Raw genomic sequence first — 409,970 nt, forward strand, 5'->3', positions numbered from 1 at the left:
CCGCGATGCCCGGCGAGCACGGGGGAACGTAGTCCGGTTCACGGTGCACCCGCCGCCTGGGCTGCGTCTGCCGCCTCGATTGCAACCAGGCTGGTCGGTACCAGTGACGACTGCCAATACGGGTTGAAAAGGCTCGGGTATTCCCATTTGTTGTCGCCGCGATGCCAGGCGGCGACGCTGCTCAGCGCGCCGGCGACTCCCGACCTCGGGTCGTCCGGCCGAATGAAGTACGCGCTCGCGCTCGCGATGGCGCGCATCTGGTTCTGTGCGGTGCCGTCGCTGGCCTGCAGGTCGCCGGTGCCTACGCCAATGCGATCAGTCGTGCTCACTGAGGACGAACCGCGCTGCACCTCCACGGCAATCGCCGGAGCGCGGTTGAAGTCGGTACCGTCGGCGGGCGTGCTTTGGCGTGCGAGTTCGAGGTAAGGTTGCAGTCCGCCGCCGCGCGACATCGACCTGCCCGGGCCGACTCCGTACTGATAGCGAGCCGCGATCTCGGTCAGGCCGCTAGTCAGCGCACTGTCGTAGTTGCTGAATCCGCCGTACCCTTGCGTGCCGGAATAGCTGCCGCCCGGGCCGTTCGCCGCGCCGCCGTAACCGGCTTTGTCGATGATGGCCCAGCCCACCGCACCGATCTCGAAGTAGCAGATCCAGCCGCCGTCCACGTCGGTGGCATCGAGCCCTTCCCAACCGCTTTTGTCCGGGCGAAGCTGCGTGCCGCCCCGGTGCGAATGCGCCGCGGCAATGAAACTGAATCCAGGGCACTCTTCGATGGTGCTCGCGACAAACGGGTCACGCAGTCCCTCGCGCGCCTGAACGAAACCATCCAGCGTGGTCTTGTCGGTCACGACGTCGGCGAATCGATCCTCGCCCGATTTTCCGGCGGGCGTGACGCGCGAGGCGAATTTCAGCGACGACGCGAGCGCGAGTGCCCCACGTGTGGCGAAGTACGTCTTGGTCGCGTGCGTGTTCGGTTCGTTAGCGGTGGCGATTTCATCGGCCACCAGCGGGATCTGCACCACAATAGAATCGTGGTACACCTGTTGCTCGGCGCTGAGAATCTTGTTCAGCCCGTCAAGACCCTTGGTCACGAGGGGCGCTGTCGAGTCGATCACGCGTTTTGCCGCGAGCAGGATCGGATAGCCAAGCTTCTTTGGCGCCGTCCAGGGAAGCGAGACCGCAGCTGTGTCTTCAATAAACGTGTCGTACCAGTGATCGTTCTTGTAGGTCATGCTGGCCTCGTCGATCCACGATTTGAGGCTGATGAACTGCGCTGCGGCAACCTGGTTGGCGACCATTGCGCGGTTGGTATAAGCGGCGAAATTCAAATCGCGGGCCTGAAGGATGCCGACGCTGTACGCAGCAGCGTCGGCCGTGTCCTGCAGCTTCGTTTTGGCGTACGTCAATTGCGATGAATTGAACGCGAGATAAAGCGAAGCAGCCCCTACGACGAGGAAAACCAGCGCGAACGGGATCGCCTGGCCACGCTGCCGGCCAAGACGGATTCGACGCTCTTTCGCGAATGGTTTCATCGGCGCGATAATCCGGGTCAATTGCCCGTATTGCCGGCGTTGTAGTTCTTCAGGGTCTTGGCTGTATTGCCTTTCGAGCTGGCCGTCTGAGCCGACGTATCGGCGTTCGTGATGGCGTTCTTCGAATTCGAATCACCCGCCATTTCAAGTGCCAGACCAGCAGTTTGATTGCGGATTGTCTGGCCAAACGCCGCATAGACACCAATAGCCGATACCGCGATCAACGCGACAATAATGATGTATTCCGTCATCCCCTGGCCCCGTTGGCGACGAAGTTTTCTAGCCGATTTCATTGAGATCATGACTTCTCCTGGATAAAGGTTTTCCGCGAACAAAGGCTCTCCGCCGTTCGCCTGAGCAACGTCGATTTAATGTTTTCTTACAGAATTACTACAAGAATTGCTACAGAGTTGCCACACCAATCGTGAAGATATTAGTACATGTGCATCAAGCCGGCGATTAACTCGACGACGCCCGGATTATGCACATACGGAATTCGAATGAATGTGAACAGGGAATGTAAAGTTGTAACAAATTGAAATAAACAGACAGATGTATTTCGTCTGACTAGTCAAAATGTAGAATTTTATTCTCTTAAATCTGATGTTATAAAACTGTAATACCCTGCTATGATTCAATTACAGCCTATAAATACTTCGTCATTTTTTTGATATATATTACAAACCTTACGCAAAAGATCTTGTGTCAATTTAATATTACCTATTGACTGATTTGCGCCTATAGATCAATTTGAATATAGGCATTGATTAACCCGTCCCCAATTCAAAGCAAACTGGTTCCATCATCATCATGGTTGACATATATATGCCTCTCGGATGAATGAATCATCCTTACCTGCCACCGTTTGAATCGGAAATATTTTCGTTTTATATAGTGGGATATGGGAGTTCAAAAATCCGAACCCGCCCACCGATTCATCGATTGGAAATATTCGAATGGATATAGCGAGCCGCCCTGACGATGCTTATCTCAGAAGATCATATTGATATTCGATTCACGGGTAAGGCATCGCCTTTGATGCAGCGCCAATGTTGCCTGTAGTTCAACGATTCTCGTACTGGCGCCTGACAAAGGGTTTAGACAACTTGGGCGGACGGCCAGAAAAATCTGGGGAGTGGAAATGCTCGTACCGGGCCGTCGACACGGCATATTGGTTTTTTAAGGTGGAGAGAGGGTTCAACCGGACCTCTCGTCAGTTATTTCGCAGTAAGTGAGATTGCCAGCCAGCTATTTCCCCCTCCCCTCCCTCCTCTCTTTACTCCGCGTACTTCTTATCGAAATCCCACACTGCCGGGAATCCCATCAGGTCGCACATTTTTGCGAACGAATACATGTCCGCCTGCGAGGGGATGGTCCCTTTGAGCGCCTTGATCTCGTCGTAGACACGCTCGAGCGCCTTTGCGACCGCGAGAAAGCCGGACGCGGGATATATGGCGATTGAAAAGCCGAGTGCCTGGAGTTCCGCGGGTGTCAATTGCGGCGTGCGGCCACCTTCAACAATATTCACGAGCAACGGAACGTCAAACGACTTCCCGATTCGCTCCAGTTCCTCGACGCTTTCCGGTGACTCTATAAACAGCACATCGGCGCCCGCTTTCACATAGGCTTCCCCGCGACGCAAGGCTTCATCGAGTCCTAACGATGTACGCGCGTCGGTCCGGGCGACAATCTGGAAATCGGGATCCTGGCGCGCCTCTGTTGCCACCTGGATCTTCTTGACCATGTCTTCGGCGGCGATCACGCGTCTGCCGGGCGTATGGCCGCACTTTTTTGGAAACTCCTGATCCTCCAGCTGGATCCCGGCGGCGCCGGCATGTTCATACCCGCGGACGGTGGTGGCAACGTTTAGCAGTCCCCCATAACCGGTGTCGCCGTCGCAGATGACCGGTGTGTTGCTCGCGGCACAAAACGCGGTCACCCGGTTAAGCATGTCCGTGTAGGTTGCAATGCCCGCATCCGGTACGCCGAGATAAGAAGCAACCGTTCCAAAGCCCGTCATATACAGGCAATCGAAGTTCATCGTGTCGGCGAGCCGCACGGAGATCATGTCGAATACACCCGGCGCCACCACAATATCGTTGGCGGAGAGCTTGTCTTTCAGGGCACGTCTTTTCATGTTGCTTGTCATGATCGATCTTCCAGGGTTAGCGGTGTTGCTCGCGCGGGACTTCGTGCCCCGTCAGCGGAGCGGGAACAGCTTCGTCTTCCTGCTGTGAAATTTCTTCGAGCGAGCGCTGGTTCGTTTCAACGCCGAACAAGGCCAGCACGGCGGCCATGACCAGCAATGTGCCGATAATGACCCAGAGCACATCTTTGATTCCCCCGCTGGCGTACATCAGCACGACAATCTGCGGTGCCGCTATGCCGGCGAGACGTCCGGCCGAGCCCGCGATGCCCGTGGCGCGCATGCGGTTTTCCGTGGCGAACAATTCGGGTATGTAAGTGGCGATCCCAAGGGCGACCATCAGGTACGTCAGCGTGAAAAGCGCGAAGCCGAGGAGCGTGGCCATTTCGACGCTCGATGAGTGGCCGTAGAGCCATCCGACAATCGCGGCAATCAACGCAACGCCAATCAGCCCGTTCTTGCGCCCAACCTTGTCGGCAATCAGCACGCCCACCAGCGCACCGGCAGGTCCGCCCAGCGACATCAACGTCGTATAGCCCAGCGACGACGCCATGCCCAGTCCCTGTTTGATGAGAAACGTGGGCACCCAGACAATGAAACCGTAGATCACCACATTGACTCCCACCTGGACGCAAATCGACAGCAGTGTCCTGCGGATCAGGGAACGCCTGAACAGGCTGCCTAGACTGGTGACGCGCGCCACCACGGGCGGCGCATCGACAACCGGCGGTAACGCGCGGCCCTGTGCTGTCTCTCCCTCGATGCCCGCAAGAATCGCTTCAGCTTCCGCGAATCTGCCTTTCGATTCCAGCCAGCGCGGCGATTCGGGCATCTTTTTCCGCACGACCCAAATGACGAGCGCTCCCGCGCCGACAATGGCGAACATCGCCCGCCAGCCGATTGCCGGAATGATCAGGTATCCCAGGAAGGTCGAAAAGAACAGCGCGGAATTGGTGATCAGCGACAGATAGGCGGACCACTTTCCCCGCACGGCCGGCGGTATAAACTCACCGATCGACCCGTAGCCGACAACGATCTCGGCCCCCAGCCCAAGTCCCATGAAAAAGCGGCAGACGATCAGCCAGTTCATGCTGGGTGCGAGCGCACCGGCGATGGAAGCCAGCCCGAAGATGGCCAGGTTGAACTGATAGGTGAACTTACGACCTTTGGCGTCGCCAAGAATGCCGGCTGTGAATGCGCCGATCAGCATCCCGACAAAGGTGGACGACAGGAACGCGGCGTTGAGTTGCATCGTGGACCAGCCGCTGCGCGAGAGCGCTCCCAGCACGCCGCCGGCGAGATAGATATCGAAGGAGTCCAGGAACATGCCGCCACCGATCAGCCAGAGAATCCGCCGATGAAAACGGGAGGTGGGTAATCGGTCCAGCCGTGCGCCGGCATGTACGGTGCTCAACATGTTCTGTCTCCGATGGTCTTCTCTTTGCGGCTGATTTCCGGGTTATTCCCGAAACGGCTTCAGGGCTGGCTGGGCTCCTGCCTGAATTTCTCGACTACCGATTTCTGCGCGGCGCGAATGTGGCATGTCATGACGGCTTCGGCCCATACGGCGTCACGGCTTTCCAACGCCTCGACAATCTCGACGTGCTGGCGCGCGCTGCGCGCCCGGTCGTCGTCGCTGTAGATATTGAACGTCCACTTGATGAGCGGCACGTCCTTCATGGACCTGAGCGACTGATCGAGGCGCTGGTTTCCCGCTGCCCCGCTGATGATGTCGTGGAAGCGCCGGTTGGCTGCGAACCATCGATCCGCGCATTCAGGCGTGACCGGATTCTTCGCGATCTCGAGCATTTCGTCCGCCAACCCGCGAAGGGTCAGTAGCTCCGGAGCGGCGATTCCTGTCGCGGCACGCCCAGCCAGATAAGGCTCGATGAGCATCCGAGCCTCGAAGATCTCCTCGACATCGCGGATGGACCAGCTTCTGACGCGTACGCCGTGATTGGGTTTGACCTCGAGCCAGCCTTCCGCGCCGAGGCGGCGGAAGGCCTCACGCACGGGTGTGCGGCTCACGCCCAGCCCACGCGCGAGTTGTTCCTCTCGGAGGTACTCACCGGGCGCGTAACGCGTCTCGCCGATCGCTTGCTTGATCGCTGAATAGACGTCGTCCGCGGACTTGCCAACGGATGGGATCAGCTCGGTTGTATGCAAAATTAGTTCGTCAACAGGGATTACGCGACTTAAACGGCGGTTTGTTAATTTATTGTATGCAACTTGCGCCGTACCCTGTTACCCGGGATTTCCCTTGGCCCTCCGTCGCTCGCAGCCGGACGATCGCGCCAGGCGTTCGCTCATTGGGCTGCGGCTCAGGAGGTTTGGCCTTGAAATTTCAGGCAGCAAGGCGGTTCTTGAAAATCTGGCCCTGCTTCATGATGAGGTCCAGATGGCGCCCTTGCTCACCCAGGAGGCCCATGTTCTTCAACGGATCACCATCCACCACCAGCAGGTCGGCGATGGCACCAGCGGCCACTACGCCCAGTTCGCCCGTCTTGTTCAGGACTTCTGCCGCTACAGACGTCGCCTGGCAGATCACTTCGTAGGCGGAAAATGCGCGTGTACGCAGCATGAGCTCTTCGCTCTGGCGTTGATGCATCGAACCCAGCAGGTCGGAGCCGTACGCCATCCTGACCTTGTGGCGCTTATAGATTTCCAGCGAGTCCAGGCCCTTTTGCAGCACTGCGGCGTTCTTCACAAGAGAGTCCGGCGGAAAACCAGCTTCGGCGCCATCGGTTCTGCAGGCCTCGTAGGTAATCAAGGTCGGCACGACGAAGGCGCCTCGTTCCGCCATCACGCTGGCAGCATCGTCGTCGACGAGGTTGCCGTGCTCGATCGTGCGAACGCCGAGTTCGACAGCGCGCTTGATTGCCTGGGCCGTGTACGCATGCGCCATGACGTAGGTCTGGTGTTGACGAGCCTCCGCGACGGCGGCGCGAATCTCGTCCTCGGAGAATTGCAGATTGCCGATCGGGTCATTCGGAGACGAAACGCCGCCCGACGCCATGATTTTGATTTGCGTTGCGCCTTGACGGATTTCTTGCCGGATCGCCCGGCGGATGTCGTCTACCCCATCCACAATGCGACCGATCGCACCGTAGTACTGCGAACAGGGACAGTTGTCGGGGCCATGATCGAGCCTGACACGAAAGTCCGCGTGACCGCCGGTCTGGGAGAGCGCCTTTCCCGACGTGAAAAGACGCGGGCCTTCAGCAAGCCCGGTTTCCACCGCCTGGGCAAGCGCGTAATCCGCGCCGCCCGCATCGCGAACGCTTGTGAAGCCTCGCTCCAGCATTCCCCGCAGAATGGGTATGGCGCGGAACAACGCGAACGCGTTGGGAAGCTTCGCATTCGTTCCAAGATTGGCCATGCTCGCCATGACGTGGACATGGCAATCAATCAGTCCCGGCATCAAGGTCTTGCCCTTGATGTCCAGGACGGTCGCGTCCGAGTCGACCTTGATATTTGCCGCGACCTCCCGGATAACCCCGTCCTCGATCAGGACATCGTAAAGCTGGTCGTCTTCGTTATGGTTGACGTCGACAATCCGGCCGTTCTTCAAAAGTGTAAGCATCGTTTCCTCTTCTAAAAATGCGAAACGTCGAAGCCGAAAATTCCGGCCCCGACGGGTTTTCACGCTGCGAGAATCTGTGTGGCCGCGCGCGGCCCAAGTGGTGTCAGAAGTCGTCCACGGGTTTGGGGTAGACCACCGCGCCAAGGAAGCTCAGCAATGCCGCGAAGGCGACATATCCGGCCGGCGCCAACTTGCTGCCCGACCAGGCGATAAGAAGCGTGATGACAAACGTCGCAAAGCCGCCAAAGATTGTCACTGCGACGTTGTAAGCGAGCGAGAGTCCGGTAGAGCGCACGCGGCTTGGAAACATCTCGGCGAAGACAGCGAGAATCGGCGCCGTGTATGCCGAGATGAGCACGCCAAAAACGAGTTGGAAGAGAACGAGCGAGGTCAGCGACGGACTGCGGACAATGTAGGCGAACATCGGAAACGCGAGCACACCAATCAGCAGTGCCGAACTTGCAACAATAAACCGGCGTCCGATGCGATCCGACAGCCACCCGAACATGGGCGATGCAACCAGGATGACCGCCCCGCCAATGAGCCCTGCCCGGAAGCCGAGACCCTGTGGCAATCCCAGTGACTTCACGACGAAAGTCGGCATGTAATACAGCAGCACATAGGTGCACACGGTCCACAGGATGACGAGCGAGATGGTCGAGAATGTTTGCCGCGGATAATCGCGGATCACCTCACGCAGCGGCGTGTTCGACTTGGCCGTGTGCTTGAAGGTTGGCGTCTCGTCGAGCCCGCGACGGATGAACCAGCCGACCGGTCCGATCAGGAGACCCAGCGCGAAGGGGATGCGCCAGCCCCAGGATTCCAGCGCTTCCTGGCTCAGTTCGGAAGAAATGAAAACGCCGACGCCAGCCCCGGCAAGCACGGCAAAACCAATGCTCGACTGGATATAGCTGGCGTAGAGGCCGCGAGAGTTTGCGGGAGCATACTCGGAGAGAAACGTTGCGGCCGTGCCCATTTCGCCGCCATGCGCGAAGCCCTGGATAAGGCGCCCCACCACAAGCAGGACCGTGGCGCCGACGCCAATCTGCTGGTACGTAGGCGCGCATGCCACGATGGCAATTCCGAGTGCCATCAGCATGATCGAGAGGGACAGGGCTTGCTTGCGGCCAACCCGGTCGCCATAGATACCCAGGACAATGCCGCCAAGCGGCCGTATGAAGAAGCCGACGCCGAATGTAAGCGCCGCGAGCAACAGCGAGAGCACCGGGTCGTGAGTCGGGAAAAACAGCTTCCCGATAGTCACCGAGAAGAAGCTGTAGCTGGAGAAGTCAAAAACCTCCAGCGCTGTGCCGATTACCGTGGCGGCGACGGCTTTACCCTTGTCGGCCTTGCCGACGGCCATCGCCATGTTGGCGGTCGTTTTGGTGGTGTTCACGCAGAACTCTCCGGTTGGTCTACTCAGGCCGCGATCCGATTGGGTGCCGCAGCAACCAGGCTACCTGTTCGGTGGTTGATTTTCGGGCAGAAGATGCGATGGCGTGCCGCTTTAGCTGCGATTCTGCGCCTTTCACGAACCACAGCGTACCAAATCTCAAAATTATTGGATATATTTAAGAACCACTTCTTTGTCAGGGTATACCCCAGGACGAAAGCGTTTTTGATTGGATGCTGCAAACTACTCGCGGCCGCCCACACGCCCATCTGAGGCGAACCGCCCCAGATGCCCTCGATTGGTGTGCATTGAAGCCAATGAAGTACGCTGGAGGCCTGCTGCTCTTGCAATGGCGCCGTGCAACCCTAAAGAATTGGGTTTTATAATTACCAGTATGGACAGTTTTTCGTTCCAGTTGTACATTTGCGCCCAGATGCTTCGGCACGAAGTCCCATTGCGACTTATGAGGAACACCCGATGTTGCAGTTAAGCGAGCGCGATAAGGCGATGTTGAATGGCGAGCTTGGGCAGGGAGCGGCACGGGCGATGCGAATAGTTACCCGCACCGCTGACGTCATGTCCGCGCCGCATCTGATTGACATCACCTCGGCGCATATCGATGGCTGTCTTTACCACGGACAAACCAGCCTCGACTTCGTCGAACTGTTCGTCGCAGCGGGAGCCAGGGTGGCGGTGCCTACCACCCTGAACGTCGGCTCACTCGATTTGATTCATCCTGAGCTTTATCACGGTGACCGCTCGATTCAGCGAGATGCGCAGAGGCTGATGGATGCTCATATTGAGCTGGGCTGCGAGTCGAGCTTCACCTGCGCGCCGTACCAGTTGAAGAACAGGCCTGCAAAGGGAGAACAAATCGCCTGGGCCGAATCCAATGCGATTGTCTTCGCGAACTCGGTTCTCGGAGCACGAACCAGCCGCTATGGCGATTTTCTTGATCTGGCGGCAGCCATCACAGGACGCGCGCCCTATGCGGGGCTGCACGTTGAGGCAAACCGCGCGGGTCAGATTGTTTTCAACGTCGAGGACTTTGCAAGCTGGCCGTCACGCGACATCTACTTCGCGGCGCTCGGGCTTCTGGTGGGCAAGCTTGCCGGTGCGATCGTTCCTGTGCTGGTTGGCCTGCCGGGCGACACAAGCGAAGACGAACTCAAGGCGTTGGGCGCCGCGGCAGCGTCCAGCGGCGCGGTTGCGCTCTTTCACGCTGTGGGCATTACACCCGAAGCGCCGACGCTTGCAGCCGCGCTGCAGGGACATACCCCTTTGAAGACAGTCGACGTCTCCCTTTCCGAGCTCAACGAAATCAGGCGGAGTCTGAACAGCGGCCGCGAAGGCGACGAACTGGTCGCGGTCTCGCTGGGTACGCCTCACTTCTCGGTGTCAGAGTTTCAGCGGCTGGCGGACATCCTCGACCGGTTCGAGGGTCAGCCCAAGACAGATTTCTACGTGAATACAAGCCGCTTCATTCTCTGGCAACTGGATGAGCTGGGTCTTGCGCGCAAGTTCGAAGAGCGAGGCATTCAGATTGTTGTCGATACCTGCACCTACATCACGCCCGTCATGAAGAAACTGACCGGGCTCGTGATGACCAACTCAGGAAAATGGGCGTCGTACGCGCCGGCGAACATTGGCGTGACCGTGGCGTACGGCAGCATGAACGAATGCGTGCAATCGGCTTTTGACGGGAAGGTACGTTTCAATGACTAACAATTCCGAGGTCGTTTCGGGCTCCGCGAAAGCGGCAACGGCCGGCCGGGTTCTGACCGGCGACGTACTGGTGGCAGGCGCCGTGCAGGCTGAAAAGATTGTGCTCGGCAAACCCCTGAGTTTCTGGGGAGGCTACGACTCGCAAGCGGGCGAGATTATCGACCGCACTCATCCGCTGGTCGGCCATAGCCTCACGAGCAAGATCATGGTGATGGCCCACGCAAAAGGCTCGAGTTCGAGCAGCAGCGTGCTCGCTGAAGCCATTCGCAATGGCACGGGCCCAGTAGGCATTGTGCTCAGGGAACGGGACCTCATCATCTCGATTGGTGCAATTGTCGCGGCCGAACTCTACAACCTCGACGTACCGGTTGTCTGCCTGGAAGCAGCCGCTTTTGACGAAGTCGTTTCCGCGTCAGGCCCCTTGCGTATTGAGGCCGTCGGCGGAGAAGGCGGAGCGAGAGTCTATCTTGACTCTCGCCAGGCACTGCGCACGCGTTGAGTGACCTGGGTTGCCCTCCGGGTCTAGGATACCTATTCAAGTTGCAAGTCGATTTTCGCTGTAACCCGGTTGACGCTGTATCGCGTGGCAATGGGCAAATCTTGTTCGGTGACCCGCAGAACCGCCCTCATTGGCTGATTGCCTCATTGCCTCATGGCCTGGCAATTACGTTGGCGTGATGTCCCGCTTCACACGATGGATATGCTGTTCGACGTAAAACGCTGCCGCATCTGCATCGCCCGTAATGATTGCCTCATAAATAAGCCGATGTTCCGCGACGTAGAGACGGATGCGTTGCGGGTCGAATATCCCATCGTCCTTTATCCGCTTCCACAACGACTGGTCCATTGTCTCCGCAATTTCATCTGCGATTCTTGCCAACAACGCGTCGCCGGTCATCTGGGCAAGTTGCCGATGAAAAAGACGATCGCTGTTGTTCCACAGCGCGCGTTGTTCCGGGTCGGACACGTCCGTGAGCGTTTCCATCTGCGACAGATAGTGCTCTGCAAGCTTGTCGCGCTTTCTAATTGCAGCAGCGCGGCGCGCTATTGCGGGCTCCAGTATCAGACGAACGTCCAGTGTCGCTGAGGGGCTGTAGTCGGACTGCAGTTGACCATCCGGTGTTTGCGCGATCTCCACGCTCCTGGCGAGGACGTCGGGCGCATTGCTCACGACGTATGTGCCCGAGTTTCTGCGTGTGATGACGAGCCCTTCGTTCTGAAGGGCTCCGATTGCTTCTCGTACAGCCGGCCGCCCTACTCCGAAAAGTGATGCAAGTTCGCGCTCCGAGGGCAGGCGCGCGTCGGGCATAAACCGTCCCGCGCGGATTTCGGCCCGGATCTTTTCAGATACCTGCTCGTAAATCTGAAGCGGACGGAAGTTCCGAGAGAACTCGGCTAGTGCGGAAGCCATATTTGGTCGAAGCCGAAGGGAAAGGTGGTTCCAAATATACCACTTGAGCAAGTCATCAAGACCACTTGCCGAATGCCTCAGTCTTAGGGGTCTTCCCTCGGATCTCTCTGTTTATTGGTCTTAAAAATAATCCATATCTATCCTGTTATCGATTTATATGGATTGATTCAATACCAATATTGGTTTAAATTCAATCCACCAAATGTCCGGCTTGACGGTCTTTTCCGGTACGCCGCGGCGCCCCCTTCCTACCTCAGTGGAAACAGCATGAACGCTGACAAGACGACTTTCGATGCACTTGAGACTGCCTCATTGCTTGACTACACCGCACTCGTAGAGACGCTGCGGCGAACCGTCGTCGAGTACGGCGCCGGCAACATCGTCAGTCCGGAGCGACTCTCCATTCCTTTGCGAGGTGGCGTGATGCTATCCATGCCGTCGAGCGCGGAAGATATCGCGATTCATAAGCTGGTGAATGTCTGTCCGGGCAACACTGCTCGCAACTTGCCAACCATCAACGGACAGGTCATTGCGTGCGACCCGGTCACGGGCGAGATGTTGTTCGTGCTTGACGGCCCGACCGTCACCGGACGCCGCACGGCGGCCGTATCAGCCTTGGCCGCAATGACGCTTCTGAATGGTTCGCCCAAGGAAATCCTGGTCATCGGTACGGGAAAACAGGCGTCGAATCACGTCGAAGCTTTCGCCACACTTTTCCCCGACGCGCGAATCCTGGCCAAAGGCGTTTCGGACGACAGCACGCGAAGATTTGTTGAGCGGCAAAAGGAGGTCGCGCCAAGGCTCGAGGCGCTACAAGGTGATATTCCCAAGTCCGTCGACGTTGTCGTTACCGTGACTACGAGCAAGAAGCCTGTCTACAACGAAGCGGTTCGCGCCGGTAGGTTGGTCATCGGCGTAGGTGCATTCACTCCGGACGCGGTCGAAATCAGCAAAGAGGTTGTTGATGGCAGCTTCGTGGTTGTTGATGACCCGGTGGGTGCAAAGCACGAGGCGGGTGACTTGATTCAGGCCGGCTTTGACTGGAACCGCGCCGGTTCCTTGGCACAAGCGATTCAAGGTCAGCTCAGCCCCGATGTCCCGATTTTCTTCAAGAGCGTCGGATGCGCGGCTTGGGACCTGGCCGCATGTCGTGTAGCGCGCAACGCGCCAGGTTAATCAGGGGGAAGAAACCGCCAGGTGCTATCGCATTGGCGGTTGAGCAGTTCGCGTTCGGTCCGCATCGATCCGGCATTGTTGCGTTAAACCTGCTCTTCTGCTAACGGCACAGATACCACGGGACGCGCTTCGTTCTCCTTTGCATCATCTTTTGCAACTTCTCCGTGGTCGGAGCGAACCCGCCCGAGCAGCGCAAAGACCAGAACGGCTGCCACCAAGGTCAGGATGATCGCGACCCAGAGAAGCTTCTTGAACGCAAGGTCATAGGCGAGGAGAAGGTGCGCATGATCGAAGCCCGAAAGGATCGATCCGGCTTTCGCCAGCGTTCCGGCAGCAAGTTGCGCCGCGCCCGATGCCAGGGTATCCGGATTCTGATCGGGCCTGATGTCGGTCAGGGTTTGCTGGGCGAAAAACGCCAGCAATGAACCCACAATGGCCATGGCCGTGCTATCAATCGAGACCCGCAACGCGCCGAAGATACCGACAGCCATCCCGGCTTTGTCGCTAGGGACAACACTGACCGCGAGGTTATCCATCAAGCCCCATGGAATGGCGGCACCCAGGCCGATCAGAAGCAGGTCCACGCGCATCAGGATGCCATGATCTCCCAGTGGCACCTGGGTGAGCAGAAAGAGCCCTGCGACCGAGATGAGCATGCCCAGACCCGAGAGAATGCCAACCGGAATGAATCGGGTCAGCATGGCCGAAAGGAACGGGACAAAGAGCAGCGGCGCTGAAAAATAAAGCATCAGTATCCCGGCATCCAGCGCATTGAGCCCTTCAATCCCGATAAAACGCAGCGGCAGAATAACGAGCAGCGCAATATAGGAATACGCGGTCGCGAGCGGCAGGAGCTGCGCGCCCACGAAGCGCGGATAGCGAAACAGGCTGAGATCGAGCATCGGATTCAAGACTTTCATCTCGATCACGACAAAAAGGACCAGCACCAGCGCGCTCGCCACAAAGAGCCCCATGACAAGCGAGCTCGTCCATCCATGCACCGGCGCTTCAACCACGGCGAAGGTGAAGAGCGTCAGCATGAAGGTGAAGGTACCGGCCCCTGCCCAGTCGAGACCATGCGCCGCAGAATTCTTGCTGTCCCTCATGTAGAAAATGCACAGTATCAGTGCGATAAAACTGATCAGCGCACTGCTGAGAAAAACCGCATGCCAGTTGAAAAAAGCAATCAGAATGCCGGCCAGAGTCGGGCCGAAGGCCAGGCCTGCGCCAAACGCAATGCCGATAAGACTGAAAATCCTGACGCGCGCCGGGCCTTCGAATTCCTGGGCCAGCATTGACACGCCGCCGGCATAAGAACAAGCAGCCGCAAGGCCATGCGGAACGCGAAGGAAGTCGAGCCACAAAACGCTGGGTGCGAGCGGCATCAGGAGCGAAACAATCGTCATGACCAGCATGCCGATGAAGAAGATTTTCTTGCGGCCATAGTGATCGGCCAGCGCGCCCGCCACCATCAGCGTACTGCCGCAGGCGAGCATGAAGGCATTGGTGATCCAGGAAAGAGCAACGGTCCCTCCTGCAAGATCACGACTGATGAAGGTTTGCGCGGCGGGCCCTGCCGAAAGACTTAAAGGCAAGCTGATGCAGGCCAGAATGACCGCGATAAGAACGAGGGCTTTGCCACGTGCGGACCGCGGCGCTGTTTGGGAAACATTCGTGGAGCGCTGGCGCATCAATAAGATTCCCTAAGGTTCATGCAAGACAGGAGCGGCGCAATGGGCGTCTCCCTGTTCTGAGGCATGGGGTGAATGCTAGGGGCGTCAGCGGAAAGGATAAAGAAAGACGATCCGAATTCATCTGTCGGAAAACACGAATAATGGCCGACGTTAATTTTCGATGGAGCAACAACGCAAAGAGCACGGCCTTTGCCTGGAACGCGGAGGAATTTTGAGTGAGCTCAGTGAATATTGCTTCCGGCCTTTCGCAACGGATGAAGTGATGCCGAAGCATCACCTGTTACCAGATCCATCAAATTCAGCGCTACCAGAGACAAGCCATTGACGCGATATGCAAGTCCCGGGCTCACGAGCATGTCGGAACGCCCGGCCACACCTCGCTCGTCACAGCCGCTGTACGGCGAGGCTTTCCATGACATAAGGGGCGAACCGGAAGTCGCGGATCGCGGCAATACGATCGTCGGCCCAGTCCAGCAGGATGACATACGCGACGCCGGTGACGGTCACCATCGGGTCGGTGACCAGCAGGACAGGACGATGCTCAGCCCAGCCCAGCGCGAGTGAACAATCGGGCGCCGCTGCATAACGTGTGAAGTAGATCGAGACGTCCTTGCGCCCTGAAAGACGCGTTCGACTCACGAGATCGAGGCGGACTTCCTCGGAAAGCAGATCACGTAATGCGTCGAAGTCGCGGGCATTGAAGCGCTCGGCGTACGCGAGCAACCGTTCACGATCGGCATCGGCAAGACGCGGCAGCGCAGCGTCGGAAACGTTGACCAGTTCCTTGAGCCGGCCTCGCCCCCGGTGCAGCGCGGCCTTGACCGCGGGGACGCTGATGCAGAGAATCGCCGCCGTTTCCGTCAGCGAATAGCCGAGCACATCTGCGAGCACCACGCATGAGCGCTGGAGGATGGACAAATGCAGGAACATGGCGAGGCTCGCAGCAGCAGCCACTCTGACATCGGCCTGGGCCGCGTGGTCCGCCAGATTCGCCAGTGCTTCGTCCGACTCCACAAGGCCTTGCCGCTTGCGACGGCGCAGCGCATCCAGCGCCGCGTTATGAGCAATGCCCAGCAGCCAGCTTTCCGGACGCAGGATCTCGCCGGCGGCCGGAAATGCCGCGGCCGCATTGAACAGCGCCTCCTGGACGACATCTTCGCCGTCGAAAGCCGAACCCAGCATACGCGTGCAATACCGGTGCAGACGCGGACGCATTGCTGCCATCAATTGAGTCAGTCCATCCGAATCCAAAGCGCAATCCTCCGATTGATCCAACACGCCAATATCGGATAGACGTTCCGGCTGCCGAAAAGGATGCGGCTCTACAAAAATTCTTTTAGCTGCGCATCCTTTTGCTTGTCGCTGTCGTCTTTACGTTTATCGGCGCACACCGGCGCCGGAACCGTGAAAGGAAAATATCATGCAACGACTGACCTTGGTGCGCTACACCATCAAACCTGAACAGATCGCGGAAAACGAAGCGCTTTCGCGTGCTGTGTTCGACGAGCTTCGGGCAACAACGCCCGACCACGCGGCCTATGCGCTCTTTAGAAACGGCCGCGAGTTCGTCCATGTCTTCATGAATCTCGCCGCTGACGATTCGGCGGTCGTCACCGAGCTTCCAACCTTCAAGGCGTACCAGAAAGATTTCGCGGGACGCTGCGAAGCACCCGCCGAGGTCTTGCGATTGGGCCTCGACATGCTGGACTCGTACGGGTTGCCGGATGGTTCGGCAGCACGCTGAATCCTGCCTGGACGGCTGGACGCATGAAGAAGCAAGGTCATTCGCATCGGGCGAGTCCTCGCTACGTTGTACTTACGTCTGTCCTTGCACAATGGTTTGCCCAACCACGAACCTGTGGCCGTCGGGTCAGGTCGCGTCAGCTCAGGTCAATGCTCGGACCAGACCACGCGATCATCGACGGCGTAAAGCCTGCAGTCCGCAAGCCCGCGTCGATTGCACAGGGCGAGCGCCCGCGCGGCAGGGTCAGAAGGTAGGGATGCGTCTTTGGGTGTTGTACCAACAGCATATTGCCCGGCGCCTCCACTCGATATGACGAACGCACGCGGAGAGGGTTCAGACTGATATTTTCGATAAGCGTTTTTGCCGGCATCGCCGAGTAAGGAAAGCGGGGCCACAGGGGGCGCGTCATTGATTTCATTGCCCGGTTGAAACCAGTCTTTCAAAGGCCGCTCCGCCAGCCACCGCACCTTCAATCCGACCGACATCTGCGGCTCGGAGTTCGGAAACTTCAGTACGTGTTCCCGACGCGCGATTTCCACTTTGGCTTGCGCCATCAACTGCGACAGCGACTTGGACGCATCGAAGTCAGTCGCGAACAGTCCCTCGGTGAAAAAGGTATTGCGGCTGGCAGGCTGGCACCCGAAGGAGGCCCGTTCACCCGAAGCTGCCGTTATCACGATGCGCCTCTCGCCCTGGAGCTCGGGCAGGAACGACCCTGCAAAACAGGCCGAAAGTATCACGACCGTCGGCCGCTTGCCCAAGGGCGCGAGCGCGGCCGACAGTTCTCCGGCCGTCATGGGCTGGAACTCCTTGTGCGCGGCATTCACGCCGAGAATCTTCCTGTTGCCGTGTGTGGAAATGAAAACGACGACAATATCGTCGGGTCCGGCATGGCTGGAAATGTGCTGTACCGCTTCGGCAAGCGTGGCCGGAGTCGCGAACGGGTAACGAAGCCGGCCTGTCTGCTGTCCGTTGCTGTCTTCGTACTTGACCACTGGCCCACCCAGTTCCGAGAGCCGGCTCGAGACCAGCTCCATGTCATTCTGGAAGGCGGTGGAAGCTGAACTCATGGCGAAGCCGGCAAACCACACGCGGCGACCTGTTGCCGGGGTTGCGGTGTCCCGTACGGCCTGCGCGTCCTGCTGCCGCTCAAGCGTCATGCTTTGCTGCTGCGCCTCCGGGTTGGTCGGCGACAACTCGGCACATCCGAACAACACAGTGGTTATCAGCAATGCTGCAAGCACGCGCCAGCAATGTATTACTTGAGATGATTTCATTTATTCATCGCCCGCCCGGTTCGTCAAACGCACCTTGGCACGAGGGGCCAAAAACGGCCACCTCGCAGCCCTCCTACCGAACCCTACAAGTCACTCAACAGCGTACCCAGATCCCTTTCGATAGCCGCAGCCTCGGCCTTCAATCGTGCGACGACTTCAGTTCGTCTTGGCTCCTCCAGCCGGGAAGCGATCGCGGCCACGGATACCGAAGCGACCGGACGAGCCGCAGGATCCAGGATCGGGACCGCGACACCGGACATGCCCGGGATCAAGTGTCCGTCCATGCTTGCAAAGCCGGCGCCGCGAGCCTTCTTTACTTCTGCTCGCAGCATGTCGTCGCCAAACCGGAACTTCTCACGTTCACGCGACTGCTCCCGCACGAGCCGTTCGACTTCCTCATCCGCCAATCCCGCCGCAATGGCCAAGCTGGCGCTTCCCACGCCCAGGGGTCGCCGGTCGCCCACACTCAAGGTCAGGGTCTTGATCGGAAATGCCCCTTCCGCACGGCCATAGCAGACCGCGTAATCACCGCGGCGAATCACGAAATAAATCGTGTCTTCGAGCGCGGCCGCCAGACTCTCCAGATAGGGCCTGACGCGTCCGGAAAGCTCGAACCGGTCGGCCGCTTGCGAAGCCCAGGCGAATATCCGGTCACCCAGGAAGAAGCGGGAGTTCTCCTGATCGTAGCTCGCCAGTCCATGGGCAAGCAGTCCTGCGAGGCATCGATGCGCCACGGTCTTGTTCAATTCCGTAATACGAGCGACGTCCATCAGCCTTAGCCCTCCTTTGCCCGCCATAGCCAGGGCGTCAAGAACCAGTGCCGTCCTTGCGATGTTCTGATGCGCGCCGCTGTCGCCCGCCTCACTCGCCGGTCCTTTGGAAATTGAAGCCTCCATTGCCCTCCTCCCGTTTATTGTTTGATGCCGAACCGTGCCCCGCGCTGGCGCCGCGCCCGCCGGCTGAGATTCTACGCCGTGCTCCCAAGGGATCGCCTGGCTGTCGCAACCCATCACAACCGATCCCCCAGGCGGGAAAACCCTGCTGCCGCCCCCTCTTGAAAACAGACCCAAGGTAACATAGAGTTTCGATTAAAGGAACTTTAGTTCCGATTAACGGAACTTTGCGAATGCCTTTCCCGAATCGTGAGGGGATCTTCCTGCGACATCTTTCACTGATTTTTCACTTACCAGCGGATTCACTATGAACGCCAGCAGCACGCCCGCTCAAGCCCCGGCAGAGCGGCAAACCCTCAACATGTCTGCGGGAGAAGCCATCGCGCGAATCATCAAGGCTTTCAACGGCGGCCCCATGTTCGGCATGGGAGGATTCCAGGTCCTGCCGTTCTATGACGCTACGCGGCGCCTGGAAATGCCACACCACCTGATTCACGACGAACGCAATGCGGTGTTCGTCGCCGATGCCTATGCAAAAGTCAGCGGCCGGGTCGGACTCGCCGACGCAACGGTGGGGCCAGGCGCGACCAATCTGGCTACCGGTCTCGCGGAAGCCCTCAACGCAGGCACGCCGATGGTTTGCGTGATCGGCAACACGCACCGGGATCATTCATGGAAGAACATGACCCAGGAGATCCGCCAGGTCGATGCGCTGCGCCCGCTCTGCAAGGAACTGATCCGCATTGAATCCATCAGGCGCGTCCCGGAGTTGATGCGCCGGGCTTTTGCTGTCGCGACAACAGGACGTCCCGGCCCGGTCGTCGTGGACGTTCCTGAAGACCTGATGCACGACACCTACGACTTCCCTCTGTCGGATTTCGAGGTCAACCCGGCCTACGAGATGGCGCCTGCATTGCGGTCCCGTCCGGACGCCGAATCGGTCCTGCGCGCAGCCGGGCTGCTGGCGCGTGCCCGGCGTCCCATCATCCTCGCGGGCGGCGGTGTCCATCTCTCCCGTGCCGCCGAAACGCTGAGCGCATTTGCCCGGTCGACGAATGTGCCCGTGGCCCATACGCTCACCGGCAAAGGCGCCATCCCGTGTATTGATCCACTGAGCGCCGGACTCTTTGGTCGTTACGACAGGATCGCCAACAAGCTGATCGATGAATCCGATGTCATCCTCGTCGTCGGATGCAAGCTCGGCGAAATCGCCACGAAACGCTATACGGTCCCGGCGCCCGGGAAGACGGTCATTCATCTGGACATCGTCGCGGAGGAGTTCGGCCGCACCCTTGAGCCCGACGTCATGCTCTGGGGCGACGCGAAGCTGGGTCTCGATGACCTGCTCGCCGCACTCGGTGAGCGCGCTGAATCCATGCGGCAACGACACGCCGGTTATGCCGCCGAGATTCCGCAACGCATGGAAAAGTGGCGCGAGGAGGTGGCTGACAAGCTGTATTCCAACGACAAGCCCATCAGCGTCGCGCGCATCCTGACCGAAATCAACAAGGTGCTGCCGGGCGATGGCTATCTGGTGGCGGATGGTGGTTTTGCCGCGCATTGGGCCGGCCTGCTGTTCGACACCAAGGAGGCCGGAAGACGTTTCGTCCCGGATCGCGGTTTTGCATCGATTGGCTACGGCTTGCCGGGAGCGATCGGCGTCGCACTCGCCGCCCCGGGCCGCCCCGTTCTCAGCCTGACCGGCGACAGCGGCTTCTGCATGGTTCTCGGCGACCTCGAAACTGCCAAGCGTCTGAACCTGGATTTCACCGTGATCGTCATCAATAACGCCGCATCGGGCTACGTCAAAGCGCTTCAGCACCTTGTGTATGGCGCCGGCTCCTACACCTCGTCCGACCTGAACGAAGTCAACTTCGCCAAGGTCGCTCAGTCGATGGGATGCACGGGCATCCGGGTTGAAAACCCGGACGAAATAGAAAGCGTCTTGCGGCAGGCGCTGTCGACGCGGGGTCCCGTGGTTCTCGACATGGTTGTCACGCGGGATCCCGCCAAGATGCTGCCTGGCGTCGACAGCCGCGCCGCGGTCATCAAAAAAGGCGACCGCATCGCCTGACATCGCTTACCGCGCTCCGAAAGTTGTGCCCCGGCCTGGCCTCCGGGGCGTTGCTTATCGCGAGCCACGGTGAGTCACACACATTGCGAGCAGCCCGGCAAGACTTGCGCGGCAACACGGGTCGAACCCGGCACGCGGATGCGGGCAAACAAGTATTCAAAATTCCAATCAGGAGACAAAACCGAATGTCCGGCCCCCTGTTTCATCAGATACTCGCGCCAATCGCGGGCAATCTCCCGCTCTCGTTCCTGGTCGGTATCCTGCCCGTCGGCACGGTGCTGGTGCTGCTTGGCGTCCTGCGGCGTCCCGCGTGGCAAGCTTCGCTGGCGGGCCTGATCGTCGGCCTTCTGGTCGCCATCATCGGGTGGAGGTTTCCGGTCAAGCTTGCGTTCAGCAGTGCTTTGGAAGGCACCGCCTTCGCGCTCTGGCCGATCATGTGGATACCGTTCAACGCCCTTTTGCTCTACAACGTAACCGTGTCGTCCGGCCGTTTTGACGGACTGCGAAAGTGGCTGCTGTCGAGCCTGCCTGACGACAGACGCGTGGTGCTGGTTGTCATCGGCTTTTGCTTCGGGGCTCTGCTCGAAGGCGTCGCAGGATCGGGGACGCCCGTCGCCATCTGCAGCGCACTGCTGATTTCCGTCGGCTGGAAACCGCTCGACGCGGTCGTGATCACCCTGATATTCGACACCGCTCCGGTCGCGTTTGGCGCACTCGGACTGCCGGTGACCGTGCTCGGCATGGTGACGCATCTGCCTACCAATGCACTGGCCGCGATGATGGGACGCCAGCTCCCGATCCTTGCGTTCCTGCTGCCCTTGTACGTCATGTTCATCTACGGAGGCCGCCGTTCCGTCCGCGCACTTTGGCCCCTTCTGCTGGTAGCGGGCGGCAGTTTTTCAATCACGCAATTTCTCGCGGCCAACTACATCAACTACGGGGTCGTCGACGTCCTGTCCTCCGTCGTCTCGCTCATCGTCACCGTCATGTTCCTGCGCGTCTGGCGACCGGAATACGATCAGGAATTCGCGATCGTGTCGAAGGAACCGAGGCGCCCTGCAGACGCGCCATCGGCCTTTAATGTCTGGCTGCCCTGGCTGCTGCTCTCAGTGATCGTGACCGTCTGGACCTTGTCGGATCTGTCCAGGATCGGGGAAATCAACGTTCTCTGGCCGGCCCTCCATAACGCTGTCTTCATCACGATCTACGAGCGGATCTATACGGCGGTCTGGTCGTTCCAACCGCTGTCGACAGGGACCGCCGTGCTGGCGACGGCCATCGCAACGGCCGTATGTACCGGCGTATCTCCCCGCGAATTCATTCGGGCGATCGGAAGAACCTGGGTGCAGATACGCTATACGTTCCCGACCGTGATATTCATCCTGTCACTCGCATACCTGATGAATTATTCCGGCATTGCGTATTCGTTGGGGCTCGGCGTCGCGTCTATCGGCATGGCGTTCCCGGTTGGCTCGGCGTTCCTCGGCTGGATGGCAGTGTTTCTCACAGGCAGCGACACATCAGGCAATGCACTGTTCGGTAACCTGCAGGTGGTCGCCGCGCGTCAGTTGGGACTCGATCCCATCCTGTTCGCGGCAACCAACTCGTCCGGTGGGGTGATGGGAAAAATGATCTCGCCGCAGAACCTGTCGATCGGTGTGTCAACAACCGAACTGCGCGGCAAGGAAGGGCTTGTCTTCGCTCGCACCTTTCCTCATAGCCTGTTGCTTACGCTGGTGCTGGCAGGCATTACCCTCGTTTTCCAGTTCGTTACGCCTTGGGTGATACCGCACTGACCGAGCCACGTGCCTGGTTTGCCCAGCCGCTCCGCTAACGTGACAGCGCAGCCGATGACCTAAATGCGTCGCCTTATTGTCGACAGGCGTGTATTCTTTACTCCGGCAAAGGGCCGCTTTGGAGTGCTCCTGCAGTGCTCCTGCAGTGCTCGGCGGCAGAAGAACGCTTTGCAGGTCCCCTGCCGGGACCGGTCGCATTTGTTTATGGCGAGCGCCCACAAAAGCTATAACGGCAGCGCGCTATCATATTGGTCTGGGGACGCTGTGAGCACCCCGAAGGACACCCGAGACATGGCAAACTATTCATCACTGGTTCGAGAACGGCGTCCGCGCGTGCGTGAAACCATCGCCCCAAAACGGGCGGGCATTACAGTCAACGACCTCTACGAGCAATTGAAGGAGATGGCGGTTCTGTACACCATCCGCCCGGGCGAACGCGTCAATGAACTCGAGCTTGCAGCGAAGTTCGACGTCAGCCGTACGCCCCTGCGCGAGGCGCTGAATCGCCTGGTCGCTGAAAACCTGCTCCACTTCGTTCCCAATCGCGGTTTCTTCGTAAGGGAACTGCATCGTCAGGACATCTTTGATCTTTTCGAACTACGGCGCAGCATTGAGTCTTCGGCTGTTCTGCTTGCGGTCGAGCGAGCCGATCTGAAGGACATTCGTGCACTCCGGAAATTCTGGAAGGATGTCATGAAGAGCAAGGTCCAGGCGCCGGCGGCGGAACTCACCAGCAGGGATGAGGAGTTCCACGTCCGGCTGGTCGCCCTGTCCGGGAACAACGAAATGGTCCGCGCGTTATACGGCATTAATGCCCGGATCCACTTCGTACGATGGGTCGACCTGGAGCAACGCGGTCACGATGCATTCTCCGAGCATCTGGACATTCTTGACGCGATTGAGGCGCGCGACGTGGAGCGTTGCCGCGAACTGACGGAAACGCACATCACCTGGCGAATGGAAGAAATCGCGAAGGTGGTCGACGCAGGCGTCGTCAAGCTGTTTTCCCGATAAGCGTCATAAACCAGGCTGCGTGCCTGCAAGGGCCCCGCCCGATCCGATGCGCCGGCCGCACATTGCTCGGCAGCCTTCTGCGGCGAGCGCTCTGGAAAAATGAAGTCCCAGCCCGCTGAATGCGCAAGTCACCAGAACAAGCTTGTCGGCGAGTTCAAATCGAAATGTCATGATGAACGGGATCCGATAGTGAATGACCGCACTCAGGCCACCTGCTTCAATTCGATGACGGCATGGCCGGACAGTTGGGCAACCGCACTGCGCCACTCTTCATCCAGCGCCCGGAAGTTTCGCTCCTTGACGTGCCCGTAGCCGCGTATTTTCCCGGCGATCGAAGCGGCGCGCAAAGCGGTCTGGTGATTGCGGACGGTGCCGTGCGTGACGATCTGATCGACGGTCTCTTCATATCGGGTGATCAAACCGCGCTCCATCCTGCGCTCTGCGGTATAGCCGAAAATATCGAACGGCGTTGCGCGGAGGACTTTCAGTTTTGCGAGCACCCTGAATGCGGGCAACATCCACGCGCCGAACTCCCGCTTGACGGGTTCGCCAGTCTGTCCGTCCCTGCGTGCCAACAACGGCGGCGCCAGATTGAAGGCGATCTTGAAGTCACCTTCAAACTGCGCCTTCATGCTCTCGATAAATTCTTTCGATGAGTGCAGCCGGGCAACTTCGTACTCGTCCTTGTACGCCATCAGTTTGAAATAGACCTCGGCCACAGCGCGGGTCACCGTCTCGTTTCGTCGCGAGACAATGTGCTCCCACTCGCGAACCTTGCCAACCAGCGAACGATACCGCTCCCCGTAAGCTGCATTCTGGTAGTCGCTCAGGAACTTCACGCGACGCTCGATGATCTCGTCAAGCGCCATCGAGATCCTTAAGGACTCCCTCGGCTGTTTCGCCGCCTCAATGACTTTCTCTGCCGCGTGGGGAGAAAGAGCGGTACGGCGCCCCCACAGGAATGCATCCTTGTTCGAAGCCACGGCTGCGCCATTGAGTTCGATCGCGGCGTAAATGGCGTCCGCGCCAATCGGAATCAAGCCTCGCTGATAAGCGTAACCGAGCATGAACATGTTGCCGGCCAGGGTGTCGCCAAAGAGGCCCAATGCATACCTGGTCGCGTCGACGAACTCGACTTGATCGCTGCCGACCGCAACGGTAAGGCTCGTGCGCAAATCCGCGGCGGGAAACTTCAAATCCGGGTGCCGCGTAAATTCGCCCGTCATGACTTCGTGCGTGTTGACCAGCATCCGCGTGACGCCGTGGCGAGTCGTCGCCAACGTCTTGCGGCTAGCGGCGACCACCATGTCAAAGCCAAGCACTACATCTGCGCCTCCCGTGGCAATCCGGATCGATTTGATCGCGGCAGGGTCTTTCCCAAAGCGAAGATGGGACCACACGGAGCCGCCCTTCTGCGCAAGCCCTGCCATGTCGAGAATGCCGCAGCCCTTGCCTTCGAAATGCGCAGCCATTCCGAGGATCGCCCCGATAGTCACTACGCCTGTTCCGCCAACCCCTGTCACGATGATCGAGAAGATCCCGTTTTCAAGCGATGGAAGCCCGGGTTCGCCAAGCGCGGGGAAAAGGCCCGCGTCCGGTTTCACCGCTCCAGCCTTACGAAGCTTCCCGCCGTGAATGGTCACGAAGCTTGGACAGAAACCGTTATTGCACGAGTAGTCCTTGTTGCAGGAAGACTGGTCGATCTCGCGCTTGCGGCCGAACTCGGTCTCGAGCGGGACAAGCGATACGCAGTTCGATTTCACCCCGCAGTCGCCGCATCCTTCGCAAACGAGATCGTTGATCACCAGCCGTTTTGCGGGATCCGGAAACTGTTGGCGCTTGCGCCGCCGGCGCTTTTCCGCAGCGCACGTCTGGTCGTAGACCAGCACGGTCACACCGGCAATGTCCCGCAGTTCCCGCTGCACCTTCTCAAGTCCGGAGCGGTGATGGATCGTCACGCCGGTCGCCCAGCCGGCATTGGCCGGATATTTCGACGGGTCATCGGACACGACCGCAATACGCCTGACACCTTCAGCGTGAACCTGCGTGGTGATCGTCACGGGACTGAGCTGACCATCGTGGCGTTGGCCACCGGTCATCGCAACCGCGTCGTTATACAGGACCTTGAACGTGATGTTCGTGTTCGCTGCGAGCGCGGCGCGAATGGACAGTAGACCGGAATGGAAATAGGTCCCGTCGCCCATATTCTGGAACATGTGAGGGCGTTTCGAGAACGGCGCCTCTCCCACCCAGGCCATCCCTTCCGCACCCATCTGCGTGTAGCCAAGCGTTCCGCGCTCCATTGTCTGCGCCATCCAGCTGCACCCGATCCCCGCGTACGCCTTGCTGCCCTCCGGAATAACCGTCGAAGAATTGTGCGGGCATCCGCTGCAGAAGTAGAAGCTGCGAAGCATCGGTTCCGGTGCGAATTCCTTGCTGATCAAATCACTAAGGATAGCTACTCGATTGGCAATCGTCTCGTCGGAGGAAAAACTCGCAAGCCGTTCTCCCAATGCGACGGCGATCTGCACCGAGTTCAGCGACATCTCGACCGGAAACAGTTTCTTGCCCTTTTCATCGTGCTTGCCGATGACTACCGGCGCGTTGGGCGCGCGGTAGAGAATGTCCTTGATCTGGAATTCGAGAAGGCTGCGCTTTTCCTCCACCACCATCAAAAGATCGAGTCCATCCGCAAACTCGCGCAAGCCTTCGGGCTCAAGCGGCCACGTACACGCAACCTTATAGATCGCCACGCCCATTGCGGCAAGTTCCGTCTCGCCGAGATCGAGATCGTCAACCGCCTGCAGGACGTCGAGGTAGCTCTTGCCATGCGTGACAATGCCAATCCGGGCACTGCGATTTCCCAGCGTGACTTTATCCAGCCGGTTTGCACGCAGGAATGCGCGCACTGCGTCCAGCTTGAAGTTGTGCAACCGGAACTCCTGCTCCTGAGGCGTGTCCGGTTGCCGGAGGTTGAGGCCTCCGGGCGGCATGTCGAAACGCTCCGGAAGCACGGGCGCGACACGCTCAACATTCACATCGATAACAGCCGATGCATCCGCCGTGTCCTTGACGCATTTCAAGCCGACCCAGCAACCGGAGTATCGCGACAATGCCCATCCGAACAGTCCATAGTCAAGGATCTCCTGTACGCCGCTTGGACTCAGGATAGGGATGGACGCGTCGAGCAGCGCAAATTCGGATTGGTGACAGGTGGTGGACGACTCGCATGTGTGATCGTCGCCCATCAGGACCAGGACGCCGCCGTTTTTCGAACTGCCCGCCAGGTTCGCATGTCTGAACGCATCACCGCTTCGATCGACACCCGGACCCTTGCCATACCAGATCGAAAATACCCCGTCGTACTTGCCTTCTCCGTCGGTCTCGGCCTGTTGCGTGCCCCACACCGCAGTAGCCGCAAGGTCTTCGTTGATACCAGGCACGAACACAACATGGGCATCGGAGAGAAATTTCTTCGCCTTGGCCAGTTCCGCATCGTATGTGCCGAGCGGAGAGCCGCGGTATCCGGAAATGTAGCCGGCGGTGTGAAGCCCGTTGGTCTCGTCGCGGCGGCGCTGCATCAAAGGCAGCCGCACCAGCGCCTGGACGCCGGTCAGGAAGATGCGTCCCGTACCGAGCGCGTATTTGTCATCGAGGGTAACTTTGCGCAGTGCCACGTTTACTCCCTGGCTGCGGATTTCACCACCGCGGATTGCTCTTTCCAGTCCCACGCGTCGTCGCCGCGCGCGATGACCATTTTGTGGACGTCCGATGCGCCGTCAACGAGGCGCGCCTGACGCGCATACCGATACATCCACTCAAGCTGCGTGTCCTTCGAATATGCGCTTGATCGAACCGCTATGCAGCGTGAAAATCCGCTCAATCTAAACGGTGAAAAGTTTTCCGAACTGTGGAAGCCGGTCGTTCACGCCAGCCAGACGCAGGGCGTGCCAGGCCATGGCGTGATTGCTCGAAATGACGGGTTTTCCAAGCACCTTCTCAATGTTTTCGACATCATCAACCAGCCTCAAGGAAGTACACGACACAAAAACTGCGTCCACTTCCTTGTGTCGGCCGAGCGCGAACACCGCCTCTCGAACTGACGCAGCGTCAATACGTGCTACCTCGTTGTCATTCGGATGCTCGAAGGAGCCCATTTGCACTACGTCGACACCGCGCGCGCCAAGATAGTCGCGCATCGATTCATTGATCTTTTGCACGTACGGCGTAAGCAGGGCAATGCGCCGTGCGCCCAGCGCATTCAGTCCAATGCGGGCGGCTGTAATAGGCGTCGTGCAGGCGACGTTGGGGCGGGCTTCCCTGATGCGTTCGAAGATCTTCTCTTCCCCGAGAACCATCGAGGCCGACGTGCAGCCGAACGCCACTACATCAAGGCGTTCGCCTGGCCGGATCACCGTGACACCCGGTGCAATGAGACCGTCCATTTGCGCGAGCGTTTCCGGCCTTATGTCGGGGGAATTCACGATCCTGCTTTCGTAGAATCCGACGCCATCGAGGGTGAGCATCTTGCGCCACTCGTATTCGATCGTATGGTCCGTTGCCAGCACGACCAGGCCGATTGCCGCCCGATGCGAGATCCCTTTGTCGAAGGAAAACCCGAACCGATGGTAATTGCCGTTACTGTCCAAAGTGTCCATTTGAAGAATGTCCTGATGTGAAAAACACCCCCGACGATCCAGCCCGAGAGATCCGCTCAGACAGCAACGATCACGCCAATTTCGACCGTATATTGAGGGAAAGCAAGCCTGGACTCGACGCATGCGCGCGCCGGTTCGTCGCCTTCGGGCACCCATGCGTCCCAGATCTGGTTCATCTCGCCGAAACTCGTGTAGTCGGCAAGCCAGATATTCGCCGTCAGAATCCGCGCTTTGTCCGAGCCGATCTGCTCCAGCAACCGGTCGATCTTCGCCAGAATCTGCGTCGTCTGACCCTTTACGTCCTGACTCGGATCGTCCGCGACCTGCCCTGAAATAAAACCGAAACCGCCATGAACGACGGCCTGGCTCATCCGCTTTCCGCTTCCATAACGCTTGATCTGCATGGCACCTCCTTAGGATTGACGACACGAGACAACACGTGCAGCGTAGTTTTGTAACGCAGTTATATCTACACTTTCGAATGCATATGTACGACATCAGTGTCGACACTATCAGATCAAAATTGGATGTTGCAAATGGTGGTTTCACCTGAGCCTCTGCACGTCCGCCCGAGCAGGATTTGCTGCGTTGCAGCCAAACGGTGCCGTTGCATTTGTTTTTTTGTTTATATACATTGGTGTCGACACTTTATTGCGTCAAACTCGTTCCACGGGCAAGATCAGCCAGGGAAATGCCCTGCGCCCTGGCAGCAATGAGAATAAGGACATCATGAAAGTTATCGTGCTCGGCGGCGGCGTGGTCGGTGTGACAACGGCGTACCAGCTACAGAAGGACGGCCATGAGGTCGTGATCATCGAACGGCAGCCCGTGGTCGCTGGTGAAACCAGCTGGGGCAACGCCGGAATGGTTGCACCCGGACACTCTTTTGTCTGGTCTTCGCCCAAAGCGCCAATGACCTTGCTCAAGTCCTTGGTACTGAAAGATCAGGCGCTTCGGTTCAGGTTCTCCGCCGACCCCCGGCTGTATAGCTGGTCGTGGCTGTTCCTGATGGAGTGCACTGCGGAAAAGGCGCGCCGTAACACCCTGCTCAAGCATCGTCTGGCTGCTTACTCGCAGAAGATCTTGCAGGACGTGATCGCTGAAGACCCCGTTGATTACGATCGGAACGTCCGCGGCATTCTATATTTCCACCGGAGTCAGGAAGCGCTGGACCGTGGCGTCGCGCACATGAAGCTGCTCGAATCCGACGGGCAGCTCATTACGGTCCTTGACCGCAACCAGGTCGTCGAGCTCGATCCGTCGCTTGCCGCCGCGAAAGACAAGATAGCGGGCGCTATCCACTGTCCGACCGATGAGACCGGAGACTCCGCGAAGTTCACTCGCGCCCTTGCGGAAAAAATTCTCGCGCGGGGCGGCACGATTCTGACCGATACCACCATCAATGGCTTTGAAACCTCGGGGCAGGACGTGACGGGCATCGCAACGAGCAAAGGCTTGATCAAAGGCGACGCGTACGTGCTGGCCCTCGGCAGCTACAGCCCGGTTCTGAGCCGTCAGATTGGCGTTAATCTTCCAATTTATCCAATCAAGGGATACTCGCTCACCATCCCGATAGAGGGACAGCCGTCGCCCCCGAATGTTGCTGCGGTCGATGAGCATAATCTGGTCGCAGTCTCGCGATTCGGCGACCGGATCCGGGTCACCGCGACGGCCGAATTCGCCGGTTTCGACACCAGTCACAAGCCGTCGGATTTCGCCTTCATGAAGCGCGTGACGCAGGAGCTCTATCCTGCTGGCGGGAATTACGATCGTGCAGAGATGTGGGCCGGGCTGAGGCCGATGACGCCAACCAACTTGCCGTTTTTCGGCCGCAAGAAGTATCGGAATCTCTATCTGAATACAGGTCACGGTCATATCGGCTGGACCATGTCGCACGGTTCGGCACGTATCACGGCCGACTTGATTGCAGGACGAACACCCGCCATTCCAATGGATGGACTGTTGGTGGATTAATTGTCGGCGATGACGACCTCGAATGCCGCTGTGGTCCAGATGCTCAAGCTCACGGCGGCAGCCATGAGTCAGGCACTTTTGTTGGACGGAACAGGCGCTGCCTGTGCCGCTGCGCGGTCGTTAATCCGAATGAGGAGCGTCATCAGGAAAGACACCGCCAGCAACCCGGACAGGAACAGAAGTCCCGTGGTCGCGCTGCCTCCCTGCCCCTTGATATAGCCGATCGCGAACGGTCCTGCGAAACCACCCAGGTTGCCGATTGAATTGATCACGGCGATGGACACCGCAGCGCTCGAACGCGACAGAAACAAGGTAGGCAACGCCCAGAAGGGTGACTTGAATGCATACAAGCCCGCGAGGCTCAGGCTGATCATTAAAACCGAAACATAGGGATTCAGCGCGATTCCTGCGCCGCACAAAGACGCGGCCGCAACCGCCAGCGGGATGGCCGAGTGCAAGCGCCGTTCACTTCGCCGGTCGGAACTGCGTGACCAGAACACCATGACGACCGTCGCGAACAGGTACGGCACCATCGCGATCAATCCAATCTGCGTGTGGCTGAGTTCCGTGGAAAAGCCTTTGATGATCTGCGGCATCCAGTACCCGACGCCAAGACTGCCGCATTGATAGACAAAATAAATGAACGACAGGTAGAGGACTTTCGGACTGGCGAGTGCCTTGAATGTCCCCATGTGCTTCACGTCGGGACGTGCCCGTTTGTCGTTTTCCAGCTCGGCGAGCAGCCAGTCGCGCTCCTCGGGTTTCAACCATTTTGCCTTGTTCATCTGCAACGCCGCGTATCCGATGTTGGCGCGGTCAAGGTACGAGACAACGTAGAGAACGAACACGAACGGGATGATTCGCCACGAGATCTTCCTGACGAGTGCGGTCTCATTGATTGCTGATCGTGCGTGCATATCGGTCGCATCGGCGTGGCGCCGCTCGATGTCCTTGTAGGGTCGAAGGAGCTGCCTTACGCCTGATGTTGCGAGAACACCATGCAAACGGGGCTGCCGGTTTGTACGGAGAACCCCGTCGGCTTGATCCGCCCGGACGTTTGGTCGACCGCGAACGCAACAATGCTGTCGCTGTCCTCATTCAGCACGAACATGAAGCGTCCATCCGGCGTCGATGTCATGAACCGCGGCGTACGGCCACGGCTTTGCCCGGCTTCAACGAGACTCAGGAAGCCTGTGTCCGGAGCGATCCTGAACACGGCAACGCTGTCGTAACCTCGATTCGACGCATACACATATCGCCCACTGCGATCGACTTCAATTTCCGATGCACGGCTGTTGCCCGTGAACGTGTCAGGAAGCGTGGATACGGTTTGAAGCGGTTGCAGTGACCCGTTGGCCGATGAATACCGGTACGTCGTGACAGTCGAGTCAAGCTCGTTGATGCAATAGGCGAAGCCCGACCTGGGGTGGAATGCTATATGGCGCGGGCCTGATGTCTCTCTCGCGGTCACGAACGCCGGTGTGCCGGGAGACAACTGACCGTCTTTGAACCGATAGGTCAGGACCCGGTCCAGACCTTTGGCGGGAACAATGACAAATTCACCGGACGGGTCGAAGGGGTTGAAGTGAGGCTTCGGCACCGTCTGCTCAACCCTGTGCGGTCCAAGCGGACCCTCAAGTTTCACCAACTGTGTCAGTGCGTTGAGAGAACCATCCTCGGCGATCGGCAGCACGGCAAGACTCGACCCGATGTGATTGGAAACCACGACGTAACGCCCTGTGGGGTCGATCGCCAGGTGAACGGGATTCTGTCCCTGGGTGCTTTGCTTGTTCAGGAATGTGATCTTGCCGCTTGCCTTGTCGACGGCAAACGAACTGATGTCGCTCAGGTCGCCATGGACGGTGTAGAGCCGCTCGCCGTTGGCGCTCAGTGCCAGGAAAGACGGGTTGACCAGATCTTTCAGGAGTTGCACCAGTTCGAGCCTTCCCGCCTCCTGGTCGACCGAATAGACGCTGATGCCGTCGCCCCTGGCATTACGTTCACGCGTCGTCCGGCAACCAACATAAGCAAACATACCTTGTCCTTTTGAATTCGTTGGGCGAGACGCCCGGTCCGTTGCCGCGAATGCCGAGGGAACCACCATGGTCGCGGCCGCGAGTGCGCTGACCGACACGGCACCTTGAAGAAGAGAGCGCCGGCTTGCGCTTGCTTTCATCCCCTGCACGGGCGCCGATGGTTTTCCAGGTTCCACGGGGTTGTCTCCATTTTTTTGGTCTGGGGTTTTTACTAGATTGCATTTTTACGTTTACAAATGCAAAAATACAGTTATGGAAAACACTTACTTCCCCGCTGACGCTCGCCTGACGCTTGACGACGACGTTTTTCGCTTCATCGATTTGCCGGGCATGTTCGGCGCGCAGCTCGCCCGGCTGCCGGTCGTCTTGCGTTTGATGCTGGAGAATGTGATTCGGAACACGCACGCAGAGGAACGCCGCCTTGCTGTAGACGGGATCCTTGAGTGGCTCAATAGGGGCACGAGCGAAGTCGAGATCGCCTTCCAGCCGAACCGGGTGCTGATGCACGACACGACGAGCACACCCGCGCTGGTGGATATCGCGGCCATGCGAGACATGTTGGCCGAGGCCGGGGCGGACCCGACCGCGCTCAATCCGGTGCTGCCGGTCGACTCATCAGTCGATCACTCGCTTGCCGTCGAGTATTTCGCCCGCCCCGACGCGGCCCCGATGAATCTGCAGCTTGAACTGCGGCGCAATAACGAGCGTTACCGCTTCTTGCGGTGGGCGTCGAAAGCACTGACCGGCGTGCGGATCCATCCTCCCGGCACGGGGATCATGCACACGATCAATCTCGAACAGCTCGCGACGGTCGTATCGGTCGTGGAGCGCGACGGCGAACGGTGGGCTGTACCTGACACCCTCATCGGCACCGACAGCCACACGCCGATGATTAACGGCATTGGCGTGCTCGGATGGGGTGTAGGCGGACTCGAAGCGCAGACCGTCATGTTTGGCATGCCCGTGATGCAGCGAATCCCCGACGTGATCGGTGTTCGGCTCACGGGCGCGTTCCGGCCCGGAACGCTTGCGACCGATCTGGCGCTGACCGTGACACAACGTCTTCGCCAGATCGGCGTGTCCGGGGAGTTTGTCGAATTTTTTGGTCCCGGAGTGGCGACGCTGACCGCGGGAGACCGTTCGGTTGTCGCCAATATGGCTCCTGAGTACGGTGCGTCGACCGGTTTTTTTCCGGTGGACGGTCACACTCTGGATTACCTTCGCGGCACAAACCGCAAGACCAGTGCGATAGCGCTGGTCGAACAATTTACGAAGAAATCCGGCTTATGGTTTGATCCTTCTGCAACGCCGACCTATACGCGAACGGTCGACATCGATCTGAGCGAGATCGGCATGCATGTCGCCGGTCCACGGCGCCCGCAAGATTTGCTGGACTACTCCGATACGTCGAAGGCGCTGGAGAAGTTTGCTTTCAAGGCGGCGAGCGACGCCTCCGGGATGCCGAAACACCCTGTCGCGATTGCCGCCATCACCAGTTGCACCAACACATCCGATCCCGCCCTCCTGGTTGCGGCGGGTCTGCTCGCCCGCAAGGCGCGCAAGCTCGGACTGATGGTGCCCGCCTGGGTCAAGACATCACTTGGTCCCGGCTCGCCGGCGGCTGCCGCGTATCTTGAGCGGGCCGGCCTGATTGATGACCTTTCGTCCCTTGGCTTCGATATCGTGGGTTACGGCTGCACGACCTGCATCGGCAATTCCGGGCAGCTTACCGAGCCGGTCAAAGAGGCCATGGCGGTCAAGTCGATCTACCCGGTTGCAATGCTGTCGGGCAACCGGAATTTTCCAGGGCGGATCCATCCCGACCTGGACCTTGGCTTTATCATGTCGCCGCCTTTGGTCATCGCTTTCGCGCTCGCCGGCAATGCGGAAATTGATTTGAGCCGGGATCCGATCCAGGTCGCACCCAATGGCGCTCCCGTGTTCCTGAAAGATTTGTGGCCAAACCGCGAAGAGGTCGCCGCCCTGGTCCAGCAAGCCGCGGAGTCGACGGACTACCCCCGCGCGTTCGCTATTGCCAGCCGCAATCCGCTTTGGCACGACATGGAGGTTCCGGACAGCGCGCGGTTTCCATGGGACGCTGCTTCGACAGCGCTCAGGCGTCCCCCGTTCGCAGCGCTCTCAGAGGGCTCGCAACTTGGAACCTACCGTGCTTACCCCTTGCTTGTAGTGGGCGACGACATAACGACCGACCATATCTCGCCGGCGAGCGCCATTCCAGCGGACAGCTACGTTGCGGATTTCCTTGTCGGGCGCGGCGATGATCGAAGCGACCTGAACGTCTTCGCGTCGCGTCGCGGGAACTGGGAGGTCATGGTGCGGGCAGCGTTTTACAACAGGACACTGGTCAATTTGCTGAAGCCGGACGCGCCTGTTGCGAACACGCTGCATGTCCCGAGCGGCGACGTGATTCCCATTTTCGAGGCGGCGAATCGATATCGCGCGGACGGTGACCCGGTCGTCCTGATTGCGGGTGAACGATACGGCACGGGTTCGTCGCGTGATTGGGCAGCGAAAGGCCAGCGCTTGCTCGGGATTCGCGCGGTGCTTGCCGTGAGTTTCGAGCGAATTCACCGGTCCAATTTGATCGGCATGGGTATCCTCCCTCTGCGCTTGCCCAAGGGTGTCAACCCTTCCACACTGAACATCCGGCCCGGTGATAAGGTGGAAGTGAACGCAGCGCCGGAGACACTTGGCCCCCGTTGTAAAGTGGCTACCAGGATTGTCAGGGCGGATGGAAGCATCGAGCAATTTGAAGCCGTGGCAGGCGTGGAAACGCAGCTGGAAATCGCTTTGCTGCGTGCAGGCGGCGTCATTCCGCTGATCCTGCAAAAAACCCTGGCGGCCCATTCGCCAACTAGTTGACATACGGTCGCGGTGAGCCAGAACCTCAGCCGGAAATGCAAGAATCACTATGAACGACAGATCAATCGCCGCGCAAATCGTCGCCTTTATTCAAGCAGAAGACATGGCAGCTGGCAGCCACTTGCCGGCGCAGCTGATTGCCGACCGCCTGCGCGTTTCACGCTCGCCCGTGAACGATGCCCTCGCCTTCCTGCACGAAAAGGGCGTGCTGATCCGCGAACGCAATCGCGGATTCTTTCTCGCGAAACCCGTGGTGGCGCCGCTGGATGAGATCGTCGAGCAACTTGGATTAGGCGAGTCGGACGTTGTAACGAGCGTCTACTTCCGCATTGCCGACGACCGGCTCAAGGGCCTGCTGCCTGAGGAAGTCTCCGAGCAGTTGCTCCGGGCACGCTACGGGCTGACAACAACGCAGCTCAACGCGGTACTGGGGCGTATTGCGCAAGAGGGTTGGGCCGAGCGCAAACCCGGTTACGGCTGGCAGTTTTCCGCCATGCTGACGACCCCGGACAGCCTGTTGAAGTCTTATCGGCTGCGGCTTGCGCTCGAGCCTGCCGCGCTGCTCGAACCGGGCTATCGGCTCGACCCTAAAGTGCTTGAGCGTTGCCGCGCAGCGGAGATCCACTTGCTGGCCGGCGGCATTGCGACAGACACGGCGGATCAGCTACATGACCGTGGCGTGCGTTTTCACGAGTCCTTGGTTGAAGCGTCCGGCAACTCGTTCTTCATTGACACGATCAAGCGGGTGAACCGGGTTCGGCGGCTGCTCTCTTACCGCTCGATGCAGCATCGGGAGCGCTACGCCGTGCACTGCAAGCAGCACCTCCATATTCTCGATCTCCTCGAAAAAGAGCGCAACGAGGAAGCGTCGGAAGCACTTCGAGCCCACCTGCGCCATACGCTCGACGCACTATCCAATATCAGCAACATTCTCAAACCCTAGACGCGGCCGTTTTCAGGCCCGCTTGACCTGGATTTTTTCTGGTAGCGGGGCAATCAACTTATTTCGGATTACTGATAAATTTGTCTTTCCAGCATTTCCTAAAACCAAGTTCGACCTCTAAAAGCCCATGTCATATCCCCGGCGCAATACCTTTCAAAATACCTACACTTTTTTGATCGACTTTGCCAATCAACGAATAAAGCATAGAGTCAGCGGGACAAAAACGTGTCCGACACGCAAGACACACAGCTCTGGGGGTTATTCGTCATGCTTTTTCGAATCATGGCCGCGCTACCGTTCATTGGTATTCTCATCGGTGTCCCGTTCGTCAATCAGGTTGAACCTCTAGTCCTCGGCATGCCGTTCGTGCTGGCGTGGATCGTGATCTGGATCGTGTTGAGCGCGATCATCATGGGCATCATCTATCGGCTGGATCCGACCAATCGCCAGGCGGTCAACGAGGCCGCGGAGTCCCGATCATGAGCAGCGCCCTGGTTATCATCATTGCCGTGACGGTATTGGCGCTCTATCTGGGCGTGCGTGCGCGGCGCGGTCACGACATGAACCTTGAGCAATGGACTGTCGGCGGCCGCAGCTTCGGCACCGCATTCGTGTTTCTCCTGATGGCCGGAGAAATCTACACGACGTTCACTTTTCTCGGCGGCAGCGGCTTCGCTTATGGCAAGGGCGCGCCCGTCTACTACATTCTCGCGTACGGAACCCTCGCCTACATCCTCTCGTACTGGATGCTGCCGCCAATCTGGCGCTATGCGAAGAAACACCGGCTTGTCTCGCAGCCCCATTACTTCGCTCGCAAGTACGATAGCCCCGCGCTCGGCGTCCTGGTCGCCGTGGTCGGCGTGGTCGCGCTGATTCCCTATCTCGTACTGCAACTCAAGGGGCTCGGCATCATTGTGGCGACGGCTTCGTATGGCGTGATATCGCCAACGGTCGCTGTCTGGATCGGCGCGCTGGTGGTCACGGCCTACGTGATTCTGTCGGGCGTACGAGGCTCGGCATGGAATTCCGTGGTGAAGGACATTCTGATCCTGAGCGTGGTACTGGCGCTGGGCATCTACCTGCCTTATCACCTTTACGGCGGCATTGGCCCGATGTTCCATGCGATCGATGCCGCCAAGCCCGGCTTCCTCACCTTCCCGGCGAAGGGGTCGAGCGTGTCGTGGTTCCAGTCCACGGTGCTGCTGACGGCCCTCGGTTTCTTCATGTGGCCGCATACTTTCGGTTCGGTTTATACGGCTCGCGACGAACGGATCTTCCGGCGCAATGCAATCATCCTGCCCATCTATCAACTGATCCTGCTGTTCGTGTTCTTCGTGGGATTTGCGGCAACGCTCAAGGTGCCGGGCCTGAAAGGCGGTGACATTGACCTGTCGTTGTTCCGGCTGTCCATCCAGAGTTTCGATCCCTGGATCGTCGGTGTGATCGGCGCTGCCGGCGTGCTGACGGCGCTCGTCCCGGGCTCGATGATCCTGACCTCCGCCTCCACCCTGCTCGCGAACGACGTTTATCGAGGGGCGATGAACCGTCAGGCCTCCGATGCGTTTGTCGGCAGGCTTGCGCGCTGGCTCGTGCCTGTCGTCGCACTCGTCGCCATCTGGTTCACGCTGCAGGGCGGCAACACGATCGTCGCGCTGCTGCTGATGGGCTATAGCTTCGTGACACAGCTCTTTCCTGCGTTGATAGCGAGCCTGATGCACAAGAGCCGCGCGACAAAACAGGGCGCCATGGGCGGGATCATTGCGGGCGTGGCGGTTGTCGTGGTGACCACAACCCTGCACCTGAGCATCGGACAGATGTTTCCCTTTCTCCCCGATTCGGCGAAGGACGTCAATATCGGCTTCCTCGCGCTGGCTTTGAATATCATTGTGTTCGTCCTCGTCAGTGCGCTCACGCAGCCCCGCGCGGAACACGGCGCCGCTCATGGAACCGACGGCGCGTTGCGTTGAGTGAGGATAGACACGCATAGCTGACGAAGAGGATGCCGGCGTCCCATCCGTGCAAGCCACCCGCTGCATCCGCGGAATGACAAGCCGGCACAAAGCCGATGAGACGACAACGAACATGGCCAGCAATACGGTGAATGCCCCTCCGCCGCTATGGGATGAGCAGCGCGTTCGAGGACCGGCACATGGATGCTGATCGACCCGTTACAGCACAGACGCAATCCGGTGGCCGCCCGGTGCTCGTCTGGGACATGCCAACGAGGCTGTTCCACTGGCTGGTGGTCGTGCTGGTGGCAGCAGCCTATGTGACGTCGAGGCTGAACTGGATGGACTGGCACGTGCGGATTGGCGAGGCGCTGCTGGCGCTGGTGCTGTTCCGCTTGCTGTGGGGTTTCTTCGGCAGCGAGACCGCTCGATTCCGTGGCTTTTTGCGCGCCCCCGCCGCTGCATGGCAGCATCTGCGCCATGTGTTTCGCCGCGAAGCCGACCTGCAGGTGGGCCACAATGCGGCGGGAGGATGGATGGTACTGCTGCTCCTCGCTTTGCTGCTGGGCGAAACGCTGAGCGGGCTTTACGTCAACAACGACGTGGCGGACGACGGGCCGTTGACCCAATGGGTTCCCGCGTCGATCGCCAACGCCATCACAGCGCTGCACACGATCCTGTGGGACGCATTGCTCGCGGCCGTGGCGCTGCACGTGCTGGCGATCGCGTTATACGCGATCGCCAAGGGTCACAACCTGCTGCGCCCCATGCTCACCGGACGCAAGCTCCTGCCGGAGCAGATCGGCGCGCCACGGCTGGCATCTGCACTGCTGGTGCTGCTTTTGCTGGTCGTCAGCGTCGCGGCAACAACGCTTCTCGCGATGTATCTCTGAGCGCGGTTTCAGTCCGTGTCAGTTGCTCTTGGGCGGCACGACCTGACCGCGGATTTCACCGGCGGGATGATCCTTCGTGTGCACGTTGACATACATCTGACCCGCGACAAACTCCTGCGCGTCCGCCGGTGACAGCGTCGCGGTGCCGTTGAGCGGGCTGGTGGCGGCGGCGCCTTTCTCAGACAGCCAGACTTTCACCGGTGCGTTCTTGCCGGCCGCGGCGGGACCATGGAAATGCGCCATGGTGGCGTCGCTGGACAGTCCGCTGAAGGTGATTGCCCAGGTGACGACCCGCGTGTCGGGATCGTACGTGATGTTGGCGCTGCCGGTACCCGAGGTCTCGACAGGCGGCACCTGCTGCGCACCGGTGAGCGGCACCGTGAACGTAACTGGCGCTGCCTGTGCAAAGCTGATTGCCCCTGCGCACATGGCACCGGCGAGAACAATGAGAGCCCGTCGCGAGATTGACACATTCATTTGATTATCTCCTGTCGATATGGTCCGGCTGCGCAAGGGCCGCTTGCGCTCGCTTTGTCAAGGCAAGAGCTCGATCTGGCTCATTGCTGCAAGCAGTCAATAGCGCCAGTCTGGAGCCAACCGCCCTGCTGCCGCCCGGTCCGGGAACTGGATAAATTCAGGCTAGATGATGCTCGCACAGGCATGATCTGACAAGCGCGGAACTCCTGAAGCAAGCGCGCGAAATCTGCGTGAGATCTTTGCGCCAACCGCCTTCCTGGGAGAAGCAACGCTTGTTGATACCGGCCCGCGGATACCTCCTTGCTGCTAGCGGGAACCTGCGCGTTCACATCGATCGCTAAAGGAGCCGCTAAAGGAGCCGCTAAAGGATTCACTTGCGCATTCACTTGAGCGCAGCCGTCTTAAAGCATTGAATCGATGTGACTGAGAAATTCGACGCTGGGCATCTCACGTCAACCACAAACGATGCGTTGGTATTCGCCCGCATTGCTGAATATCGTGGTGATGTGCGAGATTGCGGAGGGTCCCGCGACGGCCGCATTTCCTTCGCGTGGATCGAGGCGATTCAAAGGCAGGCAATAGCCGGGAAACACGGGCGTCGTTCGCATCCTTTGGATTTTGCAATGCCGTCTTTATTACCGGCTTGCTGTTACTGAACTTCCGCGACAAGAAGCAACGGGCGTCGCGATCGACTTTACAGTTCTTTCAAAAATAAGAGGCTTACATGTCCAGCGAGAAAGCAGCGGAAATTGCAGCACGGCTTGATCGGCTGCCCCCCTCGCGCACCGTCTGGACCATGGTGATCCTGATCTCGCTGGGCGGTGTGTTCGAGTTCTATGACCTCTTCTTCACGGGCTACGTCGCGCCCGGCATGATCCAGTCCGGGTTGTTCAAACCGGAATCGCTCGGTTTCTTTGCTGCCCTTCAGCCGCTCGCGGTCGCGGGTTTCGGCACGTTCGTTTTTGCCACCTTCGCAGGACTCTGGGTCGGTACGCTGGTACTGGGTTATGTAGCGGACCGTTTTGGACGGCGCCTGATCTTCACGTACTCACTGCTCTGGTACATGGTCTGTACGGTGATCATGGCGTTCCAGCAATCCGGATTCGCGCTCGATATCTGGCGCTTTGTCGCGGGCATTGGTATTGGCGTCGAGCTGGTCACGATCGACACATACATCTCCGAACTGATCCCCAGCCAGGAGCGCGGCCGCGCGTACGCGATGAACCAGTTCATCACCTTTGCCGTCGTGCCGGTGGTCGCGTTTCTTGCGTATGCATTGAACGGGACGCAGCCGCTCGGCCTTGATTATTGGCGGGTGGTCATCCTGATCGGATCGGTCGGCGCCGTGGTCGTCTGGATCTTGCGCCGTCATATTCCGGAGAGCCCGCGCTGGCTCGCGCGTCATGGCCGGATAGAAGAAGCCGAAGCTATCGTTGCAGACATTGAACGGCGGGTTGTCGCAGAGAAAGGCATCAGCTTGCCGCCGCCCAAGACGGTCGCACCCGAGAGAGAAGGCCGTGGCTCGCTCAGTGAAATCTTCGCGCCGGGTTACCGGCGCCGGACGATCATTCTGTCGATCTTCAACATGGCGCAAGTGATCGGTTTCTATGGCTTCGCGGCCTGGGTGCCAACACTGTTGATCCACCGCGGCATCCATGTCACGGCGAGCCTGGGATATGCATTCGTCATTGCGATTGCCAATCCCTTTGGTCCGCTGCTGGGTACGCTGTTCGCCGACAGGCTCGAACGGAAGACCCAGATCTGCGGCGGCCTCATCACGATGGGCGTCGTCATTGCCATATTTTCCCAGGTCTCCGCGCCATGGCTTCTGATCGTGCTCGGCGTATTGTTCACGCTGGCGGCGAACATCATGTCCTATGCCTACCACGGCTATCAGGCCGAGCTCTATCCGACCCGCGTGCGTGCCCGTGCGATCGGCTTTGTCTATTCATGGAGCCGGATTTCCGCGGCCTTTGCCGGACTCGCGATCGGCATTCTGTTGCACGGCTATGGCGTGACCGGCGTCGCTGTATTTATCGGCATGTCCATGCTTGTGGCGATCTGCATGATCCTGCTCGGACCTTCCACCAAGGGGCTGGCGCTCGAGACCATCAACCATTGAATCGTGCACGGCCGGTGTTCGTCAGCGCTTCGTGCGACGGTGATGCATCATGTCCCGACGTGATCGGGTTCCTGAGCGCCTTCGCGTATGAACCCGATGCCCCCAACTCTTGCCCAGGGCATTCAGGACAAAATCGGCGCGTTCATTCACACCGGCCTTCGGAACAATGGAGATCTCGTATCCAAGCGACGGGTAGGCCTCAACAGGCCTGAGGTACTCCGCAGTGGCACTCTCCGGCGTGTGACGCCGCTGTGTCCTGACCGGCTACAACAAGGATAGCGACGTTTTTCTGGCCGGCATCGGCTACCGTTTCTAACCATGCGCCGATCGTGCGAATCATGCTGTGCAGTACTATGTTACTGCGCATGATCCTCGTTGCTGATTGATGCGGTCGCGCATGTCTCGCCGGCTGCCAACGCCCTCAGAACTTATGACGCATGCCCAGGATGAACATTTCCTGGCTGGCGGTGCCGTTGAAACCATACGAGCCGATCGAAGCCTGCGCCGCCGACGTCGTGCCGTCCGGATTGAGCTGCGTACCGCTGGCATGCTGATACGCGCCGACCGCATAAAGATCGGTACGCTTGGACAATGAATAGTCCGCACCAAGGCTGGCCTGGTTATACGTGGCCGACGTATTCCCGCTCGCCTTCTCATACGAGTAGCCTACGGCAAACAGCATGGCCGGGGTCGCCTGGTAATTGACGAACGCATTGCCAACGTTGTACTTCTCGGTGCTCGTGAAGGTTGAATCGCCGTCGTTTTTATACTGCGCATTGCTGTAAGAGCCGCCGACCGTTACAGGACCCAGCGCATACTGAATTCCCGCCCGTGCAATCCCCAGCGATTTGGCGGTTGCATAACCACTGTTGATCGCGCCGTCGAAGATTGCGTCTGACGATGAAGTCGGGTCCCAGGCGTCGCGAAATGCGCCCGCAGTCGGGCTGGGGTTCGTCGCGAGGAAATAGCCCGCCGCAATACCGAGCGGACCGTTGTTGTAGGTGACTGCACCGCTGTAGGTGTACCCCTGCCCCGTGCGGCCAGCCAGACCGCTGAACGCGTATAGTCCCTCGAACTGCAAGCCGGCATAGTTTGGCGAGACGTATTTCACGGCATTGGATACACGCAGGCTATTGTCGTAGTTGTCCACGTCGCCCGGTGTCGCGAAAATACTTCCGAAATAATTGTCAGCGGTCAGCGGCTGAACCATATCAACGAGCGGATCGTATTGCCGCCCGAGGGTCAACGTGCCCCAGCTGTTACCCGACAAACCGACAAATGCCTGACGCCCGAATTCGCGGTTGCCCTGGCCTAACTGCCCCGTGCCAATATCGAAGCCATTTTCCAAATCAAAGATGGCTTTCATACCGCCGCCGAGATCTTCCGAACCCTTCAAGCCCCAGCGATCACCCGACAAAGTCCCATCGATAAAACCCCATCGCGCGCCTTGACTGGTTTTCACATAACCCACGCCCGCGTCGATTGTTCCATACAGGGTAACGCTCGACTGAGCCCGCACTCCGCCTGCCACACCAAGGAGCGCCAACGAGATTACGCTTAGTGCACTCTTCTTCATCTCTTTCTCCACGCTCAGACACGGGAAAGGTTTTTCGTTTTCAGGTATTAGAAGATATCCGGACCTTTGGTTCGTTAAAGTATTTTATTTGTATGCCTAAATAGATTGGCAATAAACAAAATGAAAAACTATCGTCAAAACACTGTAATGGGGTGAGACCGCAAGCAAGCTCGCGGTCTCAAGCTCGCACTGAAAATGTTTGGCAACAACTTTCGTGGAGAACGCGAGCCGAAGTTAATCTATTCCAAAAAAACAACTAGTTCAATACCGCGAATATCACGAAATGTTGTTTTCTGGTCCCATTGGCCGCACGTTGATATCAAGGAACAAGGCTTGCTCGGGGCGCGCCTGTCAAGCAAACCGCTTTGCTTTTTAAACCATACGGTCCGGCCAGGTTATCAACTGCCTGAATTGCACCATTCTGGCGCGTGTCCAGATGATCCAGTCAGGCCAGCGCGGGCTTGAATATATTCCGGCGGGTCACGGGTCACGGGCCACGCAGGCCCGCCCGCCACCTCAAACCAGTAAATCCTCGATCATCACCGGCAGCCGCCGGACCCGTACCCCTGTCGCGTGATGAACTGCACTGGTAATCGCCGGCGCTATCCCCGCCAGACCAATCTCGGCGATACCCCGTGCACCCAGCTCGTTGAAGATCGTATCGGGATGGTCCAGGAACGTAACGTCCAGCGCGGGCGTATCCGCATTCGACGCGATGATGTAATCGGCGAGATTGCTGTTGATTGGCGCGCCGGTCCGTTCGTCATAACTCGTATGCTCGAACAGCGCCATGCCCACCCCCATGACGATCGCCCCTTCAATCTGGTTGCGCCCGGCCTTCAGGTTGAGGATGCGCCCCGCGTCGATCACAGTGGCCACGCGGCTCACGCGCAGTTGCGCGATCTCCGGTTGCCACGTGACCTCGGCGAAATGCACGCCGTACGAATGGATGGAGAACTTCTTCTTCAACGGGTCATCGAAGCCGCCCGCCGCACGGCCGCTTCCCGACGCCGCATGCATCTTTGCCGCCGCCAGTATGTCGCTGAACGGCACGCCGCTCGCCGGCGTTTCACCCTTGCGATGCACCCGGCCCTCACTGAACGCCAGCGTGTCCGCGCCGGTGCCTTCGAACGGCGATCCGGACACCGCCGCAGCGCGTGCGAGCACGGTGCCGATTGCCGCGCGAGCGGCGTCGAAAACGGCTGGAATCACCGAAGCGGTCGCCGCCGATCCGCCGGATATCGGTCCTGGCGGCAGAGCGGTATCGCCGAGACCAACCTCTATCTTGTCCAGCGGCAGCCCCGTTTGCGCAGCGACAAGTTGCGCGAGGATGGTGTAAGTGCCGGTGCCGATATCCTGTGTGCCGCATACCACCCTCGCCGTTCCATCCGCGCGCAGGTCGACCGTGGCTTCGGCCGAGAACCTGAGCCCCAGCCAGCTGCAAGCTCCCACGCCCCAGCCCAACGTCAGGCCGTCGCGCTTCATGGAACCAATACCGGGTGTGCGCTGCGCCCAGCCGAACTTGTCCGCGCCCGTGCTCAAGCACTCCACCAGGTGACGCGATGAGAACGGCAGGCCGCTGCTTTCATCAACGCGCGGTTCGTTCCTGATACGCAGCTCCACGGGATCGATACCCAGCTTGAATGCAAGCTCATCCATCGCCGATTCAAGCGCAAAGAGTCCCGGCACCGCGCCCGGTCCGCGCATGGCCGTAGGCGAGCCGACGTTGCGCGGCACGGTGCCCGAGCTCACGCGCAGGTTCGGCGTGCTGTACAACAGCGGCGTGGCTTCGCCGCAGTTTTCGGAATACGCGTCGAGGATCGACCTGTGGTTCAGGTAGTCATGGCGAATGGATGTGAGCGTGCCGTCGGCGTTCGCGCCAAGACGCACGCGTTGCTGCGTCAGCGGGCGATGCCCGACGTTCTGGAACATCATCTTGCGGCTCAACACGAGTTTTACCGGGTGACCTGTGTGGCGCGACGCAGCGGCAGCCAGCAGCGAATGCGGCCACATCCACAGCTTGCCCCCAAAACCCGAGCCCAGATAGCGCGAGATGACCCGCACCTTTTCTTTCGGCAGGCCGAGCATCTGCATCAGCGTGCCCTGATGATTCGAGATTGCCTGAGATGTTTCGTAGAACGTATAACTATCACCATCCCAGTGTGCGACCGTCGCATGAAGTTCGATCGGGTTATGCGTCTCGACCGGCGTCACGTAGCTTTCGTCGATCTTGACGGGCGCGCTGTCGAAAGCGCTCGCGGCGTCGCCACGCTCGCTTTCAACCTTCAGTTCCGCATCGCTTGACAGCGTGGTGCTCACGTCATGCGGGGCGGTTTCATAACCGACCTTGACGGCGGCGGCCGCCGCCGTCGCCGCTTCGAACGTATCCGCTATCACGAGCGCAACGTACTGGCCGTAATAGCGAATGATGTCGTCCTCGAACGGTGGACGTGCCTCGTCAACGTAGCCGGTATCCATTGAATTGCCGGAGATCCGGTAGAACCGGCCAATGTTGCCGCGATGCAATACCGCGTGCACGCCAGGCATGGATTCCGCCGCGGCGAATTCGAGGGAGACCAGCTTGCCGCTGGCAATGGTGCTGCTCACCGGGACCGCATGCAGCAGGCCCGGCAGGTCGACGTCCGACGTATAGGTTGCCTCGCCGCTGACCTTCAGCGGTCCGTCAATGCGCGAGTGCGGCCGGCCGATAACCGCATGCAGGGAATCTTGCACAGTAGACATGGGGTGAGTTCCTTTCGACGGATCAGGCGGCGCTCGTCGCGAGCGTCAGTGCATGGACCAGGCAGCGTTGGGCCAGTTCGACCTTGAAGCCGTTGCCGCTTTGCGGCCGGGCGCCGGCAAGTGCGTCCACCGCGGCGCGCCGGAAGCTCGCCGTATCCGGCGGCGCGCCAACGAGCGCGGCCTCGGCCTCGCGCGAGCGCCACGGCTTCGTGCCCACGCCGCCTAACGCAATACGTGCGTGGCTGACGCGGCCGCCGGTCACCGTGACGACCACCGCCGCCGAGGCCAGCGCGAACTCGTACGAGGCCCGGTCGCGCAGCTTCGAATAGAGAGACCGGCTGCCTTCCGCCGGCGGCGGCAGCGTAACGTGAGTGATGAGATCGCCGGGTTCGAGCACTGTTTCGCGCTCCGGCGTAGTGCCGGGCAATAGGAAAAAGTCGTCGATGGCGACACTGCGGGCGCCCCGCGTTCCCTGGATATGAACCACCGCTTCGAGCGCCGTGAGCGCCACGTTCATGTCTGACGGATTACTGGCAATGCATGCATCGCTTACGCCGAGGATCGCCTGCGTCCGGTTGAAACCGCTGATTGCCGCGCACCCCGAGCCGGGTTCACGCTTGTTGCAAGCCATGGCGTTATCGCGGAAATACACGCACCTGGTGCGTTGCAACAGGTTGCCGCCCGTTGTCGCCATGTTGCGCAGTTGTGCGGACGCTCCGGCAAGCAACGCCTGCGACAGCACCGGGTACGCGTCGCGAATCAGCGCATGATGCGCGAGATCGGCATTGCGCGCCGTCGCGCCAATCTTCACGCCGCCGTCCGGCAGCGCGTCGACGCCATTCAGCGGCAGGCGGCTGATATCGACCACGCGGCCCGGCCGCTCGACGTTCAGTTTCATCAGGTCGAGCAGCGTCGTGCCGCCAGCCAGGAAACGCACGTCGGCGCCCTGCTGCGCGGTATGTGACGCAGCGCCTGCCTTGATCGCGTCCTGCACGTCGTTCGCGCGGGAAAGCTGGAACAGTTCCATGTCGGCGCTCCTCAGGCTTTGCCGCGCACGACCTGAATCGCGGCAACGATGTTCTGATAGGCGCCGCAGCGGCAGAGGTTACCGCTCATGGCTTCGCGAACGTCGGCATCGGCGGGGCCGACCGGCTCGTCTAGCAAGGCGAGCGCGGACATGATCTGCCCGGACGTACAGTAGCCGCATTGATACCCGTCACACTCGACGAACGAGGCCTGCATGGGATGCATCGCACTGGAGGTGCCGATGCCTTCAATGGTCGTGATCTCATCGCCCGCATGGTTAGCGGCGAGACACAGGCATGCATTCACGCGGCGTCCGTTCACATGGACGGTGCAAGCGCCGCACTGGCCGTGATCGCAGCCTTTCTTCGTACCGGTCAAGTGCAGGTGCTCGCGCAACGCATCCAGCAGCGTGGTGCGAGGATCCAGCATCAGCGCGTAATTTCTGCCGTTGATAGAAAGCTCTACGGCAATAGTGACGGATTCGATCGAGTGCGTGGGTGCGCGCCGGGCGGGCACAGCGGTTTTAGGGCCGACGGTTTCGTCGATGAAACGGGTTGGAGATGATTGATCGTGCACGGCGGGAATCTCCTGACTGCGGGAACAGGGAGAAGTCGGTCACGTCGCAGATACGCTCATCAGGATGCCGATGCGGTCCGGCTATAAATGCCGGCACCGGAGGGATGCGGATGCGATCAAGCGGGGTGTCGCGTCGCTGACCAACAACGTGGCTCGTAACAACGCGAATAGTATAGGCAGTCGTTCCGGAGTTTGCTGAACCGGCTTTGAGCACGCGTGCGGTCCGGCATGTCCCCAGACCTCGCCTCGCCTTGCCTTTGCCTCGCCTACCGGCCGACGACCGCTCGTGCGATTTTTCGATCCGTCTCGCATCCGCTGAGCGCGTAGACCGACCGGGATTGTCAGGTTGCCAAGCCGGTTACGTCAGATGGCGAGTTGAAGCAACCGACATCGCTTGATCACGGCCGCCGTTTTCCAACCGAGGTGATCGCTTACCCCGCACAGCACTTCAGCTAGGTATCGAGCTCATGTCAAACGAATGGGGCACCTGGGCCGAAAGCACATCGTTCAGCTTGGCGAGGCTGGGTTTAGGAAAGGCATACGCAATCCATCCCACGCCGCCATGCCGAAGAACAACAACGGCGCCGTCGAAAAGAGGGTTTTTGTCAACATGCCAGCTAGGATCCACTTCAAGTGGATAGTTATGCGAAGGAAGTGGTTCACGTGGATGTTCTGGCTGCATGCGTGCGCGGATCTGGATAAGTGTGTCCATGAGCGCTTCGATGTCGTTGAGGGTCAACAGCGCTGATTGATTTTCGATTCGGAACCGGACCCCATTGGCGCCGGGTTCCTGTACAGCTTCTACTGACATCTGGTGGTACATGTTGAGACCTCTACAAAGTCAAAGTGGCTAACGCCGAATTCAGCTGCACGACAACCGTTCTGGAACTCCCGGCTTCAAGGCGTTTTCCGATTTCTCGCGTGTCTTCCGGGAACGCCATACGCTTCTATCCTGCAGGCGTTTCGCGCAACAAACGCCGAGCCGGACAATCGCAACATCATGCACAGGATAAATCGGTTCGAAATTAAAAAGAACTGCGGAATGCTTACCCTGGGTTAAGCGGGTTACCGGCTTTATATTTCCATTGATAGCTAAATATTTCGTCAATTAATCTTTTGACACGCCATTTCTTTATTCGGGTAGTTTCCCGATTTTCTCAGCGGCTTTCTCAACATCAACGGCGCCATGCGTACGCGCAAGCTCAGATGCGCACGTGCCGGTCAACGATGAATTGGCCAGATATCGTGGGCATCGTCTTTCATCCACGATCGTCAGTTATGCTTTGTAATAATATATGCCCGACCATCACTTAAAACGCTGCATCAAGCCCCGCCATGTCGACGACACCCTGGGGAAAATTCGGGGTTCGCTCGCCGTCCGCGCGTCCCAATGCGTAAATGCCAGCGCTCGTAGCCGGCAGATCTCCTTTCGCAAAGTATCCGCGAGCGCATCCGAGGTGGGCGGCATGGCAGCCCTTCCAGCGCCAAGGGCTGTCATGACTTCCGAGCGCGCATAACCACATTCACAGAACAGCTGCGCGACTTCGTTTTCGATACTTTCGTAAAATGACACCTCTGTTTCGGCAAATATTGTGTTTGCCAGCTTCGCATCGCTGAATTCCAGTCCGTCAACGCCCGCAAGCGACAATGCATGCTCGACTCGCGTACGGTAATCAGCGTTGTTGAGCTTGTTGATGCAAATTGTTTCAGACGCGTGCCGCTCGCACTCAATGAACGAATAAAGCCACATGCCAAAGAACGCGAGATAGCTGTCCCGAGAACCTACTGGATGGCTCCGGTAAAAGGCGATCTCCCTGTTGACGGAACGTCCCCGGAAACTGTTGATGCTGGCGAGCATCCGGATTCTCACGAGGACTTCAGGTAACTGGAACGCGTTATAGGTCGCCTGGGTAGTGGCATCGAAATAGTCGGAAATTTTATAGGACCACCACTGGCCACGCGGCTCTCTCCAGAGATGGATGTGAACACCGCCGAATTCCTGCTTGAGCGCTTCCATGCGTCCCGCACTGCGGCAGAACTGCAGCAACGGTCGTTTTGGCGCTGCTTCAATCAAGGTAGAAAAATACTTTCTTTGCGCACCTGGAAGCCTTGGTCCCGTGAAATATTCCTCGTAGCTGAACGATTTTCTGAACAGACCTTTCAGACGGTCCCGGATGCAGTAGTACTCGTAAAAATAGGGGGCCGCAAGCGTTGGATGCCTCAGCATGTGGCTGTCATAGTGCGGGGGTTTTAGAAACCCGTCGGGGTGGGTATCCAGATCGATAAGCGCTTCATTGCAGGGTTCCTGATAACAATAAAATTTATCTGTAGAACGAAATTTATTGAATAGGTACGTGCTACCCGACCGAAACAATGAGTGAATGAATATTGGGGATGTTGCTGGCGCTGTCTTTGGCATAAGTAATCTCGAGCCGGGCAATGGCGTGCGTTTGGCACATGCCGTTTAGGGCCGGCATCGCTTGATGACAATGGTCGAGATGCTAAAGGATGAACAGATCCCGCGGTCTTTTTTTAGTTTCCCCCCGCAACACACCGTAATACTTCGGCGGCGCCGGGCAGAACCAAGCGAAGAAGAGCCGGTATCCAGCAGGGCCGTGTCCGTAAACGGCGGTAACACGGCATCGGATTTTTATGACTATCCGGTTCCCGAATCGGGACAAATTGAGTATGAAGCCGTACAGTTTTTCAAGCAATTGGCTTGTCGCAGCTGAGCGCGGGACTATGCCTTCATGGTTAAAGCTCTCAACCCGTTTTCAGCAAACTGCTTCCAGTAAAGAGGCGTAACGGTTGTGGCTTTTGCTGTAACACGCTTGGCCGGCCATCCAACTAGACTATCCGCCAATTCAGCCCGGCGTTTATCCATGTTCGTCCGGCCACATATTTGGGCACGTCAATTTAGTGCCAGGCGTTATTGGTGCGAGGTTCCACAGGAAAGCGGACCAGCGCCGACGGCACCATGCAATGGAAACTCTCGCTTGCCACCGAACTATCAGAACCGTAACGCTATTGAAGCCATCTTATGCGTAACGGCGCGGAGGTTAAATGGATCTGCCAATCGATAACAAATCCCACATTTATCCCCATGCCTTTTCAGTGAGCACGAGGGACCGGGCTGAGTTGCTTCGACAAACTCCCGGCATCGTCTGGTTCACGGGACTCTCCGCGGCTGGAAAATCGACCATCGCGAGCGCGGTGGAACTGAGGCTCCATAGAAGCGGCAAACACACGTTTCTATTGGATGGGGACACTCTGCGCACCGGGCTATGCAGAGATCTCAGTTTTTCCAACGAACATCGACATGAAAATATCAGGCGCGCCGGCGAAGTCAGCCGACTGATGGCCGACGCCGGTCTGCTGGTGCTGGTCTGTGCCATCTCCCCCTTTGCCGCCGACCGGGAACTGGCACGAGCGCTTGCCGGACCTCACCGGTTCATGGAAGTACATGTGCATGTACCCCTCGCTGTTGCGGAAAGGCGCGATCCCAAGGGGCTTTATAAGCTTGCAAGACTGGGAGCGATCAAGAATTTCACGGGTATCGATTCCCCCTATGAAGAGCCGGCCGCCCCCGACATTCGCATCAATACCACCCAATGTTCCGTGGCCGACGCGGCGGCCCTGATTACTCAACAGTTGTGCGGCACCTGAGCGGCTCTTTCAACCGCCAGCCGATCGGCAACGTGGATGGTCACCACGCTGACCGCGGGCACCAGCCACGCATGCAGCCTGTAACCATCACTCCCGGATGCCCGTGTCGTACCTCGCTTACCGGCCAGCGACCGCTCGCGCGATTTTCCGGTCGGTCTTGTATTCGCTGAGTGCGTAGACCGACCAGATTGCCGCGGGAATCCAGCCGATAAGCGTGATTTGCAGCACAAGGCAAATGATGCCGGCGAACGGCCGGCCAATCGTGAGGAACTGGAGCCAGGGCAGGAAAATGGCGAGCAGGAGGCGCATGGAACTTTCCATCAGGTTAGAAGAAGGCCATCCAAAAACGGCGACCCCGTTATGACGTCGTGCAAGGACATCATAACGACCTGCCGATCTAAAACTTTAGGCCTTTCTTCGCGACACCGACAAGACTTCTTCTGCTGCCCTTCCCATCCCCGCGCCACACGCAGCCGAACCCGCTTCACTCAGAACTTATGCCGCATCCCGATCCGGATCAACGACTGGCGATTGCTGTTCGACGCCGCCGTCACGTAGTTGATTTGCGCAGTCGTGCCGCTGCTGCCGCTCAGGCAGGCGGCCTGCGCATAGACATCGGTGCGCTTGGAGAGCAGGTAGTCGAGCATCAGGTTCACTTGCTGGTAGCGCGGCGTGGCACCGGTTGCGTGGATATCGACGTCGGTCAGCGTGTACCCGGCGCCCGCCTGCAGCGCGGGCGTGATGTTGTAGCCGAGCCATCCTTCGTAGTTGTCGAAGTCGACGTTCGCCCCGTTCAGGCCCGAGCGAAAGCCCACGCGCGTGGCATTCAGGCCGCCCTTGAAGGAACCGATCGCGTAACTGGCGCCCAGCCCGTAGATGGATTCACTCGTGGCGGACGGCAGGTATCGTGTATAGAGCACATTCTTGGGCAGCGAATCATAGGCCGCCGCGTACGGACTGTTCACGTGCGTGTAGGCCGCGGCTACGTAAAGAGGCCCGTTTGAATAGTTGGCGCCTGCACTGACTACGCTGTTGGTCGGAAACGCGCCGGCCTGGCCACCGAATGAATACAACGCGCCGAGCTTCACGCCGCCCAGGCTCGGGCTCGTGTACTTCACCGCGTTGTTGACGCGGAACGTGCCGTTCAGGTTATCAACGTCGCCTGCGTGCGAGAAATAGGTGCCCCATTGCCCTTGCGCCGTGACGGGCGCCACGTAGTCCGCCATGAACTCGTACTGGCGGCCGAGCGTCAGCGTCCCCACGTCCGAGCGCAGTCCCACATAAGCCTGCCGTCCGAACAGGCGGCTGTTTTGCCCCAGGATCCCGGTCGATGGATCGAAGCCGTTCTCCAATGAGAAGATCGCGCTCAAGCCGCCGCCAAGATCCTCTTTCCCGAGCATGCCCCAGCGCGATCCCTGCGTGACGCCGCTTTGCAACTGGTAGTTGTGGCCGCCGTTCTGGTTGGTCGCGTAGGTCAGGCCTTCGTCGATCACGCCATACAAGGTCACACTGCTTTGTGCAAAACAAGCGGTCATGGCGCTCATTCCCATGACTCCGGCCATCCCCACCATTCCTGTCATGAGCGTCGTTCTGGTTTTCATCTGCGTTCCTATCGGTCTGCTCGGGTGAGCACGGTCAACTAAGAAATGCACGGGTGCTCCGGAATGGTCTGGTAGTCCGAGTAGTCCGGTCACACCGCACACTGAAGAAAGCAGACGTAATTTAGAAGGCCACCTCTGGAAAAAATAATGAAAAATCCCGGCGCGACTAGTCCTAACGGTAATACCCGCGTATCGGTACATCGTGGGCGAAACGGCAGTCGCTCGAATGCGCATCGATTGCCCTAATGTTCGTGGCTGCGCTACCCTCCCGGTCGAAGACCACACAAAAACACTGCTAATGCACAGGGGTATGAACGCACGATGCCCTTGCCCATATCAATGAACCGACGAGACCAACATGGCCCAAGACCCCACCAGAGCTTCGCTGCACGCCAGTCCGGTTTCGCAGGTATCGCTGTCTCGCAAGCTCAAGCTGCAGCAGTTGATTGTCGTAGCCAAGGTGATCGACAGCGGCTCGCTGCTGCGCGCGGCGAACGAAATGGGCATGACCCAGCCGGCCATTACCAAGGCGGTCCAGGAACTCGAAGCGTTCCTCGACGCTCCGCTCTTCGAGCGTTCCAACCGCGGTGTCGTGCCGACCGAACTCGGCCGGCTGCTCGGGCAGCGGGCGAAGTCGATGATCACGGAATTGCGTTACCTGACCGACGAGATCAACGCATTGCAGAGCGGCACTGCTGGGCATGTAATTGTGGGCACCTTGATTGCCGCGTCCGCGCGCTTGTTGCCTGTGACCATTGCGAAGCTCAAGGCGCAGGCGCCCGACATGCTGATCACCGTGCGCGAAGCCTCGACCGCTCAACTTTTTCCAGCGCTCGCAACGGGCGATCTGGACATCGCCGTCGGCCGTTTGCCCGAGCGTGAACTGCCGCTGGCAAGCGCCTTCCCGCTGCATCACGAGGTGCTGTTCCAGGAGTCGATGTGCATTGTGGTGGGAGCGAAACATCACTTCAACCTGCCCGCGCGGCCGCATCTGGCTGACCTGCGCGACTTGCCGTGGATCGTGCCGCTGGCCGACTCGCCCGCGCGCATGAGAGCGGAGCGGCTGTTTCAGGACGCGGGCCTGGCGCTGCCCGGCAACCGCGTCGAGTCGCTCTCCATGCTGACCAATATCGGCCTGTTGCTGGAGACCGCCTGCATCGGCCTGATGCCGCGTGCGGCGGCCCAGCAGTTCGTGGCCCCTGGCCTGCTGACTATCCTCGATGTAGCCGAGTCGGGCGACTTCGGAGCGGTCGGGTTCTCGATTCGCGCCGACAAGAGGATCAGCCCGGCGTGCCAGCGCTTTATTGCCTGCCTGCGCGAGAGTGCACAAGAGATTTCAGGCTGATCCTGACCGGTCGGCGCATGGGCCCAGCTATTAACAAATGGAATAGCTGATATCCAATTTGTTATTATTTTTTATGAACGATCCTTTCTAGACTCAGTGCATTCCGTCACAGCAGGAACCCAGCATGAGCACGATCGTTTCTTCATCTTCAAGCAGCGCGCATGCCCCTTCCGCGCGTCCCGTCCCGCCCCTGCTAAAGCTTTACGTCGACGGTGAATTCGTCGCCACCGAGAGCCGTTTCGAGAACCGGAGTCCCGTCACGGGCGAGGTCATTTCGCTGGTTTGCGAGGCCGGTTCCGCCGAAGTTGAACGTGCCGTCGCGGCAGCCAGGCGTGCGTTGCAAGGCCCTTGGGGCAAGACCGTCGCGGAGGAGCGAGCGGCCGTTCTCAATCGCATTGCAGCCGGCATTGAAGCGCGTTTCGACGAGTTTGTCGCGGCTGAAGTCGCCGACACCGGCCGTCCCGTGAAGCAGGCAAGGACGCTCGACATCGCTCGCGGCATCGCCAACTTCCGCACCTTTGCCGAGCTCATCAAGACCGCATCGAGCGATCTGTTCGAAAGCCGCGCGGCCGACGGCGCCGACCTGATCAACTACGTCAGCCGCAAGCCGCTGGGCGTGATCGGCATCATCTCGCCCTGGAACCTGCCGCTACTGCTGCTCACGTGGAAGGTCGCGCCGGCGCTTGCGATGGGCAACTGCGTGGTGGTGAAACCTTCGGAGGAGACGCCTTCGTCGGCGACGTTGCTGGCCGAAGTCATGCACGACGCAGGCGTTCCCCCCGGTGTGTTCAATCTCGTGCACGGCTTCGGCCCGGGGTCCGCGGGTGAAGCACTGACACGCCAGAAAGACGTGGCCGCGATCACGTTCACCGGTGAATCACGTACCGGCAGCACGATCATGAAGGCGGTGGCCGACGGCGTAAAGGAGGTGTCGTTCGAACTGGGCGGCAAGAACGCGGCGGTCGTGTTCGCCGATGCCGACTTCGACGCCGCCGTGGAAGGCGTGCGCCGGTCGAGCTTCACGAATGCCGGACAGGTCTGCCTGTGCTCCGAGCGAGTATACGTGGAGCGGCCAATTTTCGAGCGTTTCGTGGCCGCGCTCAAGCAGAAGACGGAAGCCATGCGGCTGGATTACCCCGATGCCGAAGGCGTCGATATGGGTCCGGTCATCTCGCGCGGGCATCGCGACAAGGTGCTCTCGTATTACCGGCTTGCGGTGGAGGAAGGCGCGACGGTGGTGACCGGCGGCGGCGTGCCGCATTTCGGCGATGTGCGCGACGCGGGGGCGTACGTCCAGCCGACCATCCTGACCGGCCTGCCTGACACCGCCCGCTGCGTAACCGAAGAAATCTTCGGGCCGGTCTGCCACATTGCGCCATTTGATATGGAAGACGAAGTAATTGGCCGCGTCAACGACAGCGCCTACGGCCTGGCTGCGTGCGTCTGGACGACGAACCTGTCGCGCGCTCACCGTGTATCACGCCAATTCCACACCGGGCTGGTGTGGGTCAACACGTGGTTTACACGCGACCTGCGCACGCCGTTCGGCGGCGCAAAGCTCTCGGGGATCGGGCGTGAAGGTGGCCGCCATTCGCTCGACTTCTACTCCGAGATCACCACCATCTGCATCAAGCTGTGAGCCCATCATGACGACCCACGCACATCTACTCAGCGACAAGGCAAAACCGCGCGGTGCTTATCCGCACCTGAAGCGCGCGGGCGACTTCCTGTTCGTCTCCGGTACCAGTTCACGCCGTCCGGACAACGCCATTGAAGGCGCCCTGGCCGACGCCATGGGCACCATGCAGCTCGATATCCGCGTTCAGACGCGTGCGGTGATCGAGAACATCCGCGACATCCTGGCGAGCGAAGGTGCAACGCTCGCAGACGTGGTGGAGATCTGCACGTACCTGGTCAACATGAACGACTTCGGCGGTTATAACGCCGTGTATGGCGAGTTCTTCGACAGCGAAGGACCGGCACGCACGACGGTTGCGGTCCATCAGCTACCGCACCCGCATCTCGCGATCGAGATCAAGGCGATCGCCTACAAGCCACGCTAAGCCACGCTTTTTGGAGAGCCGGAACCATGTCCGCATTCTTGCCCCCGTTCAATCTTGCTCGCTGGATCGACGAGCATGCGCATTTGCTGAAGCCTCCCGTGGGCAATCAGCAGGTCTGGGAAGACCGGGATTTCATCGTCACGATTGTTGGCGGGCCCAATCACCGGACCGACTATCACGACGACCCGAGCGAGGAGTTTTTCTATCAGCTTCGCGGCAACGCGTATCTGAACCTGTGGATCGATGGCGGCGTGCAGCGCGTCGACCTGCGCGAAGGCGACGTGATGCTGCTGCCCCCGCATGTGCGCCATTCACCGCAACGGCCGGAGACGGACAGCGCGTGCCTCGTCATCGAACGCAAACGCCCCGAAGGTGAGGTGGACGGGTTCGAGTGGTACTGCGACGCGGCCGATGGCTGCGGACACCTCGTTCATCGCACGGAGGTCCAGTTGAAGAACATCGTGACGGACTTGCCGCCGCTCTTCGATGCGTTCTACAGCGACGAAAACCTGCGGCGCTGCCCCAACTGCGGCCACGTGCATCGCGGCAAGGCCGCATGACGCTCGCGCTCTCGGAACCCACCAGAACATCATGAAGAAAATAGATATTCACGCTCACTTCTTTCCCCGCATCACGCAGGCAGAAGCCGGCCGGCTCGATCCGGCGCGCGCACCCTGGCTCCAGGTCGACGCGGGCGGCGAGCGCGGCAACATCATGGCGGGCGACAGCGCATTTCGCCCGGTGAACCGGCCGCTGTGGGACCCGGCGGCGCGTATCGAGGATCTCGATGCAACCGGCGTCCAGACCCAGATCATCAGCGCTACGCCGATCATGTTTGCGTACCGCTACGAGGCCCGCGCAACCGCGCAATGGGCGGCCCGGATGAACGACCTCGCGCTCGAGCATTGCGCTTATCGTCCGGCACGCCTGAAGGCGCTGGCGCAAGTGCCTTTGCAGGATATCGAGCTTGCCTGCCTGGAAGCCTCGCGTGCGAAAGCGGCGGGCCATGTGGGCGTCCAGATCGGCAATCACCTTGGACCGCGCGATCTCGACGACGACCATCTCGTGCAGTTCCTCACCCATTGCGCGAACGAAGCGATTCCGGTGCTCGTGCATCCGTGGGACATGATGACCGACGGACGCATGAAAAAGTGGATGCTGCCGTGGCTCGTGGCCATGCCCGCCGAGACGCAGCTCAGTATCCTGTCGCTGGTTTTATCGGGTGCGTTCGAGCGTATTCCCGCTTCGCTCAAGCTGTGCTTCGCGCATGGCGGCGGCAGTTTCGCGTTCCTGCTCGGCCGCGCTGAAAACGCGTGGCATTGCCGGGACATCGTGCGCGAGGATTGCCCGCAGCCCCCCTCGGCCTATCTGGAGCGGTTCCACGTGGACAGCGCCGTGTTCGATCCGCGTGCGCTGCGCCTGCTGGTGGACGTCATGGGCGTCGAGCGCGTGATGCTGGGCTCCGACCATCCGTTCCCGCTCGGCGAGCAGCAGATCGGCGCGCTTGTCGAGACCAGCGAATGGCTCGACGACGCTCAACGGGCCCGCATCTGCGCAGGCAACGCAAGCGCCTTCTTCGGCATCGACGCCTGAGCGTTTCTTACCCCTCTATCACCCGTCCCACACTGCGAGGACCTGTCATGGTCGCATCACTGAACTTTCGCGCACGGCATCGCCGTATCGGCTGCGCGCGGATGCTTGCCGCCGCTCTCATCGCCGGCGCGGCGTTCGCTCCCCTTGCATCGCAGGCGGCCGATGCCACGCCGCTGAAGATCGGCTTCATCGGTACGCTGTCGGGCCCCGCCGGCGCGCTCGGGCAGGATCAATACGATGCGTTCATGCTCGCGATCGAACAAAAGGGCGGCAAGCTCGGTGGCGTCCCGGTCCAGGTCGTGCGCGAGGATGACCAGTTGAAACCGGATATAGGGGTGCAGGCGGCGCAGAAACTGATCGAGCGCGACAAGGTCCGGATCATCACCGGGGTGACCTTCTCCAACGTGATGATGGCGATCCATAAGCCGATCACAAACGCCGGCGTGCTGTTGATCGGTTCGAACGCGGGGCCTGCGCCGCTCGCGGGGGCCGGTTGCTCCCCCTGGTTCTTTTCGACCTCATGGAACAACGACGAACTGCATGAAGCAGGCGGCCAGCTCGCCACTGACCTGGGCTACAAGCGCATGGTGGTGATGGCCCCGAACTATCAGGCAGGCCGCGACGCAGTGGCGGGGTTCAAGCGCGATTATCGCGGCACGCTGGTCGACGAGGTCTATACGCAGGTGAACCAGCCCGACTACTCCGCCGAGATCACGCAACTGCAGGCGGCGCAGCCTGACGCGGTGTATGTCTTTTATCCGGGGGGCATGGGCGTGAATTTCGTGAAGCAATACAGGCAAGCGGGTTTGCTCGGGAAGATTCCGTTGATCTCGGTGTCGACTATCGACGGCACGACGCTTCCGGCCCTGAAGGAAATCGCCGTCGGTGCAATTACGAGTTCTCCGTATTCTCCCGATCTGAAGAATGCGGAGAACGCGCAATTCGTAGCCGCGTTCTCGCAGAAGTACAAGCGTTTGCCGTCGCTCTACGCGGCCCAGTCCTACGACGCCGCCAACCTGATCGACGCCGCGCTGACCACCGTCAAAGGCAACACCACCGATCGTCAGGTGTTGCGCCAGGCGATCAGGACGGCGAAGTTCCAGTCGGTGCGCGGCGACTTCAGTTTCGATACCAACCAGTTTCCGCGCGCAGGGTTTTATCGGGTGGATGTAGTCAAGGCGGCCACCGGCGCCGCCTTTGAAACGAAGGGCCCGATTGTCGCGAAGATCCGCAATCCGCTTGCGCAGCAATGCAAGATGAACTGAGGAAGGAACGGCCATGAACGTCACGCTTTTCGTCATGCAGTGTCTTAACGGAATGCAGCTCGGCGTGCTGCTGTTCCTGATGGCGGCCGGCCTGACACTCGTGTTCGGCATCATGAATTTCGTCAACCTCGCGCACGGGTCGCTCTACATGATGGGTGCATTTGCAGGCGCGCTGGTCTACAACACGACGGGCTCGTTCCTGCTAGGTCTGCTGGCTGTGATCCCGGCCATGCTCGCGCTGGCTTTCGTGCTGGAGGTACTTGTTTTCAAGCGCCTTTACCAGCGCGATCACCTGGATCAGGTCCTCGCCACGTTTGGTCTGATCCTGTTCTTCAACGAACTCGCCCGCATGATCTGGGGGGCGTCGCCGTACTACATGGAAGTGCCGTCCGCGTTATCCGGGACCGTCGACCTGTTCGGCATTCCGTATCCCGCTTACCGGCTCCTGATTGTTGCCGCCGGACTCGCGGTCGCACTTGGGTGTTATCTGCTGATCCACCGGACGCGCGTCGGCATGCTGATTCGTGCAGGCGCAACTCATCGGGCAATGGTTGGTGCGCTCGGCATCAATATCAAGCTGCTGAACACACACGTCTTCGGCCTTGGCGCGGTGCTCGCAGGGCTGGCCGGAATGCTCGCCGGCCCGATCCTCTCGGTGCAGCCGGGCATGGGCGAGCCGGTCCTGATCCTAACGATGGTGGTCATCGTGATTGGCGGCATTGGATCGATTCGCGGCGCGTTTCTCGGTGCGCTGATTGTCGGCGTGATCGATACCGTCGGCCGTACGCTGTTGCCCGCTGTACTGCGCAGCTTGTTCGAGCGCGGCACGGCTGACACCGCCGGCCCCGCGCTCGCGTCAATGCTCATCTATATCCTGATGGCCGTGGTGCTGGCGCTGCGGCCGCAAGGCTTGTTCCCCGTCAAACACGGATGATTTCGCCATGCTGACTCCCTCCCCCTCCCCGGGTATCGTTCATGCCGCGGCGCGCGTGCCGGCCGCGTCACGGCGTCCCACGCTCTACGCACTATTCCTGTTCCTGCTGCTTGCCGGTCTCGCACTCGTGCCGCCCTATGCTGCGCTGAGTGGGCAGACGTTCTATGTCACGTTGTTCGCGCGCATCGTGATCTTTGCGATCGCTGCAGTGTCGCTCGACCTGATCCTGGGTATTGGCGGCCTGGTGAGTTTCGGGCATGCGCTCTATCTCGGCCTGGGCGCTTATGCGGCAGGCATGCTCGCACAGCATGGCGTTGATAACGGTTGGGTTCATCTCGGTGTCGCCGTCGTGGTCTGTGCCGCAGTCGGATTCGTCACGGGCTTCATCTCGCTGAGAACGACGGGCATCGCCTTCATCATGATCACGCTGGCGTTCGCGCAGATGGTCTACTTCCTGGCCGTCAGCCTCAAGCAATACGGTGGTGACGACGGCCTGCCGCTCGCGGCCTCAAGCCGCTTCGGCAGTCTCTCGCTGGCTGATTCGACCACGCTCTATTACGTCGCTTTCGGCTTCCTGTGTCTTTTGCTCCTGTTCGGCACACGCTTCGTGAAGGCACGCTTCGGCATGACGCTCGCAGGCATTCGTATGAACGAGCGACGCATGAAAGCGCTCGGCGTACCGACGCTGCAATACAAGCTCGGCGCCTATGTAATCGCGGCGATCATCTGCGGCATGGCGGGCGTGCTGTACGCGAATCTCACGCAATTCGTCTCACCCTCGTACATGTCATGGACCACATCGGGAGAGCTGATCGTGATGGTGGTGATCGGCGGGATCGGGACGTTCGTGGGCCCGGTGGTCGGCGCGCTCGCCATGGTGCTGGTGGAAGAAGGACTCAAGAGCGCAACCGAACACTGGATGTTCATCATGGGCCCGTTGATCGTGGTGATCGTGCTGCTGACGCGGCGTGGGCTGGTCGGTGTCCTGCATTCAGCCGATGCGCGACGCGCGGCAAAAGCCGCCGCAAGAGACAAGGGAATGGAGGCGCGGTCATGAGCCTGCTCAAGGTAGAGGCGCTCGTCAAACGCTATGGCGGTCTCATGGCAACGGATCACTTCAGCATCACTATTGCGCCCGGCGAGATTCACGCAATCATCGGTCCGAACGGCGCGGGCAAAAGCACGTTGATCGGTCAGCTCTCGGGTGAACTGCAACCGGATGAAGGCCGCATCCTCTTCAACGGCCGCGACATCACCCGGCTCACCGTGGACCAACGCGCCCGGCTCGGCCTCGCGCGCTCTTATCAGATCACGTCGGTGCTGCCTGAGTTCACGGCGCTCGAGAACGTCAAGCTGGCTGTGAACGCGCTGCGTGGTTCACGCTTCGGCTGCTGGCAGCCCATGGCAGCCGCACGCGCCATTGCAGCACCGGCGCAAGCGCTGCTCGACCAGGTGGGACTCGGTGAGCGCGCGCAAGTCGCGGTGGCGGACATGGCGCACGGTGAACATCGCCAGCTTGAACTCGCCATGGCGCTGGCAGGCCGTCCCACGCTGCTGCTTCTGGATGAACCAATGGCCGGCATGAGCCAGTCCGAGTCTGCGCAAATGACCGCACAACTCCGGGCCCTGAAGGGAGACCATGCCATGCTGCTTGTCGAGCACGACATGGACGCCGTGTTCGCGCTGGCGGACCGCATTACCGTGCTGGTCTACGGGCGGGCGATTGCGTGCGGCACGCCCGCCGAGATTCGTGCCGACGCCGCCGTACGTGCAGCGTACCTGGGGGATGACGAAACCGCTGACGAAACGGCGCTCGCTGCGCCAGGGGAACAAGCATGACGCAGTTGCTGCAAGTAGACGCGCTCGAGGTCTCCTACGGGTCGAGCCAGGCGTTGTTCGGCGTCAGCTTCGGCGTGGACGAGGGACAGTTCGTGACCTTGCTCGGGCGCAACGGCATGGGTAAGTCGACCACGGTCAAATCCATTACAGGACTCCTGCGGCCCGGGCGCGGGACTATTCGCTTCAACCGGGAGCCGATCCATGCACGCGCATCGCATCTGATCGCGCGCGCGGGCGTGGGTCTTGTGCCGGAGGGACGGCATATCTTCCCGACGCTGACTGTGCGAGAAAACCTGATCGCCACCGCGCATAACCGGCAGCGTTCAACCGAGCCGTGGACGCTTGCGCGCATCTACCGGTTCTTTCCGCGGCTGCAGGAACGCGAGCGTAACCTGGGTGCGAATCTCTCCGGCGGTGAACAGCAAATGCTCGCGATTGGCCGGGCCCTGATGACCAACCCGCGCCTGCTGATCCTCGACGAGGCGACCGAGGGCCTTGCCCCGCTGATCCGCGAAGAGATCTGGAAATGCCTCGCCGAGCTCAAGAAGACAGGATTGGCTATTATCTGCATCGACAAGAATCTCTCCGCGCAACTGGCGCTTGCCGACCGGCATTATCTGCTGGCCAAGGGCAAGGTTGCCTGGAACGGTTCGTCAACAGAACTGCGCGCGCAAGCCGATACGCTTCGCAGCGAGCTGAGCATCTAGCCACCCTGTTCCCGCGTTACGAGGCCCCTATCTGATCATGGCATCCACGGCATTCGACCTGACTTTCTCCAACCTGACCGAGCGTGCAGTCCAGTACAACGCGCGCGCTTCCGTCGCGGATTTCGACGCCGAGATGCGTCTGTATGCGGCGCTTGCCGCCGAGTCGAAGGCCGCGTGCCCGGCGGTGCTGGACCTGCAATACGGCATGGGTCAGGCGGAGCGCCTCGACATTTTCCCCGCAGCGGCAGCGCGCCAGCCCGCGCCGCTCTTTGTCTATATTCATGGAGGGTACTGGCGCTCGCAACGCAAGGAGGAGGCGTGCTCGATGGCGCATGCACTGACGCAGGCGGGCGTTGCCGTGGCGGTCCTCGAATACACGCTGCTTCCCGAGGCCACGCTTGCCGAGGTGGTGCGTGAAGTACGCAGCGCGGTCGCGTGGCTGTACCGGCATGCTGGCGCTTACGGCATTGATCGCGATCGCATTCATGTGGGCGGCAGTTCGGCCGGCGGCCATCTCGCCGCCATGCTGCTGGGTGACGCATGGCAGAGCCGCTTCAACGTGCCGCAAGATGTTATCAAGGGCATCCTTGGGCTGAGCGGCCTTTACGATATCCGCCCGCTATGCGACATAGGCGTCAACGAGTGGCTGCGGCTTCATGACGAGCAAGCGGCGTTGCTAAGCCCCGCGCTGGATTTACCATTGCAGGGTCCGCCAGTCGTACTGTGCGCGGGAGGTCTTGAAACCACCGGGTTCAAGCATCAGACACTGTATTTCCATGCACTGCTTGAAGAGCACGGCTTGCCCGTGCGGCTGGTCGAGAACACCCATAACAACCACTTCAACCTGGTGAACGAACTGGCGAACCCGCAATCCGCATTGTTCCAGGCAACGATGGACATGATCGGGTAAGCGATGTTGCATGTCCCTCCCGGGGCATGTTCGCGGGTGATGTTCAATGCGTACTCGATGCCGCGGACGGATCGAATCCGGCCGCTACAAGCGCCTGATGCAACGTTTCGAAGATGTGCGATTCTCCCAGCACCGCGGTGATTCCATGGCGGTCCATATCCGATCGCAGGTATTGATTGACGCGCGCAAACAGGACGTTGATACCGCGCTGCTTCAAGCCCTCGCAGAATTCACCGAGCGTTCGGGCCGCCGAATAATCAAGGTCCGTGATAGCGCCTGCATCGACAATGAACCAATGGACAGGCGTGGGCGCGTGGTCGATCACGTGGCGCACATCGTCGACAAAAAAATGATCGTTCGCGAAAAACAGGTCGGCGCCAAATCGATAAACAATCAGCCCGGGAGCCGTTTCGGTGCCTGGCGTGGCAGGCACGGGCGCCCAGCGTCCGCCGAGCGCCGAGTTGGGCGCAAGCATCATGGTGTGCGGATGATAGCTATGACGCACATGGCGCAGCAACGACAACGCGACCGCCAGCAGGATCCCGTCCTCAACGCCAATCACCACCACCGCCAGCGCGGTGACAAGTGCCAGCGTAAGTTCCCCCGGGCTCTCACGGCGGATGGCGTAAAGGCTCTTGAAGTCGATCAACCCGATTGCGATCGTGAACACAATGCCCGCCAGCACGCAGTGCGGAAGATACTGCAGCCACTTGCTGAAGAACAGCAACACCACACCGACCACCACCGCAAACACGACTTGCGCGAACTGGCTGCGTGCACCCGCGCGATCCGCCATGGCGGTCTGGGTCGGACTGCCGTTCACCACGAACGCCCCGCTCACGGCTGCCACCGCGTTAGCCGCCGCTATTCCCAGGATGTCCGCATCGGCGTCGACGGGTTCGTGATAACGCTCTGCAAACACGCGGCCCGCCGCGACGCTTTGCGCAATGATCATCACGAAGCAGGATGCGGCCACGGGTACGAGGTCCAGCGTCTGCTCCCAGGTGGCAAGCGGAAAACGCAGCGCAGGCAGGCCACCGGCAACCGGGCCCACGACCGCAATGCCGTGCCCTGCGAAGTCGTAGGCATAACTTGCCGCAATACCCCCGATCACGGCGAACATGGCGACCGGAAGACGCGGCAACAGGCGCTTGAAAATGAGAATGCAGGCCACCACGGCAACCGATATACCCAGCGTTGGAAGCGATACGCGAGCAAGCTGAAGGGTAATTGATTCGATCTGCGCGAGAGTTCGCGACGACCCCGTGGATACGCCCAGCATGTCGCCCAGCATCGCGACGCCGACCTGAATGCCGACACCGGCAAGGAAACCGAGCAAGACGGTGCGGGACAGGAAATCAGCCAGGAACCCGAGTTTGAAGATCCGTGCGATCAGCAGCAGCGCGGCAGTCAACAGCGCAACGACCCCGGCAAGCGCCATGTATTGCGGACTCCCGGCCGTCGCCATGGCCGAGAGTCGGCTTGCGAAAATAGTGGCCGTTGCGGAATCCGCGGCCACGACCAGATGACGGGATGCACCGAACAGTGCGAAGGCGAGCAGCGGTAAAAATGCGGTGTAAAGACCGGTCACGGCCGGCATTCCTGCTATGCGCGCATAACCCAGCACTTGCGGGATGTCCATTGACGCGAGGGTCACGCCGGCCAGGAGGTCGCGGAGCGCGGCACCACGGCCAAGCGGCAACACGCCCCCTAATAACTTAAAGCGCATTGTGCGTCCCCGAACGATGTTCCATCCAATAGTGCGATAAAAGTAAACATGCCATTGGCGCATCGTGCCGCAAGTTGATTTGGAAGAGCAAGGTTTCTTGTTGATGGTGTTGCAAGGCCGGACCCCATCACCCTCCAATTCCGGGTATTGGAAAAGCGCCGTGTTATAAAACGGGCTCGTGTTGGAGGTGGGTCGCGACGAGGGCGACATGCGAATGAGCTTTCTGAAACGAGGCCAGCTTTACGTTGATTACATGACACTGCGTACAGCCCCAACCGCCCGGACCGCGCCGGCGCCGCTGCAAGCCAGGGTTAATGCTTCACCGCGCCTGTGGTCTCCAGTCAGACCGTCTGCCGCATACCTGCTCTTCCTCTTGCGTTGGTTGCGCTACGTGTTGCCGGCATGCTGCGGCCTCCCGCTTGCTGCCCTTCCGGTTCCGGCCCAGGCTCATCCGCATGTCTGGATCAATTATTCGATGGTCGCCCAAACCCAGGGCACGCTGCTGGTTGCCATGCAGCAGACGTGGATCTTTTCAAAAGGCTTTCCGTTTTCGCTGGTCGGGGACTTTTCCAACATGCCCAAGTCCGGTCCGCTCAACGCGGACTACACGGCTACGTTCAAGGCCCAGGCATTCTCATTGCTCAAGAGCTCGGATTATTTCAATCACGTATTTGTCGATGGCAAGGCAGTTGCGGTCGCCGACGCGCGTAACTTCAGTGTCAGCATCGAGCAAGGCCATGTCGTTTACCGGTTCCTTTTGCCGCTCGTGAAACCAGTGGACTTCAAGCGCGAACGAGTCACGCTCGGCGTCTGGGACGATACCTTCTTTGTCGACTTTGAAAGTGCGGCGCAGCCCGCGTTGACGCTCAGCGCGGGCTCTCCGCGCAACTGCAAGGCGACGGCGTTCGAGGATCACGATCACCCTATTTTTGGCGGCTCCATCCTTCCTCAAGCGAGCAGGCTATCGTGCTGACCTTTATCGGTAACCGGCGCGGTGGTGGACATCGCAGGATGATTGCCGTGTGCTTCGCCGCTGCGCTGACGCTCGCGTCACATGGCGTTTTTGCTCAAGTCGCTGCGCAAACCACGGACGTCTTCGGTCGTACGTCGACCGGTGCACCGAGCGCGGCGAACACTGCCGATACGCCTCAGCCCACGCAGACTCCCATGCCCTCGATCGTTCGCGACGCGGTCACGGCGAGCATCCATTTGCAAAGCAGGCTGAACGAAAAGTTGCAGGAGGCAATCGCGAACGAGCGCAATGGATCCGATCTGTCCGGCACCTGGATCATCGTGCTGTGTTCGTTCGCGTATGGGGTGTTGCATGCGCTTGGACCCGGGCACGGCAAGGTCGTGGTCAGTGCGTATCTGGCGTCGCGCCGGACACGTTTCATTGATGCCGCGCTGCTGAGCGGATGGAGCGCGCTGGTCCAGTCCTTGTCCGCGATTGTTCTTGTCGGAGGTGCGGCATGGCTTTCCCGCGAGGGACTGCCCGGCATATTGACGCGGGCGTCGAGTCTCGAACTGGCAAGTTACGTTGCGTTGCTCTGCGTGGGCGCATGGTCGTTATGGGCCGTTGCGACGCGGCGCGATTGTTGCGACACGGATCGCGTGGCGCTCATTCCGAAGAAGCGCGCGAGCCTGATGCAAGATGCGGACGCCTCCGGCAACCAGGACGAAACCGCGTATCTCGGCACGACTCTCGCTCAACGACGCTCTGGCGTGCGCTGGGCCAGGACTGACAGTGAGCGCGGAACGACGGTGGCTCGCAGCCGGATATTCCTGACGGGTTTAGCGGTCGGTGTACGTCCATGCGCGGGCGCGATCTTCGTGTTGATCGCGGCACTCGCCAACCACCTGTTTTTTGTCGGAGTACTCGCATCGCTGGCGATGGGCGCAGGGGTCGCTTGCACCGTGCTCGCGATCGGGATGACGAGTTCATCCCTGAACCGGATGATGTCGGGCACGGCTGTTTTCAGGCGGCAGAAAGTCGAACGGGTCCGGTTCGGCCTGGCGCTTGCCGGGGCCATTTTCATTACCGTGTTTGCGGCATGGCAAGTCTTTGCGCTAGTGTCCGGGACGCAGGTTGCATCGCTCGCGTGAACGCCGATCAGGTGGCGACTTCACGCGCGACAGGAAAATTTTCATACGGGGTTGTCATGCGAACATGCCGTCGCATACGGGCATCGGCTGCTGCGCTGCTGCTGTTATTCATCGGGATGGGCTCATTGCTTGCGCCGGTCAGCGCACGCGCAGCCGATTGCCATGCCGGCACGCTCGTCACTGTCGTTGCCCACCTTGACGACGACCTGCTCTTCGTCAATCCGGGCATCAGCGACAAGCTCGAGGCAGGCTGGTGCGTCACCACCGTGCACCTGATCGGCGGTGCCAATGGCGCGAATTTCGACTACGTGAAACTGCGCGAGAAAGGCACCCGCCTCGCTTACGCACGCATGGCAGGCGTAGCGGATGACTGGATCGAATCGACCGTCATGTTCGCCGGCAAACCCGTGCACCAGATGGTGCTCAAACAGCAGCCGAGGGTGACCTTGCTGGAACTGCGGATGCCGGGTGGCGCTGTGCGCGGCGGCAAGGTGCCGCTGGGCCTGATGTGGGACCAGGGCGAGACCATCAACACGTATCCCATCAACAACGACGGCTCCAATGCCACGCACTATGACCGCGCCGAGACAGTCGCCACGCTCAAGCAGATCCTCGCCCCGGCGACCTTGATCTACACGCTGAACCCGGACACGGTGCCGTTCATCGAACATCCGGACCATATCTATTCTGCACGCATCACGCGCGTGGTTGCCCAGAGCCTGAACCGGAACATCCCGATTGGTTACCACGTCACGTATCCCACCGGCGGCATGCCGAAGAACCTGAGCGCCGGCGATACCCAGATGAAGCGCGATGATGTGGCGTCCTACTTCGCTATTGATGGCGACGACAATGGCGAGCACGTCTTCGGCGAGTATCAATGGGACGGCAACTGGGTCGCGCGCCGTTACTGGACCGAGTCGAGTTCGAGCGCAGCCGGACTGGAATTCCGGCCGCGCTCGAGCAACCTCGTCAACGAGTACTCGAGCCAGTGCCTGACCTCGGCGGGCGCGAACGGCAAGCCGATACTCTCCGGCTGCTCGGGCGCGAAGACCCAGGACTGGCACTGGCAACCGGTGCCGGCCATGCCCGGAACCAGGAACAACTCCCAGCTCGTCGATGAATCCACGCAGCAGTGCGTTGCCGAACGCGGCGGCGAACTGATCGAAGAAGCCTGCAATAAGGAGGAAGCAGCTCAGAAATGGACACCCTGGGACTTTGGCCTGGTGTACACGCCGCTCGGGCACTGCCTCGCCGCGCATGACGGTGTGTTGTCGGCGGGGCATTGCTCGTCGCTGACCGCGGAGTCGAGATGGGCGCCCACCCCGCATTCGCAATGGACCGACCTGCGCCAGGAAGCGGCAATGTACGGCAACGTTCGGGGGACCGTGGACGGCGAGAAGCCGATCAGTACGGTTTATGTTCAGCGTCGCCGGGACGGACCGGGCTTCAACGTCTGGGTGGCCGGCATGTCGCGGTTGCCCACTGCTGCGCCGTGGTATCTGAACGCGGTGCAGTTCAACCCGCACGCAGGCACCCCCACGTGCGCCGGTGACACGCTCTGCTTCGACAGCGTGCGTTTCCTGCTTGGCGACTTCGAAGGCACGGGGCGCGACGATCTGATGGTGATTGCGCCGAGGAACGGAGGCACGGCCTTCTGGCTGCTGCGCAGCACCGGCACGCGCTTCGAGGCGCCGCGTCTTTGGTACCAGACCTCCTCCGCGCAGACGCCTGCCAGCGCGCAGCAATACGTGGCGGGAGACTTCGACGGCAGCGGCCGCGCCGGGGTGGTGATCGCGCAAAAACGCAGCGACGCCACGCTTGACCTTTGGGTTATCGCCGGCAAGGGTTTGACCGGGGACACACCGGCACTCTGGATGAAAGCGAGCGGACTGAGCGCGAACGCGCGCTTCCTGCCCGCTCACGTGGCCGGGTCACAGCACACAGGTTTGATTGCGATAGAAACCGTGAATTCAGCCATGGCCGTGACGCAACTCGCGAGCTCGGGCAGCGCGTTTTCCGGCCGCTTACGCGGCAATACCTACGCGGAGTTCGCGCCGGCGTTCGCCAAGGTGGTCGCGGGAGATGTGGATGGTGACGGCATCGACGACCTGGTTGTGCTACAGCCGCGCGGCGATGGGCCCGATATCAATGTATGGCGGATAAACGGCGGTCCGCTGTTTGGTGATCCGGTCAAGGTCGGGACCATTCATGAATCGTCTTATGCCGACGCTGTTCCCGCGCTTGTGCGGCGCAGTCGTGGTGAAACGCTCATGCTGTTCAAGCGTGCGAATGCGAAGCTCGGTGGTTTCTATTTCACGGGAGGTGCGCCAAGTCTTATTGGGTATGACCTGGATACTTCATTCAAGATCGGCCCGGCGCATATCTGGGGTGATTTGCCCGGGCTGTTTTCGGAAGCGCTGTGGCTCAACACCCTGGCCCAGTAGTGTGGGTAAGCGCAGAGGCTTAAGACGGTGCGTCGAGGAAAGCGCCCGGTGCCGCACCCTGTTGCTTACTTGCCGCCGGTGACATCGAGGAACGTGCCGGTGATGAAGGAAGCCTCGGCGCTTGCCAGCCATAAGATCGCCCGCGCAACCTCTTCGGGTTGACCGCCTCTTCCCATTGGGATCGAGTCTTTGACTCGATCCACGCGTCCCGGCTCTCCGCCGCTGGCATGCATCTCAGTGTAGATGTGCCCCGGGCGAACGCAGTTGACGCGGATCCCATCCCGCGCGACTTCCTTGGCGAAACCGGTCGTGAATGTCTCGAGGGCACCCTTCGACGCAGCGTAGTCGACATATTCATTAGGACTCCCAAGCGTGGCCGATGCCGATGAGATGTTGATCACGGAGCCGCCCCGCCCGTTGTGACGATAGGACATCCGCTTGACCGCCTGCTGTGCACAGAGGATAGGGCCTATCGCGTTGACCGCGAAGATACGCTGCATCCGCTCGAATCCGAGATCCTCCAGCCGGGACTGCTGCGCAATCATTGCGGCGTTGTTCACCAGCACATCGATCCGGCCGAACTTCCGGTCGATCGCGGCGAATAGCTGGGCGACCTGCTCTGGATCTGCGCTGTCCGAACGCATGGCCAGAGCCCTGCGCCCGGCAGCTTCCACATCGGCCGCCACCTCGAGGGCGGCAGCCTCGTTGGAGACGAAGCTTATTGCTACGTCGTGACCTTGTGCGGCAGCAAGACGCGCAGTCGCCGCGCCTACACCACGGCCTCCACCCGTTATCAGAATCAACGGAGCCTGCGGAACAGTATTCATTTAGAGAACCTCCACGTGATGGTAAGACAATGATTCATGCTGGTCGCGAACACCGAGCGCGCGGACGATGACGCAGTCATTGCATTCAAAAGGTGGATCATGGCGGCGGCGCAAAATCCGGTAGAGCCGGCTCGAAGCGAACCTCCACAAAAAGTTCGTCGAACTACACTACGTACGGAACGAACGCGGCGCGAGTTGCGATGGTTGCGATAGTGATGTGGATGACCCATTGCACCAAGACTGTCAGAGCGTCAACAGCAACACCTGTCCGACACCGGTGCGAGCAACGAAACCAACCGATTTCCTAAGCCAGCTTGATAGCGATAACACCCAGCAAGATAACTGCCGCGGCCGCCGGCCGCCCCCATCCAAACCGCTCCTTGAGCACGATCACCGACAAGCCTGTCGCAAAGACGATAGCCGTCTCGCGCAGCGCCGCGACCATGGCGATCGGCGCCTGCGTCATGGCCCAGAGCACCAGGATATAAGCGCCCAGCGTGCAGGCCCCACCGATCAGCGCCAGGTGCCATCGCGCGCGAACATGCACAACGACCCCGGCTCGCCGCCGCAACAACGCCCAAGCGAGAATGGGTGGCGCGGTCAGCAAAAAAATCCACATGGTGTAGGCAACAGGATATGCAGACAACCGGACGCCAGTCCCATCCACCAACGTATAACCCGCTATCGCGACCGCATTGACCAGCGCAAACCCGGTGGATGCCCGGCTCATGCCACCACTGCGCCCTTCTACCAGCAGGAGGCCAAGGATGCCTCCGCAGATAAGCAGGATGCCGCCCCATTCGCCGGCGGAAAGTTGTTCCCCGATCAGCGGGCCGCTCAGAAGTGCGACGAGCAACGGCGGCAGGCCGCGCATCAGCGGATAGGCATGGCTCATGTCACCGCTGCGATAGGCGGCTCCAATCAGCACAAGATAAACGATGTGAATCACCACCGACGCCGCCACATACGGCCAGCTTGCCGGCATGGGCAACGCGATGAATGGAAGTGCCACCACACAAAACACGGCAGACCCGCTAGTCACCAGGACGATATCCAGGAACTTGTCCGGGCTCGACTTCACGAGCGCATTCCAGCTGGCATGCAGCAGCGCTGCGAAGAGGACAAGTACCACCACACCGATAGACAAAGCGATTGCTCCAGAAAGCTTTTCCGGCGACTATATCTCTCGTGACAACGGACGACAAACCATTAAATCTGCCACTTCGCGTTAGCAAAATTGATCTGAATGCCGCATCCCTTACCTCCTCTCAATGCGCTGCGTGCCTTCGAAGCCGCTGCCCGCTTAGGCAGCTTCAAGGCAGCCGCGATCGAATTACATGTGACGCACGGCGCGGTCAGCCAGCATATCCGTCTGCTGGAAGAGTGGCTGGGCGCACCCTTGTTTGAGCGGCACAACCGGCGTGTAGCCCTGACGCCGGCAGCCCGCGCCTATCTCGCCGAAATCGGGCCCGCCTTCGAACAGGTCGCTTCCGCAACCGCAAGATATGGTTGTATTGATGGCGTCTCGCCGCGCGTGCTGCGAGTGAACGGACCTGCCACGTTTGCCCTGCGCTGGCTCATTCCAAGGCTCGCGGGTTTTCAGAAGCAGCACCCCGGCGTTGAGGTGAGACTGGACACGTCGAATGAGCCGGTAGAGGCGCTGCAAGACACCTACGACATTATTATTCGCGGCGGTCCCGATACGTTCTACGGCTACTCGATGCGCCCTTTCCTGTCAGAGGAACGTCTGCCTGTCTGCAGTCCCGCGCTGCTTGATCAACTGCCACTTGGAACGCCGCGTGACCTGATCCATCACACGCTCCTGCACACATCCAGTCTGCCGAGGTTATGGAGCGACTGGCTCGCCAAAGCGGATGTTGCCGATCTCAAACCAGCTACGACGCTGACGCTCGATCATTTTTATCTCACGCTGCAAGCCGCTCTCGACGGCGTAGGCGTAGCAATGGGACCTACCGCGCTGATAGCGGATGACCTGGCATGCGGCCGCCTTGTCGCCCCATTCGCGGGTCCCCTTCTTCCTGCGCGCAGTTACTGCACCTATGTGCCCGAGGCCAAGGAAACGGACGCGCTCGTGCTTGCCTTCTGCTCGTGGCTGGAGCGAGAGGCAGGTTCATAGGCGGTATTACACTATAAGCATTCCTATCCATATGGAATCCAGCCGCCCCACGATCCATTTCCCGCACCACCCTTCGCCTTGAAAATTAAGCCTGGTCCTGCGCGTGCTCAGCTGCTTGTTCAATCAGCGCCGCGACTTCCTTGGGGTGTGACTCATATACGGAATGACTTGCACCGGCAATTTCAACGGTATGGCTGTGGGCACGGGCTGCATACATCCGTTCCAGATCGGGATTGATGATCTTGTCCGATTTCGCAACCATGTACCAGCTGGGTTTCACCTTCCATGCGGGATCGGTCATGGCGGTTGAGAAAACCGCGGCCGAGGTCGGCATCTGTGCACGCGCTTCAAACTCGGCTTGCTTCAGCGGCAGGTCCGCGGCGAAGTCACCAGGGTAGTTGGCCGGATCAAGGAACAGGAAACCGTCCGGGGTCTTCACGAGCGGATGTGCAGAATTCGGAAACTTCTTGCCGTTGCCGACCTCGGTCTCGCCGGTGTCCAGTGCATGAGCCGCGATGTAGACCAGACCCGCGACATGGGGATCGTTCCCGGCCGACGTGATGATCGCGCCGCCGTAGCTATGGCCGACCAGAATGGCCGGGCCGTCCTGACGGTCGAGAATACGTTTTGTGGCGGTCACATCTTCCGCAAACGACGTCAACGGTTCCTGGACCAGCGTCACGTTATAGCCGTCCTTGGTGAGGATATTGTAGACAGGTCTCCAGCCTGAACCGCCAACAAACGCGCCGTGGACCAGCACGATGTTCTTGACGGGACCTTTGGCGGGTTGAGTCTGTTGAGCCATGGCGCCAGCTGAAATGAAAGCACTGGCGATGAGCGACAAAAGTAATGTAGCGCGACGGATTTTCATTTTCCATTCCTGGGAAGTTTGCGGTTTGCAATGGGACGAACACACCTATCCGCCCCGCTATTCCCGTCGCAATGAAATATTTTTTGATTCCCCCTTCGCACGCGCCACGTTTTCTCCAATGTCCGCAAGCGGCCGTTCTGGCGTCGCGAGATCATATAATCGATGGGTAATGTCGGCGAAAGCCAATGCCGGAACCTTACATCCCTGAGACGCAATCCGCTCGCCAACGTCGGGTGCGAACAAGACAGCCCCATGAACCGGAAAACCCTCTCCGACCGTGGACACACGGACCATCAGCTTGCCGAGTCAGCATGGCAGGCCTGGCAACGAGGCGACCTTGCGGAGGCAGAACACAGGTACCGTACGCTGCTTGAAAGGGATGATCGCAATGGCCTGGCTCACAACAACCTGGCGAATCTATTGCGGCAGGGCGGGCGGTTCAGCGAAGCCGAAGCGCACTATTGCCGCGCGCTCGAACGGATGCCGGACTCCGCTGAAATCAGGAATAACCGCGCGGGCACGCTTGAAAGACTTCATCGGTATGAGCAAGCGGAGATCGATTATCGCCGTGCGCTCGAACTGAAACCGGAGTTTGCCGAAGCCCGTTTCAACCTGGGGATGCTTCTTCTGTCCGACGGGCGCTATTCGGAAGGGTGGGGCTACTACGAAGCGCGATCGGAAGTGTTTGGAGAACACGGGCAGTTGCCCCTCCCTCAATGGGACGGTCAGGACCTGAACGGCAAAACCCTGTTGCTGCTGCCGGAGCAAGGATACGGCGACACTATTCAATTTATCCGTTACGCGCCGCTGCTTAAGGAACGAGGTGCGGCGAAGATATCGGTGATCTGCAAACCCGTACTGGCGCCTCTTCTTCGTACGGTAGAAGGTGTGGACGCAGTGGTAACGGATCCTCAGGCGCTTCATGCCCACGATTACTGGGCTTCGCTAATGAGCCTGCCCTTGCGCCTGCTTACAACGGTCGAGTCGATCCCGGCCAGGATTCCGTATGTCGGCGTATTCGCCAATCGCATGGAGATGTGGCAAGCGCGCTTACCCAGCGACGGCCTGCGCGTAGGGCTCGTCTGGAAGGGTAACCCCAGTCACGACAATGACGCGCAACGTTCGCTGAACCACTTTTCCGAGTTGGCGCCACTGTGGTCCATCAATGGGATCCGCTTCATCAGCTTGCAAACGGGCGACGCCGAAACGCAGGCCGACGAATGCCAGGCACTGCAACCCGCCCTTTGCCTGGGAGGGGAGATTCGCGATTTCGGCGATACCGCGGCCATCGTCGCGCAACTCAATCTTGTCATCTGCGTCGATACAGCGCTCGCCCATGTTGCCGGGGCATTGGGCGTGGCGTGCTGGCTGATGTTGCCGCAAACGGGAACCGACTGGCGCTGGCATCGAACGGGAACCGGGTCACCCTGGTACCCCGGCAACATGTATTTATTTCGCCACCACCAGACGGGGTGGCCGGCCTTGATCGACGATGTGAGAGAGGCTTTGGCGGACATCATGCGGGGCGTCCGGTAGACGGACACCGGCCGCTTTCTATTGATAGGAAGCTTTGCCGGCTTCCTTCGCCGCCCGGGCAGCAAGATGTTTTCCTTCCCAGCTTGACGCGTCGATTGTCATCGCCTGGGCCGCATTGTCGGCAACGCACTGCCAGTCTCCGATCGCACGGCAATGCCACGCGTGATGCAGCAATGCGTCGCGCGTGTGTTCGCGGCCGACGAGTTCGGTGCGCATCTGCTCTAGCTGGGCACTCTCCACGTCGCTTGCTGATATCCCGGCGAGATACCGGCGCGCCGCCGCCAGGTTCCCGCCTTGCAGCGCGTGTTCAAACGCGCTGACATCGGGCTGCTGGGTTCGCCCGTTCTTGTCGATGGCATTCTGGCCGCCGTTCGATGGCGATGACTGTGCCTGAGAGACGCTGTCGCCGGAAGCGGACACCACCGGTCCGCTCTGGACCGTCTGCCCTGTTGCCGGCGCGGATATTTCATCAGCTCGCGGGCGAAAGCCCATTCCCGCAAGATAGGGTTGGGTAAGCGCATACGCCAGCAGCACGCCGGCACCCACCGCGCACGCAAGCGCAATTCGCGTCGTGCGCCGCTTGCTCGCCTGATCGGCAAGAAGTGCGGTTTCCGCCAGTCCCGGATACGCGCCTCGCGATCGCGTACGACGCAACACGCCGCGTGCGCCCCCTCTTTTGGCGTTAGGGAGATAAGAAAAATTTGCCAGCCGCTGCATGATGGTCGGCGTATTTCCGCAGCGGCTGCATTGCTGGTCGCCAGTCGAATAGGTATTCCCGCATCGCTCGCAGGTGGTCCATGCGGTACGCTCGAGCGACTCAAGCAAAGCCATAGAATTCTCCATCAATTGGATTCAGGGTTCGTTCGCCGCATCGGGAAGCTTCACGTTTCACTCGGCATTGCCGGGGTCGATCGAATCGTGTGCATCATCAACGGCTGCTCGCGTGGGTATGCCCAACTCCTGCATCAGCCGATGCAGATGCACGCGCGAAATGCCAAGGCTGCGGGCGGCGTCGACAACCCGGCCTTTATGCACGAATAGCGCCACCTCTATCGCCCTTCTGTCCGCCGCCGTCCGTGCTTCCCGAAGCGAATCCGGCGGCAGCGCCACATAGTCCGCCAGTTCAAGGTCATGAGCGCTGATGAGCTTGCCTTCGGACAAGACTATTGCGCGGCGTACACGATTGATCAGCTCCCTGACGTTCCCGGGCCAGCCGTAGTTATGCAACGCGGCAATGGCATCCGGAGCGAAGCCATGAATCCTGCGTTCACGCTCGTCTTTAAATCGCTCGAGTGTGTGCATTGCAAGCTCGGTGATGTCCTTTCCTCTTACGCGCAGAGGCGGCTCCCTGACCTCGAGCACGCAAAGCCGAAAGAAAAGATCGGCCCTGAACCGGCCCTCCTCCACGGCAGCCGGCATGTCCTGATGCGTTGCCGTGATCACCCGCACGTCCACGTCGATGGACTCAAGGCTACCCAGGCGCTCGATCTTGCGCTCCTGGATAAAGCGCAGCAACGCGGCCTGACTCTCGTGCGGAAGGTCGCCAATTTCGTCCAGGAAAAGCGTTCCGCCATGCGCCTGCTCGACTCGGCCAATCTTGCGCTGCGTGGCACCGGTGAAGGCACCGCGTTCATAGCCGAACAGTTCCGAATGCAGGAGATCATGCGGAATGGCGCCGCAATTGACTGCCACGAAGGGCATGTCGCGGCGCTCCGACCGCGCGTGGATCATCTGCGCGGTCAACTCCTTGCCGGTTCCTGACTCGCCTGAAATGAAAACCGTTGCATCGGTCGGCGCTACCTTTCGAATCGCCCGATGAAGTTCCAGCATGGCTCCGGATGAACCTATCATGCCGCTGCTTAACGCCTCCTTAAGATCCGGCGGTTCCGCCTCGGAACGCAGAACCTCCATACCAATGGCTCGCCCAACCACACTCACGATCCGCTCGTGCGATGTCGGCAGCGTTACAAAGTCGAAGCAGTGTGTGGCTATGACGTCTCGAACGGCCGTCCACTTTCGCGTTTCTTGCGATACGAGCGCCACCCACGACACCAGCACGGAACGCGAGAGTTGTTCAACCCTTGCAATCCGGCCTTCGTGGAGACCGTCTGTCAAATCAAGCAGCCCTGCCATGGGCGCCCGCGCGAGCTTCGTCACCGTGTTAGCGCCCATGGCCGGTACAACAAGCCATGCGCGGTCACCGAGGCGCCTTAGAAGCGACTCGCTTGGCTTACCTCCAAGGTATAGAAGCGTGCGATGAGCGCTGTCCATGGTTGCAAGCAATTCTCTGGTGGATCCTGCTTCACATCTTTAGTTTCGGCAGCTTTCTACGCTAGTCATTGTCTGGCGGCTATTCATGGCTCCAATCGGCTCGCAGAGTGCAGGCAAGACGGTATGGATGGACGCATGAAGAGCCGATATAGCCCAAGGAAAACGCGTGGCAAGCAGGCAACGAACGGATTTCTCGTGTTATCGCAATCCTAGCGGCGCGAATTTATGACAGGTGAAACCAAAAGTTAAGTTGCGTTTCCATCGATGAGAAAAGGTCGCCATATGTAACCGTGATGTGTAAGTGTTGCTGACGCATTAAACGGACCTTAGATGAGCCTTAGGGCCACCTTACGGTTATGTCACGAGCGTCACGGGAAGGCGGGAGTGGTGCGTATCGCACGGGGCGGGTCAATTGGGGATCAGACCCGATCGAATGCCTTCGCTCACCTGTCGCACATCTTGCTTGCTGCTACCGAGTGACCTAGTGCGCGCGGAACGTATTCACCAGCAGGTCAACAAACGCCTTGACTCGCGCGGTCATCTGCAAGTGCTGGGGATACACGGCGTAGATATCGGCACCGGGTGTTCGATGCTCCGGCAACACCTGGATCAGGCGCCCGTCGGCAAGATAGTCGGCCACATCCCATTCCGCCCGCATCAGGATTCCGTGGCCGTCGAGCGCCCATTTCACGGCAATTTCACCGTCATTCGTGGTCAGGTTGCCGCGCACGCGCACCGTCTCTGTTTTCTCCGTTGCACCACGTCCGCTTATCAGACGCCACACGCCATAGCCGTCATCGCCTTGTCGAATGCCGATGCAATTGTGCTGGGACAATTCGGTCGGGCTTCTGGGTACCCGCCGTTGCACAAAGTAGGAAGGCGCTGCACACAGCAGCCGCCTGTTAGGTGCGATCCGCCGTGCGATGACCCGCGCATCCGGCGGTTCACCAAAGCGCACGCAGACATCGAAGGTGTCGTCGCTCAAGGGCGGCGGATCAACTGAAAGTTGAAGCTGTACATCCACTTCCGGGAACTGGCGAACGAACTTCGAGATGAGCGGCGCAACGTGACCTCGCCCAAAACCAAGTGTGGCATTGACTCTTAGCAAACCCTTGGGAGCCGCTTGCGACCCGCCAAGCAATTGCGAAAGATCGTCCATCTCGCCAAGGATGCGCCGCGCACGGATCAGGTAAAGCTCGCCCTCTGGCGTAAGACTCATTCGACGCGTAGTACGGATGACAAGCGGCACGCCCGCGCGAGACTCCATCTGCGATAAATGCTTGCTGACCGCAGCCGTGCTCAGGCCCAATTCTCGCGCAGCGGCAGTCAGGCTGCCGCTAGCCGCCAAAACCGAGAAAAACTGCAAGTCTTCCGGCTGTATTAACGAACGCATCACGTCACCCGATTGTTAACTTCAGGTTAAGAGCGGTTTGAGTTTAGCAGCATTTATGCGGCCGGCTAAGGCGCTAGCATTGGGATGCAAGCCATCGGTTACATGGCATGGGTTGCATGCATCAATTAGCTCGGGAGACGAACCGTGAAGACATATCGCATCGCAGCCATTCCGGGTGATGGAATCGGCAAGGAGGTCGTACCGGCCGGAAAGCGTGTGCTGGAAGCCATCGGGGCGCTAAGCGGCGACTTCACCTTTGAGTTCGAGGACTTCGCCTGGGGCGGCGACTATTACCGCCGGCATGGCGTGATGATGCCGGCCGACGGACTCAACGAGATTCGCAACAAGGATGCAATCCTCTTTGGCTCCGCGGGCGACCCGCACATTCCCGATCACATAACGCTTTGGGGTTTGCGTCTCAAGATTTGCCAGGGCTTTGACCAGTACGCGAATGTGCGCCCGACGCGCATCCTGCCCGGCATCGACGGCCCGCTCAAGCGCTGTGCGCCGAAAGACCTCGACTGGGTGATCGTGCGTGAGAATTCGGAAGGTGAATACGCAGGCGTCGGTGGCCGCGCGCATCAAGGGCATCCGATCGAGGTTGCCACCGATGTGTCCATGATGACCCGCGCGGGTGTCGAACGCATTCTCCGATTCGCTTTTCGCATCGCGCAATCACGCCCCCGGAAACTGCTGACGGTGATCACGAAAAGTAACGCACAGCGGCACGCAATGGTGATGTGGGATGAAATTGCTCTGGAGGTATCGAAGGAGTTTCCCGATGTCACGTGGGACAAGGAACTCGTCGATGCCGCGACCGCTCGCATGGTGAACCGCCCGGCCACGTTAGATACCCTCGTGGCCACGAACCTTCACGCGGACATCCTGAGCGACCTTGCCGCGGCGCTGGCCGGCAGCCTTGGCATTGCGCCGACCGCCAACCTTGACCCCGAGCGCCGCTACCCTTCAATGTTCGAGCCCATCCACGGCTCGGCGTTCGACATCATGGGCAAAGGCCTTGCCAATCCCATCGGTACATTCTGGTCTGTCGTGATGATGCTCGAGCACTTGGGCGAGATGAGCGCGGCGCGTACGTTGATGAACGCAATTGAATCCGTGACGGCAGACCCGGCGCTGCATACCGCTGACCTGGGTGGCAAGGCAAGCACCGTGCAGGTGACCGAAGCGGTATGTGCTTTCGTTGCGCAGGCTCCGGCGGTTGTGACCAAAGCGGTCTGAACAGCACCCATCAATCGCATAAGGAGGATGACGCAATGACGAAACGCGTAATAGTGACTGGCGGCAGCGGACTGGCCGGAAAATGGGTTGTCGAGGACCTGGTGGCCCATGGCTACGAAGTGCTGAATCTCGACCGCGTTCCCATGGCCAAACCCGTGGCTCGTACCTTGATCACCGATCTTACCGACGCGGGGCAGGTGTTCAACGCAATCGCATCGAGTACGGCACCGAAGGAATTTTCCGACGATCTCGAGCCCCAACCCATTGATGCCATCGTTCACTTTGCCGCCATTCCCCGGATCATGATCACCACGGACAACGAGGTATTCCGGATCAACGTGATGGCGACTTATAACGTCCTTGACGTTGCGTCGAAGCTTGGCATCAGGAAGGTCATCATTGCCTCGAGCGAGACCACGTACGGAATTGTGTTCGCCCACCGGCACCGGGATCCCGAATACTTTCCGCTGGACGAGCAGTACCCTGTGGACCCCATGGACAGTTACGCCATGTCCAAGGTGATCAACGAAGTCACGGCCAAGGCGTTTCATGCACGCACCGGCGCGGATATTTATTGCTTTCGCATTGGCAACGTTCTTGACCCGGTTGATTATCAGAAATTCCCGGCATGGTTGACGGATCCCGGATTGCGCAAGCGCATTGCGTGGAGCTATATCGACGGACGCGATCTGGCGACCGCTTGCCGGCTGGGTATTGAAAAGGACGGGCTTGGCTTCCAGGTGATGAACGTGGCGGCAGACGATGTTTCGTCGGATCTGCCCACGGCGGAATTGTTGAAGCGGTTCTATCCGGGTGTGCCGGTCAGGAAGCCGATTGGCGAATTCGAGACCTTGCTAAGCAACGAGAAACTGAAACGGCTACTCGGCTGGCAACAGCAGTACCGGTGGAGAGACCAGGTACCGCGATAACTCGTATTGGCTGAGGTCTGGCTGCAACCGGGCTAGCCAGGCCTCAGCTTGAGGACCGCGCGAACCCGGACCGTTACCGCTGACTCCAGATGCCCGTTGCCGCGGTTTCCCGCACGTAGTCGCCGAAATCACGCGGCGGCCGTCCGAGCGCGCGGAAAACACCGTCTTTGACGGAGGTGTTGCGGCCGTCGAGCACTTCCGTGAAGAGGTAACGAATCAGGTCAACAGCTTGCGTCGGCAGCCGGGCTTCGTCGAGTGCAGCGGCGTAGTCCGTCATGGAAACCTGCGTGTAGCGGATCGGCCGTCCGCACGCCTGCGCGATTTGCGCGACCGCTTCTGCGAAGCTCCACAAGCGTGGACCGGTCAGTTCATAAAACTTGCCGGCATGGCCGTCTTGCGTGAGCGCGGCTACCGCGACATCCGCTATATCGTCGGCATCCACGAACGGCTCGCCGATGTTCGCGACCGGCAGCGCAAGCTCGCCTTCGCGCAGGGGGTCCAGGAAATGGGCCTCGCTGAAGTTTTGCGCGAACCAGCTTGCGCGCAGCAGCGTCCACTCGACGCCGGACTTGCTCACGATCTCCTCGCAGCGTTGCGCTTCGGGCTCGCCCCGCCCCGAGAGCAGCACAAGGCGGCGCACACCGCTTTTTACCGCCAGGTCCGTGAAAGACTGGATCGCCTCCGCCGCGCCCGCGCCGGACAGATCCGGGTAGTAGCTAACGTAGACGGCCCTGACGCCCTCCAGCACGGGCGCCCACGTAGATGGGCTCTCCCAGTCGAACGGCGGCGTGGCGGACCGGGAACCGTGCCGTACGGGCAAACCGAGAGCCGTAAGACGCTCTGCTACCCGGCGACCTGTCTTGCCCGTGCTTCCGAGCACCAGGATGGTTTCTGTATTCATGGACCTCTCCTCCAGATGAACGCCGCATCGTGCGGTGACCGTGAATCCAGAGTAATGCCACAGTTATGGACAGACAATGACGATCAGTCTCAGTTTAATGCTCTTTCGTCCATGCCAATAGACGTATGCGCAGCCTTTCGCATTACACTGAGCGCATGACCGAACTACCCGCCCCCGAAGATCCGCTCGGCGAAGCGCTCCACTTCCTGCGCATGAGCGGCACCTTTTATTGCCGGTCGGAATTTACGGCGCCGTGGGCTCTGGAACTGCCCGCGTTCAAGCATTGCCTGATGTTTCATGTCGTGATGACCGGCCAGTGCCTGCTGGAAGTCGACGGCGTGGAACCTCGTCTGTTGCGCCCGGGTGATCTCGCCCTCGTCCCGCACGGTGCGGGTCACCGCCTGATGAGCGAGGCGGGCGTCCGGCCAGGAAAACTCTTCGATCTGCCGCGCGATTCGCTCAGCAACCGCTACGAAGTCCTCCGCCACGGGGAAGGCGGCGCGGCCACGACAATGATCTGTGCCCTCGTCCGTTTCGATCACCCGGCCGCGCATCAACTGATTCGCCTGTTGCCGAAGCTGATTTGCGTCGACACATGGAAATCGCCCGAAATGGAGTGGATCCAGAGCACGCTGCGATTCGTCGCCGCGGAGGCGCAGCACCTGAATGCCGGAGGGGAAACGGTCATCACGCGCCTCGCCGACATCCTGGTGATCCTCGCAATCCGGGCCTGGATCGCGCAAGCCTCCCAGGCGCAGACAGGGTGGCTCGGCGCGTTGCGCGACAAGCAGATCGGGCGAGCCATCGGCATGATTCACCGTGATTCCGCAAGCGCCTGGACGGTGGCTTCGCTCGCCGGCGCGGTCGGCATGTCTCGCTCGGCGTTCTCCGCGCGCTTCACGAAACTTGTCGGCGAACCGGCTATGCACTACGCCGTGCGCTGGAAAATGCAGGCGGCGCTCACGCGGCTGCGAGAAACGGATTCATCGCTGGCGGAATTGGCAAACTCCCTTGGATACGACTCCGAAGCCGCTTTCAGCCGGGCATTCAAGCGAATCATGGGTGTTTCCCCCGGCGCGGCGCGACGCACTGCGCGAGCCAATGCAGCCGAACTCCCGCTTGGGCGACCTGACGCTATTGACGCTTACTGACGATATCGACCTTGAGATTGGCTAAAACCGTGCCGAACAGCGCCTGCCGCTCGATCCTTTCTGATAGTCAGCCGGGCGCGGCACCTTGGTTCTGTGCGCGTTTTCCCTTGGATTCAGTAAAGATCGTTAGCCTGTACTATCCGAAAAGCGTTGGGCGCCACCTTCACGCCTGGGGTGCGTCGACGTTTCCGCGAACGTGAACATATCTTAGGGAGAGGCACATGACGAAGCCCGAGTACAGCGACCCGTTCAGTCAGTTTTCCGCGATGTTCCAGCAATACAAACTTCCCGGATTCGACGTACAGGCCATTCTGGATGCGCGCAGAAAAGACGTCGAAGCCTTGGCGGCCGCGAACCGCGTCGCATTCGGCGGCATGGAAGCGCTTCGAGATAAGCAGATCGAGATCCTGCGCCGGGCCCTCAGCGACTTCCAGGGCATTGCGCAGCAGTTTGCCACCTCCCCGGCCAAAGCTTCGTCCAATCCGACCGAAGTCGTTCAAAACGCGCTGCATCAGGCACTTGCCGATATGCAGGAAATCGCTCAGAAAACGCAGCAGGCTCAAACCGAAGCGTATGCGATTGTGACTAAGCGAATAGAAGAGGCGGCTAAGGAATTGAAGTCCTCGCTGGAGCAGCCAAAGCCGTAGCAAACCGGGGCAGCCCTGCCCCGGAGCCTTGCTGGGAACGTGACATGCGTTCCCGGTTTCCCCCTCAGCTTTCATTTCCCTTCTCCTCCTTGTGACAAGACTTGTGCGCCGCTGGCTAACCGCGATCGCCGGCCGGTCTTTTATTACATCCGAGGTAATTGAACGTATTCGTGCAATCGCTAAGATGGCATTCATCTGCTTGCGGTATCAGCGTTGAAAAACCAGCGTCGCATGGAGATACACGCAGTTTCGTTCAATCAATGAAAGGAGTTTAGGAATGCATAGTTTTCCCCTTCACACAGCCGAATCAGCGCCGGAAAAATCCAGGCCGACCCTGCAGGCGCTGCAACAGAAGTTTGGCTTTTTGCCAAACGTAATGGCAACCATGGCGGGAAACCCTGTTCTTCTCAACGGGTTCGCCGGCGCCTTCGGGAGCTTTCATGGTGGAAGTCTGGACGAGTGCGAAAAACAGGTGCTGTTGCTCACGAACGCAGTCACCATCAAGTGCCCCTGGACCGTTGCCGCTCACTCCACATTTGCCCTTGAGGACGGCATGAGGGAGTTCGACGTCAAGGCGATCCGCGAGGGAAGATTGCCGGACGACCGCAAGTACGCGGCGCTTTCGGCCATGTCAAAAGCCCTGATCGAAAAACGAGGCAATGTGGCCGAGGCGGATATCGAGGAGTTCACGGCCGCCGGGTATTCACCGCTTCAGATTTTCGAGGTGATCGCGAGCATTGGCGTGTCCACCATGGCCGCCACTACGACCAACATGACGGGAACGCCTGTTGAAGAGCGCTTCAAGGCTCAGGCCTGGACGCCTGCCTGACGGGAAGAACGGATAGGAGGAGGAAGTGCGCGCACGGTTCGGTTCGCGCCGAACCGTGCGCGATCGCTGCAACCGCCGATACCTGATGCCTGATACAACTCCGCGGCCTGTTGACTCCGGGAGTTAAGAGTATTCTCCTCTGCTGTAGGGAGAGTATCGAGAGATTGCGAACGTTGGCGACAGTCGTATGCGTCGCGCGGTCGATCATGGACAATCACCCCATTCTTGTTGCAAATGAGAGACCGATGAATTCTGCGCGCCTCAACACGAAGCCGCCGGCTAATGAGCTCGGTTTGCTGCTGCGCCAATGGCGGGATATGCGCGGCAAAAGTCAGTTTGAGTTGTCGCTCGATGCGGGCGTGTCGCAACGGCACATCAGCTTCATAGAAAGCGGGCGCAGCGTGCCGAGCCGTCAGATGTTAATGGATGTTGCTCAAGCGCTCGATGTGCCTCTTCGCGAACGCAATACCCTGTTGCTGGCAGCGGGCTACGCGCCCCTCTATCAGGAGAGCGCGTGGGACGCACTCGAAATGCAAAGTGTCAGCAACGCGCTGGGACGCATTTTGCGTCAGCATGAACCCTTTCCCGCGGTGGTGATGGACCGTTACTGGAACGTGCTCATGACCAATGAATCCACGCCACGGCTGTTCAATTGCTTCATCGACATGGCTGCTCGCAAGGGGCCACGGAACATGCTGCATCTCATGTTCGACCCGGCGGGAATGCGCCCGTTTATTGCGAATTGGGAAGAGGTGGCGAAAAGCCTGATCCAACGTGTTTATCGCGAATCCGCCGGACGCGTTATCGACGAAAAAACCCAGGAATTACTGACCGCACTGCTGGCCTACCCCGACGTTCAAACCGACTGGAAATCGCCACGTGCGCTGAGCACCGTGTCCGCCACGCGCACCCTGCCCGTCATCCCCATCAGTTTCGTCAAAGATGACCAGGTGCTGAGTTATTTTTCCATGGTCACCACGGTCGGAACCCCGCAAACCGTCGCCGCCCAGGAGTTGCGCATTGAATGCATGTTTCCGGCAGACGATGAAACAGAAACCCGCCATATCGCCATGCTTGGCAACGTTCCGGTGGAGTAACGCCTTCTGATCCATCCCCCGGTCGAGCAATTGCAGGGCGCCAAGCGCACATAAGTTACCAGCCCGATAAGAAAATTCGATAGCCCCGGACGGCAGATTCGGTGCCCTCGTCCCGCTCGTGAAGTCGATAATCATCAATAACAACGACGCAAGGACGGTGAGCTGAAAATGGCAGAGAAATCGATGCTGGTGGTGAGCGCGCACAGCGCAGACTTCGTGTGGCGCGCGGGTGGTGCGATCGCATTGCACAAACAGAACGGATACCGGGCGAAGGTGGTTTGCCTGTCCTTCGGCGAACGCGGAGAATCCGCCAAGCTTTGGCGCAAGGGGGAAATGACCCTTGAAAAGGTCAAGGCGGCGCGGCGGGAAGAGGCCGAGCGGTCCGCGGAGATTCTTGGCGCGGAAGTGGAATTCTTCGATCTCGGCGACTATCCTCTGCGCGTGCCGGACGAAGCGCTGATGCGCCTTGTCGATGTTTATCGGGAATTGCAACCGGCATTCGTGCTCAGTCATTCGCAAAAGGATCCCTACAACTTCGATCATCCGCTTGCGATGCACGTCGCACAGGAAGCGCGGATCATCGCGCAGGCCGAAGGGCACAATCCGGGCCAGAAGGTCGTGGGTGCGCCCCCGGTGTACGCGTTCGAACCCCATCAAACCGAGCAATGCGACTGGGTGCCCAACACGTTCCTCGACATCACCGAGGTATGGGAGACCAAGCGGCGCGCGATCGAATGCATGGCCGGTCAGGAACACCTGTGGGACTACTACACGCGCGTCGCACTGCAGCGCGGCGTCCAGGCCAAGCGCAACATCGGCATTACAGCCGCTCGCGATATCAAATACGCCGAAGGTTATATGCGTGTCACGCCGTCGGTAACCGGGGACCTGGCATGAAGCGCGGCGTGGTAATGACGGGAATTTCTCGCGCCGATGCGCGTGCCGTGGCCGCACTGCAACTGGCCGGCACGGCCACGGTCCACGAAGCGCAAAGCCGGCTCGGCCTGCTGGCCTCCTATATGCGCCCGATATACTCCGGCGCCGCCATCGCCGGCTCGGCCGTCACTGTGCTTGTGCCTCCGTCAGACAACTGGATGTTGCATGTTGCCGTCGAGCAATGCCGTGAAGGCGACGTGCTGGTTGTCGCGCCCACCTCGCCCTGCGAGGACGGTTATTTCGGCGAGCTGCTGGCGACATCGCTTGCGGCCCGCGGTGTGCGCGGCCTCATCATCGACGCCGGGTGTCGCGACGTGCGCGCTCTGAAAGAGATGAACTTTCCCGTATGGTCGAAGGCCATCTCTGCGCAAGGCACAGTCAAGGAAACGCTGGGCTCGGTCAACATTCCGCTGGTCTGTGCACAGCAGATCGTCCACCCGGGTGATGTGATCGTGGCTGACGACGACGGGGTTGTGGTCGTCCCGTTCGACACGGTGCAGCACGTAGCTGAAGCAGCGCAGGCGCGTTTGGCGAAGGAAGAAAAGACGCGTTCGGTGCTGGCAGGCGGCACGCTCGGGCTTGACTACTACGCAATGCGGGAACGGCTCGCCGAGAGGGGCTTGCGTTACATCGATCCGGCGTCGGACCTGTGAGGGGCCGCTGATGTCCGCAAAAAGCAGTCAGACCCGCATTCCTTGCATGATGATGCGCGGCGGCACCTCGAAAGGCGCCTATTTCCTCGCATCGGATTTGCCCGCCGATCCCGCTACGCGCGATCGCGTGCTGCTCGCGGTGATGGGTTCGCCAGACCCGCGCCAGATCGACGGTCTTGGCGGTGCCGATCCATTGACAAGCAAGGTCGCGATCGTCTCACGCTCCACGCGCGACGACGCCGATGTCGACTACCTGTTTGCCCAGGTCGTGGTGAACGAAGCGCGCGTCGACTATGGACAGAACTGCGGCAACATCCTGGCCGGCGTGGGTCCTTTTGCTATCGAGCGCGGCCTGGTCGACGCCCGTCCGGACAGCACACGGGTCGCCATTTACATGGCCAATACAGGACAGATTGCGGTCGCAACCGTGTCCACGCCTGGCGGCCAGGTCATGTACGAGGGCGACGCGAGGATAGACGGCGTGCCCGGCACGGCCGCCGCCATCCCGCTCGAGTTCCGCGATACCGCGGGATCGACCTGTGGCGTGCTGCTGCCTACAGGCCACCTTAAAGACACCATCAATGGCATTGAAGTCACGTGCATCGATAACGGCATGCCGCTGGTGCTGATACGCGCGCATGATCTGGAACGCACAGGTTATGAAAGCCGCGAACAATTCGACGCCGATGAAGAATTGAAGGCTCGAATAGAAGCAATCCGCCTCGTAGCCGGACCGCTGATGAACCTCGGTGACGTCAGCGAACGCACAGTGCCGAAGATGTGCCTGGTTGCCGCACCCCGCCATGCGGGCACCATTTCCACACGCAGTTTTATCCCTCACCGATGCCATGCATCAATTGGCGTATTGGGCGCCGTTAGCGTGGCGACGGCGGCGGTGCTCCCCGGCACCGTGTGCGACGGCCTTTCGACCCTGCGAGATTCCGAAAGCCGGCAGCGTGTGTCCGTAGAACACCCAACCGGTGAATTCACCGTTGAGCTTGTAATGAGTGACGATGCAGGCAAGCGCGAGGTGCTCAGTGCAGCCCTGCTTCGCACGGCGAGATGGCTGATGGACGGCGTTGCCGGTATTCCCGCGACCCTGTTCAGCCGCTAGTTCGCTCACCCAACCTGATGCCGTTCCTTGTCTCGGGATAAGTGACTGGCAGCCCGGGTTGCGCGCGCGACGTCGGCTACAGCCAATCGAATTGCATCAATCAACGCGCGCGCCGCGGGGGAAGGCGTGCCCTCCGCGCGAAGGGTTAAACCAATATCGCGCTGCGTGTTATGCAACGCAATGTCGAGGACAGTCAGTTGTCCCGACTCGCACTCGTAATACAGCTGCTGCGCGGACAGTGCTGCCAGCATGTCCGTGCGCGACAGCAACCCGCGAATGACCGCCAGGTCGGCCGTTTCCACGGTTGGCATGGGCGGCTTCAGCTTGACTCGCCGGAACTGGGATTCGAAGAGACTCCGGGCGGGAGCGTGACTGCGCGGCAGAATCCATTGAGAAGCGCGCAACTCCGCAATCTTTAGCCCGCGCTTGTTCGCAAGCGGATGGTCGTGGCGAGCCAGCACCACCATATCGTCCGAGATCAGGCGCTCGTTCCGCAGGCCGCTTGCTGCGTCGTTCACGCGTAGTGCACCCAGGATGAAATCGACGTCGCCCGCGCGTACTCCCGCGACCAGCGTCTCATAGGCACTCTCGTCAGTGATCACGCGCACACCCGGATACCGCGCGGTCATTCGCGCAATCGCGTCGGGAAGGATCAAGGTTCGACCGAGCGGCAGCGCGCCGACGGTCACCGCGCCCTGGATATTGCCATGCAACGCGGCGATATCGTCCCGGATATGGCGCAATTCATTTAACGCGCGCCGCACATGCAGCAGGAAGGTTTCACCCTCTGCTGTCAACAGGATCCCACGCGGGCTGCGATGAAAAAGGCTCAGGCCCGACCCGCTCTCGAGTACGCGTATGGCGCTGCTCACGGCCGGTTGACTGATGCCAAAGGCGTTCGCAGCAGTCGGCATGTGTCGATGCCGCGCAAGCGCGACGAAAATCTGGAGGCGCCGGGTATTGAGGAGGTAGGCTCGCAACGCCTCCGAGGGGGCACGCCGGCGCGACTGTTGCGCCGCACGGAACGAAGCCAACTCCTCGAGTTCGGCCATGATCCGCTCGCAACGCTCGAGCACCGCGCGGCCAGTGGGTGTTGGCAACATGCCCGACGGCTTGCGCTCAAAGAGAGGCTCCCCCAGCGCTGATTCAAGCTCCTGCACGGAGCGCGTCACTGCGGACTGCGCCCGAAAAAGCGCGGCAGCGGCACGCGTCGCACTGCCAGTCTCCGCGACAAGCCTGAACGCGCGCAGATGGGCCAGGTTGAGAAGTTCGGGGTTGCTCACAAATGGCACCGGAGTAAATAAGGCTGCAAATCAAGCGCTAAACGCAGGACCGGAATCATGCCGCCCCGGAAATCAGATGAAATCTGGACGAGGATAAATTCAGGCTTTCCTTCGATATATAGGTGTGCTCCTTCATGAGCGCCTCCACACGCGCACCTTCTCCATTGAGCAGTGCTCCCACAATAGCGTGATGTTGGCGGTGCGCATACATCAGCATCAGGAACTGGTGTTCCCTTGCGGTTTCATCGAACACGACCGTGGACGGCGACACGAACGGAATCTTGTCGTTCAGGCTGAGCGCCGCGCTGATCGCAGTGTTCTGAGCGGCATCGACTATCAGTTCGTGAAACCGGCCATTCATGGCTGCATAGCGTGTTTCGTCGCCCTCGCCCAGGCGACCCGCGCTAAAGATGGCGTCACCCTCGCGCAGACATTCCTGGAGCGATTTCTCGAGGCCGGCATCGACCCGCCGTTCGGCGACAGTACGGGCGGCGAGCCCTTCGAGCGTCCCGCGCACATCGATTGCATTCAGGACATCCTGCACGCTGAAGCGCCGCACGACATAGCCGCGCGCGCCGGAACGTTCGAGCAGCGCCTGCGACGACAACACGCTCAATGCATAGCGCAACGGCGTTCGCGACACGCCAAGCCATTGCGCAATCTGTGCTTCGACAAGGCGTTGGCCGGGCGCCAGCTCACCGGAAAGGATCTTTTCGCGCAGCGTCTGGACGATAGCCTGCTGAGTGGTTTCGTTCATGTCTACCTGCTTCGTTTGCAAGAAGTATAGCGGCGCGCAAGCCGTTTCAACCACGTTGGGAAGGCAGCTTGCGAGATTGATTGCGACCTCGTTTTTTTGCCATCTGTTTTGTTTATGAGGTATTCATCCGCAGTTTCATTAAATGCATCCGCGCGTTGGACTTAGGATACCAAAAGCGCTTTATGTGACGGGCTTCTGACAGCTTACAGTTTCATTTTCAAGCGCAACGGAACCCCTTAGAACCCTGTAAACAGGCTTTATTCTGGTTAACCCGCCACTTCGTCCAATGACCCACCATTGATATCTTTGTATCCCAATATGTCCCGAAGCAGAAATAGGGACCAGGACCAACTATTCAATCTGCGCTTAAAAATGTGTGGATTGAAGCAACAGAAGGCATTGACATGGCAAGGATCATTGGTGGCATCGGTACATCGCATGTACCCACGATCGGCATGGCGTACGACAAGGGCAAACAAAATGATCCCGCGTGGGCGCCACTCTTCGAAGGCTACGAACCGGTCGCAAAATGGCTGGCGGAACGCAAGCCCGATGTGATGGTGATGTTCTATAACGACCACGCCAACAGCTTTTTCTTCGACTGCTACCCAACCTTTGCGCTGGGCGTGTCCGGAAATCACGAATTCGCCGATGAGGGTGCCGGCAAACGTCCACTGCCGGATATTGCCGGCCACTCCGATCTCGCAATCCACATTGCGGAGCAACTGGTCTCGGACGAGTTCGACCTCACCATCTTTCAAGACCGGCCGCTGGATCACGGCTGCAACTCCCCGCTGTCGCTGATGTTGCCGCATGCGGGCGGATGGCCATTGGCGCTGGTACCGCTTGAAGTCAACGTCTTGCAATATCCGCTGCCGACTGCGAACCGCTGCTATCGGCTGGGTCAGGCGCTGCGCCGTGCAATCGAATCGTTCGAGCAGGACCTCGACGTGGTGGTGGTCGGCACCGGCGGCCTGTCGCATCAGGTCCACGGTGAGCGAAGCGGCTTCAACAACACCAACTGGGACATGGAATTCCTCGACCTGATTGTCCATGACCCGCAGCGGCTCGCCGCGATGAAACACGTCGACTATGTCCGCCTGGGCGGCGCTGAAAGCGTGGAAACCATCATGTGGCTCGCCATGCGCGGCGCACTTGGACCTGCCATTCGCGAGATTCACCGCAGCTACTACCTCGCGACCAGCACCGCGATGGCCGTCACGGTGTACGAAGACGAGGTGGCGCAATGAACCCGCAACTGATTGGCATTGAAGAGCTGACCGGCACGTACCCGTTCGACATTCGGCAAAGCATCAAGGCCATGCGCCTGAATCGTTTCTTCTGGCAAATGCGCGAGCAGCAGGCGCGAAACCGCTGGCTCGAGGACCGCACGTCTGCTTATGACCTGGCGGGCCTGACCGAGGAAGAGCGGACGCTTGTCGACAACACGGACTGGCTTGGACTGATTCGTTATGGCGTGTGTTTCTTCGTACTTGAGAAGTTTGCGCGGGTAGTGAAAATCACGAACCTGGGCATGTACGCGAGCATGCGGGGGGAAACACTCGAAGCGTTCCTCAAGACGCGCCAGGTGCCCGATGCAGTTTGACTTTCTCAAATTTTGCCAGGCGGTTAGCCGCCTTGCGCTTGCGTAGAGATAGAACTCCGGGTCGATGGAACCCGGAGAGATAACCCTGTTATCCGGAGACATGCATGAAACCTGTGGACTCAGTCGACATCAAGGCGTTTATCGACGCGCGCAAGATGGCCCCCTACCAGTGGCTGGTACTGGGCTTATGTTTTCTGATCGTCACGATGGACGGACTCGACACCGCCGTCATGGGCTTCGTGGCGCCGGTCATCATGCATGACTGGAACGTCAGCCGTACCGCATTCGGTCCGGTCATGAGCGCCGCGATGGTCGGGTTGGCGATTGGTGCGCTGGTCGCCGGGCCCGCGTCAGACCGGGTAGGACGAAAAAAAGTCCTGATTGGCTCGGTGTTCTGCTTTGGCCTGTTCAGCCTGATGTGCGCGTTCGCGGAGTCGTCGACGCAACTCATGGTGCTGCGCTTCCTGACCGGGCTTGGGCTCGGCGCTGCAATGCCCAATTCGACGACGTTGCTCGCCGAATACGTACCCTCGCGCAGCCGGTCGCTGCTCCTCACCATCATGTTCACCGGTTTCAATTTCGGCTCGGGAGCCGGTGGATTCGTTGCCGCCTCCCTGATTCCTCATTTCGGCTGGCGCGCCGTCTTCATGTTCGGCGGCATCCTCCCCATCCTGAGCGTGCCGTTGCTGCTTTGGCTCCTGCCTGAATCCGCCCGCCTGATGCTGGTGCGAAATCTCGGCGCCGCGCGCATTGCAACCACGCTGGGACGCGTGTGCGGACACGTATTCGATCGCGACGTGAGGTTTACCGCACCCGAACCTGCGGTGTCCGTCAAAGCACCCGTCCGGATGTTGTTCGCCGATGGCTACGCACTCAGCACGCTCATGCTTTGGGTCACCTACTTCATGGGATTGCTGATCATCTATTTGCTGACGGGGTGGCTGCCGACGCTGATCAAGGACGCCGGTCTTCCCGTGGAGCGGGCGGCGGCGATTACCGGGATGTTCCAGCTTGGCGGGACGGTGGGGGCGATTGTCGTCGGGTTTGCGATGGACCGCATGGATCGTAATGCGGTGATCGGCGCTTCATATCTGCTTGGCGGAGTCTTCATCTTCGCGCTGGGAATGGGAACGCTCAAGTCGGCGTTGCTCCCGATCCTTGTGACCTGTGCCGGCTTCTTCATGAGCGGGGCGCAGACGGGTCTCAATGCACTCGCACCCACCTGCTATCCAACCCGTGCTCGCGCGACCGGCGTGAGCTGGATGCTCGGCTTCGGCCGCCTTGGCGGGATCCTGGGGTCTCTGATCGGCGGAGCATTGCTGTCCCTCGGATTCACCTTCGCGACCGTGTTCTCGGTACTGGCCATTCCAGCAATCATTGCTGCTATCGCCATTGTCATGAACCGCCTCGCACTCCGGTTCATCACCAACCCCGTGGCCGACGCCTGACCTTGACAGAAGGAGTCAGACCCCACGTGTGCCTGTTCCTGGCGGTCACGCGTTTTTTAACAACGAGCTTTGAGGAGAGAGACATGGGCAACAACATTAGCGTAAGCGGCAAGGATCTTGACGATGGTTTGACGTCCCGCATTACGGACAAACCGGGCCTGGCCGCAACGATCCGCGCGGGCATCATTGGCGGCGTAACCGGTGCGTTGATCATCTGGATTTACGAGGCTGTTGTCTGGGTCGGTGTGCAACACCTGATGCCCCTGGCCGGCATTCCCCGCAATGCTACGGGTCTGGTTTTCGGCAAGGAGGTGCAGGACTCCCTTGGTATATGGGCGTACATCGTGGGTACGGGCATTCATTTCGTTTTCTCGATGGCGTGGGGCATTCTCTTCGCCGCTATCTGGCCTTACTTCCGTCAGCGCGGGTACGAAGCGACTTTCGTGGCCTTGTTTTATGCCATTGTTGCCTGGATCGTCATGCATGTGGCAATCATGATTGCCTCCACCAACCACCCGAATTACTACGATCCAGCGGTCATCATTGGCGGATTCATGTCTCACTTCTGCTTTACCGTTCCGCTCGCCCTGGTCGTGAAAAGGCTGCTGGCGCCCCAGCCGGCTCGTTGATGCAATCGAACCAAATCTGAACTAACGCAACGACAGGAGACGAAGTGAAAAACGCCAACTATAAAAATATAGCATTACTAACCATGGCCGCAGCAGGACTGGCCGGCGTGGGGCAGGTTCATGCGCAGTCGTCCTTGACCCTGTACGGCATCCTTGACGAGTTTGCCGGCTATCAATCCGCGAAGGTCGGCGGAAAGAGCACGTCGCTTTATGTGCTCGGCAACAACGGCGAACTCACAAGCCGTTGGGGCTTGCGGGGAACGGAGGATCTCGGCGACGGTTACAAGACCACGTTTGCGCTGGAAAGCGGTTTCGATCCCGGAACTGGAAAGCAGCAGAATAGCTACCGTCTGTTTGACCGGCAGGCATGGGTCGGCATTTCAGCGCCCTACGGCGAGGTGAGGTTTGGCCGCCAAAATACGCCTATGTTCGGGTGGAGCGGGAATATGGATGCCTTTGGTGCGGCAACCTATGGCTCCGGCTATAACAATTTTGCCAACTGGCTGGCGAGAGTCGATAACGACATCAGCTACATCTCTCCCAAACTCGCCAACACGCAGGTCGAACTGCATTATTCGGTCGGTGGGCAACCCGGGACGCTGGCGGGCAACGCCGTGTACCAGGCGGGCGTGCAAACAACGCAAGGCCCGGTTTATTTCGCGGCGGCTTACCTGAACGCGGCCAATGCAACCAACACCAACCGGGTTCAGGAAATCATGGCCGGCGGCAATTACGACTATGGACACGGAAGAGTCTATATCGCGTTTTTCCGGGCGAACGAAGTGATATCTGCAACTACCGGCAATGCGCTAAGCAATCCAGCCGGCAAGTACGATCCAACAGTCGGTCCGGTAAGCAATGCGGCTGGCAATTACCACAATACCTGGTCGTTCTCCGCCGACTACAGATTCAGTCCCGCTCTCAGCGTTGGCGCCGGATATGCGTTTATCACGGACAGTTCCTCTCTCGACAACAACGCACGCCAGATGAGCGCCATCCTGAACTACGACGTATCAAAGAGGACGCGCCTGTATGCTGTTGTGTCACGGTTGAACAACAGCAACTCGGCCCAGTTCAAGATGGCTGGAGCCAGCATCACAACGGGCTCGCTGCTCACACCCGACGGTGGCCAAAGCGAGACCGGCGTGCAATTCGGCATTCGCCACCTTTTCTGACGGCCCCATCCACTTAGCGCGCAGGCATGGACCCCGGGCGGGACGCTGGCAAGCGTCCCGCACTTGCCATCCGCACTTGCCATTGTTTATTGCGGATAAACGCTGACGAGAAACTCTCCGAATGTATCGAATAGAGGCCTGTTTTCGAGCACGGCGTCAACCGTGGGCAGTTCAGTATTTTCCTCTTCCACGACCATAAAGCAGAACTCGGGCGCCGACGACAAAAGCGCTGCGCGGGCGTCTGCCAGGTTCCGCTCCGCATCGAGGAGCAAACTTGCCTGTTCTACAACCGAAGGCCGTCCGGACGAAGGCGGACCCTTGCGAATCATATGCACGGTCTGCCTGGCTTCGTTGAGCAACGCAGGGGGCACAAGGTGGAACTCGCTAAGCGAGAGCGCCCCCCGGGTCTCTGCAATTTCCAGAATGAATTGCATGCCCTCATAAGTCGCGGTGTATCGCTTTGCTTCGCCTGCTACCGTGAAGCCGCCTTTCATAAAGTGGTTCTTGAATTCGGCGACTGCCGTGCTTTTGGCCTGGACGACGGCTGCGTTCAACCGCTCGGCGAATTGCCTTTGCAACGGCCCGACCTGAGCCTTCAATTTTGCGATTTCTTTAACGGTTCGAAGATCCATCATTTTTCTCTGTGGGTTGCCAGGCAGGCCAGGCCGTCCTGGCGAAAGACCATTGGCACGGGTTTCGGCCGTACCCGTTCGTTGCCTCAGCAGTTCAGTCCGGACAAACCAGTTGCTCCAGGCGCAATGCGCCGCGCCGGGCCCTGAGTGAACGGCAGAGCCGATGAAGCGTGATGGCTCTTTAGTCGAATGGACGGACAAATACGTCACGTCTGGTCGGGTCGGAGACAAACTGAAACAACGACATCCCGGCAGGTTTGGCTCGCAGATCGCCATTTATGGCGGTATGGACGGCTTTGAAGGTCTGCGCAACCGCATCGCCCAGTCCGCTTGTACCGGCGAGGATAGGCGCCCGGGCGCAATAATCCCGGACGTACGTATTTCCCGACGCTTGCAACAGTGAAACCATGACTTCAAAGTCAGTGCCGCGTATGCGATGGCTCAAGACCAACTTCCCTTCTCCGTGCCCGGCTAGCAACTCTTCTACGATCTGGCGATTCATTTCTAATGACTTCTCCATTGGCCGTCATACAGCAGCGCTGCAGGACTGGCACCCGCGCCTGATGCCGGCGCAGTGGGTGCCGCCCTTAGGGGAACACAAATCGGGCGCGCAAAGGCAATTCTTTTTAAGGACCTTATCCTTGCGGTGGTCACGCTGCTGTCACGCATGAGTCACCGAAGTGGCAAAACGCATCGGTTCGCGCATTTCAGAGGCACTTTACGGTCGAAAACACGTAAAACGACGTGAAGCAGCCAACTAGACGGCGCGTTTGACGATCGTCTGCAAACGCCAGTTTTTCGCCAAACGCGCTCAGACACGCAAGGCCTTTATCAAACTTGACCGCCGCCGCTAACTCTTCCGGTTGGAATTCGACATTTCACCTGACCCGTCCTCGCGCCCGCTTATTGCCGGCTCTTGATAGAATTGATGCCATCAATGGTTGCTAAACGATTGATCACACCATTGGAGTTTAATTTGGCAACGTACGAAGTCGATTTTTTCCATAGCTCGGCAGAAGCGCCGGAAACTTACAAGCACCACGTTACTCACCATACGGTCACCGGCGTGCCGGACTATCTTCTCGGTGAAGCTGCCGTGGCGCATATCACCGCCCGCCTGCTGCATGACAACCCCAGCTTCAGGCGGATCCGAAATCTGAAAATCCTTAACACGGGGGTTTCGCCAAATCCAGGCAAGCCGGCCGGCGAATGAATGCGTTTTAGGCCGAGTTCGAGCCTGCTGTAAGCAAGGGGGCAATCCTATTTTGGGTCGTTCCTGGAACGGGTGAATGAGCGCACCGCCGCCGTCTGACAGGTCGGGCAAGCGCGCTCCCGTCAAACACCAACGCACGCTCCCCAACCTGCACACTGATCAAGCCGCACATTTCCATCGCTTGCATGCGGCTGTCGTAGCATGATGGCTTACGAAGCGAGACGTGTGCCCATGTCCGAACACCTGTCGAATCAAAAGCTGCGCCGGTTCGCCTCGATCATGGCGCTCGCGGTCGCCCTCATCCTGGTCGGCGTCAAGGCCTGGGCATGGCTTGCGACTGGCTCGATCTCGCTGCTCACCTCTGCGGTCGACGGCCTGGTCGATGTCGTCGCATCCCTCGTCACCTTCGTGGGCGTCCGCTATGCAGGGCGCCCTGCCGACCGGGGTCATCGTTATGGACATGGCAAAGCGGAAGCCGTGGCCGCACTGGTGCAGGCGTTGTTGCTAGCGGGCGCGGCCGTGGGCCTCGGGATTGAATCAGTCCAGCGCCTGTTCGTGCCCCAACCGCTCACCGACATGGGCTTCGGCCTGTGGGTGATCATTGGCAGCATGCTTGCGGCAAGCGGCCTCGTCGCATTACAAACCTATGTCGTCAAGCGAACGGGATCGACAGCCATTGCTGCCGACCGTGCTCACTACGTCACCGACGTTGCGGTGAACATCGCTGTGCTGGTCGCGCTGGTCCTCGACCGGTTCCTTGCGTGGAAGCGAGCCGACGCAACAGGCGCGCTGGCCATCTCCGGCTACATGCTATGGAATGCGCGGGGCATGGCCCTGCATGCGTTGATTCAGCTACTCGACCGGGAACTCGATACATCTGACCGGGAGCGGATCCGGTCCGCCGTGCTCGGTTGCGAAGGAGTCGAAGGCGTTCACGACATCCGCACGCGCAATGGCGGAGATCGTGTCTTCGTGGAGTTTCACGTTGAGGTGGACGGCGCAATGTCGGTTGAACAGGGCCACAGCATTGGAGACCACGCAGAAGAGGCCGTGCGATCGATTTTCGAGGCGGCCGATGTGGTTGCGCATCTGGAGCCCGCCGGCATTGATGACCGGCGCCTTGACGATCTGGTCAAGTGATCGCGCCGCTTGCGTCCTGAAGGGGACGTCAGACCGTCGCGACCGGGCTGACCGGCGAGCCGACTGCACGCGGCAATCTCAAGGGCGGCGCGGTCAGCAGAAAACGGTTCCGCCCGTTTGCCGCCAGCCAATCCGCTAACGGACTCAATAGCCACAACTCTCCAAGATAGACGCCCAAACGGAACAGGCAGAGATCATGCAAAGGATGCGACGCGTGGAAATGCGTGGCGGCAGGACGTGCCGGCAACATTTCCACGGCGGCGTTGTCCGCAATCAAGGCGACAACACCTGAATCGACAATCCATTGCTGCAGTTCCGGGTCCCGGCCGTCCAGCGCCGCGAAGTGCGCGTTCAGCCAATCCATGTCCGGTTGCCCCGCCATCGCAAGCAATGCCTCGTCGGTGCCGGTGCGCAGGCAGACCATATCGCCCTTCTCGACCACGACACCCTGTGCCGCCATTGCCGCTTGCAACTCACGATAGCCAATCGCGATCTTTTGCGTACCGAACTGACGCTTCAGGTCGATCATGACACCGCGGCCCTGCACGCCGGACGCCGCCATGTTCTCGATGCCCAGGCGATACGCACCCGGCGCGCGGGTGACGAGGTGCTCTTCGCCATGCCGGAAATCGATCGGGCCGATCACGTCCTCGCCGGCGCGATAGCCGTTGTAAAAGGCCATCTCCGGCTTGCCTGTTCCAGACAGGTCGAACCACTGCCCCATATGCGCAAGGCTGTCCCACTGCGTGGAATATTGGAGCGCCATGTGCACCGTGTCGTCGCAAATCACATCGAGCAGACCCGGTTTGTCGCGCGAGAGCGGATAGGTCATGTTGGGTTTGTCCCCGCGCATTGTCGGGCTCACCTGCGGAGGATGGCGTCGAACATTCAGGGCGACGCCGCCGGGACAGTCCAGCGGCAGGCTCAGGCAAAAATTGCGGCCCGTCCTGACTTCGCTGACACCCTCCAGCACCTTCGCGGGCGTCAGCAGGTTCAAACGGCCCAACTGGTCGTCCGGGCCAAAGTCGCCCCAGTTCGAATGCTCGGGGCGCTGTATCCAGCGGCGGGCTGTCTCTGTCATGAATGTCCTCCTGTGATCAATGCGCAGCGTTGCCTGCCGTCAATTCCTCGCTCCCCGCCGCTGCGCCAAAGGCTGCCCCTCGCGTGTCATCGGCGAGGTCCTTGGGCATCCACCGTGCAGTGTTGAAGATACTGATTGCGATGACGATCAACGCACCGCCGGCAATGAAGGAGGCCATGCCGAACTTGAGCCCCATCGACGGTGTGACCAACGCGATCACATACGGAGCGATCACACTGATGGAGGTCATTGCATAGCTGATTCCAATCCCGGTCGCGCGCCCTTTCACAGGGAAACGGCGTGCCTGGTACAAAGGCAGGATACCGAACAATCCGTTCGCGAACATGCCCATGCAGAATGCGCCGACGCCCATCAGGAGGTGATTCGAGACCAGCGTGTAGAGCGCTGTGGTGGGCACGACGATTGTCAGGAAAGCGACGATCGTGCTGCGCTCTCCGATCCTGCTCGCGGCATAGCCCGATAAAGGCTTGCCAATCACGGAGCCGACCGAGTAGGCAATGATGAACGGAAAGATCGTGCCCGAGTCCAGGTGATGCACGGTGAGCAGGAATGTGGGGTACAGCACCTGCACGGCCCATAACATGAAGTTCAGGCCAGCCGAGAAAGCCCAGGCTTGCGCAACTGCGGGATTAAAGACGAAGGTTCTAAAGCCATCCCCCGCCTGTTTGCTCCGCTGCTGTTCCTTCCAGTCCGGAGACTCCTTGACGTTGCGCCGCAGGAACAGGGTCAGCAAGGCCGGTGCAATGCCCAGGAAGAACATCCAGCGCCAGCCGAGCACCGGGAACAGGAAGTGAAAGGCGAGCGCGGCCAGCATATAGCCGAATTCGTAGCCCGCCACCATGATGCCGGACGCGAGCGGCCGGATCTTTTCCGGCACGGTTTCCATCAGGAGCGAGACGGACGCCGTCCACTCGCCGCCGAAACCCATACCGAACAGGATGCGCATTGCCATGAACGATGCATAGCTCCACGCGAGGCCGCTCAGTCCTGACGCACAGGAAAACCACAACACGGCCGCCATGAAGGCCAGCTTGCGGCCGTACCGGTCGGCAGCCAATCCCCAGCCGATCGTCCCGGCGATCTTCGCGAACCCCGTGGCTGTCACCACCAGCGCCATCTGCGGCAAGCCGACATTGAACACCTTGCCGAGATGCGGGATCAGGAACAGCAGGATAGTGAAATCGAACGCATCGAGTGCCCATCCCGCGGTCGCCGCGAAGATGATATGCCAATGCTTCCTGAGCAAGCTGACGTGACTGTTCATGGTCTGTCTCCTTCAACGGTAGCGCGCAACATGGCATGGCGATCGTCTTTCCGCATGGTGGCGTCCCTGCTTTTCTTGTTGCGAGCGTTCAAATCACATCGAACGAAAAATCGAAACACAATCGATCGATGCCGCTTGCCGGCTAAGTACCCAGGCCAAAGTCCGCGGCAAGCTTGCGTGCACCGTTGGCAAGAATCAGGATGTCGATACCCGTTGCAACAAACGTACAACCCAGCTCGAGGTAATGCCGCGCCAGCGCCGGATCCGACGTGAGTGTCCCGGCCGCTTTACCCGATGCGATGATTGTCCTGATCGCACCGTCTATGGCAGCCTGCACCTCGGGGTGACCAGCCTTCCCGCGGTACCCCATTGAAGCGGCCAGGTCAGCCGGCCCGATGAACACGCCATCAATGCCGTCCACCCCGCAGATCGCATCCAGGTTCGACAACGCGGTAGCAGTTTCCGCCTGCACCAGCAGGCAGATTTCGTCATCGGCGACATCGAGATAATCCTTACGGCTGCTCCAGCGCGATGCTCGGCCTACGGCGCTGCCCACCCCGCGAATCCCGTGTGGCGGATAACGGACTGCGGACACCATCAGTCGAGCCTGCTCCTCGGTGTCGATCATCGGCACGAGCAGGTTACGCACGCCGATATCAAGCAAGCGCTTGATCAATGCCACATCGCCATTGACCGGCCGCACCACGGCTTCTCCACGATAAGGCGCGACGGCCTGCAGTTGAGACAAGGTCGAGCGCACGTCATTGGGCGCATGCTCGTTGTCGATCAGCAGCCAGTCGAAACCAGCGGTCGCGCTGACTTCAGCGAGGTAGGGATCGGCCATCGACAACCAGAAACCGATTTGTGCTTCCTTGTTCGCCAGCGCCGCCTTGAAACGGTTAGGCGCTGGCGTTTGCGTTGTTTCGCTCATGATTCTCCAACTCCACGGGAGGGGTTTCAAATTCGATGGGTTCGACCTTACCCAGCAGGAAAAGATAATTGATGATGGCGATAACGATCAGGGCCGAGGAGAAGACCAGGGCTGCGACGAAGGAGCCCGTCGCGCCGACGATCGCACCGGTCACGATCGGGCCAACGACACCCCCCATGTTCGACACCGAGTTCTGCACCCCGGCTACCATTGACACCATGTTCTTCGGGGCGACATCGGCAGGCAACGCCCAGACCTGGGACGCCGCTACAGTCATGCCCGATTTGGCGATGCACAACAGCACGACAGCCATGACGGCCGATTGCGCGAAGGCCGCAAGGCCGATACTCGATGCCATCACGAGCCCGACGATCAGGAACAGCTTGCGGGTCGCGGTCAACGACAGGCGGCCCGAACTGTAGACGCGGTCCGAGGCCCAGCCTGCGAAGACCTCGGTGAACATCGAGAGCAGCAACGGCAACGACGCCATGATGCCCATCTCCATCAGGCCCATGCCCCGCTCCTTGACCAGGTAGGTGGGCAGCCAGGTGATGAAGAAATACGAGTTGTAGTTGATCATGAAGAAGCCGATGCACATGGCCCATATGTTTCGATGTGCGAACAACTTTCTCCAGGATACGGTACTGCGTTTGTCGTCAGCCGCATTGGCGGCGAGGCCCTCGCGGATATGCGCCAGTTCGGCGGCGTTGACACGCGGGTGTTCGCCTGGGGAATCCCTGAACACGAACTGCCAGACAACGCACCAGGCGATGCCCACCACACCCGTGATTGCGAATGTCACTTTCCAGTCGAATGTGACCAGCATGACGGCGATCAGAGGCAGTGCGACCGCGCCGCCGAGTTTCGAACCACTGTCGAAAATACCGGCCACGGTCGCGCGTTCATTGCGGGGAAACCAGCGCGAGGCAATCCCGGCGTTGCTCGGATAAGCGCCCGCTTCGCCAACGCCCAGCATCACCCGCAGCGCGACCAGCGATTTGAAGCCGGTCGCGAAGCCGGTGACCGCGGTTGCGAGCGACCACCAGAAGACCGCGAGGCCCAGTACCTTCTTTTGTCCGAAGCGGTCCGCCAGCATGCCGGCCGGCAGTTGCAGCAGCGCGTACGACCAGAAGAAAGCGGACATCACGACGCCCATCTGCACGGCGCTCAGGTGAAAGTCCGACTGGATCCGGGGTGCGGCGGCAGATAGCACGGTCCGATCGATATAGTTGATTGCGATCGCCGCCCACATCATGCCGGCCACCATCCAGCGCACCCGTGTGCGGGCTTGCGCGTGCGGCGCGAGAGTCATCTGTTGTCTCCGTTCTTGTTGTCGGGCCGTCTAGCTGACAATGCCCATATGCCAGGGCACGAACTCGTGGTCGCCCAGACCTAGCAGTTCGCTTTTCGTACGCTGCCCGGAAGCGGCTTGCAGGATATGCTCGAAAATGTCCTGCCCCATCTCCTGCACCGAGCGCTCGCCATCGATCACCAGGCCGCAATTGATATCCATATCCTCCCGCAGCCGCGTGAACATGGGTGTATTGCTCGCAAGCTTGATCGTCGGGGCGGGTTTGGAACCGAACATGGAACCACGCCCGGTCGTAAAGCAGATCATGTTGGCGCCGCTGGCGATCTGGCCGGTGACGGCGACCGGATCGTAGCCCGGTGAATCCATGAAAACGAAGCCGGACTCGTCGATCGGTTCCGCGTATTCATAGACAGCTTGCAAGGGCGTGGTGCCGCCTTTCATCGCCGAACCCAAGGACTTCTCGAAGATATTCGCCAGTCCACCCTGCTGGTTGCCGGGACCGACCACGCCATTGAACTGGCCATTGTGCCCGCGCGTGTAGCGCTCCCACCACGCGAGCCGGTCGAGCAATTTCTGACCGACTTCCGGCGTCACCGCGCGGCGCGTCAGCATATATTCGACACCGTGGATTTCCGGCGTCTCGGACAGGATCGCCGTGCCGCCATGGCGCACCAGGATATCCATCGCCGCGCCCAACGCGGGATTCGCGGTGATGCCTGAAAACCCGTCTGACCCGCCGCACTCCAGGCCAATCTTCAGATGACTGGCGCTCACCTTCCGGCGTTCGATAGCGTTCGCCACCGGCAGCATGCTCTGGATAGCAGCAATTCCCGCCTCGATCGTCGCCCGCGTACCGCCGCTGTCCTGCATCACCAGGGTGCGCATCGACGCATCCGTCTCGAGCCCCTGCGAACTCATCAGGTCGGACACCTGGTTGCGTTCACAGCCCAGGCCCACGATCAGCACACCCGCGAGATTGGGGTGGCGCGCATAACCGGCGATGGTCCGGCGCAGCACATCGAAATGCTCGCTGGGCGAGGACATTCCGCACCCGCTGGTCTGCGCAAACGCGACCACGCCATCCACGTTCGGATAGTCGGCGAGCCGCTCCGGCGTAAACCACCCGGCGATATTCTTGATGACCGTAGACGAGCAGTTGACCGACGCAAGGATGCCGATGAAATTGCGGGTAGCGACCCGTCCGTCAGGACGCACAATGCCCATGAAGCTCGCACGTTCAGCTTGCGGCACATAGTCGACCGGACGCACGTCGAGGCCAAAACCCGGGTCGCGTTCGAAGTCGATCAGTTCAATGTTATGCGTATGCACGTGGTCGCCAGCCTCGATGTCCCGGGCGGCGCGGCCAATCACGGTGTCGTACTTGCGGATCGCTTCGCCGCGTGGAATAGCCCTCGCTGCTATCTTGTGCCCGGCCGGAACCTGAGCGCGAATGCGCACGACGGTGTCGCCCAGTTGCACCTGGCGGCCGAGCGACAAAGCCTCTCGGGCGATCAGCACGTTGTCCGCACCGTTCAGGCGAATCAAGGGGGTCATGGCGGCGTCTATGACCAGCGGCATGAGCAATTCTCCTGCAGTCACATGTTGTCTCGTGGGGTAAGGCGGTAACGACCGGCAATGGCGCACCGAAACAGCAAGGGGCGTGGCTCCGGATCCGTCTCATTTGCTATGTTACCGCTTCATGTTACCGGTTTATGTAACCGGTAACATTGGACGCATAGTAATATGCTTCCAGCTATGTGAATGCTCGCGTTTTCCCTAATCAACGTTTGTTCAACTCTCATATCGTTGTCGATGACCAAGCCGAAAACGGATAGCACCGCGGGAATAGCCGGAATTTTCGAAGACGTTGCCCTTCCCGCCGCGGCGGACCGCACGACCTCTCGTCGCGCACGGAAAAATACGGGGCGCGTGACGCTAAGCGATCTGGCGGCCCTGACCGGTGTCACCAAAGTGACCGTGTCGCGTGCGTTGAACACCCCTGAACTCGTGTCGGTGAGCACGCTGGAACGTGTGCGCGCGGCCGTGCAACAGACCGGCTATACGCCCGACCTGGTCGCCGGGTCGCTGGCGTCGAACCGCAGCCGCCTGATCGTCGCGTTGATCCCGGCCATGGCGGGCAGTGTTTTCCAGGAAACGGTCGAGGCGCTGACCACGGAACTGGCCGCGAACGGCTATCAGTTGCTGATCGGTCAAAGCGGCTACGACGAGTCCCGCGAAGACGCGTTGATCGATGCCATTCTCGGAAGGCGCCCGGCCGGGATTGTACTGACCGGTGTGGTGCACTCTCGGGACGCACGGCAGAAACTGCGCGAGTCGGGCATTCCGGTGGTGGAGACCTGGGATATCACCCGCGAACCAATTGACATGCTGGTGGGGTTCTCCCACGAAAAGGTGGGCAAGGCCGCAGCACTTCACTTGCTCGCGCAAGGTGTCACGCGAGCCGCGGTCATCACGCCGGGCGACCGCCGGGCTCAGGTGCGAACGCAGGCCTTCGTCAAGGCGTTTGCCAAGGGCTCGAGCATCGAGATCCCGGTGATCACCATCCCCTCGCCTGCCAATCTGGGCGATGGACGGCGTGGGCTGGCCCGTCTGCTGGACGAATATGCCGCCATGGAAGCAGTATTCTGCGGCGCGGATATCCTGGCGCTCGGTGCGTTGATCGAAGCGCGCGCGCGCGGCCTGGATATTCCCGGGCGGTTGCGGGTCATCGGTTATGGCGACATGAATTTCGCGAAAGACACCGACCCGCCGTTGACCACGATCCGCATTGACGGAACGCGTATCGGCAAACTGGCTGCCTCGCTGCTGGTCGAGCGGATCAGGGATGGCGAAGTCGACCGGCGCGTGGTCGACGTGGGTTTCAAACTGATCGAGCGCGAAACCAGTTGAGGCGAGGGTGATACGTTGACAGAAGTAGATTGTTCGTCAGGAATGGTTCCCGGAAAACAACGTCTCGAGCGGGTAGGCATTCCTCATGATCGGTGACTTGATCATCACGTAACTGGAGTACTTTTCAATGCCGATATTCCGCGCAAGCAGGTCTTCAATCAGGCTCTGATAGTGACCAACGCTGCGCGTGACGAACTTGAGCAGGTAGTCATACCCTCCACTCGCCAGATGGCATTCGACGATCTCGTCAACCTCGCGAATGGCTGCGACAAATCTTGCGGAATCCTCTTGCCGGTGGTCGGCGAGCGTGACCTGTGTGAATACGCTCTGGACGTCGCCCATTTTTTCCAGAAGGATCTGCGCGGCATAGCCCGCGATATACCCGGCCTTCTCAAGGCGCTTGACGCGAATCAGGCAAGGACTGGGCGAGAGGCCGACAGCGTCGGCCAGTTCCACGTTGGAGATGCGGCCCTGGGTCTGCAACCGGGAAAGTATCCGCAGGTCGATCCGGTCCAGCTTGGTGGTTTTTATCATCAAAACGTCTCCCAAATTGATTGGCAAGGCGAAGCGGGATAGCTTCGGCAAATGACCGATCGACTTGCTTGAATCTTCCTAAGCTTGCCTAAGGCTGGCGTTGTGGTCACAGCCAGTATAATTCGGTATCCAAATCATTTTCAGAACGATCGGCCTGAAAAACTACACAGCGTGCTACAGGGTTCGCACCAACCGGAAAGCATCGAAGATCGCCGCATGAATGTTTCGCGACGATTCCGCGTCGCCTATCCGGTAGAGCTCATAGTCGGCAACCCTTGTTTTCGTCCACGGTTGGGCTTTGCCGGGCAAAAGGCAATCCAGGTCGGCTTTCCCGTCGTTGACTGACTCGCTGCGCAGCTCATGGAACAGGTCGTCGACGGGCATCATGCCTCGTTCGACTACCACGTGATCTGCATCCAGGCAAACCACTTCTGAAGTCAGTTCGTGCATGAACCAGGCGCGGCGTTTGCTGTCCTGCAGGCGCTCGACGCGCTGGAGCCGCAAATCGTGCCGCAAGGAAACCTTCAATTGATCCAAGCGTCGCTGCCAGCCGATCTCATCGCCCTTCCCGTCCAGTTCATTACCAAAGCAGCGGTCGAGCGTGACCAGGTCCACTTCAATGCCAGCCTGGGCATAACGCTCAGCGCATGTCGCCGCCACATGCCGGCCGGTACCGTCGTAGACCAGCGCGTTTCCAGACAGGGGGACACGCATCGTCAGTGCATCGAAAGCCGAAATGCAGTGTTCGTTTCCCGGCAGGTCATCAAGATCGGGCATCCCGCCGGTCGCAATAATCACAACATCGGGATGTTCGGCTCGCACCGAAGAAGCGTCCGCATAGGTGCCCGTCCTGACATCCACACGCAGACGGCTTAGCTCGTTCGCGCGCCAGTCCACAATCCCGATCAAGTCGTGGCGCCAGCTACCCATGTGCGCAAGCAGCACCTGACCGCCCAGCTTGGGAGACGCTTCGAACAGCACCACTTCATGCCCTCGGAGCGCGGCCACGCGCGCGGCTTCGAGACCGCCCACCCCTCCTCCTATGACCACTACCTTGCGGCCGGTCCGGGGCGCCGGATCGACCTCATGTGCTATCCAGGTCTCGCGTCCAGTCGACGGGTTGTGAATACACGCGGATTGGTGAGACCGGCAAAAGGATGCGCCGACACAAGGCCGGACACGATCCTCGTCCCCCTGCATCAGCTTCCTGACGATATGCGGATCGGCAATATGCGCACGCGTCATACCCACCAGGTCGAGGATGTTTTCCGATACCGCATAACGTGCAGTGGCAAGGTCGGCAATCTTCGCTGCGTGGAACACAGGCAATGACACTTCGCGTTTGAACGAAGCCACTGCGGCCAGCCACGGAGCTGATTTGGCGTACATCGTCGGCATGTTGTCGTCAGCCAGCGCCGCCGCGGTGTCCATGCGCCCGTAGACCACGTTAAAGAAGTCGATGACGCCCGACGCTTCCAGCATCCTGGCCGCCGTCAGCGCGTCGGCGCAAGTCAGCCCTCCCTCCTGGGCTTCGTTGATGACGTAGCGAATACCAACAATGAAGTCATTCCCCACCTGCCGGCGGATCTCTTCATGAACCTCCAGCGCAAAGCGACAACGATTTTCGATTGAGCCGCCATACTCGTCGGTCCTCCGGTTAGTCACCGGACTCAGGAACTGCCCGATCAAGTGTCCGCCTGCCAGGGTTTCAATACCGTCGAGCCCCCCTTCCTTGCAACGGCGGGCAGCGTGGCCGAAGTCCCGGATGGTCCGGGTGATATCGCTGCGATCCATCTCGCGCGGAATACTCCGATGCAGCGTCTCGCGGACCCGTGACGGTGCGATTGTCGACAACCAATCCGACGCATATGGACTTCCTCGCCGGCCCATGTGGGTAAGCTGGCACATCAACGCTGCGCCATGCCGATGCATCCGTTCCGAGAATGCCTGGAAACACGGAATGATCCGGTCGTCAGTCAGGTCGATCTGCGCGAATACGTTGGAACTGTCGCGACTCACCACCGAGGAGCCGCCAAACATGCTCAGCCCGATACCGCCAATGGCCTTCTCTTCGTGATAGCGCTGGTAGCGTTCAAGCGGCAAGCCATCTTCCGTCAAACCGCTCGCGTGGCTCGTGCTCATGATCCGGTTCTTCAATACCAGGTGTCGGATCCGCAGCGGCTGCAGCAGCGGGTCATGGCTCCGTGGAGGAAGGTTCATCGAACGTACCTTTACCTTTAGGTCGGGAAATTCATGCGTTGGCAGGCATTCAGCGATGTGGCCGCGCCATCTGCCTGGAAACTGACACCGCTGAACGGCCGTTTTCGGTTGCTTCCATGCGCCAAACTCAGACAGAATGTTATGGTGATCAACGCTGCCCAACACCCGTGTTTTGATAGCCAGAACATAAGCAGCGCATTAAATTCCGTCAAATGACATTTGCTCTTTCCAACCCAACATAATGTTATGGATACCCTGCGCAACTTCGGTTCTTCAATGAATTCGCTGGTGGTGTTCGAGGTCGTCGCCAGGGAGAAAAGCATTACGCGGGCGGCGAATGAGCTGAACGTGACACAGGTTGCCGTCAGTCGAATGATCGTGAGGCTTGAGAAAGCACTGGGCACGCAGCTGTTCGTGCGTTCGCGCACCGGGCTTGTGCTGACTGACGACGGGCTATTGCTCGAACGCGGCGTGAATGAGGGTTTCGGGTATATCAAACGCTCCGTGTCCGATATCAAACAGCGGCAGCAGCGCACGCAGACAGTCACCCTGTCGCTCTCGAGCGCTTTCATTGCGTATTGGCTGATGCCCAGATACCAACGCTTCCAAAACGCATTCCCCGAGATCAGCCTGCGCTTTCATGTCATCAGCGGCGTGCTGCAAGGGAACGCGGATGAAGCCGATCTTGCTTTGCGCCCGACTGAGCAGCGGCGCAAATCCCAGCAAGGCTGGACCTTCACCCCGGAGGTCATCATCCCGGTCTGTAGTGCTACCTATCTCGAAAGTCATGGACCTATCGACCACGCGCGTGACCTGCCGAAGCACACCCTTATCGAGTTGGTGCCGACCACGATCAACTGGGAGGACTTCCTCAACCGCGTCGACGTTGTTGGCACGGCGCCCGGCGACCCGCTCAGTTTCTCCGACTATGCGCTGGTGCTCCAGACCGCAATGATCGGCCGTGGCGTTGCGCTGGGCTGGGTATCCGGCGTGTCCTATGCATTACGAACCGGCCAGTTGGTTCCGGCTTCCCGGCACGTTGTCACCACGGGCCGTCAATATGAACTGATCAGCAATCAACGGCCCTCACGGCCGCAGGTGGAACAGGTCAAGGAGTGGCTGATCGCCGAGATGGAGGCTGACCTTCAGGAGGTCGCTCGAATGTATCCGGTGTTGGCGAAACCGGAACCGCTTCATCATTCCGGCACGCCATAGACGAGGGAGGGAGCCGTCCATCGCGTCAGGACATACATGGCTACTCGCTAAAAACCGCAGGCAGTGCCCCCCCTCCAACAATGCCGCTAAATTACCGCAATGGCTATTCCGATAAAAGCAAAGGCAGGAACGTAAGCTCAGGTAACCTGGAAAGCAGCAACACTCTCCACCAGCCCATGGGCTTGCTCGCGCATTGACACCGCTGCTGCTGCCGCCTGCTCGACCAGCGCCGCATTTCGCTGCGTTACTTCGTCCATCTGCGTAACGGCCCGATTGACCTGTTCGATCCCGTCGCTTTGCTCCTCGGAGGCCGACGCGATCTCCTTCATGATCGCGGTCACCCGTTGAACCGAAACCAGGATCTCCTTCATGCACTGGCCGGCGCTGTCAACGAGCGTGGCGCCGCTCTGAACGCGGCCATTCGAATGCTCGATCAGTCTCTTGATGTCTTTCGACGCCGTCGAGGAACGCTGCGCCAGATTCCGGACTTCAGATGCAACAACGGCGAATCCTCTCCCGTGCTCGCCGGCCCGCGCGGCCTCGACAGCCGCATTGAGCGCAAGGATATTGGTCTGGAAAGCGATCCCTTCGATCATCCCGAGGATCTCTCCAATCTGCTTCGTGCTGTCGGTGATCTCGTCCATTGTCGCGACGACTTCCGAAACAACGTCGTTGCCGCGATTGGCGATAGAGAAAGCATCGCCGGCGAGTTGCGAAGCTTGCCGCGCATTGTCGGCATTCTGTCTAACCGCTGACGTCAGTTGCTCCATGCTTGCCGCGGTCTCTTCCAACGAGGCGGCCTGCTCCTCGGTTCTCCTTGAGAGATCCGCGTTGCCGGACGATATCTCATCGGTCGACGTTCCAATCGATTTCGCCGCACCTATGATTGCGACCACTGCCTGGCGCAGTTGCGCCTGCATCTCCTGAAGCTTGAACAGAAGGCTGCCTCGATCCCCCGCTTGCAGGTCAATGTGTTGCGCGAGGTTACCCCCCGCTGTCGCTCGCACGACTTCGGCTGCGTACTCTGGTGAACCGCCCAGCGAACGATTAAGCCTGCGGTTCACGAGATACACGACAGCAGACAGCATGGCCGCGATGACTGCGACAAGTACGACCAACTGACGCAGCGACGCGTTGAACGCCTCGTCAATGTCGTCCAGGTAGGCGCCCGTCACGAACGACCAATCCCATGGTTTGTAAGTAGCAATATGACTGCGTTTTCGCACGGGCTCCTTCGAACCAAGCCGGGGCGTCGCATAGTCGACAAACCCATCGCCGGAACCCTTCGCGATCGCCGCCATCGCGCGATACACGTACTTCCCGTTCGAGTCCTGATAGTCACCGAAGTACTTGCCTTCCGTTTCCGGCTTCGAAGGGTTCATGACCGCATGGCAGTCTGAATCGACGATGGATACGTATCCGTCAGTGCCATAACGGATCGCCCGCAATTGCGCGAGCGCCTGCTTCTTCGCATCAGGCGTCGACAACGTTCCGTCAGCGGCCAGTGCCGCATAGCGGCGCGTGATGCTCATCGCAATGTCTCCAGCATCCTTCAATGAATGCTGCCTTTCTTCGAGACGGACCTCGCGAGTCTGGTATGCCCCGAAGCCCGCCACAGAGATCAGGCAAACCAGGGAGAGTGCCAAAGGAATCCACAACTGTTGCTGAAATGTAAGGCGCTTCATGAGATCTTTATAGAGTTATGTATTAAACGGTGTACGGCACAAAATTCGGATACTTGATAGTTCTCGCCGCGTGCCTGGTGTTCGGCAGATACCTGCCCCGCTGCAGAGCGCGCTTCCCCGCCATGTCCGGCGCCCGCCAACAGTCGCTGACCTGACCGGTCAAAATGAGATCAAATTCAATGTACACATTGAATTTTCCTCGGCCGAGGTCATTGGCACGCGCGTGATTTTATATGGGGTATTCCCTTAAATGAGGCACTTAATAGGGGTTTTCACCAAATCAAAGCATGCGTGCACCAACAAAAATATTCTTAGATATCTTGCCAAATTATAATGTGAACACTAGACTTTTGGAAATCAACCGCAACCTGACGCCGCGCTGCGGAGGAGTCGAGGAGATGACCAAGGTCTTGCGTATCGGGCAGATTCCGCCGCCGTTGCCACGACCCGCCCATGCTGTGGGAACGGGATCTCGAACGAACGGCGCCAGGTGTGTTGCCCGCAAATATTTACCAGTAGCTTCCGACGAAAACGCGAGGTACCGACCGGAGCGAGCCTTGACCTCGTTACGGCCGCCGCGATCTTTTCAACCTGCCCCGCGTCCGGGCCCGGCTTAGCTTTTGAGCGTGGACGCTGTAGTCGCAGGCGAGAACCGGGACTGCATGGACAGCTTCATCAATTCCAGTAAGACGCCCTCGTCTGCTTTCATTATTGCGTTTCAGATCTCATCTATTTCGTAGTCCGATATTTTGTGAACATTCGACTTTCGAGGGCATTTTTTGATCCCCTTGCCGATAAAGAAGACTGACCGTGCGTCCTGACGTCAGGACCCAACCAGCAGAAACAGCCGTTTTTTTACACCTTTGGAGATTGACATGTACGACGTATTTCAAACAGATCGCCTGATTGAGATGTGGCTGACCGAGGACATTGGATACTGTGACCTCACCGCGCAGGTCATGATTGAAGCGAACGAGACTGGAGCTTTTTTCATGAACGCACGCGAGGACCTGATCGTGGCGGGTATCGACGTCGCAGCCCGTGTGTTCAAGCGCTACGATTCAACGCTCGACGTGGTGGTGCGCGTCAAGGACGGCGACCACGTAAAGAAGGGCGCCGTGCTCCTTGATGTACGGGGAAACGCCCGGAGCGTACTGACCGCCGAGCGAACCGCGCTCAACATCGTGCAGCGCATGTCCGGTATTGCCAACCTCACCGCGGAGTTTGTCAAGGCAGTCGCCGGAACGCGTGCACGATTGATTGACACACGCAAGACCACGCCGGGTCTGCGGATGCTCGAGAAGCATGCTGTGACCTGCGGCGGGGGCTTGAACCACCGCCTCGGGCTCGATAACGGTGTGATGATCAAGGACAACCACATTGCAGTGTGCGGCGGGATCACGAAGGCTGTGCAGCGTGCGCGCCGCCAATTGCCGGTGTTGACGAAGCTCGAAGTGGAATGCGATCGCATCGAGCAGGTCGAAGAGGCGCTGGAAGCCGGCGTTGACGTCATCATGCTCGACAACATGTCCGTGGAAGAAATGACGAAGGCCGTGGAGCTGGTCAATGGCCGCACGAAGCTTGAGGCGTCCGGCGGTATCAACCTCGAAACGATCGGGGCAATATCCAGAACGGGCGTCGACTACATCTCCACGAGCAAGATCAACCAGGCTTCCGTGTGCGTTGATATCGGTCTGGACGAGGCGGAGTAATAAGCTCATGTCCGACGGAATCTTCTTTTTTGTGGTCGGCCCGAGCGGCGCCGGCAAAGACTCGCTTATTGACGGAGCGCGTGATGTTCTCGGTGATTTCGTCTTTGCACGCCGGGTGGTTACCCGGCCTCATGGTTCGCCGGGCGAAGATCACGAAGCGCTTGATGAAACCGGCTTCGCCCGGCTGGAGGAGCAAGGAGGATTCCTGATTACCTGGTCGGCCCATGGATTGAGGTACGGTTTGCGCCATGACCTCCTCGATGCCCTTTCGCAGGGGCGTCACGTGGTCGCGAATGGGTCGCGGGCAATGGTCGATATGCTTTCCACTCGCGTACCGCGATTGGTCGTAGTCGAGGTGAGCGCGCCCGCCTCTGTGCTCGCCGCAAGAATTCTCGCACGAGGCCGCGAAACCCCGGACGAGGTGGCAAAACGCGTGATGCGTCAGGTTGAACCGACCTCGGCTGACGTTGAGGTCTTGACGGTACTGAACGACGGAACGCTTGAGCAGGGGATAGAACGTTTCGTCGCAGCGCTTCAGCGCGCCGCGCAGCCGGCTCCGCCGAGCATGCGTGCCCTGAAGGCAAAGATCGCCGGCGACGCCCTGAACGAAGCTCAATATGGCGCGGTGCTGGACGACATTCTTGCACTGCGTTATTCGGACCGGGATATCAACGCGTTCCTTTTGCACGCGTCGCAGAACCTGTCAGACGCCGAAGTGCTGGCGCTGGCAAAGGTGCGATGCAAGCTGACGCCACGCATCGAATGGGACGAGCCGATACTCGTTGACAAGCATTCGATGGGAGGTGTCCCCGGCAGCCGGATCACGTTGATCGTGGTGCCCATTGTGGCGGCGTTCGGGCTTGCAATGCCCAAGACGTCATCAAGGGCAATTACCTCTGCCGCAGGCACCGCCGATGCGATGGAAACAGTCGCACGCGTTGATCTCACAAGTGCAGAGGTCCGTCATTGCGTCGGCCAGGCACGTGCGTGTATTGCGTGGAACGGCCGGTTGAATCACTCGTTGATTGACGACCGGATCAATGCTTTTACCAGACCGCTGGGTCTCGATTCAAACCGCTGGTCCGTTGCATCGATCTTGTCCAAGAAGTGGTCGGCAGGATCCACCCACGTCATCATCGATCTTCCTTACGGCCCGCACGCCAAGCTGAAGGACGAGCTCGAAGCGCGTACCTTGGGTAATCTTTTCGAGTATGTCGCGGCGGGCCTGGGGTTGCACGTCAAGCCGATGGTCACCGACGGCAGCAACCCTATCGGACGTGGCATCGGGCCTGCACTCGAGGTACGGGACATTAAGCGGGTCCTGGATAACGACCCGGATGCGCCCGCCGACCTGCGGGAAAAAGCGCTCCGTTTCGCGGCAGAGATTCTTGCGTGGGCGCCGGAAGTGGGTACGGTTTCCAAGGGCCGGCAGATCGCGGAGTCCTTGCTTTCTTCCGGCCTCGCCCGAACTGCATTCGAACGTATTGTCGATAGTCAGGGCCGGCGAGAACCGCCTGTTTCCCAAGGCCGGTTTGTACGAACGGTAGTGGCACAGGGGGGAGGCATCGTCGCCGGCATTGATGGTTGGGCCATCGCGGGAATCGCGCGAAAAGCAGGTGCTCCAACGGACCTGAGTGCCGGCGTGGACCTTCTCGCGACGCCAGGCCAGCACGTCGCGCCCGGCGACGCACTGTTCCATATCTACGGGGCAGACGAAGAGCTCGTCTGCGCAGCGGCTTTGCTGGCGCAAACAACAAGCACGCATGACATCTGCGTTGAAAGCATGAATGGCGCGCCTCTCCCCTCGTCTTAGGCATGACGAATGACTCAGGCATGACGAATGACGATTGAGCAGCGATTGGCAAGACCGCACCGGCAGCAGTGATTCTAAAAAGAGCGCGTGGTTAATTGTCCTTGGAGTAGTGAGAATGCCCAAAAGAAGCGGCAATTTACGGTGGTGGATTGTTTCGTTGCTGATCGCTCCCATCACCTTCGTCATGACGCTGGACCGCGCGGCGATGACGATCGCGGCACCCACGATCCAGAAGGAGCTGGGTCTGTCGCTGGTCGAGATGTCGGTGATCCTGACCGTCTATTTCTGGACGTACGCGTTGGGACAGGTCCCCGCCGGCAGACTGGCAGAGCGTCATGGGTCACGGAAAGTCCTTTTTGGAACGAGCGCTCTGTGGTCCCTGATGATGATAGCGACGCCGTTCGGCGTGGGGTTTAACTGGCTCGTTGGCTGCCGCGCCCTGCTCGGGGGTGCGCAATCTGCCGACTGGTCAAGCGGCGTGCTTGCGGTGAAACGCTGGTTCCCAAAGAGTGAACGCGCGAAGGGAAACTCCTTTCTCCTGGGCGGGCTTTATCTCGGCCCCATCATTTCCGCGCCTCTTACCGCGTGGATGATTTTGCAGTTCGGCTGGCACTCCGTCTTCTATGTGTTCGGCGCAATAGGTCTCGTATTGGGGATCGCGTGGTGGTTCGGTTATCGCGATGTACCCGCGCAACATCCTCTGATCACGGCTGAAGAGGCGACGTATATTGCCGCGGGACAGCCGGAACCAGAGGCGGTCGCCAAAGGGGTATTTTTGAAGTGCCTCCGGCATCCGCGGTTCTGGCTTTTCGGCATCCAGTACTTCCTGTTGGTCCTGATCCAGAGTTTCTACACGACCTGGTTGCCGACCTACCTCATGCGCGCACGTGGGCTTTCTCTCAAGTCCATGGGCTTTGCGGCATCGCTACCATGGATCGCCGTGTTCGTGGCGGTATTCGTGGCGGGGATCGTGTGCGACAAGATATTGAAGCGCACTCAATCCGTCTGGGCCGCTCGCGCTCCGGTCGCCATGGTGGGATTTCTTGTCAGCGCCCTCGCCCTCTGCCTGGCTTCATGGGCCGTCAATATTGCGGCCGTCGTCGGTTTCCTGTGCCTGTCTTTCGCTGCGGTGGGTTTTGTGCAAGTCGTCGTCTGGTCGGCTGCTCAAGACCTGGCGCGGGATTTTACCGGCGTGATGTCTGGCTGGACAAACTTGTGGGGAGCGGCATCGAATGTCGCGGGACCCGTTACCGTCGCTTTCATGGTGAAGCTCACCGGGAACTGGGGCAGTGCTCTGGTGGTCATCGCACTGGCAGCGGCGGTAGGAACGGTGCTCTGGTTCTTCGTGCATCCCGAGAAACCGCTCTTTGCTCCCCAGCAAGCCAGCGTAGCTGGTCTGTCAAACGAGCGCTTCCAGCAAGTGGCAAGCACCAGGGATCTGACTTCAGACGAAGTGAGTCCTTGATCTTCCGTTACCCCGGGTTGCTTGCCATCCGATGGCAGGCAACCCGGGTTGACCGGCGCCGACGATCTCCGCTATCTACGCGCCTGAGCTGCCTCACGCATGCCATGCGAGGATGCAGACAAGCTCAATGTCGCAAAGCCATGTGGACCAGCGGAAACGGCCTCCCTGCAGAGTCAGTTTCCGAGCGGCCAACGTCCTCAAAACCGTAACGTCGATAGAACTCGTGTGCACGCGGATTCTGTTCATTGACGTCTACGGTGAGCTTCGCGTGTTGCTCTCTCGCATGATCGACGAGTGCCGTGCCAATCCCTTGCCCGAATCTCGCCGGATCGACGAACAGCATTTCGATCTGTGCTTCGTGCATGCCAATGGACGTATCGGGATTGCGACCATGCTCGACGGCTGCCTTCACCGCTGGAACCTGATTCCGGACGGTGCCCCCATCAAGACCCGCAGCAGCCGGCTTTTGCCGGTCGCCTGGGCCACCCTGTCCGCCGCGTGGCATCTGGAAGATGGAGCCCCAACGAAAACCGCGGCGTGTGGCGGAGATGGCGGCGGCCGAATGGCATCTCCTTCGGGCACCATAGGCCGGCGTCACCGAGTTGCGAATGTCTACTATGTCATGTGGAAATGATTCGACGTATTTTCATAACTCAAAGTGCTAAGACAGGAAATTGGGTTCACCGCGTTGGCTGCCTTACACTGATACGTGAACCAATAGCTGGAATCGGAGGCTCTGATCTGGCGCTGTTTGCACCGGCGGTCTATGTTCTACGGATGGGTACTTCCGCAACAGTGCCAGGCAGCGACCATCACGAACCTGAACGTCGCCGCAGGGTCTTTAGCCGGTGACACCCGCCGCTTGTCGACGAACGGTCAGGAGCAGAAGATCAACCTGGGAACCAGTATCACCAAGCTATGGAAAGGAGGGTTGCCGTGTCGTCAGAAAGCCGTGAGCCCGGTAAAACGTTTCGCAAAAGCCTGTTATGGTTCGTTGCATTGTGGCTGCTCGGATTCGTCGGGACGGCGCTACTCGCATTGCCGTTCCATCTCATGGTCGTCGCAGCAATGCATCACTAGCATGGGCACTTCTTTCGTACCTGAACCGCGCACGAAATCGGTCAAGACTTAACCCTTTCAGGAAACTCAATGCCTCGTAAAACTTAATTCGGAATACACATTATTTTGAATAGCCATTGATGCCCCTATATATCAGCTCAAAGCGTTCTTGTGCCTACCGGGTGGCATAAGCCGCCAAGTAAATCGACCCGCGAAAAAACCGTGAGAAAGGAAACCCACGGTAAAAACAATCTGCTTGAATTTTCTCCCTCGACGATCAATCAGGAGCGCGCGCCGGCTAAAGCGATGGTAACAATGTGACAGCAGAATAAAAAACCGCTAAACCCAATATGAAGTATCGAACGGAAAACCAACGCGTGCGCGGCACTACAAAAAACCTTTGTACACTTTCCATAAGGTGACTGCCCGGTATAACATCCGTGGACGCAGTGAACGCAGGCTGTCAAGCACGTGTTCTCGGAGGCGGAAAGACGCTGGTTCCGCTGTTATCGGAATCCGTAACGGTTCATCAATATCCAAGCCGATGCCTAAAGACATTCCAGAATCGCAAAGCGTTTGTAATACCGTCACCCGCAGTGCCATCTTCATCGTCGCGACGTTCGCGGGTGGCAGCGATCCGGCAGACACAGTGCGCTCATGGTGCGGGGATATCGCCGCCCTCGTGCGCTCGGTCGGCAAGCGTGTCCCCTCCGGCAACCTCTCCTGCGTGTGCGGCTTCGGCTCCGATGCATGGGACACGCTGTTCGGCGCCCCGCGCCCGGCAGCGCTGCATCCGTTTCGCGAATTCGGCGAGGGCGAACGCCGCGCCGCGGCTACGCCGGGAGACATCCTGCTGCACATCCGCGCAGAACACATGGATCTCTGCTTCGAACTCGCCACGCAGTTGCTGGGGCGGCTTGGCGACGCGGTCTCGGTCGTGGATGAAGTGCACGGTTTTCGCAACTTCGATATGCGCAGCATGGTGGGTTTCGTCGACGGCACCGAGAATCCCACGGGCAGCGAGGCTGTTGATTTCACGCTGATCGGCGACGAGGACCCGGAGTTCGTGGGCGGCAGTTATGTCATGGTGCAGAAGTACCTGCACGACATGACGGGCTGGAACGGGCTTTCTGTCGAGACCCAGGAGCGCATTATCGGGCGCACGAAGCTGGCCGATATCGAGCTCGACGCGGCGGTCAAACCGTCGTCGTCGCACAGCTCGCTGACGACGATCGAAGAGAACGGCGAGGAGGTGAAAATCCTGCGCGACAACATGCCCTTCGGCCGGCCCGGCGCGGGCGAGTTTGGCACCTACTTCATCGGTTATGCCCGTTCGCCCCAGCCGATTGAGCAGATGCTCGAAAACATGTTCGTCGGACGGCCGCCGGGCAACTACGACCGGCTGCTCGACTATAGCCACGCGGTCACGGGCGGCCTCTTCTTCGTGCCGTCGGCTAGCCTGCTCGAAGCGCTCGCGGACCGCGATCCGGAGACCGCCGCCAACGCCGCCGAACAGCTGCCTGATACCGCTTCCTCCGCCGGGCCGCACCAGGACGGCTCGCTGAATATTGGCTCTCTCAAGGGAATCCCCCACCATGAATAACCTGCATCGCGAGCTTGCCCCCATCTCCCGTGCCGCCTGGACGCAGATCGAAGAGGAAGTGGCGCGCACTTTCAAACGCAGCGTGGCCGGCCGTCGCGTGGTCGACGTCAAGGGTCCCGGGGGTACCGGACTGTCCGGCGTCGGCACAGGGCATCAGATCGCGATCAGCGCGCCGCAGCAAGGCGTCGTGGCGAAACTGTCCGAGGTGAAGGCGCTCGTCCAGCTGACCGTGCCGTTCGAGCTGCAGCGCGATGCGATCGACAGCGTGGAGCGTGGCGCGAAAGATGCCGACTGGCAGCCTGCGAAGGAGGCAGCAAAGGAGCTCGCTTATGCCGAGGATCGTGCGATCTTCGACGGGTATAAGGCTGCGGGGATTGGCGGGATTCGCGAAGGTTCGTCGAATCCACCGCTCGCACTGCCGGCCGACGTCAGCGACTATCCGAACACGATCAGCAACGCGCTCGAGCAGTTGCGGCTTGCCGGCGTGGACGGCCCCTATTCCGTGCTGCTCGGCGCCGATGCATATACAGCGCTCGGCGAGGCACGCGATCAGGGTTATCCGGTTCTCGAACACATCAAGCGGATCGTGAACGGCGACATCATCTGGGCGCCCGCGCTCGCAGGCGGCAGCGTGCTATCCATGCGCGGCGGCGACTTCGAGTTGCATCTTGGCGAAGACCTGTCAATAGGCTACGCGAGCCATACCGACACGGTTGTGCGCCTCTATCTGTGCGAGACACTGACGTTCTTGATGCTGACGAGCGAGGCGTCGGTGTCAGTCACCCAAGCGGAATAAGCAGGCAGTTTCTAGGCAGCCGGCACATCGGGAAGACAAAAACACGCTCCCCGCCGGCGCGTGCTTCATCGTGTTGTAACCATCAGTGGTAACCGGCGTCTCCTTCGCGCACCTTGCCGCGGAATACGCGGTACTGCATGGCGTTATAGACAAGGATGACCGGCAGCACGATCACCGTGCCGACCAGCGTAAACAGCTGGCTCGAGTGGCTCGACGATGCTTCCCAGATCGTCAGGGACGGCGGAACAATGTTCGGCCAGATGCTGATGAGCAAACCGCTGAAGCCGAGAAAACACAGCGCGAGGGTGAGAAGGAACGGGGTCGCTTGGTGCTGCAACCGAAGTGAGCGGAAGATACCCCACACGCAGGCGATCACGAGGATTGGCACCGGCAGGAACCACCCGAGATTACCGCTTCCAAACCAGCGAAGCGCGACCGCGGGCAATCCGATCACCGTCCAGAGACTCACGATCGCAATCACCCCGAGCAGCACGCTCACAAGCGGCTTCATGACCTGGCGCATCTTGCTCTGCAGCTCGCCATCCGTCTTCAGGATGAGCCAGCCGCAGCCGAGCGTTGCGTATGTGAAGAGCACGCCGATTCCGCAGAACAGGCTGAACGGCGAGAGCCAGTCGAACGGGCCACCGGCGAAACGGCCATTGACGATCTTGATGCCTTGCAGCAGCGACCCCAGCACAATGCCCTGGCAAAGCCCCGCGAGCGCGGAGCCGCCAATGAAAGCGAGGTCCCACGCGTGCCGGGTCCTGACGGCCTTTGCACGCAGTTCGAAGGCCGCGCCGCGGAAGATCAGGCCCACGACCATCAGGATCAACGGGAGATAGTTCGCCGGCAGGAGCGTTGAATAGACCCCGGGGAACGCCCCGTAGAGCCCGGCGCCGCCAAGCACGAGGAACGTCTCGTTGCCGTCCCAGACCGGTGCGATGGTATTGACCATCACTTGCCGGTCAGCTTTCTCCTCGAAGAACGGAAACAGCAGGCCGACGCCGAGATCGAATCCGTCCAGCATCACGTAGATGAAAACGCCCAGTCCGATGATCGCGGCCCACACGACGGGAAGATCGATTTGCATGGCCTCACTCCCCTTCCAGTGCGTCGAGCGCGCTATTGCGCAATATCGGATGTTTGCGCGACTCGCGGCGCTCGACATGTTCCTCCGGGCCGCGCTTCATCATCTTCATCATGTAGTAGAAGCCCATGCCGAACACCAGGAAATACACCAGCACAAAGATCAGCAATGAAACGCCCGCCTGCTGGGAACTGATCGGCGAGAGGGAGTCCACGGTACGCAGGACGCCATAGACCGTCCACGGTTGGCGGCCGACCTCCGTCGTTACCCACCCGGCCAATAGCGCCACGATTCCGGAAGGCCCCATGCACAGCACGAAACGCTGATACCACCGCGTCTCGTAGAGACGGCCGCGCAGCCTGAGCACCAGTCCAAGCAACGCAGTCAACAGCATCAACATACCGAGACCGGCCATGATGCGGAAGGTCCAGAATATGATCGGTGAATAGGGACGATCCTCAGGAGGAAACTCCTTCAGGCCGCGAATCTCGCCATCCCAGCTATGGGTCAGGATCAGGCTGCCCAGACGCGGTATCTGGATCGTGTATCGCGTGACTTCCGCATTCATGTCGGGCAGGCCAACCAGGTTGAGCGCGGTGCCGCCGTGCTCGGTTTCCCACAGGCCTTCGATTGCCGCGATCTTTGCCGGCTGATATTTACGTGTGTTGAGCCCGTGCGCATCGCCAACAAAAATCTGTATGGGCGTGAGCAGAAGCAGGATCCACAGTGCCATCGAAAAGCTGCGCTTGACCGGTTTGTCGCGGCGGCCATGCAACAGATGCCACGCGCCACAAGCGGCCACAATGAAAGCCGCGACGATGAACGCGGCGATCGTCATATGCGCGAGGCGGTACGGAAACGACGGGTTGAAAATCACTTTCAGCCAGTCGACCGGCACGATGCGGCCGTTTTCGATCGCATAACCCTGCGGCGTTTGCATGAAGCTATTCGACGCGAGAATCCAGAACGTGGAAATCAGCGTGCCCGTCGCCACCATCAGCGTGGCGAAGAAATGCGCCCGGGGACTGACGCGTTCCCAGCCGAACAGCATGACGCCGAGAAACCCGGCCTCGAGAAAGAACGCCGTCAACACTTCATAGGTCAGGAGCGGTCCCGTGACGTTGCCGGCCACGCTGGCAAATCCACTCCAGTTGGTGCCGAACTCATAGGCCATCACCACGCCGGAGACAACCCCCATTCCAAAACCGACCGCGAAGATCTTCGACCAGAACAGGAACATGTCTTTGTAGGCGGTGTCTCCGGTCAGTAACCAGCGCCATTCCAGCACGGCGAGGAAACTGGCCAGGCCGATGCTGATTGCGGGAAAAATAATATGAAATGAAACCGTGAATGCAAACTGCAACCTGGCAAGGTGGAATGCATCGAAGATTTCCATGATGGATCACTGGCTCCAGGTGATGACGTCAGTTGCGTAAAAACGGGTGGCATTCGAACTGATGTGCGACTCATCGACCGCGATAACACAAGCATCGCACGCAGGTGAGGCAATGCAGATTTCACGCGCGGTATCCTGCCGGTCGATCAACCGAAGTCAGCTCACGGCCGAGCGCAAGACATGAACAGGAACAGACTTGTACGAAGGCGTGCCGCTGTCCTTGTCAATGAAGTCGAGCGGCACCAGCACGTTCGCTTCCGGGTAGTACGCCCCGACCGACCCCTTCGCAATGTTGTAGGCGATCGCGGTGATGTTCTTCAGGCGCATCTGCCTGCCCGACGAGGTGATTGTCTCTATGTCGACCAGATCACCGTGTTCAAGTCCTTGCTCGGCCAGATCGTCTTCGTTCATGAACAGCACGTCACGCCGGCCGAACACCCCCCGGTAACGGTCGTCGAGCGCATAGATTGTCGTGTTGTACTGGTCGTGGCTGCGTAGCGTGATGAGACGAAGCACGTTTTCCGCGCCGAGGACGTCCGCGTCTTCCCTCACTCCCCCGTACACCGAGAACATCGCTTTCCCTGATGGTGTGGGCCACACGCGTTCCGTCGGAGGAAGCGGCATACGGAATCCTCCCGGCGTTCTGATTCGTGCGTTGAAGGCTTCAAATCCCGGCACGGTTTGCTCGATCAGGTCGCGAATCTTGTCGTAGTCCGCAATCAGCTCCTTCCATGCCACCTTGCTGTCCGGCAACGTTGCGGTGGCGATGCCGGCAATGATCGCCGGTTCGGAACGCAGGTGTTCGGACGCAGGCGTCAGCTTCCCCGAAGACGCGTGGACCATCGACATGGAATCTTCAACCGTAATGGATTGCCGGCCGGTCGCCTGCAGATCGAGTTCCGTGCGGCCCAGAACAGGCAGCACGTACGTCTCTTTTGCCACCAGCAGGTGCGAACGATTGAGCTTGGTGCCAAGGTGGACGCTTAGATCGAGTTTGCCCATTGCGGGAAAGGACTGCTCGGAATCGGGCAACGCAACAGCGAAGTTTCCGCCGAGGCAAATCAGTACCTTGGCCGTGCCGGCAATCATTGCCTGCATCGCCTGGACGGCATCGTGCCCATGCGCCGCGGGCGGCTTGAATCCGAGTACATCTTCGATCTGCTTGAGGAAGGTGGCGGACGGCTTTTCAGTGATGCCGACCGTGCGGTTTCCCTGCACGTTGGAATGCCCGCGCAAGGGACAGATGCCGGCGCCGGGTTTGCCGATGTTGCCGCGCAATAGCAACAGATCCGCAATCAGACGGACATTGGCGGTGCCCTTGTTATGCTGGGTAATGCCCATTCCGTAAGTGACGATCGTCGCATTCGACTTTGCATAGGCAATCGCAACTTCCTCCAGGTCTTCACGGTCAAGTCCGCTTGCCGTTTCAATATCGTCCCATGTCGTTGCCTCGAGGTCAGCCGCAAATGGCTCGAAACCCTGGGTATGCTTGGCAATGAACTCGTGGTCCAGAACAGTGTTGCCCTGTTCCGCGTCCATAGTCAGAAGTGCTTTCATGATGCCCTTGAGGGCGGCCGCGTCTCCCCCTGCGTCGACCTGAAAATAGGTCGACGCGATTCGGGTCGATCCGAAGGTCGCCATTTCAATGACGCTCTGCGGATCGGCGAAGCGCTCGAGCGCGCGCTCGCGCAGCGGATTGAACACGATGATCGGGACATCGCGCCGCGAGCATTCATGGAGCGTCCCCATCATGCGCGGATGATTCGTCCCGGGATTGTGGCCGATCGAGATGATGAGTTCGGTGGCATCGAAGTCATCGAGCGATACCGTGCCTTTGCCGATACCAATCGACCGGGGCAACCCGACGCTGGTCGGCTCGTGGCACATGTTCGAACAATCAGGGAAGTTGTTGGTCCCGTATTCGCGCGCCAGCAATTGAAAGAGGTAAGCGGCCTCGTTCGACGCCCTGCCTGACGTATAGAACTCGGCCTCGTCGGGAGAGGACAACCCTCGCAGCACTTCACCTATACGGGCGAACGCATCCTCCCATTCAACAGCCCGGAACTTGTCCGTGGCGCGGTCGTAGACAAGAGGATGCGTCAGCCGGCCAAGATCCTCCAGTTCGAAATCGGATCGCTGCAGCAACGACGACACAGTATTGTTCTCGAAGAACGCCGGCGTCACTCGCTTGGTCGTTGCTTCCCATGTGACCGCCTTGGCGCCATTTTCGCAAAACTGGAACGTGGACTTGTGCTCCTTGTCCGGCCAGGCACAACCCGGACAATCGAAGCCGTCAGGCTGATTGGTCCGTAGCAGCGTAATGGGCGCCTTGACGCTTTCCATTTGTGTGCGGACGGCTTGTGCGGTCGCCCGGAGCGCCCCCCAGCCGCCGGCGGGATCGTCATACGGTCGGATTCCGGGAACTGCGCGTCGTTCAGTCATATGAGACTCCATCAGTTGCCCCGGGAGACCCGGGGACTGGCTCGCTGTTGGGGCTACGCCGCATCACGGCATAAGGCCTGGAAACCGCTTCAGCCTGGAGAGCCAATCTTCATCGCGCCGTCACGGCGCGATGAAGGCGACTGAACCAGCTATAAAATTTGTGCATAACCCGCTCCCCTGCAGCGCAATCCCGAGCATGATTAGCATAACGAAACCCCAGCTACGTCCTTGAATTCCATGGATGTGCTTGGATAAAGGAATATTGATCTTTCCGATGACAGGCATGGGTGAAATGCCATCAAAGGCATCCCGCGATGACATAACATTCCCGGACTGGGGATTCATCGCAGGATTGGCGTGGGCGACGGCCTCATTCCGGCCAGCCGTCATGCGCCGGTCTCGCGCTTACTCTGCTCCTCGAGAGTGAAGATCGCCTCGGGAGTCGCTTCAAGCCTTGCTTTCGGTATTGGGTCACCGCTGGCATCGGAGAAACCATAGGTACCCTCCGCGATCTTCTGCAGCGCGCGCTCAATATCACTGATGCGCTGGTCGTTCACATCATGCAGCGCCTGGTTGACCTCCTGCTGCGCCGCTCCCTGCGCCTCGTCCTCGAGCTCCTCGGCCTCGTCGCCATGCTGCTCCTGGGCCGTCCGCTCGTTTGCGAACGTATCTTCCTCGCCGCCCAGCAGTTGCCGGCGCAGCGCTTCAAGGCGCGTGCGCTGCTGCGTGATGAAGGCCTCACCCAATCCACCCTGGGTCCCGGACATTGTTCTCTCCTGCGCCATGGCTGACGTACGGTTTAACAAGTCAGCGAAACACAGGTGTCATGGACCAGGCTTGCGGACTGTCTGTTCACGGTTTCGACGATCAAGCGGCATAGGCCATTGTGCTGTCGCAAGTCTTCTATCGTGTGACAGCACGTTTGCTTCCGGCTTGAGCTTAGGATAGTAGAAATTTGTAGAAATCGAAATGCGATCTCGACCGATACAAGGAATCAGCGCAAGCGATCAATGCCCCAGCGGCACCCGGCGCCAGCACGAGTCACCCACCCAGCTCCTGAAATGCATGGCCATTGGCCTCGAGTCCTTTCAAGACGTCGGGTGGCAGTTCGTCTTGCCACACATTGCCCTCGAATTCCCACTGGTCCGGGTCAGCGAGGTCTGGGAGGCCAGCCCCCTTATGCACGTAGAGTCCAAGTGTCGGCCTCTTCAGGTTCATGTAGAAATCGAATTCCTGCATTTGCGACACCTCACGCAAGCTACGCTTTCAATCATAATTCCCGAGATCCTGCCAGCTCCCTCCGCGCACCATGCAGGAAGAGCACAGACTCCCACAGTAAGATCAGGAGGCAACATCGTCAAGGTGACTGACGTGCACACCGTGTCGTTTACAAGGCACTTGCAAAACCGATATGCAGCGATTGAGCAGTGGCCCGTAGAAACTGCTATAGCGGCGTCTTTCGTCGGCTCCGGCCTAAACCCGAAGCATCAATTGCACTCGAAGAATGTCCAAAAACAAGCCTGCAATATCCTCTGATCTTCTTTCCGGCGCCGCTAGTGCACTGGTCTCCGCGGCGGACAAGTCGGTTGAGAGCGGGGCTCTTTCACGCGGCATGGCGGTATTGTCGGCGGTTATAGCGGCGGCAAGACCGCTTGGTCTTGTCGAGATCGAGGAAGCCGTTGGGCTGTCCTCGAGCACCTGCCACCGCTTGCTGCAGACGCTCATACACGCCGGTTATATATATCGCGACACAAGCAATCGTTATTATCCGACGCCTCGCGCCGTATTTCCGCTTGTCATCGATCACCCGTTGAACCTGCTGCGCCGTGACGCCTCCGACTCGCTCAAGAGCTTGCAGCGCAAATATGGGCCGTCGGTCGGACTCATTGTGTTCATGGGAACAGCGCGCCTTTTCGTCGATGTCGTATTAGGTCAGGACAACGTGGCGCCCTATTACGAAACCCAGGTTTCGTTGCCGCTGAACAGCACGGTTTCGGGAAAGTTGCTGCTAAGCGAACTCAGTCAAACAGCTCGTGACGAGGCGCTCGGACCGGAACCCTATCCCATGCGCACCCCCAAGACGATTACAACGCGTAAGGCGCTGACGAAGCAGCTCGACCAGATTGCGAAGGAAGGGATTGCGACGAATCTCGGCGAGAACATCCCAGGCATATCAGCGGTTGGCGCAAGACTCGGAGTACCGGGAGAGCGCGCAATTGGCGTTATCGTCATTACGGGCCCAAGCAAATACTTCACTGCAAGCAGCATCGAAAGCATGGGCGCCGACTTGCGCGAGTGCACCGGCATCCTGTCCGGCACGTCGCTATCAGTCCGGGCCGTCGCCCGTTTTCTGAACCTCGGCTAGCGCTCAAGCCGTCCGGGCGGCCGCCATTTTCTGCAAGCGAAATCACGGCCCGCAACTATTTTTCCCAAACCCGCTTTTACCAGAAGCTCAGGCGATTTTCTTCGTTTGAGCGGTCTTTCCCCGTCCATATACTTTGAAGCTGACCTTGGGAAAATAGAAGATTCTTCCCATTTTTCAATTTCTGTGAATGTCGCAGGGCTTCTCTGCGACATCGCACAGGCACGCTTGCCGCATTTGAAATCCGCACCTGGAGAATCCGCCGCATGTCTATTGAAAGCGTTCGAAGGATCACGCCTGAACAACTAAAAAACACCCTTGCAGCAAGGCATGAACTCGCCATTCTCGATGTGCGGGAAGAAGGCATTTTCTCGCGGCGCAGGCTGTTTTATTCTTCAAGCGCTCCGGTTGCGCGGATTGGATTGCTGATTGACCGGCTCGTGCCTCGGCGCAAGACGCCGATCGTGCTGGTCGATGAAGCTGGTGAATATTCCACCCGCGCTGCGCTTGCGCTGCGTGCTTTCGGGTACCTCGACATTGCCATTCTCGAAGGCGGTGTGTCGGGTTGGGAACGTGCCGGCCATGAGGTGTTCAGCGGTACGAATGTGCCCGGCAAGGCGTTTGGCGAACTCATCGAACACAGGCTGCATACGCCGAATATCGACGCGCTCACGCTCAAGCAGCGGCAGGACGCCGGGGAAGACCTCGCCGTTCTGGACAGCCGCCCGTTCGGCGAATACCAGACCATGAACATTCCCGGCGGCGTGGACTGCGCGGGCGCGGAGCTGGTCTATCGTGCGCTCGCCGCGGCACCTTCCCCCGACACGCTGATCGTGGTGAATTGCGCAGGCCGCACGCGTTCCATTCTCGGCGCTCAGTCCCTGATCAACGCGGGCATTCCGAATCCGGTTGCAGCATTGACCGGCGGATCGATGGCATGGCTGCTGTCCGGCCTCGAACTCGAGCATGGGCAAACCAGGACCGCTCCGCGCCCGGACGCCGCGAGTCTTGCATCCGCCCGCGCGCTCGCGCAGCGCGCCGCCGTCAAGGCGGGAGTGAGCGTCATCGACCGGGTGCAGCTTGCACAGTTCGAAGACGAAGCGCTGGAGCACACGCTATACCGGTTCGACGTGCGTGACCCCCTCGAATACGAAGCGGGACATTTGCCGGGCTGGCGTTCGGCGACCGGCGGGCAGCTTGTCCAGGCAACCGATGAATACGTGGACACGCTCGCCTCGCGCGTGGTGCTCACCGACGACGACGGCGTGCGCGCGCGGATGACCGCGACATGGCTGAACCAGCTTGGTTACCTTGATGTCCATGTGCTTGACGACGAGCCGGCCGTCATACTCGAATCCGGTCCTGAACCGCTTCGTGTACTTGGCTCGGGTGCACGCGTGAACTGGATCGAAGCGGATCAGCTCGCGCTTGCATTGAGCGGGAAAGCCGCGCAGGTCATCGATATAGACAGCAGCCTCGCCTTCCGGCGTACGCATGTTCAAGGCGCGCGTTTCATTGCGGTGAGCGCGCTTCCGGATCTTCTGGATCAACACGTGGACCCCGCCACACCGCTCGTGCTGACATCGGAAGATGGTGTGCTGGCCGGGCTTGTCGCGAACCAGATCCGGTCGCGCGTGCCCGGCGTTGCAGCGCTGCTCGGCGGCACGCGGCGCTGGCTTGCGCTCGGATTACCCTCCGGCAGCGGCGACGCGGGCAACCTCACCGGCAGCGACGATGCCTGGTACAGCCCCTATCACGCGGCGCCCGATCAGGTGGCGGCACAAATGAACGCCTACCTTGCGTGGGAACTGTAACTGGTCGAGCAAGTGGAGCGCGACGGCACGGGGTCGATCAAGGTCATTGATTTCGATACCCACACGGCGCGTCGCAGCCACGAACGACTGGCTTCGTTCAACAGCGCGACGGCAACCGAGGCCGCGTCGGGAAACTGAAGAGGCCAACACGTCGTGAGATCCTGCTCTCCTGCCCAGCACTGACATCGCCTGCGACTCGACCGCCACTGGCGCAACATCCGCACCATTGCGGCGATTACCTGCCTAACGAAACACCGCTGCCGCACGCGGCATTTTTCTGAAAGCGCGCCATCGGCAAGAGATGACTGGACACACCGGTATGTGGACGGTCGCCGCCCGGCCAGTCCCTGAACTTTTCCCGGACCCTTCATGAGTTCCCAACGTCAGCTGCACCTGAACACCAATGTCACCGGCGTGGGCCGTCATCCTGCCGGCTGGCGCACGCTCGACAATCCCCGTTCGAGCGTCGACCTGAATTTCTTCAAGCGAATTGCGGAGGTTGCCGAACGAGGCAAGCTCGATGCGGTCTTCCTTTCCGACGCGCTCGCGCTGAAAGGCCATGCCGACGGTCCCGCGCAAGCGCTGGAACCGACAGTTCTGCTGACGGCGCTCGCGGGCGCGACGACGCACATTGGACTGATAGGCACGGCGTCGACCACGTTCAATGATCCCTTCAACCTGGCGCGCCGCTTCGCGTCCCTGGATCACATCAGTGGCGGCCGGGTTGCGTTCAACGCGGTCACGACCTGGGACGCGTCGGCGGCTGCGAATTTCAGCTTCGACCGCCCGCTCGACACGCACGAGCGTTACGCCCGCGCGCAAGAGTTCGTCGATGTCGTGGTCAAGTTGTGGGACAGCTGGGAAGATGACGCGCTGGTCGCGGATCAATCAAGCGGCCGGTATGCCGACGTCGACCGGGTTCATGCGATAGATCACCACGGCGAACACTTCTCGGTGTGCGGACCGCTCAATGTGCCACGCAGTCCGCAAGGCAGGCCCGTTCTGGTGCAGGCCGGTTCGTCGGAAGGCGGACGTGAGCTTGCCGCGCGCAGTGCCGACGCGGTCTTCACAGCCCAGACAACCCTGCCGACAGCGCAAGCGTTCTACACTGAGATCAAGGAGCGCGCGCGGCGTCATGGCCGCAATCCTGACCATCTGCTGATCCTGCCGGGCTTATATCCGGTAGTCGGAGGGACCGAAGCGGAAGCCCGCGAGCACAAGGCCAAGATGGACGCGATGCTCGGCCCGGCCCGCGAGATCGCGAAGCTCGCCGGACAGCTCGGCGTGCGGCCAGACGATCTTCATATCGACCGCGCGCTGCCTTATGCGCTTATCGAAAAGGTCACCCGAAGCGACCTGTCGCGCGGTTTCGTGGACTCGACCTTGCATCTTGCCCGCAGCGAAAACCTGACCGTGCGCGACCTGCTCGATCGCAACCCTGGCGCGCACCGGATGATCGTAGGCGCACCCGAGCAGATTGCAGACGATATCGAACGCTGGTTCAATGCGCGCGGCGCTGATGGATTTAACCTGAACGCGGATGTATTTCCCTCCGGGCTCGAGGCATTTGTCGACCACGTCGTGCCGATTCTTCAGCGGCGGGGTTTGTTCAGGCGTGACTATACGGGCTCAACACTGCGCGAGCACTACGGTTTGCCGCGTCCCGACAGCCAGTTTGCACAGGCTCGTTCGGCGGCTTGAGGGCTGCGCTTGAGGCCTACGCTTGAGACCCGCGCCCGGCGCAACACGTACTCAGCGCGCGGCCAGATCGACCGCGCGCTGCACCACGCGTTTCCAGCCCCTTGCCTACCGCCGCGACGAAAGCCGGCGCACGACGGACACGAGCCTGTCGACTTCATCGCACGTGTTGTAGAAAGCCAGCGACGGCCGTACCGTTGCCTCAACGCCAAAGCGCCGGAGAATCGGTTGCGCGCAGTGATGACCCGAACGCACGGCAATCCCTTCTTCGTTCAACGCCTGCCCGACCTCTTCCGTCTCATAGCCTTTCAGCACGAACGACAATACGCTGGCTTTATCCTTCGCGGTGCCAATCAACCGTACGCCCGGCACGGGCTGTAACACGCTCGTCGCATAGGCCAGCAGATCGTGCTCGTAGCGCCCGATATTCTCGATACCCACACGCGTCACGTAATCTATCGCAGCGCCAAGACCTACCGCGTCTGCAATGTTCCCCGTGCCCGCTTCGAAGCGATTGGGTGGCGCCTGGAACACGGTCCGCTCGAACGTCACGTCCGCGATCATGTTGCCGCCGCCCTGCCATGGCGGCATGTCCTCGAGCAGATCGCGTTTGCCATAGACCACGCCAATACCGGTCGGACCAAACAGCTTGTGGCCCGAGAACACAAAGAAATCAGCATCGATTTCCTGCACGTTCACACGCATGTGCGAGACCGATTGCGCGCCGTCGACCAGCGCCCTGGCGCCTGCACGATGCGCCATCGCGACAATCTCCTGCACCGGCACAACGGTACCCAATGCGTTCGACACCTGCGTCACCGAGACAATCTTCGTGCGGCCGTTGAGCAGTTTCTGATACTCATCCAGACGGACCTGCCCCGTGTCGTCGACGGGAATCACGCGCAGCGTCGCCCCCTTTTGTGCGGCGAGTTGCTGCCAGGGCACGATGTTGGCGTGATGCTCGAGATGCGACACGATGATCTCGTCGCCCTCGCCCACGTTTTGCACGCCCCAGGTCTTCGCGATCAGGTTGATGCCTTCCGTCGTGCCGCGCACGAAGATGATTTCTTCCGGCGAGGCAGCGCCAATGAAGCGCCGCACCGTATCGCGTGCACCTTCGTACGCGTCGGTCGCGCGTCCTGCCAATGCATGCGCGGCACGATGAATGTTTGAGTTCTCATGCTCGTAGAAGTACGACAGGCGATCGATCACCGACTGCGGTTTCTGCGTGGTCGCGGCGTTGTCGAACCACACGAGCTGACGCCCATTCACACGCTCTTGCAGAATCGGGAAGTCGCGCCGGATGGCATTGACATCGAATGGCGGATGCGCGGAACCGGTCTGCGACAAGTGCTCGTTCGAATGCGGTGCACGGGCGTTGTCGAGAAAATAGAACGACCCTGTACGGCCCGGCTCACCACCGTAAGACTCGCGGCCATTCAGCGAACGCAAGTCATCGATAGACGGAAGCCCTAGCGATTCCGCCGTTGGCACATCATGACCGGGCAGCGGCAACTCGCGGTTCGCACCTGATGCCACGTTCGTGTCCCGAAGGAAATAGAACGGCGACGCCGCCGGTTGGTCTCGCGGCGCCACATCCCGTTGCGCCACATCGGGCACGCCGACGCCCAGCGCAGCGCCGCCGAAGCGCGGTTCCAGCGCCGGTGCGGCGCTCGTCACGGAGTCAGGCACGTTGTTTTGCGAAACCGCATGCGGCGCCAGCGCCGGCACGCGATTGCCCAGTGACAAAACGTGCGTGGGCGCCGACGGAAGCAGGTTAGCGCCCGCCACCTTGCCCTGCGGAAGGCTCAGGCCTGGCACCCCCGTCCCAGCACCGCCCGGCCCCGCCAACGGCGATCCAGGGGGCGCCGGATTGCTCGCGGAAGCAAGCACGGGCGCGGCCACCGGCAGCCCTGCCGACAGCGACTCGCCGCCACCGCTGCCAAGACTGGCAAGCGCGGGCGTGGCACTGCCCGGCAACGACGAAAAGAACGCATTCGCCAGACGTGACAGCGCGGCGACGTCAGGCAAGCCCGCAGGCGCTGCACCGTGCGGAACATCGGGCATTGAAGCGCTGCTCACCGGCTTACTTGTAGGTGTCTGGATAGTCATGGTACTTGGCGATCTCCACGTCATCCAGAACCGCCAGCGCATCCGGCGAGTGCACTGCGAGCGAGCAATACAGCGAAATCAGGTACGAGGCGATCGCATGATTGTTGATGCCCATGAAACGCACCGACAGCCCCGGCCCTTGCTCACCCGCCACGCCCGGCTGGAACAAACCGACCACGCCTTGCCGCTTGTCGCCCACGCGCAGCAGCAGGATCTTGGTCTTGCCGTCGGCAACAGGCACCTTGTCCGACGGAATCAACGGAATGCCACGCCACGTGAGGAACTGGGAACCGAACATGCTCACTGTCGGCGGCGGCACACCGCGACGCGTGCATTCGCGCCCGAAAGCCGCAATGGCGAGCGGATGGGTCAGGAAAAACGCGGGCTCTTTCCAGACGCGTGTCAGCAGTTCATCGAGATCGTCGGGGGTCGGCGCGCCAGTCAGCGGGAACACGCGCTGTTCTTCGGCGACATTTGCCAGCAGGCCGTAATCGGGGTTATTGATCAGCTGGCTTTCCTGCAACTCCTTGATCGTTTCGATCGTCAGGCGCAGTTGTTCCTTGATCTGATCGTGCGGACTGCTATAGAGATCCGATACCCGGGTCTGCACGTCGAGGACGGTGCTGACGGCGTTGAGAAAATACTCACGCGGGTTTTCGTCGTAGGGAACAAAGGTCCGCGGCAATTCGCTTTCATCTTCACGCTGCGTGCACGCCGCTTTTACTTCCTCGGGATTCTTGACCTGGTTCAACCGGTAGATACCGGCTTCCACAGGCACCCACTGCAACAAGTGCGTGAGCCATCGCGGGCTGATGGTCGATAGCTGGGGAACGGTCTTGGTGGCATTGGCTAGTTGCCGTGCTGCGTTATCGCCGAGCGCCGTCTGGCCGCCCACAGTTGCCGTCATGTGTAGCTCCGAAGTCTATAGATGAAAAACGGGAATGCTTATCAGGAAGCGTGATTATGAAGACCGCAACCGCGGTCATTCAACATGCTATAGACGGCATTTCGGGAAAAATGATCACCCTGGCCCGGTCACCGGCTCGGGTTGCAGTAACTCCGCCATGGGAACGTCGAGCGCGCGGGCGAGTTTATGCACCGTGATGATGGACGCCGTCACGCGGCCGCGTTCGATCTCGCCAATATAGGAACGGTTCAGGCCGGCGTGCTCGGCGAGCTGTTCCTGCGACCACGCCTGCGCCTCGCGTAATTGCCTGACCGCTGCGCCGAAGTTGCGGACGACTTCGGTCATGACACGCTCGCCTCCACGCGCGGTTGCACGCCGTCATTACGCGAGATGGCCTGCGTGACGTTCGCGCCCGGTTCAACGTCGTGGGTGAGCCACACGTTGCCGCCAATCACCGCACCACGGCCGAGCGTGACACGGCCGAGAATCGTGGCGCCCGCATAGATCACCACTTCATCCTCCACAATCGGATGCCGCGCGAGGCCTTTCTCCAGATGGCCCTGCGCATCGCGGGGGAAACGTTTCGCGCCCAGCGTGACAGCCTGATACACACGGACGCGATCGCCAATGACCGTGGTCTCGCCAATCACCACGCCCGTTCCGTGATCGATGAAAAACCCCTTGCCTATGCGGGCGCCCGGATGAATGTCGATGCCGGTTGCACCGTGCGCCAGCTCAGCCACAATGCGCGCCAGCAGGCGTAAGTCGAGCTTGTAAAGCTCGTGCGCGAGCCGGTGATGGATCATGGCCAGAACGCCGGGGTAGCACAGCAACACCTCGTCCACGCTGCCGGCAGCCGGATCGCCGTGATAGGCCGCAAGCACGTCGCTATCAAGGAGCGTGCGGATTTCAGGAAGCCTGGCCGCGAACGAGCGGACTGAGACGCCCGCCCGCGCGGCGATGTTTTCGTCGTCGCGCGCGAGATGACGGTCGCGGTACTGCAATTCGAGTTGCGCCTGGGCAAAAAGACCATGCAAGGCTGAATCCAGTGCATGACCCACGTAGAAGTTTTCGCTCTCCTGGCGCAGGTCGTGCGGTCCGAGCCGCATCGGGAACAGCACGCCCTTCAAGGTCTCCACGATATTGGCCAGCGCCTCTCGTGCCGGTAGTTCGCGCCCGCCGGGTTCGAGCGAGCGCTTCTGCACTTCGCGCCATTGCTGGCGTACCGTCTGGAGCGATTGGACGATGTCGTCGATGTCAAATGCGGCCACAGTCGGAGATCCTTCGGCATCAAGCCATTAGAGTTTGATCAGTCCTGAATCCACGGCAAACCCTGAAAGCGCCAGCCATCCTGCGCGCCTCGCCGCTGCTGCGAATCCAGCCGTCCTTCGAACCCTTCAAGGACGTTGAACACCTGGGTAAAGCCTGCTTTCGCTGCAGCTTCCGCGGCAAGCGCGGAACGATTGCCGCTGCGGCAGAGCAGTAAAACGACCGCGTCCTTGCCGGTCTTTGCTTCCAGCTCCCGGACAAAGCGCGGGTTGCGTGTGAGCGACGTACCCGTTGCCCAGGCCACATGGACGCTACCGGGCACGTAACCCACGAACTTGCGCTCTTCGGCCGTTCTGACATCCACAAGCACCGCCGAGCCCGACTCGAGCAGCGCGAATGCGTCGCTGGGTGAAACCCCGCCCGCGTAAGGCAACTGGTTAGCCGCCGCCGCGGCGCGCGCCGCTTCCAGTACCGCCTGAGATTCGTGAGTTACGCGTTCTTCCAATTCAACTGCCATGACGTCTCCTTGTACTGTCACTTGAAAACCCATCGAGGCAAGACGGTTGTCAGAGGAAATGCAACCGTCTATAGCCATCAATTGACACTATGAAAGAGCGCGCCCGGAAGCTGAACCAATAAAAACGTATTTCTAAAGCAGGCTTTGCCACATCGATAATCGTTTGATGGAAATCGCCCTTGGCTAAGCGCATGCAACCTTCGCGTAATGATTGAAAGCTTAAGGATGCCGAGCGAATGCCGCGGTCTTGCTTTAATCCGGCGACGGGACGACCGCCACGCGAGTTGCCGTGGCCCTTGGCTCAACGCTGCGCGCGCGGCCCAGCAGCAGGCGCGTCGCCAGCGCATCGAGCGGTGTGCACAGGATCAGATAAACGAGCCCCACGAACAGGAAGATCCGCACCGGATAGACCATGAGCCGGCTATTCACCTGGTTGGCAAGAAATGCGAGTTCCGGCACGCCGACTATGTAGGCCAGCGACGTGTCCTTGACGAGCCACACCCACTGGTTGATGAACGACGGAGCCATGATGCGGATGGCCTGCGGCAGCAGTACGTGACGGAACGCTTGTATCGCGATGGTCGCGCCGGCGCGTTTCATCCGCCGAATGCCGACGCCTCGTATGAGGTCATTGGCCAGGCGTATCTCGGCGTGCTCGGCGAGGTGTGATGAAGCGGCCCCTTGGCCGCGCCTGTCAGATTGCCGAGCGCTCGAGCATGAAAGTCTGGAACTGAATCAGTGTGGGATCGGATGAGCGCTCGGGATGCAGGCGAATGACAAACTGCCACGACCCGGGCAGCTCATGCTCGGGGAACAGACGAACCAGCCGCCCGTGAGCAAGATCGAAATCGATCAGCGGTGAGCGGCCCAGTGCAATTCCCTTCCCCGCAATCGCCGCGCCGATGATCGGGTTGAAGCTGCTCAACCGGACCAGGTTCTGGTCCGGCAGTGCGGCGACGCCGAGCAGCGCAAACCACGTTTGCCAGTCTATTTCAGGGCTCGACGTGTGCTCCTCTTGCAGCAGCCGATGTTCCGCCAGTATCTGCGGAGTAGCGATCCGTGGGTCCATCAACAACGGGCTGCACACAGGAAAGACCGTCTCCCGGACCAGCGCCCGGTCGCTCGGATGCGAGTCCGGCATATCGCCTGTCGAGCTTGTCAACGGCACCCGCAGAATCGCGATATCGATTGTGTCATTCTGCCAGTCGGGCTCGTCGTCAAACACCCTCAGGTTCACCGCAATCTCCGGATGGCGCGTCGAAAATTCCACCACGTGAGGCGCAAGCCACAGCGATGAAAATGGCGCATTGGCGGAAACCGTCAGCATGCGGCGACGCTTGCGCCGCCGCATGGTCAGCCGCTCGCAGGCTTCGCCCAACGGAATCAGGCTGGCTTCTATGGCAAGCAGCAATTCCTGCCCCGCGGGCGTGGGTTGCGCGCGGGAAGTGGTACCGCCACGGTGGAGCAACGTTGTACCCAAGGTCGATTCCAGCGCACGCAATTGATGGCTGATGGCGCTCTTGGTCACGTTGAGCTCGTCCGCCGCGCGGCTCAGGCTGCCCAGCCTGGCCACGGCTTCGAACGCCTTCAGGGCGGATAACGGCGGGATGTGCGCAGAGAGTCTTGGCATGATGGGTAAAGTTTATCTCAACCCTGGTTGAGAAAGCATCGCTCGCGCGCAGCACGGGTCCGTGCCACGATGACCCCCTACCTTGAGGAGCCGCCCCGATGTATTTCGATCTTCGCCTTTGGCAACTGACCAAAGGACTACGCGGGCACATGGTGCTTGGCATCATTGTCGGACTGCTGGCCCTGCTGGCCGGGATCGCCCGCTTTGTGTTTCTCGCCCAGTTGCTCGCACAGGTCCTGCGAGGCAACCCGTGGCAATCATGGGTAGCGCCCTCGGTCGCCGTGGCGGCCGCGATCGTGGTGCGCGCGTTGCTGGATCAATGGCGCGCGAGCATCGCCTGCCGCCCCGCGGCGCGTGCCCAGGAAACGCTGCGTGGCGAGCTGTACGACCGTATCGTGGCGCTCGGGCCGGCCTGGTTCGCCGAACAACGCACGGGCGGCGTGATGTTGTCGGTGATCGATGGCGTCGAACAGTTGCAGACCTTCTTTGGACAGTATCTGCCGCAACTGGCCGTGGCCCTCTGCGCGCCGTTCGCCATCTTCGGTTTCATCGCATTCTGGGACCTGCCGGTCGCCGCCGTGCTCCTCGCAGCCGCCCTGGTGGCGCTGTTCGGACCGATCGCCGTACATATGCATGAACGCCGCACCAGCCTTGCGCGCGCCCAGGCATTCAAGGAGTTCGGAGAAACGTTTCTCGACGCGGTCCAGGGACTGCCGACGCTCAAAGCGTTCGGGCAAAGCAGCGTCTGGGGCGAACGCCTCGCCAGGCAGGCACGCGCTGTTTCCGACAACACCTTCTGGGTGCTCGCCGCAGGCCTGCTGACACGCGGTATCGTCGATCTTGGCGCAGCTCTGGGGGCCGCGCTGGCGCTCGTTCTCGGCGCGTGGCGCGTGACCCACGGGGAGATGGGCCTGACCACGCTGCTGATCGTATTGATGGCGGGCACGGAGATTTTCCGGCCGTTGCGCGACCTGCGCAGCGTCTTGCACCAGGGCATGCTCGGGCAGGCCGCGACAGCAGGCATCCGCTCGCTGCTGGAGGCCGACCCGCCCATGCCGGAGGCCGGCACGGACCCGTTGCACGGCTCGGAGGTCTCGCTGGATTTCGACGGCGTGCGGTTTGCCTATGCCGGCGGCCGAGGACTCGCGCACCGTGGGCTGACGTTCTCGGTGGCGGCGGGCGAGCGCGTCGGCATTGTTGGACCGAGCGGTGCAGGCAAGTCGTCTATCGTTCGCCTGCTGCTGCGCCAGTACGATCCTCAGGGCGGGAGTATCCGCATTGCCGGACACGACGTACGTACGCTGGACCCGGACGCGTTGCGCGCGAAAATTGCGGTGGTCGCACAAGACACCATGTTATTCGCGGGGACGGTGGAAGAAAACCTCCGGCTCGGGCGTCCGGACGCGACCCCTGATGAAGTGGAAGCCGCCGCCCGCGCAGCCTACGCTCACGACTTCATCTCGAGCCTGCCTGACGGTTACCAGACCTCTATCGGCGAACGCGGTTTCCAGCTCTCGGGCGGCCAGCGCCAACGGCTCGCCATTGCCCGGGCGCTGCTGCGCGATGCCCCGATCCTGATCCTGGATGAAGCGCTCTCGGCCGTCGATGCGGAAAACGAAGCGCTGATTCAACGGGCGCTGGATCGTCTGATGCAAGGCCGCACCACGCTGATCCTTGCGCACCGTCTTTCGAGCGTGATCTGCGCCGATCGCATCCTGGTGCTGGACGATGGCCTTGTCGCGGAAAATGGTACGCATGACGAACTGATGAAAAGAAACGGGCTCTATCACCGGTTGATGGCGGCGCAAGCAACCCCTCGCAGCGTCTCGGCGCTGCGCTCCGATACGGCGAGCCGTCCGGCCGGTGAGTCCGCCACGGCGCCCCCGACAAAGACCGGGCAAACCGGCGAGACGGAAGAAGAAGCCGTGCAAGGTCTGCGCGAACTCGATGCCGATGCACGAACCCTGGGCTGGAAGGCTACGCTGGGGTCCCTGGTCGCGGCCATTCACCCATGGCGGGTGCGCCTGGCGCTGACCATCCTGTTGGGCGTTGGCCGGGTAACGGCTTTCATCGGCGTAGGGGTGCTGGGTGCATGGCTCGTCTCCGCGCTGCGTGCCGGTAATTCGCATCAGGCGATCGCGGTGTATCTGCTGCTCGTTGCCCCGCTCGCCGCAGTGCTGCACTGGCTTGAATCCTGGCTCGCGCACGACATGGCGTACCGGCTGCTGGCGGATCTCCGAATCCGCTTGTTCGGACAGCTTGATCGTCTCGCGCCGGGCTACCTGCTGCGTCGCCGCTCCGGCGACCTTGTGACGCTGGCGACGCAAGACGTTGAGACCATCGAATATTTCTACGCGCATACGGTCGCCCCGGCGATCGTCGCGGTGCTGGTGCCGGTCGCGGTAATAGCCACTCTCGCCACAGCGGCCTGGCCGCTGGCACTCGGACTGCTGCCCTTCCTGGCGTATGCCATGCTCTCGCCGGTGCGTGGGCGCAACCGTATCGACGTGCTGGGCAGCAAGGCGCGCGAATCGCTCGGCCTGCTCGGCGCGCATATGACAGAGACCATCCAGGGTTTATCCGATCTGCTCGCGTTCCAGGCAACCGGGCGCCGGCGGGATGCGTTCATGGCGCTGGCGCGCGACTACAGCGTGACCCGGCTCGCACTGCTCGCGGATCTCGCCCGGCAAACCGCGCTGCTGGATGTCGCGACCGGCCTCGGTGGATTGACTGTCGCCGTAGTGGGCGCATGTCTGGTGTCGGCCGGGCAGCTTTCCGCGGCCTGGCTGCCTATGCTGATTCTGCTCGCCGTGGCCGCCTTCATGCCGGTGGCCGAGATCGCGCAGGTGGGCAGGCAACTTGCGGATACGATTGCGTCCGCACGGCGGTTAAGGGTCGTGCATGACGAGCCGGTTCGGGTGATCGATGGAGAACGCGACCTGCAACCTTCGCCGGGGGGATCGGAAGTTCGCTTTGAAGACGCTCGCTTCGCTTATGCCGAGCGCGCGCAGCCCGTGTTGAACGGCGTGTCGTTTTGCGTGCGTGCCGGCTCTACCGCGGCGCTTGTGGGGGCGTCAGGCGCCGGCAAGAGCACCATTGCAAATCTGCTGCTGCGCTTCTGGGACCCGGATACAGGTTCGGTGCAGCTGGACGGCGTCGACTTGCGGCGCTTGCGGCTCGACTCGCTGCGCTCACACGTTGCCCTAGTGTCCCAGGACACGTATCTGTTCAACGAAACGCTCGAGGCCAACATTCGCCTCGCGCGGCCCGATGCCAGCGCTGAGGCGCTGCAACTTGCGCTTCAGCAGGCGTCGCTTGCCGACTTCGTGGCCACGCTGCCGGAAGGGCTCGCCACGCGGGTGGGTGAACGTGGTGTGCAGTTGTCGGGCGGCCAGCGTCAGCGGGTTGCCATCGCGCGGGCTTTTCTGAAGGATGCACCGGTACTGGTGCTGGATGAAGCAACGTCGCATCTGGACGCCATCAGCGAAGCGCAGGTACACGCCGCGCTCAAAACCCTCATGGCCAACCGCACGACCCTGATCATCGCGCACCGTCTGGCGACCGTACGCGAGGCCGATCTGATCATCGTGCTGGACCACGGTTCGGTGATTGAAGCCGGACCCCATGCGCAACTGCTCGCGAACAATTCGGTCTATGCCCAACTGGTGAACCGGCAACAGGTCGGCAGCGGCCTGCAACAGTCCGCGTGAGGCGGTACGCGTATATAGCCCCAAGCGCCGCTGATGGGCGCGTGGGGCTATACCGTGCGATGGACGAACGCTGGCGGCCGGACCCCGTTCGTCAATGGACCTTCGGAAAACCGTGGCGTTCGGCGAGCAGATCCAGGATGCGGCGCGTGTCGGTCACGAAGTGCTTGTCGCCGAGCGTCTGTGTGTCCGCTGGCACCGGATGCTCGTCTCCTAGAATCAGCACGGGCAGGCTCTGGTGATTCTCGTCGAGCGCAGCGACAACCGCCTCGCGCGGACGCGCAAACGGCAGACGATGAATGTCGAGGCCCGCGGCCTTCGACGGGTCGCTGGCCAGCAGGCCCTCGATAGGCGCGCCATCCGGGCAGATGAAACGTTCACCAGGATATTTCGGATCGGTGAAGCCCGGTTCCAGCAGCAGTAAAAGGTCTTGGCTCACGATTGAAATCCTCGAAAAGGAGAGATGAATCGAACGATCCGCGGTGCATCGGCGGGTCTTTAGAACACGCGGCCCTCGGTCAGATGCGTGGTATCGCCGTTCAACTGATAACCACCGATTACTCGTGCCTTGTGAAGCAACGGGTTGTGGCTGAAGATCGTGCGCAAGTTGCGCCAGTGCCGATCGAAATTGTGCACACGTGACGTGGCCGATGCGCCGCCCGCTTCGAACAACCGCTCGCCCGCATGCAACGCCAGCTTGCTCACGACCAGCTGTGTCTTGGCTGTGGCCAGTGCGCCCTGCAACACCAGGTCTTCGGCGTTGGCTGCCTGAGCGCGAATGGCGTTGGCCGACCGGTCCAGTACGCGCGCATTCTGGTCGATCAACGCATCGACCGCATGACTGTGAGCCGCGAGGTCCCCCACCACCTGCTGGATGAAATGATCCTCGCGCGCTGATGCCGCCGGGCTGTGAAGCACCGGCCTTCCATGCTTGAGCACGTAGTTTTCGGCATCGGCAAGAATGTTGCGGACAATGCCCGCTGCAACCGCCACGAGGTGCAATTGCCGCAACGCCCCGCCATGCCGCCCGGCCAGGGTCGTATTGCCACGCGACGCGACTTCGCTCGCAAGGACTTGCACGTTGTCGAGAACCAGGCTGCCGCTGGCAGTCATCCGTTGGCCCATGCCGTCCCAGTCATCCAGTATCTGGACACCTTCGCGCGCCACAGGAATGACAGCAACCACGTTGGTGTTGTTTTCGTCCTGCACGTTGATGCGGGCGTAGTCGGAAAACGCCGTCCCGGTCGAATAGTATTTCTTGCCCGTGACGCGGTAGTTGTCGCCATCGCGTCGCAATATCGTGCCGATTTCACCCGGCCGCGATGTACCACGTTCGGTCGACGCGCCGCCGAATATCGCTCCTTCCAGCAAGCGCTGAACCTGCGTGTCGTTGAACGTTGAACGCGGTGACAGCAGCAGCGACTCGGTCAGGTCAAAGTGGATGCGCAATGCATGAGCAACATTCGATTCCTCGGCAGCGAGGGTTGCGATCACATGAAACAAGTCTTGCAGCGAACCGCCCAGGCCGCCCCATTCCACGGGGATTCGCAGCAAGCCAAGGCCCGACTTGCGAAACAGCGCAAATCCATCGAACGGCAATTCGCGCCGCGCCTCGCGCTGCGCGGCATCCTCGCCTATCTCATGAGCCAACGCCGGCAGCGCGGCCAACGCGGCATGCAGTCGCGACGTTGCGGGAAGTTCAGAAGGTGCGTTCATGATTTTTTTAACCCTGCTATTAGCGTCACTGTGACAGCGCAATAATGTAGTCGCGGGCTCTGCACGTCGCTCTATCGATTTCAGCTTTGCATATGCGTCGTTCTGTGAAGACCGGCGTGATGGCCACGCGACCGATGCAAAGACGGGCGATTCGTCGCGGCTCCACCCGCATCTCCACCTGACGTAACGACCTTGAAATAAAATCGGCTACTTCCACCACCATCCTCGATGTCCGGGTGAAACGCTCGATCGGCCGACGCCAAGTCAATAAAAAGGAAAGCTATCTGATGTCCACTGCCAATCTCAGACGACTGTTCATGCTGGCCATTGCGACTGCCATCGGCACATCGGCGGTAGTCGCCGCGCCACTGCCTGTCATAGGCGACGGCGGTGTCCCCGCGTTCTACACCTGGACGGAGAACGTGCCGGCAACGCCCGGACAGATGCTGCGCACCGAGCCGTTGACGCCACAGCAAAGCCTCGCGGAAGCCGGCCAGGATATCCGGATCCTGTACACGTCCACCGACGGTATCGACAACCACACGCCGATCGTCGTGTCCGGTGCACTGTATGTGCCGAAGGGGACGCCACCGCAAGGCGGCTGGCCGTTGATGGCGTGGGCGCACGGCACGGTCGGCAGCGCGGACATCTGCGCGCCATCGTTCGCAGGCCGCAGTCCCCGCGACACGCGCTACCTGAACCACTGGCTCGCGCAGGGCTACGCAATCGTCGCGACTGACTATCAGGGTCTTGGGACACCCGGCCTGCATCCGTACGGACTCACGCGCCCTCTCGCGTACGGCGTTCTCGACAGCATCCGCGCGGTGATGCGTGGCGGCTTCGACCTGTCGGCGCGGGTGGTCATATTCGGGCAGTCGCAAGGAGGTCGCGCGGCGTTCGCGACGGCCGTTTATGCGAAACCGTATGCGCCCGAGCTAAACATTGCCGGCGTGGTCACGACCGGCACGCCGTACGCGGCCGTCCATGAAAGTGCGGATGACGAGGAACGTGCGAACGCACACAAGTCGGTCGTCCCGACCTTCGCGTACGACATGCTGCGGCTCAGCACCGCAACCATGCTCGACCCGTCGTTCGTACCCGCCGACTACCTGAACGACCGCGCCATGCCGGCGTTCGAAACGAGTCAGCGCGAATGTCTGCACGCGATCGAGCAGAAGATTGTTGCGGATGGACTCACGTTCGACGGCAGCTTCAAGCGTTCGCCGATGCCCGCGCTCAATGTAATCAACCGCCAGGCAGCGTATCCCACGCTGAAGTCGGACATCCCGATCTTCGTCGGAACGGGTGGCAAGGATCGCGACGTGTTTGTGCCTGGCCAGGTCGCGCTCGTCACCCATGCATGCAAGGCCGGCGACCGGATCGAATGGCATTTCTATCCGGCGCTTGACCATTCCGGAACCGTCAACGGCTCGCTTCCCGATTCCACCCAGTTTGTCGCAAGGGCATTTGCGGGCGAGCGCATTGACGGCAATTGCGACTCTTTGCCCAAGCCTTAGCGGGACTCCTTCCTCGAAGGACAACCTGTCGCTGACGCGTGATGGCCTCGATTCGCAACAAGGGGTTGCGCATCACGCCGGGCCCGTATCGGCATGCCTGATGCGGGTGAGGAAGAACGTACGCTGCAACTCGAATCCAAGACTCTCGTACAGCCCGATCGCGGATTGGTTGTCACTGAACACGTGCAGGAATGGCGTCTCCCCGCGTTGCTCGATTTCCTTGCGCAAATCATTCACGAGCCGGCCGGCAAGCCCCTTGCCGCGCCAGTCGGGATCCACGCAAACTGCGCTTATCTCAACGTAGCCGTCAAGGCGCATCCGTTCCCCTGCCATCGCAATGAGACGCCCCCGCTCGCGTATTCCGATGTAGTTGCCCATCTCGTGGGTTCGCTTACCGAAAGGACCCGGCTTGGTCTTCTGGACCAGATCCTGCATGTCTCGCGCATCGGCGTTGCTCAGCGAGATCACTTCCCGATCGTCGTCGGGATGGTCCGTGCCTCTGGCTTCGCGGCGGGTAGCAACCATCTGATGAACCACGCCTATGCGCTCCGCTTGCAGAGCTTCGCTTGGAGCGACAGGGTCGCGGCACAGCAACGCTACCTGCTCGTGAGGCAGCAGGAGCCGGTGGAGCGCCTGATAGGCGTCGGGGGTGTCGTGCTCCACGGCCGCAAACGGAGCCACGTCGGGGTGATAGCGGCAGGCAAGCGCATCACCCTGGCCCAGATGCGCCTGCCGGGTTGTCAGGGCCGCCCAGATCGGGCGGTCGAGGCTGGATTGGCTTGAATGGTTCATACGGTTCCCTTTGGACGGCTCCGGTTCCTGCCGCAATCACGCGGCGTTCACCAGCAACCGGAGCGGCATGAGCGGTCCGATTTGCATCAAGTCGAACGTCAGGAGGTTGTCCCGGCCGAGCGGCAACGCCTTCAGAAGCGTGTTGGCCTCATCGACCGAATCCACGTTCATCAAGAAAATAACGCCCTTCGCCTGGTCCCGTAACCAGAATTGCTCCATCTTCCCGTCAAGGTAAAGCTGCAGGGTTGCCGGGACTTCCTTCGGCATATAAGCCCGCTGTTGCTCGGGGGTAAGCGGCTTGAGAGTGCCAATCGCCATTACTTTCATCATGTGCTCCAGTTACAAAGGTTGATCAGGAGATCGTCCGGGCAACGCGGACAGGCTGCGTTCGGCTTGAGCACCACTGTAGACAGGAGCACGCATCCGTACTATTGTCGTAAATGACATTTTTGAGGTCATTTACGACATGCGACTGACAGTTCTCGCCCTCGACGGGGTATTCGACACGGGGCTTTGTGCGGTACTCGACGCCCTCAACACCGCAAAGGAATTGGCCGCCGCCCAGCAGTCCGGCGCCGGCCCGCATTTTGAAATCGATGTAATAGGCATGCGGCGCGACGTGCGCACTGCGCTGGGGCTGCGTGTGCCGGTCAAGCCGGTGAGCGCAATGGAGAGGCCGGACTGGCTGGTCATGCCGGCACTCGGCATCAAGATACCGGAGCAACTGGCGTCGACGTTCGCGCGGCGCGACGTGATCGACGCAATGGCATTGCTCCGTCAAAGTCACGCAGACGGAGTGAAGATCGCGGCCGCCTGCAAGGCGACTTTCGTGCTGGCGGAATCGGGTCTGCTCAATGGTCAGGAAGCCACCACGACGTGGTGGCTGGCGCCGCTGTTTCGTCAGCGTTACCCGGAGGTGCAACTGGACAGCGCCCGCATGCTGGTGCCGTCGGGCGACTTCACCACCGCGGGCGCCGCAATGGGGCACCTCGATCTCGCTCTTTGGCTGCTGAATCAGGCGAGCCCGGATCTGGCGTCGGTTGTTGCAAGCTATCTGCTGGTGGACGCGCGGCCTTCGCAAGCGCCCTACATGATTCCGGATCATCTCGCGCGTGCAGATCCGCTTGTCGAGCGCTTCGAGCGCTGGGCAAGAGGCCGGCTCGCCGAGGGTTTTTCGCTTGACGCGGCTGCGGACGCCCTCGCAACCGGTACCCGAACACTGCAGCGCCGCATTGAAGCCGTGCTTGGAAAATCCCCGTTGTCTTACTTCCAGGATCTGCGCGTCGAGCGAGCCGTTCATCTGCTTCGCACGAGCCGCCTCGATATCGAAGCGATTGCCACAGAGGTCGGCTATGCCGACGGAGCGACGTTGCGCGCACTGTTGCGCCGACGCCTTGGACGCGGAGTGCGCGAGTTACGCGGAGAAAAGGCAAACCACATTTGAAAGCCTGCTGTCCGGGGAATGTCGGCATCTGGCAGACCACGCCGGCGCAATTGCAATCGAGAAAGTCGGGCGTACCCGACCGCCGAAGCAAACCGCCGTCCTTCGGTTTGCAGCGCGCTAGCGGACCTTGCTTGCCGCCGCAACCCACTGCTCAAATTGCGGCTTGTTGCCCGCAAGCCAATCATCGGCCAGCTTCGTGATCTGCGTGGTCGAACCGCCGTTCTTGCTGATTGCATATTCCCACTGCGACCACGTTGCGACAGGGAATTTGACCTCTTCGATCAGCGTCTTGATCGCTGGATTGGCGGCGATAAACTCCTTGTTCGCTACAGTATTGAAGTTCCATGACGACATCGCCATGCGGCACGGATCAGCACCGCCGGCACAGCCCTCCACGCCTTTCACCAGCGCCGTGCCCTTGTTGGGCACGTTGGGCGGCAGGGCATCCGCGGGCGTAGGCAGCCATACCACGTCCTTCCCCGGAACCAGTGCGTTGGTTGCCCAGGACGGGCTCCAGGCGTAGAAAAGCGCGGGTTTGCCGTTCTTCACGCGCGTCACCGCATCGACCATCAATGCCTCGTATTTACCGCGCACGGCATGAACGGTTTGCTTGAGTCCAAACTTGTCCAACTGGTAATCCACCACGTCGCCGCAACTCCAGCCCGGATCGCAACTGATCAGCTCCGCCTTGCCGTCGCTGCCGAAAAGCCCCGCTATCCTGGGGTCTTTCAGTTGCTCCAGACTGGTGATGTTGTATGCAAGCGCCGTCTTCCTGTCGATGACATAGCCGTTGATGCCACCACCCACGATCATGCCGTTGCCAACCACTTCCGTCTGTTTTTCAACGGCTCTAAAACCTGGTTCGCGCTGAGGGAAATTCACATCGGTCGCCAGATCCGAGTCACCCTGCGCCGCAGCCTGAAAGAACAGCGTGGTGTTGATCGTGCTCACCTTCACGTCATAGCCCAGCGCCTTCATTGCTTTCATCACGATCTGTGCCGCGACATAGTTCCCGCCGAGACTGTCACCCTGCGCGTAGCGAATCGTCTTGCCGTCGCCGGGTAGTGCCGGCGCAGCGGCAACCACGCTCGCCGATGCCAGCCCGGCAATGGCGACGGCGAGCGCAACGAGTGCGCTTGCTGCCCGAACAAATGCTCTCATCAATGCTCCTCTTTCATGGTTTAAAAACCAGCTCATTCTTTCGTGCGCCCTTTTCGACCATCCTCACAGCGCCTTTTCAGCATCGTGGGCTGTGTCTGCCGTCACGCTCCTGGAAATCCGTCCACCCCGGATGAACCTCGCCAGCACCGGCAGAAGCGCGCTCCGGGTTCCACCCTTCGACTGGGCCAGCTTCTGCGTGATGCGATCGAGCATCATTGCGAGCAGGACGATGGCGATACCGCCTATGGCCGCCTGACCGACATCAAGACGTCCCAGCCCTTGAAGCACGACCAGCCCGAGACCCTCCGCACCGATCATCGCGATCACGACCGACATGACCATGGCGGTAAGCACGGTCTGGTTGAGACCGCCAAGGATCGTCGGGATGGCCAACGGCAACTGAACCTCCCAGAGAAGCTGGCGCTTGTCCGCTCCGAAAGCGAGACCCGCCTCCACGATCTCGTGGTCGACCATGCGAATTCCGAGGTGGGTGAAGCGGATGAGCGGCGGCATGGCCGTGATGACGACCGCGACCTCGCCCGGCACCGTGCCCACGCCGAAGAGCATCACCACGGGCACGAGATACACGAACGTCGGCGTAGTCTGCATGATGTCCAGCACCGGACGCACGATCCGCCAGACCCGTTCACTGCGTGCACACCAGACTCCGATCGGAATGCCGATCACCGCGCAGAACACGATCGCCGTAGCGATCAGCGAAAGCGTTGTGATGGCTTGATCCCAGACGCCCAGCATCGCGATAACGATCAGTCCAACCAGGGTAAACGCAGCGACCCCGAGACTCGCCAACCGCCACGCGAGCAGGAACATCAACAACAGCATGAGCGGGAACGGGATGGCGTGAAGCACGCTGTCGTTGAAATTCAACAGCCGTTCAACGGGCCATTTGATGAGCAGAAAGAACGGCCGCAAGTTGAGCGCGATCCATTGCACACCGTGCTGGATCCAGTCGCCGACCGGCAGGCCCGCGAGATCATCGGCTTTAATTAACATGATGTGCTCCCGCGGCGCCCGGAGCGCCAATGCCGGCAAGAATCTGCCCGGCTTCCAGACGGCCTATCAGCCGGCCGGCGTCGTCTGTCACGCCGATTGGTCCGCCCGCGCGGTAACGGCTGGCGACATCGACGAGCTTGGTGTGGGCGGGCACGCAGGTGAAGCGCGTGTCCGGCTGCGGCATCGCGCCGCCGCGCGCCAGTTCGATCCCGGACGCCGTCACGGTGCCGAGGATGCGCTCATCGGCGTCGAGCATGAAACCCGGTCCCGGTTCGCCGGAAGCGTCGCCGAGGACAATCCCGTTCGGGCTGCGCAGGATGGTCACGAGCGAGGTCATCACCGACCCTGCATCGAACAGCCTTCCCCGATCGACTTCGCGGGTGAAGGCAGCGACGTAATCGCTGCCGGGTTCAAGCACGATGGACTGCGGCGTGCCTTCGCGCACGAGCCGCCCCTCCGACATGATGGCGATGCGCGAGCCAAGCTTGAGCGCCTCCTGGAAATCGTGCGTGATGAACAGGATGGTTTTGCTTAACGTGCGCTGCAGGCGCAGCAACTCGTCCTGCATCTCGGTGCGGATAAGCGGGTCCAGCGCGCTGAACGCTTCGTCCATGATGAGGATGTCGGCGTCGGTCGCGAGCGCACGCGCCAGACCCACGCGTTGACGCATCCCCCCGCTCAGTTCATGCGGCAGGTTGTAGGCCCAGCGAGCGAGGCCGACAACGCTCAGTACCTCTTCGGCGCGCTTGCGCCGTTCACCGGCCGACATGCCGCGCAGCTTCAATCCGAACTCGACGTTTTCAATCACACGTCGGTTAGGCAGCAACGCGAAATGCTGGAAGACCATGGAGATGCGATTGCGCCGCACGTCGCGCAAACCGGCTTCGTCGAGCGTGCAGATGTCTTCGTTATCAAGCAGGATCTTTCCGGCGCTCGGTTCGTTGAGGCGGTTGATGCAGCGTGCAAGCGTGGACTTGCCCGAACCCGACAGTCCCATGATCATGTACATCGAACCCGACGGCACGCTCAAGGAAACCTCGTCGAGCCCGACGACCTGGCCCAGCGTCTCCAGCACCTCCGACTTGTTTTTCCCGGCCTTCAGCATCGCCAGTGCTCTCTCCGGCTTGTCCGTGAACACCTTGTACAAGTGCTCGATCTTCAAGCGCTCGGTCATAGCCTCTTCTCCTCTTGAGAGCCTGCGGAACGGGACAGATGCAGCAACGGTGAAAAGTCCGTCGGCACGAGAATCCTGTTTTCCGCCTGCTCGATGTTCTCTGACAGCTTGGGCAGGAAAGCCTGCCATCTGGGATCGTCCGCCAGTTGCTGACGGCGGCGCGCCCGGTCCTGAAGGTCTGCGTAAGCCCACAGATGCGTCACCTGGCTCAATGGACCAATATCCGTTGTGAAATATCCCACGAGGCCACCCAGGATCGGCTGCTGGATCGCCAGCCCCTCTTCCCGCACAAGTTGAAGATATCGGCCCATGCGGCCGTTCCTGATCCGGTAGATCCGTTCTTCGACAATCATCTGCCCGCCTCCTCACGCATCTCATCATCCTCCGCCAGAAAGCGCCGCAAAAGCGTCGCGACGAGATCCGGTGCCTCGATCAGGATCGAGTGCCGCAGGCCGGGCAGGATCTCGAGTTGCGAGCCGGGAATGCGCTGGTGCATGAAGTGCGCCATGCGCGGATTGGAGCCCTGGTCCTCCTCTCCGGTGGCGATCAGGGTCGGTACGTTGATCTGGTCGATGAGTCCGCCGAAGTCCGTTTGCGCCAGCACGCGGTAAGCCGACGCGTAGCAATCCGGATCGTTCTCGGCATTGCGCTGCCGCATGCGCGCGACCAGCTCGGGATGACGCTGCTGAAACCCTTCGGTAAGCCAGCGCGACACCGACGCATCGTAGTGCGAGCCCCGGTCGCCGGCTTGCAGTGCAGCAAGCCGCGCTGCGACCAGCTCACGCTCCTCGGGCGTACGGCCCGCGACAGTCGCCAGTAACACGAGCTTCCTCAGGCGCGGCGCATGCGTGAGCGCCAGCCGCTGCGCAATCAGGCCACCGAGCGAGAAGCCGGCGAGGTCGAATTTGTCAAAGCCTGCATGGTCAGCGAGAGCCAGCACGTCCCCGACGAAATCATCGATCTCATAGCGGCCCTTGACCATCGATGAGCGTCCGTGACCCCGCAGATCCAGTGTCAGGATGCGGAAGGTGCCGTCGAGTTTTGCTGCGACGCCCTCCCACGCCTCGAGGCTCGAACCCACGCCGTGAATACAGACCAGCGAGCGCGAACCCTCACCCTGGAGCCGATAATTCAGCACCACGCCACGGCCGCTGAACGTCCGGTCACCGGGCGTTTGCGTCGTTGAAGTCCTGGCGGCGTCCATGGCTCAGTACCCCGCGGCCGCGACGCTTGGCTCGCCGCGCGAAGCCCTTTCATGGGCGGTATCGCGGGCAGCAAAATGCGGCATCACTTCGTCAATGAAGAGGCGCAGCGTCTTGACCTGCAGTTCGAACGGCAGATTGAACGAGAGGCCCAGGCAGTATTGATCGACACCCTGATCTTCGTAAATCTGCAGCTTCCGGATCACTTCGTCCGGCGTGCCGAACATCAGGTTGTCGCGAATATTGGCGGGGTCGTAGTTGGCACGATTGGCCACCGTCTCGTAAGGCACGGGCTCGGGGAAACCGTCCTTCACCGTGCCGATGTTCTGCATCAGGTTTTCAAAGGTGCGGCCATAATCCACGCTGTGGCGCACAGCGGTTTCCCAGTCATCAGGGCGGTCGTAGACACAGGTGCGCCGCTGCATCATGAAACGCGGGCGCGGGTGTTCAGGATGATCGGCCACCGCCTTGCGGAACTTCTCGCCCAGCACCGCGACTTCGGCAGGCGGCGCGGACAGCGGGGTAGACAAGATGTTCGCGCCAATACCCACCGCCCAGTCGAAACTGCCCGGGTCGCGCGTGGCGACCCAGATGGGCGGATGAGGTTGCTGCAATGGCTTGGGCACGGAGGTCGCAAGCGGAAACTTCCAGTAGTGGCCGTCATGAGCATAGTCGCCTGCCCAGAGTTTCTGCACGGCCGGTACAAGCTCCTTCATATACCCTACGCCCTCCTGCTGAGGAATGCCGCCGGCCATGCGATCGAATTCGTACTGGTACGCGCCGCGCGCAATCCCGAATTCGAGGCGTCCGCCGGTCAGGTGGTCGCACATGGCCGCTTCGCCTGCGAGCCGGATCGGCGACCAGTACGGGGCAACCAGCGTCGCCGTTCCGAGCCGGATCCGCTGCGTGTGCTGGGACAACCACGTGAGGATAGTGAACGGATTAGGCGAAACGGTGCATTCGATGGTGTGATGCTCGGCAGTCCAGAGCGTCTCGAAACCGCCTTCATCGGCGATGCGAGCCAGCGCCAGCATATTGGACATGGCGTCCGACATCAAATCGGCCGGCGAAAACCGCTCCATGCTGATTGAGATGGCAAATTTCATAATGAGTCTCTCTATTGGATTTTTTGCAAGCGGTTGGCTTAGCGCAGACGAATGACGAACGGATCCTGCATGGCGCCCGAGTAGTCGATCACGACGTTCTTCAGGCGCGAGAACTCACGCATCACTTCGAAGCCGCCGCGACGGCCGTAACCGCTTCGCTTGGTACCGCCGTTAGCGGACATGTAAGCCGCCGAGCGATAGGTGTTGACCCAGACCGTGCCCGCCTCCATGTCGCGCGCAAAGCGCAGCGCGCGGTCGATGTTCTGCGTCCAGATGCCCGCGGCCAGACCATATTCGGTATCGTTGGCGAGCGCGATGAGTTCCTCTTCCGTGTTGAACGGAACCACGCCCACGACCGGCCCGAAAATCTCCTCCTGCATGAAGCGCATCTCGTTGCGAGCCTGCGTCATCACGGTGGGTTCGAAGTACCAGCCACGCGCCAAGGCCGAATCTTTTGGCTGGCCCCCGCCGACCGCGATCTTCGCGCCTTCATGTACACCGGAGGCTACGTAGCCCACTACTTTGTCGAGCTGGCTCGCAAGGGCGAGCGGGCCTATGTCCGTGTCGTCGGCCATCGGGTGTCCGACCTTCACTCGCTTCGTACGCTCCACCAGCGCCTCCACAAACCGCTCATACACACTTGCTTCCACAAAGCATCTCGACCCCGCCACACAGGTTTGTCCAGCCGCCGCGAAGATGCCCGATACAACACCATTCACCGCGCGTTCCACGTCGACATCCGAGAACACCACATGCGGCGACTTGCCGCCGAGTTCCATCTGGCAGGGGACAAGATTTTCGGCCGCATTGCCGGCAATCTTGCGGCCGGTCACCGTGCTGCCGGTGAAAACAAATTTGGCGATGCCGGGATGGCGCGTGAGTGCGTCGCCCGTGGTTGCACCGTCACCGGTGACCACGTTGAACACGCCCGGCGGAAAGCCCGCCTCAATCGCCAGCTCAGCGAGCGCGAGCGTCGAAGCCGTTGCATGCTCGGAGGGTTTCACGACGACCGTATTGCCTATCGCGAGACACGGCGCGAGCGTACCCGTGAGCATCATCAGCGGCGAATTCCACGGGATGATCATGCCCACCACGCCTATCGGTTCACGCAAATTGAAGTTCAGCGTGTCGAGCTTGTTGACCGGAATCGTGTCGCCCTGAAGCTTGTCGGCCATTCCGGCAAAGTAGAGATACGAGTCGGGGATAGCCCGCATCTGCGCACGCATTTCCTTGATGAGCTTGCCGTTGTCGCGGCATTCGATCAGCGCCAGTTCATCCGCGTTGGCGAGGACAAGATCGGCAAGACGGCGCACCAGTTTGCCGCGATCGGTCTGCGTGATCCGGCGCCACGCCGGGTTCTTCAATGCGGCTTGCGCGGAACGCACGGCCGCGTCCACGTCCTCGGCATTCGCCTGCGCAAACTCATACCAGGCCTGCGCTGTCGTGGGGTCATAACTGGATACATACTGGCCGCTGCGTGGAGGCGTGAACTCTCCATGGATGAACAGATTCTGTCTCGATCCCTGCAAGCTTTCGACTGTCGTTTTCATCATGTCCTTTCCAGATTCAAGGTTGCGAATGCTGCAAATGCTGCATGTGCGGCTGCGCTGCGCTCACCATCGCGACGCGGCCGCCATCGTGTGAATCCATGTAAATGCCGAACCGTCCGCCCGCGCTCTCGGTCACATAACGCCGCAGCATTCCGCGTATTTCCGTCGTCGGAATGTCGTCGTACGGAAGCTGATCGAGCGGGAAGAAGCGGAAGTTTTCGGGGATTTCGCAAGCCGCGCGCGGCAGCGCCAGCCGCGCGCGATAGATCAGGTAGCCGGAGTCGCTGCCGGCTGCGTCGAAGACGGAATAGAGGAAGGTGTCGTCCGGCAGCAATTCCAGGTCGTCTCCTCCCGCAATAGGAAGCCGGCCATTGACGAGCCGGTGGGGTGCGCTGGGCAGCGTCCAGCCGTTCTTGCCGTCGCTTGCCAGCAGCAGCGATCCTTCGGCCTCGATGAGATAACCGACGATCATGTTGTGCGATGAGAGCCAGCCCGGCGGCAACGGATTCTTGACTTGCGCGTAGCGGCCACGGCAAAAACCCAGCGGCGCGGAGGGACTGGTTCCAAAGGCCTGGACCCGGCCGATGAGGATCGTGTGGTCCCCTGCATCGACCCGGTCATGGACCGTGCAGTCGAACCAGGTCAGGCATTCCGTCAGCACCGGAGCGCCGGTATGGACGCCGTCATGGCTGACGGCAGCGAATTTGTCGGCGGATTTGGAAGCGAACAGATTGGAGACGTCGGTCTGCGCTTCGTGCAGCAGATTGACAGCGAAGTGATCGGTATCCTGAAAGACAGGAAAACTCGAAGCGCCCTTTCCTACGCATACGAGGAGAAGCGGCGGATCGAGCGACACCGACGTGAACGAGTTTGCCGTCATGCCGCGCGGACGGCCTTCCGAGTCGCGGGTGGTAATGACCGTCACCCCCGTCACGAAGGTGCCGAACGCTCGGCGCAAGGCCACCGGATCAACGGCGACAGGTTTGTCTGAAACTTCGGCTTGCATGGTCTTCACCTCGAACGTCGTTACGTTGAGGCCTAAGTTAAGCCATGCAAAAAAAGGTTTCTTCCGCTGGACCGAAGGACGTTCGAGCCTAATTAACCTCTCATTCGGGGGATCGGCTTCGAGTGCTTCGCGGACGGTATGCTGCTCTCGACCAGGCTGTGCAGTTGCAATGCAAGCTCGATCGCGAAACGCTGCTCCGGTGTTTCAACCTGGATGCCAAACAGGTCCGAGATCCGCGACAGGCGATACCGCAAGGTCGTCACGTGAAGGTCCATCGCATCGGCGCAATGCTGACTGCGGCAACCTGAGCGAACATAGGCAGCCAGGGTTTCGAGGTAAGCCGACTTGTGCTTCTTGTCGTGCTCCACGACGCGTCCTATGGCGCCGTCGATGAAGCTGCGTACATCGGCCGAGTCGGCGGCGCCTATCAGCATTGGCAACGGCCCGAAGTCGGGGACGGTCATCGCGCCCCGCCTGCCGAATGTGCGGGCGACCCGGATCATGCGCCAGCAGCGCTCCCATTCCTTCGCGATCGATTCGAGCCCTTCACAGGTATCGCCAACGACTACGATGGGTTCACTGCCGAACGAACGGAACAAGGTCTCGGACACGCGCTGTGCCAATCGCGCGACCCGGTCCAGTTCAACGCCCTCTTCCTGCGGCACGAGACACACCAGCGCCCCGCCAACCGTCACGATGTGCACCGCGATATGCTGCTGCGCAGCAAGCAACGCGACCGCGCGATGACCATCGACGGAAAGATCCGCGGACGCGTTCGTGCGATCCGGGAAATCCGTCACGAGCATGCGCATGGGAGCCGCAAGCGACAGCCCGAGACGCCGTGCGCGGCGCAGCATGTCCTGCTCGTCGCGCCAGCGCCGCTCGACGATTTCGAAGAACAATTCAGTGAGCGTTCGCGTCTCGAAGCGAAAGCGTATGACGCTGCGCATCAATTGCACGCTCAGCGCAAACTTCGCACTTTCGACAAGCAGTTTCTGAAGATCATTCGCGTCGGACTTGTCGAAGGTCAGCAGCGCGCCGACGGCTTCGTCGTCGACCATGAGGGACTCCATGCGCGCGTCGAGCGAGAACTTGTCGGAGAGGTGCAGGGTGATCGTCTCGGCGCGCCGCGTGGTCACGGCGTCCCGGACCTCGCCGAGAATCTGACGGCCGGTCGCACCCTCGAGCATGAGGCGCCACGCGTCGTTGTCATGGACACCCGGCACCGGCGACGCGGACCCAAGCAGGCTGCTTGCGAAGAAATCCACAATCAGCACCGGCGCATTGAGAAGATCGCCCAGCATCGCGGTGAGGGTTTCCAGGGAACCGCCGGCAAGCACTTCCTGCAGCAGCGAACCCTGGGCGCCCAACACGCGGCGCAATTGCTCGGCCGCGGCAAGCTGCGCACGATGCCGATGCGCACGTTCGATCGCAATCGCCCCCAGATGCACGATGATCGCCATGAACGCGAGATCGTCCGGGGACACGTCCACCACCTTGCGCGACGTAACGGACATCACCATGGGCCGCCCTTGCACGTCGACGCACGCCATGGGATAGATCAGCACGGTGCAATACCCGCGCTCATGAGCTTCAAGCCGATAGCCGGGAAATTCAACGGACTCACGTGCATCGCGGATATACACAGGCTCGAAACGCTGCAAAGCGACCAACGCGGGACTGGTCGCCAGTTCCCAGCGGTCTCCCAGCGGGCGGCGCAGCATGGCGTTGGTCTCATGGCGCGCGGTGACCAGCGCATAACCGTGCGCGAGGTCCACGGTCATGATCGCGCCCAGGTCCCACGAGCCATGCCTGCATGCTGCCTGGATGAGGTCCCGCAGCAGTGTGTCGAGGTCGCCGTCCGAGTTGATTTGGCTCGCGACATCACGAAGCGACATGATTCGCGACAGTTGATCTGGCATGTCAAAACGTCCAAAAGTCTTTTTTCAATATACGACATAACGTAGCAAAAAATAAAAGATTCATCCCCCGAAGACGCGGAGGACGCACCCGTTTCGCCTCGTTAGCATTCGTACAGGACGATGCAATAACCAACCGCTAACCAATGGAGTGCGCAAATGGAAACTGGGATTCGCAAGATCGCGACGTTTATTGAAGAGACCGTCATCGAGGGCGGCCGGGCAGCGGAGCGGCCGATTACGACCGTGGTCGTTGCGGCAATCGTCCGCAATCCGTGGGCAGGTCAGGGCTTCGTGGAAGACCTCCGGCCGGAGATCCTGCGTCTTGCTCCCGTGCTGGGTGCCGAGATGACCCGCCGGCTCGTGGCCATCATGCCCGCCGATCGTGTCGAGGCGTATGGCAAGGCAGCGACCGTAGGCGTGAACGGCGAGATCGAGCATGGCTCGGCACTGATCCACACGCTTCGCTTTGGCAACATGTTCCGCGAAGCGGTCAACGGCACCGCATTTCTCAGCTTCACGAACACGCGCTCCGCTCCCGGCGCGCTCCTGTCCGTCCCGATGATCCACAAGTCGGAAACGGGCAAGCGCTCGCACTTCATCACGGCGACGTTCCAGGTGGCGGATGCGCCCGGCCCGGACGAAATCCTGATCGCGATCGGTGCGGCGGATGGCGGGCGCGCTCATCCGCGTATTGCCGACCGGTTTCAGGACATGGCGGAGATGGAAGCCGAAAAAGCGGGTGCCTGACCAGCACGACGTGCTGGCGGCGAGGACCCCATGCCCGGTTACCGGTTATCAACGTTGTTCGTGAAGGGGTAGTCATGCGTGCATCACCCGTTGCGCCGGCCATGCCGTTCATCGGCCATGACGATGAACACGCATTTCCGATCGTCTTATCGAAACACGCCTCGACACTCGACACGCATAACGACGAGAACGCGGTCGAGCGCGATAGCCCGGTGGCCGGCCGACAGTGATCAAGCTCGACCGCTACGACATCGCCATCCTGCGTGTTCTCGCGAGCGATGGCCGCATCACTAAATCAAAGCTTGCCGAAGAGGTGAACCTGTCGATTTCACCTACTTGGGAAAGGGTGCGCAAGCTCGAGGAGAGCGGTGTCATCAAGGGTTATCGTGCGGAGCTCGACTGGGTCGGGACCCTCAACGCGAGCCGGATCGTGGTGGAAGTGACGCTGGCGCGGCATACGGAGCGGGACATGCGCCGCTTCGAGGAGGCCATGCAGGCCGCACCGGAAGTCGTGCAGTGCTATGCAACGGGCGGCGGCGTGGACTATGTACTGCATGTAGTGTCACGCGATATCTATCACTACCAGCGCTTCATCGACTCCCTGCTGATAGGTGAAATCGGAATCGAACGCTACTTTACTTATATCGTTACGAAGGTCGTGAAGAGCATGCCTGACAGCGTGCCCGAGTGGGAGTGAGGAATACTTCGGGATGGTGCCGGGAAGAAGCATGACCCTCTGGCGCAATCTGGCGCATCGCGATCCTCACGGTGCCGATCACGACCGCTAGCCTCGCAGCAAGCGACCCGATCACTGCCCACTACGAAGCCCGCACCCTACGTTGAACGGTAGGCCATCTTCCCGCCGCCGTCCTTCCTTTCGGCGGAAGACGCCATTTTTTGCGTCACGTAACTTAGATCGCATCTGCACGACGGCAAAACCGGTCACCACTTCGATAAGCCTCGGCAGCGGTAGGGCACCCAACCTCAATACGACATCAGGAGAAGACGTTCATGAAAGCAATGATGCGAGCGGCAGCAGTCGCGGCGTGCGTGGCACTGGCAATGCCTGCCATGGCGGCATCCCCCCAAGTGCTGCCAGGCGCGGGCAAGACCATTCACTATGCGCAGACCGACAGCCTGGGCGCGAATTACGTCGCGGTACAAATCGTGAAGAAGGCACTGACGTCGCTAGGCTACGAGGTCAATTTGAGCACGATGGGAACAGTGCTGTTCTTTCAGGCGGTCGCACAGGGTGACGTCGACATGGAGACGGACGTCAATTTTCCGCAAAGCGAGCCTGATTTCCGCGTAGTCCAGAACCAGGCGGAAATGGTCGGCGGTGGTGAGATCATTGGTGGTGGTATCAACGGCTATCTGATCGACAAGAAAACCGCGTTGGCGCACAACATCACCAGCCTGGAACAGATGAAGGACCCGAAGATTGCGGGTCTGTTCGGCGACGATAACAAAGCACAACTGATCAGCTGCGATCCCGGCTGGAGTTGTGGCGACGTCGTCAACTATCAGCTGGACAAGTTCGGACTCCGGCAGACCGTGCATCCCGTGAGCGGCAAATACGAGGCGCTGATGGCGGACGTCGTGACTCGCGTCAAGGAAGGCAAGCCGGCGTTCTTTTATGCGTGGAGTCCGTCATGGACGACCAATGTGCTGGTTCCCGGCAAAGACGTCGTGTGGCTGCCAACGCCCACCGACGCGTTACCGCCGAACGTGCCGAACCGGGGCTCCGCGCTCGTGAATGGTGTCGAAGGGTGTGCCGGTGGCGCGAATCCATGCCGCATGGCCATGGCATCCTGGAACTATGGCGCCGTCGCAAACAAGGCATTCATCGCAGCCAATCCGGCCGTCAGGAAGCTCGTCGAGCAGATCCGTTTTCCATCGGCGACATGGTCGGCGTGGGAACTTGCGATCAGCAAGGGCAACGGCGCGACAACGGTCGTCTCGACACTTGCGGATCAGTGGTTGGCCGCGAACAAGACGCAGTTCGACGGCTGGGTTGATACTGCCCGCAAGGCAAACTGAAGGCGCACTGAAGCAATTCCGCGCTGAAAATTGAACGACAGTGCAACGCAAGGAGCTCGTCGTGCGCTAGTCCAGACCCATGCTGCGCGACGGCTCGTCATTTCGCATGCTGTAGGCGGACAGGATCCGGTACAAGGTGACGCGGGACACGCCAAGGTCCCGCGCCGCTTCTCCCACGCGCCCGCGATTCCTCAGCAGCGTCATTTCGATCGCCTGCCTTTCTCCCACTTCCCGCGCCTGCGCAAGCGACATGGGGACATGGTCCGCAAACTCGCCAAGTTCCAGGTCGCGTGCGCCGATCAACCGCCCTTCGGCCATCACGATCGCCCGCCGCACGCGGTTGATCAGCTCACGCACGTTGCCCGGCCAGCGATAGTTGTGAATTGCAGCAATCGCGTCGGGTGCAAACCCGCGCAGGCGCCGGTTTGCATCCTTTTCGAAGCGATCGAGCATATGCCTGGCCAGCACTTCAATATCCTTGCCACGCTCACGCAACGGTGGTTCGTCGATTTGCAGTACGCACAAGCGGTGATACAGGTCGGCACGAAACCGGCCTTCGGTCATTGCAGCCTGCATGTCGACGTGGGTCGCCGAGACAATGCGCACGTCCACCGGCGTAGAACCGTGACCACCCAGCCTCTCGACCTTCCGTTCCTGCAGGAAACGCAACAGGCTTGCCTGGCTCTCGAGCGGCAAGTCGCCAATTTCATCGAGGAACAACGTGCCGCCATTCGCCGCTTCCACGCGGCCAATCTTGCGCTGGTTCGCTCCGGTGAAGGCGCCGCGTTCGTACCCGAACAACTCGGACTGCAAGAGATGCGGGGGGATTGCCCCGCAATTGATCGCGACAAACGGTTCGTCACGCCGTGCCGAACGCGCGTGAATGGCCGTGGCCGTCAGTTCCTTGCCCGTTCCAGATTCACCGGAGATAAACACCGGGGCGTCGGTCGCCGCCACCTTGCGGATTGCACGGAACAGCGAAAGCATCGAGTCGCATGAGCCGATCATTTCGCCCTCCGTGACGCCATCGTCTTTCCCATGACGGACATCGCGTGCGGCGCTGTCATGCAGCGCCACCATTCCGTAAGCATGACCGAGCGCATTCAGAATGCGCTCGCCCGCTGCCGGGACCGTGACATAGTCAAAACAGAAATCGCGGACGAGCCGTCTGATGGTCGGATCTTCAAGCTGCTCAGGCGACACGAGCGCCACCCATCCCATGGTCTTTACCGACAACCATGTTTCGACCAGACGCAGATTAGTCAGCACACTTCGCGCTGTGAAATCAAGCAATCCGCCGCTGGGCTGCGATGAAAAATCACCCGGTTCACGATCCAGTTCCAGCGCTTTGACGGTCCAGCCGCGCGTGTCCAGGAGCGAACGAAGTTCAAGCGTCAGAGGATTGCCAACGCTAAACAGATGCCTGGGAAGTCGGGAAGAAGGAGCCATGAAAGTCATACCGGTTAGTTAAAGCGAACACCGCCATCAAACGCCGCTGAAATGACCAAGCAGGCGTTGAGGCGAACACGGCGTCGATGTCATCGTCACTCGCATCCACGAACGGCGAGTGCCTTACCAAACCGCCGGCGTTGTTGATCAGCACATCAATCTGGCCGAAGGCTGCACGCACCTCCGACATGGGCCTGTCGACTTCGATGATCTCGCCTGCGCCTGCGTGAAACGGTCCGGCAGGCTTGCCGGCCTTGCAGATCATCTGGACTACTTATCGGCCTCTTGCGCGTTGCTGCCATCTCGCACAGCCACGCACGCTGCTGCTTGCCGGACCCCGGGGCGGTCGCAGCGCCGATGCCGGCGCCGGCTCCCGTCCCCATGATCACGACACTCTTTTCTCTCAGGCTCTGTACCGCGCCCTGGTGTAGTTAATGACCGCTTTGCGCCATGGTCTCGAATTGCTTGAAAAAACGAATGAGGCAGTTCAAATATTCCTCGACAATTGGCGACAGTTCCTTCGGACTGGGAACCAGGATTGCCACAGGCGGCGTGTTGTCCGACACCCCTGCAATGGGTCGCCAGACAACCTCTCCCCGATCAATTTCGTCGATGAAACCCAGCTTCGTAAAAAACCCGACTCCACGTCCCCGAACCACCATTGACTTGATCACACGGATAGAGTTGGACTGCATATGGACCTTAGTTTCCGCCCAGTGGCGGGAGTACTCGGCCGACAACGGGCTCGGTAATTCATCGCCGACGCCTGTCTGAAAAATAGGATATTCACGACATTCCTCGAACGTCACCTGATCTTTCTTTGCCAGCGGATGAGAAGCCGACAACACAGCGCCGCTGGGGAAACTCGCGGTCGCCGCGATCCGGGTTCCGGCAGGCGCTTTCTGGCAAAAGCTGATGCCTATGTCGAATTGCCCCGACGCCACTCGCTCGGCCACCTTGGACAACGATGCGTACTGGATTGCGTAGGTCACGGCGGGAAAGGACTCGCCAAAATCATCGATAGCCGCCGGCAACAATTTCTCCATGGCCGAGTCCATTGCAATAACGGAAATATGGCCGGTTCGCTCGCCTTTCATGGCGTCGAACTCCGCACGCATCGCATGAAAACCATCCAGCGTTTCGCGGATATGCTTGAGCAGCCGTTCGCCGGCGGGCGTCAGTTTCAGCCCGCTCGGCAGGCGGTCGAACAGTTCAACAGCCAGTTCATCCTCGAGGTTCCGTATCTGCCGGTTGATAGCACTCGGAGCAACGAACAAATGTTGCGCCGCCTTGCGCATCGAACCGCACCTGGCAACTTCAGTAAAATATTTCAAAACGCTGGCATGCATGGGAATCTCAACCTCGTTACCCGTATTACTGTCTCGTATAGCTGCGGATTTCCGGATGATCGATGCCGGCCGAGCCGGTATCGCACGTTCCGCGGGCACTGCCAAGCGCTGTTACCGCAAGCCCGAAGAACTCGGAATTGATCCGCTCATATTTTTCAAACCCCGGTAATGACATGTGCCATCAGAGCCCCCTCCACACGGGCTTCCGATGCTCCTTGAATGCCAGGACACCTTCCAGCGCATCTTCCGATTCCAGCGCGGTGACCAGCGTGGGCAAGCGCATGCCTTGCGCAGCGGATGGAGACAGTCCCTGCGTCGAGCGCACGAAAGCCTTTATCGCGCGCAACGACAACGGCGCACAGGACAAGATCTCGCAGACCCAGCGCTCGACCGCCACATCGAGATCCGCGCGCGGCACGACCTCGTTGACGAGTCCCATCTCGAACGCTTCGGTCGCCTTGACGTGTCGTCCGGTCAGCAGCATGCCCATCGCATGACGGTAGGGAATCTGGCGCGCGAGCAGCGTCATGCCGCCGTCGAGCGGCATCCTGCCCACCTTCGGCTCCGGCAACGCGAATGTGGCTTCATAGCACGCAACGGCAATATCGCAACCGAGCATCAGTTCCAGTCCGCCGCCAAGCGCATACCCATTGACGCGCGCGATGACCGGCACGTTCAACGTATCGCGTAGCGGCAATCCGCCGAAACCTTTTGGCAGCGGATGCGCCCAGTAATCGAGCCCGGTGGAACCAGCCGCTTTTATATCCGCACCGCTGCAGAACGAGCGCTCACCGGCGCCTGTCAGCACAACCACGCGCACGTCCGGGTCGCGTTCGATCCGTTGCCAGATATCTTCCAGTTCCTGCTGCGCGACGGAGTCGAGTGCGTTAAGCACTTCAGGCCGGGAAATCGTGACCCGTGCAACACCGCCGTTCACTTCCAGAGTTACGCCCATTGAATGTCACCTGTCATTTGACGAAGTCGTCGCCAAATACCTCGGCGGTGTGCTGTCCGAGAGAAGGCGGTGGCCGGCGCAGTTCAACCGGTGACGCCGACATCCGGATCGGGCTGCCGATCAGCTTCAACTCCCGCCCTATTCCCTGCCCCTGCAAAATCATCTGGTTGTGATGCGTCTGTTCGTCGTCCAGCACCTCGCGCAAATGCTTCACGGGTGCGCACAGCAGGTCCTTTTCTTCCAGCAGGCGAAGCCAGTGATCGCGTGTCTCACGGCGAAATCCTTCGGCCAGGATGCTGCGAAGTTCAGCCTTGTGCAGCAATTGCTGCCCGAGATTGCAGTAGCGCGGATCAGTCGACAGGTCGTCGATTCCGAGCACATCGCAGATATCGCGCAACGGGTTCGACTTGAACGCGCCCACGAGCACGAACGCTGCGTCCTTCGCGTGAAATACCGACGACAGCGGCATCGCGGCCCAATTCAGCTCCGACCCCTCCATCATCAGCATTGCCGCCTCCTGCATCTGGATGGCAAGCATTGAGTCATACAGCGACACGGATATTTTCTGGCCGGTCCCGGTCCTGTCACGATGCAACAGCGCGAGCAAGATGCCCTGCACCATGTGCATACCGGCCGAGTAGTCCGCAAGCGTGGTCGGATAGATGTTCAGCGGCACCGACTCGTCCGATCGCCGGGCCATGACACCCGACATTGCCTGCGCCAGCACATCCTGCCCCCCCTTCGCGCTATAGGGCCCCGTTTCGCCAAAGCCGGTTCCGACGGCAAAGATGATCCCTTCGTTAAGCTTTCTGCACGCCTCATAGCCAAGGCCCATACGCTCCATTACCCCGGCGCGAAAATTACTGGTCACGACGTCAGCCCCGGCAATGAGTTTCTTGACGGCTTCCAGCTGTGCCGGGTCGCGCAGATTAAGCGCCACGCTCCGCTTGTTGCGGTTCAGGCTGCAGAAGACCGGGTTATCCGCACCCGCTACCGGCCGGAACGTCGAGCGGCTCAGATCTCCTTCAGCTTGCCGCTCGATCTTGATCACGTCCGCACCGTAATCCGCCAGCATTTGGGTGCACACGGGGCCCATCATCACTTGCGTGAAATCCACAACCTTGATTCCCGACAGCGGGAGTTCAGACACAGACGACTTGAACGAAACCGAACTCATGCGGCCACCCCTATCATGGCGCCTTCGGCCAGTGCGGGAATGTCGGCGTTGGGACTCATCTGATCTCCCGGGTCCGCGCCCTGTGCCCGCAAGGTTCGTTGAAGCAGGCCGACATCGATATCGCGAACCTTCTTGCCCGAGTTGAGCGCCTGCACCGCGGCGACCCCTGCGGCTTCGCCCATTGCCATGCAGGGCGGAATTTCACGTGACATTTTTTGCGCCTGGGAGGTCGAGGAGTAATGGCGGCCCGCGATCAGCAGGTTGTCGACTTTCTTCGGCAGCAGCGAGCGATACGGATAGTAGTAGTCACGTCCGCGCGCGATTGCGTCCGGAAAACGGACCCGCTTCATGATGTCTTCCTTTGTCATCACATACTCGCCCTGCAACAGCCGCGTTTGCCGGACACCGGTCTGAGAGGCGAAGTCCACCACATAGCTCGACTGAAAACCCGGGAAGTTCTTCTTCGCGAATTCATGCACTTCGTGAACGATCTCGCGCCCCAGCATTTCCACCTTGGTCAGGTCTTCGACCTCGATCCCGTTATAGCCGGGCAGATGCGGGCAGTTGCACCAGACGATGCCCTTCAGTGGTGTCTTGAGCCACCAGTAGGCCCACGCGCCGCCCAACATCTGCTTGATCATCCGGTCCAGCGCGGCGTAGGCCACCGGGTCCTCGAATTCGAACCGCTCGGCAGTGTCGGTATCCACGCCGCCGATCCTGAACACGGTCGTCATGATGTAGCTGCCGCCAATGTAGGGCGCGCCTGCCGACGCGGCGACATCGAGGTCGCCCGTGGCGTCGATTACGACGTCGCCGAGAATGGCTTCACGTCCGTTCTTGGTCTCGCACACCACGCCTTTGACGACACCGTCTTCGACGATCGTGCTCGAGAACCACGAATGCAGGCGCAGTTGCACCCCGGTCTCCTTGACGAGCTCGAGCGACACCCGTTTCCAGCCATCGGGATCGAACGCCACCGCGAAACAAACCGGACGCGGCTTCTGGTGGCTATGAAAGTCGAACGTGCCCCAGCGAGCCCACTTCCGGTACGCCTCTTCGCTCTGCCGCCACTCGGCCGATTTCGGATAGACGGCCAGGCCCCGATGCGACAACCGCTCAATGAATTGCAGGCACGTGCCCCGCACTGAAATTTCGTGTTGGCTCGCGTCCCACATGTCGTCCAGTATCAGCACCATGCCGCCGGATGCCAGGCCGCCAAGATGGTTATAACGCTCAAGGAGAATCGTCTGTGCACCATTGCGCGCCGCCGCCAAAGCCGCGGCCACGCCGGCGGGGCCACCGCCGACGACCACCACGTCGGCTTTGGCAACGATCTTCGTATCGCGAGCCGGTTCATGCAGAAAATTATTAGAAGTCATTTTTTTCCTTGCTGCCTGTATCAACGAATTAGCCGCTTCAGTGCGACGCGGACCACTTCACGATCCGCTTTTCCAGCAGCGCGATCACCACATAGAAGAGACCCGATAAAAATGCGCTCATGACAATGGCCGCATATAACAACGGGGAGTCATAGTTGTAGGTAGCCTGGATGATCTGCGCGCCGATACCCTGGGTCGACCCGATCCACTCGCCCACGATGGCGCCGATCACGCACATCGAAGCAGCTATCCGCAACGCGGAAAAAAGATACGGCAGCGCGCTGAACAAACGGAGTTTGAAATAGACCTGCGTACGCGTTGCCGACAGGATGCGCATCAGATCCATGATCTGCGGATTCACCGCCTCCAGCCCGCGCACCGTGTTGATCAGCGTCGGGAAGAAGCACACCATCGCGGCGATCGTGATTTTCGGCGCCATGCCGTTACCCATGATCAACACAAGAATAGGTGCCTTGGCTACGACAGGAATCGCATTGATCGCGACCGCGATCGGCAGGAAGATCCACTGGAGAATCTTGCTGTGCACGAACACGGACGCCACCAGGATCGCCGCGAGATTTCCGAGGATGAACCCGAACAGTGCTTCCAGTGCAGTCACGCCGAGGTTCTGCAGCAGCAGGTCTCTCTTCTGGATGATGGTTTGCATCACCAGCAAGGGTGACGGCGCAATAAAAGGCTTGATGTTGAAGCCGGCAATAACGGCCCACCACGCAATCAGCAAGCCCACGATGCCAAGCACAGGCAGCATGCGCCGCTGAAGCGCGAGCCGGCGCTGCTCCGCAAGGTAGCGCGCTTCGTCGATCGCAAGCGAGGCCGCCGGCGCATTCATGGGAGTCGAGCAGGCGTCCATCAGCAGGTCTCCAGCGTTCTGCGCAACCTGGCGGCAAGCGACACGAACTCGGGCGTTTCCCGCGCTTCGAGCGTGCGTTCATAGGGCAGCGGAACGGGGACAATGTCACGCACGCGTCCGGGATTGGCGCTCAGGACGAGCACCCGTTCGCCGAGATAAGCCGCCTCATAAATACTGTGGGTCACGAACAGGATCGTCAGCTTTGTTTCCTTCCATATCCTGCGGATCTCGTCGTTCAGACGATCTCGCACGATCTCGTCGAGCGCGCCGAAAGGCTCGTCCATCAGCAAGACCCTGGGATTGCCTATCAACGCGCGCGCAATGGAAACCCGCTGCCGCATCCCGCCGGACAGCTCGTTCGGGTAGGCGTTTTCCGATCCGCTCAGCCCGACGAGATCCAGCAGCTCCATGGTTCTGACGCGATGCTTGCGCGGGCTTTTGCCGGCGATCTCGAGCGGCAGCTCGATGTTCTGCAGCACGGTCCGCCACGGCATCAAGGCCGCATCCTGGAAGACGAATGCAACGTCGCCGTTGGCGCGGGCGCGCGAAGGCTTGTCGCCGAGGACCGTGACCGAACCGCTGCTGGGCGCCAGGAGGTCGGCTACAACCCGAAGGAAGGTCGACTTGCCGCACCCGGATGGACCGAGCAGTGTCAGGAATTCGCCCTCCGGTACATCCAGCGACAGCCCGGAAATGGCCGTCACGCTGCGGCGTTCGGAAAAAAAACGAACGACGATGTCGCGGCAACTGATCGCATGTCCGGCGACCGCGTCGCCGGCGCCGCGCAATTCGCGCGCCGGAGAGTGGGCTGCGGTCATGTCGGTATCCGCGTTCATACGGCCATCCGGACCGCCCGGGTCTTGTCGAGGATGGCCGTTGTCATGACTTCGTTCACCGTGGGCACGTGGCCGGAAAACTGACCCAGCTGGTCAAATTGCGTGATCTGCTGCTGCCAGCGGTCGGCGTTCATCGTGCCCCAGCCGTTCGCCACCGTTTCGTCGTCCAGCGCGCATTGCAGCTTGATGGCGAGCGCTGCCCGTTCGTCCTCACGGTTCAGTTGCGGATAATCTTTCATCAAGTAGTCAACGGCGCGATCCGGCTGCGTCCTGCAGACATGCCAGCCGCGCGCAGTTGCCCGCAGGAAGCGCACGAGAAGGTCCGGACGGGTCTGGAGCGTGGATTGGGTCGCGTAGTACGGCCACGCATACAGATGCACGCCTGCGTCCCATAACGTCAGGCCGACTCGCTCGTCGCCCAGCGCCCTCAGCGAGGACGTGTTCGAGAGCCAGCCTGTCACAACATCCACTCGCCCGATCAGCAACGGCGACATGTCGCCGCCGATCGGGACGATCGTCACCTGGCTTTCCGGAATCTTGTTCTTGGCCAGCAGCAGGCGTAGCAGGATCACCCCGGTCGGCGCCACACCCACGCGCTTGCCGATGAAATCCTGCGGTGTATGCACGGGGTTCTTCTTGAGGGAGAAATAACCGTACGGGTGCCGCTGAAGACCCGCCGCGAAAGACTGGATCGGAATGCCTTGAGACGTTGCCAGCATGATCGACGGGCTGGACGAAATCTCCCCTACTTCAAACCGGCCCGACGCCACGACGGCGAGGCCGTCAACACTCGGGCCGCCCGGCTGGATCGCCAGCGTCAGTCCTTCATCCTTGAAATACCCCAACGCCCTCGCCGTTACCTCGGCAATTTGATCGGCGCCAGCTATATAGCCGAGTTGCAAATTAATGAGTCCGTCTTCCGCACCCAAAGCCTCGACTGTCGCAAGAGAACCGGTCGCCGCAACGCCGAGTGTCGCTAGCGACCCCAGTACAAGCTTTCGTCTTGGCAAGCTGAATCGGCAATGCATCAGGTCATCATCCCCAAATGTAAGAAAAACAGGTCGCCGAACCGCGACATGTTCTATTCGCTGCAATGAAAACATCTAAACTCGCCCACCACAAGATCAAATTTTGCCTGCCTATGTTGCTAAAATTAGTCCGCCCTACCCGATTCCCTTGAGAGCCTTTTGCCTATTGGGGTGTTCTGATTTTGTGGGCACATACACATAAATTTTGTACTTGCAACACCAATTTTTTTATCAAAAGATCTGGCATCGACCCATTGGCCCGGACGCCAGGCAGCCCGAATTGCCATAAGATCAATTAGTTTTTTAAAACTGGGAAGATATGTATAATAAAAGAGCGGTTCACTTGCTTGGCGCCATAGCCGCATCGCTGGTCCCACTCTTCGTACAGGCTCAAAGCAGCGTAACATTGTACGGCCGGCTCGACGCCGGAATAACCTATGTATCGAATTATGCCGGAAGCAGTGCCTATCGGTTTGAAGACGGCATCTGGTACGGTAACCGGTGGGGATTCAAAGGGGTCGAAGATTTGGGCGGCGGCTTGAGTGCCATATTCACTCTTGAAAATGGCTTCTCATTGGGAACCGGAAAAGCCTTTCAAAATGGCGCACTGTTCGGGCGACAGGCTTTTGTTGGATTGAACAGCAAATGGGGTTCATTTACTTTAGGTAATCAATACGATTTCGTATGGGATTATCTGAATCTGGGCGGATTCAATCTCGCATCCGAAGGGACGGGATATAGCAGCCACCAGGGGGACTTCGACGGGTACTCAGGGGCGGACAGGCTTAGTAATGCAGTCAAGTTTTCGAGTGCCGATTTTGGTGGCGCCCGATTTGGCGGCATGTATGAATTTGGTAATGTCGCGGGTAATTTTCATCAAGGTAGCGCCTGGAGTGCCGGCGGCATCTTTAAAGGCAGCGTATTCCGCACTGCAATTGTCTATACAAAAATCAACAACCCGGGAGGCAGACAGGGGTTCGATCCCTATGCCCAGTTGGGTGTAACCACGTTCTTGGGCCAGACAGTCGCCACTATCAATCCTGCAACAGGCGTTGCCACCGACCTTTTCCCGAACGGCATGCAGGTCGACAGCAAAGGTGTCTTCGGTGCCGGCGCCCTTTACATAATCGGCAACCTCCAGTTGAATGTTCTTTATAACAATATCAACGTCAAGGGATACGGAACCAGTTCGACCATGCAAGTCTACCAGGGCGGCACGCAATACTATTTCGCACCTGATCTATTCGGCATTTTCGATTACCAACGCACGCGATTTGAAGAATCAAGATGGAGCCGGTTTTCGACTGGCATTAATTATTTGTTTTCCAAACGCACCTCGGTTTACGCCGGTGCGGATTATTTGCTTGCGAATTCGGGTACGCGTGCCGCTATTGGCTACGCATTTTCCCCATCCACAACAAACAAGCAGGTCGATGTCCGGATCGGTATGACTCAAAGCTTCTGAACACAAGGGCGTGTTGCGGGCCTCAACGCATAGCCGGTTTTTCTCCGGTTGAATTTATAAATCAGATGCCGAAAATAAGCGGCACTACCATGAAGAGGGCTTAAAAATAAACCTGTGGAAGGCTGCATATGAGTGGTGAAACGCAATACGTCAATCGTGTTGACTTCTTCCTGAACGGAGAGCCTGTCAGCATCGAAAATCCCAGTCCGGATTTTCTGTTGATCGACTTTCTGCGGTCCTCCGATATCGGTCTCGCCGGACCCAAGAAGGCGTGCGGACAAGGCGGATGTGGCTCGTGTACGGTGATCCTGTCCAGCTGGAAGGACAACCGCGAGGAACACCGCGCCATCAACGCCTGCCTTCGGCCAGTGTGCGCACTGAGCGGACTCGTCGTTACGACAGTGGAAGGAACCGGAACACCCGGCGTGTTGCCCGCACGCTACCCCATGCACGCGCCGACTTCGGGCTTCGCCCCGCTCAACTGGACGCCACCGCCGGCGGTGCGGCAAGCCGCAACGCGATCGCGCATGACGAGGATCGCATCCGGTACAACGAAGCCAGCGGATTTTTCGTCCACGGCCGGCCTGCCCGACCATGACGATGCGAATCCGCACGCCGCCGGCAACCTGCCCGGCATCAATCCTGTCGCGCAGCGGCTGGCGGCAAACAATGGCAGTCAGTGCGGCTACTGTACGGTCGGGTTCGTGATGAACATGTCCGAGTTCATTGTCAATAACCCGCATCCGACCAAGCAGCAGATCGAGGATATCTTCGATGGAAATATCTGCCGGTGCACGGGCTATCGTCCGATCCTGACCGGCATGAAGACCTTCGCACGCGACTACACCCGCGAGGACGAGAAGGAGCGGATGAAGTGCCTGCTGGAGCGCGGCCAGACCGGGCAAGTGCCGGCGGCCAGCGTCGCGATTCCGTTTCCGGAGGCGGCCCGGGCCGTGCCGCGGCCGGTGCTCATCGGTGGGCCTCATCACGCGGGCAAGCACTGGTACACGGCAACCTCATGGAACGAAGCGTTCGAGTATGCGTTCCAGTGCCAGGCCCAGGCGATTCCCTACCAGTTTGTCAACGGCCACACCTCATTCGGCATCTACAAGGACGAATGTCTTGAGTCGCGTGCATCTATTGATGTGCACCGGGTACCGGAATTAAACCGGCCCCACAGCGTGGATGCCGAGTGGCTGACGGTCAGCGCAGGCATTACCTTCAGCGACCTGATCGCTCTTCTCGACACGGTGATGGCGGAATATGACCAGTCCGCGGTCAGTCCGTTGGCGGCATTGCATGGCATGGCCCGCAGGACCGGAGGACGCGTAGTCCGGAATGCCGCAACCCTGGGCGGCAATACGATGCTGGTGATGAAACACCTCTTCCCGCGGGACGAGGCACATCCGGGATACGGTGGTGAGCCGTTCCCCTCCGACACGCTGACGGTGCTGGCCGCGATCGGTGCGGAAATTACCTTCGTCATGCTACGGCCGTCTCCTGTCGACCCGCCGTCCACCACCACCACCTATGTGATGTCCGTGAAAGAGGCGATCACATTCTTTCAGGACCTCGGCGGGAAGGCTGGCGAAGCCACGCTGATCGTGTCGTACCGGATTCCCCTTGAACGGGCCAATCAGGTTGTCCTTTCCCAGAAGACCGCACTGAGGGAGGTGAACGCGCACGCTATCGTCAACATGACCAGCGATACGGTCTGGGCAACGGCAGGCGCAGAACCTTCCGATAGCTATATCCAGACGGCAAACCTCGTATTCGGCGGGATTTCGGATGCACCGTGGGCGGCCGGGCGGACAGAAGCATTCCTCAATGGCCTGGGCCGGCCGCTGACGACGGAAGACCTCACGGAAAGCCTGGCCATACTGGAGCGGGAGGTCAGGCAAGAGCTCGAGAAATGGGCGTCGTTTCGGGCAGAGCTGCCTGACGACGGCTTCTCCGACGACTACCGGGTGACCCTGGCTTTGTCCCTGTTCTACAAGGCGTTGATCAACGCGCTGGTGCACCGGGGCGTGCCGGTTGACCCGGCTGTTGCCTCGGCAGGCGATATCCCATGGGGTCGCTGGGGCGTCAGTTCGGGACGCCAGTCATACGCCGTTCCACCGGTCGACCGCCATCCGGTGGGCCAGCCGTATATCAAGAATACGGCTATCTACCAGGCCCTCGGCGAAATGCACTATACGCACGAGCTGGCGATCCCTCCTCGGACCCTGCATGGCGCCTTCGTTCAAAGCCTCCGTGCATTGGCGGGGTTCTATTTTTGCCTGCCGGGTTCTTCCGATACGGAAATCACGCGCGAACAGCTCAAGGGCCATCTCGCGGCAACGTTTCCCAATCAGTTCAACGATCTCCTGACAAGTGACAGTGTTCCGCCCCACGGCCTCAATTTTCAGGGAAAAGCGCTGGACCAGCCGCTGTTTGCTAAGCGCAGTGTTCATTACCCGGGCCAGACGATTGCGATGGTACTGGCCCGCGACGAACAGGCGGCCAATGACATAGCCGAGTATGCGACCCGGTTCTGCATTGGCTATAGAACGATCACATGGGACGGAAGCTGGCCCGCGCAGTGGAACGAACCGGTGCTGGGCATTGAGGATGCCATCGCGAGAAACAGCATTTTTCCGGATGCCCCGAGCACGGCGAACTACGTGACGCATATCTGGAAGATCACGCGGCCGGACAGCACGTTCGACTGGACGGATTCGAGCCGTGAACCGCTGGATCGAAGCATCGAGGTAACCGACCTGTCCGGTGTACCGGATCAGCTCTTTGCCAACTGTATCCGGCTGGCGAACAGCCAGCGCAACGGCGGCCAGATCCATTTTTATATGGAAACCCAGGCTTGCCTGGTCGTACCGCAGGATGAAGGCCGGTTTGTCGTCCACCCGTCCTCGCAGAGCCCGATGGAAATGCATCAAACGTCGGCGATGGCGATCGGGGTTCCCTACAATCGGCTGGATATCCGCGTCGCCCCGCTTGGCGGCGGTTTTGGCGGGAAAACAGAGCAGGCGCGATTCGTCACCGGACCCGCTGTCGTGGCCGCATACCGGCTGAACCGACCGGTACGGGTCGTACTGCCAAGAGATGTGGACACCCGGATGATCGGCAAGCGGCACGCATTTTTTGGCCAGTGCCAGATCGCCGTCGACCGCACGACTTTGCAGATCAAGGGCTTCTGGACCCAGATGTGGGGAGACGGCGGCGCTTACTACGACTGTTCGTTTATCGTTTCAAACTGCATCCAGCTACGGGCCGACAACGTCTATAACGTGCCGAATTACCAGAGCCAGATCGACGTGTGCCGGACGAACACCGCACCCAGCACGGCCATGCGCGCATTCGGCGACCTGCAGGGAAAGAACATCATCGAGAATGCGCTCGACGATGCGGCTGTCGCACTCGGCATACCGTCCGAGCAACTCAGGGAAGCCAACTTTTATAACCCTGGCGACCTGACTCCGTTTGGACAGGTGCTGGACGGCTGCTATATCAGGCAGGTGTGGAACTGGCTCAAGACTACCTGCTCTTTCGAAGACAAGTCCCGTGCGGTGGAGCAATTCAACCGCGACAACACCTGGCGCAAACGCGGTATTGCGATGATCCCGGTGAAGTACGGCTCCGGATATAACCTCCTGCAATTGGAGCAGGCGGCAGGGATCGCGGTGGTCAATCAAGCGGACGGAACGGTGACGATTCATCAAAGCGGCGTGGAGATGGGACAAGGCCTGATCACCCAGGTCCTGCAAGTCGCCGCTTATGTGCTCAACATCCCAATGGAGATGATCCATATTGAAAGCCCGAAGACCAGTGTTACGCCAAACCCGACCAGCACCGGAGCCTCGACCGGAACGCAATACAACTGCGAAGTGGCCAAGGCTATCTGCACGGACCTCGCTAAACGTCTCAGGGAATTTGGGGCGCAGTTGAGAGTCGAGAAAGGCGAACAATGGTGCAAGGACAATGGCGTCAACTACTGGGATTACAAAGAAACCGGCTGGGCGCAAGAAGTCTTCGCACACGGGCAAACCGCGTTGATCTGGCAGAACCTGATTCACTACGCCTATGTAGCAAGAGTGAACCTGGTAGCGAGTTTCACGGTACAGGTGGCCGGTGGTGAGGAATCCGTACCATGGAAGACCTTCAAGCCGTTGGACCAGCAACCCCGGATTCCGGGTATCGACGTTGACGAAAGTGCGCAGCCCGGCGGTACCGTCGACTGTTTCGTCGGCTTCACCTACTCCGCGGCATGCTCGGTCGTGGAAGTGGATATCCTGACCGGCGAAGTCAAGATCATCAGTTCGGATATTGCCTACGACATGGGATGGAGCATGAATCCGGCCATCGATATCGGCCAGGTCGAAGGAGCGTTTGTGCAGGGCATCGGCTATCTGATTTCTGAAGACCTTGTGTTCGAGCCGGAAGGCGATGAAAAGGGCCGCCTGAACAGCGCCAATACCTGGCGCTATAAAGTCCCCGCACACGTATCCATTCCTCTGGAAATGAACGTGCACCTGTTCCCCCGAAACGACCCGTCAGTCGCGGGTGTGCCGACCACCGACGAGCACGGGATCTACTCGTCGAAGGAGGCCGGTGAACCGCCCATGGTGCTCGCCAACAGCGTGTTTTTTGCCATCAAGGCGGCGATCCGTGCGTCGCGCGTCGAGCGCAACCTCACGCCGCTGTTTTTCCTGGATGCGCCGGCGACAGTAGAGGAGGTACGGCGCGCGTGCGAGGTGGGAAGAGAAGCACTCGTCCTTCATGCCTGAAAGAGAACCACGGGGTTCCGGTTGGGAAACGCCCGTGGCTCATGTACGGCTCAAGTACGGATCAGCCGATCCCTTCTATCAACCCCTGGTTCGTCACCTGAATCGGGTTGACCTTGATCTCACTGCTATACAACGGCGGCATCTTCGTGCAGAAGGCCGCCAGTGTGTCGGCGTTCATCCGCGAGCGGACGTATTGATAGGGCGACGGGTTGTTGACGGTATCGAGCGCGCCTTCCATTGTCGAACCGTAAGCGCCGAGTTCCATGAAGCTCTGCGTCTGGCTAAGCGGGCCGATGTCGGGGCGCACCCGGGGCTCGTCGTCCAGCATCGGTCCCAACGCGAAAACAAAGGTGCAGTACTTCGGATGGGGCAAGTATTTACGCGTGTCCTTGATTCCATCCATCTGAAGTTGCCGGCGCAATCCGGCATAGGTGCGGGTCACTTCCATGAACGCGGTCCGGATGGACGACATGGACTCCGATCCTGACTTGCAAAGCAGCAAATTGCCGTGGTGGTCGAGCAGCGCGACCGCCTGTCCCTTGCCGCCCAGGGTGATGTCGTACTGCATCATGGCCTTCAGGTACGGCACCAGCCCCTCGTCCGGTGTGAACGGCGCCTGCGAGCGATACTGCAGGGCCTGGGCATACTTGCTGGACAGCGCAACGCGGATCGGATCCGTCGAAGTCAGCGACAGGATATCCCCGAGTTGATCGAACGGCAGATCATTGTTGATCTGCTGACGCACGGATGCGAGCGTCGCCTGGAAAATGTTTTCGCACAAGGCGACAGTACGGCCCTGGATGGTCTTCGCGGTGAATGCGGGGACGTTATTCTCCGGTCCTTTCGCCAGGCGGTTGTAGCAAACGCCGTCAACAACTTCGGGGTAACCGAATCGCGTCTCCGCTCTTTTCGCCATGCCGGGCGTCAACGAAGGAAAGTCGGACTTCGTGTCGTAGTTGATGCCGGAATACGTGTCGTAGGCAGCGGTCAAGACCTTGAACCCCGCTGTCAGGATCGCACCCGTGCACATGCAGCACGGATCGAGAGACGTGACGACGGTGATCTGGCTCGGCTCAGGAAGGTTTTTGCTATTTGCGTAATACCAGTCGGTAAGCTGCCGCTCTCCATGTGCTGTCGGGTCGGAGGTATAGCCGTCCTTGATCACCTGGTTCGGCATCGCGTGCAGGACATTACCCGCGTCGTCGACCAGCAGGCCACCGACCGAGAAGGTATTCGCACAGCTGGCGATGAGCGTTTGATCCGCGGCGATTTCCATCGCCTGCTCCACGGTTGTTACTTTTGCCATTTCGACCATCCCTATGGAAATTGTGAATCTGGATACGCAAATCTCTCAATCGACACGACTGCTGATGTAAATCCGACCTGCATCCGGCAGTCACGAAAATTGAAAGTCACCTCCCTGCTCCATCAAACCCTCGTCAGAATATGGTCCACGGTCATTGACGTGACCGCGAGCATGGTCAGCGTCGGATTCTGCGAACTGATACTGGGCATTGATCCGCAGCCCACGATATACAGGTTCGAGTGGTCCCAGCTTTGCTGGTGATAGTTGACCACCGAGGCCTGGGGGCTGGAACCCATCACATGAGTCCCGCACACATGTCCCGCGCCGTAATAGTTGAATGACTCTTTCCCGTAGGTAAATTGCTTGGCGTTGCCGGCATCGAATTGCGTGCATTCCAGCGCGCCTACCCGGCGCATGAATTCGGTGGTGGCGAGCCTGGCCGAGATAAAACCCTTGCGCGTGTAGTCGGACAGGTTGTACGTGATGAGCGGCCTGGGAATGCCCAGGTTATCGGTCTCGGTCGGCGACAACTGCACGCGATTGCTCTGCTCGGCGTCCTGTTCGACCAGGAAGGCAATCCTGAATTGCCGTGTCAGATAACCGTTCAGTGCCTTCAGGAGGCTCTTGTTGCCGAGTACCTGCGGGCTCTTGTTCGGGCCGCCGTTGTTCAGCCCGCCAATGTTCTTGCCGTACAGGAAATCCGGGCCGATCGCGTACGGCTCGCCCTTCGCCCAGTTCCATCCTTCATTGCCGAGCTCCAGCCGCCAGGACGCGCGCGTGCTCCTGAACGGACCGTCACGCAGCGATTCGATCCCGCTGGTGGCGAGCGGGCCGCGATAGCTGTACGCCGGCGCGTTGACGGGCATCAGCCCCCAGGCCAGATACGTGGCATGGTCCATCAGGTTCCTGCCGACCTGATCGCTGCTGTTCGCGACCGTCATGCCCGTTTTCCACGGCGAGTTGAGCAATATCCTGGCGTTTTCGATCGCGCTGGCTGCCAGCACGAACAAGGTGCCAACCGCTGTGCCTTCCCCGGTCTTTCCCGACTTGGCCGGCACTGAAATATCGTCGTAGGTCAGGTAATGCAGGCCACTGATTTCTCCGTCTTCGCCGACGGTGATCCTGTCCACCACGGTTTGATACTTGACGCTGACGAACCCGGTAGCCAGCGCCTTTCCCAACGCATACGCGGCGTCGTATTTCGCCTGGATCGGGCAAATAGGCACGCAGTTGGTGTTGCCATGACATACCCTGCGATTGTCATAAGGCACGGAGTTTCGTGCTTGCGGCGTTTTCGTGACAACCGTCTTCTGGCCTGTGAAGTAATCCTCACTAGTCAATGGCTCGCCATCTACACGAGCCTTTATGTACTTGTCGCTCAGTGACAGCGGGATCGGCGGCATGGGGAACCGGTAGTCCGGCGGAATGTCGTCGCGGGCCGCGATCTGTTCCGCTGTGCTGCCGGCAACGCCCATGAACGCTTCGACTTTTGCGTAGTGGTTATCCAGTTCCTCCTGGGCGATAGGCCAGTCGAGTCCATGCTGGTATTTCCGCCGCAGCATGAAATCATTCTTGGTCATCCGCAGCGTCGTGCCTTGCCAGTGATTGCCGGTACCGCCCGCAAGCTTCAGGTAGGTACTGCCGAACGGCAGGGAACCCGGCGTGTAGGTCAGGTAGGAAATCTCCGGATTGTCCCAGCCAAAGACCAGTTGCTGGATCGTCGGATGCGGCGCATTTGTCTTTCGCGGCTGATTGTTATTGGCGTCCGGCGGATACGGCGATTCCGGCGACTTGAATCCGGCAAGATAGAAAGACTCCATATAGTCTTCCCGATGCCGCGGCGTAGCCGGGCCCGCCTCCAGCATCAGCACCTTCTTTCCCTTGCTTCCCAGCTCGTAAGCCATGAAGGCACCCGCGTGACCGGTCCCGACAATTATCACGTCATACTCAGGCATCTTCGATTCCCCATGTTTAAAGACGGCGCCGCGTTTTACGCGAGACTGATTCCGTAATCGGCGAGCGACGGCGGGGCACTTGCCCAGCTACCGAAGCTGAACTGGCTGAAACCCATTGGATGTGTCTGGGCGATGCGCCAGATCCAGGCGTTCTTGTAGGCGCGGCTGGAAATGACGAAATTCTTTTGGTAGTCAGCGGCGATCCCGCTTGCCGACGTGGAGATATTTTCTATTTCAGTGCCGCCGTACCAGGAACCGTAGAGCCACATCAGTGTGATCAGGCGGGAAAAAGCACCATTCAAGCTGGTATTGGGGCCGTCCCCGGAGGCCAGCAAAACTTGCGCGATCTGATCGGGCCTGCGGTGCTGTTTCTCCATCACGTCATAAGCGGCGAGCAGGTTTTTAATGCTGTCCTTTCCGGCCAGTACGGTGAGGCCATAGAACACGTCTGCCATCGATACATCATCTGGCCGGATCGCCGGATTCAGAACACCCGCGTCAATACCGAGCAGTGCCGATGACAAATTGACGAAGCCGGCGGGCGCCCGCTCGCGCGGCGCCGCCTCGGCCAGACTCCAGAGCGGCAGCCCCGGCGCCAGCAGCGCACCACCAATCGTACCCGCGGTTTTCAATACGTCTCTGCGACTGATTTTTATCATGCCTGGTCCCTTGACCTTCTTGCTGTTATTCAACATTCGCCCGCAATTTCCACCCAACTATTTCCCCGCCGGCTCCTACTACCTGCTGGTCCCCATCACGTAGTCGACGACTGAGGACGCTTCATGTCCTGTGAGTACTCCAGCGTCGGCAGCACCACCCGATTTCGCGCCGGATGTGCTCGGGTTGAGCTTGCCTTTGCTTTGCGCCCGGCTCAGCGAAAACACGAAATCGCTGGACGAGCCGGTGGTCATGGAAGCATCCGAGTGGCAACTGACGCAACTCGACGTCGTGCGATCGGCGCCGCCCGACACCGTGTGCGGCCCTGTCGAAGAGAAGGGCATCACCGCCCCCGTTGGCGGTATGGTCCGCATCTGGTCGCCCGGTGGAATCGGGTTGCCGCTTGGCGTGATCTCACCGTGGAAGAACCCCGGGATATACGTCTCCATGGTCGAGTTCGACAGGAATGACGTGGCCGGCATTCCGTCCGGGTAGGCGGGATTCGGGACAGCGGCACCCTGCACGCCGCCCACGGTCTTTACGTTGGTCGGGAACTGGACATCGACCAGGAAGTAGTTAGCCCAGACGCTATCCGGATAGGTCCTCTTGACCCGGTTGTTGTATTGCTCGTTGACGGCCAGCGCAAGCTTGCCCGGGGCAGCCAGGCGTACGAGCTGCGTCGGCGTCTGGCCGGGCCGCTGCGGATTCCATGGCTCAGCCGGTACGGTATCGAACACGCAGCTCGGCACTCCGCCCGACGCCGGACCCGATGCCGGACATTTGGATGCATCAAAAAAACTGTAGTCACGCTTGAGCGTGGAGGTGAAATCGTTGAGCCAGGGTCCGTTGTCGACATGTTCGAATGTGGCCCATACCCATTGCGGCGCCGACCTCGTCAGATGGACGATATGAAAGCCAACGAGTCCGATCGGCTTCAGCGAGCACTGCTCCCTGACCGTGGGTTCATCAGCGAATGCACCGCCGGCTTCATCGTAGACATAGGCCTGGGTCCGGTAAAAACTCGACTTGTTGTCCGAAGCGTCCAGTATCTTCCAGGACGATTTGACAAAAATGGATCCTGTCATTGCAGGATCGTCGTTGCCGGAATATTGGCCGGCCGGGAACCGGACCGTCTGCTTGTCACGGTCCGGGTTGTTCACATCCATCGCGGCCTGGCCTTCGGTGGAATAGAGCTGGTGAGCCGTGATGTAGTCGAATATCGGTTTGTTGAAGCTCAAGCCATACCTGACATATTGCCCCTGCTTGTCGATCACCGGTCCCATCCGGTTGGCCTGTACATACTCGTCGAGCACGATCCTGTCAGTCAGTTCAAGCCGCCCCGACGCATCCGGCCTGAGACAGGTTGCCGGGGTCTGGTGACCTGCGCCGAACGCGGCCGGCGCGGCAGCCCCCGGCAGGAAGATGTCCCGTGCCTCCGGCCAGGTTTGCCAGACGGCGGTGTAGTCCCCGCCGTGATAGTCCAGTCCGTGCTCCCTGCTTGGCGCCGGTTCCGGCTTTCCCTGCGGGCTCGTTGCCACCGGGAAGTTCAACGCGATGAAGTCCCGCCAGGCCAGCTCGGCATAGGCCATGTACCTGGCCTCGTAAGTGGCGGCGGTAGCCGGGTTGATGTCGCCGCCAGGATGACAGCTATACGGTGCACTCCAGCAACCTGCGGCGTTCGCATCATCCGGTTTGAAAATGGAAAGCAGGCCAAAGGCCAGCAGCAAGATGACGTGACGCCTCGCAATCGCAACCATTTATTTTTCTCTCTACATCAATGACCCGCCCGGACTGGTCCCCGGATCCGGTCTGGACCGGATGTTCCCGAGCGAGAGACTTCAACCAGAGTCAACCATGCGCAGTCACATCTGGAATCGCCTTGCCAGATGCTATTACCACATCAATCGTTGCGGTTGCCACCGTGGTCGACAAGTGTGCCGGACCGGCATCCGCCAGAGAGCACGATGCCGGCACGTGCGTGTGCCGACTTGTTGAGTAGCGGGTGAATCGAAATGCCCTCGTAAGGGGCCGACCTCCTTCTTGCGCATACCGTCCGGTATTCAGCGAAGGCGGTCAGATCAATCGGCGGCCTTACGTTCAAGCCAGCTCGTTGATCCCCTCATATTTCCATAACAAAAAACGGCGCCGCAAGAACAATTATTGTCCGGGGGCGCTCTAAAAAAGAGATCACGAATGAAGACGGTGGATTCAACAGGAGCACGCGTACTTGAACGGCTGCACCTTCCGCCAAGGATGGGTTGGCGACCTTGCGGACGGGTATGCCCCTTTCATTGCCAACTCCAAAACGGGGGCTTCATGCAATCGAATGACTTTCAGCGTGGCCGCAGCACCAGCTCAGTAGCCTTGCCCCCGGTCGATCTGGCCGATCATCGGCCGGCCTTCACGATGACGGCGCAGGTTCTCCAGCACCACCTCGACTGCCGTATCCGGCCGTGTGGCGCTGGCGATGTGCGGCGTGATGCGCACACACGGATGCGTCCAGAGCGGATGCGTGGGCGGTAACGGCTCGGGGTCGGTCACATCGAGGATCGCCTGCGAAAGATGCCCGCTGTGAAGCAGGTCCAGCAGGTCCTCCTGGTTCAGGTGCCCGCCACGCCCGACATTGATCAGCGCTGCACCGCGCGGCAACCCCGACAGCAGGCGTTTGTCCAGGATGCCGCGCGTGGCGGACGTTAGCGGCAACAGGCAGATCAGCACATCGGTGCGCGCAAGGAAAGGCGCCAGCGCCTCGTGACCGGCAAAGCATTCCACCCCGTCGATGTCGCGCGGCGTCCGGCTCCACCCGGCGCAGCGAAAGTTGAACAGCTTGAGCCGCTCGAGCACGGCCTGCCCCAGCATGCCCAGCCCCAACACGCCTACACGCCGCTCGCTCGCGGACAGCACCGGCAGCGGCCCCCACTCGTGCGCGGCCTGCTGGCGGCCATAGGTAAAGATATCGCGGTGCAGACTCAGTACCGCCTGCGTGACATATTCGACCATGCCTTCGACAATGCCCGGCTCCACCATGCGGACCACGGGAATATGCGGCGGCACCAGCGAAAGATCGAACTGGTCAATGCCTGCACCGGTCGAGAAGACGACTTCGACGTTGGGCAGGAGCGTATGGAGGTCCTCAGGTGGCGCCCATGCAGCGAGATACCGCACCTCGCGGGCGTCGCCCAGATCGGGCCACACGCGGAACCCGACCTCCGGTGCGCGCTCGGCGAAGAGCTTTGCCCATTGCTGGCCGCGTGAGGGATCGGCCTTGTAGAGAAATGTCATGAAGTCCTCTTTTGATCCGTGCCGCCCTGCCCCAATGGAGCGGCCGGGGAGAGCCCGGCATTACCCGGTAGCCTGGTTGATGGTGGAAAATACGGTGGCAAATTAATGGTGGCAAATCGCCGGAAATCCTCACGATGACTTTACTGTGGCGAGATCCGCGGTTACTGCATAGGACGATCTTTCTATTCTCGCCACGAATGCTGCTTGTGGCGAAAAATTTGACAGTCTGTATATTTTTGGACAAACTGTATTTGCTCTATTTTCTAGCGTCGCCGGCATTGTTTTCCCCACAGTGCCAAGGATCATCTCTCGTATCGAAAGGCCATGGACAACTTGCTACCCCTCCCCACTTTCAACGACATCACGGCAGCGAACGGACGCATCAACGGCTATGCCCATAGAACTCCGGTGCTGACTTCCCGAACGATCAGTGAAGAGCTTGGAGCAGAAGTGTTCTTCAAGTGCGAGAACCTGCAGCGCATGGGCGCCTTCAAATTTCGCGGGGCTTTCAACGCGCTTTCCCGCTTTAGCGAGACCCAGCGCAAAGCGGGAGTGGTGGCCTTTTCTTCCGGGAATCACGCACAAGCGATCGCACTGGCAGCAGGACTCCTTAACATGCCGGCAACTATCGTGATGCCGCATGACGCTCCCGCAGCAAAAGTTGCCGCGACCAAGGGCTATGGCGGCAACGTGGTTATCTACGACCGGTACAAGGAAGACAGGGAACAGATCGGGCGGGAACTTGCAGCAAAACATGGCCTGACTCTTATCCCGCCTTACGACCATCCTGACGTGATCGCGGGGCAAGGTACGGCCGCGTATGAGCTTTTTGAGGAAGTGGGTCAGCTTGATGCGCTGTTTGTCCCATTGGGAGGCGGCGGACTGCTCGCGGGCACGTCTCTATCCAAAGGGGCCATGTCGCCGGATACCGCGTTGTATGGAGTCGAGCCCGAGTCCGGCAATGACGGCCAACAGTCCTTCCGAACCGGCAGCATCGTCCACATCGACACGCCGGTGACGATTGCCGATGGCGCCCAGACCCAGCATCTGGGGAATTACACCTTTCCGCTCATTCAAAAGGGCGTGCGTGACATTCTCACCGCCGGTGATCAGGAACTCATCAATTGCATGAAGTTCTTTGCCGCAAGAATGAAAATTATCGTGGAACCCACGGGTTGCCTGGGCCTGGCGGCAGCGAGGCAAATGAAGGATCAACTCGCCGGAAAACGTGTGGGCGTCATCGTCAGCGGAGGCAACATCGATCTCGCGAAATTCTCTGAGTTGACGTCCCGTTGACGAACTCATGAGGAATCGCAATCATTTTTTTGCGCGCCAAAAAAGCCAAACCATAAAGCGCCATCTGCGCGCTTTGTCGAGGGTGCGTCGACGTTGTGGTTTGTGATGTGGGCGATGCCAGTCGAGCTTAGAATTCGGCGACCTTCCCTCTGACCGATTTGGCGAGACGATCGGGATGATACGGTTTCGGGTCGACAATTGGCGTTGCGTTGGTGACAAGATCGGCCACCAGATGCCCGGCCCCAGGGCCAATGCCGAAGCCGTGTCCACTGAATCCGGCGGCAAGAAACAAACCGGGATGCGTGTGAATTTCACCAATAGCAGGTACGCCATCCGGCGTGCTGTCGATATAGCCGGCCCACGCGTGTGCTATTCCCACTGCGCCCAAGGCAGGCAGAAGTCTCCTCGCCCGGCGCAGCGTTTCGTCAACCACGCCACGGTCGGGCGCCGGGTCCAGGATGCGATTCCTTTCCATGGGAGTCGGCGCGTCGAGGCGCCATTTTGCGAGCGTCTCATGTCCGGACCGCCAGCCGGTCAGGTCGCCCAGCGCGAGACTCGCTCGCCGCTTGGCGAACATGGGCATGAAGTCCTTCGAAAAGCGCAATTGCTGAAGCGTCGGGTCCACTTTGGCAAGACCGCTGATGGCAAGAGTATGGCTGCCGTCCAGGCGACGGGTCACCGAAACATCCGCCGTATGCAGTGCACCTGGAAGATCATGGCCGCCGGGAGCGACCGAAAGGATTGACGATCTTACCGATGCCTGCGGAAATCGAATGCCAAGTTGCCGGCAGAACGACGATGCCCACGCGCCACCCGCCAATACAACGGCCCTTGTGCGAATGGTGCCCTTTTCAGTAATGACACCGCTTACCCGGCCGGCTTCCATTTCGAGCCCGCGTGCCGCGCACATCTGATGTACCGTCCCGCCGGCTTTGATGACCCCTTTCGCAATAACGGGTACGGCGATGCCCGGGTCTGCCGTGCCATCCGAGGGTGAAAACACGCCGCCCTTCCATGTCTGGCCCGTTGCGCGTCCATAGTCTTTTGCGTCCGAGGTGCTGAGCATGTTCGTGATGACGCCCACCGTCCGCGCAAAGTCACGCCAGTTGGCCCACTGCTCAATTTCCGCTTCGTTGTTGCTTAGGTACAGGAGCCCGCATCTCTTGAAGCCGGTGCTTTCGCCAATCTCTTCTGCAAAGCTTTCCCACAACGAAAGACTGCGCGTGGCGATTGGCAATTCGCGGCCATCACGGTTCTGCTGACGGCACCAGCCCCAGTTCCGGCTTGATTGCTCGGCCCCTACCAGCCCCTTCTCGACAAGCGCGACACGTATGCCGCGTCGCGCCAGATAGTACGCTGAGCAAACACCGACGATTCCTCCACCGATGACAACGACATCCGCCTGGTCAGGCAAGGACGATGTCGCTTCAATCTTCATTAAGGGGGCAGGCATCAAACTACTCCAGTTTCATATTCGGATAGTACGGGGGCGCCGTGCTCCAATTCGGCGCCAGTTCATTTAAGCATGACGTGATTCCGGGTCATTATCAAAAATGGGGCGTTTGTAACAACGGCATGCCGATTGCCCCTGCCGATCAGCATATTGTTCCAAACCTGATATCCGGCAGCTTCCCAGGGTCCGGCCCGGCCAGTTGAACACTGGAAAGCGGCCAACCGGGTCAATAGCGGAGAAGTCGATAGTTCTGCTCGCAAAAACCACTGACTAATGCCGACACGGGAATTTATTCCGCGACATCTGCTGTGCGCTCGGACTTAGCATAGGACGCATCGTCTTTACCTCCTCTGGGGAAATCTACATGGAAAGCTTTGACCCTGATGCACTGGTGATTCCCAACGGCCATTTCATCGACGGCGAAATCGTAAACGGCGGCCCCGGAAGTGATTATCTGCCGGTCTCTCGCCCGTCCGACCATGTTCGCTACGCCCAGATGCCCGTAGCAAATTCGGAGCTGGTTGACCGCGCCGTGCAGAGCGCATGGCGCTCGCAACGTCAAAGCGGCTGGGGGAAATTACCGCCGCGCGACCGTGCGCGCGTTCTGCGCCGGTTTGCCGACCTGGTGGAACAGGACGTTGCCACCCTGGCCCCCCTCGAAGCCGTGGGATCCACGCGCCCTGTACGCGATGCAACCGCGTGGGATGTGCCCTATACCGCCGAGTGCATCCGCTTCTTTGCGGAACTTGCAGACAAGTACGGTGGCGAAGTTGCCGCGACCTCCCCGTCGCTGCTGGGCATGACGCTTACCGAGCCGATCGGCGTCGTGGCAGGTATCGTCCCCTGGAATTTCCCGCTGGTGCTTGCAACCTGGAAAATTGCACCGGCGCTGGCCGCGGGTAACGCGGTCGTTATCAAGCCGTCCGAGATGACGCCTTTCTCGGTACTGCGTCTGGCGCAACTGGCCGTCCAGGCTGGCGTGCCGGCCGGCATCTTTAACGTAGTCCAGGGGGATGGCCGCATCACCGGTGACGCGCTTGTGAGACACCCGCGCATCGGTAAGGTGTCGTTCACCGGCTCGACCCGCTCCGGCGCTTCGATCATGGCCGCGTGTGCGGAAACGGGCATCAAGCCGGTGACGCTTGAGCTTGGCGGGAAAAGCCCTCAAGTGGTTTTCTCCGACGTTCCCGACCTCGATGCCGTGGCGCGTCGTATCGTCATGGGCATCACCGGCAACGCGGGCCAGGTGTGCAACGCAGGCTCTCGCTTGCTGATCCAGCGCCCCCTCGCCGAAGCAATACTGGGTCGGCTGATCCCCATTTTCAATGGCTTGCGAGCCGGGGCCACCTGGTCCGCGAGCACCACCTTATCGCCCATCATCAGTGAAGCTCAAGCGACCCGTATCGACGGTATCCTGCAGCGAGCCGTGTCCGCCGGCGCTCAGCTCCATTGCGGGGGTGGGCGGGCAGACGCCCCAATCGGCGGTGCCTTCGTTGCGCCGAGCATTCTGAGCAGTGTGGCTCGCGACTCGGAAATCGTCCGTGAAGAAGTATTCGGTCCGGTCCTGACAGTGGAGACGTTCGAAGACGAAGAGGAGGCATTGGAACTCGCTCAGCACGAAGACTATGGTCTCGCCGCCGGTGTGCACACAGCCGATCTCGGCCGCGCTTTGAGACTGGTGCGAGGGATAGAAGCAGGCAACGTCTGGGTCAATCGCTACGGCCGCTCATCCGACTTCATCATTCCCACTGGCGGCTACAAGCGCTCAGGCTTGGGCAAGGATCTTGGGCGGCAAGCATTCGAAGCCAACCTTCGCTCCAAGAGCGTACTGATTGATCTGAACGGTTAGCGCGAACCTGCGCCGCCGGAAAAGAGCGCGTTCGATCTGGAAATACGGGCTGAATTCCGTAATCCACTTCGGAGGCGCTCTGGAAGAGCCCGTTGATGGAGCGGCCCAGTAGTTGTACTGGCGCAGGCGTTACGGGACTCTCGGCCGCTCTCGCGTCTGGGAAACGCGCGGCCTCTGTCACGGCCCTGGAGGCGTCGGCGGTTGACAAGCGTCTCTGGCTGAAAGGCGGGCGCCGCAATGTCAGTGCGGCGAAAGACTATGAAGAAGTCCTTATCATCTTTGGCGTCGACAAGAAGTAGCTAAACGTTATTTAGCGTCGTTATATACCGTCGCCCTAGATACCCCCAGGTGTTGCGCAACGATCTCCATTGAACGGCGCACTTCCAGGAAACCCTCATCTCTCAGCTCTTGCAATAACGCTCGGCGATGTTCTGTCTTGAGTGAGCGCGAGGTGGTCGCCAGATTCATCGCAAAGCGGTCGATGCGCGCGCGAATGGCATCTGCGTTCGTCGGGTCAAGTGACTCTTTGACCGGTGCCGCCGACGTGCTGCAGAACTGCTCCAGCATTCCTTGCATCCCGCGAAAAAGCGTCACGTCCACGTTCATGCAGAGCGCCGCAATATAGCGGCCCGACGAATCCCTGATGCCGATCGAAGTACTCTTCGCCGATCTGCCATCGGCGAATCGATTCGGATAGTTGGCAAGGAGCTGAGGAAAATCCTGATCCTGAATTCGGGCGAGGCCGAGTTCGGTGGCAGGCTCACCCACGCGCCGCCCGGACAGATTGTTGTGGATCGCGAGAATGGCATGCTCGGGCGAGCGCAGGTCGTGCACCACTACCTCTGTGAAAGGCGCAAACATCTCGCCCAAGCCTTCAGCAATGCACTGCACTTGCTCGAGTAAAGACTCCTGCTCGGACTTCTGTTTGTTTCTTGGCATGCCGGACGATGTGTCTTAATTCGGAGCGTTATGTACCGGGTTGCAGTTGTGTCGTTGGAGGCAAAAAAGATTTCACGGGGCAACTCGATTTTGCCGAATTATACCGAAATTCTAAATTTGGACTATGTGTTTTAAATCGCGATCGAAGTTCACGATGTCCGTTGCAGCCGCCCCCGGCGCAACATTATGGTCAGGTTCAGGGGTTCTTGTACACTTCGAGTCGGCGTCGGGTGAGCGGGATTTCACAGCGATGTCTCAGGTAAAGCGCTGAGCCGGTCGACCGGAATCATGGGCCGTTGACTCATACCACTCACAAACACTATTCAGTTTAAGTGAAGAACGACGTCACCTCCGATCTCGAGTTTTTCGTCCAGCTTGCGCGCCTGGGCAGCTTGTCGGCTGCCGCGCGTGCGCTTGATCTCACCCCACCGGCCGCCACCCGGCGGCTCGCGCTGATGGAGCAACGGTTGGGCGTGAGGCTAGTGAACCGCACTACGCGCAGCGCGAGCCTCACTGACGAGGGCGACACGTATCTGCGGCACGCTACGCGTATTCTTGCCGCTGTGAGCGAGATGGAAGACGCCGTGTCACGCAGCCGCGAAGCACCCCGCGGCATATTGCGCGTGAACGCCTCTCTCGGCTTTGGCCGCACCACCATCGCGCCGCTCGTCTCTGCGTTCGTGCAGCGTTATCCGCAGGTCGAGGTTCAACTGGATGTGACGGACCGGCCAGTGGATATTGTCGAGCAGGGTTTCGATCTCGCCATCCGCTTCGGGGCGCTACCCGACACGCGCCTCAACGCGCGACGCATCATGTCGAACCGGCGCTTCCTGTGTGCATCGCCGGCGTATCTGCAGCGGCACGGCAACCCTGCCGCGCTTGCAGATCTTGCGCGCCACCGGACGATCCTTCACCGCCAGAACGACGACGCCTACGGCGTCTGGCGCTTCACGCGCGACGGCGAGACGGTGTCGGTCAAGGTGAACGGCGGACTCTCGAGTAACGACGGCGACATCGTGCTCGGATGGGCGCTCGACGGACACGGCATCTCGATCCGCTCGGAGTGGGACCTCGCGAAATACCTGGAAAGCGGCCGGCTGAAAGTTGTGCTGCCCGACTTCCTGCTGCCTCCGGCGGACTTGTTTGTCTACTATCCAAGCCGCCGCAATCAACCCGCGCGTATGCGTGCGTTCATCGACTTCCTCGTCGAGCACTTTCGCGCGTCCCGGTAACCCTGCCTGGATCACATCGACCGCTTCGTCATGACAACTGCCCGCATTGCGTATGTACAGTGGCCCGAGGGATTGCAACCGGCCGGACCGGCATGGGATGCCATTCACCGTTCCATGGAAAGTGCCCGTCCCGACATTCTGGTGACCAACGAAATGCCGTTCGGCCCGTGGCTTGCAGAGCGTGCGAACTTCGACGCGCAAGCCGCGCAGCGCAGCATCGCGCTGCATGAGCACGCGCTCGATGCATTGCGCGGTCTGGGCGCGGCGGCGGTGATTTCATCGCGTCCGGTTGCGTTCGACGGCCGTCTTGCCAACGAGGCATTTGTGCTGGAATCGAATGCGTATCGCACGATCCACCATAAGAAGTACTTCCCGCAGGAGCCAGGCTTCTTTGAGGAAGCATGGTACGACCGCGGTGCCGGTGGATTCGACTGCGTGCAAGTCGGGCAGGTCAAGGTGGGGGTTCTGCTCTGCACCGAGTTGTTCTTCAACGACCGCGCGCGAGCTTATGGTCGCGACGGCGCCGACCTCATCGTGACGCCACGCGCGAGCGGAACGTCACTGGCGCGATGGAAAACGGCGGGCACCATGGCAGCCATTGTGTCAGGTGCGTGGTTCGTCAGTTCGAACCGGCATGGTCAGGGCGCGCTCGGCCAACAGTTTGGAGGAGCCGGATTCGTGGTCTCGCCTGACGGTGTTTTGCTTGAGGAAACAAACGAAGCAACGCCGCTACGCGTTGTCACGATCGATCTTCATGCAGCCCGCACGCAGAAAGCGCAATACCCCTGTTATGTGAAAGAGGTGCCCTGACTCGCGCGGGTCGGGTCGCGGCAAACGCATGATTGCCGGCATTTATTGCTGGTTCGTTTGGCGACCGTTTAACTCACCGATTTATTACCGAAATAGGCTGACACATATGCACCACCCCAGGGAAACGGGCTTATTGTTGCCGCAACGGAAAATATCTTTCGCCGAAACTATCGTTTAAAACGGTCGATAGGCGGCCTAGACTTGTTTTCATCAGAAGCGCATGCAGACACGGGTACTCAGTCTCAACGTCTTCCGAGATCGAAAACAAACTCTGGAGGTTCATCATGACCAAGTCGCTTCTTTCCGCCCTGCTGATTGCCTCTGCGCTCGCCGCTCCTTCATTTGCGTTTGCCCAGGATAACGACGCGCCCGTGACGCGCGCGGAAGTTCGCGCTCAGTTGACCCAGCTCGAACAAGCCGGCTATAACCCGGCTGCCAACGACAATTACTATCCCGAAGCGCTGCAAGCCGCGCAGCAACGTGTTGATGCGTCTAACGGAGTAACGGCACAAGCGTATGGTCCATCGAACAGCGGTACATCGGCGTCAGGTGTTCGGACCAGCATCGCACCGGCTTCCAGTAGCGACCAGCATTCAATCTATTTTGGTCACTAGGATTTGATCGGCAGCGCCGTCGACTGATTGCTTGACGCAGGGACTCAAGAAATCGCTCATCGCTTAAATGCGCCGGGCGATTTTTTATACTGGAATATAACTAAGCTATGCCAAGTATTCTCCATCTTAAAGCTCGCAGCAACGGATAGCACTTTACAGCGCGCTCAAGCGTGCAGTGGTTTCTGCAACATCGCGAGAACAGCGCCTGCCGCAAGCAGGATAGATGAATACACGAGCCCGCGAGCGAGCCCTGCGCCATCCGATATCCATCCAATGATTATCGGCCCGACGATCTGTCCCACAGCGAATACGATCGTGAACACGCCGATCCCGCGGGTCCATTGCACGGCCGGAAGATTGTGCCGGACGAACGCCGTAGTCGACGCCACCGCCGACAAAAACGTCGCGCCAAATAAGGCACCCGATACGAACGCCACCGCCGGTTGCGTGAACAATGCAGGCATCAAGGTCGCAAACGCGAGGACCGCGTTAAACACCGCCAGCGCCTGGCCTCCGCTCATGCGGTTGAGCAGCCCGGACCAAAGGCGGGCCGAGACGATAGTCGCCAGACCGAGCAGCACGTAGAACGCGGTTACCACGGCCGCGCTCATGCCGGCCGCACGAAGCAACGCAATCAGGAAGGTCATGTAGCCGATATAACCCACGCCAAACAGCGCGTAACCGGCCAGCATGAAACCGAAACGTCGCCAGGGCAAAGCGCCTAGACGCAACGGCGATGTGGTATGTGCAGCAGGAACCGCCGGCGCAGGTTCACCATGGTCGATCCTGCGAGCGACGGCAATCGCGGCAATGGAAGCCAGCGCACAAGCTGCCGCCAAGGCGAACCAGGCCCATTGCCAGCCATGCGGACCGCTGAACGTGGTCATGGGCACCAGCAGCGCTGCGACGACTATCCCGCTGCCCGCGCCACCGTAGTAGAGCCCGAGCACCAGACCCGCATCGCGTGGATCGGCCGATGCAAGACGTGCTGCCAACACCCCGCCGCCGACAAAGATCAACGCACTGCTGATCCCGGTGACAACACGTTGTGCAAGCAATGCATGGGTGTCGGAAACCAGACCGCCGAGGGTCATCAATGCAGCCGTCAGGATGCATCCCGCGATGAAACACGGGCCCACGGGCCATCGACGCGATACCCATGGAAATGCGAGCGCGCCAAGCAGGTAACCCAGCGCATTGGCGGTGTTCATCGCACCGGCTTGCGCGAAGTTCCAGCCAAGATCGGCTTTCATTGCCGGCAACAGCAGTGCGTAGGAGAAACGTGTAAGGCCAAGTGCGATAGCGCTGCCGAATGACAAACCCGCGGCCAGCACAAGCGTGTGCCGGCGAGAGCGCGATGCATGAGCAGGTGCTGCCTGTGCCGCGTTGCTGCGTGTGTCGTCGATCATCGGCTAAGGCGGCTTGTGGGCTGACGGGCTAAACGAACTTGAAGGACATGAACCTTACCGGACGCGGCCTCGTTATCTGGCGGCGCGCCGCTATGGTATCGCGCCTGCCTCATACCGGCACGCTCGTACCCCTCCTTGCATGCCCGATGCCTTCCGCTCAACAAAACTCAGCCTCGAAACGCAGATAGCGTGCCGAAGCACGCTATCCAGTCACCCCATGGCACAAGCCTGCCGCCCTATTTCTCGCTGCGCGCACCCGACGGCCTGACACTCGTGCCCGTCACCACGCATCCCAGCACGAGCGCCACGCCGGTCACCACCAGCGCGCCGTTTGCCAGCCCGACCCCGGCCGCAACAACAGAACACGCGGCATACCCGTTCAATGCAGCGATAAAAACCGGATACGCGCGATCGGCCATCGCCATTGCGAGGTAAGCGCCGATCAACGCGACCATCGCGCCGATGATCACGACCGCCACCGCGCCGCCTTCGAACCCTGCCGTATATGCAATCACTGTGCACAACGCGGCGCAGGCGAAGTGCATCGTGCTCATCAGTTTTGCATTCGATACCCCGAAGCGTACGCGACCCAGCACGAGCGCAAACGCAATCGCCGCGATGCCACCCAGCGCGTTCCACTCGAGTGACGCGCCCGGGTCGAAGCCGAGCACGCGATCTGCCGATGCCGACGCAAGCGCGGCCAGCGCCAGCGCACTTTGCAGCGACGCGGGCGTGGTCCTGCCCAACCGGGGCGTCAGCATCGCGAACGCCGCGATGGCGAGCGCGACGAGCGTCGAGTCGAAGCCCGTCGCCATGCCGTAAGCCACGATCACCGCCGCCCCGACGCCCGTCGCATCGCGTAGAGCTTGCCGCCGGGTGGGCGAGACTGCGCCCGGCGCCTTCAGGCTTTGCATCGACGCCATCACGGCGAACGCACACAACGCACCGTCGAGCATTGATGTCTCCGCATCAGAGCAAGCGATTGACCAGGGTCCCGATACCTTCGATCGAGACGCACACCTCGGCGCCGTCCCTGATCGATCCGATCCCGAGCGATGTACCGCACGCGATCACATCGCCGGGTTCGAGCGTCATGTCGTGCGAGATCAGGCTGACCTGTTCGGCGGGCGTGAAGATCATGTCGTCGAGCGGATAGTTCTGCCGCTCGACGCCGTCGAGCGTGGTGATCACGCGCGCCGCACGCCAGTCGAATCCGGTTGCGATCGTGGGTCCGAGGCATCCGAATGTATCGAATCCCTTCGCGCGGCACCATTGCGGAAAGTTCGGATCTTCCTGCAGGAGTTCACCTGCCGTGACGTCGTTGACGCACGTGTAGCCGAAGATCGCGGCCTCGGCTTCTTCCACCGATACCGACGAGCAGCGCCTGCCGATCACGATGCCGAGCTCGCCTTCGTAAGCGATCTTGCCGTCGTAGCTGACCGGCCGGCGTATCGCCTCCTGGGTGCCTATCACCGACCGTGCGGGTTTGATCAGGAACAGCGGATGTTTGGGCGGCGCTTTATCGAGCTTCTTCGACAGCGCGTAGAAATTGTTCCAGAGCGCAACGATCTTGCCCGGCTGGCAAGGCGCCAGCAGCGTGACTTCGTCGATGCCCAGTTCCTTGCCCGTCGGCTCTATGCGATCAAAGGGAGAACACTCGCATTGCATCACGCTCCTGCCGTCTTCCGACAGCGTGCCGAAGCCCTCCACGCCATCGGCGCGGGAAAAACGTATCCAGTTAGCCACGTTGAAAGCCCTGAAGAAGTAGCGCTGCCGTCTTTGAAAAACGGCAGCCGGAGCCAGCAGTCATGCGCGCCTTCAAGGGGCGCCAAGCACGGCCGTGGCCTAGATCGCGCCGAGGCTTCGCAACGTCGCGATCTGGTCGGGCGAGTACCCAAGTTCCGCCATCACTTCGTCGGTATGCTCGCCCAGCAGGGGTGAACGCACGACGTCGGTTGGGCTATCGGAGAGCTTGATCGGGTTGCCTACGGTCAGGTATTTGCCGCGCACCGGATGGTCCACTTCGACGATCGTGCCGGTTTTGCGCAGCGACGGGTCTTCGGCAATTTCCTTCATTGAAAGGATCGGGCCGCACGGAATATCGTGTTGGTTCAGGATCTCCATGGCTTCGAACTTGGTCTTGGTCATGGTCCATTGTTCGATCTCGGCGAAGATGCCCTTGAGATGCGGAAGCCTTGCGGCCGGTGTGCGGAAGTCGGGATGGTCGATCCATTCTTCCTTGCCGATCACCTTGCAGATCTCGCCCCAGACTGGCGCTTGCGTGATGAAGTAGATGTAGGCGTTCGGGTCGGTTTCCCAGCCTTTGCACTTCAGGATCCAGCCCGGCTGCCCGCCGCCCGATGCGTTGCCGGCGCGCGGCACGGCCTCGCCAAACGTGCCGTTGGGGTACTGCGGATATTCCTTCATGGTGCCGGTGCGCTCGAGGCGTTGCTGGTCGCGCAGCTTCACGCGGCAGAGGTTGAGCACGCCGTCCTGCATGGCGGCGAGCACCTTCTGGCCGCGGCCGGTGGCGTTGCGTTGATAGAGGGCGGTGACAATGCCGAGCGCGAGGTGCAGGCCTGTGCCTGAGTCGCCGATTTGCGCGCCGCTGACGACTGGCGGGCCGTCGTCGAAACCTGTGGTGGATGCTGCGCCGCCTGCGCACTGCGCGACGTTTTCGTAGACCTTGCAGTCTTCGTAGGGGCCGGGTCCGAAGCCTTTCACCGATGCCACGATCATCCTGGGGTTCAGTTCCTGGATGCGTTCCCACGTGAAGCCCATGCGGTCGAGTGCGCCGGGGGCGAAGTTCTCGACCAGCACGTCGCATTTTTTCACGAGTGACTCGAGGACTTTCTTGCCGTCCGGGTTTTTCGTATCGATGGTGATCGAACGTTTGTTGTGGTTGAGCATGGTGAAGTAGAGGCTGTCGGCGTCGGGGATATCGCGCAGTTGCTCCCGCGTGATATCCCCGGCGCCGGCGCGCTCGACCTTGATGACATCGGCGCCGAACCATGCAAGCAGTTGCGTGCAGGTCGGGCCTGATTGAACGTGCGTGAAATCGAGGATACGCACCCCGTCGAGGGCTTTGCTCATGCCTGTCTCCTAACCTTTAGCAGGTTTTTGTGATGCTTGTGATGCCCTTCGGCATTGCCCTGCGGGGCGTGCCGGGTTTTAGTGCTGCGGAGTTGCCTGGTTTCATCTTGCTCTGGACATGATGGGCTGTTTTCCTCCTTTTCTGTAGATGGGGAGGCCCCTCGCGGCACCGGTTAAAGTGCGAGCACTGTGATATACAATATTCTATACACAGTATTAGTCAAGAGATTTTGCGTGATACACGGTGGGTTTTGCGTGATACGCGATGGGTTTTGCGTGATACGCGATGGGTTGTGCGATGCAGTAGGCCGGAAATGCTCGCGCAATGGCGAATGTCGTCGGGTTTTGCTGCAGTGCGAGGGACAGCGGATTTTGTGGTGGTGGAGGTCGGGGTCCAGGCCGGGTTGCTGCTTTCTAGGACTTTGCGCGTTTAGTGTTGGCTGATTTCTTTATCACTATTAGCCACTGCGCGTGGCGGCGCGTCATTTCTTTGTCCAAAGCGACAAAGAAACGAAGCAAAGAAAACGCTTTCAAACCACGCTACCCTAAGTGTCCACAGCGTGCGATTCCAATTCATGGGTGCCCCAAAAGCACGGTGCTCGCCAGAGCGAAGGATGTGTGAACCCCTCCTTCTCGCGAATCCTGACATGAACACGCTTCGCCCCGCACGCTCTCGGGCAAGCACTATTGCTCAGAATCCGTACGGCCTCATGCATATTTTAGGATTGAGGTTCTTGGTGGCAGACGGTGCGGTTAGAAGTGCATATTAATTCGGAGACTGGTTTTCCGCGGATAGCGCGGGGTGCCCCTTGGGCAGGTTCAGTCACTGGTGGCGAAGCGTGTGGGTATCCGTGTTCGGAGAAGGAGGGCTTCACACACACATCCTTCGCTCTGGCGAGCACCGTGCTTTTGGGGCACCCATGAATGGGAACTGCACGCTGTGGACACTTAGGGTAGTGCGGTTAAAGCGTTTTCTTTGCTTCGTTTCTTTGTCGCTTTGGACAAAGAAATGACGTGCCGCCACGCACAGTGGCTAATAGTGATAAAGAGAAAATCCGACTCTTGCAGACCGCTAACCCTGAAAGCAGCAACCCGGCACTGACTCAGACCGCTAACGCTAGAACCCGGCACCCCGGCACCAACCCCGACCGCCAACGCAAGAACCTGGCAACCCAAGCCCAACCCCGCCCCCCAGCGCCAGCGCCCCTCCCATTCAATCCAGAAAATCGCAATTAGCCTCGACAAACGCCGCGAGATCCAGCGAATGCTGACGCACCAGCCTCTCGACCAACTCGGTATCCCGAGCTTCAAGCGCCTCGATGATCTTCATATGGTCTTGAATCGACCGCGCCGCCCGATCGCTTTGCGAAATCGTCATCTTCCGGATCGCACGCACGTGCACGAAAATATTCTTGATCGTATCGAAGATGATCTGCGACTTGCTCAACTGCACAATCGCCTGATGGAAGGCAATATTCGCCTCCGAATACTCTTCGATATGCTCAGCCGGCGCCTGATTCTGAAAATGGTCAAACATGTGCCGCAACGAAGCAATCTCTTCGTCCGTCGCGCGCTGCGTCGCGAGCCTCGCCGCCATGCTTTCCAGCGCGGCCCACATATTGATCATCTCGACAATCTCGTGCTTGGTCTTGCGCACGATATAAATCCCACGACGCGGCACCGTGCGCAGAAACCCTTCCTGCTCGAGCAGCGTCATGGCTTCGCGAATAGGTGTGCGACTCACGCCCAACGCTTCCGTCAAATCCTTCTCGTCCAGCCGGATCTCTTCGCGCGAACGATAAATGTCCGCCTCCGAAATGGCCTGGCGCAGCCGCGCATACGCCTGATCGCGCAACGAAACCGTCGCGTTGATCGGCGCCAGCGAAAGCGTCACGCCAGCAGGCTTACCTTCCGCACGCGGCTCAAGAAGATTGGCCGGGGTTGCTGCAACTTCTGTATCAGATGGCATTGATGGTTTGATGTCCCAGGTTCCGCACGCCCGTCGTCGCCCGTGTACCCGTGCTGCCGCCCTGGTCATCCGCCGTCAGCCCGGCGTACCGACCGTTGTCCTGCGCGCGCTGCAACACGTCTTGCGGGACCGCCGATGCCAGTGCAAACGTCACACCCACACCGCCCGCCAACAAGGCAATTCCGATCACGACTAATAAAGCGATGCTCATTTCCGGCTCCTAGTGGTTTACTCCAAGAGCCTTCAGTATATGTTGCGTCGCAATGCAACGCAACATATTTCGTATGTGATATATCAGAAACAACAGCCCTTCTGTGTTCGCAGTTTAAGCGGCTTTTTGTGAACGTGTGAAGGATTCAATCGTTTTGATACCGGGCTTGGCCGTGCCCTGGTTGACACCTTCGCGCAGCTTGATCAGCGCGAGCACGGCGTCGATCATCGGCGTGTCGACGGCAAGCTTGCGGCCAATTTCCTGCACGACGGTCACGATCGGATCGATCTCCATGGGCCGGCGGGCTTCGCAATCCATCAGCATCGAGGTCTTGTGGGCGCCGACCGCCGCGGCACCGTTGATGCGCTTTTCCACATCGACACGGAAATGAACGCCGAGCTGCTCGGCAATGCCCTGCGCCTCCTCCATCATGCGGCGTGACAGCGCGCGCACGGCAGGATCGTTGGTGAGCACATCGAGCGTGGCGCCCGTCAGCGCACTGATCGGGTTGAAACAGAGGTTGCCCCACAGCTTCAGCCAGATCTCGTCACGGATGTTGTCGCGCATCGGCGCTTCCATGTCGGCGGCACCCATGATGTCGTGGAACGCCTGCAGCCGCGGCGTGACCAGCCCGCTCGGCTCGCCGATAGGAAATTTCTTGCCGTACACATGACGGATCACGCCCGGCTCCGCAATTTCGGCTGCGGGAATCAGCACGCAGCCTATTGCGCGCTCCGGCCCGAGGACCTGCCATTGGCGGCCGCCCGGATCGACGCTCTCCAGCGTGGTGCCGGCAAGCGCGCCGCCGTGCTCGTGGAAATACCAGTACGGCAAACCATTCACCGCCGTGACCACGGCAGTATCCGGCCCAAGCAGCGGTTGCATCAGGTCGACCACGCCAGGCACCGAATGCGCCTTGAGCGCAATCACCACGTAATCCTGTGCCCCAAGCTCCGCGGGATTGTTCGTGCAGCGGACCTTGACGGTGTGCTCCTCACCATCGATCTGCAAGCGTACACCGTTCGCCTGCATGGCAGCCAGATGCGGCCCCCGTGCGACGAAACTGACATCCGCCCCAGCCCGGGCCAGTTGCGCACCCATATAACCGCCGATCGCGCCGGCACCGTAAATGCAAATTTTCATTGTCGTCTCCTGGATTATCGGCTCTTCTGATATACAACATATTAGATTCAGTATTGGATAACAACGAAGAAAGCGCAAGAAAAAAGCGCGACTCTTTTCAGGGAGCCGCGCTTCGAATACTCAGTGGATCGGGGTCAGGCGTGGGCGATTTGCAGCGGCTTATGTTGCTCATCATAGGACGAAATGACGTGCGTCCAGATACGCGCCGCCTGGGCTTGCAACGTACGGCCGCGCCGCTTGACGAGCACGACGGGACGCGTCACAGGCGGCCATAACGGCACCGGTTGAACCAGCGCTTGCGCCGAGGCTGCGCCTGCGTGCATGGGCTGGATGCCAAGCCCAAGTCCCGCCGCGACCATATGCTCGACGCTCGCGGCCTGGGTCAGCCGCTGCAGCCTGACATTCGATGCACCGTGTTCATCGAGCGCACGCGCGATGACATCGAAACTGCCGGCGTCGTCGTCGAGAAGAAACAGGCTCGCGCCGTCCAGGTCGCGCCATCGCACCGTGGCATGCGATGCCAACGCATGCCGCGCGGGAACGATCGCGCAGAGGGAATCGGAGAAAAGGATTTCCGTCGATAAATCGCTGAGATCGTGAGGATTACTATCTTCCAGGGGACCGGTCAGCACACCCATGTCGGCATCGCCGGCTCGCACGAGCTCGAGCACCTTGCGTGCAGGCGCATCGTGCAACGTCAGCGCAATATTGGGGTAGCTCGCCCGGCACGATGAGAGCAGCGCCGGCAGCACCGAAGCGACCAGGCTTGAACTGCTCGCTATCGACACCGCGCCACTCTCCGCCGTGGCCACCTGCCGCCCGAAACGCAGCGCGGCTTCGAGTTCATCGACCAGTAGCGCAATGCGCGGAAGCAGCGCGCGGCCGGTATCGGTGAGCGCGACCTGACGCGTCGTGCGGTCGAACAACCTCAGTTCCAGCAGGTCCTCCAGTTCCCTGATGCCGCGGCTCGCCGCCGACTGCGTGACGCCGAGCGCGTTGCCCGCCTGCGTGAAACTCCGATGCTGCGCAAGGATCACGAACAGGCGCAATTGCTGCAGCGACACGCCGGACGTCTTCAATCCCTGCACCGCATCAATCGGACTCCGGTTCATTGCGCCGACGAGTTACGCGGCGCGTCTGGCCAGGCAGCCCGAAACGCAGCGGAATCGAGCCGGCTCGACTCGGCGACCGTGTTGTCGATCCAGCGCTTTCTCATGGGGGCCAGCACAAACTTCGCGCACAGCCCGGCGGCAATCGAGATGGTGGCCGTCACGATGAACACGGCATCCCATGAGCCGATGGCCGACAGCACCGAGGCAAGCGGCACGAGCATGGAAGCCGTGCCCTTCGCCGTATAGAGCGTACCGGCGTTGGCGGCGGCGTATTTACTGCCGAAGGTATCGGCGCAGGTGGCCGGGAAGATCGAGAAGATTTCACCCCAGCACAGGAACGTCACGGCCGCGAAGAACATGAACAGGTACGGGTTGTGACCGAACTCCATCAGGCCGAGCAATGCAACGCCTTCGCCGATGAAGATGAAGAACATGGTGTTCTCGCGGCCGATCTTGTCGGAGACCCAGCCGCAGAGCGGACGCGTAAAACCGTTGCACAGGTTGTCGATCGACAGCGCCATGGTCAGGAGCGGCAAGGTCACGCCGAGCAGGCTGACCGGCATCTTGGCAAAGCCATATTCCTTCGCGATCGGACCGAGTTGCGCCGTGGCGATCACGCCGCCCGCCGCCACGAACACGAACATCATGTACAGCACCCAGAAAAGCGGCGAGCGCACCATCTGGCCCGTCGTGTAGTCGATCTTCGACGCCACCACGCGCTTGGCCGGGACGGCATGGGCCGGCGGCCTCGGACGGACCAGCAGCATGCCGAGCAACAGGATGCAGACGCCCTGGAAGATGCCGAAGAACACGAAGGTGTGCTCGTAGCCGGAGCGCTGGATCATGTTCGAGATGGGGATCACCGTGACCGCCGCGCCCGCGCCGAAACCTGCCGCCGTCAAACCGGCTGCGAGGCCGCGCTTGTCCGGGAACCACTTGAGCGCGGTGCCCACGCAGGTGCCGTACACGCAACCCGCGCCCACGCCGGCAATCACCGCCGCAATGTAGAGATGGACCAGGCTGGTCGCATTTGCATCGATGATCCAGCCTAGCGCCGCGCAGATCGAACCGCCGATCACGACGGGCCGCGGGCCGAATTTATCGACGAGCCAGCCTTCGAGCGGCACCAGCCACGTTTCCGTGACAATGAAAATGGTGAACGCGGTTTGAATCGCCGCCTGACCCCAATGATGTTTTGCATCCATCGGGACTACGAACAAAGTCCATGCGTACTGCAGATTGGCGACCAAGCCCATGCAGATGATGCCGATGGCGAGTTGAGCCCACCGATTGTTGTGCCACCCCGTCTTGGGCTGACCAGCGGCCGGTGCCGTCGCTGCGTTTGCCATGTCTGTCTCCGTTATGTTTGTATCAGCGCTCGTGCGGCGCGTAATCAACTGCTGCATCGACTGCTTCGTCGATTGCTTAATCGACTGCGGCACACCGTGTCTTGAATCAAGGCAAGGTGCGAGGGGACTTGGTCGGTCAGGGAACGTGTTCGTGGCGCCGCTGCGCCGGATACGGCCACGCCCATCCTGCGGGCCGCAAAAGTAAGGAAGCTGATCGAAGAATCATGGTTAAGCGATTCCCAATGTTCTGATGGTTATAGGGGAAGACCCTGCCGCTGCCTTCTCCCCCGTGCACCTTACGGAACTAGCGCACGTTGAAAGCATCCTGCGGCAGAAAAATGATTAGGGAAAGTTAGAAAAATTTATTGTATAAATTCAGGATCGTTTATAGGTGGAGATCCGCCATGATGCGTAATGCGACGCTCAGGCAACTGAAAATATTTGAAACCGTCGCACGGAGGCTCAGCTTTTCGCGCGCCGCCGAAGAGCTCTACCTCACCCAGCCGGCCGTCTCCACGCAGGTCAAGCAGCTCGAGGAGCATGCGGGACTGCCGCTTTTCGAGCAGCTCGGCAAGAAGATCTACCTGACGTCGGCCGGCCACGAGATGCTTCACCACAGCCGCGCGATCCTCGAACAGTTCCGCGAAGCCGACGACGCCATGGCGCGACTCAAGGGTATTTCCGGAGGCACGCTGAACGTGGCCGTGATCAGCGCCGGGGATTATTTCTTCCCCCGCCTGCTGGCCGAGTTCACCAAACGCAATGCCGACGTCAAGCTGAACCTGGCCGTCCATAACCGCGAAGAACTGCTGCACCAGCTCACCGACAACCTCACGGACCTCGCGATCATGGTTCGCCCGCCGAAGGACATGGACACCGAGAACGTGTCGTTTGCCCCGCACCCGTACGTGATCGTGGCGCCTCCTGATCATCCGCTGGTGGGCAGGAAGAACATTCCGCTGGAGTCGCTGGTCGACGAACCGTTCATCGTCAGGGAGCGCGGTTCCGACACCCGGAATTCGATGGAAGAAGGTTTCGCGGGACGGTTCAAGCCCCGCAATATCGCCATGGAAATCACCAGCATGGAGACCATCAAGCAGGCGGTGATCGCCGGCATGGGGATCAGCTTCCTGTCGGCGCACACGGTCAGCATGGAGTTGCAGATCGGACGGCTGGCCGTGCTCGACATAGAGGGTTTCCCCGTGATGCTCAACTGGTATCTCGTGCATCGTCATAACAAGCGGCTGCCGGCGGTGGCAATGGCGTTCAAGCAATTCCTCATTGAGGAAGGAGCGGCGCAAATCTCGGCCATCACGCATATCGGGTAAACCATCTATTAGGTATCTTTAATAGTTAAGCAAAAAACAAGTGACTATCGTATATGGATGGTTCTTTCTATCCTGTAGTTAAGCCACGCAGCAAACAGCACGCTGTCATTCCACGGCTAACTATGTATGGAGACGACCATGAACCGTTCACAAGCCACGATCGCCGATGCGCGCGAACTCCAGACGCAGCTTTGCGCCTACAACAGCGCCTTCGAAGAACTTGACCTGATGTTCCGCTGGGACGTCGAAACCCTTCAGTCGCTGGCGCACACAGCAAGCGATCAGGCACGCATCGCGCAGTACATCGAAATGCATTGCCCTCACCTGCTCAAGGCGTACAGCACGGAGTTCCTGTGCCAGGCCATCGTGGACAGGAAAAACGCGTATTACGAGGCGTGCCGCGCCACCAGCATCGCCCGCGCCGACGATACCCGCGGCGCGCGGATGTGGCGGCCCGACTGCGATACGCCGCATGCGGAAGCCGCCTGACGCGCGAATGTTCCAGCCTGAGGTCACGCCTCAGGCACTGCAACTCAGGCTGCAACTCAGGCACTGCAATTTCAAAGGGGGGCGGGTTAGTCAAACCCTCCCCCTTCCTTCATTGCGCCAGCGACACCCACACGCTCTTGGGCTCTGTAAAGTTCTCGATGGCCACGTCCCCATGCTCCCGGCCAAAGCCTGAATCACCCGAGCCGCCCCACGGCAATCGCACGTCCGTATAACCGTAGGTATTCACCCAGACCGTGCCTGCCTTGAGCGCTGACGCCATCCGGTGCACCCGGCCGATGTCCGCACTCCACACACCCGCAGCAAGGCTGTATAGCGTCCCGTTGGCGATGCGCACGGCATCGGCTTCGTCGTCGAAGGGAATCACGCTGACCACCGGGCCGAAGATCTCTTCCTGCGAGATGCGCATCTCGTGCTCGACATTGGCAAACACCGTGGGCTCGACAAAATAGCCGCGCTCGCCCCATCGTCTTCCACCCGACACCACCGACGCCCCTTCACGCTTGCCTATGTCCACGTAGTCGAGCACCGACTGCATCTGCTTCGCGGAAATGAGCGGTCCCATCGACGTCTCTTTCTGCGCTGGATCACCCAGCGTGACTGCCTTCGCGCGCTGCGCAAGACGTTCGACGACCTCGTCGTACACGGCTCGCTGGACCAAAACCCGCGAGCCCCCCGAACACACCTGCCCCGCGTTGAAAAAGATCCCCGAGGCGGCTGCGCGTGCAGCCTGATCGAGATTGGCATCGGCGAAAATCACGTTGGCCGACTTGCCGCCCAGTTCAAGCGTGACTCGCTTGAAGTTGACCGCCGCGCCCTGCAGGATTCCCCGGCCGACCGATGGCGAACCGGTGAACGTGACCTTGTCCACACCCGGATGCGCCACGAGCGCGTCGCCGACCACCGAGCCCTTGCCGGTAACAATATTGAGTACGCCCGGCGGTACGCCTGCTTCCAGCGCGAGACGGCCGAGCATCAACGCCGACAGCGGGGTCAACTCCGCGGGCTTGACGACCAGCGTGCAGCCGCAGGCAAGCGCGGGCGCAATCTTCCACATGCCGATCATCAACGGGAAATTCCACGGCACGATAGCCGCGACCACGCCGACCGGTTCACGCACGGTGTAGGTCAGCGCGTCCGGGCGCGCGGGCACCACTTGTCCATTGATCTTGTCGCACCAGCCCGCGTAATACGCGAGCGTGTCGATGGCAGCCGGTACATCCTGGCGCCGCACGCCGGAGATCGGCTTGCCGGCGTCCAAGCTTTCCACCGCGGCAATTTCATCCTGATGCGTGCGCATCAATTCTGCAAAGCGCATCAGGATCCGGCCTCGCTCGGATGCGCGGATCGCGTTCCATGGTTTCAACGCGGCGCGCGCAGCTTGCACCGCACGGTCGACATCAGCAGCGGTGCCTTGGGCAACGCTCGCTATCGGTGTCTCGGTCGATGGATCGATGATGCTGGAATACGCGCCGCCACCGGGTGGTACTGCTTCGCCACCAATCAGCAGCTCGTAACGTTTCACGTCCGCTTGGGCGGTCATTGTTGTCTCCTTTTACTGTAGTGCAGTCCCGCGCGCGGTCTTTGTATCCGGATCACGCGCCGGATTTTGCTTCAAGTTCGGCGAGGCGCTTGCGGAGGTTTCGCTCTTCAGTGAAGCGGCTGGTTTCATCGCGTATGACAGCCACGATGCCGCTGACACTGTGTTCCGGTCCCGCTGAATGCAGCAGCGCGACGGTGAATGCAATCGATAAGGACCGGCCGTCCTTGTGCACGGCCGGCACGCGCAGCACGTCGTGTCCGTAACGCGTCTCGCCGGTCGCCATGGTCTTTTCGTAGCCGCTCCAGTGACGTCCTCGCAAGCGCTCGGGAATGATGAGGTCCAGCGAATTTCCCAGCGCTTCTTCGGGCGTGAACCCGAACATGCGTTCGGCAGCGGGATTCCATAAGGTGATTGCGCCACTTGCGTCGGAGATGACGACCGCGTCGCCGATCACGTCGACCAGTTGCTTGAAATCGATGGGGGATTTTGGTTGCATGGCGCTATTCATGGTTGAAATGGCCCGGGTCTTTTTCTGGCCGCGCCGCGGATTCCCGTCAGGGCATCCGCGGCGCGGCGGTCTTGCGTCGGTGCTGCGTTTAAACGGCCTGTTTCTGATGCAGGTCGGCGATCTGCGCGCTGCTATAACCCAGGCTCTCGAGCACTTCGTCCGTATGCTCGCCCAGCAACGGCGACCCCGTGATCTCCGGCTTCATGTCCGAGAACTTGATCGGGCTGCCCACCGTGAGATATGTGCCGCGTTCCTTGTGCGGAACTTCAGCAATCGTGCCGCTTTCGCGCAACGAAGGATCGTTGGCCAGCTCTTTCATCGTCAGCACGGGCGCGCACGGAATATCGAACTTGCGCAGGATGTCCACGGCTTCGAACTTGGTCTTGTCGGCGAGCCATTCTTCGATTGTCTTGAAGATGTCGAAGATATGCGGCTGACGCGCGATCGCCGTGTTGTAGTTCGCATCTTCTATCCACTCGGGTTTGCCGATCGCACGGCAAATCGGCGCCCAGGCATGACCCTGGATCGTGAAGTAGATATACGCGTTCGGATCGGTTTCCCAGCCTTTGCACTTCAGGACCCATCCCGGCTGTCCGCCGCCGCCGGCATTGCCACCGCGCGGAACGACATCGCTGAATTCGCCGTGCGGGTATTGCGGATACTCCTCGAGGTAACCCAGCCGGTCCAGGCGTTGCTGGTCGCGCAGCTTCACGCGGCACAGGTTGAGCACGCTGTCCTGCATGGATACCGCGACCTTCTGCCCCTTGCCAGTCTTGTCGCGCCCGATCAGCGCCGTCAGGATGCCGATGGCCAGGTGCATGCCGGTGTTGCTGTCGCCCAGCGCCGCTGCGCTGATGGTCGGTGGGCCATCCCAGAACCCCGTGGTCGATGCCGCCCCTCCCGCGCATTGCGCGACGTTTTCATAGACTTTCAGGTCGTCGTAATGGTGGCCGTCGCTGAAGCCCTTCACGGAAGCCAGGATCATCTTCGGATTCAGTTCGCTGATGACGTGCCACGGGAAACCCATCCGGTCGAGCGCGCCCGGGCCGAAGTTTTCCACCATCACATCGGATTCCTTAATAAGCTTCTCCAGCACTTCCTTGCCTTCCGGCTTCTTGGTGTCGAGCGTCAGCGACTTCTTGTTGCTGTTGAGCATGGTGAAATACAGCGCGTCGACATCCGGGATATCGCGCAGTTGCGTGCGGGTGACGTCGCCCGAACCCGGACGTTCCACCTTGATCACGTCGGCGCCGAACCACGCTAGCAACTGCGTGCAGGCGGGGCCTGCCTGCACGTGCGTGAAGTCGATAATCTTGATTCCCTCGAGTGGCTTGCTCATGATTCCTGTCTCCTGACTCACTGGCTAAAGGTGGGTTTTCACTGATGTTCTGGCGGCGGCATCGGCGGCGTGTGTCTGCATTGCCGCCGATACCTTCCAAGCGGATTACTTTTTCATCGCCGTGCTTTGCGGATTCAGATTCGTCAGGCGGCCGCTCTCTGTGCCGGCGGCTTCATCGATAACCGCGTTGATGAGGGTCGGCTTGCCGGACGCAATGGCTTCCTGCAGCGCCTTCGTCAGCTCTTCAGGCGTGGTGGCGTGGTGGCCTACGCCGCCGAATGCCTCGATCATCTTGTCGTAGCGAGCGCCCTTGACGAACACGGTCGGGGCGACGTCCTTGCCGCCGGTCGGGTTCACGTCGGTGCCGCGATACACGCCGTTGTTGTTGAAGACGATGGTGCAAACCGGCAGGTCGTAGCGGCAGATGGTTTCGAGTTCCATGCCGCTGAAACCGAACGCGCTGTCGCCTTCAATGGCAACGACCGGCTTGCCGCTCGTGACCGCCGCGCCAATGGCAAAGCCCATGCCGATACCCATGATTCCCCAGGTACCCGAATCGAAACGCTTGCGCGGCTCATACATGTCGATAATGCTGCGGGCGTAGTCGAGCGTGTTCGCCCCTTCGTTGACCACGTTGATGTCCGGGCGCGTCTTCAACACGTCGCGGATCGCGCGCAGTGCGCTGTGGAAATTCATTGGCGACGGGTTCTTGGCAAGCGTCGCGGCCATCTTCTCCAAGTTCTTGTTCTTGCGCTCGGCAATTGCACCCGTCCACCCGGCAGAAGGCTTCGGGAAGCTGGCATCCATGCCGCCGAGCAGGGCCGACACACAGGAGCCGATATCACCGATCACCGGCGCCGCGATCGCGACGTTGCTGTCAATTTCCGTCGGCGAGATGTCGACCTGGATGAATTGCTTCGGTGCGCCGCCCCACGTCTTGCCCTTGCCGTGCGACAGCAGCCAGTTCAGGCGTGCGCCGATCAGCAGCACGACGTCGGCTTCCTGCAGCACGAACGAACGCGCGGCCGATGCCGATTGCTCGTGGGTATCGGGCAGCAGCCCTTTTGCCATCGACATCGGCAGGTACGGAATGCCGCTCTTTTCCACGAGTTCGCGAATCTGCGCGTCGGCCTGGGCGTAAGCCGCGCCCTTGCCGAGCAGGATCAGCGGACGCTTCGCGCCCTTCAGCACGTCGAGCGCACGCTTGACCGAGTCAGGCGCCGGAAGCTGGCGCGGCGCGGCGTCGACCACGCGTACCAGGGATTGCTTGCCCTTCACGGCGTCGATGGTCTGCGACAGCAGTTTCGCCGGCAAGTCCAGATAGACGCCACCGGGACGGCCCGACACCGCCGCACGGATCGCACGCGCAATGCCAATGCCGATGTCTTCCGCGTGCAGCACGCGGTACGCGGCCTTCGCGTAGGGCTTGGCAGCGTTGAGCTGATCCATTTCCTCGTAATCGCCTTGCTGCAAGTCGACGATCTCGCGCTCGCTGGATCCGCTGATCAGGATCATGGGGAAACAGTTGGTGGTCGCGTTGGCCAGCGCCGTCAGGCCATTCAGGAAGCCCGGTGCAGAAACCGTCATGCAGATGCCCGGCTTTTGCGTCATGTACCCGGCGATAGCCGCCGCATTACCCGCGTGCTGTTCATGACGAAAGCCGATGAAGCGCATGCCTTCGGCTTGCGCCAGGCGCGCCAGGTCGGTAATGGGAATGCCGACCAGCCCGAAGATCGTGTTGAGGTCGTTCAGCTTCAGGGCGTCGATGACCAGATGAAAACCGTCGGTCGTCGCGGGTGTTTCTTGCTTCGCTGTCTCGGCTGCAGTGGCGGTCTGCGGGTGGTTCAGTACTTCTGCCATAACGTCTCTCCTCCTTGGCGGGTGTTGTTTGATTTGTGATATACAATATTCCACACACAGTATTAGTCAAGCGGATTTGTTTGATGCATCGAATGTGGTGCGGTGCGATTGACACGGAAATGCTGGCGCACCGGCAGGTTTGACGTTTTTTTTGCTGCGATGCGATGAGGGGTGTTTGAGCGATGCCGCGAGTTTTCGCGGCAGAAGGCCGGGCAAACGGGGACCGTGGTGGAGGCGTGCGGCGCAACCGTTTGTCGCGCCTGCCGAGAGGGTGGGTTTACCCGCGCTTAGTGGCGGATGGCTGCGTTTGAATCGTCAATCCGCGCTGGATTGACGAGGTGATTATCTGCCTGAAATATTGATGTTCCCTGCGATCACACGCTCTATGACGTCCATTGAAAAACCAGATCGGCGCGCCCGCGGGTTGACTCGATCAGCGCCGCGTTGACCTCGTCGGTTCGCTGGACCCATTCTCTGGCGGCGTCTTCATCGCGGCCAAACTGCACGTGGCGCGCAATGAGCCGCTGCACACGCAATTGCGGATCGACATCGACATACCAGGCTTCGTCGAGCAGAGGCCGAACCGCCTTCCAGTGGCCTTGCTGCAGCAGCAGATAGTTACCTTCGGTGATCACAAGCGGCACGTCCGGCATGACCGGAATGGCCCCGGCAATGGGCTCCTCGATCTCCCGGCGAAACGTGGGAGCGTAGATCAGCTCGTTGTCACGTTGCGCGCGCAGGCGCTCAAGCAATGCGGCGTAACCGGCGCTGTCGAATGTATCCTCGGCGCCCTTGCGGGACGCGCGGCCCAGACGTGCGAGTTCGACGTTCGCAAGATGAAACCCGTCCATTGGCACGACCACCGCGCGGCCCGGCAGTGCCTCGAGAATGGCCTGCGCCAGCGTTGATTTGCCGGCGCCCGGTGCACCCACCAGCCCAAGGATACGGCGCTGGCCATCCGCCACCAGCTGATGCAGTCTCGCGAGAAAACGGTCTTCGATCATCGGCACAATCCGGTTTGGGTTTGTTTATTGCGGCGCACTTCGCCGGTCTTCAAGCAGTTGGGGGTTCGCCGCGAAACGAAGCAAGGACGTGGACGCTGCAAGCGCATGACCGCAGAGGTGCCATGCCTCGCGTCCTTCCAAGCCCCAGCCGGAATCCTGCTAATGGTGCACCCTGGCTTTAGCCGCAGCATTGATGCCGCCGGCCATGAACGTCCGCGCATGAGTGGCGAGATCCATGCTGTCGTCCCACAGGTTCCGCCAGATCGCCAGCGCGTTTGACAGTTGTTCGTTCACGACAGTGGATGAGAAGCTCTCGAAGGTGACCACGCCCTCATAGCCGATCATCGATAGTGCGTGAAAGAATTGGGCAAAATCAATAGTGCCTGAGCCCAGATAACCCCGGTTACTTTCGCCAATGTGGACATAACCCAAACGCTTGCCGCATGCCAGCACCGGCTGCATAAAGTCGGATTCCTCAATATTCATGTGATAGGTGTCGAGGTGTACCACCACGTTGGGCGCATTGACTTCATCCAGCATGCCGAGCGCTTGTGATGCCGTGTTGAGCAGGTTGCTTTCGTAGCGATTCACGACTTCGAGGCCGAGAGTGACATCCTTCTTCAACGCGAAATCGGCAATCCGCTTGAGCGAGTCAACCGCGTTGCGCCTTCCTTGAGCGGTGAGCGGTGCGTGGTACTTCGCCATTGCACCGTAGAGAATGCCGCCGAAGTACTTGCCGCCAAGTTCCGCCGTAATGCTGACGCCCTCTTCCAGTAATGCCAGGCCACGGGCAACCGACTCCGGGTTATCGCTGGATACGTCCGCATCCAGCGTAAGCCCACGCGAACACCCGATCTCCAGGCCGTGCTCCTGGAGCAGGTCACGCGTAAGCGCCAGGTCCATGACCTTGGGCCCGTGGAGCGAGAGCTCGACCAGATCAAAACCCGCTGCCTTGGTCTGGATGATGACCTTGCGGGTCGACTCCGGCGTCAGGTCGCCGGCCCATACCAATGCATGAACACCGAGCTTATTCATTGAGTCACTCCTCCGGTAGCGGTCCCGCATCTGCGGACCAAAAACTGAAAATAACCGCGTGCCTATGTTCAACGCAGGGACATCGCGGCAAATAAAATGCGCTTCGCAAAGCGTTGGCAAGGTGCTGGTTGGCCCCCGCGCACCCAAAACCGCTGGTCACACCGCTAAACTTTAGCGACTTGCTAAATCCATTCAGCTAATAATTAAACCGATGCTGAATCCATTTAGCACCATGATCAATTATCGAATACCCTAGTATGGTTTCCGGCCGAAGCAGGTCAGCCTCCGGGTGACGGCGCAACCCAATTGACAGGGAAAAACTCAGATGGTCCGCAGCAGTAAGGGGCGTAAATCCACGATCTACGATATTTCGGAAGCAACCGGCACATCGGTCACGGCGGTGAGCATGGTGCTGAACGGAAGTTGGGCGAGATATCGCATCAAGGAGGAAACCGCCAACCGCATTCTGGAGAGCGCGCAGCAGCTCGGGTACAACGTCAACATGCGCGCCCGGGGCTTGAGGCTTTCCCGCTCCGGGCTCGCCGGCATGATTCTTCCGCACTATCGCAATCGTTTTTTTGCGGGCCTCGCGGAGACCTTCGAAGAACAGGCGAGAAGCCGCGGTTTGTGTCCGATCGTCGTCAGTACCCAGAGGGATCCGGCGGTCGAGGCAAGCGTCACCGAGACGTTGCTGTCGCAACGGGTCGAAGTGCTGTTTATCGCCGGCGTGCTCAACCCAACGCCGCTTAACGCACTGTGTGCGGCAGCGGGCGTGACTTGCATCAATGTCGACCTGCCCGGTGCCGGCGCGCCGTCGGTGGTGTCGGACAACCGCGGCGGTGCTCGCGCCCTGACCGAGGTGTTGATCGATAAAATGAAAGCGCGCGGTGGTGCGCCCGAAGAGCTGGTTTTCCTTGGCGGGGTGGCCGGCGAATACGCAACGGAGGAGCGCATTCTCGGCTTCCGCGACGCGTTCGAGGCAAGGGGAATCACCCCCGCGGCCAATGCAGTGGACTGCTGCGGATACAACGCGTCCGTTGCCCGGCAAGCGCTTGCTCGTGGCTACGAGAGCCTGGGCAAGCTGCCCTCGGGTTTGTTCATCAACTCGATCACCGCGTTCGAAGGGCTGGTGCAGTTCACGTCGCAACTGTCCCGGGACGCGTTGCAATCGACGGTTGTCGGATGCTTCGACTGGGATCCCTTTGCCGCCCATCTACCGTTTGAAGTGACGATGATGCGGCAGGACGTGGATAAAATTATTTCGGAGGCCTTCGCACTTGCCGATAACCATGAGACCGCGGCGAATCACCCGCTGATTGTCGTGCCGACGGGCTTCGGCGACGTGATGGACGAGGACGATCCGGCGATCAGACACAAACATGACCGGTGAACGTTGCGCCGGGTTTTTTGCACAGCGCATGCCCGGCGCGAGCGATCAGCCCGCCCAGTCCGCCACCATCCGCGCATCGACGCTGACTCCGCCGCACACCACGATCACCACGTCGTGGGCGCCGGCAATCGCCGGATGATCGAGGTAAGCGACAGCAAGCGACACCCCGCACGCCGGTTCCACGAGCTGCCTGTGATCATCGGCGAAACGGGTCACGCCCATGATTGCGTCGGCATCCGGCAGCACAACCGACTCGTGCGGAAACTGCTTGATGGCGTCGACCGGCCAGCTCGCCACTTGAAGCGCAGCAAGCGACTTTGCGATGCTGTCGATGCGATCCAGTTTCACCGGATGCCCCGCATCGAGCGCCGCGCGAAATGATGCCGCGCCCGTCGTCTCGCACGCGATCACACGACAATCCGTGCGGCCATTGCGCAGCAAACCGGTCAGGATGCCCGCAAGCAAACCGCCCCCACCCACGCTGGCCACAACCGCATCCACTTGCGGCAGGACAGTGACAATCTCGTCGATCATCGTGCTATGGCCTTCCCACAATACGGGGTGATCGAACGCGGGCACGTACTCGACTTCATCGGACGCCGAGAGTGCCAGCGCATGTTCGTTCGCTTCGTCCCAGACATCGCCATGCACGATCACCGTCGCGCCGAGCGCGGCAATCCGCTTGCGGGTGCTTTCGGGCGTTGTGGAAGGAACCACGATCTCCGCCTGCATGTCGAGCAAGCGCGCCACGAACGCCGTCGCAAATCCAGCGTTGCCGCCCGACGCACAAACCACGCGGCGCTTGCCGGCTGCTTTCGCCTGCGAACACAGCAAGCCCATGCCGCGCATCTTGAATGAGCCGCTGGGCTGCAGGTTTTCGAGCTTGAGCCAGATGCGGCGCGTGGACGTAGACAGTCCGGGATGCAGGATCAACGGGGTTTCGATGTGAAGCAAGATCGGTCCTTTCAAACGGGAATTCTGGGACCAGCGCGCCGGCATGACGACCGTGGCTGGATTTGAATGTCATAGTTTATTGCAGGCCGGGGGGTTTCTCCGGTTCACGTATCGGTTGAACACGGAACGCCGGCGCCGTTGAATCCCGACTCAGCGTAGTGGCTCCGTCAGCGCCGGAGCGCCGGCCAGGATCTCCACCAGGAAGTCGATGAACACCCGGACCTTGGTGGGCAAGCGGCGGCCTGCGGGGTGCACGGCGCTGATGGCCAGCGGGCCGGGGGCGTAGTCGGCCAGCACGACGCGGACCGCGCCCGAGGCGATCTCGGGCGCGAACCCCCAGGCCGGGCTGTGAGCAAGGCCCAGGCCTGCGAGTACCGCGGCGCGGACCTGTTCGGCGTCGGCGGTACGGAAGTTCGCCCTCGGGTGATGCAGGATGGTCCTCGCCCCATCCCGGAACTCCCACGGCAGCGGCTCGTGGAGCGGAGCGAAAATCAGGCAGGCGTGGTCATCGAGGTCGGCAGGGGTCAGCGGCACGCCACGCAACGCCAGGTAGGCCGGCGTGGCGACAGTCGCAAAAGGCGCCATGGCGATACGGCGTCCGATCATGCTCGAGTCGGTGAGCTCGCCGTTGCGGATCGCCAGGTCGACACCTTCCTCGATCAGGTTGATGTTGCGCCCGGAGCCGGTGAGCTCGATGGAGATGTCCGGATAGCGAGCGAAAAACTCGGGGAGGCGCGGCACTATGTAGAGCCGCCCGAACACCGGGGCGACAGTCACCCGGACCAGGCCGGACGGCGCGGACTGGCCGTGCCCAACCAGGGACTCCGCCGCGTCGAATTCATCGACCACCCGCAAGGCGGATTCGTAGAAGACCTGGCCGGCGTCGGTGAGAGTCATGCTCCGCGAGGTGCGGCGCAGCAGTTGCGCACCCAGGTGGGCTTCGAGGGCGGCAATCTGTTTGCTGACCGCCGACTGGCCTACCCCGGCCTCCCGCGCAACCGCCGAAAAGCTGCCGCGTTCGACCACGCGGACAAAGAGACGCATTGCGTCGAGCCGATCCATAGAAGGTTCCCAATACTTCCTGTCAGGAATGGATTCTATTCCGGAAACCGGACTTCCGTGCCAGACGGAAATGGATGATCCTTTCGCCAGACGCGGCCGGAAGTGTCCGGCCCCAAGACCAGAGGGAAGCGCCATGACCACCGCCACCAAGACCACCTCCATTGAGACCCGGCACGTTCTGTCTGAAGACGAGCGCCAGATCGAGCAGGCCGTGCTCGCCGGGATCCACCAACTGTTCTCGAACCCCACCGGCAATCAGCGCGAGACCTATGACACGATGATCGCCGGTACGCCGATCGCCGATGGCGCCACCCTGGAAGCCGTCGACCGCGACGGCGTCAGCGGCTGGTGGGTGCGCCCGGCCGGCGCTCCGGCCGACCGCGCGATCCTCTTCCTTCACGGCGGCGGCTACATGCTCGGCTCGGCCAAGGCGTATCGCGGCCTGGCCAGCCAGGTTGCGGTCCGCGCGGGCGTGGCGGCGTTCGTGGCTGACTATCCACTCGCGCCGGAGCAGGTGTTCCCGGCCGCATCCGAAGCCGCCGCCGCGGTTCGCCGCTGGTTGGGCAGCCAAGGCCAAGGTATTTCGCAGGTCGCGCTGGTCGGTGACTCTGCGGGCGGCGGCCTGGCCCTCAGCGTGTTGGGCGATACGGCGACAAACTCACCGGCGATAGCGTCCATCGCAGTCTTTTCGCCCTGGCTCGATCTGGCGATGACCGGCGCCTCGGTCACCAGTCCTGACGTCCACGACCCCATCTTCATTCAGCCGGAAATGCTTGGAGGGCCCGCCGCGGCTTATCTCGCAGGCGCCGATCCGAAGGACGGCCGGGCGTCGCCGCTCTACGCCGTGCCCGAGGTCCTGCCGCCGTTGCTGATCCAGGTGGGCAGCGACGAGATCCTGCTCGACGACGCGCGGCGCTACGCGCACGCGGCGGCGGACAAGGGTGGCGAGGTGCAGCTCGATATCTTCGAAGGGCTGCACCACGTGTTCCAGGGCGCAACGAGAGATTTGCCGGCTGCGCGCCGCGCGCTCGATGCGGTCGCGGCATTCCTGAACCGTCACTGGGCGTAGCGCGACGCGTCCAGGAGCGCAGCCTCAAGATTCCCCTAATCGGCGATGAAGCTTCATGGCCGATTAGGGGCCAGCATCACCTGATCAGCATTCCGAATCAAACGACGGGTTCCGAAAACAGCCGGTGACGGCCCCCGCCTTCATTGCCTCGCCATCGCTGAGGCGTCATCCCTTCCCACTGGTTAAACGCCCGGGAAAACGAGTTGACCTCTTCAAAGCCCAGGAACCACGCGATCTCGCCGGCTGCGAGATCCGTACTGCCCAGCAAGCGCCGAGCTATCCGGCTACGCACGCGGTCCAGTTGTTCCTGATAACTCGTTCCATCGAGCGCAAGCTTGCGTTGCAGCGTTCGCGTGCTGATCCCCAGTTCACGCGCCAGCGCCTCAACGCTCGGCCGCTGGCCGCGCATGCTCCGTGCGAGAACGGTATCGACGTGATCGGCGAACGTTTGCTCGCGGGCAAGCGCAGCCAGTCCGGCATCGAGTTGCGGCACCACGGCGGCAAGCAAATCGACGTTATGCGTCACGAAAGGCAGTGTAAGACTTGCCGCATCGAACACCAGCACGTCGTTCGGGGCATCGAACACGATCTCGCAACCATAATGGCGCGCAAACATCGCCCGGTTGGCCGCCCGCCGTGTCAGCTCCACGCGACGCGGTTTAACCGCCACGCCCGATCCGCGCCGCGCCATTGCCAGCGCTGACGAGAACATGGCGTCCGCCAGCAGGTCGGGGACAAAACCCTCGGCCAGCAACCAGCGGAATGTCACGGCCGCCTCGTCACGCTGCACGGTGACCACCACCTCCTCCGGACAACTCAGCCGCTTGTAGCGCGCAAGCTTCTCCAGCGCCTCGCCGAAGTTGGCCGAATGCAGCGCGACGAGCGACATGGCGTCGAGTTGTCCGTGCGAAGTTTCAGCACCAATGCGCAAGCCGATGGCCGGATCGCCGCTCACCTGCGCGATAGCGTCCCACAGCGCGAAGTATTTCTGCGTCGTCAGCCGCAGCCTGCCCGGCTCGCCATTCACCGCCGCCGGCACGGGCAAGCCTGCCGCGCGGAACGTGCGCGGCACATCCACGCCCAGCGCCCGCAGCCGTGCGAACAGCGTGTGACTGACCGGAACGCCATCGGTTTTCATACGCTTTTCAGTCCTTGACAGGTTCCTTCACGATCCCGAGTTTATCGGCCAGCCCGCGCCATTCGGGGGCGTCGTCAGCGTCAGTCGACAGGCTCACGTTACGCCACCTGGCATCCGCCGCGCCGCGCGCTTCATGCACTTGCCCCGCGATATGCACCGCGTCGCTGCCGAGCAGCAATCGCAGCGGCGCTTCGTCCAGTCCCGCAATGCCAAGGATGGCCTGCGCGGCTTTCGCGGGATCGCCTACTGGCCGATGTGACGCGCGGTATTCGAGCAAGGGCGCAATGCTCGCCACGTAGTCCGGCCCGGGCGTGTGGATGGTCATCGACGAGCCGGCCCAATCCGTGCGGAAGCCGCCCGGCTCCACGATCGTCACCTTGATCCCGAGCGGCGCGACTTCCTTCGACAGCACCTCGGAGAACCCTTCCACTGCCCATTTCGCAGATTGATACGCGGCGAGGCCGGGCGAACCGACGCGCCCGCCTATCGATGAAACCTGGATGATATGGCCGCTGCGCTGCGCGCGCAGGATCGGCAACGCGGCGCGCGTCACGTTGAACACGCCGTAGAAATTGGTTTCCATCTGCGCGCGGAAATCGGCGTCGTCGCCTTCCTCGATCGATGCGATGTTGCCATAACCCGCATTGTTGACAACGACATCCAGACGGCCGAAAGCCGCCACGGCCTGCTGCACGGCCGACTGTGCCGACCTAGGGTCGGTCACGTCGAGTGCGACGGCGCGCACGCGCTCGCCATACTGCTCCACGAGCGCGGCGAGATCCTCGGGACGGCGCGCGGTCGCGATCACTCGATGACCCGCGGCCAGGACGGCCTTGGCCAATTCCTGGCCGATGCCGCGGGAACTGCCCGTAATAAACCAGACTGAAGACATTGAGGTGCTTCCTTTAATGGTGAACGAAAGGTGCTGCGTTCACCAGATTCTAGGAGCGACCTCCTTGCGGCACTAATCCGATCGCGCCAACTTGCAATCGGATCGCGCCAACGCCGCGAGTCTGACGGAAGCCGTTAGCCGTGGCGTGTCTCGCTGTCGAGATGGGCCATTTGCGCGGCCGCATAACGGTCGCCGGCTGCAGCGCCCTTCGGCACGGCGTATTCGATGGCACTCAGTTCGTCCGGCGTCAACACGACATCCAGCGCCCCCAGCGCTTCGGCCAACCGGTCGCGCCGCCGTGCGCCAACCAGCGGCACGATATCCGCGCCCTGCGCCGCGACCCATGCAATCGCAATCTGCGCGACCGACACGCCCTTCGCTTCCGCAATCCGCCGCAACGCTTCGACCAGTTGCAGGTTGCGCTCGGCATTTTCGCCCTGGAACCGCGGGCTATGCGCGCGGAAATCGTTGCCGGCCAGATTTTGCGTCGTCTGCCAATGGCCGCTGATCAGCCCGCGCGACAACACGCCGTAAGCCGTCACGCCAATGCCGAGTTCACGGCACGTCGAGAGAATATCGCCTTCGATGCCCCGGGAAATCAACGAGTACTCGATCTGCAGATCCGCTATGGAATGCACGGCTGCCGCGCGCCGGATCGTCTCGGCGCCGACCTCGGACAGCCCGACGTGACGCACGTAACCCGCCTTCACCATGTCCGCTATCGCGCCCACGGTGTCCTCGACCGGCACATTCGGATCGAGCCGCGCGGGACGATAGATATCGATGTAATCCACCCCGAGGCGCTGCATTGAATACGTCAGGAAGTTCTTCACCGCAGCCGGCCTCGCGTCATAACCGACCCAGCCGCCGGCCGGATCGCGCAGCGCACCGAATTTCACACTGATGACGGTGGAATCGCGCTTCGTGCCCTTCAGCGCTTCGCCGATCAACGCTTCATTGTGGCCGCTGCCGTAGAAATCACCGGTATCCAGGAGCGTGATGCCGGCGTCGAGCGCGGCGTGGATCGTGGCAATGCCTTCGTTCCGGTCGGCCGGTCCGTACATGCCGGACATGCCCATGCAGCCAAGTCCAAGCTCCGATACGCGCGGTCCGGTCGCGCCGAGTTGCCGATAGTTCATCTCAAGTCTCCTGGGTCGGGCGTCGCGTCATTGCGAGCGTTCGAGAGAGTATGCGAGGCGTTTTGCCGTGCGACAATCCGGCCTTCACAGCACGGGCTGTACGAAAAAACGCACAATGAACGATCCCGATCTCTCCGATCTCAGCGCCTTCGTTGCCGTCACCAAGGTCCGTAGCTTCAGGGCTGCGGCGCGCTTGCGCGGTGTGTCGGCCTCCGCCTTGAGCGAGGCGATTCGCCGGCTTGAAGCCCGGCTCGGCGTGCGTTTGCTGAATCGCACCACTCGCAGCGTCACGGTCACGGAAGCCGGCCAGCGCCTGCTGGAACGGCTGGGACCGGCGCTCGGCGAGATTGCCGGCGCGCTCGACGCAATCAACAGTTTCCGCGACAGCCCGACCGGCACCTTGCGCCTGAATGTCCCGAGCATCGTGGCCATGCACGTGTTGCCGCCCATCGTCGCGCGCTTTCTCGCGGCGCATCCGGGCATCACGCTCGAGGTGGTATCGAACGATACGTTTATCGACGTGCTGGCAGCAGGTTTCGATGCCGGCATTCGCTACGACGAACGTATCGAACGCGACATGATCGCCGTGCCAATCGGCCCGCGCAGGCAGCATTTCATGGCGGCGGCCGCGCCGGCTTATTTTGCGGCGCACGGATGGCCTGAACATCCTCGCGATTTGCTGGAGCACGCATGCATCGGACATCGATTTGCAAGCGGCGTGCTGGCGGCCTGGCGTTTCGAGCGCGCTGGCGAACAGGTTCGGTTCACGCCGAACGGACCGTTGGTGGCGTCGGTGATCGAGCTTGAAGTAGGCGCCGCCACAGCCGGCCTGGGCATGATCTATACGTTCGAGGAGTTCTTGCGGCCAGCCATACAAAGCGGCGCACTCGTGCCCGTGCTGCACGAGTGGTGGGAGAATTTTTCAGGGCCGTTTCTGTACTACCAGAGCCGCACGCATATGCCCGCACCGCTGCGCGCGTTCATCGATTTTATTAAACAGGATTGAACCCGCGAGGATTGAACCCGCGCGTGGCAGTTACCGTCCGGAGAAAAACGCCCGAACCGCCGCCAGTGCGTTTTCAACCGCCGCGCGGTCCACATCCAGATGCGTGACCCAGCGCTGTTTGGTCGCGCTATACGTCGACGTGATTCCAATCCCACGCGCCGCCAGATGCGTCTTGAAGTCATCGGCAATCGTGCTGTCCACTTCCACGAACACGATGTTCGTGTCCGGCGTCGTGACTTTCAATTGCTCGAAGGCTGCCAGACCTTTAGCCAGCGTTGCTGCATTGGCGTGGTCGTCGGCGAGACGCGCCACGTTGTGCTCCAGCGCGTAAAGTCCGGCCGCGGCGAGAATGCCGACCTGCCGCAAACCGCCGCCCACCATCTTGCGCGTGCGTCGCGCCTTCGCGATCAGCGGCGCGCCGCCGACCAGCACCGAGCCAACCGGCGCACCCAAGCCCTTCGATAAACACACGGACACCGTATCGAAAGAGCGGGTCAGGGTCGCCACCGGCGTATCAAGCGCGGTTGCCGCATTGAAGATACGCGCGCCGTCGAGATGCGTGGCAAGGCCATGCCGACGAGCCAGCGCCGTCGCGGCTTCCATGTACTCCAGCGACAAAACCTTGCCGCCGATCGTGTTCTCCAGCGCCAGCAGCCGAGTGCGTGCGTAATGCGAGTCGTCCGGTTTGATCGAGTCTTCGATCTCGGTCAACAGCAGCGAGCCGTCCGCCTGATTGTTCAGCGGTTGCGGCTGGATGCTCCCCAGCACCGCCGCGCCGCCCGCTTCCCAGCGGTAGGCATGCGCCTGCTGCCCGACGATGTACTCGTCGCCACGCCCGCAATGCGCCATCAGCGCGACCAGATTCGATTGCGTGCCCGACGTCAGGAACACAGCCGCTTCCTTGCCAAAACGCTCGGCCATCACGGCTTCCAGTTGCGTGACAGTGGGATCGTCGCGGAAAACGTCGTCACCGACTTCCGCGGATGCCATCGCGGCACGCATGGCCTGACTGGGTCGCGTGACGGTATCGCTGCGGAAGTCGTGCTGGATCGGGGTGCTCATTGCAGCTCCTGGTAGGTGGAGCGGGTATTTTGCCATCGCGGGCTGGAAGGTGGCGTGCGAGCGAGTTGGCAGATCAGGCTTCCACCGAGGATATGTGATCTGGTTTCGAGCCTGAAGGTGGCGCAAATCTTATCTAAATTTCATTAAATTCTTTAAAATTCAATAACATATCGAATTTATTTAATCCAGAACAACATGTTTTATAGTTTTTATGCATAAAATCAATTACTTATGAACTATTTCTTCAGTTAATCATTAACAAGAAGTAGCTCGTGAATCCTGATCTGCGGCATCGCCATGGGGCCGCCCACCCGCAGCGGCGTGCGCCCTGAAGCTCATCGAATTTCCGGACGCCGCGCTCCAGCCAACCTCTCGATCACGCTCAGCTATTGGTTGCCGGCAGACTAGTCGCAGCCTGCTTCGGCTTGCAGTCCGTATTGTATTTATCGATAAGCCGCTCGCGAGCTTGCGTGATATCGAGCGAATAATTGTCGATCGCCGGCCGGTAGCCCACCGACTCAAGCTCCGTCAGTTCGCGCATCAGCGCACGATGCGTGACCTCGCCGTGCGCGGGTTTAAACGGATAGGCGTTGCATTCGCGCGGAGTAAGCGGGTTCGAGGCCATTGCGCACGCGCTGGCCAGCATCAGTCCAAGGGGGAATGCGAGTCTGAAAGGGGTATTCATGAGTGTCTCCTTGAGTTTGTCATATCGCCTTGAGAGGCAACGAGTACCGGGCTGTTGCCGAGACTGCGCTTTCAGAATAGGCAGGCGGATTGTCGTTTCCGCCTCGCTTGCGTGAAGGTTTTGTCATACGGGGGAGATTGAGGGGCGCCGGATAGACGATTTTCTTTTGAAAACTGATACTTATAGCGTTTTTATGAACAAATTTCGAGATCACCTGGATTGACGAATTTTCTCAAAAAAATTTATTAAATATCCGTTATTTACCATGTTTTATTAAACTAGTTTATAGCTATCGAAGACATCAATATTTACTCTTGACCACCCATCGTTCCAACCCCAAAAAATCCCCCGACACCGCCTCAGTCGCACTGAGTCATAGCCCTCGACCGTGTAAAGTTTCGAACATTCAGCCTCACTCATTCACCCAGCCCATGCCCGCAAGCCAATGAACGCGCCCGAACCGAAGTTGCAAGACGATCCTCACATTGGCCGCTACGAGCGCTCGACGGGACAGGCCGCAGAGTGGTGGCAGGTGACGCTCTCCGACCGGCCGCAGATGTATCGGATTGAACATGGCTACGGCGACGGGCCGGCCAATATCGATACGGTCGTCGACCTCGAAAATCTCAAGTCGAAATTGCAAAAGTGGCACCGGGAGGGGTTCTTCCGTCCGGGCGATCCCGCGCTTGCGCCGCTGCCGGCTGCGGGAAGAACGGGATTTCTGAAAGAGCTCCGGCACGCCGCGAGGCAAGCGCCGCAAGGCGCGACGCCGGATTCAAACGAAACCACCACGGTAGTCGGCCCGGTAAACATGCCTGTCGGCCAGCCGGGTCCGCTCGTGCCGCGCCTGAACCCCGCGTATCTCTTTCCCGAGCGTTTCGGCGACATCCTTCAGGACATCGTGGAGAACCGGCGCGTACTGCTGATCGGCCATACCGGCGCGGGCAAGACGAGCCTGATCGAGCAGGTCGCGGCGCGTACGCAGCACGGCGTGCTGCGGGCGAACATGAACGGCCAGACGACCATCGGCGATTTCGTGGGTTTCTGGACCGTGAAAGGCGGTGAAACGCTCTGGGTCGACGGCGTCCTGCCAACCGCCATGCGCGAAGGCCTGTGGCTCGTAGTCGATGAAATCGATTTCGCCGAACCCTCGATACTCGCCGTTCTCACTGCCGTGCTCGAACCCCACGGCCGTTTGCTGCTGAAGGAAAAGGGCAACGAACTGGTACCGCCTCATCCGTCGTTCCGGCTGTTCGCAACCGCAAACGCGGTCGGTGCGATGAGTGTGTACCGGCATCTGTATCAGGGCGCCAACCTGATGAACGAGGCGTTTCTGGATCGCTGGCGCGTGTATCTGATGAACTACCTGTCGCCCGAGGAAGAGGCCGAAGTGTTGATGCACACGCTAGGGAGCCGCTTCACGCGGTCGATGGCGCAAACGCTCGCGGCAATTGCTGCCGATTGCCGCGCGGCGTTCGCCCGCGAGGATCTGGCGAGCGCGTTCTCGACCCGGCGCCTGCTCGACTGGGCCGACCTGATGCTGCGTTCCGGCGACCCGGAACGCGCCGCCGGCCCGGCGATCTACGCGAAAGTGAGCGCCGAGGACGCCGCGCTGATCCGCAGCATCATCCGGCATCACATTGCGTTCGACGAATGAACAACGTGCTCATGCGCAATCCCGCCAACGTTGCGCGATCTTGCCCGAGCGCAAGCGCGGCTTTCACGCCAGCCGATGTGGAAAACGGCGTGAAGCGCGAGACCATCGTGTCTTACAGGTAACCGACGTGTCCTTCTCCGTTCTCGCCTATTCAGACGCGACGCACGCCATGCTCGGCAAGATGGCGCGCGTGCTGACGGGCCGATACGGCGTGACAGTGTCATTCGATGCAACCGGACCACGCGTGGAACGCGACCGCATTGTGCTGCCGGAAATCCCGCCGGACGCTCCCGGCGCAATCAATCTGGACGCGCTCACGGGTCAGCTCGACTTGCTGGTGGCGCGCTCGAAATACTCCGCAATCAGTGAAATCAGCGCGCTCAATGCCGGCCCGACCCGGCAGATTGCACAAGCGATTGAAGACCGGCGCGTCTGCGATCGCTTGTTCAACGACTATCCGGGCGCACGCGGGTATGTTGAGAAACTACATGAACAAACGGCCCGAAACACCCATGCACGCTGGCCGACGCTGGCCTGGCGCGACAAGCTGATCTGGTTCATCGAACGCGCGCTCTGGGACGAGGCGCCCGACGTGACCGAACGAACTCCGTCCCTGATCGCGACACTCGGCGCCGTGAGCGAACTGCTGCAGGCCACCCGTACCAGCCGTTCGACTGCTGAAAGCGTGGCGGGCGCGCGAGCTCTCGTGGCACGGATCAGGTCGCTCGCAGCCGGCGACGTGAACACAATGATGTTTTCCGCCGATGCCGACGAAGCCCTGGACGCCGAGCAGGTATCGGCCGATCCGGATGCGCTGGATGCCGCGGCGTCGCAGGAAATGTCCGACGCAGCGTCTTCTGACGCCGCCAGCCTCGCCCAAGCGCCGTCCGATGCCGCCTCGGAAGCTTCCGAAGCAGAGGCGCCGGCCGCGCCGATGACCTTCGATATCGACATGATCGATGGCCGCCCTCGTCTGTCCATTCCGCTCACGACCGAATTCGATCTCATCACCGACCTCACCGGCCTGGGTGACGCCGGCGCGTGGCGCAACCTGCGCGCGCTCGCACGCGCGGAAACCGCGCCGCTGACCGCACGCCTTGAACGTGCACTGAAAGCCGATGAGCAGACGCACTGGAAGCGCGAACAGGAGCGCGGGGAAATCGACCGGCCGGCGCTGGCCAAGCTGGTGATATCGCCGGGATACAGGACGCCGTTTCGCGTCAAGCGCACGACTGAAGGGCGCGATGCCGCCGTCACGCTGCTGATCGACCGAAGCGGCTCCATGGCCGGCGGAAAGATCGCCCTCGCGAGGCTCTGCGCCGCCGCACTCTGCGACGCGTTGATGCAGCTTTCGTTCAAGTGCGAAGTGCTCGGCTACAGCTCGGTCGAATCCCCGGAAATGCGCGCACTTTATGAGCAGAAGCTGGCCGAAGGCGTGGATTTGAACCGTTTCAACCGGCGCGTCGAACGGCTCGACCTGCAGGTCTACAAGCGTTTCGGCTCGAATAACCCGGTGGGGTTGAGCGCGATCGATTGCGGTCACGAGAATCCGGACGGCGAAGCGCTGGCGTGGGCCGCCGGGCGCCTTGCCGCACAACGCGCCGGCAGGCGCATCCTGATGGTCCTCTCCGACGGGTATCCCGCCACCGGTGACGGCCATCCGGTGATATTGCGCACCGACTTGCGGGCACGTATAGACGAGATCGCGAACTCGGGAATAGAACTGATTGGTATCGGATTGCTCGACGACGCCGTAGAAAAGTTTTATGCGCATAACATCGTCGTGCGAAAACTCGATGAACTCCCCACGATGGCGTTCACGGTCCTCAGCAAGCTCCTGCTCCAGCGCGGCCGCACGCATTAGCCGCGCTGTTCGCCGCCCTCGCCTCGCTTGATGCGCCTCGCTTCATTCGCATCCCGCCCCAAAAATTAATTCAATAGCTTGCTAACGAATTGTTGGCGAAATACAATGCGCGCCATGCCAGAAATCGATGTCCTTCGCCAATCCGTCAGCAGTGCGCTCGTCATTGCGGCGCGCCAGTGGCGGCGCACGAGCCAAGGGGTTATCGCCGCCTATAACGTCTCCGAGGCCTGCGCGACGCCGCTCTTGATCGCGGCGCGGCTCGACGCGCCCGTCCGGCAGGTTGCGCTCGCGGAGTTGACCGGAATCGAGGGACCATCGCTGGTGCGTCTGCTCGACCAGCTGTGCGCGGCCAACCTCGTGCGTCGCGACGAAGATCCCGACGACCGGCGCGCGAAGATCATCTCGCTCACCGACGAAGGCCGCTCGGTGACCGCCAAGATCGAGAAAGAACTGATCGGACTGCGCGCCGGTGTGTTGAACGATGTGACCCGCGAGGACCTGGAAGCGACCCTGCGGGTATTCGCCGCGTTTAAACTGGGCGCGTTCAGTCAAACGCAACCGGCTTCAGCACCCGCGTCACACCAGGGCCCTGGCATCGGCCCGACCGACACCGATACGGAAGAAGGCGTCTAGCGCACCATGACGTACCCCACTTCGCGCGACTGGATATTTTCGGTCAAGACCTTCGCGGCTTCCATGCTGGCGCTGTATATCGGCCTCAAGCTGGAACTGCCTCGTCCTTATTGGGCGATGGCGACGGTTTATATCGTGTCGAATCCGTTCGTGGGGGCGACGCGTTCCAAGGCGCTGTATCGCGCGCTCGGCACCATGATCGGCGCATCGGCCGCCGTGCTGTTCGTGCCGCCGTTCGTGGAGTCGCCCTACTGGTTCAGCGCGATAGTCGCCTTGTGGACGGGCACGCTGCTGCTGCTCGCCATCTCGGACCGCACCGCACGCAGCTACGTGTTCATGCTGGCCGCGTACACCATGCCGCTGATCGCACTGCCCTCCGTGATGAACCCGGCGGGCATCTTCGACCTGGCTGTCACACGGACCGAGGAGATCCTGCTCGGCATCGTGTGTGCGAGCGTGGTCGGCAGCGCCATACTGCCAAACCGCCTTGCGCCAACGCTGATCGAGCGGACCGACGCCTGGTTCCGCGACGCCGCTTTCTATGCCAAGGAAACGCTCTCCGGGCGGATGGGCGGCAAGACCATTTCAGCGTGCAGGCAGCGGCTCGCGGTCACCGTCAACGCGCTCGAATTCCTGCTGAGCCAGCTTGCCTACGACCACACCCGGCCCGACATACTCGCGCGGGCGCAGGCGCTGCGTGGCAGGATGCAACTGCTGATGCCGATCATGTCGGCAATCAGCGATCCGCTGGCCGCGTTGTTCAACGGTCAAAACCCGCCGCCACCGGGCCTCGAACCGCTACTCGCCGATATCGTCACATGGTTCGATGAACCGCTCTCCGCGCGCACTGATGCAGCGTCATCCAGCAACGCCAATAACGACCCCAAGGCCGACGCCCTGCGCAACCGGATCGCGAGCCTGCAACCGGACCCGGACCGGCTGCGGACCTGGGAAGGCGCGCTGCTTTCGAACACCCTATGGCGCCTGAAACAACTCGTCGATGTCTGGCAGGATTGCCGCGCGCTGCGCGTGATCATCACGCACGAACACGGTAGCTGGCGGCCCCGTTACCGGCATTGGCGGCTCGGCGGCACGCAGCAGTACTTCGATCGCGGCATGCTGCTGTTTTCGGCGGGTTCCGCCGTACTGGCCATTTTCATCGCGTCGAGCCTCTGGATTGCATCCGGCTGGAACGACGGCGCGGGCGCGGTCACGCTGGCCGCGGTGGCGTGCTGTTTCTTCGCCGCCCTCGATGAACCCGCACCCCAGGTATTCGCGTTCTTCACCTACACCTGTCTTGCCGTGGTGCTCGCCGGGCTGTATCTGTTCGTCATCCTGCCGACGGTGCACGACTTCCCCATGCTCGTGATCATGTTCGCGGTCCCCTTCATCCTGATCGGCACGCTGATCCCGCGCCCGCAATTCAATCTCGCGACCATGCTGACAGCCGTGAATACCGCCACGTTCATCAGCATCCAGGGAACCTACGACGCGAACTTCCTGACCTTCATGAACAGCAATCTGGCGGGACCGGCAGGGTTGTTATTCGCCTTCGTCTGGACCCGCGTGACACGGCCGTTCGGTTCCGAACTGGCAGCGGCCCGGCTGATCCGCTCGGGCTGGCGCGACGTGGCGCTGAGTGCATCGACCCGGCCCGTCGACGATCAGAAAAATCACACCGCGCGCATGATCGACCGTCTCATGCAGGTCATCCCGCGTCTGGCCGCCAGCGACGACCAGCGGCATCCGTCCATCGAAAGTTTTCGCGACCTGCGCATTGCCTTCAACTCGCTCGATCTGCGGCGCTTGCGGCGGCGACTGCACGACGCCGATCTTGCGTCGGTCGATCGCGTGCTGGAAGGCGTGCGCGCGTATTTCCAGCAGTGCGTGGAGCGCGGCGTGCGTCAGCCGGTACCGGCGAGCCTGGAAACGGATATCGATATAGCGCTGGAACGCATGACCCGGCGCGGCGGCGCGGTGCAGGCGGAGGCGGCGGTGGAAGCCGCGCAGCCGGACCAGACGGCGCCCGGCCGCCAGATCCGCGATGCATTGCATGCGCTGGTAGGCATGCGTCTGTCGCTGTTCCCGGACACGCTCGCGGCCGCGTTGCCGCCCCAACCGGGACCTGCCGCATGACGCGCTGCTCCTTCCATTCCTTTTCCGACGGCACCCCGCGATGATCGGTGAAATCGATATCTACGGCGTGTACCTGCCCGCCGTGCTGGTACTGATGCTGGTCTCGTACCTTTTCTGCCTGATCGTCACGCGGGTGTTCGCCCGTGTCGGGCTGTACCGCTTCATCTGGCATCGCTCCATTTTCGATCTCGCGATCTACGTGATCGTGCTCGGCGTCGTGGTCATTGTTTCGCATCGGCTATTACCGTGAATTTACCGTGAAAAAAACCTGGTTCTCCGTTGGACAGATCCTCTTTACGCTCGTCGTCGTGGCGATCGCCGCATTCGTGTTGTGGCGGCTGGTCGACTACTACATGTTCGCGCCCTGGACCCGCGACGGCCACGTGCGCGCCGACGTCGTGCAGGTGGCGCCCGACGTGGGCGGCCTGATCGTGAGCGTGAACGTGGTCGACAGCCAGCCGGTGAACGCGGGCCAGGTGCTGTTCGTCATCGACCAGGCGCGCTACGAACTCGCGCTGCGCCAGGCGCAGGCAACGGCCCTGCAGCGCCGCGCGACGCTCGATCAGGCGCGAAGGGAAGACGCCCGCAACCGTGCGCTCGGCGACCTCGTGGCGCGTGAAGTGACCGAGGAAACCCACTCGCGCGTGCAAACGGCGGAAGCGGCGCTGGCGGATGCAGATGTCGCTATCGACACCGCGAAGCTCAACCTGCAGCGCACGACGGTGGTGAGTCCCGTCGATGGTTATCTCAACGATCGCGCGCCGCGCACGGGCGAATACGTGACGGCGGGACGCTCGGTGCTGTCGGTGGTGGACCTGCACTCGTTCCGTGTCGATGGTTATTTCGAAGAGACCAAGCTTCACGGGATCGATATCGGGCAACCGGTAGACATCAAGGTGATGGGCGAGACAAAAATACTGCGGGGGCACGTGCAGAGCATCGTGGCGGGGATCGAGGATCGCGACCGCACGCAAGGATCGAATCTCCTGCCGAACGTGAATCCGGCGTTTAGCTGGGTGCGGCTGGCGCAGCGCATTCCGGTGCGCATCGCGCTGGATGAAGTGCCGGCAGACTTTCGCATGATCGCGGGGCGCACGGCGACGGTGTCGGTGCGCGATATCGCGCCGCTCGCCAAATCGAACCCGCCGGCGGGTGCGGCGGGTGCCGGTGGCGCGAGCGGGATCGTGGCCGCTTCAGGCGCTTCTGCCATGGCTCCCGTGAGCGCTGCAAGCGGTGTATTACCGGTTAGCGGCACTGCCACCGCCACCGCCTCTGCGCCGGGTGCGAGTCAATGAAGATGCCGCACGCTCTTGTCCTGACGCCGTTCGTGCTCGCGCTTGCCGCGTGTTTTACCGTTGGTCCCGACTACTCGGTACCGAAAGACGCCGTCGTCAATGCGCCGTTCGCCAACGCCCCGCTCGACGGCGCGGACGGCCAGTCGACAATCTCGAGCGGGCCCGTGCCGGCGCACTGGTGGCGTCTCTACGACGACCCCGTCCTCGACGATCTGGTCCAGCAAGCCATGGCGTCGAATACGGACTTGCGCGTTGCCGCGGCCAATCTCGGCCGCTCGCGCGCCGCGCTCGGCGTGGCGCAGGCGCAAGGCGGCTTTTCAGGCGGGACATCGGCTGCGTTCAAACGCGCGCAGGAATCGGCGGAGCAATACCTGCTGACGGAAAAGATCCCGGTCGCGAATGAAGGCGATATCGGCATCAACATTTCTTATGAGCTTGATCTGTTCGGCACGCTTCGCCGAGGCGTGGAAGCGGCGCGTGCCGATAGCGATGCAACCCAGGCCGCCGCCGATCTTGCGCGCATTACGGTAGTAGCGGACGTGGTGCGGGCTTACGTGCAGAATTGTTCGGCGGCGGAGGAACTCGGCATTGCGCAACGCTCGCTAGACCTGCAGCGCCAGCGGGTGTCCGTATCGCGGCGCTTGCAGCAGGCGGGCCGCGGCAATCTACCCGATGTCACGAGCGGCCAGACGCAGGTGGAAACACTCTCGGCAAATATTCCGGTCTTCACGGCACGCCGGCGGATTGCGCAATACCAGCTCGCCACGCTGCTGGCGCGTGCGCCCGCCGATCTGCCCAAGGGCGTGTTTGCCTGCAACAAGACACCGGTGATCGCGCAGCCGCTGCCCGTAGGCGATGGCGCCGCGCTGCTGCGCCGCCGTCCCGACGTACGCGAGGCGGAACGAAAACTGGCTGGATCGACGGCGAGGATCGGCGTGGCCACGGGTGCGCTGTTTCCAACGGTGACCCTGGGGGCATCGGCGGGGCTGACCGGCGTGCTCGAGGATCTCGGCACGCAACCCACCGCACGTTGGGGCTTTGGTCCCCTGATTAGCTGGACCTTCCCGGTGAACGGTCAGCGCGGGCGAATCCGCGAAGCGCAATACGGCGCCGATGCCGCGCTTGCCCAGTTCGATGGCGTCGTGTTGAAGGCGCTGCGGGAAACGCAGTCGAGCCTCGCCACGTATGCCGCCGATTACACCCGCGCCGATGCGTTGACGGCCGCGCAGAAATCAGCGGCTGAATCCGCCGACCAGACTCATCGCTTCTTTCTCGCCGGACGGGAGTCGTTTATCGCCGATCTGGATGCGACGCGAACGCTGACATCGACGAATGCGCAGTTGGCGGCGGCAAGAGGACAGGTCGCGCTGGATCAGGTCAACCTGTTCCTCGCATTGGGCGGCGGCTGGGAAATGGACCCGGCCACGGCAGCAGCCGCGCCGCTGGGCGCAAGCGCCAGCGCGCCGAGTCAGTGAAGCATCATGACTTCGCAGCTTCCCTGGCTGGTGAATTAAATCGTCATCCTGATTAATTATTCAGCCAAATCGCATTGCGGTGATTTATGCGGATGCACGTTTGAAACCTGCGCCCTTCGCTCTCTTATAATCCGGGCATCTCCCCACATCGCCCACTTGCCCGTGCGACGCATCCGCCAGCAGAAACGCCATCTGCTCGCCTATGAATATAAAACTGTTGTGACAGCGAATCTGACAGAACGCGTAAGCTAGGCCCGAGGCTGCCCGACGGCATGCAGGTTGCTTCGAAGAACTTCCAGCGCGCATGCCCATACTAGGGGAACATGCACCATGTACTTCGATACCCCCGGCCTATGAAAACGTTCCATTGCAATCATTGCAATCAACTGGTGTTCTTCGAGAATTTTCGCTGCGAACGCTGCGAGTCGCTGCTTGGTTTCATCCCGGAAATCGCTGAAATCAGCGCTTTCGAAGACGCTGGCCACGGCCTCTGGCGCAGCCGGCACCCTGAACGCCCAGGCGCGCTTTACAAACGCTGTCATAACTACGAAGTCGAAAAAGTCTGCAACTGGATGGTTCCGGCCGAGTCCACCGACCCGCTGTGCCACGCCTGCCGGCTGACGCACACCATTCCCAACCTTCGCATAGCCAACCGCCGCTACTACTGGTTTCGCCTGGAAGCAGCCAAACGCCGCCTGCTCTATACGCTGGGCGCGCTGGGGTTGCGGGTGGAATCACGTCAGGTCAACCCGAAAACGGGGCTGCAGTTCAAATTCCTGGAAGATAAGCGCGGCAAAAGAGTGCTGACCGGTCACGATAACGGCCTGATCACCATGAACATTGCCGAAGCCGACGACGCGCAACGCGAACGCGTGCGGCTCTCGATGGGTGAGCCGTACCGGACGCTGCTGGGCCATTTCCGGCACGAGATAGGTCACTATTATTTCGATCGCCTGATTGCGAATACCCCGTGGATTGCGGATTTTCGCGCACTATTCGGCGACGAGCGGGCGAATTACCGCGAAGCGCTGGCCGCGCACTATAAAGACGGGCCACCGCCGGACTGGGGCAAATCGTTCGTCAGCGCGTACGCGACCACGCATCCGTGGGAGGACTGGGCGGAAACCTGGGCGCATTACCTGCACATCGTGGACACCGTCGATACCGCCATGGCCTGCGGTGTCGCGCTCATGCCGGGAAACTCGCTGGACCCTACGCTTTCGGCCAAGGCGCCGCCGGGCGAAGCCACCTTCGATCATCTGATGAAACAGTGGTTTCCGCTCACCTACGCGTTGAACAGCCTGAATCGCAGTCTCGGCATGCCGGACGCTTACCCGTTCGCGCTCGCGCCGCCCGTCGTCGAAAAACTGCGCTTCGTGGATCGCGTGATCGCAGCCTCGCGGCCAGCCCAGCCGCCGCCGGGCGTAGCCGTTTCAGCGGTCATCAAATCGCCGGCGACCAGCAGCAAATAGCAACCGCTAAGCGGCTGACCCCGGTACGCTTTTCAATGCGGCGGCGGTCGCATCGGAATGAACAGCACCCGCGCCGTGCAGCGAGACCTTCGACGTTTCCGGCAGCATCAATCCACCGATCAATCCCATCACCGAGATCACGATCAGGTACAACGCCGGCGACATGTTGTTGCCCGTCGTCGTGATCAGCCACGTGGCGACGAGCGGCGCCGTGCCGCCAAACACCGTATAGGCCAGGTTGTAGGTGATGGCGGAAGCCGTATAGCGCGTGCGCGTCGGAAACACCTCCGACAACAACGGCGCCGTGACCACGTTCGCCAACACCCCGCCAAGCGCCAGCAGGCCCACGCCAATCACCGACGGCAAGAAGTGCCCCGACCCCGCCAGCGAGAACGACGGATAGACGGTCGCGATCAGGATGACGCACGCCGTCAACACAGTTTTCCGGCGGCCGACCCAGTCCGAATACAGTCCGGCCAGCGGACACAGCGCCGCCGCGAAAAACAACGCAATCACCGTGATCAGCAGCGACGTCGCGCGATTCAACCCGCCCGCCACTTGCAGATAGGTCGCGAAATAAGTGGTGAACATGTAGAACGACAACGCCGTCACCGAGATGAACGCCCCCAGTTTAAGAATGCCCGACGCCTGCGTGCGCAGCGTGTCGCGCAGCGGCGCGTGCGCCACGTCGTGCTCGCCTTCAAGCGCGCGGAAAGCGGGAGTTTCGTTGAGACTCATCCGCAGGTACAGCCCGATCAGGCCGATAGGCGCTGCAGCCAGGAACGGTACGCGCCAGCCCCAGGTGCTCATGGCATCGGCGGAAAGGGAGGCATCGAGTGCATACGCAACGACCGCCGCCACTGCGAAGGACGAGAACGTCGATACCGGTATAAAGCTGCCGTAACGCGCGCGCTTGTGTTGCGGCGCGTGTTCCATCACGTAGGCGCATGCACCGGCATATTCGCCACCGGCGGAAAACCCCTGCACGCAGCGGATGACTGTCAGCAGGAACGGCGCGAGCGCGCCGACGGCGGCATACGTCGGCAGCAAGCCGATCAGCGTGGTGGCGCCGGCCATCATCAGGATGGTCAACGCAAGCGTGCGCTTGCGGCCAATCCGGTCGCCAATCACGCCAAACACAATGCCGCCCAGCGGCCGGAATGCAAACGCCACGGCGAAAACGGCGAAGGTCTTGAGCAGCCCGATCGCTGGGTCGCCGCTCGGGAAGAACTCGCGCGTGAGAATGGTTGCGAGAAAACCATACGCGGCAAAGTCGAACCATTCGACGAAGTTGCCGATCGAGGCCGCGAAAATCACCTTGCGCAGCGTTTTCAGATCGACTTCAGGGGGCGATGCTTCCAACGTTCTCGACATTCGATGACTCCCGGGAAAAGGAACGGCGTTGCAGGATGGTTTTCTAGCGAGCCGGCACACCGGAAACGCGCTGGATGGGTCCCTTTGAGTAGATGCGACCATAAACCCCGCTCCTAGAACGATCACGTCAAGGTGATAGGACCGAAGCGACATCGATCCGGCCGGCTACGGGTGCGGCCCGGGCGAACGCGGCGCTCCCGAGGAACGGGGACACGGTCCGGTATTTGCAGAATCTGCGCGCAGCCGAACTCCGCACGTCGTTGTTACCGGCTCGAACTGGCTGGAAAGGCAGGTGCGTTTCGCCGTTGACGACCGCGACGGTTCATCGGTCGAACAGGTCATGGAGATGACCGGACCCCGCTGCGAATGCGTCGGGTGTCACTGCAGTTGCACAGGCCCTGAAGTGCCGAACCGGACGATGCACAACCGGCTCAGGCCAATGCGCGCGATGACGGCTGGTCCGAGGCCGTGCTCAAGCAGGCGCTTTTTAACGGCATGCCGCTAGAAGAGAATCACTTCTTGCCATGCGTGCCGGCATATTTGAACGTCCCTTGCGCACTCGCAATCAGGAGCTTGTCATCGACCCACGCTTCGCCGCGCGAGAAGAAGATGCTGCGCCCCTGCCGCTCGATGAAACCCTTCGCCGTCACGCTTTCACCCAGACCGGTATCGAGATAATTCACCGTCAGCGAAAGCGTGAAACCGTGAATGGCCGGCTCGCCCTCCTCGGCATAAAGGCCCGCATAACCGCACGCGGCGTCGAGCAAGGTCGCTACCGCGCCGCCTTGCAACACGCCTTGCCGGTTCAGGTTGCGCGCCTGGATCGGCATGCGAAACTCGGCATAACCGCTCTTCCACGCAACCAGGCGGGCATCGAGGAATTCGAGAAACGGATTGTCGAGAATGAAATCGGACATCGAAAAGGCTCCTGCCGGGTAAGTAGGGTTTAACCAAAGCGTTCAGCCAAGACTGTGCCATGGCGAAGCGTTTGGCGTGCGAAGACGCCCGGCCGGCGACGCGGGTTCATCATGTCTGTAAGCACGCTACACGCAGTTACCACGCGGCAAGCGCTTCCTCACCCCGGTAGCCGAATCCCCGACAAGCGCTCACACGCTTCAATCAGCCGATCCTGCAAATCCGCGTCGCGGGCGGCCACGCTCGGCTCGCGCCGTTTCATATGGAAGAAATATTCGCCGGTCACCCTTGCGGCTGGATCATTGCTGACGGCGAGCCAGGCCTGTGTCTGCGGGGCAGCCTTCAGGTCATCGGGCGCGCCGGCGCCGCCCATCCTGGTCGGCACCCAGCCCGGATGCACGGCGTTGGAAAACACGCCGGGCCAGCGGCGCGCCACGCCGAACGCGAGCAGGACGTCATGCAATTTTGAATCGGAATAGGCGCTTGCGCCTTGCCACGACCGCTGCTTCCACAGAAGATCGTCGAGACTGGCGTCGCCACTTTCATGCAGGCCCGAGCTGAGATAGACCAGGCGCTGGGGCTTATCGATCAACGCGGTCAGGATGTAAGGCGCGAGCGTGTTGACGGCGAAGACATGCGGCAAGCCATCAACAGTCTCAATGCGTCGCGGCTCGCGATACCCCACGGCCGCGTTATGGATCACAGCATCGAAATGTCCGAGCCGGTTCACTTGCAGAGCCACTCGGGTAGTCTCTTCGATACTGGACAAATCGCCGGATGCAGCGGCTTGTGCACCCGATACCGCTTGCATCGCTTCATGCGCGCGTTCTTCATGGCGGGCGTGCAACACCACCTGATGCCCTTGCGCCACCAGCAGACGGGCAGCCATTTGACCGAGTCCATCGGCCGAGCCGGTAATGAAAATGCGTGACATGGCAGCACCTTTCAATGATCAGATGAATCAGCACCCAATGAATATTGATTCGGTCAACTTGAAGGTGAGCGTAACGTGAGAGCTTGTCCTTAGCGAGCGCGCCGTTCATCAAGCCCATGACATGCAGTCATGGACGGTAAGCACTTGGGATACTTTGTAAAAAACGATGTTTGCTTCAGGCCCGTGGTCAGCTAAAGTAATCGATCACGCCCTTTTTCGAGTGAGCGAATCATGGACGTCCCGAAGCATGTTGCCGACCTTGCCGCGCCCAAGCCGTCGCGGCTCTTTTCCTCGTCCGCGCGCGACGCGGGGTTAAGTCTCGTCCGCAATCTCTCGATTCCCAAGCCTTTCCCCGAAGCCGCCTTCGAAGCGCAGTTCCTTGAAGACCACAGCCGTCGTTTCTGCGCGTTCCGCCGCGCGTCAGCGCTTCTCGCGCTGAGCGTATGGGTCTGCTTTCTCTGGTACGACTTCAACTTCGGCCGCGAAAGCACCGTGCTTGCACCCGTATTCATGCAGATCATGGCGCTGCGGCTGGCCGGCATCGTGTTGCTGATGTTCGTCGGCAGCCTGACCTTGAGGGCCTCGTTCGCGACGCATGCCACATCACAGCGCGTGATCCTCACCGGCGTCTACGGCTGCAATTTGCTGCTGCTTCTGCTCGTGGCCCTGGCGCCCGGGCCGTTCAATTACACCTGGTATTTCGTTGGCCTCTACCTCGTATTTTTCTTCCAGTTCGGCTTTTTCTACCTGAAGTCCAGGGTCGCGCTGACGGCCGCCGTGGTCACGTTTTCAGCAGTCATCCTGTTGCAGCTCACCATCAGGATTCTCTCGCCCGAAGACTTCTACATGGGGCTGTTCTATCTCTTCAACGTGGTCGTGATCGGCCATGGGGTGTGCGTGCATGCGGAGCGGGTATCGCGTGAGCGCTTCGCGGCAGAGCGTGCACTCGGTGTGCTCAATAACGAGCTCCTCACCGCAAACGTTCAACTGGAACGAAAGAACCTGGACCTGCTGGCGTCGAAGAAGGATCAGGACACCAAGACCAACGCGTTGCTTGCGCTCAAGGAGCAGCAGATGCTCGCCGCGGAAACCGCGAGCAAGGAGAAGTCGAATTTCCTGGCAGCCGCCACGCATGATTTGCGGCAGCCCATGCACGCGCTAAATCTCTTCCTGCAAGCCGCCGCCGAAGCGCTGCATCACGACGACGTGGCCGAAGCCGGCCGGCTGATCGATGAATCCGGCCGTTCCTCGGTGATCCTCGCGCGCTTCCTGAACGCGGTGCTCGATCTGTCGCGGCTCGAGTCAGGCCGGGTCGTGCCGCGCTATCACGTGTTTGACCTCAAGATCGCCGTGCTGGAAGCGGCTGAACAACTGCGCCCGCTTGCAGCCATGCACGGTGTCGAGTTGCGGCTGCGCATGCCTGAGGCGCCCGTATACGTGCGCAGCGACGCGCATTGGCTTGGGCGGGCCATCGTGAACCTGGTGTCGAACGGCATTCGTTACGCCGATGCCAGCAACAAAGCCACGCCCGTGGTTATTGTGGGCGTGGTGCGCTCGGCCACGCGAACGCGTATTGATGTGGTGGACAACGGCATTGGCATTGCATCGGAACATTGGGACTCGATCTTCCAGCCGTTCTTCCAGGTGGGCAATACCGAGCGGGACAGCGACCGGGGCCTGGGCCTCGGCCTGTCGATCGTGAACGCCGTGGTGTCGATCCTGGAGGAGCATCGGATCGAGTTGAAATCGACCGAAGGACGCGGTTCACGCTTCTCGCTCGAAATGCCCATTTGCGGTTCCCCTCTGGGCGAAACCGCGCCGCGTACGCGAGGCGAGACCGCCGATCTGCAGACCGTGCCGCTGGATGGGCTCTACGTATTGCTGGTGGAGGACGACAGCCTCGTGCGGGCATCGACGGAAGCGTTGCTCGTGCAGTGGGGCATGCTGTTCGACTCCGCCAGCAGCTTCAAGGAGTTCGAAGAGATGCTGGACACCATTGAGCGCTATCCGGATCTCATCATCACGGACTTCCGCTTGCGCGATTCAAAAACCGCGCGCGAAGTGGCCATGCTGGGCGCGCAGAAAATCGGGCGCCGCTGCCCGTGCCTGGTCGTCACCGGCGAACCGGCTGCGACCATCGTGCCGCTTGCCTGCGATCACGACGTATTGAGCAAGCCTGTCAGCCCCGCTGAGTTGCGCCGGCAGATTGCATCGCTGATATCGGGGCGCGCGGAGGGTGAAACCGCAAGACCTTGCTGAAGGGAAGGAGATGGGAGGCGGATGCAACCGCCGGGCTGGGGCGTAAGCCCGCTGGCAGGTTAGGGCCTGATTTTGGGAAACCCGATGAGGGCGCCAATTTTCGCTCTTACGTCAGCGAGTTCACTTGAAGAAACCTGGCCCTTGCGGGTTGCCTTGCGCGCCCCCCAATCCAGACTCTGGACCTGATCGGCCAGGACCGCCTGCTGCCGGTCGCCACCAATGACCACCTCGAACGGATAACCCTTGATCTGCGTTGTCATAGGGCAACAAAGCATCAACCCAGTCTTGTTGTTGTATGTCGATGGACTGAGCACGAGCGCGGGTCGGTGCCCGGCTTGTTCGTGACCTGCCTGCGGGTCGACATGCAGCGACACCATATCGCCGGCTTCCGGCACGTAACGACGTACCATCAGAAGGTTTCCTCGCCGAGTGCCGGGCCAAAACTGACTTCGGCGTGCAAGTTTTCCCGCGTTATACCGGCCAGCAGCTGATCAAGGTCGTATTCTTTGGAACGCACCGGCTCGATAACGATCCGTCCGCCTTCCTCATGCACGTCTACAATCTCGTCCAGATTCAGGCCGATCGCATCCATCACCGCGGCGGGAATGCGCACTGCTGCGCTATTACCCCATTTCTTCACCGTTACGCGCATTTCAATCCCCTGTATCGTCAATGTAGATGCTATGCCATGACACCAAGGCAGTAGCAACATTGTAGATACATGAGAACGCATGCATTGTGAAAGGGCGGCCCGCTGTTCTCAGCGCGCCGGCCCGTCCATACTTGTTTTTATAAATCTCTCAGATCCAGCCAACCCTACCGTGCCGCGGTCGCGGCCACGGTATTGCCCATCGGCATCTCGATTCCCCGGCGCGCCATCTCCACGATCAGGAACGTGCGCCGCGTCACGTGAAACCGCGCGAGGAGATCGCTTGAATACTCCTTGGCGGTGTTCTCGCTGATATTCATTTTTCTCGCGATCGCCTTGTTCGACAAACCCTGCAACAAATAGCGCAACGTTTCAGTCAGGCGCGGCGGCAGGTTCAGCGACTCCACCGTCACGCCGGAATGCGTCGACACCGGCTTGGGGCTGTGACCGCCCTTTCCCAGCACACTGTTGGGCAGATACACGCGGCCGCTCAGAATCGTCTTGAGGGCCTCGCGGAAAACGCCTGCCCCTTGCTCACTCGCCTTCGAAATAAAGCCGCATGCGCCGCTCCTGATGCATTCCAGCACCGTATCGCGGTCGTCTTGTGCGGACAGCATGATGGTCTGTACCTCGCGCTCCTGCTCCCCGATCCAGTTCAGCAGATCGAGTCCCGTGGAATTCCCCCGCAATTGATAGTCGAGGAAGACGAGATCGTACGAGCGCGCGGAGAGCTTCTCCGTGGCCTGTTCGAAGCCGTCAGCCTCGTCGATGTCGAGTAACGGTTCGTTGGCGAGGATCAGGCTTTTCATGGCGCTTCTCGTGAGCCCCTCATCCTCGACCAGCAGCACCGTTTTGAAATTGCCGTTTTCCATTGCCATTCCCGTAAATCACACCCTGATGGTAACGGCATGTCGGGGCGTCGCCACCCCCCCTTTCGCAGGGATACGAAGGGGGGTCTGCGACCCCCCCGAAAAATCAGGCCCTGCCCCCTCCTCGACCGGGTTTTGCGGCAAAAGTTTAACCGCGACACTGCGTCATCGGTTCCGCAGCACTCCCGACGCCGGATTCGAAACAGCCGTTCATGGAGGTAATACGGCCCCGGCGCCTCGCCCAGTCACATAAAACCAAAAGGAGGACACCATGAGCAATCGCTCAGGCACGGATGATGAAAGACACTTTGCATTGTGGAGCAACAAGCAAGCACGCATGCCGATTGGATCACCGCGGGTACTCATTGCCCACCAGGACAAACTGATCGGGGAGTCGCTGGCCGCGCTGCTACGGCTGACCGGGCTGCAGGTCATGCATACGCAGAGCCTGAAATCCGCCCGGTCACTACTGCAGAACTGGAAACCCCAGGCATTGATACTGGACACGCGGCTCGACAGCGAATCCGGTTACGCCTTCATCAACGCACTGCGCCCTGACGCCGACCTCACCGGCCGCCTGCTGGTCGCAATCAGTAACATCTGGCCGGCCGATCCGGTCGAAACGCTGAAAGACGCAGGCTTCGACGCTCACTGCCGGCGGCCCTGCGCCACCTGGCGCCTGGCAGAGATGCTGGCCACCTACTTCTCGATACCGAAACGGTGCCAGTACTGACGCTGCGCTGAATTCACGCCGACGCCGACGTCGACGCCGCCAACACCGGCTGTACTGAACTGAAAGACAAGCTCAAGTGAACATGATGACGATCAACACCGCGCCGCCCACTGACATTCCGTCTTCTATCAGTGCCGCCGGCAAATCACGGCCCATTGCGTGAGGCCGCGCACCGCGAACACCCGCGCCACAGGGCGCGCCGATGACAGCGCCTATCCGCCCTGCCACTGCACCGCCAATCATCGGAGCCCGCCGCCGCACCCAGCGCGGCGCGGCTCACCGCACCGCGACGCCGGCGCTTAAAAACCGGCGTATCAATGTCCGTAATACAGCGCGACGAGACCAATCAAAAACAATCGTTCGGATGACGAATCATTGTTCGAACGTAAATATATAACATAACGGGCGTATATAAAACGCATCAGCAAGGCATTCAAGGAGCGCGACCCCGGTCGCGCTGCTTTGCTTCATTCACCTGCCGGGAGATGGCAGGGCGTCAGAACGCGCTCCAACTCTCCTCGCCGGCGCTGGCCGTTTTCAGCGGTGCGACCAGTAAGGTGGGCGAACGTTTAACGGTACGTTTGGCGACCGGGGAAGCAGCCACGCGAACCACCGGTTTTACGACGGGATGTGACGCACCCGTCGCGCCCTCCATCTGGAAGAACGCCACCGCCTCCGTCAACTGCCGGCCCTGATCCTGCAGCGACTGGGACGCCGCCGCCGCTTCTTCCACCAGTGCAGCGTTCTGCTGCGTGACTTCGTCCATCTGCGTGATGGCCTGATTCACTTGCTCTATGCCTCGACCTTGCTCGATCGATGCCGCCGCTATTTCCTCCATGATGTCGGTCACTCGCGCCACCGCCTGAGTCACCTCCGACATCGTCTCGCCGGCCTGACTGGCAAGCGCTGAACCATTCTGGATCTGCTGCACCGAGCTCGCGATCAGGTCCTTGATTTCCTTCGCCGCATTCGACGACCGCTGCGCGAGACTGCGCACTTCGCTCGCAACCACGGCGAAACCGCGGCCCTGTTCACCGGCACGCGCCGCTTCGACCGCCGCATTCAACGCCAGGATATTGGTCTGGAACGCAATCCCTTCGATAATCCCTGTGATCTCGGCAATCTTCGCCGAGCTTTCGCTGATGCCGTGCATGGTGTCGACCACTTGCCCGACCACCTTGTTGCCACGCTGGGCAACATCCGAAGCGCTTGTCGCCAGCACGCTTGCCTGCTGCGCGTTTTCGGTGTTCTGCCTGACCGTCGACGTCAGCTCTTCCATGCTCGCCGCCGTTTCCTCCAGCGACGCGGCCTGCTCTTCGGTGCGCTGGCTGAGGTCGGTATTGCCCGTCGCAATCTCCATCGACGCACTCGCTATGCTGCCGCTGCTTTCACGCACGCGGCTCACGGTTTCGATCAGCCGCGCGTTCATGTCGGCGAGGGCACCGAGCAACTGGCCGGTCTCATCGTTCTGAGTCACCACAATACGGCTGCGAAGGTCGCCCCGCGCCACCGTGCTCGCGACATCGACGGCGCGCCGGATCGGCAGCGTGATCGAGCGCGTGATGAGCACGCCCGCCGCCACCGCCATGCCAATAGCAGCAACGCAAAGGGCGATCAGCAGGTTGCGCTGCGTTTGATACTGGTCTTCGGAGTCGCGCACCAGCTGGTCCTGGCGGTTCCGCGTGAAATCGCCGTAGGCGTCCGTCGCTTTAACGAGCGCGGCCAGCAGCGGCCGGCATTCGTTGTCCATCTTCACGATGGCCTCGTCGTGTTTGCCGGCAAGCGCGAGCGCCACGATATCGTTGGCAACCGGCCCGTACAGCGTCTCCACCCTATCAATTTCGCCGACCAGACTGCGCGCGGTATCACTGCTGTCGGGTCCGCTCGCGACCATGGCTTTCAATAGCTTCAGCTTCGCCTGCACGTCTTCCGAAGCACGGATGACATCGGCTTTCTCGATTTCAAGATCTACGGGTTTTGTGACCAGGACAAGATTGCGAGCAGCAATAGCGCGGCGATCCACTGCCGTACGTACTTGTGCCGCCATGTCCGCGCGGGCGCTGGGTCCATGCACATAGTTCGAAAATCCATCGGTCGAACTGCTCAGCGCGTGCAGCGACATCGCCGACACACCTAGCACAATGGCTGAAAGCACACCGAATCCAGCAACGAGCTTGCTCTTGATGGTCATGTGTTTGAAGTTCACGTGGTGACTCCTGCCCGAACGGGCTCTTGACGGCTGAATAGCCGCTGCCGTCCTTGGCCCCCCAAGCGCCGGCAGCGGTATGAGTGCAGCGCGGACACCTCGATCCGTGTGTCCGCACGCCGTGCCTGTCGTAAAGTGTTTGTTGACGGCGAGGCTCTCACCCCTCGAACGCGTTAATTTTGCTGTTGCTCCGTCGCACATTTACCGATGCAGGCAAATGGTTTATCGACCGCACCGGAAGATTGCTTGAGGGTAAAGATGCAGATTCTTTACAGGTATTTCTGCGATCCCATTTACGGACCCATGCAGGACGGGCTTAACGCCATTTTTATAGGGTAAATACTCATTCGATCAGCTGAAATGAAAACGGCGCACCTTAGGGCGCGCCGGCTGGACACATGCGCTTGCTGCGCGTGTCAGGAAACTATGAAAGCAAGCCGGACAGACCGGACTTGTGAATACGTTATCTGGAGAGTGCTTTAAACAGCAAGCCCTTTCGATGCGGCGAATAACGGCCCGCTACGGGAATCAGCCGCGGGTGTCGACCCAGTGCCGTGCCCACTTGCGTGAATGACCGAGTGCTTGCGCTTCGTTCTTGAAATAATCGAGAACGTGGAACTGATAGCAGCTGCCCTTTTCGCTGCCGCTGTTACGCTCGAGCAAAAGGTTCGACGCGAAGGATCCATCAGGCAGACGATGGGCGGAGGGAACGACTTTATAGCCGTTGTACAAATAAATATTAGAGTTATGCATAAGTTGAAACACACGAACAAACGCGGGTCCGACACATTGTTTGTCAGGACGCGTTGATAACAGGCACCAGGCCTTAAAAATTCGCAGAGGAAACAGCAGAAAAACAGCAGAAAGCAGCCGAAATCACAAGCGCGCCAACGAAATATTAACGTTCCGTTTGAATCGCGACGTGTGGCAGCGAAGTTGCAGGAGATTGCAGAGGGACTAAAGCGGACTAAAGTGGATGTGCAAACAAATGCAAGCAGAGGCAGACAGGTGCAATGCTGGTGGTAGCGGTGTCGTTCAATAAAGGCAACTGCCGCAACCGGGAACCGAAGCTCCGCGAAAACATTTACTACTCGCGTAAATTAGCGTGAGCTAATTTACGCGATAAATCACTTACACCACCAATTACAGCGGGGTAATGTTCGAAGCTTGCAGACCCTTCGGGCCTTGCTTGGTTTCGAAGCTAACCTTTTGGTTTTCGGCGAGCGTCTTGAAGCCGTCGCTACGAATTTCCGAAAAGTGGGCGAAGAGGTCGTCGCCGCCTGCGTCAGGCGTAATGAAGCCGAAGCCCTTGCTGTCGTTGAACCACTTAACGATACCGGTATCCATATTAAATCCTTGAAAATATAAAGATGATGCAACCCCGTATTGAGGCGAGAGAAGCTTCAAGGAAGTGAGAGGACAACAAATACCGCGGAGATAACGAGGCAGAATGATGAACAGCAATCGAGCTTCTTGAATACTTCGACCTTTAGGTTACGTGCCGCGACGTAAGGTGTCAAGCTATTTCGGACTGCGCTGAGTCACAGTGTAACGATCACTTCCGGCTTTTAGCCGGTTTCTAGCCGATGTGCAGCCGCTCGCCGCGCGGGCAAAGCGCCCGGACGGTCACTCAGGCACCGCGATGTCGCCGTCCACGAGGCTGGCACCGTACTGCTCCGCGTAATCGCGAGCGCTTTGCGCGTCCGGGAAAAGCGGCATGTCTGCGCAACCGACAAACGGATAAATCACGCGCTTGTCGCTCAGGCGCGTGATACGCAGCGTGGGCATGGTTCCGCCCGTTGCGCGCCTTGACGAGGCCGCCACGTTGTAATTGGCCCACCCGGCCGGCTTGTCGCCCGCCCGGTTATCGAGCGAAGCGGTCGAAGGTGAATGATCGAGCGAATAACTCATAGGTCGGCGATCGATTCGCCGGCGACGTTGCCGTCGATCAGCCGTTCTGCATAGCGCGTGGACGCCAGCCGCGCTTCGCCCGAGCCGCTGAACGGACCCTCGCCCGGCACCCGGTACACGCGGCTGGTGGTCGTGCTGTCGTCAACGCCGCGCCGGGAAATCTTCACGGCGGCGTCGAAACCCGCGTCGTAGTGGCGCGAACCGTCCGCGCCACGCGGCTTGTGCGGGTAGATCAGCGGATAAATTTCGAGGCCGCGGTAGCTTCTTACAGTGTCGTTCATGATGTTCTTCAGTTATTGCGCGACGTCCCGAGGTCTTGTCGCGCGTGGGTGCTGCGAGCGTTGCCGCTCATGTGGCGTTGTCTGCGCCACCTGGCTGTAAGGGTGCGGGCGCAGCCGTCACGGATGGCTGGAACCGCCTTACGGAGCGGGAAAAGCGCCCGCTGCGAGCGTTATACAAAGCACCTGCCTGGACCTTGCCGTCAATGATGTCACGACCGTATTGCATGGCCAGCTCGATTGCATCTTCGGCGTTAGCCGGCTCGGCGCCCTTGATTGCCGGTGAATAGCGCTTGGACGTTGCGCTGTCGGACGGTACGGCGTCTATCTGAACAATCGCGGAAAAACGCTTGGGACCTTTTGCAAACGGATCGCCATGCGGCGGGAAAATCTGCTGCGAATAAGCGCGCAATGCATAGCCGCGATATTCGATGGTATGGATGGTCATAACGCACTCGCTGGACACACTGCGCTGACCGTCGGGAAAATCTGCTGAAGACCGATATGCAAACTGGCGGTCATCGGCATCGGAACGATTAAGAATGCGCTCAATCGTTGCGTGAGGCAAGGCAAATCGACGTTTGACCGAGATTGCACGGATGCCGGAGGTGCTTGACCAGCGGAGGCGCCACGACCATTTTTAAAGCACTGGTCGAAGTACGCCGGTCGCTTTTTCCTGCGTCAGCACGAATTTCGTCACCGGCAGCACTTTTGGCCGAATCCAGACCGGGACAACGAATTCAAGCCGTTTTAGCGCATCAGAACGCTGGACGAAAATGGCTTACCGCACCAATAAAGATCTGTAGTTTCGTGGCGCGCCATCCGCTGAATAAAATACGCTGGCGTATTCCCCGCCCGCGCTGCAATTTTTATATTGACCCAGCGCGGCAAACTCTTGCCGATATTCCACAACGCACTCGGTTACACCGGGATTTTTGTCGACACCGCGACGAAAACCGCTGGATTCATCTCATAAAACTTCAGCTAGTGCCCATAAATAGAACGCCGTTTCAACTTGCGTCGAAACGGCGGTTTCAAGCTTGCTTGAACCCTGGATTCGTTGCAGGGGGTGATCGGCCCGTGGATGTCGATCTTCAATGCGAAGACCGCGCAGGGTGACGGCATTCGCCGCCAGCATGAGTCACTGAACACAAAGGATGCCCGATGTTACGTGCGCCTCGTACCGGCCCTTTGCGTGCATCACTCCTCCTTCGTCTCGCTCCAGCCGCCGCCGAGCGAGCGGTACAGCGCGACCGCTGCCAGCGCGTGTTCGCGCCTCGCCTGGTTCAGCGCATCCGAGTCCTGCAGATACGCTTCCTGCGCCGCGAGCACATCGAGGAAACCGCTCGCACCGCCCTTATAAAGTTGCGTAGAGAGGCGCAGCGACTGGTCGGACGATTGCAAGGCGTCCTTCAGGCGGTCCGCCTGTTCCGACGTGCTGACGAGATCAGTGCGCGTGTCCTCCACGTCTTTCAGCGCCTGCAGCATGGTCTGCCGGAGATGCAGATCGGACTCGCGCATGCGGCTTTCGCTCTGCTCGATGCTTGCCGTGATGCGCCCGGCGTTGAAAATCGGGCTCGTCGCATTGAGCGCGGCGCTGAAGAGATTATCGCTGAGCGTGGGCAAACCAAGATAAGACGACGCCAGCAACCCGTCAGTCAGTTGCAGCGAAAACTTAGGATAACGATCCGCCTGCGCAACGCCCACTTCCGCTGCGCGTTGCGTGAGCTCGGCGTAGGCGCTGCGGACATCCGGACGGCGCAGTAAAGCCTCCGAAGGCAGCATCCGGGGCACGGCGCCCGATGGCGTCGGAATGGTTCCGGGCGTCGCGAGCACAAGAGCATCCACGGATTCGGGCGTGCGTCCCGAGTACACCGCGATCAGACTTAGCTGATGCTGGATGGTGGCGGCGGCACGCGGCAAACGCGCCTGCAGTTCACTCAACTGGTTCTGCGCACGGGTGACGTCGAGACGCGGCGAGAGCCCGTATTGCATGCGTTCCTGGGTCAGGCGCAGCGCACGCTCCCGGATCGCGACATTGTCCTGCAGGATCTTCTGTTCGCTTTGCGCCCAGCGCAGGTCCACATACGCCGACGCCGTGTTTGCCGCGAGCGCAAGACGAAGTGCATCGACATCATGTTGACGGCCCGTCAATTGCGCCTGTGCCGCCAGCAGTTCAAGACGCTCCCCGCCGAATATATCGGGTGTCCATCCAAGCGCCAGACCGGCGCCCGCCTGGCGAACATAGCCGAGCGGCGGTGGCGTGTTCTGGCGCGCATCGGCGGCGGTGGCCGTGGCGTCGAGTTCCGGCAGGAGCGCCGCGCGGCGCTGGGTCGTCACGGCCTGGGCCTGTTTCATCCGCTCAAGTGCGGCTTGAACATCCAGGTTCTGGCTCAGCACCGAACTCACCAGTTCATGCAGCACCGGGTCGCCGAACTGCTGCCACCACGCGTCGGCATTCGCACTGTCCTGCGGCGCGTCGGCGCTCCAGTTCGCGGGCGCTATCGAGTGAACCGTCGACGGTAAATCCGCATGGCTTGCGGGCTGCACGGCGCACGCCGCGAGCGTCATGCTCGCTGCCAGTGCCAATAGAATCTTATGCATGGTCGGTCTCAATGAGCGTCAGGGGAAGGCGGCGCGGCGCCGATGGGCCGCACGAAAATCACGCTGACTATGCCGATGGCGAAGCACATCGCGAGTACGAAGAAGGTGTCGGAGAAGGTCATCACCAGCGCTTCGCGAAACACCAGCGCATGCAGGTTCGCAAGACCCGCATTGGTTGCGTTCAGCGCGTCCCCCGCCACCGATCCCCAGTGCGAGAACTGCCGCGACAGGAACGCTTCCGTCTCAGGACTGCCCGCCGTGACACTTTCACTGATGCGCAGATAGTGAAAATTCAGCCGGTCGTTGAGCATGGTCGCGCTGACCGCAATGCCGATCGCGCCGCCAAGATTGCGCATCAGGTTGAACAGGCCGCTTGCCGACTTCAGGCGCGATTGCGGCAGCGAACCGAGCGCCATCGTCACGATGGGCGGCACCGCGAACTGCTGGCCAATACCGCGCAGCGCCTGCGGCAACAGCAGTTGCTGCCAGCCCCAGTCGTTCGTGAGCGGCACGTAGAAATAACAGCCGAGGCCGAAACACACGAGGCCAAAGAGCAGACACCAGCGCATGTCGACGAGACGTGAGGTGAACGCATAAGCGGCAAGCGCAAGCAACTGGAACACACCCACCGAGAGCAATGCAATGCCGATCTGCAGCGAATCCAGTTCCCGCACGCGGCTGAGGAACAGCGGCGTGAGAAACACCGCGACGAAGATGCCGATACCCGTCACGAACGACAGCAAACAGCCGATTGCGAAATTCCTGACCGCGAGCGCGCGCAGATCGACAATGGGGTCTTTCGCAGTGAACGCATGCACGAGAAACAGGAAACCGCAAATGGCGGAGATCCAGGTGCAGGTGATGATCACGTCGTCGCCGAACCAGTTCTTGCGCGGGCCCTCTTCGAGCACGTATTCAAGGCAGCCGAGAAAACCCGACATCAACGCAATGCCCAGGTAGTCGCCCTTCTTCAGCAACGCAAGGTCGGGTTCGTCGATATGCACGAACCTCGGCACCAGGATCGCAACGACGAGCCCCGGCGCAAGATTCAGATAGAACAACCAGTGCCACGACCATTGCGACGTGATCCATCCACCGATCACGGGACCGATCGCAGGGGCGAGCGAAGCGAGCGCACCGATCGTGGTCGACGCAATCAGCCGCTGCTTGCCGGGGAACAGGACGAATGCCGTGGTGAAGACGGTCGGGATCATTGCCGCGCCGAGCGCGCCTTGCAAGCCACGGAAAATGATCATCGAATTGATGTCCCACGCGAGGCCGCACAGCATGCTCGTGATGGTGAAGCCGACCGCGGAAGCCACGAACAGCCATCGTGTGGAGAACACTTTGGAGAGCCAGCCGGACATCGGGATCACCAGGATTTCCGCAATCAGATACGAGGTCTGCACCCACGAGAGTTCATCCTGGCTCGCGGACAGACCGCCGCCGATTTCCTTCAGCGACGACGCCACGATCTGGATGTCCAGCGTCGCCATGAAGAAGCCCAGGCACATCAGCGCAAACGCGAAAACACGCTGTTTCGTGGGCTGATTGGCGGGGTTCAGTGCAACGGCCGGGCTCATGAGCGGCTCGCGCTGTCGAGGTGCACGGTCACCGTTGCCGAAAGGCCGGGGCGCAGCACGTTCTGCATGTCCTCCGGTACGTCGAGGCGGATCCGCACCGGCACGCGCTGCACGATCTTCGTGAAGTTGCCGGTCGCGTTCTCGGGTGGCAGTACGCTGAAAGTAGCGCCGGTCGCGGGCGCCAGGCTTTCCACATGACCCTGGAAGGTCCCGCTGGAGGCATCAAGCGAACCGTCCACGCGGTCGCCCACATGCATCTTCTTGAGCTGGTCTTCCTTGAAGTTCGCATCGATCCACAAACCATCGGCGGGCACGATGGTCAGCAGCGACGCTCCCGTGTTCGCGAGCATGCCCACGCGCGCCGTGCGGTTACCAACGTACCCGTCCACGGGCGCCCGGATGGTCGTGTACTCCACGTTCAGTTCGGCTACGCGCCGCAACGCTTCAGCAGTCGCAACCCGCGCGCGGGCGTCGTCTATCTGTGCGGCAAGCACGGCGAGCTGGCGTTGCGAGGCAAGCGCCGCTGCGTTGCTGTTATCGAGCGTGGCGCGGGCCTTCAGGTAGTCCGCATCCGCACGTTCGACCACCTGGTTCGATACCGCTTCGTCCTTGACGAGTTGCCGGTAACGCACCTGATCGGACGCGCTGCGCGTGACTTCCGCCGCCGACGCCCGCACTTGCGCCTGGCTCTGGTTGATCACGGCGGCCTGCAGTTGCTGCCTCGCTTCAAGCTCGGCAACCGCGGCGTGTGCGCCCTGCACATCGGCGTCGGCCTGCGCAAGCCTTGCGTCGTAGTCTCGCGAATCCAGCCGGATCAGCACCTGATTGGCCTTCACACGCTGGTTGTCGGAAACCAGCAGCTCGGTAACGAAACCGTTCACCTTCGGCGCCATCACCGTCACGTTGCCGCCGACGTATGCGTCGTCCGTGCTTTGAATGAAACGCAGCACGGTGAACCAGTACGTCGCAGCGGCAGCGAGCACGATCACCACGACGATGATCGCCAGCGGCATCCAGCCGAGTCGGAAAGGCCGCCGCGCTCCGCGCTCAGCCGTGGGCGCGGCGGTGGAGGCAAGCGGCGTGGAAGGAGTGGTCATCGGTGGGTCCTGTTGGTTGCATCGAATGGTTTGTTGCCGGCATCGGCATGGTGAGCGGGCCGCATGATCTACTCGCTGGTCAGGCGGAACAGTTCGCGCCGCAGAAGTGCTGCCTGTCGCCGCCCGAACTTCGCCTCGAATTCTTCTTGTGCCGCCTGCCAGTGCCGCAGCGCATCGGCAAGCTTGGCCCGGCCGCCTTCGGTCAGCGTCAACTGCAAACGCCGCTGACAAGGCCCGCCCAGCTTCGCCAGGACCAGTCCGGCGCGCAGCAGCGGCTGCAGCACCCTGACTAGCGTGGTGCGTTCCATCACCATTGCCTGCGCGAGTTCCGCCATGGTCATCTCCGGCGTACGCTCGAGCGCGGAAACAATGCTGAATTGCGTCGGTGTGATCTGTACCGCCGACAAATGCCGCTCATACAACTGCGAGATGTGCCGCGCAGCCTGGCGAACCGCAAAACAGTCGTCGTGTCTGGGAGGGCGTGTGTGCATGTGCACAGATTATGTGTGCATATGCACGCGGTCAACCGTCATTGCGCGCATTAATTAATGACGAATCTGTTAACAATCGAAAAGAAATCGATGCGAAATGAAGATGAAAGCCTGCGCTGCTTGCGCTCTATGCTCAGGCTTCGAAGAATTCCGCCGCGTGTTCGATGAACGCGCGCACCTTGGCCGGCAGTAGCGTGCGGCTGCTGTAGGCCAGCCGGATTTCGATCGCACCGTCGACGATCTCGAACTCGTCCAGCAGCGACACCAGCCTGCCGGACGCCAGCTCGTCGCGTACCAGCGCCGCCGGCAGCACGCCCAGGCCGAAGCCCTCCAGCACCAGTTCGCGGTTCAGCACCGCGTTGTTCGAGGTCACGTCCGCCTTCAGCGGCACCGTGATCTGTTCGCCGCCGTCCAGCCGGAACGTCAGCATGGGTTTGCGGATCGATGCGTGCATGGCGACGAATTCAAGCCCGGCGAGCGCGGACGGATGCGTCGGCCGCTCCTTGCCCTTCAGATACCCCGGCGTCACCACAATGACAAGCGGAATGCGTTCGAGCAGGCGCGTGACCGTGGTGTCGCTGGTCAACATGAAGGGCAGCACGACACCGAGGTCGTAACCGTCCGCGACCAGGTCCACGGGACGCTCGGTCAGGGTGACGTCGAGTCCGATCAGCGGGTATCGGCGGCGGAAAGTAGCGATCAGCGGGACCAGCCGGTTGACCGTTGCCGTCGTATGCGCGACCAGGCGCAGCATGCCCGTCGGATCACTGGTGCGATCAGACGCCTGCGCCTCCAGCGCGTCGAGCTCATCCAGCACGCGTGAACAGCCCGCGAAGAATTGTTCGGCAGTCTCGGTCAGCGAGATATGGCGCGTGGTGCGATGAAAGAGCCGGTTGCCGAGGCGCTGCTCGAGCGTGGCGATGGCCCGCGACACGACCGGCGGCGACACGCCCAGCAGATCCGCTGCCCGCGTGAAGCTTTTCGCTTCCACGACCGCGCGGAACACTTTGAGGCTTGTCAGGTAGTCCATGTCTCGGTCCTTGGATGATGTTGCACTGGTGGTCGCACGCACCCGGTCGATTCAGTCGCGCAACGCCCGGATTCTGCTGCAAGCCGGATTTTTCTGCCGATGATCGTGTAGCACCAGGATAAAACCAGCCTCATCAAGTCATTTTCCCATCCAGTAAGAAATGATTTCCTTTTTTGAGAATTGGCGAGGGAGACTTTCGCCATGAGACAGCCGGCCGAAACTTCCTCCGCCATCGATCGCGTGCTCCACGCGCTGACCAGCGTCGCGCGTGCGGGACGCCCGATCGGCGCCAAGCAGATCGCAGCGGACATGGGCGCGCCCTTGTCCACCGTATACCGGCTGCTGGGCTCGCTCAAACAGTGGGGCCTCTTGCAGGAGCACGCGAATTCGGGACTGTTCGAGCCGGGTCCGTCCAGCGTGCAACTCGCCTGGGGATTCGACCAGAACGCGCAGCTCGTGACACAGAGCCGCGACGAAATCAGGGCGCTCGTGCAGCGGACAGGCGAGAGTGTCGGCCTGCTCGTGCCGATCAATGACGCGGTCGTGTGCCTCTCGATGGTCGAAAGCGACCAGCCGCTGCGCTGCTCGTTCTCCCGAGGCCGGACGCATCCGCTGACGCGCGGCGCCTCTGCAAAAGCGCTGCTCGCGTTCCTGCCCGAATCGCAGGCTGACGCCCTGATCGCCGCCAGCGCGCCCGACGATCCAGCAAGTGCCGCCGCGCTGCGCGCGCAACTGGAGGAGATTCGCCGGCGGCGCTTCGCGACCAGCGAGAGCGAAGTCGATATAGGCGTGTGGGGCGTGAGCGCCCCGCTTATATCCGATGCGGGGCGGCTGGAAGGCACCATCACATTGATGGCGCCGGTTGTGCGCATTGCAGGACGTGAAGCCGAACTGGCGCAACTCACGCGCGCAGCGGCAGACCGCATCAGCTACAAACTTTGAGCCCCTTATTTTCAACTTTGATTGCCCACGCATCCAAGGAAACCAGCATGAAACTGATCCCGGCACTTTCCGCCCTCGCGCTCGCCGTTGTAGTGAGCGTAGCCGCCGCGCCCACCGCCCGCGCCGCCGATGACACCATCCGCGTGGCGACCGACGCGACCTTTCCTCCGCTCGAATTCGTCAAGGACGGCAAGCGCACGGGCTTTGACATCGAGTTGATCGACGCCATGGCCAAGGTCATGGGCAAGAAAGTGCAGTGGGTGGACATCGATTTCAAGGGGCTGATTCCGGGGCTGATCGCGAATCGCTTCGATGTCGCCGCGTCGGGCATCTACATGACGGACGAGCGCCGCAAGGTCGTCGATTTCACCGATCCGTACTACAAGGGCGGCCTCGTCGTGCTGGTGCGCAAGAACGATACGTCGATCAAGACGCCCGCCGATCTCGACGGCAAGAAAGTGACTGTGCAGGTGGGCACGAAATCGGTTGGCTTCCTTAAAGACAACTACCCGAAGGTGCAGCGTGTGGAAGTTGAAAAGAACCAGGAGATGTTCGATCTGGTCAACATAGGCCGCGCCGATGCCGCGGTCACCGGACGCCCTGCCGCCGTGGAATACGCAAAGGTGCAACCCAACGTGCGGGTGCTCGACAAGGGGCTCACCACCGAGCTGTACGGCTTCGCTTTGCGCAAGGACGAAACCGCGTTGACCGCCGAGATGAACAAGGCGCTGCAGACCTTGCGCGCCAATGGTGCCTACGACGCCCTCGCGACGAAGTGGTTCGGCAAGCAGTGACGCGGCAGTCCCGATTGGAGTAACCGATGACGCTCGATTTTTCGCCCGTATGGGCAAGCTGGGAAGCGCTCGCGACTGGAGCCGCGACGACTGTCGAAGTCACGGCTTGTTCACTCGTGCTCGGCTGTGTCCTGGGCCTGCTGGTGGGCATCGGCAGGCTCGCGCCGCAGCGCCGCGTGGTCTACGGCATCTGCACCGCCTATCTCACGTTCATACGCGGCACGCCCCTGCTCGTGCAGCTTTTTATCTTGTTCTTCGGCTTGCCCCAGTTCGGCATCATGCTGCCCGCGTTTGCGTGCGGCGTGCTGGGGCTCGGCGTTTACAGCGGCGCGTATGTGTCGGAGATCGTGCGAGGGTCGATTCAATCCGTGGATCGTGGGCAGATGGAAGCCGCCAGATCACTTGGCATGCCTTATCGAATGGCCATGCGCAAGGTGATCTTGCCGCAAGCGTTCGTACGCATGATTCCGCCGCTCGGCAACGAGTTCATTGCGCTGATCAAGAACTCGGCGCTGGTCTCGCTACTGACAATCAATGACCTGATGCACGAAGGCGAGAAGATCATCAGCGTGTCGTACCGGTCGCTGGAGGTGTATATCGCGATCGCGTTCATCTACCTGGTCCTGACGAGCGCGACGTCGCTGGTATTACGCAAGACCGAGCGATCGCTGCGTGCAGACGGGAGAGTCTGAGCATGAACACACCCGTGAATGAACCCATTGTTTCAGTCAGGCAACTGGCGAAGTCGTTCGGCTCCAACCGCGTGTTGAACGGGATCGACATCGACGTCCAGCCGTCCCAGGTGATCGTGGTGATCGGACCAAGCGGTTCGGGCAAGAGCACCTTCCTGCGCTGCCTGAACGGGCTGGAAACGGCTGAAGAAGGCACGGTCCGCATCTGCGGACATGCGCTGGTGGACAACGGCCGGATGATCGATGAGAACGGCCTGAACCGCATCCGCCGGGACGTGGGCATGGTGTTTCAATCGTTCAACCTGTTTCCGCACCTGACCGTGCTGCAGAACGTCACGCTCGCCCCGCGCTCGCTGGCGCGCGTGAGCGCGGCAGACGCCGAACAACAGGCGCGCGCCCTCCTGGCGAAGGTCGGGCTCGAGCACAAGGCGGAGGTATATCCGGGCACTTTGTCCGGCGGCCAGAAGCAACGCGTGGCAATAGCGCGGGCGCTTGCAATGCGCCCGCAGGTCATGCTCTTCGACGAACCCACGTCCGCGCTCGACCCCGAACTCGTAGGCGAAGTGCTGCAGGTCATGCAGACGCTCGCGAGCGAAGGCATGACCATGCTGATCGTCACGCACGAAATGAACTTTGCGCGCGACGTGGCGGATACGGTCGTGGTGATGGACCACGGCAGCGTGATCGAGGCGGGACCGCCCGCGCAGATTTTCGCGGCACCCCGTGAAGCGCGCACGCGCAGCTTCCTGCAAGCGGTCTTGTCGCGCGAACCGGCGGCATGACGGCGCCCACACGCGCCGGTGGTGGTCGGTTCAGGAAGCCCCGGTTTCCGCAGGCCAGGGCCAGCGGCTAAACCGTGATTCCGGCTTGCCATTGTCTGAGGGTATTGGCTGCAAACCTTCCGCAAACCACGCCACGTCGTTTCTGCGTTCCTTGACATAACGCTCCCAGCCCGCAGCGTTGCCGGCGAAGAGATCGTGCTGCACCGTCGAGGCCAGCAATGACCGGTTCAGGTCTTCATCGAGCAGGGTTTTCGGCCAAAGGAAAAACGCGGCGGTGGCGCGTTCGCTCACCTGTTGCGGGGTCATGGCGGGATCGAGATATCCGAGCCATGTTAAGCTGGCAAGCGAGTCCTCACGGGCAATTGCATCGCCGAGCGTGGTGTACCGCTGACCGTTACGCGACAAGCACGACAGCGCCTCCAGCACATCGCCCAGATGCAGCAACAGCGCACGTCGTTCATAAGCATCTTTCATTCAAATCTCCAGATTCATTGGACCGGGTCCGATCGATTCGTCCGCGGTCATTCCCTCACGGTGCGACTTTGCCCGAGGGTGTCGAAAAAGTTGGCGGCTCACTCGTGGATGCTCGTGTCATGCGAGAGCATGAAGTGATCCAGCCTGCGGTCAAGCGGCTACGCGAGCTCGCGAGCACACTTCAACCGTTCGTTCCGAGCTCCTGAAAGCTCATACGATAATCATTCGGCGACACGCCCAGGCGTTGCCGGAACACAATTCTCATGCGGTCCGCCGTGCCGAATCCACACTCGTACGCAATGGTTTTCAACGGCGTCGCGCTGCTTTCCAATGCGTTGCGCGCGGCATCAATGCGCGCTCGTTCCACGAAATCATGCGGCGTCACGCCCGTCTCCTCGACGAATGCCCGCGCGAAATTTCGCTCGCTCATGCCCGCGATCTGCGCGAGCTTTCCAACCGTCATCCGTTCGTCAATATGCTCCATCACATACGCCTGCACCTTCGCTGCGGGCGACGTCTCGTCGGCAGGCGCGCTCAGGTACGGGCTGAATTGCGACTGCCCGCCGCGGCGCTGCGCAAATACCACGAGCCGCTTGGCAACCGCGAGCGCAATACGCGGGCCATGATCTTCAGCAACAAGCGAGAGCGCGACATCAATCCCCGCCGTCACGCCCGCCGATGTCACCAGGTTGGCGTCGCGAATATGAATGCGGTCGAGCTCGACCCGGGCCAGCGGAAATTGCCGCGCGAGTTGCGGCGCATTCTGCCAGTGCGTTGTGACATGACGGCCATCGATCAGACCGGCATGACCCAGCGCGAACGCACCCGTGCAGATGGAACCGTAGCGCTCGCAATGCGAAGCAACTTCGCGCAGCCACGTGCCCAGGCGCGGATCGGGAGGATCGGAAGGCAGCCCCGGACCACCCGCTACGAGGGCGACGTCGTAATGCTGATGCGGCGCGTCATAGGTCACGTCCGCGAGCATCCGCGTGCCGTTCGACGCACGCACCGGCGTGTTGTCGAGGCTGACCAGGGTGATCGTGTACCCCTCGCCCGGCGCGACGAAACCGTTCGCTTCGGCGAATACGTCGAGTGGACCCGCGACATCGAGCGCCTGCACTTGCGGAAAAATCGCGATGGCGACGCTACGCATGACGTCTTGCTCCAATTAGGAAAAAGGTCTGTTTTTTCACGCGTCTTACACGCGTTTTGCACGCTTGGCAGGAGACGCCGTGCGGTTGGCAGACTTCGACGGACCGATTGCATTGCCGCCATGACCGCTCGCGGCGACACTGGATTCGTCGTCCACCCCCTTTCGCTTCTCCCGATGACCCACCCGGAACTGCGCATTTTAGCAAGGTGCTCGCGGCATCGAGCGCAGCATCGAGAACAAGCCCACCATTCAAGGAGCATTGAACATGACCACGACCATCGCCGGCATCCGCATTCCCGACAGCGCCATGGCGCGCGCCGCGACCGAACTCGTTCGCGATACCGAGCCGGACCTCCTGTATAACCACTCGCGCCGCGTATTCCTGTTTGGCGCGTTGACTGGCGAGCGTCGCAAGCTTGCCTACGACGCAGAGCTGCTTTACATCGGCGCGATGTTCCATGACATGGGCCTGATCGATGCGTACAGCAGCCCGAATGACCGCTTCGAAGTGGATGGTGCGAATGCCGCGCGCGACTTCCTCAAGGGTTATGGCATTAACGAATACGACATGGAACAAGTCTGGGATTCGATCGCGCTGCACACCACCCCGGGGATTCCGCAGCACAAGAAGCCGGTGGTCGCGCTGGTTACAGCGGGCGTGGAGATGGACGTGCTCGGCCTCGCTTACGACGAATTCACCGAGTCCCAGCGCAAGCAGGTCATTGCCGTGCATCCGCGCGAGGTGAACTTCAAGGAAGGGATCATCGATGCGTTCGCGCACGGCACGATCAAGAAGCCGGAGACCACGTTCGGCAACGTCAAGGCCGATGTCCTCGCGCTCAAGGACCCTACCTACAAGCGCCTCAATTTCTGCAGCCTGATCCTGGGGTCGTCGTGGAATGACAGCGCGGCGGGATGCGCGCATTGCAGCGATCCGGCGCATAACCATCATTGACCCAGCGCGTCTGAATGGCCGCCCCTCTACCAGAGCGGCCCGTTTATCGCTAAAACAGATAAGCGTATGGGATTTGGTTCGTTGACCTGGTTCGCGCGGCATTTTAGATTCGACGTCTAACTTGGGCTCTTGCGGCGTATTCTCTTAAGTGAATCACCGCCGCTCCGCCCAAAGCGTTCCCGCCCCGAATTGAATTGACGAGTCCCGCGTGACAACCTTATCCCCGCACCAGACCCTCGAGATCACGCCATTTGAAGGCTCGCCGCTGGGCGCTGAAGTGAGAGGTCTTGACCTGAGCCGGCCGCTTGCCGACGAAGACTTCAAGCGCATCCATCGCGCTCATCTCGATCATCACGTGGTCGTGTTCCGCGACCAGCGCATCACGCCCGAGCAGCACATCAGCTTCAGCCGCCGTTTCGGTCCGCTGCAAATCCACGTGCTGCACCAGTTCCAGTTGACCGGCCACCCGGAAATCCTGATCGTCTCCAACATCATGGAAGACGGCAAGCCGATCGGTCTCGGCGATGCCGGGCATTTCTGGCACTCGGACCTGTCGTACAAGGAAACACCCAGTCTCGGCTCCTTGCTGCACGCGCAGGAATTGCCCGCGGAAGGCGGCGACACGCTGTTCGCCAACATGCATCTGGCGTGGGATACGCTGCCGCAAGCGCTCCGGGAAGCCGTCGAGGGACGCTCTGCCGAGCACACCTATCTGGCGAAATACGCCGAGTTGCAAAAGCGCAGCCCGTGGCGCCCCAACCTCTCCGCCGAACAGATCGCGCAGGTAAAGCCGGTTGTGCATCCGATCGTGCGCACGCATCCGGAAACCGGCCGCAAGGCGCTGTTCGTGAGCGAGCATTTCACTACGCGCGTGATCGGCTTGCCGGAAGACGAGAGCCGCGACCTGCTGCAAGCCCTCTTCGAGCACAGCGTTCGCGACGAGCATCTCTACCGGCATGCATGGCGCGAGCACGACCTTGTCTTCTGGGACAACCGCTCCCTCATGCACCTCGCAGCGGGCACGCCCGATCATCAGCGCAGAAAGATGTATCGAACCACGATCGAAGGCGATACGCCGTTCTGAGCGTCCACACGCCCTGCTTCTGCTTCAATTCTAAAAACACTTCTTCGGACTTTCGATGCCGTTTCCGTTCTCGCTTCCGTCCCTCTCCCGGCGGGGACGTCGGGGTTCCCGTTCGTCGCTGCGCTCCTTCACTGCGACCGTTGTCTCGTTCTCCGTTGCCATCTCGTCCCTCGGTACGCCCACGCTCGCGCACGCCGAGGGCACCCTCCGTATTGCAGAGCAGTTCGGCGTGGTGTATCTCCTGCTGAACGTCGCGCGCGACCAGAAGCTGATCGAACAGGAAGGCAAGAAAGCCGGCGTCGACATCAAGGTGGACTGGCTGAAGTTGTCGGGGGGAGCGGCGGTCAACGATGCGCTGTTGTCCGGTTCCATCGACATCGCTGCAGCCGGCGTCGGTCCACTGATGACGATCTGGGACCGCACGCACGGCAAGCAGAATGTGAAGGCCGTGGCCTCGCTCGGCAACCTGCCGTACTACCTCGTATCGAATAATCCGAACGTGAAAACCATTGCGGATTTTACGGAGAAGGACCGGATTGCGGTGCCGGCGGTATCGGTGTCCGTGCAATCACGCGTGCTGCAGTTCGCCGCCGCGAAGCGCTGGGGTGACAAGGACTACGATCGCCTGGACAAGCTGACTCAAGCCGTTCCGCATCCTGATGCCGCCGCGGCAATCATTGCGGGCGGGACGGAGATCACCGGACACTTCGGCAATCCGCCGTTCCAGGAACAGGAACTCGCGGGTAATCCGAAAGCGCACATCGTGCTGAGTTCCTACGATGTCCTCGGCGGTCCCAGCTCGGCCACCGTGCTTTACGCGACCGAAAAATTCCGCGACAACAATCCGAAGACGTATCGCGCATTCATCGCTGCGCTCGCGGATGCCGCGCGCTTTGTCTCGGCGAATCCGGAAGCGGCCGCGGACACCTATATCCGCGTGAACAATGCCAGGATCGATCGCAAGCTGCTGATCGGGATCATCAGGAATCCGGACACGCAGTTCAAGATCACACCGCAAAATACGCTCGGGCTGGCCCAGTTCATGTACCGGGTCGGCGCGATCAAGAACGAGCCCAGGTCATGGCAAGACTATTTCTTCGCCGATCCGGCGCTAGGTAACGGAAGCTGAACCTGTCCGATGCATGGCCAGGCTTTGACAACGCCCGCGGCGCAGTTCATGCCCGCGGGCGTTTTTACGACTATCGCTCGAACATACGATCACGGCATTGGAGCGGCAAAATCGTTGCTTATGCGTCGGCGTGTTTTGAATATGCTCAATGATTGGTTCACGCGCGCGAGGCACCCCGCTAAGGTCGTGTTTTATGCATGAATGCACAGCCATGGCCGCCAATCCTACCGTTCTTTATCCGCCGCCCGGGCCCAACGATGCTCCCGCGACGAGCGCGAAGCTTCTCACCGTCGATAACGTCAGCCTCGAGTACCGTACCCGCGAGCGCATCGTACGCGCGACGCATGAGGTCAGCTTCGACGTGTATGGCGGCGACCGTTTCGTGCTGCTCGGACCCTCGGGTTGCGGCAAGTCCACGCTGCTGAAAGCGGTAGCCGGCTTTATTGAACCCACCGCAGGCACCATCCGGATCGACGACAAGCCGGTGCGAGGTCCCGGCACCGATCGCATTGTCGTGTTCCAGGAATTCGACCAATTGCCGCCATGGAAAACCGTGCTGCAAAACGTGGCCTTTCCGTTGCGTGTCGCCAAGAAACTGAGCCGCTCTGAAGCCCGCGAGCGGGCGCTGCATTTCCTCGACAAGGTCGGCCTCGCTGCATTCGCCGACGCCTACCCGCACACCCTTTCCGGCGGCATGAAACAGCGCGTCGCAATCGCTCGCGCATTGGCGATGCAACCCCGCGTGCTGCTGATGGATGAACCGTTCGCCGCGCTCGACGCCCTCACGCGCCGCAAGATGCAGGAGGAACTGCTGCGCTTGTGGGACGAGGCGAGTTTCACACTGCTGTTCGTCACGCACTCGATCGAGGAAGCGCTGATTGTCGGCAACCGCATCTTGCTGCTGACACCGCATCCCGGCCGGGTTCGCGCCGAGTTGAACAGCCACCAGTTCACCAAGGACAGCTCGGGACGCAACGACTTTCAGCAGAGTGTTGCGCGCATTCATCGGCTGCTGTTTGAAGACACGGAGGCGGTTCAATGAGCACGCCGACTATCCCATCGTTCGAATCCGTCGCACCCGTGCCGCCGGTTCGCGAAGAATACGAACGTGTTCCCGAACCGCTGCAGGATGTCGCCGTGGAAGTGCCTCTGCCCTTTGGAAAGCGGCTTTCGAATCAGACGTGGTTACGCAAGGCGTTGATCGCCCTGGTCCTGATCGGGATCTGGGAAGCGGCCGCGCGTGCGGTTGGCAACGACTTGCTGCTGCCTACCTTCACCGATACATTCACCGCCTTCGTGCAGGGCATCTGGTCGGGCGAGCTGATCGCTAAAACGGCGATCTCCTTGTCCGTGCTGTTGAGGGGTTATCTGCTCGGCGTAGTGCTTGCGTTCGTGCTGACATCGCTTGCGGTGTCCACGCGTTTTGGCCGGGACCTGCTGTCCATGCTGACCGCCATGTTCAATCCCCTGCCATCCATCGCGCTGCTGCCGCTTGCATTGTTATGGTTCGGCCTGGGGACCGGGAGCCTGCTGTTCGTGCTCGTGCATTCGGTGCTGTGGCCGCTCGCGTTGAACACCTACTCCGGCTTTCAATCCGTACCGGAAACGCTGCGCATGACCGGCCGCAACTATGGGCTCAAAGGACTTCGGCATGTGCTGCTGATCCTGGTCCCTGCAGCCTTGCCTTCGATCCTCGCCGGGCTTCGCGTGGGCTGGGCCTTTGCATGGCGAACGCTGATTGCGGCGGAGCTGGTGTTCGGCGCCAGTTCAGGGAATGGTGGGCTCGGCTGGTATATCTTTCAGAACCGTAACGAGCTGTACACCGATAAAGTATTCGCGGGGTTGGCGGCAGTGATCGTGATCGGCCTGATCGTCGAACATCTCGTCTTCGATACCTTCGAACGGCTTACCGTGCGTCGTTGGGGCGTACAGCGTTAGCAGTCAGATCTGCGTGCATCGAAAAAAAGCCCCCGGGGCGAACCCGGCGGGCTGAACGCGTGGTTGAAGATCCACGCCCGGTCGACTGGGTTGCATGTCGGTGAGCGGCGCCCATCACGCCGCTTACCGTACCCTTTCGGCCATCCAGCGGCCGTCGACTTTTTAAAAACCCCTCAAGACACGCGTTAAAACACGTTCACCGGAACATTCACCATCAAGCGATAAACATCGCTGGTTGAATCCGAATAGTATTTGCTGCCGTGGTGATGCATGTAATAGAACTTGGCAGTCGTTCCCTTCAGTTTTCCCGAGCCAAACGTATAGGACGGGATGAAACCGAACTCGTAATGGGTGCCGTGAACCGGCTCACCATTCTTCCAATAGAGATCATGCAGTGCGCTCGACGAATCGGCGTATCGGTTCGCCATGTCGGATGCATCCGCGCCCCATCCATACGCGGACCACACCGTCATTTTCAGACCTGGAACACCGTACCCGCTCATGTTGACCGTGTAGCTGAGTGACAAGGATTTTTCGTGCGGCGCGTTGTAGTCGACATCCAGCGAATTCGCCAGATAATCGCCCGCCGACTGACCGACATAATCGAAGAACTGATTGCTCGCGATCTGCTGGAATCCCAAGGCTACCGTATGCGCGTTGTGCGTTCCCGAGAGCTGCAAACTATACGCGTGGTTATTGATGGAGCCCTCGCGACTCTGCCCCACGTCGTGGGTGTAGTAATACGTCAGGCCGCCCGTCCAGCGAATCTGCGACGGGTCACCAATACTGCGCGAGAGCGACAGATAATATTGGTCCCACACGTTCTCAGCGCGGCTTCCGTATAACGACACGGCGGTATCGTCATTGGGCGTGTAGTCGCCGCCCGCGAACGTGAAGCGGCTGAAGTGCGTCCCGCCGTACTCGGTCGACAACGACGAGACACTGGTCTGACCGCGCGCCAGCACCGCGTCCACACTACCCGCCTTGAGCGTCAGGTTCTTGATCTCCTCACTCGCGAGTGAAACGCCGCGGTAAGTTGGCGGCAGTGCGCGGTTATCGTGGGGAACGAGAAAGGGGTTATCGAATAACTGTTGACCATATTTAACCACCGTATTCGATACCCGCGCTTTCACGCCCCACACGCCCGGATACGTCCAGGCAAGCTGGTTTTGTCCGGTTTGCCCGTCGTGATTCAAATGCACGCGGTTGCCCGCGCCTTGTCCGCCGTTCAGCTTGAACGCGCTGAACAACGACGCATCAAAACCGACACCGAATAATCCCCGCGTATACCCCGATTCAAAGACCGCCTGATTTCCAAGGACAGAAGCATCCTTCTTCTTGATACCGTCCGCTTCGAAGTGTTCGGTATAACTGCGAAACAGAAGGTTTAAATGTGAATCTTCGATAAACCCCTGGGACTTCGCCTGATTACTGATCGGCGCATCCGCTTCGGAATTCGGCGGAGAGCTGGGAGGCGCCTCGGTATGTCGTGTTGCAACATCGTCATCGTCCGCAAATGCGTACATGGCGGGGCTCATCAAACCACTGAAAACAATTAGAGATAGAGCGAGTGAACGCTTTTGTTGTTTCATGTGCTTGTCTCTTAATTCTTATGGACAGCGAGTAAAGAGGCCGATGGCCGTTCTCATATAATTCCAGCGCGAGCGAAAACGCTCACGCCGGGCTCGGAACGACGCACCGGGGGGTTGTGACTGCAGGAACTACGGGAACGACAGGGACTACGAAAGCGTCACGATTGGCCGAACGACTCCCCGGCCCCGTCAGGAACGAGGACCATCGGCTTTCGCAGGGGTGTCGAAACGGCGGCTAAGTCAGGTGTTAGGTCAAGCAATAAGTCAGGCGAGTAATCAGGCTAATAGGCAGGCTGCCGCGACTCCATGTTCAAGCGTGCGCAGCGGCGGCGCTTCAACCGAACAACGCGCCTCGGCTTTGGGGCAACGGGTATGAAAGACACAACCTGTTGGAGGATTGATCGGACTGGGAATGTCGCTGGACAGGATCTGCACGACCTTGTTCCGTTCGATAGCCGGATTCGGCACCGGTACCGCGGAGAGCAACGCACGCGTGTACGGATGCCGGGGACTTGCATAGAGAGAATGCTTGTCGGCAAGCTCCATGACGTGACCCAGATACATGACCATCACGCGGTCCGAGATATGCTTGACCACGGCCAGATCGTGCGCAATAAAAATCAGCGCAAGCTTCATTTCCTGCTGCAAGGACTTGAGCAGGTTGACGATCTGCGCCTGGATCGACACGTCGAGCGCGGACACGGGTTCGTCGCAGACAATCAGCTTCGGCTCCACGATCAACGCGCGCGCAATCCCGATACGCTGGCATTGGCCACCTGAAAATTCGTGCGCATAGCGGTTGATCATCTGCTCGCGCAAACCGACCTTCGCCATCATTGCGCGCACCCGCTGGTTCATTTCGTCCTTCGACATGTCCGGACGATGTTCACGCAAGGGTTCCGCAATGATCTGCCCCACCGTCATGCGTGGATCGAGAGACGCCAGCGGGTCCTGGAAAACCATCTGGATGTCGCGCCGCACACCGTGCCACTGCTTCGCCGTGGCGCCGCTGAGATCCTTGCCCATCCACACGATCTTGCCATGCGTGGCGGGAATGAGGTTGAGGATGGCGCGCGACAAGGTGGACTTGCCACAGCCCGATTCACCCACTACGCCGAGTGTCTCGCCGGCCTTCAGGTCGAAACTCACGCCGTCCACGGCCTTGAGCGTACGCGACGGCGCCCATGGCAACTTGCTCTTCGCCTTGACGTTGAAATGAACCTGGACGTCGCGTACGGACAGGATGGTCTGCTCAGACATGGGCCACCTCGTGCAACGACTTCATCTGCTCGACCGGGCGATTGCAGGCTCGCAACCAGGTGGTGTCGCCGCCAAACGATTCGAGCGGCGGGACGGAATCAGCGCAGCGCTCGCTGGCGTCTATGCAGCGCTCCTGGAACGGGCAGCCCGACGGCGGATGTGCCATGTTCGGCGGATTGCCGGGAATGCCGACGAGCGGTGCGTCGCTCTGATCCAGCCGCGGCAGTGCGCGCAGCAAGCCGATCGTATAGGGATGCGAAGGACGGGCAAACAGGTTGTCCGCGTTGCACTGCTCCATGACACGGCCGCCGTACATCACCATCACTTGCTCGCACAGACCGGCGACCACGCCGAGGTCGTGCGTGATCAGCACGATCGCCGTGCCGAAGTCGTGTTGCAGGTTGCGCAGGAGCTGAAGTATCTGCGCCTGGACCGTCACGTCGAGCGCCGTGGTGGGTTCGTCGGCGAACAGCACTTGCGGTTCGCACAGCAACGCCATTGCGATCATCACGCGCTGGCGCATGCCGCCCGACAGTTCATGCGGATATTGATCGATACGATGCGCGGCTTCGGGAATCCGCACCGCTTCCAGCATCTCGATAGAACGTTTTTTCGCGGCGCGCCGCGTCATGTTCTTGTGCAGTTCGAGCACTTCCGTCATCTGGCGTTCAATCGTCAGATACGGATTCAGCGACGTCATGGGGTCCTGGAAGATCATGGAAAGGCGGTTGCCGCGAATACGGTTCAGCTTTTTCGCCGGCATGGTCAGCAGGTTCTCACCCTGATAGATCGCGCTGCCTTTTGCGCGCCCATTAGTCGCGAGCAGTCCGAGCATGGCGAGCACGCTCTGGCTCTTGCCCGACCCGGATTCGCCGACAATGCCCAGCGTGCTGCCTTCTTCCAGGTCAAAACTCACCCCGTTGACCGCGCGGACCACGGCGTCGGGCGAGTCGAATGCGACTTCCAGATTATTTACCTTGAGCAGTGACATGGTGCTTACCGATCCTTCGGGTCGAGCGCGTCGCGCAAACCGTCGCCAACAAAGTTGATGCAATACAGCGTCACCGACAACAACGCCGCCGGGAACAGGAGAATCCAGGGCGCTGTTTCCATCACGCCAACGCCGTCCTGAATCAGGACGCCCCAACTGGTCATGGGCTCCTGCACGCCGAGTCCAAGAAACGATAGCACGGACTCCGTAAGAATAACGCCAGGAACCGTAACCGTTGTGTAAATAGCGACAATGCCGAGCAGGTTCGGAACGATGTGACGCAGGATGATGCCGCTGGTGGAAACGCCAATGGCGCGTGCAGCTTCAATGTATTCCTTGGAGCGGATTGCCAGCGTCTGACCACGTACGACGCGTGCCATGTCCATCCACGAGAACACCGTAATGGTAAGCACCACGAGGTAGAACTCGCGGCCGAGCAGCGTGACCATCAGGATGGCGATAAGCAGGTACGGGATAGCGTACATCATGTCGACAATACGCATCATTGCGTTGTCCACGCGCCCGCCTACGAAGCCCGCGATCGCGCCCCACACTATGCCGAGCGTGACCGACGTCAGTGTGGCGAGGCCACCGATCATCAGCGAGACACGGCCGCCGACCAGACAGCGCACAAGCAGGTCGCGACCGGTTTCGTCCGTGCCGAACAGGTGCCAGTTCGCAAACGTTGGCGTGGAACTCATCATGTTCCAGTCGGTGGAGTCGAAGGCGTTCGGCAGCAGCATGGGGCCGAACGCACAGGCCAGCGTAATCAGCAGCAGGATGACGAGACTGGCCACGGCGGCCTTGTTGCGCGCGAAGCGCATACGGGCGTCCTGCCATGGGCTGCGGCCTTCCACCGGCACGGCCAGCACGCTCTCGAGCGTGGGGACCAGGGAACCTTGTTTCATTGCGGACCTCATGCTGGTTGACTCATTATTTCAGTAACGGATTTTCGGATCGAGCCACGCGTACGCGAGATCGACCAGCAGATTGAGTAGCACCGCGACCACCGTTACCAGCACGACCAGTCCCAGCACGAGCGTGTAATCGCGATTGGCCGCGCCGTTCACGATCAGCTTGCCGATTCCCGGCAACGAGAACACGGACTCCGTAACAACCGCGGCCGTGATCGAGCCGATGGCGAGCGGACCGATCACCGACACGACCGGAATCATGGTCGGCCGCAGCGCATGGCGCAGCACGACCGTCCAGCGCGACAAGCCCTTGGCATAGGCTGTTCGGATGTAGTTGGTGTTCAGCACTTCGATCAGGCTGCCGCGTGTCACGCGTCCCACGGTCGCCACGTTGATGATGGTGAGCAGCAGCACCGGCAGCACCATGTAGCGCACATGAAAGCCGTTCCAGCCGCCGGCCGGAAGCCATTTCAGCAGGATCGCGAACACGAGGATCAGCACAGGTCCGATCACGAACGAAGGGAAAGCGCTGCCCGCGTTGCCGATGATCATCAGCAGATAATCTGCCGGACTGTTGCGATAAAGCGCCGCAAAGATGCCGAGCACGACACCCAACACGATGGCGAGCAGCATGGATACACCGCCGATAGTCAACGACACCGGCAACGCACGCAGCACGAGGTCGTTGACGCTCCAATCAGCGTACCGGAAGGATGCCCCCAGGTCGCCGTGCAGCAGACTGTTGAGATACAGCAGATACTGCTTCCAGAGCGGTTCGCCGAGATGGTATTTCGCTTGCAGGTTGGCCAGCACCTCCGCGGACACCTTGCGCTCACCGTCGAACGGACCGCCCGGCGTGGCGTGCAGCAGCAAATAACATACCGTGACGACAATCAGCAGCGTAGGCACCGTCAACAGCACGCGCCTCAACGTATAAGACCACATGGGACATCTCTCCTGGCGGCGCCTTGACAAACCGCGTCACGGCAACCGCCTCTTGCTGTTTGCTGGATAGTATTGCGGGTTATTGCAGGGTATTACGGGTCGTTGCGTCGCGCTCAATGCGCCACGATATACATGTCCTTGCTGCGGTAACGGTCCATCGGGTTCTTCACCGAATACCCGCCCACGTAGCTTTTCACCAGCCTGACGGTGGTGTATTGCAATAGCGGCAGGATCGGATAGTCGTCCATTACGAGCTTCGCGGCCTGGGTTTGCAACTGCGTGCGCTTGACCTGATCCGTGCTTGCGTTCGCTTCCTTAATGAGCGCGTCGGCCTTGGGATTGCAATTACCGCTGTCGTTCTGGTCCGAACCGCATTGCACCAGCTGCAGGAACGTAGTCGCGTCGTTATAGTCTGCGACCCAGCCATTGCGTGCAATCTGATAGTCGCCGGCATGACGCTTCTTCAATAGAACCTTGAACTCCATGGCGTCGATCTCCGTGTCCAGGCCGAGTTTTGTTTTCCACTCGGAGGCCGCAAAAATAGCCATTTTCTTGTGATAGTCGCTGGTGTTCGTCGCGAAGCGCAGTGTCGTACCCGGCTTCACGCCGGCTTGCGCGAGCAGCTTTTTCGCTTCGTCCACGCGCTTCGCCATGGGCCACGTCGACCAGTCGTAGGCCGTCACGTCCGCACCCTTCACGCCCTTCACAATGACGCCGTACGCCGGAATCTGACCGTCCGCGGTAACACGTTGTGCGAGGATGTCACGGTCGATCACCATGGAGAGCGCCTCGCGCACGCGCACGTCCTTGAGCAACGGGTCTTTGTTATTGAACGAGTAATAGCGCAGTCCAAGCATGGGCGCAATCCTCATGTCGGCGGGGAATTCCTGCTTGTATTTCGGATACATGCCGGATGGCAACTGATACACCCAGTCGTTGTCACCCGACTGAAACAGCTTGATGTCCGTGGTCTCGCTCTCGACCGGCAGATACGTCACCTGCGACAACTGCACGTGCGCCGCGTCCCAGTACTGCGGGTTGCGTGCCAGCACGAGCTTGCTGTTCACCTGCCAGTCCTTCAGCATGAACGCACCGTTGCTCACCAGCTTGCCCGGTTTGGTCCAGTCCTTGCCATACTTTTCAATAGAGGCTTTGTTCAGCGGACCGAGATTCGTGTTGGACACCAGTTCGGGAATGAACGACACCGGATACGGCGTCTTGATCTCGACTGTGTAGGGGTCGATTGCACGAATGCCCAGCGTGTCGGGTGACTTCTTGCCCGCCACAATGTCGGCACCGTTCAGCAGGAAGACGCCGAACGTACTCGCGTAGGGCGAGGCGATCTTCGGGTCGACAAGGCGCTGGCAGCCGTACACGAAATCGCTCGCGACCACAGGCTCTCCGTTCGACCACTTCGCATTCTTTCGCAGATGAAAGATCCACGTGGTCGCATCCTTCTGCTCCCATTTTTCCGCCACGCCTGGCACGACGGTTCCATCGGCATCGGTGGCGGTCAGCCCTTCGAACAGATCGCGCGCCACGTTGTTGGCCGGCACGCTCTCAGCCAGATTCGGATCGAGCGTCTCGACCTCGGACGCGTTGTTGCGCACCAGCTCTTGCTTGGCCGCAAGCTGCACACCGGACGGCACGAGAGCCGCATGAGCCAGGTGAACATTGCTTGCGGCTGCAACGCAGACACTCGCGGCAAGGACGGTAAGCCACTTGCCTGAAACGCGGCGATGAACAGCATCGCCCGGACGAAAAAACGCGTCAACGCGTGTGCTACGAGCAACAAGAACTGCAAACAACGTCATGGGAATCCTTATTATTTATGTGTTCATCAAGCACTGAACGCTGGATTACAAGAGCTTTTGACCCTGTGCAACATGTCAATGCGTGGCTATCCGCCGCTACGCACCGCAGTTCGCATGCCGAAGCAGACAGACGGCGGCCAGCATCTTAGACCACCTAACATTTTGCTTTCGCGCTTACTGCTTGAGGGCCGGCATTGTGTGCTTGCCCTCGCCTCGCATTCGTCTTCTTCTCTGACACGTCGCTTTAAGAATCTTTACACTGACCCTACGAACCGACGACAGAACCGAGTTCGCCGGGAGTATTTCAGAGCAATAAAGCGGAATCCACTCACATGTGCTTATAGGGCATGTGTTTTGGGTATAGGTAGACGAAGGCGGGTTCCACTCGTGCTTTATCTACACGCGCGCGGCCGTAAATTAGCGGGCACGCGTGGTTCGCGCTACCATCGGCGTCCTTGAGGTTCGTGGACGTAGGTTCAACACAATGATCCGTTTTCGCCAGATAGAAGCTTTCCGCTCGTTGATCATGACGGGCACCAGTGTCGGGGCGGCGCGCGCGCTGCATGTCACTCAGCCCGCCATTAGCCGCCTGATCGCGGATCTAGAGGCCGACCTCGGTTTCAGCCTGTTCAGCCGCGTGGGCGGCCGCTTGAATCCGACCAACGCCGGGTTGCGCTTTTATAAGTCGGTCGAGGAGAACTTCCTGGGGCTGGAACGCCTGAAACAGGTCGCCGAAATCATTCGCGACGAGGCGTCCGAAGGGCTGACCGTCGCGTGCCAGCCGGTGATCGCCAGTACCCTGCTGCCGCCCATCCTGGCCGACTTTGTCGAGCGTCATCCGGGCGTGCCTATTCGTGTTGACTCGGTAAAAGTCCCCGAAGTGCTCACGATCCTGCAAAACCACAAGGCGGACGTCGCCATCAGCCAGGCATTTGCGGCGGTTGCGGGGATCGAGGTGGAGAAGTTGCTGCACGCGCGGGCGCAATGCGCGATGCCGGCATCGCATCGGCTGGCAAAGAAAAAAACCGTGCGGACACAAGATCTGCGAGGCGAACGCATTATCGGCTGGGTACCGAATTCACGGCAGCCCTACGCGGCCGAGCAATCGTTGTTCGCCGCCGGCGAAGACCGGGCGAACTACACCGTGCTGACCGACACCGCGCACACCCGCTATGCGATGGTCGCGGGCGGTTTGGGTGTATCGATCGTCGAACCGTTTGCAGCCAAGGTGTGGCGCGCGCACGGCGTGGTCGTGCGCCCGTTCGACGCCGCGATCGAATATGAATACGTGCTGTCATATCCGAGCAGCGGCATACGCTCGGACCTGGTCGCTTCGTTCCGCGAGTCCGTGTTGCGTGTCGTGGCAACGTACTCCCTCGACGAAGCACCGACATCCGCCGGCGCCGAGGCCTGAGGTACGCATCTGCCCCGCGTTCATCTCGTCCGGCGCACCCCCTTCAATAGGGTCGCAATCCATCCCGGTGGCAAAACCGATCGCGTAACTGCTCCCTGCAATCTCGACCATCATGCTGCCGCTCCAGGTCAAGGACGGGGCTTCCCACCATTTCGGAATCAATTACGCCCGTGGTATAAGCCCCGGAGCGTTCCCGCCTGAGCGCTGCGCCGGAAAAGGCGACGGGGCAAGACGATTACCCCCGGGGCGGGCACCCATTTTCAGGAGGAGCAAAGATGTCCATGAAGAAGTCCGTGAGTTCGCTGTATCGCACACGTCCGTTCGCCCTTGGAACGCTCGCCGCGACGGCGCTTTCGCTCTCGCTCGGGTTTGTCGAAACCACCCCCGCCTATGCAAAAGTCCCGGCACAACCCGTTGTCCTGATGGCGTCGGCGGTGGCAGTCGCCGACAAGTTCGCAGCCGACGCCGCCGAGCAGGTCCTCAAGGAAGGCGGCAATGCCGTTGATGCGGCCGTCGCGATCGCCTTCACGCTGGCAGTGACGTACCCGGAAGCGGGCAACCTGGGCGGCGGCGGCTTCATGACGCTCTATGTGGATCATCGTCCCTACTTCCTTGACTATCGCGAGCGCGCCCCCATTGCGGCCACGAAGAACATGTATCTCGATGACAAGGGCGAAGTCATCAAGGGCATGAGCCTGTTCGGTTACCGCGCGGTCGGCGTGCCTGGCACGGTGTCGGGTATGTGGGAAGCGCAGAAGCGCTTCGGCAAGCTGAAATGGAAACAGGTCGTCGCACCCGCGATCAAGTATGCGCAGGACGGTTTTGAAGTCAGCGACCAGTTGCAGGAGCGCAAGGACGCCGCATCGAAGGACTTCGCAGGCAAGACCAACTTCGACAGTTACTTCGGAGGCCTCAATAAAGGCGTGAACTTCAAGCAGCCGGAACTGGCGGCGACGCTTCAACGCATCTCGGACAAGGGTGCAAAGGGCTTCTATGAAGGCCAGACGGCGGACCTGATCGCAACCGCCATGACCGGGCATGGCCTGATCACGGCACAAGACCTGAAGGAGTACAAGGCGGTCTGGCGGCAACCGGTGCTCGCGAGCTGGAACGGCTATCGCATCATCACCGCGCCGCCGCCGAGTTCCGGCGGTATCGGCCTGGTTCAGTTGCTGAAGATGAAGGCCGATCTCAAGGACAAATATGCCAACGTGCCGCTCAACTCGGCGCAATACATTCACCTGACCGCGGAAATTGAAAAGCGCGTGTTCGCGGATCGCGCCCAGTATCTCGGTGACCCCGATTTCTACAAGGTGCCGGTCGCGCAACTCATTAACGACGACTACATCCTGAAGCGTGCGTCCGAGGTGAATTCCGACACGCCGTCGGACACCAAGAGCGTCCTCCCGGGCCTGGGCACCACGATGCCGGAAAAGGCTGAAACCACGCACTTCTCGGTGATCGACAAGTGGGGCAACGCGGTATCGAATACGTACACCATCAACGGCTATTTCGGCTCCGGCGTGGTGGTGGACGGCACCGGTGTCGTGCTGAACGACGAGATGGACGACTTCTCCTCGAAGCCGGGCGTGGCGAACATGTTCGGCGTGGTGGGCAGCGACGCGAACGCGATCGAGCCGCGCAAGCGCCCGCTTTCTTCCATGTCACCGACCATCCTCACGAAGGACGATCAGGTCGCGATGGTGATCGGGACGCCGGGCGGCTCGCGCATCTTTACCTCGATCTTCCAGGTGATCACCAACGTCTACGACTTCTCCATGCCCTTGCCCGAAGCAGTCGCGGCCATGCGCTTCCATCATCAGTTGCTGCCGCCGAACACGATTTTCTGGGAGCCGTACAAGCCCATTGACGGCGATCTCGCGAAGGAACTGGAAGCGAAGGGATATAAGCTCGCGGGGCAGGATTTCAACGGCGATATCCAGGTCATCAAGATCAATGGAACAACGCCAGAACCCGCCGCCGATCCGCGTGGCCGGGGCGTCACGCGTGTGATTCAGTAAGCGGTCGCGTTCGTTCCAGGTTGTTCGTATCAGACAAAAGGGCCAGGTCCCATAAGACCTGGCCCTTTTTATTTTCCGCCGCACCATGCGCCTTCGAAGCCGTATTGAAACGGACCTTATAAGGATCGCGGCATGACTGGAATCCCATTTTTGAGATTGGAGGCGGGTTAATGTTGCCCTAGTCTCTGTGCTGGCCCAGTCCAGTGCGTTGGCTCCCGCCAACACCATAAATAAACCTATCGAGACGACCCTGAAGACGGTGTGCCCGGTCTGCAAAAGACCGTCCCGGCCCGCTTGTTTCAGCCTGCTGATAAAGGAGAACAGCTCATGATGGAACCCCACGCCCAGCCGCTTGGCGGCATCGACATCCAGGATGACGCAACCGCGTCCCAACCAGGCGGATTGATCGACCGATACTTTCAAATCAGTGCGCGCGGCAGTACCCAGCGGCGCGAGGTGATTGCCGGGATCACCACCTTCCTGGCGATGGTTTATTCCGTGTTCGTCGTCCCGGCCATGCTCGGCAAGGCCGGATTCGACACCCGCGCGGTCTTCGTGGCAGTCTGCCTGACAACGGCATTCGGCTCGCTCCTGATGGGCATATGGGCTCGCTTGCCGATCGCGATCGGCTGCGCAATCTCGCTCACCGCGTTCACTGCGTTCGGGCTGGTGCTGGGCAAAGGGCTCTCGCCTGCAGTTGCACTTGGCGCCGTCTTCCTGATGGGCGTCACCTTCACCGCTATCTCCGTCACCGGCGTGCGCTCCTGGATCCTGCGCAATCTGCCGACAGGCGTGGCGCATGGCACGGGGATCGGCATCGGTTTGTTCCTGCTGCTGATCGCGTCTAACGATGTCGGCCTGATCGTCAAGAATGCGGGTGCCGGTTTGCCAGTTTCGCTTGGTCACATCACGGCGTTCCCGGTGCTGATGTCGATCTTCGGACTCGCTGCGATCATCGGGCTGGAGCGCCGGCGTGTGCCGGGCGGGATCTTGCTGGTGGTGGTCGCTTTGTCGGCGCTGGGACTGGCCTTCGATCCCGCCGTCCGTTTTACCGGCGTGTTCGCGTTGCCCTCGCTGAGCGCGCCCGGACATGCTTCACTGATCGGCGCGATGGACATTCGCGGCGCGCTCTCGCTGGCGGTGCTGCCTAGCGTGTTCGCGCTGGTGATGACGGCGGTGTTCGACGCCACCGGCACGATTCGCGCCGTTGCGGGACAGGCCGGTCAGATCGATGAGAAAGGCCGGATTGTGAACGGCGGACGGGCGTTGACGGCGGACTCGGTCAGCTCGATCGTGGCCGCGTGCCTGGGCGGTGCGCCAGCGGCGGCTTATATTGAATCGACGGTGGGCGTAGCGGCAGGTGCGAAGTCGGGCCTGGCGGCCGCTACCGTTGGCGTGATGTTCCTGCTGGTGATGTTCTTCTCGCCGCTCGCCGGACTCGTGCCCTCGTACGCAACGGCTCCGGCCTTGATGTACGTCGGCCTGCTGATGCTCGCAAGCGTGAGCAAGCTTCACATGGACGATCTTGTCGACACCATGTCAGGTCTTGTCTGCGCCGTGTTCATTGTGCTGTCGGCGAATATTGTGACCGGCATCATGCTCGGCTTTTGTACGCTCGTGATCGGGCGCGTAGTAGCCGGCGAATACAAGAAGCTCAACGTTGGCACGGTGGTGATCGCCGCAGTGCTCGCCGCGTTTTATCTGGGCGGATGGGCAATCTGACCTGACGGGCGGTGAGCACCGGTCGCAATCCGCCTATGCGGGATTGCGACCGGTTACCGGCAATTTTCCCGGCAACCGTCCTGACTCGGACAATGCAACGACGTTCAAGAGCGATGAAACGGCTCGATTGGTGCGTCGATTCAACGGTTGGTCAATGGTCAAACTACAGCGATTTACTTCCGGCGATACGCTTCAGCCAGCACTGCGCAGTTTTGCAGATGCAGGTTCAACGCGCGAACAGCTTCGCGGCGAACGACAGCCTTCGTCTTGCGGAACCATGAACCGAACGAAACGAGAAGCGAACCTTGAGCGGTGGTTTTCATGAGAGCACCTCAGCGCGAATTAGGGATTACCCGTTAGGGAATACCCTTATTATACGCATTCGATGCTGCGTTGCAAAAAAGATTTGAGTTCAGCGGGCTAAATGAAGCGTGTCCGCAACAGCGCAGCTCAAGCCGGGCTTGGGTTCATGTTGGGTCCGGCCCTTTTTAAAAGCCGGCGCCCGGAAGACGTCACCTGCCCGCGGAAAGCCCTTAGGGCACAACGGAAAGAAACAGGAAGGTCGCGAAAATAACCAGGTGGACCACGCCCTGAAGCACGGTCGAGCGTCCGGTGCCAAGTGTGAGGACGCTCACTAGCAGGGTCAACGCGAGCAATACGATTTCCTTTGGACCAAGACCGAGTGCGATCGGCTGGCTGATCGCGAGCGACACGACGGCCACGGCCGGAATCGTCAACCCGATGCTCGCGAGCGCCGAGCCCAGCGCCAGGTTCAAACTCGTCTGCAAGCGGTTCAGCCGGGCCGCGCGCAAGGCGGCCACGCCTTCCGGCAGCAGCACCAGTGCGGCAATGACCACGCCGACCACCGCTTCCGGTGCGCCGGCGCTCGCAACACCCGCCTCGACCGCCGGCGACAGCAGCTTCGCCAGCCCGACGACCGCAATCAGCGAGAGCAGCAGCAAACCGCCCGAGGCCCACGCGTAACCGTTGGTCGGCAGCGGCGCGTGAACGTCGTCGGATTCGGCTTGATTCGGATCAATTGCGGGCACTGGCGGCAGGAAATAATCGCGATGCCGCACGGTCTGCACAAATACGAACACGACATAAAGCACGAGCGACGTCACGCCGACAAACACTAGTTGCGACGTCGACAACCCCGGCCCCATCACCGTGCTGGTGAAGTTGGGCAAGACCATTGTCAGTACCGACAGCGCACACAGGATGGCGAGTGTCGCGCTTGCGCCTTGCAACTGGAAATTCTGCTCGTGATGGCGCATGCCGCCCACGAGGAGGCAAATCCCGACGATACCGTTGCACACGATCATGATCGCGGCGAACACCGTGTCGCGCGGCAGCGCCGCTTTTTCCGGACCGCCCGAGACCATGACGGAGACAATCAGCGCCACTTCGATCACCGTGACCGCGATCGCGAGCACCAGCGTGCCGAATGGCTCGCCAACGCGATGCGCCACCACTTCAGCGTGATGGACCGCGGCAAACACGGCCGCCGCAAGTGCGATGGCAGCGAGCACGAACAGGAAGCCGTTCGGCATCGCGAACGTCACTCCCAGGATGACAAGTGCGGCAAATGGCGCGATGCACGTCCAGTCCAGCTTGAATTTCATCGATGCTCCAGGGCGGTGCTGCGTGTGGATGGAAGTGTCACGAAGGCTAACCGGCCTCAGGGTTTAGTCCGGCCCGATTACTTGAAAGTGCCGTCAGATTACAGGTTCTTGGCGCAGACGGGCCGTTGCAGGGCTTGCAACAAGGGCCCGAAGATGCATGAGCGGCTATGGGCAGCGTTCCTGCCTGCGAAACGTTAGGGAGCTGTAAACCGTTACGCGTCAGTGAGTTGGAGGCGGCTCACGCATGTTGTCCACATGGCTATCCACAAAAAATGTGGATAAGTCACGGCATTGATTCTAATCGGTGGCCTGTGTCAGTTGAGTATCCGTGGGCGGGTCCGCGCGATGACCACGGGCGATTGACCCTGCACGAAAGAAAGGGCGCCGCCCGTTTCCCGGCCGCGCCCCTTCGCACTTCGTTCAGACGAAACTCAGGAAACGAATTCCGTCTTCAGCGTGATCTTCGTGTTGCCGGCGAACAACTTGGACACCGGGCAACCCTCTTTCGCCGCGTTGGCGAGTTTCTCGAACGTGGCTTTGTCCGTGCCGGGCACCTTCGCCGTCACATCCAGATGGCAGGCGGTGATCGAGAACCCGTCGCCGTCCTTATCCAGCGTCACAGTAGACTTCGTTTCGATGCTTTCCGCCGTGAGGCCCGCCTGCGTCAGTTGCAGGGACAGCGCCATCGTGAAACAGCCTGAATGCGCAGCGCCGATCAGCTCCTCGGGATTCGTTCCGGGACCACCCTCGAAACGGGCTGAAAACCCATAAGGCGCGTCTTTCAACACGCCGGTTTGCGTCGAAATGTAACCTTTACCGTCCTTGATGCCACCACTCCATTTGGCCGATGCTGTCTTTTGCACGAGTATTCTCCAGAAAGTCAGGGGGGAAATGCCGCGCAATACCGCCGCAGCATGGATCGACCGCCAAGCCGGTTGAAACGCGCGCGCCGGCTTTGACGCGCCATCGGGTTGAGCAAGCACTTAGGATGCCCGAAGCAAAGCGGATAGGTTGCCGACCCCTTTTCCGGCGCCGGCCCGTTCAAGGAGGATCGATCAGCCAACCGTATTCGAAATCATGCGCACGCTCGATCCGGCGCCCACCCAAAAATTCAACGATGTCGCCATCGATATGGTCGCGAACGAAAAGCCGCTGGTGGACCCGCAGGCGTTCCGGCTGAGCAGCTTCAGCGACGGCACGAAGATTGAACTGGACGGGGTGTCTTAAGCGAGAAAAACGGAGGAATGCAGAATTTTACAGAGGATGTTTGTGGCTTTTATCACGGCCAGGTCCCTCGCAGCAGGGGTGCCGGGAAGGTATCAACAAGCTTGCCGCCAGCCAGCTCCGAGCAGTCGCTCAGAGCTGCTTTACAAAATTACTTGCCCGAGATGACTCGGCGTGCTTCGATCTCTGCGAGTTCAAGCGCAGCCTGCTCGGTTTTCACCGGACGTCCGCATCCACGTCCAAATGTCTGCCCAATGGACTCGTTACCGTTCTGAGTCACGACTCGGATATAACCCTTGAACATTGCGCCCGGTGCTGACTTTACCAACGCCTCGACGGTCTTGTTGCCCTTCGTTTCTTTGAATGCCATGGAGGCCCCCTGTTTAATAGTGGGCGGATCCTATCACGAACGGGCGTCCGATCCTTTTCGGCCGCGCCCGGTTGCGCGCGCTGCTGCTCGACGAAATCGTCGAAGAACGCAGCGTGCGGCCATGCAGTCCACCGGGATGACATCGCTCTGCGGGTAACGCGTGGACGGAGATAATGCCCGATGTCGGGTAGAATTTTGGACTAACTTTGGACCAATTCCGGACCGCCCTTATATGACAAGCTCCAAGCTGTACCTCGACGTGTGGTCCGACTTCGTCTGCCCTTTCTGCTATCTGGAAGTGCCGGTCATCGACCAGTTCAAGAATACTTATGGCGACGCGGTCGAAGTCCGCTGGCACGCGTTTGAACTGCGCCCCGAACCCGCTTCCCCGATCGATCCGGATAGCGACTCCCTGCAAGAAACCTGGGAAAACTCGGTCTACCCCATAGCCAACGAACGCGGTTTGTTGCTGCGCCTGCCGCCGGTTCAACCGCATAGCCGCAAGGCATTCGAGACCGCATTTTTCGCGCGCGAATCGGGTCGTTTCGACGTTGTGCATCGTGCGATCTTCAAGGCGTATTTCGAGGACGGCATCGATATCGGCGACACCGATGCGCTCCTGGATATCGCTGCTACCTGCGGCATCGATCCTGAATCGTTGGAAGAAGTGTTGCTAGGCGATGAGCTGACTGACGCGGTGATCGAAGATGAAGAGTTTGCGAAGAAGCTCGGCGTGACCGGGGTGCCGTTCGTCGTGCTCTCGCGTGACGGCGTGGGCGGACAGGAACCGCCGCCGCCCATCGCGTTGCGCGGCGCGGCGCCAATCGAGCATTTCGAAGCAGCGCTCGGACGTTTGTTCCCGGAAGGATTTTCGGCTGCTTGAGCGTTCCATAGCGTGCTTCGGCACGCTATGGAAGCTCGCGTCACGACACGGTTCCCGTCGCGACATCACGCGCTGCAGGCACCACCGATCCCGTCAGCACGCCTTCTATTGCGTCCAGCACCGCTGCCACATCGGGCGGAGCACTCTGGTCGCCGACCGAGACCGAACGCTCTGACGAAGCAATGCCGAAATGCTCGCGCGATGTTGCCGTAAAGATCATCACCGTGGGCCTGCCCAGCGCATACGCCAGGTGGACCAGCCCCGTATCCATGCCAACGACCAGCGCCGATGCATGGATGCAGTGCGCGCACTCGGTTACGGTCAGCTTCGGCAACACGATCGCGCCCGGCACGAGCGCCGCAATCTGCTCGCCCTCCCGGCGCTCGCCTTCCGTACCCCAGGGCAGCGCAATCCGATAACCTCGCGCCGTCAACGAACGCCCCGTCTCGGCCCACCGGTCGATCGGCCATTTCTTTTCATCGGCTGATGTGGCGTGGAACAGCATGGCGATAGGCGCGTCCTCGGGAAGCTGGAGCGGCGTAGCCAGCGGCGGCAGCCGAAGATTGAAGTCGGGAGTTTCGTCGAAGGTATAGCCCAGCGCGTCGGCCACGCTTACACGCATGCCACGCCACGCATCCGTTTTCGGCCGCGGCCCGAAGCGCTTGTTGTACGCAAACGCCGCGCCGAGTTCGCCCAGGTCCCTGTTCTTGTAACCGTAACGCCGCCGCCCGCGCGCCAGGAACGCGATGATCGCGCTCTTGTACACGCCATGGATATCCAGGATCACATCGTACTTCTCGGCCCGCAAGTCGCCGATGGACGCGGCGATATCTTTCAAATCCGCCCAGCCTCGTGCTTTCTTGAATTTGCGCAGCGGTGCGCTCAGCACGCGGTCTACGGCCGGATTCCAGCGAATGATGTCGGCAAAAGCCGCGTCCGCTGCCCAGTCGATCTTGGCGGACGGAAATGCACGGCGAAGATCGGAGACGACAGGCTGCGTCTCTACGATATCGCCCAACGATGTCACCTTGACAATCAGGATTCGCTTCATGGGGATGCTATGGGACCTTTATTTCGCCGGCGCATGCGTTCATGCCGCGACGCATGAACCATTACCGCCTGGCGGCTGGATCGCGTGACCGGTAGCGCTCTCGGCAAATCGAAAGGCGTTCGGATCATGATCGATCTGAAAACCGGGATTCTATAAATTGGCGTAATGCCGCGCTGTCAGCATTTGTAAGTTTTGCGCTGCGTGTTCTGCCCGAATTATCCGTCGAATTAACGGTTTTAACTACTATTTCACGGTCTTTCATGAACAAAGCGCCGAACGTACAGGCGCTTTGACATTGAAAATTGCGTTGCCTGATTACCTTGAAAGAACCACGCTCAGAGCGTTTTAGCGCCGAAGGTATCGCACTGTCCGATATCGCCCGTCGCCAATCCGCGATTCAACCAGCGCTGGCGTTGCGCGCTCGTGCCATGCGTGAAGGCTTCCGGAACCACGCGTCCTTGCGTTTGCTTCTGCAGCCGGTCGTCGCCTATCGCACCCGCCGCGTTCAGCCCTTCCTGGAAGTCACCCGGCTCGATCAGCTTCGCGTTGTTCTTCTGGGCGACGTTCGCCCAGACACCCGCGAAACAATCCGCCTGCAATTCGACGCGCACCGACAACTGGTTGGCCTGTTCCCGCGACATCCGCTGCCGCGCGGCATCGACCTTGTTCATGATGCCCAGGACGTTCTGCACATGGTGGCCGACTTCGTGCGCAATCACATACGCCTGCGCAAAATCTCCCCCTGCACCGAAGCGATCGCGCAATTCCCGATAGAACGATAAATCGATATAGACCGTGCGATCGTTCGGGCAGTAGAACGGTCCCATGGCTGACTGACCGGTGCCGCACGCCGTGGCGGTCCCGCCGGTGAACAGGACCAGCTTCGGGGCCGGGTAATCCTGGTTGTAGCGGGTGCGGAAAATCTGCTGCCATGTGCGTTCGGTATTGCCGAGTACACGGCGCACAAACACGGCATCCTGATCGCTCGCGCTTGCCTGCGGCTGAGCGCGCGGGTCCATCTGCCGTTGCTGCGACTGCGGCTAGCTGTATGAACCACTCTGCCCGGTCGAGCCGCCGCCCAGGATCAGCATGGGATCGATGCCGAAGAAATAGGCGGCGGCCAGCGCGATGACAAGCGTGCCGATACCAATCGAGCGCCCTCCGCCAATGCGAAATCCTCCACCTCCGCCTCCCCCGGCGCCGCGCCGGTCCTCCACATTGCGGCTCTCTGCTTCGTCATCAAGACGCATGGTTTTTCTCCCGTCGCGATGTCTGGTTTGCATCGCCGCAGGTCCATTCCTCGGACCACGAAAACGCCGGCGATGCTGTCTCGTCATGGTACCCGCCGTACGCCGGTACATCACCGCAGAATCGCACCAGGAAGGTCACTGCTCGCTGCGAGCCCCAGGCGTTCCGGCTCGCCCGCATGCGGTGGATCAGATTTGACGCAGTGCGGTTGATTGTCGCGGAATTAGCGAACCCACGATTTCGGGCATTAACTCAGTCTCTCAAGAAAACATCGATTAAACAGTCAGTTACAGATCAACTATCGAAAAAATTGCGACATTTCCGCACATTCCCGCCTCCTGCCGCGTCGCACCAATCATCTCGAAAACTGGCTTAGAGTCACTCACGTCGTACTTGATCCAACCAATAGTTCAACCAACCAGCGCCCGCCCGCGAGCTCGTTTCGAGTGCGCCCGCGACGGCTGCACAACCTGCCATGCATGCCACTCAGCAAGCGCTCGATCTAGCGCGTATCCAGTTCGCTTTTACGGTTTCTTTCCACATCGTTTTCCCTGCGCTCAGCATTGGCCTGGCGAGTTTTATCGCTGTGCTCGAAGGCATGTGGCTCAAAACCGGCAAGCCGGTCTACAAGGAGTTATGCCTCTTCTGGTCGAAGGTGTTCGCCGTCGCGTTCGGCATGGGTGTGGTGTCCGGTGTCGTGATGAGCTACGAATTCGGCACCAACTGGGGCGGCTTTTCAAGCTTCGCCGGCCCGATCACCGGTCCGCTGCTCGCCTACGAGGTGATGACCGCGTTTTTCCTGGAAGCAGGATTCCTCGGCATCATGCTGTTCGGCTGGAACAAGGTTGGTCCGAAGGGGCACTTCGGCGCCACGCTGATGGTCGCCATCGGCACGCTGATCTCGACCTTCTGGATCCTTGCCTCGAATAGCTGGATGCAGACGCCGCAGGGGTTTCGTATTGAAGGCGATCACGTGGTGCCGGTCAGCTGGTTCAAGATCATTTTCAACCCGTCGTTTCCGTACCGGCTTTCGCATATGGCGATCGCGGCGTTCATTGTCGCGGCGCTCGTGGTGGCGGCGTCGGCGGCTTATCACTTGCTTAAGGGCCGCAAGGATCCGGCCATCAGGAAGATGTTTTCGATGTCGCTCTGGCTGCTGCTGGTGCTCACGCCGCTTCAAGCCGTAGTCGGCGACCAGCACGGCCTGAACACCCGCGAATATCAACCGGCGAAGATCGCGGCTATTGAAGGCCTGTGGGATACGGAGAAAGGCGGCACCGCGCTGAATCTCTTCGGTATCCCGGACATGGAAGCCGAAACCACGAAATACGCGGTCTCCATCCCGCACCTGGGCAGCCTGATCCTGACGCATAGCTGGGACGGGGAAATCCGTGGTCTCAAATCGTTTCCGAAAGAGGACCGGCCGAATTCGACCATTGTGTTCTGGAGCTTCCGGATCATGGCCGGGCTCGGTGTGCTGATGATCCTGATGAGTGTCGCCGGCTTCGTGCTGCGGCGGAAAAACAAGCTGTTCGAGTCGAAGATGTTCCAGCGCTTCGTGCTCGTGATGGGACCGTCCGGCTTCATCTCGCTGCTGGCCGGCTGGGTGACGACGGAAGCGGGTCGCCAGCCATGGGTGGTGTACGGCGTGATGCGCACGGCGCAGGCCGTGTCGCCGGTGACCGCGCAGCAGGTCGGCGTGACGCTGCTGATCTTCGTGATTGTTTATACGATCGTGTTCGGTACCGGCATCTACTACCTGCTCAAACTGCTCAGAGCAGGTCCCGTATTGCCCGGCACCATCACGCACACACCGCGCATGGATGACGACAACCACACCGCTCGCCGGCCGCTGTCCGCCGCGACGCATTCAATAGAAGGAGCCTGAGATGGACTTGTCCCTGACGTGGGCCGCGATCATCGCGCTGGGCGTGCTGATGTATGTCGTGCTGGACGGCTTCGATCTTGGCATCGGCATCCTGTTTCCATTCTTCCCCGAGGAGCGTGATCGCGACGTCATGATGAACACCGTTGCGCCTGTGTGGGACGGCAACGAGACCTGGCTCGTGCTGGGCGGCGCCGGCCTGTTCGCGGCGTTCCCCATGATCTATTCAACCGTGCTGTCGGGGCTCTACCTGCCGCTGATGTTCATGCTGGTCTGCCTGATCTTTCGCGGTGTCACGTTCGAGATCCGCTCGAAGGCAACCCGCACGAAGCACATGTGGGATCTTGCGTTTATCGGCGGATCGGCGGGGGCGACGTTCTTCCAGGGCGTGACGCTTGGCGCGTTCCTCAACGGCATTCCGGTCGCGGACGGCCGTTTTTCCGGCGATGCCTTCACCTGGTTCACACCCTTCAGCGTGTTCACCGGACTCGCGCTGGTGGTCACCTATGCGCTGCTCGGCTGCTGCTGGCTGATTGCGAAAACGGAAGGCGATCTGCAACGCCGCTTTTATCGCATGGTGTGGCCGCTGACGCTGCTTCAACTCGGGACCATCGTGGTCGTCAGTATCTGGACGCCGCTGCAGGACGCCGGCATTGCAACGCGCTGGTTCGATACCCCCTGGTTCTATCGATTCCTGCCGGTGCCTGTGCTGGTGGTCGCGTGTGCATGGCTGATGCGCCGGTCCATCCGCTCAAGGCATGAAACGCGGCCCTTCATGATGGCGCTGGCGTTCGTCCTGCTCGGTTATAGCGGCCTGGTGGCGAGCATTTCGCCCCATGCCATCTTCCCCGGGGTGTCGCTCTGGGAGCTCGCGGCTCCCCACTCGAGCCAGAAATTCACGCTCATAGGCGCCGCGGTGATCTTGCCCGTGATCATCGCGTACACGACGCTCGGCTACTGGGTTTTTCGCGGCAAGGTGCGCCATGGCGAACATCACTATCACTGAGAACGATATCAAACGCCGCAAGAACACGCGGCTCAAGAGCACGCTGTGGTTCGTCGCGCTATGGTGCGCCGGCGTGGGCGGCGCGATGCTGCTGGCGCTGCCCTTCAAGCTGCTGATTCAGGCAGCCGCGCATTAGCGGTATGGCAAGGGCATCCGGTACGCGTTCCGGCACAGCGAGAAGCAACTGATTTTTATAAAAGAGTTTCAGATAATTCGGCGGTTGCGGAGAAGATTCGGTAATTACCTCGTCGTGACTGACGCGCTTTGAGGTCGGGTGCGTCAGCCACAGATACGGCCGGACCTGGGTGCAACGTTCATTGGATGTGACCTTGTATATCGTAAGGATGACGAATTTTTCACGAACGACCCCGACACTGGCTACCCCAACCGACCCTTCAGATGCCCGCTGATTTTTGAACCGCAACACCTGCCTCGCTATTCCCAATCGAGCGACCTTACAAGCTGTAGCGCAACGCCGGCTATAGCCACCCCGCTCCATACTTCTTTCATGGAAGTAAGCGATCCCTGAGTAAGTGAGCAGTAAGTGCCCTGGTCATACAGTACGCCCTCACGACCACACCCATGAAAGGCACTACTGTGAAAAAACACCTTCGCCGCGAGCATCAACTGCTATTTGCCGTCGCATCCGCTCTGATGTATTCGGGCGCGGTTTGGGCAGAGGGTCCTAGCGCGAATCTCCCTTATGCCGACACGAGCGGCTTCACCGTTCTGAGCAACGCCACGAACGTTACGCATTGGGGACTTGGTGGCGGTGCAGCTTTCGAGCAATCACCTTACAAAGGGTATGGCACGCACATAACGCCTGTTCCGTTCTTTTTCTTCGACGACAAATGGATACACGCAATTGGCACAACCATTGATCTGAAGGTCGGAAAATGGAGCGGTGTTGCGTTCACCCTGCGGGGGAATTATGCAATCGCAGATGGCTACAAAGGCTCCGACGCCCCCATACTCAATGGAATGCAAAACCGGAGCGCCGCATTCTGGCTGGGCTCTGCCCTCAAGTGGCAGACGCAATACGGCGACCTTTCGGGTGAATACCTGACTAGCGGAAACAAAGGGCAGAAGGCCGATATCGAGTTCGGAAAGACCCTGGACTATGGTAACTTCTCCGTAGAACCCCATGCTGGAGTCAGTTGGTTCAGCGGCAAGTATGTCGATTACTACTATGGCGTGAGGACGTCCGAGGCGCAGGCCGGCCTGCCTACACCGGGACATCCGCTTACAAGGAGTCGGTCGGCGCCAAGTTCGACTATCGCATAACACCTCACCAGCTCGTCACCCTCGACCTGGGTATAGCGCACCTGGGCAGCGGAATAACCGACAGCCCTATCGTCGGCAAGCGATTCATTCCGGAAGCCAAGGTAGCGTATCTCTACCAATTCAAGTGAACCGGCCCTATGTCGCGAATCGCACTGATCGAAGATCATGCCCGCCTGGCGGGCATGATCCGGCAATCGTTGTCCGGTGCCGGAATTGAAACCGATCTCTTCAGCAATCTTGCTGAAGCGGCCTACGGCCTGAGCCATGGCGGCTACTCCGTCATCGTCCTCGACCGCGGATTACCCGACGGCGACGGGCTACTTTTCCTGCGAACGTTGCGTGCCGGCGGAACCATGACTCCCTGCCTGATGCTGACCGCGCGCGATGCCTTGCACGACCGCATAGAAGGGCTCGAGACTGGAGCGGACGACTATGTCACCAAGCCATTTGAAATGAGTGAGCTGGTAGCACGCGTACGAACGCTGATGCGCAGGCCCGCCGAAATGACGGCACTGATTCAAAGCTTCGCTGATATTGCAATCGATCCACAGCAACACGCAATGCGTTGCGGCAACCAGTCCATCCCCCTTGCACCCGCTGAATTGCAGATCATGTCTGTACTTCTGAAGGCTGCAGGCCGGACTGTGCGTCATTCGGCACTTGAGCATGCCGGCTGGGGCCTGGGCGACGCTGTCACCCCCAACGCGCTCGAAGTGACCATTCACCGGTTGCGAAAGAAGCTGCTTACGGTTGGGGCGACCACCCGGCTTGCGAACATCAGAGGAGCGGGTTTCGCGGTCCAGCGGCCGGACTCGGTGCCGGCCCCGGTGCAAGCTGACCAGCGGTCACAATGACCGCCACGGCCAATCGCTTTGGCACAGGTCGTATTGACGTCACTTGGCAATTGACTGGGCCCGGACGGGCAACGAGCAGTTCGCCTTCAGGCCCGTGCCCGCATCACGCAATGTCATTCTCAAGCACATTCGCTTGAGTTACCCGGACAGCATCATCATGCTCAGCTACTGGATCAAAAGCCTCTCGGTGCGCTTATGGCTTACAAGTGTGGCGGCGTTGGCCGTGAGTCTTACCGCCATTGCCGCAATTGTGCTTTACGCCTTCAATCACTTGCCGGCCGACAGATTCCGGGTGAGCGAGAGCATAAGAAGCGCCCACCAGTTAGCTTCCGATTTGCGCTTTGATGAATCAGGGCGACCGGTGTCGATAAAGCTTGACGAGCGGGCAACATGGCTCTTCGATTTCGCGTCGACCGAATTGCTGTACCGCGCGCTCGATGCCTCAGGTCATGTGCTTCTCGCATCCCGTGGCGCGCTTGACAATGCCTCCTGGGATACCGGTGATTTGACGAGCTCGCTCGGCGTCATGAAACACGTGACCATCAACGGCAAGCCGTTTGACGTCGTGACGCTGGAGATCATGCATGGGCAAACGCCGTTTTTTATACAGAGCGCGGCGAGCGTCGCGTTCAATAAAGCCGTTCTTGGCGAGAAGATCGAGCCGATTCCGGAGATCGTGGCCTATACCCTGCTGATTGCGACAATCATCTTCGGCCTGACCCTGACGTTCACTGTTCGCCGCGTACTGCTGCCGCTGCGCGTGGCGTCGGATTCCGCCGCTTCCATCACTCCGCAGAACCTTCGCACGCGGCTCTCCGTCAAAGGCGTTCCCAGCGAGATCAAGCCTATTATTACCGCCTTCAATGATGCGCTGGCACGCCTCGAAAATGGCTTCGCGGTACAGCAGCAATTTCTCGCCTCCGCCGCTCATGAACTGCAGACACCCCTGACCTTGATAAGAGGGCAAATCGAATTGCAGCCCGAAGTCGAGAACAAGGATTTGCTATTCCGGGAAATCGACTTGATGGCGCGACAGGTCCGGCAACTCCTGCACCTCGCCGAAGTCAGCGAATCGCAAAACTTCGAATTTGGCGAAGTCGACAAGGTCGATGTTGTCGAGGACGTCGTGGACTATCTGGCGCGCAAGGCGGATAAAAAACAGGTGAAACTGCATGTCGACGCCCCGGCCATTCCCGCGACAATGCAAGCTGACAGGAGCGCGCTTTTCATCTTGCTGAAGAACATTGTGGAAAACGCGATCAACGCGACGCCAACGCGCGGCTCCGTCATTGTTTCCGTCGACCAGACAACGATCTGCGTCCAGGACGAGGGGCCCGGCGTCAACCCTGAAGATCTGCCATTTCTGTTTGAGCGTTTTTGGCGCGCACCCGATGCTCAATACGACGGGGCTGGCCTGGGCCTGTCGATCTGCAAGGAAATAGCGCTGGCGCACAATTGGAAACTGACCGTCAAAACATTGGCGACCGGAACGCAGTTTATTGTTTCCTTCTAGCTGGATCGCTACCCGGTATTCAGAACCCCAGCGCCACCGCAAGCAGCCCCGCGACAATCCCGAAGCCGACGACCGCAACGGCTACGAACGTCAGCACGCGGGGCGGAAATGAGCGGCCAAGCATGGCGACCGACGGCAGGCTGACGGGCGGCAGGGTCATCAGCAGCGCGCCTGCAGGACCGACGGACATGCCGAGCGACAGCATTGCCTGGATGATCGGCACTTCACCGGCTGTCGGGATCACGAACAGCGTGCCCGCAATAGCGAGACCCACGATGCACAACACGCTGTTGTCGATATTCGGACCAATATGCGGAAACAGCCACGCCCGTGCCGCGCCGAGCACCAGCACGAGCACGATGTACTCGGGAACGAGCCGGATCGTCATGCGCCCGAGAATACGAACCCAGCGCGTGAATGCCGTGCCCGGATCTTCCTCGGTGACCAGCGCCGCCATCGCGCCGCGTGACGCTTCCGCTTCCTTCGGCGTCACCATCCGGTTCACTACGTAACCAAGACCGAACACCATCACGATTCCTAGCGCGAGCCGCAACCCCATCCATTGCCAGCCCAGCACGAAACCCATGAAAATCAGCGTGGCCGGATTCAGCACGGTGTTGCCGAGCCAGAACGCAATAGCCGCACCCGGCGCCGCCTGGCGCGCCCGCAAGCCGGCGACGACCGGCGCTGCGCAGCAGGTGCACATCATGCCCGGCAGCGACATCAGGCCGCCGTTCACGACGCTGCCGAAGCCGCTCTTGCCCAGCGCCCGCGCGACCCATTGCGGCGGAATCAGCGCCTGTACAGCCGAGCCGAGCAACAGGCCGAGCACCATGGCCTGCCAGATCGCCTTGCCGTAGGCGAAGGCATAGTCAATAGCGGCCTGCCACGACGGCGCAGGCGCGCTCGCCGCGGTGCCCATCAGGATCGATTTGCCGATGGAATGCTGACTGGCCGCCACGAACGCACGGTTGTAGTACGGAAACCATTTGACGTAGAACAGGCCGACGACTGCGATCAACAGGAATGTGATCCAGCCGAGCGCGACGCGCGGTTGTCGAAGAGTGGATTGCATGGTCTTGGTTAGTTTGTATTGGAATGAAACAGCTTCAGGCTGGCGTGATGGGCGGTGTGATGGGTGGCCTGACGGGCAGCCTTTCCGCGGAACGCGCGGCGTCGAGCCGTGCCAGGAGCGCCCTTGCCTGTTCGACCGCATCGGCGCCGTTCGGGCGGAACAGCATGTGCGTGGCGCGGGACAACTCGCTGAAATTTTGGCGACTGCTGCGCGCGTAGGCCGGATCGTAATGCAGGTCGATCAGTTCGCGGGCAAGCTCAGCCTGCCGCCCCGCGTCGATCAGTGTGTGCCAGCCGCTCACCCGCTCGCGGCTATGCAGCCCGATCAGCCGCGCTAACTGCTCCTTGAACGACTCCGGATGCTGGAAAAGATGCGCATAGTCGTGCAGCAGGAACGTGGCGCGGTCCTCGCGGCTTGCCTCGACCTCCACACATGCGCCGCGATGAAACGACTCCAGCAGCGCCAGCGGCAACGAAATCGCGCCGATCCGCCGACTCTCCGCCTCGACGAACACCGGCCGCGCCGGGTCGAAGCTGCGCAGCGCGCCGACCAGCAGCGTGTCGAACCATTTCTGCGATGGCTGCGGCTCACCCGGCAGCGCGCCGAGCAGTGAGCCGCGGTGCGCCGCCAGTTGCTCCAGGTCCAGCGTCTGCGCGCCGGCCTCGCGCAACGCGTGCAGCAAACGCGTCTTGCCGCTGCCGGTAGGCCCGGTCAGCACGATGTACCGGAACGTGGCGGGCAGATGGTCGAGCGTATCGAGCGTCGCGCGCCGGTAGGTTTTGTAACCGCCTTCCAGTTGCCGCGCCGGCCAGCCGATCATGCTGAACACTGTAGTGACGGAACCGGACCGGGTGCCGCCGCGCCAGCAATAGATCAGCGGGCGCCAGTTGCGCGGCCGGTCGGCAAAGGTCGTATCGAGGTGCTGCGCAATATTGCGTGCGACAAGCGCCGCGCCCACGCGGGACGCTTCGAACGGCGACACCTGCTTGTACATCGTGCCGACCAGCACCCGCTCCTCATTGCTCAGCACAGGCGCGTTGATCGCGCCGGGGATATGGTCATCGGCGAATTCGAGCGGCGTGCGGACGTCGATTATCTCGTCGAAATCAGCTATGCGATCGAGGGAAACAAGCAGGTTTTTCAAGGTGCGGCGCGCAAAAGTACCCGGACGGGCAGACCGGGATTATCGCACGCGGAAAATCGGGTCGCCGCGTGGGCGGCACGCCATGCGGACCGCTGAACAGGCGTGGGCAGCCGCCTGCGTCATCCAAATTACCGTTCCGGCATTTTTGGCCTCTTGGTGTTTTCCCGCATACTTCGAGATAGAGGCCTGAATCGACGGCCAATCGACCTGCGGCATGACGTTCACACGATGCGCCGCGCGGCCAGCCGGGGCAAGGCAAGTGCCTGGAGAAGCCTTGGAACGAGGATTACACGATGAGCTATAACGAGACCATCGGTCTGCGGACCTACCGTTTCGACGACCTGAAGACGCTGCTGGCGAAAGCCAGCCCGCAGCGTTCCGGCGACCAGCTTGCGGGCGTCATGGCCGACACCGAAGAAGAACGCGTGGCGGCGAAGATCGCGCTGGCCCAACTCCCCCTGCGCACGTTCCTCAACGAAGCCGTGATCCCGTACGAGAGCGACGAGGTCACGCGGCTGATCATCGACGATCATTCGGCGCAGGCTTTCGCCGAGATTTCGCACCTCACAGTAGGCGATTTCCGCAACTGGCTGCTGGCGGACACCACCGATTCCGCCGCGCTGATCCGCGTGAGCGCAGGACTGACACCCGAGATGGTCGCGGCGGTGTCGAAGCTGATGCGCAACCAGGACCTGATTCTCGCCGCGAAAAAACGGCCGGTGGTCACGCGCTTTCGCAACACGATCGGCTTGCCTGGACATCTGTCGGTGCGCCTGCAGCCGAACCATCCCACCGACGACGTCAAGGGCATCGCGGCATCCATGCTCGACGGCCTCATGTACGGCTGCGGCGACGCGATGATTGGCATCAATCCGGCGTCCGACTCCTTGAGCGCAATCACAACATTGCTCGTGATGATCGACGACTTCCGGCAACGCTATGAAGTCCCTACGCAGTCGTGCGTACTCACGCATGTGACCAACACCATTGCCGCGATCGAGAAAGGTGCGCCCGTCGATCTCGTGTTCCAGTCGATTGCGGGCACCGAGAAAGCGAACAGCAGTTTCGGTGTCTCGCTGGCGCTGCTCAAGGAGGCGCACGAGGCGGGGTTGTCGCTGAAACGCGGCACCGTTGGCGACGATCTGATGTATTTCGAAACCGGCCAGGGCAGCGAGTTGTCCGCCGACGCGCATCACGGCGTCGATCAACAGACCTGCGAAGTGCGCGCATACGCAGTCGCGCGCAAGTTCAAGCCGCTGCTGGTGAACACGGTGGTGGGTTTCATCGGGCCCGAGTATTTGTACGATGGCCGGCAGATCATTCGCGCCGGGCTCGAAGATCATTTCTGCGGCAAGCTGCTCGGGGTCCCGATGGGATGCGACATCTGCTACACGAATCACGCCGAAGCCGATCAGGACGACATGGACACCCTGCTCACGCTGCTCGGTGTTGCCAACGTCAACTTCATCATGGGCATTCCCGGCGCCGATGACGTCATGCTCAACTATCAGAGCACGTCTTTCCACGACGCGCTTTATGTGCGCAACGTGCTCGGCTTGCGTCGTGCACCGGAGTTCGAAGCATGGCTTGAATCAATGCGGATTGTCGATGCACGCGGCCTGTTGCTGAACCAGTCCGCACCGCAACCGCTGCTTGAATGGATGGGCACGTAATGACCGATTCCAACGATCCCCCTTCGTCTGTGAACGCAAACCCGTGGGACGCGTTGCGTCGTTTCACGAACGCGCGCATTGCGCTGGGCCGCGCCGGCAGCAGCCTGCCGACGGCACCACTGCTTGCGTTCAATCTCTCGCATGCGCAAGCGCGTGACGCCGTGCATCAACCGCTTGATGTGGCTGCGCTGCATGCGTCGTTGCGCGAGTCCGGCTTCGATACCCTCGACGTAGAAAGTGCCGCACCGGATCGCGAGCATTATCTGCGTCGTCCTGATCTCGGCCGCAAACTCAGCGATGAAAGCACGATGCGGCTGCGCGACTACGCGGCTGCGGCGCCGGCTGCGTTCGATGTGGTGTTTGTTGTCGCCGATGGTTTGTCGGCCTACGCCGCGACACGTCATGCAGTGCCGTTGCTCGAACGGATGCGGTCGATGCTGGCGGGCGTGAGCATGGGTCCGATCGTCGTCGCGCGACAGGCGCGAGTTGCGCTGGGTGATGGTATTGGTGAGCTTTTACGGGGCCGGATCGTGGTGATGCTGATTGGCGAACGGCCCGGTTTGAGCTCACCCGACAGCCTTGGCATCTACCTGACGTATGAACCGCGCATTGGCAAAAGCGATGCCGAACGCAACTGCATTTCAAACGTGCGGCCTGAAGGACTTGGCTACGACGCGGCCGCTTTCAAGCTGCATTACCTGCTGACCGAAGCGGCCAGGTTGAAGCTCACAGGCGTCAAGCTCAAGGACGATAGCGATGCGTTGTTACCGGCAGCGATGACGGGTTCGGTACTTGCGCCCTAGAAACCGTTCAGATCCAACGATATCCTCCGCAGCAAGCGGAGGCGGCGGACGCAGACCGTTAGTCGCGTTCTGCTTGACGAACGACGAGGCCGTCGGCCTTTCATCGAACCACGCGGCGCTAACCTTCCCTCTTCGCCACGGCCGCGACTGACCTTGAACGCATTGCCTCGAAAACACGCTGGCGATGTGGAATCGCGAGCAGCAGGCCCACCGCGAGAGCGTCGGCGGCAAAACCCAGAGGAACGTCGATCAGCCCATTGGTAAGCGTGAACAACACGGAATCGACCGTCAGCGAGATCACCGCGCCCGCCACGAAACACACGAGGCCATCACGGCCGACTGCACCCACCCACGGCAAGCGGCGGGCAATCTGCTTCACCACTCCGCGTCGCGCCAGATCGCTTGCGAGCCACGCAATGCACAGGAAATTGACGATGCGCGCACCAGCCAGGTTGCGCTTCAGATCACCATCGACAGAAACGGGAAGCACGAGCAACTTGTAATAGGCCATGCCCACGACAATTGCGAGCGCCGCAATGCTGACAACCCAGCTGAACCGATACGAACTCACGCGCTGATAAACAGGCTCGCAGCACGCGAGCACGCCGAGAACAAACATCAACTGCCACGCGGCGGGATTGAAGTCCCACAGCAAGTCGTTCACCGACGGCAAATACTCGGCAACGGGCGCCGCCACCGCCCACAGCGCGACACTTGCGCCAAGCAGAAGCCACGGCTTGCTACGCGCGAGCGGCAAGACAAGCGGCACGGCCAGCGCGAAGAACGCATACATGGGCAGCACGGACGATAAATACGGCTGACGGCGCAGGAGCAGCACGTCGGCGAGCGCGGTGAACGGCGCGGCGAGGAAGCTGTCCAGGTCGGCGGTAGCCAGATTCGGCGCGCTGCCGAAAAAGGGCCGCAGCAAGAAACTCGTCAATAGCATCAGGACCGCGGTCACTACAAACGCGCGGTAGATTTCAAACGCACGGCGGAAAAACCGCACCCGGGCAGCGGATTCCGAGCGTCGAGCGGCCATGGACACATAGGCCGTGGCAGTCGCGAAGCCGCCGAGAAAGACAAACACCTCCGCGGCGTCGTTGAGCGCGAACGCGTGAAGCGTTACGCGGGAGATCATGCTGCCGCCAATGTGATCGACCAGGATCACCAGCAGGACGAGGCCGCGAAAAAAATCCAGCTCAACCAGGCGTTGCGATTTTCCCTGCATTCGAAACCTGAAAAGGACTGCCGAAAACGGGCAGCGAAGATTGAAGACACCAGTTCCAGTGCGGTTCCGGCTAAAGTAATGCGCACTGACGAGTCAGCGATCCGCACGGGAGTTTACCCGTATTTGGTGACGCACCATTTTGGGGATAGGCCGACACCACGCTTTCGCCCGGCGAACTTTCTGGCTCCGCGCCGCTCTCAATTATTTCATTAAGCTTTCATTTTTGCCTGGCGCGTCACGTATCATCGCGATCGGCCGCCGCGCAGGCCGCCACCGTTTCTTCCTACTTCCCCAAGACCCTCGGATCTCATGGACTATTTAGTTGCATTGGCAAGCGACCCCGGCGCGTGGGCCGCACTGGCGACGCTGCTTGTCATGGAAGTCGTGCTGGGTATCGACAACCTGATCTTCATCTCCATTCTTACGAACAAATTGCCTGAGGCGCATCGTGCACGCACCCAGCGGCTCGGCATCGGCCTGGCGCTGGTGATGCGGCTTGGCCTGCTCGGCACGGTCGCGCTGATCGTGCGCCTGACCGCGCCAATCTTTACCGCGTTCGGCCATGACTTTTCGTGGCGCGACCTGATCCTTATTGCCGGCGGTGCGTTCCTCGTGTGGAAGGCGACCACCGAGATCCATCATCATGTCTCCGGTGAAGGCGAAAATGGCGGCGGCGCGGTGAAGACGTCCACGCTCACACCGTGGACGGCGATCGGCCAGATACTGGTGCTGGATCTCGTGTTTTCCATCGACAGCATCGTGACCGCGGTCGGCATGACGGAACACATTCCCATCATGTTCGTGGCGGTGGTCGGGGCCGTTTCAGTGATGATGTTCGCAGCCGGACCGCTGTCGCGTTTCATCGAAAGGAACCCGACCGTTGTGATGCTCGCGCTCGGCTTCCTGCTCGTGATCGGGATGACGCTGGTCGCCGAAGGCTTCGGATCACACGTGCCCAAGGGCTACATCTACGCGGCGATGGCGTTCTCGGCGTTGGTCGAGGGGCTGAACATGCTGTCGCGAAGGGCAAAAAAGAAGCGTGCTTTGGAATGATCGCGCGATAACCCGCCATAACCTGCAATAACCCGATCACGCCGCGCGGCCTCAAACCGCGCGGCTTTTTTTCAGAACGGCAGGTCGGGTTGACGCGGCGGTTTATCGGCGCCGGCCACTTTCTGCGCCTTCAGCCAGCGCTCGATTGCCTGCACCACATGCTCTCGTTCTTCATCGTCCAGTCGTTTCCCCGCGCTTATGCCATGCCACTTGGCGAGGCAACTTCGGCAGCAAGTCGCGGTGGCATGCTGAGCGATAAATACCGGATGGCCGCGAAACGGCGTCTGCTTGCCATCATTCGGCGGTTGCTCAGGTGCAAGCCGCCGCGTGATCAGCTCGCGCGCATGGCCGATCACCTCGGTCATGCCATGCTCGCGCAGATACGCTTCCTCGCGTGCACCAAGCCGGAAACGCGTCCGAAAATTCGAATGCGACAAGGCGTCGAAAACGGTGTCGAGATCGCGCATGGGAGACGGCTCAGACTGGCTTGCGATACAGCGAGGAATCCGTAAAACCCTCTGCATTCAGCACGTAGCCAACAACGATCAGCGCTGTCCTTTCGATGCCTTTTTCAAGCACTTTTCCAGCGATATCGGCAAGGGTGCCCAGCACCTTTTCTTCGTCAGGCCAGCTTGCGCGGAAGATCACGGCCACGGGGCACTGCTCGCCGTAATGCGGAATCAGGTCAGCGGCTATCCGCTCGATATGGCGCACCCCGAGGTGGATAGCCATGGTCGCGCGATGGCGCGCCAGATCGGCAAGTTGCTCGCCTTCGGGCATCGATGTCTTAGTAGCGAAGCGCGTGAGAATCACGGTCTGCGAGATGCCGGGCAACGTGAATTCACAGCCAAGCGACGCAGCGCATGCCGCGGCCGCCGTGACGCCAGGCACGATTTCGTACGGTATCGCGAGCGCATTCAGACGCCTGATCTGTTCGCCGATCGCTCCATACAAGGACGGATCACCGGAATGCACGCGCGCGACATCCTGCCCTCTGGCGTGCGCGGCTTCGAGCAACGCGATGATTTCATCGAGGTGAAGATCTGCCGTATTTACCACGCTTGCCGCGCTGTGCCCGCTCAACACGGCATCCGGCACGAGCGACCCGGCATACAGGATGACCGGGCACGTGCGAATAAGGCGCTGCCCCTTCACCGTGATGAGTTCGGGATCTCCGGGTCCTGCGCCAATGAAATAGACCGTCATTTAAGGGGTTTTATCGAAAAGTGGATACGGATCGAGCCATGCAGCGAGCGCGTCCAGAAGCGAGCTTGTATCGGAAAACTCGCGCTCGACCGGCGGCAAGCGTGGACGCTGCAGCATGACCACGGGCAAGTCCCGTTCCCGCGCAACCCTCAGCTTCGCCTCGGTTGCCGCACCGCCGCTGTTCTTGCTGATGAGCACATCGGTTTGCTGCGTCGTGAAGAGCGCACGTTCGCCATCCAGCGAGAATGGGCCGCGTGCACCAATGATGGTCGCCCGCGCGTTCCCGGGATACGCATCGAGGCAGCGGATGGTCCAGTGTTGTGAAGGAGGAATCTCGTCAAGATACGCAAGCGGTTCGCGGCCAAGCGTCCAGAGCGGATGGTGGTAAGGCGCAATGGAGTCGAGAATGGACGGGAAGTCGGTGGCCTCGCACCATGCGTCTCCGCTTTGCGGTTGCCACGGCGCACGCCGAAGCGCCCAGCACGGCACGCTGGTCAATGCACTGACCGCGCTCGCGTGACGGCTCATTTGCGCGGCGTAAGGATGCGTTGCATCGACGATCAAGCCGATGGATTGCGCTTCAATGAAGGCCTGCAACCCCTCTACCCCGCCAAAGCCGCCCACGCGCACACTGCAGGCCAGATCGCCCGGCAGGCGGCCCAGTCCGGCAAGGCTGTAAACGTGATCGTGACCAAGCCGTCGCGCGATGGTCAACGCGTCGCCGGTGCCGCCCAATAGCAGGATCCGTTTCATTGCGCCGGGTATCGGATAAGGGGGGACGTCATGGCTTAACCACATGCAGCAGCGTAATGGGGAGCGCCTGGCGCCAGGTATCGAAGGCGCCTAAAGGCTGTGCGTGCGCAACGCCAATACGCGTCAATTCGCCGCCATGAAGCGCGCGCCACGCGACCAGTGTTGCCTCGCTCTGAATGGTGACGGCGTTGACGATCATCCGGCCGCCTTTCTTCAGATGAGACCAGCAGGTGTCGAGCATATCCGGCGCGGTTACGCCACCGCCGATAAAAATCGCATCGGGCTCCGGAAGTCCGGTCAATGCACCGGGCGCTTCACCTTCGACCAGTTGCAGTCCGGACACCCCAAGCGCGTCGCGATTGTGTTCGATCAGGCGTTGACGCTCACTGTCCGTTTCGATCGCAATCGCACGGCAACTCGGGTGCGAACGCATCCATTCAATACCGATCGACCCGCATCCCGCGCCCACATCCCACAGTAATTCTCCCGGCTCGGGCGCGAGCCGCGACAGCGTGATCGCGCGGACATCGCGTTTCGTAAGCTGGCCGTCGTGCCGATATGCGTTGTCGGGAAGACCGGGCGTCAGCGGCAGACGCAGCGCATGGCTCTCCGCGATACATTCGATAGCGACAAGATTCAGTGCGGCCACCTCACTTGCCTGCCAGTCACTCGCCACTTGATCGATACGGCGCTCCCGCTCGCCGCCCAGATGCTCGAACACACTCAGGCAGCTCGCACCGAAACCGCGCCTGGTCAGCAACTCGGCAACTGCAGCGGGACTCGACGCACCGCTGCTGAGAACGAACAGACGCGCACCCGGATGAAGCTGCATTTCAAGCGCAGCGACCGGGCGCCCGACCAGCGACACCACCGCCACGTCCTGCAGCGGCCAGTGCAAACGCGCTGCGGCAAGTGACAACGAAGACGGCGCAGGCAGCACGCGGAATTCATCGGTTGGCAATTCGCGGGCGAACGTGTTGCCAACGCCGAACAGCATCGGGTCGCCGCTTGCAAGCACGCACACCCGTTGGTTTTCGTGGCGCCGTTCAAGCACGGGCGCGATCGTGAACGGCGTGGGCCATGCGCGACGCTCGCCACCCAGGCGGGCCGGCAACAACGCGAGATGACGCGCTCCGCCGAAAATCGTATTGGCAGAAAGGAGCGCCTGGCGCGCAGGCCGATTCAGTCCACGCCAGCCATCCTCCCCGATCCCCACCACGGTCAGCCACGGTGACATGCGCCGATCCTCGCTTGATTCATTCACTGGCCCATTCGCTGGTTACGTCGCGTCTATAACGCGGCAAAGCAAGCCCGGCCTGACGCCGGTGCGCTTTAACCGCGGCAAAAACGGGCATAATACCGCGTTAGTCGGTGCCCTTACGGGCCTAACAGGGAACACAGCAAAACTGTGGCTGCCCCCGCAATTGTACGCAGCGAATCCGCGCTCCTCTGCCACTGGTTTCGACTGGGAAGGCCGGTACGGACGGCGACCTGCGAGCCAAGAGACCTGCCGACCGGAATTCTTCGTGCAAGCCAGCATCGGGCGGGGTGTACCGATGCCATGAACCTGCCGCTCCACCCCAAGGGTCCGGCATGCTCGCGGCGCCGCGCAAGACCGGACGGGTCACGCTTTGAACGAATCACTCACTACCATGCAGGCATCAACGCAAGCATCACGGCCATCGGCTTGTCCAGGCCTGATGCGGATCGTGCCTGCGCGCGACGGCGGCCTGTGCCGCGTTCGCCTTGCATGGGGTGAACTGAGTGCGGCGCAGGCGCGCGCGGTCGCGGAGGTTTCGCAGGCATTTGGTTCGGGTGTCATCGACGTGACCAATCGCGCGAATCTGCAGATCCGCGGCGTACAGGAACACTCGCAGGATGCATTGATCTCGCGCGTAGTCAGTGCAGGCCTCGGACCGGCCACGCCGGGCGCCGATGACCTGCGCAACGTGATGCTGAGTCCGCTCGCGGGCCTGGACCCGGACGCTGTTCTCGATGTGACGCCGCTCGCTTCCGTTCTGCTCGATCAGTTACAGAGCGACGCGCGTTTGCATCAGCTTTCGCCGAAATTTGCGTTGATGGTGGACGGCGGCGAGCGGCTTTCAATGCTCGATCATCCCCACGATGTATGGATTTCGGCCGTGTCAGCGCAACGGTTCGCATTCGGGCTCGCGGGTTGTCCACCGAGATTTGAACATGATGCGCCTGCGCTGGCCGTGCTTGAAACCGCTCACATCCCCGCCCTGGTCGATGCGCTGTTGCATACCTTCCTCGATCTCGCGCTGCCCTCGCAGACCAGGATGCGTGACCTGCTGACGACATGTTCCATCGAAGAAATTCTTGGCCGCGTTCAGGACAAGCTTGGTTTTCCTTTGGATCACGATGTTGAAAACTGGCGTCGTCCCGCTTCCGATGCACGGCTGCGTTTCGGTGTGCATCGTCAAGGAACCGGCGACAGCGTGTGCGTTGGTGCGCAGGCTCCGCTTGGACGGTTGAGCGCAGCGACGTTATCCGCACTCGCCGATCTCGCACCCCGATTGCGCATGACGCCCTGGCAAAGCGTCATGCTGCTCGACGTGCAGCCGGCCGCTGCGCAAGCGGTGGTTGAACAACTCGCTGCACTCGGCCTTGCGACCACGCCCGACGAACCGTTCGCACGCCTGATCGCGTGTACGGGTTCACAGGGCTGCGCCAAAAGTTTCGCCGATACCAAAGCCGACGCACACCTTCTCGCGCGGTCCATGCCCCCCATGGGCGATGTCCACCTGAGCGGCTGCGCGCGTTCATGCGCGGCGGCGCACCCTGTCAGGACCACCTTGATGGCCGTCGCACCCGGCCGTTACGATCTTTACGGCGAGGCGCCTGAAGCACTCGCCCGCCATCTCACCATTGAACAGGCAGCCTGCTGGCTAGCCCGGAGCCCCCTCGATGCTTGACTACATTCGCGACGGCCAGGCGATCTATCGCGCGTCGTTTGCGACCATTCGCGCCGAGGCCGACCTCTCGGCCATCCCCGCCGATCTCGAGAAGCTTGCCGTGCGCGTGATCCATGCATGCGGCATGACGGACGTGATCGACGACCTCGTGTTCTCGCGCGGCGCGGGCACGGCAGGCCGTCTGGCGCTCAGCGGAGGCGCCCCCATTCTCTGCGATGCACGCATGGTCGCCGAGGGCATCACTCGTGCAAGGCTGCCGGCGGACAATCGCGTGATCTGCACGCTCAACGATCCCTCCGTGCCTGAACGCGCCCGCGCACTCGGCAACACGCGCTCCGCGGCTGCGCTCGAGTTATGGGAACCGGATCTCGAAGGCAGCGTGGTGGTGATCGGCAACGCGCCCACCGCGCTGTTCCATCTGCTCGACATGCTCGACGCGGGCGCGCCCAAACCTGCGCTGATCCTGGGCTTTCCGGTCGGATTTATCGGTGCGGCGGAATCGAAGGCGCTGCTTGCTGCCAATAGCCGCGGCGTGCCGTTCGTCGCCTTGCGCGGCAGACGCGGCGGCAGCGCCATGGCGGCGGCCGCCGTGAACGCACTGGCAACGGAGACCGAATAGATGAGCGGACGCCTCTATGGCCTTGGTGTCGGTCCTGGCGACCCCGAGCTGATCACAGTGAAGGCACTGCGTTTGCTGACCTCCGCGCACGTGGTCGCCTACTTCGTGGCGAAGGGCAAGAAGGGCAATGCGTTCGGGATCATTGAAGCGCATCTCAAGGAGAACCAGACGCGTCTGCCGCTGGTTTATCCCGTCACGACCGAATCGCTTGAACCACCGCTTTGCTATGAAACGATCATCGCCGGCTTCTACGATGAATCCGCCCTCTGCATCGCGGATCATCTCGAAGCGGGCCGCGATGTCGCCGTGATCTGCGAAGGTGATCCGTTCTTCTACGGCTCGTACATGTATCTGCATGACCGGCTGGCCGAGCGCTTCGAAGCGCACGTCGTGCCCGGTGTGTGTTCCATGCTGGGAGGTGTTGCCGTGCTGGGCGTGCCGCTCGTGTACCGCAACCAGAGTTTGTCGGTGTTATCGGGCGTGCTGCCGGAAGCGGATCTCAGGGAACGCCTCGGCACCGCGGATGCCGCCGTGATCATGAAACTCGGCCGCAACTTCGATAAAGTGCGCCGCGTACTGACCGACCTCGGGCTGGACAAACGCGCGTTGTATGTCGAGCGCGCGACCATGGCGAACCAGCGCATCGTGCCACTGGAAGAAGTCGATCCCATGGCGTCGCCCTACTTCTCGCTGCTCGTCGTGCCGGGGGAAAAATGGCAGGCGTGAGCATGTTGAACGATCGGATTCCTGCCGCAATCGTGGTACTGGGGACGGGGGCAATCGATACCGCTCGCCGTATTCAGGCGCGGTATCCGGGTTCGCTCATTCACGGCCTTGCGAGCCGCGTGCAGGGGGATGTCGCGTTCACCGAATTGGGTTCGCACATGCGCGAACTCTATGCACGCAACACGCCGATCATCGCGCTGTGCGCAGCGGGTATCGTGATTCGTTGCCTCGCGTCTGCGCTGGCGCACCAACTCGCGGACAAGACCGTTGAACCGCCTGTGCTGGCTGTCGCCGAGGACGGCAGTGCGGTCGTGCCTTTACTTGGCGGCCTGGGCGGCGTCAATGTGATCGCGCGCGAAATCGCGGCGGCGCTCTCCGTCGCACCGGCGATCACCACGAGCGGAGAACTGCGCTTCGGCACGTGCCTGCTGAACCCGCCAGCGGGTTATGTGCTCGCCGATATCGAGCACGGCAAGCGTTTTGTGTCCGACCTGCTGGCCGGCGCCCCGATCCGCGTGGATGGCGATGCGCCATGGCTCGATACAGCGGACCTGCCGCGAGCCGAGCACGCCAACCTCGCGATCCGCATCACACCGTATGCAAGCGAGGTTGCCGGTGAGTTGATGATTCATCCGCGCTGCGTGGTTGCATGCTTGACGGCGTTGTCCTCGGAGGACTCGATCGTCGAACGCGTGGGTGAAACGTTGCGTGAACATCGCCTTGCGCCGATGTCGCTGGCGGCCGTGCTTGCACCTTTGAGCATGATGGCCTCTGCATCGCTGGCTGCAGCAGCGCAGGCGCTGGATGTGCCGCTGCGCTTCGGAACGCTTCCTGCGGGCTTCGAAACGCTTGGGGCTCGTGATGACGGCATCATGATTGCCCTCTCTCCCCGACCGGTCGATCCGTCGACGCTCGGGCAAGCACGCGGCACACTGACCGTGATTGGTCTCGGCCCCGGCAGCGCCGACCTGATGGTGCCTGCAGCGAGACACGCCCTGACGCAAGCCGACGATATCCTCGGTTACGAGACCTATGTGCGCATGGCCGGTCCGTTCGCGCCGCATCAGGTGCTTCATTGCACCGACAACCGCGAAGAGATGCAGCGCGCACGTCACGCTTTCGAACTGGCGAGTGAAGGTCGCAACGTAGTGGTCGTTTCGTCGGGAGACCCCGGGGTCTTTGCAATGGCCGCGGCCGTGCTCGAAGCGCTCGACCAGGCCCGCGATAACAAGCAGTGGACCGCCGTCGGATTGTCGATCGTGCCGGGTGTATCCGCAGCGCTCGCGACGGCTGCTCGCGCCGGTGCGCCGCTTGGCCATGACTTCTGCATGCTGTCTCTTTCGGACAATCTCAAACCGTGGGCCGTGATAGAAACGCGCTTGCGTCACGCGGCTCAAGCCGATCTCGTGATGGCGTTCTATAACCCTGTATCGCGTGCACGGCCATGGCAACTCGATCGTGCGCTGGATATCTTGCGTGAACAGCGGAGTGGCTCGACCCTGGTCGTGCTGGGCCGAAACATCGGCAGGCCGGGCGAAACGCTGTCCACCACAACGCTGGATAAATTGCATTCCAGTCAGGTCGATATGCGCACGATGGTGATTATCGGCTCGTCCACTACGCGCAGTTTTCCGCGGACCGACCGTGATGGCGATTGGGTATACACACCGCGCTGGTACGAGTGAACTAGGTGGAGGTCATGGAAGCGGCCGTCCGATACTCGGCCTGCCATGACTCGGCGAGTGTCACGCAACGCCCCAAACGCACCGCCTCGCTCTCGAAATCGACGATGACGATCTGATCCGCGGCATCGGGACGAGACGGGGCTTCCGGACTGCGGCCATCTGTCAGCAACCACAGGAAACGCCGCTGGGAGGGTTGGCGGCGAGCCGCTTTGGCAAGCACATTAGCGCCGGTGCGCACACCCAGGGCGAGCGGCGTGCCCCCGCCGCCGCCTATGGGTGCAAGCCATCGATCGTTCCACCAATGCGCCGCGCCCGGTTCGCGACGCACTTGCGCCGTCGCGCCGCCGAAGCAGACCAGCGCCACTTCCGCGCGCTCGCGATACGCCTCGTCGAACAACGCTACCACCAGGCCTTTAGCCAATGCGAGCCGCTTGCCGCTCAGCATCGATCCGGAGCAATCGAGCACGAAGCAATGCAACGCGCTGATGTCGCCTTGCTCACGACGAAACCTCAGATGCGCTTTGGCCAAAGGCTGATTGCGTTTCGCCAGCAGCGTTTGCAACCAGTCGATACGCGTGCCGGGTTCACCCTCGCGTGATCGCGTTTTTCCCGAGGCCGACGTGTCTAGCCATCGAAGGCGGCCGGGTTCGGCCTGTGCATCCAGCCTTCGATGGCTCAGGATTTTTTTGTGGCAAGCGGCCTTACGTTCTTGACTGCTGTGACGTCGACAGGCTCCGGCGGCATGTAGCCGTGGCTGGCTTCGTCCGTGCTTTTCTTTTGCTGTGCGCGAGGCTCGGCAGCACCTTGATCGTTGGGTGCACGGCCTTCCTTGCGCCGATGCAACAACACCGATTCCGCCACGCGCTCGACATGCTCCACGTTCACCGCCGAAGCTTCTTCAAATGCGGCCAGCGCTCGCGCTGCGCGCAGCATGACGAGATCGGCACGCAAGCCGTCCACCTGTGCTTCGATACATAACTCGCTGACGCGTGCATGAACCGTATCGTCGAATTCGAGGGCCCGAAGCATCACTCTCGCTTGGCGAATCCTGAGAGCCAAAGCGTCCTGTTGCCCCGCGAATCGTGAACGGAAACCGTCCGGATCCGTATCGAATGCGAGACGCGCCTTGACGATTTCCCGGCGTGTTTCCGCATCAAAACAGTTCTGTAGCGAGACCGCCAGACCGAAGCGATCCAGCAATTGCGGCCTGAGCTCACCTTCCTCAGGATTCATGGTCCCGATCAACACAAACCGCGCTTCATGCCGATGCGAAATCCCGTCGCGTTCGATCAGGTTCACACCGCTCGCGGCTACATCGAGTAACTGGTCCACGAGTGGATTGGGCAACAGATTGACTTCATCGACGTACAGCACACCCTGATGCACCTTCGCGAGCAAACCCGGCGAAAAACGCACACCGCCGTCGCGCACCACAGCTTCAATATCCAGCGAACCGATCAACTGTTCTTCGCTCGCTCCAAGCGGCAAGGTCACGAACTGGCCTTCGGGCAGCAGTGCGGCGAGTGCACGCGCGGCTGTCGATTTCGCGGTGCCACGCGGGCCGCTGACCAGCACACCGCCCAATTCGGGATCGACCGCAGCGAGTAAAAGTGCTTGCTGCAAGGGCTCTTGTGCGACCAATGCGGCAAACGGGAAGATGAATTCGTTCACGTTCGTTGCCCCTCGAGTTGCTGTTCGGCGTCCAGCAGATGGCGTTCGATCTGCTCCTGATACGCGCCCGGACTTTGCCATAAGCCGCGTTGCATCGCTTCGGTCAAACGCTCGCAGATCGAATGCAGCGCGTGCGGATTATGCTCTTGCATGAATTCGCGCGTGGCGGTGTCATTGACGTAAGCGTCGGCAACAAGCGCGTACTGATGATCCGATACGACCCGCGCGGTGGCGTCGTAACCGAACAGATAATCCACTGTCGCCGCGAGTTCCGACGCGCCCTTGTAACCATGCCGCTTCACACCGTCGATCCATTTTGGATTGACCACGCGCGAGCGGATCACGCGTGAGATTTCTTCCTGCAACGTACGAATACGCGGCGCGGCGGGGTTGCTGTGATCGGGGTTATACGCTTGCGGCTGGGTGCCGGAAAGATGCCGCACAGCCGCCACCATGCCGCCCTGGAACTGGTGATAGTCGTTCGAATCCAGCAGGTCGTGTTCGCGATTGTCCTGGTTCTGCACCACCACATCGATAGTCGAGAGGCGCGTGCCAAAGGAGTCGTGAGCCTCCACACCATCGCCCTTTTGTGAATACGCATAACCGCCCGAGCTTTGAAAACCGCGCGCCAGATCAGCGTCGGATTGCCATTGCTTCGCGTCGATCATCTCCTGCAAACCCGCGCCGTATGCACCGGGCTTCGTGCTGAACACACGCCACCCGGCACGCAAGCGAGCTTCCTTCTCATCCAGTCCGCGCGCCATGTGCTGGTCGCGTTCGCGGATGATGCGTGCACGGATCGGGTTGATGTCCTCAGCTTCGTCGTCGAGTTCGGCCACGGCTTGCACGGCGGCATCGAAGAGATGCATCAGGTTCGCGAACGCATCGCGGAAAAATCCCGAAACACGCAACGTCACGTCAATGCGCGGACGATTGAAAATGGTGATGGGCAAGACTTCAAAGTCGGTCACGCGGTTGCTGCCCGCCGCCCACTTCGGCCGCACGCCGATCAGCGCCATCGCCTGGGCGATATCGTCGCCGCCGGTGCGCATCGTGGCCGTGCCCCACACCGACAAACCAATCGCGCGCGGGTAATCGCCGTGCTCCTGGAGGTGGCGTTCGATCAGGAGGTTGGCTGATTTCAGGCCAAGCGTCCATGCTGCGCGCGTTGGCACGGCGCGGGTATCGACGGAGTAGAAATTGCGCCCGGTGGGCAGGACGTCGGGTCTTCCTCGCGAGGGCGATCCGCTGGGACCCGGCGGCACGAAACGTCCGTCGAGACCGCGTTGAAGCTGCCTTAGCTCCTGGGGACCGCACGCGTCGAGCCGTGCGAGCAGGTCGCCGTTCAGGCGTGTCAGTACCTGCGATGTGTTCGGCCCCGCCGTGCCGGATGGCCGGTCCAGCAACGACGTGGCAAGCAACTCAAGGCGCTCGCGGGTGTCGCCATGGTGTCGCCACGGCGCGTCGATCACACTTTCGAGTTCAGCAGGACGGGGGCCGGTCCATGGCGCGGTCCAGTCGGCATCGAGCGGATCGAATGTCTCGCCCAGGTTCAGGTCACGCGCGAGTGCGGTCAGTACACTCGCGTTCGCGCCCTGTGCATCGCCGGTCGGATAACGGCCAAGGGCAAGCAGGGTATCTTGGCGTTGCACGCCTTGCGGTGACGCGCCGAACACGTGCAGGCCATCGCGGATCTGCGCCTCCTTGAGCTCGCATAAATACGCGTCGGCGCGGGTCAGCAGCGCGTCCTCGGTATCGGAATCTCGCGGTTTATCGAGTCCGAGTTCTTCATGCAGCCTGTGCTCCACAATGCTGGCGAGAATTGTCTTGCGCAGAAGTTTTGCGCGGCGCGGATCGACCATCAATGCTTCGTAGTACTCGTCGACCTGACGCTCCAGGTCCTGCAGCGGACCGTAGTTTTCAGCGCGCGTGAGCGGCGGCATCAAATGGTCGATGATGACCGCCTGCGCCCGCCGCTTCGCCTGGCTGCCCTCGCCTGGATCATTGACAATGAACGGGTACAGATGCGGCATGGCGCCAAGCGTCAGGTCCGGCCAGCACGATGCGCTCAATGCAATGCTCTTGCCCGGCAGCCATTCGAGGTTGCCATGCTTGCCGACATGAACGATCGCATCCACGTTGAACCGTAGCCGCAGCCAGAAGTAGAACGCGAGATACGCGTGCGGCGGCACAAGCTCCGCATCGTGATAACTGGCATAGTCGCCACGCTCACGCGAGCGCGCCGGCTGGATGCCGATGAACACATGCCCGCAGCGCCAACCCGCGATCATGAAGCGGCCGCGCCGGATCGTGGGATCGCTTTCGGGCGGACCCCAGCGTGTATTCAACTCCTGCCGGACGTTATCCGGCAGCTTGGTGAAAGCATCGAGGTAATCATCAAGCGCCAGGCTTTGCAACGCGGGACGCAGGTCGCGAACCACCGGATCATTCGTCACGCCCGAGGTCAGCGCCTGCATCAGCGCGTCTCCACCGGCGGGAATTTCATCTACCCGATACCCCTCTTTTGCAAGCATCGAAAGAATGTTGACGACGGACGCGGGCGTATCGAGACCCACGCCGTTGCCAATGCGGCCTTCACTCAACGGATAGTTCGCGAGGATCAGCGCGACACGCTTTTCGGCGTTAGCGAGTTGCCGCAAGCGACACCAGCGTTTGCTCAACTCGGCCACGAAACGCACGCGTTCCAGGTCGGGCTGATATCGCACGACGTCGACCTGCGTGATCTTGCACCGATACGCAAGTCCCTTGAAGCTGATCGCGCGGGTGATGATGCGGCCATCGACTTCCGGCAAGGCGACATGCATGGCGACATCGCGCGAGTTCAGCCCATGGTTGTCCTTCAACCAGTCCTCGCGATTTCCCCCGCTCAGGATGACCTGCAGTACCGGCGCGTCGCCCGCCAGTTCGAACGGTGCAGGGTCGTCTATGACACCCGCGGCGAACGAGGTCGTGTTCAGCACCAGTGACACGGCGTGATCGGCGCAAAGCTGCTGCACGACTTCCCGGCTCAACGGGTCCTTGAGGGACGCCATCGCTATCGGCAACGGGTTGAGGCCCTGCGCTTCCAGTGCCTCGATCAAGGCATCGAACACATCCGTATTGCCGGACTGCAAATGGGCGCGGTAGAACAGCACGGCGACGACCGGTGCGCCCTGAACCCAGCGTCTTTGCCAGTCCTCAACCATCGCAACCTGCCGCGCAGGATGATAGATCGCCACCGCAGGCAGCGGACTCGGCGCATTCGCCTCACGTCCGTATCCCAGCGCGCGAAACGCAATGCAGCGCAGAAACGCTTCGGCATTTTGCGCGCCGCCTTCACGCAGATAACGCCAGAGCTGATCGCATAACGCGGGCTCGGCCGTACTCTTCGCAACGAGGTTCGGATCTTCCTGCAGGTCGCCGGAAAACATCACGAGCATCTGGCCATTACGGCGCGCAAGCGTGGTGATGGTCTCGATTCCGTAAGGCCAGTACGCTTCGCCGCCGAGGTGATCAATGACGATCACGCGCGCATGTTTCAGCACGTCGTCGACGTAAAAATCCACCGATGCCGGTTGCCGCAAGAACGCCTGGTTCGCCAGCCGCACCGCCGGAAAGTCCGCTTCCAGATTCGGCACCACGCTCGCGAGGAGCGAGAGCGTGGTGTCGGCGGAACTCAGCACAACGATCGGCGCGGGCGTCTGATCGATACGCATGACGCCGGCTGCATCGTCGACAAAACCGCCGGGTGTCGTGCGCAGCAGATGCATCGATCAGGCCTGTACGGGTGCGTTGACGAGCGCTGCAGTCAGCGCCTGTTGCAGACGCGGCTGATCGAGATCTTCGCCAATCAGCACGAACCGGCTGATTCGGTGGCTGGCCTCCTCCGCGGTCCAGCGGCGATCGAAGTAGGTATCAAACCGCTGGCCCACGCCCTGCACGACGAGCCGCATGGGCGTACCCGGCAACGCCGCGAAACCCTTTACACGATAGATCGTGTTGGCATCAACCAGCGAGCGCAACGCGGCTACCGCGGCCTCGCGCGACTCGACCCTTGCTTCGACCACGACGGAATCGAAGTCGTCGTGATGGTGATCGGCGTGGCCTTCGTCGTCGGCGGAGCCGTGATGATCGACACGCAGATGAATAGTCGTTTCCGATGCCGCCTCGAGCCCGAGAAGCGCATGCAGATCAAGCTGCCCCATCTGCGCCGGCACGATCTTCACGCCTGCCGGAATCTCGCCGCGAATCAGCGTTTCCACCGCGCGCTGCTGCGTTTCGTCGATCAGATCGGTCTTGTTGAGGATCACCAGATCCGCTGAAGCGAGTTGATCTTCGAACAACTCATGCAGCGGCGATTCGTGATCGAGGTTCGGATCGGCGCGGCGTTGGGCATCCACCGCTTGCGGGTTCGCCGCAAACTGGCCGCTGGCCGCAGCGGGGCCGTCGACAACCGTCACGACGGCATCCACAGTGAACGCATTCTTGATGGACGGCCAGTTGAACGCCTGCACAAGCGGCTTGGGCAACGCGAGGCCGGAGGTCTCGATCAGTACGTGATCGATTTGCTCGCGCCGCTCGACGAGCTGTTCCATCACCGGATAAAACTCTTCCTGCACGGTGCAGCAAAGACAGCCGTTCGACAGCTCATACAGATTCGGTTGATCCGTGACGCTTTCGTCCTCGCAACCGATGTTGCAGCCCTTCAGGATTTCGCCGTCAATGCCCAGTTCGCCGAACTCGTTCACGATCACCGCGATCCGCAGCCCTTTCGCGTTTTGCAGGATGTGCCGCATCAGCGTGGTCTTGCCGCTGCCGAGGAAACCGGTTACGACCGTGACCGGGATTTTGCGCATTTGCATCCGTTGCTCCGTTTTATCGATTGGCTGCTTGCTGCCGGAATGCGTCGCCCTTTGCTGACTCACGCGAGCAATAAAATGCGCGCGCGGGTGTCGCGGAGGGTGCGCGATGCGGGACGGCAATCCGGAAAAGCATGGTGAAAAGTGTCGAGCGTATGCCGCATCCCCGCGACATCGTCCGCTTCAGGCGTTGACTCGTTCCGGCCGGTATCCGGGCTCGCGAAAGTGCCGCTTCACCTTCCCACATGATGTAGCCATGCAGTGGTTTTTCGAAGCCGGCTTTACCGTGCGAAGTGGCGTGAGCCCGGCGTGAACCGGGATAAAACCACGTCGTACGATTTTCGTTTACCGTTGCGGGGGCAGCGCAGGTTGGCACAGCCGGGGTTGCGGCAATGCTCCCTGCTTCCCGTTTAACTGCGCGCAGCAGAGACCGCGCGCGAGCACCAGAAAACTATCGCGAAGTCTAGGCTGATGGGAGGTTAGCGTCAAGGTTTGGGCAGGGCGCGGGAGGGGTTTCAAGCTGCGTCTGCTGACGAGAGATCTTGTCGGTGCGAGACCACCAAACCCGCGCTGCCGACCGGCTCCAGCCTGTAAAAGCCCAGCGCAACCCCTACCCGCTGTGCTATCTTTGGCCCGCGTCTGGTGCTCACGCGCGCTTTTCGCTCGCGCGTAGTTAAACGGGAAACAGGATGCATACGCGCGTATTTTCAAGGCTCGAAGCTTTAGGCCGCACGCACCGTGTCTGCAAAAACCTGTGCTGTCCCCGCAACGGTACGCGACCCGCGCCTCGTTCGACTGACTCTGATTCCTGATTTTCATTCGAACCGGGCGCTCATTGCCTCCAAAGCCACTGCGCAAGCGCGCGGGAAGGCGAGCGGAATGCGGTCGCCAAGCCCGGATACCGGCCAGTCGCCAAGTGACGCGCTATCGCTACAACAGCGCGCCGGACGCCACATCCGCGAGGGACGGATGAAAGACGTAGTGCTTATACCCGTCTTACATGAATCCAATTTTTCAGCGCCTGCGCTCAATGTCGGGGTCCCCCCGGCGCTCGCCTGTCCAACCGCCCTTCCCCAGGTTCGCTGGCGTGTGTCCGGGCTTCGCAAGCAGAGGACAATCGTGAGTACATGGGTCATCGGCATAGGCTGCCGGCGCGGTGTAAGCGTCGAACAGATTCATGCCGCCGTGCTAGCGGCGCTGGGAACGCGGCCGCTCGCAAGCACCCGCGCGCTGGCATCGATCGATAGCAAGAAGGACGAAACCGCACTCCTTGAATTCGCCGCTCGCCACGGTTTACCGCTGCAATTTTTTTCGAAGCAAAACATCGCGCAGGTTGAGACCAGCGCGTCGGAACGGGTTCAGGCGCTGCTTGGCATTGACGGCGTTTGCGAACCCTGTGCATTGCTGGCGTCCCGCAACGGGCGGATCATCGTGCCGAAAACAGTGGCCGGTGGCGTGACCGTCGCTATCGCTGAAGACGATCCAAAGCAACAGGCTGACAACGAGAGAACATGATGAAAACGGATGAAGAAGCGCATCTGCGCATGACCCAGCGGCGCAAGGAAGGCCACGAAAAAAAGCAGGCCGCCGCCGCACGCGAGAAGGGCCTCCTGATCGTCAATACGGGCACCGGCAAGGGTAAAACCACGGCGGCGTTCGGCATGGCCGTACGCGTGCTCGGACACGGCATGCGGCTCGGCGTGGTGCAGTTCATCAAGGGAGCGCTGCACACGTCCGAGCGCGATTTCCTCGGGGCAATCGCCAACTGCGATTTCATCACCATGGGCGACGGTTACACATGGGACACGCAGAATCGCGATGCCGATATCGCGACGGCTCGCAAGGGCTGGGATGCGGCGCGCAAGATGATTGAAAGCGGGGAGTATCAGATGGTCGTGCTCGACGAACTGTGCACGGTGCTCAAATACGAGTACCTGCCGCTCGACGAAGTGCTCGCGGTGTTCAACGCGCGGCCCGAGATGCTGCATGTTGTCGTGACTGGCCGCCATGCGCCGGAAGCGCTCATCGAGGCGGCAGATCTCGTGACGGAGATGCGTCCGATCAAGCATCCGTATCGTGAGCAAGGCGTGAAAGCGCAGCGCGGCGTCGAGTTCTGACGTGCACGCCTGCCCCGCTTTATTCATCAGCGCGCCCGCGTCGAACCAGGGCAAGACCACCGTTACCGCCGGGCTCGCGCGCTATCACACGCGGCAAGGCCGGCGAGTACGGGTCTTCAAGACCGGCCCCGACTTCCTCGACCCGATGATCCTGGAACGCGCGTCCGGCGCGCCCGTCTATTCACTGCATTTGTGGATGGTCGGCGAAAGCGGCTGCCGCGCGCTGCTCGCGCAAGCGGCGCAGGACGCCGATTTGATCCTGATCGAAGGCGTGATGGGACTTTTCGACGGCACGCCCAGCAGCGCCGATCTCGCGGCCGCGTTCGGCGTGCCGGTGCTCGCCGTGATCGGCGCGCACGGCATGGCGCAGACCTTCGGCGCAATGGCGTTCGGGCTCGCGCGCTACCAGGCGGATCTGCCCTTCCATGGCGTGCTCGCCAATCGCGTAGCGTCGGCACGGCATGCGCAAATGCTGAGCGAAGCCATTCCTGAAGGCATTCGATATTGCGGTCATCTGTCGAGCACCGAGGACATCGCGCTGCCCGGAAGGCACCTCGGTCTCACGCAGGCCGCAGAGGTGGCGGACATCGATGCACGGCTGGATCGCGCGGCGGACGAGATCGGCGAGACGGCGCTGCGCGAGTTGCCGCCCGTGGTCGTGTTCAATCACGACACCCAGGAACCGCCGCCGCGTTTGCTGGAGGGCATGCGCATCGCCATTGCCCGCGATGCCGCGTTTTCGTTCATCTACCCCGCGAATCTCGACCTGCTGAAGGCGATGGGCGCAACGCTAGCCCCCTTCTCGCCGCTCGCCGATGAGCCCGTTCCCACCCATGCCGATGCGCTTTATCTGCCGGGGGGCTATCCAGAACTGCACGCCGCCCGCCTTGCCGCGAACGCAGCGAGTGCGGACTCGATTCGCGCGCACGTTGAGGCGGGTAAAGCGGTGGTCGCGGAATGCGGCGGCATGCTGTATCTGCTGGATTCACTGACGGATATCGAAGGTGCGCAGCATGCCATGCTGGCCCTTCTGCCCGGCCACGCGAAGATGCAGAAACGCCTGGCCCGGCTCGCCATGCAGCGTGTTGAAAGCCGCCACGGCATTCACACCGGCCACACCTTCCACTACTCGTCCATGACAACAAGCATGTCGCCGGTCCTCACCGCGACGCACGCCACCACGGGCGTGGAAGGCGAAGCGATCTATCGTCATGGCCCGATCACCGCTACCTACATGCACACTTACTGGCCGACAAATCCGGCGGCGGCCGCCGCCCTCTTTCGCGGCGAAACACTGTGATAACTCCGATGGACATGCAGACAGAAATGGAAGTACCGCTCGAACTCACGTTCACCATTGAGCGGGCCATACAGCTTCAGCCCGTGGGCTCGCCGTGCACGGATGTATGCCGGCTCGACAAGACCACGGGGCATTGCGAAGGCTGCTTCAGAAGCCGCGAAGAGATCAAGGCATGGAAAACCATGGCCGATGCCGACAAGCTCGCACTGTTCAATACGCTGCTCGCACGCAAGGCAGCAGCATGAAAAAGGGGCGGCCCGCGAGCCGCCCCTCATTGGACCCGTACTAACGAAACGCTCAGGCCGAAGCGATCCGGCGCACCGGCGCCCCTTCCATTTCTCGTTGCGCGAGCACGCCGAACAGCAAACCGAGCGTGGTCCAGATCACCGCCTGGATGCCGATTGCCGCCACGCGGAAATTCCACAGCAGCGTCGCTGAAAACAGCTTCGGCACTTCGTCGACCGGCGGCAGCGCAAAGTGCGCCAGCGCCATCAGCACGATATACACGGCGACCGAAATCAGCGTTGCGTTCCAGTTGCCGTGGCGCACCTGCAAACGCCGCTGCAGCCGCACGGCAAACACAGCCACAATCAGCGAGATCGCGACCATGCCGAAAAACAGCGCGGTCCGTGCGCCGATCGTGTCAGGATTGCCCACGGACGGCGGATTCGGCGGGTACTTGAGGAACGGCACGATCGCAATGGTCACGAAGCCGAACAGGCCGAGCAACGCCGACGTTCCCCGTGCGCGCAAAGCGCCAAGCCGCGCATACGAAAACGCGAACACGAGGGAGAACAGGCCGCCCAACGCTGTCCCGAACACGCAGACACCTGTCAGCAAACCGAGCCCCGCTTGCGTGCCGCGACTGACGAGTTCGACGTCATCGGCAGGATCGTGCTGATGCCCAGCTGCGGCTTCCGCTTGTTCGTGCAGCTTTTCCTGCTGCGCTTCAAAGGCAATCGCGCGATCGACCGAAGGCTCACCCAAGGTTTTGGCAACACAAAAGCCGAGCAGGCCCGCGACGAGTCCCGCGATCATGCCGCGTATCAAAAGGTTTCGGATCATGGTCGGTCTCAGTGGCAGGGAAAGCCGAGCAGATGGCGACCATCGTGGACAAACTCGTGAATGACCATACCCTGGAAGATCGAGGTCGCGCCCTGTTCGGCGCCAACAAAATAAATCGCGATCAGCAAAAGCAGGCCAATGAAGACTGCCCAGGGCAACACTTCACGCACCGGAATGGGGTTGGGTGCATCAAATGCGGGATTATTGCCGGTCAAACTGGCGGATGCGGCAGGATGGCTCATGAGCAACTCCAGGGGATTACGCGTCCCGTAAGAAAAAAGAAAGGTTGCAGCGAGGGTCTGACTTGCAGATGCAGAAGGCTGAAGCGCTGGCAGCCCTTCAAGAGCCTTGTTTGACATCCGCTCACAGTGGCGCGACCGTGCCGGACTTTCACCGGTTTCCTCGCAATGCAAGTCGCCATTCTAGAATGAGTCGGCCGAATGTAAAGCACTCCCTTGATCGAGCCTTATGAAAACCGAACTTATCCTGCTCTGCCACGCGACCACGGCTTCAATGAAACGCGGCTCATTTCCGAGTAGCGGCGACGCTATTGATGAGCCTGAATTGCCCCGTCTCACACGGCTTCCTTCGGCGTTTCAACCCGATCGGGTCATCACGAGCCCGGCACACGCCGCCATTCAAACCGCGCGCGCCTTCGAAACCGCCGCGAGCATTGACATGTCATGGAACGACCTGGATTACGGTCTTTGGCAAGGCCGTCCCATCCGCGAGATTCACGATGAAGATGCGGCCGGACTGGGTGCATGGCTTTCCGAACCGGAAAGCGCGGCGCATGGTGGTGAGAGTCTGGGAGCCCTGCAAACAAGGGTTCGCGGTGCACTGGAGAGCTGGCGAGAGGCTGGAGTCACGCTGGTCGTGACGCATGCAATCGTGGTCAAGACCGCGCTGGCGACCGTGCTGGATGCACCCCTTGCAGCAGTCTATTGCATGGACCTGGAGCCGCTTTCGGCAATCACGCTGACTCGATCAGGCGACGCCTGGCGTCTTCGACACAGGTCTTCCGTATGACAAAAAGACGTCATTCTTACCAGCGACTGAAAAAATGAGCAGCGCTGCGAGCGTCGGCGGTTCGTGCGGAGTTCAGGCTTTCGCGCCGCGCGCCATGCGCTGGAGCGTCGAAGAATCGATCGCGCCCGCGCAGATCCTGATCGCTTCCTTCAGCGTGCGGGGACGTCCCGCTGCGAAATGCGCTTCAAGAATCGCGATCGCGCGAAGCCGTTCGTTGTTGCCCAGCTTCTCGCCAGTCGCCAGTTCGAGCACCGATATGAAGTACGTCGCCGGTGGCGTAACGCGGGAAGGCGCCGTTGGCGTGGCAGCGGGAATTGCATCTGACCACGCCTGTTTTGCAATGGTCGCTATATCGGATTGGGCGCGCCAATCAGCTTTTTCCGCTTCTCTCAGTTCAAATTCGTTTCGACTAGTCATCAATCAAGCCCTGAAATAATCCTCGGATCACCAAGGATTAAATAGCAAGGATTATTCCAGCTCGATAGGCAAGCACTTTTCTTAACCTGCTCCGAGCATCGCCCGGACAACCCTGCATGCGGCCAGATCCCACGCTGCGCAGCCAACGCTCTTGAACATGACCGGCCGCTTGATCCCTGATTCAGCGGCTTGGACACCCAACGCACTCGCAAGCGGCCGTACCTCGTCCCAGTCAATACCTGCCTGGATTAGGTCCCCGGCCTCGTGCCGGGCACCGGCCAGGTCGTCCACGAACACATCGCTCGCCAGCACCGTCGATGCCGCAATCTCAGCGGCGTCAGGCGTGAACGCGCCCACGCCGATCACGAGCCGGCCCTCGATGGGCGGCAACGTATAGACGGGCGTTTTACTCGTGGTGGTCGCGATAACCACGTCGATCGATGCGGGAATCCCGGCATCCTTCAACGCGCTCAATCTCTCCGATAACCCCGCATGGTCCGCACAAAATGCTTCCGCGCGTTCGGTCCGCGAGCCCTGCACAATAATCTCAGCGGCCGGATAAAGCACACTCAGCGCCTCGACATGATGCGCAGCCTGCTTGCCCGTGCCGATGATCAACACGGTCTTGGGCTCGCGCCCGAGCAGCGCCTGGATGCCGATCATCGTGACCGCGGCGGTGCGTCGGCCGGTTACCGTGGGCCCGTCCAGCATGAAGAGCGGTACGCCGGTCGCGGCATCGAATGCGGTGACCTGGCCGTGAATGGTCGGCAACCCGAGCGCGCCGTTCTTCGGGCATACGTTGACGAGCTTGTGCATGGCAAGGTCGGCCGCGGCGGCCGGCATCGAGAGCATCACAGCGCCGTCGCGAAGCGGCACCACCATGCGCTCGGGGCTCGTGATGAGGCCGCTCGCATAGTCGAGCATGGTGCATTTCAAGGTATCGACGAGGCGGTCGAAGGGCAGCAGGCGCGCGGTATCCGCGTGGTCGAAGTGAGGCAACGAAAGCGAAACGGTGTCGGTCATGGGAGTCGCAAGGAGAATGCCGTTGGCAACGGCGATGCGGCATTCTAAAGGCAAACAATTACGCTCCGGCCCGACCAACCCCCGGCCGGTAATCAATGCACCCCATCCCACCACCGCGAGAACAGGATCAACGCCGGCATCAGGATGGTCCAGCCGATCGCCAGCGCGAGTGTCGCCGGCAGCGGTTGCACGAAGCGCACCGCGCCCAGCGCTGCGCCGGCGTGGAACGACATCGGCCCAACTATGGCGCCAAGCACCGAAGCAAGCGGCATGCGTTGCTTGAGCCAGCCGAACGTCGTGTTGAACTGGGCGGCGAAAAGCGCCCACAGCGCAAGGATCCAGTAAGGTGCCGCGCCGGACAACACGGTGCCGTTGGGGTACGCGAGCAATCCGGTCGCCACCGGCACGCTCTCCCAGATCGCGCCCATCACCACCACGCTGACCAGCAGCTTGAACTCCTGCAATGGCCGATCGACCCGCGCAAGATGCACCGCGACGAGCACAATGGCTGTTGCCACGCCGATCCATGGCACGTCGTGCGCGGCGCTCTGCACGCAGGCAAACCAGCCGAGCTGCCCGATCACGAAATAGACGCACGGCGCCCAGCGTTCGACCGCCGATGGGCGCCGTGGGCCACTGGATGCGTCGTGCATGCGGTCTCCGGTTCCCGGGCAAAGTGCCCAATCCTGGCGTATGACGCGAAAACCGTTCCTCCACGCTCAGCACCCGCGCGCGGGCGGATCATGAGTTGGTTGCCCCGCTCCGGGCGCGCCTGCCGTAACATTCCTGAAATTATCGGACCGGATAATCGATAATTTGCAGGATTGCAGGGTTTTGCATTGCCTGCCGGGACGAGTCAACGCGGTCAACACGCCCAACCAAACGGAGCTTCCCATGATTTCGCAGGATAAACAGCGCCGCTTCGAAGAAGACCTGATCGACAGCTACGACGAAGAACTCGAGATGGAAGTCGACGACCGCATCCTCGACGGCGACAGTGCGTTGTCCGCCGAAGCGCGCGAGCAACGCAAGATCTACTTTCGCGAGCTGTTCCGCCTGCAAGGTGAACTCGTCAAGCTGCAAGACTGGGTTGTCGCCAGTGGTCACCGGCTGGTGGTGATCTTTGAAGGACGCGACGCCGCCGGCAAGGGCGGCGCGATCAAGCGCATCACGCAGCGGCTGAATCCGCGCGTGTGCCGGGTCGCCGCATTGCCCGCACCGAACAATCGCGAACGCACCCAGTGGTATTTCCAGCGCTACGTGTCGCATCTGCCGGCAGGCGGGGAGATCGTGCTGTTCGACCGCAGCTGGTACAACCGGGCGGGCGTCGAGCGTGTGATGAATTTCTGTACCGACGCCGAGTACGAAGAGTTCTTTCGCTCAGTGCCGGAATTCGAAAAGATGCTGGTGCGCAGCGGCGTGCAGATCCTGAAGTACTGGTTCTCGATCACCGACGACGAGCAGGAAGTTCGTTTCCAGGCGCGTATTCAAGATCCGTTGAAGCAGTGGAAGCTGAGCCCGATGGACCTGGAAAGCCGCCGTCGCTGGGAAGCCTATACGCATGCGAAGGAAGTGATGCTCGCGCGTTCGCATATTCCCGAAGCGCCGTGGTGGGTCGTGCAGGCCGTGGACAAGAAACGCGCGCGGCTAAACTGCATTCACCATCTGCTGAGCCAGGTGCCGTATCACGAGATCGAGCACCCTACGATCGAATTGCCTGACCGCGTTTATAACGACGATTATCTGCGGCAACCGGTGCCCGAAAGCATCATCGTGCCGGAAGTGTATTGATTGCTGATGGCTTAGCAGTGGCAGGTCTTGTCATGCATGGCATGGACCTGCGGTGTAAGGGCGTCGCTTTGATCGGCTTGATCGTGGCGATGCCTGAATACCGCTTGAAACATGTACTGCGAACCCTTCATGACCACGACGAACGTCACTTGCATCAGGTTGAAATCGAGCGTCACCATCAGGCGCATCAAGACCAACAGCGGTAGTACGACGGCGGGTCGGTAGAGTTGTCGTTCGATTAAGGCTTTCATGACGGCTCCCGTATCCATAGTTTTATTCTACGGACCGGGAGCCCCCGGATAAACCCGCTGTAATCGAAGACACTTGTCGCGCGTTTTGAACAATCACGCTTCCAGTGCCACGTTCAATGCTCAGCGCGACGCAACGCTCGCATCTGCCGCGGGTGCAGCCGGTGTTGCCGGTGTTACAGATGCAGCCGGCATATCTCCCCAACCACCGCCGAGCGCACGGACCAGGTTCACCGTCGACGTAGCCTGTACGCCCGCCAGTTGAACCGCTGCGCGCTGCGACTGCAGCACGGTACGCTCGGCATCGATCACGTCGAGATAATTGACCGCGCCCTCGGTGTACTGCGCACGGGAAAGCTGCGCTGCCCGGTTCGATGCGCTCACCGCTTCGGCCTGCGTGCGCGTCTGGTCCTGGAGGATACGCAGGTCGGAGAGGTTGTCCTCCACTTCCTGGAACGCCACCAGCACCTGCTGCCTATAGTTCGCGACATCCTCTTCGTAGATCGCGCGTGCGTTCGCAAGATTGCCCTTGCGACGCCCGCCATCGAAGATCGGCAAATTGAGCGCCGTGCCTGCAAATGGTCCGAGCAGGAACGTGCGGCTCGACCAGTTGAAGAGATCGCCAAGCGTCGCCGATTCGAATCCGCCCGAGCCCGTTATGCTGAGCGACGGGAAAAACGCCGACTTCGCCACGCCAATGCGCGAGTTCGCCGCCGCCATCGCACGTTCGGCCGCCGCGATATCCGGCCGGCGTTCGAGCAGCGATGAAGGCAAGCCCGGCGGAATCTTGATATCGACAGGCTGCAGCGGATTGGCCGCCATCGAGAACTGCGACGCCGACTTGCCGAGCAGCACCGCGAGGCTGTGCTCGGACGCGGCGCGCAAGCGCTGCACCGTCATGGCGTCGGACTTGGCGGTGGCAAGTTCGGACCTGGCCTGCGCCACGTCCAGCTCGCTGATCTCGCCTTCGTTAAAGCGGTTCTGCACCAGCTTCAGGGCCTGTTCGCGCAGCGTGACGGTGCGCGCATAGACATCGCTTTCCGAATCGAGCTCACGCAGGTTGAAGTAGTTCTGCGCCACGTCCGCCTGCAACGCAAGCTGCACGGACCGGAACAGCGCTTCGCTTTGCTCGGTGTCGGCGTTCGCGGCCTTCACCGAGTCCGACACGCGGCCGAACAGGTCCACTTCATACGACGCACTCGCCTCTGCACGCCACAGGGTCTGTGACGGTACGTTGGCGTTGGCGGGGAGGAACTGCGAGGCCGGCGAGACCTTCTCTCGCGTCGGACCGAAACCTGCATCCAGCGTCGGGAACAAGCCTGCCCGGGCGGTCTGGTTGATCGCGCGCGATTCCTTCACGCGCGCGGCCGCGGCCTTCAGGTTCTGGTTCGCCTCCAGCGCCTGATGTTCCAGGTCGTTGAGCGTCGGGTCGTTGAAAACCGTCCACCATTCGCCGCGCAACGCCTGTTCCGACGGTTGCGCGGTCTTCCACGTACCCTGCTCCGAAGGCGCCAGAGCCGTTTCCTGCGGTGTTTCCTTGAAGGCCGCCGGCGCGCTCACGTCGGGCTTCGTGTAGGTCGGCGCGAGCGAACAGCCCGCGACAACCAGCATGGACCCGAGTAGCGCCGGCAATCCCAGCCATCGCTTGATATTCAACGTTTTCATTTCAACCTCTCTCATACTTCAAGCGAAGCATTGACACCGCGCATGTGCGGATTGTGGCCATGCTTGTCGACGAGATGTTCGCCGCCGGCCAGCTTTCTCAACAGTACATAAAAGACTGGCGTAAGCATCAGGCCGAACAGCGTCACACCGAGCATGCCGAAGAACACCGCTACGCCCATTGCATGGCGCATTTCCGAACCCGCGCCCGACGACAGCACGAGCGGCACCACGCCCATGATGAAAGCAATGGAGGTCATCAGGATCGGCCGCAGACGCAGGCGGCTGGCTTCAATCGCCGCCTCCACGATCGAGCGTCCCTGCATTTCAAGCTCCCGCGCAAACTCCACGATCAGGATGGCGTTCTTCGCCGACAAGCCCACCAGCACCATCAAGCCGATTTGCGTAAAGATGTTGTTGTCACCCTTCGTGAGCCAGACACCGACCAGTGCCGAGAAAATGCTCATGGGCACGATCAGGATCACGGCGAGCGGCAGCGTCAGGCTTTCATACAGAGCTGCCAGCACGAGGAACACGAGCAGCACGCTGATCGGGAACACCCACATGGCCGCATTGCCGGCAAGAATCTGCTGATACGTCAGGTCGGTCCATTCGAACTTGATGCCGCGCGGCAGCGTTTCAGCCGCAATGCGTTCCACCGCAGCCTGCGCCTGGCCCGACGAATAACCCGGTGCCGGACCGCCGTTGATGTCGGCAGCGGTGTAGCCGTTGTAGCGCACCACCATCTCCGGACCAAAGGTCGGCGTCACCTTGACGAGCGACGAGAGCGGCACCATCTCGCCGTTCGCGTTACGCGTCTTGAGCAGACCGATGTCATCCGAGCTCGAGCGGAACGGCGCATCCGCCTGCACCCGGACTTGATACACCCGGCCGAATCGGTTGAAGTCGTTCACATACAGCGAGCCGAGGTAGACCTGCATGGTGCTGAATACATCGGTGACGGATACGCCCAGCTGCTTCGCTTTCACCCGGTCCAGATCCACGTTCAGTTGCGGCACGTTGATCTGGTAGCTGGAGAAGGTCGGGCCCAGTTCAGGCGCCTGCGATGCACGCTTGATGAACGCCTGCGTAGCGTCGCTCAGCGCGGAGTAACCCAATGCGCCACGGTCTTCCAGTTGCAGCTTGAAGCCGCCCAGCGTCCCCAGCCCAAGCACCGGCGGCGGCGGGAACACGGCAATGAACGAACCCTTGATCGCCGCGTATTTCTGGTTCAGCGAGCCTGCAATTGCTCCCGCCGAGAGCGCTGCACCCTTGCGCTCGCTAAACGGCTTGAGCGTCACGAACACAATGCCCGCGCTCGACGAATTCGTGAAGCCGTTCACCGACAAGCCCGGGAATTCCACCGCGCTTTGCACGCCCGGCGTTTTCCTCGCGATGTCCGTCATCTGGCGAATCACCGCTTCGGTACGGTCGAGCGACGCGCCGTTGGGCAACTGCGCAAAGCTGATCAGGTACTCCTTGTCCTGCGCCGGCACGAAACCGCCGGGTACGACCTTGCTCATCAGGACAGCGCCGCACAGCAGCACCACATACACGCCCATCATCAGCGCCTTGCGGTTGATGACGCCCGTCACACCCTTGCCGTAGTTCTCCGAACCACGCTTGAAAACCTTGTTGAACTGGCGGAAGAAGCCGCCGAACACACGGTCCATGCCACGCGTCAGCCAGTCCTTCGGTTCGTCATGGCCCTTCAGCAGCAATGCCGCGAGCGCCGGCGACAAGGTCAGCGAGTTGAAGGCCGAGATCACCGTGGAGATGGCGATGGTCATGGCGAACTGCTTGTAGAACTGACCCGTCAGGCCCGACATGAACGCGAGCGGCACGAACACAGCCGTCAGTGTCAGCGCAATGGCGATAATCGGCCCGCTCACTTCGCGCATGGCCTGATAGGTCGCCTCTCGCGCCGATAACCCCGCCTCGATATTGCGTTCGACGTTTTCTACCACCACGATCGCGTCGTCCACCACGATCCCGATTGCCAGCACCATGCCGAACAATGACAACGCGTTGATCGAGAAGCCGAACGCGAGCAGCAGCGAGAACGTACCGATGATCGACACCGGCACCGCCAGCAACGGAATGATCGACGCGCGCCAGGTTTGCAGGAACACGATCACCACCAGCACGACCAGCGCAATGGCTTCAATCAGCGTATGGATAACCGCTTCAATACTGGAGCGCACGAACTGCGTCGGGTCATAGACGATTTCATAGTCGACGCCCGCCGGCATGTCCGCCTTCAGTTCCTTCATGGTCTGGCGGACCTGGTCGGAGATCTGCAGCGAGTTCGCACCCGGTTGCTGGTTGATCGCCATGGCAACCGCGGACTTGTTGTCGAGCAGCGAGCGCAAGCCATACTCGGATGCAGCCAGCTCGACACGCGCTACGTCACGCAGATACGTGACAGCGCCGTCAGGCGAAGTCTTGAGCACGATGTCGCGGAATTCAGCTTCAGTCTGCAAGCGGCCTTGCGCATTCACGTTGAGTTGCAGCGGCACGTTCGACGAAGTCGGCGATGCCCCGATCACCCCGGCGGCCACCTGCACGTTTTGCTCACGGATGGCGTTGACCACGTCAGTCGCCGTCATGCCACGCTGCGCGACCTTTTGCGGATCGAGCCAGATGCGCATGGAGTAGTCGCCCGAACCCCACAACTGAACCTCGCCCACGCCCTGGATCCGCTCGAGCCGGTCCTTCACGTTGATCAGCGCATAGTTGCGCAGATACGTCATGTCGTAGCGGTCATTCGGCGAGTTCAGGTGAACCACCATGGTGAGCGTCGGCGACGACTTGATGGTCGTCACACCGAGCCGCGTCACGTCTTCCGGCAGGCGCGGCAGCGCTTGCGACACGCGGTTCTGCACCAGTTCCTGCGCCTTGTCCGGGTCCGTGCCGAGCTTGAACGTCACCGTGATGGTCAGGTTGCCGTCGCTGTTGGCCTGCGACTGCATGTACAGCATGTCTTCCACGCCGTTGATCTGCTCTTCCAGTGGCGAGGCCACCGTCTCGGCGATCACCTTCGGATTCGCGCCCGGATACTGCGCATGCACGACCACGGATGGCGGCACGACTTCCGGATATTCGGAGATCGGCAGCTTGAACATGGCGATGATGCCGGCCAGCAGGATGAGCACCGACAGCACACCCGCAAAGATCGGGCGGTCGATGAAAAACTTGGAAATGTTCATGACGTTTTCTTTATCTGCATGAGAGGCTGCACGTGCGTAGCCGCCGACCGGTCCGTCCCGTCAGGAACGCACCCGTCACGTACCACGCACATGAGGAGCCGCTGTTAAGCGCTTATAAAACCCGTCTGTTAAAGCGCGTCTTATGAAGCGTCTTTGGCCGGCGATGCACTCGCCATTGCTACGGAATTCGGCTTCACCACATCGTTCGGACGCACGCGCTGCAGGCCGTTCACCACGATCCGCTCACCCGGCTGCAAGCCCTTCACGATGACGCGCAGCCCTTCGCTAAGCGTGCCGAGGGTGACCTCGCGGTACTGCGCGCGGTTGTCCGCGTCGACCACCATCACGTACTTCTTGTCCTGGTCGGTCCCGATCGCAGCGTCGTCGATCAGCACGGCCGGATGCGGCGTGCCGCCACCGACCTTGATGCGTGCGTAGAGACCCGGCACCAGCGAACCGTCGGCGTTATCGAAACGTGCTCGCACGCGAATCGTGCCCGACCCCGTATTGAGCTGGTTATCGACGGATGCGACCTTGCCTTCGCGCGAGAAACCGTCTTCATTCGCGAGACCGAGCGAGACCGGCACGCTTGCACGCGAGTCGCGGCTCAGATAACGCAAGTAGGTTTGCTCATCGACGTCGAACGATGCATAGATGGGCGACACCGACACCAGCGTGGTCAGCAGTGGCGCACTGGCGCCGGTCGACACGATGTTGCCGACCGTCATTTCCGCACGCGACACCCGGCCCGACACCGGCGCCACGATCTGCGTGTACGTCAGGTTGATCTTCGCCGTCTCGAGCGCCGCTTGCGCCGCCTTCAGGTTCGCCGCCGCTTCGTGCGAGGCGTTCTGCTTCTCGTCGTAGTCGCGCTTGGCGATGGCGTTATCCGCCAGCAGGCGTTCCGCCCGTGCCGCATCGGTCGATGTATAACCGTTGCGCGCCTGGGCCGCCGCGAGTTGCGCCGCGGCCTGATCGACTGCCGCCACGTACGGCCGCGGGTCGATGGTGAAGAGCGGATCGCCCTTCTTCACCAGCGCGCCATCGGCGAAATGCACCGCGACAATGGTCCCCGGCACGAGCGGACGGACCTCGACCTTGTCGACCGCTTCCAGGCGGCCCGAATAGTTCTGGTAGTCGGTGATGGTCTTCGAGACCACCGTGGCGACATCCACTTCCATGGCGGGCACCGACGGCTTGATGGCCGCTTCAGCACCGTTCACCGGGAGATCGCCGCGGCCGAAACCATGCATCGCAGTGAATGTTCCGATGCCTGCGACGACCAGCGCTGCGCCTAGCGCGACGGTAAGACGTTTGCGAGTGATGGACATGCGTAGCTCCGATTAAGTCGTTGAGATTGTTTGAATTTTTTGGTGTGCCGCGAGCGGCGCAAGCGGCCGCGCGCGAAGCCGTTTCTTGAAGAACGTGACGACATCGGCGAGTGCGGCCGGATCCGCTGCAAGCGCGTTATGCGATGCATTGACATGCCGCGTGACTTCCGTCGGCACGCCGGCGGCGATCAGTTCGCCCGCATATTTCTCAGCTTCGATATGCAGCAGGTCGTGTTGCGCGCTTGCGATCAGCGCGGGCGGCAGACCGGCCAGGCGCCGCGATTCCAGCGGCGCCGCATATGGGTGAAGCCGTTGTGAAGCGTTCGGTAGATACGCGCGATAACACTGCGCGCACTCCGTCACGCCGATGTCCGGCGAGCGCACCTTGTTCTCGTCGGCCATGCGCGTCATGCTCGGGTCCAGCAACGGCGCGAGCAGCGCTTGCGCCAGGATCACGATGTCGCCCCGATCCCGCGCGATAGCCGCGAGGCACGTGGCCAGGTTCCCGCCTGCATCGTGCCCGGCGACCCCGATGCGGTTCGCATCCGCTCGTTGCGCACGAGCGTTCGCAACCGCCCATTGCGCCGCCCTATATGCGTCCTCGGGCGCCGCGGGAAACGGGAAAGCCGGCGCCAGCGAGTAGCCCACCGAAATGACCCACGCCGCCGTGTCCCGGGCGATGGTGCTGGCGGTAATGTCGGCGTCATCCAGCGTGCCACGCACGAAACCGCCGCCATGAAAATAGAGCACGACCGGCAGGACGCTGCCGTCCGAGGCGGGGCGATAACTGCGCAAGGTTATGGGTTGCGCATGTCCCGCGATTCGAACATCCTCTATGCAGAGGCCCAGATCCAGCGTCGATGCCATGGTTATTTTCAGCGCGTCCGCGCCATCCCACCCGAGTTGCGATGGAACGAATTCTGGGGGCAACGACATTTGAAATAAATGCCTATAATCCGGCAACACAATTCGGTCGCACCGAACAATCGCGATCGAAACTGCCCATTCCTGTCTGAGCGGCATCCTTATTCCGGACGCTGCAAAGCATTGACGGTGAGAGAAAAATGGACCGGCTACAAGCTATGCAGGTGTTTACAAGAGTGGTCGACACCAATAGTTTTTCGCGCGCAGCAGACACGCTGGACATGCCGCGCGCCTCGGTGACAACGATCATTCAGAACCTCGAAGCGTTCCTCAACGTGCGTCTCCTGCAACGCACGACACGACGCCTGAACCTCACGCCGGATGGCGCCGCGTATTACGAACGCTGCGTGCGGATCCTTGCGGACATAGAAGAAACCGAGAGTTCCTTCGCCCATAGCAGCAAAGGTCCGCGTGGCAAATTGCGAATCGATATGCCGGGGTCGATCGGGCGCATGATCGTCATGCCACAGCTTTGCGAATTCCACACGCGTTACCCGGACATCGAGTTGATGATCGGTTTCGGCGACAAACCGGTCGACCTGATTCAGGAAGGCGTGGATTGTGTCATTCGCGTGGGAACCTTGCAGGATTCGAGTTTGGTGGCACGGCGGATCGGCGTGTTTCAGGGCCTGACCGCGGCGAGTCCGGAATATCTCGAACTTCATGGCGTGCCGCATACCATCGAGGATTTGCAGCAGCACACGGCCGTGAATTATTTCTCCAGCCGCACCGGCCGCGTGATGGATATGGATTTTGTCGTCGATGGAAAATCCGTCGAGGTGAAAATGCGCGGGCCCATTGCCGTGAATGATGCGGAGGCCTATATAGCGTGCGGCGTCAAAGGAGTGGGAATCGTCCAGATAGCGCGATTCATGGCCCTTCCGCATTTGCGCTCCGGCGAACTGGTCGAGGTGCTGCCGCAATGGAAACCGCTGCCCATGCCCATTTCGGTGGTCTATCCGCATAACCGGCATTTGTCGCCCAAGGTGCGGGTTTTCGTCGACTGGGCGGCCGAGTTGTTCGAGCGGTGTCCGCTGCTTTCCGGGCAGGAAGACGCCGAGCAACGCTGCCTGCCGACGGCTACGCCGGCCAAGTCGATCGTCAGGCATGGCACGCCCGATGTTGCCGGCACCGCTGAGATCGTGGTGTAGTCATGCTTGGGAACACGGTTCGGGCTGGGTCGCTCCTGGGCCCTTTAAGCCCCATTCGACCCTCTCGCGGGTAAGGGCTTAAGTCCCTTTGGTTAATACTGGTTTCGTCGCAAAAGCCCTTTCCATAAGGGCTTTTTCGATTATTCGCCTGATGCGATTAATCTTTTCGCTTAACGAGCATTTATCCGCCGCGCTCGCTTGACTACATTTCATCCTGTCGCAGCGCGGCTCGTCGATTAGTCGATGTCATTGTGTTTCATTGGTTAGACTGATTAATTAGCCCGACGCCCGCTGCCCCGCTATCTGTTCGATTGCATCGACTCCGTTGAATGCTTATCGAATGAACCGACAGGAGCAGCACGCATGAAAACCGCCATTGCAACACTCTCGCTTTCCGCTATCTCGGCGATTGTCTCCACCACCGCATTCGCTGACGGCGGCATTGGGCACGCAGGCACTTATCAAACCGCGGTGACCAGCCAAAGCACCATGACACGCGCACAAGTCCGCGCGGAGCTGGCCGTATCTTATGCAAACGGCACGTTGCCCGCGCTGAACCGCAACACGTACCCTGAGCGCAGCATGGCGGGGATTGCCATTGCCGAGCAGCACGAACAACGTGCACGCGAAGCGGCGGCTGCGGAACAACGTAATCGTGAAATCGTGGAATTCGCGAACGGCTCAGTGACACAAAGCGGCAACGCGCACGTTCAATAAATAAAGGAGTCCATCATGAATGAATTAGTCCCCCTTGAAGACTTCTCCACGCTCGATGACTGGCTTCCGGCCGCACCGCAGTGGCAACCGTTCCGGCCGCAAGCAATGCGCGAGCGTCAGGCTACGGAGTGGACGGATTCGGCGGCAGGTTAAACAGTTCAGCGTTTCGCTGGTGCGGACTATCGGGTCCGCACCAACCACCGTCATCAAGCTGGATGCAAGCGTGTTAATGAGGTTAAGTGTTTCAACCGCACGCACCTATTTCGCCGCACGCTGTACAGAAGTCACAACCGTCCTTGCGGATCATTGCATTGGCGCCGCATGTAGGACACTTGCGGCCGGGAATGGGTAGCAAGGCATGCGGATTGGCCGCATCCGCGTGGTCCTCGACGACCGCAGTGATGTCGTCATCAGCGGAATCAGGTAAAGCCGATGCAAGCCCGGCCTGTGCATTCTCATGCCGGCGCTGCGCAAGCGTGCGCGAGGGGATCTGACCGCCCTCGATATCGAGGAAGCCCCGTCGATACAAAATCTGCTGGATCGCATAAGCAAGCGCCGCGACTTCCGAATCGTGCCAGCGCGGCGCCTTATGGCCACCGGGGCGCTCGACGTCGCCAAGACGCACTTGCCCGCGATCCCACGACACCTTGCGCATATCCTGCAGATTGCGTGCAACAAAACCACCCCGCGCCGCCAGCGACAATGACCGCATGGTCGCCGTGATCCACTGCTGCGATTCGTCGCGCTGCCCGGTCGGGATGAAGAACTCGATAGGCCGCTCGATGGTGACATCTTCACCGCTCAGCCGGCCGGTAATCTCCATGAACGACACCGCCACATAAAGCGACTTCTTGCCGGCCTGCGTGAGGTACTCCACCTTCTCGATGATCGCCGGCAACTCGCCACGCGGGCGGTGATCGACGGCTATGCGCAACGGGTCCAGTTCGACCTCGGCGTCCGCCGCGTCCGAGGGATCGGATACGGCGGCGGGTGCTTCGGGCGTCACGGACAACACCGCGCCCAGCGTGTCGTTAGGACGGTAGGTGGCAAGACCCTTCAGCCCCCGGCGCCATGCATCGAAGTAGAGATCCTTGAACTTGTCGAACGGATAATCGGCCGGCACGTTCACCGTCTTCGAAATGGAGGTATCGACGAAAGGCTGCACCGCCGCCATCATTTCCAGATGATCGTTCGCGGACATGTCGAGCGCGCTGACAAAGTACTCCGGCAACGCCTTCACGTCGCCGCCCAGCTCGCGGTACAAGCGATACGCATGATCTTCCACCGCGAACGATTGCCGGCTGCCGTCGGCCATGCGTTTGGTCCGCTGGTAGGTCCACGAGAACGCCGGCTCGATACCGTTCGACGCATTGTCGGCGAATGCCAGGCTCACCGTGCCGGTAGGCGCAATGGAGAGCAGGTGGCTGTTGCGGATACCGTCGCGATGAATCTCCGCCTTGATGTCGTCCGGCAAACGCGACGCAAACGTCCCTGTTTCAAGGTACTTTTTCGCATCGAAGAGAGGGAACGCCCCCCGCTCCCGAGCCAGCTCAACCGATGCTCGATACGCTTCGTCGCGCATGGTCCGCGCCACGCGGGCCGCGAAGTCGCGCCCTTCCTGCGAGTTGTAGCGCACGCCGAGCATGACAAGCGTGTCACCGAGCCCGGTAAAACCCACGCCTATGCGCCGTTTCGCTTGCGCCTCCTGATCTTGTTCGGACAACGGCCAGAGCGTTACGTCGAGCACATCATCGAGAAAACGGACCTGCGTGCGGGTACTTTTCGCCAAGCCATCCCAGTCGAATACCGGCATTCCTCCATGGCGCTGCGCGAACGGTTCACGCACGAAACGCGTCAGGTTCAACGGTCCGAGATTGCAGCAGCCATACGCGGGCAACGGCTGCTCGCCGCAAGGATTCGTCGCGCGAATGGTCTCCACGGCACGCAGGTTGTTGTCGTCGTTCATGCGCGATACGAACACCACGCCCGGCTCCGCGACGTCATAGGTCGAACGCATGATCGTGTCCCACACCTCGCGCGCCCGCACTTCGCGATAAACCCACAGTCCGTCGTCACGCTGCCGTGCGCCGGCCGACGCCTTGAACGAAGGTGACGGCTCGGCGGGATGCACGAGTTGCCAAAGGGCGTCGTCAGCAACGGCCTGCATGAACTCGTCGGTTACCGCCACCGACACGTTGAAGTTGTTCCAGCGCCCTTTCTCATGCTTTGCCGCTATGAATTCAAGCAGGTCGGGATGAGAGCAATCCAGAATGCCCATCTGCGCACCGCGCCGCGACCCGGCGCTTTCAACCGTCCTGCAGGACGCGTCGAACACGTCCATATAACTGCACGGACCCGACGCGGACGATCCAGTGGAATGCACACGTGCGCCCTTCGGACGGATCGCGGAAAAGTTGTAACCCACGCCGCCGCCGCGCCGCATGGTTTCGGCCGCCTGCAGCAGCGCGACGTAGATGCCCGGCAAACCGTTCTCGTCCACGCCCTGGATCGCGTCGCCCACAGGCTGCACGAAGCAGTTGATGAGGGTTGCCTGGATGCCCGTGCCGGCCGCGCTCATGATGCGTCCGGCGCCCAGCGCACCACGCTGGAAATTCTCGAAGAATTCGGTCTCGACCTGCTTGCGCCGCGCCTCGGGTTCGGCCAGCGCCACGCCGCGCGCAACCCGCCGGTAAATGTCGTCGATGCGCGTTTCGTCGCCCTTCGCATACTTTTCCAGCATGACGTCGGTGGAAAACTGCTGCGGCGAAACGGTGATCTTCAAGTCGTCTTCAGCCATGTTCTGTCCTCATGTCCAGCGGTTTGTTGCGTTGCACCGGGTTCGCGGAGCGTGCGTGGCCAACTGCATCCCATTCCAAATTACACCTTTCGGAGTAGTCCCGCCGGAGGAGCGGCATGGAGTCGCGTCCTTCCATTGGCGAATGGGCGGCACGTCGCGCAGTTCCTAATCTTGCAGTGAATTCCCAACTCAACGCAAATCTAATCGACAGGCAAGCAATATGACTGCCGCAGGCAAGTTCCAAGCCACTCACGATGTATCGACCGCCGATCCGCGCGCCTGGCGCGTGCTGTGGTCGAGCACCTTCGCCTTCACCATCTGCTTCGCGATCTGGATGATGTTCGCGATTCTGGGCATTCCGCTGAAAACGCAGCTCGGTCTCTCCGACACCGAATTCGGCCTGATCGCGGCAACGCCCGTCTTGTCCGGCTCGCTCGCCCGCGTCCCGCTCGGGATCTGCACGGACCGCTTCGGCGGACGCATTGTCTTTTTCCTGACGATGCTCGCAACCGTCATACCTGTCTGGATGCTCACGTACGCCACCCAGTTCTGGCAATTCATCGCACTGGGGCTGCTTGTGGGCCTCTCCGGCGCCAGCTTTTCGGTCGGCACGCCGTATGTGGCGCGCTGGTTTCCGAAGGACCGCCAGGGGCTCGCCATGGGGATCTTCGGCGCCGGCAATGCCGGTTCGGCGTTGACCAAGTTCGTGGCGCCGATCCTGATCGTGACTGCCGGTACCTGGATGATCGTGCCGAAGGTGTACGCCATTGCCATGCTGGTCACGGCCATCCTCTTCTGGATGACCTCGGCCAGCAATCCGGCGCATCGCGTGGCGAATCCGCCCAGTTTCGCCAGCCAGCTGGCCGTGATGAAAGACCGCCGCGCATGGCGCTATTCACAGTACTACTCGGTCGTGTTCGGAGGTTACGTCGGGCTGGCGTTATGGCTGCCGCATTACTACGTCAATCACTACGGCTTTCATATTGAACAGGCCGCGTTGCTGGCCGCGTGTTTCTCGCTGCCGGGCGGCGTGCTGCGCGCAATCGGCGTCTGGCTGTCTGATCGTTTCGGCGCGCAGAAAACGACCTGGATCGTGATGTGGACCGTGCTCACGTGCTTCTCTTTCTCAGCTATCCGGACTCGGGCTTCATCGTTCAGTCGACCCACGGTCCGCTCGCGTTTCACATTGCGCTCTCGCCCACGGTGTTCGCGATCCTGATGTTCACCGTCGGCATCGCGATGGCGATCGGCAAGGCCTCCGTATTCAAGTTCGTCGCTGACGAATACAGCGGCAACATCGGCGCGGTCTCCGGCGTGGTCGGTCTCGCCGGCGGTCTTGCGGGGTTCGCGCTACCCATTCTGTTCGGGGTGCTGGCCGACCTGACGGGCGTGAGCAGCACCTGTTTCATGCTGCTTTTTGGCGCAACCGCAGTCAGCCTCATCTGGATGCACTTCTCCTTCCGTCCGCATGGCGCCGAAGTCTCGCCGCGCGCATCCCTCCAATCCCACTCATAAGAACATGTCCGACTATCTCCTCAAAAAATGGGAGCCGGAAGATCCGGCGTTCTGGAAAACACGCGGCTCGGCCATTGCCAACCGCAACCTGTGGATCTCCATACCGGCACTGATGCTTGCTTTCGCCGTGTGGTCGCTCATGACCTGGGCGCAGCACGTCGTGACCTTCCGCGGCGACGCAGCGCAGTACGTGGCGGCCGCACCATTCGTATTCCGGATGCATCTGTTCATGGGCATGTCGCTGTTCGTGATCTTCCCTTTCACCCGGCTCGTGCATGTCTGGAGCGGCTTCGCTTCCGTTACGTACCTGAGCCGCGCATGGCAGTTCGTGCGGCCGCGCTAACCCGTTCGGAGGAGAACATCGTGGCAATAGTTGTCAACGGCGTGAAACTCGCCGATACGGACCTGGAGCGCGAAATGCCGGCTTATGCAGACACGCCGGATGCGCAACAAGCTGCCCTGACCGCGGCTGTACTGCGCCGCGTCCTGCTCGATGAAGCGGCTCAGTTGTACATCGTCGCTGCGGCTCAGGGCGACGAGGCCATGATCGAAGCGTTGCTCGATCATCAGCTCGCTGAAGCGGCGGCGCCCACGCATGAAGAGTGCGAGCGTCACTATCTGGCGGACCTGGAGCGCTGGCGGGTAAACGAGCGCGCGAGGGTGAGCCACATTCTGTTCCAGGTGACGGAGAAAGTGGACCTGGCGGCGCTGCGCCAACGAGCTCAACAGACACTCGATGAACTGTTGCAGAGCGGCGACCTCGAACTGCGCTTCGTCCACTTTGCGCGTACGGTGTCGAATTGCCCCTCGGGCGTGGATGGCGGCGCGCTCGGCGAGATTGGACGCGGTGACACGGTGGTGGCATTCGAACACGCGGTGTTTGCCGCGCCCGCGGGTACCCTCTGCCCTGTGCTCGTGGAAACGGAGTTCGGCTTCCATATCATCCGGGTTCACGAGAAGTCGCCGGGCCTGGTGCTGCCGTTCGATCAGGTCGAGGTGCGTATTCGCGTCGCCATGTCGCAGGCACTGCGCGATCTCGCCGAGCGGCGTTATGTGATGGAAGCCGTGTCACGCGCTAATATTCAAGGATGGAAAAACGGGGTAGCGACATGACGGAAGCAGCGGCGAAGCTGCGCATCTTCGGCATTTGCGGGCGTTCGGGACAGGGCAAGACAACGTTGATCGAAGCGCTGCTGCCGTGGTTCCGCGCGCGCGGACTGGTCGTGAACGTGGTGAAGCACAGCCATCACTCAATCGAGCTCGAGCCGCCGGGCAAGGACAGCGCACGCTTCCGCACGGCCGGCGCGGGCGAGGTGCTGATCGCCTCGCCCTACCGGTACGCCATCGTGCAGGAACTGCATGACGCGCCCGAGCCGCCGTTAGCGGATCTGGTTGCGCGGCTTGCGCCGGCAGACCTGACGCTGGTGGAAGGTTTCACGCGCGAGGCCCTGCCGCGTCTCGAAGTCGTGCGTCCCGAGGCTGGCCGCGACCCCCTGTATCTGATCGACACCGCAATCCTCGCGATCGCCACCAACGACGCCCCGCGGCTTCATGACGCACCCGCAATCCCGCTTCTGCCACTGGCGGACGTTGGCGGTATTGGTGAGTTCATATGTAAAACAGTCGGGCTCTCGCTATTGGACGCCAGCAAGCCGGATAATTAGCGCCCTTTGCATTCCGGCCGCGCAAGCACGCAGTTCCATGTCCGATCTCCCGCTTCATCCGGCCTCATCTGGTGCCCTACCTGCAGCCGCGCTCACCACACCGCTCCAATATCGGCTATCCACGCGCATTGTGACGTTGTCCGGCGTTGCGCTGGCATTGGTCCTTTCCATGATCGCGGGGACGCTCTGGCTCTCGTGGCAACTTGAGGGTGCGGGCGCGGCAATCAATGACGCCGGCAGCCTGCGTATGCGAGCCGGCAATGTCGCCATCCAGCTCAACGAAGCCAGGGCCGGCCGCAAAGCGGACGTGAGTTCGCAAACCGCCCTGCTCGATCTCACGCTGGCTCATCTGAAAGGCGGCGACCCCGCGCGCCCATTGTTCCTTCCTGCCACGCCCGCGATCCACGCTCAACTGGATGCCGTATCGCAAACCTGGTACGGCTCGTTGAAGCAGGCGGTCACGCACGACTCGTCAAGTTCAACCGATACCCCCTCGCTCTATCTCGCCCGGCTGCCCGCATTCGTTGCCGAAGCCGATGCGCTGGTCCGCATGATCGAACGCGAAAATGCGCGCAAGACAGCTTGGCTACGACGCTGGCAAATGGCCCTTGCGGCGCTGGCGTGCGTAGGCACGATCGCGATCGTGTATCTGCTATACGCGTGGTTCGTGATGCCTGTACGACGTCTGGAGCGTGGTCTGTCCCGTATCGAACAACGCGAATTCAGCGCTCGCTTGCCGGTCGAGTCGCGTGACGAGTTCGGTCATCTTGCGCACGGCTTCAACCGGATGGCGAGCGAACTTCAGAGTTTGTACGGCGACCTGGCGCTGCGCGTGACCAACAAAACCGCGCAACTTGCCACACGCAACGGCGAGCCGGTCGCACTCTACGAAATGACCGCATTCCTGCATGGCGCGTTTGACGTCGAAGTGCTGTGCCGCGGTTTTCTTGCACGCGTCATGCGTCAGTTCAACGCCGACGCAGGCACCGTCCGCGTCCTTGCTCAAGACGGGGACAACCTGCATGTAGTCGTCTCCGAAGGTTTGCCCGAACCGCTGCTGAGCGCGGAGCGCTGCATGCCGGCAAGCACCTGCGTATGCGGCGCGGCGGCCACCAGCGGCCTCGCGGTCGTGCGCGACTTGCGCACGCCGCAAGCGCTCGACACGGGCCCTGCGACCCGTTGCGGCAAAGCGGGTTTCAACGCCGTCGCGGCCTTCGGCATCGTCTCGCATGACGTAACGCTGGGTTCATTCTCACTGCACTTTCGCGACGGCCGCGCGGTGCTGCCATCGGAAACGCGCTTGCTCGACACCCTCGGCAAGCATCTGGGCACGGCTTTGCAGAATCATCGTCTCGCTACGGCCGCCCGTCAGCTAGCGGTCGCGCAGGAGCGTCATCTGGTCGCGCAGGGACTGCATGACAGCATCGCGCAGAGCCTGAATTTCCTGAAGCTGCAACTGCATTTACTCGATGACGCCGCGAGCCGCAACGACATGAACGAAGTGCGCGAAATCGCCCCGTTGTTACGCGGAGGTCTTGAGGAAAGTTACGAGGACGTGCGTGAACTGCTCGTCAATTTCCGCACGAAGTTCGCTACCGGCAATCTTCGCGACGCCGTGGACGAGACGGTAACGCGCTTCGAACGGCAAACGGAGGCGCTGGTCAGGCTCGACTACGACGAAGCCGGTGGACTGCCCTTGCCGCCCGATCAGCAGCTACAGGTGCTGTTCATTCTTCAGGAAGCGTTGTCGAGCGTTCGCAAACATGCGTCGGCAACACAGGTCCATATCGCGATCAGGAACGCCGTCGATTTCGACCTGACCATAGAAGACGACGGCGACGGTTATGATCCCGCCGAGATCGCGAGCCGCGGCGACGCCCATATCGGTTTTCACATCATGCGTGAACGCGCGGCCCGGCTCGGTGCGCAATTGCGGCTGGACAGCGAACCGGGTAACGGCGCGCGCGTTCGCCTTCTGCTGCCCGGCAGCGAACGGCAGGCAGCATGACCATCCGCATTCTCCTGATCGACGACCACACCCTGTTTCGCTCCGGCGTGCGGGCGTTGTTGCAGCGGCAATCCGACTTCGAAGTCGTGGACGACGCCGCCGACGGCATTGAAGGGTTCAAGCGCGCCAAGCAGCATCGCCCGGACGTGGTCCTGCTCGACCTGAACATGCCCGGGTTATCGGGTATCGAAACCTTGCAGCTGTTGCAGCAGGATTTGCCGGACACCGCGGTGATCATGCTGACCGTGTCGGAAGACGTGGATGAACTGACCTGCGCGTTGCGTGAAGGCGCGTGCGGCTATCTGTTGAAAAACATGGAAGCCGACGCACTCGCCACCATGATCCGCCGCGCCGCCGAGGGTGAATCAGTGATTGCGGAGAGCAAGACGCAGCGGCTGATCGCGCAAATGAGAACGCCGGTGCGGGCAGAAGCAACACCCGCACCGCCGCCATCCGGACCACGCGAGGCGCCTGCGTTGACGCCGCGAGAACACGACATTGTGCGGATCCTGTCGCGCGGCGCGAGCAACAAGGACATCGCACGCGAACTCGATCTGGCCGAAAGCATGGTGAAAATCCACGTGCGCAACGCGCTTCGCAAGCTCAATCTGTCCAGCCGTGTGCAGATCGCGATCCACGCAATCTCCCGGGACCTGAACGGTTGATCGTGATTGATTTCAGCTGATCGCCGGCTAGCGCGCACGCGTCCCGATCAGCTCGCGATACACATCGATATATCGCAACGCGGACGCTTCCCAGCCGAAATCCTGCTCCATCGCGCGGCGCACCACGGCCTTCCATTCCAGCCGCCGCTGCTTTAATGCAAACGCGCGGCGAATGGCGGCCACAATCGACTGCCGGTCGAACTTCTCGAATACAAACCCGGTAGCCAGATCATCGGCGAGGTTTTCCAGCGACGCATCCACCACCGTGTCAGCCAGACCGCCTACGCAATGAACCAGCGGCAGCGACCCATACGCCAACGCGTACAACTGCGTCAGCCCGCACGGTTCGAAGCGCGACGGGACCATCACGATGTCACTGCCCGCAATAATTGAATGAGAGAGCGTTTCGTCGAATCCAAGCTCCACGGCAACCGCTTGCGGATGCGCCAGCGCGGCTTTCTTCAGGCCGTTTTCAAGCGCCGGGTCCCCAGTGCCCAGCACGACCAGTTGCCCGCCACGCTGGACAATATCCGGAATGACCGACAGCAACAGGTCGATGCCTTTCTGCTCGGTCAGCCGGCTCACCACGCCGAACAGCAACGCATCCGGTTCGCGCGCGAGGCCGACCCGTTCCTGCAACGCGGCTTTGCACTTCGCCTTGCCGGTGAACTTTGCGATCGAGTACTGGGTGTCGATGGTGGTATCGGTCGCCGGATTCCACACCGTCTGGTCAACGCCATTGAGAATGCCGCTGATGTCGTGCGTGCGGGTGCGCAGCAAACCATCGAGCCCCGCGCCCTGCGCATGCGTCTGGATCTCGCGCGCATACGTCGGGCTCACGGTCGTGATGCGATCCGCGTAGAACAGCCCGGCCTTCAGAAAGGACAGATGACCGTAGAACTCGACGCCATCGACGGAGAAAAAATCCGCCGGCAGTTGAAGCACGCCGAATTCCCTGGCGGGAAACACGCCCTGGTAGGCGAGGTTATGGACCGTCATGACCGACGGCACGCGCGCCACGCCCGTCTCGCGCTCGCGCGCCCGCAGATACGCCGGTGCGAGGCCGGCATGCCAGTCGTGCGCGTGCACCACATCGGGTTTCCAGGCCGGATCGGCGCCGCCCGCAAGCCGCGCCGCCGCCCAGCCGAGCAGCGCAAAACGCCGGTCGCTGTCGGCATACTGGGTGTGCGACGGATCGAGATACGGATTGCCCGGCCGGTCGTAGAACGCATCTGCACGCACTACGTAGACCACAATTCCGTGCGGCTCCAGCAGGCCCCGTTCGAGCCGCACATGATCTATGCCAAACGCCCAGCCAAGGTCGGCCACTGGCTCGATCTGTGTCAGGCCCGCCACCACCGAAGGGAACGCCGGCAGGATCACGCGGGCATTCGTGCCCAGTTGCGTCTGGGCCGGCGGCAATGCGCCCACGACATCGGCGAGGCCGCCGGTTTTCAAAAGCGGATACATCTCCGCTGCAACATGCAGCACGCATACGGTCATCGGCTCCCCATTGGCTTGTTTCCGGTCGCCCGAATTATGACTGCTTGGCTTGTCCGAGACGTGTCAATGCATCCTGTGTCACGAGTACCACACCATTTTCAGTGCGGAAAAACCGCTCGGCATCGTAATCGGGATCTTCGCCTATGACGAGTCCCTCGGGCAGCGTGCAACCCCGGTCGATCACCACGCGCTTCAGGCGGCAACTTGGGCCCACCGTGACCTGCGGCAACAACACGGCTTCGTTGATGTGACAGAACGAATGCACCCGCACCGCCGATGAAAACACCGACCGCGCGACTTGCGAACCCGATATCACGCAGCCGCCGCACACCAGCAGATTGTTGATCGCGCCCTGCTGCCCGTGCAGGTCGCGCACGAACTTGCCCGGCGGCAACTGCTCCTGGTTGGTCCAGATGGGCCATTTGCGGTCGTACAGGTCGAGCGCGGGAATGGTCGACGCGAGATCCAGGTTCGCCGACCAGTACGCGTCCACCGTGCCCACGTCGCGCCAGTACGGCGGCGCATTCGGATCGGTTTCGGAGGTCACGCACGACATGCCGAACGGATGCGCGATCGCTTTGCCGCTGGTCACCACGCGCGGCAGGATGTCCTTGCCGAAGTCGTGGTCCGTATCCGACGTCAGGATGTTTTCTTCAAGCAGCGCGTACAGGTACTTCGCGCTGAACACGTAAATGCCCATGCTCGCGAGCGCGACGTCGGGTTTGCCCGGCATGCAGGGCGGGTCTTCCGGCTTTTCCAGGAAGTCCGTTATGCGGCGCTGCGCGTCGACGTGCATCACGCCGAACGCGGTCGCTTCCATGCGTGGCACTTCAATACAGCCGACCGTGCAATCCGCGCCGCTCTCGACGTGGTCGAGAATCATGCGCGTGTAGTCCTGCTTGTAGATGTGATCGCCCGCCAGCACGATGATGTACTCGGGCCCGATCGACCGGATGATGTCGAGATTCTGGAAGACCGCGTCCGCCGTGCCCCTGTACCAGCTTGAATCAACCCGTTGCTGGGCCGGCCAGATATCGATGAACTCGTTGAACTCGCCGCGCAGGAAACCCCAGCCGCGCTGCAGGTGGCGCAAGAGCGAATGCGCCTTGTATTGCGTGACGACCGCGATGCGCCGGATGCCTGAATTCAGGCAATTCGACAACGCGAAGTCCACGATCCGGTACTTGCCGCCAAAATGCACTGCTGGTTTGACGCGTTTATTCGTGAGCGGTCCGAGCCGGGTACCCCGGCCGCCCGCAAGGACGATTGCCAGCGTGTTCTTCTGCAGATCCGTACGATTTCCTGTCAGCGTCTCCATACCGACCTCCTGTTTTTGCGGCCTGTCTCTGGCCCGTTTCTAGCTGGGTTCAGCTGTTTTACCGGTGCTTGCTGGCGAATGACTCGAATTGGGTTGGGGTGGTTTTTCTCCAGAGGATTTGAACGGCAAATAATTGGGCGCGTCAGGATGATTTTGCTGCAAAGGTGAATAGTTCGCACCTGCTTTTCGGAAATTGACGCGCGGTACCGTCAAAATCGCTTTGCAATCCGATGGAATTGCTCTGCGGATTGCTTCCAGGCCGTTTCTCGTTCGCGGGCATTGCAAAAAGCTATAAGGCTGAGCAATCCTCATGCCAAGCGAATCTCGCGCTCATTGGCGTTCCGCGAGCAGGTTCTTCCGATCCAGGCCAAAACCACGGCACAATGATGTCCGGCATGCCGAACATGCATGCGGTTTTCGTGCGCGGCCCTGGCCGCTGTCCTGCACCTCGCTAAAAACCATCATGCAAAATGTCCTCAGTATCCAGTCGCACGTGGTCTTCGGCCACGCAGGCAACAGCGCGGCCGTCTTCCCGATGCGCCGCATGGGTGTCAACGTCTGGCCGCTCAACACCGTGCAATTCTCGAATCACACGCAATATGGCCGCTGGACCGGCAGTGTTGTCGACGCCGACGAACTGACGCGCGTGATCGAGGGGATCGGCGCTATCGGTGTGCTGTCGCGCTGCAACGCGATCCTGTCGGGTTACCTCGGCTCGCCCGAGCAAGGCGCCGCGGTCGTGGAAATTGTCAGGATGGTGAAAGCCGTCAACCCGAAAGCACGCTATTTCTGCGACCCCGTGATGGGCACCACGAGCGGTTGCATCGTCGAACCCGGCATCCAGGAATTCCTGGTGAATACCATGCCGGAAGTCTCCGACGCCATGACACCGAATCACATCGAATTGCAGAAACTCACGGGGCGCACCATCGAGACGGTAGATGAAGCAGTCGCTGCCTGCCGCGAGGTAATCGCCCGCGGTCCGAAAGTGGTGCTCGTCAAACACCTGATCGACCGAAACAGCCGTGCGGATACCTTCAACATGCTCGTCGTGACCGAGACCGAAGCGTGGTTCGCGCAGCGGCCGCTCTACCCGTTCGCGCGGCAACCAGTGGGTGTAGGCGACCTGACAAGCGCCGTATTTCTCGCGCGCACGCTGCTGGGCGACTCGGTGCGTGACGCGCTGGAGCACACGCTGGCCGCGGTCAACGCGGTGGTCAGGACTACCTTCCAGGCGGGGCGATATGAACTTGAGATCGTCGCCTCGCAGGACGAGATCGCCTACCCGACGGAACGGTTCCCCGCGCTTGGGGTGGATTCCGAGTAGGACTGCCGGCCCGGACCGCTGCATCATTCCCGGACGGGACCGGCACTTGCTTGGGTCCTCACGCTTCCAGCCCAGGCCTGCCCGGCAGGCGCTGCGCTCGCTTTGACAAGCCGCGCGCAGAGCGCGGTTCGCATCCAACCAGGAACGTTATGAACCCAGCACTCGAAGGTCAGGTCGCGCTCGTCACCGGCGGCAGTTCTGGCATTGGTTACGGTGTGGCGCAAGCGCTCGCCAATGCCGGCGCCAGTGTCGCCATCAACTACCACTCCCACGGCGAGGCCGCTGAAGCGCTCGCCGCATCGATAGAAAAAGCCGGCGGCCAGGCTGTCGCGATCCAGGCCGACGTCTCCGACGAAGCCGATATCGACGCCATGTTCGACACGCTGATCAAGCGTTTCGGCACGGTGGATATCGTGGTCGCCAATTCCGGCTTGCAGAAGGACGCGAAGTTCGTCGAGATGACACTCGCCGACTGGAACGCCGTGATGAACGTAAATCTGACGGGCCAGTTCCTCACCGCGCAACGCGCCGTCCGTGAATTCCTCCGGCGCGGCCCGCGTCCTGTGTCCAGGGCGCTCGGCAAGATCATCTGCATGAGTTCTGTGCATGAAGTCATTCCATGGGCGGGACATGTCAACTACGCGTCGTCGAAAGGCGGTATCCAGATGATGATGAAATCGCTCGCCCAGGAAGTCGCGCCCCACAGGATTCGCGTCAATTCAATCGCGCCGGGCGCGATCCGCACACCGATCAACAAGGCCGCGTGGGACAACCCCGAGGCGTTGAAGACGCTACTTGAACTCGTGCCTTACGGCCGGATTGGCGAAAGCGAGGACATTGGCCGGGCAGCGGTCTGGCTGGCCTCCGACGACAGCGACTATGTGGTTGGCACAACCTTGTTCGTGGACGGCGGCATGACCCTGTATCCGGGCTTTGCGGACAACGGCTAGCTACAGCGAAGCCGGGCCCATCTGCGTTCATCGGCGCCGCGTTCCAGCCTGACCGAAGCCCGGACGGAGCGCATCCGCGGTGGTCGTGAAACAGATTCGAGTACATCCAAGCCAAAGGTACCAATGAAGCAGATCAAGGTGGACGTCGCCGTCATTGGCGCAGGGACGGCCGGCATGGCCGCATATCGTGCGGCACGGCACGCGGGCAAGCAGGTCGTGCTGATAGAAGGCGCCGAGTTTGGCACGACCTGCGCACGCGTGGGCTGCATGCCGTCCAAGCTGCTGCTTGCAGCGGCCAATGGCCTGCACGACGCAAAAGCGCAAGCGCCGCGGGGCATTGAAGGCACGCATGCGCTCGAGGCCAATAGTGAACATGTGCTCGCTTATGTCCGCAGCGAACGGGATCATTTCGTCAAAGGCGTGCTGAAGGAAACGGATTCATTTCCTCAGGACACGATCATCCGCGGCTTTGCCCGCTTCGAATCGCGTAACGTTCTTCTTATCGATGACTTCGCCCGCGTGGAAGCCGCAAGCGTAGTGATCGCGTCGGGTTCGGCATCCGTCATTCCAGATGACTTCAAGGTATTCGAAGACCATCTCGTGACAAGCGACGACGTCTTCGACCTCAAGACCGTGCCCAGGCGTTGCGCCGTTTTCGGCGCCGGCCCTATCGCTCTCGAGCTCGGCCAGGCATTCGCGCGGCTCGGGGTCGAGGTATTCATGTTCGGCCGGAAGAATCACGTTGGCGGATTGTCGGACACCCCGGTGCGCGACGCATTGATTGAAGCGCTGCGGCAGGAGTTTTACCTCGACCCCGACGCGACCATCCTCGAAAAATCAATGCAGGACGGCGAACCCACGATCCGCTTCAAGTCGCTGGATGGAACCGAGCGCACCGAGCGCTTCGACCGGGTACTCATTGCGGCCGGCAGGAAACCGGCACTGGCGTCGCTGCAGCTTGAAAAGACCGGTATAGAACTCAACGACAAGGGCGTTCCTGTCTTCGACGAATCTTCCATGCAGTGTGGCGACAGCAGCATCTTCATAGCGGGCGATTGCGACGGCACGCGTCCCTTTCTCCTCGATGCCGCCGACGAAGGCAAGCTTGCCGGCGACAATGCCGCGCGTTTCTCCGAGGTTCAGTCCGTCAAACGCAAGGTGCCGTTTTCCATCGTGTTCTGCGAGCCGCAGGTCATCGCCGTAGGCACGTCCTACGATGAGCTCGACAAGCAGATGACAGTGACCGGAAGCGTGTCGTTCGAAACCCAGGGGCGCAGTCGCGTGCTACGGCAAAACCGGGGTTTGCTCCATGTCTATGCTCACGCCAGGACCGGCAAGTTTCTGGGCGCCCAGGGATGCGGGCCGGCCCTTGAACATCTCGGCCACCTGATGGCTTGGGCGCTGCAACTGGATCTTTCCGTGGAAGACATGCTGAAGCTGCCGTTCTATCACCCCGTGATCGAGGAAGGATTGCGCACGGCGCTGAAGGAAGCGAACAAGAAATGTTTTGAAGCACGCGCGCAGACAGCACCCGAATTACCCAACGCGGCAGGTTGCTAGCCCGTTAGCCGTGCCCGAAACGACCATAGAAAAAGCCCGCTCTGGCAAAAGTGCTGGAACGGGCTTTTTATTGCTGCGAGAACCTGAATAACGCTACCGCTTACGGCGCGTGCTTACATTCGTGCTTACATTGCATATTGGAGCGCGAGGTCGAATCCCAGCACGACCACCGAGCAGAACACGCCAAGCAGCAAGTTAGCCGCACGATGTGCAACGTCATGGTGTTTCGTCAACATGGCTGCAGCCATGAATGCGATTTCGACCACAATCTGCATCGCGAACACAGCCAGCATCAACGCGAATTCATACCCCATCGAACTGAAGTCCGAGAAGTTGAAACCACGCACAGCCACCCATGAACCTACGCGCCATAACTCATACACCAGCAGCACCAACGGGAACAGGTAGCTGAACACGTAGGTCGGCAGCGTTGCGTGCCGCAATTCCATGTGAAAGTGACGAGTTGTTTGCATCTGGCTCTCCTTGATCCTGGCTATTTGCCGCCAGCATTTCGCTGGCCTTAATTAACCTAATAAAACACCTCAAAGCGGCTTCGCTGACTTCATCATTTACTTACTAATACAGACGAAGACATGAACGTCGTGCTTTGAGAATAGGCCAAAATCAGAAGAAGCGAATCATCGTATTCCCCATGTCCTTGCTTAGCATGGCAGAGCGACCGCCATGCTGCAATGCAGCTTAATAGCCTACATAAAATGCATTGCAGCAATTCAGGATTATCGGGTTTTAATCAGGCCTCCTCGCTACCGTACAGCTTGATAATCGCGGAGAAGTCCAACCCGCCCAAGCCCTGCATGCTCATGGTCTGGTAAAGCTGCTGCGCGAGCGCCCCAAGCAAGATGGGTTGCTCGACTTGACGCGCTGCATCAACGGCCAGTCCCAGGTCCTTCAACATTAGATCGGCGCCGAACCCCCCGGTATACCCGCGTGACGAAGGCGCATTCGGTAAAACGCCAGGGTAGGGATTACACGTATCGGCACTCCAGCAACGTCCCGTCGATGTGTTGATGATTCCGGCGAGCTTGTTCGGTTCGATCCCGAGTGACGCGCCGAGTTTCATGGCTTCCGCCACGCCGATCATCGAAATGCCGAGCAGCAGGTTGTTGCAGATCTTCGCGATCTGACCGGTCCCCGTTGCGCCGCACTGAACCATGTTCTTGCCCATGCCGGCGAGCACGGGCTTGAGCGTGTCGAACAATGCGGTGTCGGCGCCGACCATGAACGTGAGCGTGCCCGCCTGCGCGCCGCCTGTGCCGCCGGACACGGGGGCGTCGGCGAACGGATTGCCCTGCTTCAACGCGGCTTCACCGACCAGGCGCGCGGTCGCCGGATCGATCGTACTGCTGTCGATCAGCGGCACGCCCGGACGAACCCCCGCCAGTACGCCATCCGGTTCCAGATACACCGCCCTGACGTGCGCGGCCGCAGGCAGCATGGTGATCACCACCTCGCTCTCCCGCGCCGCCTCGCGCGGCGAAGCGGCGGTCCGCGCACCCGCGTCGACCGCCGCCTGCAACGCCGTCTTCGATAAATCAAAAACCGTCAGCGAATGCCCTGCTTTCAGCAGATTGGCGGCCATGGGTCCGCCCATGTTGCCCAGTCCGATAAAGCCGATTTCCATTGCATTTCCCCTTGTTTATTTCGCCGGGCTATTTCACCCGGCAACCGGCTTAGCGCAGCGAAATAGTCGTGTTGACACCGTCGTTGACGGTAGCGTCGTCGAACCAGCGCGACGTGACGGTTTTGGTTTGCGTATAGAACTGCACGACCTGTTTTCCGTACGGGCCGAGGTCCCCCAGTTTCGAACCGCGCGAGCCGGTGAAGCTGAAATACGGCACCGGCACGGGGATGGGAATGTTGATCCCCACCTGGCCCACATCGATCTCGCTCTGGAACTTGCGTGCGGCCGCGCCGCTCTGCGTAAAGAGGCCAACGCCGTTGCCCATCGGATTGCGGTTGACCAGCGCGATGGCATCGTCGAGCGTTGCGGCTTCCAGCACGCAGATCACCGGACCGAAGATCTCTTGCTTGTAGATGGTCATGTCGGTGGTGACGCCTGAGAACACCGTCGGGCCGATGAAATTGCCCTGCTCGTATCCCTTCACCTTCACATCGCGGCCATCCAGCGACAGCGTTGCCCCTTCCTTCACACCTGCCTCGATCAGACCGAGGATGCGTTCCTTGGCTGCCCGCGAAACAACCGGGCCAACGTCGGTATTCGCTTCCGTCCCACCGTTCACCGTCAGGCCACGCGCCCGTTCGACCAGTTCCGGCAACCAGTCCTTCGACGCCCCCACGAACACCACGACTGAAGTCGCCATGCAACGTTGCCCCGCTGCGCCAAAACCCGCTCCGGCGAGCGCATTCAGCGTCTGCTCGCGGTTTGCATCGGGCAGCACGACCGCGTGATTCTTCGCGCCCATCATGGCCTGCACGCGTTTGCCGTGCTGGCTGCCGAGGTTATAGATGTGCGTGCCCACATGGGTCGACCCGACGAACGAAATCGCCTTGATGTCGGGGTGCGTACAGATGGCGTCCACCACCTCCTTGCCGCCGTGCACCACGTTCAGCACGCCCGCCGGAATGCCGGCCTCCAGCGCCAGTTCGACCAGTTCCATGGTGGACAACGGATCCTGTTCCGACGGCTTCAGTACGAACGTATTGCCGCAGACAATCGCCATGGGGAACATCCATAGCGGGATCATCGCGGGGAAATTGAACGGCGTGATGCCGGCGCACACGCCTATCGGCTGGCGCAGCGTGTAGGTGTCCACGCCGCCCGCGACGTTCTCCGAGAATTCGCCCTGCTGCAGCGTGCCGATCGAACATGCGTGTTCGATCACTTCAAGGCCGCGGAAAATATCGCCTTCGGCGTCGGGCAGCGTCTTGCCCTGCTCGGCCGTCAGCGTCTCTGCGATCCGCTTCATGTTCTGGCGCACCAGGTCCTGGAATCGGAGCATCAGGCGCATGCGTGTGCCGAGCGGCGTCAGGCGCCACGTCTGGAACGCTTTTGCCGCTGCCGCCACGGCGGCGTCGACTTCCTGTTTTGTCGCAAACGGCACCCGGCCCACCACCTCCTGGGTCGCGGGGTTGACGATGTCGCGCCACTCCTGCGTCGTCGATTCCACAAACTTGCCGTCGATCAGCAATTTGGCCGTGCGCACACCGGCGTTGGATTGTTCGGCTAGCGCCGGACGGTCAGCAGCGGTATTCATGAGAGAGGCTCCTTGAAAACGAGAACGTTCCTGGCTGGAACGCAATGAGAGAGACGCGGACGCGCGCGGATGCCGCACAGGTCGCCATAGGGAAATGTCGTCTCCGGAATATTTGAATGTTGTCGGCCCGGTCATTACACAACGTGCAAAGCGAGTCCACAAGGTTCAGTATAGTTATGCAAATCTCCACGATGTATCGATACATATACCCATCCAATATGCAAAAAAGCACGGTGCCTGGCGTCAACAACCTGAACTGGGACGATCTCCGATACTTCCTGGAAGTCGCGCGAACCCAGCGTGCGAGCGGCGCGGCGAAGCGCCTGGGGGTCGACTACACGACCGTCGCCCGTCGCGTGCGGGCGCTGGAAGATGCGCTGGGCACCCTGCTCTTCGATAAATCCCGCAGTGGCGGTTTCATCCTGACCGCCGAAGGGCAGCGCCTGCTGGCCTACGTCGACGCGATGGAAACCACGGTTCAGTCGGCGACCGAGCGGATTGCGAACTCGGGTCACGCGCTGTCCGGACACGTGCGGGTAGGCTCGACCGAAGGTTTCGGCTGCTTCTTTCTTGCGCCGCAACTCGCGCGTTTCCAGGATGCACACAGGCAGATTTCCATCGACCTGTTGCCGGTGCCGCACTTCGTCAGCTTGTCCAAGCGCGAGGCTGACATAGCCGTCACGCTGGAGCGCCCGGAACACGGCCAGACCGTCTACACCAAACTTTGCGACTACCGCTTGCGCCTCTACGCCACGCGCGGCTATCTCGATCAGCACGAACCGGTACGCAAGGTGGAAGACCTCACGACGCATCGCTTTGCGAGCTATATCGATGACCTCGCTTTCAGCTACGAACTGCTGTATCTCGAACGCGCGGTTCCGGGCGCTGTGTCGCACTGGCGCAGCACCAGCGTGATCGCGCAATATCACGCCGCGCTGCAAGGGCGCTCGCTCGCGATCCTGCCGTGTTTCATGGCCGCACAGGACCCGCGCCTCGTAGCCGTGCTCGCCGATGAGATCGTCGTCACGCGTGCGTTCTACCTGTCCTGCCGCGAAGATTTGCGCAAATTGAAACGCATCACGGCGGTGTGGGACTTCCTGCGCACAGTGGCTGAAATCAATCGTCCGCTGCTGATGGGCGAGGCGCGCGAGATGCTATGGAGTAAAACGGTGAAGCCGTGAATTTCGCGTTTATTCAGCTCCACTTATATATGAGATACGCATTCGCGTAACAGGTGCATGATCGTCCGCCCAATAAGGCTTTCCGCCGTAGCCCTGCTGCGGCGTTTTCACATGGACGTGACCTTTATCCATCTCATTATCAGCATTCGCAGACAGGCCGGCAATCCATCGCCCGCGCGTCTTCTCTTGCCTGCGCGTTTGCCGCGCCCGGTGCACTGATGGCGTTCGTCATCTGGTCCCGCCGGAACGTGTCGCATCAGCGCGTGCGTTTCGTCGAAGCGCGCACTGTCCGCACCATGGTGATCGTTGCCGTCATTGCGATGATCCTGGCCGCGGTCGCGCTCGGCATTGCCATTGGCGCGGCAATGGGCAACACTCACGCGGCCGAAGAAAAGTCGCAAACGGAGCGGCGCTCCTATGAAATCGATGAACTCGGCAAGATCAGCGCGACCCTCACGCATATCGAACCGCGTGTGGTCGAACTCGTGGAGCAAGTGAATGAACTTCAGGACTTCGAAGCACAATTGAAGGCGGCGCGGCGCGCGGCCGACCGGCCGGACATCCACGTGGTTCCACCGCTTCCAGAGAACGACGACGAATCGCCGCTCGACAGCAGCGCGTCGGGTGGTCCGTCCATGCCGCCCCGGCTCTGCAACGCCCAGCGTGCGGCGCTGACCGGTACCGCGCCGCAGCGGCTGAAACACACGCAAAGCGCGCTGGATTGCCTCGATGCAACCATCGGCGCGCTCGACGACGCCGTGCTCGCTCACTACGCGTCATACATGGCGTTTCCGGGCCGCCAGCCCGCACCCGGCGCGCGCTTCGGCTCGCCGTTCGGCAACCGCAGCGACCCGTTCACGGGGCACCTGAACTTTCATCCGGGCGTCGACCTGGTCGCGCCCACCGGCACGGCCATCTTCGCCAGCGCGGGCGGCCGCGTGATCCAGGCGGGACCACACGGCGGTTACGGCAACTCCCTGGATATCCAGCACAGCAGCGGCGTGATCACCCGCTACGGGCATACATCGAAGCTATTCGTGAAGGTCGGCGATCTTGTCATGCCCGGCCAGAAGGTTGCCGAAATCGGCTCGACCGGACGCTCGACCGGGCCGCACTTGCACTTCGAGGTGATCATCGACGGAACGCAGGTCAATCCCACGCCTTATCTCGCGCTCTTCAAGCTGAAATCCAATGCCGCAAGCTGATCGAAACAGGCCGACGCACAAGCTCACGCGCCGCACCTATTCCGTGACGTCGCGGCGCGGCCCGACCTGGCCCATGCTGCTGCTCGGCACGATAGCCGCGGCCTGCGCGGCGGCGGCGCTGGCCGCGGCCGGCTTCGCACTCGTCACGTCGCGCGACAACAGCAAGAAGGCCGACGCGCTGTGCGCACCGCCCATGTCTGAACGCGAGATTCGCGAGCAACTTTCGAAGGCGCGTATTGCGCTCGACCACGAGGTGGCGACACGGCTCGTCATGGAGCAACAAGCGTCCGAAAGTCTGGCGGAGATCCACAGGTTGCGGACCGACCTGACCTTCCTCAAGCGTCAACACGATAAGTCTAACTAACCATGCCCAACTGACCGTTCCCGGAACCTGCCTGCGCGGGTTCCATTACCGGCACCTACTTTGCAATTCATACCAGAAGGGGTCTTCCCATGTTCAAGAAAAAATCTCCCGGCGTCAGTCAGGCCAAGCTGGCAACACTGATCGCACACGACGTCCAGATAGCCGGCAACCTCGAGTTCAGCGACGGCCTGCGCATGGACGGCCACGTGAAGGGTAACGTGACGGGCCGCCCGGGCGAACAAACGCTGCTGGTCGTGAGCGACCAGGGCTCGATCACCGGCAACGTCAACGCCTATGACATCGTGATCAACGGAACCATCACCGGCGACGTCACGGTGGAACATTTTGTCGAACTGCAATCGAATGCGCATGTGAACGGCAACGTCTATTACCAGCAATTGCGCATGGACGCGGGTGCATCCGTGGAAGGGAAACTCACCAAACGCGACAACACCCTGGCGCCGCAGGCGGCACAAACGGCGCAAGCGCGCCTCAGTTCCGACCTCACCTCGGACTACTCGCACAGCGAGACGTGACCTGCGCAGCGGCTGCATGGCAGGACGGCGCAAGACGGCTACGCGCGGTAGGCGCCTGACAAATCCGCTAACATTCACAGCAACTCCGGCCATGCCTCCCAGATGCGCTGCCTAGCCTGGCGAAAAGCGTTCGCGAAAGGCGGCATGCGCCGGCTCCACCATCGTGCGAGAGGGGCAAGAATCCATGCTGGTCAATTGCGCGGCTTACCAGAAAGGCCGCAAGCTCGCCGACGTCGCCATCGACGACATTTCAGCGTACCGGGACGTTCCCGACTGCTTCATCTGGGTCGCGCTGAAAGACCCCGGCTCGGGCGAACTCGCGCATATGTCGCATCAGTTCGGGCTGCACGAACTCGCCGTGGAGGACGCGCAGAACGGCCACCAGCGTCCGAAGATCGACGAATACGCGGACTCGCTGTTTTGCGTGCTCCACACCGTGGAACTCGATACCGACAACGAGCTGGTGGTCGGCGAAATCAACGTGTTCGTGGGCAGAAACTATGTGCTGTCCGTACGCAACCGGACGAGCCAGGGGTTCCAGGACGTGCGTTTGCGCTGCGAGCGCGAGCCGCATTTGCTGGAAAACGGTCCGGCATTCGTGATGTACGCGCTGATCGACAACGTGGTGGACCGTTATTTCCCCATTCTGGAGACGCTGGGCGCGGAACTCGACGAGCTCGAGGAACGCATTTTCACGCGCAACGGATCGGCGGCGTCGCGGGTGATCATTGAAGACCTGTATTCCCTGAAGCGCCGGCTCGTGCTGCTGCAGCATCACACCGCGCCGCTGCTGGAAGCGGTCAGCAAGCTCTACGGCGGCCGCGCGCCGGGCATTTGTACCGGCATGCAGGACTATTTCCGCGATGTGTACGACCATCTGCTGCGTATCGTGAAAACGATCGAGGGACGCCGGGAAATGATCGTGACCGCCATCCAGGTCAACCTGGGCCTGATTTCGCTGGCGGAAAGCGAGGTGACCAAGCGGCTGGGCTCGTTTGCGGCGCTGTTCGCCGTGCCCACCATGATCGCGGGGATCTACGGCATGAATTTCCACCGCATCCCGGAACTCGACTGGGTCTATGGCTATCCGGCGGTTATCTGCGTGATGCTCGCGGTGGACATTTGCCTTTACTGGCGGTTCCGCAAGGCCGGATGGCTATGATGGTTATAATGGAGGCTTCGGTGCCGCTGGAAGGCGGTTGGATGACGGAAAACGGCTCGACGGAAACCCCGGTTACCGTTGACGGGCACGTCAGCATTGCAGCATCGAGAGGCGGGGCCTCCGGCGACAGCGGAACTTTTTTCTGATTTGCTGTCTAATAATACATAGTGCGCTTCTGGCGCAGCGTGTTCGCCACGGCAACAGCGATCCACCCAACATTTCAGCGCAACACCCTGGCTGAATGTCATCGCCCCGGCAGTGTGGGCTCCGCAACCGGTCGCGGCCCTGCATTCGTCTTCAAAGTTTAAACAGCAGCGACGTCGACGGTTGCTTGTTTCCAGGCGTTATACCGCGCATGGTTGCATGGGTAATACGTGAGCAGCGCACGTGTTACCTCGACGTTCTTCAACACCTACAGCCCGGCGAGCGGCTGCGCCCTGTGTGCGCCGCGCGCCATTTTTTGCTCGTAATCGCCTATCGACCGCACGTGCCAAGGGGCGCTGAACGGTCGGCGGTGTGGTTTTCAAGGCATCGACCGCATCATGTCGACGCCCGGGCGGGCGCAATTCAGGAATTCAGGAAATATGAAAGAACTGGTCAAGCCGCTTAAGACGTACAAGGGTTACGAAATTCATCCGCTGATCTACCCCCGCGGCGCCCGGGACGGCGGTGCGGCAGTCCGTGCAGCGGACACCGGTTACGAAGCGTCGGTGCGCATCCGTCGCGCGCCGCCGGCAGGCGAGGAAGCTACGGGCGAAAGCCGCGTGTTCCGCATCGAGCAGGCCGGATCGTTCGAAAACGGTGGCCAGGCTCGCCGGGCGTGCTTGTTGCATGCGGAAAAGCTGATCGATGGCCAGATCGACGGCCAGACTGTTGCGGATCTGTGACTAGGCGCGACCGCTAGGCGTTAAAAGGCATCGCGAGGTCGGGCCGGTCTCGCATACAATCGCAACGAATAGATGATTTAAGGAGCTTTATATGGCGAAAGAAGAGTTACTCGAGCTGGACGGCATTGTTGACGAAGTGCTTCCCGACAGCCGCTACCGCGTGACGCTGGACAACGGCGTAGTCGTGGGCGCGTATGCATCGGGCCGCATGCGCAAGAACCACATCCGGATTCTCGCGGGCGACCGTGTGACGCTGGAATTGTCGGTGTATGACCTGACGAAAGGCCGGATCAACTTCCGGCACAAGGACGAACGTGCGACCGGCGGCGGTGGCCCGCGTCCGCAAATGCGTCGCCGCTAAGCAGGAAGCTGTCGTGACGCGCTGTTAAAGCGAGTCCTGCACAGTCCTGCTTGCCGGAATCGAGAGCAAAGCTTCGTCGGCGCCGCCGCTGGATGCTGCCAGTCAGCATCGCATGGCGCCGATGCCGCTCATGCGTCTTCACGCGTGCCCAACCAGAAACATCATTTTCCCTTCCGGGCCGCCAGCAATCCGTTGAGGCCTGCGGCAAAACCGTCTTTGTCGTTCGTAGCCGACACAAACGTCGCGTGCGATTGAACCTCTGCCGACGCCTGCCCCATCACGATCGACACGCCCGCCACATCAAACATGGCGACGTCGTTGCCCATATCGCCCAGCACCGCCACATTTTCCAGCGCAACGCCCGCCAGCCGCGCCAGTTCGCGCACGCCCCCGCCTTTGTTCGCGAGCGGGTGCGTTATGTCCAGGTAGTAGGTTTGTGAACGCATGGCCATGGCGCGGCCCTTCAGCGTGTCCTGGAACTCGGCTTCCTTGCGCTGAAGCAGCGCAGCGTCTTTCGTCGACGCCACGATCTTTTCAACCGAATCCAGGTCGATATCCTCGAAACGCTTGACCACCACCGCGTCGTATCCCACTGTGCGGCGCTCCAGCGGCACATATTCGCCGCCGGGATTCGTGATGTACCACTGGTCGTCGATAAACACCCATGCATCGATCCCGTCGCGCTCCAGGCTTTCCAGCGCCGTTTGCGCGGCGGCCCGCGGCAGCCAGTGGGCGTTCAGGGTTTTCCAGCCGTCGGGATCCACCAGCTTGCCGCCGTTGAACGCGGCAAACGGCGCCTTGATCCCGAGCGTCTCCACGATCGAATGCATGCCCTTGCCCGGCCGGCTGCTAGCCACCGTGAAGCGCACCCCCGCCGCGGTGAGATTGCGCACCGCCTCCTGCGCGGGCTCGCCGAGCGATTTATCCGTGTAGAGCAAGGTGCCGTCGCAATCGGAGATCACGAGTTCGACCTTTGCCAGCGCGGCCAGCGCCTGGTCCGGGTCGTTACGGCCGGGACCGAGTGCCAAACCGGTAGCGCCGATGGAAGTCATTCAAACGCTCCAGGGGGCAATTGCCGTGTCTCGCGCACTGAACGCGGGTGCCAGAGCCGCGCACCGCCTTCAATGCCGGCCTCGTTCGAGACCACCTTCACGTTATCCGGCAACTCGAAATTCAGATTGGCTGCATTGCCGCCGCCAATCCACAAACGGTCGTAGTTCACCAGCGAACTCAGGATGCCGATGATCTTCTCCACCCGGCGATTCCAGCGTTTGTTGCCCGCCTTGTCGCGCGCCGCATTGCCGAGATATTCATCGTACGTCTTGTTTTTATTCACCGGATGATGCGCCAGCTCGAGATGCGGCATGAGTTCGCCATCGCGGAAAAGTGCGGTGCCGGCGCCCGTGCCAAGCGTCAGCACGAACTCGATGCCTTTCCCTTCGATAGCCGCAAGCCCCTGCATCTCGGCGTCGTTGATGATGCGCACCGGCAGGTTCCCCAGGTGCTCGGCCAGCATCTGGGCGAGCGGCACGTTGCGCCAGAATTCGTTGCCGAGGTTCGGCGCGGTCAGCACGTGGTTGTCCCGCACGACGCCCGGAAAGCCAATCGATATCTGCGTGGCCGGCAGCGGCGTCAACAGCGGCTGGACCAGTTCCACGAGCTTCTGCACCAGCACGTCCGGCGGACACGGATGCGGCGTGGCCACTTTTAGCCGCTCGGTTTCCATCTTCCCGTGCGCATCGATAATCGCGGCCTTCAGGCCTGTGCCGCCCACATCGATGGCAAGAATCCGTTCTTTCCCGCGCGGACGTTTGGCCGTGTTAACCGCGGCTGCCTTGACCGCGGCCGCCTTTTTCACCGCTGTCTTGCCTGCCGCGGTCTTTTTCACTGCTGCCTTGCGTGCTGCTGTCCCCATACGGTTCTCCTCAGTTCTTGTCGTCGTGATCGGGTTTTTGCGTGTGCTCGTCTGCCAGCGAGCGCCAGGCGCGGCCGTCCGCCTTCAACAGATCGTCAGCTTCCTTGGGTCCCGCGCTGCCCGCCGTGTAGCCATGTACCGGCAACGGGCCGCCTTCGGGATGCAACACGGCGTCAACAGCCGCCCAGCTGGTTTCAATGCTGTCGGCACGCTGGAACAGCGTTTCGTCGCCGAGCATGCAGTCATACAGCAGCGTTTCATAACCCACGTTCGGCTTCTCGTCGAAAAAGTCGCCGTATTTGAACGACGACTTGACGGCCCCGACCTGCATCACGGGCCCCGGCACCTTCACGTTGAAATCGAAGGTCGTGCCGTGTTCCGGGTCAATGCGCAAGGTCAGCACGTTCGGCACGAGGGTGTCCACGGGCGTATCACGGAACAGCAGGAACGGCACCGCCTTCAGTTGCACCGATATCTCCGTGCGCCGCGCCGTCATCCGCTTGCCGGTACGCAGATAAAACGGCACGCCGGCCCAGCGCCAGTTCTCGACAAACACGCGCGCCGCCGCATAGGTCTCAGTCTGGCTATCCGGCGCGACATCCGCTTCCTCTCGATACCCCGCCATGGTCGCGGATTTTTCGTACTGCCCGAGCACGACGTCGCTGGGTTTCAGCGGCTGGATTGCGTCGAAAATTTCCGCCTTCTTGTCGCGCACGGCTTCTGCATCGAATGAATTCGGCGGTTCCATGGCCACCATGCCGAGCAACTGGAACAGGTGGTTCGGCACCATGTCGCGGAACGCGCCCGTCTGCTCGTAAAACCCGCCGCGCGCTTCCACACCAATGGTTTCCGCCGCCGTGATCTGCACATGATCGATGTATTCGCGCCGAAAAATAGGCTCGAACAACGCGTTCGCGAAGCGCACCGCGAGGATGCTCTGCACCGTGTCCTTGCCAAGAAAATGATCGATACGATAAATCTGGTTCTCGCCGGCGAACTTGAGGATGCTCTCGTTGAGATCCTTCGCTGACGCATAGTCGTGCCCGAACGGCTTTTCGATCACCACGCGACGGAAACCCTGGTCGCTTTCCTTCAGCAATCCCGCTCGGCCAAGCCGCTCGACGATCGGCTTGAAGAAGCGCGAACTGACGGCGAGATAAAAAATGACATTTCCGTTGTCACCCAAGGTCTGCTTCAGCTTGTTAAATACGTCGTCGGTTTCGAATTCGCCAGCCACGTATTGCAGGCGGTCCGCGACCCAGCTCCATGCTTTGTCGTCGAAATGCGACGTGTGGAAGGCACCGGCTTTGTCTGCGGCGAATTTTTTCAGCGAGTCGGTCAGCTGGTCACGCCAGGCGCTCGTCTCGAGCTCCCCGTGATTCACGCCAATGATCTTCATCTTGTCGTCGAGCAGGCGATCCGACGACAGGTTGTATAGCGCCGGCATTAGCAGCCGTTTGGTCAGGTCCCCGGCTGCACCGAAGATCACCAGGGTGCACGGCGGGGCGGGATGCTTGCCTGCGGGCGGCGGGGACGAAGTTGCGGTAGCGAGTGAGGTCGACATAGGGTTCTTTAAAAGAAGAGTTGAACGCACTGCCTATTAAAGACCATGTTGGGCGCGTCACAGTTCAAAATCCCGCCCAAACGGCCTGCTTCCTGGCCTGCTTTTTGGCCTGCTTCCTGGCCTGCTTTTTGGCCTGTTTCCAGGCCTGCTTCTGCTTTTTCGACTTGTGCGGACCGATGCGCAGCGTATGCAATATGTAATCGGCACGTGGGCTGTGCCGTAGAATGTCGGCACCTCGCGGCGGCTCGCCCGGCTTCGTTTCCATTATCCGTGCAGGAGTTCCACATGAATCAGACACTCTCCCCGGCGCAACTCGCCGCCTATTTCGACCGCATCGGCTATGTCGCGCCTGATCGCAAGTCCCAGCAGGCTACATCAGAGACGCTGCACGCGCTGCACAGGCTGCATCCGCAAACGATCCCGTTCGAAAATCTCGACTCGCTGCTCGGGCGCACGCCAAGCCTGGACCTCGCGTCCGTGTTCGCGAAGCTCGTGAGCGCCCGGCGCGGCGGGTATTGCTATGAACACAACCTGCTTTTTCGCGCCGTGCTCGACACGCTCGGCTTCGAAACCACGGGCCTCGCCGCCCGCGTGCTGTGGAACGACCCGGCCGCCATGGCGCCGCGCACCCACATGATGCTGCTGGTCGAAACGCCCGACGACACCTGGCTTGCGGACGTCGGCTTCGGCAGCATGACGCTCAGCGCCCCGCTGCAATTCGACGCAGGCCGCCAACAGGCAACGCCGCACGAGCCGTTCCGTCTCGACCTGATCGAGCGCGGCGATTTCATGCTGCAAGTAAAACTCGGCGATACCTGGAGGCCGATCTACCGTTTCGACCTCGAACCGCAATTTCCCTCCGACTACGCGATCGCGAACCACTATGTATCGACGTATCCCGACTCGATTTTCGTGAACCACCTGGTCGTGGCGCGGGTTGTGCCAGGTGAGCGGCAGACCTTGTACGACATGACCCTGACCCAGCGCGGCGAGACGGAATCCAGGCGCGAACTGGCGAACCCGGCGGAACTGCGCAGCGTGTTGCAAGACGTGTTTGGGCTCACCTTGGCCGGCAACAAGGCCGACGCCTTGGTCGAGCGTATCGCGCGGGTGTCCACGTCCATCACGTCCTGAATCGTCCCGATGCGTAAAACCGCCAAGCGAGCCCATGAATCTTATCGGACGCCCGTGAAAAACGCCGTGCTCGAAAGCCGGCTGCCACGGTGGCGCTCCACGCTGGTCGTGCTGCTGATGTTCAGCGCCTTCGCAGCGCTCGCCGCGCGTGCGCTGTGGGTGCAGGTCGTGAACCAGGACTTTTATATCAGCGAGGGGCAAAAGCGCTATCAACGCACGCTGGAGCTCAGCGCAACGCGCGGACGCATCGTGGACCGCAACGGCGCAATGCTGGCCGTGAGTCTCGCGACCTATGCGATCTGGGCCACGCCCTCGCGCTTTGATCGCGAGACCTTGCCGGCAATTTCTCGCCTGATCGATATGCCCGAAAAGGAGCTCGCGCGCCGCCTAGATGGTGCACGCTCGTTCGTGCTGCTGAAACGGCAAGTCGATGCAGACACGGCCACGCGTATTGCCGAAACGGGGCTGGCGGGCGTGACGCTCGTGGCCGATACGAAACGCTTCTATCCCGAGGGGGAGTCGGCGGCCCACATCGTCGGTTTCACGGACAACGAGGACAAAGGCCAGGAAGGTATTGAACTGGCCGCAAATGACCGGCTGACCGGCGAGCACGGTCAACGCGAAGTGATCCGTGACCGGCTGGGACGGGTGGTGTCCGAGATTGGCGAGGTGGAGTTGCCCGAGAATGGCGAGACTATTCATCTGACCATCGACCGCCGGATCCAGCAGCTCGCGCACACGCAACTGGCGGCGGCGATCACGAAGCACCGCGCACGTGCGGGCAGCGTGGTCGTGCTGGATGCGAAGAACGGCGAGATCCTCGCGCTCGCGAACTATCCCACCTTCGACCCGAACGACCGCGCGCGGCTGACCGGCGAGCAGTTGCGCAACCGCGCGCTGACCGACACCTTCGAGCCGGGCTCGACGATCAAGCCGCTGGTGGCGGCGCTCGCTATTGATCTCGGCTACGTGCGGCCGGACACGCGCATCGATACATCGCCGGGGACGTTCAAACTCGGGCCGAACGTGATTCACGATACGTCTAACCATGGCGTCATCACGGTCTCCGAAGCCGTGCAGATGTCGAGCAATATCGCGTTGACGAAGCTCTCGCTGAAGCTTCGCCCGCAAACGGTGTGGGACAAGTATCGCGAATACGGCATTGGCCAGGCGCCGGACCTGACGTTCCCGGGCGCCGCGACCGGACGCTTGCGGGCATATGAACGCTGGCGTCCGATTGAACAGGCGACCATGGCGTACGGCTATGGCCTGTCTTTGTCGCTGTTGCAGATTGCACAGGTTTATACGGCTTACGCGGGGAACGGCGAATTCCGGCACTCCACCCTGATCCGCGGCCAGGCCACGCCGGAACCGGTGCAAGTCACGAAACCCGCGACGGCGGCGGCTGTGCGCGGCATGCTCGAACTCGCGATGGGACCCCGTGGCACGGGACGTGCGGCAGCAGTGGATGGGTATCGCGTGGGCGGGAAAACCGGCACCGCGCGCAAGCAGGTCGGACGCACGTATGCGGCGAACAAGTATCGCGCGTCGTTCGTCGGCATGGCGCCGATGAGCGACCCGCAAGTCATAGTCGCCGTCATGATCGATGAACCGTCGGCCGGCTCCTACTATGGCGGCACCGTCGCCGGGCCGGTGTTTTCGGGCGTGGTCGGCGGCACCATGCAGCTTCTGGGCGTGCCGCCGGATGCTTGATGCGCGTCAGCGTCCACGGGATTTCGTCCTCTCCGTCGTCATCCCCGGTCGGGGCCGGCGCGGGCGGAAAACGTAAGGCCGCTGTGCTGTAATGTTGGATTGCCCAGTCGAATACTATGGCGAACACTGCATCGAAGGGCCGGTCGCAAACCTTTAAGGACACCATGAAAAAGATTGTCGGCGCGCTCGCGCTTCCGTTGTTTTTATTGCAAGCCTGTGCTCAGTTCCATAACGCCGACGCCGGTCAGCCGGAAGTCGAAACGGCGCCTAACGCGTCGGTGGCGAGTATCGTCCAGTGCCTGACGGACGAGGCGAAAAAACATAACGCCACGTTCAAGCAAACACCGATTCCCCAAGGCACAATGCTCGAATTCGGCGATTCCAACGTGATCAAGGTTCGCTTCGATAACGGCGAAACGTCGTACCGGTTTTACCCGGGCGAACGGCATTTGTCGAACCTGTGGCTAGAAGGCGCGAGCAAGAAATGCGCTCCATGAGGGGGTTTCGCAGCGTGTTTCATGACGCCTGTTTCCTGACACCTTCGCGCGGGCTTTTTTACCGGGCTGATCGTGCGCTCGACTAAAGCCATCAACGCGGTGGAGCGTCTCAAGACGCGCTCCGGCAATCCGCACTATGCCGCCGTGAGCCTGAGCGGTGGCTTGTTTTATCTCGTCGACCGGGCGGCAAGCGGCGAACAGAAGCTGTCCCCTCCGCAGACCATGGACGATTTCGTGGCCTTCGTGAACGGAATCAAGCCCGAGAAACCGCGACGCGTCAGCAAGCTCGACCTGGCCATGGACGAGCAGATCAAACGCAGCGGCAAGCTGAAAACGCCCACCGACAAGTGACCCGCTCTTCACCGCGCAGCTCGATGTCTTGCGCGTGGTGCATGTCTTCGTGTCTTCGCATTGTTGAAACCTGCGTTGTTGGAAGCCGCCTCCCTCGAAGCTGCAATCGCGCCACCTTGGCCCCCATCTCAAGCATCGTTCCGCCGGATATTAGCGTTGTTCGGCGCGCTTACTTCGTATCCCAGCACACAGAAAACGTTTGCATCGCCCGATTAGCCGCGCACCCGGTGCCTTCAATGTGCGATTTCAGACGGTGCGTGTGTCCCGCCCTTGCGACTATGCATCAACGGTCGAATCAAACCGGGGACGCCGGACGCATACATAAACGCGCAGGCGATGGGGAATAGCCAGATGCAGCAATGGACGCAGCAGTCATCGACAGAATCGACATGCGTCCAGAAGCTTGCCGGCAAGAATGGGGGCGCAGATGAAAGCCAAAAGATGTCCGACGTCAGAAGGTCCACGAACGTCGACACAGGCCGATGCAGAGCTTCAACACATCGAACGGGCAATAGGCCAGTTGCGGGCGATGAGTCAGAAGCCGGCCGGCACGCTTAACGTCGAATACTGGCATGAACGCCTGACCGCAGTCTGCTCCGGCTACGTGCTGGTGCCCGCGCAACGGCGGCGCGTGGATGCATTGCGCAAAGTGCTGGACTCCCTCTCTCAACCTCAGGGCGACCCCAGCTCAGGGCGCAAAAGAACGACCAACAGGCTTTGGGCGAAAGCGGCGTAACTACGGCGCTTTCGCCATCGCGCATCACGCGCGTAATCACCCGCGGCTTTCACGCCGCCGGATGTCGTGTTTTAACCATGTCTGTCAGTTGTGCGTTCGCAGATTCAGGCGGTCAGGCGTGATTCGGTCAACCAGCACGATTGCGCGGAACGCCATGCTCCCGCCGCCCTCTGTTTCATCCCATTCAATGAGCGTCATTCAATCTCCGGCCCGCTTTGCGGCGCTGATTCCCGTTGCGCAACCACTCAAGCCGATTCTTCACACGGGAACAAGCTTAGCGGGAATGCTTGGTTTGGGCGAAGGCGAAGCGCCGCTAAGATCGTGGCTCGTTCCGTCACTGAATTGCCATGAGCCTTTACATAGACGATGCTCAACGCCATCGGATTCAACAGCTACGCGCGTCCTGGCGCTGGCACAGCGAGTGGCCCACCTGGCTTCTGATCGTGGCCGTGCATGGCGGCTGGTTCACAACGGCAATTAACGCGCGAACGATAGGAATGCCGCTCGCGATCAGCATCCTCGCCGTGTTGTCCTGCCTGTATTTATCGTTGCAGCATGAACTCCTGCATGGTCATCCGACACGCTTTCCCTTGTTGAACGCGCTGTTCGGCGTCGCTCCGCTCGCGGTCTGGTTCCCTTACGCGGTCTATCGCGAGTCGCATCTGCGTCACCATAACGACGCTCATCTCACCGATCCCGATCTCGATCCGGAAAGCTATTTCGTCTCCGCAGAACGCTGGCGCGGCGCCGGTCCGGCCCTGCGCTTCCTGCTGGTCATCCGCAACACGTTCTTCGGGCGCATTGTGCTCGGCCCGTGGTTTTCCATCGCGAAAGCGATCGTGTCGGCACTCACCCCGATTGCGCGGGGCAATGGCCGTATTGCAGGCGCGTGGGCCCTGCATCTCTCCCTGCTCGGACTGCTTGCGACGTGGCTTGCGCACCGATGCGGCATCAGTCCTGCACTGTTCGTATTCGGCGTTGGGTACCCCGCGCTTGCACTGAGCGCGGTCCGTTCGTTTCAGGAACATCGCGCCGCCGATAACATCCCCGAACGCACGGTCATCAACGAAGCATCGTGGGTCTGGCGTCTCCTGTTCCTCAACAACAACTTCCACGCGGTTCACCATGATCTGCCGAGCGTGCCGTGGTTTGCGCTGCCGGGCGTTTATCATGGGCATCGCGACGCGTATCTGCGGCGCAATGGCGGTTTTCTCGTGCGCGGTTATTCGGAATGGCTCGTGCGGCATGGCGTGCAACCGGTTGCGCCCGCATTGCATCCGCTTCATGCACGCGCCGCCAATCAGATTGCGCAGGCTCAGTCCGGCGCCAAGGGGTCCGCTGGCTCAGCAACGCTTGGCAGCGACACGGCGCAACCCGTCTGAAATGTAAATGTCGTTCCGGCCGCATACCCGGGTATCGGTATCGGCTGGCGATTGGCCGGCGTAACGGGAAAGAACAGGAAAGAACGGGAAAGAACGGGAAAGAATGTGCATGAACTGGGTCGCTGCCTTACCGATGTATAACGTCACGCCTGCACTTGCCGCCGACTGGCGTGTTTTGCTCGACCATGTTCACCGCCGCTTGCGCCCGTGGCTCGATGCGCGCGGCGACACACTCGCCCTGGTCGATCCCGAAACCTCCCTGCACGATTTCTGGCTGCGTGACGACCTGCTGCTGTCGCAGACATGCGGATATCCGCTGGTAAAAGCGCTAGCAGGGCGTGTGCAGCTTGTCACCACGCCCGTTTTCACCGTCGATGGCGGCGCGAGCGGCAACTATCACAGCGTGCTGGTCGCCAGAGCCGCCGCCAACGTCACGTCGCTCGCGCAATGCCGCGGACACCGCGCGGCGTACAACACCCCCGATTCGAACAGCGGCATGAACCTGCTGCGCAGCGCGGTTGCGCCGCTTGCCGGCGGGCGACCGTTCTTCGCGTCGATGATCGAAACGGGCGGACACCTGGCTTCGCTGCAAGCCCTTCAGGACAATCGGGCCGATGTTGCCGCCATCGACTGCGTGAGCTTCGCGTTCGTACTCGGCCACCTTCCGCATCTCGCCAGCGGTCTGGTCCAGATCGGCACGACGCAAAGTGCGCCGGGCTTGCCGCTGATTGCATCGAAACGGGTGCCCGCTGAGGGTATCGAGGCACTGGTGGGCGCACTCGCCGACGCCGTCGCGCACGATCGTCCTCTCGCAAAACGGCTCAAGCTCGACGGTTTTGCGAGGCGCCCGCTCGCCGACTACACCGGCATTCTCGACATCGAAACGGACGCCGTCGAACGCGGTTATCCCCGCCTCGCCTGAGGGCGGTCACGGCAGACTTTCCTGACTTTCGGCACAATCGGTTTTTACCCACGTGCACGGTGCGCCCTGGAATTGCATCCAGGAGTGTGCGCCTGGCGGGAGCCGGATCGCCGGCGCCCGCGCGTCGCCGATGCACGAAGCCATGGAAGCCGCAATGATCCCGTTTTCAGTCCTCGATTTATCCCCCATTCCCGCCGGATCCACCGCCGCCGACGCGTTCCGCCACTCGCGCGAGCTGGCCCAGCATGCCGAAAAACTCGGCTACCTGCGATTCTGGCTGGCCGAACATCACAACATGACCGGAATCGCCAGCGCGGCGACATCGGTGGTGATCGGGCATGTCGCCGCGGGAACGACCACGATCCGCGTTGGCTCGGGCGGCGTGATGCTGCCGAACCACGCGCCGCTCGTGATCGCCGAGCAGTTCGGCACGCTGGCGTCGCTGTTTCCCGGGCGTATCGATCTGGGCCTCGGCCGCGCGCCCGGCACCGACCAGACGACCGCCCGCGCATTGCGCCGCGATCTGCAGGGCAGCGCGGATAATTTCCCCGATGACGTCGTGGAATTACAGCGCTATTTCGCCGATCCGGTGGAAGGCCAGCGCGTACGCGCCGTACCGGGCGCCGGGCTGAACGTGCCGATCTGGCTGCTCGGTTCGTCCACCTTCAGCGCCCAGCTCGCCGCCGCGCTCGGCCTGCCGTTCGCTTTCGCCTCGCATTTCGCGCCCGACTACCTGTTGACCGCGCTGCAGGTGTACCGGACGCAATTCCGCCCGTCGAAGCAACTCGACCGGCCTTACGCGATGGTCGGTGTGAATGTTTTTGCCGCCGACACCACGGCGGAAGCGGAGTTTCTCTTCACATCGTTGCAACAGCAATTCATCAATCTGCGACGCGGCACGCCAGGCCAGCTGCCGCCACCCGTCAAGCAGATTCCGTGGAACGAGGCCGAACGCGCCGGCGTGGAACACTCGCTCGCATGCTCGGTGATTGGCGACCAGCAGCAGGTGGAGGCCGGACTGGCGTCGCTGATCGAACAAACCCAACCGGACGAGCTGATGGTGACCGCGCAAATCTACGATCACGCGGCCCGGTTGCGCTCGTTCGAGATCACGGCGCAGGCCCGCGCGGCGGTGGCGGCGTAGGGGTGGCATAGCGCCGGCTGCGGCGCAGCGGATGTCACGGCGATGTCAACCTGATGTCAATGGTTTAGCGGCGCAGCGAACACGCATTCTGGCGCTGGACGGGTATCGTTTTGACAAGCAATAATGAGGTCGGCGGCTTTGAGATCCGCCGTCCTGCGCCCGCTTTTAGTGCCTTTCCATGCACAGCAGTGGCGGGTAAGCCGTTCGAAGGGTCTCGACAAGAGAGATGTTGGATATCGGAAGGGAGAAAATGAATGACCAGAAGTCCCGCCACAGGATCCATGACCTTGCTGACGGAGCGCGATGAAGCCACCGGTCAGGAAGTGCGGACGTTGCGCCTCGAACCTGCACCCGACGGCAAGGCCGTCCTGCTGATAGAGATTGATGAAAGGAAGGCCGGCATCCATCGTGAGGTGCGCTATGAAATCACGCCGGCAGAGCTGATTGCGGCAATTCGCGCGCATGGCGCTGAATTACCTGGCGAGCAACATAATCGCTAAAATGATTTAGGCATACAATAGCGGCATTCGGCGCTATCATTTCCTTGTGGCGCCCGCGGTTGTGTGGACAAATTGTTGAAATTAGCGGCTGTATGCATGGTGCTTTTGAAACATGAACAGCCGCCAGCCGTGCATCGATCTGGTCGTGAGCCTCAGCCGCTGACTCGGCGGCTTGCGCATCTCGCACCGATCTCAAACACAGTAACCAGTTTGTCGAGCCGCGCGCTCGCATAAGTCCGATTATCGGGCGCTGCGGGTTAAAGCGGTAATTTGCGGTATTACACTAATTGACGCGCGTCACTCGGCGCGCCACGATTTTAGTCAACCCATTTATTCCTCGAGCCGCCCCGGTCCGCGCGGGCAGATGGCTCGCCTTCAAGAAAGTAAAAGCTGAATCAGGACAGCCGTGGACGAAAGAAAGCGAGACAGCATCATTGCCTATTTGCGCAGCCGAATGGCTGAGTTTGGCATTACCGAAACAGCGCTGGCCGAAGCATTGGCCGACGTACCGGTTTCCGTTACCCCTCCCCCTTTGACGAACGGTTCCAGCGCGGCTTCGAAGCGCGCGTTGCCGTCAATGCCCTCGTTGCCCGAGAACGCCAACGGCACCACGCCGGTATTCAGAAGCGCAAACGGCGACACATGGGACGGGCTGGGCGACATGCCGGAGTGGTTGAAACGCGCCGTGCATGCCGGGCAGGATATCGAGTTTTACCGGGTTTAAAGCCGCTGGCCCGGTGGTAAACCACCGATGCAAATAGGAACACCCGGCATGCGTTGGGGCATGGGGTGGGCGTGTCTGCGTGGCACTTGCGCAGCAGCTCCAAAAAGACTGCGTCATCACCTGCCTCCTGACTGGCCCGGGAATGGCGGTTATGAAGGCTCAAGCTTCCCTGGCGCTTGCTGGAACAAGGAACGCCCCGCAGGGCGTTCCTTGTTCATGTCACTGACGTGAGCGATCGATCACGTTGCAGCGAATGTTGGCGACCCTCAGAAATTGAAGTTGTCGATATTCGAAGAATCAAACGTGGTCGGCGGTCCAAGCACGACTTCGCCGCTCTTGCCCACCGTACGCTTGCCCAGCTTGCCTGCATCGAAGCTGTCGCCTTCCTTGCCCGTGATCGTGCCTGAAGCAAGATTAGCCGCCGCGTACGCCGCGAGATAGCCGAGTTGACCCGGATCCCACAACTGGAACGCCTTCACCGTGCCGTTCTTGATGAACGCGCGCATCTGGTTAGGCGTACCGAGTCCAGTCACCATAACCTTGCCCTTGGCCTGGGAAGTCGAGACATAACGGGCCGCCGCCGATATGCCCACGGTCGTGGGGGAAATAATGCCCTTCAGGTTCGGATACGCCTGCAACAGGCCCTGCGTTTCGACAAACGATTTCTGGTCGTCGTCGTTGCCGTAGGCAATTTTCACCAGCTTCATCTTCGAATATTCCGGCTTCTTCAGCTCCTCCTCCATCCACTTGATCCAGGTGTTCTGGTTCGTGGCGTTCGGTGTAGCGGAGAGGATCGCGAACTCGCCCTCGCCGCCTATCAGCTTCGACATCAGCTGCACCTGCCCCCGTCCGATCGCTTCCGAGTTCGCCTGATTGACGAAGATCTGGCGGCCGTCAGGTGCGGTATCCGAGTCGAAAGTAACGACCTTGATGCCCTGGGCCATCGCTTTCTTCAGGTAAGGCACGACCGCGTTGGCGTCATTGGCGGCAATCACGATAGCGTCCTGGCGCTGCGTGATCAGCGTGTTGATGTATTGGACCTGCGACGACGCGCCCGCGTCGGATGGGCCTACAACCTTGCCCTGGCCGCCCATCTCCTTGATCGCCGCCAGACCGCCATCGTCGGCGATCACTTCGTACGGGTTGTTGATCTGCTTGGGCAGAAACGCTATTTTCAGGTCTTTTTTCAGGTCCGCGGCGTGTGCGCCGAGCGGAATCACCGCCGCGACGGACACCGCGATCAGCGCGGCGCATAGCGCCGGGCCGCGAATGGACTGGAAGGGTTTGAACATGCTTGTGTCTCCTGATGTCGCGCGCTGCTCCGGTTCCACGAATGGCCGGAGTCTTCACGCTGGTTTTAAAAAGCCAAGCTTCAAATAAGCGTCTGCGTCATCAGGCGCTTTTCGCGCATGACACGCCAACGTGCAACAAGGTTCGGAATCAGTACCGACGACAACAACAAACCACCCGTCACAATGGTCAGCGTCTCGCTCGATACATCCGAGAGCGTCAACGCATTGCGCAACACGCCAATGATCAGCAACGAAAGAAGCACGCCGATCATGGACCCGCGTCCACCGAAGATGCTCACGCCGCCGAACAGCACGGCCGCGATCACCGACAGTTCGAACCCCTCGCCGTTGTCGCCGCGAGCGCTCGTGAAGCGCAACGTATAGACCACGCCCGCGAGCGCGCTCATCGCGCCGGACAACATGAAAAGCTTGAGCTTCGTGCGCGCTACATCGATGCCGGAAAATTGCGCGGCAACCGGATTCGCGCCGATTGCATAAAGGCTGCGTCCAAACGGCGTAGCCTGCAGCAGCACCGTGAAAAGGACCGCGCCAATGATGACGAGGACGAACGGCATGGGCAGGAACGCGGCGACGGTATCCATTCCGAACGCGGTATAAGACGCGGGAAAATCAGCGACAGCCTGATCGCCGAGCAGGACATACGCCAAGCCGCGAAACAGCGCGAGGGTGCCGATGGTGACGGCCAGCGAGGGAAGATTGAAGCGCACGATCACCAGCCCGTTGAACAGGCCGGCAAGCGTTCCCGCGACCAGTACAATGGCGATCACGAGCGGCATGGGCAGGCCCATGTGCCAGAGCACGCCCATCAGCGCACTCGACGCACCCAGCACCGACGCCACCGACAAATCGATTTCGGCCGCGACAATGATCAACGTCATCGGTAACGCGATCAGGGCGATCTCCGTGAAGTCGGCAAGCATGTTCGAGAGGTTGGCGCTCGAGAGGAACATGGGCGACAACACGCGCCCGAGGATCAGTCCCAGCACGAGCACCACCACCAGCATGGACTCCCACGAGAGATGCCGGCGACGTGTCAAGGCGAGTGCGGAATCGGGTTTAGCCATGATCGCGTTTCCTCATCATGCGGCGCGCGACAGAGCGCGCGAGCAGTGTGTCGAGCGTGATCGCCGCAACGATCAGCGCTCCCTGAATAGCCTGCTGCCAGAATGGCGATACGCGCAACACCACCAGCGCAATGTTGATCACGCCGAGCACGAGCGCACCGAGTGTCGCGCCGAGGATGGTGCCCACACCGCCCGTGATCGCCACGCTGCCCACCACCGCCGCGGCCACCACCTGCAACTCGATGCCCTTCGCCGTGCTCGCTTCCACCGTGCCGAAGCGAGCCAGCCACAAGACCCCTGCGAGCCCCGCAATCGCGCCGGACAACAGGAAGCCGATCATGACGCGACGCTCCACGCGAATACCTGCCAGCCGCGCGGCCTCGGGATTCGACCCGATCGCATAATGCTCGCGCCCGCCGCGATATTGCTTGAGATAGACGCCAATCGCCAACAGAACAACCACCGCTATTAACACGAGGTTCGGCAAGCCGAGCAGAGAACCCGTCGCGATGCGCGAGAACGCATCGGGAAGGCTGGTCGCGTTGATCTGGCCGCCGTGGACCCAGGCGTAATCGGCGCCACGCACTATATATAACGTCGATAACGTCGCCACCAGCGAAGGCACGCGCCCGAACGTGATGAGCGTGCCGTTCACCGCGCCGATCGCGAGACCGATGGCGATGCCCGCGAGCATCGCGACCGCAATCGGCATGTGCGGAAACATCACGAAGAGACTGCCGACCGAATACGCGCTGACACCAACAACGGACGCCACCGACAAATCGATATGCCGCATCAGCATCACGACCGTCATGCCCGCCGTGAGCAAGCCGATGATCGATACATTGAGCAGTACGTCACGCAGGTTCTGCAGGTTCAGGAACTCGGCTTTCACCGCGGCGGTGGCCGCGACCAGCGCAATCAGCACGACAAACAGGGTTGCCTCGCGGCTGCGAACGAGTTCCGCCAGCAAATTGCGGCGCTTCGGTTTGGGCGCGTGCACGGCGGGCATGGCGGGAGAATGTCGTGTCATCATGCCGCCTGCCCCAACATGGACGGCGAGGCACCGAGCGCCGCGCTCATCACGCGTTCTTCGTTTGCGTCGGCACGCGCAATGTCAGCGCTGATGCGTCCTTCATGCATCACAAGAATGCGATCGGCCATGCCAAGCACCTCGGGCAACTCGCTTGAAATCATCAGGACTGCCATGCCTTCGCTCACCAGTTCGGCAAGCGTGCGGTACACCTCCGCCTTCGCGCCCACATCAATGCCGCGAGTCGGTTCGTCGATGATCAGCACTTTAGGCCCTGTGGCAAGCCACTTTCCGAGCACAACCTTCTGCTGATTGCCGCCCGACAGCGTGCCAACAGGGGCATCCAGATCGCTCGCCTTGAGCCGCAGTCGACGGCCCCAGTCGGCGGCAAGCGTGTTCTCGCTGCGTGACGAGATCAACCCGTGCCGCACAAGGCGTCCGAGCACCGTCAGCGACGCATTGCGCGCAATGCTTAGCTCCAGCGCGAGACCTTGCGCGCGCCGGTCCTCCGGCACCAGCGCCAGACCCGCGCGGACTGCCGCCTGCGGCCGGCCGAGCTGCAACGGCTTGCCGGCGATATGAACCTCGCCCGCATCCACCTGATCGATGCCGAAGATTGCGCGCGCCACCTCGCTGCGCCCTGCTCCAACCAGCCCCGCCAACGCCACGATCTCGCCCGCGCGGACCTCGAACGAGACGTTCTTGAACACACCGTCGCGCGTCAGGTTACGCACCGAAAGACACACCTCGCCGGGCGTGACATCCGCTTTCGGATAGAAGGTGTCGAGATCGCGGCCGACCATCTTGCTGACGATCGAATCGATGGTCATGTCGGCGGTCATGGCGTCGAAGACCTTCAAGCCGTCGCGCATGATGGTCAGGCGCTGCGTCAGCGCGAACACTTCGTCCAGCCGGTGCGTGATGAAAAGAATGGCGGCGTCGCGTTCACGCAATGCCCGCACAATTGAGAACAGGCGCTCCACTTCAGTGAGAGACAACGCGGCTGTCGGCTCGTCCATGATCAGCACATTCGCGTTCAGGGAGAGCGCCTTGGCGATCTCGACCACTTGCTGATCCGCGATGGACAAACCGCGCACCAGACGTTCCGCGCGCAGACTGACACCAAGAGATTGCAACAGCGCGTCCACCTCGCGATTCATTTCGTCATAGCGAATCCGGCCGATCCGATCGCGCGGCTGACGTCCCATGTAGATGTTTTCCGCAATGGACAGGTCCGCGAACAACGTCGGTTCCTGATAGATCACGGCAAGACCGGCGTCGCGTGCTTCAGCGGGATTCGCAAACGTACGGGGCTGTCCGTCGACCAGCAATTCGCCTGAATCCGGCTGGTAGACACCCGCAAGCAGCTTGACCAGAGTCGACTTGCCCGCGCCGTTCTCGCCGAGCAATGCATGCACTTCACCCGGCCACATCGCGAGGCTGCCGTCGCCAAGCGCACGCACGCGGCCAAACGACTTGCTCGCGTGCCTTAGCTCAAGCCGCGGCGGATTGGTATTGCCCATACTGTCTCCTTCAGATGCGATAGATACGTTCTGCGTTGCTTTTGACAAGGGCATCTTTTTCCATATCGCTCAGGTCTTTCACGATCGACACATACGCGTTCCACAATCCTTCATACGTCGCGAACAAACGGTCTACCGGAAAATTCGACGCGAACATCGCGCGCTCACATCCGAACGTATCGATCGTCTCCAGCACATACGGCCGAAAACTTTCGACGCTCCATTGATGATCGAACATGGCAAGACCGCTGATCTTCACCGCCACATTCGGACAGGCGGCGAGTGCGCGCAGCCCGTCACGCCATGCGCGAAAACCCTCCACCGACGACCGGTCCACGAACATGCCGGCATGATTCACGATGAACTGCGTGTCGGGATGTTCCTGTGCCAACTCGGCCGCCTCTTTCATCTGCGACGGGTAGAGCTGCAAATCGAATGACAGCGAATAGCGCTTCAGCAAAGCGAAATTCTTGCGCCATTGCGGTTCACGCATGTAGTGCCGGCCCACGTAGTCATAAAGCGGATTCGCATGCACGTTGAGAATCTGACGAATGCCGCGCATGTTGGCGAACGCGGCGTGCCCTTCGAGCACTTCCTGAGCGTTATCCGCCGATAAATCCGCACCCGCGACAATCGCATCCGGCAACCCGTTGCCTTCGTGATCGGCGACCTGTTGCAGCCAGCGCGTTTCTTCCACCGGATCGGCGGGATCGTGATTGGCATCCACATGCACGAGCTTGAGCACCTGGACCGGCGCGGCATCGCGTAACAGATCGGCGATCAGGTAATCGTGCTTCAGGTCACGTGCATCGCCGACGAACGACGTACCCGGGTTCGCCAGCCACGGATAGTGATGCGTCTTTAAATCCCAAAGGTGAATGTGCGGATCGACAACCTGCATGGATATGTCCTCGTGCCGCTAAAACTCGCTGAAAGCGCGTCAGGGTAGATGGAAAACCGGCACGAGCGCGTGCTGCACCGGCGAGCGGTCAGGGTTTGTATCCATCAGGTCGGCCATGTTGTCCCACCATTTGCGCATGATGGGAAGGTCCGGCAACGCGTCCATAGTGTGGCCCGGCTCACGCTTGAGCGTGGCAAACAGGTGCCCGCTGGGCTCGTCGAGGAAAATCCAGTAATCGCGGACCCCGGCGTTGCGTAACGCCTCGGCCAGCTCGGGCCACAGGTCGCGATGACGCCGCTCGTATTCATCGCGCTGGCCCGGTTTGAGGGTCATCCTGAACGCAATCGTCTCCATTGCGGCTTGCCTTTTATAGGTGTTGAAACCAGTGAATCCCGGCTTTTCTGTTACGACTATAAGTCGTCGACTGATAACATGACAATCCGAAGTAAGGATCAGCCGATCGCAAAACCGAATCGCATAATGGACCCGCGAGGACGCCCGATGAACCAGAACGTCTCCCAGATCGCCCTCGTCAACCGCCTGAAATTCAAGCATCTGGCGCTGCTCGTCGCCCTGGACGACGCCCGCAACCTGCATCAGGCGGCCGAAGCCATCAATGTCGCCCAGCCAAGCGCGAGCCGGATGCTGAGCGACATAGAAGAAGCGTTCGGCTTCCTTCTTTTCGAGCGCAACGCACGCGGCATGCAGCCCACGCCGCTCGGTGTCGCCACGCTCGCTTATGCACGCCGGTCGCTGGCCGACCTCACGCGCTTCGCCGCCGACCTCGAAAGCAAGCGGCGCGGCGGTCACGGCCAACTGACAGTAGGCGCGATCATGGGCGCCGCGCCCGACGTGCTCGCCATGGCTATCGCCGAACTCAAAAGCGAACGGCCCCTGCTCAACGTGCGCATTCTCGGCGAGACCAGCGACCAGGTGGTGCAACTGCTGCACCGCCGGGAAGTGGATCTCGCACTCGGCCGTCTCACCACGCCGCTCCAGCACAACGACTTCGACTTCGAACCGCTCTCACGCGAGGCCATGCGGCTGGTCGTGCGGGCCGCGCACCCGCTCGCTCAGCAAGCCTCGCTTTCACTGGACGCGCTCATCTCATGGCCGTGGATCCTGCAACCCATCACCAGCCCGGCGCGCGCGTTGTTCGAGGAAGAGCTTGCACGGGCGGGCCTCGCTTCGCCGTCGAACGTGGTCGAGTGCGCTTCAATCTTCGCCACGCTTCAGCTGCTTCAAAACAGCGACGCCGTCGCCATGCTGCCGGAATCCGTCGTGCGCGATTACCTGCGTGCGCAGTTGCTGATTGAACTGCCGATCGAGATCGGCAAAAGCCTCTCGGGCTTCGGTTTGTTGCGGCGCAAACATGAAACGCTAAGTGAACCCGCCGAATACTGCATCGCGCTGCTGCGCAAATATTCGGCCGGCTCGTTCACTGAAGGTTGACGAACAAGCCGCCATCCACCAGGAGCGATGCACCCGTCACATAGCGCGCGCGGTCCGATGCGAGAAACGTCACGCACTGCGCAACGTCGTCAGGTTCGCCCAGGCGTCCGAGCGGAATACGTTTTTCGAAGTACGCGCGCTTCTCGGTGTCGGCGAGATCTTCTGCATTCAGGTCGGTCGCGATCGTGCCGGGCATGACCGAATTGCAGCGGATGCCGTAAGGCCCCAACGCGATCGCGCACGACTGCATCAACGAGTGAACGCCTGCTTTCGTTGGCGTGTAATGCGTTTGCATGCCCCCGCCAACGAGCGCGCTGATCGAACTGGTCGCCACAATTGCGCCGCCGGTTCCTTGCAGTTTCATCTGGTTGGCAACGGCCTGGGTCACATAGAACGCACCGTTCAGGTTGACGCCGACGGTCGCTTCATACACCGACGCCGGCATGTCGAGGAAGGTGTGGAATGGACAGATACCCGCGTTGCTCGCGAGGACGTCGACATGTCCGAACGCATCGACGGCCTGCTTCACGAGTTCCAGCCCCGTCTCGCGCACCGCCACATTTCCTTCGACTGCGATCACCCTGCGGCTCAGTGCTTCTATCTCGGCGACCACCTCTTGCACGGCCGACAGCCGTCCATATGAGCGGTCGTTGTCGCCCCAATAGTTCAGCACGACGTCCGCGCCTTCTTTCGCGCACGCCACGGCGATCGCGCGGCCTATGCCTCGCGACCCGCCCGTGACAATCACCACTTTGTTTTCGAGCAGCACGGTTGGACCTCAGTGTTTCAATGGGTATAAGGACGCACGAGCGTGCATTCGGGATTGAGCCGCACACCAAAACCCGGTGTCTCCGGCACCTTCATCCGGCCATTCACGGGCACGGGTTCGTCGAGCAGAAGCGGGTTGAACATGGGCACGACTTCGTCGGCTTTCGGCGCCATCATCAGGAACTCCGCGAACGGAGAATTGTGGCGGGTCACCACGAAATGATAGCTATAGACGGAAGAACCATGCGGCACGACCAGCACGTTGTGGGCGTCTGCGAGTGCGGAGATCTTGATCAGTTCCGTGATGCCGCCGCACCATCCCACATCCGGCTGAACCAGGTCGGCACAGCCCATTTCAAACAACATGCGAAAACCCCAGCGCGTAGCTTCGTGCTCACCGGTCGTCACCATCATGCCGCGCGGCACCGAGCGCCGCAGTTCGGCGTAACCCCAATAATCATCGGGCGGCAACGCTTCTTCAAGCCACTTCAGGCCATATTCGTGAGCCGCGTGCGCAAGCCGCGTTGCATAGTTCAGGTCGAGGCTCATCCAGCAGTCGAACATCAGCCAGAAATCGTCGCCTACTTTCGCGCGCATATCGGCCAGCTTCGCGATGTTCTTCGCGAGTCCTTCCGCACCTTCCGCGGGTCCATGCTGCAACGGCATCTTGCCGCCGATAAACCCCATCTCCTTCGCCAGGTCCGGACGTGCGCCGGTTGCATAGAACTGCAGTTCGTCGCGTACCGGTCCACCTAAAAGATGAAACACCGGCTCCTTGCGAACCTTCGCGAGCAGATCCCACAACGCAAGATCGACACCCGAAATCGCATTCAGCACAATGCCTTTGCGCCCATAATAGAGCGTGGCGAAATACATCTGGTCCCACATCTTTTCTATATCGGTCACCCGCTGACCTTCAAGAAAACGCGCCAGGTGTTTCTCCACGATAAACGCCCCGATCTCCCCGCCGGTAGTCACCGCGAAACCGACCGTGCCGTCGCTCGCTTCAATTTCAACGACCAGCGAACCGAGCACGTTGATGCCGAAGGACTGGCGGCTTTGCCGATACTCGGGGTAACGCGCCATGGGCGTGGAGATATGGTCGTCGATCCAGTGATCGGCGCCCTGGTCGTGATAGTCGGCGCCGCCGCCGCGAACGGTGAACGCGCGAACGTGGCGGATGGTAGGCATGGACATGATCGGACTCCGTTGAGGGTTCTAATGTTCAGGACGCTTTGGCGCGCTCGCCATGCGACGGGTCTTGCGTATGAGCGGATACCCGTGCGGGCCGCACGAGCACGATGATCGCAATGGCGGCAAGCACCGCGACGAGTCCCAGCAGGACGAGACCCGCACTCGTCGATGCATAAGCTCGCTCTGCGGCCGTGCGCAGCATGGGCGCCACGAACCCGCCGAGGCTGCCGAGGGAGTTGATCAGCGCGATGGCCCCGGCCGCCGCGGCGCCGGTCAGGTAATGCGTGGGGAAGGTCCAGAACAGCGGTTGCGCTGCAATCAGGCCGCTGGCCGCGAAACACAATGCGATCAGCGAGATCAGGGGTTGACCCGCGAGTCCCGATACCGCAATACCCGCACCGGCTACGACGAGCATCAGCACCGCGAGCCATCGATGCCGACCATGGCGATCCGCGTAACGCGGCACCGTCCACGTAACGAGCACCGCACATAGCCAGGGAATCGCCGTGACAAAACCAACCTTCGCCCCCACGTTGGCCCCGAGCAAGGCAGCCACCTGTTGCGGCAGATAAAAGATCACGCCGTACACGGACATCTGAATCAGGAAATACACTGCCGACAGGATCAGCACTCGCGGATCGATCAATGCGGCAAGCACGCTGCGCGGTCCGTGCGCGGACGCTGCCTGTGCGTCCTGCGAGAGCCGCGCAAGCAGTAACTCGCGTTGAGCGGCATTGAGCCAGCGCGCTTTGGAAGGATCATTGTCGAGATACCAGAACGCCCACACGCCGACTATGGACGCGAGGACACCCTCCACCAGGAAGAGCCACTGCCAGCCCGCGAAACCGAGCGCGCCATGCAGGTCGAGCAACGCACCGGACAGCGGGCTGCCAAAAATGAACGCGAGCGGCGCGCCGAAATAGAACACGCCCAGTGCCCTCGCTCGCGCCGATTGCGGAAACCAGCGCGTGAGGTAATACACAATGCCCGGAAAGAAACCCGCTTCGGCCACACCGAGCGCGAAGCGCAGCACATAGAACGCCGTGGCCGTGTGCGCGAACGCCATGGCGGCGGAAACAAGCCCCCATGTCACCATGATCCGGCACATCCAGAGCTTCGCGCCCACGCGATGCAGCAGCAAATTGCTCGGCACTTCAAAGAGCGCATAGCCCACGAAGAACACGCCTGCCCCGAACGCGAAGGCCGCATTCGACAGACCCGTATCGTGCTGCAGTGCTTTCTGGGCGAAGCCAATATTCGCCCGATCGAGAAACGCCAGCATGTACATCAGCAGCAGGAACGGCAGCAGACGACGCATCACTCGGGCCGTGACGGCATCTTCCGCAGTAGCGGTATCGCTCATGCGTGTCTCCAGATATTTTTATGTAGCGAGCGTGCCTAGCTGGCCCCGGCAGGGACACGCAAAGCGGCTTCAGTAGGTCGCGCGGCCGCCGGACAGATCGAATACCGACGCCGTGCTGAACGCGCAATCTTCCGAGCTGAGCCACAGGATCAGTGACGCCGCTTCTTCGGGCAACAGGAAGCGGTTCATCGGGATCTTGGAGAGCATGTAGTCAATATGCTGCTGCAACATGGAATCGAAAATCTCGGTCTTCGCAGCCGCCGGCGTCACCGCGTTGACCAGGATGCCGCGCGTGGCGAGTTCCTTGCCGAGCGACTTCGTGAGCCCGATCAGGCCCGCCTTCGAGGCGCTATAGTGCGACGCATTCGGGTTGCCTTCCTTGCCCGCCACCGAAGCAATATTCACGATCCGTCCATAACCTTCCTTCAGCATATGCGGCACCACGGCACGGCACGTGAGATACGGTCCGATCAGGTTCACATCGATCACGCGGCGCCATACGTCCGGCGCCAGTTCCCAGGTCGTGCCATTGCCGCCGGTGATGCCCGCGCAGTTGATCAGCACATCAATCTTCCGGTGCGCTTCCAGCGTCTGCTGCACTGCCTGCCCGACCGATGTTTCCTCCGTCAGTTCGACCACGGCGACGCTGACCTTGCCGGACTTCGCGAGTTCGCCGCGTGCCCGTTCAAGGCGCTCGGCGTCGATGTCCCAGAGCGCCACCTCAGCACCCGAGGCGAGCGCGCGTTGCGCCACCGCATAGCCAATACCGCGCGCGCCGCCGGTGATCACCACAGTCCGTCCGGCCAGATCGATCTGGTTCATCGTGTCTCCTGTTGTCTTTAGGGTGGCATTTGATGCGGCGCCTGCTGATTCGGTGCCTGCTTAAAGCCGCTGATGAATGAACTATAGGGGCGCTCTCATAGCAAAACAATCCGACTATTCGATGGTCCGATAGCAAAAGTGGATCAGAAGCCGTTAGAGGGACTATTCGGGTTCGGGTTTAGCCGGATGACGGCTGGCAACGTTAAGCGCAAGCTTGGTTAATCGGTCGTTCTTGCCACATTGCCCCTTTCGGGCACGCCGCTTGCTCTAACCGAGAGGCTCATTGATCCAGGGGGACCATGAAAATCACCTAACCCGAGGTGCCTCCCTTAAGTATTGTTATCACCATGCCGGTAGCGCTGCTACGCGCATTTCACCTGACGGAGAACGCTATGGAACCTGTTTCGCACGGAATCATCTTCTGGCTGATCATTGGCGGAATTGCCGGCGCACTCGCCGGCCGGATCGTTGATGGAGGCGGCTTCGGCATCATTGTGGACATCATCGTCGGCATTGTCGGCGCGTTCATTGGCGGGTGGCTGGGCGGCGTGCTCGGCCTGCACCTCGGCGGCGGCATCATAGGGTCGCTGATTACCGCGTTGATCGGCGCCGTGATCCTGCTGGCCATCCTGAGGCTCTTCAGCCGAGGGCGAACCGTTTAGCCGCCCACACGCCTGCCGATAATTTAATTACACCCCGCGGCAAGAACCACAGTTCGTTTGATTGAAACCCCGCTCAGGCGCTTCGCCTGAGCGGGGTTTTTCTTTAAGTTCTGAAATTTTTCAATATTTAAAGGAATCCTGATTAGCTTGAGCCCAGGAACTGATTGAAAACCCTTCTCCATCCAGACCGCCTGTTTCTTTCACCAAGGTTCTCAGCGCGAACACCAATAGTTCCGAAATGGGCCTTCTGTCATCCTCGGCACGTCTTCACTACTATTCTTCATAGCTCCGCCAAGCCCCGTTCCGGTCCCTGGATTACCCTTTTTTACGGCCGGCACGCCGAGGAAAATACAATGGTCGCATTAAGACGTTCATCCGGGTCTTTACACCCTTCATTCATTGCGCAAAATTTCATTCGACATGGTTAAGTACAAAAGTAAAGAACAGCATCATGCTTCGCTGAAAGCTCATGGAGCGTTCAGGAGACGAGTGCTGGCCTTGCTCACCGTGCTACTCACCAGCGCCGCGCTCTGCGCGCCGGCGGCGGCCGACGTGCCGTCGCTGAAGGGCAAACGGATTGGCATCTCCGTCGCCGGTACCGAACATTACTGGGACATGAAGGCCTTCAAGGGACAAATAGACGAAGTGACGCGGCTTGGGGGAATCCCCATTGCAATGGACGGCGGCCGCAAGGATGGCCAGCAGATCGCGCAACTCCAGACACTGATCGCGCAAAAGCCCGATGCCATCATCGAACAGCTTGGCACTGCGGCCGTGCTTGAACCGTGGCTCAAGAAGATCCGTGAAGCGGGCATCCCGCTCTTTACCGTCGACACCGCCAGCCCGTCGAGCATCAACGTGACGACATCGGATAATTTTTACATTGGCGAGCAGCTTGCATTGAAGCTCGTCAGCGACCTGCATGGCGAAGGCAATATTCTCGTCTTCAACGGCTTCTACGGCGTGCCGGTCATGGCAATGCGCTATGACGAGTTACGCGAGGTGCTGAAGTGGTATCCGAAGATCAGGATCATTCAGCCCGAACTGGGCGACGTGATTCCGAATACGGTGCAAGACGCCTACTCGCAGGTCGGCCAGTTACTCAACAAGTATCCGAAGGGTACGGTCCAGGCTATCTGGGCAGGGTGGGATATACCGCAGATCGGCGCGACGCAGGCTATTGACGCAGCGCATCGCCAGGAGATCAAAACCTATGCCGTCGACGGCAGTCCCGACTTCATCGCGCTCGTCAAGGACCCGGAATCCTGCGCCGCGGCCGTGGTCGCACAACAGCCCTATCTCATCGGCAAGACGGCTGTGGACAACGTAGCGCGGTATCTGGCGGGCGATCGCACGTTGCCTCCCGCCACCTATGTACCGTCGATTCTCGTCAGCAAGGACAACGCCGCGGAGGCGCAGAAGACGCTGGGCCAGGCCAGCGCCAAGTGAGAAGATCCGCATTGCACTATAGATGGTTTTATTCATCAGGATAGCGAATCAACTATCCATTACCTTTAATCACGAACCTCGGGAATCCAGTCGGCCCTGGCTACATCGGCCCGCCTGAAGTCCACGAACCGGGACTCAAGATCTGCAATTGTGCGGATATCGTTCTTGACCAGATCGTCGCGCGTGATCAACGCGGGTTTTATTTCAATCCTGTGCCCCGGGTCCTGGCCCGCCACAAGCAGCGCTGCGGCTCGCACCGAGACCGCACCCACCACGGCCGGATTAGTCGCGGCAGTGGCGACCCACGGACTCCCGGGCGCCCGGATCGCCTCTATATCAGCCGTCGATATATCGGCGCTATAAATGCGAACCTTCGAAGCAATGCCTGCCTCGTCCGCAGCCAGCTTCGCGCCGCGAGCGAACTCGTCATACGGCGCGAACACCACACGCACATCGGGATGCGCCCTATACGCGGCCGCTGCCTGGTTGGCCACCGACTGCGCAATCGGATTGTCCACCGTACCGAACCGCGCCTCCTCCCTGACCTTTGGATGCTCGGTCTTGAACGCCTTCCAGACCGCGTCGCGCCGGTCAAGCGGCGCAAAACCCGGCACATAGACATACGCGGCGGCAAATGCATCGCCGTTATCTTTTACCGCCTGATTGAGCAGCAATGTCGCGAGATCGTGGTCGCTCTGCTCGATCTGCGGCACTTTCGGATTCCCCAGGTCAACGTCGAACGCCACCACCTTGATGCCTTTATCAAGCGCCACCTGCACCACGTCCTTCAAGGACTCCGGCAGGCCATGATTGACGATGATCGCTGAAACGCCCAGATTGATTGCTTGCTGGATCTGGTCACGTTGCTGAGCGGCGTCCTGACGGCCCTCGTAAATACGCAAGTCGACGCCAAGTGCTTTGGCCTGCTTTTGCGCACCCGCTTCATAAGCCTGAAAGAAATCGCCGGTCGAGAGATAGTTGACCAACGCGATCCTGACACCGCCTTTATTGAAGGGCGCGGGAGCATTGGATAAGCCGCCTGCTGCATAGGCGGTGATGCTTCCGGCAAGCAATGCGGCGGCGAACAAACGGCCGATAGGTTTAAGCATGAAGGATAGTTTCCGTTTCCGTGATTGAAAGCGTAGGAACAAGCGTGCGGCGACAAGGCGCCGTCGTATGGTTTTGCTGACTACGCGCCACCGCCCTTTTTATCGGCGACCCGTTTTAATTCCACGGGTGGCGCGCCGGTTTGATGCCATTCAGGTAGTAGTTGCCCACAAGGTGATATTTCCAGCGCACCGGGTCGTGCAGCGTATGCGTACGCGCATTGCGCCAGTGACGATCCAGGTTGTGCGCAGCAAGGGTCGACTGCGTGCCCGCCAGTTCGAACAGCTTTTCACTCGCAAGCAAGGCGATCTCGGTGGTCAATACTTTCGCCTCACCGACCGCCACCGATGCACGCGCGATATCGTCCTCACTTGGCGCCCGCGCCTGGCTTGCAATTGCGTCGAGCGTACGCGCGGCGCGTTCGAGCAACGCCTCGGCGGCGTGCAATTGAATGTGAAGATGACCTACCTCACGCACTACAAGCGGATCGTCGCTTGCGCGCTCCACACCGCTATCTATCCACGGACGCGAGCGCTCGCGTACGAACTTCAGGGTGTCGTCTACCGCTGCACGTCCGATACCCGCATCGATAGCCGCCTGGATGATCTGGGAAATCGGGCCATTGAGCGTCGGTTGGTCCGAGACGCGAAACGCCGGAAATACGTGCGATGCCGGAACCCGCACCTGGTCTGCGATAACCGTGCCGCTCGCCGTCGTGCGTTGACCGAAACCGGACCAGTCATCGATAACCTGCAAACCCTCCGTACCCGCTGGAATGTAGGCAAGCCAGCCACGGCGTTCGTCGTCGAGACCCAGGACAGGCACGTAATGCGCGAACAGCGCGCCGGTCGAATAGAACTTCGTGCCGTGGACAACATACTCGTCACCCTGAGCCGTGACGCGTGTCTTCAGGTCCAGGACGTGTTTCGTGCCCTTCTCCGAAAAGCCGTTGCCGAAACGCTTCCCCCGCAATATCTCGCCGAAGAAAAACTGCTTCTGCTCGTGAGTTCCGGTGAGCGCAATGACATCGACGAGACCCAGATGGTTCTGGGGCAACTGTCCGAGCGAGGGATCGGCCGCGGCGATGATCTTGATGACTTCCGTCAGCGTTACATAGGACACACCCGCACCGCCATACTCTTTGGGCACGGTGATTGCCCATAGGCCGGCTTGCGAAAACCAGTCGATTTCCTCGTGGGGCAAGCGCCGCTCGCGATCACGCTCACTAGCGTGTTCTGCAAGACGAGCGGCCACTTCGTGGGCGCGCGCAATGGCTTCAGCGTCATCGCGGATGATATGCGCGGGGGCTTTCCCTGTAGATCCGTCTGGATGGAGTGATGCGGGACGTGCCGCTGTATTTTGCGGAATGGCTGACATGCTTACCCTTTTTTGTGTCGGATCGACATCAATCTAGCAGCGCCATGACCGGGTTCAAACCGAACGATAACGCTAAGGACATCAAGCGAATCCTTCTACGCTTAGCTCCATTGCTTCTTAGACGCTGTTGCCGAACTGGATTCACCGCCCCCCTTGCTTGCCGATGCTAAACGTGAAGGCGAGCGCGCCGACCAGCAACGCACCCTTGATGAAATCCTGCATGTAGTACGGCGCATTGAGCATGGTCAGTCCGTTGAGCAACACGCCGACAAACACCGCGCCAACGGCGGATCCCAGGACGTTGGGACGCTTCGCACCCCATACCGCATAACCGATCAGCGCGGCGGCGACCGCATCCAGAAGCAGTGAATTTCCGGCGCCAACGTCGCCACGCCCGACGCGTGCGGCAATCAACGCGCCGCCGAGTGAAGCGATCACGCCCGATGCGACATACGCCGCCACGCGATAACGGGCCGTAGGCGCACCGGCGAGCCGCGCGGCCGTCTCGTTGCCGCCGGTTGCGTAGAGCACACGACCCCATCGTGTGAATTCCATGACGAGCACCGCGACCAGCGTCACCACGGCGAGCACAATGACCGGCACCGGCACGACATCAAACCAGCGAGCCCGGCCCAACGCCAGGAAGGCCGCAGGAAACGTCCCGGTGGTCTCCGTGCCGTCCGGCAGGATCGTGCCGGTTGCGAGCGAACGCCCGCCCGTTGGAATCAGTTGCAGCCCCGCCAGCAGGAACAAGGTTCCGAGGGTGGCAAGCTGGTCCGGGACACGAAGACGCGTGATCAGCAAGCCATTAAAAAGGCCCGCACTGACACCTAACGCCAGGCACGCCGCAACAGCGGCAAGCGCGTTGCCATGCCACACAACAAGCACGTAGCTCGCGGCCATCTGCGCCGTTGCGGCCGTGCTCCCGACCGACAAATCGAAGCCGCCTACCGCCAGCGTAATGCTGACGCCCACGGCCAGAAGCGCGACAATCGACGCGGCCTGCAAGATGCTGAACAGATTGTCCACGCTCAGGAATGCCGGCTCACGCCAGGTGAATACCGCACCCATCGCCACGAGCAACAGCAAGATGCCGCTACGCTCCAGATGCGTCCTGACGCTGGTGCGTCTGAACTCCGCTCGGGTAACGGAGCTTGCTTCAGTAGAAGCGCCAAGTTTCATGCGTCAGGCTCCGGCAAGATCTTCAATGTTTGTTTCAATGATCGAACGGTCGAAGTGCAGCACGCGGTCCGCGACTTCAAACGCCTCTTCGATAGCGTTGACGAACACCAGCGTCACCCTATCCGCCGCATTCGCTCGCAGCACATCGGCAATGTCCGCGCGAGCGCCGGCGTCAACACCCTGGAACGGTTCGTCAAGCAACAACAGGCGGGCGGGTTCTGCATGCGAGCGGGCAAGCACGACCTTTTGCTGGTTGCCGCCCGAGAGGTTGACCACGCGGTCCTCCGGACCGTTGCATCGAATGGAGAAGCGCCCGATAGCGGACGCGGCCTCGCGGCGTTCGCGCGACCTGTTCACCCACCCGCCCCTGAACCAGTTTGAGAGGAACGGGAAACTCAACGTGCCTTCTATAGACGCGAATGGCACGCTGTCCGGAAAGAGCGACGAGCTCCAGCGGTCCTCGCCTACAAGAAAGACGCCCGCGCGGATTGCCTCGGCAGCGGAGCGCGGCTGCCACGGCTGGCCATCGAGTGTCATCGTGCCCGCGACCACGCGTTCGATACCAAACAGCGTCCGCGCCAGCCGCGACTTGCCGCCGCCCAGAGGTCCCGCAAACGCGACGATCTCGCCGCGAGCGGCGTCGAAGTCGAGCGCGGGGCTATCCGCACCGGGGAACAATTTCAGGCCTCGGACCTGAAGCCCCTCATCCGCCGTCGAACGCACCGTTCTTCGTTGGCGCGTCCTCGGCAACGCACGGCCGATCATGGTTTCAGTGGCGTCGTCGAAATCAATCGGCGTCTTCAGATTGGCTACCAGCCGGCCATCACGGACGATGACCACCCTGTCCGCCATTCGCTTGAGATCACCTAACCGATGCGAGACCAGCAGCATGGCGACACCACGCTTGCGCAGCATGTCGAGTGCGGTAAAGAGACGCTCGGCTTCCGCAGCCGAGAGGCTTGCCGTTGGTTCATCGAGTATGAGGAAGGACGGCCTGGCCGCCAGCGCCCGGGCCAACGTGACGAGCTGCCTTGTCGCAAGCGACAGCGTGAACAACGGCGCGCGCAGGTCGACGTCGAGGCCAACCAGCGCAGCCATGGAGTGCGCCTCCTCGAGCCGCGCCGCGGGCCTGACAAACCATGGCGTGGCCGCGTTGTTGAAACGATCGAGCAGGAGGTTGTCCGCGACCGACAGCGTGGGCACGACCGTGTCGGCGATCGACTGATGCATTGTCGCTACGCCGAGCGCCTTCGCTTCCTGCGGAGAGGCCGGCGCGTACGGCTTGCCGTGCAGTTCAAGCGACCCTCCGTCGCCGGGATAGACGCCGCTCAGTATCTTGACGATCGTGGACTTTCCCGCCCCGTTCGCGCCCATCAACGCCACGACCTCGCCCGCCGCAACAGAGAGGTCGAATCGATCGAGCGCGACAGTCGGGCCGAAGCGTTTCGATACCGAGCGCGCGACCAGCATAGGCAGGTCGGCGCTCACGCTGTTGCCGGCGTTGGCGCGTCTTCGTCGTCGATATCGTGTGCGGTCGGCTCATAGCGGATCAGCACCAGGAACACGATAGGAATCACGGCGGCCAACGCAACGATCCAGAACATGTCGGTGCCAAAACGAGCCTTGAGGATGGGCAGCACGAACAACGCGAGCGCACTTCCAATGCCAGCCAGCGACCGGCCAAAACCTACACCGGTACCACGAATGGAAGTCGGGTAAGACAAGGCCGGATAGATCATCATCTGCGCGCCCGGGCCGAAACCTTCAGCGAACAACCATGTACCCAACATCAGTACGGCAAGGCCAATACCGAGCGCCGCCTGCGGATGTCCTATCAGCGCGAGCGCAATCAACGAAACAAACTGCAATGCGAAGCCCGCGATTGCAACGTGACGCGAAGGAAATTTATAAGCCAGCCGCATGCCGAGCAGACCGCCTGCCAGCGCGAACAACACGTTCAGCCCAAGCGATGCCGCGATTGTTTCGAACACACCGGCTCCCAGGAATTGGGACAGTATGGACGGCAGGAAAAAGGCGATCGCCGTGTATTCGAACGGGATGCAAAGATTCATCACGCTGGCAACGAGCGTCCGCTGCAGATAGGGCCGCTGGAACAGCACGCGGAATTTGACCGGCGGCTGCTTCGATGCTTTCTGCTCTTGCGTATCGTCCACGGCATGCGCGTGAATGCCATACGACTCACGCAAGATACGCACCGCTTCTTTAAGATTGCCCTGGTTCGCCGCCCACAACGGCGACTCATTCATGAACTTGCTGCGAACCATGATGATGATCAGTGCCGGCACGGCCCCAAAGATCAGCGACGCCCGCCAGAGCCAGTCGGCGTGCTGAGCCGGCAGAAAGAAGTACAACGCAAACACGATCAGGAAACACACCGATGACGCCGCATACCACATCGGGCACCACGCCGCGAGCCGTGACGCCTTGTTGCCACGCCCATTGAATTTCGAAAACTCCGAGAGGAACGCCATGGCAACGGGCAGGTCGATACCCACGCCCAACCCCATCACGAACCTTGCCGCGATCAGCACCCAGACATTCGGCGCGAGCCCGGCGGCAATGGCCGCAACAACGAAGAACAGCATGTCGGCCATGAAGACCTGGTAGCGGCCGATCTTGTCCGTCAGCCATCCACCGGCAAGGCTGCCGAGAATCGTCCCGATCATGATGGATGAACTGACGAAGCCGCTTAGCGCCGGGGTCAGGTTGAATTCACGCGTGACGTCCTGAATGCCATACGAGAGCGTCGTCAGATCGTATGCGTCGAGAAACACGCCGCCCAGTGCGAGCAAGACAATCACGCGCGCGTGATTATTCTTCGAGAGGCTTGTGTTGATCAGGCGCGACACATCGCTGGCCGATCCGATCGGCAGTGACGCAGGCAGGGCGGTTTCAATGTCGACAGTGCTCAAGATTCGCCTCCTCGGGCTTGCGGGTTGCATGGCAAAGAAGCTTTATACGGACAGCCATCTCGTCACGCAAAGAAGGAGTTTTTCTTTCGATATGAACCCCAAGGGGCAAGCCATCATGATCTGCCGCACGCACTGAACGGAAGCACGAGCCTTTGCAGCCACGCACCTATGCAAAGCTGAAATTGTTGGAGCACACAGTCCATTCGAAGACTAGATTGTCCGGTTGTTAGCGTGAATATCGGGAAGCCGGCAGCCATGAGCAAAACCATCCATTTCAATGCGTTCGAGATGAACTGCGTCGGTCATCAGTCGCCGGGCCTGTGGTCTCATCCACGCGACCGGTCATCGCAATACAAGGATCTCGAGTACTGGACGGATCTTGCAAAAATCCTCGAGAAGGGTTTCTTCGACGGCATTTTCATAGCCGATGTGATCGGTTACTACGACGTCTACAAGGGCAGCAACTATCACGCGATCCATCAAGCGGCGCAGATCCCCGTCAACGATCCCCTGCAGCTCGCAGCGCCTATCGCGATGGTGACCGAGCACCTGGGAATCGGCATCACGGCGTCGACGACCTTCGAGCATCCCTACACATTCGCCCGGCGGCTTTCGACAGCTGACCATCACACGAAAGGCCGGGTGGGATGGAATATCGTGACGTCGTATCTGGAAAGCGGTGCGAAGAATATCAGCGAAGGCGGCTTGCGCAAGCACGCCAACCGCTATGAAGTGGCGGCGGAATATATCGAGGTGCTGTACAAGCTGTTCGAGGGAAGCTGGGAAGACGATGCCGTGGTCCGCGACCGGCACAACCGGGTGTTTACGCACCCCGAGAAGGTGCATGAGATAGGTCACCACGGCAAATACTTCGACGTGCCCGGCTACCATCTTTGCGAACCCTCGCCCCAGCGCACTCCCGTGCTCTATCAGGCCGGTGCGTCGGGTGCAGGGAAGGCGTTCGCCGCCCGGCACGCCGAGTGCGTGTTCGTCGCAGCCCCGACGAAGGAAGTGCTGAAGGCCTATGTTGCCGACGTCCGCGAACAGGCAGCGCTTGGCGGACGTGATCCGGGCGCCTTGCTGATCTACAACCTGGTCACGGTCATCGTGGACGAGACGGATGCCAAGGCGCAAGCAAAGTTCGAGGAGTACCGCCGCTACACGTCATACGACGGCTCGCTTGTGTTCATGTCGGGTTGGACGGGCGTCGACTTCGGTCAGTACGCGCCAACCGATCTGGTGAAGAAGGTGGAAACCAACGCCATTGTCTCCGCCATCGAACATCTGGCAGGCGGTGCAAAATCCTGGACCATCGACGAACTCGCGGCATGGGGGGGTATTGGCGGCATGGGACCGGTGTTCGTGGGTTCGGCGGCAACCGTTGCCGATATCCTGCAAACCTGGGTGGAAGAAACCGGCGTGGACGGCTTCAATCTTGCGTATGCGGTCGCGCACGAGACCTTCGAGGACATCGTCAATTACCTGGTGCCGGAGTTGCAACGGCGCGGCGTTTATCGCCAGGAATATACGCCCGGTACGCTGCGCGAAAAACTGTTTGGCAAGGGGCGCTTGCTGCCGGCCGGGCATCCCGGTGCGAGGTATAGGGACATTGAGGCGTTCAAGCGCGGCGAAGCGGCCGGTTCACTGGTTGCCTTGCAGGAATAGCGGTTTCCGCGCCTATTCATCGGCAAATATTCTCCTGCCCTCAGTGCGGATGGGCACGGGGGTCAGGCGTGCCCCAAGGCATGGACCATCAACGCACACGCCGTCCTCGAACCGGAACATCGCGCTGTGATGGGCACACATGAGAAGCTCCCCGCCATAGGCCCAAAACGTGTTCGGCTCATAGTTCAGCGGTATGGAGAAGTGCGGGCATACATTGCGGTAAGCCCACGCGCTGTCTCCTCGGCGCAGCACCACGACCTCTGCCCGTGCCTCGAGACCGCCACCGTCCGGCACGTCGTCGAGAATGCAGAGGGGCACGCCATTGCTATTGCTCGCTGCATCGTTCATGCCGCCTTACTCCTGCTATCGTCAGTGCGCCGCATGCCGGCGGTCTGCCGATTCCGTGCGCGCAGGTTGAATCATCGCCCCCGGCTCAAGAAACACGACACGCCGGCCGACGGGGAAAAGTTGCAGTCCGAACCGTCGCGATACGTAACCCCACAATCCCTGAGGGAAAAACATCGTGACGACAATGGCAAGCGTGCCCAGTCCGATCAGATACCAGGTCCCGAAGTCCGACAGGAACTTGTTCAGCAGGAAAAATATCAACGTGCCGATGATCGGTCCTTCAAGCGTTCCCAAGCCGCCTATCATCACGATGAAAATCGCAAAAGCGGTCCAGTTCACGGAGAACGCGGCGTCGGGGGAGATCCGCAGGTTGCTCACGAAATAGAGTCCGCCCGCGAGCGCGGCGCCCCCTGACGAAACGAGATACACGACGAACCGGGCGCGCTTCACATCGACACCCTGACTGTTCGCCGCCACCGCGTTGTCGCGCATGGCAGTGAGCGCGAGACCCTGTTTCGAGCGCAGGAAGACATATAGCAAGCCGATAGCGGCCACCACGATTGCCAGTGCCAGCCACAGCGTCAGCGACTCGCGCAAGGACCTGGGAATGTCTTGTAGACCGGTCAAGCTCGTGCCCGACCCTCCGCCTAGCCAGGACACGTTCGCCACTGTCAGGCGGAAGACCTCGGCGATCCCCCATGTGCCTATGGCGAAGTACCCGCCCGCAAGCCGGAACGCGACCAGGGAGACCGGCACCGCGATCAGCGCGGCAATCATAGCCGCAACCGGCACGGCGACAAAGGGCGACAGGTCACCGTAGTTTGCGAGTATCAGCATGGCGTATCCGCCAATACCGAAATACGCCTGTTGTCCGATCGACACCATTCCGCCGTAACCGCCAAGCAGGTTCCACATCATGGCAAAGACCAGGTACGCGGCGATCTGCGTGAAGTCGCGCAACGTGTCGCGGCCGGCCCAATACGGGAAACTGGCGACCAGTACCGCGACAATCAACAGCACGAACACGGCCACCCTGCTCGCACGCGTTGCCCGCCGGATTTCGAAATGTCGTTCATTGACGTTCATGTGCGTAACCTCCCGGCGCTCATCACGCGGTCTTGGGCAACAGGCCTTGCGGCCGGATCGTCAGCAGCGCCAGAAACAGCACATGTCCCAGCCAGATGCCCCAGCCCGGGTCGATATGGAAACCGATCTGCTGCGCCACGCCGAGTGCGATTCCGCCGAGGAACGTTCCCCAGAACGAGCCCATCCCCCCAATGATTACCGCCTCGAACGCATAGAGCAGGAGCGCGGGACCATCGGACGGAGAAACGGCGGTACGCAAGGCATAAAGCGTCGCGGCAAGCGCGATCAGCACGAACGCAATGCCCATTGCAAGAGCGAACGTCCTGCGTGGCGAGACGCCCATCAGCTGGACGATCTCGCGGTCGTCGGACGTGGCGCGAAAGACGCGGCCGAGCGGCGTGCGGGCAAAGAGCCACTGCAGGAGAAGCGTGGCCACGACTGCGACGACAAGCGTAAGCAGCGGCAAAAGTCCGAGCGCTATACCGCCGGGCAACGCCATGCTCATCGATTCGAAACCACCGGTCGCAAGCGAGCGTGGGTCCGCGGAAAACACTTCCTGCAGCACGTTCTGGATCACGATCGAGAGACCGAAGGTGACCACGAGCGACGGCAGGGGATCCCGGCTGCTGACGCGATTGAGCACGGTGTATTGCACCGCATATCCCCCGCAGAATGCGATCCCGATCAACACCGGCACAGCAGCCCACAACGGCATATGAGCCAGGTTTGTCAGGACGAACAGGACAAAGACCAGCAGCACGATGAAGTCGCCATGCGCGGTATTGGTCAGGCGCATGACGCCGAACACCAGCGACTGGCCCATTGCGAAGAGCGCATAAAGGGCGCCGAGCAACACGCCCTGCAAGAGGATATTGATGAGTGAACTCATGAGACCGCTCCGAAATAGGCTCGCGTGATAGCTTCGTCGGACACCTCGGCCGAGGCGCCCGCCAGCGACACGCGGCCTTCCTGAAAGCAATAGAAGCGCTTCGACACGCGTCGCGCCAGTTGCACGTCCTGCTCGACGACGATCGCACTCATACCTTCTCCGACAATCGACGGCAGCGCGGCATAGATTTCCCTGACCACGACCGGTGCAAGACCGAGAGAAAGTTCGTCGCACATGAGAAGGTCCGGATTACTCATCAATGCGCGGCCGAGTGCAACCATCTGCTGCTGACCGCCGGACAACGCGGTTGCCGGATGATGGCGGCGCTCCTTCAGGATGGGAAAAAGCGTATAGACGGTGTCCAGGGTCCAGCGCCCGAGCCGCGAAGAATAAGCGCCAAGCCGCAGGTTTTCTTCAACGGACAGGCTGGCGAAGAGCCGCCGCCCTTCAGGGACGAGTGCGATCCCCTTTCCGACAACGCGTGCAGCCGGCATGCCGCCGATCGCCTCGCCCTTGTAGGAAATCTGCTGCTCAGGCGCAGGCAGGAGTCCGGCCAGCGCCTTCAGGAAGGTGGATTTTCCCGCACCGTTCGAGCCGATCAACGCGATCACTTCGCCGCGCTCGACCCTCACGTCGATACCGAAAAGCGCCTGGAAATCGCCATAAAAGGCGGTCAGTCCGCGAGTTTCAAGAATGGCCTCCACGATCAAGCCTCCAGGCCGAGATAGACACGCCTGACTTCGGGGTCGTCCATCACGGCGGCGGGGATGCCTTGGGCAAGACGTTTGCCGAAGTGAATGACCAGCAACCGGTCGGCGACGGCGAGCAACGCATGCACCACATGCTCGATCCAAACAATCGTCACCCCTTGTTCCTTGACACCGCGGATTTCATCGACGAGTTCGTGTGTCTCCGGCTCCGTCAGGCCGCCTGCTATTTCATCTAGCAGCAAAAGTTTGGGCCGGGTCGCCAGTGCACGAGCAAGCTCAAGACGCTTGCGGTCCAGCAGCGTAAGCGTGCCGGCCAACTGGTCCGCGCGGCGCTTGAGGCCGGTACGTTCAAGTACATCGATACACAGGTCGGCTGCTTCACGTTCTTTCAACCCGCCGCCAAAGGTGGCTCCTACCAGCAGGTTCTCGAACACCGTCATCCCGCCGAAGGGTCGCGGCACCTGATACGAGCGGCCGATACCCGCCATGCACCGGCGATACGGTGCCAGCTTGCCGATATTGCTTCCGTCAAATTCGATCGTGCCTGCGTCCGGCCGTACGTCGCCGCTGATGAGGTTGAAAAGGGTCGTCTTTCCCGCGCCGTTCGGTCCGAGAATCCCGTAAGTCTCTCCTTGCTCGATCGCGAAGCTGATGTTGTCAGTGACCTTCAGCGCGCCGTAGCTCTTCGAGACGTCCGTCAATCTGAGAACGCAGTTCATGCTCGCCTCTCCCTCTATCCGATCAACTTGAGCGGGCCTGACAGCGGCACATTCGGCGCGAGCTGGTTGTTCACGATCGCCAGGTCGAAGCGATGCGTCTGCCCCTTGACCCACTGACCACCAACCAGCGGCGTCTTCGCGACGTTCTTCACCGGCCCGCTCCCCCATGCAACGTGACCGACGACCGTATCGAGCTTCGTCGATGCCACCGCGTCGCGAATCGCTTCGTTCGAGTCCACGTCCTTGCTGCGCTTAAGAGCGTCCACCGCGATCTCGAACAGCGCGTGCGCAAAGCCGATGGGTTGCGTCCATTGTTTCGACGTGGCCTTCTCGTATGCGTCGGCTAACTGGCGGGCCGACTGTCCCGTCAGCGACGACTTGAACGGGTGCGAGGGAGACCACCACACTTCCGTTGAGAGGCCCTCGCCAAGATCGCCCAGCGCTTCAATCGATGTCGGAAAAAGTAACGCCTTCCCAATAGAAATGACCTTTGGCTTGAACCCCTGCTGGCGCGCCTGCACCAGGAAATTCTTCGCGTCGGGTGGAATCACGACACCCGTCACGATCTGCGCACCGCCTTGCTTGAACGCTGCGATTTGTGCCGAGAAGTCCTGCGTCATGGACTGAAAGCGGCCGGGGTCCTTCAGCGTAAAGCCCTTTTGCGCGAGCACGGGAGGAAAGCCGAGCTTGTTGTCACCCCATGCGTTGCCGTCGCCGTCGTTGGGGAAAAGTCCACCGACCGACTTGTTGGTCTGCACCGATTGCCACATGCCGGTGTACACGGCGATCACATCTTCAAGGCCCCAGAAGAAGTGATACGTAAAACGAAAGCCCTTCTTGGGATCGCCCTTCCGGCCGAAGAACCAGGGTTGCCACGGGACGACCGTGGAGACGCACGGCATCTCGTTGATCTCGCACGCGTCGCTCACGGGATTGGCGGTCTCCGGCGTGCCCGAGACCAGCATGATGTCGACCTTGTCCTTCAGGATCAGGTCATTCGCCACCTCGCCGGCGCGGTTCGGATTCGACTGACTGTCCTTGACCAGAATCGCCACCGGATACTGCTTGCCATTGATTGCGATGCCGTCTTTAAGCGCCGCCTGCATCTGCGCGATCACAAAGCGGTCCGCTTCTCCGAACGGCGCGAGCGGACCGGTTTGTGGCGACACGTAACCAATCTTCAGTGTGCGCGAACTGGCAGCGTTCGCGATGCGCGCAAACAGCGGCGAGGCTGCGATAAGCGTACCGCCCGCCGCCAGCTTTACGAAATGACGGCGAGTGCCGTCGATGGAATGATCATCCATGTTTGTCTCCTTCAATCTTTTATCGTTCTGTGCCGGCCTTCTTGCGTGCCTGACACAGGGTAGTCAGTCGGGGCGGCGGCCTTCGTAAGCGGCTTCGAGCAACGTCCGCAATGCGGCACGCTCGAGTGGCCTCGGATTCCAGTAAGGGGTCTTCAACGCAATATCCAGCGCGACGCCAATATCCGATTCCTTCATGCCGATATCCTTCAACGCCGTCGGCGCGCCGTTGTCACGGGCAAGATCGAACACGCCTTGCGCAGCATCCGAGGCCCCAAGTGCTCGCGCGATCCGCTGCATCGCGAGCGGTGCGGCTTCGCGGTTGTATGCAAGGGCATGCGGCAACACAATGGTGTGTGTCTCGGCATGCGGCAAGTTGAAGGTGCCCCCGAGCGTGTGGCATAGCTTGTGGTGCAACGCCATGCCAACGCTGCCGAGCACAGCGCCGCACAGCCACGCGCCATAGAGGCAATCGGCGCGGGCATCGAGATCGTCGAGGCGTGATACGACGCGGCCTATACCCGCTCCCAGCGCGCGAATACCCTCCTCCGCCATCAATGCGGTAATCGGATTCGCATCCTGCGCGTAGAGTCCTTCCGCGGCGTGCGCGATTGCGTTGATGCCGCTCGTGACAGAAATCGAGGCGGGCAGCGACAGCGTCAACTCGGGATCGTAGATCACCGTCTTCGGCAACACCCGCAGATCACGGCCGGTCTTCTTCAACCCGCCTTCGGTAAGCCCGTAGACAGGCGTCATTTCCGAGCCGGCGTACGTGGTTGGAACCGCAAGGATCGGCAGCGATGAGGTGAGCGCAATTGCCTTGCCGAGGCCCGTCGTGGAGCCGCCGCCTATTGCCACGGCACAGTCGGCGCCCAGCTTCGCGGCGTAGTCGCGTGCCGCCTGCGCGGTCTCGACAGGCACATGCATGACTGCCTTCGAAAACACCCCGACCGCCCGCGAGCCGAGTCGCGCGGCGAACACTTCGGCCTGTTCGCGCTGCTCCGGCGTGGACAGCACGATGGCCCGCCTGGCCCCCAGCAAATCGATCTCGCGCTCGAGGTGGCTGATACTGCCCGCGCCGAACACCACGCGTGAAGGCAACCCCTGATAGGTGAACGGGTCCATGATCAGCGCGGGTAGTAAGGCGGAATGTCGGCGTCGACGTTCACCCAGACCGACTTCGGCTGCGTGTATTCGCGCATGACTTCAAAGCCCATCTCGCGGCCATAGCCACTCGATCCCACGCCGCCGAATGGTGACGCCGCGCTCACGCGCTTATAGCAATTGATCCAGACCATGCCGCTTTTCAACTGCCGCGCAAAGAGATGCGCGCGTTGCAGGTCGCGTGTCCACATGCCGGCGCCAAGGCCGTATTCGGTGCCGTTTGCAATGGCCAGGGCCTCTTCGTCGCTCCCGAATGTGCTCACCGTAACGAACGGTCCGAACACCTCTTCCTGCGACACGCGATCCCCTGGCTTCGCCGCGACAATAGTCGGTTCGACGTAACAACCATTGGCAAGCGCGGTGTTATCCGGCGCCTTGCCGCCTGAGAGAATGCGGCCACCCTGCTCGCGCGCGACATCGACATAAGACAGCACCCGGTCACGATGATGACGCGACGTCAGCGGCCCCATCTCGGTCGCCGGATCGAGCGGATCGCCGATCCTGATCGAGCGCGCCAACGCGATAAAACGCTCAAGCAGTTCGTCCGCAACCGAGTCATGCACGATCAGCCGCGATGCCGCAATACACGCCTGCCCCTGGTTATGAAAGATCCCGAACGCCGATCCTTGCACCACCGCGTCAAGGTTCGCATCGGCGAATACGACGTTCGCACCCTTGCCGCCCAGTTCAAGTTGCACCTTCTTGAGATTGCCTGCGGAAGCCTGCACGACCTTGCGCCCGACTGCGGTCGAGCCGGTGAACGCCACCTTGCTGATCTCCGGATGCTCGGCGATATATTGCCCCGCCACCTGACCGAGACCGGGAACGATATTGACCACGCCCGGCGGGAAACCCACCTCGGCCATCAGTTCAGCAATCGCGAGACTGGAAAGCGGCGTGAGTTCGGCCGGTTTCATGATCACGCAATTGCCGGCGGCGAGCGCGGGCGCCATTTTCCAGCTAGTGAACATCAGCGGGAAATTCCATGGCACCACCTGCCCGACCACGCCGACCGGTTCGCGTGTCACATAGTTCAGGAAGCCCGCTTCGACCGGCACAACCGACCCTTCGAACTTGTCCGCCATGCCGCCGAAATAGCGGAACGTGACGGCCGTGCGCGGGACGTCAAGGTTGCGGGTATCGCGAATCGGATGACCCGTATCCAGGGATTCGAGCCGGGCCAGTTCATCGGCATTCGCTTCAATGGCGTCGGCCAGCTTGAGCAGCAGGCGGCCTCGATCCATCGCCGCCATGTTGCTCCACTTCGGGAAAGCGGCCTTCGCCGCGGCAACGGCGCGGTCTATATCCGCTGGCCCGGCCATCGACACCTGGGCGATCACGGAGTTGTCGTGCGGGTTGAGTGATGCCAGCGTTTCACCGCTCTCGGCGGGAACGAAACGGCCATTGATGAACAGTTGCGTTTGCATGGTGGTCCTGCCTGATAAAGGCTGAAGACAAAGCCCTGCCCGCGACGCCGGCGGGGCCTGCGTCGTTCGGGACCTGGATAGACGAAAAAGGGGTTTAAAGCGGCACGGGATACGGCGGGAGTTCGCCGCTCTCGTAACGCCTGGGCAGATCAGGCGTTGCGTTCTCCCACACAAGCAACATAGAACGCTTTTGCGAATAACCCTTGTGGCGAATATCGGCCGGCATGGCGGCGATGTCGCCGGCGTTCATCGTGATGCGGGCGCGGGGTTCGCCCGTATCCTTGTCGCCGACGTCCCAGATGATCTGGTCGGAGAGTTGCAGGAACCACTCCACGCGGTCGTTGCCGTGAAAAACCGGCAGCATGAATTCCTCGGTGGTCGGGCAAAAGAGACTCTGCTTGCACACCGATGTCACCGATGGATTCCAGGTCACGTCCGAACGCGAGAGGTACTTGAAAAGACTGAACGCATGCAGCTCATGTTCGAAGCCCGGTGCGGCGTGGATCTCCGGCTCGTCCTGGCCAACGTCTGCGAACTGCCGGTTGACCGGGAGGTCGTCGCGCAACGGCGAATCACCCACGATTCCCGGCATGCGTTTCGTCGCAATGCGCGTGCGCTCGATTGCGCCAATATTGTCGCCGTGCTTGATACCGAATGCCGAACCCGTTTCCTCGGGAGCCGCGAACGGATCGAACCCTTCGTTGACCCAGTCCTTCAGGATCGCCTTGAACGTCGCCATGATCAGCGGCGTTTCGAACTGCTGCGTGTAGTCGACGCCCGCTTCCTTGAAGCTCGCGTTATACGAACCGGCATACATGTCCACGCGGCCGTAGTGATTGCGCGTACCGATCACTTCGTCAAAATTGACCCAGCCGTAGAAAAATCCCCACGCCACGTCGCGCATCATTGCGCGCAGGAAGTCGTCGGCATGCATCTGGTGCGACCGGGTTTCCCCCTTGGACGGCCATTTGACCGTGACGAAATAAGCATCGCGGCTGAATTCGAAATCGCCTAGCGTGAAGGTGCGGTAACCGCTCGTCGCGTCCGGGTCGGTCGCGGTGACACTTTGAAAACCTGTTGACTGGTCCATGACTTGTTCCTCGAAAATTGATCAGGTCGATAAGGGCGGTTTGCGCCTCGATCACCGGCTTGCTTACTGAATGCAGATCTCGGCCCACTTCTCGACCGAACTGGACCCAAGAATGGTCTGGACGAGCAGGACGCCTGTCTGGCGGGCTTCGAACCGGTAAGCAGCGCCCGCCGGCAGCAGCGCCTGATGGCCGCGGCGCAGGCGCACATAACCCATCGGCTGGCCTGCAGGTTCGGCGTCCAGACGCACGCTGCCTTCCGTATCGGCGTTGACGAGCGGACCGTTGGAGGGCTTGATGAAATGCACGTCGATCTCGCCGTCGAGCACCACCGCGAACTCGTCGTGCGACGCGCTGAACCACGGCGAGATGCCTTCGGCGCGAACCGTCTCGATCACGTATTTGAGGTTCTTGCCGACCACGACTTTCTCGTAGGGTGCGGCGTGGCTGGCGACCTCGAATACGTTGGACATGGCGTAATGTCCGGGTTTGCCCTTGATGATTTCGATGGAGCCCTTGCGGTAATTGCCGAGGCTGCCGAGATAGGTCTCTTGCATGTCTGTCTCCATTGCTCCGTAAAAGACGGTGATGAACGCGTTGCCTTGGAACGAAGATTAGGGCGGCGCGCGCCACGGGGCAATGGATTGAGGTTCGCGTTTGGCGAACCTTGCGTGCTCGTAAAAGACGCTAGGGAAAGTACTGAGGAAATTACTGAAAAGCGCACCAAGAAGCGCGCCGCGCGGCGGTTATCGCGCTCACGCGTCGCCGAGTTCGTCGTCGACGCTCCTGGTTTCGTCATCGGGCGGCGAAATGCCGAGCGCCCGGTCCCACTGCGGTTCGCGCAGGTAGCGCGCACGCAGGAACTCGACGAACGCCTTCACTTTTGTGGTCGACCTGTGGGACGCAGGATAGACCGCCGAGAGCCATAGCGGCGGTGCAGCATACTCGGGTAGCACGCGTACGAGACGCCGCTCGAGCAGGTCGGCGGCGGCCACCATGGTCGGCAGATAAGCGACGCCGGCACCGGCGCGGGCGAATTCGAGGAGCAGGTGCACGCTGTTTGTCTTGAGCACCGGGTTGAGTGCGATCTCGAAACATTCGTTGCCCTTCATGAGGGGCCAATTGTCGCCCCACGGGTAATACGAATAACGCGCAAAGTCGTGCCGCACGAGGTCGAGCGGCGTTTCTATGACGGGCTCCTCCTTCAGGTAGCCGGGCGCCGCGCACAGCACGCCGCGCACCGGGAAAAGCTTGCGTTCGACCAGCAGGTTCGACGCGGGCGGGTAGATCTGCAACGCCAGGTCGAATCCTTCCTGCACGGGATCTATCACGCGATCGTTGACCGTCACCACGAATTCGATACGGGGATGCGCCTCGCGAAAAGCGATCAGCGCGTGCGAAAAGTGACCCAGTGCGAAACCGGGCAGCACGTGGACGTTGAGCGTCCCGCTCAAGGAATGTGTTTCGGCGCTGGTGCGGCCGGACAGTTCGTGGACTTTATTGACGAGCTGGGCACAGTCGCGATAATACGACTCGCCCACTTCGGACAGGCGCACGGCGCGCGTGGAACGATGAAAAAGCGCGACGTTGAAATGCTCTTCAAGCTGCTTCACGCGCGATGTCACGACCGACTTTGCAACACCGAGCTGACGTGCCGCGTTCGCGAAGCTCTGCGCTTCGGCGGCGCGCACGAACGCTTCCATCGATATGAAAAGGTCCACGCTGTCTCCTGATCGTTTTGTCTGAACCGCTGTTCTCTACCGGAGATTCTAGTGTCTTTGTGGGCTGCGCGGCAGCACGCGGACTAGCGCGCACAACCTGAATTGATCTTAAAAGCACTGCAGCGAAGCCGTATTCCGGTTACATACACAACCAATAAGCCGTCTACAACCGATCGATTCAAATCGACGGACAATCGAGACACACAGGATCACACGCCAAGCGCATCCTCGGCCAGATTACGTAATTACGAAACTACCAAATTACAAAAGGGAAAGCTGCAATGAAGCTGTCATTCGAAGTCCTCGAGGCACTGGACGCAATCGACCGCACCGGCACGTTCGCCGAAGCGGCCGAGTCGCTGCACCGGGTGCCGTCGTCGCTCAGCTATCTGGTCCAGAAGCTCGAGAGCGATCTCGACGTCGTGCTGTTCGATCGCACCGGCAGGCGCGCCAGGCTCACGCATGCGGGACGTGTGGTGGTCGAGGACGGCAGACGGCTGCTGCATGCCGCCGAACAGCTGGAACAACGGGCGCAACGCATTCAGGAAGGCTGGGAGGCGGAGCTGCGAATCTGCATCGACGAGATCCTGCCGCTCGAGGCTTTCTGGCCCTATGTACACGCGTTCTACGACCTGAAGATGGATACGCGGCTGCGTCTGTCGAGGGAAGTGCTTGGCGGCACCTGGGACGCGCTGGTCACGCGGCGCGCGGATCTCGTGGTCGGCGCGGCCGGTGAGCCGCCGCACCTTCCCCATCTGGTGGCACGCCCGCTCGGGTCTCTCAAGCATGTGTTCGTGGTCGCGCCCGATCACCCGCTTGCGGACCTGCCCGAGCCGCTTGGGATAGAGACCGTCACACGGTATCGCGGCGCGGTGATCAGCGATACCTCGCGCGAGTTGAGGCCGCGCTCGGTCGCCACCGGGAGCACGCAGGAATTCATCGCGGTGCCCACGCTCAGCGCGAAACTCGCCGCGCAATGCGAGGGCGTGGCCGTGGGCACCATCCCTGAGTGTCTCGCCGCGGCGCCGATAGCCGAGGGCAGGCTTGTGCAGAAGCGCGTGACCGGCATGCGCGAAGTCACGGACTGCTATCTCGCATGGCGCGACGATGAAACCGGACGTGCGCTGCAATGGTGGGTCGAACAACTGGATCAGCCCGATCTGATCGATCGTTTCATAGCGCGTATCTGAGCACGCCTCCAGGCCGCTACCACCCGTATTTAAGCTCCATGCCAATGTAGTCGGCGTTGCTGCCGCCTACCGCGCGGATGGCATCGCCGACCTGGAAATGCACCGCCTCGACCGAGCCGATCAGGTTCGCCGCGATGGTCCAGTCCGCACGTAGTTGCACATACATCCCGGTCCACAGGCTGCCGTGGCCGGCCGTTCCCGTCACAGGCACGGAGCCCTGCGCATACACCGCGTCGGCCGTGGTCTCGCGCCACTGGAAGCCGACGGCTGCCAGCAACGACAGGTTGCTCGCGGGTTTCAACGTGATGCTCGGCTTGACGTGAATCAGGTTGCTGTAGCCGGTATAACCGGCCAGCGTGAAATAGTAGCCATTGGGGAACAGCGGGTTGAACGTCCCGATCCGCCCATCGCCCGGATGACGATCGCCCGATGCCGCGTCGACCTGAATGCCCGCACGCGGCGTCCCGGCTATGTCGCTGAAGGTATAACCGGCCAGCGAGCCGAGCGCCCACGCACCAATCGTGCTGTTGCCGACGTGCCCGCTCTGCAGCATTGCCTCGACATCCCAGTCCACCTGTCCTGCCTTGCCGGTATAACGCACGTCAAAGACATCGCGATGCTCATCGCCCGTTGCGTCGATGAAATGCGCGTTATCGCGGTTATAGCGCGAGTAGTACCCGGACAGGTCACCCGGTCCCACGTCCTGCCGCTCGAAGCGCACGCCGCTGAACGTCAGGTGCCGGTTCGAGACGTCGTCGAAGTCGCTGGCGTCGCGGTTCTGCACCGGCTGCGTGGCGAATGCAATGAAACGCCACCGCTGGATTTCCCAGTCGGACCAGAGCCCGTCGAATGCTTGCCGGACGTTCGGGCCGTCGCGGACCGAAATGAAGCGCTGCAAGTCGAACGCCATCTCCTGACGCCCCAGCCTGAACTTGAACGTACCGCCGCCGAGCGGCCCGACGTAAGTGATGAACGCCTGCTCCAGATCCAGCGGGTTCTTGTCGACCGGGGTCACCGAGTCCTTGCCGTAGGGCTGCGCGTCTTCGATCTGCGTGAAGACATGCAGATGGTCACCCAGGCGGATATCGGCGTGTACTTCGGCGCGTTGCAGCAGGTAGGTATCGCCGTGGTTTCCACCGACACCGAACAACGCGGCGTTGTTGACCTCCAGCCGCTCGCGCAGGTTCGCACCGAGCGAGAGGTATGACGCCGGGTCGCCACCCAGCGGCATGTACTTGAGCCCATCCAGCGGCTCACGCGGCACGCATGGATTGGCGAGCACCGACCAGTCCTCTTGCCATCGATTGAACAAGACGGTGGGCCGTTTGGCGTCGCAGGTCGTCACCGGCGCGGGCACAGCGGGTTGTGCATCGCCCGCGTCGGAAGCGGCGCGAGCGTCCATTGCCGCAACGCTCGCACTCATCGCCAGCGAGAAGCCCGACAGCGCCAGCAATCGCCGCGAACACCTCGAACGTCGCGACCGGGTCATTGAGCAGTTGTGTCGTGGATCTCGGCGATATACCCCCCCGGGAATTCGACAATCGACGTCTTGCCCTTACCGGTCTGGTACGGCGCAAACAGCACCTTGGCGCCTGCCGCCTCGGCCTTCGCCAGCGTCGCCGCGAGGTCGGTCACCTGGTAGCCGGTCGTCTCGCGCCCGAACGGATACGGCAGCTTGCCGTCGGTCACGAACACCACCATCTTGCCAAAGCCCGATTCAATCCGGATGCAGCGCATGGTTTCACCCGGACGGCCGATCACGCCGGCGTCCGCATGCCGGTCGTCGGAGACCACCTTGCCTTGCGAGAACCGCACGAACCGGCGCACGAAACCATCGACGGCCGAACGGGACATGTACACGCGATTGTCCGGCACAGATTCAAGCGGCCCATATGACGGCGCCTTCGTATGCCAGTACAACTGCATGTTCAAGCCGCCGGGCCAGCGGATCAGCGCGTCCTTGCCGATGGGGTCATCGAAGGGTTCGACGGTGACATCCGCACCCGCAGCACGGGCCGCGCGCACGGCGTGGTCCATGTCGGTCACGAGATAGCCGGTACGCTCGTCGCCGAACGGATACGGGATCGGCGTCTGGAACGCAAACACGGACAGCATGCCGACGGGCGTCTGCACGTATTGCGACGCGGTCTTGCTCGGCGTCGGTGTCACGGTGAAGACCGCGCGCGGCGAAGCCTTGCCGCCGAAGGTCGCCAGGAAGCTGTTGACGAATGCATCGATATCCTCATTCGACACGTACACGTGGGTCGTATCGTACTGAGGGCCGACGGCGACGTTCGTGCTCGCCGGCGCCTGCTTGAGTTCGGCCTCGGCCTGGACGACGCCCGGCACGCCCGCCGTGCCGAGCAACACGCAGGCGAAGGCAACTGCGGCGGCGAGCCGAGAGAGGGAATTGCGCGACATGAAAAGCTCCTGTTTCTAATTGCTATGAAGGGAGATGAGCAAAGGGAAATGATTAAAGGGAAATAAGTGAAGCGAGATAAGACAACGCTGGAAAGCAGAGTGCGTTTGATTCATTTTGCGCCGCTTCCCGGGTCGGCGGCCGGCGCCGGTTTGGCCGGTGCGGGCGTGTCAATTTGCCGGACCTGAACACTGGCCGGGAACAAATGCGCACGCACCACGGGAATCGTATGCTCCCCGAGCACGATACCCAACAATCCGACTAGTGCGATCAACGGCGGCGCGGGCGACTGCACACGCACCAGGCAGTACAGCAGGCCGACCACGAAGCCTGCTGCGAGCGAAATAAGATAGGGCATCGTCAAGTCTCTTGTCCAAAATCCACCAAGCGAATAAAGCGTCGAACGCTACTCTTTCCAGTCGGAGCCCAGGATCAGGCCGCAGAAATTCATGCGCCGGTAATTCGGATCGCAGCGCTCGAGCACGTCGGCGTTGACCGTACCGAATGTTGTTGCGGGGCGGTGCGCCATGGCCTGCGCGAATACATCGATAATCTGTGCCTTGAAGCCCGCCCCCCGCGGATACTCGGCGAGCACCGCGTTGCGCTCCGTGCGGCTGACTTCATCGAAATGCATGCCCAGCAGATCCGTTTCGACCCCGGCCGCAATCAGCCCGGTCAATGCGGACATGTGCGGGCAGATGCCGAACGTGGTGTGCAAGGCGATAGCATTCCAGACGTCCGCCACAGCGTCCTCGGGCACGCCATAACCGCCCAGAAATTCCCTCATCGCATTCGCACTGTCCACTTCGAAGCGCGTCTGGGAGTCGCGGTAAAGCGAGGTCAGGCCCATGTCATGGAAAAGCGCGGCTACGTACAGCAGTTCAGCATTGAAGACGAGCCGGCGGCGAACGCCGATCAGCGCGGCAAATAGGAAGACCCGCAAAGAATGGCGATAGAGAATATCCGGCTCGATGGCACGTGTGGCGGCACCCGCCGCACGCGCCATCTCGCTGTCCGGAATCGCGACTCCCGCGACGCGCTTTCTCATCGCCATCTCCTTGCCCCGGCCTGGCTGTTCTGCTACCTCTGATCAAGCAACCTGAATCGTCCTTAATCTTCCGCGACGGATCAAAACGCGAAACAACTGCAGCCGAGCGCGCCCCAGAAGCCGTTTGCATCGCTGACCGGCACCTGCTTGCGCCATGCCCACATGTGACCATGGGCATGAATGCCGCACAGGTTTGCACAACCATCGGCGCACGCCTGCTGGAGGATCGTAGCGGGCTGGTACCGGCTATACCCGCCGAACTCCGCCACCGGCGACCACGACGGGCTGACGGGCAACGGCGGCGGTCCAAGCGCGCTGAACTCGGCGTCCGCGTGAACAACCTTGCCGTTGACCACGGTCAGCACTGAAGACAAGTACTTGATCCGCACTTCATCGACCGTGAAATAGTCGTCGGTGAGTGCGGCGAAGTCAGCGAACTGCCCGGGTACCAGTGCGCCCTTGCGGTCCTCTTCGCCCGAGAACCAGCTACTGCCCACCGTATAGCGGCGCAACGCTTCCATCCGGTCCAGGCGGTCCTGCGGCGCGTACATCTGCATGCCGCCGACCGTGGATCCCGACACCATCCAGTACAACGACACGAACGGGTTGAAACTTGCCACCCGCGTGGCGTCCGTACCCGCGCCTACGGGAAGTCCTGCCGCCAGCATCTGCTGGATCGGCGGTGTCCTGGCAGCCGCCTGGGCCCCATAGCGATGGACAAAATACTCGCCCTGAAACGCCATGCGGTGCTGGATGGCGATGCCGCCGCCAAGTGCAGCAATACGGTCTATGTTGCGCTGTGAGATGGTCTCGCAATGGTCGAAGAACCAGCGCAAGCCGTTGAACGGCGTGTCCTGGTTGACGCGTTCGAATACGTTCAGGAAACGGTCAACAGACTCGTCGTACGTTGCATGCAGGCGAAACGGCCAGCGGTTCTGCACGAGCAGTCGCACGACCGCTTCCAGTTCGGGTTCGAGCGTCTCCGGCAGGTCGGGACGCGGCTCGAGAAAGTCCTCGAAATCCGCCGCGGAAAAGACCAGCATTTCACCCGCGCCGTTCATTCGCAGGAAGTCGTCGCCCTCGCCCGGTCTGGTCACTTTCACCCAGCGCGCGAAGTCCTCGATCTCCTTCTTCGCATTCTGCGTGAAGAGGTTATAGGCAATGCGCAGGGTCAGTTCACCGCGCTTGGCCAGTCCCATGATCACGGCGTAGTCGTCGGGGTACGCCTGGTATCCGCCGCCTGCATCGATTGCGCTCGTGACGCCAAGACGATTGAGTTCGCGCATGAAATGCCGCGTGGAATTCACCTGGTCGTCGTACCCAAGCTTGGGTCCCTTCGCGAGCGTTGCGTAGAGCAAACCCGCGTTGGGGCGTGCAATCAGCATGCCGGTCGGGTTGCCGCGCTTGTCGCGCTGGATTTCACCGCCCGGCGGGTCGGCCGTCTCCTTGGTATATCCCACTGCACGCAGCGCGGCGGCGTTCAACAGCGCGCTGTCATAGAGATGCAGGATGAACACCGGCGTGTCTGGCGCAATGGCGTTGATCTCCTCGAGCGTCGGACCGCGCAGCTCCGCGAACTGCAGCTCGTTCCAGCCGCCGATCACGCGCACCCATTGCGGTGCGGGCGTACGCGCAACTTGCCGGCGCAGCATCTCGAGCGCATCGCCAAGCGACGGCACGCCGTCCCAGCGCAATTCCATGTTGAAGTTCAGGCCGCCCCGGATCACGTGCAGATGCGAGTCGTTCAGTCCAGGGATGACGGTGCGCCCTTTCAGGTCGACACGTTGAGTGCCGGCGTGGGCGAACTGCATCGCGTGTGCATCAGTGCCGGCGGCGAGAATTTTTCCGTCCTTGACCGCAAGTGCCGTCACGAAAGATCGCTTGTCATCCTGGGTAGCGATCTTGCCGTTGAAAAAGATGGCGTCCGCGGACGCGGCGGCAGGGGTTGTCGCTGTCATCGTCGTCCTCATGCTTTAAGGTGCGCAGCAGCGGCGAACGTGGTCCGGCGTGAGGCAGGAGTCACGGTTCGCGGCCGCTTGTTGACGTGTCTGTTCGATGTGCTGCTTCGATGTGCTTCGGCGTCGTGCTTTCAACCGCCCGCTTCGCTCGCGTGCTCGCCCAGGATCTGCTTCGCGTAGCGCACGCCGATACCGTAGGCGCTATGTGCCTTGAAGATATCCATGCAGCCGTCGTACGTCTCGCCGCGAGCCCAGTCACGTTGCAACTCGCACATGAATTGCAGTGAGGTCATGGGGACAGCGCCCGCCTGGATGATCCGTTGCACGGCCCGCTCGTGCGCTTCTTCCGTGACGTCTCCGCAAGCGTCGGTCGGGACGTAGATCTCGTATCCTTCGGCCAGCATCTGTACGGTCGGGAACGCCACGCATACCTCTGTCCACAAACCGGCGAGCACGATCTTCTTGCGCCCGGTCGCTTCAATCGCCTTGCGGAAGTTCGCGTCTTCCCAGGAGTTCATCGAGGTACGGTCGATCGGCTTTTGTTCAGGGAAGACCGCCTGGGGTTCGGGGATGAACTCGCCGCTGAAGGTCTGCGCGGCGATCGTCGTGAGGATCGTGGGAACCTTGAACAGCTTGGCGGCTTTCGCGAGGACTTGCACGTTGTGCACGATGGTCGTGCGGTCGTGCGAATGCGTGCCGAAGAACATCTGCGGCTGGTAATCAATCAACGCGAGAGAACAGGTATCGGGGGTGAGTAATTCATGCGGCATGGAATGCTCCTTGGTCTGGCCTCAGACTGAATCGGGACGGCGACTCACGTCGCCATGGAAAATGGAGGTAACCGGGATGGCAGACGTGAGGCGCATATGAGCCCGCATGAGCCGCATCTCGATACCGGTTTGAGGCTACAGAGAGCAGGTCTTAAAGTCCTGAGGAGGACCTGAATCCTTCTTAAAGGATCGAGCCGCTCGCGCGCGGACGAGTAGCGAGGTCGCAGTCGGAGGGGGATGTGTGAGGTATATGCAGCGGTGGGAGGATATAAGCGGGTGCAGCAATGCGATGACTACGCTCAGGCGCGTGCCCATCGTGCAATGCGTGGGACAACTGCATGTCGCCTGTTTCGGCGTTCTCTTTTTGAAGTTCGCCGAGGCTTGCCGCAGCACGGCGTTCGAGTTCGATTGCGCCCTGGCGCCGCGCATGATCGAGTGCCGATACGAACCACGATTTGGCGTCCATCGCCTGATGCCCGGCGAGTGAAATCTCCCCCCTCACCCGGCACAGTTCCGGGTAGTACCAGCGCTCGCCCGTTTCCTCGCAATGCCGGAACGCTTCGTTGATCGCGGTGGTCGCATCGTCACGCCGTCCACAAGCCAGCGATGCCCGCGCAAACTGCGCAAGCAGCAGCGTCAGCGGTGCGATAAAACCGCTCTCGCGCAATGCATCGAGTGACGCGCGGAACTGCGGCAAACGCCACTGACCTTTATCGGACATCGACTGAAGGTATTCCTCATAGCAGTCGCAACAAGTCGCCCAGATCGCGAACCCCGCTTGCGATGCACGGGTTCTCAACATGGCGATGCCACGCCCGGCAACGGCAGTGTCCTGCATCAGCAAGGCAATCGGTATGAGCGCTTCGACAAGCACATAGCACGTGACCATGTCGTGCTCGTATTCAAGCGCGGCGTCGAGCGCATGGTGCGCGAGCCTCGACGCTTCCTGTGTTTCGCCCTGCACCCATGACACCCGTGCAAGCGTCGCACGCGCGGCAATACCATGATCGATCCGAAAGCCAACCGCATTCCAGCGATGCTCGTCATGCACGTACGCATTCAGCATCCCCTCGAGCTGTTCACGCGCGGCGGAGGGTTCGCCCGCATAGTGCAGCGCGATGCCTTCGATCCGGCGGCCGATCACACGCTGAGTCCGGTTCCCGAGCTGTTGTGCAAGCGCGCTGAAACGGCGCGCGAGTAACAGCGCCGCCCGTGCCTCGCCGCCGTACTGGTAAGCGTTCCACAAGCCCCACAGCGCCCGCGATTCGAACTCGGTGTCGCTGGTCACCACGGCGAGTGACAGCACCTCGGACCACACATCGCGCACCGCGGCTGTTGGCCCCTGCGTGTACACAAGGCCCGCTGCATAGGCCGCCAGGAGTCGCAGCTTCGTGCTGGCGGACACGCTTGCGGTGTCGGTGTGGCTGGCTGCGTCGATTGCGGTGCGAGCCCGCTCGCAACATTCATCGACGAGCGAGACATCGAAGAGAAACGGAACCGCCATCGCCGAGAGTTCAATGCCGAGCGTCCGGTCGCCTCCGGAACCAAACGCCCAGTCAAGCGCCGTTCGCAGGTTGCCCACTTCATGACGGAACTGCGCCAGCGATTCGCGGGGCGGGCGCTCCGTGCGATGGTATGGATCACGAGCGAAGACCGTGCGCAGCCAGTTCGCGTGCGCCAGCGCGGCAGCCTTGCGCTCGCCGTTGTCCTCGAGCTGCTGCAATGCATAGGCGCGCGTGGTTGCAAGCAGGCGGTAGCGCGACGGCACAGCGGCGTTATCGTGAATCACAAGTGACTTCGAGACGAGCCCGCTCAGCGCGTCAAGGATCTCGGTTTGCGAAAAGCCGCGAGCGGCCACCATGTGACTGGCGGCATCGAAGGAAAATCCGTTCAGGAATACACCGAGCCAACGCAGCAACGTGCGCTCGGTATCGTCAAGAAGACGGTAGCTCCAGTCGAGCATCGCCTTGAGCGTCTGATGGCGCGGCAACACACCCCTGAAGCCGCCCGTCAGGATGCGAAAACGCTCGTCCAGATGGTCAGCCAGCACTTCAATGCCGAGCACGGCGGCACGCGCCGCTGCGAGTTCGATCGCAAGCGGTATGCCGTCAAGCCGGCGGCATACCAGCCCGGTGAGAAAGAGGCTGTGTTCATCGGAGGAGAAGCGCGGGTCGATCGTGCGGGCGCGTGCAAGGAACAGTTGCACCGCACTTGTCTGAAGGATCTCGCCACCAAGGCTTGCATCCGCGGGCACGTCGAGCGACGGCACGTGGTACAGCACCTCGTCCTGGATACGAAGTGCCTCGCGGCTGGTCGCCAAGACAACCGACTCAGGATTCGCTGCCGTCATGGCGCGGGCGATCTCGGCCGCCGCGTCGATCACATGCTCGCAATTGTCCAGCACGATCAGCATGCAACGGCCGGCTATTTCGGCTCCGATCAGATCGGGCGACAAACGTCCGGCGGGCAGCTTCATGCCAAGGGCGCCGGCCAGCGCCTCAAGTGCGAAACGCGCATTCGACACCGATGCAAGCGGCACGAACACCACGCCGTCCGGAAACCGTGCGGCGGCCTGTCCGGCAACCTCCAGCGCAACCCGTGTCTTGCCAATGCCGCCCGCACCGACCAGCGTGAGAACGCGCGCGGCGCTCAATGCGTCCAGCACTTGTGCAACCACGGTTTGCCGGCCGATCAACGCCGATACACCGGCAGGAAGCATGGACGAAGTGCATGGCAGCAGCAGACTCGCGACGTCTTCATGCTGCAATGGCGAGTCTTCATGCACCGGTATCAGCCGATACCCTCGGCCCGGCACCGTCTTGATCAGATCGCGATCCGCACCGAGCGCCTTGCGCAAGGCAGCAACATGCACCTGCAGATTGTTTTCCTCGACCACGGTGTCGGGCCATACACGACGCATGATCTCGTCCTTCGAGACCAGCGTTCCCTCCGCGCGGATCAAGACCTCGAGAATGTCGAATGCGCGGCTGCCAATGCGCAGCGATTCGCTGTTGAGCTGGATTTCCCTGCTTTCGAGGGATATGAGAAGTTGCCCGATCCGGACCATCGCACACTCGATTCCGAAGGGAGACTGGTGAAAAAACGGGTGACGGAAATAAGCGATTCAGTTGCCAAATCTTACGGCACGGCCACAAATGAAACATTGAAAAATTTCGATTCGACGAATCGAAAATCTTGATGTGTTTCGGTTGGCAAAGCCTGCGAGCACGTGCAATGTAAGCAACGCGATATAGAGGAGGTACTTGGGCCAGCCGTGGATTGCCGCTAGCGTTGACGATCAGGACGCTCTTTGTATTAGCCGGTAAATCAGGCATTTTTATAGCGATTATTTTTTATTGAAGAACAAGACCCAAGGCAAAGCTGAGGCTGCCTTTTTAAGCCGACTGAACGACAGCGTTAAAGAAAGCTTTTATCCCAACATGAGTTGCATGCAAGCCGATGACCGCTTGCTCTAATCCACTGCTCGCCAAGCCGCTTGCTTGATGGAATCGCTAAGTGGTCAGGTCATGTAGCTTGTGCATGCCGGCGCGCAGCCAGTCCAGCAGCGTGTGCTCGGTGCCGGCTGGCACGGGTATCTCGGTGTTCAGCTTGCGCAAGGAGTCTTGCCGTTGCGAAAGCAGGTGGCACATCTGCTGGCCGACCTCCGGCCTGCTCTTTAACAAGGGCGTCAGGTCCGTCTTGTCCAGCCGATAGATTACTGCCCGCGTCAAAGCCGTGACTTGTGCCTGGACCGGCAACCCTGCCAGGACGCCCGCTTCACCAATGGAGTCTCCAGGTCCCAGGCGTGCGGATTCGACCGGGCCTGAAGGTCCCTCGACCATCACCGAAATGACACCCGACTCGACGATCATCAGGTAGTCCGTCACCTCTTCTGATTTGACGATCACCTGATCCGCTTCATATTCGTGACGCGACAACCTCTTCGCCAGCGCTTCGATTTCCTCGCCCTTCAAGGCACGGAAGAGTTCGACGTGCGACAGGAGCCGCTGCCGGCTATCGACGGCGTCGTGGCGTGGCGGCCTTGGAACGCTCAATGGCCACAGCTCGATTCCCGCAGCGGCGAGATGGCGATGGCACAGGTCGTAAAGCTGGTTCGTCACGACCACGGATTTGCCTATGTCGTCGATATAAACCGTGACTTCATATTCAATCGAATTGATCGTGGCTTTCTTGACAAGCGTATAGGGCTCCGGCGATTGCAGCACCATGCTGCTTCCTTCTATTGCGCGCTCCAATGCGCCAAGCACGGTAGCCGGGCGTTCTTCCGGCGAAATCTGGAGCGTGATGGATACGCCGTGAAGCGCAACGGGACGGCTGCTGTTGGTAATTTTCGCCTTGGCCGCCACACTGTTGGGGACGATGACAACATTGCCCTGGGAGGTGAGCAGGTGCGTTGCACGCCAGTTCATCTCCAGCACCTTGCCCTCCACGCCATCGACCGATACCCAGTTCCCAATGTGATAGGGCTCGGTCGTGTTCAGTACGATCCCGGCGAATACATCGCTAAGCGTGCTTTGGATTGCGAGACCCAGCACGATTGCCAATGCGCCGGAGGTAGCGACCAGTCCTGTCACCGGCAACCCCAGCACGAATGCGAGTGAAGCTACCACTGCTGCGAGAAACACCAGCGCGCCGAGTACGTCCTGGAAGAGGCGCTCCTTGTGCCAATGACGCGACCGGAACACGGCGTCCAGCGACAACGTAAGAAGACGCGCGCCGATGAGCCACCACGACACCTCGACGATCTGGGCCGCAAGATGACGGCCCGGGGACTCAGGCCACGGCGCCGGCGTGAAGGGACTCAGGGCCGATTCGAACAACAGGGCGCTCAGCAGCGCGAATATCACCAGTCTGAGCAGCAAGCGAATGGTGTCGTTGCGTGGGAACGCCGCGCGCCAGAGCGCGACGTCCAACGCTACCAGCACGAAGCCAAGAACCAGCGGATCTTTCACAAGACTGCTCCCGACATGGAGGACGTTCAGGGTGACTGCGCGACGAGCGGATGCGCGGGGTCACGTGTTGTGTTGTCTCGATGACTTTGCATTCTACGGTTTCCGGACCGTATCGGCAGTGCCTGTCTTCAGTGCGGCGCATGGCATGCGTGCGGCGCAATCACCGCCCTGATCGGTCATTCACGTGGCTGAGCCGTGGACTTTGAAACATCACGTGTCGCGCGTGCTGTCGAGACTCGTGCTTGCCTTCAGCTTCACATCCTGCCAACCCGCTCGCGTTTCCACCCACTCTGCCACCGCAAGCAAGCGTTCGTCGTGTTGGGCTGCGCCGATCAGTTGAGCGCCCAGGGGCAACCCCGCGGGGCCGAGAGCAATGGGTAGTGTGACGGCGGGAACGCCCAGGAATGTCCATGGAGCGCACCACGAAGCGTCGCCGGTATAGCTGAGCCCGACCGGTGCTTCTCCCGGCGCCGGCGCAACGAGAAGCGCGTCAAGACGCATGGCGGCTTGCAACCAGTGGCCAAAAAGATGGGCAAGCCGCACCTGCGCAGCCCTCGCCCGCGCATAGTCAACGCCCGATACCCCGCGGCCGTCATTGATCAACGATGTCATGACCGGGCTGACGAGACCGGGCGACAGGTCCAGAAGCCCGCCGTGCACGACCGCAGCTTCCACCGACAAGATTGCCGAGATCAACGCGCCCATGTCCGCGAGTTCGTCAGGCAAATCGACCGTGACGAGTTCCGCTCCATCCGCGTCCAGTCGTGCGGCCAGTTGCATCAACGCGCTGTGCTGAGCCGGTTCCATCGCGCTCCCTACGGGTCTGCGCAGCATACCGATACGCATGTGTGTGCTGCCGTCATTGCCGTTGCTATTGCGGCGTACATGAGAAGAGTGAAAGTCCTGGTCGTCACCGCCCGATACCACCTTGAAGGTGTAAGCGGCATCTGCAACATTGGCGGTAAACAACCCTATGTGATCGAGCGATGGCGCCAGCGGCAACACACCGGTTCTCGCGATGCTGGCATAGGTCGGTTTAAATCCCACGACACCGCAATAGGCTGCAGGGCGAATGACGGAACCAATGGTCTGGGTCCCGAATGCGAGAGGAACAATCCCCGCGGCCACAGCCGCGGCAGACCCGCTGGAGGAACCTCCGGGCGTATGTTTCGTATTCCACGGATTCACCGTTGGACCCGGATGGCGCCAGGCAAACTCTGTTGTGACGGTCTTTCCCAAGATGGTCCCGCCCGCTTGCCGCAAGCGCGCCACCAATACCGAGTCGGTCCCGGGTCTGCGGCCCGCGTAGGCCGGCGAGTTGTACTCGGTCGGCATGTCCGCCGTGTCGATCAGATCCTTTACGCCGATGGGAATGCCCGCGAACGGCGACCCGGTATCTGCTTGATTGACCACCGGCGAGTCCGGCAGATAACTGAATGCATGCAACCACGGCTGTGTTCGCCGGGCCGCCTCATCGGCGGATTCAATGCTTTGCCGGATTGTAAGGAGACCGCTCTCTACAGCACGGCGGATGTCGCGCAAGGTAAGTGCGTTTGCTGGTTGAGTCATCTCGTGAATAGTCCCGGTGTGTATTGGGTGGCCTAAGCGCGCAAGTGCCCTTAGTATGCCAGCCGATTAAACCAGGACAATAGTGGATGCGCAGGCTGGCATTTGCCCAAACGCTGCTAGCCGCGCGGGCCGGAAGCAAACCGGCTAAGCCCCGCGCTCACCCGGCCTTAAGGATTTCCGCTGGAAAATTGAGCCAGTGCCTGAGGGTCCGAGTACAGCGGACCCGCTTTCATCCTTGCTCAAGCGCTTGCGCCGCCGGGTGCACGCGTCGTCCCGCCAGGACCCATACGGCCGCACCAATGACCAGTGAAAGCGCGCCGGCAACGCACAGGGCCGCGGCGAAACCGCTGGCGAAACTTGCGGGAGCCGCGGTTGCAATGAACACCTTGGCGGCCGGTGCTAAATGCTCCGTTGCGTGAACCGCGTCACCGGCAAGCAGTCTTGACAAGAAGTCGGGATCCAGCGAATTCCTCACTTCCGGAGCGTTGGCCAAGGCTGCGTCGAAAGCCGCTTGAGTCCGCGATGCAAGCACGGCGCCAAGCACCCCGACCGACGTGACGATCGCGGTAAACCGCGTGGTCGTGCTAATGCCGGAAGCCATGCCCGTCCGGTTCGGCGGAACGCACGCCATGATTGCCTTCTGCGTGTCGCCGTTCAGTATGCCGGCCCCACAGCCCGTAACGATCATGCCAACGGCGACAAGCCAGTATCTTTGATCCATGGAAACCCACGCGGTCAACAGGTTCCCCGCACCGATCAGCCCAAGCCCGGCCGTTAGCAGTGTCACGCTGGAAAACCGGCTCGCGAGCCACGCCCCGATGTAAGGACCCGCGATCATGGCGGTAGCAAACGGAAGCATGCCAATGCCCGCGCTGACCGCCGGCCATCCGAATGCATTCTGCAGATACAGCGGCAGGAACGTCATCATGACCTGAGCGCAGGCCGCATAGCCGAACATGCTCAGCACGGCAGCAACAAAGCGCGCCTGACGAAACAGCGACAAGTCGATCATCGCATGGGGGCGGTTCTTTTCGATCCTCAAGAATACGATAAGTAATCCTGTACATGTGGCGAACCTGGCTACTGTAGGAAGACTACGCCAACCGTCCGTTTGCGTTCCTATCAGCGCCCAGATGCCCAGCGATAGAGAGGCGGCGAACAGCAGGCTTCCCATTACATCGATCGCTCCCGCTTGAGGATTGCGCGATTCGCGGATCGAACGGTGCACACACCACCCGAGAATCGAGCAGACAGGAAGATTCAGGAGGAAGATCCACCGCCACCCGATCCATTGCGTAATCACGCCGCCGACCAGCGGCGCGACCGTTGTCGCCAGCCCCATGCACATGCCCCACACAGCCCATGCACGCGCTCGCCCGGGTCCTTCCTGGAAGGTGTTGGCGATCACCGCGAGCGCGGACGTGAGCAACATGGATGCACCTGCGCCTTTTACCGCGCGAGCGAGATTCAGGAAAAACGCGCTGGGAGCAAGCCCGCATCCGAGCGATGCCACGCAGAAGACCCCTAGCCCGATCATCATCAGTTTCTTTCGGCCGAAGCGATCAGCCATGCCGCCGGCGGCCAGCAAGCACGATGCAAAGGCGACCATGTAGGCGCTTACAACCCATTCGACGTCAGCAAAACCCACGTGGAACGATCGCGCGATCGAGGGCAAGGAAACGGCGACCACGTTGGTATCGAGGACGATCAGCGCGCATGTTGCCGAAGCGGTTCCCAACACGAATCTCGCTGCCCGCGCGCTCAATACCGGGCCGTCGGCCGTGTCCGCCAAACGCTCGTTGTTCCGCTCGTTGTCAGCGGGCGGGGAGACATCAGAAGGCTGCGGTTGAGACGCTTGGTCACGGGTAACAGACGGACTTCTTCGAAACATGGATACCACCATCGGCAGGAAATTGATGGAGGTCATCCTATCTATAACGCTATTAGCCGTCACTAACGTAAGATCACAGAATTATTCACGAAAATGTTAATACAGTGAAACTCGAACTTCGTCACATCCGGTGCTTCGTGTGCGTCGCCAGACATCTCCACTTTGCCCGCGCCGCCGAGGAGCTCGGCATTGCACCACCCTCGCTCACCAAGCAGATCCAGGAAACCGAGCAGTTGTTGAACGTGCGGCTATTTCATCGGACCAAGCGCAGCGTTGCGCTGACCGCTGCAGGAGAAGCCTATTTGCCCGAAGCACTGGCCGCCCTGGCGCACTTGTCACGTGGGCAGGAACTTGCCGCACTTGCGCAACGAGGAGAGCTGGGCCGGATCGAGGTGGCATACATCGCGTCGGCGGCATTTGCGGGCGTGCTCCAAAGCACCCTCCGCGGATTTCGCAAGGATCATCCCCGCATAGAAATCGTCCTGAGCGAACTTGCGATGGACCGCGTGCCGGCCATGCTTGCTGAAGGCCTTGTCGACGTTGCGTATGTCAGGCCGCCCATGCATTTCCCGGAGGGAATCCAGGCAATCACGCTGTATCGGGATCATTTCATTCTGGCAATCCATGAAGACTCGCCGCTGGCGAACTCGGCAGGCATTGCGCCCGCGCAATTGCGCGACTGTGTTTTTGCGGTGCCTGAGCAGGACTTTGGGACATTCGAAGTCGGGCGCAGGGGGCGCTTTCAGCCGAAATTGGGGCAGCGGCCCGGACCGTTGGCCGCAGTACTGGCTTGCGTTTCGCTAGGAGGAAATGTTGCGGTAGTGCCGCGCACGCTCAGCGACTGCGTTTCATTTCCAGGCGTGATTTATAAGGCGATTACTGGAAAACCGATCGTGTCCGAGATCGCTGTGGCATTTCGCCGGCACGAGCGTGGTCCCGCTGTTCTGGAATTTATCAGGTATGCGAAACAATTGTAGTTTGATGTCTGATTGTTTTGTGAATCTTGTGAACGAGGGGGCGGTTGCGTGGAGTTAGGCTCCGCACGAGCGGACCGCGTTCGGCAGGCAGTTTTTCTTTTCCGGGCGACCGCGCTCATATAGAGGCGGCCGACAGGTGTCCGCAAAATGGCAATTGCGGAGGAGCGGGAAGGACACGGCGGCTGTCGAGAGGGTGTAATTAGTTTTGTGTAAACGGTCATTTGGCAGGAGACTGCCAGCATCTAGGAGCAACGATGACCGTAGCGAAACGCACCAAACGAG

General features: G+C 60.7%; 361 protein-coding genes, 5 pseudogenes and 3 riboswitches (1 of these 369 only partly in view). Of the genes and pseudogenes, 156 read left to right on the forward strand and 210 right to left on the reverse strand.

Going from position 1 to position 409,970, the window contains the following annotated elements; translation table 11 throughout:
• The 8 genes from ABH944_RS07710 to ABH944_RS07745 all read right to left on the reverse strand — a co-directional run.
• On the reverse strand, positions 1-42 hold the 5' portion of the coding sequence (locus tag ABH944_RS07710) for a hypothetical protein (protein WP_404605898.1). It extends 792 nt beyond the left edge of the window; the window shows 42 of its 834 coding nt (coding positions 1-42); its start codon is at positions 40-42; its stop codon lies beyond the left edge, outside the window.
• On the reverse strand, positions 39-1,532 hold the full coding sequence (locus ABH944_RS07715; protein ID WP_404605896.1) for a TadE/TadG family type IV pilus assembly protein: 1,494 nt from the start codon (positions 1,530-1,532) through the stop codon (positions 39-41). Before ABH944_RS07715 ends, ABH944_RS07710 begins: the two co-directional genes overlap by 4 nt.
• 17 nt (positions 1,533-1,549) lie before the next feature.
• Positions 1,550-1,825 carry a Flp family type IVb pilin gene (locus ABH944_RS07720; RefSeq protein ID WP_404606009.1) on the reverse strand — a complete coding sequence of 92 codons (276 nt, stop codon included), beginning with the start codon at positions 1,823-1,825 and terminating at the stop codon, positions 1,550-1,552.
• A 983-nt stretch (positions 1,826-2,808) separates the two neighbouring features.
• Entirely contained in the window at positions 2,809-3,669 is an 861-nt protein-coding gene (locus tag ABH944_RS07725) for an isocitrate lyase/PEP mutase family protein (RefSeq protein WP_404605894.1), read from the reverse strand.
• A 28-nt stretch (positions 3,670-3,697) separates the two neighbouring features.
• A complete protein-coding gene (locus ABH944_RS07730; RefSeq protein WP_404605892.1) occupies positions 3,698-5,095 on the reverse strand; it encodes an MFS transporter in 1,398 nt (465 codons plus the stop codon).
• Between the two features lie 59 nt (positions 5,096-5,154).
• Positions 5,155-5,844 carry a GntR family transcriptional regulator gene (locus ABH944_RS07735; protein ID WP_404605890.1) on the reverse strand — a complete coding sequence of 230 codons (690 nt, stop codon included), beginning with the start codon at positions 5,842-5,844 and terminating at the stop codon, positions 5,155-5,157.
• Positions 5,845-6,022: 178 nt separating this feature from the next.
• Entirely contained in the window at positions 6,023-7,261 is a 1,239-nt protein-coding gene (locus tag ABH944_RS07740; RefSeq protein ID WP_404605888.1) for a metal-dependent hydrolase family protein, read from the reverse strand.
• A 103-nt stretch (positions 7,262-7,364) separates the two neighbouring features.
• Positions 7,365-8,630, reverse strand: coding sequence for an MFS transporter (locus ABH944_RS07745; RefSeq protein ID WP_404606008.1), 1,266 nt, complete (start codon positions 8,628-8,630; stop codon positions 7,365-7,367).
• 501 nt (positions 8,631-9,131) lie between these two features.
• Here ABH944_RS07745 and ABH944_RS07750 point away from each other — a divergent pair.
• Entirely contained in the window at positions 9,132-10,379 is a 1,248-nt protein-coding gene (locus ABH944_RS07750) for an aconitase X (RefSeq protein WP_404605886.1), read from the forward strand.
• A complete protein-coding gene (locus ABH944_RS07755) occupies positions 10,372-10,878 on the forward strand; it encodes an aconitase X swivel domain-containing protein (protein WP_404605884.1) in 507 nt (168 codons plus the stop codon). The genes ABH944_RS07750 and ABH944_RS07755 overlap by 8 nt, the downstream gene beginning before the upstream one ends.
• 165 nt (positions 10,879-11,043) lie before the next feature.
• Here the strand turns inward: ABH944_RS07755 and ABH944_RS07760 are convergent, their stop codons facing one another.
• Entirely contained in the window at positions 11,044-11,790 is a 747-nt protein-coding gene (locus ABH944_RS07760) for a FadR/GntR family transcriptional regulator (RefSeq protein WP_404605882.1), read from the reverse strand.
• A gap of 267 nt (positions 11,791-12,057) precedes the next feature.
• Here ABH944_RS07760 and lhpI (ABH944_RS07765) point away from each other — a divergent pair, with 267 nt between their 5' ends.
• Positions 12,058-12,966, forward strand: coding sequence for a bifunctional Delta(1)-pyrroline-2-carboxylate/Delta(1)-piperideine-2-carboxylate reductase (gene lhpI / locus ABH944_RS07765; protein ID WP_404605880.1), 909 nt, complete (start codon positions 12,058-12,060; stop codon positions 12,964-12,966).
• A gap of 83 nt (positions 12,967-13,049) precedes the next feature.
• Here lhpI (ABH944_RS07765) and ABH944_RS07770 read toward each other — a convergent pair whose 3' ends face one another.
• Together ABH944_RS07770 and ABH944_RS07775 are read right to left on the reverse strand one after the other, a co-directional pair.
• Positions 13,050-14,657: an MFS transporter gene (locus tag ABH944_RS07770; protein WP_404605878.1), complete on the reverse strand. Its 1,608-nt coding sequence runs from the start codon at positions 14,655-14,657 to the stop codon at positions 13,050-13,052.
• A 387-nt stretch (positions 14,658-15,044) separates the two neighbouring features.
• Entirely contained in the window at positions 15,045-15,884 is an 840-nt protein-coding gene (locus tag ABH944_RS07775; RefSeq protein WP_404605876.1) for a sigma-70 family RNA polymerase sigma factor, read from the reverse strand.
• A gap of 196 nt (positions 15,885-16,080) precedes the next feature.
• Between ABH944_RS07775 and ABH944_RS07780 the strand changes: the two genes are divergently transcribed.
• A complete protein-coding gene (locus ABH944_RS07780) occupies positions 16,081-16,404 on the forward strand; it encodes a hypothetical protein (RefSeq protein WP_404605874.1) in 324 nt (107 codons plus the stop codon).
• A 146-nt stretch (positions 16,405-16,550) separates the two neighbouring features.
• Here the strand turns inward: ABH944_RS07780 and ABH944_RS07785 are convergent, their stop codons facing one another.
• A complete protein-coding gene (locus ABH944_RS07785) occupies positions 16,551-17,681 on the reverse strand; it encodes a C13 family peptidase (protein ID WP_404605872.1) in 1,131 nt (376 codons plus the stop codon).
• A gap of 83 nt (positions 17,682-17,764) precedes the next feature.
• On the reverse strand, positions 17,765-18,577 hold the full coding sequence (locus ABH944_RS07790; protein WP_404605870.1) for an IclR family transcriptional regulator: 813 nt from the start codon (positions 18,575-18,577) through the stop codon (positions 17,765-17,767).
• 304 nt (positions 18,578-18,881) lie between these two features.
• Between ABH944_RS07790 and ABH944_RS07795 the strand changes: the two genes are divergently transcribed.
• The 3 genes from ABH944_RS07795 (at position 18,882) to ABH944_RS07805 (ending at position 23,458) form a co-directional block, all read left to right on the forward strand.
• Entirely contained in the window at positions 18,882-20,648 is a 1,767-nt protein-coding gene (locus tag ABH944_RS07795) for a thiamine pyrophosphate-binding protein (protein WP_404605869.1), read from the forward strand.
• Positions 20,649-20,833: 185 nt separating this feature from the next.
• Positions 20,834-22,444 (forward strand): L-lactate permease, encoded by a 1,611-nt coding sequence (locus tag ABH944_RS07800; protein WP_404605867.1) that lies wholly within the window; start codon positions 20,834-20,836, stop codon positions 22,442-22,444.
• 291 nt (positions 22,445-22,735) lie between these two features.
• Positions 22,736-23,458: a GntR family transcriptional regulator gene (locus ABH944_RS07805; protein ID WP_404605865.1), complete on the forward strand. Its 723-nt coding sequence runs from the start codon at positions 22,736-22,738 to the stop codon at positions 23,456-23,458.
• A 203-nt stretch (positions 23,459-23,661) separates the two neighbouring features.
• On the opposite strand, the gene ABH944_RS07810 is transcribed toward ABH944_RS07805, so the two are convergent.
• The 3 genes from ABH944_RS07810 to ABH944_RS07820 all read right to left on the reverse strand — a co-directional run bounded on the left by ABH944_RS07810 (position 23,662) and on the right by ABH944_RS07820 (position 28,520).
• The gene (locus tag ABH944_RS07810; protein ID WP_404605864.1) at positions 23,662-27,135 is read right to left on the reverse strand and encodes an indolepyruvate ferredoxin oxidoreductase family protein; all 3,474 of its coding nucleotides are present in this window, start codon (positions 27,133-27,135) and stop codon (positions 23,662-23,664) included.
• A 207-nt stretch (positions 27,136-27,342) separates the two neighbouring features.
• Positions 27,343-28,116, reverse strand: coding sequence for a maleate cis-trans isomerase family protein (locus tag ABH944_RS07815; RefSeq protein ID WP_404605863.1), 774 nt, complete (start codon positions 28,114-28,116; stop codon positions 27,343-27,345).
• Between the two features lie 56 nt (positions 28,117-28,172).
• Positions 28,173-28,520, reverse strand: a complete 348-nt coding sequence (locus ABH944_RS07820; RefSeq protein WP_404605861.1) for a RidA family protein — start codon at positions 28,518-28,520, stop codon at positions 28,173-28,175.
• 325 nt (positions 28,521-28,845) lie between these two features.
• Between ABH944_RS07820 and ABH944_RS07825 the strand changes: the two genes are divergently transcribed.
• On the forward strand, positions 28,846-30,090 hold the full coding sequence (locus ABH944_RS07825; protein WP_404606007.1) for a D-amino acid dehydrogenase: 1,245 nt from the start codon (positions 28,846-28,848) through the stop codon (positions 30,088-30,090).
• A 68-nt stretch (positions 30,091-30,158) separates the two neighbouring features.
• Here ABH944_RS07825 and ABH944_RS07830 read toward each other — a convergent pair whose 3' ends face one another.
• Together ABH944_RS07830 and ABH944_RS07835 are read right to left on the reverse strand one after the other, a co-directional pair.
• Positions 30,159-31,007, reverse strand: coding sequence for an MFS transporter (locus ABH944_RS07830; protein WP_404605859.1), 849 nt, complete (start codon positions 31,005-31,007; stop codon positions 30,159-30,161).
• Positions 31,008-31,063: 56 nt separating this feature from the next.
• Positions 31,064-32,302 carry a lactonase family protein gene (locus ABH944_RS07835; RefSeq protein ID WP_472975129.1) on the reverse strand — a complete coding sequence of 413 codons (1,239 nt, stop codon included), beginning with the start codon at positions 32,300-32,302 and terminating at the stop codon, positions 31,064-31,066.
• A 76-nt stretch (positions 32,303-32,378) separates the two neighbouring features.
• Here ABH944_RS07835 and acnA point away from each other — a divergent pair, with 76 nt between their 5' ends.
• From acnA to ABH944_RS07860, 5 genes are all read left to right on the forward strand, one after another.
• The gene (acnA, locus tag ABH944_RS07840) at positions 32,379-35,009 is read left to right on the forward strand and encodes an aconitate hydratase AcnA (protein ID WP_404605858.1); all 2,631 of its coding nucleotides are present in this window, start codon (positions 32,379-32,381) and stop codon (positions 35,007-35,009) included.
• Between the two features lie 49 nt (positions 35,010-35,058).
• The gene (locus ABH944_RS07845; protein WP_404605857.1) at positions 35,059-35,952 is read left to right on the forward strand and encodes a GntR family transcriptional regulator; all 894 of its coding nucleotides are present in this window, start codon (positions 35,059-35,061) and stop codon (positions 35,950-35,952) included.
• Between the two features lie 267 nt (positions 35,953-36,219).
• Positions 36,220-36,435 carry a DUF3311 domain-containing protein gene (locus tag ABH944_RS07850; RefSeq protein ID WP_062083695.1) on the forward strand — a complete coding sequence of 72 codons (216 nt, stop codon included), beginning with the start codon at positions 36,220-36,222 and terminating at the stop codon, positions 36,433-36,435.
• Positions 36,432-37,919, forward strand: a complete 1,488-nt coding sequence (locus ABH944_RS07855; RefSeq protein ID WP_404605855.1) for a sodium:solute symporter family protein — start codon at positions 36,432-36,434, stop codon at positions 37,917-37,919. The genes ABH944_RS07850 and ABH944_RS07855 overlap by 4 nt, the downstream gene beginning before the upstream one ends.
• 182 nt (positions 37,920-38,101) lie before the next feature.
• Complete coding sequence (locus ABH944_RS07860; RefSeq protein WP_404605853.1) at positions 38,102-38,794, forward strand: cytochrome b/b6 domain-containing protein; 693 nt, start codon at positions 38,102-38,104, stop codon at positions 38,792-38,794.
• An 18-nt stretch (positions 38,795-38,812) separates the two neighbouring features.
• Here the strand turns inward: ABH944_RS07860 and ABH944_RS07865 are convergent, their stop codons facing one another.
• Positions 38,813-39,271 (reverse strand): CHRD domain-containing protein, encoded by a 459-nt coding sequence (locus ABH944_RS07865; RefSeq protein ID WP_404605851.1) that lies wholly within the window; start codon positions 39,269-39,271, stop codon positions 38,813-38,815.
• Positions 39,272-39,995: 724 nt separating this feature from the next.
• Here ABH944_RS07865 and ABH944_RS07870 point away from each other — a divergent pair.
• Positions 39,996-41,393: an MFS transporter gene (locus ABH944_RS07870; RefSeq protein ID WP_404605850.1), complete on the forward strand. Its 1,398-nt coding sequence runs from the start codon at positions 39,996-39,998 to the stop codon at positions 41,391-41,393.
• A gap of 421 nt (positions 41,394-41,814) precedes the next feature.
• On the opposite strand, the gene ABH944_RS07875 is transcribed toward ABH944_RS07870, so the two are convergent.
• The 6 genes from ABH944_RS07875 to ABH944_RS07900 all read right to left on the reverse strand — a co-directional run bounded on the left by ABH944_RS07875 (position 41,815) and on the right by ABH944_RS07900 (position 49,540).
• Positions 41,815-42,969 (reverse strand): porin, encoded by a 1,155-nt coding sequence (locus ABH944_RS07875; protein ID WP_404605848.1) that lies wholly within the window; start codon positions 42,967-42,969, stop codon positions 41,815-41,817.
• A 516-nt stretch (positions 42,970-43,485) separates the two neighbouring features.
• Positions 43,486-45,711, reverse strand: coding sequence for a xanthine dehydrogenase family protein molybdopterin-binding subunit (locus ABH944_RS07880; protein WP_404605846.1), 2,226 nt, complete (start codon positions 45,709-45,711; stop codon positions 43,486-43,488).
• Between the two features lie 22 nt (positions 45,712-45,733).
• On the reverse strand, positions 45,734-46,738 hold the full coding sequence (locus tag ABH944_RS07885) for an FAD binding domain-containing protein (protein ID WP_404605845.1): 1,005 nt from the start codon (positions 46,736-46,738) through the stop codon (positions 45,734-45,736).
• A gap of 11 nt (positions 46,739-46,749) precedes the next feature.
• Positions 46,750-47,223 carry a (2Fe-2S)-binding protein gene (locus ABH944_RS07890; RefSeq protein WP_404606005.1) on the reverse strand — a complete coding sequence of 158 codons (474 nt, stop codon included), beginning with the start codon at positions 47,221-47,223 and terminating at the stop codon, positions 46,750-46,752.
• 538 nt (positions 47,224-47,761) lie between these two features.
• Positions 47,762-48,136: a hypothetical protein gene (locus tag ABH944_RS07895; protein WP_404605844.1), complete on the reverse strand. Its 375-nt coding sequence runs from the start codon at positions 48,134-48,136 to the stop codon at positions 47,762-47,764.
• 483 nt (positions 48,137-48,619) lie between these two features.
• Complete coding sequence (locus ABH944_RS07900) at positions 48,620-49,540, reverse strand: hypothetical protein (protein ID WP_404605843.1); 921 nt, start codon at positions 49,538-49,540, stop codon at positions 48,620-48,622.
• Positions 49,541-50,376: 836 nt separating this feature from the next.
• On the opposite strand from ABH944_RS07900, the gene cysC reads away from it, so the two are divergent.
• Positions 50,377-50,979, forward strand: a complete 603-nt coding sequence (gene cysC, locus ABH944_RS07905) for an adenylyl-sulfate kinase (RefSeq protein WP_404605842.1) — start codon at positions 50,377-50,379, stop codon at positions 50,977-50,979.
• A gap of 117 nt (positions 50,980-51,096) precedes the next feature.
• Here cysC and ABH944_RS07910 read toward each other — a convergent pair whose 3' ends face one another.
• Positions 51,097-51,288 (reverse strand): YqaE/Pmp3 family membrane protein, encoded by a 192-nt coding sequence (locus tag ABH944_RS07910; protein ID WP_404605841.1) that lies wholly within the window; start codon positions 51,286-51,288, stop codon positions 51,097-51,099.
• A 179-nt stretch (positions 51,289-51,467) separates the two neighbouring features.
• Positions 51,468-52,580 carry a porin gene (locus ABH944_RS07915; RefSeq protein ID WP_404605839.1) on the reverse strand — a complete coding sequence of 371 codons (1,113 nt, stop codon included), beginning with the start codon at positions 52,578-52,580 and terminating at the stop codon, positions 51,468-51,470.
• A gap of 358 nt (positions 52,581-52,938) precedes the next feature.
• On the opposite strand from ABH944_RS07915, the gene ABH944_RS07920 reads away from it, so the two are divergent.
• The 11 genes from ABH944_RS07920 (at position 52,939) to ABH944_RS07970 (ending at position 63,236) form a co-directional block, all read left to right on the forward strand.
• Positions 52,939-53,925, forward strand: a complete 987-nt coding sequence (locus tag ABH944_RS07920; protein ID WP_404605838.1) for a LysR substrate-binding domain-containing protein — start codon at positions 52,939-52,941, stop codon at positions 53,923-53,925.
• Between the two features lie 124 nt (positions 53,926-54,049).
• A complete protein-coding gene (locus ABH944_RS07925) occupies positions 54,050-55,564 on the forward strand; it encodes a 2-hydroxymuconic semialdehyde dehydrogenase (RefSeq protein WP_404605837.1) in 1,515 nt (504 codons plus the stop codon).
• A 7-nt stretch (positions 55,565-55,571) separates the two neighbouring features.
• Entirely contained in the window at positions 55,572-55,988 is a 417-nt protein-coding gene (locus ABH944_RS07930) for a RidA family protein (RefSeq protein WP_404605836.1), read from the forward strand.
• Positions 55,989-56,014: 26 nt separating this feature from the next.
• A complete protein-coding gene (locus ABH944_RS07935; RefSeq protein WP_404605834.1) occupies positions 56,015-56,548 on the forward strand; it encodes a 3-hydroxyanthranilate 3,4-dioxygenase in 534 nt (177 codons plus the stop codon).
• Between the two features lie 31 nt (positions 56,549-56,579).
• Positions 56,580-57,581 carry an amidohydrolase family protein gene (locus tag ABH944_RS07940; RefSeq protein ID WP_404605833.1) on the forward strand — a complete coding sequence of 334 codons (1,002 nt, stop codon included), beginning with the start codon at positions 56,580-56,582 and terminating at the stop codon, positions 57,579-57,581.
• A gap of 101 nt (positions 57,582-57,682) precedes the next feature.
• Positions 57,683-58,846, forward strand: coding sequence for an ABC transporter substrate-binding protein (locus ABH944_RS07945; RefSeq protein ID WP_404606003.1), 1,164 nt, complete (start codon positions 57,683-57,685; stop codon positions 58,844-58,846).
• 13 nt (positions 58,847-58,859) lie between these two features.
• Positions 58,860-59,780, forward strand: coding sequence for a branched-chain amino acid ABC transporter permease (locus tag ABH944_RS07950; RefSeq protein ID WP_404605832.1), 921 nt, complete (start codon positions 58,860-58,862; stop codon positions 59,778-59,780).
• 7 nt (positions 59,781-59,787) lie between these two features.
• On the forward strand, positions 59,788-60,837 hold the full coding sequence (locus tag ABH944_RS07955; protein ID WP_404605831.1) for a branched-chain amino acid ABC transporter permease: 1,050 nt from the start codon (positions 59,788-59,790) through the stop codon (positions 60,835-60,837).
• On the forward strand, positions 60,834-61,619 hold the full coding sequence (locus ABH944_RS07960) for an ABC transporter ATP-binding protein (protein ID WP_404605830.1): 786 nt from the start codon (positions 60,834-60,836) through the stop codon (positions 61,617-61,619). The genes ABH944_RS07955 and ABH944_RS07960 overlap by 4 nt, the downstream gene beginning before the upstream one ends.
• Positions 61,616-62,326 carry an ABC transporter ATP-binding protein gene (locus ABH944_RS07965; RefSeq protein ID WP_404605829.1) on the forward strand — a complete coding sequence of 237 codons (711 nt, stop codon included), beginning with the start codon at positions 61,616-61,618 and terminating at the stop codon, positions 62,324-62,326. Before ABH944_RS07960 ends, ABH944_RS07965 begins: the two co-directional genes overlap by 4 nt.
• Before the next feature lie 37 nt (positions 62,327-62,363).
• Positions 62,364-63,236: an alpha/beta hydrolase gene (locus ABH944_RS07970; protein ID WP_404605828.1), complete on the forward strand. Its 873-nt coding sequence runs from the start codon at positions 62,364-62,366 to the stop codon at positions 63,234-63,236.
• A gap of 43 nt (positions 63,237-63,279) precedes the next feature.
• Here the strand turns inward: ABH944_RS07970 and ABH944_RS07975 are convergent, their stop codons facing one another.
• The gene (locus ABH944_RS07975; protein ID WP_404605826.1) at positions 63,280-64,965 is read right to left on the reverse strand and encodes a SulP family inorganic anion transporter; all 1,686 of its coding nucleotides are present in this window, start codon (positions 64,963-64,965) and stop codon (positions 63,280-63,282) included.
• 253 nt (positions 64,966-65,218) lie between these two features.
• On the opposite strand from ABH944_RS07975, the gene ABH944_RS07980 reads away from it, so the two are divergent.
• From ABH944_RS07980 to ABH944_RS07990, 3 genes are read left to right on the forward strand one after another with little or no spacing between them, the layout of a single operon-like run.
• A complete protein-coding gene (locus ABH944_RS07980; protein WP_404659354.1) occupies positions 65,219-65,938 on the forward strand; it encodes a DUF1007 family protein in 720 nt (239 codons plus the stop codon).
• The gene (locus ABH944_RS07985; RefSeq protein ID WP_404605824.1) at positions 65,932-67,068 is read left to right on the forward strand and encodes a nickel/cobalt transporter; all 1,137 of its coding nucleotides are present in this window, start codon (positions 65,932-65,934) and stop codon (positions 67,066-67,068) included. Before ABH944_RS07980 ends, ABH944_RS07985 begins: the two co-directional genes overlap by 7 nt.
• Positions 67,069-67,124: 56 nt before the next feature.
• Positions 67,125-69,515 (forward strand): PIG-L family deacetylase, encoded by a 2,391-nt coding sequence (locus tag ABH944_RS07990; protein WP_404605823.1) that lies wholly within the window; start codon positions 67,125-67,127, stop codon positions 69,513-69,515.
• A 65-nt stretch (positions 69,516-69,580) separates the two neighbouring features.
• Here ABH944_RS07990 and ABH944_RS07995 read toward each other — a convergent pair whose 3' ends face one another.
• Together ABH944_RS07995 and ABH944_RS08000 are read right to left on the reverse strand one after the other, a co-directional pair.
• Positions 69,581-70,342, reverse strand: a complete 762-nt coding sequence (locus ABH944_RS07995) for an SDR family oxidoreductase (RefSeq protein WP_404605821.1) — start codon at positions 70,340-70,342, stop codon at positions 69,581-69,583.
• A 304-nt stretch (positions 70,343-70,646) separates the two neighbouring features.
• Positions 70,647-71,489 carry a DMT family transporter gene (locus ABH944_RS08000; RefSeq protein WP_404605820.1) on the reverse strand — a complete coding sequence of 281 codons (843 nt, stop codon included), beginning with the start codon at positions 71,487-71,489 and terminating at the stop codon, positions 70,647-70,649.
• 99 nt (positions 71,490-71,588) lie between these two features.
• Between ABH944_RS08000 and gcvA the strand changes: the two genes are divergently transcribed.
• The gene (gcvA, locus tag ABH944_RS08005; RefSeq protein WP_404605819.1) at positions 71,589-72,479 is read left to right on the forward strand and encodes a transcriptional regulator GcvA; all 891 of its coding nucleotides are present in this window, start codon (positions 71,589-71,591) and stop codon (positions 72,477-72,479) included.
• Positions 72,480-72,564: 85 nt separating this feature from the next.
• On the opposite strand, the gene ABH944_RS08010 is transcribed toward gcvA, so the two are convergent.
• Entirely contained in the window at positions 72,565-73,350 is a 786-nt protein-coding gene (locus tag ABH944_RS08010; RefSeq protein ID WP_404605817.1) for an alpha/beta hydrolase, read from the reverse strand.
• 252 nt (positions 73,351-73,602) lie between these two features.
• Between ABH944_RS08010 and ABH944_RS08015 the strand changes: the two genes are divergently transcribed.
• A complete protein-coding gene (locus ABH944_RS08015) occupies positions 73,603-74,886 on the forward strand; it encodes a tetratricopeptide repeat protein (protein WP_404605815.1) in 1,284 nt (427 codons plus the stop codon).
• A gap of 18 nt (positions 74,887-74,904) precedes the next feature.
• Here ABH944_RS08015 and ABH944_RS08020 read toward each other — a convergent pair whose 3' ends face one another.
• From ABH944_RS08020 to ABH944_RS08030, 3 genes are all read right to left on the reverse strand, one after another.
• Positions 74,905-75,717: a hypothetical protein gene (locus ABH944_RS08020; RefSeq protein ID WP_404605814.1), complete on the reverse strand. Its 813-nt coding sequence runs from the start codon at positions 75,715-75,717 to the stop codon at positions 74,905-74,907.
• A 57-nt stretch (positions 75,718-75,774) separates the two neighbouring features.
• Entirely contained in the window at positions 75,775-77,157 is a 1,383-nt protein-coding gene (locus ABH944_RS08025; RefSeq protein WP_404605812.1) for a sigma-54 dependent transcriptional regulator, read from the reverse strand.
• 481 nt (positions 77,158-77,638) lie between these two features.
• Positions 77,639-78,550 (reverse strand): LysR family transcriptional regulator, encoded by a 912-nt coding sequence (locus ABH944_RS08030; protein ID WP_404605811.1) that lies wholly within the window; start codon positions 78,548-78,550, stop codon positions 77,639-77,641.
• A gap of 144 nt (positions 78,551-78,694) precedes the next feature.
• Between ABH944_RS08030 and ABH944_RS08035 the strand changes: the two genes are divergently transcribed.
• Together ABH944_RS08035 and ABH944_RS08040 are read left to right on the forward strand one after the other, a co-directional pair.
• Positions 78,695-79,789 carry a tartrate dehydrogenase gene (locus ABH944_RS08035; protein WP_404605810.1) on the forward strand — a complete coding sequence of 365 codons (1,095 nt, stop codon included), beginning with the start codon at positions 78,695-78,697 and terminating at the stop codon, positions 79,787-79,789.
• A 35-nt stretch (positions 79,790-79,824) separates the two neighbouring features.
• Complete coding sequence (locus ABH944_RS08040) at positions 79,825-80,718, forward strand: NAD-dependent epimerase/dehydratase family protein (RefSeq protein ID WP_404605808.1); 894 nt, start codon at positions 79,825-79,827, stop codon at positions 80,716-80,718.
• 73 nt (positions 80,719-80,791) lie between these two features.
• Here ABH944_RS08040 and ABH944_RS08045 read toward each other — a convergent pair whose 3' ends face one another.
• The gene (locus ABH944_RS08045; RefSeq protein WP_404605806.1) at positions 80,792-81,619 is read right to left on the reverse strand and encodes an NAD(P)H-binding protein; all 828 of its coding nucleotides are present in this window, start codon (positions 81,617-81,619) and stop codon (positions 80,792-80,794) included.
• Between the two features lie 155 nt (positions 81,620-81,774).
• Between ABH944_RS08045 and ABH944_RS08050 the strand changes: the two genes are divergently transcribed.
• From ABH944_RS08050 to ABH944_RS08080, 7 genes are all read left to right on the forward strand, one after another.
• Positions 81,775-82,770 carry an AraC family transcriptional regulator gene (locus tag ABH944_RS08050; RefSeq protein ID WP_404605805.1) on the forward strand — a complete coding sequence of 332 codons (996 nt, stop codon included), beginning with the start codon at positions 81,775-81,777 and terminating at the stop codon, positions 82,768-82,770.
• A gap of 221 nt (positions 82,771-82,991) precedes the next feature.
• Positions 82,992-83,417, forward strand: a complete 426-nt coding sequence (locus ABH944_RS08055; protein ID WP_404605803.1) for a phasin family protein — start codon at positions 82,992-82,994, stop codon at positions 83,415-83,417.
• A 277-nt stretch (positions 83,418-83,694) separates the two neighbouring features.
• Positions 83,695-84,246: a carboxymuconolactone decarboxylase family protein gene (locus tag ABH944_RS08060; protein WP_404605802.1), complete on the forward strand. Its 552-nt coding sequence runs from the start codon at positions 83,695-83,697 to the stop codon at positions 84,244-84,246.
• A 245-nt stretch (positions 84,247-84,491) separates the two neighbouring features.
• A complete protein-coding gene (locus ABH944_RS08065) occupies positions 84,492-85,343 on the forward strand; it encodes a helix-turn-helix domain-containing protein (protein ID WP_404605800.1) in 852 nt (283 codons plus the stop codon).
• A 168-nt stretch (positions 85,344-85,511) separates the two neighbouring features.
• Positions 85,512-86,240, forward strand: coding sequence for a PIG-L deacetylase family protein (locus ABH944_RS08070; RefSeq protein WP_404605799.1), 729 nt, complete (start codon positions 85,512-85,514; stop codon positions 86,238-86,240).
• A complete protein-coding gene (locus tag ABH944_RS08075; protein ID WP_404605798.1) occupies positions 86,237-86,932 on the forward strand; it encodes a 4-carboxy-4-hydroxy-2-oxoadipate aldolase/oxaloacetate decarboxylase in 696 nt (231 codons plus the stop codon). Before ABH944_RS08070 ends, ABH944_RS08075 begins: the two co-directional genes overlap by 4 nt.
• Before the next feature lie 10 nt (positions 86,933-86,942).
• Complete coding sequence (locus tag ABH944_RS08080; RefSeq protein WP_404605796.1) at positions 86,943-88,046, forward strand: 4-oxalomesaconate tautomerase; 1,104 nt, start codon at positions 86,943-86,945, stop codon at positions 88,044-88,046.
• A gap of 5 nt (positions 88,047-88,051) precedes the next feature.
• Here the strand turns inward: ABH944_RS08080 and ABH944_RS08085 are convergent, their stop codons facing one another.
• Positions 88,052-89,329, reverse strand: coding sequence for a LysR family transcriptional regulator (locus ABH944_RS08085; RefSeq protein ID WP_404605794.1), 1,278 nt, complete (start codon positions 89,327-89,329; stop codon positions 88,052-88,054).
• 55 nt (positions 89,330-89,384) lie between these two features.
• Positions 89,385-90,086, reverse strand: a complete 702-nt coding sequence (locus ABH944_RS08090) for a GntR family transcriptional regulator (protein ID WP_404605792.1) — start codon at positions 90,084-90,086, stop codon at positions 89,385-89,387.
• A 404-nt stretch (positions 90,087-90,490) separates the two neighbouring features.
• Between ABH944_RS08090 and ABH944_RS08095 the strand changes: the two genes are divergently transcribed.
• The 5 genes from ABH944_RS08095 to ABH944_RS08115 all read left to right on the forward strand — a co-directional run bounded on the left by ABH944_RS08095 (position 90,491) and on the right by ABH944_RS08115 (position 94,944).
• A complete protein-coding gene (locus tag ABH944_RS08095) occupies positions 90,491-91,336 on the forward strand; it encodes a gallate dioxygenase (protein ID WP_404605791.1) in 846 nt (281 codons plus the stop codon).
• On the forward strand, positions 91,333-91,692 hold the full coding sequence (locus ABH944_RS08100; RefSeq protein ID WP_404605790.1) for a protocatechuate 3,4-dioxygenase: 360 nt from the start codon (positions 91,333-91,335) through the stop codon (positions 91,690-91,692). The genes ABH944_RS08095 and ABH944_RS08100 overlap by 4 nt, the downstream gene beginning before the upstream one ends.
• 104 nt (positions 91,693-91,796) lie before the next feature.
• Positions 91,797-93,140, forward strand: coding sequence for an MFS transporter (locus ABH944_RS08105; RefSeq protein WP_404605788.1), 1,344 nt, complete (start codon positions 91,797-91,799; stop codon positions 93,138-93,140).
• A gap of 83 nt (positions 93,141-93,223) precedes the next feature.
• Positions 93,224-93,769 (forward strand): hypothetical protein, encoded by a 546-nt coding sequence (locus ABH944_RS08110; RefSeq protein ID WP_404605787.1) that lies wholly within the window; start codon positions 93,224-93,226, stop codon positions 93,767-93,769.
• A 44-nt stretch (positions 93,770-93,813) separates the two neighbouring features.
• Positions 93,814-94,944 (forward strand): porin, encoded by a 1,131-nt coding sequence (locus ABH944_RS08115; RefSeq protein ID WP_404605785.1) that lies wholly within the window; start codon positions 93,814-93,816, stop codon positions 94,942-94,944.
• An 86-nt stretch (positions 94,945-95,030) separates the two neighbouring features.
• Here ABH944_RS08115 and ABH944_RS08120 read toward each other — a convergent pair whose 3' ends face one another.
• Positions 95,031-95,777 (reverse strand): hypothetical protein, encoded by a 747-nt coding sequence (locus tag ABH944_RS08120; RefSeq protein ID WP_404605784.1) that lies wholly within the window; start codon positions 95,775-95,777, stop codon positions 95,031-95,033.
• Positions 95,758-96,078: a hypothetical protein gene (locus tag ABH944_RS08125; protein WP_404605782.1), complete on the reverse strand. Its 321-nt coding sequence runs from the start codon at positions 96,076-96,078 to the stop codon at positions 95,758-95,760. Before ABH944_RS08125 ends, ABH944_RS08120 begins: the two co-directional genes overlap by 20 nt.
• A 426-nt stretch (positions 96,079-96,504) precedes the next feature.
• On the opposite strand from ABH944_RS08125, the gene ABH944_RS08130 reads away from it, so the two are divergent.
• Complete coding sequence (locus tag ABH944_RS08130) at positions 96,505-96,789, forward strand: hypothetical protein (protein ID WP_404605780.1); 285 nt, start codon at positions 96,505-96,507, stop codon at positions 96,787-96,789.
• A 231-nt stretch (positions 96,790-97,020) separates the two neighbouring features.
• Positions 97,021-97,929, forward strand: coding sequence for a cation diffusion facilitator family transporter (locus tag ABH944_RS08135; RefSeq protein ID WP_404605778.1), 909 nt, complete (start codon positions 97,021-97,023; stop codon positions 97,927-97,929).
• 28 nt (positions 97,930-97,957) lie between these two features.
• Here ABH944_RS08135 and ABH944_RS08140 read toward each other — a convergent pair whose 3' ends face one another.
• The 5 genes from ABH944_RS08140 to ABH944_RS08160 form a co-directional block, all read right to left on the reverse strand.
• A complete protein-coding gene (locus tag ABH944_RS08140) occupies positions 97,958-99,010 on the reverse strand; it encodes a cyclase family protein (protein ID WP_404605777.1) in 1,053 nt (350 codons plus the stop codon).
• Between the two features lie 16 nt (positions 99,011-99,026).
• Complete coding sequence (locus tag ABH944_RS08145) at positions 99,027-100,295, reverse strand: MFS transporter (protein ID WP_404605776.1); 1,269 nt, start codon at positions 100,293-100,295, stop codon at positions 99,027-99,029.
• A 142-nt stretch (positions 100,296-100,437) separates the two neighbouring features.
• On the reverse strand, positions 100,438-101,226 hold the full coding sequence (hpaI, locus tag ABH944_RS08150) for a 4-hydroxy-2-oxoheptanedioate aldolase (protein WP_404605775.1): 789 nt from the start codon (positions 101,224-101,226) through the stop codon (positions 100,438-100,440).
• On the reverse strand, positions 101,195-102,538 hold the full coding sequence (locus ABH944_RS08155; protein WP_404605774.1) for an MFS transporter: 1,344 nt from the start codon (positions 102,536-102,538) through the stop codon (positions 101,195-101,197). The genes hpaI and ABH944_RS08155 overlap by 32 nt, the downstream gene beginning before the upstream one ends.
• A gap of 30 nt (positions 102,539-102,568) precedes the next feature.
• Positions 102,569-104,116: a UxaA family hydrolase gene (locus ABH944_RS08160; protein ID WP_404605772.1), complete on the reverse strand. Its 1,548-nt coding sequence runs from the start codon at positions 104,114-104,116 to the stop codon at positions 102,569-102,571.
• 351 nt (positions 104,117-104,467) lie between these two features.
• Between ABH944_RS08160 and ABH944_RS08165 the strand changes: the two genes are divergently transcribed.
• The gene (locus ABH944_RS08165; RefSeq protein WP_404659344.1) at positions 104,468-105,448 is read left to right on the forward strand and encodes a LacI family DNA-binding transcriptional regulator; all 981 of its coding nucleotides are present in this window, start codon (positions 104,468-104,470) and stop codon (positions 105,446-105,448) included.
• Between the two features lie 36 nt (positions 105,449-105,484).
• On the opposite strand, the gene ABH944_RS08170 is transcribed toward ABH944_RS08165, so the two are convergent.
• Positions 105,485-105,982, reverse strand: coding sequence for an Lrp/AsnC family transcriptional regulator (locus tag ABH944_RS08170; protein ID WP_404605770.1), 498 nt, complete (start codon positions 105,980-105,982; stop codon positions 105,485-105,487).
• Positions 105,983-106,156: 174 nt separating this feature from the next.
• Positions 106,157-108,202 (reverse strand): oxidoreductase, encoded by a 2,046-nt coding sequence (locus ABH944_RS08175; RefSeq protein WP_404605768.1) that lies wholly within the window; start codon positions 108,200-108,202, stop codon positions 106,157-106,159.
• A 276-nt stretch (positions 108,203-108,478) separates the two neighbouring features.
• On the opposite strand from ABH944_RS08175, the gene ABH944_RS08180 reads away from it, so the two are divergent.
• On the forward strand, positions 108,479-109,417 hold the full coding sequence (locus tag ABH944_RS08180; RefSeq protein WP_404605767.1) for a LysR substrate-binding domain-containing protein: 939 nt from the start codon (positions 108,479-108,481) through the stop codon (positions 109,415-109,417).
• 137 nt (positions 109,418-109,554) lie between these two features.
• Here the strand turns inward: ABH944_RS08180 and ABH944_RS08185 are convergent, their stop codons facing one another.
• Positions 109,555-111,102: a methyl-accepting chemotaxis protein gene (locus ABH944_RS08185; RefSeq protein WP_404605765.1), complete on the reverse strand. Its 1,548-nt coding sequence runs from the start codon at positions 111,100-111,102 to the stop codon at positions 109,555-109,557.
• An 875-nt stretch (positions 111,103-111,977) separates the two neighbouring features.
• Between ABH944_RS08185 and nadC the strand changes: the two genes are divergently transcribed.
• The 3 genes from nadC (at position 111,978) to ABH944_RS08200 (ending at position 116,092) form a co-directional block, all read left to right on the forward strand.
• Entirely contained in the window at positions 111,978-112,814 is an 837-nt protein-coding gene (nadC, locus tag ABH944_RS08190) for a carboxylating nicotinate-nucleotide diphosphorylase (protein ID WP_404605764.1), read from the forward strand.
• 7 nt (positions 112,815-112,821) lie between these two features.
• On the forward strand, positions 112,822-114,627 hold the full coding sequence (gene phnN / locus ABH944_RS08195) for a phosphonate metabolism protein/1,5-bisphosphokinase (PRPP-forming) PhnN (RefSeq protein ID WP_404605763.1): 1,806 nt from the start codon (positions 112,822-112,824) through the stop codon (positions 114,625-114,627).
• A gap of 115 nt (positions 114,628-114,742) precedes the next feature.
• Positions 114,743-116,092 carry an MFS transporter gene (locus ABH944_RS08200; RefSeq protein WP_404605762.1) on the forward strand — a complete coding sequence of 450 codons (1,350 nt, stop codon included), beginning with the start codon at positions 114,743-114,745 and terminating at the stop codon, positions 116,090-116,092.
• 124 nt (positions 116,093-116,216) lie between these two features.
• Here the strand turns inward: ABH944_RS08200 and ABH944_RS08205 are convergent, their stop codons facing one another.
• Entirely contained in the window at positions 116,217-116,399 is a 183-nt protein-coding gene (locus tag ABH944_RS08205) for a GNAT family N-acetyltransferase (protein WP_404606002.1), read from the reverse strand.
• Here ABH944_RS08205 and ABH944_RS08210 point away from each other — a divergent pair.
• The 4 genes from ABH944_RS08210 to ABH944_RS08225 all read left to right on the forward strand — a co-directional run bounded on the left by ABH944_RS08210 (position 116,316) and on the right by ABH944_RS08225 (position 119,550).
• Positions 116,316-116,726 (forward strand): hypothetical protein, encoded by a 411-nt coding sequence (locus ABH944_RS08210; RefSeq protein WP_404606012.1) that lies wholly within the window; start codon positions 116,316-116,318, stop codon positions 116,724-116,726. The genes ABH944_RS08205 and ABH944_RS08210 overlap by 84 nt on opposite strands.
• Before the next feature lie 302 nt (positions 116,727-117,028).
• A complete protein-coding gene (locus ABH944_RS08215; RefSeq protein ID WP_404605760.1) occupies positions 117,029-117,172 on the forward strand; it encodes a hypothetical protein in 144 nt (47 codons plus the stop codon).
• Between the two features lie 523 nt (positions 117,173-117,695).
• On the forward strand, positions 117,696-118,754 hold the full coding sequence (locus ABH944_RS08220; RefSeq protein WP_404605758.1) for a Dyp-type peroxidase: 1,059 nt from the start codon (positions 117,696-117,698) through the stop codon (positions 118,752-118,754).
• Positions 118,747-119,550, forward strand: a complete 804-nt coding sequence (locus tag ABH944_RS08225) for a family 1 encapsulin nanocompartment shell protein (protein ID WP_404605756.1) — start codon at positions 118,747-118,749, stop codon at positions 119,548-119,550. The genes ABH944_RS08220 and ABH944_RS08225 overlap by 8 nt, the downstream gene beginning before the upstream one ends.
• Positions 119,551-119,632: 82 nt before the next feature.
• Here the strand turns inward: ABH944_RS08225 and cydB (ABH944_RS08230) are convergent, their stop codons facing one another.
• From cydB (ABH944_RS08230) to ABH944_RS08250, 5 genes are all read right to left on the reverse strand, one after another.
• Positions 119,633-120,640 (reverse strand): cytochrome d ubiquinol oxidase subunit II, encoded by a 1,008-nt coding sequence (gene cydB, locus ABH944_RS08230; RefSeq protein WP_404605755.1) that lies wholly within the window; start codon positions 120,638-120,640, stop codon positions 119,633-119,635.
• Between the two features lie 4 nt (positions 120,641-120,644).
• The gene (locus tag ABH944_RS08235) at positions 120,645-122,033 is read right to left on the reverse strand and encodes a cytochrome ubiquinol oxidase subunit I (RefSeq protein ID WP_404605754.1); all 1,389 of its coding nucleotides are present in this window, start codon (positions 122,031-122,033) and stop codon (positions 120,645-120,647) included.
• Between the two features lie 156 nt (positions 122,034-122,189).
• Positions 122,190-124,475, reverse strand: a complete 2,286-nt coding sequence (locus ABH944_RS08240; RefSeq protein WP_404605752.1) for an FdhF/YdeP family oxidoreductase — start codon at positions 124,473-124,475, stop codon at positions 122,190-122,192.
• 386 nt (positions 124,476-124,861) lie between these two features.
• Positions 124,862-125,242: a TraR/DksA family transcriptional regulator gene (locus ABH944_RS08245; protein WP_404605751.1), complete on the reverse strand. Its 381-nt coding sequence runs from the start codon at positions 125,240-125,242 to the stop codon at positions 124,862-124,864.
• A gap of 274 nt (positions 125,243-125,516) precedes the next feature.
• Positions 125,517-125,693, reverse strand: a complete 177-nt coding sequence (locus ABH944_RS08250; protein WP_404605750.1) for a hypothetical protein — start codon at positions 125,691-125,693, stop codon at positions 125,517-125,519.
• Between the two features lie 286 nt (positions 125,694-125,979).
• Here ABH944_RS08250 and ABH944_RS08255 point away from each other — a divergent pair, with 286 nt between their 5' ends.
• The 3 genes from ABH944_RS08255 (at position 125,980) to ABH944_RS08265 (ending at position 130,352) form a co-directional block, all read left to right on the forward strand.
• Positions 125,980-126,840, forward strand: a complete 861-nt coding sequence (locus ABH944_RS08255) for an IclR family transcriptional regulator (RefSeq protein WP_404605749.1) — start codon at positions 125,980-125,982, stop codon at positions 126,838-126,840.
• 263 nt (positions 126,841-127,103) lie between these two features.
• Entirely contained in the window at positions 127,104-128,651 is a 1,548-nt protein-coding gene (locus ABH944_RS08260; protein WP_404605747.1) for a rhodanese-like domain-containing protein, read from the forward strand.
• Between the two features lie 369 nt (positions 128,652-129,020).
• Positions 129,021-130,352, forward strand: coding sequence for an LLM class flavin-dependent oxidoreductase (locus ABH944_RS08265; RefSeq protein WP_404605746.1), 1,332 nt, complete (start codon positions 129,021-129,023; stop codon positions 130,350-130,352).
• Positions 130,353-130,457: 105 nt separating this feature from the next.
• Here ABH944_RS08265 and ABH944_RS08270 read toward each other — a convergent pair whose 3' ends face one another.
• The 7 genes and pseudogenes from ABH944_RS08270 to ABH944_RS08300 all read right to left on the reverse strand — a co-directional run bounded on the left by ABH944_RS08270 (position 130,458) and on the right by ABH944_RS08300 (position 136,784).
• Entirely contained in the window at positions 130,458-132,461 is a 2,004-nt protein-coding gene (locus ABH944_RS08270; RefSeq protein ID WP_404605744.1) for a family 2A encapsulin nanocompartment cargo protein cysteine desulfurase, read from the reverse strand.
• Complete coding sequence (locus ABH944_RS08275; RefSeq protein WP_404605742.1) at positions 132,436-133,368, reverse strand: family 2A encapsulin nanocompartment shell protein; 933 nt, start codon at positions 133,366-133,368, stop codon at positions 132,436-132,438. The genes ABH944_RS08270 and ABH944_RS08275 overlap by 26 nt, the downstream gene beginning before the upstream one ends.
• 114 nt (positions 133,369-133,482) lie before the next feature.
• Positions 133,483-133,713 carry a helix-turn-helix domain-containing protein gene (locus tag ABH944_RS08280; RefSeq protein ID WP_404605741.1) on the reverse strand — a complete coding sequence of 77 codons (231 nt, stop codon included), beginning with the start codon at positions 133,711-133,713 and terminating at the stop codon, positions 133,483-133,485.
• Complete coding sequence (gene epsC / locus ABH944_RS08285) at positions 133,710-134,639, reverse strand: serine O-acetyltransferase EpsC (RefSeq protein WP_404605739.1); 930 nt, start codon at positions 134,637-134,639, stop codon at positions 133,710-133,712. The genes ABH944_RS08280 and epsC overlap by 4 nt, the downstream gene beginning before the upstream one ends.
• A 38-nt stretch (positions 134,640-134,677) precedes the next feature.
• The gene (locus ABH944_RS08290) at positions 134,678-135,154 is read right to left on the reverse strand and encodes a rhodanese-like domain-containing protein (RefSeq protein ID WP_404605737.1); all 477 of its coding nucleotides are present in this window, start codon (positions 135,152-135,154) and stop codon (positions 134,678-134,680) included.
• Between the two features lie 252 nt (positions 135,155-135,406).
• Positions 135,407-135,718: pseudogene (locus ABH944_RS08295) on the reverse strand (ABC transporter permease subunit); the annotation flags it as partial.
• A 130-nt stretch (positions 135,719-135,848) separates the two neighbouring features.
• Entirely contained in the window at positions 135,849-136,784 is a 936-nt protein-coding gene (locus ABH944_RS08300; protein WP_404605736.1) for a LysR substrate-binding domain-containing protein, read from the reverse strand.
• A 98-nt stretch (positions 136,785-136,882) separates the two neighbouring features.
• Here ABH944_RS08300 and ABH944_RS08305 point away from each other — a divergent pair, with 98 nt between their 5' ends.
• Positions 136,883-140,494 carry an ABC transporter ATP-binding protein/permease gene (locus ABH944_RS08305; RefSeq protein WP_404605734.1) on the forward strand — a complete coding sequence of 1,204 codons (3,612 nt, stop codon included), beginning with the start codon at positions 136,883-136,885 and terminating at the stop codon, positions 140,492-140,494.
• Positions 140,495-140,585: 91 nt separating this feature from the next.
• Here the strand turns inward: ABH944_RS08305 and ABH944_RS08310 are convergent, their stop codons facing one another.
• Together ABH944_RS08310 and ABH944_RS08315 are read right to left on the reverse strand one after the other, a co-directional pair.
• On the reverse strand, positions 140,586-140,930 hold the full coding sequence (locus ABH944_RS08310) for a DUF3088 domain-containing protein (protein ID WP_404605733.1): 345 nt from the start codon (positions 140,928-140,930) through the stop codon (positions 140,586-140,588).
• A 59-nt stretch (positions 140,931-140,989) separates the two neighbouring features.
• Complete coding sequence (locus ABH944_RS08315; protein WP_404605732.1) at positions 140,990-142,207, reverse strand: acyl-CoA dehydrogenase family protein; 1,218 nt, start codon at positions 142,205-142,207, stop codon at positions 140,990-140,992.
• 287 nt (positions 142,208-142,494) lie between these two features.
• Here ABH944_RS08315 and ABH944_RS08320 point away from each other — a divergent pair, with 287 nt between their 5' ends.
• Positions 142,495-143,724: a lipase family protein gene (locus ABH944_RS08320; RefSeq protein WP_404605730.1), complete on the forward strand. Its 1,230-nt coding sequence runs from the start codon at positions 142,495-142,497 to the stop codon at positions 143,722-143,724.
• A 72-nt stretch (positions 143,725-143,796) separates the two neighbouring features.
• Here ABH944_RS08320 and ABH944_RS08325 read toward each other — a convergent pair whose 3' ends face one another.
• Both ABH944_RS08325 and ABH944_RS08330 read right to left on the reverse strand, forming a co-directional pair.
• Positions 143,797-144,516: a GNAT family N-acetyltransferase gene (locus tag ABH944_RS08325; RefSeq protein WP_404605728.1), complete on the reverse strand. Its 720-nt coding sequence runs from the start codon at positions 144,514-144,516 to the stop codon at positions 143,797-143,799.
• A 36-nt stretch (positions 144,517-144,552) separates the two neighbouring features.
• Positions 144,553-144,846, reverse strand: a complete 294-nt coding sequence (locus ABH944_RS08330) for a hypothetical protein (protein ID WP_404605727.1) — start codon at positions 144,844-144,846, stop codon at positions 144,553-144,555.
• 136 nt (positions 144,847-144,982) lie between these two features.
• Between ABH944_RS08330 and ABH944_RS08335 the strand changes: the two genes are divergently transcribed.
• Complete coding sequence (locus ABH944_RS08335; RefSeq protein WP_404605726.1) at positions 144,983-145,960, forward strand: GlxA family transcriptional regulator; 978 nt, start codon at positions 144,983-144,985, stop codon at positions 145,958-145,960.
• A gap of 117 nt (positions 145,961-146,077) precedes the next feature.
• Here the strand turns inward: ABH944_RS08335 and proX (ABH944_RS08340) are convergent, their stop codons facing one another.
• The 9 genes from proX (ABH944_RS08340) to ABH944_RS08380 all read right to left on the reverse strand — a co-directional run bounded on the left by proX (ABH944_RS08340) (position 146,078) and on the right by ABH944_RS08380 (position 156,095).
• Positions 146,078-147,121: a glycine betaine/L-proline ABC transporter substrate-binding protein ProX gene (gene proX / locus ABH944_RS08340; RefSeq protein ID WP_404605724.1), complete on the reverse strand. Its 1,044-nt coding sequence runs from the start codon at positions 147,119-147,121 to the stop codon at positions 146,078-146,080.
• A 63-nt stretch (positions 147,122-147,184) separates the two neighbouring features.
• Positions 147,185-148,135, reverse strand: coding sequence for an ABC transporter permease (locus tag ABH944_RS08345; protein ID WP_404605723.1), 951 nt, complete (start codon positions 148,133-148,135; stop codon positions 147,185-147,187).
• The gene (locus tag ABH944_RS08350) at positions 148,125-149,309 is read right to left on the reverse strand and encodes a quaternary amine ABC transporter ATP-binding protein (RefSeq protein ID WP_404605721.1); all 1,185 of its coding nucleotides are present in this window, start codon (positions 149,307-149,309) and stop codon (positions 148,125-148,127) included. The genes ABH944_RS08345 and ABH944_RS08350 overlap by 11 nt, the downstream gene beginning before the upstream one ends.
• Entirely contained in the window at positions 149,306-149,662 is a 357-nt protein-coding gene (locus tag ABH944_RS08355) for an NIPSNAP family protein (protein ID WP_097267356.1), read from the reverse strand. The genes ABH944_RS08350 and ABH944_RS08355 overlap by 4 nt, the downstream gene beginning before the upstream one ends.
• Positions 149,659-150,513 carry an alpha/beta fold hydrolase gene (locus tag ABH944_RS08360; protein ID WP_404605720.1) on the reverse strand — a complete coding sequence of 285 codons (855 nt, stop codon included), beginning with the start codon at positions 150,511-150,513 and terminating at the stop codon, positions 149,659-149,661. The genes ABH944_RS08355 and ABH944_RS08360 overlap by 4 nt, the downstream gene beginning before the upstream one ends.
• 3 nt (positions 150,514-150,516) lie before the next feature.
• Positions 150,517-151,617: an LLM class flavin-dependent oxidoreductase gene (locus tag ABH944_RS08365; RefSeq protein ID WP_404605718.1), complete on the reverse strand. Its 1,101-nt coding sequence runs from the start codon at positions 151,615-151,617 to the stop codon at positions 150,517-150,519.
• A 38-nt stretch (positions 151,618-151,655) separates the two neighbouring features.
• Positions 151,656-153,167, reverse strand: coding sequence for an aldehyde dehydrogenase (locus ABH944_RS08370; RefSeq protein WP_404606001.1), 1,512 nt, complete (start codon positions 153,165-153,167; stop codon positions 151,656-151,658).
• A 16-nt stretch (positions 153,168-153,183) separates the two neighbouring features.
• A complete protein-coding gene (locus tag ABH944_RS08375; protein WP_404605716.1) occupies positions 153,184-154,173 on the reverse strand; it encodes a flavin reductase in 990 nt (329 codons plus the stop codon).
• 92 nt (positions 154,174-154,265) lie between these two features.
• Entirely contained in the window at positions 154,266-156,095 is a 1,830-nt protein-coding gene (locus tag ABH944_RS08380) for a helix-turn-helix domain-containing protein (RefSeq protein ID WP_404605714.1), read from the reverse strand.
• 156 nt (positions 156,096-156,251) lie between these two features.
• Between ABH944_RS08380 and ABH944_RS08385 the strand changes: the two genes are divergently transcribed.
• The 4 genes from ABH944_RS08385 to proX (ABH944_RS08400) all read left to right on the forward strand — a co-directional run bounded on the left by ABH944_RS08385 (position 156,252) and on the right by proX (ABH944_RS08400) (position 158,882).
• Positions 156,252-156,842, forward strand: a complete 591-nt coding sequence (locus ABH944_RS08385) for an amino acid synthesis family protein (protein WP_062083529.1) — start codon at positions 156,252-156,254, stop codon at positions 156,840-156,842.
• Between the two features lie 74 nt (positions 156,843-156,916).
• Positions 156,917-157,072, forward strand: coding sequence for a hypothetical protein (locus ABH944_RS08390; protein WP_404605712.1), 156 nt, complete (start codon positions 156,917-156,919; stop codon positions 157,070-157,072).
• Positions 157,069-157,539 (forward strand): Lrp/AsnC family transcriptional regulator, encoded by a 471-nt coding sequence (locus ABH944_RS08395; protein WP_404605710.1) that lies wholly within the window; start codon positions 157,069-157,071, stop codon positions 157,537-157,539. Before ABH944_RS08390 ends, ABH944_RS08395 begins: the two co-directional genes overlap by 4 nt.
• Before the next feature lie 314 nt (positions 157,540-157,853).
• Entirely contained in the window at positions 157,854-158,882 is a 1,029-nt protein-coding gene (proX, locus tag ABH944_RS08400; RefSeq protein WP_404605708.1) for a glycine betaine/L-proline ABC transporter substrate-binding protein ProX, read from the forward strand.
• Positions 158,883-158,948: 66 nt separating this feature from the next.
• Here proX (ABH944_RS08400) and ABH944_RS08405 read toward each other — a convergent pair whose 3' ends face one another.
• The 9 genes from ABH944_RS08405 to ABH944_RS08445 form a co-directional block, all read right to left on the reverse strand.
• The gene (locus ABH944_RS08405) at positions 158,949-160,331 is read right to left on the reverse strand and encodes a sigma-54 dependent transcriptional regulator (RefSeq protein ID WP_404605707.1); all 1,383 of its coding nucleotides are present in this window, start codon (positions 160,329-160,331) and stop codon (positions 158,949-158,951) included.
• The gene (locus ABH944_RS08410; protein WP_404605705.1) at positions 160,294-160,596 is read right to left on the reverse strand and encodes an SDR family NAD(P)-dependent oxidoreductase; all 303 of its coding nucleotides are present in this window, start codon (positions 160,594-160,596) and stop codon (positions 160,294-160,296) included. Before ABH944_RS08410 ends, ABH944_RS08405 begins: the two co-directional genes overlap by 38 nt.
• A gap of 166 nt (positions 160,597-160,762) precedes the next feature.
• Positions 160,763-161,680, reverse strand: coding sequence for a LysR family transcriptional regulator (locus ABH944_RS08415; RefSeq protein WP_404605703.1), 918 nt, complete (start codon positions 161,678-161,680; stop codon positions 160,763-160,765).
• A 181-nt stretch (positions 161,681-161,861) separates the two neighbouring features.
• Positions 161,862-162,635, reverse strand: a complete 774-nt coding sequence (locus tag ABH944_RS08420) for an enoyl-CoA hydratase-related protein (protein WP_404605702.1) — start codon at positions 162,633-162,635, stop codon at positions 161,862-161,864.
• A gap of 13 nt (positions 162,636-162,648) precedes the next feature.
• Complete coding sequence (locus ABH944_RS08425) at positions 162,649-163,812, reverse strand: CaiB/BaiF CoA transferase family protein (RefSeq protein WP_404605701.1); 1,164 nt, start codon at positions 163,810-163,812, stop codon at positions 162,649-162,651.
• On the reverse strand, positions 163,809-165,191 hold the full coding sequence (locus ABH944_RS08430; RefSeq protein WP_404605700.1) for an FAD-dependent oxidoreductase: 1,383 nt from the start codon (positions 165,189-165,191) through the stop codon (positions 163,809-163,811). Before ABH944_RS08430 ends, ABH944_RS08425 begins: the two co-directional genes overlap by 4 nt.
• Before the next feature lie 37 nt (positions 165,192-165,228).
• Positions 165,229-166,062, reverse strand: coding sequence for an ABC transporter permease (locus ABH944_RS08435; RefSeq protein ID WP_404605698.1), 834 nt, complete (start codon positions 166,060-166,062; stop codon positions 165,229-165,231).
• Positions 166,062-166,898 (reverse strand): ABC transporter ATP-binding protein, encoded by an 837-nt coding sequence (locus ABH944_RS08440; protein ID WP_404605696.1) that lies wholly within the window; start codon positions 166,896-166,898, stop codon positions 166,062-166,064. Before ABH944_RS08440 ends, ABH944_RS08435 begins: the two co-directional genes overlap by 1 nt.
• Positions 166,895-167,908 carry an ABC transporter substrate-binding protein gene (locus ABH944_RS08445; protein WP_404605695.1) on the reverse strand — a complete coding sequence of 338 codons (1,014 nt, stop codon included), beginning with the start codon at positions 167,906-167,908 and terminating at the stop codon, positions 166,895-166,897. Before ABH944_RS08445 ends, ABH944_RS08440 begins: the two co-directional genes overlap by 4 nt.
• A 337-nt stretch (positions 167,909-168,245) precedes the next feature.
• On the opposite strand from ABH944_RS08445, the gene ABH944_RS08450 reads away from it, so the two are divergent.
• Both ABH944_RS08450 and ABH944_RS08455 read left to right on the forward strand, forming a co-directional pair.
• Positions 168,246-169,391, forward strand: coding sequence for a porin (locus ABH944_RS08450; RefSeq protein WP_404605694.1), 1,146 nt, complete (start codon positions 168,246-168,248; stop codon positions 169,389-169,391).
• Positions 169,392-169,519: 128 nt separating this feature from the next.
• Entirely contained in the window at positions 169,520-174,172 is a 4,653-nt protein-coding gene (locus ABH944_RS08455) for a molybdopterin cofactor-binding domain-containing protein (RefSeq protein ID WP_404605693.1), read from the forward strand.
• Positions 174,173-174,233: 61 nt separating this feature from the next.
• Here ABH944_RS08455 and ABH944_RS08460 read toward each other — a convergent pair whose 3' ends face one another.
• The 5 genes from ABH944_RS08460 to ABH944_RS08480 all read right to left on the reverse strand — a co-directional run bounded on the left by ABH944_RS08460 (position 174,234) and on the right by ABH944_RS08480 (position 181,372).
• Entirely contained in the window at positions 174,234-175,478 is a 1,245-nt protein-coding gene (locus tag ABH944_RS08460; RefSeq protein WP_404605691.1) for a nucleoside deaminase, read from the reverse strand.
• 122 nt (positions 175,479-175,600) lie between these two features.
• Positions 175,601-177,433 carry a GMC oxidoreductase gene (locus tag ABH944_RS08465; protein WP_404605689.1) on the reverse strand — a complete coding sequence of 611 codons (1,833 nt, stop codon included), beginning with the start codon at positions 177,431-177,433 and terminating at the stop codon, positions 175,601-175,603.
• A 35-nt stretch (positions 177,434-177,468) separates the two neighbouring features.
• Positions 177,469-178,128, reverse strand: a complete 660-nt coding sequence (locus ABH944_RS08470) for a twin-arginine translocation signal domain-containing protein (RefSeq protein ID WP_404605688.1) — start codon at positions 178,126-178,128, stop codon at positions 177,469-177,471.
• Positions 178,129-178,170: 42 nt separating this feature from the next.
• Positions 178,171-179,847 carry a hypothetical protein gene (locus ABH944_RS08475; protein ID WP_404605687.1) on the reverse strand — a complete coding sequence of 559 codons (1,677 nt, stop codon included), beginning with the start codon at positions 179,845-179,847 and terminating at the stop codon, positions 178,171-178,173.
• A 598-nt stretch (positions 179,848-180,445) separates the two neighbouring features.
• Entirely contained in the window at positions 180,446-181,372 is a 927-nt protein-coding gene (locus ABH944_RS08480; RefSeq protein WP_404605686.1) for a 2-hydroxyacid dehydrogenase, read from the reverse strand.
• Between the two features lie 324 nt (positions 181,373-181,696).
• Between ABH944_RS08480 and ABH944_RS08485 the strand changes: the two genes are divergently transcribed.
• Positions 181,697-182,668: a threo-3-hydroxy-L-aspartate ammonia-lyase gene (locus ABH944_RS08485; protein WP_404605684.1), complete on the forward strand. Its 972-nt coding sequence runs from the start codon at positions 181,697-181,699 to the stop codon at positions 182,666-182,668.
• A 127-nt stretch (positions 182,669-182,795) separates the two neighbouring features.
• Here ABH944_RS08485 and ABH944_RS08490 read toward each other — a convergent pair whose 3' ends face one another.
• On the reverse strand, positions 182,796-184,121 hold the full coding sequence (locus ABH944_RS08490; protein ID WP_404605682.1) for an NAD(P)/FAD-dependent oxidoreductase: 1,326 nt from the start codon (positions 184,119-184,121) through the stop codon (positions 182,796-182,798).
• 364 nt (positions 184,122-184,485) lie between these two features.
• Between ABH944_RS08490 and ABH944_RS08495 the strand changes: the two genes are divergently transcribed.
• Positions 184,486-185,970, forward strand: coding sequence for an aldehyde dehydrogenase family protein (locus ABH944_RS08495; protein ID WP_404605681.1), 1,485 nt, complete (start codon positions 184,486-184,488; stop codon positions 185,968-185,970).
• Positions 185,971-186,276: 306 nt separating this feature from the next.
• Here ABH944_RS08495 and ABH944_RS08500 read toward each other — a convergent pair whose 3' ends face one another.
• On the reverse strand, positions 186,277-186,909 hold the full coding sequence (locus ABH944_RS08500) for a helix-turn-helix transcriptional regulator (RefSeq protein WP_404605680.1): 633 nt from the start codon (positions 186,907-186,909) through the stop codon (positions 186,277-186,279).
• Positions 186,910-187,241: 332 nt separating this feature from the next.
• On the opposite strand from ABH944_RS08500, the gene ABH944_RS08505 reads away from it, so the two are divergent.
• The 3 genes from ABH944_RS08505 (at position 187,242) to ABH944_RS08515 (ending at position 189,565) form a co-directional block, all read left to right on the forward strand.
• Positions 187,242-188,141 carry a LysR substrate-binding domain-containing protein gene (locus ABH944_RS08505; RefSeq protein WP_404605679.1) on the forward strand — a complete coding sequence of 300 codons (900 nt, stop codon included), beginning with the start codon at positions 187,242-187,244 and terminating at the stop codon, positions 188,139-188,141.
• A 30-nt stretch (positions 188,142-188,171) separates the two neighbouring features.
• Positions 188,172-188,951: a carbon-nitrogen hydrolase family protein gene (locus tag ABH944_RS08510; RefSeq protein ID WP_404605677.1), complete on the forward strand. Its 780-nt coding sequence runs from the start codon at positions 188,172-188,174 to the stop codon at positions 188,949-188,951.
• 284 nt (positions 188,952-189,235) lie between these two features.
• Positions 189,236-189,565, forward strand: coding sequence for a DUF4148 domain-containing protein (locus tag ABH944_RS08515; RefSeq protein WP_404605676.1), 330 nt, complete (start codon positions 189,236-189,238; stop codon positions 189,563-189,565).
• Between the two features lie 164 nt (positions 189,566-189,729).
• On the opposite strand, the gene ABH944_RS08520 is transcribed toward ABH944_RS08515, so the two are convergent.
• The 9 genes from ABH944_RS08520 to oxlT all read right to left on the reverse strand — a co-directional run bounded on the left by ABH944_RS08520 (position 189,730) and on the right by oxlT (position 199,851).
• Positions 189,730-190,974: a YbfB/YjiJ family MFS transporter gene (locus ABH944_RS08520; protein ID WP_404605674.1), complete on the reverse strand. Its 1,245-nt coding sequence runs from the start codon at positions 190,972-190,974 to the stop codon at positions 189,730-189,732.
• Positions 190,975-191,210: 236 nt separating this feature from the next.
• The gene (locus tag ABH944_RS08525; protein ID WP_404605673.1) at positions 191,211-191,930 is read right to left on the reverse strand and encodes a hypothetical protein; all 720 of its coding nucleotides are present in this window, start codon (positions 191,928-191,930) and stop codon (positions 191,211-191,213) included.
• Positions 191,931-191,943: 13 nt separating this feature from the next.
• Complete coding sequence (locus ABH944_RS08530) at positions 191,944-192,720, reverse strand: fumarylacetoacetate hydrolase family protein (RefSeq protein WP_404605671.1); 777 nt, start codon at positions 192,718-192,720, stop codon at positions 191,944-191,946.
• 99 nt (positions 192,721-192,819) lie between these two features.
• Positions 192,820-194,067 (reverse strand): formyl-CoA transferase, encoded by a 1,248-nt coding sequence (frc, locus tag ABH944_RS08535; RefSeq protein ID WP_404605669.1) that lies wholly within the window; start codon positions 194,065-194,067, stop codon positions 192,820-192,822.
• A 1,213-nt stretch (positions 194,068-195,280) separates the two neighbouring features.
• The gene (locus ABH944_RS08540; protein ID WP_404606000.1) at positions 195,281-195,961 is read right to left on the reverse strand and encodes a GntR family transcriptional regulator; all 681 of its coding nucleotides are present in this window, start codon (positions 195,959-195,961) and stop codon (positions 195,281-195,283) included.
• A gap of 64 nt (positions 195,962-196,025) precedes the next feature.
• The gene (locus tag ABH944_RS08545; protein ID WP_404605668.1) at positions 196,026-196,247 is read right to left on the reverse strand and encodes a hypothetical protein; all 222 of its coding nucleotides are present in this window, start codon (positions 196,245-196,247) and stop codon (positions 196,026-196,028) included.
• Positions 196,248-196,361: 114 nt separating this feature from the next.
• The gene (locus ABH944_RS08550) at positions 196,362-197,390 is read right to left on the reverse strand and encodes a 2-dehydropantoate 2-reductase (RefSeq protein ID WP_404605666.1); all 1,029 of its coding nucleotides are present in this window, start codon (positions 197,388-197,390) and stop codon (positions 196,362-196,364) included.
• A gap of 134 nt (positions 197,391-197,524) precedes the next feature.
• Positions 197,525-198,502, reverse strand: coding sequence for a LysR family transcriptional regulator (locus tag ABH944_RS08555; RefSeq protein WP_404605664.1), 978 nt, complete (start codon positions 198,500-198,502; stop codon positions 197,525-197,527).
• On the reverse strand, positions 198,499-199,851 hold the full coding sequence (oxlT, locus tag ABH944_RS08560) for an oxalate/formate MFS antiporter (protein WP_404605662.1): 1,353 nt from the start codon (positions 199,849-199,851) through the stop codon (positions 198,499-198,501). Before oxlT ends, ABH944_RS08555 begins: the two co-directional genes overlap by 4 nt.
• A gap of 407 nt (positions 199,852-200,258) precedes the next feature.
• On the opposite strand from oxlT, the gene ABH944_RS08565 reads away from it, so the two are divergent.
• The gene (locus ABH944_RS08565) at positions 200,259-201,179 is read left to right on the forward strand and encodes a LysR family transcriptional regulator (protein ID WP_404605999.1); all 921 of its coding nucleotides are present in this window, start codon (positions 200,259-200,261) and stop codon (positions 201,177-201,179) included.
• 138 nt (positions 201,180-201,317) lie between these two features.
• Positions 201,318-201,668 carry an HAD family hydrolase gene (locus ABH944_RS08570; protein ID WP_404605660.1) on the forward strand — a complete coding sequence of 117 codons (351 nt, stop codon included), beginning with the start codon at positions 201,318-201,320 and terminating at the stop codon, positions 201,666-201,668.
• A 109-nt stretch (positions 201,669-201,777) separates the two neighbouring features.
• Here ABH944_RS08570 and ABH944_RS08575 read toward each other — a convergent pair whose 3' ends face one another.
• The 6 genes from ABH944_RS08575 to ABH944_RS08600 form a co-directional block, all read right to left on the reverse strand.
• Complete coding sequence (locus ABH944_RS08575) at positions 201,778-203,229, reverse strand: aldehyde dehydrogenase family protein (protein ID WP_404605658.1); 1,452 nt, start codon at positions 203,227-203,229, stop codon at positions 201,778-201,780.
• A gap of 52 nt (positions 203,230-203,281) precedes the next feature.
• Positions 203,282-203,725: a PAS domain S-box protein gene (locus ABH944_RS08580; RefSeq protein ID WP_404605657.1), complete on the reverse strand. Its 444-nt coding sequence runs from the start codon at positions 203,723-203,725 to the stop codon at positions 203,282-203,284.
• A gap of 100 nt (positions 203,726-203,825) precedes the next feature.
• A complete protein-coding gene (gene frc, locus ABH944_RS08585) occupies positions 203,826-205,076 on the reverse strand; it encodes a formyl-CoA transferase (RefSeq protein WP_404605655.1) in 1,251 nt (416 codons plus the stop codon).
• 105 nt (positions 205,077-205,181) lie between these two features.
• On the reverse strand, positions 205,182-206,936 hold the full coding sequence (gene oxc, locus ABH944_RS08590) for an oxalyl-CoA decarboxylase (RefSeq protein WP_404605654.1): 1,755 nt from the start codon (positions 206,934-206,936) through the stop codon (positions 205,182-205,184).
• 383 nt (positions 206,937-207,319) lie between these two features.
• The gene (locus ABH944_RS08595) at positions 207,320-207,940 is read right to left on the reverse strand and encodes a nucleoside/nucleotide kinase family protein (protein ID WP_404605652.1); all 621 of its coding nucleotides are present in this window, start codon (positions 207,938-207,940) and stop codon (positions 207,320-207,322) included.
• A 159-nt stretch (positions 207,941-208,099) separates the two neighbouring features.
• On the reverse strand, positions 208,100-208,975 hold the full coding sequence (locus ABH944_RS08600; protein ID WP_404605651.1) for a sugar phosphate isomerase/epimerase family protein: 876 nt from the start codon (positions 208,973-208,975) through the stop codon (positions 208,100-208,102).
• A 325-nt stretch (positions 208,976-209,300) separates the two neighbouring features.
• Between ABH944_RS08600 and ABH944_RS08605 the strand changes: the two genes are divergently transcribed.
• Entirely contained in the window at positions 209,301-210,365 is a 1,065-nt protein-coding gene (locus ABH944_RS08605; protein ID WP_404605649.1) for a LacI family DNA-binding transcriptional regulator, read from the forward strand.
• Positions 210,366-210,410: 45 nt separating this feature from the next.
• On the opposite strand, the gene ABH944_RS08610 is transcribed toward ABH944_RS08605, so the two are convergent.
• Positions 210,411-211,319, reverse strand: a complete 909-nt coding sequence (locus ABH944_RS08610; protein WP_404605647.1) for a pyridoxal-phosphate dependent enzyme — start codon at positions 211,317-211,319, stop codon at positions 210,411-210,413.
• A gap of 150 nt (positions 211,320-211,469) precedes the next feature.
• Positions 211,470-212,381 carry a LysR family transcriptional regulator gene (locus tag ABH944_RS08615; protein ID WP_404605646.1) on the reverse strand — a complete coding sequence of 304 codons (912 nt, stop codon included), beginning with the start codon at positions 212,379-212,381 and terminating at the stop codon, positions 211,470-211,472.
• Positions 212,382-212,514: 133 nt separating this feature from the next.
• On the opposite strand from ABH944_RS08615, the gene ABH944_RS08620 reads away from it, so the two are divergent.
• Positions 212,515-213,450: an alpha/beta hydrolase gene (locus tag ABH944_RS08620; RefSeq protein ID WP_404605644.1), complete on the forward strand. Its 936-nt coding sequence runs from the start codon at positions 212,515-212,517 to the stop codon at positions 213,448-213,450.
• A 97-nt stretch (positions 213,451-213,547) separates the two neighbouring features.
• Here the strand turns inward: ABH944_RS08620 and ABH944_RS08625 are convergent, their stop codons facing one another.
• The 3 genes from ABH944_RS08625 to ABH944_RS08635 form a co-directional block, all read right to left on the reverse strand.
• Positions 213,548-214,588, reverse strand: a complete 1,041-nt coding sequence (locus tag ABH944_RS08625) for an AraC family transcriptional regulator (RefSeq protein ID WP_404605643.1) — start codon at positions 214,586-214,588, stop codon at positions 213,548-213,550.
• A gap of 7 nt (positions 214,589-214,595) precedes the next feature.
• Positions 214,596-215,480 carry an oxidoreductase gene (locus ABH944_RS08630; protein WP_404605641.1) on the reverse strand — a complete coding sequence of 295 codons (885 nt, stop codon included), beginning with the start codon at positions 215,478-215,480 and terminating at the stop codon, positions 214,596-214,598.
• A gap of 134 nt (positions 215,481-215,614) precedes the next feature.
• Complete coding sequence (locus tag ABH944_RS08635) at positions 215,615-216,619, reverse strand: aldo/keto reductase (protein ID WP_404605640.1); 1,005 nt, start codon at positions 216,617-216,619, stop codon at positions 215,615-215,617.
• 115 nt (positions 216,620-216,734) lie between these two features.
• Between ABH944_RS08635 and ABH944_RS08640 the strand changes: the two genes are divergently transcribed.
• Positions 216,735-217,625 carry a LysR substrate-binding domain-containing protein gene (locus ABH944_RS08640; protein WP_404605638.1) on the forward strand — a complete coding sequence of 297 codons (891 nt, stop codon included), beginning with the start codon at positions 216,735-216,737 and terminating at the stop codon, positions 217,623-217,625.
• Positions 217,626-217,655: 30 nt separating this feature from the next.
• Here the strand turns inward: ABH944_RS08640 and ltaE are convergent, their stop codons facing one another.
• Both ltaE and ABH944_RS08650 read right to left on the reverse strand, forming a co-directional pair.
• A complete protein-coding gene (gene ltaE / locus ABH944_RS08645) occupies positions 217,656-218,687 on the reverse strand; it encodes a low-specificity L-threonine aldolase (protein WP_404605637.1) in 1,032 nt (343 codons plus the stop codon).
• 382 nt (positions 218,688-219,069) lie between these two features.
• Positions 219,070-219,372: a hypothetical protein gene (locus ABH944_RS08650; RefSeq protein ID WP_404605636.1), complete on the reverse strand. Its 303-nt coding sequence runs from the start codon at positions 219,370-219,372 to the stop codon at positions 219,070-219,072.
• 445 nt (positions 219,373-219,817) lie between these two features.
• On the opposite strand from ABH944_RS08650, the gene ABH944_RS08655 reads away from it, so the two are divergent.
• The 8 genes from ABH944_RS08655 to ABH944_RS08690 all read left to right on the forward strand — a co-directional run bounded on the left by ABH944_RS08655 (position 219,818) and on the right by ABH944_RS08690 (position 229,904).
• Entirely contained in the window at positions 219,818-221,029 is a 1,212-nt protein-coding gene (locus ABH944_RS08655) for an AAA family ATPase (RefSeq protein ID WP_404605635.1), read from the forward strand.
• Positions 221,030-221,156: 127 nt separating this feature from the next.
• Positions 221,157-222,893, forward strand: a complete 1,737-nt coding sequence (locus ABH944_RS08660; protein ID WP_404605633.1) for a cobaltochelatase CobT-related protein — start codon at positions 221,157-221,159, stop codon at positions 222,891-222,893.
• Between the two features lie 114 nt (positions 222,894-223,007).
• On the forward strand, positions 223,008-223,526 hold the full coding sequence (locus ABH944_RS08665; protein ID WP_404605997.1) for a MarR family winged helix-turn-helix transcriptional regulator: 519 nt from the start codon (positions 223,008-223,010) through the stop codon (positions 223,524-223,526).
• 6 nt (positions 223,527-223,532) lie between these two features.
• Positions 223,533-225,662 (forward strand): FUSC family protein, encoded by a 2,130-nt coding sequence (locus ABH944_RS08670; protein WP_404605632.1) that lies wholly within the window; start codon positions 223,533-223,535, stop codon positions 225,660-225,662.
• A 40-nt stretch (positions 225,663-225,702) separates the two neighbouring features.
• Positions 225,703-225,912, forward strand: a complete 210-nt coding sequence (locus tag ABH944_RS08675) for a DUF1656 domain-containing protein (RefSeq protein ID WP_404605630.1) — start codon at positions 225,703-225,705, stop codon at positions 225,910-225,912.
• Positions 225,913-225,919: 7 nt separating this feature from the next.
• Positions 225,920-226,957 (forward strand): efflux RND transporter periplasmic adaptor subunit, encoded by a 1,038-nt coding sequence (locus ABH944_RS08680; RefSeq protein ID WP_404605629.1) that lies wholly within the window; start codon positions 225,920-225,922, stop codon positions 226,955-226,957.
• Entirely contained in the window at positions 226,954-228,432 is a 1,479-nt protein-coding gene (locus tag ABH944_RS08685) for an efflux transporter outer membrane subunit (protein ID WP_404605627.1), read from the forward strand. Before ABH944_RS08680 ends, ABH944_RS08685 begins: the two co-directional genes overlap by 4 nt.
• A 353-nt stretch (positions 228,433-228,785) precedes the next feature.
• Positions 228,786-229,904 carry a zinc-binding metallopeptidase family protein gene (locus ABH944_RS08690; protein WP_404605626.1) on the forward strand — a complete coding sequence of 373 codons (1,119 nt, stop codon included), beginning with the start codon at positions 228,786-228,788 and terminating at the stop codon, positions 229,902-229,904.
• Positions 229,905-229,910: 6 nt separating this feature from the next.
• On the opposite strand, the gene ABH944_RS08695 is transcribed toward ABH944_RS08690, so the two are convergent.
• The 3 genes from ABH944_RS08695 to ABH944_RS08705 form a co-directional block, all read right to left on the reverse strand.
• Positions 229,911-231,278, reverse strand: coding sequence for an MFS transporter (locus ABH944_RS08695; protein WP_404605624.1), 1,368 nt, complete (start codon positions 231,276-231,278; stop codon positions 229,911-229,913).
• Positions 231,279-231,790: 512 nt separating this feature from the next.
• Complete coding sequence (locus ABH944_RS08700; protein ID WP_097267468.1) at positions 231,791-232,195, reverse strand: PaaI family thioesterase; 405 nt, start codon at positions 232,193-232,195, stop codon at positions 231,791-231,793.
• Between the two features lie 158 nt (positions 232,196-232,353).
• The gene (locus ABH944_RS08705) at positions 232,354-233,127 is read right to left on the reverse strand and encodes an SDR family NAD(P)-dependent oxidoreductase (protein ID WP_404605622.1); all 774 of its coding nucleotides are present in this window, start codon (positions 233,125-233,127) and stop codon (positions 232,354-232,356) included.
• Between the two features lie 231 nt (positions 233,128-233,358).
• Here ABH944_RS08705 and ABH944_RS08710 point away from each other — a divergent pair, with 231 nt between their 5' ends.
• On the forward strand, positions 233,359-235,386 hold the full coding sequence (locus tag ABH944_RS08710) for an ATP-binding response regulator (RefSeq protein WP_404605621.1): 2,028 nt from the start codon (positions 233,359-233,361) through the stop codon (positions 235,384-235,386).
• A gap of 59 nt (positions 235,387-235,445) precedes the next feature.
• On the opposite strand, the gene mazF is transcribed toward ABH944_RS08710, so the two are convergent.
• From mazF to ABH944_RS08725, 3 genes are all read right to left on the reverse strand, one after another.
• The gene (gene mazF / locus ABH944_RS08715; RefSeq protein WP_404605619.1) at positions 235,446-235,796 is read right to left on the reverse strand and encodes an endoribonuclease MazF; all 351 of its coding nucleotides are present in this window, start codon (positions 235,794-235,796) and stop codon (positions 235,446-235,448) included.
• Positions 235,796-236,038, reverse strand: coding sequence for an AbrB/MazE/SpoVT family DNA-binding domain-containing protein (locus ABH944_RS08720; RefSeq protein ID WP_404605617.1), 243 nt, complete (start codon positions 236,036-236,038; stop codon positions 235,796-235,798). The genes mazF and ABH944_RS08720 overlap by 1 nt, the downstream gene beginning before the upstream one ends.
• 164 nt (positions 236,039-236,202) lie before the next feature.
• Positions 236,203-236,913 carry a response regulator gene (locus ABH944_RS08725; RefSeq protein ID WP_404659349.1) on the reverse strand — a complete coding sequence of 237 codons (711 nt, stop codon included), beginning with the start codon at positions 236,911-236,913 and terminating at the stop codon, positions 236,203-236,205.
• Between the two features lie 262 nt (positions 236,914-237,175).
• Between ABH944_RS08725 and ABH944_RS08730 the strand changes: the two genes are divergently transcribed.
• Positions 237,176-237,637, forward strand: a complete 462-nt coding sequence (locus ABH944_RS08730; protein ID WP_062083395.1) for a response regulator — start codon at positions 237,176-237,178, stop codon at positions 237,635-237,637.
• A 72-nt stretch (positions 237,638-237,709) separates the two neighbouring features.
• Here the strand turns inward: ABH944_RS08730 and ABH944_RS08735 are convergent, their stop codons facing one another.
• The 12 genes from ABH944_RS08735 to ABH944_RS08790 all read right to left on the reverse strand — a co-directional run bounded on the left by ABH944_RS08735 (position 237,710) and on the right by ABH944_RS08790 (position 248,837).
• Entirely contained in the window at positions 237,710-237,880 is a 171-nt protein-coding gene (locus ABH944_RS08735; protein ID WP_404605613.1) for a hypothetical protein, read from the reverse strand.
• Positions 237,881-238,133: 253 nt separating this feature from the next.
• Entirely contained in the window at positions 238,134-239,828 is a 1,695-nt protein-coding gene (locus ABH944_RS08740; protein WP_404605995.1) for a methyl-accepting chemotaxis protein, read from the reverse strand.
• 543 nt (positions 239,829-240,371) lie between these two features.
• On the reverse strand, positions 240,372-240,596 hold the full coding sequence (locus ABH944_RS08745) for a hypothetical protein (protein WP_404605611.1): 225 nt from the start codon (positions 240,594-240,596) through the stop codon (positions 240,372-240,374).
• A gap of 390 nt (positions 240,597-240,986) precedes the next feature.
• Complete coding sequence (locus ABH944_RS08750; protein WP_031362000.1) at positions 240,987-241,190, reverse strand: cold-shock protein; 204 nt, start codon at positions 241,188-241,190, stop codon at positions 240,987-240,989.
• A 279-nt stretch (positions 241,191-241,469) separates the two neighbouring features.
• Entirely contained in the window at positions 241,470-241,754 is a 285-nt protein-coding gene (locus ABH944_RS08755) for a DUF6723 family protein (protein ID WP_404605609.1), read from the reverse strand.
• Positions 241,751-242,035: a hypothetical protein gene (locus ABH944_RS08760; RefSeq protein WP_097267483.1), complete on the reverse strand. Its 285-nt coding sequence runs from the start codon at positions 242,033-242,035 to the stop codon at positions 241,751-241,753. The genes ABH944_RS08755 and ABH944_RS08760 overlap by 4 nt, the downstream gene beginning before the upstream one ends.
• A 67-nt stretch (positions 242,036-242,102) precedes the next feature.
• Positions 242,103-242,480, reverse strand: coding sequence for a hypothetical protein (locus ABH944_RS08765; RefSeq protein ID WP_404605608.1), 378 nt, complete (start codon positions 242,478-242,480; stop codon positions 242,103-242,105).
• Positions 242,481-243,232: 752 nt separating this feature from the next.
• Positions 243,233-244,636: an efflux transporter outer membrane subunit gene (locus ABH944_RS08770; RefSeq protein WP_404605607.1), complete on the reverse strand. Its 1,404-nt coding sequence runs from the start codon at positions 244,634-244,636 to the stop codon at positions 243,233-243,235.
• An 8-nt stretch (positions 244,637-244,644) separates the two neighbouring features.
• Positions 244,645-246,219, reverse strand: coding sequence for a DHA2 family efflux MFS transporter permease subunit (locus ABH944_RS08775; protein WP_404605605.1), 1,575 nt, complete (start codon positions 246,217-246,219; stop codon positions 244,645-244,647).
• Complete coding sequence (locus ABH944_RS08780) at positions 246,216-247,316, reverse strand: HlyD family secretion protein (protein WP_404605603.1); 1,101 nt, start codon at positions 247,314-247,316, stop codon at positions 246,216-246,218. Before ABH944_RS08780 ends, ABH944_RS08775 begins: the two co-directional genes overlap by 4 nt.
• A gap of 68 nt (positions 247,317-247,384) precedes the next feature.
• Complete coding sequence (locus tag ABH944_RS08785; protein WP_404605601.1) at positions 247,385-247,807, reverse strand: MarR family winged helix-turn-helix transcriptional regulator; 423 nt, start codon at positions 247,805-247,807, stop codon at positions 247,385-247,387.
• 133 nt (positions 247,808-247,940) lie between these two features.
• Positions 247,941-248,837, reverse strand: coding sequence for a LysR family transcriptional regulator (locus ABH944_RS08790; RefSeq protein WP_404605600.1), 897 nt, complete (start codon positions 248,835-248,837; stop codon positions 247,941-247,943).
• 201 nt (positions 248,838-249,038) lie between these two features.
• On the opposite strand from ABH944_RS08790, the gene ABH944_RS08795 reads away from it, so the two are divergent.
• From ABH944_RS08795 to ABH944_RS08810, 4 genes are read left to right on the forward strand one after another with little or no spacing between them, the layout of a single operon-like run.
• Positions 249,039-249,779, forward strand: a complete 741-nt coding sequence (locus tag ABH944_RS08795; protein WP_097267493.1) for an IclR family transcriptional regulator — start codon at positions 249,039-249,041, stop codon at positions 249,777-249,779.
• 47 nt (positions 249,780-249,826) lie between these two features.
• Positions 249,827-250,573, forward strand: a complete 747-nt coding sequence (locus ABH944_RS08800) for a transporter substrate-binding domain-containing protein (RefSeq protein ID WP_404605598.1) — start codon at positions 249,827-249,829, stop codon at positions 250,571-250,573.
• A 26-nt stretch (positions 250,574-250,599) separates the two neighbouring features.
• Positions 250,600-251,265 carry an amino acid ABC transporter permease gene (locus tag ABH944_RS08805; protein WP_404605597.1) on the forward strand — a complete coding sequence of 222 codons (666 nt, stop codon included), beginning with the start codon at positions 250,600-250,602 and terminating at the stop codon, positions 251,263-251,265.
• A 2-nt stretch (positions 251,266-251,267) separates the two neighbouring features.
• On the forward strand, positions 251,268-252,047 hold the full coding sequence (locus ABH944_RS08810; protein WP_404605596.1) for an amino acid ABC transporter ATP-binding protein: 780 nt from the start codon (positions 251,268-251,270) through the stop codon (positions 252,045-252,047).
• Positions 252,048-252,077: 30 nt separating this feature from the next.
• On the opposite strand, the gene ABH944_RS08815 is transcribed toward ABH944_RS08810, so the two are convergent.
• Together ABH944_RS08815 and ABH944_RS08820 are read right to left on the reverse strand one after the other, a co-directional pair.
• Positions 252,078-252,521, reverse strand: a complete 444-nt coding sequence (locus ABH944_RS08815) for a hypothetical protein (RefSeq protein WP_404605594.1) — start codon at positions 252,519-252,521, stop codon at positions 252,078-252,080.
• A 181-nt stretch (positions 252,522-252,702) separates the two neighbouring features.
• Positions 252,703-253,674: a GlxA family transcriptional regulator gene (locus ABH944_RS08820; RefSeq protein WP_404605592.1), complete on the reverse strand. Its 972-nt coding sequence runs from the start codon at positions 253,672-253,674 to the stop codon at positions 252,703-252,705.
• A 265-nt stretch (positions 253,675-253,939) separates the two neighbouring features.
• Between ABH944_RS08820 and ABH944_RS08825 the strand changes: the two genes are divergently transcribed.
• The 5 genes from ABH944_RS08825 (at position 253,940) to ABH944_RS08845 (ending at position 258,780) form a co-directional block, all read left to right on the forward strand.
• Complete coding sequence (locus tag ABH944_RS08825) at positions 253,940-254,629, forward strand: HD domain-containing protein (protein WP_404605590.1); 690 nt, start codon at positions 253,940-253,942, stop codon at positions 254,627-254,629.
• Between the two features lie 208 nt (positions 254,630-254,837).
• Positions 254,838-255,713: a TauD/TfdA dioxygenase family protein gene (locus ABH944_RS08830; RefSeq protein ID WP_404605588.1), complete on the forward strand. Its 876-nt coding sequence runs from the start codon at positions 254,838-254,840 to the stop codon at positions 255,711-255,713.
• Positions 255,714-255,768: 55 nt separating this feature from the next.
• Positions 255,769-256,842 carry an ABC transporter substrate-binding protein gene (locus tag ABH944_RS08835; protein ID WP_404605586.1) on the forward strand — a complete coding sequence of 358 codons (1,074 nt, stop codon included), beginning with the start codon at positions 255,769-255,771 and terminating at the stop codon, positions 256,840-256,842.
• Between the two features lie 211 nt (positions 256,843-257,053).
• Positions 257,054-257,884, forward strand: a complete 831-nt coding sequence (locus ABH944_RS08840; RefSeq protein ID WP_404605585.1) for an ABC transporter ATP-binding protein — start codon at positions 257,054-257,056, stop codon at positions 257,882-257,884.
• A complete protein-coding gene (locus ABH944_RS08845; RefSeq protein ID WP_404605583.1) occupies positions 257,881-258,780 on the forward strand; it encodes an ABC transporter permease in 900 nt (299 codons plus the stop codon). Before ABH944_RS08840 ends, ABH944_RS08845 begins: the two co-directional genes overlap by 4 nt.
• Before the next feature lie 185 nt (positions 258,781-258,965).
• Here the strand turns inward: ABH944_RS08845 and ABH944_RS08850 are convergent, their stop codons facing one another.
• The 6 genes from ABH944_RS08850 to ABH944_RS08875 all read right to left on the reverse strand — a co-directional run bounded on the left by ABH944_RS08850 (position 258,966) and on the right by ABH944_RS08875 (position 266,296).
• The gene (locus tag ABH944_RS08850; protein WP_404605581.1) at positions 258,966-260,372 is read right to left on the reverse strand and encodes an OprD family outer membrane porin; all 1,407 of its coding nucleotides are present in this window, start codon (positions 260,370-260,372) and stop codon (positions 258,966-258,968) included.
• A 276-nt stretch (positions 260,373-260,648) separates the two neighbouring features.
• Positions 260,649-261,632: a murein tripeptide/oligopeptide ABC transporter ATP binding protein OppF gene (gene oppF / locus ABH944_RS08855; RefSeq protein ID WP_404605579.1), complete on the reverse strand. Its 984-nt coding sequence runs from the start codon at positions 261,630-261,632 to the stop codon at positions 260,649-260,651.
• Positions 261,625-262,623, reverse strand: a complete 999-nt coding sequence (locus ABH944_RS08860; RefSeq protein WP_062090662.1) for an ABC transporter ATP-binding protein — start codon at positions 262,621-262,623, stop codon at positions 261,625-261,627. Before ABH944_RS08860 ends, oppF begins: the two co-directional genes overlap by 8 nt.
• A 5-nt stretch (positions 262,624-262,628) precedes the next feature.
• Entirely contained in the window at positions 262,629-263,516 is an 888-nt protein-coding gene (locus ABH944_RS08865; RefSeq protein ID WP_404605993.1) for an ABC transporter permease subunit, read from the reverse strand.
• A gap of 45 nt (positions 263,517-263,561) precedes the next feature.
• A complete protein-coding gene (locus ABH944_RS08870) occupies positions 263,562-264,482 on the reverse strand; it encodes an ABC transporter permease subunit (RefSeq protein WP_062090664.1) in 921 nt (306 codons plus the stop codon).
• 113 nt (positions 264,483-264,595) lie between these two features.
• A complete protein-coding gene (locus ABH944_RS08875; RefSeq protein ID WP_404605577.1) occupies positions 264,596-266,296 on the reverse strand; it encodes a peptide ABC transporter substrate-binding protein in 1,701 nt (566 codons plus the stop codon).
• A 484-nt stretch (positions 266,297-266,780) separates the two neighbouring features.
• On the opposite strand from ABH944_RS08875, the gene ABH944_RS08880 reads away from it, so the two are divergent.
• The 3 genes from ABH944_RS08880 to ABH944_RS08890 all read left to right on the forward strand — a co-directional run bounded on the left by ABH944_RS08880 (position 266,781) and on the right by ABH944_RS08890 (position 271,453).
• Complete coding sequence (locus tag ABH944_RS08880; RefSeq protein WP_404605575.1) at positions 266,781-267,710, forward strand: LysR substrate-binding domain-containing protein; 930 nt, start codon at positions 266,781-266,783, stop codon at positions 267,708-267,710.
• A 281-nt stretch (positions 267,711-267,991) separates the two neighbouring features.
• Complete coding sequence (gene ggt / locus ABH944_RS08885) at positions 267,992-269,731, forward strand: gamma-glutamyltransferase (RefSeq protein WP_404605574.1); 1,740 nt, start codon at positions 267,992-267,994, stop codon at positions 269,729-269,731.
• Between the two features lie 327 nt (positions 269,732-270,058).
• Positions 270,059-271,453 (forward strand): NCS2 family permease, encoded by a 1,395-nt coding sequence (locus ABH944_RS08890; RefSeq protein ID WP_404605572.1) that lies wholly within the window; start codon positions 270,059-270,061, stop codon positions 271,451-271,453.
• Positions 271,454-271,626: 173 nt separating this feature from the next.
• Here the strand turns inward: ABH944_RS08890 and ABH944_RS08895 are convergent, their stop codons facing one another.
• From ABH944_RS08895 to ABH944_RS08905, 3 genes are all read right to left on the reverse strand, one after another.
• A complete protein-coding gene (locus ABH944_RS08895) occupies positions 271,627-271,776 on the reverse strand; it encodes a hypothetical protein (protein ID WP_165936641.1) in 150 nt (49 codons plus the stop codon).
• Positions 271,777-271,986: 210 nt separating this feature from the next.
• A complete protein-coding gene (locus tag ABH944_RS08900; RefSeq protein ID WP_404605571.1) occupies positions 271,987-273,078 on the reverse strand; it encodes a calcium:cation antiporter in 1,092 nt (363 codons plus the stop codon).
• 431 nt (positions 273,079-273,509) lie between these two features.
• Entirely contained in the window at positions 273,510-273,941 is a 432-nt protein-coding gene (locus ABH944_RS08905; RefSeq protein WP_062090700.1) for an OsmC family protein, read from the reverse strand.
• A 214-nt stretch (positions 273,942-274,155) separates the two neighbouring features.
• Here ABH944_RS08905 and ABH944_RS08910 point away from each other — a divergent pair, with 214 nt between their 5' ends.
• A complete protein-coding gene (locus ABH944_RS08910) occupies positions 274,156-274,305 on the forward strand; it encodes a hypothetical protein (protein WP_404605569.1) in 150 nt (49 codons plus the stop codon).
• Positions 274,306-274,453: 148 nt separating this feature from the next.
• Here the strand turns inward: ABH944_RS08910 and ABH944_RS08915 are convergent, their stop codons facing one another.
• Entirely contained in the window at positions 274,454-274,672 is a 219-nt protein-coding gene (locus ABH944_RS08915) for a hypothetical protein (protein ID WP_062090669.1), read from the reverse strand.
• Between the two features lie 232 nt (positions 274,673-274,904).
• Between ABH944_RS08915 and ABH944_RS08920 the strand changes: the two genes are divergently transcribed.
• On the forward strand, positions 274,905-275,555 hold the full coding sequence (locus ABH944_RS08920) for a DsbA family oxidoreductase (RefSeq protein ID WP_404605568.1): 651 nt from the start codon (positions 274,905-274,907) through the stop codon (positions 275,553-275,555).
• Positions 275,556-275,595: 40 nt separating this feature from the next.
• Here the strand turns inward: ABH944_RS08920 and waaC are convergent, their stop codons facing one another.
• The gene (gene waaC, locus ABH944_RS08925; protein WP_404605566.1) at positions 275,596-276,606 is read right to left on the reverse strand and encodes a lipopolysaccharide heptosyltransferase I; all 1,011 of its coding nucleotides are present in this window, start codon (positions 276,604-276,606) and stop codon (positions 275,596-275,598) included.
• Positions 276,607-276,941: 335 nt separating this feature from the next.
• Positions 276,942-277,856, reverse strand: a pseudogene (gene ypfJ, locus ABH944_RS08930) (KPN_02809 family neutral zinc metallopeptidase).
• A gap of 473 nt (positions 277,857-278,329) precedes the next feature.
• Here ypfJ and ABH944_RS08935 point away from each other — a divergent pair.
• The 6 genes and pseudogenes from ABH944_RS08935 (at position 278,330) to ABH944_RS08960 (ending at position 284,396) form a co-directional block, all read left to right on the forward strand.
• Positions 278,330-279,742, forward strand: coding sequence for a cytochrome ubiquinol oxidase subunit I (locus ABH944_RS08935; protein WP_404605564.1), 1,413 nt, complete (start codon positions 278,330-278,332; stop codon positions 279,740-279,742).
• Position 279,743: 1 nt separating this feature from the next.
• The gene (gene cydB, locus ABH944_RS08940) at positions 279,744-280,745 is read left to right on the forward strand and encodes a cytochrome d ubiquinol oxidase subunit II (protein WP_404605562.1); all 1,002 of its coding nucleotides are present in this window, start codon (positions 279,744-279,746) and stop codon (positions 280,743-280,745) included.
• Positions 280,723-280,881 carry a hypothetical protein gene (locus ABH944_RS08945; RefSeq protein WP_404605560.1) on the forward strand — a complete coding sequence of 53 codons (159 nt, stop codon included), beginning with the start codon at positions 280,723-280,725 and terminating at the stop codon, positions 280,879-280,881. The genes cydB (ABH944_RS08940) and ABH944_RS08945 overlap by 23 nt, the downstream gene beginning before the upstream one ends.
• Positions 280,882-281,399: 518 nt before the next feature.
• Positions 281,400-282,157, forward strand: a pseudogene (locus tag ABH944_RS08950) (MipA/OmpV family protein).
• 9 nt (positions 282,158-282,166) lie between these two features.
• The gene (locus ABH944_RS08955; protein WP_404605558.1) at positions 282,167-282,883 is read left to right on the forward strand and encodes a response regulator transcription factor; all 717 of its coding nucleotides are present in this window, start codon (positions 282,167-282,169) and stop codon (positions 282,881-282,883) included.
• A gap of 157 nt (positions 282,884-283,040) precedes the next feature.
• Positions 283,041-284,396, forward strand: coding sequence for a sensor histidine kinase (locus ABH944_RS08960; protein ID WP_404605556.1), 1,356 nt, complete (start codon positions 283,041-283,043; stop codon positions 284,394-284,396).
• Positions 284,397-284,415: 19 nt separating this feature from the next.
• Here the strand turns inward: ABH944_RS08960 and ABH944_RS08965 are convergent, their stop codons facing one another.
• On the reverse strand, positions 284,416-285,471 hold the full coding sequence (locus tag ABH944_RS08965) for a permease (protein WP_404605554.1): 1,056 nt from the start codon (positions 285,469-285,471) through the stop codon (positions 284,416-284,418).
• Positions 285,472-285,505: 34 nt separating this feature from the next.
• Complete coding sequence (gene mnmH / locus ABH944_RS08970) at positions 285,506-286,615, reverse strand: tRNA 2-selenouridine(34) synthase MnmH (protein WP_404605552.1); 1,110 nt, start codon at positions 286,613-286,615, stop codon at positions 285,506-285,508.
• 293 nt (positions 286,616-286,908) lie between these two features.
• Between mnmH and ABH944_RS08975 the strand changes: the two genes are divergently transcribed.
• A complete protein-coding gene (locus ABH944_RS08975; protein ID WP_404605550.1) occupies positions 286,909-288,288 on the forward strand; it encodes an ethanolamine ammonia-lyase subunit EutB in 1,380 nt (459 codons plus the stop codon).
• Positions 288,288-289,091: an ethanolamine ammonia-lyase subunit EutC gene (gene eutC, locus ABH944_RS08980; RefSeq protein WP_404605549.1), complete on the forward strand. Its 804-nt coding sequence runs from the start codon at positions 288,288-288,290 to the stop codon at positions 289,089-289,091. The genes ABH944_RS08975 and eutC overlap by 1 nt, the downstream gene beginning before the upstream one ends.
• Positions 289,092-289,209: 118 nt before the next feature.
• Here the strand turns inward: eutC and ABH944_RS08985 are convergent, their stop codons facing one another.
• Positions 289,210-290,319: an OpgC domain-containing protein gene (locus ABH944_RS08985; protein ID WP_404605548.1), complete on the reverse strand. Its 1,110-nt coding sequence runs from the start codon at positions 290,317-290,319 to the stop codon at positions 289,210-289,212.
• A 309-nt stretch (positions 290,320-290,628) separates the two neighbouring features.
• On the opposite strand from ABH944_RS08985, the gene ABH944_RS08990 reads away from it, so the two are divergent.
• The gene (locus ABH944_RS08990) at positions 290,629-291,372 is read left to right on the forward strand and encodes a TerC family protein (RefSeq protein ID WP_404605547.1); all 744 of its coding nucleotides are present in this window, start codon (positions 290,629-290,631) and stop codon (positions 291,370-291,372) included.
• 71 nt (positions 291,373-291,443) lie between these two features.
• Here ABH944_RS08990 and ABH944_RS08995 read toward each other — a convergent pair whose 3' ends face one another.
• From ABH944_RS08995 to cbiE, 4 genes are read right to left on the reverse strand one after another with little or no spacing between them, the layout of a single operon-like run.
• Positions 291,444-291,839, reverse strand: a complete 396-nt coding sequence (locus ABH944_RS08995; protein ID WP_404605546.1) for a DUF4186 domain-containing protein — start codon at positions 291,837-291,839, stop codon at positions 291,444-291,446.
• A gap of 10 nt (positions 291,840-291,849) precedes the next feature.
• Entirely contained in the window at positions 291,850-292,578 is a 729-nt protein-coding gene (gene cobM / locus ABH944_RS09000; protein ID WP_404605544.1) for a precorrin-4 C(11)-methyltransferase, read from the reverse strand.
• A complete protein-coding gene (locus tag ABH944_RS09005; RefSeq protein WP_404605543.1) occupies positions 292,579-293,331 on the reverse strand; it encodes a cobalt-precorrin-6A reductase in 753 nt (250 codons plus the stop codon).
• 28 nt (positions 293,332-293,359) lie between these two features.
• Entirely contained in the window at positions 293,360-294,568 is a 1,209-nt protein-coding gene (gene cbiE / locus ABH944_RS09010; protein ID WP_404605542.1) for a precorrin-6y C5,15-methyltransferase (decarboxylating) subunit CbiE, read from the reverse strand.
• A gap of 115 nt (positions 294,569-294,683) precedes the next feature.
• Positions 294,684-294,860: riboswitch (cobalamin riboswitch) on the forward strand.
• A gap of 123 nt (positions 294,861-294,983) precedes the next feature.
• Here cbiE and cobG point away from each other — a divergent pair.
• From cobG to cobJ, 4 genes are read left to right on the forward strand one after another with little or no spacing between them, the layout of a single operon-like run.
• Positions 294,984-296,267 (forward strand): precorrin-3B synthase, encoded by a 1,284-nt coding sequence (cobG, locus tag ABH944_RS09015; RefSeq protein WP_404605540.1) that lies wholly within the window; start codon positions 294,984-294,986, stop codon positions 296,265-296,267.
• Positions 296,260-296,886, forward strand: a complete 627-nt coding sequence (locus tag ABH944_RS09020; protein WP_404605539.1) for a precorrin-8X methylmutase — start codon at positions 296,260-296,262, stop codon at positions 296,884-296,886. Before cobG ends, ABH944_RS09020 begins: the two co-directional genes overlap by 8 nt.
• On the forward strand, positions 296,887-297,612 hold the full coding sequence (locus ABH944_RS09025) for a precorrin-2 C(20)-methyltransferase (RefSeq protein WP_404605537.1): 726 nt from the start codon (positions 296,887-296,889) through the stop codon (positions 297,610-297,612). It begins immediately after the preceding gene.
• A gap of 2 nt (positions 297,613-297,614) precedes the next feature.
• The gene (cobJ, locus tag ABH944_RS09030; RefSeq protein WP_404605536.1) at positions 297,615-299,297 is read left to right on the forward strand and encodes a precorrin-3B C(17)-methyltransferase; all 1,683 of its coding nucleotides are present in this window, start codon (positions 297,615-297,617) and stop codon (positions 299,295-299,297) included.
• A 1-nt stretch (position 299,298) separates the two neighbouring features.
• Here cobJ and ABH944_RS09035 read toward each other — a convergent pair whose 3' ends face one another.
• From ABH944_RS09035 to cobW, 4 genes are all read right to left on the reverse strand, one after another.
• A complete protein-coding gene (locus tag ABH944_RS09035) occupies positions 299,299-299,859 on the reverse strand; it encodes a vWA domain-containing protein (protein WP_404605534.1) in 561 nt (186 codons plus the stop codon).
• A gap of 113 nt (positions 299,860-299,972) precedes the next feature.
• The gene (locus ABH944_RS09040; RefSeq protein WP_404605533.1) at positions 299,973-300,968 is read right to left on the reverse strand and encodes a magnesium chelatase ATPase subunit I; all 996 of its coding nucleotides are present in this window, start codon (positions 300,966-300,968) and stop codon (positions 299,973-299,975) included.
• Entirely contained in the window at positions 300,965-304,738 is a 3,774-nt protein-coding gene (cobN, locus tag ABH944_RS09045) for a cobaltochelatase subunit CobN (protein ID WP_404605531.1), read from the reverse strand. The genes ABH944_RS09040 and cobN overlap by 4 nt, the downstream gene beginning before the upstream one ends.
• Before the next feature lie 3 nt (positions 304,739-304,741).
• Positions 304,742-305,830 carry a cobalamin biosynthesis protein CobW gene (gene cobW / locus ABH944_RS09050; RefSeq protein WP_404605529.1) on the reverse strand — a complete coding sequence of 363 codons (1,089 nt, stop codon included), beginning with the start codon at positions 305,828-305,830 and terminating at the stop codon, positions 304,742-304,744.
• Between the two features lie 182 nt (positions 305,831-306,012).
• Positions 306,013-306,290: riboswitch (cobalamin riboswitch) on the reverse strand.
• Between the two features lie 160 nt (positions 306,291-306,450).
• Positions 306,451-306,751: riboswitch (cobalamin riboswitch) on the forward strand.
• A 195-nt stretch (positions 306,752-306,946) separates the two neighbouring features.
• On the opposite strand from cobW, the gene ABH944_RS09055 reads away from it, so the two are divergent.
• The 4 genes from ABH944_RS09055 to ABH944_RS09070 are packed head-to-tail and all read left to right on the forward strand — an operon-like array spanning position 306,947 to position 309,489.
• A complete protein-coding gene (locus ABH944_RS09055) occupies positions 306,947-307,342 on the forward strand; it encodes a cobalamin biosynthesis protein (RefSeq protein WP_404605528.1) in 396 nt (131 codons plus the stop codon).
• Positions 307,342-307,944, forward strand: coding sequence for a cob(I)yrinic acid a,c-diamide adenosyltransferase (cobO, locus tag ABH944_RS09060; protein ID WP_097267579.1), 603 nt, complete (start codon positions 307,342-307,344; stop codon positions 307,942-307,944). The genes ABH944_RS09055 and cobO overlap by 1 nt, the downstream gene beginning before the upstream one ends.
• Before the next feature lies 1 nt (position 307,945).
• A complete protein-coding gene (locus tag ABH944_RS09065) occupies positions 307,946-309,244 on the forward strand; it encodes a cobyrinic acid a,c-diamide synthase CobB (RefSeq protein ID WP_404605527.1) in 1,299 nt (432 codons plus the stop codon).
• An 8-nt stretch (positions 309,245-309,252) separates the two neighbouring features.
• Complete coding sequence (locus ABH944_RS09070) at positions 309,253-309,489, forward strand: DUF1289 domain-containing protein (protein WP_404605526.1); 237 nt, start codon at positions 309,253-309,255, stop codon at positions 309,487-309,489.
• Positions 309,490-309,541: 52 nt separating this feature from the next.
• Here ABH944_RS09070 and ABH944_RS09075 read toward each other — a convergent pair whose 3' ends face one another.
• Both ABH944_RS09075 and ABH944_RS09080 read right to left on the reverse strand, forming a co-directional pair.
• Positions 309,542-310,309 carry a CbtA family protein gene (locus ABH944_RS09075; protein WP_404605525.1) on the reverse strand — a complete coding sequence of 256 codons (768 nt, stop codon included), beginning with the start codon at positions 310,307-310,309 and terminating at the stop codon, positions 309,542-309,544.
• A gap of 8 nt (positions 310,310-310,317) precedes the next feature.
• A complete protein-coding gene (locus tag ABH944_RS09080; protein ID WP_404605523.1) occupies positions 310,318-310,551 on the reverse strand; it encodes a CbtB domain-containing protein in 234 nt (77 codons plus the stop codon).
• 226 nt (positions 310,552-310,777) lie between these two features.
• On the opposite strand from ABH944_RS09080, the gene ABH944_RS09085 reads away from it, so the two are divergent.
• Positions 310,778-311,338, forward strand: a complete 561-nt coding sequence (locus ABH944_RS09085; RefSeq protein WP_404605522.1) for a histidine phosphatase family protein — start codon at positions 310,778-310,780, stop codon at positions 311,336-311,338.
• A gap of 72 nt (positions 311,339-311,410) precedes the next feature.
• On the opposite strand, the gene ABH944_RS09090 is transcribed toward ABH944_RS09085, so the two are convergent.
• The 3 genes from ABH944_RS09090 to ABH944_RS09100 form a co-directional block, all read right to left on the reverse strand.
• Positions 311,411-311,755 carry a hypothetical protein gene (locus ABH944_RS09090; protein WP_404605521.1) on the reverse strand — a complete coding sequence of 115 codons (345 nt, stop codon included), beginning with the start codon at positions 311,753-311,755 and terminating at the stop codon, positions 311,411-311,413.
• An 81-nt stretch (positions 311,756-311,836) separates the two neighbouring features.
• Positions 311,837-312,778, reverse strand: coding sequence for a bifunctional Delta(1)-pyrroline-2-carboxylate/Delta(1)-piperideine-2-carboxylate reductase (gene lhpI / locus ABH944_RS09095; protein ID WP_404605519.1), 942 nt, complete (start codon positions 312,776-312,778; stop codon positions 311,837-311,839).
• A 92-nt stretch (positions 312,779-312,870) separates the two neighbouring features.
• Positions 312,871-313,431 (reverse strand): DUF2878 domain-containing protein, encoded by a 561-nt coding sequence (locus tag ABH944_RS09100; protein WP_404605517.1) that lies wholly within the window; start codon positions 313,429-313,431, stop codon positions 312,871-312,873.
• Between the two features lie 241 nt (positions 313,432-313,672).
• Here ABH944_RS09100 and ppk2 point away from each other — a divergent pair, with 241 nt between their 5' ends.
• Positions 313,673-314,569, forward strand: a complete 897-nt coding sequence (gene ppk2, locus ABH944_RS09105) for a polyphosphate kinase 2 (protein WP_404605516.1) — start codon at positions 313,673-313,675, stop codon at positions 314,567-314,569.
• A gap of 11 nt (positions 314,570-314,580) precedes the next feature.
• Here ppk2 and ABH944_RS09110 read toward each other — a convergent pair whose 3' ends face one another.
• The 5 genes from ABH944_RS09110 to ABH944_RS09130 form a co-directional block, all read right to left on the reverse strand.
• Positions 314,581-314,820, reverse strand: a complete 240-nt coding sequence (locus tag ABH944_RS09110; protein ID WP_404605514.1) for a hypothetical protein — start codon at positions 314,818-314,820, stop codon at positions 314,581-314,583.
• A gap of 120 nt (positions 314,821-314,940) precedes the next feature.
• Positions 314,941-316,482, reverse strand: coding sequence for an efflux transporter outer membrane subunit (locus tag ABH944_RS09115; protein ID WP_404605513.1), 1,542 nt, complete (start codon positions 316,480-316,482; stop codon positions 314,941-314,943).
• Positions 316,483-316,493: 11 nt separating this feature from the next.
• Positions 316,494-319,688, reverse strand: a complete 3,195-nt coding sequence (locus ABH944_RS09120; RefSeq protein WP_404605511.1) for an efflux RND transporter permease subunit — start codon at positions 319,686-319,688, stop codon at positions 316,494-316,496.
• Between the two features lie 140 nt (positions 319,689-319,828).
• Positions 319,829-321,019: an efflux RND transporter periplasmic adaptor subunit gene (locus tag ABH944_RS09125; RefSeq protein WP_404605509.1), complete on the reverse strand. Its 1,191-nt coding sequence runs from the start codon at positions 321,017-321,019 to the stop codon at positions 319,829-319,831.
• 12 nt (positions 321,020-321,031) lie between these two features.
• Entirely contained in the window at positions 321,032-321,886 is an 855-nt protein-coding gene (locus ABH944_RS09130) for an alpha/beta hydrolase fold domain-containing protein (RefSeq protein WP_404605991.1), read from the reverse strand.
• A 197-nt stretch (positions 321,887-322,083) separates the two neighbouring features.
• On the opposite strand from ABH944_RS09130, the gene ABH944_RS09135 reads away from it, so the two are divergent.
• The 3 genes from ABH944_RS09135 (at position 322,084) to ABH944_RS09145 (ending at position 323,964) form a co-directional block, all read left to right on the forward strand.
• Positions 322,084-323,094, forward strand: a complete 1,011-nt coding sequence (locus ABH944_RS09135) for a LysR family transcriptional regulator (protein ID WP_404605507.1) — start codon at positions 322,084-322,086, stop codon at positions 323,092-323,094.
• Between the two features lie 363 nt (positions 323,095-323,457).
• Positions 323,458-323,811: a DUF4148 domain-containing protein gene (locus tag ABH944_RS09140; RefSeq protein ID WP_404605505.1), complete on the forward strand. Its 354-nt coding sequence runs from the start codon at positions 323,458-323,460 to the stop codon at positions 323,809-323,811.
• Between the two features lie 15 nt (positions 323,812-323,826).
• Positions 323,827-323,964 carry a hypothetical protein gene (locus tag ABH944_RS09145; protein ID WP_404605504.1) on the forward strand — a complete coding sequence of 46 codons (138 nt, stop codon included), beginning with the start codon at positions 323,827-323,829 and terminating at the stop codon, positions 323,962-323,964.
• A 91-nt stretch (positions 323,965-324,055) separates the two neighbouring features.
• On the opposite strand, the gene ABH944_RS09150 is transcribed toward ABH944_RS09145, so the two are convergent.
• On the reverse strand, positions 324,056-326,608 hold the full coding sequence (locus tag ABH944_RS09150) for an adenosylcobalamin-dependent ribonucleoside-diphosphate reductase (protein WP_404605503.1): 2,553 nt from the start codon (positions 326,606-326,608) through the stop codon (positions 324,056-324,058).
• Positions 326,609-326,828: 220 nt separating this feature from the next.
• Between ABH944_RS09150 and ABH944_RS09155 the strand changes: the two are divergent.
• The 6 genes and pseudogenes from ABH944_RS09155 to ABH944_RS09180 all read left to right on the forward strand — a co-directional run bounded on the left by ABH944_RS09155 (position 326,829) and on the right by ABH944_RS09180 (position 332,460).
• A pseudogene (locus tag ABH944_RS09155) lies at positions 326,829-328,123 on the forward strand (MFS transporter).
• A 136-nt stretch (positions 328,124-328,259) separates the two neighbouring features.
• Positions 328,260-328,466, forward strand: a pseudogene (locus ABH944_RS09160) (respiratory nitrate reductase subunit gamma); the annotation flags it as partial.
• A 20-nt stretch (positions 328,467-328,486) separates the two neighbouring features.
• On the forward strand, positions 328,487-329,236 hold the full coding sequence (locus tag ABH944_RS09165; RefSeq protein ID WP_404605501.1) for a peptidylprolyl isomerase: 750 nt from the start codon (positions 328,487-328,489) through the stop codon (positions 329,234-329,236).
• Positions 329,233-329,787 (forward strand): molybdopterin-guanine dinucleotide biosynthesis protein B, encoded by a 555-nt coding sequence (mobB, locus tag ABH944_RS09170; protein WP_404605499.1) that lies wholly within the window; start codon positions 329,233-329,235, stop codon positions 329,785-329,787. Before ABH944_RS09165 ends, mobB begins: the two co-directional genes overlap by 4 nt.
• 37 nt (positions 329,788-329,824) lie before the next feature.
• Complete coding sequence (locus ABH944_RS09175; RefSeq protein ID WP_404605497.1) at positions 329,825-331,795, forward strand: type IV pili methyl-accepting chemotaxis transducer N-terminal domain-containing protein; 1,971 nt, start codon at positions 329,825-329,827, stop codon at positions 331,793-331,795.
• On the forward strand, positions 331,792-332,460 hold the full coding sequence (locus ABH944_RS09180) for a response regulator (RefSeq protein ID WP_404605495.1): 669 nt from the start codon (positions 331,792-331,794) through the stop codon (positions 332,458-332,460). Before ABH944_RS09175 ends, ABH944_RS09180 begins: the two co-directional genes overlap by 4 nt.
• Before the next feature lie 27 nt (positions 332,461-332,487).
• On the opposite strand, the gene glgA is transcribed toward ABH944_RS09180, so the two are convergent.
• Together glgA and glgC are read right to left on the reverse strand one after the other, a co-directional pair.
• Entirely contained in the window at positions 332,488-333,963 is a 1,476-nt protein-coding gene (glgA, locus tag ABH944_RS09185; RefSeq protein ID WP_404605493.1) for a glycogen synthase GlgA, read from the reverse strand.
• Positions 333,964-333,997: 34 nt separating this feature from the next.
• On the reverse strand, positions 333,998-335,281 hold the full coding sequence (glgC, locus tag ABH944_RS09190; protein WP_404605492.1) for a glucose-1-phosphate adenylyltransferase: 1,284 nt from the start codon (positions 335,279-335,281) through the stop codon (positions 333,998-334,000).
• Between the two features lie 463 nt (positions 335,282-335,744).
• On the opposite strand from glgC, the gene pdxY reads away from it, so the two are divergent.
• From pdxY to ABH944_RS09205, 3 genes are all read left to right on the forward strand, one after another.
• Positions 335,745-336,608 carry a pyridoxal kinase PdxY gene (gene pdxY, locus ABH944_RS09195; RefSeq protein WP_404605491.1) on the forward strand — a complete coding sequence of 288 codons (864 nt, stop codon included), beginning with the start codon at positions 335,745-335,747 and terminating at the stop codon, positions 336,606-336,608.
• 149 nt (positions 336,609-336,757) lie between these two features.
• Positions 336,758-337,558, forward strand: coding sequence for an SDR family oxidoreductase (locus tag ABH944_RS09200; RefSeq protein WP_404605490.1), 801 nt, complete (start codon positions 336,758-336,760; stop codon positions 337,556-337,558).
• 123 nt (positions 337,559-337,681) lie between these two features.
• Entirely contained in the window at positions 337,682-339,118 is a 1,437-nt protein-coding gene (locus tag ABH944_RS09205) for a dihydrolipoyl dehydrogenase (protein ID WP_404605489.1), read from the forward strand.
• A 125-nt stretch (positions 339,119-339,243) separates the two neighbouring features.
• On the opposite strand, the gene ABH944_RS09210 is transcribed toward ABH944_RS09205, so the two are convergent.
• From ABH944_RS09210 to ABH944_RS09220, 3 genes are all read right to left on the reverse strand, one after another.
• Complete coding sequence (locus ABH944_RS09210) at positions 339,244-339,591, reverse strand: hypothetical protein (protein WP_404605488.1); 348 nt, start codon at positions 339,589-339,591, stop codon at positions 339,244-339,246.
• Positions 339,592-339,869: 278 nt separating this feature from the next.
• Positions 339,870-340,760, reverse strand: a complete 891-nt coding sequence (mmsB, locus tag ABH944_RS09215) for a 3-hydroxyisobutyrate dehydrogenase (protein ID WP_404605486.1) — start codon at positions 340,758-340,760, stop codon at positions 339,870-339,872.
• Positions 340,761-340,809: 49 nt separating this feature from the next.
• A complete protein-coding gene (locus ABH944_RS09220) occupies positions 340,810-342,354 on the reverse strand; it encodes a CoA-acylating methylmalonate-semialdehyde dehydrogenase (RefSeq protein WP_404605484.1) in 1,545 nt (514 codons plus the stop codon).
• Positions 342,355-342,572: 218 nt separating this feature from the next.
• On the opposite strand from ABH944_RS09220, the gene ABH944_RS09225 reads away from it, so the two are divergent.
• The 7 genes from ABH944_RS09225 to infA all read left to right on the forward strand — a co-directional run bounded on the left by ABH944_RS09225 (position 342,573) and on the right by infA (position 348,050).
• The gene (locus ABH944_RS09225) at positions 342,573-343,535 is read left to right on the forward strand and encodes a LysR family transcriptional regulator (RefSeq protein ID WP_404605483.1); all 963 of its coding nucleotides are present in this window, start codon (positions 342,573-342,575) and stop codon (positions 343,533-343,535) included.
• Positions 343,536-343,753: 218 nt separating this feature from the next.
• Positions 343,754-344,740 carry a M23 family metallopeptidase gene (locus ABH944_RS09230; RefSeq protein ID WP_404605482.1) on the forward strand — a complete coding sequence of 329 codons (987 nt, stop codon included), beginning with the start codon at positions 343,754-343,756 and terminating at the stop codon, positions 344,738-344,740.
• On the forward strand, positions 344,727-345,104 hold the full coding sequence (locus ABH944_RS09235) for a hypothetical protein (RefSeq protein WP_404605481.1): 378 nt from the start codon (positions 344,727-344,729) through the stop codon (positions 345,102-345,104). The genes ABH944_RS09230 and ABH944_RS09235 overlap by 14 nt, the downstream gene beginning before the upstream one ends.
• Positions 345,105-345,193: 89 nt before the next feature.
• A complete protein-coding gene (locus tag ABH944_RS09240; RefSeq protein ID WP_404605479.1) occupies positions 345,194-345,640 on the forward strand; it encodes a bactofilin family protein in 447 nt (148 codons plus the stop codon).
• Positions 345,641-345,824: 184 nt separating this feature from the next.
• The gene (corA, locus tag ABH944_RS09245) at positions 345,825-346,802 is read left to right on the forward strand and encodes a magnesium/cobalt transporter CorA (RefSeq protein WP_404605478.1); all 978 of its coding nucleotides are present in this window, start codon (positions 345,825-345,827) and stop codon (positions 346,800-346,802) included.
• Between the two features lie 593 nt (positions 346,803-347,395).
• Complete coding sequence (locus ABH944_RS09250; RefSeq protein ID WP_197500291.1) at positions 347,396-347,689, forward strand: hypothetical protein; 294 nt, start codon at positions 347,396-347,398, stop codon at positions 347,687-347,689.
• 91 nt (positions 347,690-347,780) lie between these two features.
• A complete protein-coding gene (gene infA / locus ABH944_RS09255) occupies positions 347,781-348,050 on the forward strand; it encodes a translation initiation factor IF-1 (protein ID WP_050382773.1) in 270 nt (89 codons plus the stop codon).
• Between the two features lie 161 nt (positions 348,051-348,211).
• On the opposite strand, the gene ABH944_RS09260 is transcribed toward infA, so the two are convergent.
• The 4 genes from ABH944_RS09260 to ABH944_RS09275 all read right to left on the reverse strand — a co-directional run bounded on the left by ABH944_RS09260 (position 348,212) and on the right by ABH944_RS09275 (position 351,794).
• The gene (locus ABH944_RS09260) at positions 348,212-349,102 is read right to left on the reverse strand and encodes an HAD family hydrolase (RefSeq protein ID WP_404605475.1); all 891 of its coding nucleotides are present in this window, start codon (positions 349,100-349,102) and stop codon (positions 348,212-348,214) included.
• Entirely contained in the window at positions 349,099-349,965 is an 867-nt protein-coding gene (locus tag ABH944_RS09265) for an ROK family protein (RefSeq protein ID WP_404605474.1), read from the reverse strand. Before ABH944_RS09265 ends, ABH944_RS09260 begins: the two co-directional genes overlap by 4 nt.
• A gap of 10 nt (positions 349,966-349,975) precedes the next feature.
• Complete coding sequence (zwf, locus tag ABH944_RS09270; RefSeq protein ID WP_404605473.1) at positions 349,976-351,529, reverse strand: glucose-6-phosphate dehydrogenase; 1,554 nt, start codon at positions 351,527-351,529, stop codon at positions 349,976-349,978.
• A 64-nt stretch (positions 351,530-351,593) separates the two neighbouring features.
• Positions 351,594-351,794, reverse strand: a complete 201-nt coding sequence (locus ABH944_RS09275; RefSeq protein ID WP_404605471.1) for a hypothetical protein — start codon at positions 351,792-351,794, stop codon at positions 351,594-351,596.
• Between the two features lie 20 nt (positions 351,795-351,814).
• Between ABH944_RS09275 and ABH944_RS09280 the strand changes: the two genes are divergently transcribed.
• The 10 genes from ABH944_RS09280 (at position 351,815) to ABH944_RS09325 (ending at position 360,632) form a co-directional block, all read left to right on the forward strand.
• Positions 351,815-352,663: an arylamine N-acetyltransferase family protein gene (locus ABH944_RS09280; protein WP_404605469.1), complete on the forward strand. Its 849-nt coding sequence runs from the start codon at positions 351,815-351,817 to the stop codon at positions 352,661-352,663.
• A 9-nt stretch (positions 352,664-352,672) separates the two neighbouring features.
• Positions 352,673-354,376 (forward strand): peptidoglycan D,D-transpeptidase FtsI family protein, encoded by a 1,704-nt coding sequence (locus ABH944_RS09285; RefSeq protein ID WP_404605467.1) that lies wholly within the window; start codon positions 352,673-352,675, stop codon positions 354,374-354,376.
• A gap of 164 nt (positions 354,377-354,540) precedes the next feature.
• Positions 354,541-354,873 (forward strand): hypothetical protein, encoded by a 333-nt coding sequence (locus ABH944_RS09290; RefSeq protein WP_404605466.1) that lies wholly within the window; start codon positions 354,541-354,543, stop codon positions 354,871-354,873.
• 72 nt (positions 354,874-354,945) lie between these two features.
• The gene (locus ABH944_RS09295) at positions 354,946-355,224 is read left to right on the forward strand and encodes a hypothetical protein (protein WP_404605464.1); all 279 of its coding nucleotides are present in this window, start codon (positions 354,946-354,948) and stop codon (positions 355,222-355,224) included.
• Positions 355,225-355,651: 427 nt separating this feature from the next.
• Positions 355,652-355,960, forward strand: coding sequence for a hypothetical protein (locus tag ABH944_RS09300; RefSeq protein ID WP_404605463.1), 309 nt, complete (start codon positions 355,652-355,654; stop codon positions 355,958-355,960).
• 347 nt (positions 355,961-356,307) lie between these two features.
• A complete protein-coding gene (locus tag ABH944_RS09305) occupies positions 356,308-357,342 on the forward strand; it encodes a fatty acid desaturase (RefSeq protein WP_404605461.1) in 1,035 nt (344 codons plus the stop codon).
• A gap of 109 nt (positions 357,343-357,451) precedes the next feature.
• Positions 357,452-358,264, forward strand: a complete 813-nt coding sequence (locus ABH944_RS09310; protein WP_404605459.1) for a phosphate/phosphite/phosphonate ABC transporter substrate-binding protein — start codon at positions 357,452-357,454, stop codon at positions 358,262-358,264.
• A gap of 154 nt (positions 358,265-358,418) precedes the next feature.
• The gene (locus ABH944_RS09315; protein ID WP_404605457.1) at positions 358,419-359,408 is read left to right on the forward strand and encodes an LLM class flavin-dependent oxidoreductase; all 990 of its coding nucleotides are present in this window, start codon (positions 358,419-358,421) and stop codon (positions 359,406-359,408) included.
• Positions 359,409-359,662: 254 nt separating this feature from the next.
• Complete coding sequence (locus ABH944_RS09320; RefSeq protein WP_062088545.1) at positions 359,663-359,908, forward strand: hypothetical protein; 246 nt, start codon at positions 359,663-359,665, stop codon at positions 359,906-359,908.
• A gap of 406 nt (positions 359,909-360,314) precedes the next feature.
• On the forward strand, positions 360,315-360,632 hold the full coding sequence (locus tag ABH944_RS09325; protein WP_404605455.1) for a hypothetical protein: 318 nt from the start codon (positions 360,315-360,317) through the stop codon (positions 360,630-360,632).
• 266 nt (positions 360,633-360,898) lie between these two features.
• On the opposite strand, the gene rhaS is transcribed toward ABH944_RS09325, so the two are convergent.
• The 6 genes from rhaS to rhaM form a co-directional block, all read right to left on the reverse strand.
• Positions 360,899-361,924 carry a rhamnose ABC transporter substrate-binding protein gene (gene rhaS / locus ABH944_RS09330; protein ID WP_404605453.1) on the reverse strand — a complete coding sequence of 342 codons (1,026 nt, stop codon included), beginning with the start codon at positions 361,922-361,924 and terminating at the stop codon, positions 360,899-360,901.
• An 80-nt stretch (positions 361,925-362,004) separates the two neighbouring features.
• Entirely contained in the window at positions 362,005-363,009 is a 1,005-nt protein-coding gene (locus ABH944_RS09335) for an ABC transporter permease (RefSeq protein WP_404605452.1), read from the reverse strand.
• Complete coding sequence (locus ABH944_RS09340; RefSeq protein ID WP_404605989.1) at positions 363,002-364,042, reverse strand: ABC transporter permease; 1,041 nt, start codon at positions 364,040-364,042, stop codon at positions 363,002-363,004. Before ABH944_RS09340 ends, ABH944_RS09335 begins: the two co-directional genes overlap by 8 nt.
• Positions 364,042-365,565: a sugar ABC transporter ATP-binding protein gene (locus tag ABH944_RS09345; protein ID WP_404605450.1), complete on the reverse strand. Its 1,524-nt coding sequence runs from the start codon at positions 365,563-365,565 to the stop codon at positions 364,042-364,044. Before ABH944_RS09345 ends, ABH944_RS09340 begins: the two co-directional genes overlap by 1 nt.
• 10 nt (positions 365,566-365,575) lie before the next feature.
• Positions 365,576-366,466, reverse strand: coding sequence for an amidohydrolase family protein (locus ABH944_RS09350; RefSeq protein ID WP_404605448.1), 891 nt, complete (start codon positions 366,464-366,466; stop codon positions 365,576-365,578).
• A gap of 39 nt (positions 366,467-366,505) precedes the next feature.
• Positions 366,506-366,820, reverse strand: coding sequence for an L-rhamnose mutarotase (gene rhaM, locus ABH944_RS09355; RefSeq protein WP_404605446.1), 315 nt, complete (start codon positions 366,818-366,820; stop codon positions 366,506-366,508).
• 147 nt (positions 366,821-366,967) lie between these two features.
• On the opposite strand from rhaM, the gene ABH944_RS09360 reads away from it, so the two are divergent.
• Positions 366,968-367,918: a LysR family transcriptional regulator gene (locus tag ABH944_RS09360; RefSeq protein WP_404605445.1), complete on the forward strand. Its 951-nt coding sequence runs from the start codon at positions 366,968-366,970 to the stop codon at positions 367,916-367,918.
• Here ABH944_RS09360 and ABH944_RS09365 read toward each other — a convergent pair.
• The 4 genes from ABH944_RS09365 to ABH944_RS09380 form a co-directional block, all read right to left on the reverse strand.
• Positions 367,905-368,687 carry an L-rhamnose 1-dehydrogenase Lra1 gene (locus ABH944_RS09365; protein WP_404605443.1) on the reverse strand — a complete coding sequence of 261 codons (783 nt, stop codon included), beginning with the start codon at positions 368,685-368,687 and terminating at the stop codon, positions 367,905-367,907. The genes ABH944_RS09360 and ABH944_RS09365 overlap by 14 nt on opposite strands.
• A 17-nt stretch (positions 368,688-368,704) precedes the next feature.
• Complete coding sequence (rhmD, locus tag ABH944_RS09370; protein ID WP_097267650.1) at positions 368,705-369,883, reverse strand: L-rhamnonate dehydratase; 1,179 nt, start codon at positions 369,881-369,883, stop codon at positions 368,705-368,707.
• Between the two features lie 28 nt (positions 369,884-369,911).
• Positions 369,912-371,243 carry an MFS transporter gene (locus ABH944_RS09375; protein WP_404605440.1) on the reverse strand — a complete coding sequence of 444 codons (1,332 nt, stop codon included), beginning with the start codon at positions 371,241-371,243 and terminating at the stop codon, positions 369,912-369,914.
• Between the two features lie 69 nt (positions 371,244-371,312).
• Positions 371,313-372,065, reverse strand: a complete 753-nt coding sequence (locus tag ABH944_RS09380) for an SDR family NAD(P)-dependent oxidoreductase (RefSeq protein ID WP_404605439.1) — start codon at positions 372,063-372,065, stop codon at positions 371,313-371,315.
• Between the two features lie 392 nt (positions 372,066-372,457).
• On the opposite strand from ABH944_RS09380, the gene ABH944_RS09385 reads away from it, so the two are divergent.
• Both ABH944_RS09385 and ABH944_RS09390 read left to right on the forward strand, forming a co-directional pair.
• Complete coding sequence (locus tag ABH944_RS09385; RefSeq protein WP_097267655.1) at positions 372,458-372,727, forward strand: GlsB/YeaQ/YmgE family stress response membrane protein; 270 nt, start codon at positions 372,458-372,460, stop codon at positions 372,725-372,727.
• A gap of 498 nt (positions 372,728-373,225) precedes the next feature.
• Complete coding sequence (locus ABH944_RS09390; RefSeq protein ID WP_404605988.1) at positions 373,226-374,176, forward strand: sugar ABC transporter substrate-binding protein; 951 nt, start codon at positions 373,226-373,228, stop codon at positions 374,174-374,176.
• 65 nt (positions 374,177-374,241) lie between these two features.
• Here the strand turns inward: ABH944_RS09390 and ABH944_RS09395 are convergent, their stop codons facing one another.
• From ABH944_RS09395 to ABH944_RS09415, 5 genes are all read right to left on the reverse strand, one after another.
• The gene (locus tag ABH944_RS09395) at positions 374,242-375,285 is read right to left on the reverse strand and encodes a substrate-binding domain-containing protein (protein WP_404605437.1); all 1,044 of its coding nucleotides are present in this window, start codon (positions 375,283-375,285) and stop codon (positions 374,242-374,244) included.
• Positions 375,286-375,400: 115 nt separating this feature from the next.
• Positions 375,401-376,660 carry an SfnB family sulfur acquisition oxidoreductase gene (locus ABH944_RS09400; protein WP_404605435.1) on the reverse strand — a complete coding sequence of 420 codons (1,260 nt, stop codon included), beginning with the start codon at positions 376,658-376,660 and terminating at the stop codon, positions 375,401-375,403.
• 141 nt (positions 376,661-376,801) lie between these two features.
• A complete protein-coding gene (locus ABH944_RS09405) occupies positions 376,802-377,842 on the reverse strand; it encodes an ABC transporter permease (protein ID WP_404605433.1) in 1,041 nt (346 codons plus the stop codon).
• 3 nt (positions 377,843-377,845) lie between these two features.
• A complete protein-coding gene (locus ABH944_RS09410; RefSeq protein WP_404605987.1) occupies positions 377,846-379,312 on the reverse strand; it encodes a sugar ABC transporter ATP-binding protein in 1,467 nt (488 codons plus the stop codon).
• A gap of 14 nt (positions 379,313-379,326) precedes the next feature.
• Entirely contained in the window at positions 379,327-380,775 is a 1,449-nt protein-coding gene (locus ABH944_RS09415; RefSeq protein ID WP_404605431.1) for an MFS transporter, read from the reverse strand.
• A gap of 255 nt (positions 380,776-381,030) precedes the next feature.
• Between ABH944_RS09415 and ABH944_RS09420 the strand changes: the two genes are divergently transcribed.
• Positions 381,031-382,440: an LLM class flavin-dependent oxidoreductase gene (locus ABH944_RS09420; RefSeq protein ID WP_404605429.1), complete on the forward strand. Its 1,410-nt coding sequence runs from the start codon at positions 381,031-381,033 to the stop codon at positions 382,438-382,440.
• Between the two features lie 12 nt (positions 382,441-382,452).
• Here the strand turns inward: ABH944_RS09420 and ABH944_RS09425 are convergent, their stop codons facing one another.
• From ABH944_RS09425 to ABH944_RS09475, 11 genes are all read right to left on the reverse strand, one after another.
• A complete protein-coding gene (locus ABH944_RS09425) occupies positions 382,453-382,788 on the reverse strand; it encodes a Rieske (2Fe-2S) protein (RefSeq protein ID WP_404605427.1) in 336 nt (111 codons plus the stop codon).
• A 21-nt stretch (positions 382,789-382,809) separates the two neighbouring features.
• Positions 382,810-383,874, reverse strand: coding sequence for a branched-chain amino acid ABC transporter permease (locus tag ABH944_RS09430; protein ID WP_404605426.1), 1,065 nt, complete (start codon positions 383,872-383,874; stop codon positions 382,810-382,812).
• A 22-nt stretch (positions 383,875-383,896) separates the two neighbouring features.
• Positions 383,897-384,763 carry a branched-chain amino acid ABC transporter permease gene (locus ABH944_RS09435; protein ID WP_404605425.1) on the reverse strand — a complete coding sequence of 289 codons (867 nt, stop codon included), beginning with the start codon at positions 384,761-384,763 and terminating at the stop codon, positions 383,897-383,899.
• The gene (locus ABH944_RS09440; protein WP_404605423.1) at positions 384,760-385,467 is read right to left on the reverse strand and encodes an ABC transporter ATP-binding protein; all 708 of its coding nucleotides are present in this window, start codon (positions 385,465-385,467) and stop codon (positions 384,760-384,762) included. The genes ABH944_RS09435 and ABH944_RS09440 overlap by 4 nt, the downstream gene beginning before the upstream one ends.
• A gap of 2 nt (positions 385,468-385,469) precedes the next feature.
• The gene (locus ABH944_RS09445) at positions 385,470-386,192 is read right to left on the reverse strand and encodes an ABC transporter ATP-binding protein (protein WP_404605421.1); all 723 of its coding nucleotides are present in this window, start codon (positions 386,190-386,192) and stop codon (positions 385,470-385,472) included.
• Positions 386,193-386,206: 14 nt separating this feature from the next.
• Positions 386,207-387,496 (reverse strand): ABC transporter substrate-binding protein, encoded by a 1,290-nt coding sequence (locus ABH944_RS09450; protein ID WP_404605419.1) that lies wholly within the window; start codon positions 387,494-387,496, stop codon positions 386,207-386,209.
• A 63-nt stretch (positions 387,497-387,559) separates the two neighbouring features.
• The gene (locus ABH944_RS09455; protein WP_404605417.1) at positions 387,560-388,618 is read right to left on the reverse strand and encodes a maleylacetate reductase; all 1,059 of its coding nucleotides are present in this window, start codon (positions 388,616-388,618) and stop codon (positions 387,560-387,562) included.
• A gap of 2 nt (positions 388,619-388,620) precedes the next feature.
• On the reverse strand, positions 388,621-390,084 hold the full coding sequence (locus ABH944_RS09460) for an aldehyde dehydrogenase family protein (RefSeq protein ID WP_404605415.1): 1,464 nt from the start codon (positions 390,082-390,084) through the stop codon (positions 388,621-388,623).
• 94 nt (positions 390,085-390,178) lie between these two features.
• The gene (locus ABH944_RS09465; RefSeq protein WP_404605413.1) at positions 390,179-391,174 is read right to left on the reverse strand and encodes a hydroxyquinol 1,2-dioxygenase; all 996 of its coding nucleotides are present in this window, start codon (positions 391,172-391,174) and stop codon (positions 390,179-390,181) included.
• Between the two features lie 63 nt (positions 391,175-391,237).
• Positions 391,238-391,729 (reverse strand): cupin domain-containing protein, encoded by a 492-nt coding sequence (locus ABH944_RS09470; RefSeq protein WP_404605411.1) that lies wholly within the window; start codon positions 391,727-391,729, stop codon positions 391,238-391,240.
• A 198-nt stretch (positions 391,730-391,927) separates the two neighbouring features.
• Positions 391,928-392,893 carry a LysR family transcriptional regulator gene (locus tag ABH944_RS09475; RefSeq protein WP_404605409.1) on the reverse strand — a complete coding sequence of 322 codons (966 nt, stop codon included), beginning with the start codon at positions 392,891-392,893 and terminating at the stop codon, positions 391,928-391,930.
• Between the two features lie 281 nt (positions 392,894-393,174).
• Between ABH944_RS09475 and ABH944_RS09480 the strand changes: the two genes are divergently transcribed.
• Positions 393,175-394,083: a LysR family transcriptional regulator gene (locus tag ABH944_RS09480; RefSeq protein WP_404605407.1), complete on the forward strand. Its 909-nt coding sequence runs from the start codon at positions 393,175-393,177 to the stop codon at positions 394,081-394,083.
• Between the two features lie 16 nt (positions 394,084-394,099).
• Here ABH944_RS09480 and ABH944_RS09485 read toward each other — a convergent pair whose 3' ends face one another.
• The 10 genes from ABH944_RS09485 to ABH944_RS09530 all read right to left on the reverse strand — a co-directional run bounded on the left by ABH944_RS09485 (position 394,100) and on the right by ABH944_RS09530 (position 408,561).
• Entirely contained in the window at positions 394,100-395,572 is a 1,473-nt protein-coding gene (locus tag ABH944_RS09485; protein WP_404605405.1) for an alginate export family protein, read from the reverse strand.
• Entirely contained in the window at positions 395,569-396,504 is a 936-nt protein-coding gene (locus ABH944_RS09490; protein ID WP_404605403.1) for a glyoxalase, read from the reverse strand. Before ABH944_RS09490 ends, ABH944_RS09485 begins: the two co-directional genes overlap by 4 nt.
• A 110-nt stretch (positions 396,505-396,614) precedes the next feature.
• Entirely contained in the window at positions 396,615-396,860 is a 246-nt protein-coding gene (locus tag ABH944_RS09495; RefSeq protein ID WP_404605402.1) for a DUF1427 family protein, read from the reverse strand.
• A 48-nt stretch (positions 396,861-396,908) separates the two neighbouring features.
• Positions 396,909-397,550 (reverse strand): HD domain-containing protein, encoded by a 642-nt coding sequence (locus tag ABH944_RS09500; RefSeq protein ID WP_404605400.1) that lies wholly within the window; start codon positions 397,548-397,550, stop codon positions 396,909-396,911.
• An 80-nt stretch (positions 397,551-397,630) separates the two neighbouring features.
• Complete coding sequence (locus ABH944_RS09505) at positions 397,631-399,508, reverse strand: amidohydrolase (protein ID WP_404605398.1); 1,878 nt, start codon at positions 399,506-399,508, stop codon at positions 397,631-397,633.
• Between the two features lie 131 nt (positions 399,509-399,639).
• Positions 399,640-400,278 (reverse strand): hydrolase, encoded by a 639-nt coding sequence (locus tag ABH944_RS09510; RefSeq protein ID WP_404605396.1) that lies wholly within the window; start codon positions 400,276-400,278, stop codon positions 399,640-399,642.
• 181 nt (positions 400,279-400,459) lie between these two features.
• Positions 400,460-403,345: an ATP-binding protein gene (locus ABH944_RS09515; protein WP_404605394.1), complete on the reverse strand. Its 2,886-nt coding sequence runs from the start codon at positions 403,343-403,345 to the stop codon at positions 400,460-400,462.
• Positions 403,346-403,790: 445 nt separating this feature from the next.
• The gene (locus tag ABH944_RS09520; protein ID WP_404605392.1) at positions 403,791-405,251 is read right to left on the reverse strand and encodes a mechanosensitive ion channel domain-containing protein; all 1,461 of its coding nucleotides are present in this window, start codon (positions 405,249-405,251) and stop codon (positions 403,791-403,793) included.
• 210 nt (positions 405,252-405,461) lie between these two features.
• Positions 405,462-406,820, reverse strand: a complete 1,359-nt coding sequence (locus ABH944_RS09525) for an amidase (protein WP_404605391.1) — start codon at positions 406,818-406,820, stop codon at positions 405,462-405,464.
• Positions 406,821-407,049: 229 nt separating this feature from the next.
• Entirely contained in the window at positions 407,050-408,561 is a 1,512-nt protein-coding gene (locus tag ABH944_RS09530) for an MFS transporter (RefSeq protein WP_404605390.1), read from the reverse strand.
• A 254-nt stretch (positions 408,562-408,815) separates the two neighbouring features.
• Here ABH944_RS09530 and ABH944_RS09535 point away from each other — a divergent pair, with 254 nt between their 5' ends.
• Positions 408,816-409,688, forward strand: a complete 873-nt coding sequence (locus ABH944_RS09535) for a LysR family transcriptional regulator (RefSeq protein WP_404605388.1) — start codon at positions 408,816-408,818, stop codon at positions 409,686-409,688.
• The last annotated feature ends 282 nt before the right edge of the window (positions 409,689-409,970 follow it).

It is taken from the genome of Caballeronia udeis (assembly GCF_044909315.1).
Taxonomy (GTDB): domain Bacteria; phylum Pseudomonadota; class Gammaproteobacteria; order Burkholderiales; family Burkholderiaceae; genus Caballeronia; species Caballeronia udeis_A.

Excerpts from the sequence above, each read along its gene's own strand:
- ABH944_RS07715 (WP_404605896.1), bottom strand. The coding sequence starts at position 1,532 with ATGAAACCATTCGCGAAAGAGCGTCGAATCCGTCTTGGCCGGCAGCGT.
- ABH944_RS07720 (WP_404606009.1), bottom strand. The coding sequence starts at position 1,825 with ATGAAATCGGCTAGAAAACTTCGTCGCCAACGGGGCCAGGGGATGACG.
- ABH944_RS07725 (WP_404605894.1), bottom strand. The coding sequence starts at position 3,669 with ATGAAAAGACGTGCCCTGAAAGACAAGCTCTCCGCCAACGATATTGTG.
- ABH944_RS07730 (WP_404605892.1), bottom strand. The coding sequence starts at position 5,095 with ATGTTGAGCACCGTACATGCCGGCGCACGGCTGGACCGATTACCCACC.
- ABH944_RS07740 (WP_404605888.1), bottom strand. The coding sequence starts at position 7,261 with ATGCTTACACTTTTGAAGAACGGCCGGATTGTCGACGTCAACCATAAC.
- ABH944_RS07745 (WP_404606008.1), bottom strand. The coding sequence starts at position 8,630 with ATGGCGATGGCCGTCGGCAAGGCCGACAAGGGTAAAGCCGTCGCCGCC.
- ABH944_RS07750 (WP_404605886.1), top strand. The coding sequence starts at position 9,132 with ATGTTGCAGTTAAGCGAGCGCGATAAGGCGATGTTGAATGGCGAGCTT.
- ABH944_RS07755 (WP_404605884.1), top strand. The coding sequence starts at position 10,372 with ATGACTAACAATTCCGAGGTCGTTTCGGGCTCCGCGAAAGCGGCAACG.
- ABH944_RS07760 (WP_404605882.1), bottom strand. The coding sequence starts at position 11,790 with ATGGCTTCCGCACTAGCCGAGTTCTCTCGGAACTTCCGTCCGCTTCAG.
- lhpI (WP_404605880.1), top strand. The coding sequence starts at position 12,058 with ATGAACGCTGACAAGACGACTTTCGATGCACTTGAGACTGCCTCATTG.
- ABH944_RS07770 (WP_404605878.1), bottom strand. The coding sequence starts at position 14,657 with ATGCGCCAGCGCTCCACGAATGTTTCCCAAACAGCGCCGCGGTCCGCA.
- ABH944_RS07775 (WP_404605876.1), bottom strand. The coding sequence starts at position 15,884 with ATGGCAGCAATGCGTCCGCGTCTGCACCGGTATTGCACGCGTATGCTG.
- ABH944_RS07780 (WP_404605874.1), top strand. The coding sequence starts at position 16,081 with ATGCAACGACTGACCTTGGTGCGCTACACCATCAAACCTGAACAGATC.
- ABH944_RS07785 (WP_404605872.1), bottom strand. The coding sequence starts at position 17,681 with ATGAAATCATCTCAAGTAATACATTGCTGGCGCGTGCTTGCAGCATTG.
- ABH944_RS07790 (WP_404605870.1), bottom strand. The coding sequence starts at position 18,577 with ATGGAGGCTTCAATTTCCAAAGGACCGGCGAGTGAGGCGGGCGACAGC.
- ABH944_RS07795 (WP_404605869.1), top strand. The coding sequence starts at position 18,882 with ATGAACGCCAGCAGCACGCCCGCTCAAGCCCCGGCAGAGCGGCAAACC.
- ABH944_RS07800 (WP_404605867.1), top strand. The coding sequence starts at position 20,834 with ATGTCCGGCCCCCTGTTTCATCAGATACTCGCGCCAATCGCGGGCAAT.
- ABH944_RS07805 (WP_404605865.1), top strand. The coding sequence starts at position 22,736 with ATGGCAAACTATTCATCACTGGTTCGAGAACGGCGTCCGCGCGTGCGT.
- ABH944_RS07815 (WP_404605863.1), bottom strand. The coding sequence starts at position 28,116 with ATGGACACTTTGGACAGTAACGGCAATTACCATCGGTTCGGGTTTTCC.
- ABH944_RS07820 (WP_404605861.1), bottom strand. The coding sequence starts at position 28,520 with ATGCAGATCAAGCGTTATGGAAGCGGAAAGCGGATGAGCCAGGCCGTC.
- ABH944_RS07825 (WP_404606007.1), top strand. The coding sequence starts at position 28,846 with ATGAAAGTTATCGTGCTCGGCGGCGGCGTGGTCGGTGTGACAACGGCG.
- ABH944_RS07830 (WP_404605859.1), bottom strand. The coding sequence starts at position 31,007 with ATGCACGCACGATCAGCAATCAATGAGACCGCACTCGTCAGGAAGATC.
- acnA (WP_404605858.1), top strand. The coding sequence starts at position 32,379 with ATGGAAAACACTTACTTCCCCGCTGACGCTCGCCTGACGCTTGACGAC.
- ABH944_RS07845 (WP_404605857.1), top strand. The coding sequence starts at position 35,059 with ATGAACGACAGATCAATCGCCGCGCAAATCGTCGCCTTTATTCAAGCA.
- ABH944_RS07850 (WP_062083695.1), top strand. The coding sequence starts at position 36,220 with ATGCTTTTTCGAATCATGGCCGCGCTACCGTTCATTGGTATTCTCATC.
- ABH944_RS07855 (WP_404605855.1), top strand. The coding sequence starts at position 36,432 with ATGAGCAGCGCCCTGGTTATCATCATTGCCGTGACGGTATTGGCGCTC.
- ABH944_RS07860 (WP_404605853.1), top strand. The coding sequence starts at position 38,102 with ATGGATGCTGATCGACCCGTTACAGCACAGACGCAATCCGGTGGCCGC.
- ABH944_RS07865 (WP_404605851.1), bottom strand. The coding sequence starts at position 39,271 with ATGAATGTGTCAATCTCGCGACGGGCTCTCATTGTTCTCGCCGGTGCC.
- ABH944_RS07870 (WP_404605850.1), top strand. The coding sequence starts at position 39,996 with ATGTCCAGCGAGAAAGCAGCGGAAATTGCAGCACGGCTTGATCGGCTG.
- ABH944_RS07875 (WP_404605848.1), bottom strand. The coding sequence starts at position 42,969 with ATGAAGAAGAGTGCACTAAGCGTAATCTCGTTGGCGCTCCTTGGTGTG.
- ABH944_RS07880 (WP_404605846.1), bottom strand. The coding sequence starts at position 45,711 with ATGTCTACTGTGCAAGATTCCCTGCATGCGGTTATCGGCCGGCCGCAC.
- ABH944_RS07885 (WP_404605845.1), bottom strand. The coding sequence starts at position 46,738 with ATGGAACTGTTCCAGCTTTCCCGCGCGAACGACGTGCAGGACGCGATC.
- ABH944_RS07895 (WP_404605844.1), bottom strand. The coding sequence starts at position 48,136 with ATGTACCACCAGATGTCAGTAGAAGCTGTACAGGAACCCGGCGCCAAT.
- ABH944_RS07900 (WP_404605843.1), bottom strand. The coding sequence starts at position 49,540 with ATGCTGAGGCATCCAACGCTTGCGGCCCCCTATTTTTACGAGTACTAC.
- cysC (WP_404605842.1), top strand. The coding sequence starts at position 50,377 with ATGGATCTGCCAATCGATAACAAATCCCACATTTATCCCCATGCCTTT.
- ABH944_RS07910 (WP_404605841.1), bottom strand. The coding sequence starts at position 51,288 with ATGCGCCTCCTGCTCGCCATTTTCCTGCCCTGGCTCCAGTTCCTCACG.
- ABH944_RS07915 (WP_404605839.1), bottom strand. The coding sequence starts at position 52,580 with ATGAAAACCAGAACGACGCTCATGACAGGAATGGTGGGGATGGCCGGA.
- ABH944_RS07920 (WP_404605838.1), top strand. The coding sequence starts at position 52,939 with ATGGCCCAAGACCCCACCAGAGCTTCGCTGCACGCCAGTCCGGTTTCG.
- ABH944_RS07925 (WP_404605837.1), top strand. The coding sequence starts at position 54,050 with ATGAGCACGATCGTTTCTTCATCTTCAAGCAGCGCGCATGCCCCTTCC.
- ABH944_RS07930 (WP_404605836.1), top strand. The coding sequence starts at position 55,572 with ATGACGACCCACGCACATCTACTCAGCGACAAGGCAAAACCGCGCGGT.
- ABH944_RS07935 (WP_404605834.1), top strand. The coding sequence starts at position 56,015 with ATGTCCGCATTCTTGCCCCCGTTCAATCTTGCTCGCTGGATCGACGAG.
- ABH944_RS07940 (WP_404605833.1), top strand. The coding sequence starts at position 56,580 with ATGAAGAAAATAGATATTCACGCTCACTTCTTTCCCCGCATCACGCAG.
- ABH944_RS07945 (WP_404606003.1), top strand. The coding sequence starts at position 57,683 with ATGCTTGCCGCCGCTCTCATCGCCGGCGCGGCGTTCGCTCCCCTTGCA.
- ABH944_RS07950 (WP_404605832.1), top strand. The coding sequence starts at position 58,860 with ATGAACGTCACGCTTTTCGTCATGCAGTGTCTTAACGGAATGCAGCTC.
- ABH944_RS07955 (WP_404605831.1), top strand. The coding sequence starts at position 59,788 with ATGCTGACTCCCTCCCCCTCCCCGGGTATCGTTCATGCCGCGGCGCGC.
- ABH944_RS07960 (WP_404605830.1), top strand. The coding sequence starts at position 60,834 with ATGAGCCTGCTCAAGGTAGAGGCGCTCGTCAAACGCTATGGCGGTCTC.
- ABH944_RS07965 (WP_404605829.1), top strand. The coding sequence starts at position 61,616 with ATGACGCAGTTGCTGCAAGTAGACGCGCTCGAGGTCTCCTACGGGTCG.
- ABH944_RS07970 (WP_404605828.1), top strand. The coding sequence starts at position 62,364 with ATGGCATCCACGGCATTCGACCTGACTTTCTCCAACCTGACCGAGCGT.
- ABH944_RS07975 (WP_404605826.1), bottom strand. The coding sequence starts at position 64,965 with ATGCGCTTTAAGTTATTAGGGGGCGTGTTGCCGCTTGGCCGTGGTGCC.
- ABH944_RS07980 (WP_404659354.1), top strand. The coding sequence starts at position 65,219 with ATGACACTGCGTACAGCCCCAACCGCCCGGACCGCGCCGGCGCCGCTG.
- ABH944_RS07990 (WP_404605823.1), top strand. The coding sequence starts at position 67,125 with ATGCGAACATGCCGTCGCATACGGGCATCGGCTGCTGCGCTGCTGCTG.
- ABH944_RS07995 (WP_404605821.1), bottom strand. The coding sequence starts at position 70,342 with ATGAATACTGTTCCGCAGGCTCCGTTGATTCTGATAACGGGTGGAGGC.
- gcvA (WP_404605819.1), top strand. The coding sequence starts at position 71,589 with ATGCCGCATCCCTTACCTCCTCTCAATGCGCTGCGTGCCTTCGAAGCC.
- ABH944_RS08010 (WP_404605817.1), bottom strand. The coding sequence starts at position 73,350 with ATGAAAATCCGTCGCGCTACATTACTTTTGTCGCTCATCGCCAGTGCT.
- ABH944_RS08015 (WP_404605815.1), top strand. The coding sequence starts at position 73,603 with ATGAACCGGAAAACCCTCTCCGACCGTGGACACACGGACCATCAGCTT.
- ABH944_RS08020 (WP_404605814.1), bottom strand. The coding sequence starts at position 75,717 with ATGGCTTTGCTTGAGTCGCTCGAGCGTACCGCATGGACCACCTGCGAG.
- ABH944_RS08025 (WP_404605812.1), bottom strand. The coding sequence starts at position 77,157 with ATGGACAGCGCTCATCGCACGCTTCTATACCTTGGAGGTAAGCCAAGC.
- ABH944_RS08030 (WP_404605811.1), bottom strand. The coding sequence starts at position 78,550 with ATGCGTTCGTTAATACAGCCGGAAGACTTGCAGTTTTTCTCGGTTTTG.
- ABH944_RS08040 (WP_404605808.1), top strand. The coding sequence starts at position 79,825 with ATGACGAAACGCGTAATAGTGACTGGCGGCAGCGGACTGGCCGGAAAA.
- ABH944_RS08045 (WP_404605806.1), bottom strand. The coding sequence starts at position 81,619 with ATGAATACAGAAACCATCCTGGTGCTCGGAAGCACGGGCAAGACAGGT.
- ABH944_RS08050 (WP_404605805.1), top strand. The coding sequence starts at position 81,775 with ATGACCGAACTACCCGCCCCCGAAGATCCGCTCGGCGAAGCGCTCCAC.
- ABH944_RS08055 (WP_404605803.1), top strand. The coding sequence starts at position 82,992 with ATGACGAAGCCCGAGTACAGCGACCCGTTCAGTCAGTTTTCCGCGATG.
- ABH944_RS08060 (WP_404605802.1), top strand. The coding sequence starts at position 83,695 with ATGCATAGTTTTCCCCTTCACACAGCCGAATCAGCGCCGGAAAAATCC.
- ABH944_RS08065 (WP_404605800.1), top strand. The coding sequence starts at position 84,492 with ATGAATTCTGCGCGCCTCAACACGAAGCCGCCGGCTAATGAGCTCGGT.
- ABH944_RS08070 (WP_404605799.1), top strand. The coding sequence starts at position 85,512 with ATGGCAGAGAAATCGATGCTGGTGGTGAGCGCGCACAGCGCAGACTTC.
- ABH944_RS08075 (WP_404605798.1), top strand. The coding sequence starts at position 86,237 with ATGAAGCGCGGCGTGGTAATGACGGGAATTTCTCGCGCCGATGCGCGT.
- ABH944_RS08080 (WP_404605796.1), top strand. The coding sequence starts at position 86,943 with ATGTCCGCAAAAAGCAGTCAGACCCGCATTCCTTGCATGATGATGCGC.
- ABH944_RS08090 (WP_404605792.1), bottom strand. The coding sequence starts at position 90,086 with ATGAACGAAACCACTCAGCAGGCTATCGTCCAGACGCTGCGCGAAAAG.
- ABH944_RS08095 (WP_404605791.1), top strand. The coding sequence starts at position 90,491 with ATGGCAAGGATCATTGGTGGCATCGGTACATCGCATGTACCCACGATC.
- ABH944_RS08100 (WP_404605790.1), top strand. The coding sequence starts at position 91,333 with ATGAACCCGCAACTGATTGGCATTGAAGAGCTGACCGGCACGTACCCG.
- ABH944_RS08105 (WP_404605788.1), top strand. The coding sequence starts at position 91,797 with ATGAAACCTGTGGACTCAGTCGACATCAAGGCGTTTATCGACGCGCGC.
- ABH944_RS08110 (WP_404605787.1), top strand. The coding sequence starts at position 93,224 with ATGGGCAACAACATTAGCGTAAGCGGCAAGGATCTTGACGATGGTTTG.
- ABH944_RS08125 (WP_404605782.1), bottom strand. The coding sequence starts at position 96,078 with ATGAATCGCCAGATCGTAGAAGAGTTGCTAGCCGGGCACGGAGAAGGG.
- ABH944_RS08130 (WP_404605780.1), top strand. The coding sequence starts at position 96,505 with ATGCCATCAATGGTTGCTAAACGATTGATCACACCATTGGAGTTTAAT.
- ABH944_RS08135 (WP_404605778.1), top strand. The coding sequence starts at position 97,021 with ATGTCCGAACACCTGTCGAATCAAAAGCTGCGCCGGTTCGCCTCGATC.
- ABH944_RS08140 (WP_404605777.1), bottom strand. The coding sequence starts at position 99,010 with ATGACAGAGACAGCCCGCCGCTGGATACAGCGCCCCGAGCATTCGAAC.
- ABH944_RS08145 (WP_404605776.1), bottom strand. The coding sequence starts at position 100,295 with ATGAACAGTCACGTCAGCTTGCTCAGGAAGCATTGGCATATCATCTTC.
- hpaI (WP_404605775.1), bottom strand. The coding sequence starts at position 101,226 with ATGAGCGAAACAACGCAAACGCCAGCGCCTAACCGTTTCAAGGCGGCG.
- ABH944_RS08155 (WP_404605774.1), bottom strand. The coding sequence starts at position 102,538 with ATGACTCTCGCGCCGCACGCGCAAGCCCGCACACGGGTGCGCTGGATG.
- ABH944_RS08160 (WP_404605772.1), bottom strand. The coding sequence starts at position 104,116 with ATGCCGCTGGTCATAGACGCCGCCATGACCCCCTTGATTCGCCTGAAC.
- ABH944_RS08170 (WP_404605770.1), bottom strand. The coding sequence starts at position 105,982 with ATGATAAAAACCACCAAGCTGGACCGGATCGACCTGCGGATACTTTCC.
- ABH944_RS08175 (WP_404605768.1), bottom strand. The coding sequence starts at position 108,202 with ATGAACCTTCCTCCACGGAGCCATGACCCGCTGCTGCAGCCGCTGCGG.
- ABH944_RS08180 (WP_404605767.1), top strand. The coding sequence starts at position 108,479 with ATGAATTCGCTGGTGGTGTTCGAGGTCGTCGCCAGGGAGAAAAGCATT.
- ABH944_RS08185 (WP_404605765.1), bottom strand. The coding sequence starts at position 111,102 with ATGAAGCGCCTTACATTTCAGCAACAGTTGTGGATTCCTTTGGCACTC.
- nadC (WP_404605764.1), top strand. The coding sequence starts at position 111,978 with ATGTACGACGTATTTCAAACAGATCGCCTGATTGAGATGTGGCTGACC.
- phnN (WP_404605763.1), top strand. The coding sequence starts at position 112,822 with ATGTCCGACGGAATCTTCTTTTTTGTGGTCGGCCCGAGCGGCGCCGGC.
- ABH944_RS08200 (WP_404605762.1), top strand. The coding sequence starts at position 114,743 with ATGCCCAAAAGAAGCGGCAATTTACGGTGGTGGATTGTTTCGTTGCTG.
- ABH944_RS08220 (WP_404605758.1), top strand. The coding sequence starts at position 117,696 with ATGCCTAAAGACATTCCAGAATCGCAAAGCGTTTGTAATACCGTCACC.
- ABH944_RS08225 (WP_404605756.1), top strand. The coding sequence starts at position 118,747 with ATGAATAACCTGCATCGCGAGCTTGCCCCCATCTCCCGTGCCGCCTGG.
- cydB (WP_404605755.1), bottom strand. The coding sequence starts at position 120,640 with ATGCAAATCGATCTTCCCGTCGTGTGGGCCGCGATCATCGGACTGGGC.
- ABH944_RS08235 (WP_404605754.1), bottom strand. The coding sequence starts at position 122,033 with ATGGAAATCTTCGATGCATTCCACCTTGCCAGGTTGCAGTTTGCATTC.
- ABH944_RS08240 (WP_404605752.1), bottom strand. The coding sequence starts at position 124,475 with ATGACTGAACGACGCGCAGTTCCCGGAATCCGACCGTATGACGATCCC.
- ABH944_RS08245 (WP_404605751.1), bottom strand. The coding sequence starts at position 125,242 with ATGTCCGGGACCCAGGGTGGATTGGGTGAGGCCTTCATCACGCAGCAG.
- ABH944_RS08250 (WP_404605750.1), bottom strand. The coding sequence starts at position 125,693 with ATGAACCTGAAGAGGCCGACACTTGGACTCTACGTGCATAAGGGGGCT.
- ABH944_RS08255 (WP_404605749.1), top strand. The coding sequence starts at position 125,980 with ATGTCCAAAAACAAGCCTGCAATATCCTCTGATCTTCTTTCCGGCGCC.
- ABH944_RS08260 (WP_404605747.1), top strand. The coding sequence starts at position 127,104 with ATGTCTATTGAAAGCGTTCGAAGGATCACGCCTGAACAACTAAAAAAC.
- ABH944_RS08265 (WP_404605746.1), top strand. The coding sequence starts at position 129,021 with ATGAGTTCCCAACGTCAGCTGCACCTGAACACCAATGTCACCGGCGTG.
- ABH944_RS08270 (WP_404605744.1), bottom strand. The coding sequence starts at position 132,461 with ATGACTATCCAGACACCTACAAGTAAGCCGGTGAGCAGCGCTTCAATG.
- ABH944_RS08275 (WP_404605742.1), bottom strand. The coding sequence starts at position 133,368 with ATGACGGCAACTGTGGGCGGCCAGACGGCGCTCGGCGATAACGCAGCA.
- ABH944_RS08280 (WP_404605741.1), bottom strand. The coding sequence starts at position 133,713 with ATGACCGAAGTCGTCCGCAACTTCGGCGCAGCGGTCAGGCAATTACGC.
- ABH944_RS08290 (WP_404605737.1), bottom strand. The coding sequence starts at position 135,154 with ATGGCAGTTGAATTGGAAGAACGCGTAACTCACGAATCTCAGGCGGTA.
- ABH944_RS08300 (WP_404605736.1), bottom strand. The coding sequence starts at position 136,784 with ATGCCAAGACTCTCTGCGCACATCCCGCCGTTATCCGCCCTGAAGGCG.
- ABH944_RS08305 (WP_404605734.1), top strand. The coding sequence starts at position 136,883 with ATGTATTTCGATCTTCGCCTTTGGCAACTGACCAAAGGACTACGCGGG.
- ABH944_RS08315 (WP_404605732.1), bottom strand. The coding sequence starts at position 142,207 with ATGAACGCACCTTCTGAACTTCCCGCAACGTCGCGACTGCATGCCGCG.
- ABH944_RS08320 (WP_404605730.1), top strand. The coding sequence starts at position 142,495 with ATGTCCACTGCCAATCTCAGACGACTGTTCATGCTGGCCATTGCGACT.
- ABH944_RS08325 (WP_404605728.1), bottom strand. The coding sequence starts at position 144,516 with ATGAACCATTCAAGCCAATCCAGCCTCGACCGCCCGATCTGGGCGGCC.
- ABH944_RS08330 (WP_404605727.1), bottom strand. The coding sequence starts at position 144,846 with ATGATGAAAGTAATGGCGATTGGCACTCTCAAGCCGCTTACCCCCGAG.
- ABH944_RS08335 (WP_404605726.1), top strand. The coding sequence starts at position 144,983 with ATGCGACTGACAGTTCTCGCCCTCGACGGGGTATTCGACACGGGGCTT.
- proX (WP_404605724.1), bottom strand. The coding sequence starts at position 147,121 with ATGAGAGCATTTGTTCGGGCAGCAAGCGCACTCGTTGCGCTCGCCGTC.
- ABH944_RS08345 (WP_404605723.1), bottom strand. The coding sequence starts at position 148,135 with ATGTTAATTAAAGCCGATGATCTCGCGGGCCTGCCGGTCGGCGACTGG.
- ABH944_RS08350 (WP_404605721.1), bottom strand. The coding sequence starts at position 149,309 with ATGACCGAGCGCTTGAAGATCGAGCACTTGTACAAGGTGTTCACGGAC.
- ABH944_RS08355 (WP_097267356.1), bottom strand. The coding sequence starts at position 149,662 with ATGATTGTCGAAGAACGGATCTACCGGATCAGGAACGGCCGCATGGGC.
- ABH944_RS08360 (WP_404605720.1), bottom strand. The coding sequence starts at position 150,513 with ATGGACGCCGCCAGGACTTCAACGACGCAAACGCCCGGTGACCGGACG.
- ABH944_RS08365 (WP_404605718.1), bottom strand. The coding sequence starts at position 151,617 with ATGAAATTTGCCATCTCAATCAGCATGGAGCGGTTTTCGCCGGCCGAT.
- ABH944_RS08370 (WP_404606001.1), bottom strand. The coding sequence starts at position 153,167 with ATGAAAACGACAGTCGAAAGCTTGCAGGGATCGAGACAGAATCTGTTC.
- ABH944_RS08375 (WP_404605716.1), bottom strand. The coding sequence starts at position 154,173 with ATGCAAGCCGAAGTTTCAGACAAACCTGTCGCCGTTGATCCGGTGGCC.
- ABH944_RS08380 (WP_404605714.1), bottom strand. The coding sequence starts at position 156,095 with ATGCCAGATCAACTGTCGCGAATCATGTCGCTTCGTGATGTCGCGAGC.
- ABH944_RS08385 (WP_062083529.1), top strand. The coding sequence starts at position 156,252 with ATGGAAACTGGGATTCGCAAGATCGCGACGTTTATTGAAGAGACCGTC.
- ABH944_RS08390 (WP_404605712.1), top strand. The coding sequence starts at position 156,917 with ATGCGTGCATCACCCGTTGCGCCGGCCATGCCGTTCATCGGCCATGAC.
- proX (WP_404605708.1), top strand. The coding sequence starts at position 157,854 with ATGAAAGCAATGATGCGAGCGGCAGCAGTCGCGGCGTGCGTGGCACTG.
- ABH944_RS08405 (WP_404605707.1), bottom strand. The coding sequence starts at position 160,331 with ATGGCTCCTTCTTCCCGACTTCCCAGGCATCTGTTTAGCGTTGGCAAT.
- ABH944_RS08410 (WP_404605705.1), bottom strand. The coding sequence starts at position 160,596 with ATGATCTGCAAGGCCGGCAAGCCTGCCGGACCGTTTCACGCAGGCGCA.
- ABH944_RS08415 (WP_404605703.1), bottom strand. The coding sequence starts at position 161,680 with ATGCATGCCAGCGTTTTGAAATATTTTACTGAAGTTGCCAGGTGCGGT.
- ABH944_RS08420 (WP_404605702.1), bottom strand. The coding sequence starts at position 162,635 with ATGGGCGTAACTCTGGAAGTGAACGGCGGTGTTGCACGGGTCACGATT.
- ABH944_RS08425 (WP_404605701.1), bottom strand. The coding sequence starts at position 163,812 with ATGAGTTCGGTTTCGTTCAAGTCGTCTGTGTCTGAACTCCCGCTGTCG.
- ABH944_RS08430 (WP_404605700.1), bottom strand. The coding sequence starts at position 165,191 with ATGACTTCTAATAATTTTCTGCATGAACCGGCTCGCGATACGAAGATC.
- ABH944_RS08435 (WP_404605698.1), bottom strand. The coding sequence starts at position 166,062 with ATGGACGCCTGCTCGACTCCCATGAATGCGCCGGCGGCCTCGCTTGCG.
- ABH944_RS08440 (WP_404605696.1), bottom strand. The coding sequence starts at position 166,898 with ATGAACGCGGATACCGACATGACCGCAGCCCACTCTCCGGCGCGCGAA.
- ABH944_RS08450 (WP_404605694.1), top strand. The coding sequence starts at position 168,246 with ATGTATAATAAAAGAGCGGTTCACTTGCTTGGCGCCATAGCCGCATCG.
- ABH944_RS08455 (WP_404605693.1), top strand. The coding sequence starts at position 169,520 with ATGAGTGGTGAAACGCAATACGTCAATCGTGTTGACTTCTTCCTGAAC.
- ABH944_RS08460 (WP_404605691.1), bottom strand. The coding sequence starts at position 175,478 with ATGGCAAAAGTAACAACCGTGGAGCAGGCGATGGAAATCGCCGCGGAT.
- ABH944_RS08465 (WP_404605689.1), bottom strand. The coding sequence starts at position 177,433 with ATGCCTGAGTATGACGTGATAATTGTCGGGACCGGTCACGCGGGTGCC.
- ABH944_RS08470 (WP_404605688.1), bottom strand. The coding sequence starts at position 178,128 with ATGTTGAATAACAGCAAGAAGGTCAAGGGACCAGGCATGATAAAAATC.
- ABH944_RS08475 (WP_404605687.1), bottom strand. The coding sequence starts at position 179,847 with ATGGTTGCGATTGCGAGGCGTCACGTCATCTTGCTGCTGGCCTTTGGC.
- ABH944_RS08480 (WP_404605686.1), bottom strand. The coding sequence starts at position 181,372 with ATGACATTTCTCTACAAGGCCGATCCCTCACGCGGCCAGCAATGGGCA.
- ABH944_RS08485 (WP_404605684.1), top strand. The coding sequence starts at position 181,697 with ATGGACAACTTGCTACCCCTCCCCACTTTCAACGACATCACGGCAGCG.
- ABH944_RS08490 (WP_404605682.1), bottom strand. The coding sequence starts at position 184,121 with ATGCCTGCCCCCTTAATGAAGATTGAAGCGACATCGTCCTTGCCTGAC.
- ABH944_RS08495 (WP_404605681.1), top strand. The coding sequence starts at position 184,486 with ATGGAAAGCTTTGACCCTGATGCACTGGTGATTCCCAACGGCCATTTC.
- ABH944_RS08500 (WP_404605680.1), bottom strand. The coding sequence starts at position 186,909 with ATGCCAAGAAACAAACAGAAGTCCGAGCAGGAGTCTTTACTCGAGCAA.
- ABH944_RS08510 (WP_404605677.1), top strand. The coding sequence starts at position 188,172 with ATGACAACTGCCCGCATTGCGTATGTACAGTGGCCCGAGGGATTGCAA.
- ABH944_RS08515 (WP_404605676.1), top strand. The coding sequence starts at position 189,236 with ATGACCAAGTCGCTTCTTTCCGCCCTGCTGATTGCCTCTGCGCTCGCC.
- ABH944_RS08520 (WP_404605674.1), bottom strand. The coding sequence starts at position 190,974 with ATGATCGACGACACACGCAGCAACGCGGCACAGGCAGCACCTGCTCAT.
- ABH944_RS08525 (WP_404605673.1), bottom strand. The coding sequence starts at position 191,930 with ATGCTCGACGGTGCGTTGTGTGCGTTCGCCGTGATGGCGTCGATGCAA.
- frc (WP_404605669.1), bottom strand. The coding sequence starts at position 194,067 with ATGAGCAAAGCCCTCGACGGGGTGCGTATCCTCGATTTCACGCACGTT.
- ABH944_RS08545 (WP_404605668.1), bottom strand. The coding sequence starts at position 196,247 with ATGAGCATCGCTTTATTAGTCGTGATCGGAATTGCCTTGTTGGCGGGC.
- ABH944_RS08550 (WP_404605666.1), bottom strand. The coding sequence starts at position 197,390 with ATGAAAATTTGCATTTACGGTGCCGGCGCGATCGGCGGTTATATGGGT.
- ABH944_RS08555 (WP_404605664.1), bottom strand. The coding sequence starts at position 198,502 with ATGAACCGGAGTCCGATTGATGCGGTGCAGGGATTGAAGACGTCCGGC.
- oxlT (WP_404605662.1), bottom strand. The coding sequence starts at position 199,851 with ATGGCAAACGCAGCGACGGCACCGGCCGCTGGTCAGCCCAAGACGGGG.
- ABH944_RS08565 (WP_404605999.1), top strand. The coding sequence starts at position 200,259 with ATGCGTAATGCGACGCTCAGGCAACTGAAAATATTTGAAACCGTCGCA.
- ABH944_RS08570 (WP_404605660.1), top strand. The coding sequence starts at position 201,318 with ATGAACCGTTCACAAGCCACGATCGCCGATGCGCGCGAACTCCAGACG.
- ABH944_RS08575 (WP_404605658.1), bottom strand. The coding sequence starts at position 203,229 with ATGACCGCCCAAGCGGACGTGAAACGTTACGAGCTGCTGATTGGTGGC.
- ABH944_RS08580 (WP_404605657.1), bottom strand. The coding sequence starts at position 203,725 with ATGCAACCAAAATCCCCCATCGATTTCAAGCAACTGGTCGACGTGATC.
- frc (WP_404605655.1), bottom strand. The coding sequence starts at position 205,076 with ATGAGCAAGCCACTCGAGGGAATCAAGATTATCGACTTCACGCACGTG.
- oxc (WP_404605654.1), bottom strand. The coding sequence starts at position 206,936 with ATGGCAGAAGTACTGAACCACCCGCAGACCGCCACTGCAGCCGAGACA.
- ABH944_RS08595 (WP_404605652.1), bottom strand. The coding sequence starts at position 207,940 with ATGATCGAAGACCGTTTTCTCGCGAGACTGCATCAGCTGGTGGCGGAT.
- ABH944_RS08600 (WP_404605651.1), bottom strand. The coding sequence starts at position 208,975 with ATGAATAAGCTCGGTGTTCATGCATTGGTATGGGCCGGCGACCTGACG.
- ABH944_RS08605 (WP_404605649.1), top strand. The coding sequence starts at position 209,301 with ATGGTCCGCAGCAGTAAGGGGCGTAAATCCACGATCTACGATATTTCG.
- ABH944_RS08615 (WP_404605646.1), bottom strand. The coding sequence starts at position 212,381 with ATGGATCGGCTCGACGCAATGCGTCTCTTTGTCCGCGTGGTCGAACGC.
- ABH944_RS08620 (WP_404605644.1), top strand. The coding sequence starts at position 212,515 with ATGACCACCGCCACCAAGACCACCTCCATTGAGACCCGGCACGTTCTG.
- ABH944_RS08625 (WP_404605643.1), bottom strand. The coding sequence starts at position 214,588 with ATGAAAACCGATGGCGTTCCGGTCAGTCACACGCTGTTCGCACGGCTG.
- ABH944_RS08630 (WP_404605641.1), bottom strand. The coding sequence starts at position 215,480 with ATGTCTTCAGTCTGGTTTATTACGGGCAGTTCCCGCGGCATCGGCCAG.
- ABH944_RS08635 (WP_404605640.1), bottom strand. The coding sequence starts at position 216,619 with ATGAACTATCGGCAACTCGGCGCGACCGGACCGCGCGTATCGGAGCTT.
- ABH944_RS08640 (WP_404605638.1), top strand. The coding sequence starts at position 216,735 with ATGAACGATCCCGATCTCTCCGATCTCAGCGCCTTCGTTGCCGTCACC.
- ltaE (WP_404605637.1), bottom strand. The coding sequence starts at position 218,687 with ATGAGCACCCCGATCCAGCACGACTTCCGCAGCGATACCGTCACGCGA.
- ABH944_RS08650 (WP_404605636.1), bottom strand. The coding sequence starts at position 219,372 with ATGAATACCCCTTTCAGACTCGCATTCCCCCTTGGACTGATGCTGGCC.
- ABH944_RS08655 (WP_404605635.1), top strand. The coding sequence starts at position 219,818 with ATGAACGCGCCCGAACCGAAGTTGCAAGACGATCCTCACATTGGCCGC.
- ABH944_RS08665 (WP_404605997.1), top strand. The coding sequence starts at position 223,008 with ATGCCAGAAATCGATGTCCTTCGCCAATCCGTCAGCAGTGCGCTCGTC.
- ABH944_RS08670 (WP_404605632.1), top strand. The coding sequence starts at position 223,533 with ATGACGTACCCCACTTCGCGCGACTGGATATTTTCGGTCAAGACCTTC.
- ABH944_RS08675 (WP_404605630.1), top strand. The coding sequence starts at position 225,703 with ATGATCGGTGAAATCGATATCTACGGCGTGTACCTGCCCGCCGTGCTG.
- ABH944_RS08685 (WP_404605627.1), top strand. The coding sequence starts at position 226,954 with ATGAAGATGCCGCACGCTCTTGTCCTGACGCCGTTCGTGCTCGCGCTT.
- ABH944_RS08690 (WP_404605626.1), top strand. The coding sequence starts at position 228,786 with ATGAAAACGTTCCATTGCAATCATTGCAATCAACTGGTGTTCTTCGAG.
- ABH944_RS08695 (WP_404605624.1), bottom strand. The coding sequence starts at position 231,278 with ATGTCGAGAACGTTGGAAGCATCGCCCCCTGAAGTCGATCTGAAAACG.
- ABH944_RS08700 (WP_097267468.1), bottom strand. The coding sequence starts at position 232,195 with ATGTCCGATTTCATTCTCGACAATCCGTTTCTCGAATTCCTCGATGCC.
- ABH944_RS08705 (WP_404605622.1), bottom strand. The coding sequence starts at position 233,127 with ATGTCACGCATTTTCATTACCGGCTCGGCCGATGGACTCGGTCAAATG.
- ABH944_RS08710 (WP_404605621.1), top strand. The coding sequence starts at position 233,359 with ATGGACGTCCCGAAGCATGTTGCCGACCTTGCCGCGCCCAAGCCGTCG.
- mazF (WP_404605619.1), bottom strand. The coding sequence starts at position 235,796 with ATGGTACGTCGTTACGTGCCGGAAGCCGGCGATATGGTGTCGCTGCAT.
- ABH944_RS08720 (WP_404605617.1), bottom strand. The coding sequence starts at position 236,038 with ATGCGCGTAACGGTGAAGAAATGGGGTAATAGCGCAGCAGTGCGCATT.
- ABH944_RS08725 (WP_404659349.1), bottom strand. The coding sequence starts at position 236,913 with ATGGCAATGGAAAACGGCAATTTCAAAACGGTGCTGCTGGTCGAGGAT.
- ABH944_RS08730 (WP_062083395.1), top strand. The coding sequence starts at position 237,176 with ATGAGCAATCGCTCAGGCACGGATGATGAAAGACACTTTGCATTGTGG.
- ABH944_RS08735 (WP_404605613.1), bottom strand. The coding sequence starts at position 237,880 with ATGATTGGCGGTGCAGTGGCAGGGCGGATAGGCGCTGTCATCGGCGCG.
- ABH944_RS08740 (WP_404605995.1), bottom strand. The coding sequence starts at position 239,828 with ATGACCATCAAGAGCAAGCTCGTTGCTGGATTCGGTGTGCTTTCAGCC.
- ABH944_RS08745 (WP_404605611.1), bottom strand. The coding sequence starts at position 240,596 with ATGCATAACTCTAATATTTATTTGTACAACGGCTATAAAGTCGTTCCC.
- ABH944_RS08750 (WP_031362000.1), bottom strand. The coding sequence starts at position 241,190 with ATGGATACCGGTATCGTTAAGTGGTTCAACGACAGCAAGGGCTTCGGC.
- ABH944_RS08755 (WP_404605609.1), bottom strand. The coding sequence starts at position 241,754 with ATGAGTTATTCGCTCGATCATTCACCTTCGACCGCTTCGCTCGATAAC.
- ABH944_RS08760 (WP_097267483.1), bottom strand. The coding sequence starts at position 242,035 with ATGAACGACACTGTAAGAAGCTACCGCGGCCTCGAAATTTATCCGCTG.
- ABH944_RS08765 (WP_404605608.1), bottom strand. The coding sequence starts at position 242,480 with ATGACCATCCATACCATCGAATATCGCGGCTATGCATTGCGCGCTTAT.
- ABH944_RS08770 (WP_404605607.1), bottom strand. The coding sequence starts at position 244,636 with ATGCATAAGATTCTATTGGCACTGGCAGCGAGCATGACGCTCGCGGCG.
- ABH944_RS08775 (WP_404605605.1), bottom strand. The coding sequence starts at position 246,219 with ATGAGCCCGGCCGTTGCACTGAACCCCGCCAATCAGCCCACGAAACAG.
- ABH944_RS08780 (WP_404605603.1), bottom strand. The coding sequence starts at position 247,316 with ATGACCACTCCTTCCACGCCGCTTGCCTCCACCGCCGCGCCCACGGCT.
- ABH944_RS08785 (WP_404605601.1), bottom strand. The coding sequence starts at position 247,807 with ATGCACACACGCCCTCCCAGACACGACGACTGTTTTGCGGTTCGCCAG.
- ABH944_RS08790 (WP_404605600.1), bottom strand. The coding sequence starts at position 248,837 with ATGGACTACCTGACAAGCCTCAAAGTGTTCCGCGCGGTCGTGGAAGCG.
- ABH944_RS08795 (WP_097267493.1), top strand. The coding sequence starts at position 249,039 with ATGAGACAGCCGGCCGAAACTTCCTCCGCCATCGATCGCGTGCTCCAC.
- ABH944_RS08800 (WP_404605598.1), top strand. The coding sequence starts at position 249,827 with ATGAAACTGATCCCGGCACTTTCCGCCCTCGCGCTCGCCGTTGTAGTG.
- ABH944_RS08805 (WP_404605597.1), top strand. The coding sequence starts at position 250,600 with ATGACGCTCGATTTTTCGCCCGTATGGGCAAGCTGGGAAGCGCTCGCG.
- ABH944_RS08810 (WP_404605596.1), top strand. The coding sequence starts at position 251,268 with ATGAACACACCCGTGAATGAACCCATTGTTTCAGTCAGGCAACTGGCG.
- ABH944_RS08815 (WP_404605594.1), bottom strand. The coding sequence starts at position 252,521 with ATGAAAGATGCTTATGAACGACGTGCGCTGTTGCTGCATCTGGGCGAT.
- ABH944_RS08820 (WP_404605592.1), bottom strand. The coding sequence starts at position 253,674 with ATGCGTAGCGTCGCCATCGCGATTTTTCCGCAAGTGCAGGCGCTCGAT.
- ABH944_RS08825 (WP_404605590.1), top strand. The coding sequence starts at position 253,940 with ATGACCACGACCATCGCCGGCATCCGCATTCCCGACAGCGCCATGGCG.
- ABH944_RS08835 (WP_404605586.1), top strand. The coding sequence starts at position 255,769 with ATGCCGTTTCCGTTCTCGCTTCCGTCCCTCTCCCGGCGGGGACGTCGG.
- ABH944_RS08840 (WP_404605585.1), top strand. The coding sequence starts at position 257,054 with ATGGCCGCCAATCCTACCGTTCTTTATCCGCCGCCCGGGCCCAACGAT.
- ABH944_RS08845 (WP_404605583.1), top strand. The coding sequence starts at position 257,881 with ATGAGCACGCCGACTATCCCATCGTTCGAATCCGTCGCACCCGTGCCG.
- ABH944_RS08850 (WP_404605581.1), bottom strand. The coding sequence starts at position 260,372 with ATGAAACAACAAAAGCGTTCACTCGCTCTATCTCTAATTGTTTTCAGT.
- oppF (WP_404605579.1), bottom strand. The coding sequence starts at position 261,632 with ATGTCTGAGCAGACCATCCTGTCCGTACGCGACGTCCAGGTTCATTTC.
- ABH944_RS08860 (WP_062090662.1), bottom strand. The coding sequence starts at position 262,623 with ATGTCACTGCTCAAGGTAAATAATCTGGAAGTCGCATTCGACTCGCCC.
- ABH944_RS08870 (WP_062090664.1), bottom strand. The coding sequence starts at position 264,482 with ATGTGGTCTTATACGTTGAGGCGCGTGCTGTTGACGGTGCCTACGCTG.
- ABH944_RS08875 (WP_404605577.1), bottom strand. The coding sequence starts at position 266,296 with ATGACGTTGTTTGCAGTTCTTGTTGCTCGTAGCACACGCGTTGACGCG.
- ABH944_RS08880 (WP_404605575.1), top strand. The coding sequence starts at position 266,781 with ATGATCCGTTTTCGCCAGATAGAAGCTTTCCGCTCGTTGATCATGACG.
- ggt (WP_404605574.1), top strand. The coding sequence starts at position 267,992 with ATGAAGAAGTCCGTGAGTTCGCTGTATCGCACACGTCCGTTCGCCCTT.
- ABH944_RS08890 (WP_404605572.1), top strand. The coding sequence starts at position 270,059 with ATGATGGAACCCCACGCCCAGCCGCTTGGCGGCATCGACATCCAGGAT.
- ABH944_RS08895 (WP_165936641.1), bottom strand. The coding sequence starts at position 271,776 with ATGAAAACCACCGCTCAAGGTTCGCTTCTCGTTTCGTTCGGTTCATGG.
- ABH944_RS08900 (WP_404605571.1), bottom strand. The coding sequence starts at position 273,078 with ATGAAATTCAAGCTGGACTGGACGTGCATCGCGCCATTTGCCGCACTT.
- ABH944_RS08910 (WP_404605569.1), top strand. The coding sequence starts at position 274,156 with ATGCGCACGCTCGATCCGGCGCCCACCCAAAAATTCAACGATGTCGCC.
- ABH944_RS08915 (WP_062090669.1), bottom strand. The coding sequence starts at position 274,672 with ATGGCATTCAAAGAAACGAAGGGCAACAAGACCGTCGAGGCGTTGGTA.
- ABH944_RS08920 (WP_404605568.1), top strand. The coding sequence starts at position 274,905 with ATGACAAGCTCCAAGCTGTACCTCGACGTGTGGTCCGACTTCGTCTGC.
- waaC (WP_404605566.1), bottom strand. The coding sequence starts at position 276,606 with ATGAAGCGAATCCTGATTGTCAAGGTGACATCGTTGGGCGATATCGTA.
- ABH944_RS08935 (WP_404605564.1), top strand. The coding sequence starts at position 278,330 with ATGCATGCCACTCAGCAAGCGCTCGATCTAGCGCGTATCCAGTTCGCT.
- cydB (WP_404605562.1), top strand. The coding sequence starts at position 279,744 with ATGGACTTGTCCCTGACGTGGGCCGCGATCATCGCGCTGGGCGTGCTG.
- ABH944_RS08945 (WP_404605560.1), top strand. The coding sequence starts at position 280,723 with ATGGCGAACATCACTATCACTGAGAACGATATCAAACGCCGCAAGAAC.
- ABH944_RS08955 (WP_404605558.1), top strand. The coding sequence starts at position 282,167 with ATGTCGCGAATCGCACTGATCGAAGATCATGCCCGCCTGGCGGGCATG.
- ABH944_RS08960 (WP_404605556.1), top strand. The coding sequence starts at position 283,041 with ATGCTCAGCTACTGGATCAAAAGCCTCTCGGTGCGCTTATGGCTTACA.
- ABH944_RS08965 (WP_404605554.1), bottom strand. The coding sequence starts at position 285,471 with ATGCAATCCACTCTTCGACAACCGCGCGTCGCGCTCGGCTGGATCACA.
- ABH944_RS08975 (WP_404605550.1), top strand. The coding sequence starts at position 286,909 with ATGAGCTATAACGAGACCATCGGTCTGCGGACCTACCGTTTCGACGAC.
- eutC (WP_404605549.1), top strand. The coding sequence starts at position 288,288 with ATGACCGATTCCAACGATCCCCCTTCGTCTGTGAACGCAAACCCGTGG.
- ABH944_RS08985 (WP_404605548.1), bottom strand. The coding sequence starts at position 290,319 with ATGCAGGGAAAATCGCAACGCCTGGTTGAGCTGGATTTTTTTCGCGGC.
- ABH944_RS08990 (WP_404605547.1), top strand. The coding sequence starts at position 290,629 with ATGGACTATTTAGTTGCATTGGCAAGCGACCCCGGCGCGTGGGCCGCA.
- ABH944_RS08995 (WP_404605546.1), bottom strand. The coding sequence starts at position 291,839 with ATGCGCGATCTCGACACCGTTTTCGACGCCTTGTCGCATTCGAATTTT.
- cobM (WP_404605544.1), bottom strand. The coding sequence starts at position 292,578 with ATGACGGTCTATTTCATTGGCGCAGGACCCGGAGATCCCGAACTCATC.
- ABH944_RS09005 (WP_404605543.1), bottom strand. The coding sequence starts at position 293,331 with ATGAAACGGATCCTGCTATTGGGCGGCACCGGCGACGCGTTGACCATC.
- cbiE (WP_404605542.1), bottom strand. The coding sequence starts at position 294,568 with ATGTCACCGTGGCTGACCGTGGTGGGGATCGGGGAGGATGGCTGGCGT.
- cobG (WP_404605540.1), top strand. The coding sequence starts at position 294,984 with ATGCAGGCATCAACGCAAGCATCACGGCCATCGGCTTGTCCAGGCCTG.
- ABH944_RS09020 (WP_404605539.1), top strand. The coding sequence starts at position 296,260 with ATGCTTGACTACATTCGCGACGGCCAGGCGATCTATCGCGCGTCGTTT.
- ABH944_RS09025 (WP_404605537.1), top strand. The coding sequence starts at position 296,887 with ATGAGCGGACGCCTCTATGGCCTTGGTGTCGGTCCTGGCGACCCCGAG.
- cobJ (WP_404605536.1), top strand. The coding sequence starts at position 297,615 with ATGTTGAACGATCGGATTCCTGCCGCAATCGTGGTACTGGGGACGGGG.
- cobN (WP_404605531.1), bottom strand. The coding sequence starts at position 304,738 with ATGCATCTGCTGCGCACGACACCCGGCGGTTTTGTCGACGATGCAGCC.
- cobW (WP_404605529.1), bottom strand. The coding sequence starts at position 305,830 with ATGCAAATGCGCAAAATCCCGGTCACGGTCGTAACCGGTTTCCTCGGC.
- cobO (WP_097267579.1), top strand. The coding sequence starts at position 307,342 with ATGAAAACGGATGAAGAAGCGCATCTGCGCATGACCCAGCGGCGCAAG.
- ABH944_RS09070 (WP_404605526.1), top strand. The coding sequence starts at position 309,253 with ATGGACATGCAGACAGAAATGGAAGTACCGCTCGAACTCACGTTCACC.
- ABH944_RS09075 (WP_404605525.1), bottom strand. The coding sequence starts at position 310,309 with ATGATCCGAAACCTTTTGATACGCGGCATGATCGCGGGACTCGTCGCG.
- ABH944_RS09080 (WP_404605523.1), bottom strand. The coding sequence starts at position 310,551 with ATGAGCCATCCTGCCGCATCCGCCAGTTTGACCGGCAATAATCCCGCA.
- ABH944_RS09085 (WP_404605522.1), top strand. The coding sequence starts at position 310,778 with ATGAAAACCGAACTTATCCTGCTCTGCCACGCGACCACGGCTTCAATG.
- ABH944_RS09090 (WP_404605521.1), bottom strand. The coding sequence starts at position 311,755 with ATGACTAGTCGAAACGAATTTGAACTGAGAGAAGCGGAAAAAGCTGAT.
- lhpI (WP_404605519.1), bottom strand. The coding sequence starts at position 312,778 with ATGACCGACACCGTTTCGCTTTCGTTGCCTCACTTCGACCACGCGGAT.
- ABH944_RS09100 (WP_404605517.1), bottom strand. The coding sequence starts at position 313,431 with ATGCACGACGCATCCAGTGGCCCACGGCGCCCATCGGCGGTCGAACGC.
- ppk2 (WP_404605516.1), top strand. The coding sequence starts at position 313,673 with ATGATTTCGCAGGATAAACAGCGCCGCTTCGAAGAAGACCTGATCGAC.
- ABH944_RS09110 (WP_404605514.1), bottom strand. The coding sequence starts at position 314,820 with ATGAAAGCCTTAATCGAACGACAACTCTACCGACCCGCCGTCGTACTA.
- ABH944_RS09115 (WP_404605513.1), bottom strand. The coding sequence starts at position 316,482 with ATGAAAACGTTGAATATCAAGCGATGGCTGGGATTGCCGGCGCTACTC.
- ABH944_RS09120 (WP_404605511.1), bottom strand. The coding sequence starts at position 319,688 with ATGAACATTTCCAAGTTTTTCATCGACCGCCCGATCTTTGCGGGTGTG.
- ABH944_RS09125 (WP_404605509.1), bottom strand. The coding sequence starts at position 321,019 with ATGTCCATCACTCGCAAACGTCTTACCGTCGCGCTAGGCGCAGCGCTG.
- ABH944_RS09130 (WP_404605991.1), bottom strand. The coding sequence starts at position 321,886 with ATGGCATCGACGCTGGATCTGGGCCTCTGCATAGAGGATGTTCGAATC.
- ABH944_RS09135 (WP_404605507.1), top strand. The coding sequence starts at position 322,084 with ATGGACCGGCTACAAGCTATGCAGGTGTTTACAAGAGTGGTCGACACC.
- ABH944_RS09140 (WP_404605505.1), top strand. The coding sequence starts at position 323,458 with ATGAAAACCGCCATTGCAACACTCTCGCTTTCCGCTATCTCGGCGATT.
- ABH944_RS09145 (WP_404605504.1), top strand. The coding sequence starts at position 323,827 with ATGAATGAATTAGTCCCCCTTGAAGACTTCTCCACGCTCGATGACTGG.
- ABH944_RS09150 (WP_404605503.1), bottom strand. The coding sequence starts at position 326,608 with ATGGCTGAAGACGACTTGAAGATCACCGTTTCGCCGCAGCAGTTTTCC.
- mobB (WP_404605499.1), top strand. The coding sequence starts at position 329,233 with ATGACGGAAGCAGCGGCGAAGCTGCGCATCTTCGGCATTTGCGGGCGT.
- ABH944_RS09175 (WP_404605497.1), top strand. The coding sequence starts at position 329,825 with ATGTCCGATCTCCCGCTTCATCCGGCCTCATCTGGTGCCCTACCTGCA.
- ABH944_RS09180 (WP_404605495.1), top strand. The coding sequence starts at position 331,792 with ATGACCATCCGCATTCTCCTGATCGACGACCACACCCTGTTTCGCTCC.
- glgA (WP_404605493.1), bottom strand. The coding sequence starts at position 333,963 with ATGACCGTATGCGTGCTGCATGTTGCAGCGGAGATGTATCCGCTTTTG.
- glgC (WP_404605492.1), bottom strand. The coding sequence starts at position 335,281 with ATGGAGACGCTGACAGGAAATCGTACGGATCTGCAGAAGAACACGCTG.
- pdxY (WP_404605491.1), top strand. The coding sequence starts at position 335,745 with ATGCAAAATGTCCTCAGTATCCAGTCGCACGTGGTCTTCGGCCACGCA.
- ABH944_RS09200 (WP_404605490.1), top strand. The coding sequence starts at position 336,758 with ATGAACCCAGCACTCGAAGGTCAGGTCGCGCTCGTCACCGGCGGCAGT.
- ABH944_RS09205 (WP_404605489.1), top strand. The coding sequence starts at position 337,682 with ATGAAGCAGATCAAGGTGGACGTCGCCGTCATTGGCGCAGGGACGGCC.
- ABH944_RS09210 (WP_404605488.1), bottom strand. The coding sequence starts at position 339,591 with ATGCAAACAACTCGTCACTTTCACATGGAATTGCGGCACGCAACGCTG.
- mmsB (WP_404605486.1), bottom strand. The coding sequence starts at position 340,760 with ATGGAAATCGGCTTTATCGGACTGGGCAACATGGGCGGACCCATGGCC.
- ABH944_RS09220 (WP_404605484.1), bottom strand. The coding sequence starts at position 342,354 with ATGAATACCGCTGCTGACCGTCCGGCGCTAGCCGAACAATCCAACGCC.
- ABH944_RS09225 (WP_404605483.1), top strand. The coding sequence starts at position 342,573 with ATGCAAAAAAGCACGGTGCCTGGCGTCAACAACCTGAACTGGGACGAT.
- ABH944_RS09230 (WP_404605482.1), top strand. The coding sequence starts at position 343,754 with ATGGCGTTCGTCATCTGGTCCCGCCGGAACGTGTCGCATCAGCGCGTG.
- ABH944_RS09235 (WP_404605481.1), top strand. The coding sequence starts at position 344,727 with ATGCCGCAAGCTGATCGAAACAGGCCGACGCACAAGCTCACGCGCCGC.
- ABH944_RS09240 (WP_404605479.1), top strand. The coding sequence starts at position 345,194 with ATGTTCAAGAAAAAATCTCCCGGCGTCAGTCAGGCCAAGCTGGCAACA.
- corA (WP_404605478.1), top strand. The coding sequence starts at position 345,825 with ATGCTGGTCAATTGCGCGGCTTACCAGAAAGGCCGCAAGCTCGCCGAC.
- infA (WP_050382773.1), top strand. The coding sequence starts at position 347,781 with ATGGCGAAAGAAGAGTTACTCGAGCTGGACGGCATTGTTGACGAAGTG.
- ABH944_RS09260 (WP_404605475.1), bottom strand. The coding sequence starts at position 349,102 with ATGACTTCCATCGGCGCTACCGGTTTGGCACTCGGTCCCGGCCGTAAC.
- ABH944_RS09265 (WP_404605474.1), bottom strand. The coding sequence starts at position 349,965 with ATGGGGACAGCAGCACGCAAGGCAGCAGTGAAAAAGACCGCGGCAGGC.
- zwf (WP_404605473.1), bottom strand. The coding sequence starts at position 351,529 with ATGTCGACCTCACTCGCTACCGCAACTTCGTCCCCGCCGCCCGCAGGC.
- ABH944_RS09275 (WP_404605471.1), bottom strand. The coding sequence starts at position 351,794 with ATGGAAACGAAGCCGGGCGAGCCGCCGCGAGGTGCCGACATTCTACGG.
- ABH944_RS09280 (WP_404605469.1), top strand. The coding sequence starts at position 351,815 with ATGAATCAGACACTCTCCCCGGCGCAACTCGCCGCCTATTTCGACCGC.
- ABH944_RS09285 (WP_404605467.1), top strand. The coding sequence starts at position 352,673 with ATGCGTAAAACCGCCAAGCGAGCCCATGAATCTTATCGGACGCCCGTG.
- ABH944_RS09290 (WP_404605466.1), top strand. The coding sequence starts at position 354,541 with ATGAAAAAGATTGTCGGCGCGCTCGCGCTTCCGTTGTTTTTATTGCAA.
- ABH944_RS09300 (WP_404605463.1), top strand. The coding sequence starts at position 355,652 with ATGAAAGCCAAAAGATGTCCGACGTCAGAAGGTCCACGAACGTCGACA.
- ABH944_RS09305 (WP_404605461.1), top strand. The coding sequence starts at position 356,308 with ATGAGCCTTTACATAGACGATGCTCAACGCCATCGGATTCAACAGCTA.
- ABH944_RS09310 (WP_404605459.1), top strand. The coding sequence starts at position 357,452 with ATGAACTGGGTCGCTGCCTTACCGATGTATAACGTCACGCCTGCACTT.
- ABH944_RS09315 (WP_404605457.1), top strand. The coding sequence starts at position 358,419 with ATGATCCCGTTTTCAGTCCTCGATTTATCCCCCATTCCCGCCGGATCC.
- ABH944_RS09320 (WP_062088545.1), top strand. The coding sequence starts at position 359,663 with ATGACCAGAAGTCCCGCCACAGGATCCATGACCTTGCTGACGGAGCGC.
- rhaS (WP_404605453.1), bottom strand. The coding sequence starts at position 361,924 with ATGTTCAAACCCTTCCAGTCCATTCGCGGCCCGGCGCTATGCGCCGCG.
- ABH944_RS09335 (WP_404605452.1), bottom strand. The coding sequence starts at position 363,009 with ATGGCTAAACCCGATTCCGCACTCGCCTTGACACGTCGCCGGCATCTC.
- ABH944_RS09340 (WP_404605989.1), bottom strand. The coding sequence starts at position 364,042 with ATGACACGACATTCTCCCGCCATGCCCGCCGTGCACGCGCCCAAACCG.
- ABH944_RS09345 (WP_404605450.1), bottom strand. The coding sequence starts at position 365,565 with ATGGGCAATACCAATCCGCCGCGGCTTGAGCTAAGGCACGCGAGCAAG.
- ABH944_RS09350 (WP_404605448.1), bottom strand. The coding sequence starts at position 366,466 with ATGCAGGTTGTCGATCCGCACATTCACCTTTGGGATTTAAAGACGCAT.
- rhaM (WP_404605446.1), bottom strand. The coding sequence starts at position 366,820 with ATGGAGACGATTGCGTTCAGGATGACCCTCAAACCGGGCCAGCGCGAT.
- ABH944_RS09360 (WP_404605445.1), top strand. The coding sequence starts at position 366,968 with ATGAACCAGAACGTCTCCCAGATCGCCCTCGTCAACCGCCTGAAATTC.
- rhmD (WP_097267650.1), bottom strand. The coding sequence starts at position 369,883 with ATGTCCATGCCTACCATCCGCCACGTTCGCGCGTTCACCGTTCGCGGC.
- ABH944_RS09375 (WP_404605440.1), bottom strand. The coding sequence starts at position 371,243 with ATGAGCGATACCGCTACTGCGGAAGATGCCGTCACGGCCCGAGTGATG.
- ABH944_RS09380 (WP_404605439.1), bottom strand. The coding sequence starts at position 372,065 with ATGAACCAGATCGATCTGGCCGGACGGACTGTGGTGATCACCGGCGGC.
- ABH944_RS09385 (WP_097267655.1), top strand. The coding sequence starts at position 372,458 with ATGGAACCTGTTTCGCACGGAATCATCTTCTGGCTGATCATTGGCGGA.
- ABH944_RS09395 (WP_404605437.1), bottom strand. The coding sequence starts at position 375,285 with ATGCTTAAACCTATCGGCCGTTTGTTCGCCGCCGCATTGCTTGCCGGA.
- ABH944_RS09400 (WP_404605435.1), bottom strand. The coding sequence starts at position 376,660 with ATGTCAGCCATTCCGCAAAATACAGCGGCACGTCCCGCATCACTCCAT.
- ABH944_RS09405 (WP_404605433.1), bottom strand. The coding sequence starts at position 377,842 with ATGAAACTTGGCGCTTCTACTGAAGCAAGCTCCGTTACCCGAGCGGAG.
- ABH944_RS09410 (WP_404605987.1), bottom strand. The coding sequence starts at position 379,312 with ATGCTGGTCGCGCGCTCGGTATCGAAACGCTTCGGCCCGACTGTCGCG.
- ABH944_RS09420 (WP_404605429.1), top strand. The coding sequence starts at position 381,031 with ATGAGCAAAACCATCCATTTCAATGCGTTCGAGATGAACTGCGTCGGT.
- ABH944_RS09425 (WP_404605427.1), bottom strand. The coding sequence starts at position 382,788 with ATGAACGATGCAGCGAGCAATAGCAATGGCGTGCCCCTCTGCATTCTC.
- ABH944_RS09430 (WP_404605426.1), bottom strand. The coding sequence starts at position 383,874 with ATGAACGTCAATGAACGACATTTCGAAATCCGGCGGGCAACGCGTGCG.
- ABH944_RS09435 (WP_404605425.1), bottom strand. The coding sequence starts at position 384,763 with ATGAGTTCACTCATCAATATCCTCTTGCAGGGCGTGTTGCTCGGCGCC.
- ABH944_RS09445 (WP_404605421.1), bottom strand. The coding sequence starts at position 386,192 with ATGAACTGCGTTCTCAGATTGACGGACGTCTCGAAGAGCTACGGCGCG.
- ABH944_RS09450 (WP_404605419.1), bottom strand. The coding sequence starts at position 387,496 with ATGGATGATCATTCCATCGACGGCACTCGCCGTCATTTCGTAAAGCTG.
- ABH944_RS09455 (WP_404605417.1), bottom strand. The coding sequence starts at position 388,618 with ATGGACCCGTTCACCTATCAGGGGTTGCCTTCACGCGTGGTGTTCGGC.
- ABH944_RS09460 (WP_404605415.1), bottom strand. The coding sequence starts at position 390,084 with ATGCAAACGCAACTGTTCATCAATGGCCGTTTCGTTCCCGCCGAGAGC.
- ABH944_RS09465 (WP_404605413.1), bottom strand. The coding sequence starts at position 391,174 with ATGGACCAGTCAACAGGTTTTCAAAGTGTCACCGCGACCGACCCGGAC.
- ABH944_RS09470 (WP_404605411.1), bottom strand. The coding sequence starts at position 391,729 with ATGCAAGAGACCTATCTCGGCAGCCTCGGCAATTACCGCAAGGGCTCC.
- ABH944_RS09480 (WP_404605407.1), top strand. The coding sequence starts at position 393,175 with ATGAAGCTGTCATTCGAAGTCCTCGAGGCACTGGACGCAATCGACCGC.
- ABH944_RS09485 (WP_404605405.1), bottom strand. The coding sequence starts at position 395,572 with ATGACCCGGTCGCGACGTTCGAGGTGTTCGCGGCGATTGCTGGCGCTG.
- ABH944_RS09490 (WP_404605403.1), bottom strand. The coding sequence starts at position 396,504 with ATGTCGCGCAATTCCCTCTCTCGGCTCGCCGCCGCAGTTGCCTTCGCC.
- ABH944_RS09495 (WP_404605402.1), bottom strand. The coding sequence starts at position 396,860 with ATGCCCTATCTTATTTCGCTCGCAGCAGGCTTCGTGGTCGGCCTGCTG.
- ABH944_RS09500 (WP_404605400.1), bottom strand. The coding sequence starts at position 397,550 with ATGAGAAAGCGCGTCGCGGGAGTCGCGATTCCGGACAGCGAGATGGCG.
- ABH944_RS09505 (WP_404605398.1), bottom strand. The coding sequence starts at position 399,508 with ATGACAGCGACAACCCCTGCCGCCGCGTCCGCGGACGCCATCTTTTTC.
- ABH944_RS09510 (WP_404605396.1), bottom strand. The coding sequence starts at position 400,278 with ATGCCGCATGAATTACTCACCCCCGATACCTGTTCTCTCGCGTTGATT.
- ABH944_RS09515 (WP_404605394.1), bottom strand. The coding sequence starts at position 403,345 with ATGGTCCGGATCGGGCAACTTCTCATATCCCTCGAAAGCAGGGAAATC.
- ABH944_RS09525 (WP_404605391.1), bottom strand. The coding sequence starts at position 406,820 with ATGACTCAACCAGCAAACGCACTTACCTTGCGCGACATCCGCCGTGCT.